The following is a 455,528-nucleotide window of genomic DNA, read 5'->3' as shown; positions in this document are numbered from 1 at the left end:
TTGAAGATCGGCACCGCCGCCCACCACACCCCGCTCGGAGGCCTGGCCGTCCGGCGCTCGCCGCAGGACCCCTTCGCCGCGGTCGTTCTGTTGCACGGCGGACGCGCCGACGACCTGCGCCCACCGCCGCTGCTCAACCTGCCCGCCCTGCGCATGCGCGCCTTCTCCGCCGCCGTCACGCGCGCCCTGCGCGGGCGGGCGGTCCTCATCGCCGAGCTCCGCTACCGCCACCGCGGCTGGAACGGCGTCAGGGCCGACGCCGCCCAGGACGCCCTCGGCGCCCTGGCCCGGATCCGCGCATGCCACGGCGACATCCCCGTCGTCCTCATCGGCCACTCCATGGGCGGCCGCGCCGCGCTACGGGCCGCCGCGCACCCGTCCGTACGAGGAGTGATCGCCCTCGCCCCCTGGTGCCCGCCCGGTGAACCGGTCGACCATCTCGCCGGACGCGAGCTCTACCTGCTGCACGACGAGAAGGACCGGATCACCTCGGCGCGGCAATCGTGGGACTTCGTCCGCCTCGCATGCGCCGCCGGCGCGGTCGCGCGGGGGATACCCATGCCCGCAGGCCGGCACACCATGCTGCGCGGCGGCGGACTGTGGCATCGGCGCACTGCCGAAATCGTCGCGGGAATGCTGTCACGGCGGTGAGGAGGCGGCGTCCGGCTCCGCGTACAGGCCGGAGATCGTATCCAGTGCCTCCCGCAACCCGCGAGGACGCGTCATGCCCGCAGCCGCGGCCCGCGCGGACCAGCCAGGGCCCGCGAGGAGGACCAGAGGCGTGGTCCTTGCCCCTCTGAGGCCGAAGGCCGTCGACGCCACCTGCCGGGCCAGAGCGCTGTCCGCAGTGGAGCGGGACTGTGACCACAGCACGACCGCAGCCGGACCCGACCGGCACACAGCCGCCCGCAGGGCCTCCGCGGACACCGCCGCGCCGAACATGCGGAGCGGCAGTCCCCGTTCGGCCAGTCCCGCCGCCAGCGCCTCCAGCGGCAGCGTGTGCTGCTCCCCGGGAAGGCAGGCCAGCACCACCGGTGCCCTGTGGGACGAGACCAGGGGCGGGGTGGCTGCCGCGCGCCGCAGCGCGGTCGACACGTGCCAGGACAGCAGATGCTCCACCTCGACGTACCGGTCGTCCGAGGATTCCCACTTGCGGCCCGCGGCATGGAGCGTCGGCGCCATCACCTCCTCCCACGCGGTCACCAGGCCATGGACCTCCATCGCGTTCCGCAACAAGGCCTCCATGGCCGGGCCGTCGAGCCGCACCGCGGCACGCGCCAGCCCGCGACACTCCTGCCGCACCTCACCGAGGGGCAGCCCATTGCCCGAACCGGGCTGACGGGTCCGCCGCGGGCCGGCCGGCGGCACGACAGCTTCCCGCAGCACGGGTGGCGGGGGCTCGACGCGGACATCGGGATCCGGCTCACGGCGCATGGTCACCGCTGCCCGGGCGGCCTCGGCGGGCGGGATGCCGGACGAGGTGAGCCGGCACATTTCCTCGAGCATCGACACGTCCCCCGGCATCCAGCGCCGGTGCCTGCCGCTTTCGCGAACGGCCGGGCCGATTCCGTACCGCTGCTCCCAGGAGCGCACCGTAGTCGGTGAGACGCCCAGGCGCCGGGCCACCGCACCCGTCGAGACACCGAGGGCCGATTCGGACATGCCGCCCATTCTACGAGGCTGCGGCGTGGGCATGACCTGCCGGATGGTGGTCGGCGCGCGGGCCGTGCCTGCCTCTCACCTCACCAGGGCAGTTCGCCGGCGTCATTGAAGAACCTGCCGGTCGGGCCGTCGTCGGGGAGGGTCGCGAGCGTGACGGCGATCGCCGCGCCCTGCTCGGGGGTGCGTACGCCGCGGAAGCCGTTGAGGTCGGTGGCGACGTAGCCGGGGCAGCCGAGGTTGATCAGGATGTTCGTGCCGCTCAGCTCCCGGGCGTACTGGAGGGTGACGGCGTTCAGGAACGTCTTCGACGGCGCGTAGGCCACGGCCACCGGGCCCGCCGTCTGCTCGGCAGCGGTTCCCGACTGCCGGGTGAGGGAGCCGACGCTGCTGGACATGTTCACGATCCGTGGTGCGGCGGAGCGGCGCAGCAGCGGCAACATCGCGTTGGTGACGCGGATGACGCCGATCACGTTGGTCTCCACGACCGTCCGGATGGTGGCGGGATCGACCCGGGTGGGCTCCTGCGGCATACCGCCGGTGATGGCGGCGTTGTTGACGAGCACGTCGAGACGCCCGGCCCGGTCCTCGATCAGCCGTGCGGCGGCGCTCGCGCTCGCGTCGTCGGTCACGTCCAGCGGTACGCCGAACGCGTCGACGCCGGCCGCACGCAATCGCTCCACCGCGGCCGTACGGCGCCCGTCGTCGCGGGCGCCGACACCGACACTCCAGCCGAGGGCTCCCAGGCCCGCGGCGATCTCGTACCCGATCCCCTTGTTCGCGCCGGTGACCAGCGCAATCGTTCGTTCGCTCATGGTCATCATGCTGCCCCGCACCCCGCCGCGAGGTCCAAGACCGATGAGGTGGGCAGCAATACCCTCCGGGTATTGATCCCGGGTAGCGTGCGCGTATGGAGACCAGGGAACTGCGCTACTTCGTCGCGGTCGCCGAGGAGCTGCACTTCGGGCGCGCCGCGCAACGGCTCGGCATCGCGCAGCCGCCTCTGTCGCGGGCGGTCCAGCAGCTCGAACGCCGGCTCGGGGCAGCGCTGCTGGACCGGACCAGCCGCACCGTCACGCTGACCGAGGCCGGCTCGGTGCTGCTGGTCGAGGGCCGAGCGGCCCTCGACGCGGTCGACGCCGCCGAGCGCCGGACCCGGCGCGCCGCCCTTTCCACCCCCGGCCGTCCCGGCCTGGTCCTGGTCACGAAGGCCAGCGCGTCCCGCGAACTGCTGGCGGAACTGCTCGACGCGTACGCCGCCGAACCCGGCGCGGTCCCCGTCGACGTCATCCTGTGCGGGCCGGCCGAGCAGGCACGACTCCTGCGCGAGGGCCGGGCCGACGTGGCGCTGCTGCACCGTCCGTTCGACTCGACGGCCGGGTTCGACACCGAAGAACTCGGTACGGAGGGCCAGGTCGTGGTCCTGCCGGCGGGGCATCCGCTCACCGTCCGGGCCCACGTGCACATGGCCGACATCACCGGACTGCCGGGCCTGCCCCTGCCACGCTGGCCGGACCCCGACGGCACCTACCCGTCCGGCCCCGGCCCGCAAGTCCGCGATCATGCGCAGCTGTTGCAGCTCGTCGCGCTGGGCCGTGCTTGCGCGGTCTCACCGGAGTCGTGCCGAGCCCAACTGCCCGACGACCTCGCCGCCGTGCCGGTGCTGGACGCGCCGACGGTCACCACCGTGATCGCCTGGCCGTCGCACAGCCGGTCCACGGCGGTCGCCGACCTCGTCCGAACCGCCACACAACTCGGGCACGTTGACCACGAACGCTGCTGACACCGTTCACCCGGCCGGCGCTTCGGCGATCCACTGGGCGAGGGAGAGCAGGGTGGCTTCGACGCTGTCCGTCATGTAGTCGCGCAGGGCGTCGAGGTCGCCGCGGGTGGTGCCCAGCACGCGGTCGAGGCGCAGGAGTTGCCAGGACTGCTCGACGACGCTTCCGCGTCCCCGCGCGTGGCAGGTCCAGCTCCACTGCACGATGCCGTCCTCGGCGCCGCCCACCACGAAGGCGAAGGCGGCGCCGGGGTCGGCCCGTACGACCTGGGAGCGGGTGGTCCACTGCCTGCCGTCCTTGTGGTTGCGGCCGCTGAACCAGGCCCCGACCCGGGGCCCGGCGCCCTGGTCGAAGGTGACGTCGCTCGCGTTGGGGCTCCAGCGCCCGATCGCGGACACGTCACTGACCAGGTCGTAGACCCGGGCGGGCGCGGCATCGACCCAGGCGCGCCGGGTGAAGGTGAAATCCGATGCGTCCAGGACCTCGAAGGGGTCGTGCGCGCTGCTGGTGCTGGTGCTGGTGTTCACGGTGTTCACGGTGTTCTCCTGGACGGGTGGGGTGGTGCCGTGTGTCGGCGACGCCCACGTCATCACCGGTCGTCCCGGGGAGCCAGACCCGCCGGTGCCTACCCACGCCAGGGTCAGGCTGTGCGTTCGGGCCCGGCCCATACTCGGAGCCATGAACGCAAAAGTCCGGCTCGGGGAGTTCCTCCAGACGCGGCGCTCCCAGCTGCGACCGGAGGATCTCGGGATACCCGGCTACGGGGAGCGGCGCCGGGTGCCCGGTCTCCGACGCGAGGAGCTGGCGTCGCTGGCGGGTGTCAGCGTCTCCTACTACACCCGGCTGGAACAGGGGCAGTCCCTGAACGCCTCACCCCAGGTGCTGGACGCGATCGCCCGGGCCCTGCGGCTGGAGGAGGCCGAGCGCCTGCACCTGCACGACCTGGCCCGGTCTTCGGCCACCGGCTCGGGCCGAGGCCGCCGGCCCGCCCCCGAGCGGGTGACGGAGGCGACCGGCCAGCTGCTGGAGGCGCTGGCTCACGTCCCGGCGATCGTGACCGGCCGCCGCAGTGACGTCCTGGCATGGAACCGGCTGGGCCACGCGCTGTTCGCCGGACACCTGGACCCGGGCGCCCCGGACCGGCCGGCGGAGCGGCCCAACATGGCCCGGCTGGTGTTCCTCGACGCACACACCCGTGATCTGTACGCCGACTGGCCGGCCAAGGCCAGGGCAGTGGTGGGGAATCTGCGCCTGGTCGCGGGCCGGCATCCGGACGACACCGCGCTCCACGCGCTGGTGGGTGAACTGAGCGCGAAGAGCGCCGAGTTCGCCTCGATGTGGGCCGACCACCGCGTCACCGCGTGCGCCGTCGCGACGTACGAGATGAGGCATCCGCTGGTCGGCCCGCTGACCGTCACCCAGCAGACCCTGAGCCAGGACCAGGGGCAGAACATCGTGGTGGCCACCACCGAGGCCGACTCGCCCTCCCGGACCACGCTGACCCTGCTCGCCCAGGTCGTCAGCCCGCAGCACGAACAGGCGCGACAGGGAATCCGGGCCAACTCCGGCTGACGGCACCCACCCAACTCCCGTGCGTCGGCGTACCGCTGCCGCATGCCCGAAAACAGTGAAGGAACCATGTTCAGGAACAAGCACACGCTGTCCAAGACCGCCGCGGCAGCCGTCGTACTGACCGGGGCAGCGGTCGTCGCGGCCACCCCCGGCGTCGCGTCGGCCGTCTCCGCCCCGCTGAGCTGCGCGCGCATCGCCGCGCACTTCGACCTGGCCCGGCACCAGACGCCCGAGAACATCGCGCTGGCTCCCGACGGCAGCGCGTACGTCACCTTCGCCGCCGCCCGCCAGGTCGCCCGTATCACCCCCGGGGGATCCACCCGGATCCTGGCCACCCTGCCCGCACCCGCCGACGGCGGCGTCCACACCCCCGTCCTGGGCTTCGCCCTGACCACCGGCATCGTCCGCGCGCACGACGGCACGCTGTACTTCCTCTACGCCACCGGCACCGCCGACCTGACCGGCCTGTGGCGCCTGCGCCCCGGCGGCACACCCCAGCGCATCGCCGCGCTGCCCGCGGGCGGCCTGCCCAACGGCCTCGCCCTGGACCCGCGTACCCGGACCCTCTACGTCACCGACTCCGTCCTCGGCACCGTCTCGAGCGTGCCCACCACCGGAGGCACCCCCCAGACCTGGTCCACCGCCCCCGAACTGGCCTCCACCGGATTCCTCGGCGCCAACGGGCTGAAGATCCGGGGCGGGGCGCTGTGGGTCACCAACCTCGACCGGGGCACCGTGCTGCGCATACCCGTCCTGCGGGACGGTCGCGCCGGCCCGGTCCAGACCCGGGCCACCGGTCTGACCGGGATCGACGACTTCGCCTTCACCGGCCACGGCGACCAGATCCTGGCCGCCCTCAACGGCCCCGGCGAGGTCGCCCTCGTCCAGTCCGACGGCACCCACTCCACCGTCCTGAACGCCGCCGACGGCCTGCAGAACCCCACCTCCATCGCCCTGCGCGGGGACACCGCCTACGTCCTGAGCGCCGCGTACGTCACGGCGAAGGACCCCAACCTCCTCCTGGCCCACCTGAACGGCCCGGACACTCCTCGGCGGAGGTGATCAGGTCCCGACCGTAGTCCCGGTCCGTAGGGCCACTACCTCGATCGGGACGTGTCGTTGTCCTGGTGCGGGGTGCGTCGAGGCCTACGGGCCGAGGCACTGTGAGCCGGGCAGGGAAGGGCGTGGGGCGTTGGCAGCGGGGGCGTGGTCAGGGTCGGGGTCGGGCGGGCGGAGTGTGCTCGTGACGGGGGCGACCGGAGGATTCGGCCGGGTGATCGTGTTCCGTCTGGCGGGCAGCGGCTGGGACGTGATCGCCGGTGCACGCGACACGGACAAGGCCCGCAACCTCGTGGCGGAAGCCGCCGAGCGGGGGCTGGCCCTGCGCACCGTTCGGCTGGACGTCGCGTGCGAGGCATCCTGCCGCCAGGCGCTGCGGGAGTGCGCCGAGATGACGGGTGGCGGACCGTGGGCGCTGGTCAACAACGCCGGCATCCCACAGGCGGGCGCGGTCGCCGACGTGGACGACGAACAGGCCCGCCGCCTGCTGGAGGTGAATCTGCTCGGTCCGGCTCGGCTGTGTCGGCTCGTCCTGCCGGCCATGGCCGCCCGCGGCGGCGGCCGGATCGTCAACATCTCCTCGGGCCTGGGCCGGGTCCCCTGGCCGATGGGCGCCTGGTACAGCGCGGGCAAGCACGCCCTCTCGGCCCTCACCCACTGCCTGCGCGTGGAGGCCGCGCACCTCGGAGTCCGCGTCAGCCTGGTGGAACCCGGCGCGTTCGCCACCCCCATGCTCAGCCGTGCCCTGACCGACCTCGACGACCTCCGTGATCCGGCGAACCCCGGATACGAGAGCACCGCCCGCCTGTTCACCGCCGTGGACCGCCGGGTGCCCGGCCCCGAACCGGTGGCACGCACCGTCCAGGCGTGTCTGACGGCCCGCCGGCCGCGTCCCCGCTACGTCGTCGGCCGCGACGCCCGCTTCCTGATCCCCCTCCACACCCTGCTGCCACTGACTCTCACCGACCGCATCAAGCACACCGTGACCGGGCTGCCCCGCATCCCCGCACCCGCCACACCACCGAAACCCGAACCCGACGAAAGGCCTGAACCCGACGAAGAGCGCGACCGCGTGAAGGGGACGGCGTGAACCCGTACAGCCGCATCACCCACGCCGCAGTCCACCTGCCCGTCCGACGCCAGCGCGTCACCGAGATCGAGCAACTCCTCCACCGGCACAGCCCGGCCCTCAACCTCCCCGCAGGCTTCTTACGGCGCGCCTTCGGCCTGCACGAACGCGCCGTCGCCGACCCCGGAGAGCTGCCCTCCGACCTCGCCGCCCGGGCCGCCGCCCGCCTCTTGCACACCGCCCGCCTGGTACCTGCCGACATCGACCTGCTGCTGTTCGCCGCCGTCAGCGCGGACGTCCGCGAACCGGCCAACGCCCATGTCGTCGCGGCGAAGACGGGCCTGACCTGCCCGGCCTTCGACATCGGCAACGCCTGCAACAGCGTCATCAACGCCCTCCAGGTCGCCGACGCCCTCATCCGCACCGGCCAGCACCGCCGCGTCCTGATCACCTGCGGGGAAACCCTCACCCGCCTCTCCCGGTGGAACCTCACTCGCGATCAGCTGCGCACCGGACTGACCTCACTGACCGGTGCCGACCTGGGGGCCGCCCTTCTGGTGGAGTCCTCACCCGTGCCGGGCATCACCGGCTCGGTGTTCCTCGCCAACTCCGCGGGATGGCCCGCCGCCACCCTCTACGACCCCCACCACGCCCCCGGTCACCCTCAAGGTCTTCACGTCGACTCCGAGGCCCTGCTGGGCTCGTTCGTCGACCTTGACGTCCAGGCGGCCCAGTGGCTCAAGGAACAGCGCGTCGACGTCCGCGACCTCGACCTCGTCTGCGTCCACCAGCCGTCCGTGCCCTTCGTCGAAGCCTTCCGCACCCGCATGGGCATCGACACCCCGCAGATCATCCCCACTTTCGCGCACACCGGGAACGCCGCCGCCGCGACGCTGCCCCTGCAACTCGCCCACGCCGTCGGCCACCGCCGGCTGGCCCCGGGCGACCAGGTCGCCCTCTTCGGACTCGCCAGCGGCGCCAGCGCCGCGATGATGCTGCTGCGCTGGTGACATCCCGGCGACCGGGTCAGGGGATGCGGAGGCTGTCGAGGAGCCGCTCGTACATGGCCTTCAGGGCCTTCTCGTTCGCTTCGGGGCCGAGGGCCAGGGCCTGCACGAGGTGCTTGTCGTCCGCTATGAGGCGGATGAAGCCGGTCAGGGTCTCGTCCTCCGTCTCGGAGGTCAGGCGCGCGTCGAGGGCGGGACGGCCGTCGAACGTTGTCTTGTGCACGTTGCTGCTGGTCAGGGGCTCGGCAGTGTTCCGCATGTAGGACTCGAGTACGCGCTGGAGATGGTCCTCATGCCGATCACTTCCCGTGAGGTGAGGTGCTCGCCGACCGAGGGCCCGGTCGCCCGCGCACGGACCCTCACCCAGCGTCCGCCCCGATCGCTCCGGATGCACCCGGACGAACCGGAGGCACGTCCCTCAGGGCTCCGCCTGCCTGCTGGTGTCCGTACACAGCAGGGGCCGTTTCGGAGGAGATCCGAAACGGCCCCGTGGGTGTCCTGGGTGGGTGGTGGGTGGGCTCAGGTGGTGCAGGTGGTGCCCGGGGTGGGAAGGGTGACGGTGGTGAGGTAGTGGTTGGTGGCGTCCCTGACGCACTGGGAGAGCAGGAACATGCTGTAGTCGTCGCCCTCCCGGGCGAGGACCACGCTGCCGGGGAGCTGGGCGGCCATGGCCGGGCCCGCCTCGTACGGGGCGAGGGCCTGGCGGGTGGACTGGAGGATCAGGGCGGGCGGCGCGCCGTGTACCGGGGGCCCTGCCGTGACGGGCATGCTCGGGAGGGGCGAGCCGAGGCAGCCGGCGAGGGCCTTGTACGAGCGTACGGCGCCGCCCAGGTGCGGGGACACGCGGGCGAGTTCCCGTTGCAGTTCGGCGAGTTGGGCGAAGGTCTGCACCGGGCGGGCGCTGTCCAGGCAGGCGGGCACCTGTACCTGGACGGGGTCGAGGGTGTTGTCCGGATCGCGGGTGAAGGCGGTCGCGTCTCCCTTCTGCGCGTTGACGACGGCACGCGCCAGCTCCGGCCAGGTGAGACCGGACAGCGTCAGGTAGTCCTGCGTCGCCTCGCGGATGTCCTCACCGGTCAGCGGCCGGTGGGCCAGGCCCCCGGTCGGGATCGGCTCGCGGTCGGCCAGGGCGACGAGTGCGTCGTACTCGGCCGCGGCGTCCTTGCCGTACAGGGCGCAGTCCTGGGAGGTGGCGCACCAGGCGGTGAAACGGTTGAAGGCCGTCTCGGCGGCGGCCGCTTCCCGGGTGACCTGCGAGAGCGGCGGAGCGGTGTCGTCCAGGGCGGTGTCGAGGACCATCGTGCGCAGCGTGCCGGGGTACAGCCGGGCATAGGTGCGCCCGAGGAGCGTGCTGTAGTGGATCCCGTACCAGTTCAACTGGCGCTCGCCCAGGCCGATCCGGACCGCCTCGATGTCCCGCGCGGTGCTGGTCAGGTCGACGCGGCCGGTGAGGGGGCCGTTGCGGCGCAGGCAGTCCTCGGCGAAGGCGCGGTTGTGGGCCGCGAGCCGGTCGAAGGCGGCCTGGTCCTGTGGGAAGTGGCTCACTCCGGCGGGTTTGAGTTCTTCCCCGCACACGATCGGCGTGCTGTGACCCACTCCGCGCGGATCCACGGCGACGAGGTCGAACTTACGGGTCATGTCCCCGGCGAACTGCGGCAGCCCGATGCGCATCGCGAGCCGCAGCTGTTCGATCGAGGAACCGCCCGCGCCGTCGTTGAGCAACAGGGCACCCTGGCGGTGCGCCCCGTCGTCGGCGGGCCGGCGGACCAGCGAGAGGGTGAGGCTGCCGGAGTCCGGTTGGGACCAGTCCACCGGTACGGGGATCGATCCGCACTGCATCTGTTTGAAGTCCGGGTCGGCGCAGTCGTGCCACTCGATGCTGCGGGCGGCGCTGCCCCGGTCCTCCTCGTGCTCCGGCTGGGCGAGCGCCGGAACGGCCAGGGCGGTCGCGAGCACGGCCAGGGCGGCGGCCCAGCCGGCGTATCTGCGATGTCTTCTCATGTGTCGGTGTTCCTTGTTCGGGTGCCTCGGCCGTGTCGGCGGTCTGGGCCGTCTCGGACGTCTCGGACGTGTGGATACGAGGCGTGGTACGGGGGGATCCGAGCCGCGCTCAGCTCGCGTCGGCCTCCGGGTCGCTGTCGGGGATCCAGGAGCCGTGGATGCCGCCGGTGACCCGGCGCGGCAGGTGGACGGTGGCGATCCGGTCCAGCCCGGAGGCGTCGAGGACCAGGAGCTGGGAGGCGTCCTGCTTGAGGTCGGAGACGACGGTCAGCAGATAGCCGTCGTCCTCGCACGTGGCATGGGCGGCGGGGACGAACACGGCCTCGCTGGGAAGGCGGGCGTCACCGACCCGGTGGATGCGACGCGCGCCGGTGGTGCGGTCGTACTTGACGACGCCGTAGCCGCCGAAGCCGTTCTCGTCGGGGAAGGAGATGGCGTACCCGTAGCGGTTCTCGGCGCCCAGGTACTCCTCGTTGAGGGTCGGGAACTCCACCGGCAGGTCGTCGATGATCTGCTCGCCGACGGTGCCGTCGGCCAGGTCGATCACCCAGCGGCGCGTGTAGGAGCGGGTGTTGGGCTCGGCGCCGCGTCCGGGCGCGCCGACCCACCAGTTCCACGAGAGCCGGAAGCCCTCGCGGTCCACGGTGGGGCCTTCCAGGACGATGCGTCCCTGGCCGTCCTCGTAGGCGTTGGCCACGTGCAGCATGTTGCCCGGCTCGATGGAGAACCAGCGCACGTGCCGGGCGCCCTCGGTGCCGCGCGGCATGACACCGATGCGGGCGGGCTGCTGGTCGTTCCAGCCGTAGGGGATGCCGGAGTGCTCGGTGGGGTCGAAGGTGACGTTGCCCTCGATGAAGATCACGTGATGGCGGGTGAGGGCGAAGTCGTGCTTGAGGGAGGCGGTCGCCCCTGGCACCTCGGCGCTGTGGAAGAGCTCGCCCTTGGCGTCGGCCACGTAGTAGGTGAGGAACGGCGGGAACGGCGAGGAGCCGAAGAAGTGGAGCTCGCCGGTGACCGGGTCCTCCTTGGGGTGTGCGGTCATCGCGCCGGTCAGCTTGCCGTCGAAGTCGTAGGCGCCGACGGTGTCGAGGTCCCGGGTGAGCTCGAAGGGGAGGTTCGCCTCGCACAGGGCCAGGAGACGGCCTCCGTGTTCGATGACGTGCGTGCCGGCGGTACTGGCGGTCAGGTCGGGGCCGCGATCGGTCATGTACGGGGCGCCGTCGAGGGCAGGGGTGTGCACCCAGCGGTTGCGGTACCACTCGGCGCGGCCCTCGCGCAGCCGGATGCCGTGGACCATGCCGCTGCCCTTGAACCAGTGGGTGGGGGTCACGCCGGGCTTGGGGTTGTGGCTGTTGCGGATCAGCCGGCCGGTCAGCTCGGGGGGCAGGGAGCCCTCGACGGTCAGCTCGGTGGCGGTGATCTCGTCGACGGCCGGGGTGTAGTGGCCGGTCAGGTACGGCTTCGGGGCGGTGGTCATGGCGGGATCCTCTTTCTGTGGGTGAGGTGGGATGGGGCCTGGGAGTGCGTGGTCAGGCGGCGTGTTCGGCGCGTGCCTTGAGGTGGGAGAGCCAGCTCTCCAGGGAGTCGTGGAGGGCCTTGCCGAGCTCGTCGGTCGCGGCGTCGACCGGGGCGCCGCTCCAGGACTCCTCGGTGCGGACGGTGACCCGGCCGCCGGTCTCCTCGAAGGTCCACACGTGGATGCCGGTGATGCCGGCGGCGGGGCCGCCCCACACGATCCGCGCGCCGGGGACCAGCTCGCGCACGGTGGAGGTGATGTCCAGGCCGTGCGTCCGCCAGGTGAAGGAGGTGCCGGGGGCGAGCGGGGCGTCGAGCTCCGTCTGGTCGACGTCGGGGTTCCAGGTGGGCCAGGCGGCGACGGCGGTGTGGAGGTCCCACACCGTTGTGAGCGGGGCGTCGATCACGGTGGACAGGCGGACGATGACGGGTGCGGTTTCGTCGATGGTGACCATGGCTGTGTGTGCTTCCTGTGTGTCGGGATGTGCCGGTGGTGCGGGCCGATCCGGGGGTCCGGCGGCCCGGCGGTCTATCGGTTCAGCGGGATCGGGGAGGGCGGTGACGGCTCCGGGTCGGAAGCCGGTTGGGCCGCGGCGGTTGCGGTACGTGTGCCGGGCGGGCGGGTGAGGAACAGCGCGAGGAAGGCCGTCGCGGCCAACACCGCGGCGGAGACCGCGAAGGCGGTCCGGTAGCCGGCGGTCAGGGCCTCCAGGTGGGGCTGAAGGGTGGCCGCGTGGGCGGTGACGGAGCCGGCCAGGGTGGCGAGGGCGGCCAGGCCGATGGCGCCGCCGACCTGCCGGGTGGTGTTCACCAGTCCGCCGGCGAGCCCCGCGTCCTCCCGCGGTACGCCGTCCACGGCGAGTGCGGTGAGCTGGACGAGCGCGATGCTCAGACCCAGGCCGATCAGGATGCTCGGGCCGAGGATGTCGACGAGGTAGCTTCCGTCGGCGCGGATCCGTGACAGCCACAGCAGTCCGGCGGCCTCGGTGAGCAGGGACGCGGTGACGGTGACACGGGCGCCGATGCGCCGCGAGATGCGCGGGGCGAGGACGGAGCCGAGCATGTTGGCGGCGGCGAGGGGGAGTTGCCCCGCTCCCGTGACCAAGGGGCTGGATCCGAGCACCTGCTGCTGGTAGAGCGGAAGGAAGAAGAACAGGGCGATCCATACGGACCCCAGCAGGGCCATCAGCAGGTTGCCCGCGGCGACCCGGCCGGTACGGAACAGCCGGGGCGGAATCAGCGCGTTCGGCCGGCGGAGCTCGATCACGGCGAAGGCCACGAGCAGCGCCGCGGCGGCGCCGAGGGCGCCCAGCACCCCGGAGTCGGTCCAGCCGGTGCCGCGTGCGGTGGTGAGACCCCAGACCAGGCAGGTCAGGGCGAGGGTGACCGTGGCGGTGCCCAGCAGGTCGAAGCCTCCGGCCGCCGTCCCGTCCTTCCGCCCGGTCATCCGTCCGGTCATCTGTCCGGGTGCCAGGGGTACGAGCACCGCCACGGCGACCAGGACCAGCGTCGCTCCGAGTGCGACCGAGTGGAAGATCCAGGGCCAGCCCCAGGCCTGGGTGAGCGCACCGCCCAGCAGGACGCCGCCCGCTCCGCCCGCGCCGGACACCGCTCCCCACACGCCCAGTGCCCTGCCGCGCCCGGGGCCGGACGGGAACCCGTCCAGCGCCAGGGCGAGCGCGGCCGGGGCGATGGCGGCGGCGCCGACCCCCTGGAGGGCGCGGGCCGCGATCAGCACCTCCGAGGAGGCGGCCAGTCCCGCCGCCAGGGAGGCCAGCGCGAACAGCGCGAGCCCGGCGATGAGCACCCGGCGGCGGCCGAGGAGGTCGGCCAGCCGTCCGCCCGCCAGGAGCAGCGCCCCGAACGCGAGCCCGTAGGCGTTGACCACCCAGGTGGTCCCGCCGTCCGAGAGACCGGCCCCGGCCCGGATCTGCGGGAGCGCCACGTTGACGATCGAGGTGGCGAGCATCACGGTGAACTGGGCCGCGGCGAGCGCCGCGAGCACCGCTCCCGGCCGGGGGGCCCGGCGTACCGCCTGGTCCGTCTGTGTGCGTGCTGCGTTCATGACGCACAGACTCGCGTCGGCCGGTGTCCACTCTCCAGACCCGGCGGGGACCGGCACTGTCCACTGCTGTCCGCGCCTGTCCACCGGGTCCGCCAGGTCCGCCCGATCCGCCCCGCCGGCGGGACGCCGCGGTCGCTACCGCGAGCCGTGCAGCTCCCGTTGCCACAGGGCCTCGCCGAGCAGGTCCAGGCCCTGGCGCAGGTGGCGGCGGTAGGTGCCGTACGGGAGACCGAGGCGGCGGGCGGCGGCCTCCTGGGTGGGCGCACCGGAGAAGTGCCCAGCCGTCAGGGCCTCGCGGGCGCGCACTCCGCGCGGGTCGCGGGCGAGTTCGTCCACGGCCTGGCGCAGCAGGATGCGCAACTCCTCGACGGGATCGGCGAAGTCGGCCGCGAGACGCGTACGCATCAGGGCGCAGGCGGCGAAGGCGCCCGGGTCGCGCCAGTGCGCCAACGCCTCGCGCACGGCCTGGTCGAACGCGGTGCGCGAGAGGGCGGACGGGCCGGCCGGAACCGTTTCGTCGGGGGCCGCTATGAAGTGCAGCAGCCACGTCTCCACGGGGAGCCGGCGCCAGTCGACGGCGAACAGCCCGTACGTGTACTCCCCGACGCGCGGGCGGGCCCCGGTGTCGGCGAGCGTGCCCTTGACGCGCTCGGCCCACGTCTCGGCGTCCCGGAAGACGGCGAAGCCGAAGGCGCGGCCGCGGGCACGGGCCGACTCCGCCTGGGCTCGGGAACTGCTCAAGTCGATGACGCGCGAGGGTACTTGGTACTGCTCGGGGTAGATCGAGAAGCGGCTTATCCCGATGTGTTCGCCGGGGCTCACCGGGGCGGTGGCCTCGGTGTGGCGCCACGCGGCGGCGACGACGGGATCGGTCGCGAGGTCCTCGGGGTCGGGGGGCGCCGGCAGGGCCAGCCGGGCCGTGAAGGCCACGACCCGGCCCGTGCTCACGAGACGGTAGACGCTGAAGGCCTGCGGCTGGCGCTGCGCCCAGTAGCGGACCAGTTCCGCGGAAGCGGGGCCCTCGGTCTCCTCGGCCATCCGCAGTACGGTGTCGAGGTCCTCCGGTTGCAGCGGACGGTCGTGGACCTCGTCCTCGCGGGACCAGGTACGCAGCCGGGCCAGGGTCTCGCCCTCGCGGAAGAGGTAGAAGAGCTCGTCGGTGACGGTCCACACCCGCTCCTCGGGTGCCTCGCGCAGGATGCGCAGGTACTCGTCGGCCAGGCGCTGGCGCATCGTCTCGAACGCGTTGGGGGCGCGCCAGCGCAGGTCGGCGGCCAGCGTCTCGCGTGCGGCGTCGTGCGGGTGGAGCCCCTGGTGCGTGGACTCCATGAAGGGCAGCTCCCTCAGCCAGGAGAAGAGCGGATGGGCGTCCTCCTCGGGCAGTACCGCGGCGAGCAGTTCCTCGGACGTCGAGTGGGCCTGCGCCGCGACCTCCAGGGCGCGGCGGTGGGCGGCCGTGGGCACCTCGCCGATCAGCCCCGCCAGCAGGGTCCGCAGGACGTCCGCCGACGGGGCCCAGATCTCATCCCGGGCGAAGGCCTCCGAACCGGCCGCGGCCGCGAGGGACAGGGCCAAGGGGTTGCCGCCGGCGAAGCGGAGCACCCGGTCGCGCAGTTCGGGCCGGATCTGCGCCGCGACCAGCAGACCGCGGGCCTGTTCCGCGGAGAACGGCTCCAGTTCGCTCACGTGCAGGAGCTGGGACCAGGCGGGATCGGCGGTCCACTGCGGCTGCGGAGCGCGCCGTCCGGCCAGGACCACCAGGGTGTCCTCCGCGGCGCGGGGCAGGAAGTGGTGCCAGAGCCAGCTCTCCAGCCACTGGCAGTGCTCGAAGGAGTCCACGAACAGGACCGTGCCCGGAACGTCCAGGAACGGTCCGGCGGCGTGCTCGAATTCGGCCGGGTCCCGGCCGACGAACCGGCCGTCGAGTTCGACGAGCAGCCGGCCGGCCGCACGGGCGCGGTCCGCCAGGCACCGCAGCAGCGTCGACTTCCCGATGCCGCCCGGCCCGCACACGTAGAACGCGAACGGCGCCTGCGGATCGCCGGCCAGTGCCTCCCCGAAGCGTCCGAGTTCCTCGTCCCGGCCGATGAAGGCGCCCACGCGCGCCCTGCTGAGTCTTTCTCCCACGGACACCATGGCGGTTTCCATCCTCCTTGTTCCGGCGCCGGACCTCCCTGCCCGAAGGCACGGAGAGCGCTCTCTTTGTGGGTCGGTTCCTCCGTCGGAGATTCCAACGGGGTTACTGCTCATGTCACTTGATGCTGCCGAGGTTTCCGTCGTCGGGGTGGCCGGTGACCAGGAGGGTGGTCTCTTCGACGCACTGGAAGCGGCCGTCGGGAGCCATCCGGGCGAAAAGGTAGACCTCGGTGCTGGAGGTGCGCCCGTTGTCCCGGGTGATGGTGACCGTGTGGCGGTCGGCGTAGCGCGGTCCGTCACGCAGTTCGTCGTGGACCTCTATGTGTCCGCTGCGCACCAGAGTGCGCAGGCGCGTCATGTGCTGCACGAAGGCGGCCCGGTCGCTCCACACACCGTCGGTGCGCTGGCGGTAGTCGGGGGTGAAGTGCCGGTCCACGGCTTCGGTGAGGTCGAGGCCCGGGGTGAACAGCAGGTCGTTGATGGCTCTGGTGATGTCGGTGGATGTCATCGTCGTCTCGCCTGGGGAGTGGGGGGTGGGCAGGTCAGGCCCTCGGAACCGGGGCGGACGGCGCGAGGCCGGCCCCGGCGGAAACCGCCCTGCAAGACGGAGTTCAGCCATGGCCGGTTCCACCCGCGGGGACGGGAGTGAAGTCCAGCGACAGGGAGACCGGCCCCCGGGTGTACAGGCCGGTCTCCCGGTAGTGGAAGCCGGGGCTGTAGCGGACCTCGTCGAGCAGGGGCAGGAGCATCGCGGCGACGGTCTCGATCTCGGCGCGCGCGAAGGCCGCGCCGACGCACTGGTGCAGTCCGGTGCCGAAGGCCAGGTGCTGGGCGGCCGCCGTGAAGGAGCGGGCGGTGCCGAGGTCCGGGCGGTGGATGTCGAAGGTGTCCGGGGCGGTGAAGGCGTCGGGGTCGCGGTTGGCCGCGCCGATCATGCAGAAGACGGTGGCGCCCGCCGGGACGGTCGTGCCCGCGAACACGGAGTCCTCGTCCGCCTGGCGGGGAATGAGCTGGACCGGCGGGGTGAAGCGCAGGGTCTCGGCGATCGCGGCGGGCAGCAGGTCCGGGTCCCGGCGGACCTGCGCCAGCTGCTCGGGGTGGTCGATCAGGTGCTTGAAGAGCAGGGCGAGGGTCTTGTCCGCGGGCTCGGTGGCGGCGGCCAGCACGTTGATGACCAGGGCGGTGACGTCGCGGTTGCTCATGGCGATGCCGTCGAACTCGGCGGTGCACAGCTTCGATATCACGTCCTCGCCGGGGTGGCGGCGACGCTGTTCGATGACGGGGACGAGGTAGGCCTCCAACTGCTCCGCGCAGTCGATGCAGTGCCGGCGGCGCTCGGGGGTGAGCGTCATGCTGGTGATGAACTCGGCGACCCCGCTGTGCCAGGCGGCCACCTGCCTCCAGTCCGCTCTGTCCAGACCGAGGACATCGAGCGTCACGTGGACGGCCAGGGGCTTTCCGAGGTCGTTGACGAGGTCCATCCGGCCCAGCGGGAGGTACGGGGCCATGAGTTCGGCGGCGTTGGCGTGGACGGCGCGTATCTGGTCCTGCAGGGCCGGGCCGGTGAAGCCCCGGACGACGATCTTCCGCTTGGCGGTGTGCTCGGCTCCGGTCATCTGGGCGAGGACCGGCCCGCGCATCACCGGCTCGGCGCGCACCTGCAGCGTCTCGGTGGTGAATGCCTCGTGGTCGGTCAGGACCCGTTTGACGTCCTCGTACCGGGAGAGGAACCAGCTGTCGATCGCCGGCTCGTAGTGCACCGGGGCCTGCTCCCTCAGCTGGGCGAAGTAGCGGTGGGGCGCGGCGGCGAAGTCATCGGACAGGACGCTGAAACGGGAACCGACCAGGGGCATGGTGAAGGCCTCTCGACGTGCGCGGCGCGCGGCGCGCGGTGCGCGGAAGGAGCGGGAGCCGGGGGTGCCACGGACCGGGAGGACGCTTCCCCGCGCCCGGTCACGTGCGGCAGGCGGACGATCATCTCATCACGCTGCCGCGTCCCACTGAAGCCCGTTGCCCCGCCAATGCCTTCAGGGGCTGGCTCGTAGTCGCGTAAAAGGGGCCGTTCCGGAGGAATCCGAAACGGCCCCTGGGTCGGGTCCGGGAGCAGTGCGCGCGGGGGAGGGGTCAGATGATGCCCTCGGCGATCTCGGCCTGTTCGCGGGCGGTGCCGTAGGCCGACGGGGTTCCGTACGAGCGGCGGGCGGCGTACCACCAGGCGCTGGCCAGGACCAGGACGACCGCGAGGGCGATCACGGCGTAGTTCATCGAGTCGATCGTGACCGGCGACTTCTGCGGCAGGCAGAACAGAACGGTGACGACGGCCACCCAGACGACGGCGGTCCAGCCGATCGGCTTGCTCCAGCGGCCCAGGTTCCACGGGCCCGGCTGGAACCGGTTGCCGGCGCGCAGGCGCAGGTAGATCGGGATGGCGTAGGCCGGGGTGATGCCGATGACGTTGATGGCGGTCACGGCCCCGTAGGCGGTGGCGGAGTACAGGGACGGGAGGGCCAGGACGCCCGCGACGACGACGGAGAGCCAGACGGCCGGGACCGGGGTCTGCGTGCGGCTGCTGACCTTGCGCCACAGGGTGGAGCCGGGGAGCGCGTTGTCGCGGCTGAAGGCGAAGACCATCCGGCTCGCGGCGGCGACCTCGGCGTTGCCGCAGAAGAGCTGGGCGACGATGACGACGAGGAGCAGGGCGGTGGCGCCTCCGGAGCCCAGGGCGTCGAGGAAGATCTGGGCCGGCGGGACGCCGGTGGCGCTGCCCTGGACGGCCGCGTAGTCCTGGATGGCGAAGGTGAGGCCGGCGAGCAGCGCGAACCCGGCGATCCAGGAGACCCAGATGGCCCGGACGATGCCCTTGGCGGCGGAGACGGAGGCGTTGGAGGTCTCCTCCGAGAGGTGCGCGGAGGCGTCGTACCCGGAGAACGTGTACTGGGCGAGCAGCAGGCCGACGGCCGCGACGTAGAACGGGTTGGCCCACCCGGTGTCGTTGACGAACTCGGTGAAGACGAACGAGGGCGACTGGTGGTGGTCGGGTACGAAGGCCAGGGCGCCGACGATCACGGCGACGCCGGCCAGGTGCCACCAGACGCTGACGGAGTTGAGCACGCTGACGAGGCGGACGCCGAAGAGGTTGAGCACGGCGTGCAGCAGCAGGATGGCCAGGAAGATCAGGAAGGTCGAGCCGGCGGTGGGCACGAAGCCGAACTGGAGGTTCAGGAAGGCGCCGGTGAACAGGGCGGCGCCGTAGTCGATGCCGGCGATGGCGCCGAGCAGGCCGAGCAGGTTGAGCCAGCCGGTGTACCAGCCCCAGCGGCGTCCGCCGAGCCGGTCGGCCATGTAGTAGAGCGCTCCCGAAGTGGGGTAGGCGCTGGTCACCTCGGCCAGGGCGAGACCCACGCAGAGGACGAAGAGGCCGACGCCGACCCAGCCCCACATCATCACGGCCGGACCGCCGGTGCCCAGGCCGAAGCCGTAGAGGGTCATGCAGCCGGACAGGACGGAGATGACCGAGAAGCTGATCGCGAAGTTGCCGAAGCCGCCCATCCGGCGGGCGAGGACGGGCTGGTAGCCGAGTTCCCTGAGTCGTTCCTCCTCGTCCAGCCGGGGCGGGGCCTTGCGGTCCTGGCGGACGGTCGGCGCGGTTCGGGACATGAGGAGGTACCTCCGGGGGGTCTTGGAGCGCGGGGACGGGGGCGGGGGGTGGGGCGGTGAGTCGGCGGGGCCCCGGGGACAGCGGGACCGTGGGGGAGTGGGACGTGGGGGGAGCGGGCCGCGGGGGAGCGGCGGTCAGTTCCGGCCGGCGAGGCTGCGGGAGCGGGCCTGCAGGAAGACCTCCACGGCCAGTTCCTGGTCGGCCGGGTCACGGGTCCGGTAGGCCCACGGCAGCGTGGTCCAGTACCGGTCGATCACGTCGAAGACCTGGGCCGCCTCGTCGAACCGGGTGGCTCCCCACAGGGCGTGGGCGAGGTGGTTCAGGTCCAGCGGGGACGCGCGGCGCAGGTCGGCGTACCGGAACCAGGTGTCCAGGGCGTGGCCGGCGTCACGGACGGAGTCCTCGGCGACCCAGTGCAGGTCGAGCGCCCGCTCCTGGCCGCGCTCGCGGCGGTAGCGCTCGATGCTCAGATAGAGCGGCAGGAGGTGCACGGCGGAGCCGGGCGATGCCGAACCGGCCGCCCAGTGCACGAAGTTGGCGGCCTCGGCGAGCGGTCCGGGGGTGCCCGCGCACACGAACTGGAGCATCCGGTGGTACGCCTCGCGGTTGTGCGGATCACGCTTGTCGGCCTGCGCGAGGATGCCCCAGGGGCCCGCGGGCAGCATCACGGCGGGCGCCCGGAGCCGGTGCTCGTCCATGGAGCGGTGTTCGTCGAGGGAGGCGAGGGCGAGCAGGCAGACCCAGGGCACGGGGTCGGCGGGGCTGGCCTCGGCGGTGTCACGGCAGGCCTCCCAGGCCTCCCGCCACAGCTCGCGGGTGCGCGGGTGTCGCGCGCGGTGGGCACGGACGGCCCGTTCGACGACGACACGGGTGTGCATGACGGAGGCGGCGACGCTGCGCGGTTCCTCGGCGCGCCAGGCCTGGACCACGTCCGAGCCGGCGGCGACCGCGGCGAGCACCTGGGTGCGCTGGGTCCACAGCCCCCAGCCGTCCGTCCGGTCCAGTAACTGGGCCATCGACACCCAGCGGCCGGTGCGCAGGTCCTGTACGGCGACGCGCAGCTCGTTGTCGTGGCCGGCGGGATGGTAGACGGGCCGGAAGTCGCCGCCCGCCATCACCTCGTCCCGGTCGACGGGTGGCCGGGACGGGCGCGTCTTGCGGTCGTCGTGGTCATCGGTCCTCGCATCGCATGGCCTTCGCGCCTGGTGATCGGCGATCACTATAGATCGAGTGTGAGCGCCAGGTGCATGGAACCTTTCAAATACAACTATCAAGCCACGTACGGCATATGAATTTGCGTCAGATTCGCTGCCCGGCGACCGCGGCCCGCACGGGTGGATCTTGACGGGCGGCGTCCGCTGGTGAAGGCTGCCGGGCGACGCTCACACGCATGCCGATACCAGGGACGGAGTGGTGATGACGGGCCCGGTGCTCGCTGTGGACCAGGGCACGTCGGGAACCAAGGCCCTCGTCGTCTGTCCCGTACGCGGGGTCATCGGCTCCGCCTCCGCCCCCGTGCGGCCCCGGTACCTGCCCGGCGGCCGCGTGGAGGTCGACCCCCGCGAGCTGCTGGACTCGGTCCTCGACGCGGGCCGCGCCGCCCTGGCCGCGGCCGGCGAGCCGGTGGTGGCGGTGGGCCTGGCCAACCAGGGCGAGACCGTGCTCGCCTGGGACCCGGCGAGCGGTGAGCCGCTGACCGACGCGATCGTCTGGCAGGACCGCCGCGCCGAGCAGCTGTGCATGGAACTGGCCCCGCACGCCGAGTCGTTGCGGGAGCGGACGGGACTGCCGCTGGACCCCTACTTCGCCGCGCCGAAGATGGCCTGGATACGCCGCAGCCTCACCCGGCAGGGAGTCGTCACCACCAGCGACGTGTGGCTGGTGCACCGGCTCACCGGCGGCGCCTTCGTCACCGACGCGGCGACCGCGGGCCGCACCCAGCTGCTCGACCTCGACACCGTCGACTGGTCGCCGGCCGCGCTCGACGCCTTCGGCCTCACCGGCGAGCGGCTGCCGGAAGTCGTCGACGCGGACACCCACGTCGCCGTGACCAGTGCCTTCGGGCCCCCGCTGCCCCTCACGGGACTGCTCGTCGACCAGCAGGCCGCGCTCCTCGCCCAGCGCGTGACCGAGCCCGGCACCGCCAAGTGCACCTACGGAACCGGGGCGTTCCTCCTCGCGCAGACCGGCCCGCTGCCCCGGCGCAGCACCTCCGGGCTGGTCGGCTGCGTCGCCTGGCGGCTCGGCGGGCAGACCAGCTACTGCCTGGACGGACAGGTGTACACGGCCGCCTCCGCCGTGCGGTGGCTCACCGACCTCGGGGTGATCTCCGGCGCCGCGGACATCGACGTCGTGGGAGGCAGCGCCCCGGACGCCGGCGGCGTCACCTTCGTCCCCGCACTCGCCGGCCTCGCCGCCCCGTGGTGGCGGGGCGACCTGCGCGGTTCGGTCACCGGCCTCGGTCTCGACACGACCGCCGGGCACCTCGTGCACGCGCTGTGCGACGGCATAGCCGCGCAGGTGGCGGAGCTCGCGGACGCGGTCGCCGCCGATCTCGGCGCGCCCCTGACCACCCTGCGCGTCGACGGCGGCCTGACCCGGTCCGCGCTGCTCATGCAGGCACAGGCCGATCTGCTGCAGATCCCCGTCGAGGTGTCGGCGCTGCCGGACGCCACCGCCCTCGGCGTCGGGGCGGTCGCCCGGCTCGGGCTCGACCCCTCGCTCACCGTGCACGAGGCCGTCCCGGAGTGGAAGCCGTCCGCCGTCTACGAGCCGAGGGCCGGCTCGGCCGACGCCGCGGAGCGCCGCGCACGGTTCCGGACGGCGGTGTCGGCCCTGCTCGACGGCCCGGCATGACGGTCACCACCAGCGGCCCGCTGCCGGGCGGCCCCGCCTATGACGTGACGGTCGTCGGCGCCGGCGTCGTGGGCTCGGCCATCGCCCGCGAACTGGCCCGGCTCCCCCTGCGGATCGCCCTGGTCGATGCCTCCGACGACGTCGGCAACGGCACCTCCAAGGCCAACACCGCCATCCTCCACACCGGTTTCGACGCCGTGCCCGGCTCCCTGGAGTCCCGGCTCGTCCGGGAGGGGCAGCGGCTGCTCGCCTCGTACGCCGCCGACAGCGGCATCCCCGTGGAACCGCTCGGGGCGCTGCTCGTCGCCTGGAACGAGGAGCAGCTCGCCGCCCTGCCGGGGCTCGCCGAGAAGGCCGTGCGCAACGGCTACCGCACGGCCCGGATCCTCCCGGCCGGGGAGGTCCGGGCCCGCGAGCCGGAGCTCGGGCCCGGGGTACTGGGCGCGCTCCACGTGCCGGACGAGTCGATCATCTGCCCCTGGACGACCACCCTCGCGTACGCGACGCAGGCCGTCCGCGCCGGCGTCCACCTGCACCTCGACTGCCCCGTACGGTCCGTCGCCCCGGGCGATCCGCACGTACTGGCCACCGGGCGCGGCCCGCTGCGCACCCGGCACCTGGTCAACGCGGCGGGCCTGTACGCCGACGAGATCGACCGGTTGCTCGGGCACGCGGACTTCACCGTGACGCCCCGGCGCGGCCAGCTGATCGTCTTCGACGAACTCGCCCGCGGCCTCGTACGCCACATCCTGCTGCCGGTGCCGGACGCGCGCGGCAAGGGGGTGCTGGTGACGCCGACCGTGTACGGGAACGTGATGCTCGGGCCGACCGCCGAGGACCTGGACGACAAGACCGCCACCGGATCCACCGCCGAAGGGCTCGCGCTGCTGCGGGAGAAGGGCCGACGGATCCTGCCGGCGCTCCTGGAGGAGGAGGTCACCGCCGTGTACGCGGGGCTGCGGGCGGCCACCGGACAGGAGGACTACGCGATCCGGGCGCATCCCGCGCAGCGGTACGTGAGCGTCGGCGGGATCCGGTCCACCGGGCTGACCGCCTCGATGGCGATCGCCGCCCACGTGGTGGAGCTGCTCGCCGAGGGCGGCCTGCCGGTGGCCGGCGCCCGGGAGTTGGAGCAGGTGCGGATGCCGAACCTCGGCGAGGCGTTCCCCCGGCCCTACCGCGACGCGGCGCTGATCGCGGCGGACCCGGAGTACGGCCGGATCGTCTGCCACTGCGAGCGCGTGACCCGCGGGGAGATACGCGACGCGCTCGCCGGGACCGTCCCGCCCGGTTCGGTGGACGGCCTGCGGCGGCGCACGCGCGCCCGGGGCGGCCGCTGCCAGGGCTTCCACTGCGGGGCCGCCGTCCGCGCGCTGTTCGAGGAGGCACGCCGGTGAACCGTACGGCCGAGGTGCCGATCGAGGTGCCGATCGACGTACTGGTCGACGTACTGGTCGTCGGCGCCGGCCCCGCCGGACTGGCCCTGGCCGCCCGGCTGGCGGAGGCGGGCGCCGGGCGGGTCGAGGTCCTGGAACGCGAGCCGGAGCCGGGCGGAATGCCGCGCCACCTCCACCACGGCGGCTTCGGCCGGCCACCGCGCCCCTGGCTGCGGGGTCCCGCGTACGCCCGGCGGTCGGTGCGGGCGGCCGTCGCCGCCGGGGCCGCGGTCCGCACCGGTGTCACCGCCACCGGCTGGGCCGGACCGCTGTCCCTGGAGACCACGAGCCCGGCGGGTCTGAAGCGGATCACGGCCCGCGCCGTGGTCCTCGCCACCGGCGCCCGGGAGCGCCCCCGCAGCGCCCGGCTGGTGCCGGGCTCCCGCCCGCAGGGCGTGCTCACCACCGGAGAGCTGTTCCAGTCGGTCCACCGGTACGGCCTGCCCGTCGGCCGGCGGGCCGTGGTCGTGGGCGCCGAGCCGGTGGCCCGGCACGCGGTGGGCACGCTGCGCCGGGCGGGTACGGACGTGGTGGCGATGGTCACGGAGCGCCCGCGCGCCGTCGCCGTACCGGGGGTGCCGCTGCTCACGGCGACCACGGTGGGCGAACTGCGCGGCCGCGGCCGGCTGACCGGTGTGGCCGTCCGCCACCGGGACGGCCGGTCGGGGATCCTCGCCTGTGACACGGTGGTCTTCACCGGCGACTGGATCCCCGATCACGAGCTGGCCCGCCGTGGCGGCATCCTCCTCGACCCCGGCACCCGGGGCCCCGGCGTGGACGCGTCGTTCCGTACCTCGGCCCCGGGTGTCTTCGCGGTCGGCAACGCCCTCCACGGCATCGAAAGCGCGGCTACCGCGGCCGGGGAGGGAGCCGCCGCGGCGGCCCCGGTACTGGCCCACCTGGCGGGCGCCCCCTGGCCGGAGCCCGGCCCCCCGATGGAGGTCCGGGCCCCGCTCCTGTGGGTGACGCCGAACCGGGTCACGGGCACCGCCGGGCGGCCGCTGCTGCTGCGGTCCGGGGAACCGCTGACCGCCCCGGTGGTGACGGTGGGCCAGGACGGCCGCCCGCTGTGGCGGCGCCGGGTCGTGGGCCCGGTGTCCCCGTCCCGGTCCCTGCGGCTGCCCCCGGACTGCACGGCCCGGGTCGACCCGAAGGGCGGTCCGGTCGTGCTGACCGTCGGCTGACGCGGGCCCACCGCCGCGGGCCGGCGTCAGCCGACCCGCGACGGCCGGGGCGTCAGGAGGACTGGTCCGTGAGGATCGCCGGGTCCGACAGGCCGGCCGCGCCCGTCTCCACCTTGCCCGCGAAGCGGCGCCGGAAGTCCGGGGCCTCGGACGCGGTGACCGTCACGTCGTACCAGCGCCGCGTGTTCTTCAGCGAGACGCTGTACGTGACCGTCGCGCCCTTGGCGACCGTGAGGCGCTTCGGCCCGCCGCCGTAGGAGTTGGTGACCGTCAGGGTGGCGGTCGACGCCCCGGCGTTGGTGAGGGTGAGGTCCAGGTTCCCGGTGGCGGCGTTGTGGCGGGCGGTGACCTCGGGGCCGGGGGTCGTGCCGGGGTTGCGGAAGCCGCGCAGGAAGCCGTTGGGGCCGTGCACGGTCAGGTCGGTGACCCCGGCCGAGTACGTGGTGTTCCAGGTGTCCCCGATCGACTTGCCGGCCTCGGTGGTGTACGTCCACGGCGCGTCGGTGCGGTTGCCGGAGGTGACGTAGAACTGCGCGCCCAGGTCCGGGCCGCCGCCGAAGGTCAGCCGGAACTTGCCCTCCGCGACGAGCGCCGTGCCGTCCACGTACGGGGCGTACTTCAGCGCACGGGTGGGACGCAGGCCCTTCTCCTGGCGCGGCATGACGCCCACGGCCGGCGGGGTGGCCCGGAAGTCGGGGTGGCGCTCGCGGTCCTGCGGGAAATAGAGGCCCGTGTCGGGCAGCGGGGCCGGGACGGTGTCCTTGCGGGCGAAGTCGAAGGCGGAGGTGAGGTCACCGCAGACGGCGCGGCGCCACGGCGAGATGTTCGGCTCGGTCACCCCGAACCGCTGCTCCATGAACCGGATGACGGAGGTGTGGTCGAAGGTCTCGGAGCAGGAGTAGCCGCCGGTGCTCCACGGGGAGACCACGAGCATCGGCACGCGCGGGCCCAGGCCGTACGGTCCGGCGACGTAGCCGGGCTTGCCGGGGAAGACGTCCAGGGCGGTGGGCGCGGTCGAGAGGCCCTGGGTGGCGCTCGCGGGGGCGTACGGCGGGACGACGTGGTCGAAGAAGCCGTCGTTCTCGTCGTAGGTGATGAACAGCGCGGTACGGGCCCACACGTCCGGGTTGGAGGTGAGGGCGTCCAGGACCTGCGAGATGTACCAGGCGCCGTAGTTGGACGGCCAGTTGGAGTGCTCGCTGAACGCCTCGGGGGCGGCGATCCAGGAGATTTGGGGGAGGGTGCCGGCCGCGACGTCGGCGCGCAGCTGGTCGAAGTAGCCCTCGCCGGCCTTGGCGTTCGTGCCGGTGCGGGCCTTCTCGTACAGCGCGTCGCCCGGCTTGGCGCCCCGGTAGTTGTTGAAGTAGAGCAGCGAGTTGTCGCCGTAGTTGCCGCGGTAGGCGTCGTTGATCCAGCCCCAGGAGCCGGCGGCGTCGAGGCCGTCGCCGATGTCCTGGTAGACCTTCCAGGAGATCCCGGCCGTCTCCAGCCGCTCCGGGTAGGTGGTCCAGCCGTAGCCCGCCTCGGCGTTGTTGAGGACCGGGCCGCCGCCCTTGCCGTCGTTGCCCGTGTAGCCCGACCAGAGGTAGTAGCGGTTGGGGTCCGTGGAGCCGATGAACGAGCAGTGGTACGCGTCGCAGATGGTGAAGGCGTCCGCCAGGGCGTAGTGGAAGGGGATGTCCTCGCGCGTCAGGTGGGCCATGGTGGTGGCCGTCTTGGCGGGTACCCAGTTGTCGTACTTGCCCTTGTTGAAGGCGCTCTGTCCGCCCGCCCAGTCGTGGTTCAGGCCCTGGAGGAACTCCATGCCGAGGTCGTCGGACGGCGGACGGAAGGGCAGCGTCTCCTTGCCGGCGTTGTCGGTCTGGTGGAAGACGGACTTGCCGCTGGGCAGGGTCACCGGGCGCGGGTCGCCGAAGCCGCGGACGCCGCGCATCGCGCCGAAGTAGTGGTCGAAGGAACGGTTCTCCTGCATGAGCACCACGATGTGCTCCACGTCGGCGATGGTGCCGGTGGTGCCCTGCGCGGGGATGGCGGCGGCGCGGGCGATGCTGTCGTTCAGCATCGTCAGGGCGGTGGCGCCGCCGGCGAGCTGCAGGAAGCGGCGGCGGTTGAGTTCTGCCATGGCGGGAACGACCTCTGCGGTTGAGGGTGGTTGAGCGCCCTCAGCAGAGCGCGCCCGGGGTACCGGAGGGGGAGCCTGGCGTGACGATGGCGCATACGCCAGGCGAACGGCAGTCGGATTCCGGCGGAGTTCGGCCGGAACCCGCCGGCAGGGTCGGGTGGACCGGGGGCCGGGCCGGCGGGTGGGTGAGCCGGCGGCGGGCAGACGGGCGGTCCGGTGCTCCGGTACGGCTGGTTGCCCCGCGTGCCCTGCCTGCCCCGCCTGCCGACTTCCCTCGCCCGCCTGCCCGTCTGCCCGCCCGCACGCTCTCCCTCGCCCGGCCCCGCCCGCCCCCGAGGCGGGGTGTCGCCCGGCGCGCCCGCTCCCCTACAGTGCGTGATGACCGCACCCGGTGCCGCCGAACAGGAGCACGCCCGTGGCCACCCACGCCCGCCCCGGTCCCCTTCCGGGTCCGTCCTCCGCCGGCCGCCGGGTTCCCGAGCTGGATCCCGGTCTCGTCGGGGAGTGGCGGGACGGCGGAGGGGAACTGATCGACCTCTTCGCCCAGGCCCGCCAACGGCTCGGCGGGGTCGCCGCGTTCCGGCTCGGGCCGCGACCGACCGTACTGGTCACCGGCGCCCCGGCCGTACAGCACGTGCTCGCGCTCCGGCCGGACCGGTACGTGAAGCGCTCGCACCGCGCCCGGCTGCTGATCGGCGACGGGGTCCTGGCCGCGACGGGCGAGGCCTGGCAGCGGCAACGCAAGCTCCTGCAGTCGCAGTTCACCGGCCCGGGAATGCGCCGGTACGAGCAGCGGATCGCCGGGGCCGCCCGGACCACCGCGGCGCGCTGGGCGGCGTACGCCCGCAGCGGGGAGGTCCTCGACGTCGGCGAGGAGATGCGCCGCTTCGCCCTGGACACCATCTGGCGTTCCCTGACCGGGCACCCCCTCGACCCCGCCACGGAGCGTGAACTGGCCGCCGTACCCACCGTGGTGGCCGCGCTGCCGCAGCTGCCCTCCGACGGCGCCGCCGCCCGGCAGGCCGTCTCCGCCGAGCTGGCGGGGATCGACGCCGTGGCGGCCCGTGTCATCGCCGCCGCGCGCGCGGGCGAGGTGGGACCCGACGGCCCGGGCCTGCTGCACGTCCTGCTGGACGCGGCCGGAACGCGCCCCGAGTACACCGACCAGCTGATCCGCGACGAGCTGGTCACCCTGCTGGTCGCCGGTCACGAGACCACCGCCACCACCCTGACCTGGCTCTACCTCCTGCTGGACCGGAACCCGCGGGCGCGCGAGTGGGCCCTCGCCGCGGGCGCCGAGGGGTCCCCCGAGCGGCGGCAGGCCGTCCAGGCGCTCGTCAGCGAAACGCTGCGCTTCTATCCCTCCGCGTGGATCCTGCCGCGCTGCGCCGCGCAGGACGACGTCCTCGCCGGGTACGAGATCGAGGCCGGCACCGACGTCATCGTGTGCCCCTACCTCACGCACCGGGACCCCGGGCTGTGGGAGGACCCCGGACGGTTCGATCCGGGGCGCTTCACCACCCCCGGCCGGCGCCCCGCCCACCCGGGGAGCTACCTCCCCTTCGGCATCGGGCCCCGGGCCTGCCTCGGCCTGCAGTTCGCCCTCCGCGAGTCGACCGCCCTCCTGGAGCAGCTGCTGCCCGCGTACGTCCCGCGCTTCCGCTCGCTCCCCGCCCGGGCCGTGTACGGCCTCACCGTCCGCCCCGACGGCCCCACCCCCGCGGTGCTGGCGGGCGGTGAGGCCGTGGCCCCCTGATCCGCCGCCGGGCGCTCGCCATCGAGCGGGAGGTGGGTCGGGTCCGCTCGCCGATGAACAAGTCGACCGCCCGGCCTCCGGCCACGTACCAACCGCCCGGCCTCCGGCCACGTACCAACCGCCCGGCCTCCGGCCACGTACCAGGGGACCGGCCCTCGGGCGCGGACCGGCCCCCGTCTCCCGGAGTGGGTCCGGGGCGCGGGAGCCGGGGGTGGGGGTGCGGTGGCGGGTCAGTGGGACCGGCGGATCGCCGCACGCGGCGGGCGGGTCTGGGACGGGTCGGTCACCCCGCCGCAGAAGACGCACATGCAGTTGAAGTCCCGCGGCAGGCCGGACCGGCGGGACGCGACGGTCTCGGGCAGCGGGGTCAGGGAGAGGGCGGGGCCGAACGCGTCGACGGGCGGTTCGGGGAAGAGGTCGTTCATGGAGATTCCCTCCTCGTCGTTTGTGGGTGGACGGGTCGTACTCCAGGACACCAGGCGATGCCGGTAGACCGCGTCATACGGTCGGACGACCCTGGTGGACGAGGGCGGGCGCCGCGCGCACGATGTCGCCGCTCACCAGCCGCTCCAGCAGGTCCAGGGCCTCGGCCTCCGGCAGGTCCGCGTCCCGGGCGGCCTCCCGGCCCGTGCGGGTGCCGTCGCAGTGGGCCAGGAGGAGCCCGGTCCCGGCCCCGATCCGGTATGCCTGCAGCGGCGCGTCCCACGCGCGCTGGAGCAGGACGGTCACCTCCGCGCGGGGGAGCCGGACCGGTGCCCCGGCGTCGGTCACGTCGTGTCCGTACGTCGCCACGCGTACTGCCGGTGACAGCACCAGCGGGCCCTCCGCGGTGTGCGGGAGCGGCGCGAAGGGCCCGGTACGGCAGGCCTCGGCGGCGACCGAGTCGTTGAGCAGCAGGTACTGGTCGAGCTCGAACCGGCCGAAGTCGGCCGTGGCGGGCGGCAGGCCGTCGAAGGCCAGCAGGCGCTCGCAGGCCCGCACGATCCCCATCGGTTCGTCGAGGTCCTCCGCGAGGGTGGTCGTCGTCAGGAACGCGTCGAGCAGCTCCGGCTGATGCTCCATCAGTCCGCTCACCGTCCTGGGGAGGCCGATGGAGAGGTGGATCCTGCGCTTGGCGCCGCTCTCCTCTGCCATGAACGCGTAGCTTTCCCCGTCGACGCCGGCCAGCACCGCCAGTTCCGCGTCGGAGAGCCCGAACCGGGCCTGGACCCGGCCGGGATCCTCGCGCAGCACGGGCAGCAGGGTCCCGGGAGAGGCGATGACCGAGGCGAACGCCTCGCGCAGGCCCATCACCGCACCCCCGCCCGTGCGCCCCGGGCACCGTCGAGGATGCGCCGGGCGTGGTCGAGTTCCGCCTGGAGCTCGCCGAAGTCGTCGGGGAAGTTCTGGTCGCGCTCCAGCAGGGTGGCCCGCACGGGGGCCCTGTCCAGCAGCTCCACGAGCAGGTCCCAGACCGCGGGCGGCACCGGTTCGCTGTGCGTGTCCAGGTCCATGTGGTCGTCCTCCCCGCCGGTCCCGCCCGCCAGGTGCACCTGGACGACGCGCTCCACCGGGATCGTGTCGAGGAACTCCATCGCCGAGTAGCCGTGGTTGCGCGCGTTGATGTCCAGGTTGGTCAGGTCCAGCAGCAGCCCGCACTCGCAGTGCTCCATCACCTCGGCGATGAACTGCGCCTCGGACAGCGGTGACAGCAGATCGATGTAGTACGTGACGTTCTCCAGGATCAGGGGCCTGCCGACGGCCGCCTGCACGCGCTGCGCGCGACGGCCCACCTCACGGGCGATGTCCCGGGTCCGGGGCAGCGGGGTGAGGGTCCCCAGGGCCACGCCCGCGGCCCGGGTGAAGCACAGGTGGTCGCTGAACCAGGGTGCGTCGATCTCGTCGACGAGCTGCGCCAGCGCGTCCACGTAGCGGGGCGAGGGCTCGCGCGGGGCACCGATCGACAGCTCCAGTCCGTGCGGCACGATCCGGTACCGGCGGCGCAGCCGGTGCAGGACGTCACGGACGTCGGGCGGCGCGAAGAGGTAGTGCTCGGTGATCACTTCGAGCCAGTCGATCCGGCTCGCGGGGGAGCCGACGGCGTCCTTGATCTCGGTGCGGTAGCCGATCCCCGAGCCGAGGTACGGCAGGCCGGTCACCGGCACGGCGGTGGCGGCGGTGGTGGCGACCGGGGCGGAGCCCGAAGGTGCGGTGGTCATGGAGGGGGTCCTTTCACGGTGCGGGCCGGTGCTCGTGCGGCCTTCTGCGGCCACCGTAGGGACGGGACCGCGACCGCCTCGTCCTGCGGTCGGGCCATTCACGGGACGACGCGACGCCGTCGGCGCCCCGCCCCCCGCGGCCGTCGTCCCCAGGTTCGGCCGGTCGGACGACACCGGCGCGGGCACCCGCGGGCTGCACTGGAGAGGTGATGCGGCCCCCCGCACCACCCGGCCCGGAGTCCCGGACGCACGCATGCCCCCGTCCGGGCCCGTGCCGGCGAGGACCGATCACAGGAGAGGAACGGACACGATGAGGAAGCACCACGACCGTGCGAACGGCACCACCCGGACCGCGGCGGAACGCGACTGGTTCGCCCTGACCGAACTCGCGGGCCGCGGCACGCTGCGGGCCGCCGGCTGGCTGCGCTTCTGCGTCTGCCACGCCCTGAACGCGACCCCGGCTTCCAACCGGCCCGCCGACCAGGCACGCGCCCAGCGGATCGGCCTGGCCGTCGCCACGGCTTCCATCGGCCGCTGAGCCGCCGCTCCGCATGAACACCGCGACGGTCTCCGGCCCGGCCCCCGACGCAGCGGGCGATGCCATGGGACCCGACCCCGTCCACGTGCCGGTACTCGTCGTCGGCGGAAGCCTCAGCGGCCTGTCGGCCGCGGTGCTGCTCGCCCACCAGGGCGTGGGATGCCTGGTGGTGGAACGCCGTTCCGGCATCGGTTCCCACCCCCGGTCACGGGTTCTCACCGCCCGCTCGGGCGAGGTGTTCCGCTCCGTCGGTCTGGAGCCTGCCATCGACGCTGTGAGCCGCCGCCCGAGCGGCTGGTTCGAGGCGCGCACCCTCGCCGACCCCACCTACACCCGGCTCGACCCGTCCGGTGACCCGACCCTGCTGATCAGCCCCGCCGGCAGCCGGCTCTGCGACCAGAACCGCCTCGAACCGATCCTGCTGGCCGACGCCCGCAGCGGTGGCGCGAAGGTGCTCTACGGCTGCGAACTCACCTCCTTCGAGCAGGATCCGCACGGCGTCACCGCCCGGATCCTGGACCGCTCCACCGGCCGGTCCCGCACCGTCCGGTGCTCCTACCTCCTCGCCGCGGACGGCACCCGCAGCCCCGTCCGGGATTCCCTCGGCATCGGGCTGCGCGGCCGCCGCGGCGAACCGCGTTTCCTCAGCACCGTGTTCGCGGCCGACCTCGACCCCGCGCTGCGCGGCCGCCGTCCCACCGCCGTCGTGTTCCCGGGCAGGGAGGTGCTCTTTGCCCGCGGCACCTCGCGGGCACCCCTGTGGGAGTACGGCATCCCCGACAGCCCGTTCCCCGCCGGGGCGTGTGACGACGAGGTCGGCCGCTTCGTCCGGGAGCGGCTGCGCCGGGTCACCGGCCTGCCCGGCCTTGAGCCCGACGTGCGCAGCGTGCTGCGCTGGGGGGCCTCCGCGGTGGTGGCGGAACGGTTCGGCGAGGGCCGGGTCTTCCTGCTGGGCGACGCCGCCCACACCATGCCCGTGGTCGGCGGACTCGGCGGCAACAGCGGGATCCAGGACGCCCACAACCTCGCCTGGAAACTCGCCGCCGTCCTGCACGGCAACGCGGGCCGAGAGCTCCTCGACACCTACGACATCGAGCGGAACCGCGTGGCGGACCACACGCTGTGGCACGTCCTCGCGACCGTCCGCGGGCTGCCCGAGGCACTGCCCCCCGAGACCCTCCAGCTCGGCTACCTCTACCCCGACCCCGCGGGCGGCCCGGACGCCGGCCCCTGCGAGGACCCGTACCGCCCCACCGGCCGCCCCGGCAGCAGGGCCCCGCACCTGTGGCTGGGGCACGACGGCGGCCGCATGTCGGTGCTCGACCTCTTCGGGACCGGGTTCACCCTGCTCGCCGGTCCGCTCGGGCAGCGCTGGCTGCCCGCCGGGGCGCGGGCGGCGGCCGGACTCGGCCTCCCGCTCGCCGTGTACCGGATCGGCGGCCCGGACAGCGCGCTGCGCGATCCGTGCGGGACCTTCCCCACCCGCTACGGCATCGGCCCCGCCGGCGCCGTGCTGGTCCGGCCCGACGGGTACGTCGCCCGGCGGTGGGAGACGGCGCCGCACACCCGGACGGCCCTGGAGCACGCCGTACGCACGGCCCTGGAGCAGCCGGCCGCCCTTTCCCCGGAGCCGGCGTCGAACGCGCCGTGAGGGCGCGGCCCCGACCCGGCCGCGCGCGGCCCGCAGAGCCTGCACGGCGGCGGCGACCAGGCCCACCGCCGCGATGCCCGCACCGGACAGGCGCAGCGCGCCGACCGCGCCGAGGCCGGCCACCAGCGGTCCTCCGAGCGCGGTGCCCAGGGGTACCGACAGCGCCCTGACCGCGGAACTCGCCGCGAGAGCCTGCGGCAGCAGCGCGCCGGGCGCCGAGCGCTGGAAGAGAGCGGTCGACAGCGATGAGTACGGTGGCCAGAGCAGCCCGGCCGCCCCGAAGCAGACGACCGACACGGCCGTCGGGGCACCCAGGCCCAGGGGGAGCATCAGCACGCCGAAACCGATGACCACGCCGACCGTCGTGGGCCCCGGCCGCCACCGGCCGAGAAAGCCGGTGAGCACCGAACCCAGCACCGCGCCGATGCCGAACGCCGTGTAGAACCCCGCCAGGACGCCGGCCGAGGCGCCCAGATCGTCCGACACGTGCAGCGGGAGCGCCACGTACACGGGGCCGAAGAGGAAGAAGAAGGCGAAGGTCAGGGCGAGGAGGCCGGACAGTGCGGGGCTGCGCCGGATCACCGCGAAACCGGCCGCCCGCGAGGCCGTGCGGTCCTCGGGCTCCGGGACCGCGTCCTCGGGGACGGCGACCAGGAAGGTCACCGCCAGGACGAGGAACGTCGCCGCGTCCACGGCCAGCACCGTGGCCGCGCCCCCGAACGCGATCAGCAGCGTGGCCAGCGGTGGCCCCGCCACCGTGGCGATCGAACCCACACCCGACAGTACGGCGTTGCCCGCCAGGTGATCGCGCTCCGGCAGCACCCTGGCGATCAACGTGTAGACACCCGCCTGACCCCAGGAATGCAGCACGGAGGAGAGCGCCAGCAACGCCACGTACCCCTCGATCCCGAGCGCCCCGAAGGCGTGCAGCACCGGGACGGCTCCCAACGCGCCCGCCCGTAACAGTGCGTCCCAGCCGGCCAGCCGGGCGGGCGAGCGGTGGCGCAGAAGGCGGCCGAGCAGCAGCGTGCCCACCGCCCCCGACACGGTGTAGGCAGCCGCCGCCAGCGCCACCCAGAGCCCGCGGTCGGCCGCGGGCGCCAGCTCGATCGCCAGCCAGCCCACCGCCACCACGGCCATGCCGTCACCCAGCGACGAGACGGCGAACCCCGGGAGAATCCGCCGCAGCGTCGTGTGACGGAGCACCGGCCGGTACGGCGAAGAACGCATCACACGATTCAGGTCCGGGCCCACGGGCCACCTCCACGCGTCAGGGGAACCGACCCCACGACCCTGCCCCGTGGACCGGCCCGCGAGGTGGCCTTCACCGTTGGGCGGAAACGTCACGCCCAGCGCGAACCGAGCCGCTCGGGCAGGCGACCAGCGGCCCCTCCCTGCTGTCCGTTCCGGGCCCGCTCAGGGACGTACGCCTGCACACGCGACGGGCAGGGTGCGGGGGCCGCGCAGGACCGCGTTGTGCCGGTAGGGCGGCGGGTCCGCGAGCAGCCGGGGCCGCTCCAGCCGGGCGGCGAACCGGCTCAGCGCGATCTGCGCCTCCAGCCGGGCCAGCGGCGCCCCGAAGCAGCTGTGGATCCCGCTGCCCAGGCCCAGGTGCTGGAGGTCCGGGCGGTCCGGGTCGAACCGCTCCGGGTCGGTGAACTGCTCCGGGTCCCGGTTGCCGGCGGCGAGCACCAGCCACATCGAAGCGCCCGGGGGAATGGTGGTGCCGCGCACCTCGACGGGGGTGAGCGGCGTGCGCTGGGGCAGCAACTGGACGGGGGGTTCGTAGCGGAGGAGCTCTTCCACCAGCGGAGCGGCGAACCCGGGGTCGCCGCGCAGCCGTTCGAGCGCCTCGGGATGCCGCAGCAGGGTGAGCATGCCGTTCGCGATCAGGTTGACCGTGGTCTCGTGCCCGGCGACGAGGAGCAGCGCCGAGGTGGTGAGCAGCTCCATCGTGCTCATCGGTCCGTCCGGGCCGCCGCCCGCCGCGAGGCGGGAGAGCATGTCCTCGCCGGGGTGGCGCCTGCGGTCCTCGATGAGGGCGGCGAGGTAGCCGCCGAGCGCGAGCCGGGCGTCGTGGGAGGCGCGCAGGCGCTCGGTCGGGTCGGGTGCGTCCGGATCGGGGTCGAGGCTCGCCGCGACGGCTTCGGCCCACCCGTGGAACCGGGGCTCGTCCTCGCGGGGCACGCCCAGCAGCCGGCAGATCACGGTCACCGGGAAGGGGTAGGCGAACGCGCCGACCAGGTCGACGCCGTCCGGGTCCGCATCGGATCCGATGCGGTCGATCAGGCCGTCCACGACGGCGGTGAGTTCGGCGCGCATGTCGTGGACCTTGCGCGGGGAGTGCGGCGGGCCGAAGGGGCGGTTGGTCATCCGGCGCAGCCGGTCGTGCTCGGGCGGATCGAGGCGCAGGAAGCCGGGAGGGAGCATGGCCGAGACGCCGCCGTCCGCGCCGCTGCCCGCACCGCCGTTCTCGCCGGCCTCGACCGCCTCGATCAGCGGATCGCCGGGATCCGTCGCGAGGTTGCGGGAGTCGGAGCTGATGCGGGGGTCGTGCAGCAGCCGCTCGATGTCCTGGAACCCGCTGATGACGTACGGGCCGCCGGCCTCGTGCCACACCGGGGTCCGGCGCAGTTCGGCGTACAGCGGGTACGGGTCGGGGCGGCTGGCGTGGTCGAGGATGCGGTGCAGCAGGCTCTGCTCCTGGCTCATGGCGGTGCCTTTCCATCGGCTGCGGGGGAGAGAAGAGGGGAGAGAGGGACGGGGAAGCCCGTGCGGGGCCGCCCGTGCGACGGCACGGGCGGCCCCGCACGGGCGGCGGTCAGGCGGTGGCGCGGCGTGGTGCCAGGGCCTGGTTCCGTGCGGCACATCCACAGCTGGGGCTGAAACAGGCCCGCTTGTCCTCGGCGGACCGGCGGCCGCCGGAACGGAGTTCCAGGCTGAGCGGAACCTGCCGGACGGCGGTGTCCGTGCTCGGGGAGAGGGTGAGGGGTGACATGACCGACTCCTCTGGGATTCGGTGGTCGGACGTCCGGTCCGACGTCTTCTTCCATGGTGGTGACGGCTCTGCGCCCGCACTGTCCTCCGGACGGTCCGTACCGGGACGACAGCGGCCCCCCGGCTTCCTCGCGCCCTTCGACTGATCGGAGTACGCCCCCGCGAGGCGGTGCGTGCTGCCCTGGAAGGTCCCGCAACTCCCCGAAAGGAGGCACCTCATGACCGGACGTCTCGTCCTCGTTCCCGGTGTCGGCGGCGGCCCCTGGCTGTGGCGGCACCAGCTCGACCACCTGTCCGATCTGGTGCGGACCGAGGTACTCGTACTCGACGAACAGGCCACCCGCGCCGAGATGGCCCAGCACGTACTGGACCGGGTGACCGGCACGTTCTCCCTCGCGGGCCACTCGCTGGGCGGCTGGGTGGCCCAGGAGGTGGCGGCGAGGGCACCGGACCGGGTCGAGAAGCTGTTCCTCTGCGACACCTGGACCCGCTCGGCCCCCGGCACCGTCGCCTCCCTCGACGACTACCGCAGACACCTCGAACGGGACCGCGACGGCGCCCTGGAGGCACACTTCGGCCGGCTGCTGGCCCCCGGCCGGTACGCGGACCGGGAGTTCTGCCGGCGACTGCGCGCCTGGCAGCGCCGGATGCCGGTGTCCGGGTACGCACGCCAGCTCCGGGCACTGGCCCGCGACTACCCGACCGTGGACCTGCTCCCGCGGATCGCGGCCGACACCCTGGTGGTACGGGGCCGCCACGACAGGGTCGTCCACCCGGACGAGGCCCCGCTCCTGGCCGCGTCCGTACGCCGTGGCGCGCTCGCCCTGATCGAGGACGCCGGGCACTGCACCCCGATCGAGCAGCCGCAGGCACTGACCGCGGTCATGCGGCTGTGGCTCACCCGCGGCCCGGCCTGAGGGTCCGCGGGCGAGCCGCGATACGGCCGGCGGGCGGGGTCCCTGGAAGGGAACCCGCCCGCCGGCCCGTGGGGTGCGCGGGGCGTACCGCGCCTCAGGAGGCGCCCACCGCCACCGTCTCCCGGGCCGTCACCAGGGCGGCGGCGCGCGGTACGGGGTGGATCAGCCGGTCCACACCGGCCGCCAGCGCACCGCCCACCAGCGGGGCCGCGAGGAACAGCCACAGCTGCGACAGGGCCGGACCGCCGGCGAACACCGCCGGTCCCAGGCTGCGGGCGGGGTTCACCCCGCACCCCGTCAGCGGCAGGCCGACCAGGACCAGCGCGGAGAGGGTGAGGCCGATCGCCGCGCCGCCCGCGCCCGGAGCGGCGTTCCGCCGGGTGACGCCCAGGACCACCAGGACCAGGAGCATGGTCAGCACGGTCTCCGTGAGGAAGGCGCCGGCCCCGTTGATGCCGACCGCGGAGCGGGCCCCCCAGCCGTTGGAGCCGAAGGCGCCGTGCACGGTGAAGCCGGGGATCGCGCGGACCAGCGCGTAGAGCACGCCCGCGCCGACGACACCGCCCGCGCACTGCGCAGCGACATAGCGGACGGCGGTCCGCGGCCCGATCCGCCCGGCCAGCAGCAGGCCGAAGGTCACCGCGGGGTTCAGGTGCGCTCCGGACACCGGTCCGAGCGCGTAGGCGAGGGCCAGCAGGACCAGGCCGAAGACGAGGGCGATGCCGACCGGCCCGATCAGCGGGCCGCCGACGGCGGCGGCCGCCACACCGAAGAAGACGAGCAGGGCGGTACCGGTGAATTCGGCGGCGATGGCGCGGTTGTTCATGATGACGGACTCCCGGACGGTCGTGGAGGGGACGGGGTGTTGCGTTCTTCGACTGTGCGGGAGGGGCTCGCGCCGCCGCGTCGTCCGGAGGGCCGGGCCACCGAGCGGACCGCCGTCCTCCATCCGGTCACCCGAACGCACGACAAGCGGGTACGGGGATGCCCAGGACGCGGTCGCGCAGTACGGGGAGTTCGGCCCGGATACGGTCCACCGCGGCCGGGTCGACATCGGCGGTGAGGACCTCCTCGTCCTCGCCCGCCTCGGCGAGGACCTCGCCCCACGGGTCGACGATCATGCTGTGCCCGGCCTGCCGGACCCCGCCGTGCTCGCCGGCGGCGACGCAGGCCAGCACGAAGCACTGCTCCTCGACGGCCCGCGTACGGACGAACAGCCGCAGGTGGGCGAGGCGCCCGGCGGGCCACGCCGCGGGGACCACCAGGAACCGCGCCCCGGCGTCCAGCAGCGCCCGGAACAGCTCCGGGAAGCGCAGGTCGTAGCAGGTGGCCAGACCCACCGTGCCGAAATCCGCCGGCACGGTCACGATCCGTTCGCCGGCCCCCATCAGGGCCGCCTCCCCGGTGTCGAAGCCGTACCGGTGGATCTTGCGGTAGTGGCCCCGGCGCACCCCGTCCGGGCCGAACAGCAGGGCGGTGTTGTAGAGGGTGCCGTCAGGGTCGCGTTCCACGATGGTCCCGGCGTGCAGCCACACGCCGGCGTCCCGGGCCGCCTCGGACATCGCCAGGGCGGTCGGACCGTCCAGCGGCTCGGCGTCGCGCGGCCAGGTGGCGTGGTTCCAGGCCCCGGCCGCCCACCCTTCGGGCAGGACGACCAGGTCGTCCCCGGCCCGGGCCCGTACGAGGTCAGCCGCCCGGCGGCGGCGGGCCCCCGCGTCCTCGGTCTCGTCGACGCGGAGCTGGATCAGTGTGGCGCGCATGGCGTACTCCTCTCGGGACCGCGCTCTCGCGGCGGCGCCAGCGTAGGAAGGGAGGACGGGCCTACGGACCACCCGGCCGGGCCCACTCCCGGCCCGTGCCGGCTCCTCCGTCCCGCACCCGTTCGGAGGACGCGCACCAGGGGAGGCGCGCACGGACCGGGCGCCGGTGCCGGGCGCCGGCCGTACACCGCGGCCTAGACTGGGACGGTGCACCAGGACGGCAGTGAGGCGGCCAGACGAAGCGCCGTCGGGCACTGGCCGCCGGTGGAACCCGGAGCCGCCGGCGCCGATGCGGTCGCGGCGATCTACCTCGCCTTCGACGAGCAGGCGCAGCGCCTGCGCAGCATCCTGCGGCTCGGCCTGGTGGCGGTCATGGCCCTGGTGGCGTGGGCGGGCACCCCGCCCGACCAGTGGCCGGCCCAGTTCGCGCTGGTCGGCGCGTACGGACTGCTGTCCGTGGGCACCTGGTGGATGTGGCGGCATCGGCCCGGCCGGGCCCGGCGCATCCGCGAGGCGACCCCGATGGCGATCGTGGACGTCGCCGCCGTGTGCGCCCTGCAGTTCCTGTCCGTCGGCAGCTACCTGTCGCTCGGCCTGCTGGCCTTCCTACCGTTCTTCACCGCCACCCACCCCGGCCGCAAGGCGCTCCTGCTGTCGCTGGCGGCCATCGCGGGTGGCGGCGCCGTGCTCGCGGACCCCACCTTCCGGCGGCAGCTCGGTACGGGCCAGGGCGCGGCCATCCTCGCCATGCTCGCCCTGCTGTGCGTCGTCGCCATCGCGGTGTCGCGCGTCCAGGAACGCCGGCTCGCGAGCGTGGCCGCGCTGACCATCAGCCGCTCCGTGCTGCTGGAGGACGTCGTGTCAGCCGAGAGCCGGGAACGCCGCGCCGTCGCCGAGTCCGTGCACGACGGGCCGCTGCAGACGGTCCTGGCCGTCCGCCAGGACCTCGGCCAGGCGCGCAAGGCCCCCGACGGCGGCCCCGCCTACGTGGACCGGGCCTACGAGCTGCTCGCCGACGTCGAACGGGAGCTGCGCCAGGTCAGCGTCACCCTGCACCCGTCCGTGCTGGAGGAGGCGGGCCTGGCCGCGGCCGTGCGGACCTTGGCGGAGACGGCCTCGGAACGGGGCGGCATCACCGTCGACTGCGCCCTGGAGCGCCCCCGCCGGACCCCGGCCGACCCCATGCTCTTCGGGGCGGCCCGCGAGCTCCTCGGCAACGTCGTCCGGCACGCCCGGGCCACGCACGTACGCGTGGGGCTGCGGGACACGGGGACTGCGGTGATCCTGGAAGTGCAGGACGACGGCGTCGGCGTGGATCCGGACCTGCTCGCCGGCCGGCTGGCCGAGGGCCACATCGGAATGGCCTCGCAACGCGCCCGGATCGAGGCCCTGGGAGGACGTATGGAGCTGCTCCCCGTGGAGCGGGGCACCTGGGTACGGGTCACCGTGCCCGTGGACCGGGACCGGGACCCGGACCGGAGCGGGGAGGCGACATGACGTACGGACAGAAGGAAAAGGTGCGCGTGGTGGTCGGCGACGACCACCCCGTGTACCGCGAGGGCATCGTCTCCGCGCTGACCGGCAGCGGCCGCATCGAGGTCGTCGCGGCCGTGGGCGACGGCCGCACCGCACTGGAGGCGATCCGCGAGCACCTGCCCGCGGTGGCCCTGCTCGACTACCGCATGCCGGAACTCGACGGCCTGGAGGTGGCACACGCGGTCGCCCGGGACGAACTGCAGACCCGCGTGCTGCTGCTGTCGGCCACGACCGAGAGCGACGTCGTCTACCGGGCCGTGCAGGAGGGCGCCGCCGGATACCTCTCCAAGGGCGCCGACCGGGACGACATCGTCGCGGCCGTCATGGCCTGCGCCAAGGGCGAGAGCGTGCTGCCGCCCGAGCTGGTCACCGGGCTCGCCTCCGAAGTGCGCTCGCGCGCCCGGTCGGAGGAACCACTGCTCAGCGCCCGCGAACGACAGGTCCTCCAGATGATCGCGCAGGGCCTGTCGGTCCCCGACATGGCCAAGGAGCTCTACCTCGCGCCGACCACCGTCAAGACACACCTGCGCCGGCTGTACGAGAAGCTCGGCGTGTCCGACCGGGGCGCGGCCGTCGCGAAGGCGATGCGGACGCACCTGCTCGAATGACGGCGGCCGTGGTGGTGGTGCGCCCGGGGACGGCCCGTCGTACGGCCCGTCGTAGGGCCCGTCGTCCTGGGCATCGCTCGAACGCATGACGGAGCCCGCGGGGCCCCGCGCCTACCGTGAACGCGTCCTGCACCGCGTGACGCGAGGAGGCGCACATGCTGCCGAAGACCCCACTGCCGGCCGGGCCCCACCCGGCCGCGGACACCGCCCCGCACACCTGGCTGCGGGCCCGCCTGGACGCGGTCCTCCCACGGACGCTCGCCGAGACCGAGCGTCGCCTTCCGGGGCCCGTGCACCGCCGGCTCCGGTCGGCCGCACCCACCGACGCCGAGGGGAGCCGGCCGTGACCGCCACCGTCCCGGACCGGGACACCGGCTACCCGGTCCTGCTCCCCAACGCGCTGGTCGGCCGGTCCCCGGCCGCCAGGCTGTGCCTCGTACGCGGCCGTGGAGCGGTGGTGTGGGACAGCACCGGCCGGGCGCTGATCGACACCCTCGCCGGCCTCGGCCAGTGCGCGGTCGGCTACGGCCGCGAGGAACTGGCCGACGCCGCGGCCGCGCAGATGCGCGAACTGATGGCCTATCCCGTGCACGCCGGACCGGTCAACGAGCCCGCGCTGCTGCTGGCCCGCAGGCTGGTGGCCCTGTCACCGGCCCCCGGCAGCCAGGTCAACTACACCTCCTCGGGCAGCGAGGGCACGGAGACCGCCCTCAAGCTGGCCCGGCTCGCGCACTTCCACCACGGCGGGCGGCACCGGCCGTACGTGCTCGCCCTCGAAGGCTCGTACCACGGCGCGACCGCCGGCGCCCTCGCCGTCACCGCCCGCGACGAGGTCCACCAGGGGCTGGACGCCTCGTCCTCCCGGTACACCGTCCGGCTCACCCGTCCCGACCCGGCCGCCCTCGGCCCGGACGCCGTCCCGTACCTGGTGGCCGAGCTGGAGGAGGTCATCCGGCGCGTCGGAGCCTCTCGTATCGGCGCGCTCATCGGCGAGCCGATCATGGGCGTGGCAGGCAACGTGGTGCCGCCGCCCGGCTACTGGCCCGCCGTCCGGCGTGTCCTCGACGCCCACGGCATCCTGCTCATCGCCGACGAGGTGGCGACCGGATACGGGCGCACCGGCGACTGGTTCGCCTCGCCCGGCCTCGGCCTCGAACCGGACATCGTGGTCACGGCCAAGGCCCTGACGAGCGGATACGTCCCCATGGGGGCGGTCCTGGTCGGTCATCGCGTCCTGGAGATGCTGGACGGCTTCCCCCTGCGGCACGGTTTCACCGCGAGCGGACATGCCACGGCAGCGGCCGTCGCCCTGGCCAACCTCGACATCATCGAACGGGAAGGGCTGGCCCGCCGGGCGGCCGAGACCGGTGCCCGGATGCTGGCGGCGCTTCGCCCGCTGGAGGAACTGCCCTGGGTGCACACGGTGCGGGGCCGCGGCCTGATGCTCGCCGTGGAACTGTCCGGCGACCCGGCGGTCGCGGAACGGGCCCGTTCGATCCCCGCCCGGGCCGCCGACGCGGGCGTACTCCTCCCGCGGGCGGTCGGCGTGATCCGGCTGACCCCGCCGCTCGTGCTCACGGACAGCCAGGCGGAACGGGTCGTGGACGTGGTGACCGCCGAGGTCCGCCGCCTGGGCACGCCCCACGTCCCCGCCGCCTCCGGTCGCCGCACCCCCTGCCCCTGAGCCCGTCGTCGCCCAGGCGGAACGCGAGGAACCCCCGGTCACGGACCGGGGGTTCCTCGCGTGCGGACCGTCGTTCAGGGACGGCAGTGGGTGCAGTGGACGGCCGCCACGGTACGGACGCGGCTCGTGCCGAGCCCCATGGGCACGGTCTGTTCCCGCCGGACGATCCGCAGGTGGTCTCCGCACACGGCGGCCCCGCAGGAGCGGCACATGCCCTCGGCGGGGTGGGCGTGGCCGGCTTCGGTACGACAGGTCAGACAGTTCATCGCAGAGTTCCTTCCGGGACCGCTTCCGCACGGATCGTCAAGCGGCGTTTCACCGGGCAGCGGGGGTTCGCCGCCTTACGGCCACGCTAGGTACGGACCCCGCCCGCCCGGTCATCCGTTCGGTGGTCGGGCGGGACGAAGCGCCCGCCTCCACCGGGGAGGGCGGCAGGGGGTCGTCCTGCCGGTCGTCCGGTCGGACGACGCCGCGCTGAGCGCCCACGGCTTCACTGGACGCATCGGTGCCAGAGGAACCCATCCGCCCTACGAGACCCGCCGGAACCCGGCGCGGCACCGACGGTCACCCACCTCTGGAGGAACAGCTCATGCGCAAGCCCCGTGCTCTCACCGCCGCCGTCCTGACCACCGGCGCTGTCGTCCTGACGGGAACCGCTTTCACCGCTCAGGCCGCGTCGGCAGCCACCACGACGACGCGGGCCTCGGGAATCGAACAGCAGGGAGGTACGAAGCATCTGAACCTGCCGGCCGGCGAGAAGGCGATCAACCTGCCGGCGGGTGGCAAGGAGATCAGGATGCCGGCCGGTGAGAAGGCGATCAATCTGCCGGTGGGTGGCAAGGCGATCAGCAAGCCGGCGGGCGGCAAGGCCATCAACATGCCGGCCGGTGAGAAGGCCATCAACCTGCCGGCGACAGGCAAGGCCATATCGCTCGCCGACGGCCGACTGCCGTCCACCGTGCTCAACGTTCCGTCCACGGTCTTCAAGGCCTGAGACCAGCCGGTCCGGAAGGGCCCGGTGCCTCCCGGCACCGGGCCCTTCCGCATGTCGTGCGCGCCCTCAGCCGTCGGCGGGCCGGTGCGCTGCCACGGAGTGGCGGCGTCGGAGCGTGCCCGTCACGGCCGTCTCCGGCCGGGCACCCGCGGCACGGGCCGCCTCCTCGACCGGCACGGTCGGCAGCGGATGCGGGCTCGGCTCCACGAAGCGGTGCACCCCGGCCCGGACGAGCCGCCGGATCGCCGGAGCCGGCAGGACGGGGCGGCGGGCGTTCTCGTACCAGTGGCGCGCGGTGAGTTCGGTGCCGTCGACACGGGCGCCCGTCACCGTCGAGTACAGCGGGAGCCGGGCACGGCGCGGCCGCAGGTTCGCGGCCTGTGCGACCAGCCGGTCCCGCAGGGGCTCCACGGCGGGGCTGTGGGACGGGACGGTCCCCGCGACCGTCCCTGTCGTCCGATCGGTCCTGAAACAAGCGGATCCGGTGCGGCCCGAAGCAGGACCGCTCGACGCTCGCGGCAGGGGCGGGCGAGGCCGGAGCGTGGAACGTATGACCACACCGCCGCCCACGACACCTCCGATCCGCGCGGTCCTGCGGGGCCGGGCCCTGACCCGGCCTCACGCGGCCGCCCGCATCGGCGGTCTCGTGTGGCTGGCCTCGTCCGTCCAGACCGCGGTGGTGAGCGCGGTCGCCGCCGTGCGGCTGCACTCCCTGGACCTGGCACGGGACATGGTGTCGACGCTCGGAGCCGCCGACTGCGGCGCCGTGAAGGGGCGGTGGGTGTGCTCACCGCTGTCCACCGCCGTGAACCTCTCCTGGGCCCTGGCCGGCGTCGGCCTGGGCGCCGGGGTGCTGCTCGTCCGTCCGCTGCTGCGCCCGGGGCGACGCCGCACCCTTGCGGTCGCCCTGGTCCTGCTCGCCGCGGCGGGCACGGTGCTCGTCGCGGCCAGCCCGTACGACACCCGGCCGGTGCCGCACTACGCGGGCGCGTTCGTGGCCCTGCTGTGCGGGAACCTCGCCGTGACCGTGCTGGCTCCGCTGCTGTCGGGCACCGGGGCCCTGCCGTCGTGGTGGGGACGGTGCGGCCGGGCGATCGGCTGCCTCGGCCTGGCGGCCGGTGTCTGCTTCGGCACCGGCCTGCACGCGCACGCCTTCCAGGGCGGCTTCGAAAGAATCGCGATCTGGCCCCTGGTCCTGTGGGTCCTCGCCAGCGGCCTCCGCCTGGCCTTCCACCGCCCCCGCCACTCCGCCTGACCCTTCCGGCCGGCCCGGAAGGGGCAGGCGGTTCCGGTCTCAGCCGCGGCGGAAGGTCCGGGAGGCCGCCCACAGCATGCACGTGCCCGATACGAGCACCAGGAGCAGTTCCAGCCAGACGGGCACGAGGTAGCGGCCCCACGTCACCCCGGGGGCGGCGGCCGTCGCGCCGACCGCTCCGAGGACCGCCCTGCGGATGGGGTCCACCGCGTACGTGAGCGGGTCGAACCGGGTGGCGACGGACAGCCAGGCCGGCAGCCGGGACAGCGGGAACAGCGCCCCGGAGAGGAAGAACAGCGGCTGCACCACCATCTGGGTCAGCGCCATGAACGACTGCACCGAACGCATCCGCGCCGCCACCAGCACCGCGAAGCAGGAGAAGGTGAACGCCAGCAGGGCCATGTACGCGAACAGTTCGAGCATCAGCGGCAGGTCGTACGGGACACCCACCGTACCGGCGAGCGCGAGCACGATCGTGCCCTGGAACAGGCCCGTGGTCATCCCGCCCAGGCACTTGCCCGTCACGACCGCCGTCCGGCTCACCGGCGCGACCAGCATCTCCCGCAGGAAGCCGAACTCCCGGTCCCACACGATCGACGAGGCCGCCCCGATGGAGGCGAAGACCACGGGCATGGCGAGCGCGCCCGCGTAGACGAAGGTCTGGTACGGGACCCCGTACGCGGACCGGGTCAGTGAACCCAGCCCGCCGCCCAACGCGAACAGGAAGAGCAACGGCTGGAGCAGCGCGGTGGCCACCCGGACCGGTTCGGCCAGCAGCCGGAGCATGTCCCGGTGCCACACCACGCACACGGCCCGCAGCTGGGCCCGCGGGCCCGTGGCGGGGGGCCGGGTGAACGCGGCCGGGGGAGCCGCGACCGGCAGCGCGCGCAGGCCGGCGGCGCTCACCGGGCCCCCCTCCTGCGCGCGGCCCACTCGGCCCGCTCGGTACGGGCCCCGCCCTCGTCGGCCGTCGCGCCTCCGGGACGGTCGGTCCAGGAAAGGAACACGTCGTCCAGCGTCGGCCGGGACACCTCCATGGACCGGACCGGCACGCCCAGCCCGCACGCCAGCCGCGGCAGGAACGCCGCCCCGTCGGGCACCCGTACGACCACCGAGCCGTCGCCGATGTCACCGCGTCCGGACAGCCCGAAACGCGTGCGCAGGGCCGCGATCGCGGCACCCGCGTCCGGAGTGGTGAACCTGACGACGTCGGCTCCCGTACGGGCCTTCAGCTCGGCGGGGGTGCCCAGGGCCACGACGACCCCCTTGTCCATGATCGCGATCCGGTCGCAGACCTCCGCCTCGTCGAGGTAGTGCGTGGTCATGAAGACGGTGACGCCCTCGGTCCGACGCAGGTCGCGGATGCAGTCCCAGAGGTGACGGCGCGTCTGCGGGTCCAGTCCGACGGTGGGTTCGTCGAGGAACAGCACCCGTGGCGCGTGCAGCAGGCCGCGCGCGATCTCCACGCGCCGCCGCATGCCGCCCGACAGCTCCTTCACCTTGCTGCGGCGCCGCTCCGCCAGCCCCACCAGGTCCAGGACGTGGTCGACGCGCGGGGTGACCGCGGACCGGGGCATCCCGTACATCCGGGCGTGGAAGCGGAGGTTGCGCTCCACGGTCAGATGCGAGTCCAGGGTGGACTCCTGGAAGACCAGGCCGATCTGCCGCCGGGTCGCGTCCCGTTCGCGCACGACGTCGTGACCCGCCACGGTCGCGGTCCCCGCGGTCGGTTCCACGAGGGTGCACAGCATTCCGATGGTCGTCGACTTGCCGGCCCCGTTGGGGCCGAGGAAGCCGTAGATCTCCCCGGGACGCACGCTCAGGTCCACCCCGCGTACGGCCTCGACGTCACCGTAGGTCTTGCGCAGGCCGCGGGCCTCGACGGCGGGCGGCGGCGGAGGACCCGGCGGTGGGGGCGGATACGCCGGGGGCGGTGACGGGCGCAGGGACGTGGGGGCTGTGGTCACGGTGGGCTCCTCGGGACGGTCGGTCGCGTGCCGGCCGGAGGCGGGCATGGAGGTCGGGAGGCCGGGTCCTGGACCAGGACCCGGCCTCCCGCGGCCGATCGGCCGGTCAGTGCCGGACCCGCGTGCTGCAGGACGGCGGGGGCGGCGGCGGACCGGCACAGGAGATGCAGCGCATCATCGGGTCGGCGTGCCGGCGGGTGGCCCAGGGCACCGCCGCGAAGCCGAGCTCCGCGGCGGGCCCGGTGCCGGGCGCCGAGGTGGGCGCGGGCGAAGGGGACGTGAGGGACATGCGAGTTGCTCCTCTCGGGGCGGTCGTCCGGACCGGGTCGGGCAAGGTCCGGAAGAGACGGCCTAGCGGTGCGACCGGGACGACGTCCGGGTGCGGCGGGTCCGCGTGGCCGTGTCCGGGGTGACCGTGACGCAGTCTTCGCAGGGCTGCTGACAGGCGGCTTCGGGTGCCTGGACCGCCGCCGGCAGCTGCTCGAATCCGAACGAGCGCGCGGTGCGGGTCGCGGTGGTGGTGTTGTTCATGTGAACTCCCGATCGTGTGAGGCAGGCCCCGGGTTCTGGGACGGCTGCGGCTCTTCCTGTTCGGTGGTGCACGGGCCGGAGGCGGTTCTTTGCGCCGCCGCCGGCGATGTCCGTGCGGGGGGCCGGAGTACGGCGCGGGGGTGGTGCGCCGTTCAGCGACAGCCACCACGTTAGGAAGACTCCCGGGACGGACATGTCCTGCGATCGGACGTCAGCCCGGACGAACCGGCCCGCTCCTCCGGTCCCCGGCGGACACGCCGCCCGGCGGCGGCCCGGGGATCCGACCGGCCGATCGACCGTTCGCAGGACGGGAGCCGGCCGGGCCGGTCCCTAGCGTCGGGAGGGACCGCAGCGGGGACGACCGCGACCGCCGTCCGACCCGCCACCGCCGTCCGAGGAGACACCCATGTCCGCACACCTGCCGCACCTCGGTTCCGGGCTCGGATTCCGCCGGGAACTGGCCGACGGGATCGCCGAGTCCGGTACCGGCGTCGACTGGCTGGAAGTCATCACCGAGCGCTTTCTGTTCGCACCCGAGGACACCCGCGAGGCCCTGCGCGAGCTGCGCCGCGGCCACCCGCTGGTCCCGCACGGCCTGGAACTCTCCCTGGGCTCGTCGCAGCCCCCCGACCCGCGCTACGTGCACGCGCTCGCCGAGCTCGTCGAGGAGATCGGCGCCCCCTGGTTCAGCGACCACCTCTGCTTCACCCGGGCCGACGCCATCTCCGTGGGCACGCTGGCACCGCTGCCGCGCAGCCGCGCCGTCGCCCGGCACGTCGCGCGCAACGCCCAGCGGGCGCAGGACGAGGTGGGGGTCCCGCTGATCCTGGAGAACATCACCTACCACATCGACCTGCCGCACCCCCTGACGGAGGCCCAGTTCATCGCCGAGGTGATGGAGCACTGCACGTGCGGACTGCTGTTGGACCTCACCAACCTCGACATCAACTCCCGCAACCACCACTACGACGTGGGCGACTTCCTCGACACGATCCCGCTGGAACGCGTCGTCCAGGTGCACCTCGCCGGCGGCACGCAGGACCCGGACGGCACGGCCCGCGACACCCACAGCGCGCCCGTCCCCGAACGGGTGTGGGGACTGCTGGCCGAACTGTCCGCCCGCGCCGACATCAAGGCCACCCTGCTGGAACGGGACCAGGACTTCCCCGAGGACTTCTCGGAGATCGCCGCCGAGATCGCCCGGGCCCGCGACACCGCCGGGTGGGGCTCCGGGGCGGCGCGGCCCGGCGTACCGGCCTCCGGGCCCGGGCGCGGGGAGGAGGCGCGATGACCGTGATCGACGCGCTCGCGGCGCTGCTCGCGAGCCCCCTGCTGACCGCCGCCGAACTGCACGACGACCCCGAGGCGGTACGCGCCCGCTTCGGGCTGACCGAGGAGGACCTCGCGCTCCTCGCCGGGGTCCCGGACGCCGCGTACGCCAGGGTGGCGCGGGACGTCGCCGCGAAGTACAGCCGGGTGGTCGCCCAGGCGATGCCGGACACGGTCGACGAAGTGACGGAACGACACCGCGGCGTCCTGGAGGACTACTTGGCCGCGACGGTGCGCCTCCCGCACCCGGACGACCCGGTCGGCTCGGTACGGGCGGCGGAGTCGTTCCTGGGGTACGCGGCCGGCCGACTCCCGGCGGGGCTCGTCGAGTTCGGCCGGTTCGAACTGGAGCGCCTCCGGCTGAGCCGCGACGACATCGCCTCCGACGCCGCCCGGCACCGGTACGAGACCGGGGCCCGGCAGCAGCGGGAACTCGGCGAGACCTGGATCGACCACGGCGTCCCCGTCGTGCCGGCGACCGTCCTGGTCGTCTCCTACGGCCACGACGTGACCGCCCCCGAGGCGCCCGCGCACATCCCGGACGTCCCGGTCACGGTGGCGCTGCAACGCGTGTGGCGGGAACCCGTGCGCGCGTTCCGGCTCGAACCCGGGACCCGGGACCTGCTCGCCCTGTGCGACGGCACCCGGACCGCCCGGCGGGCGGCCGCCGAGGCCGGGGCCCCTCCCGCACAGGCGGGCGAGGTACTGCTGGCACTGGCCCGGGCGGGGCTCCTCGTCCCGCGCGGGGGACCGGACGGATGACGGCTCCCGCGCGGAGGGGGGTGGCCGGCCCGACCGTCCGAGGGGGTCCGATCGGACGAACGGCGCGTGGCCCCCGTCACGCCCCGGTCGGAGGATCACAGGGCCCGGCGGGATCCGTAATGTCGAATGTGTGCACAGGGAAGACCAACAGAACAGCAGGGACAGCATTCGGAACGTCCGCGACATGGGGAGCATGCGCGGCTGTGACGGCAACCGCTCACCGGGCATGCGGACCGGCGGTGACCAATCCGTGAGTAGACCCCCACAGCACATTCCGAAACGTACCTGCGCTTCACCGGGCCGGCGACCAGCCGGCCTTTTTCCTGCGCCCGCGCGGCCGCACCCGGCTCCGCGCGCCCGGACCACGCGAACGGGGTTCACTGGGGGAGTGGACGCCGGCAGGGACGGAGCGGGCCCGGTACGCGGGGCCCTGCGCGCCGTCCGGGACGTACTCGACGCCAGCGACCCCGGGCTGGTCCGGCTGGTCGGAGCGGCCCACACCGTCGGTGCGATCTGCCTGGCCCTCGCCGTGCTGTGGGCCCTGGGCTTCGGCACGTCGTTCCTGGTCGCGGCGGGCTCCTCCGCGCTGGTGTGGTCGATGGTGCTGACCGGGCCGAAGGAGGGGGAGCAAGCCGTCACGCACGCGCTCGGCCTGCCCGCCGCACTGCTGGCGGCCACCGCGGCCGTGCTGCTCGCACCGTACCGGGTGGTGTCGGGGGCGGTCTTCGTGGTGCTGCTGTTCGTGACGGTGTACGTCCGCCGCTACGGGCCCCGGGGGACCGCACTGGGCATGAACGCCTTCCAGATGTACTTCGTCATGCAGTTCGTGCCCCTGCCCGCCGACCAGCTGCCCCGGCTGTGGGCGGCCCTGGCGGTGGCCTTCGGCTGTGGGGCCGTCGTGCGGTTCGTCCTGCTGCGGACCTCGCCGGACCGGTCCTTCGTACGGCTGCGCAGGTCCGTACGGGCCTGCCTCGCGGACGTGGCCGAGGCGCTGGCGGCGCTCGCCGACGGTGACGGCGCCACCTCGGGGGACCGCGACCGCGCGGGCCGGACCACGGCGCTGCGGCGCCGGCTGCGGCGGCTGCACACGTGCGCGCTGATGCTCCAGGACAGCGTCGAGGCGTGCGCCGCCCCGGCGGTCGCCGCGCGGGTGCGGACCCGGATGACCGAGACGGACGTACGGGCCGAACGGCTCGCGGTGATGCTGCTGCGGGCCGGGCAGGACGGCGGCACGTCCGGGCAGGACTTCGCCCATCACCTGTACCTGCCGGGACCCGGTACCCGCGCGGGCGGGCCCGCCGCGGGCGGCGACTCCTTGGCGGCCCGGCTGCGGGCCCTCCCGGAGACGCTGGCCCGGGGCGGAACGCCCGCCGACGCCGCGGTGCCCGCCTCGCCCCGGCCGGACGCCGGGCCCGCCCCGGCCGTCGCCGACGCCCACCAGGCGCTGACGGACTTCGAGCAGGCGGCGGCCGGGCTCCGCGAGGCGTTCCGGTGGTCTCCGGGAACCCGGACGGCCCCGGCGGAGGCGCCCGCTCCGGAGGCCTCACCCGCTGCGCCCGCCGTACCCCCGGCATCCGCACCCCCGAAGCCGGAGCCGGAGCCGGAGCCGGAGCCGGAGCCGGAGCCGGAGCCCGGCGGACTGCGCCGGCCGACCACCCGTGCGGCCGTCCAGGTGGCCTGCGGCGCCACCGTCGCGACCGCCGGCGGGCAGCTGATCTCCGCCGACCACTGGTACTGGGCGGTGCTCGCCTGCTGGATGGTCTTCTTCAACACCTCCTCCACGGGCGAGATCGCCCTCAAGGGGTCCCGAAGGGTGGCCGGGACGCTGGCGGGGGCGTTCGTCGGCCTGTTCGTCGCCTCGGCTCTCGCCGGCCTCCCCTGGCCGGCCTTCGTCCTCACCCTCGTCTGCGTCTTCGGCATGGCCTACACGGCCGCGCTGTCCTACACCGCGGCCACCTTCTTCATCACGCTGATGATCGCCCTGCTCTCCGACCTGCTCGGCACCTACACGGACGGCCTGCTGCTGATCCGGATCGCCGAGACGACGTTCGGCGTGCTGTGCGGGGTGGCGGCCGCCGTCCTCGTGCTGCCCCGCGCGACCGGGCAGCGTACCGACGCACTGCTCGCCGACGCCCTGCGGTCACTGGCCGACGCCGTCACGACGACCGTCCGCCGGCTGACCTCGCCGGCTGCGGACCCCTCCCCGGACGCCCTGGTCCGCGCCGCGCACGCCGCCGACCGCCGCGTGGAGGAACTGGCCCGCTCGCTCACCCCGCTGGTGCACCCCGTCGCACCGCACCGGGCCCGTCGACAGACCTCCCTCTACGTGCTGGGGCTGCTGGAGACCTGCGCCTACCACGTACGGGTGCTCGCGGTGGAGGCCGGCCGCGGTGCACCGGGGAGCTGGTCGGCCTCGCCGGCCCGGCCGGTGCTGGAGGAGCGGGCGCGGACGGTCGCCGTCCGTCTGGAGGCGCTGGCCGCCGAGGGGCGCGCGGGCCAGGCGCAGCCTCCCGTGGCGGACGTCGCGCCGGGAACCGGGCCACCCGCCCCGGACGAGGCCCGCGTCCTGATGCACTTCCGCCGGCTGGACGACGACGTACGGGCCATCGCCGGGGCCCTGCCACGGCCCGGGCCACCGGACCCGGCCGGCGGGGGCGGACACGGAAGGGAGCCGCAGTGAACGGATACGCGGCCGTCTACGAGGTGGTGGCGCAGCCGCCCCACCGCCCGGCGGGCCCGACCGCCGGGGACCGCCTCGGTACGGTCCACGCGGCGGAGACCGACGACAGCGGGCTCCGCGCCGGCCCGCTCACGCTGTGCGGGCGCAGCACCGCCGGGATGCCGGCCGCACCCGGCGACCGGCCCGGTGCGGCCGGTGACGCCTGGTGGCCGCAGATCAGCGGCGTCCGGATCTGCGCGGCCTGCGACCGCGAAACCTGACGCCCGGACCTGACGCCCGGCGCGGGCAGGCAAACAGCGGGCGCCGGGCCGGGCGTCACGCGGGGCGGCCCGTGCCGTCGGCCAGCCACGGCAGCCGGTGCCCCATGCGGTCGCGCTTGGTCACCAGGTAGCGGATGTTGTCGGCGCAGGCCGGCGCGGGCAGCGGCTCCACGCCCGTGACCGGCACCCCCAGCGAGGCCAGCGCCCGTGCCTTGTCCGGGTTGTTGGACAGCAGTCGGCAGGAGCGTACGCCCAGGTCGCCGAGGATGCCGGCGGCCGCCGTCCAGTCCCGGGCGTCGGCCGGCAGGCCCAGGTCCAGGTTGGCGTCGACGGTGTCACGCCCGGTCTCCTGCAGGGCGTACGCGCGCAGTTTCTGCACCAGGCCGATGCCCCGCCCCTCGTGGTCGGCCAGATAGACCACCACGCCGCGCCCGTCCGCCGCGATGCGCCGCAGCGCCTCGTCCAGCTGCGGTCCGCAGTCGCAGCGCAGGGAGCCGAAGACGTCCCCGGTCAGACAGCCGGAATGGAGGCGGACGGGGACATCGGTGCCGTCGGACACCCGGCCCTGCCCGTCGAGGCCACCGGCGACGAGGGCCACGTACTCGGAGCCCGTCGCCCCGTCCCGGTAGCCGACCGCGGTGAAGGTCCCGTACGTGGTGGGCAGGCACACGGTGGCGGCGCGCTCGACGCGGTGGGCGGCGCGCCGCAGGTACCGGATCAGGTCCGCGATGGAGATGATCGCCAGCCCGTGTTCGCGGGCGAAGGCGAGCAGCCGCGGCAGCCGGGCCATGGTTCCGTCGTCGTTGACGATCTCCGCGATCACGCCGACGGGCGGCAGCCCGGCGAGCCGTGTCAGGTCCACGGCGGCCTCGGTGTGCCCGGGGCGTTCGAGGACCCCGGCCGCGACGGCGCGCAGCGGGAAGACGTGGCCGGGCCGGGTCAGGTCGGAGGGTCCGGTGCCGGGGTCGGCGAGCAGGCGTACGGTCCGGGCCCGGTCGGCCGCCGAGATGCCGGTCGTGACACCCGTGCGGGCATCGGTGGACACGGCGTACGCGGTGCCCTTGGGGTCCTCGTTGACGGCGGCCATCGGGGGCAGCCGGAGGGAGTCGAGGAGTGCTCCGGTCATGGGGGCGCAGATCACCCCGGAGGTGTGCCGGACGGTGAAGGCCATCAGCTCGGGGGTGGCGTGGACCGCGGCGAACACCAGGTCGCCCTCGTTCTCGCGGTCCTCGTCGTCGACCACGACGACGGGGCGGCCCGCGGCGATGTCCGCGACCGCCCGTTCGACGGTGTCGAGCGCGGGGCCGCCGCCCGGCCCGGGGGTCCGGGGGTCTGCGCCGTCGGCGGCGGTGTCGGTGCTGCGGTCGGGGTGGCTGTCCATGGGAGGTGGCCTTCCGGGTCGCGGGCGGCGGGCGGCGGGTGGCCGCCGGTTTCCACGAGTAACCCATGGGTGCCGGGCCGGACCTGTCCTCCGTTCGGAGGGGGGACGGGCGGAATTCCACCGGCTCCGGAATGAAAGTCGTATCACCGCCGTGAATTCTCCGGTGTTCGCGGCGGCCTTCTCCGGCAACCCTCCCCGTCATGCGGGTCATTGGAACGCTTTCCCGGCCCGGGGCGGCATGATGGCGCGGAACCGGCCCAGGCGGCCGTGTCGTTTTCCCTTCTTTTCGGAGAGTCCGGATGATCAGACACCCCTTCGGCAGGTGGACCGCGGTCGGGTCCCTCCTGGCGGCCCTGGCCTTCGCTTCAGGCTGCGGCACGGCCGAGTCGGACCGGGGCCAGGCCGCCCCCACGGCCGCCACCGCGGCGCCGGTGGTCACGCCGTCGCCCGCGCTCACCGCCGCGGCCACCGAGGACCTGCGGGACCCCGCCGAGGTGGTCAGCGAGGACGGCCTGCTCAAGACCCGGATCGTGGTGGAGCGCAAGAAGGTCCGGCTGGCCGGGAAGGACCTGTGGGCGCTGACCTACAACGGCCTCTACATGCCGCCGACGCTGCGCCTGCGGCCCGGTGACCGGATGGAGATCACCTTCGAGAACAAGCTCGACAAGTTCACGAATCTCCACGTCCACGGCATGCACGTCTCGCCGGGCGGGAATTCCGACAACATCTTCCTCAGTATCGATCCGGGCAAGACGTTCGAATTCAAGTACCAGTTCCTGAAATCGCTGGAGCCGGGCACCTATTGGTACCACCCGCACCCGCACACCCTGTCGGCCGCGCAGACGGCGGGCGGAATGGCGGGCCTCATCGTCGTCGACGGGCTCGACCGGTACATGCCGCAGCAGTTGCGCGGGATCACCGAACACGCCATCGCGTTGAAGGACTTCCAGATCGTCGGCGACCAGATCAAGACCGCCGACCTGAAGATGGGAGCCCCGACCACCCGCACGGTGAACGGACAGCTGAACCCGCGCATCCGGATCAAGCCGGGCGAGACCCAGCTGTGGCGGATCGCCAACATCGGGGCCAACATCTTCTACAAGGTCGCGCTGCCCGGTACGACGTTCCACGTGGTCGCGCAGGACGGCTACCCGGTGAACAAGGTCTTCCCGATGGATTCGATCGTCATCCCCGCCGGCGCGCGCTACGACGTGCTCGTGCAGGGCGGGCAGGCCGGAACCAAGGAACTCGTCACCCAGCCGTACAACAGCGGCAAGGCGGGCAACCAGTTCCCGCAGGCGACGCTCGCGACCGTGGAGACCTCCGGCGCCCCGGTGGAGCAGGCCGCCCTGCCGACGTCCTTCGCGCCCGTGGACGACCTGGGGAAGGAGCCGATCGCCAGCCGCAAGACGATCGTGTTCACGGAGAACGCGGACGGCACGCTGTTCTACATCAACGGCAAGCAGTTCGATCACAACCGGATCGACTTCAGGTCCAAGCTCAACACGGTCGACGAATGGACGATCCGCAACGACAGCGACGAGGTCCACTCGTTCCACGTCCACACCAATGACTTCCAGGTCATGAGCATCAACGGCAAGCCCGACGTGAACTACGGCCTCCAGGACACCGTGGACGTCCCCGCACGCGGGAACATCGTGGTCCGGACCCGGTTCGTCGACTTCCCGGGCAAGACCGTGCTGCACTGCCACATCCTCAACCACGAGGACGCGGGCATGATGGCGACGCTGCAGATCGACAAGTGACGCCGACGATGTGATCTCCGCGGAGGACCTCGCGGCCCGCCCGGCTCGCCCCGCATCTCGCTCGATCGGAGTAAGCGGGGCGGGCCCGCCGTGCCCTTCGCTGGAGGCATGACCACGCTCGGCACGCCGCCCCCGCCGCCCGCGTCCCCGCCCGTACGGGCGGACGCCGGGGACGAGGGCTACAGCAAACGGCTCAGGCCCCGCCACATCACCATGATCGCCATCGGCGGGGCCATCGGCACCGGACTCTTCCTCGGCACGGGCGGCCGCCTCGCGGCCGCCGGCCCCTCGCTCGCCCTCGCCTACGCCGTCTGCGGTCTCTTCGCCTTCCTCGTCGTCCGCGCACTGGGCGAACTCGTCGTCCACCGTCCGTCCTCCGGTGCCTTCGTCAGCTACGCCCGCGAGTTCATGGGCGAGAAGGGCGCCTACGCGGCCGGCTGGACGTACTTTCTGTGCTGGGCGACGACCGGCATGGCCGACATCACCGCCGCCGCCACGTACGCCCGCTTCTGGTCGGTCTTCGCGGACGTCCCCCCATGGGTGCTGGCGCTCATCGCCCTGATGGTGGTGCTCGGCGCGAACCTGGTCTCGGTGCGCTCCTTCGGGGAGACGGAGTTCTGGTTCTCCGTCGTCAAGGTGGGGGCCCTCACCGCCTTCATGGTCGTCGCGGTCGTCCTCATCGCGACGCGCCACCCCGTCGGCGGGCACGTGCCCGGACTCGCGACGATCACGGACCACGGCGGGTTCCTCCCCACCGGATTCCTGCCGATGCTGCTGGTCATGCAGGGCGTCGTCTTCGCCTACGCCGGCCTCGAACTGTGCGGGGTCGCCGCCGGCGAGACGCGGGATGCCCGCACGGTCGTCCCCAAGGCCCTCAGGACGATCATGTGGCGCATCGTCCTCTTCTACGTCGGGTCCGTGGTGCTTCTTTCCCTGCTCCTGCCCCACACCGCCTACTCGGCCGACCAGAGCCCGTTCGTCACCGTCTTCACCCGGCTCGGCGTCCCCGGCGCGGCCGGCGTCATGAACCTCGTGGTCCTCACGGCGGCGCTGTCCTCGCTCAACTCCGGCCTGTACGCGACCGGCCGCATCCTGCGCTCGATGGCCGTGGCGGGCTCGGCCCCGAAGTTCACCGCCCGCATGAACCGCGGGAGCGTTCCGTACGGCGGCATCCTGCTCACGGCCTCGTTCGGTGTGCTCGGCGTGGGCCTGAACTACCTCATGCCCGCGGAATCGTTCGAGGTCGTCCTCAATTTCGCGTCGATCTGCGTCCTGGGCACCTGGGGCCTGATCATGATCTGTTCGCTGCTGTTCTGGCACCGGGCCCGGCGCGGGCTCGCCACCCGCCCCGCCTACCGGCTGCCCGGAGCCCCGTACACCCAGACGGTCACCCTGCTCTTCCTGCTCGGCGTGCTCGCCCTCATGTGCGCCGACCACGGGGTGGGGACGATGACCGTGCTGGCCGTGCCCGTCGTGGTGGGAGTGCTCGTCGGCGGCTGGTTCCTGGTCCGGCGCCGGGTCACCGGGGCCACCCGGGCCGCCCGGGGAGGAACGGAACCCGGCTCACCGGTCCACCCCGGCTCCGGGCGAGGGCCGGGCGTGTCCTGAGGGCCCCGGGCGGGGTTGTCTCGTAGGTTCGGAGCATCCGGGTTTGTCCGGTTTCTGTTCCGTGCGGCCCTCCGGTGTGCGCCCGCGAGCCCGCCGGGTCACGAGGGGCCGGCCTCGGCCTGATGGGGAGATCGCGTCCGATGACTCGGCTGCAGGGGCTGCTCGGCCTTCTCGTGATCTACGGCTTGTGCTTCGCGATCTCACGCAACCGTCGGCGGATCAACTGGCGGACGCTCGGCATCGGCTTCGCCCTGCAAGTCGGCTTCGCCCTGCTGGTGCTGAAGTGGGAACCCGGCCGCGAAGCGCTGCGCTGGTTCGCCGACCTGATCGCGAAGGTGATCGGCTACACGACCGCGGGAACGGAGTTCCTCTTCGGCTCGCTGGCCAAGGGCTCGTCCGTCCCCTTCGCCCTCGGCGTGTTGCCGGTCATCATCTTCCTCGGCGCGCTCGTCGGGCTGCTGTACTACCTGCGCGTCATCCAGTGGGTCGTACAGATCGTCGGCGGCGCGATCTCCCGGCTCCTCGAGACCAGCCGGGTCGAGTCGATCTGGGCGACTACGGTGATCTTCCTCGGCCAGTCCGAGGCGCCGCTGCTCATCGCACCGTACCTGCGCCGGCTCACCCGCTCGGAACTGTTCACCTGCATGACCGGCGGTTTCGCGTCCGTGGCCGGCTCCACCCTGGTCGGGTACTCGCTGCTCGGCGCTCCCCTGCCCTATCTGCTGGCGGCGAGCGTCATGAACGCGCCCGCCATGCTGGTCATCGCCAAGGCGATCTACCCGGAGACCGAGGAGCCGGAACAACAGGGCGACGTCCGCAGCGTGCGCGACACGGAATCGGCCAACGCCATCGACGCACTCGCCCGCGGCGCGCTGAGCGGCGGCCGCCTCGCGGTCATCGTGGGCTGCCTGCTCATCGCGTTCGTGGCGCTCATCGCCCTGGCCAACGGCATCCTCGGCCTGGCCGGAAGCTGGTTCGGCATCGACGACCTGACGTTCCAGCGGCTGCTGGGGTGGATCTTCGCGCCGGTCGCGTGGCTCATCGGAGTGCCGTGGGACGAAGCCTCGACGGTGGGCAGCTTTCTCGGACAGAAGACGGTCATCAACGAGTTCGTCGCGTACGCCTCCTTCGGCCCGCAGATCGACTCCCTCGAACCCAAGACCGTGCTCATCACCACCTTCGCCCTCGCCGGCTTCGCCAACTTCGGATCGATCGCCATCCAGCTGGGCTCCTTCGGCGCCCTGGCCCCCGAGCGCAGGGCAGACGTCGCCCAGCTCGGCCTCCTGGCCCTGCTCGCCGGGACGCTGGCCAACCTCAGCAACGCGGCCATCGTGGGCATCGTCGGCTGACGACGGGAGAGGGGGCCCGTACGACGCGTCCCTCCGCCCGTTCCCTCGCCCGTTCCTCCTCCCGTTCCTCCGATCGGTCGTCGCCGCCGGGCGCGGTGCCTGCTGTGCTGGCGGTGGCGGCCGGACCCGCACCCCGCGGGAGGCGCCACCACGGCGGCAGCCGGACGGAGCACGGCCATGGCAGACACGCGACAGCAGGAACCCCGCGCCGCGGACCTCTGGGAGGAACACGCGGCGCTGTACGTACGGACGCTCGGTGCCGCGTGCGCCGGGACGGTGCGCCCCCTCCTCGACGCCGTCCAAGTGGGCCCCGGAACCAGGGTGCTGGACGTCGGCACCGGTCCCGGCACCGTGGCCGCCGCGGCCACGGACCGCGGGGCCGCGGTGACCGCCGTCGACTCCTCGGCGGCCATGGCGGAGCTGGCGCGCGCGGCGGCCCCCCGGGCCCGGACGCTGGTCGCGGCGCTGCCCCGGCTCCCGTTCCGGGACGCGTGCTTCGACGCGGCCGTCGGCAATTTCGTACTCGGGCACGCCGGTCCCACCCGGGCCGTGGTGGCCGAGCTGCGCCGGGTCGTGCGCCCCGGGGGGCGGGTGGGCCTGACCGGCTGGGCGGACGTACCGGCCGCCGGACAGACCCTGCTGGGCCGGGCCCTGCGTGCCGCCGGTGCCCCGTTCGTGCCGACGGACCGACTGCGGCCACCGTGGTCCGGCTACCCGGGCGACACCGCCGGAATGGCGCGACTGCTGAGCTCGACAGGGCTGCGGCAGGCCGTCTGCCGGACGGTCGCCTGGGACCACCGCGTCGGCGCCGGCGCCTGGTCCGAGGGACTCGAACGGCTGCTGGGCACCGGATTGCTGACGGCAGCCGCGGCGGATCCGGCGGCGGTCACCCGCATCGTGCGGCACGCCGCCGTGCTGAGTACGCCGTTCCTGTCCCCGGACGGGGAACTGCGGCTGCCGCACGTCGCCCTGCTGGCCCACGGGTGGCGCTGATCCGGCGTCGCCCGGCAGGCCCGGCGGGTCACGCCGCCCAGTGCACGCCGGTCAGTTCCTCGGACACCGCCCACAGGCGGGCCGCGGCCTCCCGGTCGCGGGCCGGCTCGGCCGTGACCTGCAGCGACGGCGGCCCCTTCAGCGAGCCGGGCCCGATCGGGCCGAAGTACTGGCCGCCGAGCGCGTCCGGGTCGGTCGCGGCGCGGACCACGGACCAGGCACCGCGGTCCTTGCCCTGGGCGAGCAGGGCCAGCGGTGCGCTGCGCACCGCGGTGAGCGGGCCGGGCACCCACAGCGGTGGCCGGGCCGGCGTCAGGCCCTGGACGGCCCAGCCCGGATGCGCGGCCACGCTGCGGACGGTGCTCCCGCCATCGCGCAGCCGCCGGTCCAGTTCGGCGGCGAAGAGCAGCACCGCGAGCTTGGACCTGCCGTACACGGCCATCGACCGGTAGCCGGTGCGGCTCTGGAGGTCGTCGAAGTCCAGGTGGGCCCGGGAGTGGGTGAGGCTGCCCAGGGAGACGACCCGGGCGTCCGTGCCGAGGGCGGGGGAGAGCAGAAGGGTCAGCGCGAAGGGCCCGAGGTGGTTCGTGCCGAACATCAGCTCGAAGCCCTGAGCGGTCTCGGCCCGCTTTTTGGAGGCGGTGACTCCGGCGTTGTTGACCAGGAGGTCCACCGGCCCGGCCGCGGTGAGTTGCTCGGCCGCGCGGTGGACGGAGTCCAGGTCCGCGAGGTCGAGCCGTACGTCCGTCGCGGAGGCGCCGGGCACGGCTGCCCGTAGCGCGTCGAGGGCGATGCGGGTGCGGCGAGCGCTGCGGCCGGCGAGGACGACGTGCGCCCCCGCGCGCGCCAGCTGTTCGGCCACGTGATAGCCGATGCCGGCGTTTCCCCCGGTGATCACGGCGGTTCGGCCGTCCTGTGCGGGGACGGTGCGGGGATTCCACGTCATCGAACTGCTCCTTCCACTGCCCGGGCCCGAACGGGACCGGTCCGTTGCGGACGGCGCTCCCGGGGTCCGTCCCGCCCGGGAGCGCCGGCCAGGAGGCACACCCTAGGCAGGGCAGCGGAGCCGCAGTGTCCTCCCATCGGTCGGTCCGCAGGCCCGGGCGCCGACCCGGCGGACCGGCCGGGCGGACGACGCGGCGGCGCTCCCGCGTCGGTGACCGTCGGGACATACGGCGCGCACCGCGCGGTGCGCGCACCGGACCCCGAGCGAGGATCGAGGCGATCCCATGCGTACGTCGAAGCCGACCCCTTCCCGGACCGACGGGCACGAGACGACGGAGGTGGTGGATGCCCCCGGCGCCCCGGCCCGCGCCCGCGCCCGCGCCGGGTTCCCGCGCCGCGACCGCAGCAGCGCCCCCGCCGCCGACCCGTCCCCCCACTACCCGCCGCCGCCCCGGCTGTTCGGCGCCCCGCACAGCTAAGGTGTCTCCTCGCCGGGCACCCCGAGGCGGTGCGCGTCCCGTTCGGGACGCAGGAACAGGGTGGCGAGCGCTCCGGCGAGCGCGAGGAGGGCGGCGGTGAGGAGCCAGGCCCGCCCGTAGCCGGTGGCGGCCTCGGGGACACCGTCGACGACGCGCCCCAGGACCACCGGGGAGAGCACTCCGCCCACAGAGGACAGCCCGACGACGATGCCGAGGACCGCTCCCCGGCGGTGAGCCGGCGCGATCCGGGCGCAGGTCGTCTGGCCGACCGTCATCATCGGTGCGCACAGGGCCATCGGACCGCACATCATCAGCAGTTTCAGCCACGGCGGACCGGTGACGAACACGGCGACCGCCGCGGCCGCGCCGAGCATCAGCAGACCGGCTCCCGACCCGGCGGGCAGTGCGCCCGGCCGGCCGCCGCGAGCGGTGGCGCGCCGGGCCAGCAGACCGTGGGTCAGCAGCACGGCGGCGTTGGCGAGGGAACCCGCCGCCACCGCGAGGCCGGTCGCGCCGGCGGACCAGCCCAGAGCCGTGTGCAGGTAGTCGGGAACCCAGGTGAGCTGCGCGCTGATCTGCCAGTAGACGGCGAAGCAGGCGAAGCCCGCCGCGAGGACGCTCGGCGAGGCGAGGATCCGGCCCAGCGGGGGACCGGGATCGGCCGTCGCCGTCCCGGCCGCGTCGACGTCCCGGCCGGCCCGCGGTGGGGCCGGGGCTCCGAGCAGCGGAGCGAGCGGTCCCTCGTGCGCACGCAGTGCCCACACAGCCGCCCAGGCGAGCCCGGCCACCCCCACCGTCCCGAAGGCCCAGCGCCACCCCCACGCACCGATGACCCAGGTCAACGCGGGTGCGGCCAGGGCCACTCCGGCCGCCGCGCCGATCAGCAGCACGGCCGTGGGCAGGGTCCGGTCCCGCTGGGCGAACCATCCGTACAGGTGGTGCGCGGCCACCGGCGCCGCGGGTCCCTCCGCGGCGCCGAGCAGCACCCGGGTGGCGATCAGCACCCCGAGCCCGGCGGTCGGCCACAGCATCGGGAGCTGGGCCGCCGACCAGGCGAGGGCCATCGCCAGGAGCAGGACGGTGCTGCGGATGCGCCGGGTCAGCAGGGAGACCCCGATCGCGGAGAGGGAGAAGAGGGCGAAGAACGCCGCCTGTGCGGAGCCGAACTGCCGCCTGGTGAGGCCGAGTTCGTTCATGATCTCCGGTCCGGCCAGGCCCAGTACGGCCTTGTCGGCGAAGTTGACAGCCATGAACAGCACGAGCAGCCGGGCGGTCGGCCAGGCACCGGGAGCGTGCGCGTCACGGACCGTCTCCTTGGAGGCGACCACCCTCACAGGGCGGCGCCGCCGTCCACCCGGGACGCGTCGCTCCCCGCCGTGCCGTCCGCCAGCCCCACCCCGACCCGGCCGGCCGCCCGCCCGGCACCCTGCGGGGTGCGGGCCAGTTCGGTCGCCACGTCCGTCCCCTCCACCACCGCCGAGGACTCCGCCGCCGCCCAGGCGAAGATGCCGCGGGCCATGGTCGAGGTTTCCCGCCCGGCCCGGTGGGCGTAGACGTCGGCCCGCACCCGGGCGACCTCCTTGTCCCCCGGTGCGGCGAGCGCCGCCGCCTCCGCCAGGTGTGCGGCCAGCCGCAGCCGCCCGTCCGCCAGCAGCTCGGCCGCCCGGGCCGCGAGGACGTGGGCACCGCCGGCGGCGGCGGCGAACTCGACGGCCACCTCCGCCTCCGGCGCGGGCTTGAGGTGCGCAGGGTTCTGGTCGTACCAGCCTCCCCACAGGCGCCACAGGTTGCGTACGACGAACTCGGGTTCGTCGTAGGCGGGCCGCAGGTAGGGCCTGGCGAGCAGGGCGGCCGGCACCCGTACCCGCCGGACGACCTCGTCGAGGCGCAGGCCCTGGTTCATGAGGTCGCGCGTCTGGTCGCACAGGGTCTGGAGCAGGGCGGCCGTGTCCGTGAGCGCCTCCCGCACCCGTCCCGCGCCGATGACGGGGACGCCGTGGCCGGGCAGCAGGAGATCGGCTCCCAGCTCGGCCATGTCCCGCAGGGCGGCCGCCCACTCCTCCGGATAGCGCTGTGCCTTCTGCGGGTTGCCGGCGTTGGGGGTGTTCCAGATGAACAGGTCGCCCGTGCACAGCACCCCGAGCTCGGGCACCCAGACGTAGGTGTGGTCGTCGGTCTCGCCCCGGGCGTGCACGAGGTCGAAGGTGAGGCGTCCCTGTTGCAGGGTGTGGCGGGTCCGGTAGGTGGTGTCCGGGTAGCGGTACTCGGTGGGCCAGTCGAGCCACGGGACGCCGAACTGCCGCCGGTTGATCCAGGAGTTGTAGCCGTCGGTGCGGCGGTAGCGGTCGAAGCGGGCGGCCACGGCCTCGTGGGCGACCACTTCCGGGCGGTGTTCCTCGGCGTCGAACGGGCCGAGCCCGCCGACGTGGTCGACGTGGCCGTGGGTGAGGACCGCGGCGGCCACGCGAGCGGTCGAGAAGTTCCGTACGGCCGTGTGCCGCTGGGCCGCGGACAGGACGTCCCCCGAGTCGACGAGGACCAGGCCGTCGCCGGTGTCGAACACCGCGGAGTTCGCGAACCCCGGGCAGAACCCGACCTCCTCGCTCAGCCGGATCAGACGGTCGCCGGAGTAGACGCCGGTGAGGTGGTCCTCCAGGTCCGCCGTTCCGTACCAGACGCGGTCGGCGTAGGCGAGGTAGTCCGAGGACCGGTCGGCCGGGGCGGCCGGGTCGTCCGGGAGCGGCTCGGGGGCGAGGGATGCGCTCATGGGTCTGTCTCCTGCTTCTTCCGCTGTTTCTTCCGCTCGTGTGCTCGCACGGTGAGTCTCGGAGCCGCGGGGCCGGCACGACACCGTCCCTCGTCACATCCGGCGGGGCCGGTTAGGGTGACGCGTCACATCTCGGCTCCTGGAGGGCATGTGGTTTCCGAGGCCGCCCGCGCGCTCGCCGTCCGGTGCGAGGGCCGGGCCAACTCCCTCGCCCGGAAGCTGAGCAGGGAGGTCTTCGACAGCGTGCCCGGGTACGCGCAGCTGCCCGCGGAGGTCAAGGACCTGGAGATCGCGGCCACCGTCAGGCACGGGGTGCGGCTCTTCCTGCGCGGCGTGGCCCACCCGCCCGCCGCTCCCGACGGGTACCGGCTCTTCCGCGAACGCGCCGCCCGGCGGGCCGAGGAAGGGGTCCCGCTGCACCTGTTGCTGCGCTCGTACGCGCTCGGCGTGCACGGCCTGTGGCAGGTGATCCGGGAGGAGGCCCGGCCGCAGGAGAGCGGGGCCGTGGCCGAACTGGTCGACCTGCTGCTGCGGGCCCAGACCGAGGTCGTGGGGGTGGTGACGGAGCGCTACCTGGAGGAGCGGGAGGCGCTCGCCGCGGAGCGGGCGTCGGACGGGACGAGGCTGGTGCACCGGCTGCTGGACGGCGGGCTCGGCCCGGAGGACGTCCGGCACGCCGACGTCGACCTCGCCGGTCCGCTCCTCGTCCTGGCGCTGGGGGCCGACCACTCCGCTCCGGCGGACGGGCCCGTCGGACACCGGCGGCGGCTGCGGGGCCTGCGGACCGCACTCGGCCGGGTCCCGGGCGCCGGGGGGTTCGCGCTCCTGGCCGAGGAGCCGGAGGGCGGGGACCTCGCCGGGCGGGCCGTGGTGTCCGGGTGCGCCGACGTACCGCCCGGGCTGGCCGCCCACCTGTCCGAGGGGTACGGGGCCACGCTGTACGTGGCCGCGGCGCACGCCCGGGATCCGGCCGGCGTGCCGGAGGCCGCCCGCACCGTGGTGGAAGTCGTACGGATCGCCCGGGCGGGGGGTCTGCCGGCCGGCCGGGTGCACCGGCTGGAGGACGTCCTGCTGGAGTTCCACCTGTCCCGGCCGGGCCCCGGCAGCGACAGCATCGCCGCCCTGCTGGATCCGGTCGGGCACCGTCCGGAGCTGCTGGCCACGCTGCGGAGCCATCTGGAGCTGCGGCTGGACCGCCGGGCCACCGCGGCCGCGCTCGGCGTCCATCCGAACACCGTGGACAAACGGCTGGCCCGGCTGACCGCACTGACCGGCTTGGACCTGTCCTCGCCCCGCGGCACCGCGCTGGCACTGGCCGCCCAGTTGCTCCGGGAGACCCGGCGGCCCGCAGAAGGGGGCTGAGCGGCGGCGGCGGTCCGGCCGGCCCTTCATGCCTCGGCGGTGACGGCGCGCCGGGCCGCGGCGGCGACGCGGCGCGGTCGTGCAGGGACGCGAGGCACGCGGGCGACGCCGACGGCGGCCCGGGTGCGCACCACGGCGACGACGCCCAGAGCGGCGATACCGATGCAGGAGGCGCCGGCGAGGGCGAACGCGGAACGCGCCCCGAGCGCCTCGGCGAGTGCGCCGGCCAGCGGGGCGCCCACCGCGGCGGAACCCAGGGTCACCAGCATGGCCAGCCCGGCCACCCGGCCCTGGAGGCTGGGGCCCGCCCCCATCTGGACGGCCGTCGCGGCGGTGGTGGTGAAGCACAGCGCGGCGATCCCGACGGGCGCGAGCAGCGCCCCGAAGGCCGCCATCGACGGGGCGAAACCGGCCGCGACCTGGAGGGCGCCCACCGACAGGGCGCAGACGGCGAGGGTGCGCAGCGGACAGGTCCGCAGCCGGGCGGCCAGCAGGGCGCCGAGCAGGGACCCGACGGCCAGCAGGGCGCTGAGCGCTCCGAAGGACTCCGGGGCGGCGCCGAAGCCGTCGGTGGCCAGGGCCGGCAGGAGGACCGGGAGGTTCATACCGAAGAGGGCCATGAGTCCGCTCAGCACCAGCGTCCACCTCAGCCGCGGGTGGGCCGCGACGATCCGGAGGGCCCCGTACCGATGGGCCGGGACGCCTGCGTGCGGGACGGGGGCCTGGTCCAGGGCGCGGACGTGCCGAAGGGCGAAGAGGCCGACGGCACAGATCACAGGGGTGAAGGCGCAGAGCAGGAAGGCCCAGCCGGTGCCCAGGAAACCGATGACGAGACCGGCCGCGGCCGGGCCGACGATGCGGGCCAGCTGGAAGTTGGCCGTGGCCAGTCCCGTCGCGCTGCGGCGGTGTTCGGGAGCGACCAGCCGCGGGATGAGCGCCTGCCGGGCCGGGCCCTCGACCGCCGTCATCACGCCGAGCGCTCCGGCGAGCACGCACACCGACCACATGCGGGCGGTGCCCGTGGTGACCAGGAGCGTCATGACGAGCGCCAGCACGGCCGCGGCCCCGTTGCACCACACCATCAGGCGCCGCGGCCGGTAGCGGTCCGCGATCGCACCGCCCCAGAGACCGAGCAGCAGGGCGGGCAGGCACTGCACGGTCACCACGAGCCCGACCGCCGCGGCGCTCCCGGTGAGTTCCAGCACCAGCCAGTCCTGCGCGGTGCGTTGCACCCAGGTGCCGGTACCCGCGACGGACTGGGAGAGCAGATAGAGCCGGAAGGCCCGGGAGGCGAGCGGACCGCTCGTGCGGCCGGGTCCGCGCATCAGGCGAACGGCGCGCGGGAGGGCGGGGACGGACCGGGCGGTGCTGCACGGGAGGGGGGACATGGCACGTTCGCTCCTGGGCGTGGCGTGGAGGATGCCGCGGCGTCTGCCGCGAACGCGGCGCACCGGCTGCTTTTCGATGGGACCCGTCGACGGTAGGCGGGAGGTCCGGGCCCCCGATTCCTCCCAACGGTCGGCGGAGAGGACGAAGCGCACGGTCCGGATCCCGGTCGGAGGTCCGGCTACCGCGCCGGGGCCTCGGAACGACGGCGCCGTTGCCGCGCCACGCCGCGCGGTCGTGCCGGGGTTCGTTCGTCCCCCCGGGGGGCCGATCGGAGGACGTGGCGGGAGGGGGCCGGCGGCTTCACTGGAGGTGTCGGTGCAGCAGACCCCCACCCCCTGGGACCCGCCTACCGAATTGGGCACCGACGGGTCCCATCGTCCTGGAGGACCTGATCATGCGTATCACCCGTACCATCGCCACCGCCGGTATCGCCGTCGCCGTCCTCGGTTTCTCCGGTTCCGCCGCCTTCGCCGCGGACACCGCCCGCAGCCGCCCGGAGGTGGCTGCGAACTTCCCGCACGCCAAGCCCGAGACCGTCCTGGCCAAGCCCGCGACTGTCTTCGCCAAGCCGGCGACCGTCTTCGCCAAGGACGGGACCGTCTTCGCCAAGGGCGGCGGGATCGAGCTGGCGTCCGCCCCGAAGGGTGGCGGGATCAAGCTGAACGCCCACGCGAAGGGCGGCGGGTTCGAGATCTGAGACGCGGAGCCCGAAAAGCACCCGCCTCCGCTCCCACCCGACCACCCCACCCGACCGCCCCACCCGCAGCCTCTCGCGGGTGGGGCCTTCGGCATGCCCGAGGCACCGTCAGGCCGTCAGGAGCAGGCAGTCCCAGGGCACCGGGGGAGACTCCGGCAGCAGTCCGGCGTACTGCGCCAGTGCCAGGCAGGTGCCGGCCTTCCCGGTGAGGAGCCCGAGCGCCGTTCCCCCGGCGGCCGGTCCGCCGGGCGGGCCCGACGGAGCTCCTGCCGACAGGCGGAGCGTGAGCTCCGCGGCGCTCTCCGAGAGCGCCCGGTGGCCGGCTCGCAGCGCGCACACCAGGACGCCCGCACTGCCGTGGCACAGTCCGGGCCCTTCGGTGTCCCAGGCGGTGCCGGGCCGTTCGGCCAGTGCGGTCAGGGTGCGGTCGGCGAGCCGCGCGTACTGCGGATCGCCCAGGGCCGTCGAGGCGAGAGCGAGGGAGCGGGCGATGCCCGGGGCGCCGTAGCACCACGCGTCCCGGCGGCCGCCCGGGGCGGTGCCGGTGGCGGCGGCCCGGGGTGGCCAGGAATCGCCTTCCCGTACGGTCACCAGCCAGTCGGCGGCGGCCCGTACCGCCGCCCGCCGCCCGTGCATCGGCGGACCGGTGGTCTCGGCGAGTGCCAGCAGCGCCAGGGGCCCGGCGATCCCGTGTGCCATACCGGTGACGGCGGCCCCCTCGGGGTGGCCCGGCGCCGGCCCGGGCAGGTGTCCGGCGGGCTGCCACCAGCCCGGCCGGTCCGGCGTTCCGCCAAGGACCGTGCGGGTCAGGGTGGTCATCGCGGCCGTCAGCCCCGGGGCGGCCTCGGCGGCCCAGCCGGCCCCGTACGCCGCGAGCAGGACCCGCCCGGTACCGCTGAGCCCGCTCACCACGTCGTAGACGGCCCACGGGCAGGTGGCCGACCCGGGCGCGGCGTCCGGCCACCGGCGGCCCGCGATCGCCTCGGCCCGCGCCGACAGCCAGCGCACCGCGTCCCGCACCGCCTCGTCGGGCAGCTCGTCCCGGGACACCTGCCCCGCCCCGGCCAGCAGGGACGCGGCCAGGCCTCCCGGCCCGCGGTACACCCCGTCGGGCCGGGCGTCCCCGAGGGTTTCGGCGGCGAACTGCCAGTGCGCCCGGGCACGGGCGGCCGCCCCGGGTACGGCGTCGGCGAGAGAGGCGTGCAGCAGGGCCGTGCCGGCGAGGCCCTCACCGAGGGTGTGCTTCCGGTCCGCGGGCAGCCCCCGGGCCACCTCGACGGGGTCGGCCAGCGCGTCCGCGATCCGCAGGGCCGTGGTGGCCGCCGCTCGCCGGTCGGCGGTCACGACGGGAGACGCAGCCGGTCCGAGGCCAGGGAACGCACGAGCCGCTCCACCGCCGGATCGGGTCCCAGGAGCCGGTTGACGTGCAGATGGATCAGGTCGGAGGCGCACAGTGACGCCACCTCCTCCGGCCGCGACGGTTCACGGTCGTCCCGCAGCGCGGTCCGGTAGGCGGCCAGGGCCCGTTCGCGGGCGCGCCACCGACCGGCCAGCCGCGCCGGGACCACGTCCCCGGCCGCAGCGGACCGGAACCGGCCGCGCAGTGCCTCCCGCCACCGGCGGGCGGCGGCATCGAGTGGAGCCCGGCCGATCGCCGAGGGCGCCCCGGCGGCCAGCACCCGGGCCACGGACACCGCCCCGGCGGCGGCGAGCAGGATCCCGTCCGCCGCCCCGGGCTCCCCGGGCACCACCGGCTCCCCGGGCGCGCCGCGACCGCCGGGGCCGGGCGGGGCGAGGTCGGGGACGCACGGGCCGAGGACGGTGAGGGCGTCCAGCACCAGGGCACTGTCCGCGACGAACACCCCCTCCGCCGCGGTGAGCCCCGCGGTTCCTCCGTAGCGTTCGGTCTCCGGTACGTACGGCTCCCAGCGCGCCGCGCCGGCCAGCCCGAGGGCGGCCATCCGGGCGGCCCACCCTTCGGCGGCCGGCCGCACCACCCGTTCCAGCTCGTCCCGTTCACCACGGAAGCGGATCCGCAGATGGGGGCCGAACCCCTGCGAGGAGTAGCGCAGCCAGAAGCACCGCGGTGACTCTGCGGCCAGGTGACGCAGCACCGCGCCCTGGCGGTGCTCGGGCACCTGTACGGCCAGGGACAGCCAGCCCCGGGCTCCGGCCGGGGTGAGGACCGGCTCCGGGGCACCGGCCGACGCGGGCCCGGACACCGTCCCGGGAGCCGGCCCGCCCCCGAACGCCGTGCCGGAGGGCCGGGCCGCGCACCGGGGATCGAGCCGGACGGCGGCCGGCGGGACCCTGCTGCGCAGGGACACGACGAGTTCCAGCAGGTGCCCGCCGTCGGGCCCGCGCACGACCGCGGGGTCGGCCCCCGGACCGCCCAGCTGTTCGAGGACGGCGCGGACCCCGAGGCGCACGCGATGCCGCAACACCTCCCGGTCCCGGGCGTCGTCGAGGTCGACCGGGAGCAGGCGGTCCGCTTCGTCGACCAGGACGGTGCCCGGCGGAGCCGGCCGGGCCGTGGCCCGCCACGCGGCCAGCCGGGCGGCGAACTCCTGCGGCCGGCGGGCTGCTTCGAGGACCTCCTCGGGCAGGTTCCACCGGGCCGGGGCGAGCAGCACCTCCCGGTACCGCACCCGAGGGGTGTAGGGGAGCGCATCGCAGGGACCCCAGGACCACGTACGCCAGGGCCGGGTACCCGCCTGTCCCAGCAGCCGCAGCAGCCGGGCGGCAGGGGGCAGCAGTCCGGGTGCGGCCCGGTGGCCGACCACGGGCCGCACCGGCCGGCCGTGCCGCGGCGCCCACACCACCAAATGGCTCCCGGTGGAGGCCAGGTACAGGTCGGAAGGGCCGAGGTCGCCCGGCCGGGGCGGCACGTCCAGGGCGATCCGGTACGGGGCGAGCCCGGCCGGGGCGGTCAGCGCGGTGGCGGCCCCGTCGGCCGGCCGGCAGACGACTTCCGCGACCATCGGTCCCGTCCCGTCCGGCGGCCCGTCGTCGGGATGCCGCGGCCACTTCAGGTCGGCGGCGTACCGGCCGGCCGCCGATCCGGCCTGCTGCGAACCGGAGTACGGGCACACGGCCGGCCGCAGCGCCCCGGACTCCGTGCGCACCACCCGGACGTGGATCTCCGCGGTATGCGGCGGAGGGTCCGGTGAAGGGCCGGACAGCCGGTCGACCAGCGCGTCGGTGAGGACGAGTTCCCCGTCCGCCTGGGCCTCGGTGGCGAGCCGGGCCAGCAGGGCGGCCCGGTCCGGTTCCGGCTCGGACAAGGTCCCTAGCCCGTCGTCGGCGCCGGGCGGGCCGAGGCCGGCCGCCGGGTCCAGCACCTCCGTCAGCGGCACCAGCCGTTGCGTGCCGTATGCGGCGACGAACCGCCGGTGGTAGTCGGCCAGGGGCGGACGGGTCGGCGCGGTGCGCCACAGCACGCCGGCCGCGGCCGCCGCCTGTTCGCCGAGGTACGCGGGCAGCTCGATCCGGGCATCGGCGAACGTGTCGGCCACCAGGAGCCGTTGGGGCGCGGCGGGATCCCGCATGAGCCGGACGACCCGGCGCAGCAGCGCGAGCCGATCGGGAGCGCCGGGCGGCAGCGTGTCGGCCGGTGCCAGCAGGTCCCGGACGCGGCGCAGGACGAGGCCGTCGCGGGTCCGCGGCGCGTGACGGGCGAGCCGGTGAAGTGCCGTGGCGGGCGGGCCGTCGGGGGCGAGGTCGGTCAGCAGCAGACCCGATCGGATCAGCTCCCGGACCGCGGTCTCGGCCGCCGCCCGCGCCGCCGCCGACTGTGCTGCCGACGTCCGCGCCGCCGCCGACCGTGCCGCCGTGCCGTACGCCGTGCCGTCCGTCGGATCGGCGGGCCGGCCGGCGTCACCGGACGCGGCCCACGCCGTGAGCTCGGCAAGTACCGCGGCCGCGGACCGGCCGCCCGTACAGGTGTCGAGCAGCCACCGGGAGACCTCGGTGTCCCGGACGCTGTGCAGTGCGAACTGCCCGGCGGGCGGAGCGTGTTCCACCTCGAACCGCCCGTCCACGGTCCGGGCCATGGCATTGGTGGTGAGGGTGAGGCCGGCGAGCACCGCCGGAACATCGAGCATCCGGTCGTACACGGCGGCGAGCCAGAGCGGGCTCGGAGCCGTCACCGTCCGGTGCGCCGGGCCGAGGGAGGGGGCGGGCCCCGCCCCTTCCCTCCTCCCGTCCGCCTGCGGGGCCCGGAAGCAGGCCGAGGCCACCCCGCTGAAGACGCCGTGTGGGGTCGGCCGGGTCCGCGAACGGATCTCGTACGACCGCAAGGCCCTCCCGGCGCGGGGCTCCGCGCCGTCGGCGGCCGAGAGCCCCGCGCCGGCCAGCAGGATCCCCTCGGCCAGCAGGCCGAGGCCGGCACCGGGCCGGTCCGCGGCCCTGAGCGGCATCCGCGCGAGGGCCACGGCTTCGGGCTCGAAGAGTCGCCTCGGCACCATGGATCCTGTCCGTCCGGGACGGGCGCTCAGTGGTCGCTCAGTGGCCGGTCAGCGGCCGCCGGCCGGCGGACGGCTGCGGCACGGGGTCCGCACAGCCGGTGGTCATCCAGTCGGGCAGCGTCAGGTCCCGGCCCTGGACACCGTACGCACCGGCCTGTCCGCCGCCGGCGTCCTCCGTACGGGGGTCGAGCCGAAAGGCGTCGCCGAGGAAGTTCGCGCTCATGGGTGGGTCCTCCTTCTGCATGCGTCCGGTGGGACGCTCCCGCCGGGCGCGACCACCCTAGGAACGGGCGGCCCCGGCCCCTGTCCTCCGACCGGACGGTCCCCAGGACGACCCGTGATGCCTGCGCCAAGGGACGTCGCGTACACGAACGCGGCCGGCGGGAGTTCGGGCGCCGGCTTCGACCACGACACCCCGCATGGTCCGATCGGAGGACCGCAGGAAGGCGCCCGGTCCCTCCTACTGGCCGGATGACGCAGACCCACGGCCCCGGCACGACATGGCCGCTGACCGGGCGTGGGCCGGAGTTGGAGCAGTTCGCCGCCGCACTGGACGACACCTCCTGCGGGGCCTTTCTCATCTTCGGCCCACCCGGCGCGGGCCGGTCCCGGCTGGCCGCCGAGTGCCGGCGCAGGGCGGCGGACGCGGGGCACCCCGTGTCGGTCGCCCGCGCCACGGCCGCGGCCGCGCGGGTGCCGCTCGGTGCCCTCGCGCACCTGCTGCCCCCGGACGTCTCGGCCAGGCGGCCGGTACAGCTGTACGCCCGGACCTCGGCCCACCTGCCCCCTCGGGCCGCGGGGCGCGGCCGGCCGGTGCTGTTCGTCGACGACCTGCATCTGCTCGACCTCGCGTCGACCGTCCTGGTCCGCCAACTGCTCGACGCGGGCCGGGTGTTCCTGCTCGGCGCCGTCCGCACCGACGCGCACGACGCTCCCGGTGTCGCCGCCACGGCCGTCATGGCCGAGCAGGACACCGTCCGGCGGGTGGACCTCGCCCCGCTCGACGAGGCCCAGACCGCCGTGCTGCTGAAACACGTCCTCGGGCGGCCCGTCACCGGCAGGGCGGTGAGCCGCCTGCACCTGCTGTCCGGAGGCCTGCCCCTGCCGCTCGGGGAACTCGTCCGCGCGGCCCTCGCCCAGGCCACCCTGACGAGCGACGGCACCGTATGGGACCTGACCTCACCGAACATCGCCCTCACCCCGCACCTGACAGGCCACGTGCGCGCCCAACTCCGGGCCGACGGCCTGAGCCGGGAACTGGAAGTGCTGGCGGCGTGCGGCCCCTGCCCGCTGGCCTACCTGCGCGAGCACCTCGATCACGACCAGCTCGCGGCACTGGAGCGGACGGGCCTCATCGCCGTGACACGCGAAGGCCGCCGCACCACGGTGCGGCTGGCCCAGCCGCTCCACACCGTCGTACTGCGACGCGACATGCCGGAGCTCCGCAGCCGCCGCCTGCTGCTCCACTACCTGGCGTGGAACGAGGAGCACGGGTCCCGGCGGAGCGGCGACCGGGGCATGCGGGCCGCCCTCACGCTCAGGGCCACCGGCCACAGCCTGCCGGGTTCCCTGGCCGAGGCGGTCCGTCACGCCGCGGACGTCGAGGACCTCGACCGCGCGCGCCAGCTCCTGGAGTCCGTGCCGCGGGCCCAACGCGACTACGAGGCCCTGCACCTGCTGGGCCAGGCCCTGTTCCGGGCCGGGGACTGCACCCGGGCGGAACGGGCCCTCGCCCAGGCCGCAGCCCTGGCCACCGACGAGCGGGAGGTCTGTGACACCCTCGCCGCGCGCGTGCACAACTTCGTCTACGGCCTGGGCGATTCCACGGACCGCTGCCACGCGGCCATCGAGGAGTGCGGCCCACGCGTCACCACCGCCCTCGGCCGCGGCGAGCTGTCCCTCCTGAAGGGCACGGCCGCCTTCGGAGCCGGAGAGTTCCGGCATGCGCTGGACCTCTGCGCGGCCTTCGAACGCGCCCGGCCGCCCCGCGATCCCACCCAGGCACGCCTCGCCGTGCGCGCCAAGCTCCTCCGGGCCCTGTCCCTCGCCTGCCTGGGCCGCGGCGACGAGGCGGTCGTACTGGCACACGCCGCGGCCGAGGCACCGGTACCGATGCGGGATCCGTACGCGGCGGTGACCGCGGAGGTGGCCGCGCACACGGTCCTCGTCCACGCCCTGACCGCCGCGGGACGGCTCGGGGAGGCCCTGGCGTACGGGACACGGACCCGCAACGGACGGCGCCCGTTCGATCCGTACGAGAGCAGATGGCTGGTGATGGCAATGGGACGGGCCGCGCTGGCGGGCGGCCGTCTGGAGCAGGCACGCCTGGTGTTCGCCGAGGTGGTACGGGCCACCCGCGCCCAGCGCGCGGCCCTGTTCACCGAAGCCCTGTGCCTGCAGGCCGCCGCCGCGGCCCAGCAGGGCGACCTGGAAGCCGCGGTCTCCGCCCTGGACGAGGGCGCGCGAGCCGAGCCGTCGGGCGCTGCCGCCCCGGACCACGCCTTCGGCGCCGCCTGGACCGCCGCCTGCCGAGGCGACCTCGGCAGGGCCCGGCACCTGCTCACCGCCGCTGCCGAGCAGGCACGCCTCCTCGGCCACACCTGGCGTGAATCGGCGCTGCTGACCGATCTGACGCGACTGGGCGGGGCCGCCACCGCTGCGCCACGCCTGTCCGAGATCGCCGCCGAGCTGCCCGAGCCCGGCCACCTGGCCCGGTCCGCCCTCGCCCAGGCATGGCGCGACCACGACCCCGACCGCCTGCTCGACCTGGCGGACCGGTTCCACGCCGACGGAGCCGACCTCCTCGCCGCGGAAGCGGCCTCCACCGCCGCGGCGACGCTTCGCACCCGGGGGCGTGAACGCCAGGCCCGGGCCGCGGCCCGCACCGCCTCGACCTTCCTCGACCGGTGCGAGGGGGCCCTCACCCCCGTGCTGCGCGTGGCTCACTCCAGCAGCCACCTGAGCGCGCGGGAGGCCGAGATCGCCCTGCTGGCCTCCCGCGGCACGTCCAACAAGCAGATCGGCGCGGACTTGCACATCTCCCCTCGAACGGTGGAGAACCACCTCCACCGCGTCTACCACAAGCTCGGCATCGACGGCCGCCAGGACCTCGCCGCCGCCCTGCGCCCCGACGGGGCCGGCCCTGCCGCGGGCCCGCGCAATGGGTGGTGAGCACTCACGACGGGCGGACCCGGCCGCCCTAGTTTTCGACGGGCGGCACAGGACCGCCCCACCGGACGAGACAAGGGCAGGCATGGGAGACGAAACGTACGACAGCGGGTGGGACCTGGGGAGAAAGTGGTGACCCGGCCGACAGGCGATCCCGGGTACCCACAGGACACCGTGTTCCAGGTCGACGTGTCCGTTCGCGGCTACGAGACCGATGCGCAGGGCCACCTCCACCAGTCCGTCTACCTTCAGTACGCGGAACACGCCCGCTGGTCGCTGCTGCGCGCGGCCGGGATCCGGCAGCAGGACCTGCTGTCCCGCCGCGTGGGGCCGGTGGTGCTGGAGACCACGATCCGGTACCGCCGGGAGCTGCGGGCGGGCGACGAGGTCAGGGTGACCTGCTGCTTCGCCTGGGGCGCGGGCCGGACGTTCGGCACCCACCAGCGCATCCTGACCGCGGACGGAACGGTGGCCTGCGAGCTGGACTCCCTCGGCGGCCTGATGGACCTGGACCACCGCCGGCTCCTTCCCGACCCGCGCTCCCGCTTCGCCGAACTGGCCCGGACGCCCGCCCTGCTCGGCATCACGGCGCCGACCACGCCCTGACGGAAGTACCTGAAATGCCACGCATTCTCCTGGTCGAGGACGATCCCGCACTGCTCGAGATGACATGGCTGAGCCTGGTGCGGCGCGGGCACGAAGTGGCGGCCTTCGACACGGGGGAGGCGGGTCTGGCGGCCCTCTCCAGGTTCCGGCCCGACCTCGTCCTGCTCGACGTGGGGCTGCCCGGACTGGACGGGATCGAGCTCTGCCGCCGGATCCGGCAGCGCGGTCCGGTCCCGGTGATCATCGTGAGCGGGCGCGGTGACGAGACCGACGTCATAGGCGGACTGGACACGGGCGCCGACGACTACCTCGTCAAGCCCGCCTCGGCGGATGTCGTCGAGGCCCGGATCCGGGCCGTGCTGCGGCGCGCCGCGCACGAGGCCGTCGCGCCGCACCTGGAAACCCACGGCGGCCTCGTCATCGACCGCCTCGGACTGATCGTCCGCAAGGCCGGCAGCCCCCTGGCACTGACGCCGTCCGCGCTCAGGCTCCTGCTCCACCTGACCACGTCCCCCGGCCGGGTCTTCAGCCGCCCGCAGCTGCTCGATCTCGTCTGGGACCACGACTCCGTCACCGACACGCGTCTGGTGGACGCCTGCGTGCGCCGCCTGCGCCACGCGGTGGAGGACGAGGCGGAACGTCCCCGCTACGTCCAGACCGTCCGCGGCTTCGGCTACCGCTTCGGCCCGCTGTGAACGACCGGGCCCCGGACCCGCCCCGCACGTCCTCCCGTGCATCGTCCGAAGGCAGGACACCGCGCACAAGGGCCTGGTGGTGTGCTGGGCAGTGCGGAACCGGAACCCGCACCCCCACAGGAGGAACCATGAACACCGTCACCAGCACCAAGCCGACCGGTCCGGCCAAGGACACCGCAGACCTCACACTGACCCCGTTGCCGCGCTGGCAGGCGATGGCGGAGACCGTGCTGAGGAAGGACATGTGTGGCCAGCTGTGCGCCCACGGCTGCCTCTCAGGGGCCTCGTCCACGCTCCACCGGCACCACCAGGCGTAACCGTCGAAATCCGCGCGCCCGGGCCATCGTGGCCCGGGCGCGGTTTCGTGCGGACGAAGGGCTCTCGCGTGGGCGCCGCACGCGCGGGAACGGTCCTCCGCCGGATGGTCCGAAGGCAGGACACCCGGCGCGGTGGACTGCTGGTGTGCTGGCCCTGACCGCGTCACCCACCCGCTTGCGAAGGATCCCGCGATGGACCGCCCCGGCCCCCACCCCGCAGGACGTGCCGCGTGCCCGCCCGTCTCCGGGGCCGCCACCGTCCGGGCGGCCGGCGTCCGGGCGGCCGTCGCCCTGGCGGCGCCGCTCGCCGTCGGACTGGCCGTCCACCACCCCGAGTACGGCGCGCTGGCCTCTCTCGGCGGCCTCTTCGGCGTGCTCGCCGCCACGGCGCCGGCCCGCCGGACCCGGCTGCGCACGGTCACCGCCTGCCTGCTGCTCGGCGCTGCGGGCGCCGCCCTCGGCGGACTCGTCGACGGCCGCGGCTGGACGGCGTTCGGCGTGCTGACGGCCCTGGCCCTGCTCTCCGGGATGCTCTCGTCGCTCGGCCGCACCGCCTCACTGGCGGGACTGATGCTCCTGCTGAACGCCGTCCTGGCGGCCGGAGTGCCGCCCTCCACCAGCCCCTGGTGGCTCCCGCCCCTGCTGATCGCCGGCGGCGGCCTGCTGGTCCTGGCCCTGTGCGCCCCCACCCGGCTCCAGGGCGCCCGGGCCGGGCACGTCCGCACCGCCGTACCGGCGCCGACCGCGCCGACGGTCGCCGCAGGCGAGGCGCCGGTTCGCCGGTTGCGCGTCCTCCTCTCCTCGCCCGCCCCGTGGGGCTACGGCCTCCGGCTGGCCCTGTGCGTGGGGCTCGCGGAGGCCCTGGTCGTCCTGATGCCGTACGAACGGGCCTACTGGGTGCCCGTCACCGTGGTCTTCGTCCTCAAGCCCGACCTCGGTTCGGTCCTCTCGCGCTCCCTGCTGCGGGCCGCCGGCACGGCCGCGGGACTGCTGGCGGCCGTCGCGGTGTTCGCGGCCGTCCCGCGCGGCTGGTGGGAGGTGCCCGTACTGGTGCTGCTGGGCGCGCTGCTCCCCGTCCTCTCCCGCCGCGGCTACGGTTTCCAGACCGCCGCCGTGACCCCCGTCATCCTCCTGCTGTCCGACCTGGGCAACCTGGAAGGCGCCGAGCTGGTCGGCCAGCTGATGTCGGACAGCCTGATCGGCTGCGCGATCGCGCTGGCATTCGGCCACTTCCTCTGGCCGGGCGCCCGGCGGACCGACCGTACGCCTCCGGTCGCGACCGCTCCCCGCCGGACGGTGACCCGGCTGTCGCGGTGGTGGGTTCGTTCGTCCTCCCGGGGGGCCGATCGCAGGACGTGGAGGGACTTTTCCCGCGGCTTCACTGGAGGGCGGCGGGGGATCGAGACCTGAGACGCCGACCGAAAGGTGACGAGTCCGATGTACTACGAGACCGACACCGAAACCTCCGACCACTCGCCGACGGCACGAGCGGCGACCGATGACGCCGCCGTCGTGGCGCGGACCGCCGTCACGGTCGGCCGCCACGTCCACACCGCCCTCGCCGCCGGCCCGCCCGCCGGCGAGAAGGTCCTGCTCCTGCACGGGTTCCCACAGTTCGCCGACTCGTGGACGGACCAGCTCACCTGCCTCGCCCGGGCCGGGTACCGGGCACTCGCCGTCGACCAGCGGGGCTACGCGTCGGATGCGCGGCCCGGCCGAGTGGCCGACTACACCGTCGACCGGCTCGTCGGGGACGCCCTCGCGTTCTCGCAGGCCCTCGGCGGCGGACCGTTCCACCTGGTGGGCCACGACTGGGGCGGTCTGGTCGCCTGGGCCCTCGCGACCGAGCACCCGGAACTGCTGGACTCGCTCACCGTCCTGTCCACCCCGCACCCGCAGGCCATCGCCGCGGCCCTGCGGTCCGATCCCGACCAGGCCCGCCGCAGCGCCTACGTCCAGCGCTTCCGGCAGCCCGCTGGCGTCGCGGAGGCCGACCTGCTGGCCGACGACGGCGCCGTCCTGCGACGGGTCTACGGAGACTCCCTGCCGCCCGACCGCATCGACTCCTACATCGCACGGTTCGCCGAGCCCGGCGCGCTGACCGCCGCGCTGAACTACTACCGGGCGCTGCCCGAAACCCTCACGGTGCCCAGCGGCCGCATCCGCGTGCCCACGCTGTACATATGGGGCGACCAGGACGGCGCCCTGGGCCGGACCGCCGCCGAAGGCACCGGCGCCTGGATCGACGCGCACTACCGCTTCGAGGTCCTCGAAGGCGCGGGCCACTGGCTGCCCGACGAGCACGCCGACCGCGTCGACCCCCACCTCCTGGCCCACCTCGCAGCCCACAGCCGTGGCGGACACGCTGCGGGCAGGTCGGACGGCTAACCGATGTCTTCGCCGCGCCCGGATGCTTCCCGACGTGCAAGGCGAAGCATCGCGCAGGATGTTTCAGCGCCGGGGTCAACGCAGCCTTCGGGGCCCGTGAACAGCACGTAGTTGACGCCGCCGTTGTGGGCGTCAACTCGAAGCTTTCCGAGACGCTCATCCCCCCGCGCCCCGCCCCGAACAGCGGGAAGCAGATGGAGGACAGTCGCCGGATCTTGGCGAGCGCCCTCACCCGGCGCGCCTGAAACCGAGGCGTGGTGCGACAACATGCGCACGCATCGTACGGAGATCCTCGGCCCCACCGCAGGGAGTTCGCGAGGCCCCGCTACGGGGCCGCCAGGAGGGCCGCCTCGTACACCTCCATGACCTGGCGGGCGAATTCCAGGGTGCCGAGGGTCGCGGGGCTGCCGCGCAGGACGCTTCGGCAGAAGTGGTCCAGCTCGGCGTGGATTCCCTGGACGAAGTCCGAACGGTTCTCCAGCGCGGCCCTGCTGTGCTGCGGCTCCCACGTGGTCAGGCCGCCGTCCGTGCCCTCGGGCGCGAAGCCGGTCGTGACGCCGTACTCGTAGGGGATGCCCCGCTGGAACGTGACCCGGCTGCCGTTGAGGATCTCGACGGTGCCGTGCTCGGCGACGAAGGTGTACTGCTCGAACGGCTGGGACATGGTGAGGTTCTCGCTCATCTGGAGCACCCCCAGAGCGCCGCCCGCGAAGCGGAGCACGCACAGGCAGTCGCCCAGCCCTCCGCGGTGCACGTCGACCGCCTCCACCGGGCCGCCCGCGGCCAGCAGCAGCGACAGCGGGTGGCAGCCCTCGGCCAGCCAGTGGCTGGAGGTGCGCCGGGCCGGCAGCTCTCCGCCGCTCTCGGGAACGGACAGCGCGTAGCGGGCGTACAGGCTCGTGAGGCGCCCCGTGCCGGGCATCGCCAGCAGTTCCAGTGCCTTGCGCGCCGCAGGCATGAACACCTTCTTCAGGCCGACCACGACGACCCGGTCGCCGCGCGCGGCGATCACGGGGTCGAGATCGGCGGCGCGCACCGCGGGAGGCTTCTCCATCCATACGTGCAGCCCGTGCCCCAGGGCCTCGACCGCCAGTGCGGGATGCTCCTGGGGCGGCGCCGCCAGCAGGACGGCGTCGAGCGCCTGCCCCGCGAGCATGTCGCTCTGACTGGTGTAGGGGACGGCGCCGTACTGCCGTGCCGTCCGGTCGGCCAGAGCGGCGTCCACGTCGCAGACGGCGGAGAGCCGCACCGGCAGGTTGTTGAGCGCGGGCAGCAGCGTCCGGTATCCGTGCCCGCCGAGGCCGACCAGGCCCACGCGCAGCCGCCGTTCGTAGTCGCGTTGGTAGGACATCTCCGCGTCTCCTTCCTCTCAGGCCGCGGGCCGCACCGCGTCGCCGCGCGGGGCCGCAGGTCGTGCCGACAGGAGCCACTGGTGCAGGAGCGCCACATGGCCGATGCAGTGGTGGGCCGGTGCGGGGTTGGGTGCGGCCCCCGCGAAGTACCGCAGGATCCGCCGTAGATGGCGGCCGAGCGGATCGTCGTACAGCGTGCGCGTCGGTGCGAGCCGCAGGCCGTCGCGCACCACGGTGAGCGTGCCCTCGTTGCGGTCCCGGCCGTCTGCCGGCGCGAACGCACCGATCACCTTCCACACGCGGCCGTTCCGGTCCGTGGCCTCGATCCGCAGGACGCGGTGGCGACGCCTCGAGCCGTACGGGATCGAAGGCTGCGCCGGGCGGCGCGGACGGCCGACGAGCGAGGTGTGGAGGACCACCTCGCACCCCGTGGCGGTGCGGTAGGAGACCTCGGCCCCGTCCTGGGGCGGGGAGCCGTCCGCACCCCACCGTCCGTGGAACGCGCAGACCACGCGGCAGGCGGGCGTCAGGGAGACGCCGAGCCGCCGCCCGAGCGCGTCGAGAACGCCGAGCAGGTGCGGTCCCTCGTACCCGAGGGCCCCCAGTGCCCGGTCCTCGAACCGCCCCCGGGCGCTGTCGGGTCCCCGGTGCTTCGTCATCTCCACGACGACCCGGGTCACCCGGGCACCGGGCACCGACAGCACCGCTTCCGCCGCTGCCTCGGGCACCGCGGAGGAGAGGTAGTGCTCGTCCACGCTCACCCGGCCGAGGTGGGCGTCCAGCAGGCGGCACATCTCCGGCACTTCTCCCGGGACGCAGACCGGCTTCTCCACGATCACGTCCGCCTCCGGTGCCAGTCGGCCGATCTGCCGGAACACCGCGGTGTGCGCGGCCGTCGGGGTGCAGATGCTCCACAGGTCCACCGACCGGGGCGTGCGCACCTCGTCGAGGGAGCCCAGGACCGGGACGCCGGAGGCGAGCACCGTTCCCGCCCGCCGCGGGTCGACCACGGCGACGGTCCGTACGCCCAGCTCCGCCAGCTTGGCCTGCTGCATCTGCCCCATCACGCCGTGGCCGACCACCACGCATGTCGTCTCCGCCGAGGTCCGGCGTGGGCGTGGGGGCCGGTTGGCTCCGCTCTGGTTCACGATCACTGCCCTCCTGTTCCCGCCTGCTGTCACGTTAGGGACGCCGCCTCGCGGTTCTTGTCCTGCGTTCGGACTCCGCCGGGGACGAAGGTGGCCGCACATCAGTGCGCCGTCGGCTGCCAGGAGTCGACCCGCTTGCGTCTCAGGAAGAGGCCCAGGGCCGCGAGGACGGCCAGGGAGCCCTCGGCGGCCACGACCAGCGTGGTGCTCAGATCGACCCCGGACAGCACCAGCAGTGAGGCCACGCTGTCGCCGGCCGTCACGGCCAGGAACCAGATGCCCATCGTCTGGCTCGCGTACTTCAGCGGTGCCATCTTGGTGGTCACCGAGAGGCCGACGGGCGACAGACACAGCTCGCCGATGGTCTGGATCAGGTAGATCGACACCAGCCACAGGGGACTGACCTTGGCGCCCTCCCCGGCCATGGCCATCGGTACGACGAAGATGAGGAAGGACACGCCGACCAGGCCCAGGCCGAGGGCGAACTTCACCGTGGTCGTCGGTTCCTTCCGGAGCCGTGCCAGCCGGAGCCAGGCCCAGGCGAACACCGGCCCCAACAGCATGATGAACACCGGGTTCGCGGACTGGAGCCATGAGCTCGGGAACGCGAAGCCGAGCACGTGGCCGCTGGTGCTGCCGGCGCCGAAGACGGCCATGGTGGAAGCACCCTGGTCGTAGACCATCCAGAACACGGCGGCGGCCGCGAAGAGCCACACGTAGGAGCCCATCCGGGACTGCTCCCTCGCGTCCAGTTCCCTGTCCCGCCTGATCCGGAGCAGTACACCGACCGGGATCGCGATACCCGCCAGGCTCAAGGGCACCAGAGCCCACTTCAGCGTGTAGTGCCCGGACAGGACGAGTGTGGTGTAGCAGATCGCGGCGGCGCCCAGCCAAAGACCGAACTTCCTGACCACGGAAAGGAGTTCACCCCGCTTCAAGGGCTTGGCCAGGCTGTTGTGGACGCCCCGCAGGTGACGGGTGCCCAGCACGAACTGGGCCAGTCCCAGCGCCATTCCCGCGGCGGCGAGCGCGAAGCCCAGGTGCCAGGAGTACTGCTGGCCGATGGTGCCGATGACCAGCGGGGCCAACAGGGCGCCGAGGTTGATGCCCATGTAGAACACGGTGAAGCCGCCGTCGCGCCGGGGGTCGTCCGGCCCTTTGTAGAGATGGCCGACCAGCGTGGAGACGTTGGGCTTCAGCAGGCCCGAACCGGCGGCGACCAGCGCCAGACCACCGAAGAACGGGGGCAGGCCCGGCACGGCCAGCAACAGGTGGCCGGTGATGATCACGCACCCGGCCACGATCACGGTGCGTCGCGGCCCCCACAGCCGGTCGCCCAGCCAGCCGCCCGCCATGCAGGGCAGGTACACCATGGCCATGTAGAGCGAGGTGATGGCCAGGGTGGTGGAACCGCTCATGGCCAGACCGTGCCCCTGGGATCCCGCCGCGGCGGCGGGGCCGCCCGAGATCAGGTAGAGGGGCAGGAGCGCGCGCATGCCGTAGAAGCTGAACCGCTCCCACATCTCGGTCAGGAAGAGCGTGGCCAGTCCGCGGGGGTGCCCGAAGAAGGTCTTCTCGGAGATCTCGCCGCCGTTCGGGGCGGGAGCCCAGCTGGTGGTGATCATGCCGTGCCAATGTTCGGGGGATCGGGGCGTGGTCGGCCGCGCGATCGACGCCGGGCGTGTGTGCCCTGACGTACGAGGCAGCGCACCGGCAACTCTCGCGCGCTACGCGGGTGCCCGGGCAGAGCCGTACGGTGCATCGTGGGTCGAACGGCGAATCAGCCGGAGGAGGCTTCGCGCGCGCCTGGGCGTTCCTCCGATCGGAGGCTTGCGGAGCGGCGGTTCGTCCGTACTGTCGTCCGATGGGACGAAGCGGGGCGGAACCGTGGCGTGGTGCGGTGGGTCGGTGACCGGTTCCACTTCTCTCTCCAAGGAGGCAGGTCATGACCCCCCCGTCGCGCTGTCCGGGCTTCCCCCGCGGGACAGGCGTGCGTGTCCCTACTGCCAGTGCAACCGCAACTCCGACGCCGTGGAGTCCCGGCCGACGCTTCGTCGCAAGGGCTGAGCCCGTTGACCACCTGTTGATCCGACCGTGCTGCGCATCCGCAACGGGCCGGGGCCTCCTCCTTCCGGATCACCGGCAGGAGGAGGCCCCGGTCACTGCGTGCGCGGTGGCGCCCGGGCCGGCGCGGGGCCGTCAGGGGGTGAGGATCAGCCGGATCGGGTTGCCTTCCTTGCGCTCCAGGGCATTCACGGCCTGCGCGGCGTCGGCCAGGGGGTAGGTTCCGCTGATCGAGCCGGAGAGGTCCAGACGGCGCATGCCCACCAGGCGGACCAGCTCGACGAGGTCCTCGGGCCGGGAGCCGTAGTGGCCGAGGACCTGCTGCCGGAAGCGGCAGAACCAGAGGTTGTTCCGGACGGTGAAGGGCTGGTCGGTGAGGCCGACCAGGACCAGTCGGCCGTACTCGGCGAGAGCCTCCAGCGCCTGGTCCCGCGCGGCGGGCACCCCGGCGAAGTCGAAGGCCGCGGCGACACCCCCGGCCCCGGCGGCGGCGCGCAGCAGGGCGCCGAATTCCGGGTCGGCCGGGTCCAGGGCGGCGTCGGCGCCGAGCCGCAGAGCGCGCTCGCGGGCGGCGGCCAGCGGGTCCACGGCGATGACCGGGCAGGCCCCCACCATGCGGAGCAGCTGGACGGCGTGCGCGCCGAGGCCGCCGACGCCCCACACCGCGACGGCCTCCGCGGGCCGTACGTTCGCCGCGGAGGTGATCGCCGCCCAGGGGGTGGAGACCGCGTCGGGGATGACACAGGCCTGCTCGAAGGGGATCCCGGGCGGGAGGGGGACCACCGCATCGGCTGCGGCCACGGTGTACTCGGCCCAGCCGCCGTCGATGTTCACCCCGCGGGTGCAGGGGGTTCCGTCGCGGAGCTCGCCCGCCTGGAGGACGACGGGGTCGCCCACGGCGAGACCGGTGACACCGTCGCCGAGGGCTGTGACCTCGCCCGCGGTCTCGTGACCGAGCGTCACCTTGTTTCCCGTCAGGGGCTGTGGCGCGAGCATGCCCTGGATGAGGTGGACGTCCGACAGGCAGACACCGGCCGCTCGTACCCGGATCAGGACCTGGCCCGGTCCGGGCTCGGGGACGGGCACTTCCTCGACGGCGAAGCCGCCCCCTCCGGTGGTGAGCCTTCCGGCCAGCATCGTCTCCATGGCCGTCCCTTCCTCGTTTCCGCACTGCTCGGTGGTGACCCGGACCGAGTGAAGCGCACCGGCCTCCGCGGAACCCCGACCGATGGCGGGACGCGCCGCCGCCCAGGGCTGTTCGGGGGTGAGGATCACCGCCGAGCCGCACCGGCCGGGCGGGGTGCTGTCGCCCGTACCGCCGTAGTGATGACCTGTGCGTGATCCCGAGGGGCTGTGCGGGCGAAGTTCTCGCGGTCACCGGCTTTTGTCCGCGACCGTGTTCCGCCGAGGTGATACCTGAGCCGTGGAACGTGTGACAACCGTGAAACCGTGGAGGTATGACCACACATGCGGCCCCGACTGAAAGTGCTCTGGGGGACGGTGGCCCTCATCGCTGCCTTCACCACCGCTCAGGCGCACCCTGCCGACGCGTCACGCATCGAGACCGGGGTGCGGGCGGACCGGAACCCCATCGGAAATCCGGGGCCCCGTCTGGAGGATCCGCCCGAGTACGTGAGCCGGTACGGCGTCCTCCAGGCGACGATCACCGTGGAGCGCAAGCTCGTGCAGGTGGGCAACCAGATGCTGTACGCGCTGACGTACAACGGGCGGTACATGCCCCCCACGCTGCGGGTGCGCCCGGGCGACGTCATTCAGCTCAAGATGAGAAACAACGTGGACGAGGACACCAATCTCCACCTCCACGGACTCCACGTGTCACCGCGGCCTCCCGCCGATGACATCTTCATCGCCATCAAGTACGGCGAGACCTACGACTACACCTACACGCTGCCCCGCAGCCAGCGGCCGGGAACGTACTGGTACCACTCCCACGCCCACGGGCTGTCGGCGGGCCAGGTCGCGGGCGGTGAGTCCGGCATCATCATCGTCGACGACCTGCGGGAGTACCTGCCGCCCGACCTGAAGGACATCACCGAGCACGTCGTCGCGCTGAAGGACGATCAGGTCGACGGAGATGCGATCAAGACGTCGCCGCTGAGCATCGGGGCGGCCACCAACAGGACCGTCAACGGCCAGCAGAATCCCTTCATCGCGATCCGTCCGGGTGAGACACAGCTGTGGCGCCTGGCCAACATCGGCGCCAACATCTACTACAAGCTCCACCTCGCGGGCTTCCGGTTCCACGTGATCGCCCAGGACGGTCACCCGGTGCACAAGGTGTACTCGGCGGACAGCCTGGTCATCGCGGCGGGAGCCCGGTACGACGTCCTGGTCCAGGCCGGGCGCCCCGGAGTCGCCCAGCTGGAGACGCTGCCCTACAACACGGGATCGGCCGGCAACCAGTTCCCGCAGGCGAACCTCGCCACCGTGGTGACCAAGGGGAAGCCCGTGAAGCCGGCGGCCATTCCCTCCACCTTCGGCCCGTACGAGGACCTGTCCCACGCCAAGATCGCCGACCGCAAGACGATCGCGTACACCGAGAACGCCGCGGGAACCGAGTTCTTCATCAACGGGAAGATGTTCGACCCGAACCGGATCGACTTCACCTCACGCCTCAACACGGTCGAGGAATGGACCGTGCAGAACAACACCGACGAACAGCATTCCTTCCACGTCCACACCAACCAGTTCCAGCTCATGAGCATCAACGGAACTCCGGTCAACCCGGCCAACGGCTGGTACGACACGGTGACCGTGCCGGTCAGGGGCTCGGTCGTGGTCCGCACGAAGTTCCTCGACTTCACCGGGAGGACGGTCCTCCACTGCCACATCCTGAACCACGAGAACATGGGCATGATGGCCGTGCTGGACATCGTCCCTCCGGGCGCTCCGATCAGCACCCCCTCCACCCACATCCCCTCCGGGCACGGGCACTCCGGGCACACGCCCTCCGGCCACACCCCCTCGGGCCACACGCCCTCCGGGCACGGTCACTCCAGCCACGGCTGATGGCCTGACTCACGGTCAGGCGCCTGTCGCCGTCGTCGTCAGCGGCGGCGGGGCCAAAACGGACATGGCTCCTCCTCGATGGGCGGCGTAGGGGCCCCGTACGACGGATGGCCCCCGCCCCCATTCATTCCCCGCGGCGTCGGCCCGTCAACACCTCGACCGGCGTTCGGTGCGCGGACGTTCGCGGGGGCTCGGGCGCTGCCGATCGCTCATGCCGCGGGCTCATTCCCCGGGCACAGACCGTCGTGCATCCTCCGTCGGGACCGGGACGAGGTGGTGGCGGACCGCCCACTCGGCAGAGTCCAGCGACAGGTACTCCCCGAGTAGGCGTCCCTCGGCCGTGGAGACCTCGTATCGGTCGGCGATGTGGCTGATCCGGTAGGTCACTGAACGCTCGGCGCGGATCACGGTCCGCTCCCTTCCTCGATGACGTGTGTTGTTCGTCTCGGTATCGAGACTGTCCGAGTGGCGCCCGCCCGTCCTCGACCGTACGGACGATGCGGGGGATGGCGGCCCCGGCGATGACGTTCCGCCGCCCGAACGACACGGTGCGCGGCGCCTGCGGAGCCTCCTCCTGCCGCTCGTCCGGATGGATGGGGTGCCGGGCCGTCGCGGATTCGTAGCGTGGCCGGGTCACCGGGCGGGTGTGCAGCGTGCCGCCCCGCGCGCACCCTGCGCGGCCCGCACGTGACCGCCCTGTCCGCCGATCGCGGGAGTCACCAGCAATGAGTCCGCTCGCCTTGGTTCCGCCCACCCTGTCCGACACCACCTTCCCGGGTCTGTTCGAGGGGCAGGTGGTGCGTACGCCTCATGCGCCGGCTGTTTCGGATGGTGCTGGTGTGCTCGGCTACGCCGAGTTGAACGAGCGGGCGAACCGGCTCGCGCACCTTCTGATCGCGGAGTACGGGGTCGGTCCCGAGGATGTGGTGGCGCTCGCCGTTCCGCGTTCCGCGATGACGGTCACGGCGCTGCTCGCCGTCCTGAAGACGGGTGCGGCCTACCTGCCGCTGGACACGGCCCACCCGGTGCAGCGGACCGCGGGCATTCTGGAGTCGACCCGTCCGGTGCTGCTTCTGACCACGCGCGGACAGGCCGGCCGGCTGCCCCGCACGGGTACTCCCCGTCTCCTCCTCGACATGTTCCCGTGCGCGGGGCGGCCGGTGACCGATCCCACCGACCGTGACCGCACCGCACCTCTCCGTCCGCACCATCCCGCCTACCTCATCCACACCTCCGGCACCACCGGCACCCCCAAAGGCGTCGTCGTGACGCACACGGGCCTGGCCGCCCTGGCCGCGACGCAGATCGAGCGTTTCGCCCTCGACGGGACGAGCCGGGTGCTCCAGCTGGCATCGATGAGCTTCGACGCCGCGGTGATGGAACTGCTGATGGCGTTCGCCTCCGGCGGGACGCTCGTCCTGCCGCCGCCCGGTCCCCTCGCGGGTGAGGAACTGGCCCGCGCCCTGGCGGAGTGCCGCATCAGCCACGCGCTGATTCCGCCCGCGACGCTGGCCACCGTTCCGTACCGGGAGCTGCCGGAATTCCGGACCCTGGTGGTGGGCGGTGAGGCGTGCCCGGCCGAGCTCGCCCGGCTGTGGTCGGCGGGGCGGCGCATGATCAACGCGTACGGCCCGACGGAGTCGACGGCGTGCGCGACGGCGAGCGGCCCGCTCACGGGTCGTGGGGCGCCTCCCATCGGCACGGCGGTGCGGGACACGGAGGTGTACGTACTGGACGAGGCGTTGTGCGCGGTGCCGCCGGGTACGGTCGGCGAGGTGTACCTGGCCGGCGCCGGTCTGGCGCGCGGGTATCACGGTGAGCCGGCGCGGACGGCGGAGCGGTTCGTGGCCGATCCGTTCGGCCCGGCGGGCAGTCGTATGTACCGTACGGGCGACCTCGCGGTCCGCCGCCGGGACGGCACGCTGCACCATCAGGGCCGTGGTGACCACCAGGTCAAGATCCGCGGGTTCCGCATCGAGCCCGGGGAGATCGAGCACACCCTGCTCCGGCACCCCGACGTCCTCCAGGCCGCCGTCCTGCCCCACACCACGCCCGAAGGCGACACCCACCTCACCGCCTACACCGTCACCACCCGCCGGGACACCCGGGAGCAGCGGGGCGACGACTCGCTGCTGCGCGGATGGCAGGAGCTCTACGACGACGTGTACGCGGCCTCCCGGGACACGGAGTTCGGGGAGAACTTCTCCGGGTGGAACCGCAGTGAGGACGGCGCTCCCATCCCGGGGGAGGAGATGCGGGAGTGGCGGGACCGCACCGTGGAGAGGATCCTGTCGCTGTCCCCGCGCCGCGTCCTGGAGATCGGGGCGGGCAGCGGTCTCCTGCTGGCCCGCATAGCCCCCGGGTGTGAGTCCTACGTGGCCACGGACCTGTCCCCCGAAGCGGTCGGGTCCCTCCGGGAGCACATCGCGGCGGACCCCGCACTCGCCGGACGGGTGCGCGCGGAATGCCGGCCGGCGGAGGCGCTGGACGGACTGCCCGAGGGCGGGTTCGACACCGTGATCCTCAACTCGGTGGTGCAGTACTTCCCCAGCGGCGCGTACCTGGTCGACGTACTGACCAGGGCGTTCCGCCTCCTCGCCCCGGGCGGGTCGCTGTTCGTCGGCGATGTGCGCGACCGGCGGCTCCTGCGCGCCTTCCGCACGGCGGTGGCGCTGGACCGCGACGGCACACGCGCCGACATACCCGCCGACGGCGCGACCCTGGCCGCGGCCGTCGCTCGGGACATGGACCGGGAGGAGGAACTCCTGGTGGACCCCGCGCTGTTCACCGGGCTGGCCGAGTCCCTTCCCGACGCCGCCGGAGTCGACCTGCGCGTGAAGCGCGGCGTGTTCCACAACGAGCTCACCCGGTACCGGTACGACGTCGTGGTCCGCCGGGGGCCCGCCGCCGTGACCGATGTCCGTGAGGCCGCCCGACTGGTCTGGGGACGGGACGTCACGTCCCTGGACACGCTGTCGGCCCGTCTCGCCGGAACCGGCACGGCTCCCGTACGGCTGGTCGGCGTTCCCGACGCCCGGGTGGCCCCGCAGCTCGCCGCGGCCGCCGCGGTGCTCGCCGGTGCCTCGCCGGCCGAGGCCCGCGCCGCAGCGGGCGGTGCCGCCGGCGTGGACCCGGAGGATCTGTGCGCGCGGGGCGAGCGCCACGGCCTGACGGTGGCGGTCGCCCCGTCGCCCGGAGCCGGGGGCCGGCTGGACGCGCTGTTCCTCCCGGCCTCGGAGGCGGATGCGGTGCTCACCGGCATGTACACCGGCCCGGGTCCCGGCGACGAGTCGCCCGCCGATCGCGCCACATGCCCGTCGGCGGTGCTCCACGACGGCGAGTTCACCGCCGGGCTGCGGCGCTGGCTGGGGGAGCGGCTGCCGGGGCACATGGTGCCGAGCGGTTTCGTCGTCCTCGACGCGCTGCCGCTGACCCCGCACGGGAAGCTCGACCGCAAGGCCCTGCCGGCGCCGCCCGCGCCCGTCGCCGACCCGAACGGCCGGCCGCCGCGCACACCCCAGGAGCGTGTGCTGGCGGACCTCTACCGAGAGGTCCTCGGGGTTCCGCACGTCACGGTCGACGACAACTTCTTCGAACTCGGCGGACACTCCCTGCTCGCCACCCGCCTCATCAGCCGCATCCGCACCACGCTCCACACGGAAGTCCCCCTCGCCGCCCTCTTCCAGCACCCCACCATCGCCACCCTCACCCCCCACCTCGACCACCCCGCCACCACGCGGCAGGCCCTGGACCCCGTTAGGCGCCCCGACGTACTCGACCTCTCCCCGGCGCAGCGCCGCATGTGGTTCCTGAACAGCCTGGACCCGTCACGCCCCACGTACAACGAGCCCCTGGCCTTCCCACTCAAGGGCCCGCTCGACCGCCGGGCGCTCGCCGAGGCCTTCGCGGACGTGATCGACCGGCACGAGAGCCTGCGCACGGTCTTCCCCGAGGAATCGGGCGTCCCCCGGCAGTCGGTGCGCGGCCCCGGCGCGGGGCGCACGCTGCTCACCGTCGAGCAGGTCGACGCCGCGGACCTCCAGCGGCGGATCGGCGAGGAGGCCGCCCGCGGCTTCGACCTCGTGAGCGGACTCCCGTTGCGGGCCGTCCTGTTCGCCCTCGGCTCCGAGGAGCACACCCTGCTGCTGTGCCTGCACCACATCGCGGCGGACGGATGGTCCCTCGCCCCGCTGATGCGGGACCTGAGCCACGCCTACGCGAAACGAATCACGGGCTCGGCACCGCAATGGGCGCCGCTGCGGGTGCAGTACGCCGACTACACCGTGTGGCAGCAGCGGTTCCTGGGCAGCGCCGACGACCCCACCAGCCCGCACGCACGCCAGCTCGCCTACTGGACGGACCAACTGGCCGGGCTGCCCGAGGAGATCACGCTGCCCGCGGACCGGCCGCGGCCCGCCACCCCCTCCGGCCGCGGCGCCCAGCTGGGCGTGTCCCTCCCCGCAGACCTGCTGGAGAAGCTGACCGGGCTCGCGACCATGACGGGTACGACCCTGTTCATGGTGTTGCAGGCCGCCCTGGCCGCGCTGCTGACCCGGCTCGGAGCGGGCGACGACATCCCGCTCGGCAGTCCGGTGGCCGGCCGGACCGACGAAGCCCTCGACCAACAGGTCGGGTTCTTCGTCAACACGCTCGTCCTGCGCACCGACACCGCGGGCAACCCCACCTTCCGGCAGCTGCTCGACCGAGTGCGTGCCGCCGACCTCGGAGCCTGGGCGCACCAGGACCTGCCGTTCGAGGAGATCGTGGAAGCGCTCAACCCGAGCCGGTCCACGAGCCGCCAACCCCTGTTCCAGGTGATGCTGGCGCTCCAGAACGAGCCGACCGCCGAACTGTCCCTGCCCGGGGTGAGTGCGGAGACGGCGATGGTGGACACCGGCACGGCCAAGCTCGACCTCGTACTCAGCCTCAGCGAGGTCGACGGCGCGGACGGGACGCCGGCCGGGCTGCGGGGCTATGCCGAGTACAACGCCGACCGGTTCGACGCACCTTCCGTGACGGCACTCCTGTCGCGCCTGGTGCGGATGCTGGAGGCCGTCGCCGACCGACCCGGTCTGCGGATCGGCGAGGTCGACCTGCTGACGCGGGACGAGCGACGCCAGGTCCTGGACCTGCCGAACCGCACGGACCGCACGCGGCCCGCCGGAACCCTGCCGGGTCTGTTCGAGGGGCAGGTGGTGCGTACGCCTCATGCGCCGGCTGTTTCGGATGGTGCTGGTGTGCTCGACTACGCCGAGTTGAACGGGCGGGCGAACCGGCTCGCGCACCTTCTGATCGCGGAGTACGGGGTCGGTCCCGAGGATGTGGTGGCGCTCGCCGTTCCGCGTTCCGCGATGACGGTCACGGCGCTGCTCGCCGTCCTGAAGACGGGTGCGGCCTACCTGCCGCTGGACACGGCCCACCCGGCGCAGCGGACCGCCGGCATTCTGGAGTCGACCCGTCCGGTGCTGCTTCTGACCACGCGCGGACAGGCCGGCCGGCTGCCCCGCACGGGTACTCCCCGTCTCCTCCTCGACATGTTCCCGTGCGCGGGGCGGTCGGCGGCCGATCCCACCGACCGTGACCGCACCACAGCCCTCCGTCCGCACCATCCCGCCTACCTCATCCACACCTCCGGCACCACCGGCACCCCCAAAGGCGTCGCCATGGAGGCCGAGGGGCTGCGCAACCTGCTCCTGTGGCACGCCGAGGAGGAAGCGAAAGAAAGAGAGGAAGCGGAAGAAAAAGAGGAGAGTGCCGATCGGAGGCCGCCCGTGGTGGCGCTGTTCACCTCGCTGAGCTTCGACGTGTCGGTGCAGGAGATCCTCTCCGCACTCACCGCGGGCAAGGCCCTGGCCATCCCGGACGAGGAGACGCGCCGGGACCCGCAGGCGTTCGCACGATGGCTCGACGAGGAGCAGGTGAGCGAACTCTTCGCACCCAACCTCGTGATCGACATGGTTGCCGAGGCCGCCGGACGTGAGGGGCTGCGCCTGCCGGCCCTGCGCAGGATCGTCCAGGCCGGAGAAGCCCTGGTGCCGGGACCCGCGCTCCTCCGCTTCCTCGAAGAGGAGCCCTCACGCCGCCTGTACAACCACTACGGCCCCACCGAGACACATGTGGTGACGGCCTGCGAGGTCCCGATCGCGGTCGCGCGCCGCCCCGAGGACATCCCGCTGGGCGACGCCCTGGCCAACGTACGGGTGTACGTACTGGACGAGGCGTTGTGCGCGGTGCCGCCGGGTACGGTCGGCGAGGTGTATCTGGCCGGCGCCGGTCTGGCGCGCGGGTATCACGGTGAGCCGGCGCGGACGGCGGAGCGGTTCGTGGCCGATCCGTTCGGCCCGGCGGGCAGTCGTATGTACCGTACGGGCGACCTCGCGGTCCGCCGTCCGGACGGCACGCTGCACCATCAGGGCCGTGGTGACCACCAGGTCAAGATCCGCGGGTTCCGCATCGAGCCCGGGGAGATCGAGCACACCCTGCTCCGGCACCCCGACGTCCTCCAGGCCGCCGTCCTGCCCCACACCACGCCCGAAGGCGACACCCACCTCACCGCCTACACCGTCACCACCCGAGGCGCAGCCGGTGGCACGGATCCGGCCGGGCTGCGGCGCTGGCTGGAGGAGCGGCTGCCCGGGCACATGGTGCCGAGCCATTTCGTCGTCCTCGACGCCCTGCCGCTGACCCCGCACGGAAAGCTCGACCGCAAGGCCCTGCCGGCGCCGCCCGCGCCCGTCGCCGACCCGAACGGCCGGCCGCCGCGCACACCCCAGGAGCGTGTGCTGGCGGACCTCTACCGCGAGGTCCTCGGGGTTCCCCATGTCACGGTCGACGACAACTTCTTCGAACTCGGCGGACACTCCCTGCTCGCCACCCGCCTCATCAGCCGCATCCGCACCACGCTCCACACGGAAGTCCCCCTCGCCGCCCTCTTCCAGCACCCCACCATCGCCACCCTCGCCCCCCACCTCCACCACCCCGCCACCACCCACGCCACCGAAGTCCTCCTGCCGCTGCGCCGGGAAGGCACCCTGCCCCCGCTGTTCTGCATCCACCCGGGGACCGGCCTGAGCTGGTGCTACGCGTCACTGCTCCCGTACATCGACCCCGACCGGCCGGTGTACGGCATCCAGACACCCGGTCTGACGGAACCGGCCTTCGACCCCGGGAGCGTGACGGAACTGGCCCGCCTGTACGTCGCGCACCTGCGCGGCGTGCAGCCCCACGGCCCCTACCACCTGCTGGGCTGGTCGTTCGGCGGCCTGCTCGCGCACGCCGTCGCCGCCGCACTGCACGACGCCGGCGAAGCGGTCGCGTTCCTCTGCACCGTCGACGGCTACCCGGCCGAGGCATTCCCCGAGGAACCCGGACCCGGCCCGGAGCCTTCCGAGGACGAAGGCCTGGCGGCCCTCTTCGACCTCCTCGGCGCAACCCCGGACGCCGGCCTGCCCACGGAACCGCTCGGCCCGGAGGCCTTCGCCGACGCCGTCCGCGAGCAGGTCCCCCCGTCCGGCGCCGACCGGGACCTGTGCACCTCGCTGGGACGCTGCTTCGAACAGCACGTCCGGGTGGCCCACCGGCACCGGCCGCAGCGCCACCCGGGCGACCTGTTCGTGATCTCGGCCGGCCACGACGGAGCGTGGAGCCGGCTCCCCGAGGCGTGGCACCCGTACGTCGACGGCACCTGCACGGTGGCCCGGGTGCCCTGCGGCCACCAGGAACTGTTCTCACCCGGCTGGATCGACACCACCGGGCCACTCGTGGCCGATGCCCTGCGCACCGCCACCCACCCCACCGACCGCGAAAGGTGACACCGCCATGAACAACCCCTTCGAGACCGAAGACGCCGACTACACCGTGCTCGTCAACGACGAGGGACAGCACTCCCTGTGGCCGCATTGGAAGGACGTACCCGCCGGCTGGAGCGTCGCACTGGAGCGCGCCGGGCGGCAGGAGTGCCTCGACCACATCGACGCGCAGTGGACGGACATGCGGCCCAGGAGCCTCGTGCGGTCGATGCGGGGCTGACCTCCCGCCACGGGGCGGCCGGCCCGGAACCGGTGCCGGGCCGTGATTCGTCGGCCGGTGGTCCGAACGGAGGACGCCGTACGCCGGGCGCCCGCGCTCCGGCCACCCCGCCGCCGGCTCCCTTCCGACGACGGGGAGCGCTCCGTGGTCCTCGTGGAGGCCGCGTCCCGCGCCGAACGCGCCATCCGTGTCCTCGGACTCCACCGGGACATGGTGTCCTTCGGCGGCGACCCCACCGTCCACGGCTGCACCCTGCGCCTGCGGGACGGCACCGTGGTGGCACGGGGCACGGGTGCGGGCGACGCGTTCGCGGCCCGCGCGGGCGCGCTGCTGGAGGCACTGGAGCAGTACGCGACCGTACGGCGCCACCGCGCCCGGTACGTCGACCTGGCGACCGGCCGGCTCGCGCCGGCCGCGGCCGTCGGCGCCATCTCCGGGACCGGGCTCGGCTGCACGCCCGCCGACGCGACCCTGCACGCGCTGCTGGAGGCCGTGCAGCGGTTCACCGCCGCCGGGTTCGCCGCGCGGGCCAAACCCGGGGGCCGTGCGCACCCGGACACCCCCGTGCTGGACCGGACCACGCTGCCGGGCGCGCTCGCCGACACGGTGCGCAGCACCGAGCGCCGGATCGGCGCGGGCATCCGGATCCTAGCCCTCGACGACGACGAGCTGGTGCCGGTGTACCTGGCCCACGCCTTCACGGGTCGGGCGGGCGACGGACACGTCGGGCTGGGGACGTCGCTGTCGGAGACCGTCGCCGTGCGGCGGGCCTGCCGCCGACTGCTGGAGCGCAGCCTGCCCGGGGCGGCGGGCACGGGGTGGCATCCCGCCGGGCCCGCCCCGTACGCCGAGGGCCCCGAGACGGCGGACGCCCTGGGCACGGCCCTGGCTGCCGTGACCGGAGCGGTCCTGCCGCCGCACGGGGCGGGTGGACCTCCGCTGGTACCCCTCGGACGAGACCGGGCCCCGTCCACTTCCTCGGCGCACCTCGAGCACCTCGTGGAGCTGCTGTCCGTGCGCCGGCATCGGGTGCACGCGGCCACGATCGCGGTGCTCCCCGCCGGGCTGGTCCTCTCGAAGGTGCTCCTGCAGCCGGAGCGGGCGTAGCCGTCGGCACGGTCACCCCGGCTCTCCGCCGATGGGAGGACACCAGCCCCGTGAAGCCGTCCCTAGCCTGACAGCAAGAGCGCATGGCCAAGGCAGGAACCGGTGACCGTGCCGCCCACCCCGCAATCGAAATGAGGAACCATGGCCGAGAACCGACGCACCACGCTCTCCCACCTCGGATTCGCCCCTGTCCCCGTCGGCGTCACCACCCGCCCGGCGCTGCTGTGCCAGCCCTGTTCGCGGGTGTCCCTGGGCCGTCCCGCCTCAACTCGCCGGGACACGAAGGGCGACGCCCGTCAGTAAAGCTCCGGCACGGCACGGCACGGCCCGGTCGGCGTCGACCGGGCCGGTCCCGTATGCCTCACAAGACGTGCGCAGCTGTTGGGCCGGTCCGTACGGGACCGGCCCAACAGCTGCGCGTGGCACATTCGGGGGTCTGAGCCCCGGGATTTCGGTCAGCGGCCGGACCCGGCCGCGTCGTCGACGTACCGCATGGGCGGCGCGGTGAAGGTCTCCTTGGTCTTGAAACAGTAGATGCAGGAACAAGCGCGTTCCTCGGCGGAGAGGACGGGCAGCGCCATCGGTGTCAGGCTGACGTCGAGAGAGTCGGCGCCGGTGGACGGCGTGCGGGCGAAGGTGTCGGTCATGGCTTTCCTCCCGGGAAGCGTGATGAGGGATTACGCACCCAGCACACCGGTCGTCGGCCGGGTCGCATGTAGTTCGATCGGACCCCGCGCAGGACGGCTCACCGATCGTCACCCTGGGGTCACGGACGAGGAGACCCGGTCGGCCTCCGGGCCGACGTACGATCGGTCCATGGACCTCACCGGCAGGGTCTGGGGCGCCACCCCTGAGGAGCGGCGAGCTCCCTGTCCCTGCGACAGGCTGGTGCGGCCCCCGGCGGAGGTCTGGTCGCGGGCTCTCGACGTGGCCGCCCCGCCCCGCCTCGTCTTCCGGTGGGTGCGGCAGTTGACCGCCGCCCCGTACAGCTACGACTGGATCGACTTCCGCGGCCGGAAGAGTCCCCGCGTCCTCCTCCCCGACCTTCCGGAGCTGTCCGTCGGACAGCGGTTCCTCGTCTTCGTGATCACGGACTTCGAGAGCGACGCGCACATCACCGGTCTGCTCCCCGAGCGCCTCGCCGCTCGCCACGGCCAGATGGCCGTGAGCTATTGCGTGCGTGCCCAGGAGGGCGGTACCCGACTGGTCGTCAAGGTCGTCGCGGGCAGCGGGGCGGGCATCGGGAGCAGGGTGCGCCGACGGCTGCTGGCGTGGGGTGATCTCGTCATGATGCGCAAGCAGCTCCTGACGTTGAAGAAGCTGGCCGAAGGGACAGCCGACCGGGAGACCGGTGGGTCACCCACGTCATAGAGCGGCATCGTCGCGCCGAGCCGCACGACTGGGCCACCCGGATGAAAGCCCGGCCCCCGATTGCGGCACCGTGGGGGCGCGCTGAGACTGGACCCGCGTGTGAAGGGTCAGGAACGGCGGACGACAGGATCCGGCATGTCCCCACGACACGAGGCCCCGGACAGGCGCCGGGTGATACGGGCGGTGCTGACCGGTGTGGTGGCGGTGGGCGCCGGGCTGGGGTCCGGTTCCCGCGGGACCCCGAGCGTCGTCCGCGCCGCGGGAGCGGCGGCGTCGCGGCCCACCTCGCCCGAGACCGCGCTCGGCGCCCTGGTGGCGGGGAACGCGCGCTGGCGCACCTACCACGAGAGCCATCCCGACCAGACGCGGACGGTGCGCCGGACCCTGGTCGCCGGGCAGCACCCCTTCGCCGTCGTCCTTGGCTGCGTCGATTCCCGCGTTCCCCCGGAGCTGGTCTTCGACCAGGGCCTCGGCGACCTGCTGACCGTGCGGTCGGCGGGCGAGGTCCTGGACGAGGCGGTGCTCGGAAGCATCGCGTTCGGGGTCCTGGAGCTCGGCATCCCGCTGATCGTCGTCCTCGGGCACCAGTCGTGCGGGGCCGTCGCCGCCGCCGTCCGGGCCGACGAGGGGGGACCGCCGCTCCCGGGCCACATGCAGTACCTCGTCGACCAGATACACCCCGCGATCGACCGTACGCTGCGGGGAGCGGCCCGGATCGACGCGACGATCACCGCGAACGTGCGTCTGGTGCGGTCGCGGCTGGGGGCGGAACCCGAGCTGGCGGCCAGGGTCACGGCCGGGAAGCTCGCCGTCGTCGGGGCCCGGTACGAGCTCACGAGCCAGCGGGTGCGCGGGATCCGCTGACCGGCCCCGAGCCGCCGTTCCGGGCACGAAACCCCGTTCGTCAGCGCCGGGTTGACCGCCCCGCACGTCCGGGTGATCATTTCCCGCCCGGGCCGCTTTCGGCGTCCGGGCAGAGGGCGGGCATCGAGAGTTGACCCATGATCACGGACTCTTCCCCCACGCCCGACCCCGCGGACGGCCCCACGCCCGGCCCCACGCCCGGCCCCGCCGCGGCGGCGACCGACAGCGCGCCCGCGCCCGCCTCCGCCCGGCGCCCCTCCCGCCGTACCGTCATCGCGGGCGCCGTCGCCGTCGCGGGCGCCGGCGCGCTGTCGGTCGCCGCCGCGAACGCCGGGACCCCGCAGGCCCCTTCCGGCTCCGCGCGCCCCGACTGGGACACCTGCCTGACCATCGCCCGGGCGATTCTCGTACGGGACGAGGACGACCAGCCCCTGGTGCCCCACTATGCGGACGTCCTCCTGAAGACCGGCCTGCCCCGGTCCCGCAGCCGCAAGAAGGTGCTGATCGTGGGCGCCGGGCCGGCCGGGCTCACCGCCGCCCACCTGCTGCGCGAGGCCGGCCACCAGGTCACCGTCATCGAGGCCAACGGCAACCGGGTGGGCGGCCGGATCAAGACCTTCCGCACCGGCGGCCACGAGAAGTCCGGCGCCGCCTTCGCCGACCCCAAGCAGTACGCCGAGGCCGGCGCCATGCGCATCCCCGACAGCCACCCGCTGGTCACCGGGCTGATCGACAGCCTCGGCCTGAAGCGCCGGCGCTTCCACCTGGTCGACGTCGACGGCTCCGGCCGCCCCGCCCACCGTACGTGGATCTTCGTCAACGGCATCCGGGTCCGCCGCGCCGACTACGCGCGCAGCCCGCAGGCCCTCAACCGCTCCTTCGGCGTCCCCGCGGCCTACGAGTCCCTGCCCGCCGCGCAGATCGTGCGCGATGCCTTCGCCCCCGTGCGCAAGGAGATCGAGGGCAAGAAGGACAAGGCGCTCGTCGAGGGCTGGGCCCATGTCGTCCAGCGCTACGGCCACATGTCGATGTACCGCTACCTGACCGAGGAGGCGGGGCTCGACGAGCGCACGATCGACCTGATCGGCACCGTCGAGAACCTCACCTCCCGGCTGCACCTCGCCTTCATCCACAGCTTCATCGGGGCCTCGCTGATCAGCCCCGACACCGCCTTCTTCGAACTGCCCGGCGGCACCGCCACCTTGGCCGACGCGCTCTACGCCCGGGTCGAGGACGTCGTGCGGCTCGACCGCCGCGCCACCCGGATCACCCACGGGGAGGGCAAGGTCACCATCGACACCGTCTCCGAGGGCCGCGCCGGAGCCGTCCGGCGCGAGAGCTTCACCGGTGACACCGCCATCGTCACCGTCCCGTTCTCCGGACTGCGGCACATCCCGGTCGCCCCCGCCCTCTCCTACGGCAAGCGCCGCGCGATCACCGAACTGCACTACGACGCCGCCACCAAGGTGCTGCTGGAGTTCAGCCGCCGCTGGTGGGAGTTCGACGAGGTCGACTGGAAGCGCGAACTGGAGGCCGTGAAGCCCGGCCTGTACCGGAACTACCAGGTCGGGCGGACCCCGGCGGACGGGATCCTGCTGGGCGCCCACCCCTCCGTACCCAAGGGCCACATCTCCGAAGCCCAGCGCGCCCACTACGCCGCCTGCCGCGCCACCTCCCGCGACCAGCCCGAGGCGGCCCACGTCATCGGCGGCGGCTCGGCCACCGACAACCCCAACCGGTTCATGTTCCAGCCCTCCTACCCCGTCGAGGGAAGCCCGGGCGGCGTGGTGCTCGCCTCCTACAGCTGGTCCGACGACGCCCTCAAGTGGGACTCCCTGGACGACGCGGAGCGCTACCCGCGGGCCCTCGCCGGCGTCCAGGAGGTCTTCGGGCAGCGGATCGAGGTGTTCTACACTGGCGTCGGACGCACCCAGTCCTGGATGCGCGACCCGTACGCGTACGGCGAGGCCTCCGTACTCCTGCCCGGCCAGCACACCGAGCTCTTCCCGCACGTCCGCAAGGCCGAGGGCAACCTGCACTTCGCGGGCTGCCACACCTCCGTCAAGCCGGCGTGGATCGAAGGAGCCCTGGAATCCGCGGTACGCACCGCCCTGGAGGTCCACACGGCGCCCTGACCGGCCGTACCGGGCCTGCCCCCGCCCCCCGGCCCCGCCGGCCCCGCTCAGCTTTCGGCGAGCACGATCAGCCAGTCGTGCTCGCCGAAGCGGATCCGCTCCCGCTTGTCGGGGTTGAGCCGCACTCCGAAGTCGGGGCCCGTGGCGGCCCGTGCGCGCAGGCGGTAGCCGACCGCGCATTCACCGCGGCGGCGGGCCGACTCGACGAGGGTGGCGAACGCCACCTCGCGGCCCGTCCGGACGTAGTCGGAGACCGGCTTCAGGTAGAGCTCGTTCCCCTCCGCCCTGAAGAGTTCCTCGAACACGTCGGCCAGGTGGCGGCTCTCCGAGATCTGGGTCATGAGGAGACTGATGAGCCGGCCGCTGACGATGAAGTCGGCGCCCTCGCGGGCGGGGGCCAGCAGCCGGTTGCCGTCGTCCGACATCTCGGTGGTGAGCGAGAGCTCCCGCTGCGCGGCCTCGCCGATCGCGCGCAGGTGCAGCAGCGTGACCAGCGTGCGGTCGTCCGTCCCGGTGCCGTCGTCCGTCCCGGTGCCGGCGGCGGTGCCGGTGGCGGCCCCCGCCTCCGTCCCGGTCGCCGCCTCGCCGATGACGATCACGCTGTCGTACGACGGCACGTCCAGCTTGGCCAGGACCAGGGGATCGGTGATGTCCCCGCTGTGGAAGGACACTTCGAGGCGGCTGCGCACCGCGGCGGCCTCGGGGCTGGTGTGCAGGGTCGTTTCGCCGCCGAGTGCCACCACGTCCAGGGTGGTTCCGGGGCTCACGAACTGGTCGAGCTGCTCCAGGACGAGCGGGGCGCGGCGGTTCCAGCCCAGGAGGAGCAGGCGTTCGGGCAGCGGGGGCCTCGGGCGGGCCGTCACGATGGCGTCCTCCTCGACCCAGACGGCCGCGTCCAGCGGCACGGCCGTGTCGTCGTCCTCGGAGATGAGGACGATCCGGTCGCCCGCGGTGATCGCCGTACCGGGGTCCGGGTTGAGAACGACGCTGCCGTCGCCGCGCAGCAGGCCCACCACCGAGGACGTGGTGAACGCCAGAAGGGCCTCGCCGAAGGTGCGTCCGGCGAGCCCCCGGGCGGCAGCGGTGTAGAACTCGTCGCCCGCGAAGTCCAGTAACTCCTGGTAGACGAGGGAGAGTCCGGGCTGGCGGGCGGTCTGTACGAGGAGCCGCGCGATGATGTCGTCGACGCAGAGGACGTGCCCGCCGGGCCCGGCCGCGAGCCGGGCGGTGAGGTGGTTGCGCGTGTCACGGACGGCGGCGACCACCACCGCGTCACCGGGCCCGGGGACCGCCGCGTCGAGGGCGAGCAGGGTCTTCACCACGTGGGCGTCGCCCGTCTCCCCGGCGGGCGGCAGCACGAGCACGGCCTTCGCGGTCTGCGGGCTCACCCGGGCCAGCACCGTGGGATCCGTGGTGCGGCCGCTGCGGCAGATGATCCTCGTCGGGCCGGTCCCCGCGACGGAGGTGGAGATCTCGTCCTCCATCTCCACCTTGTCCCTCGGGGCCAGCACGGCGACGACCGACCTGCGCCGGTTGGCGTTGGCGGCCACCAGCTCCCCGATCACCGGGAAGATCTGATCGGACCAGCCGAGGACGACGGTGTGGCCCGACTCCAGCACGGTGGAGTGCCCGCGGCGCAGCGCCATGATCCGTTCGTTGATGCCGGTGGTGATCAGGCTGACCAGCGTCGACACGAACAGCAGCGCGACCAGGGCGAGCGTCACCGAGGCGAGCACGTAGACGGGGGAGCCGACCGCGCCGCCGATCTTGAGGGTCTGCCCGACGCTGACCCACACGGCCGTGAGCCGGCCGGAGAGGGTCGTCGGAGCGCCGCGGTCGGCCCAGACGAGCACCGTGCTCGCCGGGATCACGACGGCGAGGCAGGCCAGGGCGAGCCAGCCGATGAGCGCGGCGGTGCCTCCTGCCACCAGATGGTCGAACCGGTACCGGAGGCGCAGCCGCAGGGACTTCGTGTGCTGCTGTGCCATGCGGACTCCCTCGTCTTCCGCGCTGCTAACCCACAGGAGTCCTCCCGGTTACGGGTGGACCCCCCTCGGACCGCCCGGACCGCCCGGGCCGTTCGAACCGGTCCGGTGGGAAGGCGCCGACCGGCAGCTCGGTGGCTCCCTCCAGGGCCAGTTGGGCCGCGGCGGGACCGATGGCCGGTGCGTGCTCGAAGCCGTGCCCGGCGAACCCGCCGCACCCCACCGTGCCGGGCCGTCCCGGGTGCCGATCAGCGGGCCGCCGCACTGGTCGAGGAGTCCGGCCCCGCCGGCACCTCGGTGCCGGATGTCCCGCACGCGTCCCGGATCCGGGCGGGTCACCTGGAATTCGTCTCCAGGCCACACCCGGGGTGGCCCGGGCTGGCAAGATCATCGGGTTGACCCCGACCGGCGGACCGCCCGCGCCTCACCAGGCGCGGGGCAGCGGTTCCGTCTGCGCCCTCGTCCCTCGCGCACCACCCAGCGCCGCGAAGCACCGGCCGCTTCGCATGCGCAGTACGGCAGGGACGAGGGGCCCGTAGCGATGATGCTCGAAGGACTGGGGCCGGACCGGCCGGGTCCGGGAATCGGCCGTCCCGCTCGGCGCGGACCCGAGCGGGACGAACAGGGACTCACCCGCCGGCAGCAGGAGTTGCTCCGGCTGCTCGGCGAAGGACTCACGGACGCGGCGGCCGGCAACCGGCTGGGCGCTGCTGCGTCGTGGCTCGCCCCCGCGGCCCCGCCCCCTCCCTCACCCACATCCCTCGGACCGGCTGCACGCCCTCCGCGTCCGCCCTCTGGAGTCGTTCATGGACACCCTCACGCCCCTGGCCGTCGCGGCCTCGCCCTCCTTCGGGGCGCTCGTCCCCGTCGTCGTCCTCTTCGCCGCGCTCATGCACGCGAGCTGGAACGCCGTGGCGCACGCGATCAAGGACAAGCTGCTCGGCTTCGCCCTGATCAACCTGGCGTACCTGCTCTTCGCGATCGTGGCGGCCTGCTTCGTCCCGGTGCCGTCCGCCGCCGCCTGGCCCTTCATCGCGGGCTCGGCCGCACTCCAGGTCCTCTACCAGCTGATGCTGCTCCAGGCCTACAAGCTGGGCGACTTCGGCCAGATGTACCCCATCGCGCGCGGTACCTCGCCCTGGGTGGTCGCCGTGGTCGCCACCCTGCTCCTGGGCCAGGCCCTGCCCGGCGGGGAGTTGACGGGCGTACTCGTCATCTCGGCGGGGCTGATCGGCCTCACCCTGGCGAACGGAGTGCCGGGCCGCAGCCAACTGCCCGCCCTCGCCGCCGCCGTCGGCACCGGTGTGCTGATCGCCTGCTACACGCTGCTGGACGGGGTCGGCGTACGCCACTCCGACACCGTGTCCGGGTACGTCGCCTGGACCCTGCTGCTGCAGGCGCCCGTCATTCCGCTGATCGCCTTCGCCGTCCGCCGGCGCTCCCTGCTGACCGAGCTGCGGCCGGTCGCGGCCCGCGGCCTGATCGGCGGCGTGCTGTCGCTGTCCGCGTACGGGCTGGTGGTCTGGGCCCAGGCCCACGGCTCACTGGCCAGCGTGTCGGCGCTGCGCGAGACGAGCATCGTCTTCGCCGCCCTCATCGGCAGTGTCGTCTTCCGCGAACGCCTCGGCCGGGTGCGGCTGGCGGCGAGCGCCACCGTGCTGGCGGGCATCGTCCTGCTCAACGTCACCTTCGGCTGACACGGCCCAAGAAGCCGACACGGCCTAAGAAGGGGACCGCAGGGCCGCGATGACCTCGTCGGTGCTGCTGACCTTGCCGATGCGCGGGAAGATCTTGCCGAAGGTGTGGGCGTGGGAGTCGGCGTCGGTGTCGGCGGTGGCGTCCTCCGCGAAGACCAGGTCGTAGCTGAGCTCCCACGCCGTACGGGCGGTGGACTCGACGCCCGCGCTGGTGGAGATGCCGGCCAGCACGATGCGGTGGATGCCGCGGCGGCGCAGCTGGAGGTCGAGCTCGGTACCGGTGAAGGCGCCCCAGTGCCGTTTGGTGACGACCGCGTCGCCGAGGGCGGCGAGCTCGGCGGGGATCTCGGAGAACGCCGGGGGCGGGGCGGCGGCCGGACCCGGGCGGTCCACGTTGGAGGTGGGCAGATCGCCGCCGTCGGGGGACCAGGCCACCTTGACGAGGACCACGGGCAGCCGGTGGGCGCGGAACGCCTCGGCGAGCGCGATCCCCTTCGCGAGGATCTCGGGCGCGGGCCGGGCGATGGGCATGCCCAGGATGCCCGTCTGGAGGTCGATGAGGACCAGGGCCGTGTCCTCGCCGAGGGTGAGGCGGTTCGGGTCGTCGGTCACGGGGCCTCCGTCGGGGGGTTGCTGCACGGGACATCTCCGAAGACGAGGTACTGACACGGACGTGCTCCGGGTCGGCCGGCTCCGGGGCCGGGCGGATGCCGGGGAGCCTACGGGCGGCCGTAGCGCAGGAGCACGACGCCGTTGCCGAAGGTGTGGGTGCCCTCCAGGCGCAGCGGTACCGTGCCGCTGTCGACGGGCGGGAAGAGCGGTTTGCCGCGGCCGATCCGCACCGGGTGCACGAGGATGGTGTAGGCGTCCACCAGGTCGTGGCGCAGGAACGACGCGGCGAGGTCCGCCCCGCCCAGGACCAGGTCCCCGCCGGGGGCGGCCTTGAGCGCGGCGACCTCCTCCGGTACGACGTCCCGCACCACCGTGGTGTTCCAGTCGGCCTCCCGCAGGGTCCGCGAGTACACGTACTTCGGCATGGACCGCCAGATCCCGGCGAATTCGGCCTCGGGCCCACTGGCTTCCGGGTCGGCGTCGGCCGTCGGCCAGTAGTCCGCCATCAGCTGGTGCGTGACGCGGCCGCTCAGGAAGGCGCCCATCCGGCGGAGTTCGTCGTTGAGGAACTGGTGCAGCTCGTCGTCGACATGGTGCCAGTCGATCTGCTGCTCGGGACCCTCGATGTACCCGTCGAGGGACACCATCGACATGAGGATGATCTTCCGCATACCGCCGACCCTACGTCGCGGACATACTGATCGCTGTGAAGAGCGAAGACGACACCGCCGGGAACTCCGGCAGCACGGGCAGCACCGACAGCACCGACAGCACGGTCCTGCTCCACGTCGAGGGCCGGACCGGGGTGGTCACCCTCAACCGCCCCAAGGCCCTCAACTCCCTCACCCACCCCATGGTGCTGCGGATCGACGAGGCGCTCGCCGCGTGGGCGGAGGACCCCGCCGTCCACCAGGTCCTGATCCGCGGGGCCGGGGAGCGCGGGCTGTGCGCGGGCGGGGACATCCGCGCCATCCACGACGACGCCAAGGCCGGGGGCGTCGCCTCGGCGGACTTCTGGCGTGACGAGTACCGGCTCAACGCCCGTATCGCCCGCTACCCCAAGCCGTACGTGGCCCTCATGGACGGCATCGTGATGGGCGGCGGCGTCGGGATCTCGGCCCACGGCACCGTCCGCATCGTCACCGAACGCTCCCGCGTCGCCATGCCCGAGACCGGCATCGGCTTCGTCCCCGACATCGGCGGCACCCACCTGCTGTCCCTGGCCCCCGGGGAGCTCGGCACGCACCTCGCGCTCACCGCCGCCGCCGTGGGCGCCGCCGACGCGCTGCTGTGCGGGCTCGCCGACCACTTCGTACCGGCCGACCGCCTGCCGGAGCTGACCGCGGACCTCGCGACGGCCCCCGCGCACGAGGTGCTGCCCCGGTACGGCGAGGCGCCGCCGCCCGGCGAACTCGCCGAGCGGCGCGCCTGGATCGACCACTGCTACGCGGCCGACACCGTCGAGGAGATCGTGGACCGGCTGCTCGCCCAGGGCGTGCCTGCGGCCAAGGAGGCCGCCGAGGCGATCCTGGCCAAGTCCCCGACCGCGCTCAAGGTCACCCTCGCCTCGCTGCGCCGGGCCGCGGCCCTCGGCTCCCTGGAGCCGGTGCTCGCCCAGGAGTTCCGCGTGTCCTGCCACGCCCTGCGCTCGCCCGATCTGGTCGAGGGCATCCGGGCCCGGGTCGTCGACAAGGACCGCCGGCCGCGCTGGTCGCCGGCCGACCTGGCGGAGGTGTCCGGCGCGGACGTGGAGCGGTTCTTCGCCCCGCTCGGGGAGGGCCGCGAACTGCGCCTGCCCGAAGGCGGGCTCAGCCGCGGCTGAGCCGGACCTCAGCCGCCGCCGAGCCGGACCTCCAGGCCGTCCAGGACCCGCTGGAGCCCGTAGTCGAAATTCTCCTCGCGCATCCGCGCCGGGTCCATGCCGTGCTTCGTCGCGGCGTGTTCGTGCGTCAACGGGTGCTCCTCCAAGGCCTCCTGGGCCGCGGGCAGCAGCGACTCCAGCCACTGCGCCTCGCTCTGCCCGCTCCGGGCGAGGAGGGAGAGGTAGGAGGCCTCGCTCATGGTGGCGCCGATGACGTAGGAGATGACGGCCTTCATCGCGAGCTCCGCCTCGCCGGACGGGAAACCGGCCGTCCGCGCCAGCCGCAGCATCCGCTCCGACAGGCGCATCAGGTTCGGGCCGAGGTACGCCAGCCCGACCTGGCCGAGGACGGAGGCCACCCAGGGGTGGCGCAGGACCATGTCGCGCAGGCTGTGACCACTGCGCGCGAGGGCCTCGCGCCACGCCCCGGGGTCGGTGATCTCCGGCACCTCCAGCTCGCCGTAGACCTCGTCGACGACCAGCTCGATCAGCTCGTCCTTGTTGGCCACGTGCCGGTAGAGGGAGGTGGCGGCGGCCCCCATGCCGGTGCCCAGCTTGCGCATGCTCAGCGCCTCGATGCCGTCGGCGTCGAGCATGCGCACGGCCGCCGCGACGATCTGGTCCCGGCTGAGCGCCGGCTGCTGCTCCTTGCGGCGCGGGCGGGTCCAGACGGAGGGGACCGGGGAGGCGGCGGACGCGCCGGGGCTCTGCTGCTTCTCGTCGGCTGGCATGCCACCAGCCTAACGCACGTGCGAACGCCGTACGCATAAGGCGTACGGCGTTCTCGGCCTGCGCCGGGTCCTAGCCGGAGACGGAGACGTACTCCCGCAGGTGGCGGGCGGTCAGCGTGTCCGCCTCGGCCACCAGGCGCGCCGGGGTGCCCTCGAAGACGACCTCGCCGCCCGCGTGCCCGAGGCCCACGTCGCCGAGGCGGCCGAGGACGGCCCGGGCCTGGCCGGTGGTGAAGAAGGCGTGGGCCTCCGGCACCGGCATGTCGAGGACCTCGCCGATGTTCCTGCCGCGCAGCCGGTCGGTGAGGACCTCCGCGGTGAACCGCCTGCCCTCGCACTTCTCGCACACCGAATGGACGCCGCCCTCACCCACCTCCTCGGCTTCGTCCACGCCAACGCGCTGGCCGCCGCCGACGATGCCGCCCACAACAGCCGCCAGAGCAAAAAGGACTGGTGGGCCGTCAGCGAACCCCTGCTGGAGCGGGCCCTCGACCCGGAGCGCTACCCGCTCGCCGGCCGCGTGGGCAGTGCGGTCGGCGGATACCACCCGGAGACGATCTGGACCTTCGGCCTCCAGCGCGTCCTGGACGGACTGGCCCGCCTGATCGTCTCCCGGCCCGCCCCGGAAGCCACCCTGTAGGCGGTCTCTTTCGGATCCGGCCTCCTCAGAGCCCGTGCGTGAGGCGGTGCAGCCGCAGCGCGAGCTGTATCTCCAGGGTGCGCGCCGGGGAGTTCCAGTCCTCGCCGAGGAGCCGGCCGACCCGGTCCAGGCGCTGCACCACGGTGTTGACGTGGACGTGCAGCGCCGCCCGCGTCCTGCTCAGGCTCGTGCCCTGCGCGAAGTACGCGTCCAGGGTGTGGACGAGGTCCGTGCCGCGCCGGGCGTCGTAGTCGAGCAGCGGACCGAGCGTGTTCCGTACGTACCCCACCAGATCCGCCTGATCGCCGAGGAGCACGCCGACGAAACCGAGCTCGGACACGTCCCCGCCCCGCCCGATGTGGCCCAGCGCGCGCAGCGCGGACAGGCAGCGGTGCGCCTCACCGTGCGCGCCGGACAGCCCCGCCGGCCCCGTGGCCGGGCCCGCGGCGCCGACGGTGACCGGGGAGCCCACGGCCTGACTCAGCTCCATCGCCAGCGCCTTGGCGGTCGGGCCGGGCGCCCCGACCGGCGCGACGAGCACCACGTGGTCGTGGTGGATCCCGGCAAGAGCGCCCCGCGCCGGACCCGTGCGGGCGGCCGCCGCGAGGAGGCGGTGGCGGGAGGCCACGTCGCCGTGCATGACGAAGACGGAGTGCGGCCGGGACAAGTCCACACCGAGGCGCCGGGCCCTGGCCGCCAGGGCGCCCGGGTCCGTACTCAGGGCGAGGAGGTCGGTGAGGAGTTCGCCGCGCACCCGGTCCTCGGTCTCCGCCACGGACCGGCGCAGCAACAACAGCAGCGCGGTCACGACGCTCGCGCGCTCGAACAGCAGCCGGTCCGTGTCCGACAGGCCGGCGCGCCCGGTCAGGGCGAGGCTGCCCAGCAGTTCCGGACCGGCCAGTACCGCGCACACCCAGGTCCCGTCCTGCGGCACGGCCCGGCCGCTCGCCCGGGAGGCCTCCACGGCCTCGGCGGGCGGGGGCACCGGCCCGGTTCCGGCCCTGGCGAGCTCGGCCCCGTGGGCGTCGTGGATGACGAGGGCGCCGTCCAGGATGGCGGCGATGGCGGCGGCCACCTCGTCGGCCCCGCCACCGCGCAGGACGAGGTCGGTGAGCTGGTCGTGGGCCCGCTCCGCCCGGCGCACGTCCTCGCTGTGGGCCCGGATGGTCTCGGACGCGGAGTTGAGATCGGCCAGGGCCGCCCGGGTCTCCTCCAGCAGCCGGGCGCCGTCGATCGCGATGGCGGCGTGGTCGGCCAGCGAGGACAGCAGCGCCACCTCCTCCGGGGAGAACTCCCGGGGAGCGCGGTCCGCCGCGTACAGCACGCCGATGATCCGCGCGCCGACGCGCAGGGGCACGCCGAGGATCGCCCGCAGCCCCTCCTGCCCGACCGCGCCGTCGATGGCGGACGTGTGGTGGAAGCGGGAGTCGGCCTGGTAGTCGCCCGTGGCGTACGGACGGGCGGTCTGGGCGACCAGGCCGCCGAGACCCTCGCCCATGCCGAGCCTCACCTGCTGGAACGCGGCGGCGACCGAGCCGTCCGTGACCCTCATGTACGTATCGCCCGCGGCCTCGTCGTTGAGGGAGAGATAGGTGACGTCGGTGCCGAGCAGCAGCTTGGCCCGGTGGACGATCGCCCGCAGCACGGCGTCGAGTTCGCGCAGCGCGGCCAGGTCGCTCGCCGTGTCGAACAGCGCCGTCAGCTCGGCCTCGCGCCGACGGTGCTGACCGAGGGTCCGCCGGATCCGCAGGGCCACCCCCGTGGCCTCGGCGATGTCGGCCAGCTCGCCCGCCGGGGCACCGGCATCCCGGGCCTCGGCGGCCGGACGGGCGTAGTCCTCGGCCGGTGCGCCCTCGGCCAGCAGGTCGAGCAGCCGGCGTACGGCGGTGTGGGAGTGCTGGGTGCCTGGTGGTGTCACGGCGGGGAGCATACGGGGATCAGCTGCCGATCGGCTCGGAGTCCCGCAGCCTGTGGCCCGGTTCCGCGGCGGCGGACGGATTCCCGTCCACGGCCAGGTCGCGGCCGCGGGTCTCCCTGGCCACCCAGACGGTCACGGCGGTGACGAGCGCCGCGAGGCAGAGGTAGAGGGAGACCGGGGTGGAGGTCCCGTACTCCTTCAGCAGCTCCACCGCGATGATCGGGGCGAGCGCGCCGCCGACGATGGAGGCGAGCTGGGAGCCCATCGAGGCGCCGGAGTAACGGACCCTGGTGTCGAACATCTCCGAGATGAAGGCGGCCTGCGGGCCGTACATCGCGCCGTGGAACAGCAGGCCGACGGTGACCGCGAAGGCGATGGCGGGGAAGGACCGGGAGTCCAGCAGGGCGAAGAAGGCGAACGCCCAGCCGGCCATGCCGAGTGCGCCGATCAGGGTCACCGGGCGGCGGCCCAGCCGGTCCGAGAGCGCCCCCCACATCGGGATGGTGACGAAGTGGACCGCGGAGCCGATCAGCACCGCGTTGAGGGCCTCGCTCTTCGGGAGCTGGAGGTGGACGTTGACGTAGACCAGCAGGAACGCCGTGAGGACGTAGTACGAGATGTTCTCGCCGAAGCGCGTGCCCATCGCGGTGAGCACCTCGCGCCAGCTCCTGCGGAACACCTCGACGACAGGGGCCTCGTTCTTGACGCCCGCCGCCGCCTGCTCGGCGGCCTTCTCGCGGGCTTCGAGGAAGACCGGGGACTCGGTGACCGAGATGCGGATCCACAGGCCGATGACGACCAGGACGCCGGAGAGCAGGAAAGGCACGCGCCAGCCCCAGGCGAGGAAGGCTTCGTCGGACTGGACCGCGGCGAGCAGTGCCAGCACACCGGTGGCGAGCAGGTTGCCGCCGGGAGCGCCGGCCTGCGGCCAGGAGGCCCAGAAACCGCGGCTCCTGTCGCCGCCGTGCTCGGACACCAGCAGGACGGCGCCGCCCCATTCGCCGCCCAGGGCGAAGCCCTGGACCAGCCGCAGGAGGGTCAGCAGGACGGGAGCGCCGACGCCGATGGAGGCATGGGTCGGCAGCAGGCCCATCGCGAAGGTCGCTCCGCCCATCATCAGCAGGCTGATCACCAGCAGCTTCTTGCGGCCGATCCGGTCGCCGAAGTGGCCGAACACGACACCGCCCAGCGGCCGGGCCGCGAACCCGACCGCGTACGTCAGGAAGGCCAGCAGGGTCCCGACCAGCGGGTCACTGGAGGGGAAGAAGAGCTTGTTGAACACCAGCGCGGCGGCCGAGCCGTAGAGGAAGAAGTCGTACCACTCGATGGTGGTCCCGACGAGACTTGCGGCGACGATCCTTCGGATGCCGGACGGAGCCTGCGGGTCGGCTGCGGTGGGGGCCATGTGAACCACTTCCAGGATGTCTGCGGGGACGTCGGTGTGGCCACAACGTAGAAGTCCACAGGTCAACGGCATATGTGGCCGGTCATCACAATCAAGCACATCCAGATGTGCCCAACCACCACACGACCTGAACCGATTCCTTGGGCCCCTTCTGGAGGGGGTGGGCAAGCACTGCCGGAATTGCAGAGTTGCGCCTGTTGCGGGGGTGTGGTCCCGGCTCCCGTGCTGGTTCGGTGCTGGTTACCCAGCGTTGACCATGACGCCGGCGAAGTCCGGTGCCTCGTATCCGGTCCCTGAGCGAAGACTTCGCCTACGCCAACGAGTGGCTCAACGCCCTCGGCTACCGCGCCGACATTCCCGCCACCCGGAAAATCCACCCCGCCGCGATGGACTTCGGCACGTGGCTGGAGCGAACCGGTGCCTCGCGGATCGCCGTGCTCCTGGACTCCACGGGCACCGCAGGGCAGGACGCATGAGTGCCGGCATCCCCGGCCTCGGACGCGTCGGGATCTGGGCGGGGGGCTTCCCCGGACGGTTTCTGCTCGGCCTGTGGGACAGCCACCCCAGCCTGGCCGAGGACATCCGACTCGGAGCCGGGCCCGGGGGCTATGTCGCCGCCGTCCGTGCCGCCCAACTGGGCAAGCGTGTCGCCGTCGTGGAGGAGAGGTACTGGGGAGGTGTCTGCCTGAACGTGGGCTGCATCCCGATCAAGGCCCTGCTGCGCAACGCGGAACTGGCCCACATCTTCACCCATGAGGCGAAGACCTTCGGCATCAAGGTCGAGGGAGAGGTCACCTTCGACTACGGCGAGGCTTCCCGGGCAGCCGCGCGGTCGCCGACGGCCGGGTCAAGGGGGTCCACTACCTGATGAAGAAGAACAAGATCACCGAGGTGGACGGCCGCGGCACCTTCCTCGACCCGCGCACCCTCCAGGTCACCGGTTACGACGGCAACACCCGCACCATCGGGTTCGACCAGTGCATCATCGCCACCGGCGCGACCCCCAAGTTGCTGCCCGGTACCAAGCGCAGCGCGCGCGTGGTGACCTTCGAGGAGCAGATCCTCGCTGATGACCTCCCGTAGTCCATCGTCATCGCCGGGGCGGGTGCCATCGGCATCGAGTTCGCCTACGTACTGCACAACTATGGTGTGAAGGTCACGATCGTCGAGTTCCTGGACCGTGTCGCTCCGCTGGAAGACGCCGAGGTCTCCGCCGAACTCGCCCGCCAGTACCGAAAGCTGGGCATCGAGGTCCTCACCTCCACTCGGGTCGACGCCATCGACGAGTCCGGGCCCCAGGTCCGCGTCTCCGTCACCGGGAAGGACGGCACCCCGAAGGTCCTGGAGGCCGACAAGGTCCTCCAGGCGATCGGCTTCGCACCGAACGTCACCGGGTACGGCCTGGAGCACACGGGCGTGCGCGTAACCGACCGCGGCGCGATCGAGGTCGACGGCCGCTGCCGCACCTCCGTCCCGCACATCTATGCCATCGGTGACGTGACCGCGAAGCTCATGCTCGCCCACACCGCCGAGGCCATGGGGGTGATCGCGGCCGAGACGATCGCCGATGCCGAGACCATGGAACTCGACTACGCGATGATCCCTCGCGCCACCTACTGCCAGCCGCAGATCGCGAGCTTCGGCTACACGGAGGCCCAGGCCCGTGAGCTCGGCTACGACGTCAAGGTCGCCAAGTTCCCCTTCACCGCCAACGGCAAGTCCCATGGCCTCGGCGACACCACCGGATTCGTGAAGCTGATCAGCGATGCCAAGTACGGCGAGCTGATCGGCGGCCACCTCATCGGCCCCGACGTCACCGAACTGCTTCCCGAACTGACTCTGGCCCAGCAATGGGACCTCACCGTCCACGAGGTGGCCCGCAACGTCCACGCCCACCCGACCCTGGGCGAGGCCGTCAAGGCGCGCCTCGACAACAAGGCACTTCCGAAAGGCAACACCTGTGCACTCTCTGCGGTTCACCGCCGAGTCGTCGTCGAACGGCATGCTCGAGCGCGATTTCACCCTGGGCGAGGTCCCCGGAGTTCTCTGATCGCCGGCTTCCGGCGCCGATGGCGCGCCCCTGGTCCTGATGGGTCACGGCGGCGGGGCCACAAGAAGCACCCGGCGATGTTGGCATAGCGGGGGAGGAGCCGGCCGCAGTCATCCTGCCCGCGGAGCTGGTCCGCCGCGAATCGGCGTAGCCCGCTACGCGTCGCCGGGAGCGTGCCGGCGACACGCTACGAGGAGGCCGGGGTGTCATGGGCCGCGTCGGTGGAACGCAGTAGGCGCAGGAACGCCTTCACACCCGCGATGATCTCCTGGTTGTCGGTGAGGCGGTTCACCGTGGACTCGAACTCCCTGCCCAGCGCGGTGATCCTGCGGTTCGTCTCCTCGGTCCGCTCGTAGGTGCTCATGGCCAGCGCGTCCACGGTGCGGCGCAGTTCGGCGAGGGCCCGGTACTGCTCCTCGGCCTTCTCCTCCAGGGCCTGTGTCCCGGCCTCGGCGCGGTTCAGTCGCTTGTGCAGTTCGACGACGTCGTCCCTCGGGTACGTGACGTCCTTCAGGAGGGCGCCCAGGCGCCGCCGGAGCTGGCCGAAGTAGGCACCGGCCGGCCGGAAGAAGGTGCTCAGCAGGAAGAACGCGACGAACCAGTAGCCCGTGAACTCGTCCGTCGCCCAGGTGGCCGCCAAGACGGCCGCTGCCGTGAGGATGTGGCCCGCGATCGCCGCGCGGAGCATCGTGCGTGCGATGCGCGCGGCCTCGGCATCCCGGGCCGGGGAGACTTCCATGCCCTTCTCGCGGCTCACCGCGATCTCGGCGAGCACCGCGTGCGCGCGGAAGTACAGGTTCCAGGGCAGCGTGAGCAGGAGCAGCAGCCACAGGAGGCTGAGCGCGCCGGCCCCGACGGCGAACACCACCGCGGGCGGTGCCCCCGCCACGTAGGCGAAGATCAGTGCCGCGACCGCCACCACGACTGCTGCCGCCACCCCCAGAGACCTACCCATGCCCCCGCCTCCCGTCCGCACGTCCGGACGGCCCATGCTCCTCCGGGCTGGTACGGGCCGGCATGAGTAGGCGTACTCAAGTTCGCGGTAGCGGCAGGGTGAGTCCACAGCCGGGCCACAGGTCAAGGACAGTCCGCGCCTGGAGAGGTCGCCTAGCGTGCCGGACATGGGTGAAAACAGCATGAACAGGCGACGAGTACTGATTCTTGGCGGCGCGGCCGTCGGCGCGGCCGGAGCTGGGTTGGTCGGCTGCGGGAGCTCCGTCCGGAGCACCGCGGCTTCCTCCCCCTCCTCATCGGGTGCGGTGTCCTTGGGGTTGGGGCAGTGCGTGCTGATGTCCAATGTGACCGAGGGGCCGCACTACCTGGACGGCGCCTTGGTGCGCAAGGACATTGCTGAGGGCAAGAAGGGTGTTCCGCTCACCGTGCGGCTGACGGTGCAGGACACCACCGAATCGTGCGCCCCCGTTCCGGGGGCGGCTGTGGAGATCTGGCACTGCGATGCCTGGGGTTACTACTCCGGCTGGACCACGGGCGCGGCAGCGGGAGGCGCGGCAGGTGTGGTGCGTTCCAGGATGACGGTCATGGTGGAGACCTGTCCCCGGGCCGCTCACAGTTCGACGGCCCGGCGTATTGATCGCCGGAAATGACACCTGAGTTGCATCCGATGCGCGAAATACTCCCGGTATTTCCACCCTACTCCGGCGCGGAGATCCAAAGGGGTTCTGACCAGGTATTTTCGTTGAGGCCGAGGATTTATGCTCCGGCAGTCTGCGCGGCCGACGTGGTCAGGGCGCAGTTGACGTCGACCACGCCTTCCACGGCGCGTGCGAGACGTGCTGCCACCGGGATGAGCGATGCGTCGAGGATGCCGCCGGAGAGGGTGACCACGCCGTGGTGGACATCGACCCGCACCCGGTGCTGTGCGAGCGGGAACAGCCGGCCGACCACCTCGCGCCTTATCTCGTCCGCGAGTTCACTGTCCGGGCGTAAGAACACCTTGAGCAGATCGGTACGGCTGACGATGCCCTGGAGGGTGCCGGCCGGGTCGACGACCAGGAGTCGTTTGATGTGCGTTCCGCCATGAGCCGGGCCGCCTGGGCCAGGGAGGTGTCGGGCCGAACGGTGACGGCGGGGTCGCCATCAGGTCTTTGGCCAGGGTCGAGCCGGCCTTCAGCGTGTCACCCAGCCGCCGCATTTGCTCGATGAGACCGGGGTCGTGATCGCGGAACTCCTCTTTCGGAAGCAGATCGGCTTCCGAGACCACACCGATGACCTTGCTGGTGCCCTTGCCTTCGATGACCGGTACTGCCTCGTCATCACGTCGCGGACGAGATGCGGACTGGAGGTCATGGCGTGGTCCTCGATGAGAAAGCAAAAGGTTCCCCGTGTTGCCCCGGAGATCGGCGGCCGTCCTCCGGTGAAGGAGACCCCGCCAACCACCATCACACGTCCACGGCAAGGGCGGACGGGCCTGTCAGTCCCGTGTACGGGACCGTCCGGCCCTGTCCGGGAGCCGAGCGGCGGGGACAGTATGAAGTGACCTTTGCCGAACGGGGCACGGGAGACATAGAGAGGCGGCGTCATGAGGGCACTCGTTTTCCAGGGTCCGGGGCGCACCGCGTGGCAGGAGGTGCCGGATCCTGCCCTCAAGGATCCCACCGACGTGATCGTGCGCGTCGATGCCGTGACCATCTGCGGTACGGACCTGCACATCGTCAAGGGGGACCTGCCGGAGGTGACTCCCGGCCGGGTGCTCGGTCACGAGGCCGTGGGCACGGTGGTGGAGATCGGCGGTGACGTCCGCTCGGTGCGGCCCGGTGACCGGGTGCTGGTCTCCTGTATTTCCTCGTGCGGCCGGTGCCGGTTCTGCCGGGAGAGCCGCTACGGACAGTGCCGCGGGGGAGGCGGCTGGGTGCTCGGCCACACCATCGACGGCACCCAGGCCGAATACGTCCGTGTACCGTTCGCCGACCTTTCCGTGTACCCGCTGCCGAGCACGGTCGACAGCGCCGACGCCGTCCTGCTCGCGGACATCTTCCCCACCGCCTACGAGGTGGGAGTGCTGAACGGCAACGTGCGGCCCGGGGACACCGTTGTCGTGGTCGGCGCCGGACCCGTCGGACTCGCGGCCATCGCCACGGCGCGGCTCTACTCGCCGGCCCGTGTCATCGCCGTGGACCTCGAGCCGTCCCGGCTGGCGAGGGCCCGCGAGCTGGGGGCGGACGCGGTCGTGAACGCCGCCGAGGAACCGGAAATGCTGGTGGGCGACCTGACCGACGGTCTAGGTGCGGACGTCGTCATGGAGGCCGTCGGCATGCCCGAGGCCTTCGAGATGTGTACCCGCATGGTCCGACCGGGCGGCCGGGTCGCGAACATCGGCGTCCACGGCAAGCCGGCGACCTTGCACCTCGAAGACCTGTGGATCAAGGACGTCACCATCACCACCGGGCTCGTGGACACCTGCTCCACGCCGATGCTGCTACTCATGCTGGCGGCCGGCCGGCTGCCGACCTCGCCGCTGATCACCCATCGTTTCGAGCTGGGACGGATGGAAGAGGCGTACGAGGTGTTCTCGCACGCCGGTGAGACGGGCGCGCTGAAGGTCGTCGTACTGGGCGGTCCGCGCCACGACGACCTGGCCGTATCGAACCCGTCGCGCGTTCAGAAGACGTGACGGCAACAGTGCTGATGTGGGGGCCGGTCGGCCCCCTCCTCTGGTCCCGTCGGCCCTGCCAAGTCAACGTCCCACGGGGTGACTCTGGAGTGCGGACCCCTTCCGGTTCCGCTCCCGAAGAGGTGATCCGCCATGCCTCGCATCCAGATCTCGGCACCCCGGCCACGGCCGCACCGTCCCCTGCCCCTCGACCTGCGCACGCCGTCGTGGCGCGTCCTGCCGTACTGAGAAAGCAGTAGGGAGGCAGGCCCATGAGCGCACAGCGGATCCGCGCCGAGGCCCGTTGGATCGGCGCCGAACTCGCGGCGACCCACTGAGCGCGCCGCACCGCAGCCGGCACCGCCGCGCGGAGGATGCCCTCCACACGGCGGTACCAACTGTCAGTTACACAGACTTGGTTGCTCCGTTCGGCAGGGGAGGGCTGGGGATCTTCGCGGCGAGCTCCGCGATGGGCGGTGCCTGGACGGTGGCGGCCACGGCTGCCGCCGAGGTTTCGCGGGCGAGGAAGGCGCCGAGTTCGCCGATGGTGCTCATGAGCGGTGCGGGGAAGACCACGGTGGTGTTCTTGTCGACACCGATCTCCACCAGGCTCTGCAGGTTGCGCAGTTGCAGGGCGAGCGGGTGGGCCATCATCGTGTCGGAGGCGTCGCCGAGCGCGGCGGCGGCCATCGATTCGCCCTCCGCATTGATGATCTTGGCCCTCTTCTCCCGTTCGGCCTCGGCCTGGCGGGCCATCGCGCGCTTCATGCTGTCGGGCAGCTGGATGTCCTTCAGCTCGACCAGGGTGACCTCGACGCCCCATTCGGCGGTGGTGACATCGAGGATCTCCTGGATGCCCAGGTTGATGCGGTCGGTCTCCGACAGGGTTTCGTCGAGGGTGTGCTGCCCGACGACCTTGCGCAGGGTGGTCTGCGCGATCTGGTTGATGGCCGCGCCCACGTTCTCGATCGCGATGACCGACTTCACGGCGTCCACGACGCGGAAGTAGGCGACCGCGGAGACGTCGACGCTGACGTTGTCCCGGGTGATGATGCCCTGGGACTGGATGGGCATGGTGACGATCCGCAAGGACACCCGGTGCAGGACGTCCGCGAACGGCACGATGACCCGCAGGCCCGGCGCGCGGGTCCCGGTGAGCCGGCCGAAGCGGAACAGCACGCCCTGCTCGTACTGCTTGACGATCTTCAGGGCCATCGGCAGCCCTATCAGGGCAACCACGGCCATGGCGATCAGCGCGAAGACCAGGACTTCCATGAAGATGCTCCTCACGAAGTGCGGTGGCGGAGCAAGGGGATGACCCGGGTCCGTCTGCAGGGCTCGGCACCGGTGTGACCAGGGGCCGCGAGCCTGCCTCGCTTCCATGGTCGCGCGGTGCGGGTGGGGCGGGCAGGGGCCGAACGGTCCACATCCTGCATCAGCGGGGAACGTCTTCGGTGCTGCGGTCCGGTGGAGCGGTCCGGGTGAGGGTGCGGGTGTCGTTGGAGTGGGCCGTGAGCCGGTCGATGACCGCGACCACGCCGTCCAACTGCCCGGCGAGCCGGAGCGCGACGGGAATCTGGCTGCTCTTGGACAGTCGGCCGTCCAAGGTGACGACCCCGTCGACGACACGCACGCTCACGGCATCGGCACCGATGCCCATCGTGTCCGCCAGCACATCCTCGACCAACACGCGGCGTATCTCGTGGTCAGGGCGGAGGAACACGCGGAGCAGGTCCCGTCGGGTCACGATGCCCACCAGACGGTCCTCCTCGTCGACGACAGGCAGCCGCGTTACGCCGCGTCGGGTGATGAGGCGGGCGGCCTCGGTGACGGTCTGTTCGGCGTGGACCGTGACGGCCGGCGCGGTCATCAAGTCTTGAGCGGTGAGGCGGTCTTGGACGAGCAGATCGGTCCGCGAAATGACCCCGAGGACGCGCTCGTCCGCGTCCAGGACCGGCACGCCGCTGATGTCGTGTTCGACGAGCAGCGCGGCCACATCCGCGCACGGAGTCCTCCCGACGACCGAGACGACCTCGTCGGTCATCAGGAAGCCGACCTTGGCGTGCTTCATCTGCGGCCCTCCTGTCGGCTTCGGCCAGTGAGCGCATCGTGCGGAGCGCCCTCACCAGCCACCATCCGCCACGTCCGCCTGCGGTGCGAGGGCCGAACGGGCCCTGTGCCAGGACTGACCGGTCCCCGGCGGCGTGCGGTCGATGAGGCGGTGCGTAGAGGGCAAGGGACCTTCGGTCCCTGGACTGACCCCTGCGGCCCATTCCTCGCATGCGGTCTCGGAGCGTTTCCCGACTCTCCACGTCACCACGGAGTACAGCCGCCGGAACCCCGTCTCCGGTCTGCACCGAGTGGGAGCGAGGTACGGCACCACTGTGGTCGGTCACCGCGGGCTGGGTGGCTTCGAGTCGCTGCGGCTGGGTTCGGTCGGTCTGAGGATCGCGGCAGCCGCCATTACCCCCGTCATCGTGGTGCGCGGCGGCGAGAACCTTGCCGAGAGCGGCGTGGTGCTTGCCGCGGTTCGGGACGAGTACGACCTCGACTGCGCGCGCCCCGCCGCTCGCGAAGCAGAGCTGCGCGAAGCAACGCTGCGCCTGCTGATCGTGTGGAACGTACTCCAGTCCGCCGGAACGGTGGTCACCATGCTCGACGACGTCGAGGAGTTCGCCGGCCGCCATGTCCGCAGCCTCGAGTCGGTCGCCGACCGCGTACGCGAGGAGTTCCCCGCGTTGACGGTGCACACCGACGCGGAAAAGAGCGTGTCGGTGGCTTCGGTATTGGTCGAGGCATCACGCCATGCGGAACTGCTCGTCATGGGAGGACGGCGATCGCCCGGGTACTTCGGGCCCACCCTGGGACGTACGACGCACAGTCTTCTGCACCACTCGCACTGCCCCGTGGAGCTCATTCCGCGACACGGTGAGGAGCAGCGGAGTGTCGCGTCATGACGGACACCGCGGAAGGGCGGGACATCGCGGTGGGGATCGATCCCGCCAGGGGGTGGCTCATGCCCCTGGCCTGGGCCGCCGACGAAGCCGCGGTCTCGGCACGTGGGTGCCACCCCGAGACGGAATTGGCAACCGTCCTGCGCGGCGGCTACCCGGCACCGGTGCTCTGCGGGACGTCCAGACATGCCTGCATGGTCGTCCTCGGTTCCCGGCACCTGAACCGGCCCTCCGGCGGGCGGAGGACTACGCTGAAGTCCGGGCGGGTGCGCAGAGCCCCTCGCCGCCGCCGGAGGTGTCCATGGTCGGGGACGATCGAGATGCGTCGGCGGGCCGGATTCCGCAGCCGAGGCTGGACGCGCTCCAGGCGGAGATCAGTGACGCGCGGGGTACCCGTGACCGGCTGACGGGCCTGCTGGAGGCGGTCATGTCGCTGGGGCAGGAGCTGGACCTGGCCCAGGTTCTGCGCGGGATCGTGGAGGCCGCGGTCGTCCTCGTGGACGCGGAGTACGGCGCGCTAGGCGTGGTCGGGGACGACGAAAAACTCGCCGAGTTTCTCCCGGTGGGTATCAGTGACCAGCTCCGGGCGCGGATCGGACCCCTCCCTACCGGCCACGGACTGCTGGGCGAGCTGATCAGGCACCCGCGGCCACTGCGCCTGGGAGACCTCTCGGAGCACCCGGCCTCTGCCGGCTTTCCCGAGCATCACCCGCCGATGCGCTCCTTCCTCGGCGTACCGATCCGGGTCCGGGACGAGGTGTTCGGCAATCTCTACCTGACGGAGAAGCGGGGCGGGAAGGGCTTCGACGCGGAAGACGAGGGGGTCTTGTCCACCCTCGCCGTTGCCGCGGGCGTCGCCGTGGACAACGCCCGTCTGTACGAGGGGGTCCGGCTCCGGGAGCGCTGGCTGGCGGCCAGTTCCGATTTCACGAGCGCGCTGCTGTCGGGCTCATCCGAGATCGAGGTGCTGGAGGGCATGCTGGAGCGGGCACGGGACATCATCTCGGCCGAGATGTGCGTCTTCTACCAGGTGGGGCCCAGCGGCGAGCTGCGCGGCTCGCTCGCCTTGGGCGAGGGAGCCGAAGCGCACCGCGGGATCGTGCTGCCCGGCAGCGAGGGGATCCTGGCCGCGGTCGTCCTGGCGCGGGACGGACTGGTCACCTTGGCCGATGTGGCCACCGACGCCCGGGTCGCGGCGCAGCCGGACGTCTGGACAGGCTTCGGGCCGGCCGTAGCCGTCACGGTGGGTACCAAGGCGAAGCTGCGGGGGGTGTTGATGCTTGCGCGGCGTACCGGGCGGCAGACGTTCGCCGCGGCCGAGGTCGCGCCCCTGCCCGGCTTCGCGGGGCAGGCGGCCCTGGCGCTGGAGCTGGCCGACCGGCGCCGGGACGGCGAGCAGGTGAGCCTGCTCGCAGACCGTGACCGGATCGCCCGCGATCTGCACGACCTGGCGATCCAGCGGCTCTTCGCGACGGGGATGACCCTGCAGAGCGCCCAGCGCTTCGTGGAGCATCCGGAGGCCTCCGAGCGGCTGGACCGTGCGATCGACGACCTGGACGAGACGATTAAGATCATCCGCACGACCATCTTCGGACTCCGCGACCACGAGGTGGCGGGCGGTACCCCGAGACTCCGGGTGCGCGCGGTGCGGGCCGTGGGTGAGGCGGCGGCGCTGCTCGGTTTCGCGCCCGCCCTGCGCATGGAGGGGCTGATCGACACCGATGTGCCGCTGCCGGTCGCCGACGATGTGGTGGCTGTGCTCGGAGAGGCCCTGACCAATATGGTCCGCCACGCGCAGGCGGCGCGGGCGGAGGTCGCGATCGTCCTGGCGGACGGCGTGCTGGTCGTTACGGTGAGTGACGATGGTGTGGGTGTCGCGGAGGGTGGCCGTCGGAGCGGTCTGCGCAACCTCGCGGAGCGCGCCGAGGCCCGCGGAGGCGGGCTGTCCGTCTCGCCGCGCCCGGACGGTGGCGGAACCCGACTGGACTGGCGGATCCCGATTCGACCTTCCCGGTGAGCTCGGCCCTCAGCGGCCGGATTCGTCGTGCTCGCGCACCTCGGCGGCGATGACGGCGGCCTGCACGCGGCGTTCGACGCCGAGCTTGGCGAGCAGCCGCGAGATGTGGTTCTTGACCGTCTTCTCGGACAGGAAGAGCCGTTTGCCGATCTGACGGTTGGTGAGGCCCTCGCCGATGAGCTCGAGCACGGCTCGCTCTCGCTCGGAGAGTACCGTCAGCCGCTTGTCTCCGGGCGGCTTCCCGGCGGTCGGGTCCCGGAGTGAACTCATCAGGCGGGCGGTGGTCGCAGGGTCGAGCATCGACTGGCCCGTTGCCACCGTCCGGACTGCGGCTACCAGGTCGGAGCCCTTGATCTGCTTCAGGACGTATCCGGCCGCTCCGGCCATGATGGCGTCGAGGAGGGCCTCCTCGTCGTCGAAGGACGTCAGCATGAGGCAGGCGAGGCCCGGCATGCGCGAGCGCAGCTCACGGCAGACGGTGATGCCGTCGCTGTCGGGCAGCCGGACATCGAGCACGGCGACGTCGGGCCGCAGGGCGGGCCCCCGGGCGAGGGCCTGGGCGGCCGTCGCCGCCTCACCCACCACCTCGATGTCCGGCTCGGAGTCCAGCAGGTCGTGCAGCCCGCGCCGGACGACCTCGTGGTCGTCGAGGAGGAACACCCGGATGGGCGTCGGGGCAGCAGCTGGTGCATCGGACATCCACGCCACACCCTCGGGTCGGATACGTCTGGGAGCAATTGTCTCAGATGCGGCTTCCGCTGCCGTGGGGTGCGTACAGGTCGAGCAGCCGGATCTGGGCGGAGACGAGCCGGTGGGCGAGCACCTGCCCCACCCACTGCCACATCGCGGAGGTGAGCGCGGGGTCGGCGTCCATCAGCTCGCGCACGGCGGCGGCATCGAACTCGTCGGTGCGCACCGGCGTCATGGTCTCGGCGCCGAAGTGCCAGGTATAGGGAGGGAACAGCCAGGACCAGCCGACGAGCTCGCCGGGGCCGACGGTCTCGACCACCGCGGCCTGCCTGCCGGGTACGTGCACGTCCATGCCCACGTTGCCCGACCGGAGGACCCAGAACCGGGCGGCGTGTCCGCCCTGGTTGAACAGGCGCGTGCCGATGGGGAAGTCCACCTCGTGAGCCAGGGCCGACAGGCTGCCGCGGTGCTCCGGGGAGAAGGCGCGGGAGTAGACATTGGGGGAGGAGGTGAGCCGGTGGAAGGAAGAGGTGCTCATGGCGGTTCTCCGTTCGGGTCCGCCTCCACCCTCCGCCCATGGAGCCCGGCCCGGGAAGGGCCGTTCGGTACCTTCCCCGACCCACACGGCCCACCCGTGCCGCCCCGGGCGGGCGATCAGTAGGGCCAGGACCAGTCGGCGACCTCCGGCAGGTCGGTTCCGTGGAGGCGGATCCAGTCGTGGTGGCGGATCCGCTGGTCGCACATGCTCTGGCGCAGGGCCGCCGCGCGGTCTGCGAGTCCGGGGACGCGGTCGATGACGTCCATCACGAGCCGATACCGGTCGAGGTCGTTGCGCACGACCATGTCGAAGGGGGTGGTGGTTGTGCCGGACTCCTTGTAGCCGCGGACGTGTAGCTGGGCGTGGCCGGTCCGGCGATAGGCGAGACGGTGGATCAGCCACGGATAGCCGTGGTAGGCGAAGACCACCGGCCGGTCGGTGGTGAAGAGGGCGTTGTACTCGGTGTCGGTCATGCCGTGCGGGTGCTCCTCGTGGGGCATCAGCCGGGCGATGTCCACGACGTTGACGATCCGGACGGCCAGCCAGGGGAGGTGCTCGCGGAGCAGGGCCGAGGCGGCCAGGACCTCCATGGTGGGTACGTCGCCGGCGCAGGCGAGCACGACGTCCGGCTCGCGGGAGCCGTGGTCGGTCCCCGCCCACTCCCAGACGCCGGCGCCGCGAGCCACGTGCGCGCGGGCCTCTCCGATGGGCAGCCAGTCGAAGCAGGGCTGCTTGCCCGCGACGATCACGTTGACCTGGTCACGGCTGCGCAGCGCGTGATCGGCCACCGCGAGGAGGGTGTTGGCGTCCGGCGGCAGGTAGACCCGTACGACGCCGGGGCTCTTGTTGAGGACGTGGTCGACGAATCCGGGGTCCTGGTGGGAGAAGCCGTTGCTGTCCTGACGCCAGACGTGCGAGGTGAGCAGGTAGTTGAGGGAGGCGACGGGGGCGCGCCAGCTCAGCTCGCGGGCGCTCTTCAACCATTTGATGTGCTGGCCGACCATGGAGTCCACGATGTGGGCGAAGGCCTCGTACGTGGAGAACAGACCGTGGCGGCCGGTGAGGAGATACCCCTCCAGCCAGCCCTGGCACACGTGCTCGGAGAGGATCTCCATGACTCGACCGTCCCGGGACAGGTTCTGGTCGGTGAGTTGCGTCATGCCCTGCCAGGCCTTGCCCGTCACGTCGTACAGGTCGTCGAGATGGTTGCTCGCCGTCTCGTCCGGCCCCACGACCCGGAAGTCCCGCCGTCCGGCGGTGTCCCTCATGACCTGGGCGAGGTAGCGGCCCAGGACGCGGGTCGGCTCGTGCAGGGTGCTTCCGGGCTTCTCCACGGGGACGGCCGACGTGGCGAGCCCGGGCAGGGGTAGGGAGCGCAGCAGCCGGCCGCCGTTGGCGTACGGGCTCGCGCCCAGGCGGCGCTCTCCCTCCGGTACGCAGGCCAGTACGGCGGACACCGGACGGCCGTCAGGGCCGAAGAGCTCCTCCGGCCGGTACGACCGCATCCAGTTCTCCAGCTGCCCCAGATGCTCAGGGTTCTCGCGGACACCTGCGAGCGGCACCTGGTGCGCGCGCCAGGTGCCCTCGACGGGTTGGCCGTCGACGGTCGCGGGACCCGTCCAGCCCTTGGGGGTCCTTAAGACGATCATCGGCCAGCGTGCGCGCTCAGCGCCCGGATCCGTGCCTGCCGCCCGCGCTTCCCGCTGGATGGCGTGGATGCGGTCGAGGGCCTGGTCCATGGCTCCGGCCATGGCCGGGTGGACGAGGGTGGGGTCAACGCCGGAGACGTAGAGGGGCTCGTGTCCGTAACCGCGCAGCAGCGCGTCGAGCTCCGCCTCGGGGATCCGCGACAGCACGGTCGGATTGGCGATCTTGTATCCATTGAGGTGCAGGATCGGCAGGACGGCGCCGTCGTGGACCGGATCCAGGAACTTGTTCGAGTGCCAGGAAGCGGCCAGCGGCCCCGTCTCCGCCTCACCATCGCCGATGACGCAGGCGACGAGCAGGCTGGGATGGTCGAAGGCGGCCCCGTACGCGTGGGCCAGCGAGTAGCCGAGCTCGCCGCCCTCGTGGACGGAGCCCGGCGTTTCCGGCGCGACGTGACTCGGCACGCCGCCGGGGAAGGAGAACTGGCGGAACAGCCTGCGCATCCCGTCCTCGTCACGGCCGATGTCCGGATAGATCTCGCTGTACGTGCCCTCCAGCCAGGAGTTGGCGAGTACCGCCGCCCCGCCGTGGCCGGGTCCCCACACGCACAGGGCCTCCAGGGAACGCTCCTTGATCACCCGGTTCAGGTGGGTGTGGACGAAGTTCAGGCCGGGTACGGTGCCCCAGTGGCCGAGCAGCCGGGGTTTGATGTGCTCCGGGCGCAGCGGTTCTGCGAGCAGCGGGTTGTCCAGGAGGTAGATCTGGCCGACGGCCAGATAGTTCGCGGCACGCCAGTGCGCGTCCAGCTCCGCGATCCGGTACGGGGTCGTCATCAGTGCTCCTTCGAACCGCAGGCTGCGGCATGCGTCGGCTGAGTCGATGTCCGAACACCGTGCGCTCACGGGGCCAGAGGCGGGAAGGGTAGGACCGGCCCCTGCTTGGGGGCCGGTCGGCCCCTTCTGCCGCCGCCGGGGTGTGGAGTGTGGAGTTGGGAACCGGCAGACCGCAGCACCCTGGGCGGTGGAGTCCGGGAGCGCACGCTTCGTTCGTGCGGTGACGGCGAGAGGCCGGCGGGGCGGCTCATCGGGGAGGATGGGCCGTTCCCGCCGGCTGTCAGGGGCCGGCCGGAGCGGGGACGCTCACATGCGCAGCAGCCGCAAGGTGATCTCCCGGTACTGGCGCAGGGCGAGCCGTAGGTCTTCCGTCTCGGCTTCGGTGCCGCGGGCCTGGTGGGTCGAGCCGATGGCGCGCCGGCGTTCCACGAGTGCGGCCGTGACGCGGGTGGTGGCTTCGGCGAAAGTGGTGTCGGCTTCCTCGACCGCTTCGCGCGGGCTGTGGACGAAGGTGCCGAGGGCGTGCTGGAGGTGCAGGATCAGCCTGTCCCGGTCGCTCTGCGCGAGCAGTGACACCGGGACCGGGGTGTCCGTGCGGGCCTCGGGCGGTCCTTCGAGGGGTGGGGCGTGAGGAGCCGGGCCCCCGCGAGGGTCGAGCCGCCCGGGGAGCGGGGTCCGGGCCGGGGATTGCCGTGCGCGTTCCTGGTCGTACGTCATCGCGTGCCACTTCCCTCGGCGTGGTGACGCTGCGGACGGTGCCGGCCGGAGTCGGCCGGCTGCTGTGCGACCAGGGCGTCGAAGAGGTTCCGGGCCCCGGTCATGGCCCTGCGGTTCTGCTCCGTGCTGCCTCGGCCGTGGACGGCCCCGTGCAGGCCGCGATAGCCGTCGACGTGCTTCGCGTGGTGGACGGAGAGCGCGGCGAGCCGCTCTTCGAACGGCCCGCCGACCGGAAAGCCCCGGTCCGACGCCAGCCGTGCCAACAGCGCGTCGGCCTCGGCGACCGCCTCCTGCGGGGAGTCGACGAACCGCTTCTGGATCCCGTCCCATTGGGCCGCGTACTGCTCCCGGGAAGCCGATGAAAGCGGCCGTTCCCTGACGGAACCGTGCTGCTTCAGGCGCGCGCCGAGTTCTCGGTCCGCGGCCTTGGTGTCACCTTCGTGGCGGGTCACGAGGCGTTCGTACTCGGGGCCGAAGCGCCGTTTCAGACCACGCCCGATCAGGCGGTGGCCGAGCGTGGCCAAGAGGATGGCCGTCACGGCGACGAGCGTCGCGGCGACGAGGGCCGCGATGATGATCACGGCCCTGGACACGGCGGTCCCCCGATGTTCCCGGCTCGTAAGTCGTTCTGCTGCATACCGTCGGCTCTCCTCGGTTGATGGCGGGTCGGTGCCGGCAGGAGGAGGAGAATCCGGAGGGGCATGGCCGGGACCTGCACAGCGGTCACAGGGGTGGTACCTGCGTTCCGCGGGGTCCGGGCGAAGCGGAGGGTGGAGGGCTTGGCTCCGGAGCTTTCCCGGGTGGTACGGCCCAACACCGTCTGCGTCAGTCAACGCCGGGCGGTGTCGCCTGTCAATGGGCCCGACGACTGTCGCCGGGCCCCTCGCAGGACTACGCTGCCGGATGAAGCCCTGGTCCCCGGCAGCGATGATCTGTTCCGCTGTGGAAGGGACCGCTCGTGTCCGTCGCGCTTCTCGTGCTCCTGGTAGCCCTGATCCTCTTCGGCTACTCCAACCACCTGCTGTGGGTGGTCGCCGCAGTACTGCTCTTCGCCCTCGTGCACCGCGGACGGCGGGGCGGCTCGGGCCGTCAGGGCGACCACCGCGGCCACGACGACCACCGCGGCTACGACGATTACCGCGGCTACGACGATTACCGGGACCACCGTGACCAGCAGCACCGCTGGGACCGCCGCTACGCCCGACAGCACCGTGGCCGCCGGAGCCGTGAGGACCGCCGCGACCACGACCGCGAAGAACCGCGCTGAAGGTCAGTTGACCAGGCCGGTGAGGGGTTCGGTTCCGTCGATGAAGGCGCCGGCCAGCTCGGACAGGCGCCGGTTGTGCTCGCGGGCGTAGCTGCGAAGTGCCGTGAAGGCCTCCTCCATGCCGATGCCCTGGCGTTCGGCGAGCTTGCCCTTGGCCTGCTCGATCAGCACACGGCTGTTCAACGCGGTCTGCAATTGCTCGTTGAGCACAGTGCTCTGCTGGGAGGAGCGCTGCTGCAGGAGGCTGATGGTGGCGACGTCGGCCAGGGCCTGGGCGACGGGCGTGGCGGCCGGATCGAAGGGTCCGGGGAGGGCGCGGAACAGGTTCAGCGCTCCGACGACCTCGTCCCGCAGGCGCATCGGCAGGGCCTGGACCGCGGAATATCCGCTGTGGCGGGCCTGCGCGGCGAAGCGTGGCCAGCGGGCGGCTTCCGTGCTCAGGTCAGGGATGGTGACGGGTGCGCCGGTGTGGAAGCACTCCAGGCACGGGCCTTCGTCGTTCTGGAGCTGGAACAGTTCGAGCAGGCGGACTTGCTCGTCGGAGGCGGCCATCACGCGGAGTTCACCGTTGCGGTCCGCGAGGAGTACGCCGGCCGCGTTCACATCGAGCATGCCGACACATCTGTCGGTCAGCATGCGGAGGAAGTCGATCAGGTCGAAGTCCGCGACCAAGTTGTCCGCAAGTTCGACGAATGCCTTGGCGAGGAGCTGCTCATTCATCGTGTACACCTTCTGTTGTCAGGCATCGTCGGCGGCGCTCCGTTCCTCGTCCGCGTCCCGGTCCGGCGAGAACCGCAGCCTGCGGGCCACCACGTCGGCTGCCACCTCGGCGAGCCGGCGTCCGTGGGCATAGGCATAGGCGCGCAGACGGACGAACGCCTCCTCGATGCCCACACCGAGCTGGACGGTGAGCATGCCGGTGGCCTGGTCGACCTCGGCCCGGTAGCCGCCCAGCTCCTCGCTGCCCACCCCGTCGATCCGGGCACCGAGGAGCACGAGCGTGGCGGTGTCGGCGAACACCATGGCGTCGGCCAGTTCCGCGGAGTCCAGCTCGACCGGCACACCGGAGTAGAGGTCCAGCACTCCGGGGCTGATCCCACCGATCCGCAAGGGGAACGCGAACACCGCCACCGCACCGGCGGAGACGGCTTCCAGGGCGAACACGGGCCATCGGAGCCGTTCCCCGTCGGCCCGCAGATCGGGCGCCAGGACGGCCGACCCAAGGGCGAAGGCATCCACACCGGGGCCCTCGCCCAGCGTGAGCTGGAGTTCTTCGACCCGCTCGCTGACCAGGTCGGTGGCGTACAGCGGATGGCCGGCCGAGCCCTTGGACATGGCCGACACCCCTGCCCCGTCGATCGGAAGCGCGGCCACCGCGGCCGTGCACACGTCCACCACCCCGATCCGTTCGCCGCGCCGGGCCGCCTGCTCGGCCACCAGTACCCGGATCCTGGCCGACCGGCCACCCGTCACCGCTCCGGCCGCCGGGTGCCCGGGGGGAGCCCCTGGCCGGACGCGGCTGCCGGCGCCCTCCCGAGGGGCAGTACCAGCGCCCGGTGCAGCGCTGCGCCGGGCGGCCTGTGGACCTCGCCGACCTCGCGCCATCCCCAGGACCGGAAGGCCGCCAGGCTCCTGACTGAGGACTCGAGCACCAGGGTGGCGCCGAGCGACGCGCGATGGTCATCCAGCAGCCGTTCCTGCAGCCGTCGGCCGAGGATGAGGGCCTGTTCGTGCGGGGCGACCACGACGTCGGTGACGGCGAAGACGTGGCCGGAGGCGGTGAGTTGCTCGATGTCCCGGGGAAGGGGCCCGAGGAACCCCTTCCACCAGGAGCCGTCGCGCCGCAGGGGGAAGCCGAAGACGCATCCGAGCAAGGTGGCCCGCTCGGCGACCAGCATGGCGAATCCGGGCTGCCGGACATCGCCCGTGAGGCGGTGCAGGAAGGCTTCCCGGCTGCTGTGGGCCGTACCCGCCAACGGGTGGGAGGACTCCACGTACAGGTCCGCCACGTCCTCCTTCAGTCCCTCGGCCTGCCATCGGTTCAGCCGCCGCAGGCGGATCGAGGTCATGTCGGCGGGTCCGTACGGAGCCCCGCGGCGGCCCCTCTGAGAACGCCCCAGCGGCGACGTGTCCGTCACAGCACACCGCCCAGGGCGGCGGGGAGGGCGGGAGCGGGACGGTCGCCGAGCAGGAAACCGGAACGGGTGATGTCGATGATCCGGACCAGTGCGGGCGGCGGGTGGTGCAGCCTCAGGGTTCCTCCGGCCGCCGTGATGCGCCACCACGCTGAGAGGAGGACGCCCAGGCCACTGCAGTCGCAGAAGGTGACGGCGGACAGGTCGATGTCGATCGTACGGACGCCGTCGTGCAGGCATCGCGCCAGTGGCGCGCGCAGCGAATGGACGGTGGAGATGTCGAGCTCACCGGCCGGAGCGATCAGAACCCGGCTGTTCTCGTCGTACCTGGGGGCGTTCGGATCGGGGACACGCATGATGGGGCGCCTCGGTTCGGGACCAGCCGGGCAGTACCGGTCGGCGCCGGACTCCCCGGCTCCTCCGGTCACTTCCCGGTGCGGATGTGCGCGCGCGGCGGGCAGGGCCGGTCCGGCAGCCTGCGTTCCAGGATGGGGACCAACCACGCCCTCGGATGCGTCGGGGCCGGCTGATCGTGAGTCCGGGCCGCGACGCGGAGATCTGTTGCAGGCAACGCGCCGTCAGGGTCTGGAACGGGGACGTTCTGTTCGCAGCATAGCCCGTTACCGGTGCCGCCGGAGGGGTGCAAGCAGGCCTCTTCTGGCTGGTAGCCGACCGGCGCGGGGGCTTACCGGCGTGCGCCCCCGCTGCGAGCCGCAGGCGCAGAAACGATCCGAATCCGGGTTCGAGGGCGTCGAGGACGTGGACGCGGGGATGCAGCTGGGCTGCGCCCATCCGGCGCAGCATCGACCTGGTCCGCTACAGCTACTTCGGCAGCGAGCTGCCGGCCCTTGAGTCGGTAGCCGCCGCCACCGTCCCCCCGCCCGTGCCGACCCCGAGGAGTAGATGCCTCCGCCGGCGGCGAAGACCTTGAAGTCCTTGACACCGCTGGGCAGGTTGAACGTGTACCAGCCCGGCACGTCGAAGACCTTGCCGGATTCCGCCTGCGCCGGCGCGGCGCTGAGCCCGCTGGTCAGCAGGACCGCCGTAACGGCCGCCCCGCGACCTTCCACTGCGACTTCGCCATGATGCCCATTCCGTGTGTGCCGCGTAGGGCCCTAATGATCACCAAGGCCTCGCTACGAACGGCCGGAACTCGGGCGGCATGCGCCGAGAGCACGGTATGAGCCTGGCCCTGCCTACGGCCGGGTCGGGACTCCTCGTCGAGGCGTAGCCGTCCGGGGCCTTGCGCCCCGCGCTGGGGTGGCGTCAGCTCAGGAGCTCTCGGGTGCTTGATGTACAGAGCGTGACGGAAACCGCGTTGGAGATGCACTCGGCGGAGACGCCGTTGTGGTGTCGGGAGGGATGACGCGCGGCCCACTTCGGATCCCGTGCTGGTCCGGTGCTGGTTCAGACGTCTTACGTGGGGGAAAGTCACAGGTGGTAGCTCTGATCGGATGAGTTGTCGTACCACTCGATGGTGGTCCCGACGAGACTTGCGGCGACGATTCTCTTGATGGATCCGGCGGTCGGGGGAGCGGTCTCGGGGGAGGCCATGAACACCACTTCCAGGCGGTCGACGAGGAGTTTCCGTGTCGCCACAACGTAGAAGTCCCCAGGTCAACGGCATATGTGGCTGTCCATCATATTCAGGCACCCTCCTATGTGCCCGGCCACCACCCACCCCGTGCTGGTTCGGTGCCGACTAGGCTGCGTTGAGCCACGCGCATGTGGCCAAGGAGCTTGGAGGGTCCTGCGGTCGGCGGACTGCGGAGGGAGCAACGTGGCGGCCGGCCCGCCGGGTATGGGGCTCCTGGCGGCCGACGGCCGGCGGCTGGTCAGGAGGGTGACGGAGAAGCCCGCCAGGAGCGCAGACCGAGTGGAGGCCCGGCCGTGCGCCGGCTGCATCAGGACGCTGGTTGCCCTGCCGTCGGCCGGGTCCGGATGGCCCCGTCCGGCCGCATCGGCTGGTCGCTGGCGCTTGGGCCATCGACCGCGAGGTGAACATGCCCGTCCCAAGCAGGCGCGCCGTCACTGGTGCGGTTGGAGGGGAGCGCCGCTCCGGGCCCGCAGCCCCGGGGCGGGATCGGTGGCGAGGCCGGCAGACGGCCAGTCGACTTGGGGCTCCTGGCTGTGTCGCGGGGTCACCAAGGCGCGGAGACTGCGGCCGAAGTTCCAGGCGTGGATACGCGCCTTCGCCTCCAAAGCCTGGTAGGTGGCTCCTTGGGCGGTCATCTGACCTGAATGTTTACGGTACCGGTAGACCGGTCGGGGCAGGAGGATGCCGGGAGCGAGGCCGGTGATGCCGAGGGCCGAGACGTAGTCCTCGCCCTGGACGAGCCCGCCCATGGGGGCGGCGCGGACGAGGTCGGTGCGGGCCAGGATCGTGGTGGGGCCGATCGGGATGGTGTGCGACGGGCTCTTCCAGTACGTCCACACGTCCCCGGCCTCGTGTCGGCCAGGTGGGGTGGGGCACTTCCACAGGGTGGTCGAACCGTCCGGGTGGAGGTCTTCGCTGTATCCGGCGACCCAGCCGACCCCGGTGTCCCTGAGCTCCGTCAGCCGTGTACTGAGACTGTCCTCGGTGAGTTCGTCGTCATCGTCGGCCCAGTTCATCAACGGGGTGCGCACCTCGTTGAGCGCGAGATTGCGGGCGCAGGCGGCGCCGACGGGGCGGGGCAGGGCGAGTATCCGCACGCGGGGGTCTTCGGCCAGTGCCGCGGGCAGGCGGGCGGGGTCGGCGCCGTCGATCGCGATCACGGCCTCCCACGGTACGTTCTGCCGGTGCAGGCTGGCATGCATGGCGTCGAGGTAGCCGAGCCGGTCCTCGCGCAGCTGGGTGGCGATGACGATCGTGATCTCGGGACGGGCATGCGGGGACAGCGGATTCTCCAGGGGAAGGGTGGGCCTGGGCTGACGACGAGGCGGCTCGGCCTCAGAGGTTGTCGGCCGTCGGCATGGCGCTCCCGAGCGGTCCGGAGGAGGTCTGAGGCGCGGTGGCACACACGTCGACGAGCCACGACGTGAACTCGGGTGAGCGCAGCACACCCGAATGACTGCCCGGGAACACCCGCTGAACACAGTCGGCGGAGGTGACACCGGCCCATCGGCCGATTCCGTCGGCGGACGCCAGCGGATCCGCCTCTCCACGTGCGGCGAAGACAGGACAGTGCACCTCGGTGTATTCCGAGGCCGAGGCCGTTGCCGTGAAGTCCTTGAGCAGCCGGAGATCCTGCATGGCGGTTTCGAGAACGATGTCTCTCCATTCGTCGGATACCTCGCCGGGTACGAGACCGGGGTCGATCTCGTCGAAGTAGGCGGCGGTGCCCGACGGGCTTCGGGTGGCGGACTCGGGAACGGTGAGCAGCCCTGGTGCGGTGGCACCGACGACCACCAGGGCGCAGACCCCTGTCCCCAGCTCCTCCAGCCTCGTGGCCGTGGCCCGGGCCACGTAGGCGCCGAAGCTGTGTCCCACGAGGATGGGCCGGACCGACTGCCGGCGCGTCACCTGGGCGACGCACGACTGCACGATGTCCTCGAACGATCCCGCGGGACGACCGAGGTCTTTGCCGAAGCGCCCCGGGTACCGGGCGAGCCATGCGGTCGGCCCCAACTCGCTGAGCAACGGCAGTAGTTCACCGCCGAAGGATCCGGCGCCCGGAAAGACGACGACGCCGGGACTCTCGGGAGGCACTGGCCCCTCCAATCGTGGGACTCGCGCGTACGTGTGACTCATGAATCAGAACCCGAGACCCAGCTCGTCCATCACCACGGCGATGCTGATGGCGCTGAGCCTGGAATCCCATTTCTCCGCACGGCCCTGACGGGGGGCCGTGTCGAGGCAGCCGCTGGTGAAGATGCCGCTCGCCGCCACGAGGTCGCGCCAGTCGTCCCAGGTCCGCGCATCCGCGACGGACCGCAGGTCGTATGCGGTGAACCCGTGTTTTCCGCGGCGGAGAACGGATTCGGGAACGATCCCTTCGTAGGCCGACTTGAGGCACGACTTCCCTTCGAAGTCGATCACCTTCGCGCTGTCGTCGATCTGCAGGGCGAGAGAGACGACCGAGTGCGAGAGGAACGGGTAGCGGCCCTCGATCGAGCTGCCCATGAGCATGGAGTCGCCGTGGTCACCGAGGAGGTGCCCCGACATCTGAACGTAGACGTCGGCGATGGAGCGCAGCTGCATCTGAGAGAGGGACTTCACCTCGTCGTCGGAGAACGGAATCAGCCTCGTCCGCCAGAACTCGTTGCCCGCGAGCGCCTCACGTGCGTCCGGCGTGAGGTACTCCTCCCGTCGCCTGCCCACGTTCGGCCAGTTGACCTCCCAGCTGAAGTCGGCTCTGCCCCATGACTGTTCGTTCTCTGCACGGGAAGCACGACTCGACCTGGTCACACTGTCGAAGGCGTAGGAGTCGTAGCCGAAGAACAGCTCGTCCGCCCCCTCGCCGGAGACGACTCCCTTGACCCCGGCAGAGCGCGCCGTGTCCGCGAGCATCATGGCCGCCACGTTGTAGGTCTCGCGCTGTGGATAGCAGCAGTGCCTGACCATCTCCTCGAATTTCGAGGCGATGTCGCTCTGGCGGCACAGGATCTGCTCGTGCTTGCTTCCGACGGCGCTCGCCACCTCGCGCTGGAAGCGTCCCTCGTCCAGCTCGGGATCGTCGAACACGGCTGAAAACGTCCGGACCGGGCGGTCGAGGAGGGCGGCTGCTTCCATCAGGATCGCGGTGGAGTCGAATCCGCCGCTCAGATAGGCCCCGATCTCCACGTCGGCTTGCAGACGGTCACGTGTCGACTGCTTGAGACCCTCTCGGAGCGTCTCTCCCGATACGGGCTCCGAGGCCGGCGAGAACTCCCCGTAGCGCCAGTAGCGCACGGTCTCCTGGTGGTTCGACCCGAACCGGACCGCGCAGCCCGGCGGAACGGCCCGGACTCCCTCGACGAGAGTGCGCGGCGCGACGATGTTGCCCAGCGCGAAGTACTGGTCGACCGCACCGATGTCGACCTTCCAGGTCTGGGCGACACACTGCACCAGCGGTTTGATCTCCGAGCAGAAGTGCACATCCGAGCCGGCCACCGTGTAGTACAGCGGGCAGATCCCGAACCGGTCCCGGGCGAGGGTGAGCGAGTTCTCCGCGCGGTCGAAGACGACGGTGGCGAACTGCCCGTCCACCAGGCTGAGCCCCTGGATGCCGAACTGGGCGATGAGTTCGGGTATGACGGCCACGTCGACGCCGTTGGCCTGCCGGCCGGAACCCACCTTCTCGCGAAGAGCCTTGAGGTTGAACACCTCGCCGTTCGTCAGGGCGACGTAGCGGCCACTGCGGTCCTCCGCGGGCTGCCAGCCGTCGACCAGGCCGTTCATGCCGAGGCGGCCGAGCTTCGCCGAGATCGTCTCGGTGTTCAGTGAGTAGGTCTCGTCGGGGCCGCGATGGACGAGCCGGGTGTGCATGGCAGCGGCGACGCTGCGATCAATCCGACCGTCCGGGGAATAAGTCCCGCACACACCACACATCGTGCTCAAACACTCCGATCGCGTAGTTCACCGGCGAGAGCCCTCAGATTCTCCGCTCGGAGTACGTCCCGGACTCCGGCGTCCATCCATCCGAGCTTCTTGAGCCTGTTGACGAGGACGACCGTGGAGGCCGAATCGCCGCCTATGTCATAGAAGTTGTCGTCGAGGCCGGGGTCGCTCACACCGGTGAGGTGGCGGACCAGCTCAAGGATCTGCTCCTCCGGTCCCGCCGCCCTGCCCGCGTCCGGTGCGGAATTCCGGCTCGCCCTGAGGGCGTCACGGTCGACCTTGCCGTTCGGCGTGTAGGGCAGTGCGGCGATCTGCCTGATCACCGAGGGAACCTTGTAGGAATCGAGGACCGACTCGAGGTGAGAGCGCATCGCCCTGGGGGTCGCGGCGCCCTGGTAGTAGCAGACGAGGGCGTCGGCGTCGGAGCCGTCCGCGCTGTCGTGCGACTCGGCGGTCACCACCGCCTCCATGACCGAGTCGAGCCGACACGCGGCCGCCTCGATCTCACCCGGGTCGAGGCGGTAGCCGCGCACCTTCAGCTGCCGGTCCAGCCGTTCGACGAAGTAGATCTGCCCACCGCGGCGTTCGACCACGTCGCCCGTCCGGTAGACCCGGTTCGCATCCTCGTCGAGGAAGGGCCGCAAACCCTGCGCGGTGAGGTAGCCGATCGCGACGCTCTCACCGGTGATGACGAGTTCGCCGCGGACCACGGGCGAACCGGCGGGGTCCCCGCCGGCCGGAGTGGGCAGGGGGAGGATCTCGTAAGCGCAATCACCCACGACCTCGCCGAGTGGCACCGACTCGGTGCAGTGAGCCGGGTCGAGGACCTCGCTGAGGAAGTTGCAGACGGTGGTCTCCGTGGTCCCGTACGCGTTGTGGAACGCCGCTGCCGACGACCACTTCCGGACCACTGCCCGACGGCATGAACCACCGCCGTTGATCACGTGCTTCAGGCTCATCGCCGGTGTGGGCCCGGTAGCGGTCAGCGCGAACGGGGTGGTCTTCAGATGGGTGATGCGGAAGTCCTCCAGCGTCTTCTGAAGGACCGTTCCGGGACTGAGATGCTGCTCTCCCAGGACCACCAGGCATGCGCCCGCGGTCAGGGTCCACAGAATCTCCGTGATGCATCCGTCGAAGGTCAGCCGGGCGAACTGCAGCGTGCGGCACCGCGTGTCCAACTCCAAGGACCGCACGTGGTCCTGGACCATCGCGGCCAGCGGACCGGTGCGCACCAGGACGCACTTGGGTTCGCCCGTCGATCCCGACGTGTGGATCGCGTAGCCGATCGTGCCGTGGTACGCCGCGAGTTCCGCGGGTGCCCGGAGGGGTTCGGCTCCCGTGTCATCCCGCCATTCGGGCGGGGTAGCCGAGAGTTCGGGCGCGTCCGAGTAAGTGGTGCTTCTGGCAACGGTGTTGATTCCGAGCCGGGACACCTTGGTCCGGTTCGACGCCTCGCTGTCGCGCGGGTCGACGAAGACGAACGGACGCCCTGACCGCAGGGCACCGACCATGGCGACGATGGAACCGGAGGACCGGACGGCCTCGATTCCGATGAAGTCACCGGGCGCCGTGTTCGCGTCGAGCCGTGCGGCGAAGTCACGGACCTGCTCACCGAACTCCCGGTAGGTGATCACCCTGTCCGGAGTCTCGATCGCTTCGCCTTCGGGATTCTCCTGAATGGCGCGCTCGATCGCATCCACTACTGACATCTGCTGTACGGTCAACTGCCCATGCCCTTTACGCTCGTCATCGGATTCCGGTCATCTCACGGTGTGAGTGAGGGTGCCCACGCCCTCGACAACGGACTGGATGGAGTCGCCGGGGCTGATCACGGCGGCTCCCGGAGTTCCCGTGCAGATGACGGTTCCGGCGGCGAGGGTACGGCCGGCCGTGAAGTACTCGACCAGATATCCCAGGTCGTACTTCATGTCGGACACCAGCGCGGAAGAGACCACTTCACCGTTGCGGATGGTCGACACGCGTATCGAGGCAAGTGCCGAGTCGTCGAACTCGTCCAGCGTCACGAACTGCGGACCGACGCTGCAGAAGGTGTCGAACCCCTTGGCCCAGGGAATGTAGCGGGGATTCTCACGGATGACGTCTTCGGCGGTCATGTCGAGAACGGCCGTGACGCCCGCGATGACCGACCGCCACTCATCACGCCGTACGTTCTTGCATTCCGTTCCGATGATCAGGCCGAGTTCGGCTTCCGCGGTCACTCGTTTGCTCTGAGAGGGCAGTTCGATATCCTCACCGTTGCCGATGAGGCAGTTGCCCGGCCTCAGGTAGGACCCGGGTCCGGACGCGGGCTGCTGGGCGTTCAGATCGGCGGAGTGGCCCTTGTAGTTGAGGCCCGCTCCCCAGATGTCACCGTCGTCGACTATGGTCGCAGCACCGTCGAGCGGGATGCCGGCCGGTTCGGCAGGCGGCAGGGATTGGAGCAGGGCGACGAGCTCCCTCCGCCGCGCGTCATCCAGCAGGTCGGTGATGCGGGCCGGAGTTTCGAATCCCTCGATACCGGAGAGCGGAATCCAGCCCCCGGCGTGACTCGCGAAGATCTGATGTCCTTGTTCGGTCTTGAACCTTGCCAGTCTCACAGCGTTGCTCCCCGTTACGTGGTGGTTAGACGGCGCTCTTGACGACTGCGGGGCGCCGGGCGATCCGCAGTGCCGCGGCGCGAATGTCGTTCTTGCCCGCACTCGCCGGTGCCAGCTCGACGGCCGTCTCCATCACGGAGGCCGGGTCAACGGTGAGTTCGGCGCAGAGTTCCTCGACGAGCGGGAAGAATCCGGAGTGAATGCCGATCACGCCGCCGAGCACCTGCATGGTCCGGTTCTCCGGAAGGACGTCCATGCTGCTGCGGCAGAACTCGGCGAGCTTGCCCAGCTCCTTGTAGTCGTACACGTCGCCACTGGTGAGGCTGAGGATGCCGGCCAGCGATTCGGTCTCCGCGTTTCCGGCGCCCCGGCCGATGCCGTTGAGCGTGCCGTCGACGATCGTGGCGCCCGCCTCGACCGCGGCCATGGTGTTCGCGTTCGCCATGCCGAGGTTGTCGTGGCCGTGGAATCCGACGACGGGGAAGAGCTCCTTCACGACGGTCACGTAGCGGCGGACGTCGTCGGGAAGCATCGAGCCGTACGAGTCCACGACGTACAGTCCCGCGATGTCCCGAGTGACCCCTTCCAGTAGTGCGGGAAGGTGCTCGGCAGGCGTGGCACTCGTCTTCATGAGGTTGAGGTAAACCTCCCCGCAGATCTCGGTGGCGCGCTCGATGTAGTCGAGGTGTTCGGCGACCCGCTCTGCCTCGATGCCGATGCGTACGAAAGACATGCCCTGGTCGCAGAGTTCGGCGAGTGTCGTGAGCCGGCTGAATTCGGGCTGCGCGAACATTCCCCACGAGGAGGTGGTCAGTTCCGAACGCGCGATCTCGCACCAGCGCTGGAGGTCGATGTTGCAGGCCGTGATGCCGGCCCGTTCCGCCTCGAAGCCGAGGCCGTGACCGATCTCGATCTTCCGGATGGGCGTCTCGTTCAGGCGGCCGAGGAGCTCGACGACGAACTTCTCCTCGAGCTGGAAATCGACCGCGTAGGAGCCGTCACGCAGTGTCGCGTCAAGGAGCTCGGTCGTCAGCGTGGCATGTGTTGCAGGCATGTCCATCCTCACAGGCTCAGCGGTTTGCGGGTGAATCCGGTCAATTCCTCGCGGAAGTTGAGCCGGCGTTGATCTCCTGGCGGCAGCCACGGTGATCACGCGACGGCAATGCGGGAACTGTGGAGCGGGCGGAAGACTCGCCCCCCGGTACTCATGGATCCAGAACGCCGGATGGACCGGGCTCGTACATTCAAGGGAAAGGCCGGCACCGGCCGGGATTTTCCGGAGCGGTGGGCGTAACCGGGCTCGCGGAAGAGCCGCAGACAATTCCTGGGAAGGCCGGCGTCGTCGGTGGCCGATGCGGCATGGAGTACCTAACACCTGATTTGGTCGAGGATCAACGGGCAAACGTGACAATCCGGCCAGTTGGCGAGATGCAGTTGATGTCGGTGGCCGGTATCGAGCGGTGTGTCAGCTCCGCATCAGGAACTCCCAGAGACGTGTCAGTTCCGTATCAGGAACTCCGGACGGCCCGGCCCGATACACCCGAGTGCTTGCGACGATCTTGGCCTGGACATGACTCACACTCTGTGTTTGGCTTGCCCGGCCAAGAGTCGGCCCTCTCGATCCGGCCGCTCAACGCCTCATTCCGCTGCACAGTTCGACAGGCTGGATCCTGTCGACTCGCACGCTGACGGATGCCGGGAACCGACCGGCTGATTCCCCAACGGAACGCGAATCCACCACCCTCATTTGGCCTTTCGGTGATGGTGCGCAGGCCGCGCGCATCCGTTCACGACACCAGGCCTCCACGAGCGAGGCTTCGACGACTGAAGTCGGCTGCGCCCTTCAGGATGAAGCAGCCAGGAAGGATTCCGATGCGCACGACAATGCTGGATGAATTGCGGAGGGCTCTACCGGAGCAGGATGTGCCGGCGGTCGAAGAGTGCGCCACGAAGCTCTACAACGCCCTGCCGCGGCAGGGCGAGCTCGGGCGGAACACGGTCATGGTCGCCTACGGCGGCGGCAAGGACAGCGCCTACGCGGTGGCGTTCGTGCGCGCGGTCCACCTGACGCTCGCCGAACGGCACGGCGAGACCTTCCGGTTGCGTGTGGTGACCATGCGCCACGGTGGAATGCCCTACCAGGTGATGCTCAACATCGACCGCACGTACAAGGCGCTGGGGCTCTACGACGACCCGGATACCGAGCTGCTGCTCCTTGAGGGTGACCAGGTCCGGCCGTTCGCCCGGGACCGCAGCATGCCGCACCGGCTCATCGAGTTCAACCGGGTCGACATGCTCATGGGCGGACACCGGACCTACGGCGACGGCCGGGCGACCTTCTGCAACGCCTGCAACCTGAACGTGGCCAACTCCTTCGGCGTGGCGGCCCGCCACGGCGGAGGCGTCGACCTCATCATCACCGGTGACTCCCCGCAGGAGCAGCGTGACTACGCCCTGTGGATCCGCCAGTTGGCGCGCGAGGCCGGCCAGAAACCCGCCGACGGCAGGAAGGGCTTCAAGGGCACGCTGGAGACCCTCGACGGGCTGGCCAAGGCCTACTTCGAGGAGATCCACGGGTCGGAGAACGAAGAGAGGATCAAGGACCGGGGGGTGACCTCGGACATCTCCCACACCCTGGCCTTCTTCTCCATCTACGACTACACGAGCTACGCCTCGGGGGCGCACTGGAGCCTGCTGACGGACTTCCTCGACTTCGTCTTCGACGAGATCGCCTTCAACTTCACCGAGTCGGACTGTGCGAACCCCGCGCTCATGGCCCACTTGCGCGGACTGCGGACCGAGCGCGTCTACAAGCGCTCCTACGGGGAGGGCATCGCCCAGTACGTGGACTTCGCACTGGAGTTGATGCGGCGCAAGCACTTCCCGGAGCACCTCGTCGAGGAGATGGAGGAGCGCTACCGCACCGATGTCGGCGTCAAGTCGATGCGTGAGGCAGCCACCGAGTACGGCGAGGTCGCCTTCGGTCTGGACACCACGCAGCTGGTCTGCATGGTGTACTCGCCCTTCGCCGGACGTGCCGCCAACCTGCACGAGTACCTCGCCGGAGAGCAGCCCGACCTCCTCCCGGAGGAGGACCGCATCCGGGCGCTGCTCGCCGGGGCGGAGGACCAGGCGCTCGCCGCGCGCCTGGAGCGGTTCAGCGGACTGAGCGTGACGGATCTGCGGGCTCTCCACGACGGCGCGCTGTGGTCGCCGTTCCAGGACATGTCCGCTCAGCCGGGACTCCTCGGGAAGGTCATGGTCAGCGACCCGCACCAGAAGGTCATCACGGCGAAGCGGAACGCCGAGGGCGAAGAGGTCCTCGACAGGGTCTCCGGCCGCTAGGGGGTGGCCGGCCCCGGTTCCCGGTCCGTCCCGGCACCGCGGATGGGGTCCCGCCGATGGGGTCCCGCGGACCGGGTCCGCCGGGGCGGGGCGCTCTCCACCCTCCCGAGTGGCGCAGTGCACAGTTCAACGTCAGCGTGATCATGTGAACAAGTAGGGTCCCCAGCTATGGCAATTCAACAACATGAGACTCCGGCGCCGCCCAAGACCAAGATCGTGGTCGTCCTCCGTGACGACCTCGAGAGCTGGCAGGCCGTGAACGTGACGGCGTTCCTGGTCAGCGGCTTGGCGACCGCGGACCCCGACATCATCGGGCAGGAATACCTCGACGCGGACGGGGTCGCCTACCTCCCCATGTTCCGCCAGCCCGTTCTGGTGCTCAGTGCGACCGCGGAGGTGCTCACCGCCGCTCACGGCCGCGCGGTTGCGCGCGGCATGCCGGTCTCGGTCTTCACCTCGGACCTGTTCGCGACGGGCAATGACCACGACAACCGTGCGGCGGTACGGGCGGTGGAGACGGCGAAGCTCGACCTCGTGGGCATTGCGCTCCACGGCGGGAAGAACCAGGTCGACAAGGTGGTCAGGGGTGCGGTGATGTACCGATGACGAGCGACGTCTCCCGGCCTGTGGCGGCGGCGCGGTCAACGGCTGCTCCGTACCTGAACCTCCTTGTCACCATGATCATGTTCGGCAGTGCCTTCGCCAGTTCCAAGGTGGTCGTGGGGGAGATGCCGCACGAGGTCGCGGCGGCGCTCCGGTTCGGCGGCGGCGGACTGCTGCTGATCCTCCTCGCCGTGGTGCTCAGAAAGCGCTCGCGGCCGATCGGACGTGCCGCGGCGTTACGCGCGGGGCTGGCCGGGCTGCTGGGAGTCCTGGCCTACAACGTCTTCTTCTTCTGGGGGCTGTCCCTGGCCCCCTCGCTCGACGGCGGCATCATCGTGCCCGTCCTGAGCCCCATCCTGACGACCGCCGCCCTGATCCTGCTGGGCCGTGAGACGGCCTCCTGGCCGCGGGTCGCCGGGCTGGCGACAGGCGCGCTGGGCGCACTGGTCTTTTTCCTGGGGATCAGCGGGGAGGCGGCCGGCTCCACCCGGCTGGTCGGCGACCTCGTCTTCATGGCGGGGGCCGGGTGCTGGGCGGCCTACAGCATCCTGTCGAAGTCGGTCCTGTCGGGTGTGGACCCGTTGCGGGCCACGGCCTGGGGAACCGGCGTCGGCGGGCTCGGACTGATCGTCCTCGCCGTCCCGGCGGCGGGAGACGTGTCGTGGCAGTCGGTCTCGGGCCTCGCATGGGCGAACGTCGTCTTCCTTGCCGTTGGGCCGACCACGATCGCCTACCTGTTCTACTACCGCGGACTGCGCAGCGTGAGCGCGTCCACGGCCACCACCATGATGTTCACCGTTCCGGTGTTCGGTTCCTTCTTCTCGACCGTGTTCCTGGGCGAGTCGTTCACGAGCGTGCAGCTCGTCGGCACGCTGATCATGCTGGGCGGGGCGCTCTTCGCCGTCCTCGGGGGCAGTCCGCTGCGCCGACGCACCGCCCCGGAATCCGTGCACGCCGGTTAGGTCGCCCTCCAGGAGGTTGCTTGATGATGTGTTGTCACGATCGGCCGCTCCTTCCACCCGCGGCCCGCCGGCCGGAGGTGTGCTGATGGATTTCGGCATCGCGGGGCGTACGGCCCTGGTGTGCTCCTCGACGGGAGGGATCGGCGAGGCGATCGCCCGGCTGCTGGCCGCGGAAGGAGCCAATGCGGTGGTCTGCGGCCGGCGGGGGGAGCGGGCGAAGGAGATCGCCGCGGACCTGCCCAGCGCCGTTGGCGTCGAGGTCGACCTCATGACCGAGGAGGGGCCGGACGAGCTGCTGCGGGCCACGGCCGAGGCATTCGGGGCCCCCGACATCCTCGTGCTCAACGGCCCCGGTCCCAGGCCCGCTCCGGCGACCGGCGTCGACATGGCCGACGTGGACGCGGCGCTCGACGCCACCGTGCGCCGGCACATCCGGCTGGTCTCGCTGGCCCTGCCCGCCATGCGGGCACGGGGCTGGGGCCGGATCCTGGCGGTCGGCTCCAGCGGGATCGCCGCTCCGCTGCCGAACCTCGCGCTGTCGAACCTCGGCCGCGCCGCACTGGCCGGCTACCTCAAGACGCTGGCTGCCGAGGTCGCCGCCGACGGGGTGACCGTCAACCTCCTGCTGCCCGGCCGCATCGAGACGGACCGCACCGCGCAGGTCGACGCCGCGAACGCGGCACGCTCCGGCCGTACCGTCGCCGAGGTGGAGCAGGCATCGGTCGCCACGATCCCGGCCCGACGCTACGGGCGACCCTCGGAGTTCGCCGCGGCCGCCGCGTTCCTCTGCAGCGCGCCGGCCTCGTACATCACCGGGACGGCCGTACGGTGCGACGGCGGGCTCGTGCGCAGCCTCTAGTCAAAGAAGGTCGAAATGCCCGTACGCAGAGCTGCAGGGTAATCAACGCTGCGTTCCAGCAAGTCAGTTGATGGTTTAGACCGGATGGTGAGATGGCCGTTGACGCGGCCCCTGGGTCACGTGTGAGCATGATCAGCGCATTGGCCGTTGCATGACTTCCGCATTGGCGGCACATGCGCGGCAGGAACGGGGGATTCTGCTATGCGCGTTTCTTTGCTAGGGCCTATGGCCATCCATTCAACCCAGGGAACATTCGCGGTCAGAGGGGAACGGCTCTGCACCTTGCTCGCGCTTCTCGCGAGTGCATCTCCTTCGATCGTTTCCAGCGCCACGCTGGTGGGCGCGATCTGGCCGAGACGCACTCCAGAGAAGGCCGACAACGCCCTGCACGCCCTGATGTCCAGGCTGCGTCGGGACCTGGATTCCGCCTGCGGAGCCGGGTTCGCCAACGCCCGCGTGGTCACCGGCCGGCCGGGGTACGGACTGCGGCTGGGCGAGAGCGAGGTCGACTCGCACCTCTTCGACCGGCTGTGCGCGGAGGCCCGTGCGCTGGGCGGGGAAGAGGCGGTGGGGCTGTACGAGCGCGCCCTGTCCCTGTGGCGCGGGCCTGCCCTGGGCGGAGTGTCGGACAGTGCCTGGCTGCGCGGGGTTCGGGCCCGGCTGGAAGAGGGCCGGCTGGCCGCCGCCAGCGAGAAGATCGACATTCAGCTTGTCCTCGGTGACCACGTACAGGTCCTCTGCGAATTGCAGGAGCTGACGGCGGTGTACTCGGTGCACGAGGGGTTCTCCCGCCAGCTCATGATCGCGCTCTACCGGGCAGGGCGGCAGACGGAGGCCCTGACGGAATACGCCCGTATCAGGCGGGCCTTGCGCGAGGGCCAAGGTGTCGAGCCCTCCCCTCCACTGAGGGAATGCCTGGCCGCCGTCCTGCGTCACGACATTCCGTCCGTCGATTCACTGCTTCCCGCTTCGGCGGCGTGACAGGCACAGCTCAGAACAGGTGAATGAGTTGACATATTTTCCGCTCTCGCCGGAACAAGAGAGCATGCTTTTTCTCGAAGGCCTATTCGGGCCGGGAATCTTCCACAACATGCGCGTCACGGTGGCCGTGCCCGAGGGCATCGGCGTCGACGCCGTGCGTGAAGCGGTGACCTGCTTCCAGCAGCGCCAGGACGCGCTGCGCACGCGTCTCTGCGGACGCTCACCGTTCCTGCAGACGGTGACCGCCGACACGGCCGACCTGGTCGTCACCACGGCCGGGCCGGGCGAGGGCGCCGTCGCGCTCCTGGAGCGACGGCGCGGCGAGCTGCTCAACACCGAGCAGCACCGCGGGGAAGCCGCTCGCACGCACTTCGAACTCGTCCAGGACGCGGAGGGGTACGAGCGTCATCTCACCGTCGCGCTCGATCACTTCACGTGCGACGGGAACTCGGCTGCGGTCGTCGCCGCCGATCTGACCCGTCTCCTCGAGGGGCACGGGGACCTCGGGCCGCTCCCCAAGGGCTTCGCGGACCTGTGCCGCGACCGGACGACCGGGGCAGGTGCGCAGCGCGAGAAGGAACTGCGGGGCTGGACCGCGGCCCTGGAGCAGGTCGAGCCGCTCACCGGGCTCATGCCGCACCGGTCCGTCGGCGTCGCGAGCGCCGCCGACGCCACGCCCCTGACCCGCAGTCAGGTGGACAGCACTTTCGTCGGGTCGGAGCTGTACGACCTGGTGACGGCGGTGAGCGAGACCCACGAATCCACCCCGTTCGCCGTGATGTCCGCCCTCACGGCACTGGTGATCTGGCGCCGCAGCGGCCGCAACGGGTTCGTCCTCTTCAGCCCCGTCTCCACGCGCCGCGACGCCGCCTCGGAGGTCGCCGTCGGCCTCTTCGCCCATGACCGGCCCGTGGTCTGCCGGGTGGATCCCGACCAGCCCCTGTCCGCCTTCATGAAGGCGATGATGGCCGGCACCTGGCGGGGGTTCCGGGGAGCGCTGCTGAGTGTTCCGGAACTGGCCCGGGAAATACCGGAGTTCGGGCGGACGCTGCTCGACGACGGAGCAGAGTACATCCAGCTGCACGTCTGGATGGAGGACGCCGACGATGCTCACGCCGCCGATCCGGTGGAGCGGCGCGTGGTGACCGAGCACGGCGTGTTCGAACCCTCGCACGACCTGACCGTCACCACCTGGCGGTTCGGCTTCTCGCCCGGCAGGACGACGCTCCGTTCGTACTTCGGCGGGCCGGCCGCGGGCCTGGAGGTCTCCGAGGAGATCGGCCACGAAGTGCTGACCCTGCTGCGGGCCGCCGCCGGAGCCGACGACGGTCCGGTCGGACGCCTCGTCGAGTCGACGCTCGGCGCGGCGATCGCATCCCCGCACCGCCCGGAACACTGAGGAGAGACACGTGGAAGAGGAAATCAGGCAGGTCATCTCCGAGGTGCCCAAGCTCCGCGAGATCGTGCCGCAGCTGGCAGCCGACGGGGACCTGTGGGACGCGGGCATGGATTCGATGACCAGCGTGCAGATGATGCTGCGGCTGGAGGACCACTACGGGGTGGAGTTCCCCGACGGGTCCCTGACGCGGGAGACCTTCACGAGCATGCGCAGTCTCGGCGCGGCGCTCGGCCCGCTCCTCGAAGAGCGGAAGGCCACCACGGGATGACCTCGCCAACGGGGGAGCACCTCCCCCCTTACATCGAACAGGCCGTGCGGGCCGCGGCCGAACAGGCCGCCGCATCCGCCACCGACGTCGACCGCGGGGCCCGGCTGCCCGCCGAGGCGCTCAAAGTGATCCGCGACACCGGCCTGTTGACGGCCGTGGCCCCCGTCGAGCTGGGCGGGGCCGGTCTCGGTCCGGGCGCCCTCGTGACCGTCGCCGAGCGGCTCGCCCGTGGCTGCGGGGCCACCGCGATGATCTGGGCCATGCATCAGGCCCAGCTGGCCTGCCTGGTGCGTCACCACCCGGACGCACCGCTGACGCGGCAGGCCGTCGCCGACCGATGGCTGATCGCCTCGGTGACCAGCGAGCGCGGAGTCGGTGGAGACCTGCGCAGCAGCCGGGCGGGCGTCGGCGACGGGGGCGGGCACACCCGTACGCTGGAGAAGGAGGGCACGACCGTTTCGTACGGGGCGCACGCGGACGCCTACCTGATCACCGCCCGCAAGGGCGCGGACGCCGGCGCGAGCGGTCAGGCGGCCGTGCTGGCCACCCGTGAGCAGACCGAGCTGACCCGGACCGGCGAGTGGGACACGCTCGGCATGCGCGGCACCTGCAGCCCCGCATTCCGGCTCCGGGCCTCCTTCGACGCGTCCCAGGTCCTCCCGGTCCCCTTCGCGGAGATCGCGGCCCGCACCATGGTGCCGCTGTCCCACCTGCTGTGGGCCGGGGTCTGGAGCGGGCTCGCCGCAGAGGCGGTCCACCGGGCGGTGTCGTACGTACGCGAGAAGGCACGTTCGGGGGCGTCCGCACCGGTACCCGCCCTCGCCGCGGCGCACGCGAAGCTCGCGGGGATACGGGGCCAGGTGGACGCGGCGGTACGGTCCACCGAGCCCGTGTTCCAAGCCGGCCTGGAGCCGACGCTGGGGCTGGCCGTCGAGCTCAACGCCCTCAAGGTCGGCGTCTCGGAGAACGCCGTCGAGACGGCCCGACTCGCCCTTCAGGTCTGCGGCATGGCCGGCTTCGCCGAGCACGGCCCGTACTCCGTGGCCCGGATCCTGCGCGATACCTACTCCGCGCCGCTGATGATCGGCAACGGCCGGCTGTTGGCGGCCAACGCACAGACACTGCTGCTTGCCAGGGGGGAACGATGACCACGGAGACCACGTCGGCACCGACGACCGCCTACGGGACCGGAGCGCCCGGGGTGGCCCTCACCCCCCGCCGGGACGGCCGGGTCCTCGACGGGCTGCGCGCCGGCCTCGCCACGCTGTTCGGCGCGCAGACCGAGGAGCACTACAGCGCCCCACCGGTGATCGCCCGCACCACCCTGGCCCTCGCCGGGTACCCGGAGTCCTTCCCCCAGCTGCTCGGCACCGTGCAGGGCAACCCGGACGGCGGCGAACCCGGCCCGACGGACCTGGCCCTCACCTCGGCGGCTTGCCACCACCTGTACCCGCTGGTTGCCGGAGAGACGATCGCGGGCGCGCGCTCCCTGAGCGTGGAGGCGTCCTGCTACCGGGGCGAGGCCACCTCGGAGACGGGGCGGCTCCGTTCCTTCCGGATGTACGAGGTCGTACGGTTCGGGGCGCCCGAAGCCGTCGAACAGTGGCGGGACGAGGTGCTGGCGGTGGCCGACGGCTGGCTGGGCGAGCTGGGTCTGGCCACCCGGGTGATCGCTGCCAGCGACCCCTTCTTCGGCCGCCCGGGCCGTCTGGTGGCAGCCGTGCAGCGGGCCGAGGAGCTCAAGTGGGAGGTGACCGCAGAGCTCGCCGACGGGCTCGTGCAGTCGATCGCCTCGGCCAACTGGCACAAGGAGCACTTCGGTGAGGCCTTCGGCTTCACGCTGGCCGACGGTTCCACCGGCCACAGCGCCTGCTTGGCCTTCGGCCTGGACCGCATCGTGCTCGCGCTGCGCCACCGGCACGGCGACGACCTCGAGTCCTGGCCGGCGCCCGTCCGCCGGCGACTGGGCCTTTGACACTGAGGGGCCCGGCCTGAATCAGGCCGGGCCCCGCAGTGTGCCGGATGCGTGCGCGCCTCAGATCCTGGCGGCGACGATCAGGCCCGAAGACCAGTCGAGGCGGGTCGCCCTGAGCCGCCCGTCGGACATCAGGCGCTCCGCCAGGGCCTCCGCCCGTGGACCGTGCCCCTCGGGCCAGGAGGGCTGGGGCAGAAGGTCGTCCACCACGTACAGCGCCCCCGGGGCGAGCAGCTCCAGGGTCTCGTCGAGCCGTTCGAACTTCCCGGCCCAGGTATCGGCGAAGACCAGGTCGAACCGTTCGCCGTCGAGCCGCTCGATCAGCGCACCCGCGTCGCCGTGGACGAACCGCACCCGCGCGTCGTGCCCGAGATGCTGCCGGGCCACCTCGACCAGGTTCTCTTCGCTCTCCACCGTCAGCAGACTGCTGTCGGTGGCCATGCCGTCGAGCAGCCAGGCGGTGGACATGCCCGCGCCCGTGCCGAGTTCGAGGATCCGGCCTCCGGGCCGGGCCGCCGCGAGGGTGCGCAGCAGCGCTCCCGTGCGCGGGTCGCAGGACATCTCGAAACCGAGCCGGGCGCAGGACCGGGCGAGCGATTCCAGTACGTCGGCAGGCGCTCCCGCCGGGTCCTCGGGCCGTACGGTCGCTGGTTCCACGCTCACCGGATGCTCCTCAGCAGGACGGGCAGGCTGCGAGGCCTGCGGAACGTGACGCCTTCCACCGGCGGCACGGGCCCTTCCGGCGAGGTCAAGGCCGTTGTGCGCGCCAGCAGTTCGTCCACAGCGTATTCGATCTCGGCGGCCGCCAGCCGGTTTCCCGGGCAGGAGTGCCGGCCGCGGCCGAAGGTGAGTTCCGAGCGTTCGGAGCGGCCCGGGACGAACCGGTCGGCGTCCGCGAAGACGGACTCGTCCCGGTTGGCGGAGGCCAGGTTCAGCTGAACCGCCGCACCCGCCGGGATGGCGACCCCGCCGAGCTCGGTGTCCTGCCGGGCGTAGCGCAGGGTGAAGTGCATGGGCGGCTGCCAGCGCAGCACCTCGCGGACGAAGTCCGTGACCCTCACCCGTCCTTCTCGCAGATCGTCCTGGACGCCGTCGACCGTGAGGAGGCACACCACCGCGTTGGCCAGCGAGCAGACCGTCGTCTCGGTGCCCGCGCTGAGCAGCAGGGTGGCGGTGCGGACGATTTCCTCCTCGGAGAGGTCCAGGCCGTCGGCCTGCGCGCAGCGCCCCAGGAGCCCGCCGCGCCCGAGGCCCCGGCGGAGCACCGCGGCGGTATGCGCCTCCAGCGCGTCGCGGGCGTCGGCGGCCGGGCCCAGCGGGGCGGTGGTCCGGTCCAGGCAGTCGACGAGCGGGCGCAGCCGGTCGGCGAGCCAGTACCGGTCGGCGGGGTCGAGACCGGTGAGGGCCACTGCCACCCGCAGCGGCAGTTCGGAGGCGAAGTCCTCCACGAAATCGCCCGCGCCCAATGCCGCCATTCCGGCCGCGAGTTCCGCAGCGGTGGGCCTGACCACCCGCTCGATCAGTGTTCGGACGGCGGTCCCGGTCAGGTCGGCGTTCACGAAGGGCCGCAGCCGGGTGTGATCGGGGCCGTCGGTGTCGAGCAGCGTCGGCCCCAGTGCCTGGCGGCTGCGCCGGAAGGGGTGTTCCACGGTGAAGTGGGAACTGCGGAACACCGTGTCGGCGAGGGCGTGGCCGTGGACGAAGAAGCACCGGTGGACTTCCGACCAGCCGACCGGCTGGTGCGCGCGGAACCAGGTGTAGTACGCCCAGGGGTCCTGGGGATGCAGGGACGCGTCGAAACCGGCGAGCCCCTCGACGTCTCCCGGTACGACGACGGCCGGCCCCATCAGACGTCCATGCGCAGGGGGCCGGTCCCCGCGATGTAGTCGTGGAGGCCGCAGACCTCGCTGAGCCGGTGGCCGGCCCGCAGCGCCTCGCGCAGTTGCTCCTCCTGACCCTGCAGGAGCCTGGCCGCCGAGAAGACGGCCGAGAGGTGCCGTGCGCGTACGAGTACGACAGCGTCCTCGTCGCCGAAGATCCAGTCGCCGGCGTGGACCTCGATCGTCGCGTCGCCGCTCCCGGACTCGTCGACGATCGGGACCGTGACCTCCATGGGCAGCTGGACGGCCGGGACCAGCGCGGTCTTCGCCGAGATGATGTCGACCTCGGTCGAGTACACGGCGAGGCCGAGGCCCGACAGATAGCCGACGTCCCGCACGGCGCCGTTGACGACCAGGCCGCCCAGCCGCTGGGCGACGGCCGCCGTGGCCAGGATGTCTCCGGCGAGCGCCTCGGAGCGCGGGGCGGTGTTGCTGACCAGCAGGACGTGCCCTGGCGGAGTGGCGTCGAGGCCCTGCAGGACCGGAAGCATGTCGTTGTCCGTGGCGACGGGGAAGGCCGGGCCCGCAAGGTGGGTGACCTGGGTGCGGTGCTCCAGCGGCCAGGCCACCACCTCGACGTACTTGGGCGCCGCGTCCCGCAGCTGGGCGCAGCCGAAGCCGGCGAAGTCCGCGCGGATCTCGGCGATGCGCTGCTCGTCGGGGCTGCTCATGCCGCCACCTCCACCACGTACGTGTCGTAGATGCGTTCCAGGGTGTGGAAGGAGCGCAGGGAGTCGGCGGTGAGCTCGATCTCCCGCCCGACGAGCTCCTCCAGGTGCATCAGGACCTCCACCATCGCGAAGGAGTCCAGGAAGCCGAGGTCCCAGAGGTTGTCCGCGGGGCCGGGCACCGGAAGTTCGCGTGGCGCCCTGAGGGTTCGAAGGGTGTCGGAGAATCGGGTGTAGAACTCTTCACGCTGCATGTGTGCTGCTCCTGTGACAGGGGATCGGTGGCGGCCGGCCGTCGTCAGACGGTCTGCTCCACCTCTTGTACGAGTACGTCGAGCGCGTCGGCCAGCTGCCCGCGCGGGATGGTCAGAGGGGGTGCCACCCGGATCCGGTCGCCGGTCGCTCCGCCCGTGAAGGGGAGGATGTGGCGGCGGACGCAGCCGCGCACCACGTCCTTGGCCCGGGGGTGGCCGAACGACAGGGCGGGGCCCGTGGTGTGGAGGTCGCGCACGGCCGGGATCTCCCCGAGGCGCTTGGCGCACAGTGCCAGGGCCTCGCTCACCTCGCCGACCAGGTCCCCCAGGAGGCCCTGGTCGATCCAGGCGGCGACGGCCGCCGCCGCGCGGAACCCGAGCACGCCGGTCTGGAAGGTGTGGGCGAGTGCGAGGGCGGTGCCCGCGGAAGCGTCGAACGCCTTCGGGTAGACCACGGCGGACAGCGGGTAGAGCCCGTTGGTCATGGACTTGCCGAACAGGTGGACGTCCGCGTCGATGCCCAGGGCCCGGGTGGGGCTGAGGTGGCCGTGGCGGTGGTACCCGGCCTGGATCTCGTCCGCCACGACGACGACCCCGGCCCGCCGCGCCGCCGCGACGGTCGCCGTGAGCCACTCGGGATCGATCGGCACGTAGCCGTTGGCGCCCTGCACCGGCTCGAAGACGAAACACGAGACGTCATCCCAGCCGCCGAACTCCGCGCCCGGCCTCAGATGCGTCACCAGCGGGTCGACCGCTGCGGTGAACACCGTGTTCTGCAGAGCCAGTTCACGGTGCGTGCGGGTCGCGGCGAGGGTGTCGAGCCCCAGGCCGTGGAAGGCCCCCTCCAGGGCGAGCACCTTGCCCGGCCGCACCCGCTGGGCGATGGCCAGCGCGCTGGACACGGCAAAGCTCCCGCCGACCTGGAAGAGCACCTGGTGGCCGGGAAGGCCCAGGCGGTCGGTGAGCCACTCGGCGAACGTCGCGGCCTCCGGCGGGTACACGCCGGCCGCGATGTCCGCGGTGAGGTCGATGTGGGGGGTGATCAGGGGGTTGAGGTGGCCGAAGTTCACCGCGCCGTAGGCGCTCATCAGGTCGGTGTACGAAGCGGTCGCGCCCTCGGGATCGCGTAGGAGGAGCGTGGCGTTGTCGGCGCTCTGCAGGGTGAGCCCGCGGCCCAGCACGGAGGACTCGTCGAGCGGGCTGATCCGGGTGGTCATGGAGATCCTTCGGTCGCTGGTCCGCTCCCGGCGTACCGCGCACGCAACCGCGCTCGGTCGATCTTGCCGTTGGGCGTGGTGGGGAGCGGGGAGTCGGTGAAGTGGAGGCTGCCGGGCACCATGTACGGCGGCAGCAGGTCGGCGCACCACCGGCGCAGCTCCGCCGTGTCGAGCGGACCTGCGGGGGTACGGGCGCCGGGCGCGTCGTGAGAGTCGTCGGTGTCGTGGAAGGCGTGGAAGGCGTGGAAGGCGTGGGAGGTGTGGGAGTCGGCCGGGGCCGGGCGGCGGGCGATCACGGCCAGCAGTCCGTCGGCCGCCGCGGTGACGGCGGCCTGGGCGACCCGGGGGTGGCTGCGCAACACCCGTTCCACCTCCTCGAGTTCGATGCGGTTGCCCCGCACCTTGACCTGGAGGTCGTCCCGGCCCTTGAAGTAGAGGTGCCCGTCCGTGCCGAGTTCGGCCCGGTCGCCGCTGCGGAACACCAGCTCGCGGTCGTGGGGGCGCAGCGGGTTCGCCACCAGGGCCCGGCCGGTCGCCGCGGGGTCGCGCCAGTAGCCGGAGAAGAGGTTGTCGGCCCGCAGGTACAGCTCTCCGGTCACGCCCGGCTCGGTGACGGGGTCGCCGTCCTTGCCGAGCAGCAGCAGCTGCGCCCCCTGATGGCCCCACCCCATGGGCAGGCTGTCGCTCTCCTCGGGCAGCGGGTTGGGCAGGTCGAGGAAGGAGCAGGCCACCGACTCCGAGTGACCGAAGCAGTTGATGATCCGCAGTTCGGGGAACGCCCCCCGCAGGGTGCGGAGTCCGGAAGCCGGAAAGCCCTCGCCGGCGAAGAACACCGTACGGAGCGACGCGGCCCGGTGCAGTTCCCCCGGGACGTACCGCAGGATGGAGGACCACAGCGAGGGCACTCCGTTCATCTGCGTCACGCCGGTGGCACCGAGGAAGTCGAGCATCCGGCGCGGCTGGTGGAAGAGGGCTCGGTCCACGAGGACCAGCGTGGCGCCGGAGCCCAGGGCGAGGCCGTAGTCGAGCAGGGAGAAGTCGAACTGCAGCGGCGAGAAGCTGCCGACCCGGGCGTCGCCGTCCAGGGCGCAGTGCTCCGCCAGTGCCCGCCAGAAGGCCAGGACCGCCGAGTGGCTCATCATGATGCCCTTGGGCTCACCGGTCGTCCCCGAGGTGAAGATGAGGTACGCGAGGTCGCGCCCGGTGGTCTCCATGCGGACCGGGCCCGGTGGCGCCTCGCGGGGCCGGGAGAACTCCAGCGCCCCACCGTGCAGGCGGGCCCTGGACCACGGGGCGGCGGAACCCTCCCCGGGCGACTGCGGGCCGGTCCCGTCCTCGGCGACGAGCAGGACGGCCTCGGTGCGATCGGCGAGGGAGCGGAAGCGGGCCTCGGGGGTCTCGGGAGCGACGGGGACGAACACCGCGCCTGTCATGGAGCAGGCGCACAGCAGGGCGAGCGCGTCGGGGGACGGGTCGAGGCCGAGCACGATCCGGTCCCCGGGCTCCACCCCCCAAGCGGCGAGCTGCCCGGCGAGGCCGGCGGCGCGGGAGGCGAGTTCGGCGTAGGTGAGTGTCGACTCACGACCGATCACGGCGGGCCGGTCGCCGAGGCGCTCGGCGTGCCGGAGGAGGAAGTGGTGCAGCAGCGTGGCGTGCCGCTGCTCGTACGGGAGCGGACCCCGAGCCGTGGGCGTCACTGGGCCTCCACCACGGAGACGCCCCACTGGTTGGGGCCGGAGGCGAGCAGCAGCATGCGTTCTCCTGGTTCCGCCGGGTTCATTTCGAGTGAGTCCGCGAGATTGATCAGGTTGTCGGAGGCCAGTGCGTGGCCGAGCCGCGAGATGTTCGCCATGAACACCTGGTCGACGGAGAACCCGGTGATCTCCGCGAGCCCGCGGTTCACGCGGTTGTTGTAGTTGTTCGGCAGGACGCGGGAGATGCCCTGGGGCAGTGATCCGACCGCCGACAGGGCCTTCCCCGTGGTCCGCGCGCATCCCTTCCCGAACACGGACATGTGGCGAAGGAAGTTGACGGACGGGTCGATGTCCGCGAGGGCGGGATCGATGTGGAGTTCGGTGTGGAGCAGGCGCAGCGAGCCGGGCAACGCATCACGTGTCACGAGCACGCTGCTCGCCGCGTCGCAGTGCACCGAGATGCCCCCGCTCACCGAGCGGTCGTCGTCGGGCCCGAGGGCGTCCGCGCAGATCACGAGTACGTCGCCGGCGGCGCCCGCGGAGATCAGCGCCGCCGCCAGGTGCAGCGCAGTGTGCAGATTGGCGCAGTACCCAAGGGAAATGCCGAGCGGGAAGGCCTTCGCCAGGCCCAGGGACTGCTGCAGGCGGCCGCTCCCCACCTCGTGCGTCGCGGCCGCGTCGTGGTGGCTGTTGGTCGCGTGGATCACGTGGGTGACCGTGTCCCGCCGGCCCGGACCGACCGCCTCGAGCGTGCGCAGCGCCGAGGCGTGCGCGAGCTGGGTGGAGGTGCGGGAAGTCGTCCGGAAGTCCGAGACCCCCAGCTCGCGCAGCCCCTCCAGGGCATCCGCGGGGAAAGAGGTGAGATCCGCCAGAGACTTTTCCTGTTCACCGAGTTCATAGGCGATTCCGGCGAGGAATACCGCAGTTCCCGTCATGACTTCCGTGCGCCCCCGTCATCAATTGATCGACCGGCCCAGTGGAGCCCGCGACACCTGGGGAAGTCCAGCGGTTTCGCGGGCTCGTATGCCCGTGTCGACCTGCCGTCAGGGTCCTGTCAGAGGCGTATCAGGTTGGGGTCAGCATGGGGCAGGGCAGTTGCTCGGGGACGTTCGGGTATCTGACCATGAGCTCTGTCGTCCGGTGGTCATTCACGAATCGGGAAGGGGGGTTCTGCGCTTATGCCCGGCTTTTCGGCGCGTGACGCGGTCCGTGGTCAAAGCCCGGACAGCGAGGCACCGGCCGACAGGTCGGTGCGGTCGCGGGACTTCGTCCTGTTCCTCACGGCACGGGGGGCCGCCCGGCTGGGTGAGACCATGCTGCCCGTCGCGCTGGCCGCGGGTCTCCTGCGCGTCGGATACGACGCCGGCGCGGTGGGTCTGGCGATGGCCGCCCCGCTGGCCAGTTTCGTGGCCCTGATCATCTTCGGCGGTGTCTTCGCCGACAGGTTCGACACCCGGCGGCTGATGATCGCCGCCGACCTGGCCCGGGTCGCCACGCAGGCACTCACCGCCGCCCTCTTCTTCTCCGGCCACGTGGTGCTGTGGCAGGTCTGCGCGATCGGAGCGGTGAGCGGTGCGGCCACGGCCGTCTTCCAGCCCGGTGTGGCCAGTACGATCCCGGCCCTGGTCGACGACGTGCAGAAGGCGAACGGCGCGATCCGGGTCGCGGAGTCGGTCATGGCGCTCGCGGGCCCCGCGCTCGCCGGCGTGGCCGTCGCGTTCTCCTCGGCGGGCGGCGTCTTCGTCCTGCACGCCGGAACGTACCTGCTCAGCGCGGTCTGTCTGCTCCTCGTCCGGCACCGGCCGCAGGCGGCGACGCCCGGAAAGGACCGCGCCACCGGTGTCCTTCGTGATCTCCGGGAGGGCTGGCAGGAGTTCACGGCCCGTACCTGGCTGTGGAGCGTCATCGTGATCTGGTGCGTGCTCACCCTCACCGTGTGGGGGCCCGCGGTGCCGTTGGTCGCGGCGAGCGTGGTCGACGAGCACGGGCCGCGCGCCTTCGGCCTGATCAGTTCCGCGCTGGGAGCCGGCACGATCCTCGGCGGACTGCTCGCCCTACGGCTGCGACCCCTGCGGATGCTGCGCGCCGGGGCCTTCGCCTTTGCCGGATTCGCGCTCTACCCGGCTTCTGTGGGCGCGCACTTGCCGGTACCGGTGATTGCGCTCTGCATGGCGGTGGCGGGCGCCGGCATGGCGTTCTGGGGAGTGATGTGGTCCACGAGCATCCAGACACAGGTGCCGCCGGCCGTACTCAACAGGGTCTCCGCGTACGACCTGGCGGGTTCGCTCGTCATGCTGCCGGTCGGCCAGGCACTCGCGGGACCTGCTGCCTCCCTCTTCGGCACGGGTCATGTCCTGCTGGGCAGCGGTGCGATGACCCTGGCCGTGTCGGCGGCCCTGCTGGCCGTCCCGGCGGTGCGCAGGCTGCGCCGGGTCGACCTTCCCGGGGACAGGTGAGCTGCCCTGACGTCCGCCTCCACCCAAGTCCGCGCGGCGGACACCGCCCGCGTGCTCGCCGCATTGCGCCCGCTACGGGAGGCGCTCACCGCCGCGGAGCACGCGCGCGCCGCACTGTTCGCCTCTCCGCTCGACCGTGACGACTACCTGGCGGCCCACCTGCTGGTCCGTGCGTGTGCCGCCCGCGCCGCCGGGGCGGAGGCCGCCCGCCTCTCGTACACCCACTCGTGCCCCGACTGCGGGGCGACGGACCACGGCCCGCCCCGGATTCCCGAACTCCCGGAGCTGTCCGTCAGTGTGAGCCATACCACGGGTCGCGTGGCGGCCGCCGCGGGCCCGGGGAGGGTGGCCGTGGACATCGAGGGGACCGCCCTGAATCCGGTCCGCCTTGCCGCGGCGCACCGGATGCTCACGCCGACGGAGCGGGCGACGGTCGCGGCGGCCCCGGATCCGCGGGCGGCCGCGGCGCTCCACTGGACCTACAAGGAGTGCCTCGTCAAATGGGGTGACTCGGCCCTCCACGGCACGGGGAGCATCGAAGCTCCCTCGCTGGTCCTGCGGCACGGCCCCGTTCGGCGGGCGGACCGCTGGCTCTGTTCCTGGGTGGACGGCGCGAATGAGACAAGCGGAACCAGCATGACTTCCGAGTGTCCCGAAATCGAATGGGCGGGGTGCCTTGAAAACCTTCTGACAACGACACCGTGAGGGCCGCGGGGGGAGTGGTCGGCTGCCGTTCAATGGGGTGGGGGGTTATAAAAATGTGGGCACGCTCGCCGCGGCCCACTCGGGTGGGTTACCGAGAAGCCTCTGGATCGTATTTGCCGGTCAGTTCGTCAACCGCGTCGGCAGCATGGCAGTTCCCTTCCTGGTCCTCTATCCGGGAGACCGGGGAATCTCCACTCAGGACGCCGGATTCGTCCGTGGTAGGCCATCGAGTTCCAGCAGCGCCCGTCGTGCACGTTGATGTGCGCGCCGGCCGCGAGACCGAAGGCGACGGGGCCGGTGCGGGGGCCACGCACCTCCAGGGTGTCGACGACGTCCGGGGCCGGCCCCGGACGTTCGACCGGGGCGGAGTGACGCTGCCACAGGGCGCGCGGCCCTCCGGCCCGGCCGGCAGGACGCCCTCGCACGGGCTGCCGGGGTTGACGACGAGGTAGGGCGGGTCGTTCTGGTCCCGGACTTCCGTGAACCAGCCCAGGTCGTGGCAGTTGTAGACCGGGTCGGCGACGGGCGGCGGCAGCATGCCGCCGGTGTGGACGGCCAGGCACACGGTCCGGGTCTGCGGGTTCCAGTAGGGGCGGAAGCGGGTGTTGCCCGCGTTCGCGTCGGCGTACGCCCGCGACTGCATCATGTACAGGTCGGCCCGTGCGACGAGGTCGTAGTACGCGGGCCGGTTGCCGCGCGCCTTCGCTTCGTACAGCCCCCGCTCGACCGCGCTCGGCGCCTGCCGGCCCCGCGCCGATGCCGTCGGACCGGGCAGGGCTCCTTCCTCGTGACCTGCTGTCAAGCTCATGGCGAACCCCAAGGGCTGGTCCAGTGCGGTCGGCGTGCCGGGTCCCGCCGGACGGGGGTCGACCGGGGCGAGTCGTTCAGGCGCCGGATCACCGCCGCCGACGGACCGCACGCCCCATGGCCGACCGATCGGGCCGACGCGCTGCGCGAGACGGCACGTCCGCCGCACCACCATCGGGCGAGCCTTTGCCGAGCGCGCGACCCGTCGACCCGGGCCCCGCCCCTCTGCTAGTCCCCGCGCGGAGACAGGGCCGGCAAGGGTTCGCCGGGGTCGGCCGGACGGCCTTCGGACAGCCAGAAGAGGTAGTGGCGCAGGTCCCCGGCGAGGCCTGCGTCGATGTACGCAACGTACTCCCGGCCCCCGCCGGCCGCCTCGCGCTCCTCCTCCCGGCTCGAGACGGACCACGTACGGTCCAGGGCCGCGGCCCACTCCCGCACCCGGCCCCGCTCCCTCCACCAGTCACGGACGAGCTCCGGAGTCCAGTGGTCGTCACCGTCGCAGGCGTACCCGACCATCGGGTCCTGCGCGACCGCGCCCAGCAGCGCCAGCGCCTGCGCCGCGTCACGGGGCTGCCGGTAGACGAACTCGGCGCCCCACTCGTCGTCGTAGAGCACGTGCGCGGGCGCGATCAGCCGGCCCATCCAGCACGTGTCGGTCCCGGCCCCGTAGAACGGCCCCGGCACGTTGCGCCAGTCGCGTTCCGCCCAGCGGTCGGGGCGGGGGTTCCACCAGCGGCCGCGGAATTCCGCGGAGGGCAGCCACGTGCCACCGTCCGGCGCGGGCAGCGGCCCGCTCTCCGCGGCCCGGACGGCCGGCAGCGGGTCCCAGTAGCTCATGGTCCGCATCCTGTCAGACGGCGCAGGTGGAAAGGGATGCCGCCCAGGGCGACACCGGGCAGCGGGCGCAGCTCGTTGGCGGTGTGCGGTGTGCCCCACGTGCCGTACTGGGCCGGCTCGCCCCTGCCCACGTCCCCGATGCCATGGTCCGGGCCGTCGAACCACCCCTGAACTGCGCACCACGCTGCGCAAGCATCCCAGGAAGAGGGCAGAACTCGGCAGCTCTCACGAGATCGGACAGGCGCTGCATGAACACGTCCGTACGATGTCCGGGCCGGGGGGAAGATTGCGCGGCGTAGGGAGAGTCGGGACTACCCTGATCCCGTTCGTACGTCAGCTGGTGGGGGATGGCGGGGTTGGGAACGTGACGCTGCAGGACGGTGATCCGCGCACGGTCGGCGGCTACCGGCTGGAGGACAGGCTCGGCGCCGGCGGGATGGGCGTGGTCTACCGCGCGCAGTCGTTGTCCGGGCGGCAGGTCGCCGTGAAGGTCATCCGGCCCGAGCTGGCGGGTGACCCCGCGTTCCGGCAGCGGTTCCGCCGGGAGGTCACGGCCGCCCGGCAGGTCAGCGGGGCGTTCACCGCGCCGGTGGTGGACGCGGACGCCGACGCGGAGGCGCCGTGGCTGGCCACCCTCTTCGTGCCCGGGCCCTCACTGGCCGAACGGGTGCACAGGCAGGGCCCGTTGCCGGCAGTCGAGGTGTGGATGCTGGCGGCCGGGCTGGTGGAGGCGCTGCGGGACATCCACCGGGTGGGGCTGGTGCACCGGGACCTCAAGCCCGGCAACGTGCTGCTCGCGCAGGACGGGCCGCGGGTCATCGACTTCGGCATCGTGCGGGCCGTGGACGGCTCCGACGTGACGGCCCTGACCGGGACCGGGGTGGTGGTCGGCACGCCGCCGTTCATGGCGCCGGAGCAGTTCCGGCGCGGCGAGGTGGGCCCGGCCGCGGACGTGTTCGCCCTCGGCTCGGTCCTGGTCCACGCGGCCACCGGCCACGGCCCGTTCGACGGCGACCACGCCCATGCCGTGGGCTTCCGGGTGGTCTACGAGGACCCGGACCTGACGGGCCTGGCCCCGGAACTGGTCCCGCTCGTCGAGTCCTGCCTGGCCAAGGACCCGGCGGACCGCCCCACGCTCGCCGAACTCCTGACCCTCCTGGCGGCGGGGCCTTCCGCGGCGGGGCCGTCCACGGCGGGGCCGTCCGCGGCGGGCGGGACCTACGCCCCCGCGGCTCCCGCCGCACCGGCTCCGTCGGACGGGGTTACCGCCCCGGGCCTGCCGGACGGGGTTGTCTTCCGGGCCCCGACGGTCGGCGTCTCCCTGGCGCCCGAGGGTGTCTTCGGGCCCCCGCCCACGGTCACCGCCGGTCCGCCGCCGGTGCCCGAGGGGGCGGGCGCGCCGCCCGTGTCCGGCGGGCCTGAGCCGGCGCGGGACGCAGGAGCGGTGGACCAGGAGCGGGACCTGGAGCATCGCAGCTGGTTGAGGCGGGACGTCGAGGCGCCCCGGCGCAGGCGGCGGACCAGGGTCGCCGTGGCCGTGGCGGTCGTGGTGGCGCTCGGGGCCGGCGGGATCGCGGCCTGGCAGGGGTTGCGGGACGACGACAAGGGGGGCCGTGGCTCCGCCGCGGCCCCCGGAGGGGCGAGCCCCGGCCCGAGCGCCCCAGCCTGCGGGCCCGCCGGGGCCGTCAACGCAGCCGGGGCCAGTTCCTTCAAGGTGGCCATGGACCACTGGTCGGCCGGCTACCAGGCGGCCTGCCCCGGCGCCCGGACGAACTACGCGCCCACCGGTTCCGGCGCCGGGATCCAGCAGTTCCGGGCCGGCTCGGCCGACTTCGCCGTGGTCGACCGGACCCTGACGACGGCACAGGCCGAGTCCGCCGCCGCCCGCTGCCCCGGCGGGAAACCGGTCCACCTGCCGCTCGGCGTGCTGCCCGTGGCCGTCGTCGTCAACCTGCCGGGCGTGGACTCGCTCACGCTGGACGCGCCCACCCTCGCTCGGATTTTCCGCGGCCAGATCACCCGCTGGAACCATGCGGAGATCGCGGCGGTCAACCCCGGCCGGCTGCTGCCCGACACCGTGATCCAGGTGGTCACCCCGACCGACGAGTCCTCCACGACGCTGGCCTTCACCCAGTACCTCTCGAAGGTCGTCCCCACCGGCTGGGGGAGCATTCCCCAGGCCTCGTTGGCAGCCGTCAACGGGGGTCCGGGCGTGTCGAGCGCGCTCGTGGCCCAGGCGGTCAAGCAGACGGCCGGGGCCGTCTCGTTCACCCGGTACGGCGGCGAGTCGGCGGGCCTGACCACTGTCCGGCTGGCGACCGGCGCGCCCGAGCCGGTCGACGTCGGCACGGACTCGGCCACCAAGGCCGTGGCCACCGCCCGGATCACGGGCACCGGGGCCGATCTCGCCCTGGAGCCGGACTTCACCACCAAGGCCGCGGGCGCCTATCCGATCATGCAGATCGGCTACGCCGTCCTGTGCGACCGGGGCAACGACGGCGCCGCCCTGTCCCGTACGCGCCCCTTCCTCGGCTCCGTCGTGGCCGAGGGCGACGGAGCCGCCCAGAGCGGCTACGCCAAACTGCCGCCCGCCCTCGCGCAGCAGGTCCGCCAGAACCTCGCCACCCTCGGCTGAGCACGGAGGCGGCGGCCTCCGCCGGGGCCGGCCTGCTTGTCGTGCCCGGCGATGAGGATCAACGCCGCTCCGGCGAAGAGCAGGCTGATGACGATCAGCGTGAGCCCGAGCGGAATCCCACGGAGAACGCTTGAGTGTTCCCAAGTGCCAAGTCCTTGTCCCGTCAACCCATACGTCTCCTTGATGCAACACACCTTGGTCCATGTGCAGTTGCCATGTTTGGATCAAGAAACGTCGAGGGAGGCGATATGTCGGGGGACTTCGAACGGGAATGGCGCGGACAGTCCATGGCCCTGGCGGAGCGGTCTGTGGAGATGCGGTTGAACGGGGCACCGGGTGGGCCTTCGGCCCCCGGAGCGTCGGGGGGTTTCGCGTCCACGCCGGCGGAGAAGACGGCGGCGGCGAACACGATCGAGACCGAGCTGCAGCCGCATACGAAGGCGGCGACGGAGCAGGCGGACGAGTCGACGAACACCGCGATCAAGGGCTTCGAGGGCTGGGACACCGCCCCGGGCCTGAAGAAGGTCGCCGACACGTGGGACAAGCAGGTCGCGGTGCTGATGGGGAGGCTGGGGTCCGAGAAGAGCGCCCTGCGGGGCGCCTCCGGCCTCTTCGTGCGCAATGACATCGGCCTGGGCAACCAGTTTCGGCCGATCGGTCAGTCGAAACTCAACGTGCTGTAGGGGGCGAGCGGATGCTGACGTACTACGAAGTGATGACCACCGACCTGGGCCTGCTGACGACGGCAGCCGGCAAGTGGGATACCACGGCCGCGGAGTTGAAGAAGGTCGAGGGCCGATACGGTGACAGCGTCCAGAAGATCACCATGGGTGAGAGCTGGAGCGGTATCAGTGTCGGGGTGGCCCATACGAGCTTCGCGGCCACGCGCTACGAGTACTCCGCCGCGCAGATCCAGGCCAAGGCCGTCGCAAGCCTCCTGCGCGATGCGCACGGCCAGTTCACCGAGCTCAAGAAGCGGGTCGAGAGCGCGCGAGACGATGCCGTCAAGGCCGGCATGACCGTATCCGAGCAAGGCGACGTCGCCTACGACTACACCAAGCTCACCGCGCAGGAGCGCAGTGCCATCCACCACGACCCGGATGGCGAGACCACCATCCGTAACGCCGTCGCCAAGTGGCAGCAGCACATCAACGATCGCGTGAAGGCGATGTCGGAGGCCGATCAGGGCGTCAAGATCGCCCTCGAGGCGGTGGTCGTCGACAGCAACAAGGACGCCTTGGGCAAGGGCGCCGACGAGACCCTCGACGGATTCAACGCCGGTGCCCAGGGTGACATCGAGGTCTACGAAGCCCGCAACGCCGAGGACATAGCCACCCGTGTCAACAGCGGTGAGAAGGTCTCGGAAGCCGACTACGCGGAACTGAACCGATCCTTCCGAGACAACTCCTCACGTCCGGAGTTCACGCAGACCTTCCTGAACGGGATGGGCGCGGAGAACACCCTCAAGTTCACCAACAAGCTCAACGATCACGCGTGCGGAGACGACAAGGGCAACAGGCAGCGCTACCTGGACCTGCAGAAGGGCCTGGCCAACTCGCTGTCGAACGCAATGCAGGACCCGAAGTCCGCCTTCTACAAGAACTTCCGCACGCAGCTCGACAAGGCCGGGCCGGAGAGCTACGACCTCAAGCAGATCGGCGACTCGCCCAACGCCATCAGCCGGGACCACGGCCAGAAGGTCCGCGGCTACCAGAGCCTGGTCACCCTCATGCAGAACGGCGACGGCTACTCCACCCCGTTCCTGCACGACCTGGCCTCGGACATCCGCAAGGCCGAGGACAAGAAGCAGGGCGGCGACCCCGACATCTGGGATCTCAACGGGGACTTCGGCGGCAGCAACAAGGGCTGGTTCGCCAACGACCCCCTCGACGGAGTGCTCGGCATCATGTCGAAGAACCCGGAAGCCTCCACCTCGTACTTCGACCCCGGCCCCGACGGCAAGAACGACAACATCCAGTACCTGCTCAAGGACCGGGACTGGAAGTTCGACGACACCCCCCTCGGCCGCGCCCTGATCGACTACACCGCCGACACCCACTCCATCCTCAGCGGCACCTCGCCCGGCAGCCCGCTCGGCGGGTCCGGCATCACCGCACAGGGTGACGACTCCAGCATCACCAGCGGCAAGCACAGCCTGCTCCGCGTCATGCGCGGAGTCGCCGACGGCGAGGTCGGAACCAGTCCGGGCGGCGATCCCATCACCGCGTACGACGTGATGTACGAGTCGGAGCGCCGCTACTCGGCCGACTACCTCACTCACGCCAAGCCTGCCGGTCCCGGTGAGACGGGCAACGTCGTCGGCGACTGGGACAACCGTGCCCGCCACGTCGGTGAGGTCTTCGGAGCGATGAACGCGATCGGCTCCGACGTCACCCTCGACGACCGTGACACCAAGATCGGCAACATGAACGATGCCGCCCGGTACGGCTACCACGGCTTCGGCGGACTGATCACCCAGTTCCCGGTCATCGGCGACCCGGCGCAGCGGATGATCGACGCCGCGACGTACGAATGGTCCAAGGACGTCGCGGCCGAGCACGAGGCCGTGGCCCTGAAGCAGGAGAGCAAAGCCACATCAGCCGGCATGGGCGCCACGAATTCCCTGATCGACTCCTTCGCGACCCAGCAGCACGCCGAGAACACGGTGGCGCACAACCACGCCAAGGGCGAGGCCCGGCAGAGCTATATCACCGGCCGCGAGGACGCGTACTCCACGCTCCGGACAAGGAAGTAGAGGGCCATGCCCACCAAACCCGGGCAGCAGTCGCCCCGCCGCCCACGTCGGAGGATGCGCGCCGCCACCCTTGCCCTGGCAACCGTGGCGGGCACCCTGACCGGGCTGCACCTCTGGCTCAACACGAACGCGTTCGGCGACTCCACGCTCTGCGGAGGCGCGGTGGCCACCGAGGAGGCCGAGGCCGTACTCACGGGGCCGGGCAGGATCTCCGACCGCCCCGGACCGCGCAGGGCACCGGCCGACGGCGAAACCGGATTCGACTGCATCATCGAACGCAGCGCGGCGGGGCTCCCCGGTTCGAAGACCGGACGCCTGCATGTTCAGGGCACCCGCGAGCGCGGCGACTTCGCCTTCACCGGCGGCCGCTGGCCCGATCCCTCCACGGTGTCGTTCTTCCCGGGCGGGGGCGTGGCCCCGGGCCGTGCCTGGGTACAGCTCCCTGCGGCCTGCACCGACCGACAGGCGGGCGTGGCCGAGGCGTACGCAGAGGTGGGAGCCGACCCGGCCAAACTGGTCCGGCTGCTCACCGACACCGCGAACCGGATCAGTGGCAGGGCCGGCTGTGCGCAGGGTGAGCCGCTGAGCGCGCCCGACCGGATCGCACCCGCCGCGCCGCAACGTCCGGCCACGGCAGACAGTGTGTGCGGCTTGCCCGGCTTCACGCTCCCGGCCGTCGCGCGGGAGACCTTCCAGGACGCCGGCTCCACCTGGAGCTGTGGAACTGCCGCGGGGGAGGGGGCGGAGCAGGCCTACGCAACCTTCTCGGCGACCCAGGACCCCGCTGTCATCGCGGGGATCCGAAAGTCCGAGGGGTTCACAGGACAGGGATTCGACGCCACCCACACGGTCACCGAATGTTCCGGCAAGCCCACGTACTTCGCCATGGAGCCCGGCCCCCGCTACACCGAATCCCTGGGCGCCGGCGCGCCCGCTCCACGGGACCTGTTCACCGCCTTCACCAAGGCGGCCGAGGCCGGATTCGGCTGCGCCAAGCCCGCAGCGGCCCGTTGACCCCGACATCCGTGCGCTGCCACACGACCTCACCAGCTGACGCCGACAGGACCGACCGGATGGAGACTGCCCGCCCATGTTCACGAAGATCGGCCTCGCCCGGTCCGCAGGAAGTCCGAAGACGTCTACCTCATCGGCAAGGACCGGCAACGGCTGCTCCTGTTGGAATCGCAGCGCGACGGCCGCACCAGTACCACCACGTACGACGGTTTCGGGGAGAAGTTCACCATCGCTCTTCCCGCTGCCGCCAAGATCCTGACCATGGACGCTTTCCGCTCCCAGGTCACGAAGTACTGACCCTGTCCCTCGGACTTGGCTCGAGACCCGTCAGGCCGTCCGGGGCAGCTTCCCGCCTTGCGTCCGTCGAAGGGCTGGTCTTCACCCTCATGGGCGCCGGGTTGGCGTCGCCGGACTTCGACATGACACGATCAGGCACCCTGTGAGGATCATGAGCTGGGCGACGGATCCGAAGCCGAAGGCTGAACACTTGCGCCTGCAGGTGTGTAGATCTCCAACTGGACGCTGCCGGACGTGCCGCCCCGCCAATAGGCCTTGAACTGTGCCTGCCGCATGGAGGTCATCTCCTCGGGCAGCAGCCGTGCCAAATCCTGGGACATGGCGGAGGCCAACCCAAGGGACTCTGAGGGCGAGCTCGTGAAGATGAGCACCATGACAGGCTGCTGGCCTTTCAGGGCCGCATTGATGCGGGGAATCTGTTTGCGGAGGTCTGCCGTGCGCTGCGCGGTGTCGTCCGCCGACGTCCAAAGCCTCATGGACAGCCTCATGCTGATGGGGCTGGGTGGCAGCGGGCCCGTGGACACGGGGGAAGAGGCGTGTGGGGTGACGGAAGCAGACGGCTTCGCCACAGGCCCGCCCTTGCCGTCGTCGTGGGCCGGTGCACCGAATGTGCTCAGTGCCAAGCCTGCCGCGAGTGAGATCACGGCGGTGGCCACGCCCTGGGCCATCGGCTTGCGTCGGCGCCTCAGTCGGCAGAACACCCGTCGGCCCACGGTCCGGCCACTGAGGTCGTGGAGCACGCGGCGCGCGTCACCGTCGTGCGGAAGATCCAGGTGAGGCAGGGCGGCGGCTGCGGCTTGGGCGATGGCGCCTTCGGGGAGCTGCTCCAGCAACCCCTCGAGGAGCGCCGCTCGGGGGAATGGGGAGTGGGCGAGGCGGTGCTCCGCCTGATCGAGGATCTTCTTGTCCTCCACCCCGATCGCCGCTGCTTGGTCGAGTGCTCTGGCCATGTCGGCTCCGGCCGGAGAGTCGTCGAGGGACGCCACGGCCGGGTGCAGCGGAACAGAGACGGCCTGCGGTTCATCGCCGATGCCTCCGCCGGTGGAGGTGCCGCCAACGCCACGGCGCTCCAGCTCACCTCTGAGGCGCTTGACTTCGGCCTGTGAGCGGCGGAGAAGAGCTTCCGCCCGCTGTTGTCGCTGCTGCGCGCGCTGCAACTCCTCACGAGTGCGTATGCCCTGGTCACGGGCGAGGCGCAGCGTTTCCTGGACCTCGGTGACCGAGGCGGCCCGGCTTCCCAGGAGGCCGTCCCGCTCCTGGGTGAGTGTGTCGATGCGCTGGTTCTGGAACTGGAGCATGGCCGACAGGACGAAGACGATCTTCTCCGACCTGCTGAGGGCCTCGCGTAACTCGTTGTGTTGCTCGAGTGTTTGCGTCAGCCGCTCATAGGTCTGAAGGTGCCTGGTCTGCACGGCGGCGACTTCGGCCGCCACTTCCGGCGAAAGCGGAGGGGACGCCTGCCGCGGGGCGCGTGCCTCGGCCAGGAGTGCCTCGGCCCGCAGGTGATGCGTCTCGCGCGTCCGCGCGTCCTTGCCCGCGGTCGCCGCGAGGAGCGCGTCGATGAAGGCTTCGTCAGGGAGGACCCTCGCGCCGAGGATGCGGCTGATCTGAGACCGGGAATACGGCATCTTGCCTTCCAGCGACCGGAGACCGGCCCCGCTGGCGGTCACCCGCTCGCGAAGGAACTGTGCCAGCCGGGCGGCCTCCTCGGTGATGTCCGCGTCAGCCCCGAGGTCACTCCACGGCCGGCCACGCTGCGCGTTCGCCAAGAAATCGTCCCCCAGTCCCGTCCCCTCACCCTCCCCCCCGCTGCGATCGGGACAACACCGGGACAACCAGGGCTTGTCCCGACCTTAGCGGCGAAGACGTGACCGCACCGCATGGACAACACAACAGCAGGCACTCTTCTGGCAGTTCCACTGCTCACGAAGCCGGTACACCAGTTGGACCGAACGGAGAACGACATGAGTCAGACGCGGCACAGCACAGTCGCAGCCGGACATTCCTGGCACCTTCAGCTGAACCGTACGGGCCTTGACGTCAGCGCCGGGCGGCACTTGCGGATGCGTGTGTCGCTCATGCTGCTGACGTGGGGCGTCAGCGTGAGCGGCCTCGCCGCGACAGCGAGCCAGTGGATCCACTTCCTGCCGTGAACGCGGTACCGGCGCGGGACTGCATCTCAAGCTGTGCGGGAAGTCGAGCAGTGCCGGAGGGCCATCGGCGGCCGACGCGACCGACTGGCGCGCGCGGCGTCGAGTAGCCCTCCGGCCTGGTTCGCCCAGGTGTGGTGCTCGGTGCTGCCGGGTCAGCCGAGGGGCAGTTCCAGGTGGGCGGCGGTGGCGTCGGTCGAGGTGATCGTGGTGGTGCTGCCGCCGGTGTTCGCGTCGGAGTAGAGCTGGTCCTTGCTGTTCACGACGAGCATGAGCCGGTGGTCGGGGGCGAGGTCGTAGCCCGCGGCCTGGAGCCTCCAGGTGGCGCTGCGGTTCTCACCGGGGGAGAGTTCCGGCAGGGTGAGGGGTTCGTGCGTGATGATGCGGGCCGTGTTGTCGGGGCTGACGTCGAACAGGTAGGCCACCAGGGTCGTGGCGGCGGCGGAGCTGCGGACGGTCAGGGTGAGCTCGGGGATGCCGCGGATGCGGCGGGCTCCCTGGAGCGGGCCGCTGGTCCACACGGCGAGGTTCCGGCGGTCGAACTTGTCGGTTGCGTACGCCTTCGGGCTGCCCTTCCACTCCGCCTGGCCGGTCGTGATGACGGCGTCCACCGCGGTGGCTTCGGTGAGTTCACCGGCGGTGAACTCGCGCTTCCATCCCGTTTCCGGTGCGGTGCCGAGGCCGCCGTCCTGCCGGTCCGCCGCGGAGGCGGTGAGGTACCAGCGTTCGGTGGAGGTGGTGACGTCCGCCCAGGACGACTTGGGCTCGCGGACGGCCGGTTCGGTGATGGTGTCGTTCGCCGTCTTGTACGTGAACATGATCTGGCTGTTGACCGCAGGCCAGGCGGCAACGCCGTTGTCGGCCCCGAGCACATGGTGATCGAGCCAGGCGAACGCCTCCTCGACGGGCAGGTTCGGCCCGCTGAACGGGATGGTGAGGCCGGCGCCCTCGGGTGCGGCGTGGTCGCCGATCCAGAGGTTGAGCCGCTTGGGCACGGTCAGCCGCTCGAAGTGCGTGATGGCCTGGTTGGCCGGGAACAGCGTCTCGTGCCAGGTGTTCGAGATGAAGGTGGGAATGCCGCGGGCGTTGGTCTGGGCGGCGTACGACGCCGGCGACCGCTCCTTGCCCCACGCCACCACGTCGTCGAGGTTCCGGCCGGCCTGGAAGTCCTCCAGCATCTGCCGGGTGGCTTCGTCGAACTTCCGCTCGATCGGGCCGCCGGTGAAGTCGATCAGCTTCTGGACCGCCTCCAGGTGGCGGGTGTCGTTCTGGTAGAGGCTGTCGGCCAGGTCGCCCCACGTGCTGAGGGCCACGACCGCGTCCACGCGGCCGGCCGGGTCGTGCGCCGCGACCAGCTGGCTGATGCCCGACCCGTAGGACTCGCCGAGGAACGCGATCCTGCTCGGGTTGAAGTGCTGCTGGGCGTAGTCGATGGCGGTGGAGCCGTCGGCCCAGTCCGAGGGCCCTGCCACGTCGATCGTGCCGCCGGAGGTCCAGGGGGCGTCGACGTAGGAACCATCGGGGGCGGGGAACGTGAGACCCATACCGCGGGGGGTGTAGGCCAGCACGTGGTAGCCGCGCAGTGCCAGCTGGAGGTACGCGTACTCGAACAGGACCCAGCCGAAGGGCGTCCATCCCGACGGAACGATCACCACGGGGCGCGGATCCGAGGTGTTGAGCTTGATCGTGTGGGCCGACAGCCGTACGCCGTCGTCGGCCGTGATGTGGGGGAAGCCGATGGTCGCCCTCTGGCGTACCTGCTCCGTCAGCTGCTGGAGTTCGGGGGTGAGCACCGTCTGCTCGGCCGTGCCGTTCAGCGTGGCGACCAGTGCCTGGGCGACATTGGCGGCGTCCGGGTCGATGGCGGTGGCCGAGCTGTAGATGCCCTGCCGGGCGATGCGGCTCAAGTGCGCTGCGGTGACGGTGCTGATCGTGTTGTCGTCGTCCTGGGGGTGGCTCACGAAGCCGTCCTCTCGAAATCGCCGACCAGGCGTGCATGCGCCGGGCGGCACGTGCTGTCTGCCGGGCATCCCCGGCACGTCCCTGCCCCTTCGGCGTGCAGAACCGTGCTCAGGGCGCGCCAGAACAGCGTTGCCTTGGACACGGAAGAATCAGGCATCGACTCGGATGGTCGATCAGCGCCGTAGGGGGCACCGCACAGTTCTAGCCCCACCAGGTCGCCCCGCAGTGCATATCAGGACATCTACGCCCTTGGCTGCGGCGCGTCGGCTTCACCCGCATGGACGGTTTGAACACCTCCGACCGTCCCAGACCGGCCCGTGTCGCGAAGAACGATCAACGCACGCCGCTCAGCGAGCAGACACAGTCGCGAAGGATCACGCACTGATCGACCTGATCCAGCCGCAGCTACCCGCGGGAGGGCGGCTAGTTGACCGCGGGGCCGGAATCGCTCAGCCAGCCCCACTCCGACCAGGTGGCGAACCCGGTCTGCCACCGGTGGTAGACGCCGGTGTGGCTGGTGGCGAACACCTCGATGCGGCCGTCGGCGTTGTTGGCCGCCCCGATCTCGGTGCCGCCGCCACCGAAGGTCTCCCACTCCGAGTACGGCGCGTTCGGACGGGTCTGCCAGGCGTGGCTCGCGGTGTTGGCGTTGATGGCGAACACCTCGACCCGGCCGTCGGCCGACCGCGAGACCGTCAGCTCGGCGTTGGGGATCCCGCCCATGCCGGCCCATTCCGACCACGAGGCCGGGCCGGTCTGCCAGCGGTGGAAGACGCCGTTGGCGTTGGAGGCGAACACCTCCAGCCTGCCGTCCTGGTTGTGGCCGGTGGCCAGGTCGCGTCCGCCGCCGCCGAAGTTCTCCCAGGCGGACCAGCTGCCATTGACCCCGGTCTGGTACAGGTGCTCGAAGGTCGCGTCCGAGAGCGCGAACACCTCCAGCCGCCCGTCGGGTGCGCTCTCCAGGGTGAGCCGGGCGTTGGCCGGGCCGCCGCCGGCCCCCTCCCACTCGGCCCAGCCGCCGCTGGGCGCGGTCTGCCAGCGGTGGAACACACCGTTGGCGTTCGAGGCGAACACCTCGATGCGCCCGTCGGCGTTGTTGCCCGCGGCCAGCCGGTACCCACCGCCACCGAAGTTCGCCCAGGCGGACCAGCCCCCGGCGGGCGCGGTCTGCCACATGTGGTCGAAGGTGCTGCCCGACAGCGCGAACACCTCCAGCCGGCCGTCCGCGTTGGACGCCACGGCCAGCTGCGCGTCACGTGGGCCGCCCTCGAACCGCCATTGCGACCAGCCGCCGTTCACCGCGGTCTGCCAGGCGTGGTAGACGCCGTCGGCGCCGGCGGCGAAGGCCTCCAGCCGCCCGTCCGCGGACCGCCCCGACACCACCCGGCCCGATCCGTACGGATGCCTGGGGCCGCCGCCCGTACCGGACCACAGCGCGTTGGCCATGACGATCGCGTCGTCCGCCTCGATCGCGTACAGACCGCGCAGGTCCTCTCTCGGCTGCTGCACGTGCCAGGCCACCTCGCCGATCGCCTCGTTGTTCCACGAGCCGCCCGGATACAGCTGGTCCACCCGGTCGAAGAAGGCGTTGGTCGCGTAGGCCGGATTCAGCCGCTCCTCCCGGGTGCCCCACCAGTCCTGCTGCTGGAACAGCCCGAGGCTGGTGTGGTCGACGGCCTGGGAGTAGTTGTTGACGCTGGTCTCCACGATGACCGTCGCGAGGGCGATGGCCGCGGCCCTCTGGTTGAGCCCCCGGTCCTTCACCGCCTGGGTGACCATCCGCGCACAGGACACCTTGTACGCGTTCATGTAGCCGGCCATCTTCGCGTGCAACTGCGGGTTGAGCTGGTCGGCCATGATGCCGTCGGCGGCCGACGGGCCGGCCGGATCACACGGCACGGTCGGAATGGCGAGGCCCTGCGGGCCGCTGAAGTACCGGGAGACGCCGAACCGGTCATCGCCCGGGCCCGGAACGGGCGCGCTCTCGGCGAGGGCGACCGGGGCGGTCATTGCCATGACCAACGCCCAGACACCGGCCACGAAGGCCAGTCTGGCGAACACGCGACGTAAACCATCCAACGCCATTGTCTTCCCTTCTGTCGTGGAGCACCTCGATGAAAGGACGGCGGGATCGGCATGTCACTCCGGATCGTTCCGGATGCCCCGCCCGGTGGGCCCGGTCCTAACGTGGCGACGGTGTCGGCCGCAGCGGCCGGCGCCGGCCGCAGACCCGACACATCGTCAGACTCCCGACCAGGAGGTCACCTTGAGCGCGCAGCACCCCAGCCGCAGGAGCATCCTCAAGACCGCCGGAGGCCTCTCGGCCGCGCTGGCCATGGGCGGCGCCGGAGTCCTCGCCGCCGCGTCGACCGCCTCCGCCGTCGGTGACGGCTTCGGCCTGCACATCGTCGAGCGCGGCGAGGTCGACGCCCGCATGTGGTACTACCGCTTCCAGACGGGGGCGATCGGCTGGAACCCCGCCGTCAACGTGCTCCTCCCCGACGACTACCACTGGAGCGGACGCACGTACCCCGTGCTCTACCTCTTCCACGGCGGCGGCACGGACCAGGACTTCATCACCTTCGACCGCGAGGGCATCCGCGCCTGGACGGCGGGCAAGCCGCTCATCGTCGTGATGCCCGACGGCGGCCACGCGGGCTGGTACTCCAACCCCGTGAACTCCAACGCCGGCCCGCGGAACTGGGAGCACTTCCACATCGAGCAGCTGATCCCGTGGGTCGACGCGAACTTCCGCACGTACGCCGAGTACGACGGCCGGGCCGTGTCCGGATTCTCGATGGGCGGCTTCGGCGCCCTGAAGTACGCCGCGAAGTACTGGGGCCACTTCGCCTCGGTCAGCGCCCATTCCGGCCCGGCGAGCCTGCGGCGTGACAACGGCCTCGTGGTCCACTGGGCCAACGCCTCCTCCGCGCTCCTCGACCTGAACGGCGGCACCGTCTACGGGGCGCCGCTGTGGGACGAGGCCCGGGTGAACGCGGACAACCCGGTACAGCGCATCGAGAGCTACCGTAACAAGCGGGTCTTCCTCGTCGCCGGCACCAGCCCCGACCCGATCAACTGGTTCGACACGGCCAACGAGACCCAGGTGCTCGCGGGGCAACGGGAGTTCCGCTCCCTCCTCGGGAACGCGGGGATCCCGCACGAGTGGTACGAGCTGCCCGGCGGGCACTTCATCCGCCACGACATGATGCAGCGCGACATCGACGGCATCGTCGACCGGCTGCGCAAGGCGTGACCGGCGTGCTTCCCGGACTCTCCCGACGCGCACTGACCTGCGTTCTCGCGGCCACGGCCGCCCTGCTGTCGTCACTGGCGGCCCCGATGCCGGCCGAGGCCCGGACCACCGCCGGCCTCGCGGCCGCCGCGTGCCCGGCCGGCGGCATCGTGTCGCAGCACTACCACAGCGGACACAACGGTGTGGACATCGCCAACGACGTCGGTACGCCGATCCACGCCGTCGGCGACGGTGAGGTGACGATCTCCGGGTACACCGGCGACTACGGCCAGTGGATCCGCGTCCTGCACCCCGACGGCAGGATCTCCGAATACGGGCACGTGTCCCGGCGTGACGTCTTCGTCGGCGACCACGTCACGGCCGGCCAGCAGATCGCCCTCATGGGCGCCGAGGGCAACTCCACCGGTCCCCACCTCCATCTGCGGATCTGGGGGGACCAGACCACCTCGTACGGCATCGACCCCGAGGCCTATCTCGCGGAGCGCGGCGTCGTGCTGCCCTGCGTCCCGGGCAGCGGTCCGCGGCCCAAGCCGCTGGTGTATCCGGCGGAGTCGGGCCGGGTGGTGTCGGCCCGGTCGGCGGACGGCCGCCTCGAGGTGTTCGCCGCCGGCGCCGACGGTGTGCACCACGCCTGGCAGCAGGAAGCGAACGGCAACTGGTCGGCCTGGGAACCGCTCGGCGGGCCGGGCAACGCCGAGTTGGCGATCGCCCCCAACGCCGACGGCCGGCTGGAGATGTTCGCCCTGAGCGGCGCCACCTTCCAGCACCGCTGGCAGCTCTCTCCCTCCGGCGGCTGGTCGAACTGGGAGAACTTCGGCGGCGGCGGGCGCGACACCGCGGCCGGCGTCAACGCCGACGGCCGCATCGAGGTGTACGCCTCCGGCCCGGCCGGGCTCTTCCACCGGTACCAGACCGCCCCCGGCGGCGGGTGGTCGGAATGGGAACCCACCGGCGGCGGCCCCGCCGACAGCCGCGTGGAGATGGAGAAGTCCCCCGACGGACGTCTGGAGGTGTTCGCCCTGGGCCGCGACAGCTTCCAGCACAAGTACCAGACGGACCCCAACGGCGGCTGGTCCCCGTGGGACACCTTCGGCGGTGGCGGCCGCGACCTCACCGCCGCCCACAACGCCGACGGCCGCCTGGAGGTCTTCGCCTCCGGCCCGGCCGGCGTGTTCCACAAGTACCAGACTAGTCTCAGTAGTTGGTCCGAGTGGGAGCCGACAGGGGGTCCCGCGGACGCGCAGCTCACCAGCGAGCACACCCCGGACGGCCGGGTCGAGGTCTTCGCCATCAACGGCAGTACGGCGATGCACACCTGGCAGCGCGCCGTGAACGCGCCCTACGGCGACTGGTCCGCCTTCGGCGGTGGCGGAACCGAGGTCACCGCGGCCGCCAACGCCGACGGGCGGATCGAGATCTTCGGCACGAGCCGCGCCGGCGTCCACCACAAGTGGCAGACCGGCTTCTCCAGCTGGTCCGAGTGGAGCTGGCTGAGCGACACGGCCGGCCCTGGCCTCGACTGACCCGCCTCCCGACTGACCCGCCTCCCGACCGCCCACACCCGACCGCCCCACACCCGGCCGTGGTCGGCCGTGCCCGCACGGGCACGGCCGGCGACGCGGTCCCTCTGGAGAACACTCATGCCTCCGATCAGCCGACGGAACCTGTTGAAGGGTGCCGCCGGGGCGGGCGCGTTCCCGTTCCTGGGGGCCGGCCGGGCCTCGGCCGGGGCCGCCGACGCGGTACCGCCCCCTCGGTGGGCCGCCGCGGGCCCCTTCGCGTACGTCTACGATCCGTCGACCGCGGGCGGCCCGCGCTACCTCAACGACCACACCCTGATCAAGGCCAGGGGCCGCTGGCACCTGTTCGGCATCGTCGGGGACAGCGCCCCGCGCGGCGAATCCCCGGACAGCACGCGGGAGATCACCTTTGCCCACGCCTCCGCGCCGAGCCCGAACGGGCCGTGGACCACCCATGCCGACGCGCTCACCCTCGACCCGTCCTATTTCGGTGAGGAACACCTGTGGGCACCCCACGTCGTCGAGGCGGACGGCAGGTTCTGGATGTTCTACGCCGGAGGCGGCCACACCGGCGCCGCCATCAGCCTGGCCACGTCGGACGACCTGTTCACCTGGACGCGCGAGCCGTCCGGCCCGCTGTTCCGGGGGCTCGCGGCGCGCGACCCGATGGTGCTGCGGGTCGGCGGCGAGTGGGTCATGTACTACACGGAACTGTCGGGCGCGGGCGGTCACCACCTCGTGGCCCACCGGCGGTCCGCCGATCTGCTGCACTGGAGCGAGCCGGGCGTCGCGTTCACCGACGCGACGACGGACACGACCGTCTCCGTCACCGAGTCCCCGTACGTCGTCGAACGCGACGGCTGGTACTACCTGTTCATCGGACCGCGCGGCGGCTACGAGGGCACGGACGTGCTGGCGTCCCGGGACCCGTTCCGCTTCGACCTCACCGGCCACGCGGGTCATGTGGCCGGTCACGCCGTGGAAGTGGTCGCGGACGGGGAGACGTGGTGGGTCAGCGCCGCGGGCTGGTTCCGCAACGGGCTGCACGTGGCGCCCCTGTACTGGCGGGACACCCCACCGCCGTGGCAGAGCCCGGACAACCCGGTGGCCGGACTCGACGGGGCCGGCCGCCTCACGGTGTTCGCGCTCGACGCCTCCGACCGCTCGATGCTGCGGCGCGTCCAGCTCGACCCGGACACCGATACCTGGTCGCCGTGGGAGCCCTTCGGCGGGCCGGCCGGCGCGGTGCCCACGCTCGGCCGCACCACGGGCGGCCGGCTGGAGGTGTTCTCGCTCGCCCCGGAGGGCGTCAACCTGCACCACCGGGTGCAGCGCCCGGACGGCGGCTGGTACGAGTGGGAGGAGTTCGGCGGCCCGGCCGGCGCGGCCCCCGCCGTCGCCCGCGACGCCGGCGGCCGGCTGGAGGTGTTCGCCCTGAGCCCCGGCGGAGCCTCCGTCGCCCGGCGTCGGCAGGGGTCGCCCGGATCCCTGGCCTGGGACCCGTGGGAGCCCGGCTTCGGCGGGGCCGCGGGCGCGCCACCGGTGGTCGCGGCCAATGCCGACGGGCGGCTGGAGGTGTTCGTCCTCTCGCCGGGCGGCGCCGGGATCCACCACCGGTGGCAGGAGACCCCGGGCGGCGCCTGGACCGCGGCCTGGCAGCGCTTCGGTACCGCGGCCGGCGCCGCACCTCGGGTGGCCGCGGACGGCAGCGGCCGGCTCACCGTCGCCGCGATCGGACCGTCGGGCACGGGCACCTTCTCCCGGCGGCAGTCGGTGCCGAGCGGCGGCTGGGACGAGTGGCTGCCCCTGTCCGGCTGGAGCGCCGCCGCCCCGGCGTTCGCCGCCAACGCCGACGGCCGCCTGGAGGCGTTCTCCCTGGCGCCCGGCGGCGCCCGGCTCAGCCACCGCTGGCAGACCACCCCGGGCGGAAGCTGGGCTCCCGGCGGGGAGTTCGGCGAGCCCGGCATCAGGCTCGCCGCCACGCCCACGGCCGCGCTCGACTCCACCGGGCGGACGCACGTCTTCGCCGTCACCACCGAAGGCCGCGTACGCACGCGCGTCCAGGACCGGCCGAGCGGCGGGTGGCGGCCGTGGACGGCCTTCGGCGACCGCACCGTCGCACCCGTGGTGTCGGGCAGCCCCGCCCTCTGAGCGCGGAGTGCGGATCTCGCCAAGTGAAAGCCACGTGAAAGCCAGGTGAAAGGGGCCAGGGGGCGGTCCGGCGGAGCCGTGAGCCCGCCGAACACGGTGACGTTCCCCACCCCGACACGATCGGGAGGGGGCGTACGCGCCCGGGGAACCTTCCGGGAAGGGGGCTTTCGGGAGCCTTCCGGGGCAGCCGGGGCGGGTGGCCCGCCGCCGGCGGCGACCCCGCCCGAAGTGGCCGAAGTGCGCCCCTGAACTCCCTGGGGAGATGAGTATTGTTCCACTCGTCGGACCGGTACGACGCGTGGAACAGGGGGCGCGGTGAGCGGCGTAGTCGTCCATCTCCCGCAGGGAAGTGGTGGCACCGACGGCGGCGAACCGTTCGGTGAGGCGGTGACGTTACGGCTCGGACCGGGCGAGGTCGCCCGCTTCGGACGGGGCTCCGCGACCGTCCCCGTGGAGCTGCGCCTCGCCGACGCGGCCATCTCCCGGCTCGCCGGGGAGATCCGCGTGACCGACGACCACTGGCAGCTGACCAACCACAGCGCCACCCACAGCTACCTGGTGGAGAACCCGGAGGGAGCCGGGGAGTACCTGAGGGTCGCGCCGCGACGGGTCGGGGCGCCGGTCCCGTTCGAGTTCGCGCGCGTGGTGCTGCCCACCCGCGGCGACGTCACCGTGTCCTTCCAGGTGTTCGCGCCCGACCACGTCTACCTGGACCCGGACGCCATGGGCGCCCCCTGGGGCCGCCTCACGGTCACCGCGTACTCCCTGGACGAGACGGCCGCGTACTTCCTCGTCCTCGTCGCGCTCTGCGAACCGCGCCTGCGCGACCAGTCCCGCGTCGCGGTCCCCACGACCCCGCAGATCGTCGAGCGGCTCAGGGGGCACGTCACCGGCGGCACGCTGACCGCGCGGGCGATCAGCTCCCACATCGACTACCTCGCCGAGGAGAAACTCCGCATCGGCGCGGCCGACCTCCGCGAACCCGGCAGGAGCGACCGCCGCAACGGCAAGCGGGAGGAGATCGTCGGGCTCGCGCTGCGGTTCGGGCTCGTACGGGAGGAGCACCTCACGCTGCTGCCGCCCCTGACGGGGGCCGGCGGGCGGGAGCGGCAGAGCGCGCGATGACGCCGCCGCACGGCCTGCGCGACACCACCGCATGCGAACGCGGGGACCTGCTCCCGCCCGGCTACCGCGTACGGGACTGGACGATCACCGAGATGATCGGGGTCGGAGGCTGGTCCACGGTCTACGCGGCACGGCAGGCCGAAGGGCACCCGGACCGGACCGGCGGGCACCCGGACCGGACTGGCGGGGCCCCCGCGGGCCGGCCGGCGGGACCCGCCGACGTCGCGCTCAAGATCATGCCGACCGCCGGGTTCGCACCGCGCCAGGCACGCAGGATCGTGGAATCGGCCCGCCGCGAGGTCGAACTCGGGCGCAGGGCCGGCCATCCCCGGCTGATCGGCCTCCTGGACTCCTTCGTCCTCGCCGCACCGGACCGCCCCTCCCTGGACGGCGCCATCGTGCTGGTCATGGAGCGGGCCGCGGGCAGCCTGCGGGAACTGCTCGACGCGGGGGTGGCCGAGGCCGATCGCGCCCGGCTGATCGCCGGGATCTGCGAGGGACTGGCGCATCTCCACCGGTCGGGCTGGGTCCACGCCGATCTCAAGCCGGAGAACGTGCTGCTGGGCGCCGACCGCTCCGTGAAGCTCTCGGACTTCGGGCTCGCCACGGAGATGACGGGGACGCACGGGTACGCGCCCCCCATGGGCACTCTGGACTACCTGCCGCCCGAGCGCTGGCGGGCGCCCCTCGGGGAACTCGGCGTACAGGTCCGGCCGACCGCCGACATCTGGGCCCTGGGCATCGTCATCCACGAGGTCTTCGCGTCCGGTGCCTCCCCGTTCAACGGAGCCACCCCCACGGCGCGGGGCGCCGCCGTCCAGGAGTACGGCGAGGGGCGCGCGCCGCTGCGCATGGACCACGCCGTGCCGCCGTTCTGGCGCGCCCTGGCCGCCGACTGCCTCGCCCCGACCCACGCGGCGCGCGCCCCGCACACCGCCGAGAGCCTGCTCGCCCGCATCGCCGCCGAACAGGGCACGCACGAGGCGGGGGCAGGGGCCGGGCGGCGGCCGCGGGGCCGGCGGGCCCGCGCCTTCGTCCTCGCCACCGCGCTGTGCGGGATCGCCGGCGCGACCCTGTGGTCGGACGCGGTACGGGTGGGCTCGTCCGCGCTGCTCGGCCGGGCGGGCGCGACGGGCGTGACGGCGGGCACGGTCCGCGTGTTCAACGCGGAGCGGGGCTGTCAGGAGCGGGCCGACCGCGACCCGCAGTGCAGTCTGGGGCTGGCGGTCGATCCCCTGCGGCCGTACGCCGCGGACAACGTCGTACCGATCCGGGTGTGGCACGGTGACGTTCTCGCCGCCGAGTGTCAGCTGCCCGACGGGCAGCCCGTCGTCAACGAGGAGGACCTGCAGTCGACCCGCTGGTTCCGCGTCCGCCTTCCGCCCGGGTCCGTACCTCCCACGGCCTGGCTGCCCGTCGTACGCACGAAGGACCGGCCGGAGCTGCCGGGATGCCCGCACCCTACGGCAGGACGCTGAGGCCGTGCCGCCGCCGTGCGGGTCAGCGGTACAGCACGACGAGCGAGGCGAGGAGGAGCACCGCGGCGGCCGAGAGCCCGAGGGCCCGGTGGCGGTCCCACGCGGCCAGGGCGAGACTGCCCGCCCAGGCTCCGCCCGCGAGGGCGGCGGCCCACCAGCCGAGGTCCGCCCGTGCGGCGGCCAGGGGGAACACCGCGAGCAGGACCGTCGGCAGGACGACGGCGGCCCGGGGCCCGATGCCCAGCCGTTTGTAGACGGTCATCAGGACGATCAGGGCGGTGGTCAGGGCGAGGGGAACGGCCGCCCAGTCCCACCAGGTCCAGCAGAGGCCGTCCGACGTCTCGCACGCCTGGGCGTTCTGACGCTCGACCCAGGAGAAGAAGTGCACGGCGCCGTAGGCCAGCACCGCACCGGTGACGGCCGCTCCGATCGCTCCCGGTACGACGGGCCGGGGCTCCGTGGTGTGTGTGTTCATGCCGACAGCCTTTCCGCACGGATGGCCGGGGGCCTGAGTACGCGTACTCAGGCCCCCGCATCAGTTATTCGTCACTTTCCATTGAGGGTCTGTTCCAGGGTGTCCGCGTAGATACGAGCCCCCGCGGGCTTGGGGTGGAAGGACTGCATGGACGGGTTCGGAAGCTCGGCGTCCGCCTTCTCCCGGCCGGTCATCACGATGCCGTGAATGGTCTCGGGGTTACCGCAGATGGCCTTGGTGTCGAAGTTCTTCCGCGGGTCGGAGAAGACCGCCCACGTTCCGGCGTCCTGAGTCGCCCCCTTCATCTCGGTGGCGAGACCGTCGGCCACGGTGCGGATCCATTCGGCTTCGCCGTCCTCATAGGCCTTGGGAAGGCAGCTGTGGTCCTTCTCCACCAGGAGCGGGTAGCCCATGAGGACGACCTTCGCGTACGGCGCCTTGGTGTGAATGGCGTTCAGCGTCTTGACGATCTGCGGCCGCACCCCGTCGTGCAGCCACTTCGGCGCCCAGGCCCTCAAGGCACCCGTGGAACCGCCGGACTTGGCGCCGGTGGCGGGATCGATGTTCTCCAGTTCCGCGGCCGGGCACGTGGACATGGACAGGATCGGGATGTCGATGCACTTCTTCATGATGTCGACGAAGCGGGCGTCGTTGCCACCGATGCTGAGGGTCACCAGGCTGGTGTTCTGGTCCAGGTATCCGGCGTCGAGCTGTGCCACCTCGCCGGACTGGCCGTCGGAGAGGATGTTGAAGGTGCGAGCTCCGGAACAGGCCACGAAGTGGTAGTCCATCTGCGGGTCGAGGCCGTCGGCCATGGCTCCGATCGAGGTCGAGGAGCCCGGCAGCTTCGCCTGCCTCGACCAGGCCAGCTTGGACCGGTGGCACTTCTCGATGCCGCTCTCGTTCAGCTTGTCGAAGCGGTCGGTCTCCGGGTACAGGTCCGCGCCGCCCGGCGCGGTGGCCCCTTCACCCGAGGAGTAGGAGTCGCCCATCGCGGTGACGGAGTTGGCCGGCTTGCCCGCGAGGGGCTGGAAGGCGACCGCGCCCCAGGCGATGTCCTCGTCGGCCTTGCCGTCCGACGTCGTGTTCGACAGTTCGACCTGCGGGGTGCCGATGAAGTGGAACACGCCGAGGCTGACCCATCCGCCGGCGCGCTGGAGCACGACCCGTTGCCTGCTGGTGCTGTCCGAGCCCTGCACGGTGTAGGTGGCCTGCCGGGTCTGGGCGCCGGTGTCGGGCAGGTGGACCAGGACGCGCGCCCAGTTCAGGTTCTGGCCGAGGGTCCAGGTGCCGTTGATGGTCATGTAGCCGCCGGGGCCGCCGAAATGGGCCGCGTCACGGGTGTGGGTGTACCAGTAGTGGCCGCCGTAGCCGCCGCCCACCTGGTGCAGGTCGGCCTTCGCCTGGTAGCGGCCCTGCGTACCGGGGTTGAACCCGAACTGGAAGCTGCCCGCCGATGAGATCGGTCCGCAGTCGCCCCAGGATTCGGTGCCGTCGGGGACGGACGCGACGATCTTGGCGCCGGACGGCGCCTTGTCGCAGACCGGCTGGCCGGACTTGAGCCGGGTGCCCCGTCCCGGTTCCGAGATCAGTGTCTGGTACTTGATGGACTCGTGGCCGCAGCTGCTGGCGCAGTTGTCCTTCCACGTGGTGTTGGGCTGGTTCCACCAGTACTGCGCGTAGCACTCCGCGTCCGGGCAGTTCGGCGGGGTCTTCGGGTTGCAGTTGTTCTTGCTGTTGCAGAAGGTGTCGAGCGGCGGCGAGACGGCGGCGCGGTCGGCGATGGTGTTCCACCAGGCCGGCCGGAATCCGGCCGAGGAGAACCCGGACTCGCCGGGCCAGTCCTGACGGCCCGAGGTGGCGTAGGAGAAGCCGGTGTCGACGGACCACGCGGCCCAGCCCATCACCTTCGCCTCGTACGGCCAGTCCTGCGGATGCGCGGCGTCCTTGTTGGCCTCCGGACCGTCCACGTCGGTGTTCATGAACGGGTGGCCCCAGCTCTTCTTGTAGAGCGGGTTGGCCGGGTTGTTGTACCAGCCGAGGCCCCAGTGTCCGCCGTGCTGCGACGCGTCCGACGGCGGGTTGAAGCCGAGGTTGTAGTTCCACACGGCGGTGAACCAGTTCTCCACCAGGGACGGGTCGTCGTTGTTGACGGTGACCCGCTGTCCGTCCGTGTGGACCTCGTTCCACTTGTCGGCGAGGATCTTCATGGAGGCGGCGACGTTCGACGCGTAGTCGACCGCGACGAGCTTCTGGAGGGCCGGGGAGAGGCTGGTCTCCTTGTCCTTCGGGTGGCCGGGCAGCCGCATGCCGTCGGTGACCTGGCCGACGCCGTAGCCGCAGTCGGACTTGTCCCAGTTGATCTGCCAGTAGGCGGCCGGGTTGTCGGGGTCGGCCTTGTGGCCGTAGTAGCCGTCCACGGCGGCCAGCGGGCTGCCCATCTGGCCGGGGATCGCACCTGACTCGGCCTGCCACAGGTTCGACTCCTGGGCCATGATGCCGAGCAGCACGTTCGCGGGGATCTTGCCCCCGCCGTTCAGTGCCGGCGGCGGGAACAGGCCCTGCGGGTCGACGGTGAGCAGACCGGCCTGGTTGCGGTAGCCGCCCTGCCGGATGTAGTTGGAGCGCAGGTTGCCGCGTACGGCCATGTCGACGGCCCACTCGACCTGGTTCGGGGTCGGCTGCAGCGCCTGCACCTTGACGTCGTTGCGGGAGACGGAGCACCAACGGTCGCCGTCGGTGGGGTCGTTCGCCCCGCCTGCCGCGGCCGCGGCACCGCGCATCGACGGGCTCTGCGGCCCGCCGGCGGTACCGGGGGAGGGGGACGCGGGGGCCTTGGCCGGCGTGCCGGAGGCCGCGGTGAGGGACGGGGACGCCGTGGTCCCGGAACCGTCGGCGGTTTCCTGCCGGACGCTCTGCGTGAGCTTCGTCCCGGTGGCGGTCGCGGTACTGGTGACCGTCACCGGCTGGTCACCGGCGGCCGCGGCGGTTTGCGGAACGGGTTCCTCGGCCTTGGTGAAGTCCTTGCCCGCGTTCTTGACGCGGTCCAGGCCGGCCCGGATGCCGGCGGTCAGGACCGGCTCGACGGCCAGCCGGCCGTGGGAGGACACGTCGGTGTCGGCGGGGGCATCGACGCGGGTGACCCCGGTTCCCGCCGTGACGGGCACGTCGGTGGGGTGGCCGGTGAGGAACACCCGGCCCGCCTCGCCCTGCATGAGGTCGAGGTCGCCGAGCTTGCCCGAGGCGATGGCGGCCGGCTTGCCCTGGCCGGTGAACACCTTGGCGTTCAGCGTGGCGTCGTCCTTGCGGTCGACGAAGGCGATCTTCCCGTCGGCGGCGGGCCGGATGTCGAACGGGACGCTGTCCGCGTCGGCGAGGTTCTTCACCGCACCCGAGCCGTCGAGGTGGACCAGGTGGCTGCCGAGTGCGGCGACCGTACCGTCCTGTACCGGGACGGCGCTGGTTATCTGTCCCTTCGCCGCGGCCGTGCTCGTGGTCTTCCCGGCGGTGTCCACGGTGAGCACGCGCGTACGGGTGCTCCCGGGGTCGTTCATGTCCCGGAAGGCGGTGAACGCGGCCGTGTGCGTGCTCGTGTTGCAGGACGGGTCGAAGTAGGCCAGCGACGCGGTGAACGGCAGCTTCGTCACCTGCCCCGTGGCCAGGTTGACGATGGCGGTGAAGGCGCCGCCCTGCATCAGGTCGGGCTTGTTCGTGAAGCCGCGGGGCGCGTAGACGACGGCGGCGTGCTCGCGGTCCATCACGCACTGGTTGCCGATCCACGAGTCCGCGGGCATCGCCGGTTCGGACAGGGTGGCGACGGTCTTCCACGCGTACGCCTGGCTGCTGTCGGCGACGAGGATGCGCAGGCCGTCGGTGTCCGCGGCGGCGGTCACCGCGCGGTCGGGGCTGGTGTTCCAGTCGTCGCCGAGCTTCTTGACCGGATCCTCGACGGGTCCGGGAGCGGCCGGCGGTGCGGTGGGGCCGGGCTTCGGTTTGGGCGCGGCGATCGCGGGTGTGGCCTGGAGCAGTCCGGCCGTGAGGGCGGCGCAGGCCACGACGGCCGCCACGGATGTGCGTGTTCGTCTTGCGTGTTTCAAGAGAGGGGTCCCCGAATGTTCGTTGAGTGCTTTCGAGCCGTGTCGGGGCGCCTCGAAGAAGGGGGCGCGCTGCACGAAGCGGAAATCGCCCGCGTATGAACCGTCACCGAACTGCCCCCTGGACGCATTCAGTGGAAGCCGAAGCCGTGATGGACCGAGGGGAATGGACGCAGCACAAATAAACGTCGGACATGCTCCGCCCACACGGCCGTTCAAACGGCATGGCGAAACACGTCACCCCAAAGTCTTCGGACCGAGGTCCGAACTCCCCCTGAACGCGCGGTATTCTTCGCTGCCCCCCGTGCCGACGGTCAATCGGCAGAAGCGATTTCGCTTCATGGCAGCTAGATCATTAAAGCACCCGCGCTTTTTGACAAACCGGATATTCTCGCCGTTACTGGACGGTCAAGTTTTGTTATAGACGGTGCGGGAGGGGCAACTGCTCAGCGCGCGCCCCAGCCGCCGTCGACGGGGATCGACGCGCCGGTGATGTAGCCGGTGAACGGACCGCAGAGCCACACCGCCACCGCCGCCACCTCCTCCGGTTCGATCAGCCGCTTGATCGCGGTGCGTTCCAGTAGGACGTCCGTGACCACGTCCTCGGGCGCGATGCCGTGGGCGGCCGCCTGCGAGGTGATCTGGTGCTCGACCAGCGGGGTGCGGACGTAGCCGGGGCTGACGCAGTTGCTGGTCACCCCGTGCGGGGCGCCTTCGAGGGCGGCGACCTTGCTCAGTCCCTCCAGTCCGTGCTTGGCCGCTACGTAGGCGGACTTGAAGGGGCTGGCCCGCAGGCCGTGCACGCTGGAGATGTTCACCACGCGGCCCCAGCCGGCCCCGTACATGTACGGCAGGCACTGCCGGATGAGCAGGAACGGCGCGGTGACCATCACCTTCTGGATCAGTTCGAACCGGGCCGGCGGGAAGTCCTCGAAGGCCGCCACGTGCTGCAGCCCGGCGCTGTTGACCAGGATGTCGACCTCGTCCGGGAGCGTACGCACCGCCTCGGCGTCGGCGAGGTCCACGGCGTGCGGACGGCCGCCGACCTCCTCGGCCACGGCCGCGGCCGCCTCGGAGTCGAGGTCCACCACGTGCACCAGGGCGCCGGCGTCGGCCAGTGCCCGCGCGCACGCCCGTCCGATACCGCTTCCGCCACCGGTCACCAGGGCGGTGCGCCCCGAAAGGTCCACACCGCCGCCGCCGTGCGCGAAGGATCCGGGAGCTGCGTGAGATTGGCTCGTCATGGCCGGAACGCTAGAGACGCATCGCCGGACATCCCATGTCCACAGCCGCCACAGTGGACCGCGGTGAGGTGTGGGCCGACGCCATACGAGCCGCCCCCGACCGGCAGGACACTGCTAGCGGTAGCCGGTGGTGTCCGCGGGGCGGTCGGGGTCCTGGACCTCGACCATGTAGCGCCAGCAGTCCGGCCGGCTGCCGTCGAGGTCCGTGAAGCCGTACACCTGCGCGAGCTGCCCGCTGGACAGGGACTGCCCGTTCCAGCGCGCCACCTCCGGATCCGCGGCGAGCGCCGCGACCGCCCGGCCCACGTACGACGGCGTCTCGGAGATGGCGAAGTGCGGGACCTTCGTCAGTGCGTCCCGCCAGTTCTCCTCCGTCACCCCGAAGTGGTCGAGCATCATCTCCGAGCGCAGCCAGCCCGGGGTCAGCGCCACCGCCGTGGCCCCGCGCGGCCCCAGCTCGTGCCCCAGCGCGAACGCCATGCGCAGGACCGAGGACTTGGCGATGTCGTAGAAGAACGAGACCCGGTAGTTGACCGCGTTGTACTCGGCGGTGCCGTCCGTCATCTCCACCACCAGCCCGCCCGGCTCGCGCAGCATCAGCGGCAGCGCGAAATGGCTGGTGACGGCATGGGTCTCCACCGCGAGGCGCATCAGCCGCAGCCCCTTGTCCAGGTCGTGCTCCCAGACCGTGCTGTCCCACTCGAACAGCAGCTCCCCGCCCCAGATGTCGTTGACCAGGACGTCGAGACGCCCCTGCTCGGCGTCGATCCGCCCCACCAGCGCCTCGACCTCGGCCGGCACCAGATGGTCGGCGACCACCGCGATCCCGCGCCCGCCCGCCGCGGTCACCAGCTCGGCGGTCTCCTCGATCGTCTCGGGCCGGTCGTACTCCGAGCGCCTCCCGCGGGTGCTCCGCCCGGACACGTACACCGTCGCGCCCCGCGCGCCCAGTTGGACCGCGATGCCGCGTCCCGCGCCCCGCGTCGCCCCGGCCACGAGGGCCACCCTGCCTTCGAGAGTCCGCTGTGTGTCAGGCATGCCCCGACCCTACGACGGCCGCCCCGTCCCGCGCCCGCCGGACACGGCGACCGCCGCCAGGGACAGCAGCAGCCCGCCCGCCGCCAGGCCCAGGGCCTGGCCCGGCCCCCACAGGGTCCAGGCCGCACCGAAGAGCAGGGACCCCGCGAACCGGGCCAGCGCCTGCGCAGTCTGCAGCGCCGCGAGCCCCGTGGTGCGCAGCTCGGCCGGGAGCAGCGGTCCGGCCGCGGCCATCAGCACGCCGTCGGTGGCCGCGTAGAACAGACCGAGCAGGGCGAGCACGCCGGCGACCAGCGGCGCCCCGGCCGGTACGGGGGCCAGGAGCAGCAGGCAGGCGCCCAGCAGCAGCGCGTGCCCGCCGAGGAACACCCGGCGGCGGCCCAGCCGGTCGGCGAGCCGGCCCACGGGCAGCGCGGCCAGCAGGAACACGGCCGCCGTGCCCACGGGCAGCAGCGGGAAGTACGCGGCCGACAGGTCGAGCCGGCGCTGGAGCAGCAGGTAGAGGAAGGCGTCGCCGACGGTGAACAGGCCGAGCACGGCGGCGGTCAGGCACAGCCGCCGCAGGCCGGGGAGCCGTAGCAGGGTGCGTACGGGGGGCAGCGGAGCCCGGGGCGCGGCCGAGGCGGGGACGGGGGCGGGGGCCTCGCGTACGAAGAGCGCCAGCATCACCACCCCCAGCACGGCGATGCAGCAGCTCACGGTGAACACGGCCTCGTACCCGTCCACCGCCACCCACAGCACCCCGAAGGCGGCCAGCGGCCCCAGCAGCGCGCCCGCCGTGTCCAGCGCGCGGTGCACGCCGAAGGCACGGCCCTGCTCCTCCGGCGGCACGGACAGCGAGATCAGCGCGTCGCGCGGGGCGGTGCGCAGCCCCTTGCCCGTCCGGTCGGCGGCCAGCACCGCCGCGACCGACCAGGGGGTGGTGACGGCGAGCAGGGCCGCCTTGCACACGGCGGACAGCGCGTAGCCGGTGCCCGCGACGAGCTTGCGGCGGTGGGTGCGGTCGGCGATCCGGCCGCCCGCGAGGCGCAGCAGCGCGGTGGCGCCCTGGTGGAGCCCGTCCAGGGCGCCGAACGCGAGCGGCGACATGCCGAGCCCGGCCATCAGGTACAGCGGCAGGACGGCGGTGACCATCTCCGCGGAGACGTCCGTGACCAGGCTGACCAGTCCGAGCGCGAACACCGTGCCGGGGACGGCCCGCAGGGGGCCCTTCGGGGCCGGGGTGTCCCCGGCGATGTCCGCGGCCCGGCTGGTCGACAGGTACACGCATGCCTCCTCGGGAGCGGCCGGGCCGTCTCTTGCGGCCTAGAACCAGTTGACGGTGAGCGGGAACGCGGCGGTGACCGTGGTGCCGGTGGAGTCGGTGGCCGTCGCCGTGATCTGGACCGTGCCGCTGCCCCAGGGCTTGCCCGAGACGCGTCCCGAGCCGGGGTCGACGGACAGGCCCCAGGGCAGGCCGGTGGCCGCGTACCGGTAGGCGGGTTTGCCGCCGGTGGCGGAGAGCTGGATGGTGCAGGACTGGTTGAACTTGCAGGTCTGCGGGCCGGGGTTGGCCAGCTTCAGATCACCCGGGGTGGGAGTGGGGGTGGGGGTGGGAGTGGGGGTCGGCGTGGGTGTCGGGGTCGGGGTGGGTGTGGGCGTCGGGGTGGGCTCCGTCGAGGTGTCGAACACCTCGCTGATCGGCTGCACGTTGGCCGCGTTGCCCGCGTGCGTCGTCGTCCCGAAGAGGTCCTCGAAGGTCCGCAGCAGGTGGTGGTGGTTGAAGGCCGTGGCGTACTTGCCGGTCTTGACCTTCGCGCCGTGGAAGACGGTGGCGATCTGGTTCGAGCCGAGGTAGTTGTCCTCGTCCCAAGTGAGCACCAGCAGGCTGTTGTTGGCCTTCGCCCACTGCGCGTAGGCGTCGATGTTGTTCCGCGTCCAGGTGTCTCCGGTGTTCACGGAGCACGAGTGCATGTCGTTGCACTGGTTGGGGACCACGAAGGAGAGGTTCGGCAGCGCCGCGAAGTTGTTCTGCGGGAACTGCGCCCAGGTCTTCCCGGTGTTCAGCGGCACGTTCTTGAAGGCGAACCACGGGTTGTGCTTCTGCGCGTACTGGCCGTTCGTGCAGGCCGTGGACCCCTCGCTCGGCAGGTCCTCGTTGTACGTCGCGAAGGTCTTGCCCGCGGCGATCAGCTCCTGGCCGAGGTTCGGAGCCGTCATCGACTGCGGGGTGTAGCAGCCGTCGCCCGTAATGCCCTGCGTGGCACCGGAGAAGAGGTTGAAGTAGTTCGGCTGGCTGGGGTGGGTCAGCGCCTTCATGCCGGTCAGGCTCGCCCCGCCGTTGGCCAGCTGGTTGATGTACGGGGCGTTCGCGCTGCCGATGATCTCCCCGTACTGCTTGTTCTCGTACACGACGACCACCACGTGGTCGTACGTCGGCAGCGCGGCCGCGGCCGCCGCCGCGGGAGCGGCCGAACCGTTCTCCGCCGCCTGTGAGTTGGCCACGGTGAAGGCGCCCAGCAGGCCGAGCGCGCCGAGCCCGGCCACGAGCGCCGACCAGCGGGCCCGGCGTCTCAGCTCGGCCCTGGGCGAGCGGGATGGTGAGGGGGTGGGCATGGGTGTTCCTCCCTGTCGTGGGTCCGGCGACCCGGTGTCATTCCTCGCGCCGGGCCGCACCGGCCACGGCGATGTTCAGGAAGCGCGGTACGGGCAGCCCGCGGCCGCGGAAGTCCTCCGCGACCGCGGCCCGTACCGCCGTCAGTCGTGTATGGGGCAGCAGCACCAGCACGCTCCGCCCCGGCCGCGGCCCGGGCTGCCAGGCGCTGAGCGCACCCGCCCGCCGGGCGCAGGCCACGGCCCGGGCCAGCTCCCGCGGCCGGTCCGCGGCCTCGCCGCGCACGGCGACCAGCACCAGCCGGTCTCCCGAGGCCGCCGGATCGAAGGTCACGTACCGCTGTCGCCGCCGGGGCTCCGGACCCACCAGCAGGGCCCGGCCGGGCCGGGCGAAGAGCACCGCCCGGCGCAGCCCGTCGTCCCCGTCCGGCAGCGCACCGGCCAGCAGCCCGGCCAGTTCCGCCCGGTCCGGCCGCGCACCCGCCGCCGTGTGGACGTCGGCCACCGCCAGCGCCACCGCGCACTCGGCGGGCTCCGCCGTGGCCAGCCCGGCAGCTCCCGTGAGCGAGCCCTGCACGTGCAGGTCCGACCCGCCGCGGCCGTAACCGGCGCGGGCCAGCGCCCGCAGCACCGCGTACGGACGCACGGCCCAGTCGGGGGCGGCCGGCGGCGGCCCGGACAGTGTCAGCGGCAGATCGCAGCTGTCCGCGGGGTGGGCGAGGGAGCTGAGCCGCACCAGGCCGTCGGAGCGCGGGGCCGCGGCGGCCGCCGTGGGCCAGCCGGCCGCCGCGACCAGCCCGGGGGAGCCCAGGTGGAAGGCGTACGGGGCGCTCCACACGGCGGCGGGGGGCCGTCCGTGCGCGGCCTCCAGGGCGTAGGCGACGAGCCGGAACAGCGGATCGACGGTGGCCCGCCGAGCCAGGTCGCCTCCGGCGGGGCCGACTGATTCCCTTTCGCCCCCGTCTGTGACGGGCCCGGTGCCCGGGTCGCCTCCGGCGGTGTGCGACCCGGAGGCTTCCGCGCCCCTCACGAGACGTCCTTGCGGGCCAGCATCCGGTAGGCGTTGCCGCCGTCCGTGCGGTGGGCCGCCGCCGTGCGCAGGGCGTCGAGCACCGCCGCGCCCGCGAAGGCCGGCAGGGCGGCCAGCCGTACGGCGTGGGCGAGGACCCGCGCGCGGGCCGTGGCCGGGGGACCCCACGGGCGGTCCGGGTCCGGGGCCAGCCCGGTCGCCGCGAGCGCCACCGCACCGAAGAAGTCGTTGCCCTGGTGGGCCGGTCCGTGCTCCTCGGCGAGAACGGTGAACCCCCGGTCGGCCAGCGCCTCGCGCAGGTTCGCGGCGGGCATCAGGTGCTGGTGCTGGGGCTGGAACCAGGGCAGCCACACCGGGCCGAGCAGCCGGGCCATCCGCGACTCCGGGTCGGGCAGCTCGATGGTCAGGAACCCGCCGGGGGCCAGCACGGCGGCCGCCGCGTCCAGTTCGGCGAGCGGATCCCGGGTGTGCTCCAGGTAGTGGTACATGCTGACGACCTCGTACTGGCCCGCCAGCTTCGACGCGAACTCCGGGAACTGCCCCTGGTATCCGGTCTCCACCCAGCCGCGGCGCTCCGCCTCGCGGACCCCGTCGCCCATGTCGAGCCCGTCGAACCGGGTCAGCGGCCAGACGGCCCGCGCCGCGTTGCAGAAGTGCCCGTGCCCGGTGCCCACATCGAGCCAGGACCCCGGATCGGCGTGCGGGAGGAGCATCTCGGCGCGCCCCCGGTACGCGGCGCCCAGCCTTCCGAAGACCGTGCCCGCGCCCTCGCCGCCGCGCCCGTCGTAGAAGTCGCGGTAGTAGAACTCCAACCCCTCCAGAGTCAGTCGGGGGTTCTGGAAGACGTGCCCGCACTCCTCGCACTGCTCCAGCGTGAACAGGCCGGGCTTGCCCTGGAGCAGGTCGGGCACCCGGACCCGGACGGCGAGGCGGTCGGAGCCGCACCACGGGCAGTCCGCCCGGCGCGGTTCGAGGAACCGCGCGGTACCCGAGGCCAGTTCGGCCTGATAGGCGGCGGCCCGCGCGGTGTCCCGCACACGGTCCTCGCCCGATCCGCCCCGGCCGGCCGCTGCAGCCGTACGCAGGGCCGCCCCGAGGGAGCGCAACGGGCGGGCCGCGGTGGCCCGGGCCAGACCGGCGGGCCGCAGCGGAGAGCCCGGACCGCGCAGGGCGAGGTACGGCTGGAGCCAGTACAGCCCGGCCGCGGCCGCCCCCCACCGGCCCTGGCGCAGCGCGGCGCCCGCCAGCAGCGCCAGCCCGCCCAGCTGCGCGGCGGCCAGCGCCCCCGGCGGCAGCCCCTGGGCCCGCAGCTCGGCGACCCGCGCGGGCCCCCCGGGCTCCGCGGGTCCGCCGCAGCTCAGGCCGGGGGCGATGGCCAGGCCCGTCGCGTCGGCGGCGTACTCCTTCAACCGGCGGGTCAGCGCGAGCAGTTCCGCCGGGACGGGGCGCGGCCCGACCGCGTCCGCCCCGGCCCGTGCCAGCACCTCCTCGGCGACGAGCACGGCGAAGCCGGCCCCGCGCCCCTCGCCGAGCCGGTCCCACCGGTACCGGGCGGGGTCGACCAGCCTCAGCAGTCCCAGTGCCCGCTCGGCGGGCAGGTCGGCGGGCAGCAGGTCCAGCACCCGCAGCCCCTCCGCCTCGGCGTGCGCGCAGGCGGCGAGGAAGGTGGCCGCGTCGGGCTCGACACCGTGGGCGGTGAGCAGCCGCCACCCGGCGGGCCGCGGTACCTCGGCCGCCGCGGTCGGGGTTTCGGGCAGCACCGGGATCGCCCGCAGTCGGCGCCCGGCGCGTACGGTGCCGGCGGCGAGCGCGGCCAGTAACACCGCGGAGGTCCACCGGACCCGGGAGAGCGGGGGTGGCGTCATAGCAGTTTCTCCAACCGGTCGGCCGCGGCGGCAGCCCCGCCCGCCGCGGCGAATGAGGCCTGGATCCGCCGGGCGGCCCGGCGGGGGCCGGGATCGTCCAGCACGGCCGTGAGCGCGTCGCGCAGTTCCTCGGCCCGGGTCCGGCCGAACCGCACCCGGATGCCGGCTCCGGCCTCGACCACCTGCCGGGCCACGATCGGCTGGTCGTCCCGGATCGGCGCGACGACCAGCGGCAGCCCGTGGGCCAGGGCCTCACAGACGGTGTTGTGGCCGGCGTGGCAGACCACCGCGTCCAGGTGCGGCAGCAGTTCCAGCTGCGGGACGCTCTCCTGGAGCAGGACATGCCCGGGCACCGGCCCGATCAGCGCGGAGGGCGCCGCCAGCACGAACTGGACCTCCCCGGCGAGCCGTTCGGCAGCGCCCAGCACCGCCCCGTAGAAGCGGGCGCCGGCCTCTTGGTTGAGGGTGCCCAGGGACACCAGCACCCGCCGCCGCGCCGGGTCCAGCCGCTGCCAGGGGAATCCGGGCGAAGCCGGCCGGGCCCCGAAGGCCGGTCCTACGTAGGCGTGGTGAACCGGGAAGTCCCCGGCCGTGCCGACGAGTTCGGGCGTGGAGAAGACCAGGACCAGCCGCTCCGAGAACCGCGGGTCCCAGCCCCCCGACTCCGCCGCCGCGTCACCGAACTCCGCGAGCAGTCCGGAGATCTGCCCGGCCACCCACTCCCCGACCTTCGGGAAGTCCGCGAAGGGCCGGGTCAGTTCGGCCGAGGTACTGGCGGAGGTCGCCCACGGGACGCCGAGCCGCCGGGCGACCAGCGGCCCCGCCAGGGCCTGCTGGTCGGCGACCAGCACGTCCGGCCCGAAGGCGCGGACGGCCCGCTCCACCCCCGGCACCATCGCCCGGGCCAGCGGCACCAGCGCCTCCTCCCACAGGAACCGCAGCGCCCCCACCCCGCGCAGGTCGCGCCAGCGCTCGTGCAGCGCCGAGTATCCGCCGCCCGCGTCCTCGCCGGCCGGCAGGATCCGGGCCTGCGCCGGCAGCAGCCGGGTCAGCGCCGAGGCCGGCCCCGCCCAGGCGATCTCGTGCCCGCGGGCGGCCAGTTCGGCCCCGACGGCCACGGTCGGATTGACGTGCCCGGCCAGCGGGGGCACGGTGAACAGCACCTTCACGGGACCAGCGCTCCCGCCCGCGGCCGCGCAGCCGCCTCCGCCTCCGCCTCCGCCGCCGTGGCCGTCACGGTCGTCGCGGGCGGCGCGGCCGTCGCGTCGAGATGGGCCAGCACGCACTCCCGCAGCACCCCGCTGCTCTCCTTCAGCACGTCGTGCCCCAGCCCCGGCAGGATCCGCAGCGCGCCCCGCGGGGCGTGGCGGGCCAGCTCCCGTGCGCCCGGGACCAGTTCGGAGTGCTCGCCGCAGACGATCAGGACCGGGCAGCGCAGCCGGGCGTAGTCGGCCGGGGTGAAGGTGCGGCTCGCCGCGATGTCGTCGATGAGGGTGGTGCGGTTGAGGAGGGCGTCGGCGATGGCCGTCAGGTTGGCGGCCTTGCGCAGGCGCAGGGTGAGCAGCTCGGCGGGGACCGGGCTGTCCTCCAGGCTGAGCGCGGCCGCCGACAGGGTGTCGACCATGTTCTCCACCCACGCCCCGCCCAAAGGGGGTTCGAGGAGGGTGAGCCCGGCGACGAGGTCGGGCCGGGCCAGCGCGGCGTGCAGGGCGAGGGTCCCGCCGTAGCTGTTGCCGACCAGGTGGACCGGGCGTTGCCCGAGGCCCAGCGCGCCGAGCAGGGCGAAGAGGTCCCGTACGGCGGTGCGGCTGTCGTAGCCGGAGGCCGGGCGCTCGGTCCGGCCGTGGCCGCGCAGGTCGTAGAGAACGGCCTCGTGCCCGGACCGGGCCACCGGTACGGCCAGGGGGCAGTAGAAGGAGGAGAGGTTGTCGACGACCAGCCCGTGCAGGAAGACCACGACGGGGCGGTCCGGGGCGTCGGCTCCGTCGGCGGCCGGGAGCCGCTGGACGTGGAAGCGCAGGGAGTTGGCGAGGACGACGGCCATGGCGGGCTCAGCCGGCCGACGCGGGCGAGGTCCCCGCCGAGACCCGGGCCAGGGAGGTGTGCGTGATCCGGCCGATGTGGGTGACGAGCTCACCCACGGACATGGCCAGGATCGCGTCCATGTCCTTCTCCGCCAGGAAGCCCATCAGGTCCACGTCGGCGCCGTAGCGGTGGTGGAGCAGCTCGGCGAGGGCGACGAACTCGATGCTCTCCAGGGCGAGGTCCTCGTTGAACGTCGTCTTCATCGTGACCTCCTCCGCGAGGAGGTACTCGTCGCCGACGATCTCCACGAGCATGTCCGTGATCTCGGCGAGGATGTCAGTTGCCATGACGGTTCTCCGTGAGGTGGAAGGGGACGGGGGAGGGTGCGGCCGGGTGGGCGGTCCAGGCGACGACGTGGTCGGGCGGCGGGCCGGCCTGCGGGGCGGTCCGCGGTGTGTCGGCGGGCGGTGTGTCGGTGAGCGGTGTGCCGATCCGTGTCGTGCGGACCGGGTACGGGTGCCCGTCCGGGGACGTCACGAGCAGGCCGCCGGAATCCGGGTCGCCGGCCACCCGCCAGTCCCGCGGCCGTCCGCCCAGCCCGCTCCCGGCCGCCTTGGCGGCGGCCTCCTTGGCGCACCACAGGGCGGTCAGCGCGGCCGGCAGCCCCGTGCCCCCGCGGGCCGCCAGCCGTTCGGCGAGGCGGAGTTCGTCCGGCCCCAGGGCGATCCGGATCAGCGCGTCCGGGTCGGCGGTCACCGGCTCCACGTCGATGCCGACCGCCCGCGCCGGGTCGGCGAGGGCGACCGCGATCCGGTCCTTGTGGGCGATCGACAGCCGGTACCCCCGGGCCAGCGGGCCCTCGGCGAGCGGCCGGCCGGCCGCGTCGTTGCCGATGGGCACCTCAGCGGGGAACACCGGCCCGGCCCCGCCGTCCCACAGGAGCCCGCGCAGCGCGTCCTTGGCGGCGATCCGGCCCAGCAGCCAGGGCGCCCGGGCCCGCGGCGACAGCCGCTCGTAGACCGCCCGCTCGGCGGCCCCCAGGTAGCGGCGCATCACCAGCTCCTGCGAGGCGGGATCGGTCCAGCGGCGCCGGGCCAGGCACCAGCCCTCGGGCCGGGGCTCGCCGATCCCGCAGACCTCCGGGGTGAACTTCATCGGCCAGACCCGCTCGTCGGCGCCGAACCGGCGGTACGTCCATCCGTCGATCCGGGCCCACACCCCGCCGGAGGCCCGCCGCAGTTCCAGGTCGCCGCGCACGGTCACGTCGTGCACCTCGCGGATCCGGGCGGTGGCGGTGACCAGCTCTCCCGGGGCCGGCGGCGGCCCGAAGAACCGGACGCGGTCCACGGTGGCCGGGAAGACCAGCCGGTCCACCGGGAGCCGCAGCTGCATCCAGTGCCCGAAGAGCTGCCCGGCGGCGTCGAGCAGCGCCCCCTGGTCGGGCAGGGCCCGCAGCACGCCGTGGATGCCGTCCGAGCCGACCGTGCGCACCTCGTGCACCCCGGCGAAGCGCGGCCCGTGGAACATCCACCGGTCCCGGTAGAGGGCCGCGGCACTGACGGGCGCGGGCCCGGGGTCGCGCAGCGGCGTGTCGTCGGGCGCGGGCGGCGGTCCGTACCGCTCGCCGAGCAGCACGACCACCGAGGCGTACTCCCCGAGGGTGACGCGCACCCGGCCGGGCCCGTCACCGCGGACGCGGACCTCGACGTCGACGGCCGGCTCGACGGCGAGCCACCGCAGGGCCCGTACGTCCTCGTAGCCGACGACGGCGAGACCGGGCGGGGCGTGCCGCCGGGCGGCGTCGGCGGCCAGCTCCAGCATGGTGGTCATCGGCACGACGGGGAACCGGTCGGAGTCCTCCGGCCAGCCGCCGGGCTGGAGGTACACGCAGTGGTCGCGTACGGAGGGCAGCGCGGCGAGCGAGAGCCGCAGGAGCTCCTTCCCCGCGGCCCCTCCCGCACCCGGACCGCCGGGAGCGGGCGCGTCGGCGGCGGCCGACCAGGCCTCGGTGACGGCCCGGGCCGCGGAACCGGCGTCGGCCAGCACCGCGTCCAGGGCGGACAGCAGCACCGGCCGGACCGCTCCCGCCGCCGGGCCGGCTGTCGGGGCCGGGCTCGCGGCGGCGGCCACCGACGAGGCCGGGGCCGGGGCCGGGGCCGGGGTGAGGAGGCCGGTCAGGGAGGTGCGGGCCGCCTCGCCGAGGCGGACCAGCGGGGACCCGAGGTCCAGGGGCATCCGGAGCCCCGGCCCGGCGGCTGCCGGCCGCGGTGCGGCCGGGCCGGGGCGAAGCGTCGAACCGGCCGCCGGGACCGCATCGGCCAGCAGCCCCCAGCGCGGTGCGTACCCCTCGGCCCAGAGCGCGGCACAGGTGCGGCTCAGCGCCGCGAGGCCGGCCAGGCGGGGTGAGGAGGTGGAGACCGAGAGGTGGGGACGCTCGCGCAGGGTGTCCTCGACGAACCCCGGCAGGCTGCCCGGCCCCAGCGTGACGAACGTGCGCACGCCCTCCTCCTCGTACAGCCGCAGCGTCAACTCGCGGAAGCGGACCGGCTCCAGGAGGTGGCGGACCACCAAGTCCCGTACCTCCCGCGGGGCGGACGGGAACGGCGCGCACGTCGTCGCCGACCACACCGGGAGGGAGCCGGCCCGCAGCGGCAGCCGGCCGAAGGCGGCGCGGACCTGGCCGAGGTACGGCTCCCACATGGGCGTGTGGAAGCCCGAACGGAACGGCAGTTCCTGGCCGAGCACCCCATCGGCGCGCAACCGCTGCACCACCGAGGCCACTTGGTCCGGATCCCCGCAGATCACCGACTGGTGCGGGCAGTTGTCGTGGCTCACCACCACCGCGTCCATGCCGTGCAGCGCCGCCTCGGCCCGCCGGGCACCGCAGCCCAGCGCCGCGTACACGAGGTCCGGGACCCGCAGATCGTCCGGCCGCAGCGAGTCCAGGAAGGTGTCGGCCGCCTCCTGCGGATACATTCCGGCGGCCACCATCGCCGCCCACTCGCCCAGGCTGTGGCCCGCCAGCACATCGGCCTCGATGCCGAGCCCGGGCAGCACCCGGGCGAAGAAGCGGCCCGTCGCGATCGCGTCCAGGGCCCGTTCCACGAGGGTCGCGCCCCGGGTGAGCCGGGGCGGCTCCAGCGCGAGCCGGTCCGCCACGTCGTCGACCACGGGGGCGAACTCCGGCTCCAGGCCCGGGAACAGGAACGCCACCCGGCCGCCCAGCGGCTCCGGGGTGAACCACACGTCCCCGCGCCCCCGCCACGGCCGGCCCCGCGCCACCACCTTCGCGGCGAGCGCGAGCCGCTGCGGCGTCGGCCCGACCACCGCGACCCGGCAGGGACCGTCACCGCCGGAGGCCGGGGAAGCGGACGCCGCCGAAGCGGACGCCAGCCGCGCCGACAGCTCCGCCGGGGTGTCCGCACCGAGCAGGAGTACGTCGGCCCGCGCGGCCGGCCCCACCGGCGCGGCCGCGGCCCCCAGCGGCAGGAACCGCCGCACCGGAAGCGGCGGACGCGCGGCCGCCGGAGCCTCCTCGAGGACCACGTGCGCGTTGATCCCGCCGAACCCGAACGCGTTGACCCCGGCCCGGCGGGGCTCCGGCCCGCGCTCCCACGGCTCCGCCTCCGTCACCGGCCGCATCCGGGTCCGGGCCAGGTCCGCGTGCGGCTCCTCCAGGTGCAGCGTCGGCGGCAGCACCCCCTCGTGCACCGCGAGCGCGGCCTTGATCAGCCCGGCCATGCCCGAGGCCTGCATGGTGTGCCCGAGCATCGACTTCACCGAACCGAAGCCGATGCCGCGCCCGTTCCCCGGCTCGGGCGGGCCGAACACCTGGGCCAGGGTGTCCAGTTCGGCCGCGTCACCGACCGGGGTGCCCGTCCCGTGCGCCTCCAGCAGCCCCAGCGCGCCCGGCGCCCGCGGATCCAGCCCCGCCTCCCGCCAGGCCCGCTCCAGCGCCTGGACCTGGCCGGCCACCAGGGGGCTCATCAGGCTCGCCGCCCGGCCGTCCCCGGCCACGCCCGTCCCGCGGATCACCGCGTACACGCGGTCGCCGTCCCGCTGCGCGTCCGCCAGCCGCTTCAGCAGCACCACCCCGGTCCCCTCGGACAGCAGGGTCCCGTCGGCCCGGCGGTCGAAGGGCCGGATCCGCTCGCTCGGGCTCAGCGCCCGCAACTGCGTGAACACGCTCCACAGCGTCGCGATGTGGCAGTGGTGCACCGCCCCCGCGACCACCGCGTCACAGCGGTCCGTGGCCAGCAGCCCCACCGCCTGGTCCACCGCCAGCAGGGACGAGGCGCAGGCCGCGTCGAGGGTGTAGGCGGGGCCGCGGAAGTCCAGCCGGTTCGCGGTCCGGGCGGCCGTGAAGCTCGGCACCAGCCCGATCGAGGCATCCGGCCGCTCCGGCCCCAGCGCGTCCTGGAAGGCCGAGCGCACCGCCGCGATCCGCCGCTCGCCCAGCTCCGGCGCCAGCTCCCGCAAGGTCTGCGCCAACTGGTGCGCGGTGCGCACCCGTTGGTCGAGGCGCGCGGTGGCCACGCCCATGAACCCGCCGCGCCCCAGCACCACCCCGATCCGCGAACGGTCGGCCGGCAGCCGGTCCTCGCCGCCCGCGTCGGCGATCGCCTCCGCCGTCGCGTGCAGGGCCAGCATCTGATCCGGCTCGGCGCCCTCCACGGCGGCCGGCATGATCCCGAAACGGGTCGGGTCGAAGGCGGCGAGACCGTCGACGAAGCCGCCCCGACGGCAGTAGAACCGGTCACCGGCGGCGGGTCCGCCGGCGGGTCCCGCGGCGGTCGGGTCGTAGTACACCTCGGGGTCCCAGCGGTCCGGCGGGACCTCGCCGATGGAATCCGTACCGGCGAGGAGGTTGCGGCGGTACGCGGCCAGGTCGGGGGCGCCGGGGAAGACCGCGCCCATGCCGACGATGGCGGCGTCGGTGGGGCGGGGGGCGGTGTCGTCGCGCCGGCTGCTCATCGGCTCCCGCCCTCCGGAGCCGAAGCCATCGGTGCCATGGCCGTCTGTGCCGTTACCGGTTGTGCCGTTACCGGTTGTGCCGTTTCCGGTTGTGCCGGTTCCGACTGCGCCGCGGCCATGAGGACCACCTGTACGTCGGTTCCGTGCGACAGTTCGGCCAGGAACGCGGCGGAGCCGGCCGCCGGGTCGATGAGCGGGATGCCGCGCCGGGCGTACGCACGCTCCAGCTCGGGGGTGACCATCCCGCCCGCCTCCGCGGCCCAGGGGCCCCAGTCCACGGACAGCACCCGGCCCGGGAAGGACTCCGCCCAGGTGTGCGCGAGGCCGTCGAGGGCGTCGTTGGCCGCGGCGTAGTCGGTCTGGCCGCGGTTGCCGTAGACCCCGGCCACGCTCCCGAACAGGGCCAGGAAGCGGGGGGCGGGCGCCGGGCCGTGCTCGGCGGCCGCGGCGGCCAGGTGCCGGGCGCCGGTCACCTTCGTGGTGAACACGTCCGCGAAATCGGCCGGTTGCTTGTCGCTCAGCAGGCCGTCGCGCAGGACGCCGGCGCCGTGCACGATGCCGTCGAGCCGTCCGTGGCGCTCCCGTACGTCGCCCACGACGGCCCGTACGGCCTGCTCGTCGGTGACGTCCGCGCAGTGGTAGCGGACGGAGGCGGCCGACGCGGTGAGCGCGGCCAGGGTGGCACGCACCTCGCGCTCGGCGAGGATCCGCGAGGCCGCGGCCTCGATCTCGGCGGGCGTACGGAGCCCTGCGGCGATCAGGGCGGCGCGGAGCGCGACACGGTCCTGGGCCTGGGCGAACTCGTCCGTGGCGGCCGCGGGTTCCGGGGTGCGGCCGAGGAGTTCGACGTGGCATCCGGTGGACCGGGCCAGGGCGAGGGCGGTGCGGGCGGTGATTCCGCGGGCTCCGCCGGTGAGCAGGACGACGGAGTCGGGGCCGAGGGGCTGTGCGGCGCCTTCGGCCGGGGGGAGCGGGGACGGGACGGGTGTGCGGGTGGTGCGGGTGCCCTCGGGTGTGTAGCCGACGGACGCGTGGGATGAGTCGCAGCCCAGTTCGGCCAGGAGTTGCGCGGCGATCTGCTCGGGGGCCTCCTTGGGGTGGACGTCCACCGCGCGGATGAGTGTGCCGGGGAATTCGAGGGCGGCGCTGCGGGCGAAGCCGTGCAGGCCGGCGGCGGGGGTGCCGGGTGCGGTGACGAGCAGCAGCCGGTGGGTGCCGCCCGTCAGGGTGCGGCGCAGTGCGGGGAAGAGCTGGGGGAGGACGGGCTCCGAGCCGGTCCGCAGGGCGGTCAGATCGACGATGCCGTCGAAGCCGGGCTCGGGTTCGGTGAGGGGGTGCGGTTCGGCCCCGTGGGCCCGCAACGCCGTGGAGAGCGCTCGGGCGAGGCCCTGGCCATCGTCGACCACGCCGATCCGCAGGCCGTGGAGGGCTTCCGGGTCGGGGGTGGGTGCGGGGGCGGGGGCCGTCTCTACGCGGAGGCGGGTGAGTGGGGGTGTGGTGGGCTGGGGGGTCGGGGTCGGGGTCGGGGCCGGGTGTGGGTGCGGGTGCGGGTGCGCCTGCGGGGGTGGGGCCGTGTGTGTGGTGATCCAGTCGACTATGGCGCGCAGGGTTTTGATGCGGGACAGTTCCTCGACCGCGGATTCTGCGGAGCCGCCCGGGTCTTGGGGGAGCCCGATCCGGTCGGCCAGGGCGCCGATGATCTCCACGCGCTTGATGGAGTCGATGGAGAGGTCCGCCTCCAGGTCCAGCCCGGGGTCGAGCATGTCCAGGGGGTAGCCGGTCCGGGTGTGGACGATGTCCAGGACGACCTGCATGACCGCCTCGGGGGACCGGTCGGGGGCCGGTCCTTCGGCGGGGTCGGTCGGAGAGGTGGGGCCGGGCGCGCGCCGGGACGTCTCCTCGGACGCCGAACGTGACGAGGGGTCGGAGAGCGGAGGCCTGTTGTGTTCGGCGCCCTGCGGGGATCGCCCCGACACACTCCCGGCCCCGGCTGAAACAGCCCCTGGCCCGTGTGCGGGAAGGCCCAGGTAGCTCAGCAGGACGTCTCGCTGGGCCGCGACCAGTTCGCGGGTGCTGCGGAGGTACTCCAGGATCGTCTCCTCGGCACCAGGGGTCATGGCCGCGTCTCCGTTCGCTCCGGTTTCCGTGGGCGGGGCAAGGTGTGGGGCCGGCGCGGCCACGCGGTGCGCGGGGCGGAGGCCGCCGGGGACCGGGGTGCCGGATGCGGTGCGGACCAGGTGGCCGTCGACCAGCCAGCCCGGGCGGCGCGGGGCGCGTTCGGGGAGGCGGGAGGTGCGGCCGCGGAACAGGGCCTCCGGTGCCACCGGCACGCCGGCCGTCGTCAGTTCCGCCAGCGCCGTGACCAGCCGCGCCAGGCCGTGCTCGCCGGGTACGTCCAGCGGGATCACGGTGTGGGGGCGGTCGGCCAGGATGCGGCTGATGAGGGCGGTGAGGACCCGGCCGGGGCCCGCCTCCACGAAGGTGCGGACGCCGGCCGCGTACATGGCCTCCACCTCGTCGACGAACCGGACCGGCTCCGCGACCTGCCGGGCCAGGAGGTTCCGGATGTCCGCGGGTGAGGTCGGGTACCGGTCGGCTGTGGTGTTCGACCAGACGGGGAGGGCCGGGGCTGTCATCGGTGTGTCCGCGAGGGCCGTGGCGAGGGCCTTCGATGCCTCGGACACCACCTCGCTGTGGAAGGCGCAGGCCACCGGGAGGGGCTCTGCCGAGAGGCCCGCCTCGCGGAGCGCGGAGACCGCTTCTTCGATGCTGGGCGTGGGGCCCGAGATGACGCACTGGCGGGGGGCGTTGTGGTTGGCGATGGTGCAGTCGGTGTGGGCGGCGACCTCGTCCGGCGTTGCCGACACCGCGGCCATCCCGCCCGGATCCGCGCCGGCGGCCGTCAGGATCGCCTCGGCGCGGTGGGCGCTCAGCCGCAGCAGGCTCCCGGTGTCGTAGACCCCGGCCGCCCAGAGCGCGGTGAGCTCCCCGTACGAGTGCCCGGCCACGCAGTCCGGCCGTACGCCGAGCTCGCCGAGCAGCAGGTGTGCCGCTGCCCCGGCCAGTCCCAGGGCGGGCTGGGCCACGCGGGTGTCGGTGACCGCCCTCCTCTGGGCGGCCCGTCCCTCGGCGGTGAACGCCGCGGGTGGGAACATCGCGGCCACGACCGGGGGCGGAGCCGAGTCCAGGAGGGTGCGCAGGGCGGGGAAGGACGTGAACAACTCGCCCAGCATGCCGGGGCGTTGGCTGCCCTGACCGGGGAAGAGGAAGGCGGTCAGGCCGTCCCTTTCGCGGGTGAGGTGGATGCCCGTGCCGTGGGTGAAGGTGCGGGCCTGTTCGAGGCGGGCCGCCAGTTCGTCGAGGTCGGCGGCCACGATCGCCACCTGTACCGGATCGGAGCCGGTGGCGGTCTCCGCCGCGAGGTCGCGCAGCGGCCAGGGGCGTCCGGCCGCGTCGTTCTCCTCCAGGCGGGCCGCGAGCCGTGCCATCGCCCGGCCGGCCGCCTTCCGGTCCGCGCCGCGGAAGCAGAACAGCTCGGCCGGCCACTCCTCCAGGCCGTGCCGGGGTTCCTCGGCACCGCCGTAACCGGCCAGCACCGCGTGGTAGTTGGTGCCACCGAAGCCGAAGGCGCTCACCCCGGCGATCCGCCGCTCGACGGGTACGGCCCAGGGGCGCGCCTCGTTGTCGAAGGAGAACGGGCTGGTCTCCGCCCGCCAGGCCGGGTTCGGGGTGTCGATGTGCAGGGTCGGCGGCCGTACGCCCGAGTGGACGGCCCGTGCGGCCTTGATGAGTCCGGCGAGACCCGCGGCGCACTTGGTGTGGCCGAGCTGGGATTTCACGGAGCCCAGGGCGCAGGAACCGGCCGGGGCTCCGGAGGCGGTGAACAGGTCGCCGAGGACGGCCAGTTCGGTGCTGTCGCCAACCACCGTGCCGGTGCCGTGCGCCTCGATCAGGCCCACCTCGGCCGGGGCGATGCCGGCCCGTGCGTAGGCCCGCTCCAGGGCCCGTCGCTGTCCTTCGGGGCGGGGTGCGGTCAGGCCGAGGGACCGGCCGTCGCTGGCGGAGCCCACCGCCTTGATCACGGCGTAGACCCGGTCGCCGTCCCGTTCCGCGTCCGCGAGCCGCTTCAGGACGAGTGCCCCCACCCCCTCGCCGAGGGCGATCCCGTCGGCTGCCGCGTCGAAGGGCCGGCAGCGGCCGCCCGGCGACAGGGCGCGGACGGAGGCGAACATCAGGTAGTCGTTGATGCCGTTGTGCACGTCGGCGCCGCCGCACAGCACCATGTCGCTGTCCCCGTCGCGCAGTTGGCGGCAGGCCAGGTCCAGGGCGGCGAGGGAGGAGGCGCAGGCGGCGTCGACCGTGCAGTTCGCACCGCCCAGGTCCAGCCGGTTGGCGACCCGGCCCGCGATGACGTTGGCGAGGATCCCGGGGAAGGAGTCCTCGGTGAGCCGGGGGAGTTGCTCGTCCAGGGCGGGTGGCAGCTCGCCCAGATAGGCGGGGTACAGGGCGCGCAGCCCGTAGGCGCCCGCCAGTTCGGTGCCGGCCTCCGCGCCGAAGACCACCGAGGTCCGCGAGCGGTCGAAGGTGCGCTCCCGGCCGTAGCCGGCGTCGCCGAGGGCCCGCGCCGAGATCTCCAGGGCCAGCAGCTGCACCGGCTCGATCCCGGCGAGGGAGGCGGGCGGGATGCCGTGGGCGAGGGCGTCGAAGGGCACCGGGCCGAGGAAGCCGCCCCAGCGGGAGGGCGTGCGCTCCCCGGCCCGGGCCGGGTCGGCGTCGTAGTAGAGCTCCGGGTCCCAGCGCTCGGCCGGCACCTCGGTGACGGCGTCCGTCCCGGCGAGGACCATCGCCCAGTAGGCGGCGAGGTCCGGCGCGCCGGGGTAGGCGCAGGCCATGCCGACGATGGCTATGTCGAGGGGGTCGGCCGTCTCCGGCGGTTCGCCGGCGAAGTCCCGGGCTCGACGCTCCAGCAGTGCCGTGGCTCCCTCGGTGACCTGCGCGTGCAGTGCGGCGATCGTGGTGGTCGCGGTGCGCAGGGTCGCGGCCTGGCCGAGCATGAACAGGCCTTCCGCGTACTGCTGTTCCTCGTCGACGGCCTCCATCCGGTCCGCCGCGCGCCGCAGGCCCTTGCTGGCGATCCGCAGTCGCCCCAGGTTGAGCCGCTCCAGCTCCTCCCAGACCTCGCGTGCTTCGACGCCGCTCTCCGCGAGCCGCCGCCGGGTCGCCTCGAAGGTCTCGGCGTACGGGGTGTCCGCGCAGCGGGTGGCGTGCCCGGGCGCGGTGCGCAGCAGTACGGTGTCCGCGCACTCCACCGCCGCCCGCTGGAAGCCGGGCAGTACCGCGCCCGCCGCCACGGCCTCCTCGGTGAACAGGTAGGCGGTGCCCATCAGCACCCCGATCCGGGCGCCGCGCTCGGCCAGCGGAGCCGCGGCCGCCATCGCCATCGCGGCGGACCGTTCGTCGTGGATCCCGCCCGCGAACAGCAGGTCCAGGGCCTCCGGTTCGGGGCAGGACAGCAGCCGCTCGATCTGCTCCTCCCACAGCGGGAACGAGGCGCGCGGCCCGACGTGGCCGCCGCACTCCAGCCCTTCGAAGACGAACCGCCGCGCCCCCTCGGCGAGGTAGCGCTCCAGCAGGCCGGGCGAGGGCACGTGCAGGTGGGTGCGGATCCCGGCCGCCTCCAGCGGGGCCGCCTGCGCCGGGGTGCCGCCGGCGATGATCGCGTGCGGTGGACGGGCCTCGGTCACGGCCGCCAGCTGTGCCCGCCGCAGCTCGGGCGGGGCGAAGCCGAGCAGTCCCACGCCCCAGGGGCGTTCCCCGAGCCGTTGGGCCGTCTCGGCGAGGAGCCGGCGTACGTCCGGGCCCTCCATCACGGCGAGCGCCAGGTACGGGACGCCGCCCGCGACGGCCACCGCCTCGGCGAAGGCCGCCTGATCGCTCACCCGGGTCATCGGCCCCTGGGCGACGGCCGGCGGCCCGGACCGGGCCGCCGCGGCCAGGTGCCCGCCGATGGCCGCCCGTACGGCGAGGAGCACGCCGCCGGTGGTCCGGTGCCGCTCGGCGAGCCGGGCCGCCGAGGCGCCGTCCTGGCCGACGGGCAGCAGCCGGGTCCGCAGGTTCCGGGCCCCGAGCAGGAGGTGGGCCGGACCCTCGGGCGGGGTGAGGTCGGGCCGTGTGAACACCCGGTGCCCGTCGGCGATCCGGGTCTCGGAACCGTCCATCGCCCTGAGTGCGGAGGCCACTTCCACCGGCAGGGCGGCCTCCCCCTCGACGGTCAGGGCCAGTTGTGCGTCCAGCAGCACCCCGGCGGCGCCGCCCGCGACGGCCGCGGCCGCCGTGTGCGGCCCGATCCCGCCGCAGGCCCGTACGGGTACCCGGATCGCGGGGTCCCCGAGCAGCTGCTGGAGCAGGACGAACGTGGTGGCCGCGCCCACCCGGCCGCCGGCCTCGTGCCCCTTGGCGACGAGCGCGTCCGCCCCCGCGGCCACTGCGGTCGTGGCCTCCGCCAGGCTGGTGACCTCGGCCCACACCCGGGGCCGGCCGGCCGCCGCCGCCCACGCGGCCACCCGCTCCGGGGTGTGCCACGCGGGGTCGGCGAGCAGCACGGTGTCGACCTCGGCCGGCAGCTCCGCCGGCCCGATCGGGCAGCCCGCGGGCACCCGCACCCCGTACCTGCCGCTGCTGCCGAGCCGGCGGCCCGACTCCGCGAGTCCGCTCCGCGCGGCGTTCGCGTCCCGGCCGAGGTCGAGCAGTCCGAGGGCCCCGGCGCGTTCGGCGGCGGTCACGACGGCCGGGCAGGGCTCCTCGAAGGGGCTGACCGCGACGACCAGATCGCGGGTGGCGGCGGACTGCGGGGAGTGGGGGGTCACGGGCGCTCCTCTTCCAGTGCTGTGTGACATGGCGGAGTCCAGGACGGCGGAACGGCGGAACGGCAGAACGGCGGAGCCGAGAGCGGAGAGCGGGGAACGCGACAGAGCGCGAGGAGGGGAGTGCGGCGGTCTCGCACGTCTGCCGGAGTGCGGCAGGCTTGAACAGTGGTCAAACACCCTCATGCCGCGTTGCATCGTGCGGTGGTCTCCGCGCACTGTCAACAGCCATGCGGAGTGCGGTGTTTCGCTCCGGCGATGCCCACGGACCACCCGGCGCACAGCCCGGGCGGACCCGCGAACCGCCCCGGCCGAGCCGTGGCCTGCGGTGTTGTCACGCCCGGGTCGGCCGACCCCGCGGCCCGGCCCGGCGTACCGCGTCCCCGCGGACATGCCGCACCGGCATGCCTTGCCGCCGCCCGGGCATGATGGCAAACCGGCCACCGGGAAGTTGTTCACCCGACGAGCCCTTACAGGTACAGCCTCGCGAGGTTACCGTCCGGTCATGACCCCCACGCTGGCGCAGCTCCGTTACCTCGTCGCCGTCGCCGACTGCCGGTCCATCACCGGTGCGGCCGCCTCGGTGTTCGTCGCCCAGTCCGCCCTGTCCCGGGCCGTCCAGGCCATGGAACGCGATCTGGGCGTCGAACTCCTCGCCCGCCGGGGAAGGGGGGTGGACCTCACGCCGGAGGGGGCCCGGGTCGTCCGGCTGGCCCGTACCGTGCTCAACGCGGTGGAGGCCATCGACGACATCGGGACCCCGCACGGCAGCGACACCCGGGCCGTCCTGACCCTCGTCACCACCCCCACCCTCGCCCTCGATCTGGCCGCCGACCTGGTCGGGGCCTTCACGGAGCGGCACCCGACGGTCGACGTCCGGCTCCACCAGCACGGCAGCAGGGAGGTCCTCGTCGAGGAACTGATCCAGGGACGCGCGGAGTTGGCCCTGGTGGACCTGCCCGTCGACAAGGAGCTCTCCACCCACTTCATCCAGGAGCGCGAGGTGGTGCTGATCTCCCCGCTCGGCTCCCGGCTGCCCCACCCGATGCCGCTGCGCATGCTCGACGGGCTGCCGATGGTCCTGCCCACCCCGGGGACCGGCCGGCGCACCGAGATGGAGGCCATGTTCAGCTGCCTCGGCGTACGGCCCGTCCCCTCCCTGGAGGTCGACGAACGCCTCGCCTGGGTGACCGGTGTGACGGACGGCCGCGGCTCCCTCATCTGGTACCGCGACGTGGTGCAGAGGGCGTTCGGGAGCCGCGCCGAGATCCGCTCCTTCACCCCGCCGCTGCTGCGCCCGGTGGGCATCGCCCACGCCCGCCGGCCGCTGAGCCGCGCGGCCCGCGCGTTCATCGCACAGGCCGGACACAAGGGACCGGTCCGGGAGCCGGTGCGCTGACGGGGCATGCCCCCTCGGCATTGAACGATGCTCGAACAGGAGGCAACCGGGTCTGGCACACCGACTGATGTCCCCTCACATTGTGCGCATGTCCCGACTCCTGACACCCCCACGGGCCGCCGCCCTCGCGACCGCGGCCCTCGCCACGATCCTGCCCGCGGTCGCCTGGATGGCCAGCGCCACCGCCTCCCCGGCCCCCTCCGCCACACCGGCCGTCTCCGGCACCGGAGCGCTCGCGCCGGAGAAGAAGTGCACCCTCCCCGGCGGCCTGGCCGAGTTCAGCGGTCTCGCCATGAGCCGCAAACACCCCGGCGTCTTCTATGCCGTCAACGACAGCGGGAACACCAACCAGGTCTTCGCCGTCGACTGCAACGCCACCACCGGCCGGCTGCTGGCCACCTTCACCCTCTCCGGCGTCGGCAACACCGACTGGGAGGGCCTCGCCCTCGGCAAGGACGCCTCGGGCGCCCCGGCGATCCTGGTGGGGGACATCGGCGACAACTTCAGCGGCCGCGCGGAGATCACCGTGCACGGTTTCCCGGAGCCCGACCAGCTGGCGAACGCCACGGTCACCCCGGTGACGTACCGCTTCTCCTACGCCGACGGCAGGCACGACGCCGAGTCCCTGCTCGCCGACCCCGTGACCGGCCGGCTCTACCTCGCGAGCAAGGTCATCGGAGCCGCCGGCCAGCTGTACCAGGCCCCGCTGCCGCCCGTGACCGGGCAGGTCAACACCCTCACCGCGGTCCGGCCCGGCCCGGTGTTCGCCACCGACGGCGCGTTCTCCCCGTCGGGCACCTCGTACGCCCTGCGCAGCGGCGGACCGCTGGGCGCCAACACGGCCTCCGTGTACGACACCGCGGGGGCCAAGCTCGCGGACGTCGCCCTCCCGGCCCAGTCGCAGGGCGAGACGGTGACGTACGCCGACTGCACGAGCCTGCTCGTCGGGTCGGAGAACGACACCCAGGTCTGGCGGGTCCCGCTGCCGCCGGAGGCCACCCCGGGCTGCGGCGCCACGCCGACCCCCACCCCCACCCCCACCCCCACCCCCACACCCACCCCGACGCCGACCCCCACGCCCACGCCGACCCCCACGCCCACGCCGACCCCCACTCCCACCCCGACTCCCACCCCCGGTGACCTGAGGCTCGCCAACCCCGGCCCGCAGACGTGCAAGTTCAACCAGGCCTGCACCATCCAGCTCACCGCCACCGGCGGAAAGCCCCCCGTCCGGTACGCCGCCACCGGCCTGCCCTGGGGCCTGACCCTCGACGCCGCCTCCGGCCGGATCACCGGCAAGCCCTGGGGCAGCGGCACGGTCCAGGTCACCGCCACCGCGACCGACTCCACCGGCGCCGCCGCCGGCACCGCCTTCGCGCTCACCCTCACCTGGTTCTGAGACGCGACGGGGACGGTCTTGTCCAACCCGCCCCCGAGGCCGCACTGTTGACCGAGTTTCTTTCATCAGGTCAGGAGAGCCGGCTTGTCGTCCCCGATGTCACCCGTCCCGTCCGCCCCGGACGCCCCGCACGTCATCGACCCCGCCGGGGGCTGCCCGCACGCCCTCAACGCCCGGCTGCGCGCCGCGCACGGCCCGGTGGCGCAGGTCGTGCTCCCCGGCGGGGTGCCCGGAGCGGTCGTCCTGGGCCACGACGCGCTGAAGGAGTTCCTCGGCCACCCCGAAGTGGCCAAGGACGCCCGGCACTTCCCGGCCCTGCACGACGGCAGCATCCCCCGCGACTGGCCGCTGCGGGCCTTCGCCAACGCCCAGGGCATGCACACCGCCGACGACGCGGACCACCGCCGGCTCCGCGCCCTCGTCGGCAGGGCCTTCACCGCCCGCCAGGTGGAAAGGCTGCGGCCACGCGTCGAGGAGCTGACCGCCGAGCTCCTCGACGACCTGGCCCGGGCCGCGGCCGAAGCCCCCGACGGGGTAGCCGACCTGCGCGAGCACTTCGCGCTCCCGCTCCCGATGAGCGTCATCTGCGAGCTGCTCGGGGTGAACCCCGAGCACCGGGGACGGCTGCACCACCTGTCCCACAAGGTGATCATCGCCACCGACACCACCCCCGCCGAGGCGATGGCCGCCGTGCGGGAGCTGGTCGAGCTGATGGGCACGATCGCCGCCACCCGCCGGGAGGCCCCGGGCGAGGACCTCACCAGCGCCCTGATCGCCGCCCGCGAGGACGACGGCGACCAGCTCAGCGAGGCCGAACTCATCGGTACCATGCGGCTGATGCTCGTCGCGGGCCACGAGACCACCCTCAACCTCATCAGCAACGCCGTACGCGCCCTGTGCACCCACCGCGACCAGCTCGCCCTCGTTCTGGAGGGGAAGGCGACCTGGTCGGACGTGGTGGACGAGACCCTGCGCTGGGACGGACCGGTCAGCTGGTTCCCCTTCCGCTACCCCACGCGCGACCTGACCGTCGACGGCACCGTCATCCCGCAGGGCACCCCGGTGCTCGCCGGCTACACCGCGGCCGGCCGGGACGGGGCCTTCCACGGCCCGGACGCCGACCGCTTCGACATCACCCGCCCCAGCGCCGCCCGCAACCTCTCCTTCGGGCACGGGGCGCACTACTGCGTGGGCGCCCCCCTCGCCCGCCTGGAGGCCACGACCGCCCTGGAGCGGCTCTTCAGCCGCTTCCCCGACCTCGACCTCGCCACGCCCGAGGCCGAACTCCCGCACCAGCGCAGCTTCATCGGCAACAGCGTCGAGACGCTGCCGGTCCGCCTGTCCGGAAACTGACGCGCCCGCCGCCCGCCGCCCGCCGCCCGCCGCCCGCCGCCCGCCGAGACCGGTCCCGGCGGGCGGCGGACCGTCATCCCAGCGTGAGGGGCCGTTCCGGGGCCAGGTGGCCGGCGATCGCCTGCAGCACGAGGGAGCTGGCGTTCTGGACCGTGCTGCCGAGCCCCTGCGTCGCCACCGTCGCGATGGCGATCTTCCTGGACGGCAGGTAGGCGACCGTGCCCGCGTAGCCGGCGAAGGACGGGTTCTGGACGATCCAGGTGTTCTGCACGGGCAGGCCCAGCGCGTACCAGGTGTCCCCCTTGACCTTGACGACGCCGGTGAGCTGAGCCTTGTGCGACGCGGGCGTCAGCAGTTTTCCCTCACCGATCGCGGCGAAGGACTTCGCCGCGTCCTCCAGGGTGCCCGTCATCACCGAGCCCGGCGCCAGCGTCCACGACGGATTCCAGTACGTGGCGTCCTCGAACACGCCCCGTTCGTTGTCGAAGGAGTGCAGCACCGGCTCGGGGATGTCCGCCTTCGAGGAGATGGCCGTGTGGCTCAGGCCGAGCGGCTTGAGGACGTCCTCGACCATCACCTCTTCGAGGGGCCTGCGCCGCACCTTCGCGATGATGTCGCCCAGGATCACCCAGTTGGCGTGCGAGTAGACGAAGCCCGAACCGGGAGGCAGCACCAGGGGCTTGGAGACCGAGATCTTCACGCGCTCCTCCGCCGTCCAGGTCCGGAAGGGGTTCTCGTAGAGCGCGTCGACGAAGCCCTTGTCGGTGACGTAGTCCGCGTACCCGGAGGAGGTCGAGGCCAGCATCTTCAGCGTGATCTCGTCCGCGTGCGGAAGGTCCGGGCGCCAGCGGGAGATCTTGTCGTCGAGCGCGACCTCGCCCTCGTCGACGAGTTTGAGCAGCGCGGTCGTCAGATAGGGGATCGCGATCGCCCCGATCCGGAACCGCATGTCCGTCGTCGCGGGGAAGCCCGTCATCGTCTCCCCGGCCGCGGACGTCGCGACGCGTTCGCCGTCGACCCACACCTCGGCCATCGCCGCCGTCAGCTTGTACTTCCCGAGGGCCTCGGTGACCTGCCGCGCGGTGAAGTCCTCCGTATCGCCCGGAAGGCACGTACCGCCCCGGGAGACCTGGCCGGCCGGGCAGTCCTTCGCGGCGCTCTCGGCGCGGCTCAGGGTGCAGCCGCCCACCAGCGAAGCGCCCAGCAGCAGGTTCAGACACGTGAGGGCGAGGATCCTGGAACGGCGCACCGTGGTGCCTCCATGCGGGTCGAAGGCGAAGTTCCCCCACCTCGCGGTTGCAGGCCCCGTCACGCACGCTAGCCGGGGGTACCGCCCGGTGCACTCCGGAGGCGTTCCGGGAGTGACGAGGCCGGCGCCCCCCGGCCCGCACTCGGGGTTCCGTGCGACCAGGTCCGGCACGTCCGGCGCGAGCCAGTCCGCGATCCTGCGCTGCGGGGTGTTGCCGCAGTCGGTGTTCACCCCGCCCGGGTAGATCTCTGCCGTCCCCGTTCTGCGTGAACCTGGCCCGTCCCACCGTCGGCCCGGTCATCGCTCCCGCGTCCTGCACGTCGTCGGTGCCCAGCAGGTCGTGCCAGGAGGCGTAGAGCCCGCAACTGCCGTTGATCCGGGCGGCCACTCCACAGATGGCGGTGAGCATTCCGTGGATGCGCCGCCGGGGCAGTCCGGCCGCCGAGGCGCTTCGGCCGCCCGGGCGGTTCAGCCGAGGGCCTTCACCTGCACCTCCACCGAGTGCCACCCGGTCGCCCCGTCCGGCACGGTCCCGGCGCGGACCCCCGTCTGGACCGCGCCCGTGCCGTCCGTTGCACGGACCTCCAGCGTGTGCCGCCCGGGCGTCGCCTCCCACGGCCACACCCACTGCCGCCAGGTGTCCACCCCGTCCGCGGCCCCGAGCCGCGCCTGCCGCCAGGGGCCGCCGTCCACCCGTACCTCGACCGCCTCGATCCCGCGGTGCTGCGCCCACGCCACCCCGGCGACCGCCACCCGGCCCGGCGCCAGGTCGGCGTACGGGCGCGGGGTGTCGATCCTCGACTGCGTCTTGACCGGGGCCTGCTGCGCCCAGGACCGCCGCACCCAGTAGGCGTCGTACGCGCCGAAGGTGGTCAGCCGCAGCTCGGTGAGCCATTTGCACGCGGAGACGTACCCGTACAGGCCCGGTACGACCATCCGGACCGGGAAGCCGTGCGCGAAGGGCAGCGGCTCGCCGTTCATGCCGACGGCCAGCAGCGCCTCCCGGCCGTCCATGACGGCCTCGACGGGCGTGCCGATCGTCATGCCGTCCACCGAACGCGACACCAGCTGGTCGGCCGGACCGCCCCGGGACGGCGGTCGCACCCCCGCCTCGCGGAGCAGGTCGGCGAGGCGCACGCCGAGCCAGCGGGCGTTGCCCGCGTACGGGCCCCCGACCTCGTTGGACACGCAGGTGAGGGTGATGTCGTGCTCGACCAGGGGCCGGCTGAGCAGCTGGCGGAGGTCGAGGGTGAGGGGCCGCGTGACCCCCTCGCCGTGGATGCGCAGCCGCCAGGTGTCCGCGTCCACGCGGGGGACGACCAGGGCGGTGTCCACCCGGTAGAAGTCGCGGTCGGGGGTGAGGAACGGGCCGAGTCCCGGCACCCGCAGGTCCGCGCCGACCGGCACCGGCGGCGCGGGCACGGTGGGCCGGGGGAGGACGAAGCGGGCCCGCGAGGCGGTGGCGCCGGCCGAACCGTGGGCCCCCAGTCGCCGCCCGGCGAAGCCGGCCGCGACCGAGGCCGCGAGGACGCCGGTGACCAGCCGGCCGAAGCCGCGCCGGTCCATGGACCAGGCCCCTCCCCCGGACCCCGTCCCGGCCGGCCGGGGCCGCGTCGCCGCCGTGACCAGCAGGTACAGCACCCCGGCCGCGATCAGCCCGCCCAGCAGCGAGGGCAGCGCGTCCCGCCATCCGGCCTCCGGACGGCTGAGCGCGGCCGCCGCCCCCAGCAGCCCGAACCCGCCCGCGACCGCGATCCCGGCGGGCAGGTGGCGTACGGAAAGCAGCCCGGCCAGGGCGGCCACCGCGGCCAGGACGACGACGATGCCGAGGGTCAGCACCAGCTTGTCGGAGGGGCCGAACAGCCGGATGGCCCACTCCCGGACGGCCACCGGCGTCAGGTCGACGGCCGCCCCGCCGACGGCGGTGACCGGCGCGGACTCGGGCCGCACGGCGGCCGCGGCCAGCTGCGCGAACGCCAGCCCGGCGACGGCCGCGACGATCCCGCTGACGGCGCCCATCACGCGCCGCGGCCGCGCGGACCGGCTCGGGTCTGCCTCCACACCGCAAGTGTGCCGCGCCCGGGCGGTCCCGTGGCGGCGCCGTGCCGCCGCAGGGGGCGCCGTCGCACCCGAAAGGCAGGCCGTGACGCCGCTCCGCGGGCCCGCCCGGACACCGGGCGGGCCCGCGGAGCGGGTCGGAGCGGGCCGGCGCGGGTCAGCCGGTGGACGCCGGCGGGAGGGCCGCCGCGACCGCGGCGGCCAGGCGGTACGGGTCCCCGCTCGGCCGGTCCGGGTGCCGGGTGGTCCGCCCGGCCCACTCCTCCTCGAAGGCGGGCCAGTCGATCGCCCGCGGCGCGGCCCGCCGCACCAGCGCCTCCTCCAGCGCCCCGAAGTGGAGCGCCCACCGTCGCGCGTACAACTCCGAGACCAGGCCGCTCCATTCGCGGTTCGCGTAGTCGTGCAGGAAGCCGCCCTCGCTGGTGCTGCGGCGGCCCCACACGCTGAGCAGGGAGCGGGTGTCGTAATCGTACCGGTCCTGCTCCGCCCGGTCGGCGCCCCACGAGCGGGCCCCGGCGAGCCGGCTGCCGAGGAGGAAGTTCGGGTCGGAGCCGGTCACCGCGTCCAGCCTCGTCTCGCACTCCCGCCATTCGGCCGTGAGCTTGCGGAACAGGGGCAGGTCCTTGGCCTCGTAGGCGGCCTTGATCCTCGGCAGCAGCACCCGCGAGTGGTTGGCGAGTGCCTGTCGGGCGGTGTCGACCAGGTCGAAGCGGTAGGCGCTGGAGCCGCGCAGCTCCGGGGCCACCTTCAGCAGCTGGTCCAGCGCCCTGCGGACCGAACCGGCGGGATAGCGCATCGACTTGGGGCTCCAGTACGCCGCCCCGGCCGCGGTCAGGCTCGGGCGGGCGGTGAACAGGCTGTCCTGCGACTCCGACCACAGCCCCGAGGAGGTGCTGTACGGCCCCTTGCGCAGCTCTTCCCAGGCTGCGGCGGCCGCGGGGTCGGGCCGGCCGTAGCGGCGGGCCGCGAAATCGGCGAACCACTTCCGCTGGTCGATCACCCCCGGCTCCCAGGCCAGGTCCGTGAAGAGGTCGAAGGCCGCCGGGTTGGTCCCGGTGGCCTCCGGCAGGTAGGCGATCCCGGCGAGCGCGCTGTTGTCCTTGGCACGCCAGGGGCCGAACCGTTCGAGCCACACCGAGGTGTTCGCGCCGATCGTGGTGTGCCCGCCGAAGTTGTAGATGGTGCCCATCGCGTACGGGGCGCCGCTCCAACGGGCCTCGCGGTCCAGCCGGTTGTACCGGTCCGAGAGCCCGTCCAGGATCAGCAGCCTCGACGTGTCCACCCCGGCCAGCAGCTCCGGGGTGGGGTCGTCCTGCCAGCCCAGCACCGCCCACAGCGCGCCCGGGTGGGCGGCGTGCAGCGCCCGCTGGATGGCGCCCGCGGCCGCGCCGACGTCGACGGACCCGGTCTGTCCGCCCTCGTGCAGCGGGCTCATCCGGTACATCGTGCTGTCCCCGAACACCGCGCGCTGCTCGGCGTAGTACGCGGCGGCGAGCCTGCGGAAGACGGGCGAGGCGGGGTCCAGCCAGTCGGGACGGTCGAAGCCGGCCCAGTCGCCCTGGGCCACCGTGTCCGCCCCGGGATTGCGCGCGGCGAAGTGCGGCGGCACGGTGCCGAAGTAGCCGGGCAGCACCGGGGTCATGCCGAGCCCGCGCAGCTGCTCGGCGATCCGCCCGCCCAGTTCGGCCCGCTCCCGCATCAGCCGCTCGGTGACCGGGCCGCCGAATCCGCTCAGGTTCTGCAGCAGCCACCAGCTCTGGTGGGCGGGGCCGGGGATCCACTGCCGCAGCTCCTCGGCGGAGTAGCCGAAGCCCTGGAGCGCCCGGTAGTACGGGTACTCCGCGCCCACCTGCACGAACACCTCGTTGATGCCGTGCAGGGCGAGCAGGTCGATCTGCCGCTGGTGCTCCTCGAAGGTGCGGTACGGGCCGGAGTATCCGTCGTCGGTGTCGTTGAGCGCGTACCGGTGCGGGACCTGCGCGCTGCGGGTGACCGGCGCGGGAACGGTCGGCAGGCGGGCGGGCAGCAGGCCGATGCTGTCGCCGGGCCAGCCGATGTCGGCCCCGGCGACGTGCTGGAGGTACCAGCCGACGCCGGTGAGCAGGGTGGCTCCGGTGCTGCCGCGCACGGTGATCGCGCCGGTGGTCCCGGACACGGTGAAGGTGTCGGCGCCGGCGGCCGTGTCGGGCACCAGGGTGAACTGGCCGTGGTGGCGCGGGAGCAGCCGCTCCAAGGCGGCCCGCGCGGGCGCGGTGTCGAAGCTCCGGCTCCGGGGCGCGACCGCCTGCGCGGCGGTCCGTACGGCCCCCCGCGCATCGGCCGGCGCATCGGGCCGTACGGCGGCGGGTGCGGGCGATCCCGCCCCCGGGGCGGTGGCCCCGGGGGCGGGCCCCGCGCAGATCAGCGCCAGCAGCGCCGCGGGAAGAGCGGCGAGGGCGAGCGGGCGGGGGCCGGGCAGCCGGCGCCCGCCTCGCGTCATCGGGTTCCTCATCCTTGCGCCCGGGCCGTCAGACCGGCAGGGCCCAGGCCTGGTCGACCCGGTGGTCGCCGCAGGCGGTCAGCCGCAGTCGCGCGGCCGGGGCGTCCGGGGTCGCGGCGGCGGCCGGCGCGGTCAGGCACATCCCGCTCGCCTGCTCCACGAGGGCTCCGCCGCGCAGGTGCGTCCAGCTCTGGCCGGCCTGCCGGTCCTGCGCGGGCGCGCAGTCGGCCAGCTCCACGAGGCCGTCGTCGCCGGCGGAGAGGCACTCGCCGGCCAGCCGCAGGCTCGCGTCGTCGCCCAGGATCCAGCGCTGGTCGGGGGCCCCGGTGCAGGCGGCCATCACGATCGCGCCGACGCCGGTGGTGTTGGCGCCGTCGGCGCACCGGGCGCCGTCACCGACGACCTGCCCGGTCGGCACGGCCTCGGCGCAGCCGCGCGGGCTGAGCCGCCAGACCGCGGTGTCGTGCCCGGCCAGCCTCCCGGTCAGCGCGTCGGAGACCTCCCGGCGGGTGCCGTTCCACAGGTCCTGGGCGTCGGCCGTGCAGTCGCTCAGGCCGATCTCGTCGAGCGGCACCCTGATGTCCCGGGTGGTGGCCGAGCGGTTGAGCACGGCCACCGCGCGGTCGCCGTTCGCGAGCGGCCGGGTCAGGATCTCGAAGGTGGCGTTGGAGGAGACCACCGCACCCTGACGGCCCATGGGGTCCTGGTCCAGCTCGATCATGCGGGTGTTCCCGAGGGCCGCGAGCCCCTGGGAGGTCAGCCGGGAGACCTCGGAGGACAGGATGAACGGGGACGCCATCATCGCCCAGAGGGCGACCTGGCTGCGGCTCTCGGCGGCCGTGAGCCCGGGGGCGCCCGCGATCAGGAAGTCGGGGTCGTTCCAGTTGCCGGGGCCCGCGTACCGGCCGAGCCAGCGGTTGTAGCCGTAGTTGCCCAGCACCGCACTCCACCGTGAGGTGGCGGGCGCGGCCGGGTTGTAGACCTTGATGTCCTTGCCCTCGCGCCACAGCTGGCCGGTCTCGCCGACCCAGCCGAGGACCTTGTGCCAGTCGGAGCCGCCCCACTCGCCCTGCTGGAAGTAGGCGGGCGCGGACGCCGACAGGACCATGTCCCGGCCGCTGTCGCGCAGCGCCTTCGCGACGCCGTTGTAGGCGTCCCGGTAGGCCTGCTCCTTGGTCTGCCCCGGCGGCACCCACAGGTTGCAGCCGTCCATCTTCACGTAGTCGACGTTCCAGGAGGCGAACTGCCGGGCGTCCTGGGCGTAGTGGTCGGCCCCGCCGCCCTGGGGCGCGCCGCTGCCGGGGTACTTCTCGCAGGTGAGGGAGCCGGCGTCCTGGTAGATGCCGAACTTCAGGCCCTTCGCGTGCAGATAGTCGCCGAGCCAGGCCATGCCGTGGGGGAACTTCGCCGTGTCGACGACCAGAGCGCCCCGCGCGTCCCGGCTCTTGGTCATCCAGCAGTCGTCGACCGTCACCGTGTCGTAGCCCTTGGCGGCGAGCCCGGTCGACACGAGCGCGTCGGCGTTGGCGACGACCTTGGCCTCGTCGATGTCGCACATGTAGTGCGCCCAGTTGTTCCAGCCCATGGGCGGGGTGAGCGCGAGCGGGGTGTCCGAGGTCGCCCGGGGCTCGGCCGCCACCGGGGCGGGGGAGAGCGCGAGGGCGAACAGGGCGGCCGCGGTCAGACAGGGGAGCGACGCACGCAGGCGAGGCGGCACTGAGTCTCCTTGACGTGGGGGCAGGCGTGCGCCCAGTGCAGCGATGCGATTACCCACTGTCAACAAAAGTCGCTGATTGTCAGCCAATGACCAGCAATATGGCTGCAATCGATGTCACACGAAAGAGTCGATACGTCGTATGTTACGGTGTATCTCATGCCGCGCAGATCAGACGCCCTGGACCGGGCCACCCCCGAGGCCATCGCCGTCGCCGCCTTGCGGATCCTCGACGAGGAAGGGCCGGAGCGCCTCAGCTTCCGCACCCTCGCCGACCGGCTCGACGTCTCCCACGCCACCGTCCAGCGCCGCTGCACCGACCTCGCCGGGCTGCTCGACCTGTGCACCGAGCACCTGGCCGCGCAGCTCCCCGAGATCCCCGCCGGCACGGACTGGGCGCAGGCCACCGAGCAGCGGTTCCGCGCGCTCTACCTGCTGCTCACCGCCCACCCCGGACTGCTGGTGCTGCGCGGCGGCCGGCCCTGGCTCGGCCGCCAGCTCCTCGCCCGGCTTGTCGAGCCCGCCCTCGCCGACAGCGTGGCCGCCGGGCTGACCGCCGCCGAGGCGATGACCGTCTACCGCCGCATGTACCTGCTCACCCTGGGCAGCGCGGCCTTCGTGGACCACCGCGACCCGGCCGCCGCTACCGCCGCCTCGCGGGCCGCCCTGGCCGCGCTGGATCCGGCGGAGTTCCCCGTGCTCTCCGGCGGACTGGCCGACGTACTGCCGCCCCTGACGGACCACGAGGTGTACTACGGCGCCCTGCGCCAGCTGATCGAGGCCGCCCGGCCCACCACCTGATCGGGAGACAGACCGTGCAAGCAGCACCCGCACAGCAGCTCGACTACGCCGCCGTACGCGCCGCCGCCGACCGGATCGCCGGCGGGACACGGCCCGTCGTGGTGGCCCCCGCGGCCGACGAGGGGGTCTGGTACGCGCTGGAGTACCTCCAGCACACCGGCAGCTTCAAGGCGCGCGGCGCCCGCAACTTCCTCGCCGCCCACCACGAGGCGGGCGCCCTCCCGGCCGCGGGAGTCACCATCGCCTCCGGCGGCAACGCCGGTCTCGCCTGCGCCTGGGCGGCCCGCGCGCTGTCCGTGCCCGCGACCGTGTTCCTGCCCGCCAACGCCCCGCGCGTGAAGGTGGACCGGCTGCGCGGATACGGGGCCGAGGTACGGCTCGTCGGCGACCGGTACGCCGAAGCGCTCGCCGCCTGCGAGGAGTTCGCCGCCGCGAGCGGGGCGCTGAGCAGCCACGCCTACGACCACCCGCTCATCGCGGCGGGCGCCGGGACGCTGCTCGACGAGATCCGGGCCGCCCTGCCCGGGCTGGACACCGTGGTCGTCGCGGTCGGCGGCGGCGGACTGTTCGCCGGCGTCGCCACCGCCGCGCGCGAGCACGGCGTACGGGTGATCGCGGCCGAACCGGAGAACTGCCGGGCCCTGAACGCGGCCCTGGCGGCGGGCCGGGTCGTCGACGTGGCCGTGGACTCGGTCGCCGCCGACTCCCTGGGGGCCACCCGGGTCTCGGCGGACGCGCTGGCCGCCGCGCAGGAGAAGCACGTGACCTCGGTGCTCGTGCCCGACACGGCGATCACCGCCGCCCGGCGCGCCCTCTGGGAGGAGCACCGGATCGTGGTCGAGGCGGGCGCCGCCACGGCCCTGGCGGCGCTGCGCGGCGCGCCGGAGCCGCTCGGCGAGCGGGTCGCCGTCATCCTGTGTGGGGCCAACACGGACCCCGGGGACCTGGTGACCCCCACGGCCTGACCCCGCCGCCGGCCGGCGGTGCTCTTCAGCCCTCCTCGTCCGCGGCCTCGCGGACGACCACGACGGTGCCGGCGGAGTACTGCACGACCTGCTGGCTCACCGAGCCGAGCAGGGCGCCCTTGAAGCCGCCGTACCCGCGGGTGCCGACCACCGTCAGGTCCGCCTCCTTCGAGGCGTCCACCAGGATCTGCGCCGGGGATCCCTGCTCGACGCGGCGGAACACCGGCACGCCGGGCGAGGCGCCGACGGCCGCGTTGACGGTGTCCGCCAGCTTCCGCCGGGCCGCCTCCTCGGCCGTCACCGCCTCGGCGTCCGCGACCTCGGCGGCCACCGGAGCGATGGCGAACGGATTGCGGTTCCACTCCCAGGCCATGACGGCGTGCACCCGGCCGCCCGTCATCCCGGCCTGCGCGACGGCCCAGCGCAGGGCCTCCTTGGAGTGGTTCGAACCGTCCACGCCGACGACGATCAGAGGCTCGACGGTGTCCTGCTCGCTCACGGTGCTTCCTCTCGCTTTGCCCGAATAGTCGATCTCCTCCTTGTATACCCGGAAGCGCGGCCCGACCTCGAACGACGATCGTTGTGACGGCCGACGACTTTCGAGGACAGCCCCGGGCCGCCGCCCCTTGTGAGGGTGTGAGTGTCCAGGCGACCGCCGCCGGACACGGAGCGACATGGAGGAACGGGCGTGGCTCAGCGCAAGGGTTGTCTGATCGGGTGCGGCGTGGCGCTGGTGCTGGGTGTGGGCCTCGCGGTGGCCGTGGTCTTCGGGATGGGGAAGGTCCTCGACATGGCCGACAAGACCCTGGTCGACCCGACGGTCTACGCGTCCGTGAAGACCGGCGACGCGGAGAGCGAGGTCCGCGGCAGGCTCCCGTCGGGCGAAAGCTTCGTCAAGAGCGCCCTCAAGGAGGGCGGACCGGCCGAGCCCGAGGGCAGCACCTGCTCCTGGTACCTCTCCAGCGGCGACACCAAGAACGGCAAGGAGACCGTGCTCCGCTTCTGCTTCAAGGACGGCAAGCTCGCGGAGAAGGCGGAGTACCCGATGCAGTAGGCACTGCGCCGCCCCCGCCGCACGCGGATGCCCCGGACCGAGCCGGTCCGGGGCATCCGCGGCGCTCTGTCCTGACGCGGCTACGGCAGGTCCTGCCCCGACCTGTTCTTCACGAGTTCGACATTCTCGACGAACATCTGGAAGAGCAGCTGGCTCGCACCGAGCTCCCTGCCGTTCTTGCCGTTCGCCCCCTGCGCGATGCCCAGGCTGTAGGGCTCCTTGTCCTCGGCCTTCACGCCGACGTACCCGCCCAGGGTGCCCTCGTTCGCGCTCGCGTTCTTGTAGGCCCCGCCGCCTTCGTTCGCCTTGCGGATCAGGTCGTTCTTGTAACCCGGTCCGAGAGCCATGTGGTCCTGGTTGAAGAGGAGTTCGTGGGCCCCGGGCTTCAGCGTGAACTTCAGCTGGACCGCGTAGGGAGCGCCTTGGGTGTCGTAGTACCCGTCGGCCTGACCCTGGTCGCCGAGATGGGCACCTATCGTCAGGCCCCCGAGCTTCTCATCCCTGAAGCCCTTCGCCGTGCCCTCACCGGCCGCCACGTACTCCAGCAGTCGGTCACGTGAGGCCGTGTCGCCCCAGTAGGTCAGGGCGCTGTGGGCCTCCTCGAAACTCATGGACCGGTACAGCTCCATCCTCCCGGAGTCCGCTCCCATCTGCGCCAGATCGGCCAGGAGCTTGGGGCCGACGGTCTTGACGATCTCGTCGATCGTCCGCGGAGGCTTGTGGGCCTTGAACTTCTTCGCGGCCGCCTTGGACGCGGCGATCTGCTTGGCGCGGTCCTTCGCGGCGCTGCTGCTGGATGCGCCCAGTCCCGCCTTGTCCTCCCAGTACTCGACCGTCATCCGGTCCTGAGGGTTCTCGACGCGCTGTACGGAGGGACGTGCGCCGGAGGCGGTTGCGGGCGCCGCATGGCGCTGCACGTCCGGGGCGGCGTGGGAGCCGCCCGCCATGACCCGCTTGGCGTTGGCCTCCGCTTCGCGCTCGAACCGGTCCGACGGGTCCGAGACCTTCAGCCCCGTCCCGTTGTCGGTGCCCGCGACGGGGCCCTGGCGCTGCTGGATGACGTGGGTGAGTTCGTGGGCGAGGGTGTGCTTGTCGTGGCCGCCGTCGCCTATGACGACATGGCTGCCGGAAGTGTAGGCGCGGGCGCCCACTTCGGCGGCGGAGGCCTTGGCGGCGCTGCCCTTGTGGATGCGCACATCGGAGAAGTCCGCGCCGAGCCGGGCTTCCATGTCGGAGCGCGTGGCGTGGTCCATGGGGCGCCCGGGAGTGCGCAGGACGTCGTGGACGGCGGACCGTTGCACCGCGGGCTGCTGGGTCTGCTGGTGTCCGCATCCGTCGGTGTGCTGGTGCTGTTCCCGGTCAGAGGACTGCCCGGCCCGGCGGAGCATCTGCACGACCGCGGCGTTGCCCGCACCGGCTTGGAGTCCCATCAGCCCCACCGGCGGCGACGCCGCCCGCTGCGGACCCGCGGCGGAGCGGGAGGATTGCAGCAATTGGTCGTCGTTCTTCTGCGCCGGGCGGGGGTGCTTGGGGCTCACACGATCGCCTTTCACTACGTCGGGGCAGCCGCTTCGCGCGGCTGCCGGCCACCCCCCGAAGGGGCGGTCACCAGTCGTGACCAGGGGGTCTGAAGCATTATCCGCCAACTCGCGGGTGTGAAGCGAACATCGGGACGAGGGCCCGGCCCCCGCGGGAGGGGTGCCCCGACGCTAAAGCGCTTTCGCGCGGCGTGGGTAAAGCGCATTAGTGGGCCGCCTCGCGAACCGGCCATATGCAGAGGGGAGCTGATGGCGAGCCAGCTTCGTTATCGAATCGATATCACACTCAACCGGGTTTGTACTAAAGCGCATCAGTCCAGGTCAGTCCAGTCGCGTTGAGGTCAACTGGCGCACCCTTGCGCACTGTTGGGGCATTCGCCGTACGGGTGTCACCGGCCAATGATGGCTCCGCCTCATTGACGGGGTCCTGACTTCGGGCGACGGTGGGCAACGCCTCCGGCAAAGAGGCCGGACTTCTGCAAAGGCGGCGACGATGACCCGTTCGAACCCGACCCGTATTGCCGTGGCCGCGCTGGTGACCGGCGCCCTCCTCTCGACCGCCGCGTGCGGCCTCAGCGGTGGCGCCGGGGATGCAAAGGAGGCCGAGAAGACGGGCAGAGTGGCCGGTGAGATCACCTTCCGGACCCTCCAGCTGAAGCCCACCTTCACCGCGTACGTACAGGGGGTCATCGACGCCTTCGAGCAGAAGTACCCCGAGGCCAAGGTCACATGGGAGGACGTCCCCGGCGACGGCTACAACGAGAAGCTCGTCGCGGACGCCCAGGCCGGGGCCCTCCCGGACGTGGTCAACCTCTCCACCGACTCCTTCCAGCTCCTCGCCGACCGCGGCATGCTCGCCGATGTCGCCAGGCTCGACGGGGCGGCGGCCAAGGAGTACGTGCCGGGCGCCTGGGAGCAGTTCAAGCTGCCCGGCAAGGGGGACAGCGTGTACGCGTACCCGTGGTACGTGACGCCCGAGATCCTCACCTACAACAGAGAACTCTTCGAGAAGGCCGGCCTGGACCCGGCCAAACCGCCGGCCAGCGTGGAGCAGTTCTTCGACTACGCCGAGCAGATCGCCGCCACGTCCGGGGGCCGGTACTCCGCCTTCATGGCCGATCCCAAGGGCCGACTGCCGGGAGACTGGCAGAAGATGGGCGTCCCGATCCTCAGCGAGAAGCAGGACCGGTTCACCTTCGGCACCGACCAGGCCGTCGCCTGGGTGGAGCGGATGAAGGACCTGTACGCCAAGGGCGCCATGCCCAAGGAGTCCCTCCTCAAGTCCGACGACATCAACCAGCTCTACGGCGGCGGCAAGCTCGTGTTCGGCCCGGGCTCCCCGGGCTTCGTCAAGGACATCAAGCAGAACGCCCCGCAGGTCTACGCGAAGACCCGGGTCGCGGGAGCCGTCACGGGCAGGCTCGGCCACATCGGCATCTACGCCCAGTCGCTCGGCATCAGGAAGGACACCAAGCACCCCGACGCGGCGGCCGAGTTCGCGAAATGGGTGACCAACGGCCCCAACCAGGTGGAGTTCTCCAGGAAGGCCACCATCTACCCGTCCAACGCCCGGGGCCTCGCCGACCCGTTCTTCTCGGACCGGGGCGACGGCACCGACGCGGAGACCCTCGCCCGGGCGGTCGGCGCCGAGCAGCTGAAGACCGCCGCGCTCGATGCCAACACCCCCGTCCAGTGGACCAACCAGGTGGGCGACGCCGTCGTACGCGAGGTGCAGAAGGCCATCACGGGCGAGCAGGACCCGAGGACGGCGGTGAAGAAGGCAGAGGAAGCGGCGAACAGGCTCCTGACCGCCGCGGCCGACAAGTGACCGCCGTGGGCGGGAGCGGCGCCGCGATCGCGCGCGGGCGCCGCCACCGGGCCGCGCTGCGTGCCATGGAGGCCGATACGGGCCTGGTCCACCGCAGGTGGTGGACCCCCTACCTGTTCCTCGCCCCCGGTCTGGCGATGGTGGCGCTGTTCAGCCTCTGGCCGTTCGTCAACACCGTCGTCCTCTCCTTCACCGACGCGCAGATCCTTCGCGGCGGTACCTTCGTCGGCCTCGACAACTACCGCCGGGCCTTCGCCGACCCCGACTTCTGGGTCGCCGCCGGCAACAGCGTGCTCTACCTCGCGGTCGTCGTACCGTGCCTGGTCTTCCTCCCTCTGGCCCTCGCCGTGCTCGTCCAGGCCAGGATCCCCGGCATCGGGTTCTTCCGGTCCGCCTTCTACACCCCGGTGATCGCCTCGGCCGTGGTCGTCGGGCTGATCTGGCAGTGGGTGCTGCGCAGCGACGGTCTCGTCAACACCGTCTTCGAGCGGCTGAACCTCATATCCGAGCCGATCCCGTTCCTGACGGACTCCGCGATGCTGCTGGTCTCCGCGATGCTGGTGACCGTGTGGAAGGGCCTCGGCTACTACATGGTCTTCTACCTGGCGGCCCTCGGGAACGTCCCCGTCTCCCTCCACGAGGCGGCCGCCATCGACGGCGCCGGCCCCGTCCGCCGCTTCTTCAGCATCACCGTCCCCCAGGTGAAGCCGATGATGCTGCTCGTCGGCACCCTCTCCGCCATCTCCGCACTGCGCGTCTTCACCGAGATCTACATCCTCGGCGGTGAGAGCGGCGGCCCCGGCGGCGGGGCCCGCACCCTGCCGTTCCTCATCCGGCAGGTCGGCCTCGGCTTCGCCGGCGAGACCGGCTACGCCTCCGCCATCTCCATCCTGCTGTTCCTCCTGACCCTGGTCTTCAGCCTGCTGGGCCGCCGCCTGTCGAAGGGAGACGAGAGTTGAGCACCCCGCCCTCCCCGGGAAGCGCGCCGCCCCGGCGGGCCGGCGCCGACGGCCGCAGGCGCCGGTGGGCCGGCCCGGCCGCCCGCTACGCCACGCTCGTGCTGATGCTCGTCGTCATGCTGGGACCGATCGTCTGGCAGTTCCTCACCTCGATCCGCGGCCGCACCGAGAACGTGTACGACGGCGTGCTGCCCTCGCAGCCCACCCTCGACAACTACGTCCGGGTCGCCGAGTCCTTCCCGCTGCTCCAGTACGTCGGCAACACGCTCACCGTCGCGGTCCTCGCGGTCACCTCGAACCTGCTCTTCGCGGCGATGGGCGGGTACGCCCTCTCGCGGGCCGCGTGGAAGGGCCGCCGGGTCGTCTTCACCGTGCTCGTGGCGACCCTGATGTTCCCCTTCGAGTCCGTCATGATCTCGATGTTCCTCACGGTCCGCGAGATGGGGCTGGTCGACACCCTCATCGGCGTCTGGCTCCCCGGCGCGGTCTCCGTGCTCAACATCATGATCATGCGGGCGGCCTTCCTCGCCGTGCCCAAGGAGGTCGAGGAGGCCGCGGTCCTGGACGGCGCCGGCGAATGGACCCGCTTCACCCGGGTCTTCCTCCCCGCCGCCAAGGGCGCCCTGGCCGTCGTCTGCATCACCAGCTTCATGGGGGCCTGGGACGACTTCCTCTGGCCCCTGCTGGTCCTCACGAACAGCGACCACTACACCCTGCAGCTCGGCCTGAAGACCCTGGCCGGCGCCACCACCGTCAACGACCAGCGGCTCATCGCGGCCGGCGCCATGGCCGCGCTCCTGCCGATGATGCTCCTCTTCTTCGCCCTCCAGCGTTTCTTCTTCAAGGGCGTGGGCGAGGGAGCAGTCAAGACCTGACCCCACCCGCCCGCCCCACCGTCCGTACCGACCATCCCGTCCCTGGAGCAGCCGTCATGCACGACGACCGCAGCATCACCGAGCACCGCCTCCGCCGGGTCCTGAAGGAGCGGATCAAGCCCGCCGTCCACTCCCGCCCGGTCCCGCTGACCGTCGAGCGCTGGGAGGCGCCGGGCGAGCCCGTCCCCGTCGCCGAGGGCCTGGCGGCCCCGTACGGGCCCTGCGCGATCGGCGACCCGTGGGGCCCGGCCTGGGGCACCACCTGGTTCAAGGTCACCGGCGCCGTCCCGGTCGACTGGGCCGGCCGCACCGTCGAGGCCGTCCTCGACCTCGGCTTCGACCGGATGATGCCCGGCTTCCAGTGCGAGGGCCTGGTCCACCGGGCCGACGGCGGTGAGATCAAGGCGCTCAACCCCTACAACGACTGGGTCCGGGTGGCCGACCGCGCCGAGGGCGGCGAGCGCGTCGAGTGGTACGTGGAGGCCGCCTCCAACCCGGTCCTGGTCGACCACGCGGCCACGTCCGAGGGCGACCGGCTGACCAGCGGCGACCAGCCGCTCTACCGGCTCGCCCGGATGGACCTCACCGTCTTCGAGACCGAGGTGTGGGAGCTGGTCCAGGACCTGGAGGTGCTCTACGACCTGATGGTCCAGCTCGACACCGGCGACGCCCGGCGCCACGGGATCCTGCGGGCCATCGGCGCCGCCCTGGACGCGGTGGACCTGACGGACGTCCCCGGTACGGCGGCCGCCGCCCGCGCCGAGCTCGCCGGGGTGCTGGCCGCCCCCGCCGCCTCCTCCGCGCACCGGATCAGCGCCGTCGGCCACGCCCACATCGACTCCGCCTGGCTGTGGCCGCTGCGCGAGACGGTCCGCAAGGTCGCGCGCACCGCGTCCAACATGGTCAACCTGATGGACGAGCACCCCGAGTTCGTCTTCGCGATGTCGCAGGCCCAGCAGCTGGACTGGATCAAGACCCACCGGCCCGAGCTCTTCGAGCGGGTCAAGAAGAAGATCGCGGACGGGCAGTTCGTGCCGGTCGGCGGGATGTGGGTGGAGTCCGACACCAACATGGTCGGCGGCGAGGCCATGGCCCGGCAGTTCCTCTACGGCAAGAAGTTCTTCCTCGACGAGTTCGGCATCGAGACGAACAACGTCTGGCTCCCCGACTCCTTCGGCTACACCGCGGCGATGCCGCAGATCGTCAAGCTCTCCGGCTCCCGCTGGTTCCTCACCCAGAAGATCTCCTGGTCCCAGGTCAACCCCTTCCCCCACCACACCTTCTGGTGGGAGGGCATCGACGGCACCCGCGTCTTCACGCACTTCCCGCCCGTCGACACGTACAACTCCGACCTCGGCGGCGCCCAGCTGGCGCACGCCGCCCGCAACTACCGGGAGAAGGGCCACGGTTCGCGGTCGCTGGTCCCCTTCGGCTGGGGCGACGGCGGTGGCGGCCCCACCCGTGAACACCTCGCCCGCGCCAAGCGCCAGCACGACCTCGAAGGCTCCCCGAAGGTCCGGATCGAGCGCCCGGACGCCTTCTTCGAGAAGGCCCGCGCCGAGTACGAGGACGCGCCCGTGTGGGCGGGCGAGCTCTACCTGGAGCTGCACCGAGGCACCTACACCTCCCAGGCCAAGACCAAGCAGGGCAACCGGCGCAGCGAATCACTGCTGCGCGAGGCCGAGTTGTGGGCGGCCGGCGCCGCCGTGAAGGTGCCCGGGTACGCGTACCCGTACGAGGACCTGGAGCGGATCTGGAAGACGGTGCTGCTGCACCAGTTCCACGACATCCTGCCGGGTTCCTCCATCGCCTGGGTGCACCGCGAGGCGCGCGCGACGTACGCGAGGCTGCGCGAGGAGCTCCGGGGCATCACCCTCGCCGCCCAGCTGGCGCTCGCCGGGGAGGGCGCCGAGGAGCTGGTCTTCAACTGCGCCCCGCACGCCCGGCGCGGTGTCCCGGCCGGCGGGGCGGGGCGCCCGGCCGAGGCCGGGGAGCCGGTCACGGTGGAGGAGCGCCACGGCGGCGGGCACGTACTGGCCAACGGCCGGCTGCTCGTGGAGATCGACGGCCGCGGGCTGATCGTCTCCGTCTACGACCTGGAGGCGCGCCGCGAGACCCTCGCCCCGGGCTCCGCGGCGAACCTGCTGCAGATCCACCCCGACTTCCCGAACATGTGGGACGCCTGGGACATCGACGCGTTCTACCGCAACCGGGTCACGGACCTGGTGGACCTGGACGCCATGGAGGTCGCCGAGAGCGGCCCGGCGGCCGCCACCGTCCGGGTCACCCGCTCCTTCGGCTCCTCCACCGCCGTCCAGGCGGTCACGCTGCGGGCCGGGTCCAGGACGGTGGACATCGTCACGGACGTGGACTGGCACGAGACGGAGAAGTTCCTCAAGGCCGCCTTCCCGCTGGACGTGAAGGCCGAACGGACCGCCTCCGAGACGCAGTTCGGACACGTCTACCGGGCCACGCACACCAACACCTCGTGGGAGGCCGCCAAGTTCGAGATCTGCGCACACCGCTGGATCCACGCGGAGGAGCCCGGCTGGGGGGTCGCGCTGCTCAACGACTCCACGTACGGGCACGACGTCACCCGGGACGTGCGGCCCGACGGCGGCCAGACCACCACCGTCCGGCTCTCCCTGCTGCGGGCCCCGCGCTACCCCGACCCGGAGACCGACCAGGGCGCCCACACCCTGCGGTTCTCGCTCGCGCCCGGCGCGTCGATCGGGGACGCGGTCCGCGAGGGGCACGCGCTGAACCTGCCCGAGCGCACCCTGACCGGGGCGGGCCCGGTCGCCCCGCTGCTCTCCGTCGACGACGACGCGGTGGTCGTGGAGGCGGTGAAGCTGGCCGAGGACCGCAGCGGTGACGTGGTCGTCCGCCTCTACGAGTCCCGCGGAGGGCGTGCGTCGGCGGTCCTGACGGCGGACTTCCCCGTCTCGGCCGCGGTCGAGAGCGACCTCCTGGAACGCCCGCTGGCCGGCTCGGCGGTGGGCGCCCCCACCCCGTCGGGCGCGGTCCCGCTGACCCTGCGCCCGTTCCAGATCGTCACCGTCCGGCTCCACCGGGTCTGACCGGTCCGGACATACGGGTGACCCCGGCCGGCCGGGCCGGGGTCAGGTCGGTCCGTACCGGTCAGGACGGGTTCAGCTTGATGGCGAAGCCGTTGAAGATGGCCCAGACGTCGACCCAGCCGAGTCCGGTGCTGCACTCCTGCGCGGCGTTGCATCCCCAGCCGTAGCTGACGATGCCGTTGAGCTGCCGTGAGTTCGGGTCGTTGACGAAGATCACCGGACCGCCGCTGTCGCCGCCCCGGCCGACGATGCCGCCGGAGTGGGGCACGCCGTAACTGCCCCAGACGTCGGTCCCGTTGACGTTCCACTTGGCGTTGCCCGCGTACACCGTACGGATGTTGCAGACGACCTTGGAGTTGTACCCCAGCTGGCAGGTGAAGTCCCCGACCGCGACGTTGCGCACCCCGTTGAGGTAGCGCGTGTAGCCGTTCGCGTCCACACCGTCCCAGGTGTAGCGGTTCGTCGGTGCCTCGATGAAGGCGGAGTCGATCTCCGGCTTCTTGAACTTGACCTGGCCGATGTAGTTGCCGCCGGCGGCCCACACGTTGTCGCCGACGTTGTAGCAGTGGCCCGCGGTGACCAGCCACTGGCGGTTGTCCCACGTGCTGATGGCCGGGATCCCGCTCGTGCAGTACGACCGGCTGCCGGAGGCCGGCCCGAGGGCCGCCCCCGCGTAGAAGGGCGAGGTGTCGTTCCAGCGGTTCAGCGGCCTCGACGGCGGTGCCTGGGTGATGCGGACGGGGGTCGCGCCGGCGGCCTCGCGCTGCCGCGCGACCGCCGGGGAGCCGAAGTAGGCCCGGGCTGCCTCGGGCTTGTCCACGGAGAGGTCGATGGCGGAGCCGTCGACGGAGCTGCCGGCGAGGGAGACCGTGAAGGGGAGACCTGCGCGGCCGGTCAACCCGGAGATCTCCTTCATGAGTTCCTGGCGGGATTTCCTCGCCTGGACGATGTGGATCAGCTTGGCGTTCACCTTGGGGTCGGTCTCGTGCACCGCGGCCAGGAACTCCCGGCTGCGGCCGGGATCGGTCAGGTACACGCGGACCGTGCGGTAGTCGGACGCCATCTCCACCTGCGTGTAGATGTCCGCCCGGGGCCCCTGGCCCACCCGGGCCGCGGCATCGGCCGCCGCCCGCAGCGGTCCCAGCACCTCGGCCTGTCGTTCCGGGGCCATCGCGGCGACCGCTTCCGCGGACAGCGGCCCCGGGGGTTCCGCCTGCGCGGAGACGGTCATCAGCGGCAGGACGGCCAGCGCCCCGGCGAGGGCAAGGGAACGCCGTAGCGCATTCTTCATCTGTCCCCACTCTCCGACCCCACCGGTGTGAGGTCTCAGCGCCTGGACGCTAGTGAGGGGGGAGGGGGCCGACAAGGAGGGCGGACGGCCCCTGCGGATGCACCGGCCAGGGCGGTCGGAGCACGAGGGGATCAACCGGCGCGTGAGGTCCGACACAGGTGGCACCGGGGAGGTCGTGCGGCGCCCGCATCCCGGGGCCGGGCGCCCGCACCGGGTTATGCACTTAGTTGCAAAACCCGCCTCTCCTCGCTAGAACAGAGTCATCACCCCCGCGCGAGGAGGCGCCCCTCATGAGTTCCCAGAGCCGGTACCCGCACCTGCTGAGCCCCCTGGACCTCGGCTTCACCACCCTGCCGAACCGCGTGATCATGGGGTCGATGCACACCGGCCTCGAGGAGCACGCGGGCGGCTTCGAACGCCTCGCCGCCTTCTACGCCGAGCGCGCCCGCGGCGGCGCCGGCCTGATCGTCACCGGCGGTATCGCCCCGAACGACGCCGGGCGCCCCTTCGAGGGCGGCTCCCGCCTCACCACCGAGGAGGAGGCCGCCGAGCACCGGGTGATCACCGAGGCCGTGCACGCCGAGGGCGGGAAGATCGCGATGCAGATCCTCCACTTCGGCCGCTACGCCTACCACAAGGACCTGGTCGCCCCCAGCGCCCTCCAGGCCCCCATCAGCCCCTTCGTGCCGAACGAGCTCAGCGACATCGAGGTGGAGCGGACCGTCGAGGACTTCGTCCGCGCCGCCCGCCTCGCCAAGCTCGCCGGCTACGACGGCGTCGAGATCATGGGCTCCGAGGGCTACCTGATCAACGAGTTCATCGCCGGCGCCACCAACAGGCGCACCGACCGCTGGGGCGGCGCGTACGCGAACCGCGTCCGCTTCCCGCTGGAGATCGTCCGGCGCACCCGCGCGGCCGTCGGCGAGGACTTCATCCTCATCTACCGCCTGTCCATGCTGGACCTCATCCCCGGCGGCTCCACCCTCGACGAGGTCGTCCACCTCGCCAAGGAGGTCGAGGCGGCCGGCGCCACCATCATCAACACCGGCATCGGCTGGCACGAGGCCCGCATCCCCACCATCGCGACCTCCGTCCCGCGCGGCGCCTACACCTGGGTCACCAAGCGGCTGATGGGCGCGGTCGGCGTCCCGCTCGTCACCAGCAACCGCATCAACACCCCGGAGATCGCCGAGGAACTGCTCGCCGACGGGCGCGCCGACCTGGTGTCCCTGGCCCGCCCCTTCCTGGCCGACGCCGACTTCGTCGCCAAGGCCGCGGCCGGCCGCTCCGAGACCATCAACACCTGCATCGGCTGCAACCAGGCCTGCCTCGACCACACCTTCAGCGGCAAGATCACCACCTGCCTGGTCAACCCGCGCGCCTGCCACGAGACCGAGCTCGTCCTCTCCCCGACGCGCACGAAGAAGAACGTCGCCGTCGTCGGCGCCGGCCCGGCCGGCCTCGCCTGCGCCGTCTCCGCCGCCGGCCGCGGCCACGCCGTCACCCTCTTCGAGGCCTCCGGCCACATCGGCGGCCAGCTCGACGTCGCCCGCCGCATCCCCGGCAAGGAGGAGTTCGAGGAGACCATCCGCTACTTCGGGACCCAGCTCGCGGAGAGCGGTGTGGAGGTCCGTCTGGACACCCGCGCCGACGTGGAGACCCTGCGCGGCTACGACGAGGTCGTCGTCGCCACCGGCGTCACCCCCCGCACCCCCGACATCGAGGGCGTGGACCGCGCCAACGTCGTCAGCTACCTCGACGTGCTGCGCGACGGCGCCCCCGTCGGCGAGCGCGTCGCCGTCGTCGGCGCCGGCGGCATCGGCTTCGACGTCGCCGAGTTCCTCACCGACAGCGGCGAGGGCGCCTCCCAGGACCCCGAGGTCTACTTCCGCCACTGGGGCGTGGACACCGCGTACACCGGCCCCGGCGGGCTCGCGAAGCCCGAGCGCCCCGCGCCGCCGCGCCGGGTCCACCTCCTCCAGCGCAAGGCCACCAAGGTCGGCAAGGACCTCGGCACCACCACCGGCTGGATCCACCGCGCCGAGCTCAAGCACCGCGGGGTCGTCTCCGTCGCCGGGGCCGCGTACGACCGGATCGACGACGAGGGCCTGCACATCACCGTCGACGGGGAGCAGCGCCTGGTGCCCGCCGACACGGTGGTCCTGTGCACGGGCCAGGAGCCGCGCCGCGACCTGTACGAGGCCCTGCGCGCGGCCGGCGTCGAGGCGCACCTGATCGGCGGCGCCGACGTGGCCGCCGAGCTCGACGCCAAGCGGGCCATCCGGCAGGGGACGGAACTGGCCGCCTCGCTCTGACGGAACCGTCCGAAAGGGGATTGTGGCGGTCCGGCCGGGCCGCCAGAATTCCCCGGTGACGTTCTCTCCCGCAGACGCAGACAAGATCCTCGCCGACCACTTCGCCCCCTGGGTGCTCGCCCTCGGACTGACCGTCCAGGAGACGGGCGAGCGGCACGCCGTGCTGCGCCTGCCCTGGTCCGGGGAGCTGGCCCGGGACGGCGGCGGGCTCTCCGGGCAGGCCATGATGGCCGCCGCCGACACGGCCACCGTCATCGCGATCTCCGCCGCCCGGGGCGGGTACGGGCCGATGACCACCGTCCAGCAGTCGACGAGCTTCCAGCGGCCGGTGGTCGGCGCCGACGTGCTGATCCACGTACGGGTCACCAAACTCGGCAAGCGGATGGCCTTCGCCGACATCACCCTCACCCCCGAGGACTCGGAGGAACCGGCCGCCACGGCCTCGACCGTCTACGCGCTGCTCGGCTGACCCGGGTATCCCGGCTGACCAGGCTGGGCCCGCGAGGCTCTCGCGGACCCGGCCGCGGCTCAGCCGTGGACGAACTCCGGCGGACGCTTGTCCACGAAGGCCGCCATGCCCTCCTTCTGGTCGGCGGTCGCGAACACCGCGTGGAACAGCCGCCGTTCGAAGCGCACCCCTTCCGCGAGGGTGGTCTCGAAGGCACGGTTCACGGATTCCTTGGCCATCATCGCGACCGGCTTGGACATTCCCGCCACGGTCTCGGCGACGGCGAGCGCCTCGGCGAGCAGCTCGTCGGCCGGCACGATCCGCGACACCAGCCCGGCCCGCTCCGCCTCGGTGGCGTCCATGGTGCGCCCGGTCAGGCACAGTTCCATCGCCTTGGCCTTCCCGACGGCCCGGGTGAGCCGCTGGGAGCCGCCGATGCCGGGGATCACCCCGAGCTTGATCTCGGGCTGCCCGAAGACCGCCGTGTCGGCGGCCAGCAGGACGTCGCACAGCATCGCGAGCTCGCAGCCGCCGCCCAGGGCGTAGCCGGACACCGCCGCGACCGTCGGCGTACGGACCTGGCCCAGCCGGTCCCACGCCGTGAACCAGTCGGAGAGGTACATGTCCATGTAGCTCCGCGGCCGCATCTCCTTGATGTCGGCGCCCGCCGCGAAGGCCTTCGCGGATCCGGTGAGGACGATGCAGCCGACCTCCGGGTCCCGCTCCAGTTCCTCCGTGGCGGCCACGACCTCGGTCATGACCTTCAGGTTGAGGGCGTTGAGGGCCTCCGGCCGGTTCAGGGTGAGGACCGCCACCCGGCCCTTGCGCTCCAGCAGGATCGTCTCGTAGGTCATGCGGGGTTCCCGTTCTGCGGTCGGAGGGTGCGGACGATCGCGGAGAAGTCCAGACCGGCGCCCTCTCCCTCGGCGAATGCGGCGTACAGTTCGGCGGCCTTGAGGCCCAGCGGCGCGTCCACCCCGCCGGCCCGCAGGGCGTTGGCGGCCAGGCCGAGGTCCTTCGCCATGAGGGGCGCGGCGAAGCCCGGCCGGTAGTCCCGGTTCGCGGGACTGGCCGGAACCGGCCCGGGGACGGGGCAGTTGACGGTGAGCGCCCAGCACTGGCCGGAGGCGGTGGAGGCGACGTCGAAGAGGGCCTGGTGGTCCAGGCCGAGGCTCTCGGCCAGCACGAAGGCCTCGCTGACCCCGATCATCGACACGGCGAGGATCATGTTGTTGCAGATCTTCGCCGCCTGCCCGGCCCCGGCCACACCGCAGTGCACCACCTTCCGGCCCATCGCGGACAGCAGCGGCTCGGCCCGGGCGAACTCCTCGGCCCCGCCGCCCGCCATGAACGTGAGCGTGCCGGCCTCCGCCCCCACCACCCCGCCGGAGACGGGGGCGTCCAGTGCCCGGTGCCCGGCCGCGACGGCGGCCTCGTGCGCCGCGCGGGCGTCGGCCACGTCGATGGTGGAGCAGTCGACGAACAGGGTGCCCGGCCGGGCGGCGGCGAGCAGCCCCTGCTCCCCGTACAGAGCGAGGACGTGACGGCCGGCCGGCAGCATGGTGACGACCACGTCCGCCGCGGCGGCCGCCCCGACGGCCGAGTCCGCCGGCTCGACACCCGTCGCCGCCGCGGCGGCCAGCAGCTCCGGTACGAGGTCGTAGCCGAGGACGCGATGGCCCGCCTTGACCAGGTTGGCGGCCATCGGGCCGCCCATGTGGCCGAGCCCGATGAATGCGACGGTACTGCTCACCACGGCACCTCCTGAGGGGAGTCGGTCCCGGCGAGGCGCAGTTCGCGGCCCTCCCCGAGCGGGGCGAAGAACCGCTCCACGTCCGCGTCGGCGACCTCGGCCAGAGTGGCCGGGCTCCAGCGCGGGCTGCGGTCCTTGTCGATCACCTGGGCGCGGATGCCCTCGACCAGGTCGGGGGAGGCCAGGGCCGCGCAGGAGATCCGGTACTCCTGCTCCAGCACCCTTTCCAGCGGCCCCAGTTCGCGGGCGCGGCGCACGGCGGCCAGGGTCACCTTGAGCGCCGTCGGCGACTTGGCCAGGAGGGTGGCCGCGGCCTCCTTCGCCGCCGGTACACCGCTGCCGGACAGCCGGTCCACGATCTCCTCGACCGTGTCCGCGGCGTAGCAGTGGTCGATCCACTCCCGGTGGCCGTGGAGTACGCCGCCGGGCGCGGACCCGACGTACCGCTCCAGCACCTCGTGTACGGAGTCACGCGCGAGGTCCGCGGCCAGCGCGGGCAGGTGCTCCGCCGGTACGAAGTGGTCGGCGAGCCCGCACAGCAGCGCGTCCGCCGCGCCGACGGGGGTGCCCGTCAGGGCCAGGTGCGTGCCCAGTTCCCCGGGGGCCAGGGACAGCAGGTGGGTGCCGCCGACGTCGGGGACGAAGCCGATGCCGGTCTCGGGCATGGCGACGCGGGAGCGTTCGGTGACGATGCGGACGGTGCCGTGGGCCGAGATCCCGACGCCGCCGCCCATCACGATGCCGTCCATGAGGGCCACGTACGGCTTGGGGTAGCGGGCGATACGGGCGTTGAGCCGGTACTCGTCTCGCCAGAAGTCCGCCGAGGCGACGCCCCCGGAGCGGGCGTCCTCGTAGATGGAGCGGATGTCGCCCCCGGCGCACAGACCGCGCTCCCCGGCCCCGCCGATGACGACGGCCTCGACGGCGGGATCGTGCTCCCAGGCGGCCAGCGCCTCCTCGATGCGGAGCACCATGGCGTGCGTGAGCGCGTTGAGGGCCCGGGGCCGGTTCAGGGTGAGGTGGCCGGCGCGTCCGGCCGTGTGCACGAGGACCTCGTCGGAGGCGTCGGCGGCCCCGGCGGGTGCGGCTTGCGTGCTCATCGCAGGGCCTCCGTGAGCCCGCGGGCGACGATGATGCGCATGACCTCGTTCGTTCCTTCCAGGATCTGGTGCACCCGCAGGTCGCGGACGATCTTCTCGATGCCGTACTCGCTCAGGTAGCCGTATCCGCCGTGGAGCTGGAGGGCGCGGTCGGCCACCGTGTAGCCGGTGTCGGTGGCGAACCGTTTGGCCATCGCGCACAGTTGCGGGGCCAGCGGGTCCCCCCGGTCCAGCGCGTCGGCGGCCTGCCGGACCAGCGCGCGGGCCGCGGCCAGCTCGGTGGCCATGTCCGCGAGCCGGAACTGCAGGCCCTGCGCGTCCAGCAGCCGCGCCCCGAAGGCCTCGCGGTCGGCCAGGTGGACCAGGCTGCGGTCGAGCGCGCTCTGCGCGCCGCCCAGCGAGCAGGCGGCGATGCCGAGGCGGCCGCCGTTGAGGCCGTTCATGGCGATGCGGAAGCCGTCGCCCTCCGCGCCGAGCCGCCGGTCGGCGGGGATGCGGACCCCGTCGAGGACCACCTGCCGGGTGGGCTGCGCGTTCCAGCCCATCTTGCGCTCGTCGGGTCCGAAGGAGACCCCGGGATCGCCGCGTTCGACGACGAAGGCGGAGATCCCGCCGGCGCCCGCGCCGCCGGTGCGGGCCATGACGACGTAGACCTCGGAGGCGCCGGCGCCGGAGATGAACTGCTTGACCCCGTTCAGGACGTAGTCCTCGCCCACCCGTTCGGCCCGGGTGCGCAGGGCGGCGGCGTCGGATCCGGCGCCGGGTTCGGTCAGGCAGTAGCTGCCGAGGGACCTGGCGGCGCACAGGTCCGGCAGCCAGCGTGCCCGTTGGCCGTCGTCGCCGTAGCGGTCGATCATCCAGGCGACCATGTTGTGGATGGACAGGTACCCGGCGATGGAGGGGCACCCGGTGGCGAGGGTCTCGAAGACGAGGACCCCGTCGCTGCGGGAGAGACCCGAACCGCCGTGCTCCTCGCGGACGTAGACACCGCCGAGGCCGAGGTCCGCCGCCTTGCGGATCACGTCCAGCGGGAAGTGCTTGTCCTGGTCCCAGGCGACGGCGTACGGGGAGAGCTGCTCCTGCGCGAAGTCCAGGGTGACCTCGGCCAGGGCGAGCTGGTCGGGGGTGAGGGTGATGGTCACCGGGCTCATCCCATCGTCGGGATGGTGAAGCTCGCGCCCTCCTTCGCCCCGGAGGGCCAGCGCGAGGTGACGGTCTTGGTGCGGGTGTAGAAGCGGATCGCGTCGGGGCCGTGCTGGTTCAGGTCGCCGAAGCCGGACCGCTTCCAGCCGCCGAAGGTGTGGTACGCGACCGGGACCGGGATGGGGACGTTGACCCCGACCATGCCGGCGCCGACCCTGCGGGTGAAGTCCCGGGCGGTGTCCCCGTCCCGGGTGAAGATGGCCACGCCGTTCCCGTACGGGTGCTCGGTGGGCAGCCGCAGGGCCTCCTCGTAGTCGGCGGCGCGGGCGACGCACAGCACCGGGCCGAAGATCTCCTCGCGGTAGATCCGCATCTGCGGGGTGACCCGGTCGAAGAGCGAGGCACCGGCGAAGAAGCCGTTCTCGTGCCCGGGCAGGGTGAACCCCCGTCCGTCGACGACGAGTTCGGCGCCCTCGTTGACCCCGATGTCCACGTAGCGGCGGACCCGGTCCTGCGCGTCCCGGCTCACGAGCGGGCCGAAGTCCGCGTCCGGGTCGTCGGACCGGCCGATGCGCAGAGTGGCGATGCGCTCCGTCAGCCGGGCGACCAGCGCGTCGGCGGTCTCCTCGCCGACGGGCACGGCCACGGCGATGGCCATGCACCGCTCGCCGGCGGACCCGTAGCCGGCGCCGATCAGGGCGTCGACGGCCTGGTCGAGGTCGGCGTCCGGCATCACGATCATGTGGTTCTTGGCCCCGCCGAAGCACTGGGCGCGCTTGCCGTGGGCGGCGGCCGTGGCGTAGATGTGCGCGGCGATCGGGGTGGAGCCGACGAAGCCGAGGGCCTGGACGCGCGGGTCCTCCAGCAGGGTGTCGACCGCCTCCTTGCCGCCGTTGACGACATTGAGGACGCCCGGCGGCAGACCGGCCTCCAGGAAGAGCTCGGCCAGTCGCAGCGGCACCGAGGGGTCGCGCTCGGAGGGCTTGAGGATGAAGGCGTTTCCGCACGCCAGGGCGGGCGCCGCCTTCCACAGCGGGATCATGGCGGGGAAGTTGAAGGGCGTGATGCCCGCGACGACGCCGAGCGGGCTGCGCAGCGAGTGCACGTCGATCCCGCCGCCGGCGTTGTCGGTGAACTCCCCCTTCAGCAGATGAGGGATGCCGGCGGCGAACTCCACGACCTCCAGGCCACGTTGGAGGTCGCCGTGGGCGTCGGCAATGGTCTTGCCGTGCTCGGCCGACAACAGCCGTGCCAGCGACTCGCGTTCGCCCTCCACCAGCTGGAGGAACCGGAGCAGGACGCGGGCCCGGCGCTGCGGGTTCCACTCGCCCCACTCGCGCTGAGCGGTCTCGGCGTCGGCGATGGCGGCCTCGGTGTCGGCGCGCCCGGCGAGCGGGACCCGGGCCTGTACGGCGCCGGTGTTGGGGTCGTACACATCGGTGAAGAGGCCGGATGTCCCGGTGACGTGCTTGCCGCCGATGAAATGGGTGAGTTCACGGACCATGGTTGCCTGCTCTCGTCAGGTGCGGATCCGAGGACGGCACGGCAGACCGGCGGCGGCACCCGGGTCGGGTGCGCCGCATGGAAAGCCGTGGGACAGGGTCTAAGTGAACGCGGGGGTCGCCGCTCGCTTCGCCGGATCACCAGGGTCGTGGGTACGGACCGGTGCCATGCGTGTCTGCTCCATCCTCGTGGACAACACGGAACGCTCCGCGGCCGGTATCCTGACTCCCGGATCCCCGCGTGCCGCCCGCCTTCCCGACAGACCTCGTCAGTGGCGTGTGGATGGCAGCACACTCCCCGGTCACAGTGGCGGGACCGTGCCGGTTTCTCACCGGCTTCCCTGCACCGCGGACCTTGTGCCAGGAACATATAGTTGGACGTCCTAGTAAGTCCACCCCACCACCCCGTGCACGGCGCTGCGGCCTACAGTCGGGGCATGCGCATCGTCTCCCTGCTGCCGGCCGCCACCGACATCGTCGCCGAGCTCGGTCTGGCCGGTGACCTGGTGGGACGCACCCACGAATGCGACTGGCCGCCGGCGGCGGTCGCCGGCGTCCCGGTCGTCACCGCGGCCGAATTCTCCGCCGAGACGCTCAGCAGCCGGGAGATCTCCGACGCCGTGGGCGGCGCCGCGCACTCCGGATCCTCCCTCTACACGCTCGACACCGAGGCCCTGGCGGCCCTCGCCCCCGACGTGGTCCTGACCCAGGACCTCTGCGACGTCTGCGCCGTCTCCTACCGGGGGGTGTCCCAGGCGGTCCGGGTGCTCGACGCCGGTCCGCGGGTGCTCAGCCTGGAGCCCCGCACCCTGGACGACGTACTGGACTGCCTGGTCACCGTGGGGGAGTTGCTCGGCGTACGGGAACGGGCCGAGCGGCGGCGCGAGGAGCTGCGCGCACGGCTCGCCGGGGTGCGCCGGTTGACGGCGGGACGCGCCCGGCCCCGGGTGGTGGCCATCGAATGGCTCGACCCGCTGTGGCCGGCCGGGCACTGGGTCCCCGAACAGATCGGCTGCGCCGGAGGCGAACCGCTGCTCGCCGCGCCGGGGGAGCACACCAAGGCGATGACCTGGGACGAGGTCGTCGCCGCGCGCCCCGATGTGCTGCTCGTGCTGCCCTGCGGCTTCCCGCCCGAGCGCACCCTGCGGGAGCGGGACCTGCTCACCTCCCTGCCCGGCTGGGCCGGGCTGCCCGCCGTACGCTCCGGCGCCGTCTGGGTCCTCGACGGGCCGGCGTACTTCAACCGGCCCGGGCCCCGGGTGGTGCGGGGCGCGGAGGTACTGGCCCACGTGCTGCACTCCGTACGGGCGGGTGAGCCCGTGACCGCGGCGGAGGCCCGGCGGCTGGACTGAGCCGCCCCGCGCCGCCGTTCAGCCGCGGTCCGCGAGGACCGGGTACGGGACGAAGGTGCTGCTGTTCTCGTCGACGGCGAGGGTGCGGCCGAGCGGCGGGACCGCCCGCTGGGGGCAGTCGAGGCGTTCGCAGAGGCGGCAGCCCATGCCGATGGGGGTGGCGGCCGCCGTGTTGTCCAGGTCGAGCCCGTCGGAGTAGACGAGGCGGGAGGCGTGCCGGATCTCGCAGCCGAGGCCGATGGCGAAGGTCTTGCCGGGCTCGCCCCAGCCGCCGCGGTGGCGGGTGACGGCGCGGGCGGTCCACAGGTGGCGCTGGCCGTCGGGCATGGCCGCGATCTGGACGTGGATGCGGCCGGGCGCGGCGAAGGCCTCGTAGACGTTCCAGAGCGGGCAGGTGCCGCCGGCGCGGGAGAAGTGGAAGCCGGTGGCGGACTGCCGCTTGGACATGTTCCCGGCGCGGTCGACGCGCACGAAGGAGAAGGGCACCCCGCGCAGCCTGGGCCGTTGCAGGGTGCTGAGGCGGTGGCAGACCGTCTCGTAGCCGAGGCCGAAGTGGTCGGTGAGCCGCTCGATGTCGTAGCGGAACTCCTCCGCGGCCGTGTGGAAGGCGCCGTACGGGAGGATCAGCGCGGCGGCGAAGTAGTTGGCGATGCCGATCCGGGCCAGGCCGTGGGTCGCGGAACCGGGCGGGAAGTCCTCCGCGGCCAGCCGGTCCAGCTCCTCCCCGTACTCCAGCAGGGCCAGTTGGGTGGCGAGCCGGAAGGCCTGCTGGCCCGGCCGGAGCCGGCTGGAGATGTGCAGGACGCGGGCGCGCTCGTCGTAGTGGTGCAGCCGGTCCGAATCGGTGGCGAGGCGCACCCCGTGCCGGTCCGTGAGCCGCGCCGACAGGGCGCGTACGACGTCTCCCGGCCGGATGCCCACCGCGCGGGCCAGCTCCTCGGCGGCGAGGTCGGCGTCGTGCAGGTAGTTCTGCCGCCGGTAGAAGAACTCGCGGATCTCCTCGTGGGGGGAGCGCGGGGTGTCCAGGGCGCCGTCCCGGCCGTCCGCGGCCCCGGCGAGCCGCTCGGCGAGCAGCTGGCCACGCCGGCCGAGGTCCAGCAGGACCGAGGCGACGGCGGGCATCCGGGTGGCGAGTTCCGCGAGGTCGGAGGCGGACACCCGGGCTTCGGCCACCTCCGTGGCGAGCGCCTCGCGGAGGTCGGCCACCAGCCGGCTGGTGTCGCGCTCCGAGAAGAAGCCGGGGTCGACGCCGAACGCCTCGGTCAGCCGCAGCAGCACCGGGACGGTGAGCGGGCGCGAGTCGTGCTCCATCTGGTTCAGGTAGCTGGGCGAGATGGCGAGGACGCGCGCCAGCTCGGCCTGGCTCATCCGCCGCTCCTCGCGCAACCGCCGCAGCCGCGCGCCCGCGTACGTCTTGCTCACCGTGCTCCTCGCCTGCTCCACGTGTGCCGGGGACAGCCGCAACCCTACGCGGGATCCGGGCGCTGCCGACGTTTGCAAACTTGGCAAAACCGGCCGTGAAGATTCGCAGAACTTGGCATTCGTCCCTTCTTGATGGCACTCGGTGCCACTGTCAGAGTCAGTCCTGCGGCCCGCCGGACCCGGCAGCCGAGACGGACGCTCCGGGCGCGATTCATGCCCTGATGTCGGAGATCCCGGCGGTCCCGGCTCGGCGGCTCGGCAACATTGCTCCGTTCGGCCTCCGGGCCGGTCCGGCGGCCGCGATCCCCGAGTGAGGCACACGGTGCCAACACGGTGCACAGCTGACCAGAACATTGGCAGATCAAGCGATTCATGGAGACGGTGACGGTCATGGCAGAGGCGAACACGACGGCGGCGGCCCAGCAGCTCGAACAGCGGTGGGCCACGGACCCGCGCTGGGCCGGCATCGAGCGCACCTACACCGCCGAGGACGTGGTGCGGCTCTCCGGCAGCGTCCGCGAGGAGCACACCCTGGCCCGGCGCGGCGCCGAGCGCCTGTGGCGCCAGCTCCACGAGCAGGACTACATCCACGCGCTCGGCGCCCTGACCGGCGGCCAGGCCGTCCAGCAGGTCCGCGCCGGGCTGCAGGCGATCTACCTCTCGGGCTGGCAGGTCGCCGCCGATGCCAACCAGGCCGGCCACACCTACCCCGACCAGAGCCTGTACCCGGTCAACTCGGTGCCGCAGGTGGTCCGGCGGATCAACAACGCGCTGCTGCGCGCCGACCAGATCGCCACCGCCGAGGGCGGCACGACGGGTTCGATCGACGGGGGCACGGACTGGCTGGCGCCGATCGTCGCCGACGCCGAGGCCGGTTTCGGTGGCCCGCTGAACGCCTTCGAGCTGACCAAGGCGATGATCGCGGCGGGCGCCGCCGGCATCCACTACGAGGACCAGCTGGCCTCCGAGAAGAAGTGCGGCCACCTGGGCGGCAAGGTGCTCGTGCCGACCGCGCAGCACGTCCGCACCCTCAACGCGGCCCGCCTGGCGGCCGACATCGCGGACACCCCGACCCTGATCATCGCCCGTACGGACGCCCTCGCCGCGACCCTGCTGACCAGCGACGTCGACGAGCGCGACGCCGAGTTCTGCACCGGCGAGCGCACCGCCGAGGGCTTCTACCACGTCCGCAACGGCATGGCCCCGGTCATCGCCCGCGGCCTCGCCTACGCCCCGTACGCGGACCTCATCTGGGTGGAGACCGGCACCCCGGACCTCGCGCAGGCCCGCGAGTTCGCCGAGGCGATCCACGCGCAGTACCCGGACCAGATGCTCGCCTACAACTGCTCGCCGTCCTTCAACTGGAAGGCCGCGCTGGACGACGACCAGATCGCCAAGTTCCAGCGGGAGCTGGGCGCGATGGGGTACCGCTTCCAGTTCATCACCCTGGCCGGTTTCCACTCCCTCAACCACGGCATGTTCGACCTCGCCCGCGGCTACGCCGAGCACGGCATGACCGCGTACGTGGACCTCCAGGAGCGGGAGTTCGCCGCCCAGGCGCAGGGCTTCACCGCGGTCAGGCACCAGCGCGAGGTCGGCACCGGCTACTTCGACCTGGTCTCCACCGCGGTCAACCCGGCCTCCTCCACGACGGCGCTCTCCGGCTCCACCGAGGAAGAGCAGTTCCACTAGGAGCGCGCCGCCGGCTCCCGCCGGCTCCCGCCGGCTCCCGCCGGCTCCCGCCGGCTCCCGCCGGCTCCCGCCGGCTCCCGCCGGCTCCCGCCGGCTCCCGCCGGCGCCTTCCGATCGCCGTCCGACGGCGCCCGGGGCCCTGTCGGCCCCGGGCGCCGGCCGCCCCACGCCGAGGAGTAGAACCGCATGTCACACACGCCCCTGACCAGCAGTGTCCAGGTCCTCGGCGCGCAGGGTGAGCGCCACGAGGAGATCCTGACCCCCGAGGCCCTGGAGTTCATCGGCCGCCTCGATGCCGCCTTCGCGGACCGCCGCCTGGAGATCCTCAAGGAGCGCCGTCGCCGCGCCGCCCATCTGGTCTCCGGATCGCCCCTGGACTTCTCCCGCGCCACCGTCGGCGTGCGCACCGACCCCGACTGGCGGGTCGCCCCGCCCGCGCCCGGGCTGACGGACCGGCGGGTCGAGATCACCGGCCCGCCCGAGCGCCGGATGGCGGTCAACGCCCTCAACTCCGGGGCGAAGGTGTGGATGGCCGACTTCGAGGACGCCACCGCGCCCACCTGGGACAACGTCATCGGCGGCCAGCTGAACCTGCTCGACGCCATCGAGCGGCGCATCGACTTCACCACCCCGGAGGGCAAGGAGTACCGCCTCGGGACGGAGCTCGCGACCATCATGGTGCGCCCGCGCGGCTGGCACCTCACCGAGGAGCACCTGGAGGTCGACGGCCGGCCCGTGTCCGCCTCGCTCGTGGACTTCGGCCTGTACTTCTTCCACTGCGCGCAGCGCCAGATCGACGCCGGCCACGGCCCGTACTTCTACCTCCCCAAGCTGGAGAACCGGTACGAGGCCCGGCTCTGGAACGACATCTTCCTGTTCGCCCAGGATCTGTTGGGCATCCCGCGGGGCACGGTCCGGGCGACCGTCCTGATCGAGACGATCACCGCCGCGTTCGAGATGGAGGAGATCCTCCACGAGCTGCGCGCACACAGCGCCGGACTGAACGCGGGCCGCTGGGACTACCTCTTCAGCCTGATCAAGACCTTCGGCCACCGCACCGACTTCCAGCTCCCGGACCGGGCCAAGGTCACCATGACCGCCCCCTTCATGCGGGCGTACACCGAACTGCTCGTCCGTACCTGCCACAAGCGGGGCGCCCACGCCATCGGCGGCATGGCCGCCCACGTGCCGAGCAAGGACGCCGAGGCCAACACGGCCGCCCTCGCCAAGGTCCGGCTCGACAAGGAGCGCGAGGCCGAGGACGGCTTCGACGGCTCCTGGGTCGCCCACCCCGGACTCGTCCCCGTCTGCCGTGAGGTCTTCGACGGGGTGCTGGGGGAGCGGCCGAACCAGCTGGAGCGGACGCGCGAGGACGTCGAGGTCGCCGCCGCCGACCTGCTGTCGGTCCGCCGGATCGCCGCTCCGCCGAGCTCCGAAGGCATCCGCTCCAACGTGGCCGTGGCCCTGCGCTACTTCGACGCCTGGCTGCGCGGCAGCGGCGCCGTCGCCCTGAACGGCCTGATGGAGGACGCCGCCACCGCCGAGATCGCGCGCGTGCAGATCTGGCAGTGGCTCCGCCACGACCGCGTCGACCGGCGCACCCTCACCGACCTCCTCGACGCCGAGTGCGCCGCCCTGGAGGCCGAGGACCCGCAGGCCCTGGTCCTCGAAGCCCGCGAGGTCTTCGTCGACACCGCGCTGTCGGTGCAGCTGCCCGCCTTCTTCACCCCCGAGGCCTACACCCGTCACCTGGTCCGCACCACCGCCGCGCAGGTGACCGCGTGAGCGCCCCGGCACAGCAGTCGGCCCGCCTCCTGCGCGTCGGAGTCGTCGGCGGCGGACAGATGGGAGCCGGCATCGCCGAGGTCTGCGCCCGCGCCGGCCTCGACACCGTCGTGGCCGAGGCCGATGCCACCGCGGCCCGCGCCGCCCGCGAGCGGGTGGCCGTCTCCCTCGAACGCGCCGTCCAGCGCGGCAGGCTGGACCGGTTCACCGCCGAGGACGCACTGGCCCGGCTGGTGTTCACCGGAGACCTGGACGACCTCGCCGACCGGCAGCTGGTCATCGAGGCCGTCACCGAGAACCCCGAGGCCAAGACCGAGATCTTCACCGCCCTCGACAAGATCGTCGAGGACCCCGAAGCCATCCTCGCGACCAATACCTCCGCCATCCCGATCATGCGGCTGGGCATGGCCACCGGCCGCGCCGACCGGGTCGTGGGACTCCACTTCTTCAACCCCGTCCCCGTCCTGCCCCTGGTCGAGGTGGTCTCCTCCCTCCACACGTCGGCGGACACCCTGGCCGCGGTCGAGTCCTTCGCCCGGGAATCCCTGGGCAAGACCACCGTCCGCTCTCAGGACCGGGCCGGCTTCGTCGTCAACGCCCTGCTCGTCCCGTACCTGCTCGCCGCCATCCGGATGGCCGAATCCGGGTTCGCGAGCGCCGCCGACGTGGACGCGGGCATGGAGCTCGGGTGCGCCCACCCGATGGGCCCGCTCAAGCTCGCCGACCTGATCGGCCTGGACACCGTCGCGGCCATCGCGGAATCCCTGTACGCCGAGTTCAAGGAGCCGCTCTACGCCCCGCCCCCGCTGCTCCAGCGGATGGTCCAGGCGGGGCTGCTGGGCCGCAAGAGCGGCCGCGGGTTCCACACGTACGACCGGGGCTGATGAGGGACCCGGTGGTGCCGCTGCGGGGTTGAGGGACCCCCGGCGGCACGGACAAGGAGCGCGGAGCGGCCCGGTGAGCCGCTCCGCGCTCCTGTCGTGGGGCTCCGTCAGAAGGAGGTCCAGGTGAAGGCCACCTTGTCGCCGGCCTTCAGCTTGAACTGGCAGCCGCCGACCGGGGTCGGGGTGCCGTTGACCGATATGCTCCAGTAGGCCGAGCCGCCGCCGCTGACGTTCTTGATGGAGTCCACGGAGAAGTCGTCGAAGGACGCGTACCAGGTGCCGTCCCAGCCGAAGTAGTTCCGGCGCGCGGCGTCGTCGAGCGCGGCCGTCGGGGTGGGCACGGCCGTCGGGTTCGCGGCCCCGTTGGTGCCGTCGCACTTGTGCGTGCCACCGGTCGCCGTGGTGACGTCGTGCCCCTTGGTGTTGACCTTCCCCTTGAACAGCAGCCCGTCGGGGCCCTGCACGGTGAGGGACACGTTGACCGCTCTGTTCGTGTTCGGGGCGGCCTTGGCGTGCGCGACGGCCGGCGCCGTGGCGAGGGCGAGACCGAGGGCCGCCGTGGTGATCAGGGCGCGGCGGGCGAGAGTCTGGCGCATGAAGTGCCTTCCTGGCGTGCATCGGGGTCGTGCGCCGCGGCCCCGATCGCCTCGGGCACACCGCGCCCCCGGGCCCGGGGAAGCGGACACAGGTGATCGGTGAGCCTGGGGCTCAGGGCTTCGTGCTGCAGACCGTGACAGTGAGAAGCCGTACGCACCGCACGCTGGGTGGTCCGACTCACGGCGCGGAGGCGCCGCTCACGGTTGCAGGTCAGCGCCGGAATCACACCGGCTTTCCCCAGTCGCGCAGGCATTCAGTTGGACGTCAGGCATGTACCTGACCAGAGGCATCGTAGGGGCAGCCGTCCCCGTCCCACCAGCACTCACCGGTACTCGTCGGCACCGCACCCGCACGCATCGGCACCCCGCCCGTACGCACGGACGCCCCGCGGCCCCGCCGACCGACCCGGTCGGCGCGCGCGAAGGAGGGCGTTCTGGGATGGTGGATCACACGAAGCCACACCGAGGAGCCGACATGTCCGGACAGTTCGAGGCGAGCGTCGAGATCGACCGGCCGGTCGAGGAGGTCTTCGCCTACCTCGCCGACGGGCGCAACGACCCCGATTTCAGCCCGCGCGTCCAGCAGATCACCAGGATCCCGGAGGGCCCCACGGCCCTCGGCACGGTCTTCCGCAGCACCGTCAAGGACGCCGGGATGAAGACCGCCCGCGAGTTCCGCATCGACGGCTTCGACCCACCGCGCCTGATCCGCTGGACGGAGCAGAGCAAGAACCTCGTCACCGCGGAGGGCGGCTACGACCTCGAAGCCCTCCCGGACGGCCGCACCCGGGTCCGGATCTTCAACACCCTGCACGGCCACGGCATCGGCAAGCTGCTCGTGGGACTCGCGGCGGGCGCCGCACGCAAGGACGCCCCCGACTTCGGCCGCCGTATCAAGGCGGCCGCGGAGGCGTCCCCCACGAACCGGTAGCCGTCCGCCGAGCCGTCTGCCGCCGGTCTCAGGCCGGGCGTCGGGCAGCTGTCAGGCCGGTGTCAGAACCGTCCGGGCCCGGACGGGATCGGCAGCGGCTTCGACGGGGCCAGGGACCCGCGCTGCTGCGCACCGCTCGGCGGGTTCTGGCAGGTCACGTCCTCGGCGGGCAGCTTGCCCGTGGTCAGGTACGCGTGGACCGGCGCGTTGGCGCAGGAGGTGGGGTCGGCGAGGTACACGCCGTGGCCCTCACCGCCGGCCGCCAGCACCATCCGCGAGCCCTTGAGCGCGCGGTGCAGGCCCTGGCCGCTGACGAGCGGGGTCTGTGAGTCCCACTCGTTCTGCACGGTCAGCACGTTCGCCTTCTTGTTCATGGGCGTGGCCGCCTCGATCGGCCGGTCCCAGAAGGCGCACGGCTTGATGTTGGACGCGAAGTCCCCGTACAGCGGGTACCGGGCCTTGTCCTTCGCCGCGTCCCGCTCGTACTGCTCGGTGTAGCGCGGCCAGCTGCCCGTGTCCCCGCACACCACGGCCCAGAACACGGCGGTGCCGTTGTCCGAGGCGGGCTCGGCCGCCTCGCCGCCGGTCAGCAGCCGCTTCAGCTTCGTCAGGGTCATGCCCTCGGGCAGCGGCCTGCCCTCGGACGCGGCCTTCAGGGCGGCGATCAGGGGAGTGGCCTGCGCCGGGTAGAAGAACACCCCGCGCGCGGCACGGATCATGTCCCCGTCGACCTTCATGCCCTCAAGGTCGAGGGGCTCCTTGTCGGCGCGCGCCACCAGCCCCCAGAACGTCTCGGACACGGCCTTCGGGCTGTCGCCCAGCCCGTACTCCGCGGACCGCTGCGCCGCCCACTGCGTCCACCGCGCGAAGGCGGGTTCGGCCTCGGTGGCCCAGACCTGGATCATGCCGCGCCAGATCCGCTGCGGGTCCACGCCGCTGTCGAGCACGAAGCGGTCCGTGCGGTCCGGGAACATCTGCGTGTACACCGCTGCGAGGTAGGTCCCGTACGAGTAGCCCAGGTACGAGAGCTTGCGCTCGCCCAGCACCGCGCGGATCGTGTCCATGTCGCGCGCCGTGTTGCGGGTGGTGATGTACGGGAGCACCGAACCGGCCTTCTCGCGGCACTTGTCGGCGACGGTGCGGGCCCACGTCACGTCGGAGCCGAAGGTCTCCGGACGGTAGGCGCGGTCGAAGTTCTGTTCGGCGTCGTCCAGTCCGCAGGTGATCGGGGAGCTGGCGCCGGCCCCGCGCGGATCGAAGCCGATGAGGTCGTACTGGTCCCGGACCTCCTGGGGCATCGCCTCGTGCATCATCAGCGGCAGGTCGAGCCCGGAACCGCCGGGGCCACCGGGGTTCAGCAGCATGGCGCCGTGCCGCTTGGCCGGGTTCTCGCTCTTGATCCGGGATATCGCGAGGTCGATCGTGCGCCCGTCGGGACGCCGGTAGTCGAGCGGCACCTTGAGCGTGGCGCACTCGTACGAGGCCGGCAGCTCGGGGCTGCAACGGTGCCAGGCGGGCTTCTGCCGCAGGTGGTCCGCGGCGGGGGCGGCCGTTGCCTGGGTCGCCGAGAGCAGGGGCACGGTGGACGCGAGGAGTCCGGCGGCGGCGAGCAGTGGTGCGAAGCGTTTCAGGAGCACGAAGGCGTTCCTTTCGGTGAAGTCGCTTACGGCTCCACCTTGTTGTACTCCCGGGCCTTCCCGAATCATCCCGAAGGGTCGTGCCTTGTGCTCCTCACGAACGAGCTGAAATCAGGACAACTGGCCGACACGCCACGGAGGTTCAGGGGTGGGTGGAGTGCTCGGCATGTGCGGAGGGCTCGGGGGACTCGGCGTGCTCGGGGGATCCTGCGTGCTCGGAGGGGCCGCCGTGCGTGTCGCCCTTCTCCACGGAGCCGCCGAGCCGGTCGCGCACCACCGCCAGGGCGTCCTCCGTCCCGGCGGTGACGACCCACCGGTCCCCGACCAGGTAGAGGCCGCCGTACATCCGGGCCTCGGTCAGCCAGGAGCGCAGCCCCTGCTCGGCGGCGAAGGTGACCATGCGGTAGGGGCCGCCCGGTCCGGTCTCGCAGCCCCCCTGCCGCAACTCATCGGCCTCCACGCTCACTTCGGCGGTACAGCCGATGGCCGTGGCGATCTCCTCGATCGAGGTGCCGCGCGGGGCGGTCGAGGCCTGCTGCGCGGCCGTCGAGGTGCGGTGCGCGGCGCTCTGCCCGGCGCCGCAGCCGCCGCACAGGAGGGACGTGACGCACAGCGCGGCGAGGGTAGCGCGTGACGGGCCCGTCCGTCGGGTGCGGCGGTCGGTGGACGAGGGCATGGCGACCTCTCTGACTGGTCGGGACGGGGGTCGTGGTGCCCGGGTGGGGAGGGATCCCGGGCACCACGCGTGGAGGGGGGCGGGGCAGGGGGTGTGCCGGGGACTGTGCCGGGTGGGGCCGGCCCGGTCCCGGTGCGGTCCCGGTCCGGTCCTAGCCGGTGACCTTCGCCTTCTTGCCCTTGTCGGTGACGGCGAACCAGAGGCCCTTGTTGTTGTGGCCGCTGATGTCCCCGGGTTCCTTGTCACCGGTGAACGTATAGACAGGCCAGCAGTCGATCGTCAATTGCTCGGTGCCGTCGGGCCGCTTCACCTTGCCCACCAATTCGGCGGCAATTCCGTTCACATTTGCCTTGTCCACGGGCTTAGCGGGCTTCCAGGTGTCCGTGCAGCCGTCCACGCAGCCGATTTTCATCGGCCAGGCGCTGTCCTTGTCGAACCGGTAGAGCGTGCGGCCCTCCGCGTCCGCGAGGATGGGGCCGAGCTGGGCATTCTGATTGACGCTGAGTTCGGCCGCCTTCTCCGCCGCGCCGCCCGTCCCGCTGTCGGCGCCGCTGTCCGCGCCGCCGCTCTTGGCCGGAGCGGCCGGCTTCCCGTCCGGTCCCAGCACGTGCCAGGTCCCGCCGACCCCCTCGCCGAGCGAGTCGCCCGCCTTGGCGTCCTTCGCGTACCGGTACACCGGCCATCCGGCGAGCGTCAGCTGCCGGGTTCCGTCGGCCCGGGCGACCGAGCCGAGGAGGCTCTTGTCTATCCCCTCACCTGCCGAGACGTCGTCCGCGGCGACAGCGGGCCAGGCCGTGGCGCAGTCCCCTTCGCAGTTGGACTTGGGGGGCTTGGGCGTGTCCTTGTCGAACCGGTAGAGGGTGAACCCCTCGCTGTCGGTGACGCCCGAACCGACCGTCCCGATCTCCTGCACCTTCAGCTGCCCGGCCGGGCCGTTCTTGCCGGCGGCGCCCGACGGGTCGGCCCCGGATCCGCTTCCGTAGACGTCGTCGTAACCATTCCCGACCTGTTTGCTGTCGCCCACCGGCTGGACTGATGTCCCCTTTCCCGAGTAATTGTCCCCGGTGCCGCATGCGGCCGTCAGCATCAGTACCGCGACCGCCGACCCGGCGAATATCTCACGACGCATCCTCTTCACGATCTCTCCTTCAGGTTCGGTTCCGCGTTTTCTTGCCCCCGGTAATTGATACGGGGCTCCGAGCGGCGGAAGCTGAATTCCCTGGGAATTTGTCAGATCGCGCCAAGATTGAACCCGGCGCAATGGTTCAGTCCTGGATGCGCAGGGCAAGGGCAGGGCAGCGCCGCACCGCGCGCAGCGCCTTCGGCCGCAGCCGCCCCGGCACCGGCATGGACGCCTGCGCCGGAAAGCCGTCCGCGTCGAGCCGTACGACGTCGGGCAGGATGTCCACGCACAGCCCGTGCCCCCGGCACAGGGTCCAGTCCACGACCAGCCGCTCCGGACTCTCGTCCTCGGGCAGCGGCAGCGCCCCCAGCACCCGTCGGCCGCACCCGCTGCCGAGGGCATGGTCCCGGAACTCGTCCGGGAACGTGCTGAGCGCCGAGGCCACGAAGCGTGAGGTGCCGTCGGGATGGCTGCACGCGCCGCGGCCCAGGACCGCCTTGAGCCGCGTCTCCACCATGTCGAGGGCGGTTCTGCCCCCTCCCCGGATCGCGTCCTCCAGTTGGTCGGCCAGTGAGGGCAGCCCCCGTACGCACGGGCCGCACTGGCCGGCCGACTCGTTCGCCATCCAGCGGGTCACCCGCGCCACCTCGCCGGCCGGGCAGGTGTCCTCGGGCAGCGGCAGGACCGCCCCCGCGCCCAGCCGCGCGCCGAGCGAGTCGAGGGACTGCCGGGACACCTCCGCGGCGCGGGCGGACCCCGGATCGAGCCATTTGCCGTGATAGCCGCCGACCAGGACGCCCTGGCCGGGATCGGTGCCGCACAGGTCGAGGATGTACGAGAGCGCGGCCCCGGTCGGCGTCTCGACGACGGTGGTGCCGGCGACGGTCAGCAGGACGGTGCCCGGCTCGCTCGGCAGGCCGGTCGTACGGTAGTCCAGCGCGCCGAGCCGCGCGGCGACGGCGAGTTGGGCGAAGGTCTCGGTGTTGGACAGCAGGGTGGGCATGCCGCCCAGGCCCCGCTCGCTGGTCCGCACCTTCTGTCCGGACGGCAGCGTGTCACCCCCGTTGAGGCCGTTGATGTGGGCGGTTCCCTCGCCGGTGACGAACCGTTCGGGGAGCAGTGCCACCCGCACCCGGCGGCCGGCCGGGCCGCGTTCCGCGATGGCGGCCCGTACCGACTGTTCCACGTCCGTCCGGGTGACCCCCACCACGACGTCCTCGGCGGAGATCGCGGCGGCGGCCAGCAGGGCTCCGTCGAGCACCAGATGGGGGGCGTGCAGCAGGAGTGCGGTGTCCTTGAGGCAACTCGGTTCACCCTCGCTTCCGTTGACGACGACCGCGGTCTGCCCGTCCCCTCCCCGGGCGGACCGCATGACGGCGCGCAGTTTCCGGGCGAAGGGGAAGCCCGCCCCGCCGCGGCCCCGCAGGTCGATGTTGTCGGAGAGGTCGACCAGTTCGTCCGGTCGGTACCGGGGCAGCGAGCCGTGTGCCGTCAGATGGGCGACGCGGTCGAGCCTGGGCGCCTGGTCGAGCCCGGCCAGCAGCCTGGGGGCGCCCACGCAGCCCAGGCTGGGGCTCGTCAGGCCGGTCACAGCCACCGTTCCCCGGTGGTGACCTGCTCGCCGTTCGCGCCGAGGCCGCCGCCGTCCCGGCTCGAGGCGTACACGGCGGCGCGCGGCGGCTCGTCGGGCCGGGACGGCGGAGCCGGCCGGCCGGAGGCGATCGGACGCGTCCCCCTTCTGGGCCGGGGCACGGCCGCCAGCGGGACGGACGGCTGTGGCGCGGTCTGTGGGCCGGCCGGCCGGGACGTCACGTCGTCCATGCGGGACTTGAGCCGGAACGCGAGCACTCCGGCGACGCCGGCCAGGCACAGCGCGTAGGCCACCGTGACCCAGACGTCGGCGGGCCGGCCCGCCTTCAGCCCGTGCACCAGGGACGCGCCCCAGGCGGGGTAGGCCCCGAAGTGCAGGGCCCGCCACCACAGGGAGCGGCCCTTGGTGGCGAACGCGCTGCGCACGGCACCGGATATCGCCACGGCGAGGAAGAGGTAGCCGGCCAGCGAGCCGAGGCCGATCAGGACCGGCTGGCCGATGTCCGTGAAGGGCATCAACGCCGAGGCCGCCGTCGTACGCTGCTCCGCGATCTTGACCCAGATGTGGAGGGCCAGGAATCCCAGCCCCGCCACCGCGAGGCCGCGGTGCACCCCTTGGGCGAGCAGCCGGTGGCCCGACCCCAGCAGGAGCCGGTCGCTGGCCACCAGCCCCCACAGGACGGTGGAGGTGAGCGAGACGAGCGAGAGCACGCCCGCCCCGTAGTCGAGGAAGTCCCACAGTTGGGTCAGTGCGCCCGCGCGGGCGGCCACGACGAGGGAGACGACGGCCGCGCCGACGGCGCTGATCACGCCGGGGCGCAGTCTGCCCGCGGTGGGAAGGAGGGAGGGCCGCCGGACGGCCCTCCGGCCGGCGGCCGGAGCCGTGGCCGCTGCCGCGTGACGGCTTCTGCGGCGGGCTCTGTGTGAGCGGGACATGTGAGGCTGGGGCAGGGGCATCCAGTTCTCCTGTGCGCCTGGGCTCCGAGCACTCCACCTGGCGCTCGGGCACCCGGGGGTCGTTGTGTCCTCTGTGCCCGGCAGCGCTGTGAAACTCCGCGCCGGCCGAGGGAACTTGGGGCCGGAGTGCAGCAGCATCGTGGAGCTGCACACCAGCTCCACAGGATTTATCGAAACGTGATAATTTCTCGCACCGCGTCTCCGACGCATCGAACAACACCGGAAGATTCCCCTCCAGCGGAGGTTGCGACTGGCCACCGCGCCGCCTGTCACCTACGCGTCCCGGACGGCAAAATCGCAGCAAAATTACGGGACCGTAAGTGGCCGGACCTCTCCAGGAGGGAGTACGAGGGCCGCAACTCCCGCGCCAGACAACGATGTTGGCGAGGGGGGCAACCTCGGCGGGCTTGTCGCTCTTCCCCGGACAAGCCTCACCCCGGCACGAACGAGGAAAACGATGTGCGAACTTCTGAACCGCATCTGGTCCCGCCCGCGTGGCGAGTGGACCCGCGTCCTGCGCAAGGAACTGCCTGCGCTGGCCGCCGAGATAGTGGAGGAGCTTCTGCATGGAATTCCGGAATTTTCCGCACTTATCGATGACAACGATGCCATCGATGACGAGTTGCTCAGGCAGTGCGTGGAAGAGGCTCTCCTCACCGCGCTCGGCTACCAGGAGCACACCCGGGAACAGACACCGGACGAGGACGAGGACCAGGACCGGGACGAGGACCCGGACGAGGACCCGGACGAGGACCCGGACGAGAGCGAGGACGACATCGCTGACACGGACATGGACACGGTGGGAGTCGGGGCCGAGACCAAGACCGGGACCAGGGCCCGGATCAAGGCCCGCATCCCACTCCAGAGGAACGACGAGTGCGAGGTCACGCACGAAGGCCGCTACGAGGTCGCCCGTGAGGGCGTTCGCGAGGGCGTGCGAGAGAGCGTCCGTGAGGGTGCCCGAGACGGCGTCCGCGAGGGCGGCTGCGCGGGTGACCGTGCGCGTGAGGACCTCTTCAAGGCGCTCACCGACGACCGGGCCGCTTCCGAGAGCTCTCTCGTCGAGCTCGCCGAGGCGGCCGGCTGGCCCCTCCCGCCGGCCGTACGGGCCATCGTGCCGGCCTCACCCCTCGAGGCCCAGCAGCTCGCCGCCGTACTGGCCGACGCCCTCACGGGCACGTTCGCGGGCCGGCCGTGCCTGCTGGTGCCCAGCCTGGACCCGGACACCCGCGCCCCTCTGGACCAGCTGCTCCGCGGCCGGTTCGCGGCCGTGGGCCACGAGGTCCCGCTCCGGGACACGGCCTCCTCGCTGCGCTGGGCGTTGCGGCTGTTCGCCCTGACGCCCGCCCGCCCGGGCCTGGAACTCCGGGCCGTGTTCGTGGACGACCACCTCTCGACCCTGCTGCTGCTCCAGGACGAACCGCTCGCCCACGCGCTGGCCGCCCGGTGGCTGCGGCCGCTGGCCGACCTGACCCCGCGCCAGAGCGAGCGCCTGGAGGTGACCCTGCTCGCCTGGCTGGAGGGCGGCGGCGCCCCCGAGGCCGCCAAAGCCCTGAGCGTGCACCCGCAGACCGTGCGCTACCGCATGCGCCAGCTGGAGAAGCTCTTCGGTACCGGCCTGCGCGACCCCCGTACCCGATTCGAACTGGAAATGGCCCTGCGCAGCCGCCGGCTGATGGCCCAGGTGCGACGCCAGCACTCGCGTGTCAGCCGCAGGGCGGCGCGCGTCATCACCGCGGACTTCACCCCCCTCGTCGTCGGGCGCATGGCCCGCGTCAACGGCCTCTGAAAGCCCCCGAAAGAACCCCCGAAAGAACCCCCGAAGGGCCCCCGAAAGCCCCCGAAAGGCCTCTGAACGGCATCTGAACCGCAAGCAGCCCGGCCCGGCCCCGTCGTCACGGGGCCGGGCCGGGCTGTTGTGTGCGGTGTTGGCCCGGAGTCGGCTCCGGGCCAACACCCTTCCCGGGGCGGGCGCGGTGGTGGGGGTGAGGAGCGCCCGGCCCCGGGAGCAGAAGGGTCCGTACCGGTCTGGATCACAAGGAACCGGACCGGTACGGACCAGGGTGGGTCAGCGGCAGGTGCGGCCGTCGTTGATGCAGCTCACGGCCTTGTTCATCAGGCCGTTCGACATCACGTTGATGAAGTCGTCGTGGTCGGTCACCGGCTTGTGCAGCTGCTCGGGGAAGCTGTCCACGGCGATCCGGGCGCCCGGTGCCACCCCGTACGTGAGGCGCATCACCAGCTGCGGAATGGCCTTGAAGCCCTTCTGGCAGCGGCCGTTCTTGTCCGGGAAGGCCACGTGCGTCCGGTGGTTGGCGCTGTCGACGTTCCGGCCGTCCCAGCAGCTCTGGAAGGTGAAGGTGCGCACCACGTCGCTGCCCTTGGGGCAGACCGGGTACTTGTCCTTCAGCTGGCGGTTCTCGAACCCGGTGCAGCTCCACGAGGCGTTGGCGTTGGCATTGCCGTTGGTGAGGGCCTTGGCGTCACCGGTGATGATGCGCAGGAAGCGGGGCATCGCGGTGACCTTGCCGGCGGGGCTGCCCTTGAAGGTGATCGACACCTGCTTCGGCTTGAGGATGGTGCCGACGTTGGCGTCCTGGCCGCCGCCGGGGGCCTTGGCGTCCCGCTCCGTCTTGCCGTCGCGCAGGCGCAGCACCGGCCAGTAGTAGCTCGACTGGTCGCCGTTCCCGCAGGTGGTGCCGGAGGCGGCCAGGCTGTCGTTGGTGGAGAAGGCGTCGGTGGTCTTGTTGCCCACGTAGTCGTGCATGTGGTGGGCGCCGTTGGAGACACCGGGTGCGACGATCACGTTGTCGGGGTTGAAGTGGCCGTTCTCGTTGCGGCCGCACTGCGAGCTGAAGGACCCCTTGGAGGCGTTCCCCGCGGCGGCGGGGGTGCGGACGTTCGGCTTGACCTTGTTGATGTTGACGAAGTCGCTCTTCGCGGGACCGCCCTTCTGCCCGCCGGCGCCGTTCTTGGCGGCGGCGCTCAGCTCGCCCCCGCCACCCGCTTCTGCGTCGTTCGCGACGGGTGCCTCCTTCATCGTGCAGCCGCCCAACGACTTTATTTCCTGCGGGGGTTGGCCGCCCTTGCCGATCGCGTCGGCCATGCCGGAGATGGTCTTGTCCCGCTGTTGCTTGAGCTCACCGAGGAGGGCGTCGCCCTTCGCCTCGCCGGCGGCGAGCTTCCGGTAGGCGTCGGCCACCTGGTCGTCCAGCTTGGCGAGACCCGCGTCCACCTCGGTCTTGGCCTGGTCGGGCACGGCGGTGATCTTCTCCCCGACGTCGGGGCAGTCGATGGTGGCCGCCAGCTTCGTCGAGCGGTCGCCCTCCTGGCCCGCGGACGCGTTCCCGGCGACGATGGCGACCCCGCCACCGCCCAGCACGAGGGCGGACACCACGGCCAGGAGCTTGTTCGACAACCGGGGGCGTTTGTGGCCCTTTTGACTCATGCGATCACTTCACTTCGTCGTTCGGACATTGTCGGAGAGCGTGTCGAAGTCGACCAGTCCGCTGTCTTCGAGGACCGTGATGTGGTCCAGGACCGTGGCGTTGGCGGACGTGGCGAGGGCTCGCACCATGGAGTTGCGGGTCTGCGCCCGAATCCCGGCCAGCAGTGCGAAGACCTTTCCGTGCGCTCGGCGCAGCAGCTGGATGAACAACCGTTCGTACTCGTCCCCCTTGGCGCGGGTGAGCTGGCCCAGCCAGTCCTGCTGCTGCGCGGAGGGCTGGTTGGGCAGATCGACGCCGAGGGCCTGGCCGACCTGGATGACCTGCCGGTCCAGCTCGGTGTGGCCGTCGACGAGGTGCTCCCCGGCCGTGCGGATCGCGGGGCGCGACCCGCGCTGCTGGGCCTGCCGTCCTGCGGGCAGTTCCCACAGCCCGGCGAGCCGTACCTTGCGGACGAAGTCCCGGTCCGCGGCCGTCAGCGGTCCGTACGCCGTGCTCATCGTTCCGCCGCCGTCGTCATCGCCCGCAGCCGGACCCGCGACGGCGGCCGAGGCGGTGCTGCCGAATCGGTCCACGGGTATCAGCAGGGCGATCAGTGTGAGGGCAAGCGCGGTGATGACGACACCGCTTCCGATGGTGTATCTCGTGGCCACTGACAAGCCGCTGAAGGATCTCCGCCGCAATGACAGCACTGTGCCTCCTCGCTCCATGGGCCGGGAAAGTGGCGGGGCAGGAGGAGCCGCACGTGCCGTGCGGTGCACACCCGCATTCCCGGGGGTGTCACGGGACGCTAGTGCCAGGCGTTGCGCGACTGCGGGAGGACATCACCATCGGACAAACATCCCGGTGGTCCCGCGAAGGGCTGCTATCTTGCCCCGGCCCGCGCACGCACGGGCCGCGGCCCCGCGTCAGCGGGGGGACGTGTCCACGAGGTGGTCGAAGGCCAGGCCGCTGGAGGCCTCCCCGCGGCCCGCGCCGCGGCGCGCGGCGAGCCGGACTGCGGGAGTTCCTCCTCGTTCACGTAGTAGGCCAGGGGCCGGGCCGGGGGCGCAAGGTCGAGTCCCGGCCGCAGCAGGTCCGTCCGGGGCCGCACCGGGTGACCGCCGACGGTTTGGAGCTTGCGGCCGTAAGGATCGCGCGCTTTAATAAATGAACGAGCATTTATTAATGAGGGAGTGGCGCTGGTGGGACGTCCCCGAGGGGTCGAGGACGCGGTGATCCTCCGCGCCGCGGCCCAGGTCATGGGCCGGGTCGGGCCGGCCGGGCTCACGCTGGCCGCCGTGGCGCGCGAGGTCGGGTTGGTGCCCGGCACCCTCGTACAGCGCTTCGGATCCAAGCGCGGCCTGCTCCTGGCCCTCGCCGACCAGTCCGCGAAGGACGCCGGCGAGCGGGCCGCCCGCGTGCGTCGGGCGCACGGCTCGGCGCTCGGAGCCCTGGCGGCGCTCACGGAGGAATCGGTCGCCGGGATGGACACGCCGGAGACCTTCGCCCATCATCTGGCCTTCCTGTGCATGGACCTCGCCGATCCGCAGCTCTACGAGCACGCCCTGGCCGTGCACCAGGCCCAGGGCCGGGCGATCGAGGCACTGCTGGCGGAGGCGGCGGACACCGGTGAGTTGCGCGCCGGAACGGATGTCGCGGCGCTGGCCCGCACCGTGCAGGCGATCACCGCCGGGGCGGGCCTGACCTGGGCGCTCGACCGCAGCGGCACCCTCGCACAGCGGCTCCGGCAGGAGCTCGACACCGTACTGCTCCCGCACATCCCGTCCGGGCGCAACCAGGACCCGGAGGAATCACGATGACCGATACACGCCCGCTGGCAGGGAAGGTGGCCCTCGTCGCCGGCGGCACCCGGGGCGGCGGACGGGGCATCGCCGTCGAGCTCGGTGCCGCCGGCGCGACGGTGTACGTCACGGGCCGCAGCGGCGCCGGCGGCCGCTCCGATCTGGACCGCCCGGAGACCATCGAGCAGACCGCCGAGAAGGTCACCGCTGCGGGCGGCCTGGGCATCCCCGCCCGCACCGACCACAGCCGTCCCGACGAGGTGAAGGCCCTCGTCGACAGGATCGCCGCGGAGCAGGACGGGCGGCTCGACGTCCTGGTCAACTCCGTATGGGGCGGGGACCCGCTGACCGACTGGGAACACCCCCTGTGGGAGCAGGACCTGGAGACCGGGCTCCGGCTGCTGCGCCAGGCGGTGGAGACCCACGTCATCACCAGCCGGTTCGCCCTCCCCCTCATGGTCGCCCGCAAGAGCGGCCTGGTCGTGGAGGTCACCGACGGCAACACCGCCCGCTACCGCGGCACGTTCTTCTACGACCTGGCGAAGTCCGCGGTGATCCGTCTCGCCGTCGCGCAGGCGGCCGAGCTCAAGCCGCACGGCGTCGCGGCCGTCGCCATCACACCCGGCTTCCTGCGCTCGGAGGCCCTGCTGGACCACTTCGGCGTCACCGAGGCCAACTGGCGCGACGGCGCCGCCCAGGACCCGAACTTCGCCCACTCCGAGACCCCCGCCTACCTCGGCCGGGCGGTCGCCGCGCTGGCGGCCGACCCCGGGATCATGGCCAAGACCGGACGCGCCCTCGCCACGTGGGGCCTGTACGAGGAGTACGGCTTCACCGACGCCGACGGCACACAACCGGACTTCGCCGCCCACTGGGCCCGCAACCTGGAAGAGGAGTACGGCCCCCTGGGCGACCCGCTCTGACCGCCGGGTGATGGTCCGTCAAGCTCCATTGTCAGTGCCTCCCCCTAGTGTGGAGACATCACTCGGGGAGCCTCGAAAAAGGAGCACAGACATGTCCGCGAACAAAATCCAGCACAAGGTGAACCACGTCGCGCTGGTAGTGGACAGTTCGGGTTCCATGCACCAGCACCAGAGCCAACTCATACGTGTCGTCGACGAGTTCGTGGCGGGCCTGAAGTCCGAATCGGACAGCCTCGGTCACGAGACGCGGATCAGCCTCTATTCCTTCGACCACAGGGTGGAGAATCTGGTCTGGGACATGGACGTGAAGCACCTTCCGTCCATGCGGGGCCTGTACAAGGTCAACAATGGCGCGACGGCCCTCATCGAAGCCTCCCTGAAGTCCCTGGACGACCTGGGACACATCTGGGAGGAGTACGGCGAGCACAGTTTCCTCCAGATCGTGGTGACGGACGGCGAGGAGAACGCCTCCGGCGGCGACCGGCGGCACGACGGCGACATGACCATCCTCGGCCCCTGGCTCGACCGGATCGCGGCGAAGATGGGCGCGCTTCCGGGGCACTGGACCTCCGCGATCCTGGTCCCGAACTCCCTGGCGAAGCGCACCGCGCAGAACTACGGCTTCCCGGCCGGCAACATCGCCATCTGGGACGCGGATTCCCGGGAGGGCGTCGAGGAGGCGATCGGCACCGTACGCGCCGCCGCCACCAGCTTCCTCCGGGGCCGTGAGCAGGGCGTGCGCGGTACGAAGAACCTCTTCGCGGTCGGCCAGGACATCTCGGTCGACGACGTGCGGGCGAACCTCGAACCGGTCCCGGCCGACAAGTACCGCCTCCTGAAGGTCGACACGGAGGTCGAGATCCGGTCCTTCGTCGACTCGCACCCGGGCGTCACGTACGAACGCGGGTCCTGCTACTACCAGCTGGGCACCCGGGTCCAGGTCCAGCCCGACAAGGAAGTCATCGTCGTCGAGAAGGACACGGACCGCGCCTACACGGGCGACGCGGCCCGCAGTCTCCTCTTCGGCACGGGAATCCGGGGAACGGTCTCGGTGAAGGCGGGCCGCAATCCCCAGTTGGAGGTCTATGTGCAGAGCCGTTCGGTGAACCGGAAGCTCAAGCCGAAGACCCGTCTGCTCATCATGCTCTGAAAGGAGGAAGGAATTTGCGGAAACCGTCGACGGACGAGGCCGTATGGATGCTCAAGGGCGAATTGAAAGGCGAGTGGCAGGAGCTCGCCGACCTGGACACGGAAGACGTCTGGCTTGCCTATCTCCGGTTCGGCCGAAGGCTTTTCGACGTCCCGGACACACCTGACGCCGATGGCCTTCTCGTCCAGTACGGAACCCACTCGTTCGACGGTTCTCCGATATTCACGCTGGACCTCACCCGACAGTTCGAGATGTAGTCGTCCGGCCGGCTTGGACGGGCGGAGTCGGGGGCGCTCCCACGGGCAGGTGCCAGCCGGGAGAGTGGTTCCCCCCGGCGGAAGCGAGGGGGTCCGTGCGAGCGGGTTCAAGCGGCCCTACGGTCGGTCCCGGGCGGTTCCCTCCGGGCCGCACGACACGTCCAGGTAAGAGGTCGAACCTTCATGACGCTCAGCATCCGCAACCAGATCGCAGGCACCGTCACCGCTGTCACCGTCGGCGAGGCCATGGCGACCGTCAAGGTCCGGCTGGACGGGGGACAGGAGATCACCGCGGCCATCACCGCCGACGCCGTCAAGGACCTCGGCCTCACCTCGGGCTCCGGCGTCAAGGCGCTCGTCAAGGCCACCGAGGTGGCCCTCGCCACCGGCCCGGTCGAGAACATCTCCATCCGCAACCAGCTCACCGGCACGGTCTCCGACGTCGCCACCGGCCCGGCCATGGCCGCCGTGAAGGTCAACGTGAACGGCGGCCACCTGACCGCGGCCGTCACCGCCGACGCGGTCGACGCGCTCGGGCTGTCCGCCGGCTCGCCGGTCGTCGCGCTGATCAAGTCGACCGAGATCTCCCTCGCCACCGCCTGATCCCCGGTCAGAGGTCGGGCGCCGTCAGGGCGCCGAACCACACGTGCGTGACGGCACTGACGTAGCGCGCCCCGCACCGGTCCGAGGGGACCACCAGCTGCGCCCCCGCATCGTCGAGGTCCTCCCCGTCGAGGCGGGTGGCCAGCAGCACCGGGCTGTCGCCGAAGTCCTCGTCGAGCTCGGCCCAGGCGAGGACGGTGTGGTGCCCGTCCCCGCCGCTGACGGCGAGCAGGAACCGCGAGCGGTCCTTGCGCCGCCGCGCGTCGAAGGCGGGGCCGGCCCCCGCCACCACGTCACGCAGCAGCGCGCCCTCGAACACGTGGTGCTGCGGGCCGTTGGTGGCGCAGTCGAACACCACCTCCATGCGGTACTGGGTCCATTCCCGCAGGTCCGCGACGCTCAGGGTTGCCGGGTGGTCCAGGTCTCCGTGCAGCATGAGTTTGGCCATACGGGTCCGATGCCCAGACTTCGTCATCGTGGAAACGTATCTGCCACCCTCATCTCACGATGTGGCTCGCACCTGTGTGAGGTTTGCCCATCGTGGGCTTGCATCCTCTGCCAGACCACGTCCCGCGTCACCGGCAACTCCGTGAACCGCACCCCCGTCGCGTCCCGCAGGGCGTTGGCGAAGGCCGGGGCCACCGGGTTGAAGGGGCTTTCGGACATGGACTTCGCGCCCAGCGGGCCGATCGCGTCCGAGGTCTCCATGAAGTGCACCTCGGTGCGCGGGACATCGGCGTACTGCGGAAGGCGGTAGCGGCGGAACGCCGCCGTGGTGACCTCGCCGCGCTCGTCCACCCGTACCGTCTCGAAGAGGGTCGCGCCCAGGGCCTGGGCCACGCCGCCCTCCACCTGGCCGCGGCACTGCATCGGGTTCATGACCTTGCCGGCATCCGCCGCGTGCACGCTGCGCAGGATCTTCATCTCGCCGGTGCCGGGGTCCACCGCCAGCCGGAACCACTGCGCGTTGAAGGCGACCGAGCGCGGCGATCCGCCCCAGTGGCCGTCCGCCGCGATCTCGTCGAGCCTGCCCTTGTCGTACGCGGCCTCGTACAGCTCCTTGAGGGTCACGGTCCGGCCCGCGCAGTCGAAGGCCTCGGCCTCCAGCTTGCACAGGTGCCGGGCGACGCCCGTGTGCCGGGCCGCGAAGGTCTGCAGGCGCTCCGCGAGGGAATTGGCCGCCAGCATCACGGCCTTGCCCGCCACCACCGTGCCCGCCGAGCCGAAGGCGCCCGTGTCGTGGCGGACGACGTCCGTGTCCGACTGGCGGACCGTGATCCGGTCGACGGTGGTGTTCAGCGCGCCGGCGGTGATCTGCTTGTGGACGGTGGTGGTGCCGTTGCCGAACTCCGCCGTGCCCACCGCGATGTCGTACGTGCCGTCGCGCAGCAGGCTGACCCGCGCGTCGGCGAAGTGGCCGCCCGGGGGGCCGGTCGCGATCATCGCGACCGCCGAGCCGGTGCCGGTGAGCCAGCCCTCCGGCACGTCCTCGTGGCTGCGGTCCTCGGCGATGGCCTTGCGGACGACGTCCATGCACTGCTTCATCCCGTACGAGGCGATGAAGAGGTCCTCCTCGTGGCCGATCGGGGTCACCATGTGGTCGCCGGCGCCGATGACGTTCTTCTCGCGCAGCACGAGCGGGTCCATGCCGAGCTTGACGGCGAGCTCGTCCATCACCGATTCGAGGGCGAAGAGGACCTGCCCCAGGCCGTAGCCGCGGAAGGCGCCGGCCGGCACGCCGTTGGTGTAGACGGAGTACGCCTCCACCTCCTTGTTCGGCGCCTTGTAGACGGCGAAGGACTCGCCGACGCTGTGGAACATGACGGCCGGGCCGTGGTTGCCGTAGGCGCCGGTGTTGGAGAGCACGCGGATGCGCAGCGCGGTGAGGGTCCCGTCCGCCTTGGCGCCGATCTTGATGGTGATCTTGAAGGGGTGGCGGGTGGTGGCCCCGTAGAACTGCTCGGCCCGGGTGAACTCCAGCTTCACCGGGCGCCGCAGCTTCAGGGCGGCGAGGACCACGATGTCCTCGGTGAGCATCTCCTGCTTGCCGCCGAACCCGCCGCCCACGCGGCCCGCGACGACGCGGACCTCGTCCTCGTTCAGGTCGTAGAGCGCGCACAGCGCCCGCCGGGTCAGGAACGGCGCCTGGGTGGAGGAGCGGACGGTGATGCGCTCGCCTTCGCCCTCCTCCTTGGGCTCGAAGTACGCGACGCTGCCGTGGGTCTCCAGGCTGGCGTGCTGCACGCGCTGGGTCTGGAAGGTCTCCTCGTGGACGACGTCCGCCTCCGCGTACCCCTGTTCCATGTCGCCGAGGGTGTTGTGGACCTCGCCGCACACGTTGTTCTCGGCGCGGAAGATCCCCGACTCGGGGCCCTTGGGGTGGAGGACGGGGGCTCCCGGGAGCATGGCCTCCTCCGGGTCGATCACGTACGGGAGTTCCTCGTACGTGACCACCACGCGGCGGCAGCCCGCCTCGGCGGCCTGCTCGCTGTCGGCGACCACGGCGGCCACGCGCTGGCCGACGAAACGGACCACGTCGTCCAGGACACGGGTGTCCATCGGATCCTCGGTGGGGTGCTCGTGCCGGGCGGACGAATACAGCCGGTCGGGGGCGTCGTGGTGGGTGAACACCGCGTGCACGCCCGGGACCTGGAGGGCCTCGGTGGTGTCGATGGAGACGATGCGGGCGTGCGGGTGCGGGGAGCGCAGCAGCTTCATGTGCAGCAGCCCGGGCACCTCGACGTCGAAGGTGTAGCGGGCGGTGCCGGTGACGACCTGTGGCCCGGCGGGGGCGCCGAGGCTCTTGCCCACGGCCTGGCCCGCGCAGGGGCTCTCGGTGTGCTTGACCCCGCGTACGGCGTCCTCGATGGCGCGGTAGCCGGTACAGCGGCAGATGTTGCCCTTGAAGGCGCGCGGGAGGTCGTCGAGCTTGCCGTCGTCGTGGGCGGTGCCCTGCTCGGCCTGGAGGGCGGCGGTGGTCATCAGGAAGCCCGCGGTGCAGAAACCGCACTGGAAGCCCTGGGCGTCGAGGAACCGCTGCTGGGCGGGGTGCAGCTCGCCGCCCTCCTTGGCCAGGCCCTCGACGGTGGTCACCGAGCGGCCCTCGGCGCGGACGGCCGGATAGAGACAGGAGTGCACCGGCTGCCCGTCCACGTGGACGGTGCAGGCCCCGCAGTCGCCCTGGTCGCAGCCCTTCTTCACGCCGAACCAGCCGCGCTCGCGCAGGTAGGTGCGCAGGCACTGGCCGGCCCGCGGCTCCTCCTCGAAGCGCTGCTTGTTGATCTCGATCTCGTAGCTCATCGGGAAGCCTCCTCCAGCGTGAGTTCGCGACGGATCTCCTCCGCCAGGCGCAGCGCCATGTGCCGCCGCCAGGCGGGCAGGCCGTGGATGTCGTCGAACCACTCCTCGGACCGGACGGCTTCGTCGACGGCCTGGCGCAGCTCGGCGGCCGAGGGCGGCAGCGCGAACCAGAAGCGGAAGGGCCGGGTGGTGGCCGCGGTGACCGTGACCGTGAGGGAGCCGTCGGCGGGGTCGGACGCGCCGATCACGAGGGCGCCGGAGCGCCCGAGCCCGTAGAGCGAGGCCTGCCGGAAGGCCGTACGGGCGTCCAGGGCGCGGGCGGGCAGCCGCACCGAGCGCAGCAGCTCGCCCTCCTTCAGGTCCTTGACCCCGGCGCCGAGGATGAAGTCGGAGACCGGGAGGCGGCGGGTGGCGCCGTCCTGGCCCTGGAGGAGGACGGTGCCGTCGAGGGCCGCGGTGAGGGAGATCATCGGGCCGGCCGGCAGGCCGTTGCAGAGGTTCCCGCCGACGGTGGCCATGTTCCAGATCTTGAAGCTGGCGAGGAAGGCGCGGCAGCACTGCTCGAAGAGCGGGGCGGCGGTGGTGGGCAGGGTCAGGGCGAACCTCGACAGCTCGGTGATGGTGCAGGTCGCGGCGATGTCGAGGGAGCCGTCGGGCTGCCAGGACAGGGGCGGCCAGCCCATCCGGGAGAGGTCGACGAGGCGGCGGATGTGCGGCTGCGGCTCGGAGAAGAGGTACGTACCGCCGCCGAGCCAGGCGTCGCCGGGACGCCAGGGTTCACGGCGGCGCGCATCGCGTACGTCGAGCACTGTGTTGAGATCCAATTCGCGCCACCGGCCTTTCCGGTCACAGGGGTGTTTCCGCCAGTGAAGCAAGGGACCAGGGGCGAAACGACTGGTCCCGGCCACGGAAACGAACGAGGCCGCCGGGGTCTGCCCTGGAGGATCAACCAAGAGGCTCACCGGGTGCATCGCCTAGCATTTACGATGGCCCAGCCTCTGTTCACCTCGCGAATGTGGGCATGCCCATCGCAAGGAGTCCCCCGCCATGCACGTCCTCGACCTGCTCCAGCTCGACAGCCTCGGCCTCAGCCTGCTCTGGGGAGAAGAAGCCCTTCTCGGCCAAGAGGTCGTCGGGGTCACCGCCACCGACCTGGAGGAGCCCGGCCGGTTCCTGGGGCCCGGGGAGCTCGTGCTGAGCGGTCTGGTGTGGTGGTCGGAGGGGGACGAGGCCAAGGCGGATCGTTTCGTCACCGCCCTCGCCGATGCCGGCGCCACCGCACTGCTGGCCGGGGAGGAGACCCACGGGAGGGTCCCCGACGCGCTGGTGGCCGCCTGCCGGGCCCACCGGGTGCCGATCGTGGCCGTCCCGGCCCGGACCAGCTTCCGGGCGGTGACCGAAGCGGTGTACCTGCGTCAGTGGGGCGACCTGAGCCGGCGCCCGACGAGGCTCTTCGCCCTGCCCGAGAACGTGCGCGGCGAGCTGAGCCGGCTCGTCGAGGGCGGGGCCGGCCCCGCCGAACTGCTGGACCGGGCCTGCGCGCACCTGGGCCGGGTGTCCTGCTACCTGCTCACCGCGAGCGGCCGCACGGTGGCGCGTACCGAGTCGGCGCCCGAGCTCCCCGCCGCCCGGGCGTCGGCCGCCTCCGCGCGGGGCGGGGTCTGGCTGCGGATCGAGGCCGAGAGCTCCCCGTACGACGCCTGGCAGCTGCACGTCCCCGACCCGGACGCGGCGCCTCCGCGCGTGCTCCACGAGATCGCCGACGTACTCGCCCAGTGCCGCGGCGGCCAGGCGCGCCGGGCCGCCGCCGACCGGCTGGCCGGACAGGAGCTGATCGCCCTGCTGGAGGGGATCCCGTCGGGCCCCGGCCCCGCACCCGCGGACACGGGGGCGCTGGAGGAGGCGCTCGCGGCGGCCGGGCTGCCCCCGGGCGGGTCGTACCGGGTCCTGACGGCGACCTCGGGCGACGCGCTGGCGGAGGGCCTGCGGCACCTGGACAACGCCTCGTACGCGGTGGGGCGTTCGGTGGCGGTGCTGCACGAGGGCCCGGACAGCGCGGGCGACGCGGCGGACCGGCTCCGCGCGGTGTGGCCGCTGCTGCGGCAGTGCGGGGGCCCGCAGGCGGACCTCCGGCTGGGCGTGGGCGCCAAGGCCGCGGGAGCGGAGGGGCTGCGCGCCTCGCTCAGCCAGGCCCGGTTCGCGCTGACCGCGGCGGACGAGGCCGTCCCGGTGCGCGAGGTGGAGCAGTTGGACACCCTCGCCGAGCTGATGGCGGGGGTCCCGCCGGAGGTGCGGTCCGTGTTCGCGACGCGGATCCTGGGGGCGCTCGGGGACGGGATGCTCCGGGAGACCCTGGAGGTCTTCCTGGCGAACAACTGCTCCTGGGCGCGCACGGCGGAGGCGCTCCACCTGCACGTGAACACCGTGCACTACCGGATCGAGCGGGTGGAGGCCCTGACGCGCCGCGACCTGTCCCGCCTCGACCACAAGCTGGACCTGTACGCGGCGCTGCGCTGCGGGTGACCGGGCACCTCGCCCGGCGGACGGCGTGGCACCCGGCGGACGGGCCCGGCTACGTCAGGTCGATGTGGACCTCGGTGGACTTCACCCGGGCCGTCACCGTCGCCCCGACCGTGATGCCGAGCTCCTCGACCGACTCCCTGGTCACCACGGCCACCACCCGGTGCGGCCCCGACTGGATCTCCACCTGCGCCGCCACGTCGTCGAGCCGCACGGCGGTGACGATCCCGGCGAAGGAGTTGCGGACGGACGTGACGGCCGTGCCCGACGGCAGGGGATGCAGCCCGGCGGCACGGTCCTTGGCGAAGGCGGCGAGGACCACCCCGTCGACGATCCGGGACCCGTCCGTGCCGCGGCCGGCCGGCAGTCGTCCCGTATCGGCCCACCGGCGGACGGTCTCGGGGCTCACGCGCAGCAACTGGGCGGCCTGCCCCATGGAATACGACGGCACGCCCGCAGCATAGGGGGTGCCCCGCCGGTCCCGCCGGGCGGGATGCGGCGAGGCACCCGGGCCGGCGGACCCGGGTACCTCGCCGTACTCCTCCCTGCCGCAGGCCGCTACCGCGCCTGGCGGCACTGGCCGGTTCGGGGGCCGGTGACGACCGTGCCCGTCTGCGCCAGTTCCGGCTCATTGCCCTCGCAGTGCAGCGGCCCGGTGACCCGGTTGGACCGGAACGCGGGGACACTCTCCTCGGCCGGCAGGCCGCTGCCGCTGTTGCCGTTGATCCGCACCGGTCCGGTGACGGTGTTCGCCGAGGCCTGGAGACCGCCGGTGTTGCCCATGAGGCTCAGCGGCCCCTGGACGGTGTTGCCGGCGCAGCCCGTCGCCTCGTCCTGCGAGCCGATCAGCACCTGACCGGTGGTGCCCGTGACCGAGACCGGGCCGGTCAGGCGCGAGCGGCAGACGCTGAGGGCGAGTGCGCCGTCGGCGGAGACGGGTCCCGTGACGCGGGCGTCCGAAAGGGCCAGGGACCCGCCCGGCGCCACCGTGACCGGGCCCGTCTGGCTGCCGCCGGAGGTGAAGCAGAGCGCCTCCCCGGCGCGCACGGTCAGGGCGCCGACGCGTGCGGTGGTGACGCAGGGCCGGCTGAATCCGACCGTGACCGGGAAAGGCGCGGCCGTCGCGGCCGGTGTGTGGCTCGTGTCGCCGTCGTACGTCGCGGTGATCGGGTGGGCGCCGGGCCGGAGCGCGCCGGTGCGCAGTTGCGCCCGGCCCGCGTCCAGCGGCACGCTCGCCAGCGGGGTCGTCCCGTCGAAGAACGTGACCGCTCCGCCCGGGGCGGCCGCCTCGGGACCGGCCGAGGTGGCGGTGGCGGTCAGGGTGACGGCGTGCCCGAAGAGCGGGGTGGCCGTGTCCGCGGCCACCGCGAGCGAGGCCCCGTACCGGAAGGAGACGACCGCCTTGCCATTGCCGTGGTTGACGCCTTGGGCGAGGGTGGCTCGGGTGGCGGAGGGCGCCGCGTAGCTGCTGCCCCCGCCGCCGCCGGCCCCGGCGAGATCGCCGGGCCGACCGCCGCCGGAACCGCCGCCGCCGGCGAAGTAGCCGCCGCCGCCCCCGCCGCCGCCGTTGCCGCCCCCGCCGCCGTTGCCACCGGAGCCGCCGCTGCCGGGGTTGGGCTGGCTGCCGTACTGGTCGATGTCGCTGCCCGCGCCTCCCGGCGCGCCGACCGTGTTGTTGCGGGGGCCGCCCGCGCCGTGGGCGGACTGGGTGCCACCGCCGCCCGCGAGGCCGGAGCCCGCCGGGCCGCCGCCCTGGCCGCCGGGCTGCGCTTCGAGCCCGCCGCCGTGGCCGCCGTGCAGCAGCGGCCCGCCGTTGCCCGCGCCTCCGCCGCCACCGGCCACCAGGATCCGGTCGGCGCCGCCGAAGGCGCCCGTACGCAGGTCGCTCGCGCCGCCGCCGGAACCGCCGCCGCCGTGGGCGCCGCCGCCACCGGAGCCGTGGCCGCGGCCGCCCGGCCGGGCGAACTCGCCGTGCCGGGAGGTCCCCGAGCTGCCGACACCGCCGACGGTGATCTGAAGGCTCTGGCCCGGTGTGACGGCCACGTCCGCGCGGGTCTCGCCGCCCAGTCCGCCGGGCGCACCGTCGTTCGGGGGGCTGGGGAGGACGAAGCCGGCCGCGCTGCCGCCCTCGGCGCCGAAGAGGTCGACCGTCACCGCGCTCACCCCGGCCGGGACGGTGAAGGTGTCCGTGCCGACGGTGGTGTAGGTGCAGCTGGGCGGGGCGGCGGTGAAGACGCCGCCCGCGCCGCAGGGGCCGGCGGCGGTCGGAGCCGCCGGATCGGCCGTCGCGGGCAGCGGCGCCAAGGCGGCGGCCAGCAGGCCGGCCGCGGCGGCAGCCTTGAGGATCTTCGATCGGTACATGCTCAAGAGGGTTCCAAACGGGGGTACTTGAGAGACGGGTGTGCGGGGCCGCAGCCGGCCACGATGGTGGCCGGCTGCGGCGACCTGCGCATGGCTCAGATGCCGTCGTCGGCGCACAGCGCCCAGGCGTCGGAGTAGGTGTTCGGGGAGCTGGGGGCTCCGGTGTGGGTGAAGGCCGACCAGTACGAGGCCGTGGTGGTCCCGTCCGTGACCGGGTTGCCCCCGGAGTCGCTGGGGTAGCTGCCGTTGAGGTGGTCGCCCTGGGAGCCCGGCCCGGTGAAGTTCGTGGTCGTGACACTGCCTCCGCTGATCGCGGCGCCGCCGCTGACCAGCTTGCCGTCGTTCTGGCCGCAGCCGACGGTCACGGTGGCGCCGCTGGTGCCGGCGGTGGGGCCGCTGACCTCGGAGAAGCGGACCTTGACGGTGGTGCCGCTGATGTTGATGTTGTTGCCGCTGCAGATGGCGTACGCGTACGTGGTGTTGCCGCTGTCACCGCCGCCGCCGTTCCAGCCCACGGCGCTCCAGGAGTCGGGGTTGGTCTCGCCGTTGGCCGCCGCCTTCTGGCCGAAGGCGTGGGCGGAGTCGTTGAAGGTGGGGAAGCTGGCGATCGGCTTGAGGCTGCCCACGCTGGCCGGGGTGATGCGGGCGCCGCCGCCGAGCAGCCGGGTGTTGGCCGGGCAGGTCGCGGTGACGAGGCCCACCGTCGAGGGGGCGGTGGGTCCGGCGACCTTGTTCATCACCACCTGGGTGTGGTTGATCAGGCTGCTGCTGAAGCACATTGCATACGGGGTGCTGGAGAAGGAGGCGTTGACCGCGCCGCCGCTGCCGCCGATGCCCAGCCAGTACGTCACGTCCGTGCCGACGACCCCGGTGGAGCCGAGGTACTCGGTGCTGCCGTCGGGGCTCGGCGAGGTGCCGTTGATCTTGTTGCCGTTCGACGAACTGCCGGTGCCGATGGCCTGGTTGATACCGCCGCCGGAGATCAGGCCGCTGCTGCAGGCCGCGTTGGTGGAGATCTCGGCGAAGGCGGATCCGGGGCCCGCGGTGGCCCCGGGGGTCTTCACGGTCACGCCGACCGTGTTGGCGTAGGCGATTCCCGGTATGGACAGGGCCAGCAGGGCGCTCACGACCAGAGCCTTCCCCGCGGCGGGGCGCCGCAGCAGCATGTTCCTCGTGTTCCTCATCGGAAAAGTCCCTTTCGGAGTGGATCTCGGCTTGGAGGCGGCCCGGGGCGCACGGAGGAGTCGCGGTGCGGGCGGGGCCGTGGGGGAGCGCCAGGGGCACCCCTGCGAGCGCGGCGGCGAAGGGGGTGGGGAAGCCGGGCGGACCAGGTCGTGGACCGCCGTGAGCTGACGGGCATGCGGATTGCGCCTGCGGAATGTATCAGTCAGATAAGCCTGCAAGTGAGGCGGATTCCCGGAATTAACCTGGCAACTGCGGTACTCACCAGTAGCGCGGTCCGGGGCGTGCCGGAGCGCGGCGGCAGCGATGCGGGAGCGCGGTGGCGACGAGCCGAGAAGGTGGGAGGCCGCGAGGGCAAAGAAAAAGTGGCGAGGAGGTGGAACCACTCCTTGCCACTCTCAACTTATAGCGCACCGGGGGGCTTGCGGCAAGGCCCCCGCCCTGAGGCAGACTTCGCGGACCGAGCTCCGACCTGCTGAAACGGGAGATCCACCACGTGTGTGTGCTGTTGTCGAGTTGTCCGTCGTACGACCTCGGATCGGAGCTGATGCCGTGAACTCCCTGACCACAACCAGCGCGTTCGACCTTCCCGAGCGCCTCTCCGGCAAGGCCGACGCGGCGCTGATCGACCGCGACGAGCAGCACTTCGCGGCGATCTCGGAGAGCCTCGCGCAGTCGATCGCCGAACTGTCCGACCGCCTGGAGGCCGCGCGCAAGGCGCCCGGCGGCATCGGCCGCGAGGCGATGGACCGGGACGCGGAGATCCACCGCCTGACGAGTCGCCTGCGCACCCTGCGCCGCTTCGGCCTGGACCTGTGCCTGGGGCACGTCGTCGGCGCGGACGACGCCGAGCCCGTGTACATCGGACGCCTCGGCCTCACCGACAGCACCGGGCACCGGCTGCTGATCGACTGGCGTTCCCCCGCGGCCGAGCCGTTCTTCGCGGCGACGCACGCGCATCCGATGGGGCTGGCGAGCCGCCGCAGGTACCGCTGGACCCGCGGCCGGATCAGCGACTACTGGGACGAGGTGTTCACCGCCGACGGGCTCGAAGGGCACGCCGCGCTCGACGACCAGTCCGCCTTCATCGCCAGCCTGGGCACCAACCGCTCGCCGCGGATGCGCGACGTGCTCTCCACCATCCAGGCCGACCAGGACGCCGTCATCCGGGCGGGCTCCCGCGGCGCCCTCGTCGTCGACGGCGGACCGGGCACCGGCAAGACCGTCGTCGCCCTGCACCGGGCCGCGCACCTGCTCTACTCCGACCCCCGCCTCGGCCACCGCCGCGGCGGCGTGCTCTTCGTCGGTCCGCACGAGCCCTACCTGGCCTACGTCGCCGACGTCCTGCCCAGCCTCGGCGAGGAGGGCGTCCAGACCTGCACCCTGCGCGACCTCGTCACCGAAGGGGCCGCGGCCGCGGTCGAGACCGACGCGCACGTGGCCCGGCTGAAGTCGTCCGCCGGCCTGGTGAAGGCGATCGAGGCGGCCGTCCGCATTTATGAGGAGCCGCCCACCGAGGGCATGGAGGTCGAGACGCCCTGGTCCGACCTGTGGCTGAGCGCCGACGACTGGGCGGTGGCGTTCGACGCGGTGGAGTCCGGCACCCCGCACAACGAGGCGCACGACCAGATCCGGGAGGAACTGGCCACGATCCTCATGGACAAGGACGACAGCGACGCCCCGCCCCACCTGCTGCGGAGGGCGCTGCTCCAGGACCGGGAGCTGCTCAAGGCCCTCCACCGGGCCTGGCCGATGCTCGAGGCGACCGACCTCGTCGCGGACCTGTGGTCGGTGCCCGCCTACCTGCGCAAGTGCGCTCCCTGGCTGGGCCCCGACGAGGTGCGCGCGCTCCGGCGCACGGACACCCACCCCTGGACGGTGTCCGACCTGCCGCTCCTGGACGCGGCCCGGCAGCGGCTCGGCGACGCGGAGGCCTCCGTACGCAGGCGCCGGCACGACGCGGCCGTCGCCGCCGAACGCGCGCGCCGGTCCGACGCCATCGACAGCCTGCTGCAGAACGTCGTGCTCGACGAGAGCGAGGGCGCGGTGGGGATGCTGCACGGAGCGGACCTGCAGGACACCCTGGTCGACGAGAGCGCGCTGCCGCGCACCGAACCGGACCTGCTGGCCGGCCCGTTCGCCCACATCGTCGTCGACGAGGCCCAGGAACTGACCGACGCGGAGTGGCAGATGCTGCTGCTGCGCTGCCCGTCCCGGAGCTTCACGATCGTCGGCGACCGCGCCCAGGCCCGCCAGGGGTTCACGGAGTCGTGGCGGGAACGGCTCGAACGGGTCGGGCTCGACCGGATCGACGTGGCCTCCCTGACCGTCAACTACCGCACGCCGGAAGAGGTCATGGCGTACGCCGAGCCGGCTATCCGCGCCGCGCTTCCGGACGCCAACGTGCCGACCTCCATCCGCGGCAGCGGCATCCCCGTCGCGCACGGCTCCGTCGCGGAGCTGGACTCGGTCCTCGACACCTGGCTCGCCGCGCACGCCGAGGGGGTCGCCTGTGTCATCACCACGGGCGACGTCGGCGACGTCGGCGGCGACGGCGCGGTCCGGCCGACGTCGCGCGTCCGGTCGCTGACGCCGGAACTGACGAAGGGGCTCGAATTCGACCTCGTCGTCCTCATCGACCCGCAGACGTTCGGCGAGGGCGTCGAGGGAGCCGTCAGCCGCTACGTGGCGATGACCCGCGCGACACAGCAGCTCGTCATCCTCACGAGTTCCTAGGTCCTCATGGGTGCCGGACGGACCGCCGGGGCGTGGGCGGCGGCCCGTCCACGGCCCCCGTGCCGGGTCAGCGGCCGGGTGCCATGTCGTAGGTGACCCACATGGTGCGGGTGGCCACCTGGTCGTACTTCGACCGCGCGCGGTGGTTGTCGTCCGCGGTGATCCAGCGGACCACGCTCCAGCCGCGCTCGGCCGCGAGCGCGCGCAGGGCGCCGAGCAGCTGGTCGGCGGCGCCCGAGCCGCGGTGCTCGGGCGCCACGAACAGGTCGTCGAGGAAGCAGCCGACCGTCGCGGAGAGCGGCCGGGCGAAGGGACGGTAGTGGGCCAGGCCGAGGAGGCGGCCGGAGCCGTCCTCGGCGACCAGGGCGCCGACCTCGTGGCCGGGGTCGGTCACCCAGGACCACACGGTGGCGGCGGCCTCCTCGGTCTGCTCCACCTTGTAGAAGTCGGCGTAACCGCGGTAGAGGGCGCGCCACTGGGCGAAGTCCTCGGCCCGTACGGCACGCACGTTGATGTCGGACATGTGGCGGGGCTCCCGTGATCGAAGGAACGCGGTGGGGAGGAGCGCACGCGCTCCTCCTCCGGGTGCAGGGAACCGATCATGCGGGAGCCGGGCGGCCGGGTCAGGTGCCGGGGTGGAGCACGACGGGCCGCCGGGGTGCCACGGTGGACGGGTGGCCCACCGCGCCACTCTGCTAGAGCCGTCCGGACGGGACCCGGCGGTGCGGGTCAGGCGGGCGGCTGGACGATGTTGACCATCCAGATGATGCCGAAGCGGTCCGTGCACATGCCGAAGACGTCTCCCCACATCTGCTTCTCCAGCGGGACCGTGACCGTGCCGCCGGCGGAGAGCTTGGACCAGTAGCCGCGCAGTTCGTCGGCCTCGTCGCCGCTCACGCTCACCGAGATGTTGTTCCCGGGCTGGTTCTCCGACCCCGGCGGGTTGTCGGCGCCCATGAGCGTGAAGCCGTGGTCGGTCTCGAGCATGCTGTGCATGATCATGTCGTCGGAGCCCCCGGCCTCCTTCCCGCTGCCGAAGTCACCGTACGTGTTCACCGTCAGGGTGCCGCCGAAGACCCCCTTGTAGAAATCCATGGCCTGCCGGGCATTGCCGTTGAAACTGATGTACGGATTGAGGCGAGAAGGCACGGGATTTCCCCTTCGCAAAGATGTGGCAGTTTTTTGCCAGATTAGGCGAAGCCCCGCCGAGGGCACGGCCCGCCACCGCACAATCACGGCGGCGTCCGCATAATGGGTGGAGGTATCGACGGGCGGAAGGGGTCGTCTCGTGCCATCGGCTCGGCCGGGGGGCGAGGAGGCTCACGGCCCGTTCTGGTCCGAGCCGGGGACGCTGCTGGAGCACGTGCGCGTGGCCGTCTTCGGCATCGACGACCGCGGCCTCGTCTGCTACTGGGGGCCCGGCGCGGGGGAGCTCTTCGGGTACGACTCCGCCGCCATCCTGTCGAAGCCCGCCGCCCTCCTCTTCGCCGACGAGATCCGGGGCGAATCCGTCTCCGGCGCCCGGCTGGCGGAGAACGGCCGGACCCTCGGGTACTGGAGGGGCCAGCTGGCGGCCCGGCACCGCGACGGCACGGCCTTCGACTGCGGCTTCCGGGTCTTCCCCGTCACCGGAGCCGGCAGCGGTCCGGTGGTGATGGGCCTGGCGAGCCGCAGCGACGAACTCGACCGCGTCAAGACCAACCTCGCCTTCCTCGACGCCCTCTTCGAGACCTGCCCGATCGGTCTGGTCATGCTCGACCCGGACCTCCGGTACGTTCACCTCAACCAGGTGCTCGCCGACATGGACGGCCTGCCGATCGAGGCGCACCTCGGGCGCCGCATGGACGAGATCATGATCATGTCCGACGGGGGCGAGTACGAGCGCATGCTCCGCGCCGTGGCCCGGGGCGGCGAACCGGTCGTCGGGGCGCTGGTGGGCACGCGCCCGCAGGGGCATCCCGACCGTGACCAGGTGCGGTCGGTGAGCTTCTTCCCCCTGAGCGAGGCGGTCGGCTCGCGCCCCGGGGTGGGCGGACTGATGGTCGACGTGACGGACCGGGAACAGGCCATCCTGGAAGCCACCGCCAGCCGCCGGCGGCTCGCCCTGCTGGACGGCGCCTCCACGCGCATCGGGACCACCCTCGACGTGAACCAGACGGCCCAGGAACTGGTCGACGCGTCGATGCCGGACTTCTGCGACGGCGCCGTGGTCGAGGTCGTGGAATGGATGGACGAGTCGGAGGACTTCGACCCGGCGCGGCCCCTGTACACCCGCAGGATCGCCTCCGGGACGATCCTCCCCGGGTCGGCGATCGAGCTCGTGAGCGGCGTCGACAAGGTCCGGTACCCGCCCGGCTCCGTCATGCACGACATGCTGGCCACCGGACGCGCCGTCTCCGCCGTGGTCGACGAGGAGTTCCTGGCCCGGACCGTCGCCATCGAGTCGCGCGCACGCCTCTTCGCCGAGAGCGGGGTGGCCGGGGTCCTCGTCGCCCCGCTCATCGCCCGCGGCACCGTACAGGGCATCGCCATGTTCGGCCGGTCCGCGGACCGGCCGGCCTTCACCCAGGACGACGTCAACCTCGCCGGCGAGCTCGCCTCGCGCGCCGCGATCTGCCTCGACAACGCCCGTCTGTACTCCCGCGTCCAGGACATCGCCCTCACCCTGCAGCGGGCGCTGCTGCCCACCGCCCTGGCGAGCAGCCCGTACGTGGACGTGGCCCACCGGTACGTGCCCGGCAGCCGGATCACCGAGGTCGGCGGAGACTGGTACGACGTGATCAACCTGTCCGACGGGCGGGTCGCGCTCGTGGTGGGCGACGTGATGGGGCACGGCGTGACGGCGGCCGCCGCGATGGGCCGCCTCCGCATCACCACCCAGGCCCTGTCCCGGCACGACAGCGAGCCCGACGACCTGCTCGCCGAGCTCGACGCATGTGCCCGGGAGAGCGACATCGAGCTCGCGACCTGCCTGTACATCGTCTACGACCCGCGCAGCGGACGCGCCCGCATCGCCAGCGCCGGCCACCCGCCGCCCCTGGTGCTCCACCCGGACGGCACCGTGGAGACCATCGGCGAGGTACTCGGCGTCCCGCTCGGCGTCGGCGGCTGCCCTTTCCGGGCGACGGAGGTCGAACTGCCGAAGGACGCGATCCTCGTCCTCTACACCGACGGCCTCATCGAAGCGCGCGGCCGGGACATCGAGGCCGGCCTGGACGCCCTGCGCACCGAACTGGCCGGGGGCCGCGGCTCGTTGGAGGAGAGGGCGGACCGCGCCCTCGCCGGCCTGCTGTCCGCCCCGCCGACCGACGACACCGTCCTCGTCCTCGCCCGGGTCCACCGCACCCCGTGAACGCGGACTACGATCACCCGACGGCAGGAGCGGCCCCCGCCGAAGCGCGACAGCCGTAGTGGGGGCTGCCGTACCCCACGGCCGAGGAGACCGCACTTGTCCGACTCCGACGAGATCACGCGCTGGTTGTCCGCGCACGCACTGCCCCTCACCACCCTGTCCGCCGGCGAACCGTACGAGGACCTCCAGCCGTTGCGCGAGGTCCTGAAGGGCGTGCGCGTCGTCGGCCTCGGTGAATCCACGCACGGCACACGGGAGTTCTTCCTGCTCAAACACCGGCTGCTGGAATTCCTGGTACGCGAGATGGGATTCAGGGCGCTGGCGATGGAAGCCAGTGAATCGGCGGCCCTGGCCGTGGACGCGTATGTGGCGGGCGGCGCGGGCGATGCCGGGCGACTGGTCTCCCGGCTGGACTTCTGGACCTGGCGGACCCACGAGATCCTCGCGATGGTCGAGTGGATGCGGGAACACAACCGCACGGTCCCGGCCGCCGAGCGGGTGCGCTTCGTCGGCATCGACCCGCAGCGCTGCGCGGATTCCGCCGCCGCGATCGGCGCCTTCCTGGAGCGGGCCGCGCCCGCGACCGCCGCGTCCGTACGGGAGAGCCTGCGCTCGCTCGCCGCCTCCCGGCCCGGGGCGCGGCCGGACCGGGCCCGGCGTCTGTACGAGGAGGCGGGTGAGCTGGCCGGCTTCCTGGAGGAGCACCGGGCGGGCCTCGCCGCCCGCACGAGTCCCGAGGCGGCCGACGACGCGCTCCGGCACGCGCGGATCCTGGTCCGCTGCGCCGATCTGATCACCCGGCCGCTGGACCCCGGCCCCGGCGAGGAGAGCCTGTACGCCGTCCGGGACCGCCACATGGCCGGGGCGGTCGACGCGCTGGTGGACGGCACCGGCGACCGGGTCGCCGTATGGGCGCACAACGGGCACATCGCGAAGGGCACGTACGGGGCCGGGGTGCCCGCACTCGGGAGCCTGCTGCACCGCCGCCACGGCGAGGCCTACTACGCACTCGGCCTGCTCTTCGGGAAGGGCCGGTTCCGGGCCCGCCGGGGCATCGGCTCCACCGGCCCGGCGGTCCGGCACCGCATCGGCGGCGCCGGCCGCTCGGTCGAATACCGGCTGGCGGCCGCCGCACCGGGCGACTACCTGGTCGACCTGCGGGGCGGGGAGGCGAAGGCGGCGCCCGCCGTGCGGAAGTGGCTGCACGGGCCCGGCCTCCAGCGCAGTTTCGGCGCCAACGTCCCCCGGTTCACCTACCGTTTCCACGTCGCACCGCTCGTACCCGCCGAGGAGTACGACGGCCTCGCCTTCGTGGCGAAGTCGACCTGCTCCCGCCCCCTGGCCTGATCCCACGCCCACAGGGGCCGCGCTCGCGGTCGACCGCATCGCCCCCGTCAGTGGTGTGCGTCACAGTTGAGGGAAGCGGCAGCACGTACCCCGCGTCCGAGGTGATCTCCATGAGGTACGCGATCCAGGCCGAAGGTCTGGCGAAGCGGTTCAAGCAGACCCGTGCCCTGGCCGGTGTGGACCTCCAGGTGCCGGCCGGCAGCGTCCTCGGCCTGCTCGGCCCCAACGGCGCGGGCAAGACCACCGCCGTCCGCATCTTCGCCACCCTCCTGCAGCCGGACGCCGGGCGCGCGGAGATCGGCGGGTACGACGTCGTGCGGCAGGCGGGCCGGGTCCGGGCGTTGATCGGGCTGACGGGCCAGTACGCAGCCGTGGACGAGAACCTCACCGGCACGGAGAACCTGCTGATGATCGGGCGGCTGCTCGGCCTGCCGCGCGGCCAGGCCCGGGCCCGGGCGGCGGAACTGCTGGGCCGCTTCCAGCTGAGCGACGCGGCGGGACGGGCCGCCAAGACGTACTCGGGCGGCATGCGACGACGTCTCGACCTGGCGGCCAGCCTGGTGGGGCGGCCCCGGATCCTCTTCCTGGACGAGCCGACCACCGGTCTCGATCCGCACAGCCGCGGCGAGGTCTGGGACATGCTGCGCACCCTCGTCGCGGAGGGGGTGACGGTCCTGCTGACCACGCAGTATCTGGACGAGGCGGACCGGCTGGCCGACAACATCGTCGTGATCGACAAGGGCCGGGTGATCGCCAACGGCACGCCCGACGGGCTGAAGTCGCAGGTCGGCGGCCAAGTGCTTCAGCTCAGGCCGGCCCATGCCGCCGACCTCGGCCCGGCGCACGCCCTGCTCACGGAGGAGGCGGGCCCCCAGGCCAAGATCGAGGGCGACGAGATCACCGTGCCCGTCAAGGACCCGGAGCTCATGCCGAGCGTGGTGCGCCGACTGGACCAGGCGGGCATCGCCGTGGCCGAGCTGACCCTGCGGCGCTCGTCCCTCGACGAGGTGTTCATGGTCCTGACCGGCCACCGGGCCGAGCCGGAGCCCGAGGAGGGCGAGGGCGACGACGAGCAGTACGCGGCCGCGGGGAGCCTGTCATGACCACCGCCTCCACCTCCCTGACCGACACCCTCGGAGGCAGCGGCCGGGTGCACCCCCTGGCGGCCCTGCGGCAGACGGGGACGCTGGCGTGGCGCAGCCTGGTCTCCGTCAAGCACAACCCGCTGGAACTCGTCGACTACAGCATTTCGCCGATCATGTTCGTGTTCCTGTTCACCTACGTCTTCGGCGGACAGATGGCCGGATCCCCGCAGGAGTACCTCCAGTACGCGCTCGCCGGGATCATCGTCCAGAACACGCTCTTCATGAGCACGTACACCGCCATGGCGTTGAACACCGACCTCACCAAGGGCGTCTTCGACCGCCTCCGCAGTCTGCCCATCGCCCGCGGGGCGCCACTGTTCGGCCGCATCACGGCCGACCTGGCCAAACAGCTCTGGGCGATGCTCCTGATGATCGGCCTCGGCGCCCTGCTGGGCTTCGAGGTCACCGGGGGCGCCGCGGGCTTCTTCGGCGGGCTCCTGCTGCTGCTGACCTTCGCCGCCGCCGTCGCGTGGACGGCGGTACTGATCGGGATGCTGGCCGGCGACGCGGAGAAGGTGCAGGTCTTCGCCTTCACGCTGATCTTCCCGATCACCTTCACGAGCAGCGCGTTCGTGGAGGTCGACACGATGCCCGGCTGGCTCCAGGCCTGGGTGAACGTCAACCCCGTCACTCACCTGTCGGACGCCTTCCGGGGCCTGCTGCTCGGCACCCCGGCAGGCGAGGCGATCATGTGGTCCCTGGTCTGGGCCGCGGGCATCGCCGTGGTCTTCATGCCCCTGGGCATGCGCGCGTACCGTTCCAGGGCCTGAGGAAGCGGGCTCCGGAGCGGAGGCGCGGTGTTCGCGGGCTCAGCTCGCGGCCGGGGCGAGCAGGACGAAGTCCGCGTTCGACGGGTCGAGGCAGACGGCGAGCCGGCCGACGCCCTCGGCGTCCTCCGGGCCCATCTGCACGCTGCCACCGTTCCCGGTGACCCGGGCGACCGCGGCGTCGCAGTCGTCGACGGCGAAGACCGGGTGCCAGTACGGCCGCCCGCCCGTCAGGGCGAGGTGCTCCTCGGGCAGCTCCATGAGGCCGCCGTGCATGCGTTCCTCGGGAAGCCCGGCGGGGGTGATGAGGGAGTACGTGCCCCCGCCGCCCGGCAGCGGCATGTCGCTGAACCGCCAGCCGAAGAGACCGCCGTAGAACTCCTTGGCGGCCGCGGCGTCGCTCGTGTACAGCTCCGTCCAGGACAGCGACCCCGGCTCGTCCACCAGCTGGACCCCGCTGTCCTTGCCCGGCTGCCACACGGCGAACTGGCCTCCCAGCGGGTCGTCGTACTGCGCCATCCGCCCCCACTCGTCGAGGTCCCTCGGCGGCACGCGCACCCTGCCGCCGGCGCTCTCGACGGCCCGGGTCGCGGCGTCCGCGTCGGCGACGCTGTAGTAGATCATCCAGGCCGGGCGGGCTCCCTCCTCGGTGAGCTTGCCGAGCCCGGCGACGATCTTGCCGTCCTTCCGGAACATCCCGCCTTCCATCTCCTCGCTCTCGCCCATGGACTCGTAGTCCCACCCGAGCACGGCGCCGTAGAAGGCCGCGGCGGCGGGGACGTCGGGAGCGCCGAGGTCGATCCAGCAGGGGGAGCCGGGGACGAAGTCAGTGGTGATCATGGTCGATCCCTTTCGCTACTGGAGCTCGGACAGGTCGACCGAGTCGGCGGGGGCGGGGGGCTTGACCCGGACGGGCTCGTCGAAGGCGGAGAAGGAGGCCTCCACCCGCTCGCCGGACGCGTCGGTGCCCTGGATGCGCAGGAGGTACGGCTCGTCCTCGGTGGACACCTGGTAGCTGCCCGTCCGGTCGTCCTGCCGGCTGTTGACGGTGATGGCCGGCCGGCCGTCGACGGTGGTCCGCGCACCCTTGTCGAGCTGTTCGTTCGCCGGTTTCGAGGCGAACTCCTTCTTGTAGAAGTCGAGATCGCAGAATTCGGCGAAGTCGCTCAGCACCGGGCTGCTCGTGGTGCCGTGCAGATAGCGGCCGTTGATGAGCGCGATCGCGTCCTCGGCCGTACCGCCCGGCACTTGGGCCCGCAGCAGCTCGTCGTCCAGCTTCATCCACACGTCGTCGCCGCGTTTGACGACGTCGGCCGTGCCCGTACCGCCGGGAGGGGTGACGGTGCCGACGCAGTTGCCCCGCGCGTCGAACCGGAGGTCCAGAGCGGTGGTGCCCGCCCCGTCGGTCACCTTGGCCGCCATGCGCATCGACGTGAGCCCCGACATGGCCTCGCGGGCGGCCGCCGCGATGGCCGGGGCGCTCTTGTCGGCGATGCCGTTGTCATCGGCCCTCGCGGCGCCTGTGATCGGGCCCGCGAACACCAGCAGAGTGACGGTTCCGGCGGCCGCGCATCGGGCCGCTGCTGCCCGGGGTGCAGACATCGGGCATCACCTCCCTCTGGCAGCGTAGGTCCGCGCGGCGGCGGGCGCAGTCCGGGCGGCCGCCGCCCTCTCGTGCCGCCCGCGCGATTGCTGCAGAGTGGGCGTCCGCACCCCACACGACCCAGGGAGTTCCGCCGTGGCCACGACCTCCGAGACACCGGGGACGACGCCCGCCGACCCGGCTGCCGTCCGGATCGAGAGCGACGGCCCGGTCCGTACGGTGATCCTCAGCCGCCCCGGCGTCCGCAACGCGGTCGACGGCCCGACCGCGGCCCGACTCGCCGATGCCTTCCGTGCGTTCGAGGAGGACGAGGAGGCGTCCGTCGCCGTGTTGTGGGGCGAGGGCGGTACGTTCTGCGCGGGCGCGGACCTCAAGGCCGTCGGCACCGACCGCGGCAACCGGGTCCTGGCCGAGGGCGACGGGCCGATGGGCCCCACGCGGATGCGCCTGACCAAACCGGTGATCGCCGCGGTCAGCGGCCACGCGGTGGCGGGCGGGCTCGAACTGGCCCTGTGGTGCGACCTGCGCGTCGCCGAGGAGGACGCGACCTTCGGCGTGTTCTGCCGGCGCTGGGGCGTGCCGCTGATCGACGGCGGTACGGTGCGGCTGCCGCGCCTGATCGGCGAGAGCCGCGCGATGGACCTGATCCTCACCGGCCGCCCCGTGACCGCCGCCGAGGCGTACGGGATCGGGCTGGTCAACCGCCTCGTACCGGCCGGGGAAGCCCGCCGGGCGGCGGAGCGGCTGGCCCACGAGATCGCCGGGTTCCCGCAGTTGTGCCTGCGGCACGACCGGCTCTCCGTACGGGAACAGCACGGGCTGGGCGAGGCGGAAGCCCTGGCCGCCGAGTACCGGCACGGCCTCGTTCCGCTCGCCGCGGGGGAGACCCAGGCAGGCGCCGACCGGTTCGCGGGCGGCGCCGGGCGGCACGGCTCCTTCACCGGCTGAGCCGCGCGGCCCCCGGCCGGTGTGCGGGGGCATCATGGGCGTGTGAACGGGTTCCCGACCACCGGGGGCGGAGCCGGTGTCCCCGGATTCCTCGGGGTGGCTCCCACGCCCCGGACCGCCGTCGTGTGGCTTCCGCCGGCCGGACTGTGGCCCCCCATCCAGAGCATCCGGGCCGAGCACGACCCCCAGATCCGCCGCTGGCCCCCGCACGTGAACCTGATCTTCGGCTTCGTCCCCGAGGACGAGTTCGCCGGGGCGGCCCCCCTGCTGGCCGCCGCGGCCGCCGGCATCCGGCCGTTCTCCGTCCGCCTGAGCGGAGTGCGCACCTTCCGGCACCGCGCCTACGCCACCGTGTGGCTGGACCCCGCCGCGGCCGGCCCGGCCCCCTGGACGGCGCTCCAGGAGGCACTGGTGGAGCCCTTCCCCGCATGCCGGGGCCGGTTCCCGTCCTTCACGCCGCACCTGTCACTGGGGCGCACCCACGACCCGCGGCGGCTGGCCGCGGAGTGCGCGGCCCGACTGGACGGCATGGCGGCGCGGGTCGACGCGATCGTGCTGCTCGCCCGCAGGGGCGAGGAGCCCATGCGGCCCCGCGCCACGATCCGACTGGGCACGGGCGCACTCCACTGGCACGGCGATCAGCCCTACTCGGCGTGATCCGGGCCGTGGCCCCGGCCGTGATCCCCGCCGCGCCCCCCGTCGTGATCCCGGTCGCGGTCCTCGCCGGGCTCCTCGCCCGCGACGAGGAGTTCACCCACCGTCTCCGTGAGGACGGCGCGGGCCGACGCCGGCATGCCCGCGTCGGTCACGAACCAGTCGGCCCGGTCCAGCGCGGCGAAACCGCTGAGCCCGACCACCCCCCACTTGCTGTGGTCGGCCACGACGGCGATCCGGCGGGCCGAGGCGACCAGGGCCCGGTTGGTCTGGGCCTCCGTGAGGTTGGGTGTGGTCAGCCCCGCCTCCTCCGCCACCCCGTGGGCCCCGAGGATCAGCAGGTCCACATGGAGGGAGCCGATCACCAGGTCCGCGAGCGGGCCGACCAGCGCGGCCGAGGGGGTGGGGGAGCCGCCGGTGAGCAGCAGGGTGGGGGCCGTGCCCGCGCCGTCGCGGCCGGCGGCCCGCACCAGATCGGCCACCGGGAGGGAGTTGGTGACGATCGTGAGCCGCGGGACGCCGAGCAGCCGGGTGGCGACCGCGTGCGCGGTGGTGCCGCCCGAGAGCGCGACCACGCTGCCCGGTTCCACCAGGGTCGCGGCCGTGTCCGCGATGGCGGCCTTGGCGGCCGCCTCCAGATCGGACTTGGCGTCGAAGCCGGGCTCGTGCCCGCTGGCCCCGGTGGTGGCGACGGCCCCGCCGTACACCTTCTCCACGGCGCCGCGCCGGGCCAGGGCGTCCAGGTCCCGGCGGATCGTCATGTCCGAGACGCCGAGCTGTCCGACCAGGTCCGCCACCCGTACCGAGCCGTCGCGCCGGACGGCGTCGAGGATGAACGCGCGTCGCTGATGGGCCAGCTGCGCGGCCTGCTGCTCGGCCACGAGGTCACTCCCGGGCATCTGGGGAATCCACTCAGAAAGCAACAACATAGCACGCACAATGCTGTTGATTTGTTTTGGAAACTGTTTAGTCTTGGCGGGTGAAGAAGACCCTCACGCACCTCGCGGACGGCCGCGAACTGATCTACTTCGACAACGACGAGGGCGCCGTACGCGACGCCCCCGACCTGCGCCCCCTCGACCGCGTGCGCAGCCACCCGGAACTGCGCCGGGACGAGGCGACCGGTGACTGGATCACGATTGCCGCCCACCGGCAGGGCCGGACCTACCACCCGCCGGCCGGGGAGTGCCCGCTCTGTCCCTCCCGGGACGGCCGGCTCGGCGAGATCCCCGCCGCCGACTACGAAGTGGCCGTCTTCGAGAACCGCTTCCCCTCCCTCGCGGGCGAGGCGGGACGCTGCGAGGTCGTGTGCTTCACCCCGGAGCACGAGGCCGGATTCGCCGATCTCACCCCGGCCGCCGCCCGGCTGGTCCTGGACGCGTGGACCGACCGCACCGCGGAACTCTCCGCCCTCCCGGGCGTCGAGCAGGTGTACTGCTTCGAGAACCGGGGCGCCGAGATCGGGGTGACCCTCGCCCACCCGCACGGCCAGATCTACGCCTTCCCCTTCGTCACGCCGCGCACCGCCAAGATGACCGCCGCCGCGGCCGCCCACCGCGCCGCCACCGGACGCAACCTCTTCGAGGACCTGCTCGCCGGTGCCCGCGCCGCCACCGAGCGGGTGGTGACCGCCGGGGAGCACTGGACCGCCTTCGTGCCGTACGCCGCCCGCTGGCCGTACGAGGTGCACCTCCACCCGCACCGCCGCGTCCCCGACCTGACCTGCCTCACCGAGGCCGAGCGGGCCGAGTTCCCGGGCATCTACCTGGACCTGCTGCGCCGCTTCGACCGGCTGTTCCCCGTACCCGGGCGGCCGGAGGGACCGCCTCCCACGCCGTACGTCTCCGCCTGGCACCAGGCGCCGCGCACCCAGGGCGAGGAACTGGCGCTGCACCTGGAGCTGTTCACCATCCGCAGGTCTCCCGACAAGCTCAAGTTCCTCGCCGGAACGGAGTCCGGAACGGAAGCCTTCATCAACGACGTGGCCCCCGAGGAGGCCGCGCGGCGACTTCGGGAGGCCCTGTCGTGAACGGGACCGTGCGGCAGGACGACGACAGCCGGGCCGAGCGGGTGGCGGACACCTTCCGGAGGCTCTACGGCGGCTCCCCGGACGGGGTGTGGGCGGCGCCGGGCCGGGTCAACCTGATCGGCGAACACACCGACTACAACGACGGCTTCGCCCTCCCGATGGCCCTCCCGCAGACCACCCTGCTCGCCGCCCGCGCCCGCACCGACGGCCGGCTGCGGCTGCACAGCGCGCAGGGCGACGGCCGGATCACGGACCTGGCCGTGGCCGGGCTGGCCCCGGGCGCCGTGAAGGGCTGGACCGGCTACCCGGCCGGTGTGGTCTGGGCCCTCGCCGAGGCGGGCCACCCGGTCGGGGGCGCCGACCTCCACTTCGACAGCACGGTGCCCACCGGCGCCGGGCTCTCCTCCTCCGCCGCGCTGGAGTGCGCGGTCGCCGTCGCGTACGACGAGCTGTACGCACTGGGGCTGCCCGGGCCCGAACTGGCCCGGACCGCCCAGCGCGCGGAGAACGGCTTCGCCGGAGTCCCCTGCGGGATCATGGACCAGATGGCCTCCGTCTGCTGCACCGCCGAGGCCGCCCTCCACCTCGACGCCCGCACCCCGGAGGACCACGCGCAGGTGCCCTTCGACCTGCGGGGGCAGGGGCTGCGGCTCCTGGTGATCGACACCCGCGTCACCCACGACCTCGGGGACGGGGCGTACGCGGCCCTGCGCGCAGGGTGCGAACGCGCGGCCGCGCAGCTCGGCCTGCCCGCCCTGCGCGACCTACTCACCGGGGAACTCGCCCGGGCCCTGGAGGCCCTGCCGGCGGAACTCGCCCCGCTGGTCCGCCACGTGGTGACCGAGAACGCCCGGGTCACCGAGGCCGTCTCCCGGCTGCGGGAGGGGAACGCCGCCGCGCTCGGCCCGATCCTCACCCAGGGCCACGCCTCCCTCCGCGACGACTACCGCGTCTCCTGCCCGGAGACCGACCTCGCCGTGAGCGCCGCGCTGAGCGCCGGGGCACTCGGCGCCCGGATGACCGGAGGCGGCTTCGGGGGCTCCGTCATCGCACTGGTGGAGGACGGCCGGGAGGGAGCCGTGGCCGCCTCGGTCACCGCCGCCTTCGGGTCCGCCGGCCACCGCCTCCCGCACATCCTGGAGGTCACTCCCGCCGCGGGCGCCCGCCGCCTCGCACCGGCCCCCGGGACGCGATAGCGCGGGACCGGGGCCACCGGCCCGGGGCGAGGGGTCCCGGGCCGATGGCTCCTCACTCCTGCGGCGCGTCGGTCCTGCGCAGGTACGGCAGCCGGGCCAGGGGCGCGTCGATCCGGACGGTGGCCGGGCCCTCGTACGACCGGCCGTCGTCGGCCAGCCACGTGCCCGGCGGGATCACGACCTCGCGCCCGACCGCGCCCCTGGTCACCACCGGAGCCACCATCAGGCCGTCGCCCAGCATGAACTGGTCGGTGACCGCCGCGTACCCGCGGTGCGGGAAGGCCCATTCGAGGGGGCGCTGGATCGGCTCGCCCGTGGCCGCGGCGTGCCGGGCGAGCGCGAGCAGCTCCGGTGCGAACTGCGTGTGGAGGCGGGCGGCCGCACGGACGATCGCGAGGCCTTCGGGGGAGAGCACGCGCCACGGCGCCGTGGAGAACTGCATCATCGGGGACAGGGCGGCGATCTGGGCGTAGCGGACGAACAGCTCCTCGTCGAATCCCTCGCCGTCCTCACCCGGGACGAAGCGGAACTCGCCGCCGCCGATCATGTCGGGGCAGGTGAAGGCGTGTCCGGTCAGGGCCTGGGCCAGGGCGTTCGGGATCAGGCTCGCCAGCCCGAAGCGTCCCTCCCACAGGTGGTACTTGTCCTGCTGGCGCTGCGCGAGCGGCAGGCCCGCCGCGCGCCACGCGTCCCGGAACTCGTTGAGGGGCCAGTCGGCCCCGAAGCGGTTCCACGCGTGCGTGTAGGCCTCCGGGTCCGCGCACCCGAGCGAACGCCACCAGGGCGCGTCACCGCCGTCGAACTTGAACCCGTCGACGCCGATGTCGTCCCGCAGGGCTTCCAGACGGCTGGTCAGCCATGCCCGGGCCCGCGGATCGAGCAGGTCGAGGCCGGCGCTCCAGCCGTTCCACCACCAGGCCACCGCGGCCCGCCCGGCCGCGCCGGTTCCGCGGTCGCGGACCAGCAGGCCCAGGTCGCCCAGCTGCCGTGCGGTGGGGGAGTCCGGGGTCACGTAGGGGACGAGCCACAGCATCACCGTGAAGCCGAGCCGGTGGAGCTCGGCGACCATGCCCGCCGGATCGGGGAAGCGGCCGGGATGGAAGGTCCAGTCCCCGTAGTCGTTGCTCCACCTGTCGTCGATCATCAGCACGCCGGGCGGGAAGCCCTCCGCGAGCAGGCGTTCCGCGTACGCCAGCACCTTCTCCCGGGTCGGCTCGAAGACGGTCTCGATCCACAGGTTGTACTGCGGTGCGGCGAAGAGGACCGGGTCCGGCATCGTGCCGGACGGAGGGTGGTGGCGGGCGAGCGCGTGGCGGTAGGCCCCGCGCAGATCGCCGTGGCCCTCGCCGTGTTCGACGACCGCGTCCGGTTCGTGCGTCCGCACGGTCAGCCGGCCGTCGGAGAGCGTGAAGGTGAAGGTGTGATCGCTGTGCACCCAGCGGCCGCGGTCGGAGAGCAGGAGCGGCATGCCCTGGTTGGCCAGCACGTCGCGCAGGTCGAAGGTGTAGCCGTCGGGGTACGGCATGTGCCGCCCCTCGGCGACCGCCCCTCCCCACCAGTGTTCCCCGTCGAGGAGGGGGAGTTCGAGTGTCGTCATGGCTGTGGGGTTCCTCCGGTGAGAAGGGGCGGTGCCTCGCGCTACGCGCTACTTGACGGTGAAGCCCTGTTCCCTGCCGTACGCCTTCACCCGGTCCTGCCAGGTGGCCAGCGCGCCCGGCAGGTTCCCGCCGGGCTGCAGGGCCTGGCCGACGGAGTCCTTGAAGACGCTGTTCGCGTACACCTGGAACGGCAGGTACTGCCAGCCGGGGCGCACGGCCTTCGACATGTCGGCGAAGACCTCGTTCGGCTTGGCGCCGGGGAAGAACGGGACCGCGGCCCCGCGGAAGCCGGGGTCGTCCAGCAGCACCCTGGTCGCGGGGAACAGACCGACCTCGGAGTTGAGCGACCTGACGGCTTCCGGATCCGAGCCCAGCCACTGGGCGAAGGCGACCGAGGCCTCCTTGTTCCGCGCCTGCGTGGTGACCGCGACCGACGAGCCGCCGTTCTCCGCGCTGACACCGCCCGGCATGGGAGCGACCGACCACTGGCCGGCGCTCTGCGGGATGTTCTGCTCCAGGACCGCCGGCGCCCAGGCGCCGGCCAGCCAGGTCGCGTACCTTCCGGAGGCCATCGACTTCCACCACTCGTCGTTCCAGCTCGCGGTGGAGTCGACCAGCTTGTTCTCGATCAGCGGGCCCCAGGTGCCCGCGTACGCCTTGGCCCCGGCGTCGTTCGCGAGATCGACGGTGACGTCGGTGGCGCCGTCCACGGTGTACGGCTTGCCGCCGGACTGCCAGATCAGGCTGTTGGACGTGCCCGCGTCGCCGGGGTCGACGTAGGTGATCCGGACGTTCGGATCGGCGTCGTGGATCTTCCGGGCCAGTGCGCCGTACTCCTCCCACGTGCTCGGCGGGGTCGCACCGAACCGGTCGAGGACGTCCTTGCGGTAGAACATCGCCATCGGGCCGGTGTCCTGCGGTATGCCGTAGATCCCACCGGCGACGCTGACCTGGGACCAGGCCGAGCCGGCGAACTCGTCCTTCAGCCCGGCGGCGCCGTAGTCGGCGAGGTCGACCAGCGACTTGGTCATCGCGAACTGGGGGAGTGCGAAGTACTCGACCTGTACGACGTCGGGCGCGCCCGTGCCCGCCTTGAGGACGGTGGTCAGCTTGGTGTACTCGTCCTTGGACCGGCCCGCGTTGACCAGGTTGACCTTGATCTTCGGGTACTTCTTCTCGAACAGCGCGACGGTCTTGTCGATGTTCGGGACCCAGGTCCAGAAGGTGATCTCGGCCGGCCGGTCCAGTGCGGCCCGCACGGCCGCGGGGTCGGCCTTCCGGCCGTCGTCGGAGCTGCCCGAGCCGCCGCCGCATGCGGTGAGGGGGAGGGCGAGGGCGAGGGCCGCGAGGACGGCCGCGGTGCGAGTGCGAGTGCGAGTACGGGTGCGGGTGTGGGCCGACGGCCGCGGGGATCTGCGCATGGCGAATCCTTTCGTTCCGGACGGGGACGACCGGACGTGGATGAGGGGTGGGCGGTGGGGCTACTGCTTGACGCCGCCGGCGGCCAGTCCCGACTGCCAGAACCGCTGGAGGAAGAGGAACGCGACGATCAGCGGGACGACCGCCAGCAGGCTGCCGGTGATCACCAGCGGGAGGATGGGCGTGGCACCGGCGCCGGCTCCGCCCTGTGCGAGCGAGTCCCACTGGCGCAGCCCCACAGTGAGGGGGAACAGTTCCGGGTCGTTGAGCACGATCAGCGGGAGGAAGTAGTTGTTCCAGGTGGCGACCAGGGTGAACAGCAGCACGGTGACGAAGCCGGGGGCCAGCAGGCGCAGCGCGATGGTGAGGAAGATGCGCAGTTCACCGGCGCCGTCGAGGCGTGCGGCCTCCAGCATCGCGTCGGGTACGGCCTCGGTGGCGTACACGCGCATCAGGTAGAGCCCGAAGGGACTGGCGAGGGAGGGCAGCAGGACCGCCCACGGCGTGTCGACGATGCCCATGTCGCTGAAGAGCAGGTACGTGGGCACGGCGAGTGCGGACGCGGGGATCGAGATCGCGCCGATGACGACGGCGGACAGCACCCGGCGGCCCGCGAACTCGTACGTGGCGAGGGCGTACCCGCCCAGCGTCGCGATGACCGAGGCCCCGCCCGCCCCGACCACCGAGTAGAGGAGGGTGTTGCCGAACCAGCGCAGGTAGATCCCGCCGTCGTAGGTGAAGACGTCCCGGACGTTCTCGAACAGGTGGAAGCCGTCCCCGAACCACAGGCCGGGCGAGTCGAAAAGGGTCTGGTTGGACTTCGTCGCGCTGATGGCGAGCCAGCACAGGGGGATCAGCGTGTACGCGAGCATCAGGCCCATGGCCACGGTCAGCGGCGTGGACGGCCGGCCCGGACGGCGTGCGGAGGTCACAGCATGCGCTCCCGTCGGGCGGTCGTGCGCTGGACCCCGTACGCGACGAGCACGGTGACCAGGCCGAGCAACACGGCAACGGCGGCCGAGTAGTTGAACTGGCGTCCGTCGAAGGCGAGGCTGTACGCGTACATGTTGGGGGTGTAGTTGGTGGAGACGGCGGCGGGCGCCAGGGACTGGAGCACGCTCGGCTCGTTGAAGAGCTGGAAGCTGCCGATCACCGAGAAGGTCGTGGCCAGCAGCAGGGCCGGGCGCAGGGCCGGCAGCTTGATGCTGAACGCCTTGCGGAAGGCGCCGGCGCCGTCGACCTCGGCCGCCTCGTACAGCTCCGCGGGGATGGACCGCAGCGCGGCGTAGAGGATCAGCATGTTGTAGCCGACGTACGACCAGGTGACGATGTTGCCGATCGACGCGAGCATCCAGTTCCCGGAGAGCAGGTCGGGGACCTCGGTGTGCAGGAGCGCGCCGATCTCGCCGGCCAGGCCGAAGCGGTCGCCGTAGAGGTAGCCCCACATCAGGGCCGCGACCACGCCGGGAACGGCGTACGGGACGAAGATGCCGATCCGGAACAGCCCCGGCGCGCGCAGCCGGCCACTGTCGATCGCGAGGGCGGCCGCCAGCGCGAGACCGAGCATGAGCGGCACCTGGATCGCGAAGAAGAGTGCGACGCGGGCGAGACCGGCATGGAACAGGTGGTCCCCGAACGCCTTCGTGTAGTTGTCCAGCCCGGTGAAGACCCTCCCGCCGATCATGCGCTCCTGATAGAGGCTCAGGTTGACCGAGTACACCAGCGGGGCGACGACTCCGATGACGAAGAGGCAGAGGAACGGCAGGAGGAACGCATGGGCGGTGAGGTTGCGCCGAACAGCGCCGCGTTTCAAGGGAAGGACCTCCGATGCGTGTTAGCGCCAACATGGCGGCGCGGTTCGGAAGTGTGTCGACAGCTCCCTGAGGGTGTCAAGAGTTTTGGCCAAGCCTTCTGGTGGATCGTCAGTTAGCTTGATTTTCAAGGGATTTGGAGCGTCCGAAGGGTGGCGGTCGGCTCGCCGATCCGTACGGAACCGCTCGCCAACCTGTTGACTAACGCGCCATGTTCGCGCAAACATGACGACGGTCGGGAAGACGCCCCGGGCCTCACCGTGCGAGAGGAACTGCACCATGGCGAAGGATGGGCAGCGGCCACGCAAGCCCCGTTCCCCGGCCGCGGACCGCCCCAGACCGCCGTCGATGGCGGACGTCGCGGCCATGGCGGGAGTCTCGGCGCAGACCGTCTCCCGCGTGCTCAACGCGACGGCCCGTGTCGACGAGGCGACCCGTGACCGGGTCGTCCGCGCCGTCCGCATGCTCGGGTACCGCCCCAACACCGCCGCCCGGGCGCTGGCCACCGGCAAGTTCAGGATGATCGGCGTCATCAGCTTCGACCTCACGGCGCACGGAAACGCGCGCACGCTGGAGTCGATCGTCTCCGCCGTGCAGTCCACCGAGTACTCGGTCAACGTGGTGGTCCCGCAGGCACAGACCCAGGAAGCGGTGCTGGAGGCGTTCCGGAGGCTGAGCGGGCACGCGGTCGACGGGGTCATCGTGAACGAGGCGCAGATCCTCACCGGTTCGCTGATGCTCCCCTGGGGGCTTCCGGTCGTGGTCGTCGACGGCGGCGAGGACCACCGCTACCCCGGCGTCCACACCGACCACGCGGCCGGTGCGGAGATCGCCGTCACCCACCTGCTGGGGCTCGGCCACACCACGGTGTGGCACCTGGCGGGTCCCCGGGACTCCCACCCCGCGCGCCGCCGCGCCGAGGCGTGGCAGCGCGCGCTCCGGGCGGCGGGCGCGCCGGTCCCACAGGCCGTCCACGGCGACTGGAGCGCCGAGAGCGGCTACCGGGCGGGCCGGGAACTCGCCGGCCGGACCGAGGTCACCGCGGTGTTCGCCGCCAACGACCAGATGGCGCTCGGCCTCGTCCGCGCGCTGCGCGACGCGGGGCGCGCGGTCCCGGAGGACGTGAGCGTGATCGGCTTCGACAACATCGCCGAATCCGGCTACTTCCTCCCACCGCTGACCACCGTGGACCAGGACCTCACCCGCGTCGGCGCGGCCTGCGTGGACCGGCTCCTGAGCCAGATCGAGGGCGCCGCGTCGACGGACTCGTCCCTCGTGTCGGTCATGCCGACCCTGGTGGAGCGGGACAGCACCGCGCCGCCACGCGTCCCGAACCACCTGAAGGGGCAAGGCAGATGAACTCTCCGGCACACGACCGTGCCCGAACCCCCGGCACGCGAACGGGCGGCCTCGGATTCGGCGGCGACTACAACCCCGAGCAGTGGGACGAGGCCACCCGGGCCGAGGACCTGCGCCTGATGAACGAGGCGGGCGTCAACCTCGTCAACCTCGCCGTCTTCGCCTGGGCCCGCGTCGAACCCTCCCGCGACGCCTACGACTTCCGCTACTTCGACACCGTCATGGACGACCTGGCCGCCCACGGCATCACCGCCGACCTCGCCACCATGACCGCGTCGCCACCCCCCTGGCTCGCCGCCGAGCATCCCGAGATCCTGCCGGTCACCGCCTCCGGAGGGATCCTGTCCCCGGGGGGCCGCCAGCACTTCTGCCCCTCCAGCCCGGTCTTCCGCGACCGCGCCGTCCGCCTGGTCGAAGCCGTCGCCACGCACTACCGCGACCACCCGGCACTGGGGCTCTGGCACGTCGGCAACGAGTACGGCATCCATGTCGCCGAATGCTTCTGCGACACCTCCGCCGCCGACTTCCGACGCTGGCTGACGGCCCGCTACGGCGAGGTCGACGCGCTCAACGAGGCCTGGTCCACCGACTTCTGGTCGCAGCGCTACACCTCCTTCGACCAGATCCTCCCCCCGCGCACCGCACCCACCTACCCCAACCCCTCCCAGCAGCTCGACTTCAAGCGGTTCAGCAGCGACGCGCTGCGCACGTGCTTCACCCTCGAACGCGACGTGCTGCGCCGCGTCACCCCCGACATCCCGGTGACCACGAACTTCCTCGCCGGACACAAGGCGGTCGACGTCCACGCCTGGGCCTCCGAGATGGACGTCCTCGCCCTCGACAGCTACCCGGACCCGCACGGGGACGCGGCGCACATCGGCGCGGCGCTCTCGTACGACCTGCTGCGCGGCGCGGCCGGCGGGAAGCCCTGGCTGCTGACCGAACAGGCCCCCTCCGCCGTCAACTGGCGGGGCCGCAACGGAGGCAAGAGCCCCGGCCGTATGCGTCTGTGGAGCTGGCAGGCCGTCGCGCAGGGGGCGGACGCCGTCATGTACTTCCAGTGGCGGCAGTCCCGCGGTGGCGCGGAGAAGTTCCACTCCGGCATGGTCCCGCACGCGGGGCCCGGGACCCGTGTGCACGCCGAGGTGCGCGAGCTGGGCCGCGAACTGGCCCTGGTGCCCGAGCTGGCCGGCACGCGCGTCCGCAACGAGGTTGCGATCGCGTTCGACTGGGAGAACTGGTGGGCGCTCGAACTCGACTCGCACCCCTCGGACGCCGTGCGCTGCCTCGACCGCGTCCTCGACCACTACGCGCCCCTGTTCGAGGCGGGCATCGGCGTCGACGTCGTACATCCCTCCGCGGACCTCTCGCCGTACAGGCTGCTCGTGCTGCCCAGCCACTACCTGCTGTCCGCCGCGAACGCGGCGCGGATCGGCGCGTTCGTGGCGGACGGCGGCTCCCTGCTCGCGTCCTTCTTCACCGGGGTCGTCGACGAACACGACCGGGTCCACCCGGGGGGCTGTCCCGGTCCGCTGGGCGAGGTGCTGGGCGTACGGGTGGAGGAGTTCTGGCCGGCCGCGGCGGACGAGGCGGTCCCGCTGCGCGCCGTGGCGGCCTCCGCCCCGGCTCCCGTGCCGCCCGCGTCGCTGTGGCGCGAGGACGTGAAGCTCAGCGGCGCCCGCCCCGAACTCCTCTTCGCCGGACCCGACTGGGACGACGACCGCCCGGCGGCCACGGTGCACGCCCACGGCCGGGGGACCGCCCGCTACGTCGCCACCCGCCCCGACCCCGCCACGATGCGGGCCCTCGTCGACCGCGCACTGGCCGACGCGGGAGTCGCCCCCGTCCTGCCCGGCCTGCCCGCCGGCGTCCAGGCGACGATCCGGCACGGCGCCGGCCACGACGTCCTCATCCTGCTCAACCACACCGAGGACAAGCAGGAGGTCGGGCTGCCGGCCGACCGCCGGGACCTGCTCGACGTCCACCGGCCCCTCGTCCGCCGCGTGACCCTCGCGCCGCGGGGCGTCGCCGTCCTCGGCAGCGGCGGCTGAGCGCGCCACCTCACCACTGCCCCACCTCACCACCGCCCCACCGCTCGACCACGTACGTCCCACCCCCCAGGCCTCACGGAGGACACAGTGAGAAGAGCCCTACTCCCCGCGGTACTCGCCGCGACGCTCGCGCTCGGAGGGCTCGCCGCCTCCCCGACCGTCGCCTCCCCGACGGCCGGGACGGCCGCGACGAACCCGGCAGCGACCGCGTTGTCCGACTCCTGGACCGCGCCCCTCAGCACCCGCGGCCGCTACGTCGTCGACGCCGAGGGCAACCGCTTCAAGCTCAAGTCCGCGAACTGGCACGGCGCCCAGGGATCCTGGAACGGCTCCGGCGACATCAACGACCCGGCCACCCACCACGACGGTGAGAAGGCCGACCAGATGCCCCTCGGCCTGGACCGCGCGCCGATCGCGCGGATCCTCGCCGGTTTCCACGAACTCGGCATCAACAGCATCCGGCTGCCGTTCTCGAACGAGATGCTGCACGACCAGCGCCCCGTATCCGACGCCTCGGTCGCCGCCAACCCGGGCCTGCGCGGCAAGACCCCGCTCCAGGTCTTCGACGCCGTCATCGCGGCCACCACGGCCGAGGGCTTCGCGGTGATCCTCAACAACCACACCAACACCTCGCGCTTCTGCTGCGGTCTGGACGGCAACGAGCGCTGGAACACCAGCCAGTCCACCGCGCAGTGGGAGAACGACTGGCTCGACCTCGCCCGGCGCTACAAGGACAACAAGCGCGTCGTCGGCGCCGACCTCTACAACGAGGTCCGCCGCACCGTCACCGACGACGCCAACTGGAACTGGGGCAACGGCCACGACTGGTGGGCCGCGTCCCAGCGCCTCGGAGACCGGCTCCTCACCGAGGCCAACCCCGACCTCCTGGTGATCGTCGAGGGCATCAACTGGCAGGGCATCCCGGCCGACGGGCTGCCCCACGGGCGTCCCACGCTCGAACCGGTACGCACCCTCTCGCACACCCTCGTCGCCTCGAACAAGCTGGTGTACGCGGCGCACTTCTACGGTTACACCGGGCCGAACCACACCGGAGCGACGGGCATGGGCGAGACCCACGACCCGCGCTACCAGGAACTCTCCCGCGAGGACCTGTTCGCGACCCTGCAGCGGCAGGCGTTCTACGTCACGGCCGAATCCGGCCGCCACTTCACCGCGCCCCTGTGGATCAGTGAGTTCGGCATCGGCAGCGACGAGACCAACCCGCAGGCACGTGCCTGGTTCGGCAACCTCGTGGACCACCTGATCGCCAATGACACCGACTTCGCCTACTGGCCCCTGGTCGGATGGACCGGACACGGCACCTGGTCGATCCTCAACTTCGATGCCTCGGGCCGCCGTTCCGGGATCCTCGACGGCGGCGACTGGCGCGCCGGCGACTGGAACCGGCTGGTCACCTCGCCGGAGAAGACCGGCCGGGTCGCCGTCTCCGACACCTGGGACATGCTCAACCTCGACCACGCCGACGCGGTCCAGTCGGTACGCGTACGGGCGCTCGGCGACTGGGACGCGGGAGCCCGAAAGGGAACCTGCCCCGACGGGCAGCGGCTCGTCGGCCTGTCCCACCGTGACGGGCGCGGGCTGTGCACCGACGCCGGGGCCCCCGGGCTGCCGGCCACCGGCCCGGCGCCGACCGTCGTGAACGACGAACGCAACGTACAGCAGGGCGACTGGGCGGGCGGCTACACCAAGTACCAGTGCGGGCGCGACCAGTTCATGACCGGCTACAGCGTGCGCGGCCAGGCGGTCTCCGCGGTCCTGTGCGCCCGGGCGGGCCGGACCCTCGGTACGAACGGCCGAACCGTCTGGTTCGACCGGGGTGACAACCGGCCGGCCGCGGGCCCGGGCGGAGAGTTCGCGTACGGCAACCTCAAGGGCCAGTGCGGCACCGACGAGTACGCCGCGGGCATCGCCTTCACCGGGGCGTGGGCCAAGGGCAAGACGCCGGACGCCCTGCTCTGCCGCAAGCTGTGACGCCCCTCGCCTGACGGCCGACCGCACCCGGCACCCGGTGTTGCTCCGGGTGCCCGGTGCGGTCGCCCCTTACGGTGGTTCCGTGACGGACCATGCTGCGGACGCGGTGAGCACGGAGATGGCCGCCGCCCAGCTCAAGGAACGGCTCTACGCGACGATCACCATGATCTCCGTCGTCATCGGGCTCGCCGGCAGCAGCCACGTCGGCTTCCTCGGAGCCGCGGCGACGATCGGGACCGCCTCGGTGGGCCTGTGGCTGGCCGCGCTGGTCGCCGACCAGCAGGCCCACCGGGTGACGCACGGAGCCCTCGCACGGGGACGGGAACTGCGCGCGATGCTCTTCGTCAGCAGCCCGCTGCTGCTGTCCGCGGTGGGCCCGCTCGCTCTGATCGGCGCCTCGGCGCTGGGGGTGATGGGCCTGGACACGGCGCTGCTCGTGGCGGCCGGGGTCAACGTCGCCACCCTGTTCGCGTGGGGGTGCTACGGAGGGATCCGGATGGGCGGCGGGACGGCCTTCGCGCTGCTCGCCGGCGGGATCGACGCGGCGATCGGGACGGCGGTCGCCCTGGTCAAGGCGGCCGCCGGGCACTGACGCCGCGGATCAGCCCGAGACGGCTTCGTCCCAGCCGCGGTTGACGGTCTCCCTGGCCTTCGCCGTCTGTCCCTCCGTCGGGAACGTCGGCGTGCCCTCGACCGTCGGCAGTTTCTCCGCGGCCGCCTTGTCGAGGGTGCCGTCCTTCTCCATGGCGTCCATCAGGACGGGGCGCGCGTAGGCGCCGAGCCTGAGGTTCTGGCCCTCCGGGCTGAAGACCCACTCCTGCCACAGGCGCGCCGCCGCGGGGTGCGGGGCGTCCTTGTTGATCCCGTTCGCGTAGTACTCGGCGAAGCTGCCGTCGAAGGGGATGGCGGTCCGCCAGTCGACGTCCGCGCCCTTCTCGCGGAACGTGTCGGCGTATCCGAGGTTGAGGAAGTCCCAGTCGATGCTGATCGGGGTCCGGCCCGTCTCGATCGTGGCCGGTGACGATTCCACCGGGATGAAGTTGCCGTTCCTGCTGAGCTCGGCGAAGAAGTCGATACCGGGCTGGATGTCGTCGAAGGATCCGCCGTTCGCCAGGGCCGCCGCGTACACGCCGGCGAAGGCGGAGCCGGACTTGGTGGGGTTGCCGTTGAGCGCGACCTGGCCCTTGTACTCGGGCTTGCGCAGATCGGCGAAGGTCGAGGGGCAGGTCTTCACGCGCTTGGCGTCACAGCCGATCGACATGTAGCCGCCGTAGTTGTTGTACCAGCGGGCGTCCGGGTCCTTCTGGTCCTCGGGGATCTGGTCGAAGGCGGCGACCCGGTAGGGGGCGAGCAGGCCCTGCCGGGCCGCGGACTGGGCGAACGAGCCCCCCACGTCGATCACGTCCGGGGCGCTGCCGTCGTCCCTGCGCTCCTTCAGGGCGTTGATCTCGTCCTGGCTGGTCCCTTCCGGGTTCTCCACCGTGACCTTGATCCCGTACTTCTTCTCGAAGCCGTCGATCAGCGCGCCGTAGTTCGCCCAGTCGCGCGGGAGCGCGATCGCGTTGAGCGCGCCCTCCTTCTTCGCCGCCGCGGTCAGCGCCGCCATGCCGCCGGCGTCCGCGGCCGAGGTGGCCACCGCGGGCGTCCTGGGCCCCGCCTCGGGCTTGTCTCCGCAAGCGCCGAGGGGCGCCGCCGCGAGGGCCAGGCAGGCGGCGACGAAGGCTGTCCGGAGACGGGATGCGGGCACAAAGGCTCCATATCGGGCGGTCGCGTACCGATCAAGCCCAGCGTACGTTCGACGGCCTCGGCAGCGCAGTCCCGACAGGTGGTGTCCGCCCTCTTCCCCGCGGCCGCCGAACCGGCGGCTATCGGAACGCGTCGTCGTCCCACCCGGCCAGGAGCGCCTCCCCGAGGTCCATCGCGGCCGGCGCGGCCCCGTCGTGGAGCGCCTGCTCGCTCCAGATGATCTTTCCGCGGGGCGTGTAGCGGGTGCCCCAGCGCTCGGCGAACTGCGCGACGAGGAACAGGCCGCGGCCGCCCTCGTCGGTGTCCGCGGCCCGGCGCAGGTGCGGGGAGGTGCTGGACCCGTCGGAGACCTCGCAGACCAGGTAGCGGTCGTACAGCAGCCGCACCCGGATGGGCTCGGTGCCGTAGCGGACGGCGTTGGTCATCAGCTCGCTGAGGATGAGCTCCGTGGTGAAGGCGATGTCCTCCAGGCCCCACTCCGCCAGCCGGCGGGCGCAGGCGTTGCGCACCGGGGACACCGCCGCGGGGTCGGGGGAGACGTCCCACTCGGCGATCCGCGCCGGGTCCAGCCGGCGGGTGCGCGCCACCAGCAGCGCGACGTCGTCGCTGGGCCTGGTGGGCAGCATCGCCTCGATCACCGCGCTGCAGGTCTCCTCCGGGGTCCGGGCGGGCCCGGACAGGGCGGCGCGCAGGGCCGCCAGGCCCGCGTCCGGATCCCGGTCGCGGCTCTCGATCAGACCGTCGGTGAAGAGCGCCAGCCGGGAGCCCTCCGGCAGGGTGAGCGTGGTGGTCTCGATGGGCATGCCCGCGCCCAGGCCCAGCGGCGGGGAGACCGGCACCTCGGGGAAGGACACGGTCCCGTCGGGGGCGACCAGAGCGGGGCCCGGATGCCCGGCGGTGGCGGCGGTCACCTGCCCGGAGACGGGATCGTAGATGGCGCACAGGCAGGTGGCCCCGGTGATCCCCTGCCACTCCTGCTCGTCGGCGTCGATGTGGGCGACCAGCTCGTCCAGGTGGCTCAGCAGCTCGTCCGGGGGCAGGTCGAGCGTGGAGAAGTTGTACACGGCGGTGCGCAGCCGGCCCATGGTGGCGGCGGCGTGGAGACCGTGGCCGACGACGTCGCCGACCACCAGGGCCACCCGGGTGCCGGGCAGCGGGATGACGTCGAACCAGTCACCGCCCACCCCGGCCCGGGCGGCCAGATAGCGGTGCGCGACCTCGACGGCGGACTGCTCCGGCACGCCCCGGGGCAGCAGGCTGCGCTGCAGGGTGACGGCCATGTTGTGCTCGCGAGTGTAGCGGCGGGCGTTGTCGACGGACACGGCCGCCCGGGCGGTCAGCTCCTCGGCGAAGGACACGTCCTCCTCGTCGAACGGCGGGGAGTCCTGCCCCCGCCAGTACCCGGCCATCCCCAAGACCACGCCCCGGGCCCGCAGGGGTACGACGATCAGGGAGTGGATGCCGCGGTCCAGGATCTGCCGTGCGTTGGCCTGGTGCTGGGCCCGCCAGCGGTGGGAGGCGCGCAGGTCGGCCTCCAGGACCGCGCGGCCGACGGCCAGCCCGGTGGCCATGGGCCCGGCGGGGGCGAACCGGATCAGCTCGCCGACGGGGGTGAGCGGGTGGTCGCCCCGGAGGCCGACGACGGCGGTGCGGCGCATCTCGGTGTTCGCCTCGGGCGGCTCCTCGCCGCGCAGCACCGGGTCCAGCAGGTCGACCGTGACCACGTCGGCGAACCGCGGGACCGCCACCTCCGCCAGTTCCTGCGCGGTGCGCTCCACGTTCAGCGTCGTACCGACCTGCACCCCCGCGTCGTAGAGCAGCTTCAGCCGCTCCCGGGCCACCTCGGCCCTGCCCGACAGCGCCCGCAGCTCGGTGGTGTCCCGCAGGGTGACGACGGTCCCGGCCTGCCCGTAGGGGGCGGTGGGCCGGATGTTGACCGCCAACAGCCGATCGGCCGACATGTGCAGCTCGTCGGTCGCGGAACGGCCCGATGCGATCGGCTCGGCGATCGCCTCCTCCAGACCCAGGTCCGTGACGGGGCGCCCCTCCGCGTCCGAGGGCAGGTCCAGCAGCCGCCGCGCCTCGTCGTTGGCGAGCAGCAGCCGTCCGCCGTCGCCGACGATCAGTACGCCCTCCCGCACCGCGTGCAGCACCGCGTCGTGGTGTTCGTACATCCGCGTCATCTCGGCCGGGCCGAGGCCGTGGGTCCGGCGCAGCAGCCGACGGCTCACCAGAGCGGTCCCGCCCGCGCTCAGGAGGAGCACCCCTCCGGCGGTCCCGAGGACGACCGGCAGCTGCCGGTTCACCATGCCCTGGACGTTCTGGACCGTGACCGGGGAAGAGACGACGGCGATGACGCGGCCGTCGGGGTCCTTGACGGGAACCACCGAGACCACCGACTGCCCCAGGGACCCTTCGAACGTCTCGGTGAAGGACTTGCCGGCCGCCGCCTTGGAGAAGGGGCCGACGACGCGCCGCCCGATCTGCTTCGGGTCGCTGTGGGTGAGGGTGACCCCGTCGAGCGTGTACACGTTGATGCCGTCGACCCCGGCGACCTTCCGGGCCGCCTGCGCGCTCGGCTGCAGCACCGCGCTCGGATGGGCACTGTGCAGGGCCGCGACGATGCCCGGCGATTCCGCGAAGGTTCCGGCGGCGGCGAGCGTACGGTGCCGGGCGTCCAGCATGGCGTCGCTCCGGGCCTGGACCACGAGCGCCGCCACCGCGGCGGCGACGAGGAGCACCACGACGGCCAGCTGGAGGAGGAACACCTCGCCGGCCACGCTGCGCACGCTGAGCAACGAGGACAGACGCTGTGGCCGCCGCGCTCGTCCCTTGGAGGGCTGGACGCGCTCCGGCCGGAGGTCGGTCATACTCCATCTTCTAACCTCGGCGGCCCGTCGGCAGCGGGGAGCGGCCGCCGGCCGCCGATGCCGCCCGGCGGACGGGCCCGCGCGGCGGCCCCGGGGACGACCCGGCCCGGCGCCTTACACGCATCCCCGGCCTCGCACACACACGCCGCACACACGCCTCACGCGCCTCACACGATGAGCCCAACTGAACGCGCGGACCCGCGGTGCGCCGTGTCCAATGACCGGGAAGCGGCATTTCCCCTCAGTCGTCCCCAGGGAGCGCTATGAGTCTGCCGTCCGAGCCGCCCGCCGAGGCGCCCGCCCCGGGACGGCAGGCCTCGCGTTCCCGGAGGATCGTGGCCGCCACCGTTTCGGCCGTGCTGATCACGCTCACGTGCATCCTCGTCCCGGTGTCGCTGCTCACCGTGTGGGTCCACGACATCGTGCTGGACACCGACAGGTACGTCTCCACGGTCGCCCCGCTCGCCTCGAACCCGGACGTCGAGGCCGCCGCCGTCCACCGCATCACGGAGGCGGCCGACGTCCGCGTCGACGGCGCCGAGGTCACGGCCGACCTGGCGAAGTGGCTCGAATCGCAGGGGCTGCCACCCCGCGTCGGCAATGCCGTCAAGGCCCTGGGACCCCAGCTGGACTCCGCCGCCGACGCTGCCGTCTCCAAGGTGGCGACCCGGTTCGTCGAGAGCGACCGGTTCGAGAAGATCTGGACCACCGCCAACCGGGCCGGCCACAACGCCGTGGTCCACGCGCTCACCGGTCAGGGCCGCGGCGCGGTGGAGGTCGAGGGCGGCACCGTCACCCTGAACATCGGCGAGGCCGTCGAGCAGGTCAAGCAGGACCTCGTGAAGGCCGGCATCTCCCCGGCCGAGAAGATCCCCGAGGTCAACAAGCAGATGGTGCTCTTCCAGTCCGACAAACTGGCGAAGATCAGGAACCTGGTCCACCTCCTCGACGTCCTCGGCAACTGGCTGCCCGTCCTCACCGTGATCCTCGGAGTGGCCGGAGTGCTGCTCGCCCGGCGCCGCCGCCGGGCCCTGGTGACCACCATGCTGTGCGCGGCCGCCGCCTGCCTCATCCTGGCCATCGGCCTGGTCATCGCCCGCCGCTACTACCTCGACCACCTCCCGGAGCAGGTCCAGTCGCCCTCGGCGGCCGCCGCCATCTTCGACACGCTCGTGCGGTTCCTGAGGGTCAGCATCCGCACCGCCATCGTCCTCGGGATCGTCGTCGCCCTCGGCGCCTACCTGTCCGGCGCCGGCCGGCTGCCGCGCGGCGTCCGCGGTACGGCGGAGCGCGCGGCCGACTCCGCCGCGGGCTGGGGAGCCGCCCACGGAGTGCACACCGGGCGCGTCGGCACCTGGGTCCAGGACCACCGGCGCTGGCTCACCACCGGCGTACTGCTCGTCCTCGCGCTGGTGTTCGCGCTGTGGAACCACCCGACGGTGCTCACGGTCCTGCTGCTGGTGCTCATCCTGCTCGCGGTGCTGGCCGTACTCGCGCTGCTGGCGGCCGGTGGCCGGCACGGTGACGGGGCCGACGTCCCGCGTGGCGCTCCCGGGGGAGGGACCCGAGAATGAGATGGCCGGAAGAGATCCACATGACGTCGCAGTGCCGTAGAGACGCAGGTGATGACCCATGTGCCGATGGCTCGCGTATTCGGGTACGCCCATGCTGCTCGACACCATCCTGTACAAACCGGCTCACTCGCTGATCGACCAGAGCCTCCACTCCAAGCTCGGAGTGGAGACGACGAACGGCGACGGGTTCGGTGTCGGCTGGTACACGGACGACATCGAATCCCCGGCGCTCCTCCGGGACGTCGGTCCCGCCTGGAACAACCGCAACCTGCGGGAGATGGCGGACCACGTCCGCTCCCCGCTGTTCTTCGCACACATCCGGGCGTCGACCGGGACGGCGGTGCAGCAGTCGAACTGCCACCCGTTCCGGCACGGCCGCTGGATGTTCATGCACAACGGGGCGATCTCCGGTTTCCACCTGATGCGCCGTGACCTCACCCTGCTCGTCGACCCCGCCCTGTACGCCGACATCGGCGGAACGACGGACTCCGAGGTGATGTTCTACCTCGCCCTCACGTACGGCCTGGAGCAGGACCCGCCGACCGCCATCGCCACGATGGCGGGAGTGGTGGAGCGCGTCGGGCACGAGCACGGCGTGGAGTTCCCGCTCCAGATGACGCTCGCCATGACCGACGGCGAACGCGTCTGGGCCTTCCGCTACTCCAGCGGGCACGCCTCCCGCTCGCTGTTCTACAGCAGCAAGGTGGACTCGCTGCGCAGGCTGCACCCGGACATGGCGTTCCTCCAGGAGGTCTCCGACGAGACCCGCCTCATCGTGTCCGAACCCCTCGGCGACCTGCCCGGCGCCTGGAACGAGGTACCGGAAAGCAGCTACGGCGTCGTACAGCCGGGCGCTGACGAGATGTTCCCCTTCGCCCCGGTGCCCGCCTGACCGCCTGACCCACCCGACCGACAGGAGACCGGGCCATGCAGAACGCGCTGTTCAACCTGGCGGAGGAGTACGACTATCCCCTGCTGAACTTCTTCTGGACCATGATGCTCATCTTCCTCTGGGTGCTGTGGTTCATGCTGCTCTTCCGCGTCATCGCCGACATCTTCCGTGACGACGGGCTGAGCGGCTGGGGCAAGGCGGGATGGACGATCCTCGTCATCCTGCTGCCGTTCCTGGGCGTCTTCGTCTACCTGATCGTCCGGGGCCGCGGGATGGGCGAACGCGAGCTCAACCGGGCCCAGCAGCAGGAGCAGGCCTTCCGCTCCTACGTGCGCGAAAGCGCCGGGCCCACCGGTCACGCCGAGGAGCTGTCGAAGCTCGCCGAGCTCAAGAACCGCGGCGACCTCACGGCGGCCGAGTACGAGCAGGCCAAGGCCAAGGTCCTCGGTTCCTGAGGACCGGACCAGGACGCCGGACCAGGACACCGGACCAGGACTCACAGGAAGGCGAGGCCGATGCTCCCCTACCCGCCCATCGCCGAGCACGGTCTGATCGGGGACCTGCAGACGTGTGCCCTCGTCTCCTCCGAGGGCGTGCTCGACTGGTTCTGCTCACCCCGCTTCGACGCGCCCAGCATCTTCGCCTCCCTGCTCGACGACCGCCGGGGCGGCTACTTCGCCATCACCGCCGACGCGCCCGACGTCTCCGCCGGCGCGGACGCGGGCCATGCCGAGGTCGTCAGCCAGCAGCTCTACCTGGCCGACACCGCCGTCCTGATGACCCGGTTCCTCACCCCCGAGGGCGTCGGCGAGGTCATCGACTTCATGCCCGTGCGCGATCCGCACACCGTCACCGACCGGCACCAGGTGGTGCGGGTCATGCGGGGCGTGCGCGGGACCGCGCGCTTCAGCCTGGAGTGCCGCCCGCGCTTCGACTACGGCCGGGCGCCGCACGACCTGACCTTCGACGGTGCCACCGCCCGCTTCGACGGCCCCGGCATCACCGCGTACCTGCAAGCCCTGGGGCCGGTCGACCTGGAGGCCGACGAGGCGGACGTACGCGCGAGCGTGGCCCTGGCCGAAGGCGAACGCGCGGCCGTCCTCCTGACCGTGTGCGACGCCGACAGCGCGCCCCCGCCGGCGGTGAACGTGCACGACATGACGGAGGAGTTCAACGACGTCCGCGACTTCTGGCACGGCTGGACCGCACAGTGCACCTACCGAGGCCGCTGGCAGCAGATGGTCAACCGCTCCGCGATCACCATCAAGCTGATGACGTACGCACCGACCGGCGCGCCGATCGCCGCCGCCACCATGGGCCTGCCCGAGCAGGAGGGCGGCGAGCGCAACTGGGACTACCGCTACACCTGGGTCCGCGACGCCTCCCTCTCGGTCCGCGCCATGCGCGCACTCGGATTCGCCGACGAGGCCAACGCCTTCCGCAGCTGGCTGCTCCGGCGGCTGCGGGACGGCGGCGCTCCCAACGGCGAACCCCTCCAGATCATGTACCGCGTCGACGGTGACCCGTACCTGACGGAGGAGGTCCTCGACCACATGGAAGGGTGGCGCGGCTCCCGACCGGTACGTTCGGGCAACGGCGCCGCGGACCAACTGCAGATGGACATCTACGGCGAGGCCATCTTCGCCCTCGCCCAGACCGGCCAGGTCAGCAATGTCATCGGCTACGACGACTGGCTGCGCTGCGCCGCCCTGCTGGACTGGCTGTGCGACAACTGGGACCGCCCCGACGAGGGAATCTGGGAAACCCGGGGCGGGCAGAAGGACTTCACGTACAGCCGCCTCATGTGCTGGGTCGCCCTGGACCGCGGCATCCGCCAGGCCGTGGCCACCGCCCGCCCCGCCGATCTGACCCGCTGGACGGCGGCACGGGACGCGATCCTCGACCAGGTCATGACCCTCGGCTGGAGCGAAAAGCGGCAGGCGTTCGTCCAGGAATACGACAACACCGTCCTGGACGCCTCCCTGTTGCTCATGCCCCTGGTCGGCTTCATCGCCCCCAAGGATCCGCGCTGGCTGTCCACCCTCGACGCCATGGAGACCGAACTCGTCTCCGACAGCCTCGTCTACCGCTACGACCCCGCCGCCTCTCCCGACGGCCTGCAGGGTTCCGAGGGCACCTTCTCCCTCTGTTCCTTCCTGCACGTCTACGCCCTCGCCAAGGCCGGCCGCGTCCATCAGGCCCGCTACTCCTTCGACAAGATGCTCACCTACGCCAACCACGTGGGGCTCTTCGCCGAAGAGGTCGGCCTCACCGGGGAACAGCTGGGCAACTTCCCCCAGGCCTTCACCCACCTCGCCCTCATCACCGCCGCCCTCGCCCTCGACTCCGAACTCGACCAGGCCGTGGGCGCCGCCTGAGCCTGCCCTCCGAGGGGGTGCGCCGCGATGGTGCTCGACCTGCTCCTCATCGGCCTGGCGGTCACCCTGTTCCCGCTGCCCATCATGGCCTTCGTCCTGGTGGTGTCCGCACCCCGCGGGGTGCGCAAGGGCCTGGCCTTCATCCTCGCCTGGCTGGCCTGCCTCGTGGCCGTGATGGCGATGGTCCTCCTCTTCACCGGCGGACAGCCGCCCCCGCCCCGCTCTCCTCCGTCGATCGCGGCGCTCGTGGCCACGCTGGTGATCGGAGTCGGCCTGGTCGTGTACAGCGAGCACCGGCGGCGCCGGAGCCGGCGCGGCGCCACGGCGGCGGATCCCTCCGTACAGGAGGAGACCGAGGGGGCAGAGGACTCCGGGTCGTCCATGTCGTCCCGGATGGACGAGGCCACCGGATGGTCCGCGGCGGCCCTCGCCGTGCTCCTCCAGCCCTGGGGGATGGTCGCCGCCGCGGCCGCCACCGTCGTGCAGGCCGACCTCTCCCACGCACAGTCCTTCCTGGCCCTCATGGGCTTCTGCCTCCTGGCCACCTCCACCCTGCTGGCCATGGAGCTGTACATGGTGTTCTCACCCGAGAAGGCCCATCGCGCCCTGCTGGGCCTGCGCGCGTGGCTGGAACGCCACAAGGAGCAGGCGATCGTCGTCGTGTGCCTGCTCCTGGGACTGTGGCTCGTCGGCAGGAGCCTCTACCAGCTCACCGGCTGAGGTGCGGGGCCTCGCGGCGGATGCTGCAATGAGAACGATGAGAACGGGCCGTGTCCGGCCCCCCGACGCGTTCGCCCGGCCACCACCGGGCCGTCGAGCCACACGCGAGGAGCGCTCATGAGCGACGACATCGAAGACATGGGCCCCGTCGACTACCTGGTCGTCGAGTTCCCCGGAAACCGCATGACGGGCGAAGCGTTCCCGCTGCTGGTCGACCTGGTCGACCAGGGCATCATCCACCTCCTCGACCTCCGCTTCGTGCAGAAGGACGCCGACGGAACCGTCACCGCCCTGGAACTCACGGACCTCGACGGTGAGGGGAACTCCTTCGGCCTGTCCGTCTTCGAGGGCGCGTCGTCCGAACTGCTCGGCCAGGACGACCTCGACGAAGCGGGCCACGCCCTCCAGCCGGGCAACGCGGCCGCGATCCTGGTCTACGAGAACCGGTGGGCCGCCCCCTTCGCCCGGGCCCTGCGGCGCAGCGGCGCGCAGATGGTGGCGAGCGGCCGCATCCCCGTGCAGGCCCTGCTCGCGTCCCTCGACGCGGAAGAGGACGCAGCCGAAGGCGGCCGGCAGGCGCAGTGAGCCCGGCCGGCCGCCTCCGGACGATCAGGCCCCGAGGATCCTGCTCTTCTGCTGCGCGAACTCCGCGTCGGTCAGGATCCCCTGCTCCTTCAGCGCTCCGAGTTCCTTGAGCTGGTCGATCTTGCTGCTCATGTCATCCGCCATCGCCGGAGCGGGGGCGGGGGCGGGAGCGGGTGCGGGTGGGGCGGCGTACTGCTGCTGCGGCGCCTGCTGCTGCGCGGCGGCTTGATCGTCCTGCGTGGCCCACCGGCCCGCCTGGCGCCGCGACACGCGGTTGGACACCGCCGTCGCCGTACCGGCGACCACCGCGGTGCGCGCTATTCCTCGAAGAAGACCAGGCACGTCATTCTCCCTTGCTGACGGGGCCGGCCAGGAAGTCCAGCCGCCGGCCCTCCACTGCTTCCAGCATCGCACCTCGGCAGGCGACTCACCCGGTGGTGGCTCCCGTGGTGATCAGGTCCGCGAGCGCCGGCAGGCCCGTCTCGGCCAGGGCCCGGCGCTGGCGGTCGGCCGACGTGCCGTGCCGCAGCAGCCGGTGAACGAGCGAACTCACCTCGCGGAAGTCGCCGTTCTCCTCGAGGGCGGGCCCGATGTGCCGCAGGAGCGCGCACAGGACGTCCCCGCTGCTCCGCAGCCGGCCTTCCGGGTCCATCAACGTACCGCTCATGCCGTGCCGGGCCGCATGCCACGTCGAGGCCTGGAGGATCTCCGGCGCGCACAGCGCGGGGGCGGCTCCTGCCTTCTCCTCGGCGATCGCCGTGGCGGCGAGCCCGCGGACGACGCCGGCGAGCATGACCGCGTCGTCCGCCTCCAGCTGCACGTCACAGCAGCGCACCTCGACGGTCGGGTAGCGCTCGGAGAGCCGGGCCTGCCAGTACAGCTGCCCCCGATCGGGGATCAGCCCGGACTCCACCAGCGCGTCGGCCCGCGCCTCGTAGTCCGCGAACCCCGCGAAATACGGTGGCGGGCCGCTGACCGGCCACCGGCCGAAGATGATCGTGCGCCAGCTGGCGAAGCCGGTGTCCCGCCCGTCCCACAGGGGCCCGTTCGCGGACATCGCCAGCAGGGTCGGGAGCCAGACGCGCAGCCGGTTCAGGACGGCCACTCCGGTCTCCGGGTCGGGAATCCCCACGTGGACGTGCATCCCGCAGATCAGCTGCTCGTCGACGAGCAGCTTGGCCTCTCCCCGCATCCTCAGGTACCTCGCCGTACTGGTGACGGGTACGGGGAGGACGTCCCGGACCGGCGCGGTGGCGGAGATCGCGATGCGGCAGCCGTTGGCCTGGGCGGCGGAGGCGACCGCGTGACGCAGCCGCAGGAGATGGCCCCCGACCTCCTCCAGGCCCGTGCAGACGGGGGTGGCGACTTCGATCTGCGCCTGGAGCAGTTCGTCCTGGACCTCTCGCTCGTCCGCGATCGGTGTCAGGCTGGCCGTGGCACGCACCTCCTGCACGAGCGGTATGGGCAGGAGCGTCTCCGGGTCGACCAGCAGGTACTCCTCCTCGACCCCAACAGTGATCATGCTGGTTGCTACCCCGAACCCGTCGTGATCACCCAGGCGAACGGGCATTTCGGCGTAATAGGGGAAAAGCTGCCGCTCTTCGTGTCAGGGGCAGCTCGACTGCGGGTCGTCGTGGACCAGGGCGCAGACCATCTGCTCGCCGCGCCGGTGGTCCGGATAGGTCGCGAGCAGTTCGGCCTTGAAGCCGTTCCACTGGCGGGTGATCTCGGCGGTGGCCCCCGACACGGCGTGGTCGAAGTTGTCGCCGGTCTTCGAGCGGGGGGACGCGGCGGTGTCCTTGTTCAGGGCCTGGCTGTGCATGACACGGCCGGCGCAGTCGTGGTCCTTCACGCCGGTGGAGTCGAAATCGGAGTAGCAGCCGGTCGTGAGGTCCGCGGGTATGCGGGCCCGCGCCTCCCGGGTCCAGTCGGCGTCGTTCATGGCGCTGTATCGGCGGATGTCGAGGAAGGGGGCGACATCGGTCCGTGCCAGTCCGGGAGGGTTGGCGAGGCCGACCGGGCCGGGAGCGGCCCGGTCGGACCAGTTGGAGTGCGCGTAGAAGTCCTCGATCGGGTGCCACCCGCGGCCGAGCTGCTCCAGGACCTCGCACTTGGCGCGGTCGGACGTCTCCTTCCAGGTGCAGGGGGAGGACAGGTCGCTCTGGTCGGCCCGGACCTTGCCGTCCGCGTCGACGAGGCCGTCGGCCGCCCGGACCGCGTTGCGGAAGCGGGTCACGGAGGTACGGACGCAGGCGAGGAGCTCGGTGCTCGCCTCGTCGCGGCTGCGGGGGTAGTGCGGGTCGTGGCGGGATGCGAGGTAGTCGGCGTTGTCGCAGTGCAGGGGGCCGAGGAGGAAGTATCCGCCGTGGTCGTCGGCATTGACCGCCCCGTCGCGGGCGTCGGCCATCTCGGTCAGGGTGACCGGCTCCCAGGGCAGGGCCGCCCGGGTGATCTTCTCGTGGTTGCCGCCGGTGAACGCGAACGCGGGACCGGGCGGCGCGGCGGCCAGGGCGATCACGAAGGCGGCCGCGACGATCGTCCGTGGCGGGCCGGCCGGCGGGCGGTGTGACACGCGATCACGAGGCCCGGGACGCCGAGCCCTTGCCCCGTGCCGGCCGTTTCGTCCGGGCCGGCGCGGCCTCGGCCCGGACGGTGGGCCACTTGAGTTCGAGCTCCAGCTCGATCTCCCCGTCGCCGACCTCGACCTCGATCTCGGTGCGGAGTTCGTCGGGGACCTGCAGGCTCAGCGTCCCGGAGCCGAATTCCAGTTCGACTTCGCCGCCCTGTCTCAGAGCCTCCGCGAGCGCGGAGAGCTGGTCCGCGGCCTCCAGACGGGACAGGGAACTCTTCTGTTCGAACTTGAGGTCCTTCACGGACGTCTCCAATCCGCTGCCTCGACAGCTCTCGACGGCTAGGGAACGGTGCTTGGGCCCGTGCCCCGGGGAAGGAACGCCGCCGCGGCGAGCCCGGCGAGGCCGAGGACGGCCAGTGTGATCATCGAGGCGGCGTAGGCATGGGTGGTGAGGCCGGCGACGAGGATGGTGCCGGCGATCGCGGTGCCGAGGGAGGAGCCGAGGTTGGACACGCTGCGCGACAGCCCGGAGATCTCGCCCTGCTGCTCCTCGGGGAAGCTCGACTGCACGATGTTGACCGACGGGGTCAGCATCACACCGAGCCCCAGGCCGATCAGCAGCAGCCCGGGGGCGAAGGCCCAGGGACTCGGAGAGCCGCGCACCATGGCCAGCAGGAGGGCGATACCGAGGGTCGTCAGCACGAAGCCGGACATGATCAGCGTGCGCTGTGCGCGCCGCTGCGCCAGGCGGGCGGCGGCCAGGGAGGACACCAGCAGGCCGAGCGTGGCCGCCGTGAAGATCACGCCGGTCTGGATCGCGTCGTATCCGCGCACGACCTGGAGATAGGCCGCGACGACGAACGACGTCCCCATGAGCACCAGCCACTGGATGTTCTGCGTGACGAGACCGAGGTTGGACGTGCGGTTGCGGAACAGGCTCGTCGGCAGGAGCGGCTCCTCGCCGGCCCGCTCCTTGGCCCGTACCCACAGGAAGAACCACAGCAGGACGAGCGCACCGAGGACGATCAGGGCGAGCATCAGCCAGACGTTGTCGTCGGCCGCCAGGATCCCCGTGACGAGGAGGATCAGCCCGACGGCGGAGAGGACCGCTCCACCGGTGTCGAAGGGGCGCGTGGGATCCGGCGGCAGCGGGTCCTTGATGCGGCGGCTCAGCATGATGATCAGGGCGATCACGATGGCCTGGAACACGAAGGCCGCCCGCCAGCTGATGGCCGAGGTGATGAGCCCCCCGATCAGCGGCCCGGCGGCCGCGCCGATGCCGCCCAGCGCCATGACGGTCCCGAAGGCACGGGCACGTGAGGTCATGTCCGTGAAGATCAGCGTCGTGAGGATGTAGACGGGCGGGATGAGCAGCGCCGTGCCGACGCCTTCGAGGATCGAGTTGCCGAGGATGAGGACGCCCAGGCCCGGCGCGGCCGCGCTGAGCAGGGCGCCGACACCGTAGACGGCGAGACCGGTCAGGAAGCACCGCTTGCGTCCGTAGCGGTCGGTCAGCTTGCCGCCGGGGATCATCAGCGCCGCCATGACCAGGAGGAAGATCGTGATCGCGACCTGCACCCCCTGCACGGTCGTGTCGAGGTCCTCGCTGATGTCGTTGATCATCACGTTCATGTTCGAACCGGCGAAGCTGCAGATGAACTGGGCGAGGGCGAGCGGGGCCAGCACACCGCGCATGGCACCGGGCGTGCGTCCCGAGGTGTCGGCTTCGGCCACCGGCGCCGCTCCCTCCGCCTTGTCGCGCTGCTGCCATCGCCCTGCCCTGCCTCAAGACTGCGCCGCGGCCCGGCCCGCCGCACTCCGGACCGGGAGGCCGCGCCCCATGCGGGGTACCGGGTGAGGTCCTAGGGTTGAAACGAAGGAACATCCGTGGTCACTCAGGAGGACGTGAGACATGTCCACCGCATTGGAAACCCCTGTACTGGACACCATCGCCGCCATGACGGTCGACTCGCTGGAGCGGTGCGGGCTCGCCCCGGACATGCTGCTCCTCACCCGTATCGCGGCCCTCGCCGCATCGGACGCCCCGCCCATCTCCTACGCCGCCCACATCGATCCCGCCCTCCAGGCGGGCCTGACCGCCGAGCAGTTGGAGGACGTGCTGGTCGCCATCGCCCCCATCGTGGGCACCGCCCGCGTGATGACGGCAGCCGGCAACATCGCCACGGCGCTGGGCATCGCCATCGCCGTCGCCGAGGCAGAGATCGAGACCCGGGGCTGACGCGGACGCCCCAGGCCACCACTCGAACGGCGCGCGAACAGGGCGCCGTTCGCGTGCGGAGGACGCAGGTCCAGGCAGGAGCACACTGATGTCCCAGAGCACGACCGCCGCCATGCGCGCGGTGCCCGGCAGCACACCCCAGGAACGCGCGGCCCAGGGCAAGGAGGCCCGGAACCGCTCGCCACGCTCGGGGCACGCCGTGTACCGGCCGTCTCCGGACCGGCCCGACCCGCTGGCGATCCTGGAAGGGCAGTCGGCGGCCCGCGTACCCGAGCTGGTCCCGATCCGCTACGGCAGGATGCTGGAATCGCCCTTCCGGTTCTACCGGGGAGCCGCCGCGATCATGGCCTCCGACCTGGCCGGCAGCCCCGACTCGGGGATCACGGTCCAGCTGTGCGGGGACGCGCACCTGCTGAACTTCCGGCTGCTGGCCTCTCCGGAGCGGCGGCTGATGTTCGACATCAACGACTTCGACGAGACCCTGCCCGGTCCCTGGGAGTGGGACGTCAAACGGCTCTCGGCGAGCTTCGTGATCGCGGCCCGGGCGAACGGCTTCGACGACGCCGAACGCGCGGTCATCGTGGGCACCGCCGTGCGCTCGTACCGCGAGGCGATGCGCGGCTTCGCCGGCATGGGCAACCTCGACGTCTGGTACGCGAAGATCGACCAGGACCGCCTGGAGGCCCTCGCCACGGGCCAGCTCGACAAGGGCGGGCGGAAGAAACTGACCCGCGCCATGGCGAAGGCCCGTTCGCGCGACACGCTCCAGGCCTTCGACAAGATCACGGAGCTGGTCGACGGCCGGCCGCACATCGCGGCGGACCCCCCGCTGCTGGTGCCCCTCACGGAACTGCTGCCGGAAGCCGAACGCCACGAGCTGGAGGACCGGTTCGAACGCCTGCTCGCCACCTACGGGCTCACGATGGCGAGTGACCGGCGGACCCTCCTGGAGGACTACCGGCTGGTGGACATGGCCCGCAAGGTGGTCGGCGTCGGCAGCGTCGGGACCCGCTGCTGGATCCTGCTGTTGCTCGGCCGCGACGGCCGGGACCCGCTCCTCCTGCAGGCCAAGGAGGCCGACACCTCCGTGCTCGCCGACCACCTCGGCGCGAGCCGGTACCGCAACCAGGGCGAGCGCGTGGTCTCGGGACAGCGGTTGATGCAGGCGGCGAGCGACATGTTCCTGGGCTGGGAGCGGGTGGACGGGATCGACGGCAGGCAGCGCGACTTCTACATCCGCCAACTGCGCGACTGGAAGGGGATCGCCATGCCGGAGACGATGTCGCCCGGACAGCTGGCGACCTTCGCCGAGCTGTGCGGACTCACCCTCGCCCGTGCGCACGCGCGGTCGGGCGACCGGATCGCGATCGCCTCGTACCTGGGCCGCGGCGAGTCCTTCGACCGGGCGCTCGTCACCTTCGCCGAGGCCTACGCCGACCAGAACGAGCGTGACCACCAGGCCCTGGTCGACGCGGTGCGCTCCGGCCGGCTGCCGGCGGAGGAACTTCCCGCGACCTGACCGCGTACCGCCGAGCACCGGACCCCCTGACGGTGCGTCAGGGGGTCTCGGCCGCCTTGGCGCCGCCCGGGTCCGCGGGCGGCTGCTCGGCGAGCGGAGCGGGCGGATGGGCGCTGCCGGCCGGGAGCAGCTCGGTCGTGACGAAGGAGATCACGGCCGCGAGGATGGCGATGGGGATCATCGCGGAGCTGCCCATGAGCAGTACCACGAGGACCACGCTGCTGACCGGCAGCCGCATGATGGCCGCGGTGGCCGCCGCCATGCCCGCCGCCATGGCCGGTACGGGGCCCAGCCCGGGCAGGGGAGCCACGAGGACCCCGGCCGCCGCTCCGAGGGAGACCGCGGGGAAGATGGCGCCGCCGCGCAGGCTGCCCAGACAGAGGGCGTAGGCGGCGGACTTGAAGAGGAGGACGGCGATCAGCACGCCGACGGCCCAGGCGTGCGGATCGGCGGCCAGCTCGCCGAGGGCGGCCTGGCCCGAGAGGGCGACGTCCGCGGGTGAGCGGCCGGTGATCAGGGAGTAGAGGGCGGCGCAGGCCGCTGCGCCCAGCGCGCACAGGACGGTGCGGGGGAGCACCCGGGCGGAGACGAACGCCGCGACCCGTCGGCCCGCCTCCAGGACGGGGTTCAACAGGACGGCGAGGACGAGGGCGATGAGTACGGTCCACAGCACGTCCGGCGCGTCCAGGGACGGCAGGGGCGTGGGCAGCGTGAGGTTGAGGCTGCCGGTCTCCAGGCCGGTCCACTTGCCGAAGCCCGTGAAGACCAGGGCCCCGATGCCGCTGGAGAGCAGGGCGGGGAGCATGACCGCGAACAGCTGGGGGCCGCCGATCCCCGACACCTCGATGAGGAGGACGGCGGCGATCAGCGGGTTGCCGAAGATCGCCGCGATGGCCGCCGCCGCACCGGCCGCGCCGAGCAGCGCGGTGGTCTGCGGGGTCGCCGGGGTCCGCGTGAGGTCCCGGAAGAGCAGCGCCAGGCCGCCGCCGAGGGCGATCAGCGGCGCCTCCGGTCCCAGGACCGCGCCCAGCGGCAGGCTCGCGGCCGCGGCGAGCACCACGCCCGGCAGCGCGGCCGGGGGCATCGCGCCGGCGTGCAGACCGCCCGCGGGTATGTGGCCGCCCCCGCCGGTGAGTCGGGCCGCGACCAGGCCGACGATCACACCGGCGATCAGCAGCAGGGGCAGCGGCCACCACCAGGGGGCCGTGTCCCAGCCGAGGTGGTGCGGAAGGTCCGTCCAGAAGACGTGTTGCAGTTCGTGGAGGGCGACGAGGAACCAGAACGCGACGAGCGACACCGGAATGCCGAGGAGGGCCGAGTAGACCAGGATGACGAGGTAGCCGGGAGCGCGGAGGATCTCACGCAGCCGGTCCGCCTCGTGCGGCTGGCCGGTGCCAACGGGTTGAGGACTCGGCTCCGTCATGGAATTCCTTCTTCCTGGCACCCGACGCCGCCACCGGGGCGGCCGAACCTCTCGACCTCTCGTCTCGATGATCCGCCCGGCCGGCGGTCTTCGCCGCCGGAAGCCTGGCGAGGCCGGGCGAGGCCCCGTCCGGACATGCGAAGCCCCCGCCCGGATGCTGCAATGGCTCTGGCCCGTCCAGGCCCTGCCGCGGCCCCCGGACGCGGCGGCCCGGCCCGCTCCGGTCCACCCGCACTCCCTGGGAGATGAGCGAACATGCCCGGAACCCTTCGTGGCCCGAGACGGGCGTGCGCCGCCGTGACGGGACACGGCGGATGACGGCGCCGGATCCGCACCCCGCCGGGTCCGGCGGGACCACCCAGCCCGAAGAGGCGGAACGGCTGCGCGAACTGCTGCGCAGCGCCGGCTATCTCAAGGCGCTGGTGTTCTGCGCCCTCATCGGTGTTCCGGTGTCGCTGGTGGCCTTCTGGTTCCTGGTCGGTCTCCACGAGCTGGAACACCTGATGTGGCACGGGCTGCCGGAGTCCCTGGGGTGGAACGCCCCGCCGTGGTGGTGGCCGTTGCCGCTGCTGCTCGTGGCCGGCGTGACCGTCGGGCTCGTGGTCACCCGTATGCCCGGCGGCGGCGGACACATCCCCGCCGGGGGACTCCACACGGGCGGTGTCTCTCCCGGGGCCCTGCCCGGCGTGATCCTCGCCGCCCTGCTCAGCCTTCCCCTCGGCGCCACGCTCGGACCGGAGGCCCCGTTGATCGCCCTCGGCGGCGGCCTGGCCCTGCTCTTCAGGGACCTGGCGCGGGTGCCGGCGACCGCGCAGAGCACCGCGCTCCTGGGCGCGGCGGGAGCGGCGGCGGCCGTCGCGGTGATCTTCGGGAGCCCGCTGATCGCGGGGGTCCTGCTCATCGAGGTGGCCGGGGTGGGCGGGCCCCAGCTGTTCGCGGTCATGCTGCCCGCGCTGCTGTCGAGCGGGGTGGGCTCGCTCGTGTTCACCGGCTTCGGACGCTGGACCGGTTTCGACGCACCCAGCCTCTCGGTGAAGGTGGGCGTGCCCCTTCCGAGGCTCGACCCCGGAGACGTGCTCTGGTCCATCCCGATGGCCGTGGCCATCGGGGTCTTCATGCACCTGATCATGCGAGGGGGGCGGTCGACCGCCCGGTTCGTCGCGAAGCGTCCCGTCGCCCATACGACCCTGTGCGCGGTGGCGGCCGGTGTCTGCGCCGCCGTGTACGGGCTCACCACCGGCCGCTCGCCCGCGAACGTGGCGTCCTCCGGCCAGGAGACGCTGAGCGCGATGGCCGCCGATCCGTCCGCCTGGGGGGTCGGGGCCCTGATCGCCGTGGTGCTCTGCATGGGCGTCGCCTACGCCCTGTGCCTGGGCAGCCTGCGCGGTGGTCCCGTGTTCCCGTCGCTGTTCCTGGGCTGTGCGCTGGGCGTGCTGCTCGCGCCCCTGCCGGGCCTGGGGATCGTACCGGGCATGGCCATCGGCATGGCGGCCTCGACGACCAGTGCCCTGCGGCTGCCGGTCAGCAGCATCGTGCTCGTCGTCCTGGTGCTCGGCAGCGTGGCCATGACCCCCGTGGTGATCCTCGCGTCCGTCGTGGCCTTCGTGACGATCCAGTTGCTGCCGCCCGGACCCGCCGTTCCACCGGTGGGCAAGTCGGCGGGACCGCCGACCGCGCATCCCCCCACCGCCGGTGCGACGTCCGGCTCCGTCTCGTGAAGGAGGCAGCATGGCACGCCGGCCCGTGACGGTGCCCGCATCCGTGGTGCTCGTGACGGGCGTGGCGGGTTCGGGGAAGACCACCGTGGGACTGCTGCTGGCCGACCGGCTCGGCTGGGCCTTCCAGGACGCGGACGACCTCCACACGGCGGCGAACCGGGCCAGGATGGCGGCCGGCGAGGCCCTGTCCGACGAGGACCGGCGGCCGTGGCTGGCCGCGGTCGAGGCATCGATCGACCGCCGCATCGCGGCGCGCGAACCCGCCGTCGTGGCCTGCTCCGCCCTCAAGCGCGCCTACCGGGACCAGCTGGCCGGGGGACGGCCCGACGTACGCCTGGTCCATCTGCACGGTTCACGGCAGCTCATCCGGTCCCGGCTGCTGGCCCGGCACGGCCACTTCTTCCCCGCACGGCTGATGGACAGCCAGTTCGCCGACCTCCAGGAGCCGGAGCCCGACGAGCACGCCTGCGTGGTGGACATCGACCAGCCCCCGGAAGCCGTGGTCGACGCCGTCGTCGCCCGGCTCCGCGCCGCACCGACCGAGGAGCCGCACATGCCCCCCACGGCCTCAGGAGAACAGTGGCAGTTGCGCCACGGCCCGCAGACGGCCGTGGTCGTCGAGCTGGGCGGCGCCCTGCGTCACTACGACGTGGGCGGGCGGCCGCTCCTCGACGGATTCGCCGCCGACGAGCCGGTCACCGGCGGCCGCGGGCAGCTCCTCGTCCCCTGGCCGAACCGGATCGCCGGCGGACGCTACCGGTTCGGTGGTGAGGACCTGCGGCTCCCGCTGACCGAACCGGAGAACGGCAACGCGATCCACGGCCTCCTCCGGTGGGTTCCGTGGCGGCTGCTCGACCGCAGCGAGAACGCCGTCACGGTGGGCACCACCCTCTTCCCGCAGCCCGGATACCCGTACCGGCTGGAGGTCCGCGCCGAGTACCGGCTGGGCCCGGAGGGGCTCGACACCACCGTCACCGCCACCAACGAGGGGGACACCGCCGCCCCCTACGGTGTGGGCCAGCACCCCTATTTGACCGTGGGCACCGACCTGGTGGACACCGCGCTGCTGACCGTGCCGGCCCGCCACCGGCTCGGCAGCGACGCACACGGCCTGCCGACCGGTGAGGAGCCCGTCGAGGGCACGGAGTACGACTTCCGCACCGCCAGGCCCATCGGCGAGCAGCGCCTGGACACCGCGTACACCGGGCTCGAAAGGGATCCCGCCGGCCACTGCACGGTGCGGCTCGCGCACCCTTCGGGGCGCCACGGCATCGACGTACGGCTCGTCGAGGGCATCCGGTACGTCCAGGTGTACACCGGGGACACGCTGTCGGAGCCCGGGCGGCGCCGGCGCGGAGTCGCCGTCGAACCGATGTCCTGCCCGGCCGACGCCTTCCGCAGCGGCACGGCGCTCACCGTCCTGCAACCGGGCGAGCGTCATGTCCTGCGCTGGGTCCTGGCCCCCTGGGGATCCCGGTGACCCCGGGCGGCGGGCCGTCGACGCCGCAGGCCATGACCGGCGACGCCTTTCGCGCGCTGTACGAGGAGCTGCGCGAGCGCAGCCCCCGCGCCCCCGACGACCGGCGCGGCGCGCTCGGCCACCTGACGCCCGAGCGCGTCGTGGCCGCCGCCGCCGAGGTCCGCTCCGGACGTACGGTGTCGCTCGCCGCGCCCATCGAGACCCTGCCCGGCCCGGACAATCCCGAACCGGCACGCCACCGGATGATCGCGCCCGCCGACGGTGAGACCGGTGCGAGCGGCGGCGACGCGCTGCACTTCGCGCGCGACCGGTTCGCGATGAACGTGCACGGGGACGCGGACAGCCATCTCGACGCCCTGTGCCACGTGCTGTTCGACGGGGAGCTCTACAACGGCGTGCCCGCGAGCAGCGTGACGTCCCGGGGCGCCGGCGCGCTCTCCGTCGAGGTCGTCCGGGACGGCATCGTCGGCCGTGGCGTGCTCCTGGACGTTCCGCGGCTGCGGGGCCTGCCGTGGCTGGAGCCCGGGGACCACGTGAGCGCCGCCGACCTGACCGCGGCGGAGGAGGCCCAGGGGGTCCGGGTCGGGCCGGGCGACCTGCTGTTCGTACGGGTGGGTCATCGACCGCGACGCCAGGAGCGCGGGGCGTGGAACGCCGCCGAGGCCCGGGCCGGCCTTCATCCCACGGCCGTACGGTTCCTGGCCGAGCGGCAGGTCGCCGCGCTGGGCTCGGACGGGAACAACGACACCGCCCCCAGCGCGGTGGCCGGGGTCGGCTTTCCCGTGCACGTGCTGACGGTGCACGCCATGGGACTGCACCTCATGGACTACCTGCAGTTCGAGGAGCTGACCACGGCCTGCGCGGGTGCGGACCGGTGGTCCTTCCTGTGCGTGGTGGCGCCGCTCAGACTTCCGTCGGCCACCGGCTCGCCCGTGAACCCGATCGCCGTGCTGTGACGGCCGGGTGCGGGCGTCCCGTCCGGGAGTTCCGTCCGGTCGCCGGACCCGGGAAGGAGGGATACGTTCGAAGAGGTGGGGTGGCTGCCGCGTCCCGGCAGCGCGCAGAGAGAGGGCCGCTGACAGGGCGGGCCCGCGAGCGCAAGGACGGTGGTCGCCGTGGGCGATTCCCCGCACTACGACGTCGTCATCATCGGTTCGGGCGCTGGCGGCGGTACGCTCGCCCACCGGCTCGCCCCCTCCGGGAAGCGGGTGCTCATCCTCGAACGCGGTGACTACCTCCCCCGCGAGCGGGACAACTGGGACTCCACCGCCGTGTTCGTGAAGGGCAAGTACCGGGCCCCGGAGTTCTGGCTGGACAAGAACGGCGACGAGTTCCCGCCCGAGGTCAACTACTACGTCGGGGGAAACACCAAGTTCTACGGCGCCGCCCTGTTCCGGCTGCGGCCCGAGGACTTCGGGGAACTCCGCCACCACGACGGGCTGTCGCCGGCCTGGCCGATCCGGTACGAGGAGCTCGAGCCCTACTACACCCAGGCCGAGCACCTCTACCTGGTCCACGGACGCCACGGTGAGGACCCGTGGGAAGGGTCCTACAGCGCCCAGTACGCCCATCCGCCGGTGGAACACGAGCCGCGGATCCAGCAGTTGAGCGACGACCTGGAGAAACGGGGTCTGCACCCCTTCCACCTGCCCATCGGCGTCAACCTGACCCAGGACGAGCACGGGCGGGCCACCAGCTCCAGCGTCTGCATCCGCTGCGACCGCGTGGACGGCTTCCCCTGCCTGGTGCGCGGCAAGTCGGACGCCCAGGTGATCTGCGTGGAACCGGCCCTGCGGCACCCGAACGTCGACATGGTCACCAACGCGCGGGTGGTCCGACTGGAGACCGACCCGACCGGACGCAGCGTCAGCAGCGTCGTGACCCGGAACGAGGAGGGGGTGGAGGCCTCGTACACCGCGGACATCGTGGTCGTCGCCTGCGGGGCGGTCAACTCCGCGGCGCTCCTGCTGGCCTCGGCCAACGACCGCCACCCGCGCGGGCTGGCGAACAGCTCCGACGTGGTCGGCCGGCACTACATGCGCCACAACAACCTCGCGCTGATGGCCATTTCGAAGGAACCCAACGACACCAAGTTCCAGAAGACCCTGGCCCTGCACGACTGGTACCTCGGCGCCGACGACTGGGACTACCCGCTCGGCGGCATCCAGATGCTCGGCAAGTCGGACGCCGACCAGATCCACGGCGAGGCGCCCCGCTGGGCGGGCGCCGTGGCCCCCGACATGCCCTTCGAGGTCATGGCCCATCACGCGGTCGACTTCTGGCTGTGCAGCGAGGACCTTCCCCTCCCCGACAGCCGGGTCACCCTCGAAGGAGACGGCACCATCCGTCTCGTGCTCGACGAGAAGAACAACATCGAGGGGCTGGGGCGCCTGCGGCACAAGCTCCAGGGCATGCTCAGCCATCTGGGGATGCACGACCACCGGCTCCTGACGCGCAGCATCTACCTCCACAAGGGGATGCCGATCGGCGCCACGGCGCACCAGGCCGGCACCGTACGGTTCGGCGCCGACCCGGCCACCTCCGCCCTGGACGTGAACTGCAAGGCGCACGACCTCGACAACCTGTACGTGGTCGACACGAGCTTCTTCCCGAGCATCGGCGCGGTCAATCCGTCCCTCACGGCCATCGCGAACGCCCTGCGGGTGGGCGACCACCTCGTGGAACGGCTGGGCTGACCCCGAGGTTCCTCCGACCGGGGGGTGATGCTCGGCCGCGTGGCCCAAGGGCACGCCGCCCGGGCCGCCGATCGGCTACGAGGGTGCTTCCGTGGCGTTCGGACCCCGCCGGACCGCGGTCGGGCGGACCGGACCGGGCATTCGAGGAGGCAGTCGATCGTGAGTCCCACCGAGGGCGTACCGCGGGGAATGATCCCCGCTCACCTGCTCAAGGGTCAGAAAGCGCTGGTCACTGGCGCCAACAGCGGGATCGGCAAGGCCACGGCCATCGGCCTGGGCCGGGCCGGCGCCGACGTCGTCGTGAACTACGTGGCCGGCGCCGACGAGGCCGAGAAGGTGGTCGAGGAGATCACCTCGTTCGGCGTGCGCGCCGCCGCGTACGAGGCGGACGTGTCGCAGGAGGACCAGGTCGTCGCCATGATGGACCGGATGGTCCGGGAGTTCGGCACGATCGACATCCTGGTCGCCAACGCCGGACTGCAGCGCGACGCCCCGTTCGAGGAGATGACGCTCGCCCAGTGGCAGAAGGTGCTGGACGTCAACCTCACGGGCCAGTTCCTCTGCGCCCGGGAGGCGACGAAGGAGTTCCTGCGGCGCGGCGTCGTCCCGGAGGTGTCCCGCGCGGCCGGAAAGATCATCTGCATGAGCTCCGTCCACCAGATCATCCCCTGGGCGGGGCACGCCAACTACGCGTCCTCCAAGGGCGGCGTGTACATGCTGATGGCGACCCTGGCCCAGGAACTCGCGCCCAAGAAGATCCGCGTGAACGCGATCGCACCCGGAGCCATCAAGACCCCGATCAACAAGGACGCGTGGGAGACGGCGGCAGCCCGGGAGGACCTGCTCCGGCTGATCCCGTACGAGCGCATCGGCGATCCCGAGGACATCGCGTACGCGGCCGTGGCCCTCGCCTCCGACCTCATGGACTACGTCGTGGGCACCACGCTCTACGTGGACGGCGGGATGACCCTCTTCCCCGGTTTCGCCACCGGCGGCTGACCCTCCCTCCGACCGCCGTCCCGAGCGCCGAAGGATCGCATGCACACCACGCTCCACCTGCTGGCGGCGGACGCCCCCGCCCAACTGCTCCCGGCCCGGGAGCTCATGGCGTTCACCCTCGCCTCCCACATCATCCTCGTGCCGATGGGTGTGGCGCTGCCGCTCATCACCCTGATCATGCACTACATCGGCCTGCGCAAGAACGACGCGACGGCCCTGCTGCTGGCCCGGCGCTGGTCGGCGGTGATGGCCGTGCAGTTCGCGATCGGCATCGTCACCGGGACCGTACTCTCGTTCGAGTTCGGTCTGCTCTGGCCCGGGCTGATGGGCAAGTGGGGCGATGTCTTCGGCATCGGTTTCGGCGTCGAGGCCTGGGCGTTCTTCCTCGAAGCCGTCCTCATCGCCATCTACCTGTACGGCTGGCGCAGGCTGAAGCCGCGCACCCACTTCCTGCTCGGGCTGCCGCTGCCCGTCACGGCGCTGCTGGGAGCCTTCGGCATCCTGGCGGCCAACGCGTGGATGAACACGCCCCAGGGGTTCACGCTCGACTCCCAGGGCAAGCCGGTCGACGTGAACGTATGGAAGGCCATCTTCACCCCCATGTTCGGGCCGCAGTACTGGCACTTCGTGGTGGCGATGCTGCTGACCGCGGGCTACGTCGTGGCAGGCGTCTACGCCGTCGGCTGGCTGCGCGGCCGCCGTGACCGCTACCACCGCCTCGGCTTCACGGTCCCCTTCACCCTCGCCGCGGTGGCCACGCCGGTCCAGTTCATCCTGGGTGACTCGATCACCCGGCAGGTGTTCCAGAAGCAGCCCGTGAAGTTCGCCGCCCTGGAGATCGTCTGGGACACCGACAGCCACGTTCCGGAGTACCTCTACGGCCGGCTCCACCCGGACGGATCGATCTCCGGCGGCATCAAGTTCCCCCAGATGGACTCCATCCTGGCCGGGTTCAGCCCGGACACCGTGGTGACGGGGCTCTCCTCCGTACCGGCCGACGACCGGCCGAACGCCACGCAGGCCACGATCGCCCACTGGGCCTTCGACACCATGGTCGTGCTCGGCAGCCTGCTCCTGCTCCTCGCCCTCTGGTACGGCCTGATCTGGTGGCGCTGCCGCCGGCTGCCCGCCTCCAAGTGGTTCTACCGCGGCGCCGCCTGCTCCGGCGTCGCCGCCGTCGTCACCGTCGAATGCGGCTGGATCGCCACCGAGGTGGGCCGCCAGCCCTGGATCGTCTACCAGAACATGCGCGTCGCGGAAGCCGTGACCTCCACCCGCTCCACCACCCTCTGGATCATGTTCGGCCTGGTGATCGTGGTGTACGTGTTCATCTTCGGGGCGTTCCTCACCGTGCTGCTGAAGATGCGCGACGGCTGGCGACTGGCCGACGCGCAGACGGACGGCGGGCCGGTGGACTCACCAGAGGCGGTCATCCCCTACGGTCCCCGCCCGGCCGTCCCGGCCGGCGACGCCCCGCCCCCGGGAGACGGCGACTCCACTCCGACCGGGGGAGGTGGCGCGTGATGGCCGAGTTCGTCGCCTTCGTCATGCTGCTGGCCGTGGCCGCGTACGCCTGCGGTGGCGGGACCGACTACGGGGCGGGCTTCTGGGACCTGACGGCCGGCGGAGCCGAGCGCGGCAAGCGCCCCAGATGGCTGATCGACCACGCCATGGCACCCGTCTGGGAGGTCAACAACGTCTGGCTGATCTTCGTCCTCATCCTCATGTGGACCGGGTTCCCCGTGCTGTTCCAGACGGTGTTCACCGCCATGTGGCTGCCCCTCGCGCTGGCCGCCCTCGGCATGGTCCTGCGCGGCGCCGGCTTCGCCCTGCGCAAACCCAGCCGCCGGCTGTCCCGGCGACGCCTCTACGGCGCCATGTTCGCCATCGCCTCCGTGCTGACCCCCTTCTGCCTCGGGGCGGCCGTCGGCGCCATCGCCTCCGGCCGGATCGCGCCCGGTACCGAGGCCTCGGCGGACGCGTGGGCCACCCCCGCGTCCCTCCTGTTCGGGCTGCTCACCGTCGCAGGGACCGCCCTCCTCGGCGCCGTGTTCCTGACCGCCGACGCCCAGCGCTTCGACGCGCCCGACCTGGTCGGCTACTTCCGGCTCCGCGCCCTCGGCAGCCTCGCCGCGGTCGCCCTGACGGCCGTGGGCGTCCTCCTCGTCACCCGCGTCGACGCCCCCCACGTCTGGCACGGGCTCACCCACGGCGCCGGGCTCGCCCTCGCGATCGTGTCCGCGGTGTTCTTCGTCGCCACGGCACTGCTCGTACTGCGGGGACGGACGCACTGGGCCCGCTTCGCCGCCGTCGGCATCGTCGGCGCGGCCGTCTTCGCCTGGGGGCTCGCCCAGCGCCCCTACCTCATCCCCACGTCCCTGTCGGTGGCGGACGCCGCGGGCGACTCCCAGACGCTGATCTGGATGTCGGTGGTCAGCCTCGTCGCCCTGCTGCTCGTCGCCCCGGCCGTCTTCTTCCTCTACTGGCTGGACACGCATGGCGAGCTGGAGCCCCTCACCGACTCCGACCTGCGACGGACCGGCCCCACGAGGGGGGACGCGGTCGACGGCGACTGAGCCCACCGGCGCGCCCGCGGGGCGAGGAAGGAAACCGCTGTGAGCGAGGACGACATCCTCCTCGGCATCGCCCTGGTCGTGGCCCTGGCCGCCGCCTGCCAGATCCTCGCCGGAAAGCTCCGCGTCCCCGCGCTGATCCTGCTGCTGCCGGTCGGCTTCGCCGCGGGCGCCCTGACCGACGTCGTCCACCCGGAGCAGCTGATCGGGGAGGACTTCTCCGCCCTGGTGTCCCTGTCCGTGGCGGTGATCCTCTACGACGCCGGTCTCGGCCTCGACCTGCGCAACCTCACCGGCCGGACCCGGGCGATCGTGGGCAGGCTGCTCCTCTTCGGCGTGTCCCTCACCTTCCTGGCCGTCTGCGCCGTCGGCCCGGCCCTGTTCGACATGCCGCTCAGCGTGGCCGCGATGGTCGGCATGATCCTCGTCGTGTCGGGTCCCACGGTCGTGGGGCCCCTGCTCCAGTACGTGCGGCCGACGGACAAGGTGCGGCGCCTGCTGATCTGGGAAGGGACACTGACCGACCCGATCGGCGCCATCCTCGGAGCACTCGTCTTCCACGCCATCGACACGACGCAACAGATCGACATCGGCCGTGGCTACCAGATCGGCCAGTTCCTCATCAGCATCGCCGTCGGCCTCGTCGGCGGAGCCGTCGGCATCGCACTGCTGTGGCTGACCCTGCGCGTGCTGCGGCTCGGCGAGACGCTCGGCACCCTGGCGCAACTGGCCACGGTCATCGCCGTGTCGGCGGGCTGCGACATCGTCCGCGACGACACCGGGCTCATCGCCGCGATCGTCACCGGCATGGCCGCGGCCAACATCCGGGGCTTCGACATGCCCGCGCGCCGGCCCTTCTTCGAGACGCTGGTCCAGCTGATCATCGGACTGCTGTTCATCTCCATCTCGGCCGACGTCACCCCGGGCTCCCTGACCCCCGTACTCCTTCCCACGCTCGCCCTCGTCGCGCTCCTGGTCCTCGTGGTACGGCCGCTCGTGGCCTTCGTCGCCACCCTGGGCAAGGACATGACCCCGGGGGAACGGGCGTTCGCGGGATGGATGGCTCCGCGCGGCATCGTCGCGGCCTCCACCGCGGCGGCCTTCGCCGCCAGCCTCGTCCAGCTGGGACTGCGCGGCGCCTCCAAGATTCTTCCCATCACCTTCCTCGTGATCGTCTCGACGGTCGTCCTGTACGCCCTGACCGCGGGCCCCGTGGCCCGGCGGCTCGGCGTCGCCCGGCCGCACCTCACACGGCCGCTGCTCGTGGGCGGAGCCCCGTGGGCGATCGCGCTGGGCACGGCCCTGCGGTCGGCGGGGCTCGACGTACAGATGTGGGCGGGAAGGGGCGAGGAACGCGAACGGATCAAGGACGCCGGAATCAAACTGGCCAGGGGCGACCTGCTGGCCACGGCCACCAACCCGCGGGCGCGGCTGGAAGGGGTCAACGCCGTCCTCCTGCTCACCGATGACGACGACTTCAACGCGCTCGCCTCGGTCGTGGTCGAGGACAACGTCGAGGGCCCCGTCTACCGGGTGGGACCGCCCCACGAGAGCCACGGTGTCGTCGCGCCCTACACGGGCGGCGCCATCCTCTTCGGCGGCTCACTCGTCCGGCACGTCCTGGCGGCACGGTACGAACAGGGCGCCCGGTTCCTGGTGCGGCCGGCCTCCGATCCGGTCCCGCCGGGACACGACACGCTGTTCGTGGTCAGCGCCGACGGCAGGCTCGACCCGGTCGACGAGACGCAGGCCGTGACCCCGCACGAGGGCGGCATCCTCGTTCTGCTCGGCCCCGCGCCCGAGGCCTAACCGCCGCCCTGCCCCATGCGGTTCAGGGTCTCGTCCAGCGTGATGGCCGCGTCGATGAGCGCCAGGTGGGTGAACGCCTGCGGAAAGTTGCCGAGCTGGCGGCCCGTCAGGGCGATCTCCTCCGAGAACAGGCCCAGGTGGTTGGCGTACGTCATCATCTTCTCCAGCACGAGCCTGGCCTGATCGGCCCGCCCGGCGCGGGCCAGGGCGTCGACGTACATGAAGGTGCACAGGGAGAAGGTTCCCTCGCTGCCGCGCAGGCCGTCGGGCGATGCCTCCGGGTTGTAGCGGTAGACCAGGCTGTCGGTGACCAGCTCGCGGTCCATCGCCTCCAAAGTGGACTTCCACATCGGGTCGTCGGGCGTGATGAACCCGACGGTCGGCATCCGCAGCAGCGAGGAGTCGAGCACGTCGCTGCCGTAGTGCTGGACGAAGGCCCGGCGGTCGGGGTCCCAGCCCTTCGCCAGGATCTGCTCGTAGATGTTGTCGCGCTCGGCGGCCCAGCGGGCGCTTTCGGCCGGCCGGCCGTGGGCGACCGCCAGCCGCAGCGCACGGTCGAACGCCACCCAGGACATCACCCGGCCGTAGGTGAAGTGCTTGCGCCCGCCGCGGGTCTCCCACAGCCCCTCGCCGGCCTGGTCCCAGTGGTCCACGAGCCAGTCCAGCAGGGTGCGCAGCGAGGTCCAGCCGTGGATGTCCAGGTGGATGCCGTGCTGGTGGGCGAAGGAGATGCTGTCGAGCGCCTCGCCGTAGATGTCCAGCTGCAACTGGGTCGCCGCGCCGTTGCCGATGCGTACCGGAGCGGACCGCTGGTACCCCTCCCAGTGGTCCAGGGTCTCCTCGTAGAGATCGGAGGAACCGTCCACCCGGTACATGATGTTCAGCGGCCCCGTGTCGGTGTCGCCGCCGGCCTTCTCCTTCACCCGGTCGCTCAGCCAGGCGATGAACGCCCGTGCCTCCTCCGTGAACCCCAGTCCCAGCAGGGCGTACACGGAGAAGGAGGCGTCGCGGATCCAGGTGAACCGGTAGTCCCAGTTGCGTTCGCCGCCCAACTGCTCCGGCAGGCCCGCCGTGGGGGCCGCCACCAGGGCCCCGCTGGGTGCGTACGTCATCAGCTTCAGGGTGATGGCGGAGCGCTCCACCGTCTCGCGCCAGCGGCCCGCGTACCGGGACTGGTGGAGCCACGACCGCCAGAACTGCCGGGTGTCGGCGAAGAGTTCCTGGAACTCGGCGCCACCGATCTCGCGCGGCGGTCCCGCCGCGGCCGACTCCATGACGATTCCCCGCTGTTGGCCGGCCTCCAGCGGAAGCGTGACGCGCAGGTCGTGATCGCCGGTGAGGGTGTGCACCACCCGTTCGTCCTCGGGCTCGCGCACCACGCTGAGCGTGAGCTCCAGGTCGTCCGAGGCGAACACCGCCCCGTTGTCGGTGAGGCGCAGGGTGTGGGACTTGCGTCCGTAGTCGAACCGTGGGGCGATGTCGATCCGGAAGGTCATGCTGCCGCGGACGCACCGGAGCATACGGACCAGGCGGTGGCGGTCCGTGGCCGTCGTTCCGGTCACCGGCATGAAGTCGACCACCTCGCCGGCACCGGTCTCGGTCATGAACCGCGTCACGAGAATCGCGGTGTCCGGCAGGTACAGCTGCTTCGTGGTGTACGTCTCGTCCGTCGGTCTGACCGTGAAATGGCCGCCCTTCTCCCAGTCGAGAAGAGCCCCGAACACACTGGGCGAATCGAAGCGCGGGCAGCAGAACCAGTCGATGGTTCCTTCGGTGGTCACCAGCGCCGCGGTCTGCAGATCACCGATCAGGCCGTGGTTTTCGATCAGCGGGTAGTCAGCCATGGGAGGACCCTTCCGACGCCACTCCCTCAGCTTAGGCGCGGCGTTCCCGGTGGGCCCGCCGAGCGGATCACCCCTCCCTGCACCCGCCGGGAAACGGCTCTAGCATGAAAAACACGAGCCGGATGTCTCAGGTGGGAGCGGACGATGATGTCCTGGGCGGCACGCTTCCGGTTGCTGCAACACATCAAGGCAAGCCTGTGGATCATCCCTCTGATCGGACTCCTGCTGGGGGTCCTGCTCGCCGAGTGGGCCGCCGGCGTGGACGACGCGGCCTGGTGGCCGGACAGCTGGCGGTACTCCGCGACGACGGCGAGCAGTGTGCTCAGCTCCGTCGTCGGAGCCATGGTCGCGCTGCTCGGGTTCGTCGTGACGATCGGCGTGCTCGTCGTCCAGCAGGCCACCGGAACGCTGTCCCCGCGTTACATGCGCCTGTGGTACCGCGACCGCCTCCAGAAGGCGGTACTGGCCACGTTCGCCGGGACGTTCGCGTACGCCTTCTCCCTGTTGCGCAGAATCGAGTCGGACAGCGTCCCCGACCTGGGCGTGGCCCTGTCCGGTCTGGCCGTCTCCGTCAGCCTGGTGCTCCTGCTGATCTACCTCAACCGGTTCACCCACAACCTCAGGCCCGTGGCCATCGCCGACCTGGTGGGTCGCCTGGGGCAGAAGGTGCTCATCCGCGCGACGGAACGCATCCACCACTCCTCGGCACACGAGGAGGCCTCCCCGTCGTCCGCCGGCCCGGTGGCCCTCATCCGGTCCGAACGGGGCGGGGTCATCCAGGCGTTCGACGCGGCGGGGCTGATCGCCACCGCCGTCCGCCACGACTGCGTTCTCGTACTGGTCCACCAGGTCGGCGACTTCGTACCGCCCGGCACCACCCTCGTCGAGGCCCACGGCCGCGCGCCGGCGCCGGACCCGCGGCGGGTGACCGGGCTCGTCGCCCTCGGAACCGAGCGCACCATCGAGCAGGATCCCGCCTTCGCCCTGCGCGTCCTCGTCGACATCGCCATCCGCGCCCTCTCGCCCGCCGTGAACGACCCCACGACCGCCGTACAGGTGCTCAACCACATCGACACGTTCCTGCACGTGGTCGGCCGGGCCGGGGTCCACGGGCGCTACGTGCTCGCCGACGGCGAGGGCCGGCCCCGGCTGGTGGTGGAGGGCCGCGGCTGGGAGAACTACCTGGAGCTCGGCGTCACCGAGATCCGTGAATACGGGGCCACGTCCCTCCAGGTGTGCCGACGGCTGCGCGCACTGCTGGACGACCTCCTCGCAACCCTGCCGTCCGAGCGGCTGCCGGCGGTGCGCGCGGAACTCGCCCTCCTCGACGCATCCGTCCACCGGGCGTTCACCGACCCCGCCCGCCGCGCCGCCGCGCGCACGCCCGACCGGCAGGGCCTCGGTGGCGGGGCGCGTGCGGGGGAGGACCCCTCCCGACGGTGGCCGTGACCGCCGTCGGCCCGTGTGCGGGTGGCCGGACCGCCTGCTAGCGTCGGAATGCGTGAGTTCCGCCCGTATTGCCGCGGCCTCGCCCCGCGGGGTAGCCGTTGATCGGCGGAGGAGCGGTGGCGTATGGCAGAGCACAGCTTCCGAATCGGGGCAGCAGCGGCCGGGGTCGCTCTGGGCCTCCTGGTGGCGCCGGCCCCGAGCGCGGCGGACGCCGTACCACCCCACACCGGTACCGGCGCCAACAGCCCCGGCCCCGGCAGGGTCGCCGCGGCACGCTTCGTACCGGGTCCCTGCCCCAGGACGCCCGAGCCGATCGAAGCGCTGGCCACCGCCCGTTGCGGCTTCCTGGAGGTCCCCGAGAACCGTGCCCGCCCCGGCGGCCGGACCATCCGGCTGGCGGTCGCGGTCATCCCCGCCGCCTCGGCGAAGCCCGCACCGGACCCCGTGGTGTTCATGTCGGGCGGACCCGGTGGCGAGACCTTCGACGACATCCCGTTCCTCGTCTCCTCCGGCCTGAACCGGGACCGCGACCTGATCGTCATGGCCCAGCGCGGCAACCTCTACGACAAGCCCGACCTCGCCTGCCCGGAGCTGGACCGCTTCTACGCCGCGTCCGTCGGACTCCCCTCCTACGCACCGCGGACGGAGGAGCTCATGCTCGACGCGGTGAAGCAGTGCCGGGCCCGCCTGACGGCCGACGGAACCGACCTGAGTGCCTACAACAGCACCGAGAACGCGGCCGACTTCGCCGACCTGCGCACGGCGCTCGGCATCAAGCAGTGGAACGTGTACGGCCATTCCTACGGCAGCAACCTGGCCCTGACCTACCTGCGCCTGCACCCGCAGGGGATCCGGGCGGTGGCGTTCGACTCCATCGCCCCCGCGCAGGACGTCTCCCTGCCCTTCGCCTGGGCCGGCGCCCGGGAGGGCCTCGAGAACCTCTACAAGGCCTGCGCGGCGGAACCGGCCTGCAAGAGCCGTTACCCCGACCTGGAACGCACCCTGAACGAGCAGGTGCGCAAGCTGGACGCGCACCCGCTGACGCTGACCGTCCGGCCGCCGCAGGGCGGCGACCCGGTGAAGGTCGTCCTCGACGGCGGCGCGCTGGTGAACCTGCTGGTCGCCAAGGCGATCCCGTTCGCGGAGGTCCCGGCGGCGATCGACGAACTCGGCCGCGGACGTCCGGAGCGCTTCGCCCGGGCCCGCGCCGCCGGCTCGGTGCCGGTCGTCGGCCAGACCGCCCACGGTCTGACGAACTCGGTGGTGTGCAGCGAGTGGGTGCCGGACCATTCGGCGTCCGACGTGCTGAACGCGGGCCGCCGGGCCTTCCCCGCATGGCCGGACGCGGTCCTGGCCCAGGCGCCCCAACTGGCCTTCCAGGACAAGGTGTGCCGTGTCTGGAACGTCCCGGACCGCACCGCCGCGATGCGGGTGGCGCCCGTCAGCTCGGTGCCGACCCTCTTCATCAACGGGACGGGTGACATGAAGACCGGGGCGACCTGGGCGCAGAAGACGGCCCGTACGCTGCCCCGTTCGACCACCGTGCAGGTCCCCGGCATTGGGCACTGGGTGGTCCCGCAGTCGCCCTGCGCGCAGAAGGTGCTGGCGTCCTTCCTCGCCCGTCCGACCGCGCCCGACACCGGGTGCGTGGCGGGCCTCGACTGGGCACCGTTCACGATCACCCCGAAGTGACAGGTGGTGTCCATGCATCGGATGGTGTCGCTGTGCACTGCCGGGGGCGCCGTGCTCGCGGTGGTACTGGCCGGTGTCGCACAGCCGCAGGCATACGCGACCGGCGACGACCGCGAGAAGCGCAGTGCGGACGTTCTCCGGGCGTTGGTGCCTTCACCCGACGGCCCGGGGTGCGCGGCAGCCGTCGGCGTACGGGGACGCGTCGTCTGGGAGGCGGGGAGAGGGAAAGCCGATCTGACGACCGGGCGCCCCGTCACCGCGAAGACGGTCTTCGACATGGCATCCAACTCCAAGCAGTTCACCGCGGACGCCGTCCTTCTGCTGGCCGGGCGGCACCGACTCGCGCTGAACGACCCCCTGTCCGCATTCCTCGACGACCCGCCCGCCTGGACGCGGGACGTCACGCTGGGCGACCTGATGCGTCACACCAGCGGCATCCCCGACTACCAGGACCTGCTGGAGGCCAAGGGCATCAAGCTGACGGATCCGGCCGGCCAGAAGGAAGCGATCGCGGCCATCCTCGCCCCGCAGCCGGAAGATCCGCCGGGCAAGCGCTTCTCCTACTCCAACTCCAACTACGTCCTCCTGGCGCATGTCGTCGAGAGGGTCACCGGCACGCCGTTCCCGGCCTTCCTCCAGCAGGAGTTCTTCACCCCCCTGCACCTGCGGATGACGCTGTCCCCGGCCGTGGACGTCCCCGGCAAGGCGAAGTCGTACGACGAGAAGGACGGCTCCTTCGCCCCCAATTCCTCCCCCTGGAAACAGTACGGAGACGGCTCCGTCCAGACCACCCCCGGAGAATTCGTCCGCTGGGCCGACAATTACCGCACGGGGCGCATCGGTGGAACGGAACTGCTCACCGGAGTCACGGAAGGAGCGGTGAGCGTGGGCGACGTCCTGCGCGGGCGCGGCATCGAGGAGGGGCGGTACGGGGCCGGAATCCTCCTTCTCCCCGACAAGAGCCTGGTGCACCGCGGCGACTGGGAGGGGTTCCACAGCACCTTCAAGGTGAGCCCGGACCGCAACACCGCCGCCACCGTCGCGTGCAACGTGGATTCACCCGACAACTTCCGTGCGGCCAATCAACTGCTGGACACATGGGCCGGATGAAGGGCGGTGTTGTAGGCTCCGATGACCGCCCTTGACCTGCGGAAAGCAGGCAGGGAGCTGACATTCCGGGAGTTTCCACATGCTTCGCACCATGTTCAAGTCCGACACCTGACATCTGGGCATTTCCACAGGTCAGAGCCGTTCTGTCGGGGTCCAGGTCAGCAGATGGTCAGCATCGGTCCCGATCATGTCCCGCCGTGCTGACCTCGGTGACGGCAGTGGGTGAATGTCGGTGGCCTCCCCCCCCCTGCACCGGAGACTTGGCCCTTGCCCTGCTGGTCACAGCAGGGTCTTGGTGTACGGGTGGTAGGGCACCTGGCTTGAGACCTTGGTCCGCCGGCCCTCCGGCAGCGTCCGCGTCTCGTGGCTTCCCGATGAACCGACGAGCCCGCAGGCTCCGTGCGTGTCTGTGCGTCGTCGTGTGTTCTCCCACGTTCCGCACTCGGCGGTGGCCTATTACGCCGCGTCGATTCCTCGGACGGGCGGAGAAGGCATCGTATGCGTCGCCAGCGGAACGCAGGATGGATCGAGGTGGCATTCGCGGTTCCGGACCATGGCTGTGGGGCTGCCGGCACTCGAAGATGCTTTCCTGGGCCGTATGTGTGTGGCGCGGTCGCGGCGCATCGTCAATCGTCGTTTCCTCTGCCGGATGGTGGTGGATGCCTGCGCTCGTAGGCATCCACCGGGGCCGTGCGTTATGCGTCGTGGGGGCGGCGGGCTTCGGCGATGACGTAGCCGATCTTGTCGGTGACGAGGGACAGGCACAGCGGCAGCAGCAGTTCCATCTGGGCCGCGAATTCGGTGCCGTAGACGGCGGCCAGTTGTTCCTTGTCCCGCTCGAAGCGGGCGGCGATTCCCCGCGTGGTCGCTCTCGTGTGGGCGGTGACGTCGTGGACCTGGACGACTTCGAGGTCGGCTCGGGTGATGATGTCGGCGTAACTGTCGGGGTGGATGAGGGAGGAGAAGGCGAAGCCCTGGGCGAGGAGCTCCCATTCCTGGCCGGTGAGCGGTTCCAGCATGACGAAGTCGGTGAGGACCATCCTCCCGCCGGGCTTGAGGGTGCGCCGGATTTCCCGCAGGACGTGGAGACGGTCGGGGACGTGGAAGAGCATCTCGATGGCCCAGGCGGCGTCGAAGGTCCCTGCCTCGTAGGGCAGTTTCATCGCGTCGGCCTGGACGAACTCGACTCGTGTGGAGAGCCCGGCGCTGTTCGATGCCGCGGTGGCGCCCGCCACCTGCGAGGAGCTGACACTCACGCCCAGGATCCTCGCGCCGGTGCGCTGGGCGAGGCGTATCGCGGGATGCCCGGTGCCGCATCCCACGTCCAGGACGTACTCGTCGCTCGGCGGGTTCAGGAGGTCGATGAGGCGGTCGGTCAGGCGTACCTGCGCCATCTCCATGGGGGAGTCGTCGTCCTGGTCCCACAGCCCGAAGTGGAGGTGCTCGCCGAACACGGAGGCGAAGAACGCGCTCATCTGGTCGTAGAACGCTCCGACCGATTCGCCCGACGGATACGGCGTGACCCTCTGGTCTTCTTCCACGGTGACTTCCCTGTGCTCTCGGTAGCCGGCGGTTACGGCAGCCGGCTGGTGGACGGTGTCTGACGGGCGGGTTCGCTCACTGCTGCGCGGGTGTGCTGCCGACGGGCTGGAGATGGAAGATGCGCAAGTTCCGGCCGGAGCGGTCGCGGTAGGCCTGGTAGCCGGGGGAGATGGTGAGGATCTTGTTCCAGATCACTTCGTGCTCCGGGCCGTCGACGAGGCGGGCGGTGACGGGAATCTGCGCTCCTGCCAGGGTGACGGTGGCGGTCGGTGTCTTGAGGAGGTTGGTGGTCCAGGCGGGGTGGTGGGCCTGGCCGAAGTTGGAGCCGACGACCGCGTAGCCGTCGGCGTGGTCGACGTAGAAGAGCGGGGTGGGGCGGGGGCGGCCGGTGCGGGCTCCGGTGGTGGTCAGGAGCAGGGAGGCTACGTTGAGGCCGCGGCCGACGCTGAACCGGCCGGTCGTGCGGGTCTGCAGGGCGGTGTCGAGGGGGACGAGTGCGGCCCGTGCCAGAGCACCGGCCCAGCGTGCCGAGCCGACACGGTGAACGGTCCGCTCGATCGGTCCCGCCGTCCTTGGCATCCCCACGCCCGCGTCTCTTTCGGGTCCTGCCACTGCATCGTGGGGCCGGCGGGAAGCCGACCGCCGGGCGGGGTGGCCGAAGTCGCGTCGGGCCGGGCCGCCGAGGGAGGCGAGTGTGCGGAGGATGCCCGGGGTCATGGCGTAGGCGCGGTACATCGCCGGGAGGTAGCCGGGGACGTCGACGATTTCCCGCTGGTGGAGGAGGCCGTTGATGACGGCGGCGGCGACCTGTTCGGGGGTGGAGACGGGCAGGAAGTCGGCGATGCGGGGCATGAGGTGGGAGGGGACGTGGCGGCCGAAGAACTCGGTGCCGCCCACGGTTCCGGGCCGCACCAGCATGACGTGGACGGGCGAGGCGATGAGTTCGCCGGCCAGGACCTGGGTGTAGGCGTTGATCGCCGCTTTCGACGCCGCGTACGCTGCCGCGGGGCCTTTGACGAAGACGACGCCCGCCGCGGAGCCCATGTTCACGATGGCCCCGCCGCCGGCCGACCGCATCAGCGGCAGCACGGCGTTGACCCCGACGACGGTGGCATCGTAGGCGGTCCGCATGGTCAGCTGCGTGTCCTCCACGCTCATGTCCGCCACGTCGGCCCATTTGACGTAGGCCGCGTTGTTGACCAGGACGTCCAGGCGCCCGCCTGCTTTGTGTACCTCGGTGATGTACTGCTCGTACGCGGCGCGGTCACTGACATCGACCTGCTGGAGGGTGATCTGCCCGCGTAGCCCGGTGGCGTCCAGGCCCGCTGCCGCCGAGGCGAGGTGCTCGGCGGAGATGTCGGCTACATGTACGTGGGCGCCCTGCTGGACCAGGGCGTGGGTGATGGCCAGGCCGATCCCTTGCGCGCCGCCTGTGACCAGGCACACCTTGCCCTTCAACCCGGCCGGTGTACGGGGGCGGGGAGCGTTCTTCTTCACAACTGCCGTCCATCTCTTCTCGAAGCTCTGCCGAAGCAGGACTCGGGACTTGGCGGGCGCTGATGGGTCTGGCTGCGGATGCGTGGCGCGGTGGGGCGCCGGGTGCCGGGCCGGGAAAGAGGTCACATCCGGCCGATGGGCCGGCCTCGCGCCCGGTGTCTCACCTGCCCTCCCCGGTCGGTATCCGGCCTGGTGCGGTGGACGAGGTGTCCCAGGGCGAGGAGGGCGAACACGTCGGCGAGGACGGGGACGGTGAATGGGAAGGGGCGTGGTCCGATGGAGTCCGGGACGCTACGGATGGACCCGTTCTGGCGCTGCTGGGCGAGCAGGTAGGCCGCGCCGGTGCCGACAGCCGCAGGGGCCTGGGGGCCGGTCACTGTGGTGAGCGTGATGAGGGCGTAGGCGGTGCTGAGAGCGTCGCTGGGTGCCCCGTCCTGCCGGCCCCAGCCGCCGTCGCTGTTCTGGCTGTCCAGCACCAGGGCCTGGCACGGGCGGGCGAGGGCGTGCCCGACGGCGCTCGGGTGACGGGTGGCGGCGAGCGCCGCCCGGAAGACGGTGTGGTAGCGGCTGCTGCTCCAGTCCGGCGGAAACGATCCGTCCGCTCGCTGCGCGGCGCCGAGATAGTCGAGGGCGGCCTCGACTGTGGCATGCTCGGCTGGTCCTTGGGTGGTGAGGGCGTTGGCCGCGGCCGCGGCCATTCCCGCTTCCGACGGGGCCCCGGCCGAGTAGGTGGGGAATCCGCCGTCATGGCCTCGCACCGCGCGCAGGGCTCCGATCGCGCGGCGGATCGGAGCACGGTGCGCCCTCGCGTCCACGACGTGGAGGACCTCGATGGCGGCCGAGGTGCAGTCCACGTCGGACTGCTCGGCGCCTTCGGTGTAGGACCATCCGCCGCCGCTCTGCTGCAAGGCGACCAGGCGCCGGGCGATGGCATCCAGGACCGGTGCGCCCGCTCCGGCGGCGTGCAGGGCGAGGCCGGCGGTGGCGGTGACCCAGGTGTCCTCGTCGCAGATGAACGGCATCCCGCCGTCCGGGCGCTGATGCGCCAGTGCGGTCCGTATCCCCTGGGCCACCAGATGCTCGTGGCCGGGTATGAGGGACAGGGCGTGCAACACGGACAGGTGGATGAGGAGGTTGCCCTCCCACACCGTTCCGGGGTGCTGCGTGGAACGCAGCAGAGCCACCTCGCCCTCGTTGATGTCGCCGAGCGCCCCGTGGGCATCGGCGAGGACGACTTTCACCGCGGTGACCTGGACGCGTGCCCACGGGTGCAGACCGCGCGGGGAGAACGCTTCAGGATGGGGAGGCCCGGCTGTGGCAGGTGCGACGCCGAGCAGGTGGAGCACCGCGTCGAGCAGGGCTCGTTTGCGGGCACCGGTGAAGTCCGGCGCCTGGGAAAGGAAAACCTCGAGGCTTGGTGGATCCGCCACTTGGTGGCCGCCCAGAGCGGCCCGGGCCAGTAATCGGTCAAGCCGCTCGGGGGAGTCCCGGTACCGGGCCAGGTAGTCGGCCACCCGGCGACGGGCGGTAGGATCCGCCCGGGTGAGGTCAAGGAGGGCCAGTAACAGAGCCGACTCCAGAACACGGCTGTGGCAGGGTTCCCGTACCGCCCCGTCAGGGCCGACGCGGGCGAGGAGATGCGTGCGCAGCCGTTGTGTGGCCGACCACAGGCCGACAGGTAACGCGCCGTGGGGCCAGCGGGGCAGACCCCCGGTGATCGCCGGAATTCTCATCTGGGTCCTTTCCGGGAGGGCGCCGACGCGGGCGGCCTGAAGCCGACCCGAGAGCCGTCAGTCACACCTGCCGGATCTGAAGGAGCTGATAAGCCAGGCGGAGTGTCAGTCATGTTCGGATCTTGGCAGAACACGGCCAAACGAGGAATGGCGCGAAGCGGACGCCGACCGGCGCCTCTACGGGAGGCGGAGAACAGCGGCCTTTGGTTCATGGCCTGCTGTGCGCTGTCCCCGGTTGATGGTGATCTGCCAAGATCCGCCTATGACGGACCCCACATCAGGCTTATCGGACCCGGTCGCGGCCCAGTTGCTGCGCTGGGCCTGGCAGGAGGGTGTGATCAGCGACGACGAAGGGGAGCGGCGGCTGGTACGGATGAGACTCCCGGTGCTGGCCGGCGGCGCGCTGCCCCACGCCGGTGCGGCGGACGTGGTGTTGACCGCGCAGTGGGCGGCGTTCATCTGCTGGGTGGACGACGAAATCGACCGCCGAGACCTGGGATCACAACCGGTAGAGCTGGAGAAGTTCACCGCGCCCCTACGCGAGGTACTTACCACCGGACGTGAGTCCGCAACGCCAGGCCGGCACGCGAAGGTCCTGGCCCAGCTGCTGCAGCACACCGATCCAGAGAGATCAGGCCGGTGGCGGGAGCGGTTCGCCGCCCACTACTCGGATTTCCTGGACGCCACCGAGGAAGAGGTGGCACTGCGCCGCGCTGGTACCCGACTGTCAATGACGCGCTACGTCCGGTTGCGGCGGCGCACCATCACCGTGTTCCCGTTGCTGGCCGTGCTGGAACGCATCGGCCACATCGAGCCGGTCGAGGAACCGGCACTCGAAGCCGAACTGTCGGAGCTCCGATCGGCGGCGGCAGACATCGCGGGCTGGGCGAACGACCTCGCCAGCCAGGAGGACGACCGGGCCACCGGCCAGGACAACCTGCTCACGGTCCTCGCCCGCCGACACCACTGCTCGGCCGCTGCCGCCCGTACCCGCGCGACCGACATGATCCAACAGCGCCACACCGGCCTCACCGCCGCTGCCGCATCTCTACGCGTCACCCCCGGGCTGCCGCAGGGCCAGCTCGATGCACTGGGCCGCCACGTGGATCTGGTGGAGAGGCTCACAGCGGCGAACCTGCACTGGCTGGCGGTCACCGGACGCTTCACCGCCGACCCGATCAACAGCCAGTCCGTGCCACTTCACCCGTCGACACCCTGGTCTTGACCCACCGGCATGTCGGAAGTCAGATCAGGCCCGACGAAACCCGGCGACACGACCCCGAGATGACCCCCCAACGCCAGGAGGCACTCCGTGACGACGTCCCCGACTGACCCCGGACGGCCCGCCCCACTCGTCCCCGGCCGGCTTCCACTCCTGGGGCATGCCCACCACCTCGCCCACAGGCCGCTGCCCTTCCTGCGCTCCCTTCCCCAGTACGGGGAACTGGTCCGCATCCGCATCGGGCCGCAGGACGTCTACGTCGCCACCAGCGCTGCCCTGACCCGCCAGATCCTTGTCCCCGACGCCCGCAAATTCGACAAGGGCGAAATGTTCGACGAACTGCGCCAGCAGATGGGAAACGGCCTGGTCACCTCATCCGGGGACTTCCACCGTCGGCAACGGCGCCTGGCCCAGCCCGCCTTCCGCCCGGAGCGCGTTTCCTCCTTCGGCCACGTGATGAGCCACCGTGCCGCCGCCTGGGCCGCCTCCTGGCAGCCGGACACCCCTATCGACCTGGCGCGCCAGATCGACGCCGTCACCCTTGCCACGCTCCTCGACATCATCTTCAACCAGACCAGCGACGACCTGCGGGCCACCGTCAAGACCTGGACCGCCGTGAGAAGCGGCGCCATGCGGCGCGCCCTGTCCCCGGCCGCGGCCTGGCGCACCCGCCTGGCCGGCCCCCGCGAGCCAGGCAGCGATCCACAAGCCCAGAAGGCTGTAGCCGCCCTGCGCAACGCGATCGGGCAGGAGATCAACCGGCGGCGCACCACAGACAAGGATCCGGGCGGGCTGCTGTCCACCCTGGTCCACGCCCGTGACCACCAAAGCGGGGCCGGCATGTCGGACGAGGTGGTGTGCGACGAGATCCTGAACCTGTTCGTCGCCGGCACCGGCACCATGAGCGCCGCCCTCGCCTGGACCTTTCACGAAATCGCCAACCACCCAGACGTCGAACAGCAGCTGCTGGCCGAGTTGGACGCCGTGACCGGCCGAACCCAGGTCCAGGCCGAGCACATCCCTCACCTGCCCTACACCCGGCAGGTTCTCAGCGAGGTCCTGCGCCGCCACCCCACCTGGCTCCTCATGCGACGCACCATCCAACCGGTGCCCCTCGACCAGACCCTGCTGCCGACCGGCGCCCGCGTCTACCTCAGCCCCCACATCCTCCACCACGACCCCGTCCTGTTCCCCGAGCCCGACTCCTTCGCCCCCGACCGCTGGCGCCCCGGCCGCATCACCCCTGAGCACAAAGACGCGTTCATCCCGTTCAGCGCCGGCCACCGCCGCTGCGCCGGCGACGGCTACGCCTGGACACAGCTGACCCTCATGCTCACCAACGTCCTGGCCCAATGGCGCCTCCGCCCGGCCGACGACCGCCTGGTGCACTCCCGCGTCGGCACCGTGGAACGCCCCGACCGGCTGCTGATGGTGCCCACCCGCCGCTGAACAAGGAGATCGCAGGACCGTGCAGCGTCTTGTGCCCCGTGCTCCGCTACACGCTCCTGCCCGCCCGCACGTCGACGCCGGGGGCGTGTCCGGATGCGGCGCATGCACGGCAGCTGCGGCGTGCTGTCCGTGGCCCGCGCGTACGGCGCGGGCCCGGAACTCCTGATCGGGATCGGATGGTTAGGGGGTGGGGAAGGTGCCGATGGGGTTGGTGATCTCGCCGTGGCCTTCGAAGGTGAAGAGGGGAGCGCCGGCTGCCGCCGGGCTGGCACCGAAGGTGTCGGTGAAGGCTGCCGCGGCGGGTTCGGTGATGTTCACCGGGATGGGTGTGGTGTTCACCGTACGGAGACCGATCCGGACGGTGCTGAGGGAGAGCTCGAAGCGGTAGAGGTCGATGTTCGAGGCGGGGGCGCCGTCCTTGGCGACGTCGGCGCTGGCGTAGCGAGCACCGGGGTGGAGGTGCACATGGGTCACGTCGAGCCGGTGCCCGGCATCGGAGAAGCGCAGACCTCCCTCGAGCGGGATCTCGCCGCCCGTCAGGTCCGGCTGCAGCGTGCCGGCGCCGGGGAGGGTGACGCAGTTGCCGGTGGCCGTCGCGGGCGCGATGGCTTCAAGCTTCACCTTCCGTGCCTCAAGGGCGCGGGCCGCGTCCGGTACGAGGCAGAGGGTGCCGTGGCCGCGGAGGGAGAGCCCAGGGCCTACGGCCCCGGCTGCGACGGCGGTGACACCCACGGTTGCCGCGGCAGCGAGTGAGAGGAGGACGAGGCGCTTCTTGCTGTTAAAGATCTTCATATCGCCGGTAACGACTGATCGTCAGATACGAAATGCAGGGCCGTTCGTGATCACCCGTATGCCCCAACTGTGTCTGCAGTGTCCGGTGCTCGAGCGGCCGGGCAGACGGAGACCGCGCTTGTATCGGCAGGGTCCTGCGGCTGCCTGCACTGTCGACCCGGGCCGGTCAGGATGCCCACGGTGTGCAGCGTCGGACGTTGTGCCGGAGGGCTTCCAGCACGGTGCTGCGGGTGAGTTGAGTGGGCAGCAGGCGGTCGAGGTGGGAGGGCAGGCAGGGCTGCTCGGGCGGTTGGAATCCGAGCTGGGCCAGGCGACCCATGCCGTGGCTGCGGGTTCGCGAGGTGGCGTGATCGGCCAGTAGCGACCCGGTGACGGGCCGGCCGGTCTCCTTGAGGAAGTCGCTGCAGGCGCGCTCGAGGTCGGCGGCCGTGAGGCGGGCGGGGCCGGCCGTGGCCCAGTGGAGCCCGGGGGCTGTGGTGTCGCCGCAGAGCTGGGCTTCGGTCAAGGCAGTGACGTACTCGACCAGGGTTTCCATCGGGATGATGTCGCACCAGTGGTCGGGGAGGACGGGCAGTGCGCCGGTGCGGCCTTGCAGCAGGGCGTCGAACAGGGCGTGGGGGAACTGATGTCTGGGCAGGGTGGGGGCGTTGCGTGCGGCGAACAGGAGGCCGGTGCGCACGATGGCGACCGGCCGGCTGCTGTGGGCGACCAGTTCTTCCGCCTGCCGCTTCGAGCGGCCGTAGGCGCGCATACAGTGGGCGGGGAGATCGTCTCCGGGCAGGTCCAGGGCGGCGGATACGGAGGACAGCAGGACCACGGGTACGTGTGCGGCCTCGGCGAGTTCCAGGATTCGGCGGGTGCCCTGGACGTTGACCTTCTCGAAGGCAGTCAGGTCGCCAGGGGCGAAGTCGGTGAGCGCCGCACAGTGGACGATGGCGTCGATGCCGGCCGCGAGCTCCCGGTGCAGGCGATCGCTCAGGCCCAGACACTCGGCGGTGAGATCGGCCTGCACGCAGGTGGTGGCGCTCTCGGGCCGGCGGCGGTGGACGAGTGCGATGACCTCGTAGCGTGCGGCGAGGGCCGGCAAAAGACTTGCGCCGATCACTCCGGTTGCGCCGGTGAGCAGGACGGTGGGGCGGGAAGGCGGCACGGTGACCTCACGGTGGGCTGAAGGTGCAAGCGGGTCTGGCGGGTGCGGACCCCGTCGCGTTCAGGCGCGAGTAGCGGTGGCCAGTTCGGCCAGTTCGCGTTCCCACAGGTGAGGGAGGTCGCGTACGTGCTGGTGCTGGGTCCGGGCGGTGACGGAGAAGGCGGCGCGGGTTCCGTAGAGGAACAGGACGCTGGAGAACAGGTGACCGCTCAGCAATGGGGGCAACGCGAGGCCTGCCGTGACGGGGGCGCCGCCGACGGCCAGCGGGGTGTGGACGCCGAGAAGGGTCGCACTCCCGAGCGCGTCCTCAGGGCTGAGGGAGATGGAGAAGTTCTTCCAGAACAGGTGGTGCGGCATGTTGTCCATGACCTTGCGGGTGCGGTCCCTGGGCCAGCTGCTGGTCTGTTCGATGATGCGGGCAAGCCGTCGGTCAGCGCCTCGCTCCTCCACCGGCAGGAGGATGCGCATGAGTCCGCACCGGTTGCCGCGGTCCTGGCGGTCCTGGCGGAGGCGGAGGTTGAACGGGACCCGTACGGGGACGGGCCGGCCACGTTCGGCGCGGGGCAGCCACGCGCGTAGGGATCCCGCGAGGGCGGCAAGGTAAATGTCGTTGAGAGAGGCTCCCGAGGCTCGGCTGATAGTGCGCAGCGCCTCCACGGGGACATCCGCTGTGGCCAGCAATCTGCTCTGCTTACGGGGCGGGGGCGGGGTGGTGGCCCACTGGCGATCGACAGCTTTGGAGCTCTTTTCGCTGGCGGGCTCAGGCACCCGGGCGTCGAACAGCCGGCTGATCGTGTGTGCGACCGCTGCTCCGTCCTGAGCGGCGTGGTGAACACGGTAGGCAAGCAGGTATTCGTCATCGCGTCCGGTGCCGGTCAGCCAAAGACCCCAGCCCGGCCGGTCGTCCCCCAGCGGCTGGTTCGCCAGCAGTTCAGCAGTGCGGTGCAGGTCGATCGCACCGTTGAGGACGTGCACGTGGCGGCCAATGTCGAAGCCGTCGGCCGGACGCCAGCGCTCCTCGCGAAGTGGCCCGTCCAGGCACTCCGCGAGCACGGGTACCTGCGCCATGCGTGCTGTGACGAGCGCTGCGAGCCGCTCCGGTGTGGGTCTCGGCCCCTGCACCCGGAGCGCGACGCCGATGACGAATCCGTCATTGGGGCGCTGGCGGGCCCACTCCAGCATCACCCGGTCCTGAGCCAGGCCCGGCTCACCCGCCATGCGGTTGGCGTCTGCCTTTCCCACCGAATTCCCGGTCGTGAGCGACGTGGTCGGCACCCGCTCCGCTCCCTGAGCGGTAGCGGGCTGGGGGTCGCTGTTTACGGTCATGACGGCTCCGCTCTCGGGCGTGCGTACGGGCACTTCAGCGTCGGCGGCTGCGCGCGGGTCGAAAGGAAGGGAGGAGGCCCGCCCGTGGGGCCTGGGGCGAAGGACGGGCGCAACCGAGTGAACGAGGCCAACCCTGCTTTGGACACTGGCCGTTGCCTTGTCCCGAGAACCTTCGCCGTGCGGGGTCCGAGTGGACCTTGAAGCGCTCAGGCGCGGCTGCCGGAATGCCTCCGGCGGTTACGCTGCGCGACTCGGACGGGGGAATCAATCACCCGTATGCCGTAGTCGCCCCCCGCCTCGCAAGCAGCCGCTGCACGTTCTGCTGTGAGCTTGCCGCTGCACATCCGAGGCTCGCGCTGCAGGTCGGGGCGAAGCGCAAGGCCTGTCCTTGCAAGGGGGCACAAGGGCGAACGCGCCCGCGACCGTTCACACGACCGGTCGCGCACTCCTCCCTCGGCCCACCGGTGAAAGGACCCTCCAGACATGCCTGACCACATGGTTGCGGGATCCGTCACGGCGCCGGGCACGGTGCCCCGCCCCACTTCCCGCATCCGTTCGGCCCCGGACCCACGGGAGTGGCGACCGCTGCCGGCCGTGGTGAACGGACACGCAGCGCGCGCCGGCGAGCGTCCTGCCCTCAGTTTCGTCAGCTACAGCCAGGACTCCGGCGGTACGTGGCAGACGCTCACCTTCACCCAGGTGGATCTGCGCGCGCGGGCGTTGGCGACCGTGCTCGAATCCCGGTTCCCCCGGGGCGGGCGCGTCGCCGTGCTGTGTCCCCAGGGCCTGGACTACGGGGTTGCGTTCCTCGCGTGCCTGTACGCCGGAATGATCGCAGTGCCGCTCTTCCCCCCGGAGGACCCCCGGCGCACCGACCAGTTGGCGGCCGTCCTCGCGGACGCGGACCCGGTCTGCCTGCTCACTGTCAGTCCCAACACCCCCGCTTGCCGGGACCTGGCCGGCGGACGGGTACCGGTGTGGGTCGTGGACGAGGCTGATCCCCGCCCGGCCTCCGACTGGTCCGGGTACCAGGCCGAGGCTGCGGAGCCGGCCTATCTGCAGTACACCTCCGGCTCCACCGGCCGCCCCAACGGAGCTGTCATCACCCACGGGAACCTGGTGGCCAGCACCCGGCAGGTCATGGAAGGCTGCGGCCTGTCCGACAGCACGCCCATCGCGAGCTGGCTGCCGCAGTTCCACGACATGGGCCTGTCCATCGGCGTCCTCGCCCCCATGCTTGCCGGGACGCATGTCGCACTCATGTCGCCGCTGGCATTCATCCAGCGCCCCGTGCGCTGGCTGCGCCTGCTGGACGCGCACCGCGCCCACTTCAGCGGAGGACCCAACTTCGCCTACGACTTGTGCGTGCGGAAGGTCCCCGACCCGTCTGGACTGGACCTGAGCAGTGTCCGCGTGCTCACCAACGGCGCCGAGCCGGTACGGGTCGGCACGCTGCGGCGCTTCACCGAAGCCTTCGCTGTCGCAGGTCTCGCACCGGACGCGGTCAAGCCCAGCTACGGCCTGGCCGAGGCCACCGTGCTGGTCGCCTGCAACCGGGTCGGGCAGCGCTGGACCGAACTCGACCTCGACAGCCACGCCCTCACCACCGGCGAAGTACGCGTTGTCGCCGACGGCGACGCGGCGGCACCGACCACCACGGTGGTCGGCTGCGGCCGACCCGTCGGACAGCACGTGAGGGTGGCAGACCCCGAGACCGGCGTCGAACAAGCAGCGGGCTTCATCGGCGAGCTCTGGCTGCGCGGCCCCAACGTGGCAGCCGGCTACTGGCGCGAGGAGCAGCGCTCCACCCAGCTGTTCAACCGAACCCTCAAGACCACCAGGGGAAGCGACAGCGGCTGGCTGCGCACCGGCGATCTGGGCTTCCTGCACGATGGCGAGGTGTTCGTCCTGGGCCGCACCAAGGACGTCATCATCATCCACGGCGCCAACCACGTGGCCGGCGACATCGAGGACACCATCCGGCAGGCGATCCCCGAAGCCGTGCCAGGCGCCGTAGCGGCCTTCGCTGTACCGGGCGACGACGCCGAGGGAGACCGGCTCATCGTGATGGTGGAACTCTCCTCAGGCCCGCAGAGCGCGACGGACATCGATCTGCGCCGACGCGTGCAGATCGCCATCGCTGAACGCCACGGCGTGCGGCCGCATGACGTAAAGGCGGCCCGGCGGGGCAGCCTTCCGCGCACGACCAGCGGAAAGCTGCGCCGCAAGGAGTGCCGCGAGCGCTACCTCACGGACGAACAGAGCTCGGCCGCACGGACGGACAGCAGGGACGACCAGTGACAGACCCCACGGACTCCGCGGAGATCACCCACTGGCTGACAAGCCACCTGGCAAGCCTCCTCGAAGTCCCCGCCTCGGACCTCGACCCCACCTTGCCCTTGGACGCCCTCGGCATCACCTCCATGGAAGAGGTGATGATCACGGCAAACCTCGAAGCACGGTACGCGGTGACGGTCCCGATCGCCGACATGCGGCGCCACCCCACCATCGCAGCGCTCTCTGGCTACATCTCCAGCCGTATGCAAACGGCCCCTCATGACCGGATCGCCGCAGATTGACGGACCAGCGGACCCACCGGACTGAGGTGCCCAACTCAGCGTCGGCGCACAGCGGTGCCTCCGACACAACCCCGACCCGTCGCCAGTACGAACGCAGCCCAGCTTTCCGGCCTTGCTGCGCGCCCGTCTTCATCGAGTGGAGAAACCCCATGTACGACAGGATCGTCGCCATGCTGTTCGAGATCGGTGTCGACACCTCGCAGGTGACGCCGCAGAGCACCTTCCGCGACCTGTGCATGGACTCGCTCTCGCTGACCGAGCTGGCCGTCATGGTGTCCGACGACACGGGCGAGCGGGCCGGCCACATGACCCTGGACACGACGCTGGCCCAGGCCGTGCAGCAGCTTACGCACGACGTGGAGCCGCAGGAGTCGTACTCGCGATGACAATCCCGCCGAAGATTGCGCCCGGGATCCGCCTCGGGCATCGAGCTCGGGCCGGTTCTCAATGAGCCGACCCGACATCGCCGTCACCGGTCTCGGCATGCTCACCCCTGCCGGAATCAACGTGGAGTCCACCTGGAAGGGCGTCTGCGACGGCGAGCCAACGGCTGCCACAGCCGGCCAGCTCGTCGGCCTGCCGGTCGACTTCTGCTGCTCTGTGCCGTTCTTCGACGCTCAGGAGTCGCTGGGCCGCCGGACCGTTCACCGGCTGGATCGCTCCGCGCAGCTCGCGCTCATGGCCGCCAAGGAGGCCTTGCAGGACGCCGCTCTTGATCCGCAGACCTGGGACGGCACCCGTGTCGGGGTAGTGATCGGCAGCGGCATGGGGGCTTGCCAGACCTGGGAGGACCAGCACCGGCAACTGCTCGACCGGCCCACACGTGTCTCACCGCTGCTGATCTCCATGATCGGGCCGAGTACCCCCGCCAGCGAGATTGCTCTCCTGTGCGGCGCGCTCGGCCCGACCCTGGTGACGGCGACTGCCTGTGCCTCCGGCGCGACTGCCATCACCGTGGCCCGCGACCTCCTGATCACCGGCCAGTGCGACATCGTCATCGCGGGCGGCACCGAAGCGAGCAACACGCCCCTGATCGCCACCGGGTTCGCCCAGCTCGGTGCCCTCTCGACCCGCCGCCACGACCCCGCCGGCGCCTCCCGGCCCTTCGATCTGGCTCGGGACGGCTTCGTGCTGGGCGAAGCAGCGACCGTCCTCATCCTGGAGCGGGCCGAGGACGCCGCCGCCCGCGGCCACACGCCCCGGGCTCTCCTGGCCGGGTGCGCGTCCACGACCGACGCCCACCACCCCACCGCTCCCCACCCCGACGGCCGCGGGCTCAAGCAAGCCATGCGCGCCGCTCTGGCCGATGCCGCACTCACCCCGCACGAGGTGGACCACGTCAATGCCCACGGCAGCTCCACCGTCCTCAACGACGCTGTCGAAGCGCAGGTGATCAGCACCGTGCTGCCCGGCGGACCGTTCGTCACCTCTACCAAGGGCGCCCTCGGCCATTCCCTCGGAGCCACCGGCGCGGTGGAAGCCGCTCTGACCGTCCTGAGCCTGCAGCACGGCCTGATCCCGCCCACCGCCAACCTGGAGAGCCCCGACCCGGCCTTCGACCTCAACCTCGTCGTCAAAGCCGCCGTGAACGAACACCTGGGCGTGGCACTGAGCAACTCCGTCGGCTTCGGCGGCCACAACGTCGTCCTGGCCTTCCGCACCCCCTGACTGGCGTCGCGCCGGTCACCTGAATTCCCTCGACAGCCGTATGACGGCCGACGGACCACTCGTCAGCGACGGCCTGGCCCCGGTCGTCCTCACAAGATCAGAAAGGCATGCTCATGGAACGGTCAGCAACCGACGCAACCGACGGTGCGGCAACCGAAGCGGGACGAACGGGCGGGAGGAGCCCGGAAGCAGCAGTGGCCCCCATCGCGGGACGAGACGTTCCCAACGCCCCCGGACACCGCAGGCTGCTGGGCCACCTTCCACTCATGCGGGACGGAATGCTGCCCATGCTCCGCGAATTGGGCGAGGCCGGCCCCGTGGTGAAACTGCAGCTCGGCCCCGGAACCAAATATGTGATCAGCGACGGGGAGCTGGCCCACGAGATCCTCGCCGACAAGACCAACGCATTCGGGCGCGAGCGTATGGCCCGAGGCTTCCGTCCCGTCACAGGAGACGGATTGTTCACCCTCGACGGGACGGCACACCGTGAGCGCCGCAAGATCGTCACCCCCGCGTTCACCCGCACCCCCCTCGCCGCCACCACGCCCCTGATCTGCCAGGTCACCTCGGACTTCGCCAAGCGCCTGCCGCCGCGCACCGTACTCGAGCTCGACCACGAGATGCTCAAACTCAGCGTCGACATCGCGGTCCGCTGCCTCTTCCGCTCCGAAGCACCCGCAGACACCGTCTCCTGGCTGGCCACCAAGGCATTCACCTTGTCGAGGGGAATCCTGCTGCGGATGACGGCGCCCCTCTGGCTGCCCCCCATGCGCACGCCCAGCGGCTGGCGGGCCACCCGCACCCTGCGAGAAGTCGCCGTGACCCTGTCCGCACGACACGTCCCAGCCGGCTGCGGCAACGACGTTCTGAGCCTCCTGGACGAAGCCGCCTGCCCCGCCCAGGGCGAACCGAACATCACCCGGACCGCGGTCATCGACGAACTGATCACCTTCCTGGCCGCCAACAGCGACGCCACCGCCATGACGCTCGCCTGGGCCTGGCACGAACTGGCCCAAAACCGCGACCTCGAACAAGCCGTACAAAGCGAGGCCGACGCCCTGTTCAACGGCGGCCGGCCCCTGCCGGACAAGGTCGTCGAGCACCTTCCCCTCACCAGCCGGGTCGTCAAGGAAGTGATGCGCCTCTACCCCATCCCCGTCGTCGCGCGTAACACCGTCCGCGAGGTGACCGTCGGCGGATTCCGCCTCCCACCCCGAGCGGAGGTCCTGCTCAACCTCTACGGAATTCACCGCGACCCCACCGTCTACCCGCACCCCGACACCTTCGACCCCCACCGCTGGACGGGCGACGAAGCACTCACGACCCGCGGCAACGCCTACCTCCCCTTCAGCGCCGGCGCGCACCGCTGCGTCGGTGCCCCCTTCGCCGCCATCAGTGCACCAGTCGCCCTGGCCGCCCTGGCCGCCCGGTTCGAACTGAGGCCGGCCCACCCCGACCGTCCGGTGAAAGCCGTGGCGGGCGTGGTCACCCGACCCAAGAGGCTCCTCATGACGGCGACTCCACGAGCCGGCTTCAACGCCCAGCAGCGCGTCTCGGATTCGGCCATGGTGTAAGGCCTGCAGGACCGTGCCGATGGCTTCGGTCAGCGGCTGGCTTCAACCTGTTCCCCTTACGGCTCGCTCGGGTGTGACAGACCAACATCGCAACCTATGCGCCGGAAGAGGGGCGCGCAGGGCGTACGCGAGCACGGCGCTCCCCTCGTCGGCCCTGCTGCTGAGAGAGCGAGCCGTGGCCAACAGGCGCTCTTACGCCTGCGGAGTTCCTCACCCACACTGGCGGCCGGGGGAGGAATCGGGTGGCAGCTTGCAAGCCGAAGCGCCGGTTGTCCCGGCGTGAGTGCCGGGACGACAGGCTCGCTGCGGGAGCCGTCGGCGGTATTGCCGTCCTGGGCGTGTTCACCACGTCATGGGCCGTGATCTGGCGAATTCTCGGCCAGATCCACCTGTGATGCCTCTCCTGAGCTGCGCGCGGAACATCCCCTGGGGGCAGGCCGAAGAGCCAGACACATCGGCACGGCAACTGGCCCGGATGCGGAGAGTGCGAACTGTCTGACACAAACTGCCCCGCGGCGACCGCTACTTGATCACGTTGGGGAAACCTGAGGTACTCCTGGGGGAAGCGAGTCGTCCTACATCCCTGACATGCCTGATGCGTCGTCAGGTAAGTCGGCATCGGGCCCCGAGCATTCCGAAGTGGCTGTCCGATTCGACGCCTGTTCGGCGGCGCCACAACAGCCTGGCTCGCACGGACGTGCAGGCAAGGAGCCTTCTCGCCAGCGGGAATCGATGTTCCTTTTAATCTTCGATCCGACGCGTGTCGGTGTAGATTGAGACCGCCCTTGACCTGCGGAAAGCAGGCAGGGAGCTGACATTCCGGGAGTTTCCACATGCTTCGCACCATGTTCAAGTCCAAGATCCACCGGGCCACCGTCACCCAGGCCGACCTGCACTACGTCGGCTCCGTGACCATCGACGCCGATCTGCTGGACGCGGCCGATCTGCTGCCCGGGGAACTGGTCCACATCGTGGACATCACCAACGGGGCCCGGCTGGAGACCTACGTCATCGAGGGCGAGCGCGGGTCCGGGGTCATCGGGATCAACGGGGCCGCCGCCCATCTCGTGCACCCCGGGGACCTGGTCATCCTCATCAGCTACGCACAGGTCGAGGACGCGGAGGCGCGGGCGCTGAAGCCCCGCGTCGTGCACGTGGACGGCGACAACCGGATCGTCGAGCTGGGCGCGGATCCCTCCGCCCCGGTGCCGGGTACGGATCAGGAGCGCAGCCCCCACGCGGTGGCTGTCTGACGGGAGTCGGGGACCATGCCGCAGAGCGAGAGCCAGAGCACACCGATCGAGTTCCGGGACGAGCGCAAGGCCGGGCGGCTGCTCGCCGTGGAGGGCGAGGCGGTGGTCGGATACATCGCCTACTTCGTGCTCGCCGAGGCGCCCCACGCCCTGGTGGCGGTGCACACCGTCGTCGAGCCGGCCCACGAGGGCCGGGGCATTGCCGGGGGGCTGGTGCGGACCTTCTACGGGATCGCCGCCGCCGAGGGCGTGCCCGTGGTGCCGCTCTGCCCGTACGCGGCGAGCTGGGCCGACAAGCACCCCGACGAGGCGCCCGAGCCGGCCGCCGAGGTCGTGGCGGCGGCCAAGGCCCAGCTCGCCGCGGACTCCGACCTCTGGTGACGGAACCGGGCCTGGTCCTGCTGCACACCTCGCCCGTGCACGTCCCGGTCTTCGACGCGCTGCGCGACCGGCACCACCCGGGAGCCGTACTGCGGCACCTGGTGGCGCCGGAGCTGCTGGAACGGGCCCGCGCCGAAGGGCCCCGGGTGGTGGCTCCCGCCCTCCTGGCCCTGCTGGCCGCCGCCGGGCCCGCGCCCGTGCTCGTCACCTGTTCGACCATCGGGGCGACCGCGGAGTCGCTGGCTGCGCAGCTCGGTGTCCCCGTACTGCGGGTGGACCGGCCGATGGCGGCCGCCGCGGTGCGCACGGGCGCGCGGATCGCCGTACTGGCCGCCCTGGAGTCCACGCTCGCCCCGACCGCCGACCTGCTGGCCGAGGAGGCGGGCGAGCGGCGGGTGTCCGTCCGTACGCACCTGGTCGCCGGGGCCTGGGAATGCTTCGAGGCGGGGGACACGGCCGGATACCTGGCCCGCGTGGCCGCGGCCGCCGATGCCGTCACGGGCGCCGACGTCATCGTGCTCGCCCAGGCCTCCATGGCCGGGGCCGCCGGCCTGACCGCGAGCCCGGTCCCGGTGCTGTCCAGCCCGGTCCCGGTGCTGTCCAGCCCGGCCCCGGGCCTGGCCGCCGGTCTGGCACTGCGCCCGGCGCCGCGCCCGGCGCCGCCGTAGGGCGCATACCCGCGGCCATCGCGGGAAACTGGACACCATGGGACGAAACGTAGAGCAGACGCAGCCGCCGGTCCCGGGGCCAGAACCCTTCCCCGATCCGGAGCCCATGCCGCGGCCCGTGCCGCCCGTGCCCGGACCGGTACCCGAGCCCGACCCGATCCCCCCGCCTCCGGGACCCGCGCCGATCCCCCAGCCCGGGCCCCTCAGCTAGCCCTCTCGGACGTCAGTCCGTGCGGACCTCCGAGCGGTCGCCGCTCCAGAGGGTGTGGAACGAGCCCTCGCGGTCGGTCCGCCGGTAGGTGTGCGCCCCGAAGAAGTCCCGCTGCCCCTGGGTGAGGGCCGCCGGCAGCCGTTCCGCGCGCAGGGCGTCGTAGTACGCGAGCGAGGCCGCGAACGCCGGGACCGGGATGCCCTGGCCCACGGCGGCCACGATCACCGCGCGCCAGTCCTCCTGCGCCGCGCCGATCTCGTCCGCGAAGCCCGGGTCGGCCAGCAGGCTCACGAGCTCCGGCCGGGCGTCGTACGCCGCCCGGATCCGGTCGAGGAACGCGGCCCGGATGATGCAGCCGCCGCGCCACAGCGAGGCCATCGCGCCCAGGTCCACGCCCCAGCCGTACTCCTCGCTGCCCGCGCGGATCTGGTGGAAGCCCTGGGTGTACGAGACGATCTTCGACGCGTACAGCGCCTGCTCCACCTGCGCGGCGAAGGCCTCCGCCGCCTCCGGCGCGAGCGCGGTGGCGGTCGGGCCCGCGAGCCCGCGGGCGGCCGTCCGCAGGTCCGCGTGGCCGGAGACGGCGCGGGCGAAGACCGCCTCGGCGATCCCCGACACCGGCACCCCCAGGTCCAGGGCGATCTGCACGGTCCAGCGGCCGGTGCCCTTCTGCTCGGCGGCGTCGGCCACCACGTCGACGAACGGGCGGCCGGTCGCGGCGTCCGTGTGCGCGAGCACCTCCGCCGTGATCTCGATCAGGTACGAGTCCAGGCGCCCCCGGTTCCAGTCCCGGAAGGTCTCCGCGATCCGCGCGGGGGAGTAGCCCGCGACCTCGCGCAGCAGGTGGTACGCCTCGGCGATCAGCTGCATGTCGGCGTACTCGATGCCGTTGTGCACCATCTTGACGAAGTGTCCGGCGCCGTCGGGGCCGACGTGCGAGACGCACGGCGTGCCGTCCTTCGCCTTCGCCGAGATCTTCTCCAGCAGCGGACCGAGCGAGTCGTACGACTCGGCGGAGCCGCCCGGCATGATGCTCGGGCCGAGCAGCGCGCCCTCCTCGCCGCCCGAGATGCCCGCGCCGACGAAGTGGATGCCCTGCTCGCGCAGCTCCCTCTCGCGGCGCCGGGTGTCCTCGAAGTGGGCGTTGCCGCCGTCGATGATGACGTCGCCCTCCTCCAGGAGCGGGGCGAACTCGTGGATCACGGCGTCGGTCGGCTCCCCGGCCTTCACCATGACGACGATGCGGCGGGGGCGCTCCAGCGCGTCGACGAACTCCTTCGCCGACCCGGCGGCCACGAAGGCGCCCTCGTGCCCGAATTCCTCCACCAGGGCCGTGGTCTTGGCGGCGGTCCGGTTGTGTACGGCCACCGTGAATCCGTTGCGGGCGAAGTTCCTGGCGAGGTTGCTGCCCATGACGGCGAGGCCGGTGACGCCGATCTGGGCTGTGCTGGTGCTCATCGTTGCGCTCCTGCGTGCTTCGGTGTGCTTCCGTGTGCGGGACTGCCGACGCTACCGCCACGCGGCCGCCCGTGGATCTCCTGACGGGCAACACACCGTCAAGTACCGCTGACGAGCGCCCCGTTGCGCCCCTTGTCATGCCCTGTTCGCAACGTTAAGTTGTGCGGTTCCTGATGTCTTCAATGGGGGCTCCCATGGGTGTACGGGGCCGGCACCGCCGGTATCAGCCGAGCAGCATCAACCGGGCCTCGCTGGCCGTCACCGCCGGCGGCGCGGGGATGGCGCTCCCGCTCATCGGCGCCGGGGTCGCCCACGGCGCGACCGTGGACACCTGGGACAAGGTCGCCGCCTGCGAGTCCACCAACAACTGGCGCATCAACACCGGGAACGGCTATTACGGCGGCCTCCAGTTCAGCCAGAGCACCTGGCGGGCCTTCGGCGGCGCCGCCTACGCGCCGCGCGCCGACCTGGCCACCAAGGACCAGCAGATCGCGGTCGCGGAGAAGGTCCTGAAGGGCCAGGGCCCCGGGGCGTGGCCGCAGTGCGGCAAGAAGGCCGGCCTCACCCGCAGCGGACCGGCGCCGGCCGTCGCCCCGCAGGGACCGTCGCAGCCGAAGGCGCAGTCCGCGGCGCAGCCCAAGGCCGTGGCGCCGTCCCAGCCGGTGAAGACGGCGGCCCCGGCGCAGGGCGCCACGCCCAGTCCGACGGGGACCTCCGTCCTGCCGAACCCGTACGTCGTCGCGCCCGGCGACTCGCTCTCCGCGATCGCCACCGAGCAGCGCGTCGACGGCGGCTGGCAGGCGCTCTACGAGACCAACCGGGCCACCGTGGGCGCCAACCCGAACCTGATCTTCCCCGGCCAGCGGCTGACGCTGCGGATCACCGCCGGACCGGCCAAGCCGCCCGCGGAACCGTCGACGCCGCCGCCGGCCCGGCAGGGCCCCGAGAAGCCGCCGCGGACCGCCGACCCGGTGAAGCCCGTGGAACCGGCGGCCGAGAAGCCCGCCGAGAAGCCCGCACCGCCGAAACCGGCCGAAAAACCAGCCGAAAAGCCGGTGGAGAAGCCCGCGCCGGAGCCCGCCTCAGCGGAGCAGAAGCCGGATGCGGGCGGTTTCTCCGCCCCCGTCGACGCCGCCCTCGGCACCGCGTACCGCGTCTCGGGCTCCCACTGGTCCAGCGGCTACCACACGGGCGTCGACTTCCCCGTGGCGACCGGCACCACCGTCAAGTCCGTCGGGCCCGGCCAGATCGTCTCCGCCGGCTGGGCGGGTGCCTACGGCTACCAGGTCGTCATCAAGCACACCGACGGCCGGTACTCCCAGTACGCCCACCTCTCGGCCCTCGGCGTGAAGGCCGGCCAGCAGGTCTCCGGAGGCCAGCGGATCGGCCGCTCCGGCTCGACCGGCAACACCACCGGCCCGCACCTGCACTTCGAGATGCGCACGGGACCCGGTTACGGCTCCGACATCGACCCGCTGAAGTACCTCCGGGGCCACGGAGTCCGCATCTGACCCCCGCACCCGCGGGGGCACGGCCGTGAGCAGGACCAGACCGGCCGCCGCCACGAGGGCGCTGGCCACCGCCGAGGCGGTGCCGGCGGCCCCGTAGCGGAAGCCCTCGTCGAACAGCGTGATGCCGACCGTCGCCGCGACCACCGGGTTGATCACCGTCACGGTGGCCAGCGGCGCGGTCAGCCCCGCGCCCCGGTAGGCCGCCTGCGACAGCAGCAGCCCCGCGACCGCCAGCGCCGCGATCGCCACGAGGTCGGGCCACAGGCCGCCCAGCGCCCCGGGGGCGACGTTCTCGGCCACCGACTTGGTGAACACGGAGGCCATGCCGAAGGCCGTACCGGCCGCCGCGGCCAGCAGCACGCTGTGCAGCACCGCCCGGTGCATCCGGTGCGCCGCCACGAACAGCACGGCCACCGCCGCCCCGGTCACGGTCAGCAGCACGTTCCGCTCGCCGCCCGCCAGCGCCTGCTCCGCCCGCCCGTCCCCGCCGGTCAGCGCCAGCAGCCCGGCGAGGCCCACCGTGGCCAGCACCGCCCCGCGCCAGGCCGCCGCGCCCGCCCGGCGCCGTACGAACACGGCCGCCAGCGGCAGGGCGAAGACGATGGTGAGCGCGCCCAGCGGCTGCACCAGGCTCAGCGGTCCGTACGCGAGTGCGACCACGTGCAGCAGCGCACCGAGGCCGTTCAGCCCCACCGCCACCCACCAGCCGCCCCGCCGCAGCGGGGCGTAGGGGCGGTCCGGCGTGCTCGCCGCGACCCGTTCCTGGACGATCGCACCACCCGCGTACGCCAAGGCGGACACGAGGCAGAGCAGGACCGCCAGCGCCAGTGCACTCATAAGGTCCACAATGCCCGACCCATCTGCGCTATTCCTCCGCCCACAGGTGGTCACCGGTCATACTCCCGGCGTAGTACGGGAGTACGCCAGCGTGGCCCTTACAGCGGCGGGAACACGACCCCTGCGGCGCCCGTGACTCACCACGGCAGCCCCCTACGGTGACCGTCCGCTCTCGGTCCGTGAGGATTCCGGCAGCGGGTTTGGCTCCGGGCGCGTGGGATCCGTACAGTTCCCCTTTTGAGGACTTCCGCAGCAGGCGGATGCGGACGAGTGATCAAGGAACGCAGCGGCCATGACGGTGACCGAAGAAAGCCGGCAGCAGGGGCAGGACTACGGGCCGGGCATCGACCCCGAGCGGCTGGCGCTCTGCCTCAGCGTGCTCGAAGAGCTCGACACGATCGATGTCGACCACCCCGACGCCATCGCCGTCCGCCGCGCCACCGCCGGTGTCTACCGCACGGTCAAGCAGCGCCGCCGCCAGGAGCGCCGCGCCTCCAAGACCGCCAACGACAAGGCCGTCACCGAGGCCACCGCCACCGGCTCCGCCGAGCGCATCGACGACGAGACCGAGGGCATCCTGCCCTCCTCGGTCACGGAGGCCGGCCGCATCGCCGGGATACTCCAGCGCCCGCGCTCCTGCTACGTCTGCAAGACCCGCTACGTCGAGGTCGACTACTTCTACCACCAGCTCTGCCCCGAGTGCGCCGCCGAGAACCGGGCCAGGCGGGAGGCCCGCGCCGACCTCGCCGGCAAGCGCGCGCTGCTCACCGGCGGCCGGGCCAAGATCGGCATGTACATCGCGCTGCGGCTGCTGCGCGACGGCGCCCACACCACGATCACCACCCGCTTCCCCAAGGACGCCATCCGCCGCTTCAAGGCGATGGAGGACTCGGCGGAGTGGATGCACCGCCTGGAGGTCGTCGGCCTGGACCTGCGCGACCCCGCCCAGGCCGTGGCCCTCGCCGACCAGGTGGCCGCGGCCGGTCCCCTCGACATCCTGATCAACAACGCGACGCAGACCGTGCGCCGCCTGCCCAGCGCCTACGCGGCGCTGGTCGAGGGCGAGGCCGCCCCGCTGCCCGCCGGTGAGCTCCCCGCCCACCAGGTCATCGGCGCCTTCAACTCCGGCGCGGTCGACGGCCTCGCGGCGCTGCCCGTCGGGGTGAGCGGGCTCGAAGCGCAGAAGGTCGCCGACCTCGCCCTGGTCGCGGGCAACGCCAGCCTGGAGCGGCACCTCGCCGGCACCGCCATCGACGCCGGCGGCCTGCTGCCCGACGTCGTCGAGAGCAACACCTGGGTGCAGACCATCGACCAGATCTCCCCGGTCGAGCTGCTCGAGACCCAGCTGTGCAACTACACGTCGCCGTTCATCCTGATCAGCGCCCTTCGGCCGGCCATGGCGGAGGCCGCCCGGAAGGCGTCCAGCGGGCGTGCGTACGTCGTCAACGTCTCGGCGATGGAGGGCGTCTTCAGCCGCGGCTACAAGGGCGCGGGGCACCCGAACACCAACGCCGCCAAGGCCGCGATGAACATGGTGACGCGGACCAGCGGCCAGGAGATGTTCCAGACCGACCGCATCCTGATGACCTCGGTCGACACCGGCTGGATCACCGACGAGCGCCCGCACTTCGACAAGCTGCGCCTCGCCGAGGAGGGCTTCCACGCCCCGCTCGACCTGGTCGACGGCGCGGCCCGGGTCTACGACCCGATCGTCCGCGGCGAGCTCGGCGAGGACCTGTTCGGCGTCTTCCTGAAGGACTACGCCCCGGCGAACTGGTAACCGCGGAGCCTCCCCCTCTTAGGAGAGACCCCTCACCTAGGGGAGACCCCTCACGGACCTTCTCGACCCCCTCGGTGCCCCGAGGGGGTCGAGTGCGTTCCGGGCGGGCCCGACCCGGCAGGCTCCGGCGGCGACCAGGTCCAGCAGCGGCCGCCAGTCCTCCAGCACGCCCGCGTCCAGGTCCGCCGCGGCGGCCGAGTCCCGGGCATGGTGCAGGGTGGCCACCGCCTCGGCGTCGGAGCCGGCCCCGCCGTCGACGGAGACGAGGGCGCCCGACAGGCGTACCAGCCGGGCCACACGCCCGCCCAGCAGGGGGCGGATCGCCTCGGCCGCCACCCCGACGGTAACCGTCCCGTCACTCAGACGGAGCAGCCGTCCGATGTCGTGGAGCAGGCCCGCGAGCTGCAGTTCCTTGTCGAAGGGGTGCGAGCGGCGCAGCAGGGCCGCGGTCCGCAGACCCCGGTCGTCGGGGCTGCCGCGCAGGAGCTCCATCAGCTCCAACACGCTTGTGAAGTACGGAACTTGAGCTTCGGACACCCCGGACTCCGCCACCGCCGACCCCCTCCGTCACATCCTGCTCGTCCGGGGTCGAGCAGATCACCCGCCACGGACCCGCAGCCCGACGACTTGCTGAACTAGGAGCGAAAGTAAGAGGGCGCAGCGGATTTTGCCTTCCTATCGAGCGGAGGTCCGCTCATATGTGTACTCTGGGGCATCAAGACGGCCCCCATCCGGGCCGCGCTCCACTAAGGCGCCACCGCGTCCGGAAACCCTTTATCCCTTGCCCGGCTCGCGGTCCGCTTGCCGGGTTGCGCGACACAAAGGAGTGCGCGGTGACTGAGAAGACCAAGCCCGAACCGACGGTCATGGAGCGGACGGTGACGCGGGCGAAGCCCCGTACCGACGAACTCGGCAGCCTTGAGGTCTGGGCCCGATCCGCCCCGATCCGGCTGGCCGGCTACGAGGACGACCTGGCGGAAGCGCACATCCTCCCCGGTATCGACTAGCCCGCAGCGCGGTGCCAAGCGCCCCCTCGTGCCCACGGGCACCGGGGGCGCTGCCCTTTCCGGAAGGTTCCCGTCCCGCGTACGCCCTGAGCGTCATCGCCGAGGGCGATCACCGCTTCCCCCGCCCCACCCGCGCCGGGCAGGCTGGCCGGCATGAAGCTGCTGATGCTGGGTGGTACCGAATTCGTCGGACGCGCGGTCACCGAGGACGCCCTCGACCGGGGCTGGCAGGTGACCGTCTTCCACCGAGGACACCACGCGCCCCCGCCGGGCGCCGAGGCCCTGCACGGGGACCGCACCGCCCCCGGCGGTCTGGCCGCCCTCGACGCGGGGGAGTGGGACCTGGTCGTCGACACCTGGAGCGGCGCCCCCACCGCGGTGCGCGACAGCGCGCGCCTGCTGCGGGGGCGGGCCGGCGGGTACGCGTACGTCTCCAGCCGCTCGGTGTACGCCTACCCTTCCCCTCGCTCCGCTGGGGGGACCCCCACCCCCGCCGGGCAGGGCGAGGACGGCCCGCTCGTCGAGGGCTCGCCGGACGCCGGGCCGACCGCCTACGCCGAGGACAAGCGGGGCGGTGAACTCGCCGCCCTGGACGCCTTCGGCGACCGCGCCCTGCTGGTGCGCGCCGGACTTGTCCTCGGCCCGTACGAGAACATCGGCCGGCTGCCGTGGTGGCTGAACCGCACCGCCCGCGGCGGCCCGGTGCTCGCCCCCGGCCCCCGCGAACTCCCGATCCAGTACGTGGACGTACGCGACCTCGCGCGCTGGACCCTGGACGCCGCCGCTGCCGGGCGCGGAGGCGCGTACGACCTGGTCTCCCCGCCCGGGCACGCCACCATGGGGGCTTTCCTCGACGCCTGCGCCGCCGCCACCGGCGGCCGCGCCGAGCTGCGCTGGACCGACCCGGACCGGCTCCTGGAGGCCGGCGTCGAGCCCTGGACCGAGCTGCCCGTCTGGATCCCGGAGGGCCCGTCTCGCGCGCACGTGTTCGGCGCGGACGCCGGGAAGGCGCTGGCGGCCGGACTGACGTGCCGCCCGGTCGAGGAGACCGTCGCCGACACCTGGGCCTGGCTGCGGACGCTCGGCGGAGTCGCCCCGCAGCGGCCGGACCGCCCGGTCCTCGGCCTTTCCCCCGAGCGGGAGGCCGCGCTACTCGGGCTCTGACAGCCAGGCGTCCGCGAGGCGGGTCGGCGGGAGGTACTCGCGCACCAGCGTGCGGTGCCACCAGGCTCCCGTCTCGCGCAGCTCGCGCCAGGTGGTGAACCGGTAGCGGTAGAGCAGGGCCCGGACGTAGACGGGCGGAGCGTCCGGGAACGGGTTGTGGCGCAGCAGCCGCAGCGTGTCCCGGTCGCCGGCCAGCAGCCGCTCCACGAACGGCCCGAACCAGTCCCGCGCGTAGCCCGGGGAGATCGCCGCGAACCACATCAGCCAGTCCAGCCGCAGGTGGTACGGGGCGAACTGGCGGGGGATCCTGCGCAGTTCGGTCGGCTTGCCCCGGAAGCCGTACTCCCGCCAATCCCCGCCGTCCTCGTGCGGCACCCGGTCCGCGGTGCCCTCGACCACCACCTCCATGCGGACCCGGCCGACCGAGCCGAAGGCCCCGTAGGTGTTGACCAGGTGCAGTGCGTCGAAGGAGCGGTTCATCACCTGCCGGCGCGAGATCATGTTGAGCACCGGACGGCGGCTGAGGAACAGCACGAGGGCGGTCACCGCGCAGACCAGGACCACGAACCACACGGGCGCGTCCTGCGAGGCGGCGGCCGGCGGGGGGCCCGCGAGCCCGGTGAAGTCCACGGCCGAGAGGGCCAGCGTGATCGTCAGCCAGTTCAGCCAGGCGAAGTTGCCGGACAGCACCAGCCACAGCTGCGTCGCGACGATGATCCCGGCGGCGTACGAGGCCACCGGCTGCGGGGTGAACAGCAGCACCGGGACGACCAGTTGGGTCACGTGGTTGGCCGCGCACTCCACCCGGTGCAGCGGCTTCGGCAGGTGGTGGAAGAACCAGCTCAGCGGCCCGGCCATCGGCTGTGTCTCGTGGTGGTAGTAGAGGCAGGTCAGCTTGCGCCAGCAGGAGTCCCCGCGCATCTTGATCAGCCCGGCCCCGAACTCCACGCGGAAGAGCACCCAGCGCAGCAGCCACAGCACCAGCACCGGCGGCCCGGCCCGGGCGTTGCCGAGGAACACGGCGAGGAAGCCCACCTCCAGCAGCAGCGACTCCCAGCCGAAGGAGTACCAGGTCTGCCCCACGTTCACGACGGAGAGGTAGAGCACCCACAGCAGGGCCCACATCGCCATGGCGGCGCCGAGCGGCACCTCGTCGCCGGCGCCGGCGGCCAGCGCCGCGGCGAGTGCCGCGCCGGTCCAGGCGCAGCCGGCGAAGAAGCGGTCCGAGTAGTGCACTTGGAACAGGCTCGGGGCGCGCCGGAAGGGCACGTACCGCACGTAGTGCGGCACGGGCAGCATGCCGTGCGCCCCGATCAGGGCCCGGAACTGCAGGGCGGCCCCGACGAAGGCGACGAGGTAGATCCCGGCCAGGGCCCGCTGGAAGACCAGCCGGGCGAGCCAGTATCCGGGCGCCGTGAACCAGTCCATCGCCTCCAGTATCGGACCGGTCAGGCGGCGGTGGCCAGCTTGCGCAGGCGGTGGCCCAGCCGGCGGGCGTAGCGCAGCTGGAGGAACGGGACCGCCGGGCCGGCGAGGCGGGTGTACCAGCTGTTCGGGCGGCTGAAGGCGGTCACCGTGAACCACACGGTGCCGTCGGGGTCCATGTCCACGATGAAGGACTCCTCCCCGCACTCTGGGTGGCCGGGCCGGGTCCCGTAGGCGAAGCCGATGCGGGCGGGCTCGTACACCGTCCAGACCACCTCGCACGGGGCGTCGATGCGCAGCGGCCCGAGGCCGATCCCGACGACCACACGGCTGCCGGGCCGGACCGCTCCGGCATCGGCCCGTACCCGCATGCCGGAGGCGCGGTGCGCGTGGAAGGTGGTCACGGCGGTGCCGGCGGCCTCGAAGACGGCCCGGCCGTGTCCGAGGCGGGTGCGGTGGCCGAGGTGGTGGTAGCCGTCGGGCAGCGGCCGGTGGGCCGTCGCGCCCTGGTCGGGGTAGTTGACGGTGTCCCGGCCGGCGCTGATGAGGCGGGTCATGGCGAGGTCTCCAGTCGGTGGGTGGTCGGTGGTGGCTGGTCAGCGGTGGGCGGTCTGCGGTGCGTGGTCGGCGCGGGGGGAGTGGTCGGTGGTGAGCCGGCGCCAGGCCAGCACCGAGCAGAGGGCGAATCCGAGGGCGTTCCCGAGGCCGTGGGTCGCGGCCATCCAGGTCAGCGTGGGGTGCACGATCCCGGTGGCCTCGCCGGCCGCCCACCACAGGGCGAGCAGCATGGTGGCCACCAGCACGGCCGCCGAGGTCGCGAGCAGGGCCCGCGTGCCCCGGTCCCGGGCCGAGGGCCGGATCTCCCGCCAGGTCAGCAGGGCCACGGCCCACATCCCGCCGGTCAACACCACCGCGCCCACCAGCTCCGCCCAGTCGTCGACGAAGTAGCCGAGGAGCACGAGCAGGGTGCCGGCCGGGACGCTGTACGCCGCCCAGCGCGAGAGCCCCGTCGCGGGCCGGTCCCGGACGGCCCGGCACACGAGCCCCGCGACCAGCGCGGCCGCGAACCCGGCGAAGTGGAAGTGCGGCACGGTGAGCGCCAGGATGTCGAGGTCGAAACCGAAGAGCCGGTACCCGGCGCGCTCGGCGACCAGCGCGGTCCCGGCGATCGAGGGCGAGACCAGCGCGGTGGCGACGGCGATCCCGGACGGGTCAGGGAAGCGCCCCGGGGGACGGTCCCGCAGCAGCCGGACCGGGGCCCGGGCCGCGAGCGCCAGGCAGGCCGCCGCATAGAGTGTGGCGAGCGCCGTGGCGGGCAGTCCGCGCGGCAGCCACAGGCAGAGCGCCCCGGGGGCGGCGAGCAGCGGCCAGAGGCGGGCGGTCCGGTGGAGCCCGGCCGGGTCGATCAGGCGCAGGCCCGCCGGGACGACGTAGAGCATGCCCAGGGTGACGATCACATTCACCAGTACCGACACCCTGGACTCCCCCAACGCTGCGGCCGAACGCCTTGAACGCGTTCAACTCATGATGGTGACCTTACGGCCTTCCTTGAACATGTTCAAGACGCTCTCCGGTTGCGGCTCTCGCGCACATGCGGCAGACAGGAGGGAGCAACCGGGGCGAAAAGGGAGATCCACGTGCACGCACCGTCAGTTCCGACATCTCGTCAGACGTCGGGCCGTCACCTACCGGCCGGCGCGGCCCTCTTGGCCCTCCTCGGGCTGTTCGCCGCAGGCTGCGGCGCCCCCGAGGAGCCCAAGAGCGCCGCCGGACCCGAGATCCAGGAGGTCTACCTCCAGCCCGTGGCCTCCGCGGGCCCCGACCCCTTCACCGCCTCCTCGGCCACCGCCGAGTCCGCCCCCGTACAGCCCCCGCTGCCCAACCCGACCGGACAGGGCATCCGCACGATCAACGCGGCCACCCCCGGTCTGTACGGCGGCACCCAGCGGCTCGGCAGCTGCGACGTGGAACAGCAGGTCCGCTTCCTGACCACCGACGACGCCAAGGCCCGCGCCTTCGCCCAGGCCGCGGACATCGAACAGGCGAGCATCCCCGAGTTCCTGCGCGGCCTGACGCCCGTCGTGCTGCGCGCCGACACCCGGGTCACCAACCACGCCTTCCGCGACGGCGGGGCCGACGGCTTCCAGTCCGTCCTGCAGGCCGGCACCGCGGTCCTCGTCGACGAGCACGGCATGCCCCGGGTCCGCTGCGGCTGCGGAAACCCGCTGGCCTCCCCGCTCGCCGCCAAGGGGTCCCCGGTCCAGAAGGGCGACCCGTGGAGCGGCTACCAGCCCAACCAGGTCGTCGTCGTCGAACCCACCACCCACGTGATCAACAACCTGGTGATCGTCAACGTCGCCGACAACACCTGGATCGAACGCAAGCGGGGCGACGACGGGGCCCAGGACCGGCCGCCGCGCACGCTGCCCCAGTACGACCCCGCCGACGGGATCCCGACGGGCCCCGTCATGCCGTCCGGGTCCGCCTCGGCCCAGCCGTGCCGGAACGACCCGGCCGGCGCCGCGCCGGACTGCCAACCGACCGGATCGGCCCCGCAGAGCCCGCAGAACCCCCAGGGCGAGAACCCGCCGCGGACCCCCGGCGTCCCGCAGAACCCGGGCTCGCCGTCGGACGCCGTCCCCCGGCCGCAGCAGCCGCGCTCGGACGCTCCCTCGGACGTCCCCTCCGACCTGCCGGGCGGCGACGTGCCCTCGGACCTCCCCCCGGACATTCCGTTCGACCCGAACGACCCGGGTCTCGTGCCCGAGCCCGACGGGTCGATGCCGCAGCCGCTGGATCCGTACGTCGACCCGTACACCGACCCGTACACGGACCCGTACACGGACCCCTACTCCGACCCGAACCTGCAGCCGCAGCCCTCGGACGGAAGCCCGGACGGGAGCCACTCGCTGGAGAGCGCCTGACCGGCCGGTGTGTCATGGTGGATCGGTGCCGACCACCGTATCGCTGCCGGACGACTGGCCCGCACACCCGGACCGGTCGCTCTCGCTGAACCGCATGGGCAGTTTCGACTGGGACCTCGTGACCGGTCTCATGCACATGGACGAAGCGGCCCTGGACGTCTTCGACACGACCCCCGACGAGTACGACGGCCGGCCCGAGTCCCTCTCCCCGCGCGTCCCGGCCACCGAGTCGACGCGCCTCGACGCCCTCGTCTCCTCCGCCCTCAAGAGCAAGGTGGACAGCTACGGCGCCTACTTCCGCATCCGCTGCCACGACGGGCGGCTGCGCTGGACGCACACCCAGGGCCGCGTCATGCGCGGCCCGGACGGGCGGCCGTACCGGATCATCGGCATCGTCCGAGACGCGACCGACGAGCTCAGCCACTCGGCGGAGCGGCTGGGACTCGACGAGGAACGGCGCCGCCAGACGTCGGTGGTCGAGTCCACGACCGCCGCCCTCGCGCACGCCCGGACCGTACGGGACGTCATCGACGTCATCGGCGACGCCCACGGCCTGGAGCGGCTCGGCTCCATGGGCATGGTGATGGGCCTCGTCGAGGCCGGACGCATCCACCTCGTGGCCGAGGGCCCCCAGGACAGTTTCGTGCCCGGCACCCGCTACACCCGCGTCGACGAGCAGTACCCGATGAGCGAGGTCGTCCGCTCGCTCCAGCCGCGCTTCCTCGACTCCGCGGAGGAGTTCGCCGAGGGCTATCCCGACCTCTGGGCGAAGATCTCGTACATGCGGATCTCGGCGGCCGCCTACCTGCCGCTCATCGCCCAGGCCCGCCCCATCGGCGCGATCGGACTGCTCTACCAGGACAAGGACGGCTTCACCCAGGAGGAACGCAACCTGCTCGTCGCACTCGGCAGCAGCATCGCGCAGAGCCTCCAGCGGGCCATGCTGCTGGAGCAGGAGCACGACCTCGCCGAGGGCCTGCAGCAGGCCATGCTGCCGAGGCGGATCCCGTCGGTGCCCGGCGGGGAGATCGCCGTACGGTACCGCTCCGCCCGGATGGGCCGGGACATCGGCGGCGACTGGTACGACGTCATCCCGCTGCCCGGCGGCCGGGTCGGCGCCGTCATCGGCGACGTACAGGGCCACGACACGCACGCGGCCGCCGTCATGGGCCAGCTGCGGATCGTCCTGCGCGCCTACGCGGCCGAGGGGCACTCGCCCGGCACGGTCATGGCCCGCGCCTCCGTCTTCCTGCACGAACTGGACACGGACCGCTTCGCCACCTGCACCTACGTGGAGGCCGACCTCTCCACCGGGGTCCTCCAGCTGGTACGGGCGGGCCACATCGACCCCCTGCTGCGCACCCGCGACGGGGACTGCCGCCGGCTCCCGGTGGAGGGCGGGATGCCACTCGGCCTCTCGGCCGAGTTCGGCCGGCTGGAGTACCCGGTGACCACGGTGGAACTGGACCCTGACGAAACGCTCCTGCTGTGCACCGACGGCCTGGTGGAACAGCCCGGCGCCGACCTCGACGACGGCATCCGGCTGCTGGCCTCCCAGGTCCGCAGCGGCCCGTCGGACCTGCAGTTCCTGGCGGACCGGCTCTGCGAGGTCGCCGACGACCGGGGCGGGAACGACGACATGGCGCTGCTCCTGCTACGCCGCGAGGTGACCGCCGCCCCCCAGGCCGGCAGCCGCCTCCAGCAGCACGTGGCACCCGGCGACCCCGAGGCCCTGGTGGCGGCCCGCCACATGATCGGGGCGGCGGTGCGGGCGTGGGGCGCGCGGGAGCGGTCCGACGAGATCGAGCTCGTCGCGGACGAACTGATCGTGAACGCCCTGATGCACACCGACGGCCCGGCGATCGTCACCCTGCGGGTCCTGGCGGGACACGAGCGCAGGCTGCGGGTGGAGGTCGAGGACCGCTCCAGCGCGCTGCCGCGGCGGCGCGAGGCGGGGGAGGCGGGCGTCTCGGGACGGGGCCTGATGCTGGTGGACCGGCTGGCGGACGTCTGGGGCGTGGAGCCGCGCGGCGGCGGCAAGTGCGTGTGGTGCGAGTTCGTCATGGGCTAGGCCGTCTCTTTCGGATCTCGGCCCGGTCCGGGAGCCCATGCCCCGCGCGGGGAAAGTCCGTTGCGGGGCGCCGCCCGGTCCGTGAGGATCGACGGCGATGACTATCGCCATGGATGACGTCCGCCGGCTGCTCAAGGCAGGGGACCTGCCCGGAGCCGTCCGTTCGCTTCGCCCCCGCGCGGAGACCCTTCCCGTCGCCGAACTCGCCCAGGCCACCCGGGCCCTGGCCGAGACCGCCGGTTTCGAGGACCTCGCCGAGGCCGCCGGGGCCGCCGCCGGGCGGGCCGACGAACCGCAGGCCCTCTACGACTTCGGCTACGCCTGCGTGGAGCGGGGCGTCGCCTTCCTCGCCGTCGCGCCCCTGCGCGAGGCGCTCCGGCTGCTCCCCGACTCGCGGCCGCTCCTCGCCGAGCTGGTCTCCGCCCTGGAGGACGAGCACCGGCACACCGAGGCCGCCGCGCTGCTCTCCGGCCGCGGTGACCGGCTGCCCGCCTGGCCCGAGACGTACCTGCTGATCCACCACACCCTGCTCGCCGGGGACCTGGACGCCGCGGAGGGGCTGCTGCTCGACCTCCCCCGTCCCGAGGACCCGCAGTGGTCGGGCGCGCGCAAGCGCCAGGCGCGCCAGGTGCTGCGCAGCGGCCAGTCCCGCAGGGCCCAGGGGAGGGCGGGGCACCCCGACCCGCTCGGCCCGGCCGACCTGCGCGGCTGGCACTACGGCCTCACCGGCGCGCTGCTCGGCACCCTGTCCCCGTACGGCTGGGACGCCGGGATGACCGGCCGGTACGCCTACCTCGGCGACAGCCCCGAGCAGTGCCGCCGCGGCCTGGCCCGGCTCGCGCTCGCGCTGGAGGCCGCCGAGCGCGCCCCCGCGAGCGTCTCGCTGCTGCCCGGCCGGTCCGACAGGATCCTCGGGCTCGCCGCCGCCCGGGTGCTGGGGCTGCCCGCCGTCCCGTACGAACCGAACCGTACGGACACCCTCGTCGTCGCCTACGACCTGAACGCGGCCGACCAGGAACTCGTCCGCACCCTGCGCGAGCGCGCCGACGGCCAGATCCTCCACGAACACGCCACCTGCTGGACCGATCCGCCCGCGGTGAGCGCCGACTCCAGCGCGCTGCTCTGCCAGTACGTCGCCCCGCCCTGGCAGGACGACGACCGGCCCGAGGAGGAGATCGCCGCCGAGATCGCGACGGCCGACCCGGCCCCGGACGAGGGCGACGGCGCGACCCCGGCCGACCCGGACGAGGCCTTCCGGGCGTTCGTGACGGCGGTCCGCACCGGCTGGCTCTCGGCCCCGCGCGACCGCGTCTCCTCACCGGGCCCCGTGCCCAGCTCGCGTTTCGCCTGAGGCGGCGGCAGGCTGGACCCATGCCGGAGCTGCCCGAAGTCGAGGCCCTGCGGGAGTACCTCGACGAGCACCTCACCGGGCGGGTGGTCGAGCGTGTCCTCCCGCTCGCCGTCAGCGTGCTCAAGACGTACGATCCGCCGCTCTCCGCCCTCGAAGGACAGCGGGCCGGCGCCACCGCCCGGTACGGCAAGTTCCTGGCCCTGCGGATCGGCGGGCTCCACCTCGTCACCCACCTGGCCCGGGCCGGCTGGCTGCGCTGGCAGGACACCCTGCCCGCGCAGCCGCCGCGCCCGGGCAAGGGGCCGCTCGCGCTGCGGGTCGTCCTGGAGGGCGGCGGCGGCTTCGACCTCACCGAGGCAGGGACCCGGAAACGCCTCGCCGTCTACGTGGTCCACGACCCCCGGGAGATCCCCGGCATCGCCCGGCTCGGCCCGGACCCGCTGGCCGAGGACTTCGACCGGGACGCCTTCGCCGCGCTGCTCGCCGGGGAGCGGCGGCAGATCAAGGGCGTGCTGCGCGACCAGAGCGTCATCGCCGGCATCGGCAACGCGTACAGCGACGAGATCCTGCACGCGGCGAAGGTCTCCCCCTTCAAGCTGGCCGCCTCCTTCGACGAGGGCCAGGTGACCCACCTCTACGAGGCCGTGCGCGCCACCCTGGGCGAGGCCGTCGCCCGTGCGCACGGCGTCGCCGCCGGTGAGCTCAAGGCCGAGAAGAAGTCCGGGCTGCGCGTACACGGCCGGGACGGGGAGCCCTGCCCGGTCTGCGGGGACACCGTGCGCTCGGTGTCCTTCGCGGACTCCTCGCTCCAGTACTGCCCCACCTGCCAGACGGGCGGCAAGCCGCTGGCCGACCGAAGGCTGTCGCGGCTCCTCAAATAGCGGGGTGCTGCGTAGACTCCCACGCCATGGCCGAGGAGCAGCCGCAGCCGCGCCCCCGGCGCGAGATCGTCACCGGGGTGCCCCGGGGCGCCCGCCGCCGGCCGCCCGCGCACGCCCCGGCCCGTTCGGAGATCTCCGAGCACACCACCCTCGGGGCCACCTACGTACGGGCACTGATGCGCAGTCAGCTGCGCGCCGGACTGGGGGCGGTGGCCGCGCTCGCGCTGCTCGTCGGGACGCTGCCGCTGGTGTTCGTGCTGCCGAGGGCCGCGTCGGGGCCGCTGGTGTGGGTGGCGCTCGGGCTGCTGGTGTATCCGGTGATGTGGCTCATCGCCCGGTGGTACGTCACCCGGGCGGAGCGCAACGAGGCCGATTTCACCGGGCTGGTGACCGACCCGGCCGAACGGTCCCCGTAGGGGCCGTCAGAACAGGTGCATCGCCAAGTGGCCCAGCGGCAGTCCGAGTTGCCAGGCGGGGGTCCACACCCGCGCGTTCTCGTCCAGTCCGGGCGGGGTGTCGGCGTGGCCGTGCCGCCCGGGGTCGAGGTTGGTGGCGAAGAGCTCGGTGCGGTCCAGCCAGCGCCACGCCGCCCGGGCCAGCTCCAGGTCGGGATCCTCGCCGCGGCCGCGCTCCCTGGCCTCCTCGCCCAGCGCGAGGAACCGCGTGTGCACCCAGTCGCGCCAGGGGTGTCCGTACGCCGTCAGTGACATCCACTCGTCGAGCTGCGAGACCACCCGGATCCCGGAGAGCTCGCCGGCGGCGTCCGAGAGGTAGATCGTCAGGGCGAGCGTGTCGCGTCCGGCCCGGAACTCCAGGGTGCTGACCGGGATCAGCCGGCCGGTACGCAGCAGTTCGTCCGCGATGTACTCGGCGTAGAGCCAGGCCATGGGCACCGCGAGCCCGCCGTCACTGGTGCCGTTCGTACCCTCGGGCTGCACCGTTCCACCTTCTCTCACGCTTCGAGCATCCCGTCGTCGTCAGCCCGAGCCTTCACCGAGCGGCTCGCCGAGCGGGGGATGTTTACGCAACTTGGACGCTCTGATGCCCAATTCCGTGCGTTTTTTGTCCGGTCCGCGCCCCTTCACGGCGTTCCCGGGTCCCTTGCCCGGATGTCCCCGGGTGCCGGAAGCTCAGGCTCCGAGGCCGTAGCCGTACCCCTGGAGGCCCTTGCGGAGGGCGCGGAGGGCGTAGTGCGTACGGGACTTGACGGTGCCGGCCGGGATGCCGAGCTCGGCGGCGGCCTCCGCCACCGACCGGTCCCGGAAGTAGACCTGCATCAGCACCTCGCGGTGCTCCTGCCCCAGGGACCCCACGGCCCGCCGGACGTCGATCGCCGTGACCGACCCGGCCACCGCGTCCTCGGGCGCCGGCGCCTGCTCCAGCCCCTCCGCGTCCACCTCCAGCGGCCGGGACAGCCGGGCCCGGCGGGCGTCGATGGCGAGCCGCCGGGCCACCGTGAACAGCCACGGCCGCATCGAGTCGTGCCCGCTCGCCAGGGCCTCAGGGTGCTGCCAGACCCGTACGAGGGTCTCCTGTACGAGGTCCTCCGCGCGCTGGGCGTCGCCGGCGGTGAGGCCCAGCAGGAATCCGAACAGGGCCCGCCCGTGGTCGCGCTGGAGTTCGGCCAGCGCCTCGGGGTCCGTGTGCGGGAGGGCGGGGGAGAGCGGCACGAGGGGCTCCTTCCGAGGTGCGTGGGGGTCCGACAGGGGTCCGTACAGGGGTCCGGCAGGGGTCCGTACGGGGTCCGTAGCGGAGGCGTTTCGTCCACCCTGACCTGCGGGGAGCCGCCCGGGAACCGTCCCGCCCGGGCGATGCGCCCAAGCACCCGGGTCGTCCGCCGGGCGGCCGTGCCGGGCGGTGAACGGTCGAACGGCGCGGCGAACGGCAGGCGGCGCCGCCGGTGTCCGCCATTGGGGTGGGCCCGGTGCCCGTGTCCGGATCCGTTCCTTGACTTGCGGCGTCTACTTCTATGGATTGCAGGTGATCGGATATCAGATAGTCGTACTAATGAGAGCTGGGTAGATGACCAAGCGAACCCGGCCCCAGGCGGTCGCCCTCCTGTCGGCCCTCGTCCTGTCCGCGGCCGCCGCCGGATGCTCGGGCACCGGCGACCCCGCACCCGCCCGCCTCGGCGAGAGCGCCGGACGGCCCCCCTCCAGCGCCGCCGGCGCCCCGGCCGGCAAGGGCTTCACCCTGGTCGCGAGCGGAGACGTACTGCCGCACACCTCCGTCATCCAGCGCGCGTCGAACGACGCGGACGGCGACGGCCACGACTTCAGGCCGATGTTCTCCGGCGTCAAGTCCGTGGTCTCCGCGGCCGACCTGGCCCTCTGCCACATGGAGACCATCTACGGGGAGGAAGGCGGTCCGTTCTCCGGCTACCCGGCCTTCAAGTCCCCGCCGGAGGTCGCCGACGGGCTGAAGGACGCCGGGTACGACGGCTGCTCGACCGCCTCGAACCACACCCTCGACGACGGGGCCGCGGGGCTGCGCCGCACCCTGGACCGCTTCGACAAGGTCGGGCTGAAGCACGCCGGCTCGGCCCGTACGGCGGCCGAGGCGGCCACGGTCACCACGTACACGGCGGGCTCCGCCAAGGTCGCGCACCTCGCGTACACCTACGACACCAACGGCTACCCGCTGCCCGAGGGCCAGCCCTGGGCGGTCAACCTGATGAAGCAGGACAAGATCGTCGCGGATGCGCGGGCCGCCCGGAAGGCGGGCGCGGACGTGGTGCTGGTGAGCGTGCACTGGGGCACGGAATGGCAGACCGAGCCGGACGAGACCCAGCTCTCGCTCGGCAAGGCGCTGACCGCCTCGCAGACCGGCGGCCGGCCGGACATCGACCTGATCCTCGGCACGCACGCGCACATCCCGCAGCCCTACGAGAAGGTCAACGGGACCTGGATCATCTACGGCATGGGCGACCAGGTCGCGGGCGAGATGTTCAACTACACGGGCGCCCGGGACATGCGGGGCAACTACGGCTCGATCGGCCGCTTCACCTTCGCCCCGCCGGCCGCCGAGGGGCAGCGCTGGCAGGTCACCAAGGCCGAGTTCGTGCCGCAGATGATGGACCTGTCCGCCGGCCGGGTCGTCGACCTCGCGCGGCCCTCGGACCGCGACGACCACGAGAGCGCCCGCGACGAGATCATCGAGGCCGTCCTCAGCCGCGGCGCCGCCAAGGACGGCCTCACCCTCGCCCAGTAGCGCCCAGTAGCGCCCGGTAGTGCCCGGGCCCCGGCCCTACGGGACGACGGTCACCGGCCAGCGGCCCGCCCGGACCAGGCGGATCGCCACCGAGCCCACGATGCGGTGCCCCGCCTGCTCGGAGGCGCCGACCACCACCGCGTCCGCCATCAGCTCCTCCGCCGCGCTCACCAGCCCGGCGTACGGGTCGCCGCGGAAGGTGTGGAACTGCCAGCGCACCTCGTAGATGCCCTTGAGCCGTTCCGCGGACGCGCGGATCTCGGCCACCAGCCCCTCCGCGATCTCCCCGGTGGTGTCGGCCACCGGCGCCCCCAGGGCGGCCCCGGCCGGCATCACCGGCTGGACGTACACCAGCGCCAGCAGCGCGTTCTGCCGCCGGGCCAGCCCCGCCGCGTAGGCCGCCGCCCGCAGCGAGGAGTCGGACCCGTCGACCCCGGCCAGGATCACCTTCGGTCCGTCGGTACCGCGTTCGAATCCCGTGTTCACGTGCTCCGTCACCCTGCCGAGGTTAGGCGATGCCCCGTTCCGCTCGGCGCGCGCACCCGCGCGGCCCTCCCTACAGTGCGAACCATGAGTGCCACCGTGGAGGAGACGCGCGGGACCCGGAACCGCTTCCTGAACCGGGTGCCCGACGGGTTCGGGGCGTTCTTCGGGGCGCTCGGCCTGCTGTGCGCGCTGCTCTCGCTCTCCCCGGCGCTGCGGCGGCTCCTGCGGCCCGTCGTGCGCTTCCTCGACCTGATCGTCGTCCCGGTCAGCGCGAACCTCGCCTACGCCGTGTTCCTCTTCCTCCTCGCCGCGGCCCTCGGCACCCGCAAGAAGGTCGCCTGGTGGATCGTCATCACCTATCTGGCCCTGCTGATGCTCGACGACGTACTGGACATGGCCGTCGGCGACTACTGGATCGGCATCCCCTCCATGGCCATCGCCGTCGCCGCGACGGCCGTGCTGATCGCCGCCCGCGACGAGTTCTACGCCGCCTCCCGGCCCGGAGCGCTGTGGCACGCCCTGCTCGTGCTGGGCCTCGGCCTGCTCGCCGCCGTCCTCGTGGGCTGGGGACTCGTCGCCCTCTTCCCCGGCACGCTGCCCCGGGGCCAGTGGCTGGACTGGGCCGCCAAGGAGGTCTTCGGCGGCCTCTTCTCGGCCCGCCAGTTCGACGGCAGCCCGCCCCGCCCGCTGTACTTCCTGCTCGGCCTCTTCGGCGCCCTCGCCCTGCTGAACGCGGCCGCCACCCTCTTCCGCTCCCAGCGGCTGACCGCCGCCCTGCACGGGGACGAGGAACCCCGCATCCGCGCCCTCCTCGGCGCCTACGGACGCAACGACTCCCTCGGCTACTTCGCCACCCGGCGCGACAAGGCCGTCGTCTTCGCCCCCAACGGCAAGGCCGCCGTCACCTACCGCGTCGAGGCCGGCGTCTGCCTCGCCAGCGGGGACCCGGTGGGCGACCCCGCCGCCTGGACCCCGGCCGTCGACGCCTGGCTGGCCGTGGCCCGCCGCTACGGCTGGCAGCCTGCCGTCATGGGCGCCTCCGAGGACGGCGCCACCGCCTACGCCCGCTCCGGACTCAGCGCCCTCCAGCTCGGCGACGAGGCCATCCTGCAGGTGGCCCACTTCGACCTCGACGGCCGGGACATGCGCGTCACCCGCCAGGCCGTCAACCGGGTCAAGCGGACCGGCGCCACCACCCTCATCCGCCGTCACTCGGCCCTCTCCGAGGACGAGATGCAGACCATCGTCGACCGGGCCGACCGCTGGCGGGACACCGAAACCGAACGCGGCTTCTCCATGGCCCTGGACCGGCTCGGCGACCGCGCCGACGGAGACTGCCTGCTCGTCGAGGCCTTCGACGCCCAGGGCGAACTGATCGCCCTGCTCTCCTTCGTCCCCTGGGGCAGGGACGGCATCTCCCTCGACCTCATGCGCCGCGACCGCGCCGCCCCGAACGGGGTCATGGAGTTCATGGTCGCCCAGCTGTGCGCCGCGGCCCCGGGCCTGGGCGTCCGGCGGATCTCCCTGAACTTCGCCGTCTTCCGGTCCGCCTTCGAGGAGGGCGGCCGGATCGGCGCCGGACCCGTCCTCAAGCTGTGGCGCAAGCTCCTGCTGTTCTTCTCCCGCTGGTGGCAGCTGGAGGCGCTGTACCGCTCGAACGTCAAGTACGGCCCCGAGTGGTACCCGCGGTTCCTCTGCTACCAGGACGCCGGCTCGCTCGCCCGGGTCAGCCTCGCCTCCGGCATCGCCGAGGGCTTCGTCTCCGTACCCAGCCTGCGCACCCTGTGGGGCAACGGCCACCCCAAGGGCCTCACCAACATCGCCTCCACCGAGGGACTGCCCTCCATCGAATCCCTCGGCCTGGACGCGGTGGAGCAGGAGGGGCCGGCAGTGCCGGCCGAGCGGCTGCCCGAGCAGGTCCGCGTCCGCCACGCCAAACTGGACCGCCTCCGGGCCGCCGGCATCGACCCCTACCCGGTGGGGATCCGCCCGCGCACCCACACCGTCGCCCAGCTGAAAGCCGCCCTCCCCGCTCTCGCGCCCGGCGCCCGGTCCGGCGAGCAGGCCACCCTCGCCGGGCGCGTGATGGTCGTCCGCGACCTCGGCGGCGTGGTCTTCGCCGTCCTGCGCGACTGGTCCGGCGACGTGCAGCTGATGCTCACCCGCGACGAGTCCGGCAGCGAGGTCCTCGACTCCTTCACCTCCCAGGTCGACTTCGGCGACCAGGTCCTGGTCGGCGGCGAGGCCGGTGCCAGCAAGGCCGGCGAGCCCTCCCTCGTGGTCCGCTCCTGGCAGCTCACCGGCAAGTGCCTGCGCCCCCTGCCCGACAAGCGCAAGGGCCTCGCCGACCCCGAGGCCCGGGTCCGGCGCCGCTACCTCGACCTCGTCGCGAGCCCCGAGGCCCGCGACGTCGTACGGGCCCGCTCCAGCGCCGTCCAAGCCCTGCGCCAGGGGCTGCTGGAGCGCGGCTACCTGGAGGTCGAGACCCCGATGCTCCAGCAGATCCACGGCGGCGCCAACGCCCGGCCCTTCCGCACCCACATCAACGCCTACGACCTCGACCTGTACCTGCGCATCGCGCCCGAGCTGTACCTCAAGCGGCTCTGCGTCGGCGGCATGGAAAAGGTCTTCGAGATGGGCCGCACCTTCCGCAACGAAGGCGTCTCCTACAAGCACAACCCCGAATTCACCATGCTGGAGGCCTACCAGGCCTTCGCCGACTACGACGTGATGCTCGACCTCGCGCGCGAACTGATCCAGGGCGCCGCCACCGCCGCCTTCGGCTCCCCGATCGCCCACAAGGCGGGACCGGACGGGAAGCTCGTCGTCCACGACATCTCCGGGCCCTGGCCGGTCAAGACCATGTACGGAGCCATCAGCGAGGCCCTCGGCGAGGAGGTCGACGCCGACACCGCGGAACCCGTACTGCGCCGGCTGTGCGACCGGGCCGGCGTGCCGCACGCCCCCGAGGACACCCGCGGCGACGTGGTCCTGGAGATGTACGAACGGCTGGTCGAGGAGAAGACCGAACTGCCCACCTTCTACAAGGACTTCCCCACCGACGTCTCCCCGCTCACCCGCCAGCACCGCAAGGACCCGCGGCTCGCCGAGCGCTGGGACCTGGTCGCCTTCGGAACCGAACTGGGCACCGCGTACTCGGAGCTGACCGACCCCGTCGAGCAGCGGCGCCGGCTCACCGCCCAGTCCCTGCTCGCGGCGGGCGGCGACCCGGAGGCCATGGAGCTCGACAACGACTTCCTGGACGCCCTGGAGTACGCGATGCCGCCGACCGGCGGCCTGGGCATCGGCGTGGACCGCCTGGTCATGTTCCTCACGGGCCTGACGATCCGCGAGACGCTCCCGTTCCCCCTGGTGCGGCGCGGCTGACCGGCCGCCCGGCTGGTCCGGGCGGGTGACGGGGACGGGGCGCGTCCGCGCCTCTCGACATCTGCGGCGATGTCGTTGATACGTAGTAATAATGAAAAATGACGAGCCGACAGTAGGGCGGCGCGCGCTCCTGCGTACCGCCGTCTTCCTCGGAGTCGCGGCCGCCGCCGGACTGGTCTCGGGCGGCGAGGGCGCAACGCCCGGTACGCCCGGGGCGGGCGGTGCCGGGGGTGCGCCGGGCGCCGCCGGGCCGGGGCCGAATCCCGCGGCGGGAGCACCCGGGGCCGCCTTCCCCCAGGGGCTGCCCGAGAAGGCCTACCGGCTGCGCCCCATGACCTCCGACGCACCGGCCCGGCCCGCCGCCGTGAAGCCGGCCGTCCGGACCCGGCCCATCCTGGAGCTCCCGGCCGACGCGAGCAACGCGAGTTCCATGGTGCTCACCTTCGACGACGGCCCCGACCCCCGCTACACGCCGGGCATCCTCGACACCCTCGCCCGGTACGGCGTGCGCGCCATGTTCTTCGTCTGCGGGGAGATGGCCGCGGAGCACCCGGACCTGCTGCGCCGGATGGTCGCCGAAGGACACGTCATCGGCAACCACACCTGGACCCACCCGCAGATCCCCAAGCTCAGCCGGCCCGCCCTCGCCTCCGAGATCGGCCGCACGAGCGAGGTCGTACAGCAGACCGTAGGCGAGGCACCGGTGTGGTTCCGGGCGCCGTACGGGGCGTGGAACCGGGCCGCCTTCGAGATCGGGGCCGAGCTGGGCATGGAGCCGCTCGCCTGGACCGTGGACACCCTGGACTGGAAGGAGCCGGGGACGGGCACGATCATCTCCCGGGTCCTCGGCGGCGCGGGCCCCGGCGTGATCGTCCTGTCGCACGACGCGGGCGGCAACCGCTCGCAGAGCGTCCAGGCGATCTCCTCCTACCTGCCCCAACTGCTGGCACGGGGCCACCGGATGACCCTGCCGACGCTGCCGCCCCGCTGAGCGGCCCGCTCCCCGGCGGGCGACCGCTCAGCGGGCCTCCACCATGCGGGCGAAGACGACCACGTTGCCGTCGTAGCCGCGGGCCTTCGAGTAGCCGCCGCCGCACGTGATCACCCGGAGTTCCGGGTGCCCGGTGTCCCCGTACACCCGGGCTCCGGGGAAGGCCTCCTTGGAGAACACCTCCACGCCGTAGACCTCGAACACGGCCGTGCGCCCGTCGTACCGCTGCACCTCGATGCGGTTGCCGGGCTTGACCGAGCCGAGGCCGTAGAAGACCGCCGGGCCCTGCGCGTTGTCCACGTGCCCCACGATCACCGCCGAGCCGCGCTGGCCCGGCGAGATGCCGTTGAGGTACCAGCCGGCGAGATTGCGGTCCTGGGGCGGCGGGGCGTCGATCCAGCCCTCCGCGTCCAGTCCGACCGTCATCACCGGCGCGTCCACGTTGATCGTGGGGATCCGGATGCGCTGCACCGACGAGTGCTCCAGCACCTCCATGCCCGCGGGCGCCACCGGCGGGTTCGCCGGCAGCTGGTCGGCCGTCACCGCCACGGCCGAGGCCGCGGTGGGCTGGGGCGGTCCGCCGTCGATGTCCACCCCGTTCCGCACCATGGCGAGGCCGGTGAGCATGACCAGGGCGAGTACGCCCCACGGTGAGCGTTTGCGTGACTGCCCGGTCTCGTCCTCGCCCATCGTTCTCCCTTCCCGACGCGGGGGTCCCGACCCGCGTTCCTGTCCCGCCCCTAGTACGCCCTGCTTCACGCACGCTAAGGGCGACCGGGCGGGACGGCGAGGGGGGAGGTGCGAACGGGTGGCCGCGGCCCCGGAGGGGGCCGGAAGGGGTGCGTCCATCCAGGTAATCGTCACATAAATGCCTGACGGGTCGTGACCTGCGGATCCGTCAGCTGTGCCGTCCGCGCTTCGGCGTGTCGCTCAACCGGGCGGCCCAAAGCCGGAAATGCGGAGCTTGCGGGGCGATCGGAAGGTTCGACGTGGGAGGCGTACTCGTCGATCATCCGGGGCGGACGCTCCGGGGCGCTTCCCGCTGGAGGTTCCACCATGCGTGTCTTGCGCGCTCTTACCGTGACGGCGGCAGCCTGCGCCGTGATCGGCCTCAGTGCCCCACTCGCCTCGGCGAACCAGGACCCCGGGGGCCGGGGTGGGAATGGGGGTGGGAACGGCCCCGGCAACATCTCCGTCAACCCGTACTCCGTGCACCAGGGATCCACGATGCAGGTGAGCGCGTCCGGCTGCGGACACGGCGGTACCGTCTCCTCGCCCGGGAACTTTCCGCCGGCCAACCTGTCCGCCGGGTCGATCGGCTTCGCGAACGTCCGGATCTTCAACCACGCCTCGCCCGGCCACCACACGCTGTCGGTCCGGTGCAACGACAACCCCCTGGTCGCCACGCACCGCTTCACGATCCTCGAAGGCAACCCCTCGCAGGGCGGCATCGGCGGATCCTTCGGCCCGTCCACCGCCGAGACCGCCATCGGCGCGGGCCTCGTCGGCACCGCGGCGCTCGGCGCGGGGGCCCACGTGATGCGCCGCCGCCGTCCGCTCCGCAGCCGGGCCTGACCGGACGCCCTTCCGGTCGGGTGTGGTGCCCCGCCCGTGTTCCCCGCTGCCGCCGGTCACCCCCAGCCCTCGCCCGGGCCCGGGGCGACCGGCGGCAGCGGGGAACACGGGCGGGTTCTTCAGTGGCCTCGGCCGGAGCCCCTGCGGCGCAGTGCGTACGCGGCACCGCCCGCGGCGGTGAGGAAGAGGCCGGCGCCCGCGCCGAACTCCACCGGATCCATGCCGGCCACACTGCCGCCGAGGCCGCCGCGCACACCGCGGGCGGAACCGGCGGCCGTGGCGTTCGTGGGGGTGCTGGTCCGCGGGGCGATCGCGGTGGCGGTGGCGGTCCGCGTGGAACTCGTGGTCGGCCGGGTCGTGCCGCCGGCGATCGTCAGGTCGGCCGAGCCGGTCTCCCCGTTGCAGGTGAAGGAGACGGAGTAGACGGCCCCGCGCCGGGCGTCCCGGTCCACGGTGACCCGTGCGGTCTGCCCGCGCGCGATGCTCACGGTGTCGAAGACCCCGGAGGAGGCGGTGGAGTAGGCGGAGTTGCAGCCGCTGACCGCGAGCACCGTCTGGCCGCCGGGGGCCACGGTGGAGGGGGTGAGCGTGAAGCCGAACGAGGTCACCTGGCGGGCCCCGGCCCCGGCCGGGGTCGCGGCGGACGCGCCGAGGGCGCCGAGCGCGAGTACGGCGCCCGTGGCGCCGGCGCTGAGCAGGACGATGGCGGAGCTGCGTATCGCACCCATGCTTGAGTCTCCGGATCCCCGAGGAGCAGCCGCGGAACGGTTTCCGCACGTGGGGGGTCGTGCGCCTCGATGTCCGCCACGCTAGGTCCGCCTGCGGTGACCCGCGATCAGGAACGGGCGAATGGGGCATGGCCGTAGGCCGAACCGGGGACGGGAGGCCCGTCCCCGGTTTGCCGGGCCGGTTCGCCGGGCGGCCGTCAGCCGCCGAGGTCCAGGTGCGGGAACTGCGCGAGGAAGGGCTCGGCGGTGGCCGCGATGCCCCGCCCGAAGGGCGCGTCGAAGTCCCAGATCAGGAACAGCAGGAACGCGATGAGCGCACTGAACAGGCCGGCCAGCAGCAGCTCCCGGAACGACCGCCTGATCTGCAGCGTGAAGATCAGACCCACCGTCACCAGGGCGCCCGCGATCAGCCCGAACCACACCACTCCCGGCATGGTCGCCCCCGCGCTCTGGCCGCGCGCACTGCGGGCGTCGTCCGCCACCGCGACCTGGTCGACCAGCGGCTGGTACGCCTGCCCCTCGTGGTCGGTCTGCGGCTCGTAGTCGGTGACGTCCCGGCGGATACGTTCCAGCAGCTCCCCGCCGCGGTCCGTGAGGTCGCCGTGGTCGGCCATCTCCTTCCACTCGGTGTCCACCACGTACGTCACGTACGCGTCGACGTCGGACCGGATCTTCTTGCGCACCTCGGCCGGGTAGACCTCGGAGCGGACACTGATCTCGTGCAGGGCCTGCGCCTCCTGGCGCACGTACTCCTGGGCGGCGCCGCGGCCCTCCCAGACACCGGCGATCGCCAGGCCCAGCACGATCGCGTAGATCACGCCGATCATCATCGTCATGTATTCGATGACGTCCGGGGTTTCGTTCGGATCGTCGTCCTCGCCGATCCTGCGGTGGTTGAAGAAGGCGATGGACAGCACCACGGCACAGGCCGCGGCCATCGCGAGGGACAGGACGAGCCATTCCGACAAGATGACTCCCGATCGGTTTCAGGTGGGGCGGGTCAACGCGGGCGCAGCGCGACGATCGCGAGCACCGCGGGAGCCGCGGTCAGCAGGGTGAAGGTCACCGGCGAGATGTGGTGTTCGGCCGGTTTGCGGGCCGGTGCGTGGTACGCCGGGCGGGCCACCACCTTCGGCGGCGGAGGTGTCACCACGGGGGCGGGCGGGGGCGGTGTGGGCACCGTGACCGCGCGGGGCGGCGGGGGCGCCGGTTTCGGCGGGGGCGGTGGGGGCAGGACGGGCTTGGGTACGGGTTTGGGCGCCGGCTTGGGCGGCGGCGTGGGCTTCGGGGGCGGGGCGGGCGTGGGCTTGGGTGGCGGTGGCGGTGGTGGAGGGGGCGGCGGCGTGGGCGGCGGCGGAGGTGGTGGTGGAGGGGGCGGAGGCGGTGGCGGCGGCTTCGGCGGGCACGGTGGAGGGGGCGGTGGCGGCGGGCAAGGGGGACCACCGTGATGGCCCCCGCCGTGGTCCCCGCCACGGCCCCTTCCGTGGCCGGAGCCGCGGTCGTCGCCGTGATGTCCGCCACCCGGGCCGCCTCCGCGGCTGCTGCCGCCGGCCACCGCGACCACCGCGGTGGCGGTCGCGCCGTCCCCCGAGCAGGTGGTCGCGTAGGCGCAGCTATCAGCCACGGCCGGTGTGGCGGACAAGGCCGCCCACAGCAGGACCGGGACCGCCAGCAGGCGCTGGGCACAGGCTCTGTTCACCCCGGGAGCATGGGCCCGCGCGCGCCCGCGCACGCGAGGCTCGGCCCCCGGTTCGCCTGAACGGGTGGACTGGTGACCCGAGAGGTTTGAGCCAGTTGCGGGCCGGTCCTGCGGCGATCCCGATCACGCACCGGTCAATTCCCAAAAGGGATTTGTCGGTACCGGTCATTCGCCCTGCGGGGCATGCCGGGCGCCTTTGGTGTGTGACGAAGAACGGATCGCCAATTTCCGCTTTTGCTCGCCCTGTTGGGCAATGATCAGTACATTCGGCTCGGACAGGAGTCCGACCTCGGACGGACCACCGCAGGAACAACGCTTGGAGACCCCGATGGAGCGCCCGGCCTGGGCCCCGCCAGGCATCGACATATCGGTGCCGAGCGTGTCCCGCATCTACGATTACTACCTGGGCGGGTCCCACAATTTCGAGGTCGACCGCCAGGCGGCCCGCCGCGCCATGGAATTCATGCCGGGACTGCCCAAGATCATGCAGGCGAACCGGGCATTCATGCGCCGCGCCGTCCGGCACGCCGTCGCCGAGGGCGTCACGCAGTTCCTCGACATCGGCTCCGGCATCCCCACCTTCGGCAATGTCCACGAGGTCGCCCAGGCCGCCAGCCCCGAGGCGCACGTGGTCTACGTCGACCACGACCCGGTGGCCGTCGCGCACAGCCGCGCCGTCCTCGGCGACGACGACCGCACCGACATCGTCGCCGCCGACCTGCGCAAGCCGAAGGAGATCCTGGCCGCCCCCGAGGTCGGCCGGCTGATCGACTTCGACCGCCCGGTGGCCCTGCTGCTCGTCGCCGTCCTGCACTTCCTGGAGGACTCGGACGACCCGTACGCCGCCGTCGCCGGACTGCGCGAGGCGCTGGCCCCCGGCAGCCTGCTGATCCTCACGCACGCCTCGTACGAGGGGATCCCGCTGACGGAGGAGGTCGCGGGCGGCGTCGTCGACGTCTACCGGGACATCCGCAACCCGCTCGTCATGCGCACCGGCGAGCAGATCGGCCGGTTCTTCGACGGCTTCGAGCTGCTGGAGCCCGGACTGGTCTCCATGCCCGACTGGCGGCCGGACGGACCCGGCGGCGAGGCGGAGGGCGAGACACCGGAAGACCCCTATGCCTTTTCGGGCTTCGGCGGAGTGGGACGCAAGGCGTGAGACTTCCGGCACAGACCGCGGGCGCGCCGGACGCTGCCGTGGTGCCCGCCGTCACACCGGCCCCAGTGGCCGCGGCACCGGCCGCCGGTCCCGCCGCGGCGCCGCACGGCGGCATCGAGGACCGGATCGCCCGCTTCGCGACCATCTGGGGCCGGGCGATCTTCCCGGTCACGGCGACCTCGCTGACCCGCCCCGAGTTCGAGCTGCACCTGGTGCCGCTCACCCGGACGCTCACCGAGGCCCTGCACGCCCGGCCCTTCGACGCCGCCGTCGCCCACCGCGTGGGAGCCGACCTCGTCGCCGTGCACTGCACCGACCCCGAGGCCCTGGCCGGCACCCTCGGCGTGATCGAGTCGTACCTGGTGCTCTACTGCGGTCCGGACGGACTCGAAGGCTCCGGCGCGGAGGCCACCGCCGAATACCACGCGCGCTGCGCCCGGCTCCAGCACGGCATCGCGGCCGGATACGCCCGGGCCCTGCGCGAGCGCACCCTCCGGGAGCAGGAGGCCATCGCCCGCTCCGCGCTGACCGCCCGCACCGATGCACAGCAGGCCCTGCACGCGAGCGAGGAGCGCTTCCGGGCCGTCTTCGAGGGCGCGGCCGTCGGCATCGGCATCGCCGACCTCGACGGGAACGTCCTGGAGGTCAACGACACGCTCCTGCAGATGTTCGGCGGCCTGGAAGGCCACGTCCGCAGCCGCAACGTCAGCGAGTGGGGCCACCCCGACGACACCCCGCACGTCTGGCGGATGTACGGGGAACTGGTGCGCGGCGAGCGCGAGAGCTACCGCGTGGAGAAGCCGTACTACCGGCACGACGGCACCGTCCTCTGGACCAACCTGACGGTGTCGCTGCTGCGCGACGCCGACGGGAAGCCGCAGTACCAGCTGGCGCTGATGGAGGACACCACCGAACGCCGGCTGCTGAACCTGCGCCTGCGCTACGAGGCCACCCACGACGCCCTCACCGGACTGCCCAACCGGACGCTGTTCTTCGAGCGGCTCGAAAAGGCCCTCAGCGGCGCCGGCGGCAGCCGCTACGGCCTGTGCTACCTGGACCTCGACGGCTTCAAGGCGGTCAACGACAGCCTCGGGCACTCGGCGGGGGACCGGCTGCTGGTGGAGGTCGCCGACCGGCTGCAGAGCTGCGCGACCGGCCCCGGCGAGGTCGTCGCCCGGCTCGGCGGCGACGAGTTCGTCGCCCTGACCACCGGCCCCGACACCGAGCAGAAGGTGACCGACCTCGCCGTCCGCATCCTCTCCGCCCTGTCCACCCCGATCCGGCTGGAGGGCCGGGAACTGACGGTCCGGGGCAGCATCGGGATCGTCGAGGGCCCGGCCAAGGAACGCACCCCCGCGGAGGTGCTGCGCAGCGCCGACATCACGATGTACCGGGCCAAGGCGGCCGGCGGCAACCGCTTCGAATTCGCCGACGCCGAGGCCGACGCCCGCGCGATCACCCGCCACGGCCTGACCAACGCCCTGCCGGCGGCGCTGGAACGCGGCGAGTTCTTCATCGAGTACCAGCCGCTGGTCCACATGCGCGACGGCAGCGTCCGCGGGGCCGAGGCCCTGGTGCGCTGGGCGCACCCGCAGTACGGGGTGCTCGGCCCGGACCGCTTCATCCCGCTCGCCGAACGCACCGGCCTGATCGTGCCGCTCGGCCGCTGGGTGCTGGAGGAGTCCGTCCGCCAGGCCCGGATCTGGCAGGGCCAGAACGGCGGCTCGGCCCTGCGGGTCAACGTCAACCTCTCGCCGACCCAGCTGCACCACCCCGGCCTCGTCGCCGACACCGTCGCGGTGCTGGAGAAGTCCGGGCTCGCCCCGGGCGCCCTGTGCCTGGAGGTCACCGAATCGGCCCTGATAGGAGCCGACGACGAACTCCTGGAGCCGCTGCGCCGGCTCGCCGCCCTGGGCGTGGACATCGCCCTCGACGACTTCGGCACCGGCTACTCGAACCTCGCCAATCTGCGGCGCCTGCCCGTCAGCGTCCTCAAGCTCGACCGCTCCTTCACCCAGGGGATGCAGCAGCAGCCCGCCAACCCGGTCGACGTCAAGATCGTGGAGGGGATCGTCGCCCTCGCCCACAGCCTCGAACTCGCCGTCACGGTCGAGGGCGTGGAGACCGGAGCCCAGGCCGCCCAGCTGCGCGCCCTCGGCTGCGACACCGCCCAGGGCTGGTACTACGCCCGCCCAGGAGCCCCCGACCGCATCCATGCCCTCTCCCTCTCGGACGCGGTGCCCACGCCTTCCTGACGTCTCCTCCACGGACCGCGGGGAGGGCCGGGCGCCACGGCCTCGGATTCCCGGCGCCGGGAATCCGGTCCAACGGCCACGAGTCCGTGCCAGGGGCCATGAGTCCGTGCCAAGGGCCACGAGTCCGGTCCAAGGATCGGGAGTTCGAGCCAGGCACCGCGAGCCCGGGCCAAGGGTCGGGAGTCCGGGCCAGGCGCCGCGAGTCCGGGCTCGGTGCCGGCCGGGGCCGCCTCAGGCTCCGGCGGGCGGCTCGCTCCGGTCCAGGCCGACCTCCGTCCCGCGGCCGGGGGTCCGGACGGCCTCCATGACCCGCTTGTACCGCTCCGCCGTGTCGGCCAGGACGTCGGCGGCCACCGGCAGCCGCTCCGACTCGTACGCGTCGAGCACCTCGTCACCGCCGGGCGTGGTGAGCGCGGCAGCCAGCGTCCGGCCGAGGGCGGCCGCGTCCTGGATGCCGGTGTTCATGCCCAGCCCGCCGGCTATGGGCTGCACGTGCGCCGCATCCCCGGCGAGGAAGGCCCGGCCCTCCCGCATCCGCGTGGCCATCCGGGCGTTGACCCGCCAGGAGGAGAGCCAGGTGGGATCCGCGAGCCGGATCCCCGGCAGGTCGGCGTGCCGGTCGAAGATCCGCTGGAAGCTCTCCAGCGAGGGCGGCAGCAGTTCGCCGTGCTCGTCCTGCTCGGGGGAGGCCTGGAGTTGAAAGCTGTCCGTTCCCGGCATGGGGCAGAGCAGTATTCCGGTGCCGTCCGAGCTGAACCACTGGTGCCAGACGTCCCGGCTGAGCCCGGGTGCCCGGACGTCGCCGATGACCATCGCGGGCTCCTCCTGGCCGCTCCCCTCGAAGGGGATGCCGAGCAGCCTGCGGGTGGTGCTGTGCCCGCCGTCGCACCCGGCGAGATGGCGGGCCCCGATCGCGGTGCCGTCGGCCAGCTTCGCGCGCACCCCGGACTCGTCCTGGGTGATCCCGGCGAGCTCCGATCCGTATTCGACCCGCACCCCCAGCCCGGCGAGCCTGTCGCGCAGGGCCGCTTCGATCTGCCACTGCCCGATCAGCAGGCCGCCGGTGGTGGGGGTGTCGTTGATGTGTTCCCGGTCGAAGTACTTGCGCAGGACCACGCTCCTGCTGCCGATGGCGGCCAGGGTGTCGAGCACGCCGAGCTCCCGGAAGACGTCGAGGCTGCCCGGCAGCAGCCCCTTGCCCCGGGACTCGCGGTGCGGAGCGGTGCGCCGGTCGATGACGCGCACGGCGAATCCGCGCAGTGCGAGGTCGCAGGCGAGCGTCAGTCCGGTGGGACCGGATCCGGCGATCAGTACGTCGGCCATGGGATGTCCTCTCCTCGTCGATGTCTCAAGGAAAGCGGCTCCCGACAGAAAAAGCAACCCGGTTAAAAAAATAACTCGGTCACAAATCCGTGCTACGTTGTGTGCATGGAGAACACGACGGGTCTGCGCGAGAACAAGAAGCTCCGTACGCGTCACCGACTGGCGGCGACGGCGCTGGAGCTCTTCCTGGAACGGGGCTTCGACGCCGTGTCGGTGGCGGACGTCGCCGCCGCGGCCGAGGTCTCCAAGCCCACGCTCTTCCGGTACTTCCCGAGCAAGGAGGACCTGCTGCTCGACCGGTTCGCCGATCATCAGGACGAGGTGGCGCGCATCGTGTGCGAGCGGCCCCGGGGCCGCACGCCGGTGGGTGCGGTGCACGCGCACTTCCTGGCGGCCCTGGCCGAGCGGGACCCGATCACCGGGCTGTGCGACCACCCGAACGTGGTGGCCTTCCAGCAGTTGATCTACAGCACCGCCGGCCTGCAGAACCGGCTGAGCCGCTACACCGACCGCGAGGTGGAGCTGCTTGCGGCCGGACTGGAGGCGGAGGCGGTGCCCCCGCTCGCCGCCCGCCTGGCGGCGATGCACCTGGTGGCGGTCCGTCACGAGCTGGGCCGGGTGAACTGGCGGCGGATCGAAGCCGGGCAGAGCGCCGACGAGGCCCACCCGGCCGCGGTGGCCGATGCCGACGAGGCCTTCGGGATGCTCGCCGAAGGCCTCGACAAGGCCCTGCCCATACCGCAGCCCTAGCCCTGCCCATACCCCTGCTCCAGCCCGGCCACAGTCCGGTCATGCCCCGTCCGGAGCCCAGTGATGGCCCCGGCCCCCGCGCGGTCAGCCCACCAGCATCCGCTTCAGTTCGCGGGCCGCGCGCGGGGGAGCCACGTCGGTGCGGTGGGCCAGGGCCACCGTGCGGCGCAGCGGAGACCCGGCCAGTGGGGTCGCCCGCAGACCGGGACCGGCACGGTCCACCACCATCGCCGGGACCACCGCGATGCCGAGCCCCGCCCGGACGAAGCCCAGGACCGCGTCCATCTCGCCGCCCTCCACGGTGAAGACCGGCTCGAAGCCCTCCGCGCGGCACGCCGTCACCGTGAGCTCCCGCAGGTCGTAGCCGTGCCGGAACATCACCATCGGCTCGTCGCGCAGGCCCCGTATGGTCAGCTCGCCGCCCCCGCCCGGAGCCGGCCGCTCCGTCGACGAGACCACCACCAGGTCCTCCGTCAGCAGTTCCACCGTGGTCAGGGCCGGAGCCGACGGCGGCAGCGGCAGCGCGATCAGGGCGAGGTCCAGGGCCCCGCGCGCGAGTTCCCGTACGAGGTCCAGCGAACCGCTCTCCTCGATCAGCAGCTCGATCCCCGGATGCGCGGCGTGGAAGGCGCGCAGCACGTCCGGGAGCAGGCCCGTGCACACGCTCGGGGTGGCGCCCAGCCGGACCCGCCCGCGCCGCAGCTGCGCCAGTTCCTGCACCTCCAGCCGCGCGGTGTCCGCGTCCGCCAGGATCCGCCGGGCCAGCGGCAGCAGCGTCTCGCCCGCGTCGGTGAGCGCGATGTTGCCCCGTGCCCGGCTGAAGAGCTCGGCGCCCAGTTCCCGTTCGAGCGCCTTGATCTGCTGGGAGAGCGAGGGCTGGGCCACGTGCACCCGCTCCGCGGCCCGGGTGAAGTGCCGGGTCTCGGCGACGGCCACGAAGTAGAGGAGCTGCTGGAACTGCATCAGCCCAGCGTAACGCCGTACATAGACAATACCTATCGAATTGAGCTCCTCCATGTCTTGGACCTTTCGGGACCTCGGTCCCTACCGTCGAGGACATGGCTTTGGCAACGCGGACGGATCGACGGCCGTCCACCACGCGCACACTCTGGGACTCCTCCGTCGGCAAGAAGTCCGTGATGGCCGTCTCCGGCCTGATCATGCTCGGCTACCTCGTCGTGCACATGCTCGGCAACCTCAAGATCTTCTTCGGGGCGGACGAGTTCAACGGCTACGCCCACTGGCTGCGCACCCTCGGCTCGCCCTTCCTCCACCACGAGTGGGCCCTGTGGATCGTCCGCGTCGCGCTCCTCGCCGCGGTCGTCGCGCACGCCGTGTCCGCCTACCAGCTCAGCCGCCGCGACATCAAGGCCCGCCCGGTGAAGTACGCCCACAAGCGTCGCCGCGCGAGCTACGCGACCCGCACCATGCGCTGGGGCGGCATCATCCTGGGCCTCTTCATCGTCTGGCACCTGCTCGACCTCACCACGCTCACCGTCAACGAGCGCGCCTGGGCGGGCCACCCGTACGAGAACGTCCTCGCGACCTTCTCCACCTGGTACGGGAACACCATCTACATCGTGGCCATGGCCGCCCTCGGCCTGCACATCCGGCACGGATTCTGGAGCGCCGCCCAGACCCTCGGAGCCGGCAACGCCCGGCGCGACCGGACGCTGAAGTCCCTGGCCAACGCCCTGGCCCTCGTCCTCTTCGCGGGCTTCGTCTCCGTGCCCGTCGCCGTCATGACCGGAGTGGTGAGCTGACCATGAGCAACGACTACGCCCACTACACCGAAGGCGAGCCCGTCGCCGACACCAAGGCCCCCGAAGGTCCGATCGCCGACCGCTGGGACCGCCGCCGCTTCGAGGCCAAGCTCGTCAACCCGGCCAACCGCCGCAAGCACACCGTCATCGTGGTCGGCACCGGCCTCGCGGGCGGCGCGGCCGGCGCCACCCTCGCCGAACAGGGCTACCACGTCGTCCAGTTCTGCTTCTCCGACTCCCCGCGCCGGGCCCACTCCATCGCCGCCCAGGGCGGCATCAACGCCGCCAAGAACTACCGCAACGACGGCGACTCCGTGCACCGCCTCTTCTACGACACCGTCAAGGGCGGCGACTTCCGCGCCCGCGAGTCCAACGTGCACCGCCTCGCCCAGATCTCCGTCGAGATCATCGACCAGTGCGTGGCCCAGGGCGTCCCCTTCGCCCGCGAGTACGGGGGCCTCCTCGACACCCGCTCCTTCGGCGGCGTCCAGGTGTCCCGCACCTTCTACGCCCGCGGGCAGACGGGCCAGCAGCTCCTCCTCGGCGCCTACCAGGCCCTCTCCCGGCAGATCGCCGCGGGCAACGTCGAGATGCACGCCCGCACCGAGATGCTCGACCTGATCGTCGTCGATGGAGTGGCCCGCGGCATCGTGGCCCGCGACCTGGTCACCGGCGGGATCTCCACCCACTACGCGGACGCGGTGGTCCTGGCGAGCGGCGGCTACGGCAACGTCTTCTACCTCTCCACCAACGCCATGAACTCCAACGCGACGGCCGTCTGGCGGGCGCACCGGCGCGGCGCGTACTTCGCCAACCCCTGCTTCACCCAGATCCACCCCACCTGCATCCCGCGCACCGGCGACCACCAGTCCAAGCTCACCCTGATGAGCGAGTCCCTCCGCAACGACGGCCGCATCTGGGTCCCCAAGGCCAAGGGCGACACCCGCCCCGCGGCCGAGATCCCGGAAGCGGAGCGCGACTACTACCTGGAGCGGATCTACCCCTCCTTCGGCAACCTCGTGCCCCGCGACATCGCCTCCCGCGCCGCCAAGAACGTGTGCGACGAGGGCCGCGGCGTCGGCCCCGGCGGCCAGGGCGTCTACCTCGACTTCGCCGACGCCATCCGCCGCATGGGCCGCGACAAGGTCGCCGAGAAGTACGGCAACCTCTTCGACATGTACGAGCGGATCACCGCGGAGAACCCGTACGAGGTCCCCATGCGGATCTACCCCGCCGTGCACTACACGATGGGCGGACTGTGGGTCGACTACGACCTCCAGACCACCGTCCCCGGCCTGTTCGCGATCGGCGAGGCCAACTTCTCCGACCACGGCGCCAACCGCCTCGGCGCCTCCGCCCTGATGCAGGGCCTCGGCGACGGCTACTTCGTGCTCCCCTCCACCATCAACGACTACCTGGCGCGCCACCCGCACCAGGACGCCGTCGACGACACCCACCCCGAGGCCGCCGCCGCCGTACGGGAGGTCCGCGACTGCCTCGCCAAGCTGCTCGCCGTGGACGGGGACCGCACCCCGGACTCCTTCCACCGCGAGATCGGCGAGCTGATGTGGGAGTACTGCGGCATGTCCCGCACCGAGGAAGGGCTGCGCAAGGCCCTCGCCCGGATCCCGGAGATCCGCGAGGAGTTCTGGCAGCGCATCAAGGTCCCGGGCAGAGGAGAGGAGTTCAACCAGTCGCTGGAGAAGGCCAACCGCGTCGTCGACTACCTCGAACTCGCCGAGCTGATGTGCCTCGACGCCCTCCACCGCGCCGAATCCTGCGGAGGCCACTTCCGCGAGGAGTCCCAGAACCCGGACGGCGAGGCCGCCCGCCGCGACGAGGAGTTCGGCTACGCCGCCGCCTGGGAGTACCAGGGCACCGGCGCCGCCCCCGTCCTGCACAAGGAAGACCTCGTCTTCGAGTACGTCCACCCCACCCAGCGGAGCTACGCATGAAGCTCACCCTGCGCGTCTGGCGCCAGCGCGGCGCCGACGCCCCCGGCCACATGGCCTCGTACGAGGTCGACGGGATCTCCGAGGACATGTCCTTCCTGGAGATGCTCGACACCCTCAACGAGGACCTCATCCTGCGCGGTGAGGACCCGGTCGCCTTCGACCACGACTGCCGCGAGGGCATCTGCGGCGCGTGCAGTCTCGTCATCAACGGCGACGCCCACGGCCCCGAGCGCACCACCACCTGCCAGCTGCACATGCGGTCCTTCACTGATGGCGACACCATCGACGTCGAGCCCTGGCGGGCCGCGGCCTTCCCGGTGGTCAAGGACCTCGTCGTCGACCGCGGCGCCTTCGACCGCATCATCCAGGCCGGCGGCTACATCACCGCCCCCACCGGCGCCGCCCCCGAGGCGCACGCCACCGCCGTGCCCAAGCCCGACGCCGACTTCGCCTTCGAGCACGCCGAGTGCATCGGCTGCGGCGCCTGCGTGGCGGCCTGCCCCAACGGCTCCGCGATGCTCTTCACCTCCGCCAAGGTCAACCACCTGAACGTGCTCCCGCAGGGCGCGCCGGAGCGGGAGACCCGGGTGCTGGACATGGTGGCCCGGATGGACGAGGAGGGCTTCGGCGGCTGCACCCTGACCGGGGAATGCGCCACGGCCTGCCCGAAGGGGATCCCGCTCCCGTCGATCGCCGCGATGAACAAGGAGTGGCTGCGGGCGGTGCGCAAGGGCCCCCGCTGACCGCCCACCGCTGACTGCTCAGGCGGGTGGTGCGACGCACCACCCCCTCCCACGCGGTGGCGGGGCCGGGCCCTGCGCCGATCGGCTGACCGGCGCGGCCCACCCCGCGCCGCGCCCCGGCGGCGCCCGGGCCATGGGGGACAGTGGCCCCATGCCAGAAGCCCCCGCCGGGTCCGGACCGCGCCGCCGAGCCGTACTGGCCGCCGCCCTCGCCCCGCTGACCGCGGCCGGCTGCTCCGGCGGGGAAGACCCCCGCACCCCCGCCCCCGGCGCGCAGGCCGGACCCAAGGACGCCCTGATCATGGTGATCCGGCACGCGGAGAAGCCGTACGCCGGCGACTCCGGCTGGGACGAGGAGGGCGAGGACGACCCCGGCTCGCTGGCCGGCCGCGGCTGGCGCCGGGCCGAACAGCTCCCGCGCCTCTTCCCGCCGGCCAAGGGCTCCTCGCTGCCCCGCCCCGCCGCGGTCTTCGCGGCCGGCGGCAAGGACGGCGCCCCCGCCCGGTGCAGGCAGACCGTCACGGCGCTGTCCACCGCGCTGCGCACCCCGGTCCGCCGGGAGTTCGCCCTCGGAGCCGAACCGGCGCTCGTCCAGGCCGCGTTGGCCGCGCCCATGCCCGTACTCGTCTGCTGGGAACACACCGGCGTCCCCCGCCTGATCCGGGCCCTCGGCGCCCACCAGGTCCCCGGCACCCCCGCGACCTGGCCCGACCGGTACGACCTCGTCTGGATGTTCACCCGCCGCCGGGGCCAGTGGAGCTTCCGCGAACTGCCGCAGCACCTGCTGCCAGGGGACGCGTAGGTCTTGGGGCCCCGGTAGTCCGCATGCGGTCTCGGTGGGGAGCATCTGCCTTGCGCTCAACCCGCGTTGGGGTAGGGGCGGTGGCCGCGGGAAGCATCACGGGTGTGCGCCGAACCCCTGCCGCCCTGGCCGTCCTCGCCGTCACCCTCATCGCCGCCTTCTGCCTGCTCGTCGGGCCCGGACCCACCGCGGCCGCGGCCCCTGCCCCGGCCACCGACACCCGCACCGCCGCGGCTGCCGCCGCCGCTGCCGCCGGCACGGTCCGGCTGACCAGCTACAACATCTGCGGCAACATGTGCTCCGGCCCCCCGTACGACGCGCGGCGCCGGATCGCGGAAGTGGCCGCCGAGGCCGACCCCGGGGGCTGGGGCGCCGACCAGCTCTTCCTCCAGGAGGTGTGCGAGCACCAGTACCGCGCGCTCCTCGACCGCCTCGGCCCGCTCGGCTACGGCGGCTTCTACTCCGCCACCCTGCCGGCCGGGAACGCGGCCATCTGCGAGGGCCACGCGTACGGGAACGCCGTCCTCGTCCGCGGCCCGGTCTCGGACACGGCCGACCTCGACCTGACGGTGGGCGGCGAACGCGAACCGATCACCGTGCCCTGCGCCCTGGCCTCCCTCGCGGACCGGCCCACCTGGTCCTGCTCGGTCCACCTCTACTGGGACGACGGGACCCTCGCCGTGCCCGAAGCCGACCGACTCGCGGAGCAGGCCCGCCGGTGGCTGGACGACGGATTCGCCGTCGTCCTCGGCGGGGACTTCAACCACTCCCCGCGCACCGCCACGCTGTCCCGCTTCTACCTGCCGGAACGCGGCGACGGCGCCCACGGAGACTTCACCGAGGCCGACGAGAGCGACCCGGAGTTCTTCGACCCCGCCGTCTGCCCGCCCGCCACCACCTCCGCGTGCCGTTCGGGCGAGACGACCTTCGGCGCGAAGAAGCTCGACTACCTCTTCTTCAGCGCCCCGCACTTCGGGGCCGCGAGCGCCGACGCCCTGCCCCTCGACACGGCCGTCTCGGACCACAACCGGCTGCGCGTCTCGGCCACCGCCAACTGACCGGCACACCTACCCGCCGAGCGCCCGCGCCAGGTACGCCGCCGTGCGGCCCCCGCCCGCCGCCGCCACCTGCGCCGGGGTGCCCTCCGCGACGACCCGGCCGCCCGCCGTGCCGCCGCCCGGACCCATGTCGATCACCCAGTCCGCGCCCGCCACCACCTCCATGTCGTGCTCCACGACCACCACCGAGTGCCCGGCGTCCACCAGCCCGTGCAACTGCTGCAGCAGCACCCGTACATCGGCCGGATGCAGACCCGTCGTCGGCTCGTCCAGCAGGTACAGCGTGTGGTCCCGGCGCAGCCGCTGCAGCTCCGTGGCCAGCTTGATCCGCTGTGCCTCGCCGCCCGAGAGCTCGGTGGCCGGCTGCCCCAGCCGCAGGTAGCCGAGCCCGATGTCCTCCAGTGCGCGCAGGCTCCGCGCCGCCGCCGGGACCTCCGCGAAGAACCCGGCCGCGGACTCCACCGTCAGCGCGAGGACCTCCGCGATGTTCAGGCCCGCGTAACGGACCTCCAGGGTCTCGGCGTTGTACCGCGCGCCGGCGCAGTCGGGGCACGGGGCGTACGTACTCGGCAGGAACAGCAGCTCCACCGAGACGAAGCCCTCGCCCTGGCAGGTCTCGCACCGGCCGCCCGCCACGTTGAAGGAGAACCGGCCCGCCTTCCAGCCGCGGGCCTTCGCTTCCGGCGCCGCCGTGAAGAGCCGACGCACCACGTCGAACAGGCCCGTGTACGTGGCCAGATTGGACCGCGGGGTCCGGCCGATCGGCTTCTGGTCCACCTCCACGAGCCGCCGTACGGGAAAGTCCGGCTCCGCGAGCCGCTCGCCGACCTCCCGGGCCAGTGCCTGCCCCACCAGCGTGGACTTCCCCGAACCGGACACCCCCGTCACGGCCGTGAACACCCCCAGGGGGAAGCGCGCGTCCAGTCCCCGCAGGTTGTGCCGGTCCACCCCGGTCAGGCGCACCGACCCGGTCTCCGTGCGCACCGGCCGGGGCGCCCCGGCGGGCTCCTGCGCCGCGAACAGGTGCCGGGCCGTCGCCGACCCCGCCACGCCGGCCAGGGCCGCCGGCGGCCCGCTGTGGAGGACCTGCCCGCCGTGCTCCCCGGCCAGCGGACCCACGTCCACCAGCCAGTCCGCGTGCCGCACCACGTCCAGCTGGTGCTCCACGACGAAGACGGTGTTCCCGGCCGCCTTCAGCCGGTCGAGTACGCCGAGCAGTGCCTCGGTGTCGGCCGGGTGCAGGCCCGCCGACGGCTCGTCCAGCACGTACACCACCCCGAACAGCCCCGACCGCAGCTGCGTCGCCAGCCGCAGCCGCTGCAGCTCGCCCGCGGAGAGGCTCGGCGCGGTCCGGTCCAGGCTCAGATAGCCCAGCCCCAGCTCGGTGACCGGCCCGATCCGGGAACGCAGGTCCTCGGCGAGCACCCGGGCGGCCTCCCCGTCCAGGGTGGCGGCGGCGAGTACGCCGTCCAGGTCGGTCAGCGGCATCCCGGCCAGGTCCGCGATGCCGTACCCCGCGAAGGTCACGGCCAGTGCCTCCGGGCGCAGCCGCCGCCCCTCGCACACCGGACACGGCGAATCGTCGAGGAACCTCTCGGCGCGCGCCCGCAGCGTGGCGCTCTTGCTGTCGGCGAAGGTCCGCATGACGTAGCGGTGGGCGCTCATGTACGTGCCCTGGTACGGCCGTTGGATCCGCTCGGCCTCCCGCACCGGGTGTACGGTCACCACCGGCTGCTCCTCGGTGAACAGGATCCATTCGCGGTCCTTCGCGGGCAGCTCCCGCCACGGCCGGTCCACATCGTGGCCGAGCGTCTCCAGGATGTCCCGCAGGTTCTTGCCCTGCCACGCGCCGGGCCAGGCGGCGATGGCACCCTGACGGATCGACAGGTCGGGCTCGGGGACGAGGAGTTCCTCGCTGGTGCGGTGGATCCGGCCGAGTCCGTGACACGAAGGGCAGGCGCCGGAGGCGGTGTTGGGAGAGAATGCGTCGGAATCCAGCCGCGGCGCACCCGGGGGATAGGTTCCGGCCCGGGAGTACAGCATCCGCAGGGAGTTGGACAGCAGGGTCACCGTGCCGACGGAGGAGCGCGAGCCGGGGGAGGAGCGGCGCTGCTCCAGCGAGACGGCCGGCGGCAGCCCGGTGACGGAGTCCACCTTCGGGGCGCCGATCTGGTGGATGAGCCGGCGGGCGTACGGGGCCACCGACTCGAAGTACCGGCGCTGGGCCTCGGCGTAGAGCGTGCCGAAGGCGAGCGAGCTCTTGCCGGACCCGGACACCCCGGTGAACACGGTCAGCGCGTCGCGCGGGATGTCCACGTCGACGCCGCGCAGATTGTGCTCCCGGGCGCCCCGGACCCGTACGAAGGGGTCGCGGGGGGCCTGGGGATCGGTGAACTGGTGCATTCGCCCCAGTTTAGGGCCTCGCTGGCGGGGCGGCGGCGGGGCTGCGGCGTCAGTGCCGGCCGGCCGTGATGGCCTCGGCCACCGCCGGATGCCTCAGGTAGTCGAGCACACTGTGCGGCCACAGCGGGGCGATGCTGATTTCCGGCCGCTCCTCCACCCCGTCGAACACCCGGGCCAGCTCACCCTTCGGGACGGCCACGAAATCTCCGACGTCGGCGATGTTCACCCACTGCCGCACCCCTGGAGGCCTGGCACCCCGGCCCTCCAGCGGACCGGGATCGAGCCGGTGGAAGACCGCGTTCGGCAGCGCCAGCGGGGAGCCGAGCGTCAGCAGGAGCCGTACGTCGAGCTTGCCCGCCAGGTCGTGCAGGGCCTCGTAGGCGACCACGCTGCCCAGCGAATGCGCGACGACGACCTCCGGCCGGTGCCGGACCAGCGCGGCCCGCACCCGCGCGCGCACGGGCTCGCGCCCGGCGGCGAAGTACCGCGCCACCTCGGGGAAGAACAGCCTGACGCTCTTCTCCACCACCGCGGGATTCTGCCGGGTCCGCTCGGCGACCTGCCCGCAGATCCACCGCAGCCAGCCCGTGGCCCGCCCCTGCGCCCCGCTGGGGTCGATCCCCCAGACCCTCGCCCACTGCTCGACCAGCGCCAGCTCGTCGTCGGCCGGCTCCGCGCCCTGCTGCTCGCTGCGCAGCAGGTCGGCGTAGTAGGCCGTCTCCAGATCGAGCCCCGGACCGGCCGCCCCGATCGCCCCGAGCCAGTCGGCACGCAGCCGCGCACTGCCGAGGTGGGGCGCGCTGTCGGCGGCCTTGTAGTTGCGGACGCCGTGGATGCCGAGGACGCGGGTCATGCGGGGGTCTCCTGTGCGTGCGTGCCGTCGCAGCCGTAGACGGCGACGGCTCCGTCGATCGTGACGAACAGCTTCTCGGGTCCGGCGAACCCGAAGTGGCTTGGCCGCCCGGGGAGCGGGATCCGCTGGACGAGACGCAGGTCGTGTGCCGCCCAGACCTTGATCACGCTGGTGCGGGAAGGGGGTTCTTCGACCATCAGCGCGAACAGCCTGCTGTCGGAGGAGAAGGTGAGCGGGGACGTGGATGAAGCGGCTCCTTCCACTCGCATGGTCTCTGCAGGTGGGAGCGGCCCCGAACCTGTGCGGATGACATGGAGGACGCCGGCGTAGGAGACGGCGACCAGTGTCTGGCTGTCGGGGGAGAACGCCATCTTGAGGACGTTTCTCATGGGCCCGGCCGACGCGAGGGCGTGGCCGGTGGCCGGATCGCGGAGTTCCAGACGGGCTGTCGTCCGGTTGAGGATCGCGATCAGGCGACCGTCGGGCGAGCCGACGGCACCGGAGGGGTCGAACTGGGGCAGCCGGGGGGCGGCGGCGCCGCTCCGCGCGGGCGCTCTCCACAGGCGTACCTGACCATTTGCGTCACCGCTGACCAGCAACGACACATCCGAAGGGTGGAACACCAGCGAGGTGGTGTCCGCGCTTCTCGCGGTCTGGTGGCTCACAGTCCGCCCCGACACCAAATCGACTACTTTGAGTGAGCTCAAGGAGCCGAAGGCCAGGAGGGATCCGTCCGCCGAGAACGCCACGTTGGAGCGGAACCCCCGTCCTCCGCCCGCCGGGCGGAGGAATTCGAGCGTGTCGCCGGACCACAGCCCGACGCCATTGCTGTTGAGTGCGGCGAGCAGGCGGCCATCGGGGGAGAAAGCGACTCCCCGTGTGCTGTCCGTGCTCAGGGAGGTCCGATGCCAGTCTGTGGTCCGCCACACGGTCAGGCCGCTCGTTCCGCTCGCGGCGAGCAGGAGTCCGTCAGGGCTGAAACACACCTTGGTGACAGCCCCGCTGAACTCCAGACGCGCTGCTTCGACCTGGTGTTCGCCGGTCACGTCCCAGACGGAGACATCAAGGTCCGCGCTGCCGATCGCGAGGTGACGACTGTCGGGAGAGAAGGCCAGGGCGCGGATCGCTCCGGTGCGGCACGCCCACGGCTGTCCGACGAGAATCCGCCGCCGGACGTCCCAGAGGTGAACGTTCCCCGTCCAGTGCCTCGTTGCGAACGCCAGCAGACGGCCGTCCGGCGAGAAGGTGACATCGCTTGTGCCTGCATGCCCGAGCAGAGGCCCGACGGACTGCCAGGTTGCCGTGTCCGTCACCTTCACTCCGCTGGTCGTGGCGGCCGCGAGGAGGCTCCCGTCCGGGGAGAAGGCCACATTGCGCACCAGAGAGTTCCGGTACTCGATGCAGCGGGCGCTGGAATCCACCCGGCCGCCCTCGGCCCACAGCACCGTGTGGGCCTCCTCCGGCTGAAAGCCGACCTCGCGCCCGATGCGGGTGAATTGCTTCTGGTGCTCGGGCAGGGTGAGCCGGTGGGCGTCGAACGCGAACACCGAAGCACGGTCTGACGCACTCCGCAGCTGCGAGTGCGAAGACCACGAGGCGCTCAACAGCCGGACGTACTCCGCGGCCCGCTCCGACTGTGCCAGGTCCAGTGCCCCGGGATCCTGTCGTGGATCGAAGCGGATGAGGAAGTACGGATCGGTGAGGAGCGTCTCGGCGTACGCGGGGGAGTCCGCCCGGCTCAGGTGCCCCAGGGCGTGCCGCAGCGCGTACGGCTCCGCCGAGTCCCAACGGTCGCCCGGCCGGCCCGCGTCCGCCGTGAAGGGGCCGACGACCTCCGACAGGAGCCTTCGCTCCAGGTCGAGGCTCCGGGCGGCGTCCACCGGGTCCGAACTCACGGGATGATCGCGCAGGTAGTCCGCCAGTCCCTGATGGAAGATCCGGTAGAGGGCCACATCGCTCTCGGGGTCGACTCCGGTACGCAGGAACGGCGTGGCCTCCCGCAGCGTGGCGAGGAAGGTCCTGTCGCTGATGTCGTCGGCGCCCAGGGCCCTCAGGCACCTGCGCAGCGTCGTCCGTGGCATGCCGTCACCCTGCGATCTCGCGAGGACGGCGAGGAACGCGCGGAGCGAGCCGAACTCGTCCTTGCGGGCGGCGAGCACTGCCTCCATCAGGTGCGGCAGCTCCGACGACGCCGCCAGGGTGTGTGCCCGGGCGGTGGCCTCGTCCTGCGGGGGGTTCTTCAGGGTCACCAGATAGTGGACGTACAGACCGGCGATCAGGAATGGCCCCCAGAGGCCGTCCGGTCGCAGCCGCCGGACGATGTTCTGTGCCCCCTCCTTCGCCAGGTAGTCGACGAAGTCCGAGGGCGGACCGTAGGCATAGGGCTTACTGGCCCTCAGCAACCGCACGACGTAGCGCTGTACATCCTCCTGGAGCGCGACAGGATCCGCCGTGTCCAGGTCGATCCGGTCCACGGCGATCCCGGAGGCCTCCGCGGTGCTCGACAGCTCGGCTGTTCCCTCGCGTCGGCCCCCCAGCAGGATCCTGCATGGCGCGACCGAGGCCGCTCCGTCCTGCTCGTCCGGTGCGACGAGCACGGACACCAGGCGCAGGACCGCCCGGGGGTCGGTGCTCTCATCCACGGCATCGACCACGATGAGCCGGTTTCTCTGCTCCCGCTCGAGGGCCTCACGCAGCAGGCCAGGGCTCCATCCGCCGGACTGGGAGCCACCGCCGGCCTGCTCCGGGGCTTCGCCGTCCGGGCCGTCCTGCTTGGGCAGGGCGAGTCCCGCCTGGTCCACGATGGCCGTCATCACCTGCTGCGCCGAGCGCTGCCGTGCGTGGACGGCGACGACGTCCGGGACCTCCGGAAGGTCGGGCCCGGCGGGCTCCCACAGGGCCCGGACCGTGCGGCGGAGGTGGGGATGGGCGGCGCACACGATGAGGCCCAGCAGCCCCGACTTGCCCGCCCCGGCCGCGCCCGTGACGGTCAGCAGCGGGCTGTCACCCGCCAACCAGGTCCGGTAGTGCTCCAGTTCGGCGGCCCGGCCCGAGAAGAAGCCCGTGCTGTGGTCCGTGGAGAACAGGCCGCGGCCGGAGGCGCGGTCGATGAAGTAGAGGCCGTCGGTGATCTTCTCGCCCGCCGCGATCCGATCGCCCAGGTCCTCGCCGGGGACGTAGCCCAGGGAGCGACGCAGCAACTGGATCTGTTCCGGCGTGTTCTGCAGCGTCAGCGGGTTCGGAAGGAACGGCCACTCGCCGTCGCCCTGCTCCACGCTGAAGCCGAGGGACATGCGCCGGGTGGTGGTGTCCGCCTTGATCTGGGCGATCAACTCCTTGACGAACCGCGTGAATCCGACCGTCTCGACGTCCGGGGCGAAGTCCCGGTACCGCAGCACGTCCAGCGCCGCGGTGATCCATCCGCTGAAGCGGCCCTGTTCCGTCGGTGAGCTGCTCACGGAGGCCCCGAGCGACCACACGCCCCGCCGGCCGTCGAGTTCGGAGACCGACTGCCGGCCCGTCGCGGTGCCGGCCGAGCAGGTGTCGATGAGGAACACCACGCGGCGCTCCCCGCCTCCGGCCCGTTCGGCCTCCTGCTGCGCCTTCTCGATCCACCGGTCGACGTCGACGTCGCGGTCGTCGTGCGCCACGAAGGAGAGACGGCCGCTGCGGTCCGCCCGGCCGTGGCCGATGAGGTGGACGACGAGGACGTCGGCGGCGCCCGGTTCGTCGACGATCCACTTCCGCAGCAAGGCCTCGATCTCGCCCTCAGGCAGGTCCAGCGAGGTTTCCCCCTCCGCGCCGAACTGCCCGAAGGCCGCCTGCACTTCCTTGACGCGCGAGCGAACGAACCCGAGGTCCTCCAGCTCGGAGCCCTCGGCGAAGCTTCCGACCCCGATCGACAGCACCATGAGGCCGGGTGCGCCCCGGCCTTCCGTCGTCCTGCTCAACACGCCCCTCGCCCAGATCGGTTGACGCCGCGCCACCACCGCGAACGGCACGGCTCACCGACGCTACCCGATCCCCGGGCTTCCTACCGCAGGGTCGCGGAGGCCCGCGACCCTGGCCAGGCGTGCGTACGAGTCCAGGAGCGCCGTGCGGTCGTACGTGGAGGTGGTGACCAGGAGTTCGTCCGCGCCGGTCAGGGCGCCGACCTCGGAGAGCTGCGCCGCGACCTGGTCCTCGGTGCCGTGGATGTGTCCGGCGAGGGCGCCCTCGTACAGCTCGCGTTCCTTCGCGGTCATCTCCAGGGCCTCGATCTCCTCCGCCGGGCGCAGCGGCGGGAAGCTGCCGCGGGTGCGGGAGTACGCGACGGACCAGGCCTCCGGGACCAGGATGCGGCGGGCCTCCTCGGCCGTGGCGGCGACCGCCACCGTTCCGGAGACGACCACGTACGGTTCCGCGGCCCGGGCGGAGGGCCGGAACTCCTCGCGGTACGTCTCCACGATCTCGCTCACCCGTCCGCGGGAGCGCAGGTCGCCCACGACCAGCGGCAGCCCGGCCCGGGCGGCGATCCCGGCACCCTCGCCGGTGGCCAGGACGTACGCCGGTATGCGCAGCCCTTCGGCGGGGCGGGCGTGCACCTCGGGGTGCGCCTGCTGGGTGCCGTCGAGCCAGCCCAGCAGTTCGGCCAGCTGCTCCTCGAAGCGGTCGGCGTCCCCGGTGTCCCGGCCCAGGGCGCGCCGGATCCCGTTGGTGAAGCCGACCGAGCGGCCGAGCCCCATGTCGATCCGGCCGGGGAACAGCGACTCCAGCACCCCGAACTGCTCCGCGACGACCAGCGGCTGGTGGTTGGGCAGCATCACGCCGCCCGTGCCGACGCGGATCCGGTGCGTCGCGCCGGCGACGGCCGCGGCCAGCACGGCCGGCGCCGATCCGGCGACTCCGGGCACGCTGTGGTGCTCGGACACCCAGAAGCGGTGGTAGCCGAGCTCCTCGGCCGTCCGGGCCAGCTCCACGGTGTCGCGCAGGGCCTGCGGGGCCGGGTGGCCCTCGCGGGTGCGGGACCGGTCGAGTATCGAGAGTTTTCGGATCACACAGGTGTCAACGTCCGGGGGCCGACAGGATTCCCCTCCCCCTTCTGCGGGGGCGGCGTCCGTGTCCGTGCCCGGCCCTACGCTGACCGGATGAGCGAGAAGAGCACCTCTCGGCCGCTGGCCGTCTTCGACATCGACAACACGCTGGCGGACACCGGCCATCGCCAGCACTTCCTGGAGCGGCGCCCCCGTGACTGGACGGGCTTCTTCGGTGCGGCCCCGGCCGATCCGCCGCTCGCGCGCGGGGTGGCGCTCGCGGTGGAGAGCGCGGCCGACTGCGAGGTGATGTACCTGACCGGGCGCCCCGAGCGGTGCCGGGCCGACACGCTCGACTGGCTCGCCCGCCACGGGCTGCCCGAGGGGCGGCTGTGGATGCGCGGGAACCAGGACCGGCGGCCGGCCCGCACGACCAAGCTGGAGGTGCTGGGCCGGATCGCGCGCGGCCGGGAGGTGCGCATGCTCGTGGACGACGACGAGCTCGTCTGCCAGGCGGCGCGGGCCGCCGGTTTCCGGGTGGTGCGGGCCGACTGGGCGGCGGACGCGCCGGAACTCGAATCCGCGCAGGAGGTCGAGGGCCGGACCTGACCGCGGCCGGCGGCCGGCCCGGCGGGGCTCAGTCCTCGCCGTCGAGGCGGAAGCCGACCTTGAGCCCCACCTGGTAGTGGGCGATCTCCCCGTTCTCGATGTGGCCGCGTACCTGGACCACCTCGAACCAGTCCAGGTTCCGCACGGTCTGGCCCGCCCTGGCGATCCCGTTGCGGATGGCCTGATCGATGCCCTCGTCGGAGGTGCCGACGATCTCGGTCACCCGGTACGTGTGATTGGACATGGGGGTCTCCCGACAGTGGGTGGCTTTTGCCTGGTTCTACGGTGCCCCAGTAAGTCCGGCTCCGCGAACTTTGCGCGAACAATCCGGAGCGAAAGACCCTTGACCGGCCTATTGGTCTATGCCAATTTCGAGCCATCTGAGATCGAGCCCCCAGAAGGTGACCCTCTTGAAGATGCGCTTGCTCGCCCTGTGCACCGCCCTCGCGGCCGCGACCGCCCTCACGGGCTGCGGCCAGTCGGCCGATTCGGCCTCAGGACCGCAGAAGGTGACGCTCTGGCTGATGAAGGGCAGCGCCTCGGAGGACTTCATCGACGCGTTCACCCTGTCGTTCGAGCACGAACACCCCGGCGTCGACCTGGACGTCCGGATCCAGGAGTGGACGGGCATCGGCGACAAGGTGAACGCCGTGCTCGACGGCACGAGCAAGGAGAGCGCCGACGTCATCGAGGTCGGCAACACCCAGGTAGCCCAGTACATCGAGAAGGGCGGCCTCTCCGAGCTCACCCTCGAAGGCCTGCGCGAGTGGGGCAGCAAGGACTGGCTCAAGGGCCTCGCCGAGCCGGGCAGCATCAACGGCGCCCAGTACGGCGTCCCCTGGTACGCCGCCAACCGGGTGGTCATCTACCAGAAGGACCTCTTCGCGAACGCCGGGATCAAGACCCCGCCCAAGAACCGCCAGGAGTGGATCCAGGCCACCCAGAAGCTCGACAAGGGCGACCAGCAGGGCATCTACCTCGCGGGCCAGAACTGGTACGTCCTCGCCGGCTTCATCTGGGACGAGGGCGGCGAACTCGCCGTCGAGACCGGCGGCAAGTGGGTCGGCACCCTCGACGACGAGAAGGCCCTGGCCGGCATGGAGTTCTACCGGCAGCTCCAGGCCCTCGGCGACGGCCCCAAGGACGCCGACGAGGAGACGCCCCCGCAGTCGCAGGCCTTCGCGCGCGGCCGGATCGCGCAGATCATCGCCCCGCCCGGCCAGGCCGCCGAGATCGAGGCGGCCAACCCCGCCCTGAAGGGCAAGCTGGGTTTCTTCCCGATCCCCGGCAAGACCTCCGACAAGGCGGGCGCCGTCTTCACCGGCGGCTCCGACCTGATCATCCCGGAGCGGACCGGACAGCGGAAGCACGCCGTCGACGTGATCACGGCCCTGGTCAGCGAGAAGTGGCAGACCGAACTCGCCCGTACGATGAGCTACGTACCGAACAAGACCACCCTCGCGCACGTGGTCGAGGGCAACGAGGGCGCCACCAACATGGCCCCCGGCGCCGCCCAGGGCCGGGCCACCCCCACCTCCGCCCGCTGGGCCGAGGTCGAGGCGAAGAACCCGATCAAGCCCTTCATGACGGCCGTCCTCACCGGCCGGGACCCCAAGCAGGCGGCCCGGACGGCCTCCGAGGAGATCGGCAAGGTCCTCAGCTCCGACCGCTGAGCCGGGCCGCCGCCCCGCCCGCCTACGGGTCCACCGCCGCCTTCACCACCAAGTTCAGCGTCCGCACATCCAAGGGCCGCTGAGCGGTCATGTCGAATCCAGCCGGTCACGGAAGAAGTAAAGGAGCCAGGCCACGCACCTGCCGGCCTGGCCCTCCGCGCCCGGATCAGGAGCCGCCATGACCATCGCACCCCTGTCCCCGTCCCCCCTGACGCCCCCCTCCACCCTCACCGTCCCCACCGGTCCCGCCCCCCTCACGCCCACCGCACCCCGGGGCGCCGTGCCGGCCGCCGGCCCCCACTACGCCGTACGTCTCGCCCGCGACGAGTCCGAGGTGCGCGCCGCCCAGCGCCTGCGCCACCAGGTCTTCGCCGGCGAGCTCGGCGCCCGCCTGGACGGGCCCGAGCCCGGCCTCGACTCCGACGCCTTCGACGCGTACTGCGACCACCTCCTCGTCATCGAGGAGGAGACCGAGCAGGTCGTCGGCACCTACCGGCTGCTGCCCCCGGAGCGCGCCGCCGTCGCCGGCCGCCTCTACTCCGAGGGCGAATTCGACCTCTCCGCCCTCGCCCCCATCCGCCCCGACCTGGTCGAGGTCGGCCGCTCCTGCGTCCACCCCGACCACCGCAACGGCGCCGTCATCGCCCTCATCTGGGCCGGCCTCGCCCACTACATGGACCGCACCGGGCACAACTGGCTCGCCGGCTGCTGCTCGATACCGCTCGCCGACGGCGGGGTCCTGGCCGCAGCCACCCGCGAGACCGCCCTGACCCGCAGCCTCGCCCCCGAGGAGTACCGGGTCACCCCGCACCTCCCCTGGAACCCCGAGGGCATCACCTTCCCCGACCGCATGGAGCTGCCCCCGCTGCTGCGCGGCTACCTGCGCCTGGGCGCCTGGGTCTGCGGCGAACCCGCCCTCGACGCCGAGTTCGGCTGCGCCGACCTGTACGTGCTGCTCTCGCTGCGCCGCACCAACCCGCGCTACCTGAAGCACTTCCGCTCGCTCGTCCCGGGCGCATGAGCGTCTGGCTTCCCACCTCGCCCTGCACCCCCGAGGCCTGTGCGGGCCACGAGGGGAGCATCGCGAGCGTCCCGCGGGCGGTGCTCCGGCTCACCGCCGCCGTCGCCCTGATCCTGCTGGGGATCCTGGGCGCCCCGCCGGTCCGGCTGCTGCCGGCCGGCCCCCGGCACACCGTCGTACGGGCCTGGGCGGCCGCCCTGGTACGGGCCTTCGGCATACGGATCACCGTGCACGGCAGCCCCGGCCCGGAAGGCGGCCGCCTCCTCGTCCCCAACCACATCTCCTGGCTGGACATCCCGCTCGTCGCCGCAGCCGTGCCCTGCCGGATGCTGGCCAAGAGCGACATCCGCGACTGGCCGGTCCTCGGCCGCCTCGCCGGAGGCGCCGGGACCCTGTTCATCGAGCGCGACAAGATCCGCGCCCTGCCCGCCACCGTCGAGACCATCACCGGCGCGCTGCTGGCCGGCGACCGGGTCACCGTCTTCCCCGAGGGCTCCACATGGTGCGGCCGCGCCCAGGGGACCTTCCGTCGGGCCGCCTTCCAGTCGGCGCTGGACGCGCGGGTCCCCGTACAGCCCGTGCGGCTCGCCTACCTGCACTGCGACGGCACCCCGGCCGGGGCGCCCGCCTTCGTCGGGGACGACCCGCTGACCGCCTCGCTGTGGCGGATCGCCCGGGCCCGCGGCGTACGGGCCGAGGTCAGGCTGCTGCCGCGGATCCCGCCGGGCCGGTACGCGCACCGGCGGGACCTCGCGGCAGCCGCTCAGCAGGCCGTGCTCGGAGCCTCAGCCCCGATCCTGCTTCCCGGCATACCGACTCAGCCGGCCACGCCGTCGGCGACCGACAAGGACAGCGCGAACCGGCCCGCCGCGTCCGTCCACCACTGGGTCAGCTCCAGTCCCGCCGCCGCCAACTCCTTCCGTACGCCCTCCTGACGGAACTTCGCCGAGACCTCCGTCAGGATCTCCTCACCCGCCGCGAACGGCACCACGAGATCCAGCGCCCGGATCTTCACCACCAGTTCCGCCCGGGCCCGCAGCCTCATCTCGATCCATTCCTGCTCCCTGTTCCACACCGCCACGTGCGCGAAGTCGGCGGTGTGGAAGTCCGCGTCCAGCTCACGGTTGACGACCGCCAGCACGTTCTTGTTGAACTCGGCCGTCACCCCCCGCGAGTCGTCGTACGCCGACACCAGCACGGCCTCGTCCTTCACCAGGTCCGTGCCCATCAGCAGCGCGTCCCCGGGCGACAGCATCGCCCGTACGGATGCCAGGAACACCGCACGCTCCGGCGGCAGCAGGTTCCCGATCGTGCCGCCCAGGAACACCACCAGCCGGGGTCCGGGGGAGTCCGGCAGCTGCAGTGCGCGCGTGAAGTCGGCCAGCAGCGCGTGCACCCGCAGCCCCGGATGCGCCGCGAGCAGCGTCTCCGCCGCCCCCCGCAGGGCGCTCTCGCTCACGTCCACCGGTACGTAGGTGTCCAGCGCGGGCATCGCCTCGATCAGGTGCCGGGTCTTCTCCGAGGAGCCCGAGCCCAGCTCCACCAGGGTGCGGGCACCGCTCTCGGAGGCGATCTCCCGGGCCCGCTCCAGCAGGATCTCCCGCTCCGCGCGGGTCGGGTAGTACTCGGGCAGCCGGGTGATCTCCTCGAAGAGCTCACTGCCCCGCGCGTCGTAGAACCACTTGGGCGGCAGCACCTTGGGGAGGTGGGTGAGCCCGTGCAGCACGTCCGTGCGCAGCGCGGTCTCCGCCGCGTGCTCGTCGAGGGTCCGGGTCAACTGGAAGTTGGTCACGGGGAGTTCTCCTTGAGCGGGGTCAGTTCGACCCGCGTGCGGGTGGCGGTCAGCAGGGTCCGGTCGGGCACTTCGCACCACCGGGGGTCGTCGTCGTACGGCTCGGAGGCCACCACGGTGCGCCGGGCGTCCGCGTCGGCCAGGTACCAGAGCGAGTCCCCCCATGCCGTGGCGGCGATCGTGGCACCGTCCGTCGCCAGCAGGTTCAGCCGCGAGCCGGGAGCCGCCGTGGCCAGCTCCCGGACCGGCTCGGCGAGCGCCGTGCCCAGGTCGTCGCCGGCCCGCAGCCGGTGCAGGACCAGTGCCCAGACCAGCGCCGAATCCGTGCGCGCGGCCAGCCGGAGCAGGTCCTCGGGCGGCAGCCCGGCCGCGAGCGGGCCCGCCGCGTCCGGCCAGCCCCGTATCGCGCCGTTGTGGCTGAACAGCCACGGCCCGTCCGAGAACGGCGCGGCCGCCGCCTCCCCGTCGGCCCCCGGCAGCGTGGCGTCCCGTACGGCGGCCAGCACGGCCCCGCTGCGCACCACCCGGGCGAGATCGGTGAAGGTCGGGTCGGACCAGACGGGCCCGGACCGCCGGTAGCGGGCGGGCACCGGGTCGCCCTCCGCGTACCAGCCGATGCCGAAGCCGTCGGCGTTGACCGTGCCGGAGCGCTGCCGGCGCGGCTCCCAGGACTGGCGCACCAGTGAGTGATCGGGCTCGCTCAGCAGCCGCCGGAGCTCCACCACCGGCCCCAGATAGGCGAGATGACGGCACATCAGACGTCCCTCGCGGTCCGGAAGCCGGAGAAGATCTGCCGCCGCACCGGAAGGTCCCAGTTGCGGAAGGTGCCCCGGCAGGCCACCGGGTCCACCGCGAAGGAACCGCCCCGCAGCACCTTGTGCTCCGGTCCGAAGAACACCTCCGAGTACTCCCGGTACGGGAAGGCCCGGAACCCGGGGTACGGCAGGAAATCGGACGCGGTCCACTCCCACACGTCGCCGATCAGCTGGCGCACCCCGAGCGGGGAGGCCCCCGCCGGGTAGCTGCCCGCACGGGCCGGGCGCAGGTGGCGCTGGCCCAGATTGGCCAGGGCCGGGGTCGGGTCCGCGTCGCCCCACGGGTAGCGGGCCGAGCGGCCGGTCGCCGGATCGAAGCGGGCCGCCTTCTCCCACTCCGCCTCCGTCGGCAGCCGCCGCCCCGCCCAGCGGGCGTAGGCGTCCGCCTCGTACCAGCTGACGTGCAGCACCGGCTCGTCCTCCGGCACCGGCTCGGTCACCCCGAAGCGGCGGCGCAGCCACTGGCCCGCCTCCCGGTGCCAGAACAGCGGGGCCTCTATGCAGTGTTCGCGGATCTGCTGCCAGCCCGGCGCCGCCCACCAGCGGGGCTCGCGGTAGCCGCCGTCCGCGATGAAGGCCAGGTAGCCGGCGTTGGTCACCGGCACCGTGTCGATCCAGAAGGGCCCGACGTCCCGGACGTGCGCGGGTCGCTCATTGTCCAGCGACCACGGCTCGGCGGAGGTCCCCATGGTGAACGGGCCTCCGGGGACGAGGACTTCGGCGGCGCGCGGCGGATCGTACGGGGCGTCCGGATCCGGCGCGGTCAGCACGGGCGCGCCCTGCCGCAGCTGGTGGGTGATCAGCATCGTTTCATCGTGCTGCTGTTCGTGCTGCGCGATCATCCCGAAGGCGAAGCCGTCGTCGAGGAGCGCACTGCCCTCCATCGGGGTGCGCTCCAGCAGGTCGAAGACCCGGCCGCGCACCTCGGCCGCGTACCGGCGGGCCTCCTCGGGTCCGAGCAGCGGCAGCTTGGGCCGCTCGGCGCGGGGATGCTCGAAGGCGTCGTAGAGCGGGTTGATCTCGGGGCGCATGGACGCGCGGCCGGCGACGTTGCGCAGCAGCCAGAGCTCCTCCTGGTTCCCGATGTGCGCGAGGTCCCACACGAGCGGGGACATCAGCGGCGAGTGCTGGGCGGTCAGGTCCGCATCGCTCACGGCGTCGGTGAGCCCGGCCGTCCGTGCGCGCGCGGCGGTCAGGGCGGCGGCCGCCCGCTCCCGCAGGGCTTCCCGGGACGGGTATGACGTGGTCATCGGCGGGCCTCCTTTCCGGTGAGCAGGGGGGACGCGTCGTCGGCCGGACAGCGGCCGCGCAGCACGAAGCGCTCGGTGAACGCACCGACCGTCTCCTGCACGTGCTCGCTCGCGCCCAGCCGGGGCAGCGCCTCCACGGCGGCCAGGAAACAGGCCGTCGCGGCCGTCCGCAGCTCCGGATCGGCCAGGCCGTCCCGGGCGGCGGAGCGCCACAGCGGATTGCGGGGCGAGGGCCCCGGGCCGTGCGCGTCGGACAGCGCCTTCGTCGCGCGGTACGCGGTCTCGGCCGCCTCCGGATCGTCGAACAGCGCGTGCACGACCGCCAGCGGGACCAGCCAGCCGTCGTCGCCGGGCTGCGCGTCGATCATCCGCAGCTCCAGGTGGCCGCGCGGCCGCACCGGCGGGAACAGCGTGGTCAGGTGGTACTCCAGGTCCTCGGCGGTGGGCGCCCGCAGCGCGGGGCGGCCCGCGGCACCGGAGCGCTCCGGCCACTCGAGGTCGCCGCCCGTGCGCAGCCAGTCGCGGAAGGTCGTGCCGCGCGGGATCTCCCAGGCCTCGCCCTCGTACGACCGGACGCACATCACCTCGGTGTCCAGTGCCTGCCGCGTCCACGCGGCCCGCGGCTCCGCGTCCAGCGGCGGCGCGAGGGCGCGCCGGCTGTCGATGTCGCTCCAGACGCCCTGACGGGCGCAGCGCCAGCCGGCGTACGGGCCCTCCTCCGCAGGGGAGTTGGCGAAGGCGGCCACCAGGACCGCGCCCAGCAGGTGGGCGAGGCGCCAGCGCCGGCCGTGACCGAGCACGCCCGGCTCCGCGTACCCGGCGTCCACGCAGACCTGCACGGAGGCGGAGGCGCACATCATGACGCGCCCGGCCGGGCCGGTGCGGTCGAAGTAGGCCTCCATCGCGTCGTAGCGCGGGCTGTTCAGCAGCCGGCGGTACGGGCGCCGCGGATCGCGGCCGAGGCCGCGCAGGACCAGTCCGCGGGCCAGCAGGGCGGCGCGCACGGCGGCGAGGTCGGCTTGCAGGCCGTCGACGCATCCGCTGAGGGAGGCGGCGGGGGCCGAGCTGAGTTCGAGCTGGCCGCCGGGTTCGACGGTCAGCCGCGAGTTCAGGGGCAGAGTGCGGGCGGCGGCGTGCGCGCCCCGCAGCCGCTCGGGGGACAGCGGTTGTTCGGGCCGTTCGGCATCCATGACCAGCCATTCGAGCTCGGCGCCGATGAGGCGGGGCGGGCCGGTCTTGAAACAGATGCCGTGGATCAGCTCCTCCGCCTCGGTCTCGCTGAGGGAGGCGGTGCGGGGTGGGGCGGGCGTGTGTGGGGGAGTGGGTGAGTCCTGGGGCATACCGGGTCCTCGTCTCCTGTCGTCGGCCGTGACTTCACCCGTGCCTACCCCTCCCTGGGGCACAAATTCCTTTGCCGCCGGTGGCCGGGGTGCAGAGGATGGCGGCGTGAGCAGCAGATTGCGCGAGATCGCGCGGGAGAACGCGGAGATCCTGGCGGCCGGTGGCTACCGGACGCGGTCGGGACGGCAGGTCTCCCTGGCCGCCGCCCTGGCGGAGGCCAAGGCAGGAACCAGGATATATGGACCAAACCGGGTCGTTCCAGACGGAGAGGTCGTTCGTGGGGGCGGACCGACGGCCGTCGAGGTCACGGGCGAGAGCACCACGGTCGCGGCCCGCAGGCTCGCGACGGGCGGCCCGGCCGCGGCGGCCGGCCCGGACCCGGCCCCGGTGGCGGCCCTGAACTTCGCCTCGGCCCGCAATCCCGGGGGTGGTTACGTCCGCGGGGCCAAGGCCCAGGAGGAGGCGCTGTGCCGCGCCTCGGCCCTGTACGAGACCCTGCTGGAGGCTCCGGAGTACTACGAGGTCCACCGCGCGGAGCGCAGCACCTTCTACACCGACCGGGTGATTCACTCGCCCGGGGTGCCCGTCTTCCGTGATGACCGGGGCGAACTGCTGGAGACCCCGTTCCGGGTCGGTTTCCTGACCTCTCCCGCCCCGAACGCGGGCACGATCCGGCGGCAGGAGCCGCAGCGGGTCGCCGAGATCCCGGGGGCGCTGGTCCGGCGGGCGGAGCTCGTGCTGGAAGTGGCCGCGCTGCACGGCTACCGGCGGCTGGTGCTGGGGGCGTGGGGCTGCGGAGTGTTCCAGACCGACCCGGCGGAGGTGGCCGAGGCCTTCCGGGGGCTGCTGGCGGGCCGGTTCGCGAGAGTGTTTGAACGGGTGGTGTTCGGGGTGCTGGACCGCAAGCCCGAGCCGCGGGAGGCGTTCGAGCGCGCCTTCGCGGGTTTCGGGGCCTGAGGACGGGGCGGGACGGCGCGGGCGCGTCCGTGCGGGCGGCCGGGCACCGGCCTTCTGTGCCCGTCCGTCCTCCCGCCGAGTCCGTCCCCGCGCCGCGTCCGCGCTGCCCTACGTCCAGCCGTAGCGCTCGCGCAGGCTGTCGACGACCAGCCGGAAGCGTCCCCGGTCCAGCGCGCAGGCCTCGCGCCGCATCCCGGACTCGTGCACCCGCAGCACCCGGTCGACGTCCACCCAGGACTCGCGGCCCGCGCTGTCCCACGGTCCCGTCCCGATCGGCACCCACTCCCGGTCGTGGTCGTGCCGCTTGCTGGACAGCTGCACGGCGAGCAGGGTCCGTCCGCCCGCCTCCCGCGCGACGACCAGCACCGGGCGGTCCTTCCCGCGGCCGTCGTTCTCCTCGTAGGGGACCCAGGTCCACACGATCTCACCGGGATCGGGGTCGCCGTCGGGGTCGGGTGCGTACTCGGTGCGTACGGGGCCGATGGCGCGGGGGTCGGCCTCGGTGGTCGCGGTGTCCCCGTCGCGGCCGGGCTGGTCGGTGTAGCCGTTGCCGTGATGCGAAAGTGCCGTCATCCCGCCGAGGTTACCGGGACCCGACCCGTGACCCGGTGCGGCCGGGTCGGCCGGTCAGGTCATGTCCGATTCCCGGTGCGAGCCCGTGCACAGCGCCCAGACGATGAAGAGGTTGACGACGACGAGGACCAGCGCCCACCAGGGGTAGTACGGGATCCAGAGGAAGTTGGCGATCGCGCCCAGTCCGGCGACCATGATGCCGAAGTAGCGCCCCCACAGGGCTCCGCCGAGGACGGCGCACCCGGCGACCACGAGGGCGATGCCCAGGATGAGGTGGATCCAGCCCCAGCCGGTCAGGCTGAACTCGAACACGTAGTGGCGCGTCACGACGAACAGGTCGTCGCTGGCGACGGCAGCGATCCCTTCGAGGAACGCCATCGCCCCTCCGAAGACCATCAGCACTCCCGCCAGGAGGGTGGTACCGGACGTGGGTGCGTGCCAGGGGCGCGGTTGCCCTTGGCCTGCCTGGGGCCTGCTGGCGTCACTGGCCATTTCGTTCTCCTAGGGTGCAGGGCCGGCGCGGTGGCCGGACCGGCGAGATCCCCCCATTCAGCCTGTCACGGAGGCTCACTGTCGGCACTCCGACCCCGCAGCCCCCCATGCCGGACCTCGTGCGCCGGACCTCGTGCGCCGGACCTCACGCGCCGGACCTCACGCGTCGGCGCGCACCGGATCCGGCCGCCGCGCCGCCCAGTCCTGTGTCGCCTCCACCTGCGCGGCCAGCGCCAGGAGCAGCGGCTCCGAGTCCGCCGGACCCAGGAGCTGGGCTCCCATCGGCAGCCCCTCGCCGGTGAACCCCGCCGGGATGTTCACCCCCGGCCAGCCGAGGACGTTCCACGTCCAGGCGTACGGGCAGGCGGCGATCATCGCCCGGTCCGTGGCCATGGCACCGAGACCGGCCAGCGCTCCGATCCGCAGCGGCGGGGTGGCCGTCGTCGGGGTCAGCACCACGTCGAAACGGCCGAAGACCTCGCCGACCCGCCGCCCCAGCGCCGCCTCCGCCCGCCGGGAGACCCGCAGGGCCAGCCCGCCCAGGATCCGGCCGGTCCGCACCGCCTCGTGCGTACGCGGGTCCAGCAGCGCCGGATCCGGCACCCGCGCCGCCCAGTCCCGTACGCCGCTGGTCGCGCGGGGTACGAAGGTCAGGCCGATCGGGCCGTACCTCGGGTCCTCCGGGACCACCTCGTGCCCCAGCGCCTCCAGCCGCCCGGCCAGCCGCTCCACCGCGGAACGCACTTGCGGGTCAAGGGCCTTGGGCGTGGCGGTGAAGGGCATCCCGAAGGAGAGGGCGATCCGCAGCCGGCGCGGGGTGCGCCGGGCCGCCTCGACCGCCGAGATGCGGGCCGGGCGGTGCAGGTCCTCGGGGTGCGGGCCGCTCGCGGCGTCCAGCAGGAGCGCCGCGTCGGCGACGGTGCGGGCCAGTACGCCGTTGACCGTGAGCCCGTGGAAGGACTCCGGCTCGGGCCAGGTGGAGATGCGCCCGCGCTGCGGTTTCACGCCGATCAGGTGGGTCCAGGCCGCGGGGATCCGGACCGAACCGGCACCGTCCGAGCCCAGCGCGGCCGGGACCAGGCCCGCCGCGACGGCCGCCGCCGAACCGCCCGAGGAACCGCCGGGCGAGTAGGCCGGGTTCCACGGATTGCGGGTCGCGCCGAAGGCCTCGCCCTCGGTGAAGGGCCACTGCCCGAGCTCCGGCGTCTGGGTCTTGCCGACGATGACCGCACCGGCCGCGCGCAGCCTCCGTACCGCCTCGCTGTCGGCCGTCTTCGGGGCGAAGGCCCCGGCACAGCCGAAGGCGGTCGGCTCCCCGGCCAGGTCCATGTCGTCCTTGACCGCGAGCGGTACGCCCAGCAGGGGCAGCCGCTCGCCCGCGGCCAGCCGCCGGTCCGCCGCGTCCGCCTCGGCGAGCGCGGCGTCGGCGCGTACGGTCCGGAAGGCGTTCAGCTCCGGCTGCGCCGCCGCGATCCGGCGCAGCGCCCGCTCGGTCAACTCCCGTGCGGACACACTGCCTTCGGCGAGCGCTGATGCCATTTCGACCAGGCCGGCTGAAGCATCCGACATCGCGATCCACTCCCCCTATTACCGTTCGGTAGGTAGACGGTACGGGGGACCGGCCGGGCACGACTACCCATGTGGGCGCCGACCTTGGGGATGGGGGCGGTCAGAGGAGGGATACGACGTCCTCGCCCCAGGAGGAGAGCGTGTCGACGGCCCGCAGGCGGTGGGGGCCGTCGCCGAGGGCCGCGGCGAGGACCTGGTTGCGGTGGGCGGAGCCCCGGTCGGACAGGGCGGGCAGCCGGAGCAGCGGCAGGAGCAGGCCGAGGGCCGCCTCGCGTACGACGGGGGAGCCGGAGGCGAGGAAGGGGTGCACGGCCGCGTAGTACTCCGGCGCGAGGTCGAGGAACGCCTCGAGGTCCTCCGCGTCGCCGTAGGGCCGCTCCCGCTGGGCCATCGCCTCGACGAGCGAGTCCCCCAGCCAGGTCATCAGGCCGGCGCGCAGCGGGAACGGGGTCTGCGGACCCAGGTCGTACACCTCGTACTCGCTGCGGTCGGTGACCTGCGCCAGGGTCCGCGGGTCGCCCAGGACCGCGGCCACGTACCGGGCCGCGGGAGCCGTGGCGGTGTAGAAGACGTCCCCGTTGGTGAGGGCTTCGGCCAGGCAGCGCAAGGCGTATCCCTGGACGCGCGGGTCGTCGTCCAGCAGCTCCCGCAGGATCACGGGCGTTTCCGGTGCCGCGGCCGGGCAGCAGTGCTCCACCGCGTTCCAGTCCGTCCGCAGCAGCAGGGCACCCGGGTCCACTCGGCCGTCGTGTTCAACCTCGTTGCTCATGTCACCAGTCTGGCAACCGCCACTGACAGCGTGTCGTGTGATGCTGCCGTCATGACTGATCAACGCGAGGTCGCCATCGTCCGCTGGCCCGACCAGAGCCCTTCCGCTGAGGACGGGCTGACAAGTTTGTTGACGGCGTACCACCTGCGGACGGAGGCGGAGAAGGGCGGGGCCGTTGCCGGCGTGGACGGGTTGCCCGACTCCTATCGGGCGGAAATCTCGGACCCACGGACGGCATTCGTCGACGACGCGGTGCTGTTGGCCCTGAGCGGGGACACCGTTGTGGGATGCCTGGTGGTGACGGCACCCGCCGGTGGGCGCTCGGAGATCAAGAGGCTCTGGACCGACCCGTCGTTCCGGGGCCGGGGCATTGCGTCCGGCTTGCTTGGCGCCGCGCTCGCGTATGCCGCGGAAAGCGGCGTGAGCGGTGTGCGGCTGTCGGTGTGGAGTTGGCGGACCGGGGCCATCGCCCTGTACGAACGGCTCGGCTTCGTCGTCACCGAGTCGTGGGATGCGCGGGATCAGCTGGTCTGCATGCAGCGCGCGGTGTGAGGGGTCACGGCCACGTTGTCGTACCGCGTGGCCACGGCGCGGTGCCCCAGCGGATTCCGGCGCCGCCGCAGGTGGACACGGCAGCGCCGAAACAGGTCGTACACCCGGACCTAGATCCAGCCCTCCAGGGAGGCCATGAACCCGTCGAAGTCGTCGCGGTGGATGGTGTGTCCGGCCCCGGCGACCGAACGCACCCGGAAGCCGCGGCTCTTGAGCAGCTCCGCCCGCTCCGGCGAGATCAACCGGCTCGGATCGGCGAGCTGGACCAGCGACGGGACCACCGGCGCCGCCGGCATCAGGTCGGCGCCGAGCAGCGGGGCGAGGCTCAGCGCCGTCTGCTCGTCCCACAGCGCCAGGGTCGCCAGCTCGATGTCGACGTCCACGTCGTCCCAGCGCGGACTCATCGCCCGGATCTCCTCCCTGGTCGCCGACTTGAACCGGGCCAGCAGCTCCGGGCCGAAACCCTCCGCCGGGGCGGCCAGGTGCCAGCCGGGGTCGGAGTACACCGCCCGCCGCGGCTTCAGCCGGTCCACCGCGAGCGACAGGGTCAGGCCGCCGAGGGAGTGGCCGATGGCCAGTTCGGCGCCGGCCGGCAGCGTCTCGACCAGGTCGTCGGCGTAGAGCTCCGGGCTGTACGCGCCACGGCCGCTGGCCCCGTGGCCCCGCAGGTCCACGGCGATGACGCGGTAGCCGCGGTCGGCGAGGGCCGGGCCGACCCGGCGCCAGGTCCGGTGGTCGGCCATGATGCCGTGGATCAGGAGGGCGATGCGGTCGCCCTCGCCCCAGGTCTGGGTGTGCAGCTGCACGGTGGTGCCTTTCTCGGGCTTCGATGGGGTGAACTGTGTCCGGGAGCGGTGAGTTCGGGTCGACGGTACGGACCGGTGGCGGCGGGGCCCCGATCAGCGCACGCTGCGGATCGGCATCACCGCCAGCGCCCCCGCCACCGCCAGCACGGCCGCGACGACGAACAGCGCCGTGTACCCGCCGCTGAGCGAGACGATCACCGAGGCGATGAACGGCGCGACGATCTGCGGGCCGGCGTTGGCGATGTTGAGCACGCCCATGTCGCGGGCCGCGTCCTCGGCCTTGGGGAGCACCATCGTCACGAGCGCGGTGTCCACCGCCATGTAGCAGCCGAACGCCAGCCCGTTGACCACGGAGAAGGCCAGCATCGCGGTCCAGCTGGTCGACACGGCCGGGATGACGAGCGCGACGGCCGACAGCAGGGCGGAGGCGCCGACGAAGAGCTTGCGGCGGTCGAACCGGTCGGAGAGGTATCCCCCGAGGACCGTGGAGACGACCATCGCCACACTGGTCAGCGGCATCATCACCGCCACCGCGGCCTCCGGCTTCATGCCGTCGGGCAGCACCGTGTGGTCCTGGAGGATGTACAGCTGGTAGCCGGTGACCGCGAAGTACCCGAGGACGAGCAGCGCCCGTCCGATGAACGCCCACCGGAAGTCGTGGTGGCGCAGCGCGCTCGCGAAGGCGGCGAGCTGGGCCTTGACGGGCAGCGAGGCGCGGGCCGGGAGGCGGTCCTCGCGGCTGCAGGCGGTGAAGAGGACGGCGGCTCCCGCCACGAGCGCGCCGAACACGAGGTACCCGGTGCGGTAGTCGTCGGAGAAGGCCGCGCCGAGCAGCGCACCGAGGGTGGAGCCGAAGGGCAGGCCGAGGCCCACGGCCGCGGAGGCCTTGCCGCGGGCGCTCAGGGGCACCCGGTCGGGGACCACGGAAGTGATGGCCGCCTGGTAGACGTTCATGACGGCCTGGCCGAGGCACCAGGCGATCGTGATCAACAGGATCGTGTCGGCGAAGCCGAGCAGGAACATGGCGGGAACGGCGGCGAGTCCGCCGCCGAGGATCCAGGGGTTGCGCCGTCCGCTGCGGTCGGACAGGGCGCCTGCGACGGGGTTGAAGACCGTGGCGAAGATCGCCGAGACCCCTGCGATCAGGCCGAAGTTCGCCACCTTGTTCGCCGGGTCGATGTCCTCGACCTGGAGTGCGAGCAGGACGCCGGCCACGCCGATGTAGAGCGCGTACATGGCGCTGTTGCCGACGAGCAGCAGGGGGAGCAGGCCGCGGCGTGCAGGGCCGGGTCCGGGGCCGGTGGGCGCGTCGGTGGTGGCGGCGGTGGAACCGGTGCCGGGGGAGGAAAGGGCCACGGTGCCCTCCTGGGCGGTTGCGGGCGGAGGAAGGGAGGGGGAGGGGGAGAGGGATGGTGCGGGGTGGGGCCGGGTGCGGTGAGGGGCCGGGTGACGGGTGGGGTGAGGGGTGCGCGCCGCCCTGTCGCGACGGCGGGGGTGCGACGGAGCGCGACAGGGCGGCGGCACGGCGGGTCACGTGCATGCGCACGTGCGGTGACACATCCGTCGTCACGTCCGTCGACGGGGATGTGAAACCGTGGTTACACGTGTCAATGACTCGCGTAACCACTGTGTAGCATTCGTTTCAGGCCATCCGCTAGCCCCTGGGCGCAATCGGTCTGGAAAGATGCCACGGCAATGTCTCAGTCATCGAAATCGCCGAAGCCGCCGACCGCGGCCTCCGGATCCTCCACGCCGCCACCCCCCGTTCCGACCAGCGCCGACGTGGCCCGCCTCGCCGGGGTCTCGCGCGCGACCGTCTCGTACGTGCTGAACAACGCGGAAGCCGTACGCATCAGCGAGCCGACCCGCCGCAAGGTCCGCGAGGCCGCCGAGGAGCTCGGGTACGTCCCGCACGCGGCCGCCCGCAGCCTGCGCGCCGGGCACACCCGGATCGTGCTGCTGCCCACCCCGAACGTGCCGATCGGCCCGCTCTACAGCGCCTTCCTGAACGAACTCCAGTGGGCGCTGCGCCGGCTCGACTACACCGTGGTCCAGTACGGCAGCCTCGGCCTCAGCGGGGACGAGGCCGTACGGGCGTGGGCGGAACTGCGTCCGGTGGCGGTGATATCCCTCGGCGAGATCACCCTCTCCGCGCGCAACGTCGCCACCCTCAAGCGGGCCGGGGCCCGCGCGGTGATCACCATGGGCCCGGTCGGCGTACCCGGGGCGCACGCACTGGTCATGGACCAGCAGGAGGTGGGCGCCCGGGCCGCGGCCCATCTCGTCGAGCGGGGCCGTCGGCGGATCGGTGTGGTCGTCCCGGAGGAGGAGGGGCTGGAGCTGTTCTCCGCGCCCCGGCTGGCGGGCGCACGCTCCGTGGCGAGTGCGGCGGACGCGGCGGGTGCGGAGGGCACGGACGGCGTACGGGTCGAGCCCGTCCCGATGGCGTACTCCGAGGAATCGGCGGCGGCGCTCGCGGCCCGCTGGCGCGGGCTCGGGCTGGACGCGGTCTTCGCGTACAACGACGAGTACGCGATGCTGCTGATGCGGGCCTTCCAGGACGAGGGGCTGCGCATCCCCGAGGACGTCGCCGTCATCGGCGCCGACGACCTGCTCATCGGGCGGCTGCTCCGGCCCCGGCTGAGCACGGTGCGCCTGGAGATGCCGACCGGTGACCACCTGGCCTCGCTGGTGGACCAGGCGGTGCGCGAGCCGACGGAGGTCACGGAGCGGCACGACCTGATGGCGGCCGAGGCGGTGCATCGCGAGTCGACCTGACGGCGCCCCGCTGGGGCGCCGGGTCAGGGGCCCTCGTCCGTAGCCCCGGTCCGGCGCTCCTGATCCGTCGCCCCGTTCCTGCGGCCCGTTCCTGCGGCCCGTTCCCGCGGCCCGTTCCGTGCGGGCCGGGCCGACGGGTCGCCCGGGGGCCGTTGACAGGCGGTGACGTGCGGACGGAGACTGCGGGCGCGCCCCACCGGGCGTGCCCGGCGGCGTGTCGCGATGCCCACACCGGCGTCGTGCCCACACCGGCATCGGTGCCCACACGGCGCCGGTGCGCCACCGCCCGTACGGATCCGCCCAGGAGAGACCCCATGAGCATCCGCACCGTCCGCGACGTCTACGTCGTCGACGCCGTCCGCACCCCGATCGGCAAGTTCGGCGGGGCCCTCGCCGGGGTCCGCCCGGACGACCTGGCCGCGCACGTGGTGCGCGCGCTGGTGGACCGTACGCCCGACCTCGATCCGGCCCGCATCGACGACGTCGTCTTCGGCGATGCCAACGGCGCGGGCGAGGACAACCGGGACGTGGCCCGGATGGCCGTCCTGCTGGCCGGCCTCCCCGTGAGCGTCCCCGGGGTCACCGTCAACCGGCTGTGCGGGTCCGGCCTCGAAGCCGTGATCCAGGCCGCCCGCGCCATCGCGCTGGGCGACGCCTCCGTGGCCATCGCGGGCGGCGTCGAGTCGATGAGCCGCGCCCCCTGGGTGGTCCAGAAGCCCGAACGCGCCTTCCCCGCCGGGCACCAACAGATGTGGTCCACCACCCTCGGCTGGCGGATGACCAACCCGCGGATGCCCGCCGAGTGGACCGGCTCGCTCGGCGAGGGCGCCGAACTCGTCGCCGACAAGTACGCCGTCACCCGCGAGGCGCAGGACGCCTTCGCCCTGGAGAGCCACCGCAAGGCCGCGGCCGCCTGGGCCGCCGGGCTGTACGACGGCGAGGTCGTGCCGTACGAGGGCGTCGACCTCGTACGGGACGAGTGCATCCGCGAGGGTTCCACCCCCGAGGCGCTGGCCCGGCTGAAGCCGGCCTTCCGGACGGACGGCCGGGGCACGGTCACGGCCGGCAACGCCTCCCCGCTCAACGACGGCGCCGCCGCCCTGCTGTTGACCGACGAGGCGGGCCTGGCCGCCACCGGCCGGGAGCCGCTCGCCCGGATCAGCGCCTCCGCCGTGACGGGGATCGAGCCCCAGCTCTTCGGGCTCGGCCCGGTGGACGCGGTGCAGCGGGCCCTCGGCAAGGCCGGCCGAGGACTGTCCGACCTCACCGTCCTCGAACTCAACGAGGCTTTCGCGGCCCAGGCGTTGGGCTGCCTGGCGGCCTGGCCGGAGCTGGACCCGGCCGTGGTCAATCCGCGCGGCGGCGCCATCGCGATCGGCCATCCGCTCGGTGCCTCGGGCGCCCGCCTGGCCGGTTCGGTCGCCCACCAGCTGGCGGCGGCGGGCTCCGGCACCGGCATGGCGGCGCTGTGCATCGGCGTCGGGCAGGGCATCGCGCTCGTCCTGGAGCGCTGAGCCGGCTCCGGCACCGCCCTGGTGGTGCACCCGCCCCACCAGGGCGTCGACCATTTCCGGTCAGCGCCCGCCGTCAACTGCCCAATAACTGAACAGAAGTGGAGCCTCCCGTCTGGCACGATGACGCGTGCTGCCGCCCCCCTCGCCCGGCACCCCGCCCATCCCCACCCGGAGGCCCCGCGCCATGCCGCTCCTCGACCCGACGCTCTGGCAGGACGGACCCACCCTCACCGGCGGCGCCGCCCCGGTCGTCGAACCCGCCACCGGCCGCACCCTCGCCACCCTCGACCTCGCCGCGCCCGCCGACGTGGCGGAGGCCGCCGTACGGGCCCGGGCCGCGCAGCACGACTGGGCGCGCGCCACCCACCTCGAGCGGGCGGCCGTGCTGCGTCGCGCCGGGGACCTGTTCGCCGCGCACGCCGACGAGCTGCGGGAGTGGCTGGTCCGCGAATCGGGCTCGATACCCGGCAAGGCCGGCTTCGAACTGCACGTCGCCGCGCAGGAGTGCTACGAGGCCGCCGCGCTGGCCTCGCGCCCGGTCGGGCAGGTGCTGCCGAGCGAGGCGCCGCGGCTGTCCTTCACCCGACGGGTCCCGGCCGGGGTGGTCGGGGTCGTGGCCCCGTTCAACGCCCCGCTGATCCTGGCGATCCGCTCGGTCGCGCCGGCCCTGGCGCTCGGCAACGCGGTGCTGCTCAAGCCGGACCGGCGGACCGCCGTCTGCGGCGGCCTCGCCCTCGCCGCCGTGTTCGCCGCCGCCGGGCTGCCGGCCGGGCTGCTGCACGTCCTGCCCGGGGGCGCCGGGACGGGCGCCGCGGTGGTCGCCGACCCACGGGTCCGGGTGGTGTCCTTCACCGGATCGACCGCGGCCGGCCGTGCCGTCGGTGAACTGGCGGGCCGTCACCTCAAGCGCGCGCACCTGGAGTTGGGCGGCAACTCCGCCCTCGTCGTGCTCCGCGACGCAGACGTCGAGGCCGCCGTCGCCCAGGCCACCTGGGGCACCTTCTTCCACCAGGGCCAGATCTGCATGACCGCCGGGCGCCACCTCGTACACGCCTCGCTCTACGACGAGTACGTGGAGCGGCTCGCCGCGCGCGCCGAGGAACTGGCCGTGGGGGACCCGTACCGCGAGCAGGTCCACCTCGGGCCGCTGATCGACCGCGCCCAGGTGGAACGCGTCCACGCCCTCGTGGAGGCCAGTACCGAGGCCGGGGCCAAGCTCGTCGCCGGCGGCGCCCACCGGGACCTCTTCTACCGGCCGACCGTACTGGCCGGCGTCGGCGAGGACACCCCCGCCTACACCGAGGAGGTCTTCGGCCCGGTGGCGCCCGTACGCTCCTTCGCGACGGAGGACGAGGCGGTGGCACAGGCCTCGGCGGGCCCCTATGGCCTCTCTCTCGGGATCGTGACCCGGGACGCGGCGCGCGGGCTCGACCTGGCCGAGCGGATCCCGACCGGGATCGCGCACGTCAACGACCAGACGGTCAACGACGAGGCCGTCGCCCCGTTCGGCGGAGTCGGCGCCTCCGGCACCGGCGCCCGCTTCGGCGGCGAGGCCAACCTGGACGCCTTCACGGAACTGCGCTGGACCACGGCCCGCAGCACCCCGGCCCCCCACCCGTTCTAGGGAGTGTCCTGCCGATCGGGCCGGGCGCGCGGCGTCACGGGCCGGACAGGGAGGACAGGCCGAGCAGGTCGGCCGCGTTCGTGTCGAGGATCATCGTGGCTTCCTCCCGGGTGAGCCCCGACTCGGCGATGTAGTCCACGGCCCTCAGGAAGACCTCCCCGTCCTCGTACGGAAAGTCCGTGCCGAGGACGAGCCGGTCCGCCCCGAAGGTCGAGGCCGCGGCCACGAGCGCCGGTCCGTGCACATGGCTGACGGTGTCGTACCAGAGCCGGCCGACGGCCACGGAGGGGAGTTCGGGCGTCCCGGGGGACTCGAAGGCCAGATGGTCGTCGAGCCGGCGCGGCAGCAGGGGCAGGGCGCCGCCCAGATGAGAGGCCAGGATGCGCATGCGCGGATGGCGTACGGGAATGCCCGCGAGGATCAGATGCATGATCGCCACGGTGTCCTCGACCGGTGCCCCGACCATCCACGTCATCCCGTGTTCGGTGATCAGCGGACTGGCGACCCCCTCCCCGGCCGGGTGGATGCACAGGACGGCGCCGCGCCGGTCGAGCTCCTCGTACACCGGCCGGAACAGCGGATCGGCCAGCGTGTGGCCGAGGACGGTCGTGGTCACGCCGACGCCGACCGCTCCGAGCTCGTCGAAGGCACGGGTGATCTCGCGCAGCGTGGCGTCCACATGGGGGAGGGGCAGTGCGGCGAAGGCGCGGAAGCGCCCGGGGAAGCGAGCCACCAGTTCCGCGTACGCGTCATTCGCCGCGCGCGCGACCGCCACCGCGTCGGACTCGTCGGCCAGGTGCGGGGACTGCGGTGCGACGGAGAGCACCTGGAGGTCGATGCCCGCCCGGTCCATCAGGGCGAACCGGCGGTCCAGATCGGCCTCGGTCGCCTCGGCGCCGATCCCGCGCTGGGTGCCCGTATCGGTCTTTCCCAGCTTTTCGAGGCGGTCGAGGTATTCCGCGGTCCACAGGTGCGCGTGCACGTCGATGCGCAAACGGGTCACCCTTCGATGGAACGCCTCCCGTACGGGGCGGGCCAGTCGGGGCGGGCGCGCCCGCGGAACCGAGGCCCGCGGAATGCTCGGGGCGGGTCGTTCGTTCAAGGAGCAGTCGGCTCAATCAGGAGGTCTGGACACCGTGGCTACAGTCGAGCTCACCAAGGAAAACTTCGACCAGACGGTCAGCGAGAACCCGTTCGTGCTGATCGACTTCTGGGCGGGCTGGTGCCGGCCGTGCCTGCAGTTCGCGCCGGTCTACGAGCGGGCCTCGGAGGCCCATCCCGACCTGCTCTTCGCCAAGGTGGACACCGAGGCGCAGCAGGAGCTGGCGGGTGCCTTCCAGATCACCTCGATCCCGACCCTGATGATCGTCAGGGACCAGGTGGCCATCTTCGCCCAGCCCGGGGCCCTGCCGGAGGCGGCGCTGACCGACCTCATCGGGCAGGCCCGCGCGCTGGACATGGAGGAGGTGCGCGCCAAGATCGCCTCGCAGCAGGGCGGCGCGCAGGCCCCCGGCGCCGAGGGCTCCGGCACGTCGGAGGCTTAGGGAGCGGGAGCGGGAGCGGGAGCGGGGGCGGTCCGCGGCTCCGCCGGACGCCTCACGGGCGGACCGTGAGGCCGTCCAGCAGCAGGTCGAGCAGGCGCTCGGCCTGCTGTCGGTGTTCGGCGCCCGCCGAGGTGAGGGCGATGCCCTCGAGGGCGGCGGCGACGTCGGCGGGCCCGATGTCGGTACGGATCGTCCCGGCGGCCGCGCACGCGTCCATGAGTGAGGCGATGGCGGCCAGGATCATCTCCCGGCTCCGGCCGTAGGGGTTGCCTCCCGTCGAGGCGATGGCGCGCAGCGCGTCGATCATGCCGTATTTGGCGGTGACGTAGTCCAGGAAGAGACGGGTCCACGCGCGCAGGGCCTCGACGGGCGACTGCCGCGCGAGCAGAAAGGGCACCGCCTCGCACAGGTGGGCCAACTCGTTGCGGTAGACCGCCTCGACCAGTGCCTCCCGCGTGGGGAAGTTGCGGTACAGGGTCGCGCTGCCCACGCCCGCCTCCTTGGCGATGCGCTCCATCTGAGCGTCCAGCCCCTGCGTCGTGAACACGCGCACGGCGGCGGTGAGGATCTTCTCCCGGTTGCGCCGTGCGTCCGCCCGCAACGGTCGGCTCGGTCCGTCGGTCATCAGTACTCGCCATCCCCTCTCGGGCCTCTCGGGCGCCCTCCGGCCGCCTTCGGCTGCCTGGAAACTTGCCAAACGGGGACGCCCCCACTTAGCTTGAAATAAGTGGGGACATCTCCGTTTTCACTGTAGGTCACCACAGTGGCCGGCGCACACCCACGAAAGGGAGCTGATCATGTCGGGCATCCAGGGCAAGGTCATCGCGATCACCGGAGCCAGCAGCGGCATCGGCGAAGCGACCGCGACCCACCTCGCCGAAAGGGGCGCCCGGCTCGTGCTCGGCGCCCGCCGGGAAGACCGGCTGAACGCGGTCGTGGACGGCATCACGGCCAAGGGCGGCACCGCCGTCGGCGTCCTCGTCGACGTCACGCGCCGCGAGGACCTCCGGCGCCTGACGGACACGGCCGTCGCCCGGTTCGGCCGGCTCGACGTGCTCGTCTCCAACGCGGGCACGATGGCCGTCTCGCCCTTCGACGACCTGCGCCAAGACGACTGGGACGCCATGGTCTCCACCCACATCACCGGCCTGCTCAACGGCATCGGGGCGGCGCTGCCCGTCTTCCGCCGGCAGCGCTCCGGCCACTTCGTCAACGTCGGCTCCACCGCGGCCTACGTCGTCAAGTCCCCCCAGGCCGTCTACGCGGCCACCAAGACGGCCGTGAAGGTCCTCACCGAGGGTCTGCGCCAGGAATCGGGCCCGGACCTGCGCGTGACCCTCGTCTCGCCCGGCTTCACCCACACCGAGGGCGTGGGCAAGGGGGCCGGCCCCGAGGTCGCGGCCGCGATGATCCGACAGCGCGACGAGATCGCCATGCCGCCCTCCGCCATCGCCTCCGCCATCGGGTACGCGATCGAGCAGCCCGACGGCATCGACGTCGGCGAGATCGTCGTCCGGCCCACCGCCCAGTCCTGACACCCCCACGGCAGCCGCCCCGCCGTCCTGGAGCCGGGCCCCGACGGGTGGTTGCCGCACCACGCCGACGCGCGACGGCCGGCGGAGGAGGCGTCCAGGCGGCCGCGCGTCGAACTGGTCCTACTGTTCCATGAGGGCAGCACGTGGCACCTGATCAATCAGGGCACCGCGCCGGCGAGGAACCTGTAGCTCCGGACAGCCTTCGAATTCCGGCAGCCGGACATGCCGGCCAACCTGAGAAGGGCAGAACGAGCCCCTCCGGCTGAGGGTCCCCCCGAAGCCGTAGCGCGCCGCACTCCTGACGCGGCTATCTCAGTACGGCAACGGCATTCATGACCAGCGCGCGGGCCTCCGCGCCGTACACCGCCATCTGCTGGAGTGCCGCGAACGCCTTCTCATAGAGGGCGATCTCGCTGGGCTGCGTGACCGTCACACGGGCTGAGAGCAGCTCCACCGACACGAGTGTGTCGTCGTACATGTGGAACGTCTCCAGCGGCCACTGGGCGCGGTGCGGGGTGTCCATGGGGATGATGCCCAAGCTCACCGTCGGCATCGCGCCCACGGTCATCAGGTAGCCGAGCTGGGCGGCCATGGCCTCGGTATCCGCCAGCTGGTGCCGGAGCGCGGTCTCCTCGACGAGGAGAACGTACCGGCGGCCCGGCTCGCGCAGGATTCGGTTGCGCTCCATCCGCGCGGCGACGGCCTCGGCGACGTCGTTGGGGATCTCCCGGAACTCGCTGATCGCAGTGAGCAGGCCGGTGGCGTACCCCTCTGCCTGAACGAAGTGCGGCAGGAGCGTAGCGGAGTACACGCGGAAAAGGCGGGTCGACCGGAACAGGGGAACGTAGCTGTGCTGCAACTGCTTGAGGCCGCTGCGTGAGCGGCGCCGCCACTCTGTGTAGAGCGATTCCGCGTTCTGCGACTGGGCGATGATGTCCCGCGCCTGGCCTGCCGCGTCGCAGGCCTCACACCACCGGCGGATGTCATCCGGCGTCGGCGGCGTTCGGGCGTTCTCGATGCGCGAGGACTTCGAGTGCGTCCAGCCGCAGCGGTTGCCCAGCTCGCTGCCGCTGATGCCCGCCTCCGCGCGCAGCTCACGCAGCCGCTGAGCCACACTGCGCCGGGCGGCCTGCGCTGCTGATGACGGGGATACGGGCATGAGCTGGGCTCCGCCTACCTGATCGCGTAGCTGTCGTGCGGAATCGCCCGGGCCCAGACCGCCTCGAAGGCATCCGCGCACAGCTTCGCCGCAGCAGGATCCTCGCTCATCTCACCGCCGGCAGAGACCCCTTCGCCGGTGAAGTGGTTCCAGCGGATGAGGCGGCCGTCGATGAGCCAGAAATCGTTGCCGGGCAGGGCGATGTCACTGGCCTGCCGCCGAGGCAACCAGCGGACGTCCTCGCCGGCGACCACGTTCGTGAAGGTCCCGTCGTACAGAAACCGGGTGTACTCGCTGACCGGCTCCGACACGATCCGGGCCCGGTGCACGGGGACGCCCCGGGCCACGGTGGTGGCGATGAGGTCGAGCCAGGGCCGCCACCACGCCGCACGGTTGGCAGGGTCGTGGCGGTGCCCGGCTCGCCAGTCCGCGAACGGGCCGGTCTCGTACTCGACGGCGTACGCGTCGCGTGTTTCCAGGTGGACCACCGAGTGTTCAGCGGAGCCCAGGAGGTCAGGCCAACTAGGGACGTTCAAGGGCATCGCAGGCCTCCCTGATCATGTGCACCATGCGCGAGGGGATCCGCACCACGGCTTCCCCTGCCGGGATGCCGGCCCCGTGGCCGGGCAGCTCCAGGGCTGCGCACTCCGCCTCCAACTCAGGGCCAGGCCTCCAGCCCTGGAACACGAGCTCTTGGTGCTCTAAGTCGACCCACACGGTCGGGCTCTCGCCGTCGCTGCTGTTCGGGTCGATGCCCACGAAACGTAGCGCCATGGTGTCCTCCGTTGCTCGGGTTGTGCACGGATGAACACCACAGTGATGGGCGCAGGTTGAGTGGTCAAGAGGGGGCCTGGAACGTCGTCTGAATCGCGTCTGGCCGTGAGCATCGGTGCACATTCGTGGCGCCCGTACACCGCCGATCGTCACGCTCTGAGCACCACCCGCTGACGGTAGGGAGCTCCGGTATGACCAGTGAGGACGGGACGATCGCGACGGTCCCGCACCGCCTGTTGCACAAGCAGGTACGCGAGATCGGCACGCTCCGCGGAGGCGTGCTGATGGATGTGCTCAGCCAGACCACCGGCTTCGTTGACGGCCGCCACCGCTACGCCGATGTGGCGTACGTCCGGGGCGCGAACGGGCGCGAGTTCACTGTGAACCCGAGCATGCTGGAGGAGGCGTGAGAGGCCCCGATTCTTCCGCCTCCGCCGTCCGACCGCCGATGTACGCCCACTCCGGCTGCAGTCATAGCCGCCGGCCGTGTCCCGGCCCGCTGGCCGCGCGCTGACAGTCCCCCGTCCAGCTCATCCCAGGGAGCGACGCATGACCGCTCACCCCGTTTCACCCAACACGGTGCTCGCGAACGCCTTGACGAGCGCCGAGGACGTCCTGGCGCCGCGCATCCACGCAGCCAATCCGGACCGGATCACCTTCAGTGTCGGCACGTAGATCAATGGCGCACCCCACATCGGCACGAGCTTGGTTCAGGCGCTCACCTTCGCGGCCGCCGCCCGGATCCGTGACAGGTACGGGCTCCCCGTCGACGTCGCCTTTGGTGCGCTCGACAACGCGCCGTATGAAGTCGCCACGGACCCGTCGACAGGCCACCGCTACCAGCGCGCCTACGCACAGGCCATCGGCGAGCAGGAGATCCGTGCCCAAGTCGACGAGCTGCACCGGCCTCTCTTCGAGGCCCTCTCGGAGGCGACAGGCGTTCCGTACCGCATCGAGACGTACTCGGAGCAGCAGCGCGCAGAGACCTTTCGCCGCACGTGGCTGCAGTTGCTCCCGCGGCTGGACGCCTGCCGGTGGTGGCTGGCCCCGTCGACAGGCGTCCCGCATGTCCGCGTGCCATGTCTGGAGCCTGGCTGCGGCTGGGCGGAGAAGTACGCCGAGCGCACCCGGGTCGTCATCGACGGCGCCGACTGCGCTCAGGTTGCGCACTGCCTTTACCACGGCCCGTACAGCGGGATCGTCGGCCCCGGCCACGGCGCGTACCTCGACCTCGCCACCCTCTACCGGAACCTGGTCAAGGAACTGGCCCTCTCCGCTGACTCCGACGCCTTGCACGTGATGGTCAAGGGCGGGGACTGGGTGTTCGGTTGCCAGCTGGTGGACGGCGCGCTCCAGGCGGCCGGCCTGACCACGGCGCATACACCAGCCCGCCTCTTTTGCCCGCAGGTCGTCACCGACACCGGCGCGAAACTGTCCAAGTCCCTGATCCGCGAAGGGCGTGCGTTGCTGCCCGATGGTGCGGCACCGTGGATGCTCGACACCCGGTTGTGGTCTGGCTCGTTGGCCGACTACGCCGAGCGGCTGTTGAGGCTGGCCGAGGTTCTGTTCTCCGACCCGCGCCACTTCTTCCGCTCGTACTCGGCGGCCGAACTGGACCGCATGATGACGACAGCAGGGAGCCCTACCCCAGCATGAGCGCCAAGCCCGACAACCGGATCCACCACCTGAACCTGTACCGCCGCTACTTCGAGCTGGTCGCGGCCGGACAGAAGACCGTTGAGGTCAGGGTGAAGTACCCGCACCTCGCACAGCTCGCCGCGGGGGACCGGATCCAGTTCCACGTCAAGGACACCGACGAGGCGTGTGACGTCGAGGTACTGCGCGTCACCGAGTACGCCGGCTTCGAGGCTCTGCTGGACGGCGAGAGACCAGAAAGGGTCAACCCCGCCTCCAGCCGGGAACAGCAGCTCGCCAACATCCGGGCCATCTACGGAGCCGAGAAGGAAGCGCTGGGAGCCCTGGCCATCGAGATCAAGCTGGTCTGACAGGGGTCCGTCGACACGGACGGAGAGGGCCTTGCCGGCCGTCAGCCGGGTGCTCACCACTCACCTCCCGCGCGGAGCACGGCCAGGCGCAGCGCCAGCCGGCGCAGCTCGGCCGCCTGCTCGGTCAGGATCGCGGCGAGACCCTCCAGGGCGGCCGAGTCCAGGGTGGTGCTGGGGATGAGGATGTCGACGTAGACGCTCGGCGGAATCGGGCGCATGCCGAAGGGGTACTCGACGAGCTCGGCAGACAGGACGGCCTGCCCTTCGTAGTCGACGACCTTCTCGGGTCCGCTGTGGTGGATGTCGTCCCGGTACCCGGTGGGCAGGTCTGCGTGGCCGGTGCACCAGATCGGTTCGGGGACGGTGACGGCACCCTGATCGAGGGTGTGCACGGTGACCGTCCGGGCCCGGATCACTGGTCACCACCCGTAGTCAGGGGGAGCTCGGCGGCGTACGGCAGGTGGGTGGTACCCGGCTCGACGGTAGGCGCGTCGACGAGGAGGAACACCTCCGCGCGGGTGGCCAGGGCGGTGCCATAGCCGTGGCGGCGGGCGGCGAAGACGGGGGCCTCGCGGAGGCTCGCCCGCATCGGGTGCTGGGGGCGCTCGGCGGTCAGACGCGCGGCGATCCGCTGAAGCAGCGTGCGGGTGTCCGCGTCGGGCAGGCGTTTGAGTTCTGACATGAGTCTGGCTCTCCTTGACGCAGAAGGGTCTGGATGAAGACCTTGGCGGTCTGTTGCCGCACCACGCCGAGGCCAACCCGCATCTCGGGCATGTCCCGCGGAGCACACGTACAGTGGCGGGCTATGAGCCCCTGACCGGGATTCCTGTGGGTCCTGGCGGACCCTCTGGAACCCTTGGAAGGTGTCTATGTCGGAAGCCGTGGAGTACGACGTCGTGGTGCTCGGCGGGGGACCGGCCGGCGAGAACATCGTCGACCGGACCTGCGCCGCCGGGCTGAGCACCGCTCTCGTGGAGAGCGAACTGGTCGGCGGCGAGTGCTCGTACTGGGCCTGCGTGCCCAGCAAGGCGCTGCTGCGCCCGGTCCTGGCCCGGGCCGACGCGCGCCGGGTGCCGGGGCTGAAGGAGGCCGTCGAGGGCCCCCTGGACGCACCGGCGGTCCTCGCGCACCGCGACTACTGGACCGGCGACTGGAAGGACCAGGGCCAGATCGACTGGCTCGACTCCATCGGCGCCGAACTCTACCGGGGGCACGGCCGCCTCTACGGGGTCCGCAAGGTCGCCGTCACCAGCCCCGAGGGCGAGCACCACGTGCTGTCGGCCCGGCACGCCGTGGTCGTCGCCACCGGCACCCGGGCCGTCGTCCCGGACCTGCCCGGCATCGCCGACGCCCGCCCGTGGACCAGCCGCGAGGCGACCTCCGCGCAGGGGGTCCCCGGCCGGCTGCTGATCGTGGGCGGCTCGGTGGTGGCCGCCGAGATGGCCACCGCCTGGCAGGGCCTCGGATCGCAGGTCACCATGCTGGTGCGCGGCCCCGGGCTGCTGCCGCGGATGGAGGACTTCGCGGGGGAGCTGGTCGCCGACGCGCTGCGCGAGGCCGGGGTGGTGATCCGTACGGACGTGGCCGTCGAGGCGGTCGTACGGGACGGCTCGACCGGGCCCGTCCGGGTGGTGCTGGAGGGCGGCGAGAGCCTGGAGGGCGACGAACTGCTGATGGCGGTCGGCCGGGCGCCGCGGACCGACGACATCGGGCTGGAGACCGTGGGCCTGCCCGCCGGGAAGTGGATCGACGTCGACGACAGCTGCCGGGTGCCGGGCCACGACTGGCTGTACGCCGTCGGGGACGTCAACCACCGGGCGCTCCTCACCCACCAGGGCAAGTACCAGGGTCGGATCGTGGGCGCCGCGATCGCCGCCCGCGCGGCCGGCGCCCCGCTGGACACCGGCACCTGGGGCGCGCACACGGCCGCCGCCGACACCCGCGCCCTCCCGCAGGCCGTCTTCACCGACCCGGAGGCCGCGGCGGTCGGCCTGACCCTGGCCGAGGCCGCACGGGCCGGCCACCGGGTGCGCGCCGTCGACTACGACATGTCCAAGGTCTCCGGCGCCGGGCTGTACGCCGACGGCTACCGCGGCCGCGCCCGGATGGTCGTCGACCTCGACCGTGAGGTCCTTCTCGGAGCCACCTTCGTCGGCCCGGGCGCGGCCGAGCTGGTCCACGCGGCCACCATCGCGGTCGCGGGGGAGGTGCCGATCGAGCGGCTGTGGCACGCGGTTCCGTCCTTCCCGACCCTCAGCGAGGTCTGGCTGCGGCTGCTGGAGACGTACCGGGGGTGAGGGGGTCGGGGCGGGGCGCCGGGACGTCGCGGCCCGCCCCTAGGTCGGTTGCCGGAGCGGAAGTTGACGGACCCTCAGGGCGGCAGGGGTGCGTGTGAGTAGGGGTTCAACCTTGATCGATATTAGGTTAGCTTTACCTCACTTCTTGCGCTTCGGCGCCGGAACCCGCTCCCGTACCCGAAAGGTGTCCCAGTGATGCGTGCTGCCTCCCTGCCCCGTACCGCCGCCCGCGCGGCCGTCGCCGCCTCCGCCGCCGTCGCGCTCGCCGTCGGCGCGGCCGGCTCCGCCTCGGCCGCCACCTCGACGCGTACGGTCACCGACGGCGCGGCCACCTTCAGCCTCAGCGTCACGGCGCCCTCCTCCGCCGCCGCGGCCGGTCAGAACGTCACGGTCACCGGCAGCGGCTTCAACACCGCCAAGGGCATATACGTCGGCCTCTGTGCGGTCAACGGCGCACAGGGCGCGAACAAGCCCACCCCCTGTCTGGGCGGCTCCGACCAGTCCGGCACCACCGGCGCCTCGCACTGGATCAACAACACCTTCGGCGGGACCCTCGCCAACACCTCCAAGTACGGCCCGGGCGGCACCTTCAGCGTCACCATCCACGTCAAGGCCGACCTGGGCGGCGGCCAGATCTGCGGCGAGACGGTCCAGTGCGCCATCGTCACGCGCGCCGACCACTTCAACTCCGCCAACCGCAAGTACGACGTCCACGTCCCGGTGACCTTCAACTAGGCCACCGCCGGGCCCGGTTCGCACCCGAACCGGGCCCGGGTCCCGGTCCCCGATCCGATCCGATCCGAACCGACCCGACCCGCCGACGAGGAAGTCATGACACCCCGACACCCCCTCACCCCCGGCCGCCGCACGGGCACCGCCTCCGCCGTGCTCGCGCTCGTGCTGGCCTCGGCCGCCACCGGTGCCGGCCCCGCCTCGGCCGCCGGGGGTGAGGGGGCCGACGTACCGCAGGGCACCGTCGCGTACCGGCCGGTGGCGCAGTTCACCACGGCCGGCAAACCGCGCGACCTGCTGCTGCACCCCGACTCGAAGAAGCTGTACGTCGGTTCGGACGACCTGCCCGAGACCGCCGAGACCAACGAGGCCGGCCTGCACGTCCTCGACCCCGCCGACGGCAGGCTGCGCAGCAGCGTCGGCCAGGCCCCGGGCCCCACCGGGACGCTCGGCCGGCGCGCCGTGCGGCAGCTCGTCGCCCCGCTGCCTGGCGACGGCGCGCTCTTCGTCTATCCGCTGCGCGGCATCGGAACTGCCAAGGACGGCGACGCCGCGGCGGCGGGCGCGTGGGTGCCGGGTGCGGCCGTCACCGACGCCGCCCCCGGGCTCACCCCCTCGACGGTGCTGGTCGCGCAGGGCTCCGTACTGTCCGAGGTCGACATCGCCACCGCAACCGTGAAGCGCTCGGTGACGCTGGAGGGCGGCGAGGAGTTCGCGGTCGACGCGGCGCGCGGCGCGGTCTGGTTCACCGACATAGGCAACCGCCGCCTGTACCGCGTCGACACCGCCACCTTCCAGGTCGCCAAGACCGTCGGCCTCCCCGCGGGAGAGGGGTTCGGCGGGTTCACGGAGGTGGATCCCGAGACCGGCGCGGTGTGGGTCGGGCTGGACACCTCCGTCGTCGTCCACGACGCGACGGGCAAGCGGCTGCGCACCATCGAGGGCGCCGACATGCCGCGCGCGGCGAGGTTCGACACCGCCACGCACGAGGCGTTCGTGGTGTGGCAGGACGCAGGGGACACCTCCCAGCCCGGCAGCGACAACAACGGAACGCTCACCGTCCACCGCACCGGCGACCTCCAGGAGATCGGGAAACCCGTCGTACTCCCCGGAAACCACGGGCAGTTGGGCAGTGCGGCCGTGGCCGTCGAACCCGGGGGCGCGGTCGTCTTCGTATCGGACCCGGCGGGGGCGAGGATCACCCGGCTGGAGCGGTCCACCTCCCCGAAGGTCACCCGGAGTCCGGCGGACCGGTCCGTCACCGCGGGCACGGCGGTCTCGCTGACCGCGCAGGCCGAGGGGACCCCGCAGCCCACCGTCGCCTGGCAGGTGAGCACGGACGCGGGCCGGACCTGGCGGGCCGTGCCCGGCGCGACCTCGCCGACCCACACCTTCACGGCGGCGGCCTCCGACAACGGCAGTCGGTACCGCGCGGAGTTCACCAACGACGCCGGCACCGCCCGCACCGAGGCGGCCACGCTCACCGTCACGGCCGCGGACACCACGGCCGGTGGCGGCCCGTCCACCGGAGGGACGGGCGACGGCTCCGGCACGTCCGGGAGTACGGCGGGGGGCACGGCCGGAGGCTCGGGCGGAGTTGTGGACACCAGCGCCGGCGGCAGCGCCGACGGCGGCTCGGCGGGTGGCACGGGCGGCGGCTCCGGCGGCTCCGTGGGTGGTACGGTCGGCGGCTCGGTCGGTGGTACGGGCACCGCCCCCACCGGCGGTGCGCTCGCGTCCACCGGCGCCACCGTGGCCTCCCTCGCCGCGGGCGCGCTCGTCCTCACCGCGGGCGGCTGGGTGCTGGTACGCCGCACCCGCCCGCGTAAGAGCGCCTGACTGCCGTCGCAGGCAGCCCTGTTGAATGGGTGTCACACGCATCTCTCGACCAGAGGCGAAGGAGACACCGCTCGTGATCGTGATCGCCCACCTCAGCGACATCCATCTCGACGGCGGCCCGCGGGCGGCCGACCGCACCCGCGCCGTCATGGCGTACCTCGACGGTCTGCCCTACGACCTGGACGCCGTGCTGGTGAGCGGGGACATAGCCGACCACGCCGCCCCGGCCGAGTACGAGGAGGCCGCCAAGCTGCTGCGCTCGCGGCACCCGCTGGTGGTCTGCCCCGGCAACCACGACGACCGGACCGCCTTCCGGCAGGGCCTGCTGGATGAGCCGGGCCTGCCGGGTGAGCGGGGCCTGCCGGGTGAACAAGGCCTGCCGGGCGAGCGCGCCCCGTCGTCCGCCGCACCGGTCGACCAGGTGCTGCGCGGCCCCGGCTTCGTGCTCGCCGTGTGCGACTCCTCCGTTCCCGGCGCCGACCACGGTCTCCTGGAGGAGTCCACCCTGGCCTGGCTGGACGGCGTACTGACCGACACTCCGCGGGAGACCCCGGTCCTCGTCGCCTTCCACCACCCGCCCGTCCCGCTGCACACCCCGTACGTCGACGAGATCCGCCAGTTCGGGGAGGAGCGGCTCGCCGCCCTGGCCGAACGGCACCCGCACCTCACCGCGTTCCTGTGCGGGCACGCGCACACCGCTGCCGCCACCACCTTCGCGGGGCGGCCCGTGCTGGTGGCGCCGGGTGTGGTCTCCACCCTGCGGCTCCCGTGGGAACACCCCTCGGCCGGCTCCGAGCACGTCCACCTCGACGAACCGCCCGCCGTCGCCTTCCACTTGATCGGCGACGACGGGCGGCTGACGACCCACTACCGGGTGGTCGTGGACCGCCGGTAGCTGCGTCCGTCACGGGTCCGCGTCAGCAGGCCCGAGGTGATCAGATACCGCCGCAGCGCCGAGCAGTCCTCGTGCACGGTGCGCAGCGCGTCGTTCACCTCGGGCTCCGTGTACGCGCGGTCCACGGTGAAGAGGGTCTCCGCGAGGTGGACGAGCAGCTGCTCGCGCCGGGCGGCCTTGCGCGGGATCGCGAGGAGCCGTCCGCCCGAGAAGAGGTCGCCGACGTCCCGTCGTTCCTTGCGCGGGGCGGTCTGTTGCTGGTGTTCGGTGCTCTCAGACATGAGGGTGAGCTTGACCGGCCGGCTCCCCGGCGGGCAACGGAGTTTCCGGTTCGAAGGCCTTGAGGGAGTCCTCGCCGCCGGTCCACCGGACGTCGAGCTCTTGGCGGACGAGGAGCCAGCCGTCCGGGCCCCGGCGGAAGTCCCACGCGTACGCGCCGCCCATGGAGTAGGTCGCGGAGGCCGTCCCGGGGGTGGTGGCGGCTACGAACCACATGTAGCCGATGCCGCTCGCCCGGTCCCCCTCCACCTCGAAGTGCATGTTGAGGATGTGGTGTTGCATGCCCGGGTAGGGCGCTTCCGCCTCCTCCACCTTCGCCCGGATCGCCTCCTTCCCGTGGGTCTCGCCCCACGGACCGAACTCCAGCACCGCGTCCTCGGCCCAGCAGTCGATCCAGGTCTGCCAGTCCTTGCGGTCCAGTGCCCGCCAGCCGCGGATCAGAAGGGCGCGCAGGTCCTCCTTGTCCTCCAGGTTCCGCAGTCTGCGGACCAGGCTGTCGTAGGCGGAGGCCGTGAGCGCCACCTCGGCGCCCTCCCTCCCGGCGGGGGTCACCGGGCGCTCGCGACCGGGCGGACGACGATCTCGTTCACGTCGACCTGCGGCGGCTGGGAAACGGCGTAGGCGATCGCGTCCGCGATGGCCGAGGCGGGCAGCGCCACGGCCCGGTAGGCCTTCATCGCCTCCCTCGCCTCCGGATCGGAGATGCTGTCCGCGAGTTCGGACTCGGTCACGCCGGGGGAGACGAGGGTGACCCGGATGTCCCCGGCGGACTCCTGGCGCAGGCCATCGGAGATCGCGCGGACCGCGTACTTGGTGGCGCAGTAGACGGCTGCGGTGGGGGAGACCTCGTAGGCGCCGATGGAGGCGATGTTGACGAAGTGCCCGCCGCCCTGGGCGCGCATCACCGGCAGGGCCGCGGCGATCCCGTGCAGGACGCCCCGCACGTTCACGTCGATCATGCGGTCCCACTCCTCGGTCCGGAGCGCTGCCAGCGGCGACAGGGGCATCACGCCCGCGTTGTTCACGAGGGCGTCGATGCGGCCGTACTCGCGGACCGCCGCGTCGACGAACGCGCGCATGTCCGCGGCGTCGGTGACGTCCAGCGTCCGGAAGGCGGCGGTGCCGCCCTCCGCGGTGATCTCTTCGACCAGTCGCTCCAGCCGGCCGGTACGGCGCGCGCCGAGCAGGACCCGGTGCCCGTCCGCCGCGAGACGGCGTGCCGTGGCCTCCCCGATGCCGCTGCTCGCACCGGTGACGGCAATGGTCCTCGTCCCGGTCATGGCGGTCTGCTTCATGTCTGTTCCTTCGTGTGGACGGCCTGCTTGCGGACGGCTTGCGGCCGCCTCGTCCTCCGGAGTCTGGGCGGCGGCGGAAGGAGGGACCAGGACGGGCCGTGCCTGGGTACGGCACACCCAGGCACCGGGCGCGGGACCCGTCTAGCCTGGTGTGATGACAGGCAACGCCCTCGGGGACTTCCTTCGCGCGCACCGTGCACGGCTGCGGCCCGACGACGTGGGACTGGCCTCCTACGGCCCGCGCCGGGTGGCCGGGCTGCGCCGGGAGGAGGTCGCCGTCCTCGCCGGCATGAACTCCGACTACTACGCCCGCCTGGAACAAGGCCGCGAGCAGAGCCCCTCGCCACAGATCCTCGAAGCGATCAGCGCCGCCCTGCGCATGGACCACGAGGCACGCGACCACCTGTTCCGGCTGGCGGGCACCCTGCCGGACGGGCAGCGGACCCGGCCGAGGGAGACGGTCAGCCCGGAGCTGCGCCAGCTGCTGGACGGGTACGCCAACACCCCGGCGTTCGTCCTCAACCCGGCGCTGGACCTGCTCGCCGCCAACAGCCTGGCCGACGCGCTCTTCTCGCCGTTCGAGGAGGCGGACAACCTCGCCCGGATGACCTTCCTCGACCCCGCGGGCCGGGTGTTCTACGCCCAGTGGCGCCGGGCCGCCGAGGCGGTCGTCGCCGCCCTGCGCCAGTCCACCGGCCTCGTACCGCACTACCCGCGCCTACGGGAACTGGTGCGCCTGCTCACCGGGACGAGCGAGGAATTCGCCGCGCTCTGGTCCGCGCACACCGTCTACGGGAAGACCCTCGACGCCAAGGCGCTCGTCCACCCGGACGTGGGGGCCCTGTCCCTCACCTACCAGTCCTTCGACGTACGGGGAGCACCCGGCCAGCAGGTGGTGATCTACCACGCCGAACCGGGCAGCCCCAGCTCCCACGCGCTCTCGCTGCTCGGCAGCCTGAACGCAACCGGCCCGTCCGAGACCGGAGTTCACCGGGACGGACGGGCCGGGGTGTGAGCGGGCGCGAGCTGGCCCGAGCGGAGGGTGGGACGGCGGAACGGCGGAACGGCGGAACGGCGGAACGGCGGGATCAGGGGCCGACGGTGATCTGCTGCGCCGGATCGGTGGTGTCGGAGACCCGGTAGACCGCGTTGAAGGTGGACGAGGTCGCGCTGGTGGGGCAGCCGAACCCGCCGGTCACCTTGACCGGTACGGAGGCGTTGGTGAAGGTCAGCGTGGACGGGGCGCCGTTGGCCCAGGAACCGCCGACGTTCGCCGGGGCCGTGGGGGCGGCGGTGACCGTACAGGAGGCGAGCCCGGTCGTCTTGACCACCAGACCGCCGACCGGCAGGCCCATGGTGGCGGTGATCGGGGAGCCGTCCTGCATCGACACCGTCCAGGCGCCGGAGGTCGTGACCGTGGGGGTCACGCCCGGAATGTTGGCGGTGCAGGAGCTGTACGTCGGCGCGGAGATCGGCGAGGACACCGGCCCGGCCGGGTTGCTGTTGCCGGGGGCGGCCGGCACCGTGCCGGTGGAGACGGAGACCGTACAACTCACGGTCACGGAACCGGCTTTGAGGGTGGCCTTGCCGGTGAGGGTGGCCTGGAAGGCGTGCCCGGCCGGGGTGACGGTGGTCGACCCGGCCGCGGGTAAGGGTGCGGCGGTGACCGGGGCGGTGACCGCGCCGAGCGCGAGGGCTCCGGCGGCGGCCGTCCCGAGGACGAGCGCGGTGCGCGAACGGCTCATGGCTGTGCTCCTTGGGGATCGTGGTGCGTGGTGGGGGGAGGGGGCGCGGCGGCCGCCGCGGCGCCCACTGCGGACTCCGCGTTCCCGGTACCCGACGGGGACTGCGCCGCGGATCGCTCCGCGAACTCCGGTTCCACGGACTCCGGTTCCGCGGACTTCGGATGCCCGGCGCGCGGGGCAGCGCGCGGGGCGGCGTACGGCTGCCAGGCGAACATCAGGCCGCCGCCGAGGATGCCGAGCAGGGTGCCGATCAGGAAACCGCCCAGATTCGACAGGACCAGCGCGGCCGTGGCGATCAGGGTGGTGAGAACGCCCGCGAGCGTGCGCTGAGCGGGAGCGAACCAGGTGGTGAGGCCGAGCACGATCATCACGATGCCCATCAGGACGGACGGGATCCCCGCCACTCCCTGCTGGAGCATGATCTTCAGCGGCGCCAGCGGCAGGACGCAGATCCACGCCCCGGCAAGGATCGCGAGCAGCCCGCCCCAGAAGGGTCTGCTGCGCCGCCACCGTTGCCACCGCCGCCGTCGGCTCAGAAGCATTCCTTCTTGCCCTTGCTGACGTTCATGCTGAGCCCGGAGAGCTTGAAGGTGCCGGCGTTGGTCGCCCACGCCGTCTGCTGGAGACCGGTGATGCTGACCGTGTCGGCCTGCTGGGCGAAGAGGTCCTGCATGCCCTGCGCTTCGGCCGGCCCCTTGTCGAGGGTGGAGGCGTCGCGCCCGATCTCGATGTTGGTGAAGACGGCGTCACCGGCGAGCTGGGTCGCGTCGACGAACAGGTTGCTCGCCTCCACCGGCGTCTTGCGGCCGGCGGTGAGGTTGAGCGAGATGTCACCGACCACCGGGAGCATGGTGACCACGGACTGGCAGAGGTTGTGGAGCTTGGCCTCCCGGATGGCGGTGACCGCCACCGGGATGAGCTCCTCGCGGGCGTTGACGTCGACGCTGCCGTACTGGGCGAAGCCCTCGCCCTCCAGGCTGCTCGCCGAGACCTTGAACTGCTGGCCCGAGACGGCGAACGAGGCGGCCAGCACCCCCTGCGCGAGGGCGATGCCGAGGCCGGCGGTCACGGCGACGGCGGGGACGGTCAGGGCGGCGAACCGCCGCCACCGAACGCGGCCGGACTCGGCGCGCTCGTCGGATACCTGGTCGGATATCTGGTCGGATAAATGGGGGGAACCGGTCATGAGAGCGTCCCTTATTTCGGCTGTGCACCGTTGTTACCGACGAGTTGAATGTAAGAGTGCCAATGGAGGTTGGCAAGGTTGTGCGAGCGCACCCTTTGAGCCGACTCCTACTGCTCCGCACGCAGCAGTTCGGCGACCTCCGCGTCCACCCGTCGCGCCATCGCCCGGGCGAACTCCGTGGCCACGACCTCCCCGGCCACTGGCCGCAGCGCCGTCACCGCCGCCGTGATGTGCTGGAGCTGCGTGGCCGAAAGTCGCTCCAGACCCTCCGCCCCCTCCGCACCGATCACATGCCGCCGGAACAGCCCGACGAACCGGTCCGCGACCGTCGCCGCCTGCGTCTGTACGAACTCCCCCACGTCCAGGATCTCCGCCAGCGGCACCCCCAGACGCACCAGCGTCAGCGTCGCGTCCAGCAGCCGGCGGCTCGGGTGCGTCACCAGGTCCCCGTCGACCGTCACGTAGCCCAGCTCCGCGGCCCGCCGGGTGTCCGCCGCGGTCGCCGTCGGACCGAACACCTCCCGCAGCTCGGCCCGGGTCATCGTCACCGGCTCCTCGTGCACCCAGTCCCGGGTCATCTCCCGTTCCAGGCCCAGCAGTCGGGACAGGCCGCCGCCCTCCTCCCACGCCTGGAGCAGCTCCGCGATCCCGTTGACCGTGTAGCCGCGCCCCAGCAGATCGCTGATCAGGCGCAGCCGGGTCAGGTGGTCGTCGGAGTACCAGGCGATCCGGCCCTCCCGGCGCGGCGGCGGCAGCAGCCCGCGCTCCTGGTAGTAGCGCAGGTTGCGCACCTTGACGCCGGCCGCCCGGGCCACGTCCTCCCGGCGGTAGCGCCCGCCACCGCTCCCGTCCTCCACCTGGCTGCTCACGGGCCAGAGTGTAGGAGCTACCGACAGGTCATATCGGCAGCTCACACGGGCAGCTCACACGGGCGGTCACACTGGCGGGTCACACGGTCCGCGGACGATCCTGCTTGACCGCCCGCAGGACCACGAACTTCGGCTCGCTCGCGACGACTTCGCTGTTGCCGAAGAGCCGGCGCAGATGGGTGTGGTAGCCCATGTGCCGGTTCGCGACGATCCACAGCTCGCCGCCGGGCCGCAGCACCTTGCGCGACTGCGCGAACATCCGCAGCGCCGTCGCGTCCGTGGTGGCCTGGTGGGAGTGGAAGGGCGGATTGCTCAGCACCAGGTCCACGGAGGCGGGCGGCAGCATCGCCACCCCGTCGCCGACGAAGAACTCCGCCGTCCGCCGGCCCTCGCGGACGTTCGCCCGGTACGTGGCCTGCGCGGAGGCGACCGCCTGGTACGACTCGTCGGTGAAGACGACCTCGGCGTCCGGGTCGTGGACCTGGACCGCGGCACCGACGACGCCGTTGCCGCAGCCCAGGTCCACGACCCGGGCCCCGTCGGTGTTGGTCGGCAGGTTCTGCAGGAAGAAACGGGTGCCGACGTCGAGCCGGTCGGCGCAGAAGATCCCGGCGTGGTTGACCACGGTCAGGCCGGAGCCCGAGCCCGCGTCCTCGTCCACCGTGTACGTCAGCGGCCACGGCCCGGGGGTCGTGGGGCGGGTCGCCCCGGGGGTGCCCGGCGTACAGAAGATCAGCCGGGCCTTCTTCTCCGCGAGCGAGGTCTTCGTGGGGCCGAGGATCTTCTCGAAGAGCCGCAGCGTGGAGGTGTGGATCTCCTTGACCATGCCGGCGCCGACCACGACGGTGCCCGCGTGCACGTGCGGGGCCAGCCGGTACAGCTGGTCCTCCAGCAGCGCCAGGCTCTTGGGCACGCGTACCAGCAGGACGTCGATCTTCCCGGGCGGCGGATCCTGCGTGGTCAGCAGGGTCACCGTGGCCTTGGCCGTCCCGATCCCGTTGCGGTCCAGATTGGCCGCGGTGGCGGAGCGGGTGAGGGCCGAGTCGGTGATCTGCGTCGGGTGGTGCGCGGCGAGCGCCGTCGTCAGCGTCCCCCAGCGGTCCCCGAGCACCGTGATCTGGCCGGCGGAGGCGAGATCCACCGGCCCGCGCTCCCCGGTACCGGAGTCGAGGTGGCGCAGCAGGTACTCGTCGGCGGCGTCCCAGGCACGGAGCCGGTCGCGCGGGTCCTCGGGGAAGCGGGTGAGCTCGTAGGAGCCGAAGGGTGTGGTCAGGCGGTTCATATGAGCCCCAGGCTATCCGAGCCGACCCCCGGACCCCACACGCACGCGCCCGAACACCCGAACGCCCGGCTTCGGGCGCGGGAGCGCGAGGCCCGCGTACGAGGGCACCCGGGGGCGCGGCGTCCGCATGCGCGGGTTCGGATCGCGCATCCGCGGGGCCGGGTGCCGGCACACGGAAAGCGGGGCAGCGGGGCAGTGGGGCAGTGGGGCGCACACGCGGAACCCGGCGGCCCCTACGCTGGTGCTGCTGTGCCGGGCAGTCGATCAGCGAAGCTTCAGAGCGCCGGGCGCTTGGTCCTCGAAGATCTCGATCAGCCAGTCGAAGACCGTCGGACCCTCGCCGGCCCGCGCCGCAGCGAGCTGTTCGGCCACCGACGGACGGTTCGTGGGGTGGCAGCGCCTCAGCCGGCTCTCCAGCTGCCGCGCCGTCTCCGCATATCCGAGGGCCCGCCGGGAGTCGGCGTGGTCGTGCCACTCCACCACGAAGTCACCGTCGTCCGGTGTGCCGTATCCGCCCCGCAAGCAGTCGTTGAACGCGTCGAGATTCCTTCCGAAGTAGCCACCCGGGCCATTGACCGCCTCGCCCATCACCAGCCAGAAGTCCTCCAGCGTGTGAATCCGCGTCCCATCCAGTACGTAGATCATCGTCACGCCGCGAGATTAGGTGATGCCCGCTGGAGGCGAGTCCCAAGGGGCGGGTTGAGTACGCCCGCCAGGTGACTTGGGCGATGCCGATTCGGAGCGGCATATCGTGTCCATGCAAGGCATCTCAATCACGGGGGCGGGCATGACAACAGGTGGCCAAGAGGCGGAGCCGCGGGTTGCCGCCGATTCCGATACGGCGTCGCCGGCGGGTCTGGTCCGGGGTATCGAGCACATCGCACGGGCTCAAGGCTTCGACCTGGGCGAGGTGCGGACTCGCTCGGGATGGGACGCGGGCGCCGAGGTGAGTACCGATCGGGGAATGGTTGTTGTTTCCCCTTGCGCGGAGGATTCCTTCGGCGTGCGGATTCGTCGCCACCATGGCTTCGTGTCATCGGAAGGGTGGACGAACGACCTCGTCGCTGCGGTGGGAGTCGCGAATCTGTGGCACCAAGGCGGCAGTCTGCGGGAGCTGCACGACCGCTTTCCGTTCATGAGCTGGAGCGAGCTGGCGCAGGCGTTCGAGGACGGCGACCCTGCTCCCGTGAAGTGGCGCGAGCTCCTTTCCAGCGAGTGGCACCTGCCCGATCGGCCACTCCTCCAGGCGGCCCACGCACACCCTGACCTGCGGAAGTTCTGGCCCGACATCAGCCACGGGAGTCTGATGCTGTGCCGGAGGCCATTCGACTTGGAATCGGGCCTTGTGAAGATCTGGCCCCTGGAGGAAGGGCGCTACCGAGTGACCATGGTCCCGGGTGGGTTCCGGCGTGAGGTGACCTCGCTGGGTGCGGCCCTTGAACTCGCCGCTGCCTGTTTCGTTTCCCCTCCGGATTCGTAGCCACCCGGCTCGCAGGGACCAGGTATCGCGCTTGATCACAGGGGCAGCGGCCTGTGCGGCTCCGTCATGCACGTCTGTACGAACCGCTCGGCCGCCCCGGGCGCGAGGCGGGCAGCCGCACGCGCGGGCGGCCCGGTCACGTACGCGGGGGCCGGGCGGCGGCGCCCGCGCAGCGGCGGGCTTGCCCGCTACTCGGGGCCGCTACTTGGGGCCGCTACTCGGGGAAGTCGCCGGCCATGGCCGCGGCCACCCGCAGGTACGGGCGGGCCTCGTCGGCGCGGCCCTGGCGCTCCAGGGTGCGACCGAGCATCAGCTGCGCGTAGTCCTCCACCGGCCAGCGCTCCAGGATGGCGCGGAGCTCCTGCTCGGCCCGGGAGAGCTGGGCGGAGTGGTAGTAGGCGCGGGCCAGCAGCAGCCGGGGCGCCAGCTGCTCGGGCACCTCGCCCGCCAGCCCGTCCAGGATGCGTGCGGCCGTCGCGTACTCCTTCGCCTCGAAGAAGAGCTGGGCGCGCGCCCAGCGCTCGGCCGCCGTTCCGTGCTCGAAGTACGTGCCCGGCGCGTTCATCGTGTCCCTTCCGCCGTTCGGGTGGTCCGTCCGGTGCCACCAACACGCCTGGGCGGTGGAACATTCCACCCGCCGGAGCCACTACCACGGGGCTAGGTTGTCCGCATGAGCAATCTCGATCGCCAGCCCGCTCTCTCCGCCTGCGGCGGCCGCGGCTTCGTCGTGGCCGAGCCGGTGCGCGAGCTCCTCAGCCCGCGTACGGTCAAGCTCGGAGAGTCCACCGAGGTCCGCCGACTCCTGCCGAACCTGGGCCGCCGCATGGTGGGCGCCTGGTGCTTCGTCGACCACTACGGCCCGGACGACATCGCCGACGAGCCCGGCATGCAGGTTGCGCCCCATCCCCACTCGGGCCTGCAGACGGTGAGCTGGCTCCACGAGGGCGAGGTGCTCCACCGCGACAGCGAGGGCAGCCTCGCCACGATCCGCCCGCGCGAGCTGGGCCTGATGACCTCGGGCCGCGGCATCAGCCACTCCGAGGAGAGCCCGCGCCCGCACGCCCGCTTCCTGCACGGTGCCCAGCTGTGGGTGGCCCTGCCGGACGCCCACCGCAACGTGGACCCGCACTTCCAGCACCACGCGGAACTCCCGCACGTCACGGCCCCGGGCCTGACGGCGACGGTGATCCTGGGCACCCTGGACACGGCGACCTCGCCCGGCACGGCGTACACCCCGATCGTGGGCGCGGACCTGACCCTCGCGTCGGGCACCGAGACCCGCCTCCCGCTCGACCCGGACTTCGAGTACGCGGTCCTGTCGATGTCGGGCGAAGCCCACGTCGACGACGTCCCGGTCCTCCCGGGCTCGATGCTCTACCTGGGCTGCGGCCGCACGGACCTCCCCCTGCGCGCCTCGTCGGACGCCAGCCTGATGCTCCTGGGCGGCGAACCGTTCGAGGAGGAGATCGTGATGTTCTGGAACTGGATCGGCCGCTCCAACGAGGAGATCGTACAAGCCCGCCAGGACTGGATGGAGGGCACCCGCTACGGCGAGGTAAAGGGCTACGACGGCCCCCCGATCCCCGCTCCCGAACTCCCGCCAGTGCCGCTGAAAGCACGTGGACGGGTCCGCTGACCTGCCCTTTTGTGCAGCAGGCCGACCACTCGGGATCGGTCCAGGAGAGGCCGTATCGCGTGTGGAGATCATCCCGGCGACGCGAGCGACGGGGGGCTCCGAGAGGCCCTCTCCGGGCTCTCGACGTTTCCCACGTATGACCAGCTGGGGTCAGCTTTGCCAGGACCAATGCTGACCCAATGCCGACTTTGGTGACAGCTCGTCAGTTCTGGTGGCGTCCCGCTACCTGGATCGTGGTGGCGATTGAATCCTGACGCTGCTCGGCGTTGCGCAGAGCTCAGACAGCATCGCGTGCGACAGACGAGCACCTTCGTGGGCCGAAAGCTGAATCGAGGCACGGCAGTGCGTCGTAGGTGCGGGCAGGTGTGGTCTCCCGAACCTGCCGGCGAGCGGGGGCCGGTCTGTCCCGCCGTGAGGGCGTGCAGGTTGTCGAACACGTAGTAGAGGGGCAGCTCGGTCTACGCGACGAGCTGGAGGCGTGAGCGCAAGCGCACGGCGGCGCCCTCGATCGCGTGGCGACGCGTCGCCCGAGTCGGTCAGTTCCTCGGTGATGCGCTACAGCGCTTCTCGAGCCGGGGAGTCACCCTCGCTGCAGCGGATGGTTCGCCCCAGTACTGCCGCGACGGTTGCCGCACGTGCTCGGGAGCCGAGCATCTGGGTTGTTCTGCATGAACTAGGACAGTCCGCCGATCGGTTGATCTGTGGCGAGCCGCAGGTTCGTCCGCCGGGTTTGCTGGGACGATCCCGCCCATGGCATCCAGGACAGGCTCCGTCGAGGGTTCGGCAACAGCGCGGGTCGTCCTGCTGACACTCTCGGCCGGGCAGTTCCTGATGGCCCTCGACAGCTCGGTCATGAACGTCTCGATCGCGACGGTGGCCGAGGACGTGGGCACGACCGTGTCGGGCATCCAGGGCGCGATCACCGCCTACACCCTGGTGATGGCGATGTTCATGATCCCGGGCGGCAAGGTCGGGGCGCTGATCGGCCGCAAACGCGCGTTCCTGATCGGCTGCTGCATCTACGGGGCGGGCTCCCTCACCACGGCGCTCGCACCGAATCTGCCGGTACTCCTGCTCGGCTGGGCGTTCCTCGAAGGCATCGGGGCGGCGCTCATCCTGCCCGCGATCGTGGCGCTGGTGGCCGGCAACTTCGTCCCTGAACGCCGTCCCGCCGCGTACGGGCTGGTCGCGGCGGCAGGGGCCGTGGCGATCGCGGTCGGGCCGCTCATCGGCGGTGTGGCGACGACGTACTTCTCCTGGCGGTGGGTGTTCGCCGGTGAGGTGCTGGTGGTGCTCGGCATCCTGGTGCTGGCCCGCCGCATCGCCGATGCCCCGGTCGGCGAACGCAAGCGCATCGATCTTGTCGGCGCAGTGCTGTCCGCACTCGGGCTCGGGCTCTTCGTCTACGGGGTGCTGCGCTCGGACGAATGGGGTTGGTTCCAGCCGAAGCCCAACGCGCCCTCGTGGCTCGGGATCTCGCTGGTCGTGTGGCTGATGCTGGCAGGTCTGCTGCTGGTCTGGCTGTTCCTGCGCTGGGAGGCCCGCCTCGTGGAGCAGCGGAGGGACCCGCTCATCGACCCGGCGCTGCTGCAGAACAAGCAGCTCACCGGCGGACTGGCGATGTTCTTCTTCCAGTACATGGTGCAGATGGGCGTGTTCTTCGTCGTACCGCTCTACCTGTCGGTCGCCCTCGGGCTGTCCGCACTGCAGACCGGTGCCCGCCTCCTGCCGCTGTCGGTGACACTGCTGGCGGCCGCGGTCCTGATTCCCCGCTTCCTCCCGGACGTCTCACCACGGCGGGTGGTACGGCTCGGGGTCTTCGCCCTGCTCGCGGGGGCGGTGGTCCTGATGGCCGCGCTCGACGTCGGCGCCGGTGCGGAAATCGTCACCGTCCCCCTCCTGTTGATCGGGCTCGGGATGGGCGCGCTGGCGTCCCAGCTCGGGTCGGTCACCGTGTCCGCGGTACCGGAGGACAAGAGCGCGGAGGTCGGCGGTGTCCAGAACGCCGTCACCAACCTCGGCGCCTCGATCGGTACGGCACTCGCCGGATCGGTCATGATCGCCGCGCTCGCCAGCTCCTTCCTGACCAGCGTCCAGCAGAATCCGGGGATCCCGGACAGCGTCAAGAGCGAGGCCACCGTCAAGATCCAGAGCGGTGCACCGTTCCTGTCGGACGCCCAGCTCGAGGCGGCCCTCGACGAAGCCGGCGTCAGCAGCGAGATGACCCAGGACGCGCTGGACGCGAACGCCGCGGCACGACTGGACGGACTCCAGGCCGCGCTCGCCATCCTCGCCCTCGCCGCGCTGCTCGCGTTGTTCTTCACCCACCGCATCCCAACGACCCAGCCCCGCTCGACAGAGCCCTAGACGGCGTGGCAGGTCGGAAACCTCGCAGTCCGGCTACCGTGGTAGGTGGGGTCGTGTGCCTACTAGTAGAAGGCTCATCCAGCATCTGCGATTCATTCGCTGCGGATGATGCGGCCGATGTGCCGTGGGTCGTGGGAATGCCGTCCGATGTCGGCGGTGGTATCGGATGATGGCCGCCACGCCGTCGTTTACAGCGGGCCGAAAGTGGCTGGCCGGCCTCCCTGGTGAGGAGAAAGTGATGAACGCTGCGGGTTTTTCAAGTTCATCTGTAACGGCCCAGTCGTGGGAACCCTATTTCGAGGACGGCCGGGAGACGGGGGAGATTCATTGGCTCGTCCAGGCGGATGAGGGTCAGGTGTCGGGGCTGTGGAGGATCGGCCCCGTGGAGGGCGCGGAGTTCCCCTACAAGCCCGCGGCCACCGACACGTTCCACGTGATCGAGGGTGAGGCCGAGCTGGAAACCCCTGACGGCGAGAAGATCGAGCTTGTTGCCGGGGGCATCTATTCCTTCCCTGCCGGATTCACGGGCACCTGGAGAACCCGGTCGCCGTTCATGAAGTTCTTCGTCGTGGGCTGAGAAACGGGCATGTACGCAGCGTGATATTGGCGTCGCCGTACTCACAGGAGATCAATCGGGCAGACGTGAATTCCAGGCAGAGCGTGGCGCGCGACCGGCTGCCGCCCATTCCCGGATAGTGGCTCGCGAGTCAGGCCAGACGACGGTAAGGGAGCAGATCGTGGCGACGTCAGATTCTGAAGTGGATGTCGTGATCGTAGGCGGCGGTTTCGCCGGCGTGACGGCCGCGCGTGAATTGTCCGCGCGCGGGCGACGGGTGGTCCTGGTCGAGGCGCGTGACCGTCTGGGCGGGCGGACCTACACGAAGGACCACGACGGGCATCCGATGGAGTTCGGCGGCACGTGGGTCCACCCTCTGCAGCCGCACGTGTGGTCGGAGGTCGACCGGTACGCGGTCGAGACGGAGACGTTCCCGGTGCTGGAGGGGCTGCGGCAGGCGGTCGTCTCCGACGGCCGCGTCGTGGACCTGTCCGACGAGGACGTCGAGCGGGCGCTGGAGGCGTTCGACGAGTTCTGCGCCCCGGGCATGAGCCTCTTCCCGGAGCCCTTCCTGGAGACGGTGAGTTCGGACCCGGACGGCCTGGGCGGGCGGTCGATGCGTGACCTGCTCGACTCCTTCAAGGCCGAGCCGGTGCTGCATGACTGGGTGGAGGGGATGTGCTGCCTGGTCGCGTTCGGTCCCCTCGAGAAGTCCGGCGCCTCCGAGATCTTCCGGTGCCACGCCTTGGCCGGGTACAGCGCGGCGCAGGCCATGGCCTCCCTGTCGCAGACGAAGCTGGTCAAGGGGACACGCGAGCTAGTCAGCTCCATTGCCGGGCAGGCCAACCTGGCAGATATCCGCCTCAACTCGCCCGTGCGGCGGGTCACCCAGACCGACGGGGAGGTACGGGTCGAGCTGGAGAGCGGCGAGGCCGTCAGTGCCCCGACCGCGCTGATCGCGCTGCCCATGAACGTACTGAACAGTGTGGAGTTCGAGCCCGGCCTGTCCGAGATCAAGCGAACCGCGTCGGCCGACCGGCACGCGGGTGCCGGCAGGAAGTGCTTCGTCCGCGTCAAGGGCGACATCGGCAACGTAAGCATCGTGGCCCCCGAGGCCCAGGCGGTGAACTTCGTGGTCACCTACACCCACGGCCCGGAAGGCTCGTGGCTGATCGTCTTCTCCGCCAACCCGGACAAGCTGCAGATGCCCCAGTTCGACGATGTCCAGGGCATGCAGACAGCGCTGCAGCCGCTCCTGCCGGGCGTCGAGGTGGAGAGCATCGTCGGCTGGGACTGGGCCAACGACCCGCTCGCGCTCGGTACGTGGTGCATCTACCGGCCGGGACAGCTGACGAAGGTGCTGCCGGACCTCCGTACCGCCGAGGGTCGGCTGTTCTTCGCGGGCGCCGACTCGGCGACCGTGTGGCGAGGTTTCATCGACGGGGCGATCGAGAGCGGCTACCGCTCCGCCCGCGACATCGACAACTACCTGACCAGCTGATCACCGGCAGCGGTCAGGGCGGAGGGGGCGAGCACCCACAACAGGGCCCGGCCGGTGAGCGGCGTGGTCGCGATGAGGGACAGGTAGACCTCGGCCACCGATCCGTCGCCCCGCAGGACGTCGAGGTCGCCAGACAGCCGCGACAACAGGAGCAGGGCGATGTCGACGATCAGCCATGAGGCCAGGTTGGCGCCGATCCACCACGCCCAGCGTCCGGTGACCTTGCGCAGTACGAGCGACTGCGACAGGCCGAGCAGAGGACCAAGCGCCAGGCTCTGGCTGGCAGCCAGGAGGTAGGCCATCGACACGTCCTGGTCCGAGTTCTGGGCGCGGATCACCGCGGGCATGATCACCAGCAGCCAGGCCAGCAACGCCGGTCCGATGTTGGACGTCACCCACGCCTTGCGTGGAATGGCCACCCGCTCCTTCACGACCAGCCACTGCAGAGTGCCGAGGACACCCCCGAACAGCACGGCTCCCAGCGTCGCGATCACCAGAGCCACCACCACGTGGCGGCTGGCAAGTCTCAGGTGCAGCACGTCACTGCCCAGCAGCGCCAGCGCGACGCCCACGCTCAGGACGATGACGAACGCGATCGAGTCGTACGCGATCCAGCGCCAGTACAGGCGCACCTCCCACCCACTCGACGACGGCACCTCACGAGCAGAACCAGAAGCGGTCATCACCCACTCCTACCGTCTCACCGCCCGCCCGCCCGCCCGCCCGCGCCGCAGACCCACTGATCGGCTCACTGCCCAGCCCGTACGGGGGAGCGAGGACTTGGCGAGGTCGCGCTGACAGGCCTCCTACTCTGCGGCGTACTCGCGGAACTGTGGGTGCTCGCAGTCCTTGCCGAAGGTGCCCATGGCGTGAAGCAGAGACTTTCGGAGCAGATAGGTGTGATGCTCTCGCTCTTCCTGGGGAGCGTGGTGCCGAACACGAAGGCCGGCGTCTCGTTGTACGTGCCCATGCGGATGCTCTCCACGTTGGCGGAGGCGGTGGCGAGCTGAGTGTGGACCTGTGCGACCTTGCCGTGGGTGCCCGCGCTGGCAGCAGTCTCCCTCGTGGCGGCGCTGCTCGCTGGGCCACTTCATGGGCGGCCAAAGAGATCGAGCCATGGCTGACGGGCGCCCTTACTGACGCGCGTCGCCTTACCCAGACTGCTGTCAGAGGTAGGGAGGTACTGGGTGGCAATACGCAAAAGGCGCCGGTCGGCATTACGGACGCGTAGGGAGGCCCGGCTCAAGGCCAGCGCGTCGGGAGGCGCCGTCCTCCTGGCGATACTCCTGTTGTTCTGGTCGGTGATCTGGCCTTATGTAGTGGGGGTGTTGCTCTTCGCTGCGGTCGGGGGTGGCGTTTGGTGGCTCTGGAAGACGGACCGCCGCATCCGGAGCAGCGACCGGCGGTGGCGACACGACGAAGCCGTCAGCATCGGCCATCGAAGGCTTTCCGAGGTCGACCTGATGGACGGAACACAGTTCGAGGACTTCGTGGCCGACCTTTGCAGGCGGGACGGTTGTACGGAAGTCCGCCGAGTCGGCGGCAGGGGCGACGACGGCGCCGATGTACGGGGACGGCTCCCCGACGGCCGCACGATGGTGATCCAGTGCAAGCGGTACAACCCGAAGCGGAAGATCTCCAATGGCGAAGTCCGCGACCTCCTCGGCTCACAGGTGCATTTCAAAGCCGAGATCGCCGTCTTCGTCACCACCTCGTACTTCAGCGGCCCCGCCGAACGCTGCGCCGTGCAGAACGGTGTCGTCGCCGTCCACCGTGACCACCTCGGCCTGTGGAACAACGGCGCGGCCCTCCCATCACTCACCAGGGTGAACGGAGCCGGCCAAGGGGACCGACGACACCGTGCACTGAGGAAAAACACGTATGAGCGGTGAGCCGGTGGATGACCCGCTCCGGGTGAGTGGATGCTGACACGGGGTGCCCCCCCTGCTCCTGGCGGTGGAGAGGGGCACCGTCACGCGATGTCAGACGAGGGAGGGCAGTATGCCGCGGGGCCACTGCCCGAGCCAGAACGCGGCGGCTGAGGGCTGGTCTTGGGCCTCGGTGGAACCGTCGTGCAGCAGGTACTCGGTGGGAGCTACGTAGCCATCGCCCGGGTTGAGGCGTATGCGGATGATGCGGAGGGGGCGGCCGCCGGCGACGTAGTCGCGGTAGTCCTGGGTGTGCGGGTAGCGGTCGGTGTGGTCGTCAGGGTGGACGGCTCGGCAGACCGCTTGGGCGTCGACGGTGCCGAGAATGATGTATCGGGTTCCGGGGCCGAGGTTGAGGCAGATCCTGCGGCGTCCGGTGTGCTTGTCGGAGTACGGGAGCTTGTCCCAGTTGTCGAGGTGCAGCCGGATCAGCCGACCGTCCTCGTAGTTGTCGGTGGTTGTGGTCATGCCGGGCTTGGCGAGGGCTTGGCCGAGGTACACCGCGTCCGGATCGCCCAGCGGGCCGGTGAGGTCTTCGAGGGGGAGTCCATCCCGATACATGGGCCGGACGATCTCCACGAGTGTGCTGTCCGGGGGCCGTCGAGGGGCTGTGACCGCCTTGACTCCCGCCTCGGTCATTGGGCGCCACTGCCCGGCTGGGGTGATCGTCCCCGGCTCATAGGTGGTCTCGTCGGGGCGGGTGGTCCGGACGGTGGCGGTCTCGCAGCGGGCTCGGAGGGTGGACGGGTCGCCGTAGGCGATGTGCAGTGGCACGGGGTCCTCCGAGATCAGTCATCCCCGATGGTGATGTCGAGTTCGTTCACGAGGGCTTCGGCTAGGTCGGACTGCTGGCCGGGGTCGATGCGGACCCTGGCGAGGTTCGCGACGCCGCGGATCGCCGACAGGTCGTTCTCGCGCAGGTCGGTGTTGCGGTAGCGGCCCGTGCCGAATTCGGTGAGCCGGAGCGTGCAATCGGTGAACACGACGTTGGACAGGTCGCAGTCGGTGAACGTGGCCTCGGTGAGGACGCAGCCGATGAAGGCCACGGGGCCGGTGACGCGGACCTTCTCGAAGGTGGCGAAGTCGAGCTTGCAGCCTTCGAACAGCACGTCGTCGAGCACCAGGCCGTCCAGGGCGGCGCCCATCAGCTTGCAGTCCCGGACGTGGACGCGGGTCAGCTTGCTTCCGGTCCAGCGTGCCGAGCCGAGCCGCCCAGCACCTCGCGCGTCCGGAGGACCAGATCAAGCGACAGTGCGTCCTCGCCGTGGACGGCCCGAGGATGTCGCGGCCCTGGTGGCGTTCCTCGTGGGCCCCTCCGCCTCGTTCATCACTGGGCAATCCGTCCACGTCGACGGCGGCTGGCTGCTGCACTGAGACCGTCAACAAGCAAGGAGACAGACCGTAATGATCGAACGAGTCCGCGCCGTCCTCGTCACCGCTGACGACACGATGCTGGTCATCCGTCGCACCAAGCCCGGCATCCCCGTGTACTGGGTGCTGCCCGGCGGCGGCGTCGAACCCAGCGACGAGTCTTGGGAGGCCGCCCTTCACCGGGAGATCCACGAGGAGATCGCGGGGAAGGCCGACATCGTCCGCCTCCTTCACACGGTGGAGTCCGAGGACGAGCGTCAGTTCTTCTACCTCGCCCGCATCGCGACCTGGTCCTTCGAGGACCGCTCCGGGCCCGAGTTCAGTGCCGAGGGCCGCGGCGAATACGCGCTGGAGGAGATCCCGCTGACCGTGGAGGGGCTCGACGGCATCGACCTCAAGCCCGAGGAGATCGCCCACGTCCTCCGGGGCGCCATCGGCGCCGGCGCCCTTCGGGCAGAGGCTGCGAAGTAGCTGTCCGTCTTTGTGGATTTGCCGTCGGGACCAACGCCGAGGTGCGTCGGCCCCGACGGCGCGTGCGGTGTGCTGCGGCTGCTGGTTGCCGTGAGCTGCTCGGATTGGGACGGGCGTGGTTGTTGGCTGCCTGGGGGCAGCATCCCGTACCCCGAGGACCTGGCCGTCACCGTGCACGAGTGCCGGAGCCGCATCGCACGGCGGTCCAGCTCGACGGTCAGCGTCGCGCTCGACCTGGTCCCGTGCCTGTCCACGGGATCAGTGAGTCGATCTTCTTCGGCCAGTGTGCCCGTCGTCGGAGTAGGCGGACGCATACAGGGGGAGTGATGATCGCGCGATGGGGGTGAACTCGGTCGCGCGGGCGGTCCCCCTGCTGATCCTGCCCGCAGAGCTGCCGTCTTGGGGAGGATCCGATGTCTGCACACCGTCCGTCCGTCTACTCCGCGTCGCGGAGGGCCGTGCTCTCCGCCACCGCCGCCCTGGCTTCCGCATGCGGCCTGGTCATCGCCTTACCCGGCCATGCGTCGGCCGCCCCGTCGATCACCTGCACCGTCAACTTCGTCGAGGTGTCGGGGACGACGATCCACGGCACCAGCGGTGACGACACGATCCGCTGTGGGGAAGGCGTCGTGCGCGGTACGTCCGTCGAAGCCGGGGCCGGGAACGACACGATCATCGTCCTCGGCGAGACCTCGTCGGGCACCCCGAGCGGCAACGGCCAGATCGGCAACGACGGGACCATCGACGGCGGCCCCGGCAACGACACCATCTTCGTCAGGGGCGGCGACGGCGACAACGGATACGTGACCGATCGCGGCGGGAACGGCGGGGACGGCAACAACCGGACCATCCTCGGCGGAGGCGGCATCGACCACATCACCGTCATCGGCGGCAGCGGAGGCGAGGGAGGGATCAAGAGGGGAGACGGCGGCACCGGCGGCATCGGCAACGACGGCAACATCACCGCCCAGGGCACCGTCATCGCCGGCGGTGGCCCCGGCGGCAGCGCGATGTCGCCCGCCAACTGGGACGCCGACGGCGGGGCGGGCGGTGACGGCAGCAACAGCGAGATCTACCTGCTCGGCAGCCCGGACAACCGGGCGGTGATCAGCGGCGGGCCCGGCGGGAACGGCAGCGCCGCCGGCGAAGGCGGCAACGGAGGCCACGGCACCGACGGAGTCACCCAGGTCACCGGGACCGTGGACATCCGCGGCGGCAGGGGAGGCAGGGCCGGTCACCAGGGCGAGGAAGGCGGCAACGGCGGCCACGGCAACAACGACCAGCTCGTCGTCACCGGCCCCACCCTTCCCGCCGGCACCCTCCTGGGAGGCAACGGCGGCCCCGGACGCCCCGGCGGCGGCGCCGGACTGGCCAACAACGGAGTCCTCACCGGCGACGCCACCGCCTTCGACGGCACCGTCGGCCCGACCCTCCCCTGACCCACGGTGCAAAGCAGGCCGGGCGCGAGGAGCTCGTTACGACTCAGCGCCCGGCGTGAGGAAGTCCGGCGGGTCGTGGGCCCGTTCCTATGTTCAGGACTCGGTGGTCGGCTGCTGAAGTTGAGCCGGAGTGCATGAAGATCCTTCAGATCCGGGCAGGCTCCGGGGAAGACGCTCAGCAAGACTCACAGGTTTGTCAGCATGACCGAAGGAGTACGCATGGCGAAGGTAAAAGGCCAGGTGAAGTGGTTCAACGAGGCGAAGGGGTTCGGCTACATCACTCCCGCGGACGGCAGCCAGGATGTCTTCGTGCACTTCTCCGCGATCCAGAGCAACGGCTTCAAGACCCTCGCTGAAGGACAGAACGTCGAGTTCGAGATCCAGGACGGCCAGAAGGGCCCGGCCGCAGCCAACGTCACGGCCATCTAGCATCGCCGGGCACGTGCCAGCGGAGTTCCCGACTGGTCGAGACGGCGCAGTAGCGCACCTCGCCCCGTCAGACGCGCTCTAGTCGGACAGACGCCCCAGCAGCGCACCCTGGCCGGACTGGAGAACGTGCGCGGCCTCCAACGGGATCCAGAAGCACTCGAAGTAAGTCGGCTCCTGCTCGCCGTCGTGGTCCTCCTGGCTCATCCACCGCTCCGGGGTCGGCTCGGTGAGCTCCAGGTGGAAGACGTGCCGGTGCTGGATCTCGAACCGGTACGGGCTGATGTCGTACTCGGTCTCGCCGAGCTTGCGGACGATCTTGAATTCCGACAGACCGGTCTCCTCGCGGGCCTCGCGCAGAGCGGCGGCTTCCGGCGTCTCACCGGGGCGGACGCTGCCTGCGGGCACCTGGATGCCGACCTCCTCGTAGGAGTAGTCGGTGTGGCGGAACACCAGCAGGTGTCCGTCACGGACGACATAGACGAGGACCTTCTCCTTCGTAACCTTCTCAGGCAAAGCGGCAACCTCCATATGGTTCTGGAACTGATTCGTGGGCCAGGTCCGGCGGAGGCCGTGACTGTCCATCCCGTGGTCGGTCGTCATTTCGGCTGTCCGCAGACCGGTGCAGGCGTGCGGCTGATCTTCACCTGTCTGTGGTGGGGGAGAGGGGTCCGACGATCTTCGAGAGGAAGAAGAGCGACATCAGCTTGCCGTCCCGGCTCTCGAAGTCCGCTCGTCGCTCCTGCTGGACGCGGTCCGCGAGCGTCGGGACAGCCAGGGCGTTGCCCCACAGCGTTGCGGCGTCCAAACCCCGGGGCGCCATGCCCCAGTCCTCCCAGTCCTCCCAGTCGATGATGGAGAACTCCGGTCCCATCACGTTGGCCCAGGTCAAGTCCGCATGAGCCGGCGCCCATCGCTCGATCCCTGTGTCGGCGAGGCAGGGGAAGGCCTCCGCGAGGGTCTGCGTCACCTGCTCCTGCGTGATCGTCACCGTGTCAGGGGTCGCGCGTCGCGGTGTCGGCTGTGCGGCAAGCGCGTCCAGCGAAGCATTCAGCGCCTCCCACCACACATCCGGCAGGCCCGGGTCATCGAGCACCAGGGCGCTCTTTCCGACCGACGGCGACGTCATCAACTCCGGCTCATCCGCACGCCACATGACCGGCTCACTCTGTTCGCGCCATGCCACGCCCTGGTACCACTCGGGCGTCGCGACCCCTTGCAGCACGGCGGCGGCTTCGGTCCCGTTCCAGCCCTGCAGGCCGATCCGCTCGAACCCCCGCCGCTCGATACGCACCCAGGTACCCCGCTCCGTACGGCCACCCAAGGAGCGGCGCTTGCGAAGCAGTGCCTGCCGGTCCAATCGCAAGTGCAGGGCCTGTTCCACTCGCGCCAGCACGTCTTCCACCGGCTGCCGGCGCAGGTCCACCTGGGCGGCGATGGGCAGGGATCCAGTCATCACGACCTCCTCGGCGAACGGGCGACCGTAGCAGGAACAGACCCACTGGCACGAACCACCCGTCAACACGGTCCACATCAACTTCTGCGGCGCCGCTGGGCGTTGTATGAGCTTAAGGGGAGCCGGTTCGTCCTCTGTAGATCGAGCTGGTGACGACGAGGCACGAGGGGGAGCGCATGGCGCAGTCGCTGGAGATCACGTCGATCGGGACGGTGGTCGGAGGACGGGTTGAACCGACGGACGACCACTGGGGAAGTCCCGTGATCATCCGCCTGAACCCGGACTTCCCGCTCGAGGTTGTCCAAGGCCTGAAAGACTTCTCCCACCTTCTCGTGGTCTGACAGTTCCACAAGGCATCGCCCGGCGACGTTGCCCTCTACGCACGGAGCCGCAATAATCCGGCCTGGCCGCCCACCGGCACGTTCGTTCACCGGAACCATCGACGGCCGAACCAGCTGGCTCAGTCCTTCCCGCGCCTGGTGAAAGTCGACGGCCTGGACGGACTGGGGGAGAAGGGCGTACCGACGGTGGCCAGGTCGGACAGGGCGCCGTTTCCGCCGCTGTGCCCGGCACCGGAGGGGACGCCGCTCGCGTCCTTGTGATGTTCGTGGCTCTCGGGGGATGCAGCACGGTGCCCATCTCCCTCATGCCTGTCGACGTGCGGGCTGTCTCTGTGTCCGGTGGGGCCGGTCCGGCAACCACGAAGGCTGTGCTCTTCCTCGAAGTGCTTGTACTGCCGGGCCGGCAACGGTCCCAAGATTCGGCACTCGACATCCAGGGCAAGGCCTTCCGCCAGCTGTGCCGGGCCCTGCGGGCCCAGGCCACGTACACGGCATGCGAGATGCCGGCCACCACGCGGGAGTGGGTCCGTCAGGATGCGGAGCGGCTGATCGCGGCGCTCGGACACCTCAACGCGGCGTCACGGTTGCGGCCACCCTTGGCCGCTTGTTTCTGGCGCGGGTCGCCCAGAGCGGACCGACCGTACGCTGATGCCTCCCCCGGCACGGTCCGGCGCGCGGTCAGCGTGTTCGTCTACGAAGAGTGACGGCCGTGCGGGGGACCGTGACGGGGGTGGGGGAGGGGGGTTCGGGCAGGCTGGCGCTGGGGTGCGACACCGACGGCCCTGCCTCGGCGGCGCGGTTTCGGCGAGCGCGGTGTGTGCATATCGACATAGATCTGTCGCTGTGGGTGATCATCGCTCACGGCAGGCTCCGCGCCTGTCCGCACGTGTTCACAGGTGAGGAGCCACATGTCACGCAGGCACCGCCCCAAGAGATTCGCTGCGTCGCTCTCCGCGCTCGCGGCCACCGCTCTCTTCGTCGCTGCCGTTCCCGCCACCGCCCACGACGGGGACAGCCATCCCGACGAAGCCGCGGCGCTGGGGGCCGGGCATGCTCAGGAGCATGCCAAGATCCGCGCGGCGGCCCAGGCTCTGGGCGGGTATTCCCAGCTCGCGCGGATCGAGAGCCTGAGCGATCTGACCAGGTCCCAGGAGCTGGCGAACTCGAAGTTCCACCCCAAGGCGTACGGGCAGTTCGCGGAGTACTTCCAGTCGCCCGACTTCGCCGCCCACGTCGCCATGCTGCCCACCGGCAAGGTGCTGCTGTTCTCCTTCGAGCGCGTCGAGACCGACCCCACGGAGGAGCCGGCGCCGACCAACACGCTCGGGCCGGAAAACGCCGGCCGCGCCTTTCTCTGGGATCCGGGGAAGGGGACCGGCCCCGAGGCGTTCAAAAAGGTCACCCCGCCCGAGCTGGTCGTGCCGGACGGCACGAACGTGAAGCGCCCGGCTCCCTTCTTCTGCGCCGGGCACGCCTTCCTGCCCAACGGCATGCTCGGCGTGTTCGGCGGGAACCTCGGCTACGGCGGAGGGGCCGGAGCGAAGCTGTCCCTCGTCTTCGACCCGTGGACCGAGTCGTGGGCGGTCAACAAGGACATGGCGGTGGGTCGCTGGTACCCGTCCGTCGCCACCGCCCCGGACGGGCGCCTGCTCATCATGTCCGGGCACACCGAACAGGGGTGGGGCACCTCCACCTCGGTCGTCGAGCGGTTCCCGGCGAAGAGCCACCCGGTGCCCTTCGAGAAGACTGTGATCCCGCGGGACGTCCCCACCGACACCCTTCGTGTCGACGCGCCGTTCGGCGAGGACAGCGACTACCCGCACCTGTTCACCCTGCGCGACGGCAAGGTGTACGGCCTGGGCCGCCACGCCACCCGGCAGTGGGCCTTCGACCCGGTCGCGGAGACGCGTACGGACCTTCCCGCCCGCCCGGACGGCGTCCACCGCGGCTACGGCTCGGCGGTGGCGCTGCCTGCCGGATTCCGCGGCCCGAACTCCGTACTGATCCTCGGCGGTGATCGCGACGACCCCAACACCTACCAGCTCGCGGACGGGGTGTGGGAGAAGAAGCAGCCGCGCGCCTTCGGCAGGACCCAGGACAACACCCTCCTCCT

General features: G+C 72.4%; 389 protein-coding genes, 6 pseudogenes and 2 riboswitches (1 of these 397 running past the window's edge). Of the genes and pseudogenes, 198 read left to right on the top strand and 197 right to left on the bottom strand.

Features of this window, described 5'->3' with window-relative positions; genetic code table 11:
- Positions 1–4: the 3' portion of a DUF1295 domain-containing protein gene (locus ACFYZ4_RS05655; RefSeq protein WP_351287319.1), read on the top strand. It extends 821 nt beyond the left edge of the window; the window shows 4 of its 825 coding nt (coding positions 822–825); its start codon lies off the left edge, out of view; its stop codon occupies positions 2–4.
- Entirely contained in the window at positions 1–651 is a 651-nt protein-coding gene (locus ACFYZ4_RS05650; RefSeq protein WP_351287320.1) for an alpha/beta fold hydrolase, read from the top strand. The genes ACFYZ4_RS05655 and ACFYZ4_RS05650 overlap by 4 nt, the downstream gene beginning before the upstream one ends.
- On the opposite strand, the gene ACFYZ4_RS05645 is transcribed toward ACFYZ4_RS05650, so the two are convergent.
- Together ACFYZ4_RS05645 and ACFYZ4_RS05640 are read right to left on the bottom strand one after the other, a co-directional pair.
- The gene (locus tag ACFYZ4_RS05645; protein WP_351287321.1) at positions 640–1,671 is read right to left on the bottom strand and encodes a MerR family transcriptional regulator; all 1,032 of its coding nucleotides are present in this window, start codon (positions 1,669–1,671) and stop codon (positions 640–642) included. The two genes, ACFYZ4_RS05650 and ACFYZ4_RS05645, sit on opposite strands and share 12 nt — an antisense overlap.
- 71 nt (positions 1,672–1,742) lie before the next feature.
- Positions 1,743–2,474, bottom strand: a complete 732-nt coding sequence (locus ACFYZ4_RS05640) for an SDR family NAD(P)-dependent oxidoreductase (RefSeq protein WP_351287323.1) — start codon at positions 2,472–2,474, stop codon at positions 1,743–1,745.
- 95 nt (positions 2,475–2,569) lie between these two features.
- Here ACFYZ4_RS05640 and ACFYZ4_RS05635 point away from each other — a divergent pair, with 95 nt between their 5' ends.
- Entirely contained in the window at positions 2,570–3,442 is an 873-nt protein-coding gene (locus ACFYZ4_RS05635; protein ID WP_351287324.1) for a LysR family transcriptional regulator, read from the top strand.
- Positions 3,443–3,448: 6 nt separating this feature from the next.
- Here ACFYZ4_RS05635 and ACFYZ4_RS05630 read toward each other — a convergent pair whose 3' ends face one another.
- Positions 3,449–3,976: an SRPBCC family protein gene (locus ACFYZ4_RS05630; RefSeq protein ID WP_351287326.1), complete on the bottom strand. Its 528-nt coding sequence runs from the start codon at positions 3,974–3,976 to the stop codon at positions 3,449–3,451.
- A gap of 142 nt (positions 3,977–4,118) precedes the next feature.
- Here ACFYZ4_RS05630 and ACFYZ4_RS05625 point away from each other — a divergent pair, with 142 nt between their 5' ends.
- The 4 genes from ACFYZ4_RS05625 to ACFYZ4_RS05610 all read left to right on the top strand — a co-directional run bounded on the left by ACFYZ4_RS05625 (position 4,119) and on the right by ACFYZ4_RS05610 (position 8,150).
- A complete protein-coding gene (locus tag ACFYZ4_RS05625; protein ID WP_351287328.1) occupies positions 4,119–5,012 on the top strand; it encodes a helix-turn-helix transcriptional regulator in 894 nt (297 codons plus the stop codon).
- Between the two features lie 66 nt (positions 5,013–5,078).
- Complete coding sequence (locus tag ACFYZ4_RS05620) at positions 5,079–6,074, top strand: hypothetical protein (protein WP_351287329.1); 996 nt, start codon at positions 5,079–5,081, stop codon at positions 6,072–6,074.
- Positions 6,075–6,249: 175 nt separating this feature from the next.
- Positions 6,250–7,161 carry an SDR family oxidoreductase gene (locus ACFYZ4_RS05615; protein WP_390783152.1) on the top strand — a complete coding sequence of 304 codons (912 nt, stop codon included), beginning with the start codon at positions 6,250–6,252 and terminating at the stop codon, positions 7,159–7,161.
- A complete protein-coding gene (locus ACFYZ4_RS05610; RefSeq protein WP_390783151.1) occupies positions 7,158–8,150 on the top strand; it encodes a 3-oxoacyl-ACP synthase III family protein in 993 nt (330 codons plus the stop codon). Before ACFYZ4_RS05615 ends, ACFYZ4_RS05610 begins: the two co-directional genes overlap by 4 nt.
- Positions 8,151–8,166: 16 nt before the next feature.
- Here the strand turns inward: ACFYZ4_RS05610 and ACFYZ4_RS05605 are convergent, their stop codons facing one another.
- The 10 genes from ACFYZ4_RS05605 to ACFYZ4_RS05560 all read right to left on the bottom strand — a co-directional run bounded on the left by ACFYZ4_RS05605 (position 8,167) and on the right by ACFYZ4_RS05560 (position 20,637).
- Positions 8,167–8,406: a hypothetical protein gene (locus ACFYZ4_RS05605; RefSeq protein WP_390783150.1), complete on the bottom strand. Its 240-nt coding sequence runs from the start codon at positions 8,404–8,406 to the stop codon at positions 8,167–8,169.
- A gap of 260 nt (positions 8,407–8,666) precedes the next feature.
- On the bottom strand, positions 8,667–10,148 hold the full coding sequence (locus ACFYZ4_RS05600) for an alpha/beta fold hydrolase (RefSeq protein WP_390783149.1): 1,482 nt from the start codon (positions 10,146–10,148) through the stop codon (positions 8,667–8,669).
- A 109-nt stretch (positions 10,149–10,257) separates the two neighbouring features.
- Entirely contained in the window at positions 10,258–11,625 is a 1,368-nt protein-coding gene (locus ACFYZ4_RS05595; RefSeq protein ID WP_390783148.1) for a carotenoid oxygenase family protein, read from the bottom strand.
- Between the two features lie 52 nt (positions 11,626–11,677).
- Positions 11,678–12,118 carry an SRPBCC family protein gene (locus ACFYZ4_RS05590; RefSeq protein WP_384346658.1) on the bottom strand — a complete coding sequence of 147 codons (441 nt, stop codon included), beginning with the start codon at positions 12,116–12,118 and terminating at the stop codon, positions 11,678–11,680.
- Positions 12,119–12,192: 74 nt separating this feature from the next.
- On the bottom strand, positions 12,193–13,728 hold the full coding sequence (locus ACFYZ4_RS05585; protein WP_351298153.1) for an MFS transporter: 1,536 nt from the start codon (positions 13,726–13,728) through the stop codon (positions 12,193–12,195).
- Between the two features lie 135 nt (positions 13,729–13,863).
- Positions 13,864–15,855 carry an ATP-binding protein gene (locus tag ACFYZ4_RS05580; RefSeq protein ID WP_390783147.1) on the bottom strand — a complete coding sequence of 664 codons (1,992 nt, stop codon included), beginning with the start codon at positions 15,853–15,855 and terminating at the stop codon, positions 13,864–13,866.
- 124 nt (positions 15,856–15,979) lie between these two features.
- The gene (locus ACFYZ4_RS05575) at positions 15,980–16,372 is read right to left on the bottom strand and encodes a nuclear transport factor 2 family protein (protein WP_384346650.1); all 393 of its coding nucleotides are present in this window, start codon (positions 16,370–16,372) and stop codon (positions 15,980–15,982) included.
- Positions 16,373–16,475: 103 nt separating this feature from the next.
- A complete protein-coding gene (locus tag ACFYZ4_RS05570) occupies positions 16,476–17,717 on the bottom strand; it encodes a cytochrome P450, cyclodipeptide synthase-associated (protein ID WP_390783146.1) in 1,242 nt (413 codons plus the stop codon).
- A gap of 271 nt (positions 17,718–17,988) precedes the next feature.
- Positions 17,989–19,521 carry an amino acid permease gene (locus ACFYZ4_RS05565; protein WP_390783145.1) on the bottom strand — a complete coding sequence of 511 codons (1,533 nt, stop codon included), beginning with the start codon at positions 19,519–19,521 and terminating at the stop codon, positions 17,989–17,991.
- 135 nt (positions 19,522–19,656) lie between these two features.
- Entirely contained in the window at positions 19,657–20,637 is a 981-nt protein-coding gene (locus tag ACFYZ4_RS05560) for a hypothetical protein (RefSeq protein WP_351298205.1), read from the bottom strand.
- 301 nt (positions 20,638–20,938) lie between these two features.
- On the opposite strand from ACFYZ4_RS05560, the gene ACFYZ4_RS05555 reads away from it, so the two are divergent.
- Genes ACFYZ4_RS05555 through ACFYZ4_RS05545 form a run of 3 tightly spaced genes read left to right on the top strand, consistent with a single transcriptional unit; the run spans position 20,939 to position 24,998 of the window.
- Positions 20,939–22,378: an FGGY family carbohydrate kinase gene (locus ACFYZ4_RS05555; RefSeq protein WP_390783144.1), complete on the top strand. Its 1,440-nt coding sequence runs from the start codon at positions 20,939–20,941 to the stop codon at positions 22,376–22,378.
- Positions 22,375–23,775 carry an FAD-dependent oxidoreductase gene (locus tag ACFYZ4_RS05550; protein WP_390783143.1) on the top strand — a complete coding sequence of 467 codons (1,401 nt, stop codon included), beginning with the start codon at positions 22,375–22,377 and terminating at the stop codon, positions 23,773–23,775. Before ACFYZ4_RS05555 ends, ACFYZ4_RS05550 begins: the two co-directional genes overlap by 4 nt.
- Complete coding sequence (locus tag ACFYZ4_RS05545; protein WP_390783142.1) at positions 23,772–24,998, top strand: NAD(P)/FAD-dependent oxidoreductase; 1,227 nt, start codon at positions 23,772–23,774, stop codon at positions 24,996–24,998. The genes ACFYZ4_RS05550 and ACFYZ4_RS05545 overlap by 4 nt, the downstream gene beginning before the upstream one ends.
- Before the next feature lie 52 nt (positions 24,999–25,050).
- Here the strand turns inward: ACFYZ4_RS05545 and ACFYZ4_RS05540 are convergent, their stop codons facing one another.
- Positions 25,051–27,120 carry a phosphocholine-specific phospholipase C gene (locus ACFYZ4_RS05540; protein ID WP_390783141.1) on the bottom strand — a complete coding sequence of 690 codons (2,070 nt, stop codon included), beginning with the start codon at positions 27,118–27,120 and terminating at the stop codon, positions 25,051–25,053.
- A 415-nt stretch (positions 27,121–27,535) separates the two neighbouring features.
- On the opposite strand from ACFYZ4_RS05540, the gene ACFYZ4_RS05535 reads away from it, so the two are divergent.
- Positions 27,536–28,876, top strand: coding sequence for a cytochrome P450 (locus tag ACFYZ4_RS05535; RefSeq protein WP_390783140.1), 1,341 nt, complete (start codon positions 27,536–27,538; stop codon positions 28,874–28,876).
- A 230-nt stretch (positions 28,877–29,106) separates the two neighbouring features.
- Here the strand turns inward: ACFYZ4_RS05535 and ACFYZ4_RS05530 are convergent, their stop codons facing one another.
- From ACFYZ4_RS05530 to ACFYZ4_RS05520, 3 genes are all read right to left on the bottom strand, one after another.
- Positions 29,107–29,301 (bottom strand): hypothetical protein, encoded by a 195-nt coding sequence (locus tag ACFYZ4_RS05530; RefSeq protein ID WP_390783139.1) that lies wholly within the window; start codon positions 29,299–29,301, stop codon positions 29,107–29,109.
- 73 nt (positions 29,302–29,374) lie between these two features.
- Positions 29,375–30,166, bottom strand: coding sequence for a hypothetical protein (locus ACFYZ4_RS05525; protein WP_351298185.1), 792 nt, complete (start codon positions 30,164–30,166; stop codon positions 29,375–29,377).
- The gene (locus ACFYZ4_RS05520; protein WP_390783138.1) at positions 30,166–31,074 is read right to left on the bottom strand and encodes a DUF692 family multinuclear iron-containing protein; all 909 of its coding nucleotides are present in this window, start codon (positions 31,072–31,074) and stop codon (positions 30,166–30,168) included. Before ACFYZ4_RS05520 ends, ACFYZ4_RS05525 begins: the two co-directional genes overlap by 1 nt.
- 310 nt (positions 31,075–31,384) lie before the next feature.
- On the opposite strand from ACFYZ4_RS05520, the gene ACFYZ4_RS05515 reads away from it, so the two are divergent.
- Together ACFYZ4_RS05515 and ACFYZ4_RS05510 are read left to right on the top strand one after the other, a co-directional pair.
- Positions 31,385–31,612, top strand: a complete 228-nt coding sequence (locus ACFYZ4_RS05515; RefSeq protein WP_351298190.1) for a hypothetical protein — start codon at positions 31,385–31,387, stop codon at positions 31,610–31,612.
- Between the two features lie 13 nt (positions 31,613–31,625).
- Positions 31,626–33,263 carry an FAD-dependent monooxygenase gene (locus ACFYZ4_RS05510; protein WP_390783137.1) on the top strand — a complete coding sequence of 546 codons (1,638 nt, stop codon included), beginning with the start codon at positions 31,626–31,628 and terminating at the stop codon, positions 33,261–33,263.
- A gap of 54 nt (positions 33,264–33,317) precedes the next feature.
- On the opposite strand, the pseudogene ACFYZ4_RS05505 reads toward ACFYZ4_RS05510, so the two are convergent.
- From ACFYZ4_RS05505 to ACFYZ4_RS05495, 3 genes and pseudogenes are all read right to left on the bottom strand, one after another.
- Positions 33,318–34,493: pseudogene (locus tag ACFYZ4_RS05505) on the bottom strand (MFS transporter); the annotation flags it as partial.
- A gap of 186 nt (positions 34,494–34,679) precedes the next feature.
- Positions 34,680–35,975 (bottom strand): cytochrome P450, encoded by a 1,296-nt coding sequence (locus ACFYZ4_RS05500; RefSeq protein WP_390783136.1) that lies wholly within the window; start codon positions 35,973–35,975, stop codon positions 34,680–34,682.
- A 109-nt stretch (positions 35,976–36,084) separates the two neighbouring features.
- The gene (locus tag ACFYZ4_RS05495) at positions 36,085–36,261 is read right to left on the bottom strand and encodes a hypothetical protein (protein ID WP_351298199.1); all 177 of its coding nucleotides are present in this window, start codon (positions 36,259–36,261) and stop codon (positions 36,085–36,087) included.
- A gap of 217 nt (positions 36,262–36,478) precedes the next feature.
- Here ACFYZ4_RS05495 and ACFYZ4_RS05490 point away from each other — a divergent pair, with 217 nt between their 5' ends.
- Entirely contained in the window at positions 36,479–37,177 is a 699-nt protein-coding gene (locus tag ACFYZ4_RS05490) for an alpha/beta fold hydrolase (protein ID WP_390783135.1), read from the top strand.
- Between the two features lie 94 nt (positions 37,178–37,271).
- Here ACFYZ4_RS05490 and ACFYZ4_RS05485 read toward each other — a convergent pair whose 3' ends face one another.
- Positions 37,272–38,003 (bottom strand): aquaporin, encoded by a 732-nt coding sequence (locus ACFYZ4_RS05485; RefSeq protein ID WP_351303511.1) that lies wholly within the window; start codon positions 38,001–38,003, stop codon positions 37,272–37,274.
- 127 nt (positions 38,004–38,130) lie between these two features.
- Positions 38,131–38,937, bottom strand: a complete 807-nt coding sequence (locus ACFYZ4_RS05480) for a nitrilase-related carbon-nitrogen hydrolase (RefSeq protein WP_351303508.1) — start codon at positions 38,935–38,937, stop codon at positions 38,131–38,133.
- Positions 38,938–39,144: 207 nt separating this feature from the next.
- Here ACFYZ4_RS05480 and ACFYZ4_RS05475 point away from each other — a divergent pair, with 207 nt between their 5' ends.
- From ACFYZ4_RS05475 to ACFYZ4_RS05460, 4 genes are all read left to right on the top strand, one after another.
- A complete protein-coding gene (locus ACFYZ4_RS05475) occupies positions 39,145–40,434 on the top strand; it encodes a sensor histidine kinase (protein ID WP_390783134.1) in 1,290 nt (429 codons plus the stop codon).
- Entirely contained in the window at positions 40,431–41,081 is a 651-nt protein-coding gene (locus tag ACFYZ4_RS05470; RefSeq protein ID WP_351303503.1) for a response regulator transcription factor, read from the top strand. The genes ACFYZ4_RS05475 and ACFYZ4_RS05470 overlap by 4 nt, the downstream gene beginning before the upstream one ends.
- A gap of 155 nt (positions 41,082–41,236) precedes the next feature.
- Positions 41,237–41,428 (top strand): hypothetical protein, encoded by a 192-nt coding sequence (locus ACFYZ4_RS05465; protein ID WP_351303500.1) that lies wholly within the window; start codon positions 41,237–41,239, stop codon positions 41,426–41,428.
- Positions 41,425–42,765, top strand: a complete 1,341-nt coding sequence (locus tag ACFYZ4_RS05460) for an aspartate aminotransferase family protein (protein ID WP_384345425.1) — start codon at positions 41,425–41,427, stop codon at positions 42,763–42,765. Before ACFYZ4_RS05465 ends, ACFYZ4_RS05460 begins: the two co-directional genes overlap by 4 nt.
- 74 nt (positions 42,766–42,839) lie before the next feature.
- On the opposite strand, the gene ACFYZ4_RS05455 is transcribed toward ACFYZ4_RS05460, so the two are convergent.
- Positions 42,840–43,031 carry a hypothetical protein gene (locus ACFYZ4_RS05455; protein WP_351303495.1) on the bottom strand — a complete coding sequence of 64 codons (192 nt, stop codon included), beginning with the start codon at positions 43,029–43,031 and terminating at the stop codon, positions 42,840–42,842.
- A 323-nt stretch (positions 43,032–43,354) separates the two neighbouring features.
- Between ACFYZ4_RS05455 and ACFYZ4_RS05450 the strand changes: the two genes are divergently transcribed.
- Positions 43,355–43,759 (top strand): hypothetical protein, encoded by a 405-nt coding sequence (locus ACFYZ4_RS05450; RefSeq protein ID WP_390783133.1) that lies wholly within the window; start codon positions 43,355–43,357, stop codon positions 43,757–43,759.
- Positions 43,760–43,825: 66 nt separating this feature from the next.
- On the opposite strand, the gene ACFYZ4_RS05445 is transcribed toward ACFYZ4_RS05450, so the two are convergent.
- Complete coding sequence (locus tag ACFYZ4_RS05445) at positions 43,826–44,317, bottom strand: acyltransferase domain-containing protein (RefSeq protein ID WP_390783132.1); 492 nt, start codon at positions 44,315–44,317, stop codon at positions 43,826–43,828.
- Here ACFYZ4_RS05445 and ACFYZ4_RS05440 point away from each other — a divergent pair.
- Positions 44,310–45,014, top strand: coding sequence for a DUF998 domain-containing protein (locus ACFYZ4_RS05440; protein ID WP_351303487.1), 705 nt, complete (start codon positions 44,310–44,312; stop codon positions 45,012–45,014). The genes ACFYZ4_RS05445 and ACFYZ4_RS05440 overlap by 8 nt on opposite strands.
- 39 nt (positions 45,015–45,053) lie before the next feature.
- Here the strand turns inward: ACFYZ4_RS05440 and ACFYZ4_RS05435 are convergent, their stop codons facing one another.
- The 4 genes from ACFYZ4_RS05435 to ACFYZ4_RS05420 form a co-directional block, all read right to left on the bottom strand.
- Complete coding sequence (locus tag ACFYZ4_RS05435) at positions 45,054–45,920, bottom strand: ABC transporter permease (protein ID WP_390783131.1); 867 nt, start codon at positions 45,918–45,920, stop codon at positions 45,054–45,056.
- A complete protein-coding gene (locus ACFYZ4_RS05430) occupies positions 45,917–46,981 on the bottom strand; it encodes an ATP-binding cassette domain-containing protein (RefSeq protein WP_390783130.1) in 1,065 nt (354 codons plus the stop codon). The genes ACFYZ4_RS05435 and ACFYZ4_RS05430 overlap by 4 nt, the downstream gene beginning before the upstream one ends.
- Positions 46,982–47,087: 106 nt before the next feature.
- The gene (locus ACFYZ4_RS05425) at positions 47,088–47,270 is read right to left on the bottom strand and encodes a hypothetical protein (protein WP_390783129.1); all 183 of its coding nucleotides are present in this window, start codon (positions 47,268–47,270) and stop codon (positions 47,088–47,090) included.
- A gap of 62 nt (positions 47,271–47,332) precedes the next feature.
- Positions 47,333–47,512, bottom strand: coding sequence for a hypothetical protein (locus ACFYZ4_RS05420; protein WP_351288272.1), 180 nt, complete (start codon positions 47,510–47,512; stop codon positions 47,333–47,335).
- Between the two features lie 406 nt (positions 47,513–47,918).
- Here ACFYZ4_RS05420 and ACFYZ4_RS05415 point away from each other — a divergent pair, with 406 nt between their 5' ends.
- The 4 genes from ACFYZ4_RS05415 (at position 47,919) to ACFYZ4_RS05400 (ending at position 52,543) form a co-directional block, all read left to right on the top strand.
- A complete protein-coding gene (locus tag ACFYZ4_RS05415; protein ID WP_351288275.1) occupies positions 47,919–48,803 on the top strand; it encodes a DUF692 domain-containing protein in 885 nt (294 codons plus the stop codon).
- Complete coding sequence (locus ACFYZ4_RS05410) at positions 48,800–49,603, top strand: hypothetical protein (RefSeq protein ID WP_390783128.1); 804 nt, start codon at positions 48,800–48,802, stop codon at positions 49,601–49,603. Before ACFYZ4_RS05415 ends, ACFYZ4_RS05410 begins: the two co-directional genes overlap by 4 nt.
- 388 nt (positions 49,604–49,991) lie before the next feature.
- Positions 49,992–52,283 carry an FUSC family protein gene (locus ACFYZ4_RS05405; RefSeq protein ID WP_390783127.1) on the top strand — a complete coding sequence of 764 codons (2,292 nt, stop codon included), beginning with the start codon at positions 49,992–49,994 and terminating at the stop codon, positions 52,281–52,283.
- Positions 52,280–52,543, top strand: a complete 264-nt coding sequence (locus tag ACFYZ4_RS05400) for a hypothetical protein (RefSeq protein WP_351288283.1) — start codon at positions 52,280–52,282, stop codon at positions 52,541–52,543. Before ACFYZ4_RS05405 ends, ACFYZ4_RS05400 begins: the two co-directional genes overlap by 4 nt.
- A 55-nt stretch (positions 52,544–52,598) precedes the next feature.
- On the opposite strand, the gene ACFYZ4_RS05395 is transcribed toward ACFYZ4_RS05400, so the two are convergent.
- A complete protein-coding gene (locus tag ACFYZ4_RS05395; protein ID WP_390783126.1) occupies positions 52,599–53,924 on the bottom strand; it encodes a bifunctional 3,4-dihydroxy-2-butanone-4-phosphate synthase/GTP cyclohydrolase II in 1,326 nt (441 codons plus the stop codon).
- A gap of 299 nt (positions 53,925–54,223) precedes the next feature.
- Here ACFYZ4_RS05395 and ACFYZ4_RS05390 point away from each other — a divergent pair, with 299 nt between their 5' ends.
- The 4 genes from ACFYZ4_RS05390 (at position 54,224) to ACFYZ4_RS05375 (ending at position 59,640) form a co-directional block, all read left to right on the top strand.
- A complete protein-coding gene (locus ACFYZ4_RS05390; RefSeq protein ID WP_390783125.1) occupies positions 54,224–55,690 on the top strand; it encodes a multicopper oxidase family protein in 1,467 nt (488 codons plus the stop codon).
- A gap of 108 nt (positions 55,691–55,798) precedes the next feature.
- Complete coding sequence (locus tag ACFYZ4_RS05385) at positions 55,799–57,298, top strand: amino acid permease (protein ID WP_390783124.1); 1,500 nt, start codon at positions 55,799–55,801, stop codon at positions 57,296–57,298.
- 140 nt (positions 57,299–57,438) lie between these two features.
- Entirely contained in the window at positions 57,439–58,647 is a 1,209-nt protein-coding gene (locus ACFYZ4_RS05380; RefSeq protein WP_351288295.1) for a NupC/NupG family nucleoside CNT transporter, read from the top strand.
- A gap of 177 nt (positions 58,648–58,824) precedes the next feature.
- The gene (locus tag ACFYZ4_RS05375) at positions 58,825–59,640 is read left to right on the top strand and encodes a class I SAM-dependent methyltransferase (RefSeq protein ID WP_390783123.1); all 816 of its coding nucleotides are present in this window, start codon (positions 58,825–58,827) and stop codon (positions 59,638–59,640) included.
- A 28-nt stretch (positions 59,641–59,668) separates the two neighbouring features.
- Here the strand turns inward: ACFYZ4_RS05375 and ACFYZ4_RS05370 are convergent, their stop codons facing one another.
- Positions 59,669–60,586 (bottom strand): oxidoreductase, encoded by a 918-nt coding sequence (locus ACFYZ4_RS05370; protein ID WP_390783122.1) that lies wholly within the window; start codon positions 60,584–60,586, stop codon positions 59,669–59,671.
- Positions 60,587–60,869: 283 nt separating this feature from the next.
- Here ACFYZ4_RS05370 and ACFYZ4_RS05365 point away from each other — a divergent pair, with 283 nt between their 5' ends.
- Positions 60,870–61,064: a hypothetical protein gene (locus ACFYZ4_RS05365; RefSeq protein WP_390783121.1), complete on the top strand. Its 195-nt coding sequence runs from the start codon at positions 60,870–60,872 to the stop codon at positions 61,062–61,064.
- On the opposite strand, the gene ACFYZ4_RS05360 is transcribed toward ACFYZ4_RS05365, so the two are convergent.
- A complete protein-coding gene (locus tag ACFYZ4_RS05360) occupies positions 61,061–62,392 on the bottom strand; it encodes an MFS transporter (RefSeq protein WP_390783120.1) in 1,332 nt (443 codons plus the stop codon). The genes ACFYZ4_RS05365 and ACFYZ4_RS05360 overlap by 4 nt on opposite strands.
- A gap of 2 nt (positions 62,393–62,394) precedes the next feature.
- The gene (locus ACFYZ4_RS05355) at positions 62,395–63,831 is read right to left on the bottom strand and encodes an alkyl sulfatase dimerization domain-containing protein (protein WP_351288309.1); all 1,437 of its coding nucleotides are present in this window, start codon (positions 63,829–63,831) and stop codon (positions 62,395–62,397) included.
- Between the two features lie 150 nt (positions 63,832–63,981).
- Between ACFYZ4_RS05355 and ACFYZ4_RS05350 the strand changes: the two genes are divergently transcribed.
- A complete protein-coding gene (locus tag ACFYZ4_RS05350; protein ID WP_390783119.1) occupies positions 63,982–65,193 on the top strand; it encodes a PucR family transcriptional regulator in 1,212 nt (403 codons plus the stop codon).
- A gap of 26 nt (positions 65,194–65,219) precedes the next feature.
- Here ACFYZ4_RS05350 and ACFYZ4_RS05345 read toward each other — a convergent pair whose 3' ends face one another.
- Positions 65,220–66,581: an MFS transporter gene (locus ACFYZ4_RS05345; RefSeq protein ID WP_384345362.1), complete on the bottom strand. Its 1,362-nt coding sequence runs from the start codon at positions 66,579–66,581 to the stop codon at positions 65,220–65,222.
- A gap of 395 nt (positions 66,582–66,976) precedes the next feature.
- On the opposite strand from ACFYZ4_RS05345, the gene ACFYZ4_RS05340 reads away from it, so the two are divergent.
- Positions 66,977–67,279, top strand: a complete 303-nt coding sequence (locus tag ACFYZ4_RS05340) for a hypothetical protein (RefSeq protein WP_351288318.1) — start codon at positions 66,977–66,979, stop codon at positions 67,277–67,279.
- A 108-nt stretch (positions 67,280–67,387) separates the two neighbouring features.
- On the opposite strand, the gene ACFYZ4_RS05335 is transcribed toward ACFYZ4_RS05340, so the two are convergent.
- From ACFYZ4_RS05335 to ACFYZ4_RS05325, 3 genes are read right to left on the bottom strand one after another with little or no spacing between them, the layout of a single operon-like run.
- A complete protein-coding gene (locus tag ACFYZ4_RS05335; RefSeq protein WP_390783118.1) occupies positions 67,388–68,623 on the bottom strand; it encodes a lanthionine synthetase LanC family protein in 1,236 nt (411 codons plus the stop codon).
- Entirely contained in the window at positions 68,620–71,745 is a 3,126-nt protein-coding gene (locus ACFYZ4_RS05330; protein WP_390783117.1) for a lantibiotic dehydratase, read from the bottom strand. The genes ACFYZ4_RS05335 and ACFYZ4_RS05330 overlap by 4 nt, the downstream gene beginning before the upstream one ends.
- Positions 71,746–71,782: 37 nt before the next feature.
- Positions 71,783–71,968, bottom strand: a complete 186-nt coding sequence (locus ACFYZ4_RS05325) for a hypothetical protein (RefSeq protein WP_390783116.1) — start codon at positions 71,966–71,968, stop codon at positions 71,783–71,785.
- Between the two features lie 248 nt (positions 71,969–72,216).
- On the opposite strand from ACFYZ4_RS05325, the gene ACFYZ4_RS05320 reads away from it, so the two are divergent.
- The 6 genes from ACFYZ4_RS05320 to ACFYZ4_RS05295 all read left to right on the top strand — a co-directional run bounded on the left by ACFYZ4_RS05320 (position 72,217) and on the right by ACFYZ4_RS05295 (position 78,919).
- Positions 72,217–74,916 (top strand): LuxR C-terminal-related transcriptional regulator, encoded by a 2,700-nt coding sequence (locus tag ACFYZ4_RS05320; RefSeq protein ID WP_390783115.1) that lies wholly within the window; start codon positions 72,217–72,219, stop codon positions 74,914–74,916.
- A 126-nt stretch (positions 74,917–75,042) separates the two neighbouring features.
- Positions 75,043–75,519 carry an acyl-CoA thioesterase gene (locus ACFYZ4_RS05315; RefSeq protein ID WP_390783114.1) on the top strand — a complete coding sequence of 159 codons (477 nt, stop codon included), beginning with the start codon at positions 75,043–75,045 and terminating at the stop codon, positions 75,517–75,519.
- A 14-nt stretch (positions 75,520–75,533) separates the two neighbouring features.
- Positions 75,534–76,214, top strand: coding sequence for a response regulator transcription factor (locus ACFYZ4_RS05310; RefSeq protein WP_351288335.1), 681 nt, complete (start codon positions 75,534–75,536; stop codon positions 76,212–76,214).
- A 128-nt stretch (positions 76,215–76,342) separates the two neighbouring features.
- A complete protein-coding gene (locus tag ACFYZ4_RS05305) occupies positions 76,343–76,531 on the top strand; it encodes a hypothetical protein (protein ID WP_351288338.1) in 189 nt (62 codons plus the stop codon).
- Between the two features lie 192 nt (positions 76,532–76,723).
- A complete protein-coding gene (locus ACFYZ4_RS05300; protein ID WP_351288341.1) occupies positions 76,724–77,941 on the top strand; it encodes an FUSC family protein in 1,218 nt (405 codons plus the stop codon).
- A 27-nt stretch (positions 77,942–77,968) separates the two neighbouring features.
- On the top strand, positions 77,969–78,919 hold the full coding sequence (locus tag ACFYZ4_RS05295; protein WP_351288343.1) for an alpha/beta hydrolase: 951 nt from the start codon (positions 77,969–77,971) through the stop codon (positions 78,917–78,919).
- A 325-nt stretch (positions 78,920–79,244) separates the two neighbouring features.
- Here ACFYZ4_RS05295 and ACFYZ4_RS05290 read toward each other — a convergent pair whose 3' ends face one another.
- The 4 genes from ACFYZ4_RS05290 to ACFYZ4_RS05275 form a co-directional block, all read right to left on the bottom strand.
- Positions 79,245–80,270 (bottom strand): Gfo/Idh/MocA family oxidoreductase, encoded by a 1,026-nt coding sequence (locus ACFYZ4_RS05290; protein WP_390783113.1) that lies wholly within the window; start codon positions 80,268–80,270, stop codon positions 79,245–79,247.
- A gap of 18 nt (positions 80,271–80,288) precedes the next feature.
- Positions 80,289–81,419: a Gfo/Idh/MocA family oxidoreductase gene (locus ACFYZ4_RS05285; RefSeq protein WP_390783112.1), complete on the bottom strand. Its 1,131-nt coding sequence runs from the start codon at positions 81,417–81,419 to the stop codon at positions 80,289–80,291.
- Between the two features lie 101 nt (positions 81,420–81,520).
- Positions 81,521–83,044, bottom strand: a complete 1,524-nt coding sequence (locus ACFYZ4_RS05280; protein ID WP_390783111.1) for a peptide MFS transporter — start codon at positions 83,042–83,044, stop codon at positions 81,521–81,523.
- Positions 83,045–83,618: 574 nt separating this feature from the next.
- A complete protein-coding gene (locus ACFYZ4_RS05275; RefSeq protein WP_351288354.1) occupies positions 83,619–84,629 on the bottom strand; it encodes a zinc-binding dehydrogenase in 1,011 nt (336 codons plus the stop codon).
- A 321-nt stretch (positions 84,630–84,950) separates the two neighbouring features.
- On the opposite strand from ACFYZ4_RS05275, the gene ACFYZ4_RS05270 reads away from it, so the two are divergent.
- Entirely contained in the window at positions 84,951–86,513 is a 1,563-nt protein-coding gene (locus ACFYZ4_RS05270; protein WP_351288357.1) for a multicopper oxidase family protein, read from the top strand.
- A gap of 222 nt (positions 86,514–86,735) precedes the next feature.
- Here the strand turns inward: ACFYZ4_RS05270 and ACFYZ4_RS05265 are convergent, their stop codons facing one another.
- Positions 86,736–86,921 (bottom strand): hypothetical protein, encoded by a 186-nt coding sequence (locus ACFYZ4_RS05265; protein ID WP_351288360.1) that lies wholly within the window; start codon positions 86,919–86,921, stop codon positions 86,736–86,738.
- A gap of 317 nt (positions 86,922–87,238) precedes the next feature.
- On the opposite strand from ACFYZ4_RS05265, the gene ACFYZ4_RS05260 reads away from it, so the two are divergent.
- The 4 genes from ACFYZ4_RS05260 (at position 87,239) to ACFYZ4_RS05245 (ending at position 95,951) form a co-directional block, all read left to right on the top strand.
- Complete coding sequence (locus ACFYZ4_RS05260) at positions 87,239–94,324, top strand: amino acid adenylation domain-containing protein (RefSeq protein WP_390783110.1); 7,086 nt, start codon at positions 87,239–87,241, stop codon at positions 94,322–94,324.
- Between the two features lie 7 nt (positions 94,325–94,331).
- A complete protein-coding gene (locus ACFYZ4_RS05255; protein ID WP_351288366.1) occupies positions 94,332–94,541 on the top strand; it encodes an MbtH family protein in 210 nt (69 codons plus the stop codon).
- A gap of 144 nt (positions 94,542–94,685) precedes the next feature.
- Positions 94,686–95,648 (top strand): YcaO-like family protein, encoded by a 963-nt coding sequence (locus ACFYZ4_RS05250; RefSeq protein WP_390783109.1) that lies wholly within the window; start codon positions 94,686–94,688, stop codon positions 95,646–95,648.
- 141 nt (positions 95,649–95,789) lie between these two features.
- Positions 95,790–95,951 carry a hypothetical protein gene (locus ACFYZ4_RS05245; RefSeq protein ID WP_351288371.1) on the top strand — a complete coding sequence of 54 codons (162 nt, stop codon included), beginning with the start codon at positions 95,790–95,792 and terminating at the stop codon, positions 95,949–95,951.
- Between the two features lie 152 nt (positions 95,952–96,103).
- On the opposite strand, the gene ACFYZ4_RS05240 is transcribed toward ACFYZ4_RS05245, so the two are convergent.
- Positions 96,104–96,295, bottom strand: a complete 192-nt coding sequence (locus ACFYZ4_RS05240) for a hypothetical protein (protein WP_390783108.1) — start codon at positions 96,293–96,295, stop codon at positions 96,104–96,106.
- 169 nt (positions 96,296–96,464) lie between these two features.
- Here ACFYZ4_RS05240 and ACFYZ4_RS05235 point away from each other — a divergent pair, with 169 nt between their 5' ends.
- The 3 genes from ACFYZ4_RS05235 to ACFYZ4_RS05225 all read left to right on the top strand — a co-directional run bounded on the left by ACFYZ4_RS05235 (position 96,465) and on the right by ACFYZ4_RS05225 (position 100,018).
- Positions 96,465–97,019, top strand: a complete 555-nt coding sequence (locus ACFYZ4_RS05235) for a hypothetical protein (RefSeq protein ID WP_351288377.1) — start codon at positions 96,465–96,467, stop codon at positions 97,017–97,019.
- Positions 97,020–97,154: 135 nt separating this feature from the next.
- Positions 97,155–97,883, top strand: a complete 729-nt coding sequence (locus tag ACFYZ4_RS05230) for a carbonic anhydrase (RefSeq protein ID WP_351288379.1) — start codon at positions 97,155–97,157, stop codon at positions 97,881–97,883.
- A 137-nt stretch (positions 97,884–98,020) separates the two neighbouring features.
- Positions 98,021–100,018, top strand: coding sequence for a flavin monoamine oxidase family protein (locus ACFYZ4_RS05225; RefSeq protein WP_390783107.1), 1,998 nt, complete (start codon positions 98,021–98,023; stop codon positions 100,016–100,018).
- A gap of 47 nt (positions 100,019–100,065) precedes the next feature.
- On the opposite strand, the gene ACFYZ4_RS05220 is transcribed toward ACFYZ4_RS05225, so the two are convergent.
- A complete protein-coding gene (locus tag ACFYZ4_RS05220) occupies positions 100,066–102,006 on the bottom strand; it encodes an NAD-binding lipoprotein (RefSeq protein WP_390783106.1) in 1,941 nt (646 codons plus the stop codon).
- Positions 102,007–102,809: 803 nt separating this feature from the next.
- Between ACFYZ4_RS05220 and ACFYZ4_RS05215 the strand changes: the two genes are divergently transcribed.
- Positions 102,810–103,700, top strand: a complete 891-nt coding sequence (locus tag ACFYZ4_RS05215; protein WP_390783105.1) for an EamA family transporter — start codon at positions 102,810–102,812, stop codon at positions 103,698–103,700.
- 24 nt (positions 103,701–103,724) lie between these two features.
- Here the strand turns inward: ACFYZ4_RS05215 and ACFYZ4_RS05210 are convergent, their stop codons facing one another.
- Complete coding sequence (locus tag ACFYZ4_RS05210) at positions 103,725–104,312, bottom strand: hydrolase (protein WP_351288389.1); 588 nt, start codon at positions 104,310–104,312, stop codon at positions 103,725–103,727.
- Between the two features lie 107 nt (positions 104,313–104,419).
- On the bottom strand, positions 104,420–104,983 hold the full coding sequence (locus tag ACFYZ4_RS05205) for a dihydrofolate reductase family protein (protein WP_351288391.1): 564 nt from the start codon (positions 104,981–104,983) through the stop codon (positions 104,420–104,422).
- A gap of 35 nt (positions 104,984–105,018) precedes the next feature.
- Here ACFYZ4_RS05205 and ACFYZ4_RS05200 point away from each other — a divergent pair, with 35 nt between their 5' ends.
- Positions 105,019–106,134 carry an enoyl-CoA hydratase/isomerase family protein gene (locus ACFYZ4_RS05200; RefSeq protein WP_390783104.1) on the top strand — a complete coding sequence of 372 codons (1,116 nt, stop codon included), beginning with the start codon at positions 105,019–105,021 and terminating at the stop codon, positions 106,132–106,134.
- A gap of 8 nt (positions 106,135–106,142) precedes the next feature.
- On the opposite strand, the gene ACFYZ4_RS05195 is transcribed toward ACFYZ4_RS05200, so the two are convergent.
- Positions 106,143–106,904: a TetR/AcrR family transcriptional regulator gene (locus ACFYZ4_RS05195; protein WP_390783103.1), complete on the bottom strand. Its 762-nt coding sequence runs from the start codon at positions 106,902–106,904 to the stop codon at positions 106,143–106,145.
- Between the two features lie 70 nt (positions 106,905–106,974).
- Positions 106,975–107,253, bottom strand: coding sequence for a hypothetical protein (locus tag ACFYZ4_RS05190; protein ID WP_390783102.1), 279 nt, complete (start codon positions 107,251–107,253; stop codon positions 106,975–106,977).
- Positions 107,254–107,256: 3 nt separating this feature from the next.
- Here ACFYZ4_RS05190 and ACFYZ4_RS05185 point away from each other — a divergent pair, with 3 nt between their 5' ends.
- Entirely contained in the window at positions 107,257–107,544 is a 288-nt protein-coding gene (locus tag ACFYZ4_RS05185) for a TetR/AcrR family transcriptional regulator C-terminal domain-containing protein (protein WP_390783101.1), read from the top strand.
- Between the two features lie 25 nt (positions 107,545–107,569).
- On the opposite strand, the gene ACFYZ4_RS05180 is transcribed toward ACFYZ4_RS05185, so the two are convergent.
- Both ACFYZ4_RS05180 and ACFYZ4_RS05175 read right to left on the bottom strand, forming a co-directional pair.
- Positions 107,570–109,474 (bottom strand): helix-turn-helix domain-containing protein, encoded by a 1,905-nt coding sequence (locus ACFYZ4_RS05180; RefSeq protein WP_390783100.1) that lies wholly within the window; start codon positions 109,472–109,474, stop codon positions 107,570–107,572.
- A gap of 7 nt (positions 109,475–109,481) precedes the next feature.
- Entirely contained in the window at positions 109,482–110,867 is a 1,386-nt protein-coding gene (locus ACFYZ4_RS05175) for an MFS transporter (RefSeq protein WP_390783099.1), read from the bottom strand.
- Positions 110,868–111,142: 275 nt separating this feature from the next.
- Between ACFYZ4_RS05175 and ACFYZ4_RS05170 the strand changes: the two genes are divergently transcribed.
- The 3 genes and pseudogenes from ACFYZ4_RS05170 to ACFYZ4_RS05160 form a co-directional block, all read left to right on the top strand.
- Positions 111,143–111,343, top strand: coding sequence for a hypothetical protein (locus ACFYZ4_RS05170; RefSeq protein WP_351288401.1), 201 nt, complete (start codon positions 111,143–111,145; stop codon positions 111,341–111,343).
- A gap of 92 nt (positions 111,344–111,435) precedes the next feature.
- Positions 111,436–112,787, top strand: a pseudogene (lpdA, locus tag ACFYZ4_RS05165) (dihydrolipoyl dehydrogenase); the annotation flags it as partial.
- 40 nt (positions 112,788–112,827) lie between these two features.
- A pseudogene (locus tag ACFYZ4_RS05160) lies at positions 112,828–112,997 on the top strand (alpha/beta hydrolase); the annotation flags it as partial.
- A 107-nt stretch (positions 112,998–113,104) separates the two neighbouring features.
- On the opposite strand, the gene ACFYZ4_RS05155 reads toward ACFYZ4_RS05160, so the two are convergent.
- On the bottom strand, positions 113,105–113,872 hold the full coding sequence (locus tag ACFYZ4_RS05155; RefSeq protein ID WP_384341342.1) for a hypothetical protein: 768 nt from the start codon (positions 113,870–113,872) through the stop codon (positions 113,105–113,107).
- 166 nt (positions 113,873–114,038) lie between these two features.
- On the opposite strand from ACFYZ4_RS05155, the gene ACFYZ4_RS05150 reads away from it, so the two are divergent.
- A complete protein-coding gene (locus ACFYZ4_RS05150) occupies positions 114,039–114,521 on the top strand; it encodes a hypothetical protein (RefSeq protein WP_390783098.1) in 483 nt (160 codons plus the stop codon).
- A gap of 106 nt (positions 114,522–114,627) precedes the next feature.
- Here the strand turns inward: ACFYZ4_RS05150 and ACFYZ4_RS05145 are convergent.
- Positions 114,628–115,183: pseudogene (locus ACFYZ4_RS05145) on the bottom strand (CBS domain-containing protein); the annotation flags it as partial.
- A gap of 273 nt (positions 115,184–115,456) precedes the next feature.
- On the opposite strand from ACFYZ4_RS05145, the gene ACFYZ4_RS05140 reads away from it, so the two are divergent.
- The gene (locus tag ACFYZ4_RS05140) at positions 115,457–116,548 is read left to right on the top strand and encodes a zinc-dependent alcohol dehydrogenase family protein (protein ID WP_390783097.1); all 1,092 of its coding nucleotides are present in this window, start codon (positions 115,457–115,459) and stop codon (positions 116,546–116,548) included.
- A gap of 384 nt (positions 116,549–116,932) precedes the next feature.
- On the opposite strand, the gene ACFYZ4_RS05135 is transcribed toward ACFYZ4_RS05140, so the two are convergent.
- Positions 116,933–117,802, bottom strand: coding sequence for a slipin family protein (locus ACFYZ4_RS05135; RefSeq protein WP_390783096.1), 870 nt, complete (start codon positions 117,800–117,802; stop codon positions 116,933–116,935).
- A gap of 160 nt (positions 117,803–117,962) precedes the next feature.
- Complete coding sequence (locus tag ACFYZ4_RS05130; protein WP_351586383.1) at positions 117,963–118,598, bottom strand: CBS domain-containing protein; 636 nt, start codon at positions 118,596–118,598, stop codon at positions 117,963–117,965.
- Between the two features lie 313 nt (positions 118,599–118,911).
- Between ACFYZ4_RS05130 and ACFYZ4_RS05125 the strand changes: the two genes are divergently transcribed.
- The gene (locus ACFYZ4_RS05125) at positions 118,912–119,484 is read left to right on the top strand and encodes a universal stress protein (RefSeq protein WP_390783095.1); all 573 of its coding nucleotides are present in this window, start codon (positions 118,912–118,914) and stop codon (positions 119,482–119,484) included.
- Positions 119,485–119,782: 298 nt separating this feature from the next.
- The gene (locus ACFYZ4_RS05120) at positions 119,783–121,498 is read left to right on the top strand and encodes a GAF domain-containing protein (protein WP_351288413.1); all 1,716 of its coding nucleotides are present in this window, start codon (positions 119,783–119,785) and stop codon (positions 121,496–121,498) included.
- Positions 121,499–121,507: 9 nt separating this feature from the next.
- Here ACFYZ4_RS05120 and ACFYZ4_RS05115 read toward each other — a convergent pair whose 3' ends face one another.
- The 5 genes from ACFYZ4_RS05115 to ACFYZ4_RS05095 all read right to left on the bottom strand — a co-directional run bounded on the left by ACFYZ4_RS05115 (position 121,508) and on the right by ACFYZ4_RS05095 (position 126,516).
- On the bottom strand, positions 121,508–122,197 hold the full coding sequence (locus tag ACFYZ4_RS05115) for a response regulator transcription factor (RefSeq protein WP_351288415.1): 690 nt from the start codon (positions 122,195–122,197) through the stop codon (positions 121,508–121,510).
- A gap of 43 nt (positions 122,198–122,240) precedes the next feature.
- Positions 122,241–122,726, bottom strand: a complete 486-nt coding sequence (locus tag ACFYZ4_RS05110) for a cyclic nucleotide-binding domain-containing protein (protein ID WP_351288417.1) — start codon at positions 122,724–122,726, stop codon at positions 122,241–122,243.
- A gap of 116 nt (positions 122,727–122,842) precedes the next feature.
- Complete coding sequence (locus tag ACFYZ4_RS05105) at positions 122,843–125,206, bottom strand: phosphoketolase (RefSeq protein ID WP_390783094.1); 2,364 nt, start codon at positions 125,204–125,206, stop codon at positions 122,843–122,845.
- A 306-nt stretch (positions 125,207–125,512) separates the two neighbouring features.
- Complete coding sequence (locus tag ACFYZ4_RS05100; protein ID WP_351586375.1) at positions 125,513–125,923, bottom strand: hypothetical protein; 411 nt, start codon at positions 125,921–125,923, stop codon at positions 125,513–125,515.
- Positions 125,920–126,516: a hypothetical protein gene (locus ACFYZ4_RS05095; protein ID WP_351288423.1), complete on the bottom strand. Its 597-nt coding sequence runs from the start codon at positions 126,514–126,516 to the stop codon at positions 125,920–125,922. Before ACFYZ4_RS05095 ends, ACFYZ4_RS05100 begins: the two co-directional genes overlap by 4 nt.
- Before the next feature lie 365 nt (positions 126,517–126,881).
- On the opposite strand from ACFYZ4_RS05095, the gene ACFYZ4_RS05090 reads away from it, so the two are divergent.
- Positions 126,882–127,190 (top strand): hypothetical protein, encoded by a 309-nt coding sequence (locus ACFYZ4_RS05090; RefSeq protein ID WP_351288425.1) that lies wholly within the window; start codon positions 126,882–126,884, stop codon positions 127,188–127,190.
- Between the two features lie 3 nt (positions 127,191–127,193).
- On the opposite strand, the gene ACFYZ4_RS05085 is transcribed toward ACFYZ4_RS05090, so the two are convergent.
- The 11 genes from ACFYZ4_RS05085 to ACFYZ4_RS05035 all read right to left on the bottom strand — a co-directional run bounded on the left by ACFYZ4_RS05085 (position 127,194) and on the right by ACFYZ4_RS05035 (position 138,497).
- Positions 127,194–127,910 (bottom strand): GAF and ANTAR domain-containing protein, encoded by a 717-nt coding sequence (locus ACFYZ4_RS05085; RefSeq protein ID WP_351288427.1) that lies wholly within the window; start codon positions 127,908–127,910, stop codon positions 127,194–127,196.
- Positions 127,911–127,928: 18 nt separating this feature from the next.
- Positions 127,929–128,627 (bottom strand): GAF and ANTAR domain-containing protein, encoded by a 699-nt coding sequence (locus ACFYZ4_RS05080; RefSeq protein WP_390783093.1) that lies wholly within the window; start codon positions 128,625–128,627, stop codon positions 127,929–127,931.
- Positions 128,628–128,659: 32 nt separating this feature from the next.
- Positions 128,660–129,259: a hypothetical protein gene (locus ACFYZ4_RS05075; protein WP_390783092.1), complete on the bottom strand. Its 600-nt coding sequence runs from the start codon at positions 129,257–129,259 to the stop codon at positions 128,660–128,662.
- A 65-nt stretch (positions 129,260–129,324) separates the two neighbouring features.
- Entirely contained in the window at positions 129,325–129,681 is a 357-nt protein-coding gene (locus ACFYZ4_RS05070; RefSeq protein WP_351586367.1) for an STAS domain-containing protein, read from the bottom strand.
- A gap of 1,075 nt (positions 129,682–130,756) precedes the next feature.
- Positions 130,757–130,924 (bottom strand): hypothetical protein, encoded by a 168-nt coding sequence (locus ACFYZ4_RS05065; RefSeq protein WP_390783252.1) that lies wholly within the window; start codon positions 130,922–130,924, stop codon positions 130,757–130,759.
- A 429-nt stretch (positions 130,925–131,353) separates the two neighbouring features.
- Positions 131,354–132,175, bottom strand: a complete 822-nt coding sequence (locus tag ACFYZ4_RS05060; RefSeq protein WP_390783245.1) for a glycosyltransferase family 2 protein — start codon at positions 132,173–132,175, stop codon at positions 131,354–131,356.
- 82 nt (positions 132,176–132,257) lie between these two features.
- Positions 132,258–133,016 carry a thioesterase II family protein gene (locus ACFYZ4_RS05055; protein WP_390783091.1) on the bottom strand — a complete coding sequence of 253 codons (759 nt, stop codon included), beginning with the start codon at positions 133,014–133,016 and terminating at the stop codon, positions 132,258–132,260.
- A gap of 45 nt (positions 133,017–133,061) precedes the next feature.
- Positions 133,062–134,837: an asparagine synthase (glutamine-hydrolyzing) gene (gene asnB, locus ACFYZ4_RS05050; protein WP_351288463.1), complete on the bottom strand. Its 1,776-nt coding sequence runs from the start codon at positions 134,835–134,837 to the stop codon at positions 133,062–133,064.
- A gap of 5 nt (positions 134,838–134,842) precedes the next feature.
- Positions 134,843–136,555 (bottom strand): non-ribosomal peptide synthetase, encoded by a 1,713-nt coding sequence (locus tag ACFYZ4_RS05045; protein ID WP_390783090.1) that lies wholly within the window; start codon positions 136,553–136,555, stop codon positions 134,843–134,845.
- 51 nt (positions 136,556–136,606) lie between these two features.
- Positions 136,607–137,443, bottom strand: coding sequence for a fumarylacetoacetate hydrolase family protein (locus tag ACFYZ4_RS05040; protein ID WP_390783089.1), 837 nt, complete (start codon positions 137,441–137,443; stop codon positions 136,607–136,609).
- Positions 137,444–137,468: 25 nt separating this feature from the next.
- On the bottom strand, positions 137,469–138,497 hold the full coding sequence (locus ACFYZ4_RS05035) for a hypothetical protein (protein WP_390783088.1): 1,029 nt from the start codon (positions 138,495–138,497) through the stop codon (positions 137,469–137,471).
- 869 nt (positions 138,498–139,366) lie between these two features.
- Here ACFYZ4_RS05035 and ACFYZ4_RS05030 point away from each other — a divergent pair.
- From ACFYZ4_RS05030 to ACFYZ4_RS04990, 9 genes are all read left to right on the top strand, one after another.
- Entirely contained in the window at positions 139,367–140,788 is a 1,422-nt protein-coding gene (locus ACFYZ4_RS05030; protein WP_351288443.1) for a PqqD family protein, read from the top strand.
- 168 nt (positions 140,789–140,956) lie between these two features.
- Positions 140,957–141,394, top strand: coding sequence for a DUF2000 domain-containing protein (locus ACFYZ4_RS05025; RefSeq protein ID WP_351288445.1), 438 nt, complete (start codon positions 140,957–140,959; stop codon positions 141,392–141,394).
- Positions 141,391–142,353: a DMT family transporter gene (locus ACFYZ4_RS05020; RefSeq protein WP_390783087.1), complete on the top strand. Its 963-nt coding sequence runs from the start codon at positions 141,391–141,393 to the stop codon at positions 142,351–142,353. Before ACFYZ4_RS05025 ends, ACFYZ4_RS05020 begins: the two co-directional genes overlap by 4 nt.
- A gap of 85 nt (positions 142,354–142,438) precedes the next feature.
- Positions 142,439–143,212 carry an SDR family oxidoreductase gene (locus ACFYZ4_RS05015; protein WP_390783086.1) on the top strand — a complete coding sequence of 258 codons (774 nt, stop codon included), beginning with the start codon at positions 142,439–142,441 and terminating at the stop codon, positions 143,210–143,212.
- Positions 143,213–143,413: 201 nt separating this feature from the next.
- Complete coding sequence (locus tag ACFYZ4_RS05010; RefSeq protein WP_390783085.1) at positions 143,414–144,193, top strand: BTAD domain-containing putative transcriptional regulator; 780 nt, start codon at positions 143,414–143,416, stop codon at positions 144,191–144,193.
- A gap of 19 nt (positions 144,194–144,212) precedes the next feature.
- The gene (locus ACFYZ4_RS05005) at positions 144,213–145,592 is read left to right on the top strand and encodes a condensation domain-containing protein (RefSeq protein ID WP_390783084.1); all 1,380 of its coding nucleotides are present in this window, start codon (positions 144,213–144,215) and stop codon (positions 145,590–145,592) included.
- Between the two features lie 10 nt (positions 145,593–145,602).
- Positions 145,603–145,860 carry an acyl carrier protein gene (locus ACFYZ4_RS05000; protein ID WP_351288455.1) on the top strand — a complete coding sequence of 86 codons (258 nt, stop codon included), beginning with the start codon at positions 145,603–145,605 and terminating at the stop codon, positions 145,858–145,860.
- Positions 145,857–147,008: an acyl-CoA dehydrogenase family protein gene (locus ACFYZ4_RS04995; protein WP_351288457.1), complete on the top strand. Its 1,152-nt coding sequence runs from the start codon at positions 145,857–145,859 to the stop codon at positions 147,006–147,008. Before ACFYZ4_RS05000 ends, ACFYZ4_RS04995 begins: the two co-directional genes overlap by 4 nt.
- Entirely contained in the window at positions 147,005–147,835 is an 831-nt protein-coding gene (locus tag ACFYZ4_RS04990) for a hypothetical protein (protein ID WP_390783083.1), read from the top strand. Before ACFYZ4_RS04995 ends, ACFYZ4_RS04990 begins: the two co-directional genes overlap by 4 nt.
- Before the next feature lie 60 nt (positions 147,836–147,895).
- On the opposite strand, the gene ACFYZ4_RS04985 is transcribed toward ACFYZ4_RS04990, so the two are convergent.
- From ACFYZ4_RS04985 to ACFYZ4_RS04955, 7 genes are read right to left on the bottom strand one after another with little or no spacing between them, the layout of a single operon-like run.
- Positions 147,896–148,498, bottom strand: coding sequence for an O-methyltransferase (locus ACFYZ4_RS04985; protein WP_384341324.1), 603 nt, complete (start codon positions 148,496–148,498; stop codon positions 147,896–147,898).
- Positions 148,495–149,682, bottom strand: coding sequence for a cytochrome P450 (locus ACFYZ4_RS04980; protein WP_390783082.1), 1,188 nt, complete (start codon positions 149,680–149,682; stop codon positions 148,495–148,497). Before ACFYZ4_RS04980 ends, ACFYZ4_RS04985 begins: the two co-directional genes overlap by 4 nt.
- Positions 149,682–150,386: an RraA family protein gene (locus tag ACFYZ4_RS04975; protein ID WP_384341322.1), complete on the bottom strand. Its 705-nt coding sequence runs from the start codon at positions 150,384–150,386 to the stop codon at positions 149,682–149,684. Before ACFYZ4_RS04975 ends, ACFYZ4_RS04980 begins: the two co-directional genes overlap by 1 nt.
- Positions 150,383–150,637, bottom strand: coding sequence for a hypothetical protein (locus ACFYZ4_RS04970; RefSeq protein ID WP_351303606.1), 255 nt, complete (start codon positions 150,635–150,637; stop codon positions 150,383–150,385). Before ACFYZ4_RS04970 ends, ACFYZ4_RS04975 begins: the two co-directional genes overlap by 4 nt.
- A 44-nt stretch (positions 150,638–150,681) precedes the next feature.
- Positions 150,682–151,854: an aminotransferase class III-fold pyridoxal phosphate-dependent enzyme gene (locus tag ACFYZ4_RS04965; protein WP_390783081.1), complete on the bottom strand. Its 1,173-nt coding sequence runs from the start codon at positions 151,852–151,854 to the stop codon at positions 150,682–150,684.
- Positions 151,851–153,551 carry an AMP-binding protein gene (locus ACFYZ4_RS04960; RefSeq protein ID WP_390783080.1) on the bottom strand — a complete coding sequence of 567 codons (1,701 nt, stop codon included), beginning with the start codon at positions 153,549–153,551 and terminating at the stop codon, positions 151,851–151,853. The genes ACFYZ4_RS04965 and ACFYZ4_RS04960 overlap by 4 nt, the downstream gene beginning before the upstream one ends.
- Positions 153,548–154,483, bottom strand: coding sequence for a 3-oxoacyl-[acyl-carrier-protein] synthase III C-terminal domain-containing protein (locus tag ACFYZ4_RS04955; RefSeq protein ID WP_390783079.1), 936 nt, complete (start codon positions 154,481–154,483; stop codon positions 153,548–153,550). Before ACFYZ4_RS04955 ends, ACFYZ4_RS04960 begins: the two co-directional genes overlap by 4 nt.
- Positions 154,484–154,726: 243 nt before the next feature.
- On the opposite strand from ACFYZ4_RS04955, the gene ACFYZ4_RS04950 reads away from it, so the two are divergent.
- Both ACFYZ4_RS04950 and ACFYZ4_RS04945 read left to right on the top strand, forming a co-directional pair.
- On the top strand, positions 154,727–156,004 hold the full coding sequence (locus ACFYZ4_RS04950) for an MFS transporter (protein ID WP_390783078.1): 1,278 nt from the start codon (positions 154,727–154,729) through the stop codon (positions 156,002–156,004).
- A 51-nt stretch (positions 156,005–156,055) separates the two neighbouring features.
- A complete protein-coding gene (locus ACFYZ4_RS04945) occupies positions 156,056–156,709 on the top strand; it encodes a 4'-phosphopantetheinyl transferase superfamily protein (protein WP_351303592.1) in 654 nt (217 codons plus the stop codon).
- Between the two features lie 88 nt (positions 156,710–156,797).
- On the opposite strand, the gene ACFYZ4_RS04940 is transcribed toward ACFYZ4_RS04945, so the two are convergent.
- Together ACFYZ4_RS04940 and ACFYZ4_RS04935 are read right to left on the bottom strand one after the other, a co-directional pair.
- Positions 156,798–157,517, bottom strand: a complete 720-nt coding sequence (locus ACFYZ4_RS04940; RefSeq protein ID WP_390783077.1) for a hypothetical protein — start codon at positions 157,515–157,517, stop codon at positions 156,798–156,800.
- Positions 157,518–157,744: 227 nt separating this feature from the next.
- Entirely contained in the window at positions 157,745–158,353 is a 609-nt protein-coding gene (locus ACFYZ4_RS04935; protein ID WP_390783076.1) for a hypothetical protein, read from the bottom strand.
- 364 nt (positions 158,354–158,717) lie between these two features.
- Here ACFYZ4_RS04935 and ACFYZ4_RS04930 point away from each other — a divergent pair, with 364 nt between their 5' ends.
- The 5 genes from ACFYZ4_RS04930 to ACFYZ4_RS04910 all read left to right on the top strand — a co-directional run bounded on the left by ACFYZ4_RS04930 (position 158,718) and on the right by ACFYZ4_RS04910 (position 165,054).
- Positions 158,718–160,988, top strand: coding sequence for a serine/threonine-protein kinase (locus ACFYZ4_RS04930; RefSeq protein WP_390783075.1), 2,271 nt, complete (start codon positions 158,718–158,720; stop codon positions 160,986–160,988).
- A 248-nt stretch (positions 160,989–161,236) separates the two neighbouring features.
- Positions 161,237–161,671 carry a hypothetical protein gene (locus tag ACFYZ4_RS04925; protein ID WP_390783074.1) on the top strand — a complete coding sequence of 145 codons (435 nt, stop codon included), beginning with the start codon at positions 161,237–161,239 and terminating at the stop codon, positions 161,669–161,671.
- A gap of 11 nt (positions 161,672–161,682) precedes the next feature.
- A complete protein-coding gene (locus ACFYZ4_RS04920) occupies positions 161,683–163,743 on the top strand; it encodes a hypothetical protein (RefSeq protein WP_390783073.1) in 2,061 nt (686 codons plus the stop codon).
- 6 nt (positions 163,744–163,749) lie between these two features.
- Positions 163,750–164,757, top strand: a complete 1,008-nt coding sequence (locus ACFYZ4_RS04915) for a hypothetical protein (protein ID WP_390783072.1) — start codon at positions 163,750–163,752, stop codon at positions 164,755–164,757.
- Between the two features lie 162 nt (positions 164,758–164,919).
- On the top strand, positions 164,920–165,054 hold the full coding sequence (locus tag ACFYZ4_RS04910; protein WP_351303823.1) for a hypothetical protein: 135 nt from the start codon (positions 164,920–164,922) through the stop codon (positions 165,052–165,054).
- Positions 165,055–165,203: 149 nt separating this feature from the next.
- Here the strand turns inward: ACFYZ4_RS04910 and ACFYZ4_RS04905 are convergent, their stop codons facing one another.
- The 3 genes from ACFYZ4_RS04905 to ACFYZ4_RS04895 form a co-directional block, all read right to left on the bottom strand.
- Positions 165,204–166,823 carry a helix-turn-helix domain-containing protein gene (locus ACFYZ4_RS04905; RefSeq protein ID WP_390783071.1) on the bottom strand — a complete coding sequence of 540 codons (1,620 nt, stop codon included), beginning with the start codon at positions 166,821–166,823 and terminating at the stop codon, positions 165,204–165,206.
- 536 nt (positions 166,824–167,359) lie between these two features.
- Entirely contained in the window at positions 167,360–169,165 is a 1,806-nt protein-coding gene (locus ACFYZ4_RS04900; protein ID WP_390783070.1) for a CocE/NonD family hydrolase, read from the bottom strand.
- A 424-nt stretch (positions 169,166–169,589) separates the two neighbouring features.
- Positions 169,590–171,251 (bottom strand): peptidase M23, encoded by a 1,662-nt coding sequence (locus tag ACFYZ4_RS04895; RefSeq protein WP_390783069.1) that lies wholly within the window; start codon positions 171,249–171,251, stop codon positions 169,590–169,592.
- A gap of 250 nt (positions 171,252–171,501) precedes the next feature.
- Between ACFYZ4_RS04895 and ACFYZ4_RS04890 the strand changes: the two genes are divergently transcribed.
- The 5 genes from ACFYZ4_RS04890 to ACFYZ4_RS04870 all read left to right on the top strand — a co-directional run bounded on the left by ACFYZ4_RS04890 (position 171,502) and on the right by ACFYZ4_RS04870 (position 178,696).
- Positions 171,502–172,422: an alpha/beta hydrolase gene (locus ACFYZ4_RS04890; RefSeq protein ID WP_376611746.1), complete on the top strand. Its 921-nt coding sequence runs from the start codon at positions 171,502–171,504 to the stop codon at positions 172,420–172,422.
- Positions 172,423–172,427: 5 nt separating this feature from the next.
- The gene (locus tag ACFYZ4_RS04885; protein WP_390783068.1) at positions 172,428–173,945 is read left to right on the top strand and encodes a peptidoglycan DD-metalloendopeptidase family protein; all 1,518 of its coding nucleotides are present in this window, start codon (positions 172,428–172,430) and stop codon (positions 173,943–173,945) included.
- A 117-nt stretch (positions 173,946–174,062) separates the two neighbouring features.
- Positions 174,063–176,093: a family 43 glycosylhydrolase gene (locus tag ACFYZ4_RS04880; RefSeq protein ID WP_390783067.1), complete on the top strand. Its 2,031-nt coding sequence runs from the start codon at positions 174,063–174,065 to the stop codon at positions 176,091–176,093.
- A gap of 315 nt (positions 176,094–176,408) precedes the next feature.
- Positions 176,409–177,218, top strand: coding sequence for a serine/threonine protein kinase (locus ACFYZ4_RS04875; RefSeq protein WP_390783066.1), 810 nt, complete (start codon positions 176,409–176,411; stop codon positions 177,216–177,218).
- Positions 177,215–178,696 (top strand): serine/threonine-protein kinase, encoded by a 1,482-nt coding sequence (locus ACFYZ4_RS04870; protein WP_390783065.1) that lies wholly within the window; start codon positions 177,215–177,217, stop codon positions 178,694–178,696. The genes ACFYZ4_RS04875 and ACFYZ4_RS04870 overlap by 4 nt, the downstream gene beginning before the upstream one ends.
- 22 nt (positions 178,697–178,718) lie before the next feature.
- Here ACFYZ4_RS04870 and ACFYZ4_RS04865 read toward each other — a convergent pair whose 3' ends face one another.
- The 13 genes from ACFYZ4_RS04865 to ACFYZ4_RS04805 form a co-directional block, all read right to left on the bottom strand.
- A complete protein-coding gene (locus tag ACFYZ4_RS04865) occupies positions 178,719–179,171 on the bottom strand; it encodes a hypothetical protein (protein ID WP_390783064.1) in 453 nt (150 codons plus the stop codon).
- Between the two features lie 71 nt (positions 179,172–179,242).
- Positions 179,243–183,238, bottom strand: coding sequence for an SGNH/GDSL hydrolase family protein (locus ACFYZ4_RS04860; protein WP_390783063.1), 3,996 nt, complete (start codon positions 183,236–183,238; stop codon positions 179,243–179,245).
- 473 nt (positions 183,239–183,711) lie between these two features.
- The gene (locus ACFYZ4_RS04855) at positions 183,712–184,509 is read right to left on the bottom strand and encodes a 3-hydroxybutyrate dehydrogenase (protein ID WP_390783062.1); all 798 of its coding nucleotides are present in this window, start codon (positions 184,507–184,509) and stop codon (positions 183,712–183,714) included.
- Positions 184,510–184,623: 114 nt separating this feature from the next.
- Complete coding sequence (locus ACFYZ4_RS04850; protein WP_390783061.1) at positions 184,624–185,547, bottom strand: SDR family oxidoreductase; 924 nt, start codon at positions 185,545–185,547, stop codon at positions 184,624–184,626.
- A gap of 9 nt (positions 185,548–185,556) precedes the next feature.
- A complete protein-coding gene (locus ACFYZ4_RS04845) occupies positions 185,557–186,813 on the bottom strand; it encodes an MFS transporter (protein WP_390783060.1) in 1,257 nt (418 codons plus the stop codon).
- A 39-nt stretch (positions 186,814–186,852) separates the two neighbouring features.
- Positions 186,853–188,142, bottom strand: coding sequence for an alkaline phosphatase family protein (locus ACFYZ4_RS04840; RefSeq protein ID WP_390783059.1), 1,290 nt, complete (start codon positions 188,140–188,142; stop codon positions 186,853–186,855).
- Positions 188,143–188,179: 37 nt separating this feature from the next.
- Positions 188,180–189,169 carry a galactokinase gene (locus ACFYZ4_RS04835; protein WP_351298385.1) on the bottom strand — a complete coding sequence of 330 codons (990 nt, stop codon included), beginning with the start codon at positions 189,167–189,169 and terminating at the stop codon, positions 188,180–188,182.
- Positions 189,166–191,034 (bottom strand): methyltransferase domain-containing protein, encoded by a 1,869-nt coding sequence (locus ACFYZ4_RS04830; protein WP_390783058.1) that lies wholly within the window; start codon positions 191,032–191,034, stop codon positions 189,166–189,168. The genes ACFYZ4_RS04835 and ACFYZ4_RS04830 overlap by 4 nt, the downstream gene beginning before the upstream one ends.
- A complete protein-coding gene (locus ACFYZ4_RS04825) occupies positions 191,031–192,197 on the bottom strand; it encodes a glycosyltransferase (RefSeq protein WP_384341349.1) in 1,167 nt (388 codons plus the stop codon). Before ACFYZ4_RS04825 ends, ACFYZ4_RS04830 begins: the two co-directional genes overlap by 4 nt.
- A 2-nt stretch (positions 192,198–192,199) precedes the next feature.
- Entirely contained in the window at positions 192,200–193,078 is an 879-nt protein-coding gene (locus ACFYZ4_RS04820) for an alpha/beta fold hydrolase (RefSeq protein WP_390783057.1), read from the bottom strand.
- Between the two features lie 7 nt (positions 193,079–193,085).
- The gene (locus ACFYZ4_RS04815) at positions 193,086–193,406 is read right to left on the bottom strand and encodes an acyl carrier protein (RefSeq protein ID WP_351292572.1); all 321 of its coding nucleotides are present in this window, start codon (positions 193,404–193,406) and stop codon (positions 193,086–193,088) included.
- Positions 193,396–198,033 (bottom strand): beta-ketoacyl synthase N-terminal-like domain-containing protein, encoded by a 4,638-nt coding sequence (locus tag ACFYZ4_RS04810; RefSeq protein ID WP_390783056.1) that lies wholly within the window; start codon positions 198,031–198,033, stop codon positions 193,396–193,398. Before ACFYZ4_RS04810 ends, ACFYZ4_RS04815 begins: the two co-directional genes overlap by 11 nt.
- Positions 198,030–204,899 carry an SDR family NAD(P)-dependent oxidoreductase gene (locus ACFYZ4_RS04805; protein WP_390783055.1) on the bottom strand — a complete coding sequence of 2,290 codons (6,870 nt, stop codon included), beginning with the start codon at positions 204,897–204,899 and terminating at the stop codon, positions 198,030–198,032. Before ACFYZ4_RS04805 ends, ACFYZ4_RS04810 begins: the two co-directional genes overlap by 4 nt.
- 502 nt (positions 204,900–205,401) lie before the next feature.
- Between ACFYZ4_RS04805 and ACFYZ4_RS04800 the strand changes: the two genes are divergently transcribed.
- The 3 genes from ACFYZ4_RS04800 to ACFYZ4_RS04790 all read left to right on the top strand — a co-directional run bounded on the left by ACFYZ4_RS04800 (position 205,402) and on the right by ACFYZ4_RS04790 (position 209,047).
- Entirely contained in the window at positions 205,402–206,295 is an 894-nt protein-coding gene (locus ACFYZ4_RS04800) for a LysR family transcriptional regulator (RefSeq protein ID WP_390783054.1), read from the top strand.
- Positions 206,296–206,383: 88 nt separating this feature from the next.
- Positions 206,384–207,694 (top strand): putative Ig domain-containing protein, encoded by a 1,311-nt coding sequence (locus tag ACFYZ4_RS04795; RefSeq protein WP_390783053.1) that lies wholly within the window; start codon positions 206,384–206,386, stop codon positions 207,692–207,694.
- Between the two features lie 96 nt (positions 207,695–207,790).
- The gene (locus ACFYZ4_RS04790) at positions 207,791–209,047 is read left to right on the top strand and encodes a cytochrome P450 (protein WP_390783244.1); all 1,257 of its coding nucleotides are present in this window, start codon (positions 207,791–207,793) and stop codon (positions 209,045–209,047) included.
- Positions 209,048–209,120: 73 nt separating this feature from the next.
- Here ACFYZ4_RS04790 and ACFYZ4_RS04785 read toward each other — a convergent pair whose 3' ends face one another.
- The 4 genes from ACFYZ4_RS04785 to ACFYZ4_RS04770 form a co-directional block, all read right to left on the bottom strand.
- A complete protein-coding gene (locus ACFYZ4_RS04785; RefSeq protein WP_390783052.1) occupies positions 209,121–210,296 on the bottom strand; it encodes a serine hydrolase domain-containing protein in 1,176 nt (391 codons plus the stop codon).
- A gap of 468 nt (positions 210,297–210,764) precedes the next feature.
- Positions 210,765–212,315 (bottom strand): molybdopterin-dependent oxidoreductase, encoded by a 1,551-nt coding sequence (locus tag ACFYZ4_RS04780; protein WP_390783243.1) that lies wholly within the window; start codon positions 212,313–212,315, stop codon positions 210,765–210,767.
- A gap of 196 nt (positions 212,316–212,511) precedes the next feature.
- The gene (locus ACFYZ4_RS04775) at positions 212,512–214,833 is read right to left on the bottom strand and encodes an alpha-N-acetylglucosaminidase (RefSeq protein ID WP_390783051.1); all 2,322 of its coding nucleotides are present in this window, start codon (positions 214,831–214,833) and stop codon (positions 212,512–212,514) included.
- Between the two features lie 28 nt (positions 214,834–214,861).
- The gene (locus tag ACFYZ4_RS04770; RefSeq protein WP_390783050.1) at positions 214,862–216,550 is read right to left on the bottom strand and encodes a ricin-type beta-trefoil lectin domain protein; all 1,689 of its coding nucleotides are present in this window, start codon (positions 216,548–216,550) and stop codon (positions 214,862–214,864) included.
- 156 nt (positions 216,551–216,706) lie between these two features.
- Between ACFYZ4_RS04770 and ACFYZ4_RS04765 the strand changes: the two genes are divergently transcribed.
- Positions 216,707–217,348 (top strand): TetR/AcrR family transcriptional regulator C-terminal domain-containing protein, encoded by a 642-nt coding sequence (locus ACFYZ4_RS04765; RefSeq protein WP_351292556.1) that lies wholly within the window; start codon positions 216,707–216,709, stop codon positions 217,346–217,348.
- Positions 217,349–217,362: 14 nt separating this feature from the next.
- Positions 217,363–218,313: a serine/threonine dehydratase gene (locus ACFYZ4_RS04760; RefSeq protein ID WP_351292554.1), complete on the top strand. Its 951-nt coding sequence runs from the start codon at positions 217,363–217,365 to the stop codon at positions 218,311–218,313.
- A 25-nt stretch (positions 218,314–218,338) separates the two neighbouring features.
- On the opposite strand, the gene ACFYZ4_RS04755 is transcribed toward ACFYZ4_RS04760, so the two are convergent.
- Positions 218,339–218,812 (bottom strand): universal stress protein, encoded by a 474-nt coding sequence (locus ACFYZ4_RS04755; RefSeq protein WP_390783049.1) that lies wholly within the window; start codon positions 218,810–218,812, stop codon positions 218,339–218,341.
- A gap of 189 nt (positions 218,813–219,001) precedes the next feature.
- Between ACFYZ4_RS04755 and ACFYZ4_RS04750 the strand changes: the two genes are divergently transcribed.
- A complete protein-coding gene (locus ACFYZ4_RS04750; protein ID WP_351292550.1) occupies positions 219,002–219,367 on the top strand; it encodes a hypothetical protein in 366 nt (121 codons plus the stop codon).
- 80 nt (positions 219,368–219,447) lie between these two features.
- Here ACFYZ4_RS04750 and ACFYZ4_RS04745 read toward each other — a convergent pair whose 3' ends face one another.
- Positions 219,448–220,797: a DUF4157 domain-containing protein gene (locus ACFYZ4_RS04745; protein WP_390783242.1), complete on the bottom strand. Its 1,350-nt coding sequence runs from the start codon at positions 220,795–220,797 to the stop codon at positions 219,448–219,450.
- A 601-nt stretch (positions 220,798–221,398) separates the two neighbouring features.
- Here ACFYZ4_RS04745 and ACFYZ4_RS04740 point away from each other — a divergent pair.
- The 4 genes from ACFYZ4_RS04740 (at position 221,399) to ACFYZ4_RS04725 (ending at position 227,647) form a co-directional block, all read left to right on the top strand.
- Positions 221,399–222,733 (top strand): ABC transporter substrate-binding protein, encoded by a 1,335-nt coding sequence (locus ACFYZ4_RS04740; protein WP_390783048.1) that lies wholly within the window; start codon positions 221,399–221,401, stop codon positions 222,731–222,733.
- A gap of 65 nt (positions 222,734–222,798) precedes the next feature.
- Complete coding sequence (locus ACFYZ4_RS04735; protein ID WP_351292576.1) at positions 222,799–223,692, top strand: sugar ABC transporter permease; 894 nt, start codon at positions 222,799–222,801, stop codon at positions 223,690–223,692.
- A complete protein-coding gene (locus tag ACFYZ4_RS04730) occupies positions 223,689–224,567 on the top strand; it encodes a carbohydrate ABC transporter permease (protein ID WP_390783047.1) in 879 nt (292 codons plus the stop codon). Before ACFYZ4_RS04735 ends, ACFYZ4_RS04730 begins: the two co-directional genes overlap by 4 nt.
- Before the next feature lie 56 nt (positions 224,568–224,623).
- Positions 224,624–227,647 (top strand): alpha-mannosidase, encoded by a 3,024-nt coding sequence (locus ACFYZ4_RS04725; RefSeq protein ID WP_390783046.1) that lies wholly within the window; start codon positions 224,624–224,626, stop codon positions 227,645–227,647.
- Positions 227,648–227,708: 61 nt separating this feature from the next.
- Here the strand turns inward: ACFYZ4_RS04725 and ACFYZ4_RS04720 are convergent, their stop codons facing one another.
- Complete coding sequence (locus ACFYZ4_RS04720; protein WP_390783045.1) at positions 227,709–228,938, bottom strand: hypothetical protein; 1,230 nt, start codon at positions 228,936–228,938, stop codon at positions 227,709–227,711.
- Between the two features lie 290 nt (positions 228,939–229,228).
- Here ACFYZ4_RS04720 and ACFYZ4_RS04715 point away from each other — a divergent pair, with 290 nt between their 5' ends.
- Complete coding sequence (locus ACFYZ4_RS04715) at positions 229,229–231,253, top strand: NADPH-dependent 2,4-dienoyl-CoA reductase (protein ID WP_351292540.1); 2,025 nt, start codon at positions 229,229–229,231, stop codon at positions 231,251–231,253.
- 55 nt (positions 231,254–231,308) lie between these two features.
- Entirely contained in the window at positions 231,309–231,722 is a 414-nt protein-coding gene (locus ACFYZ4_RS04710; RefSeq protein WP_351292538.1) for a PaaI family thioesterase, read from the top strand.
- 59 nt (positions 231,723–231,781) lie between these two features.
- Here the strand turns inward: ACFYZ4_RS04710 and ACFYZ4_RS04705 are convergent, their stop codons facing one another.
- From ACFYZ4_RS04705 to ACFYZ4_RS04685, 5 genes are read right to left on the bottom strand one after another with little or no spacing between them, the layout of a single operon-like run.
- Positions 231,782–232,555, bottom strand: coding sequence for an enoyl-CoA hydratase (locus ACFYZ4_RS04705; protein ID WP_390783044.1), 774 nt, complete (start codon positions 232,553–232,555; stop codon positions 231,782–231,784).
- Positions 232,552–233,454, bottom strand: a complete 903-nt coding sequence (gene mmsB, locus ACFYZ4_RS04700) for a 3-hydroxyisobutyrate dehydrogenase (RefSeq protein WP_351292534.1) — start codon at positions 233,452–233,454, stop codon at positions 232,552–232,554. The genes ACFYZ4_RS04705 and mmsB overlap by 4 nt, the downstream gene beginning before the upstream one ends.
- A complete protein-coding gene (locus ACFYZ4_RS04695) occupies positions 233,451–234,554 on the bottom strand; it encodes an enoyl-CoA hydratase/isomerase family protein (RefSeq protein ID WP_390783043.1) in 1,104 nt (367 codons plus the stop codon). Before ACFYZ4_RS04695 ends, mmsB begins: the two co-directional genes overlap by 4 nt.
- Positions 234,551–235,705 (bottom strand): acyl-CoA dehydrogenase family protein, encoded by a 1,155-nt coding sequence (locus ACFYZ4_RS04690; RefSeq protein ID WP_390783042.1) that lies wholly within the window; start codon positions 235,703–235,705, stop codon positions 234,551–234,553. The genes ACFYZ4_RS04695 and ACFYZ4_RS04690 overlap by 4 nt, the downstream gene beginning before the upstream one ends.
- A complete protein-coding gene (locus ACFYZ4_RS04685) occupies positions 235,702–237,201 on the bottom strand; it encodes a CoA-acylating methylmalonate-semialdehyde dehydrogenase (protein ID WP_351292528.1) in 1,500 nt (499 codons plus the stop codon). The genes ACFYZ4_RS04690 and ACFYZ4_RS04685 overlap by 4 nt, the downstream gene beginning before the upstream one ends.
- 192 nt (positions 237,202–237,393) lie before the next feature.
- Positions 237,394–237,572: riboswitch (cobalamin riboswitch) on the bottom strand.
- 64 nt (positions 237,573–237,636) lie between these two features.
- Between ACFYZ4_RS04685 and ACFYZ4_RS04680 the strand changes: the two genes are divergently transcribed.
- Complete coding sequence (locus ACFYZ4_RS04680; protein ID WP_390783041.1) at positions 237,637–238,551, top strand: cobalamin-binding protein; 915 nt, start codon at positions 237,637–237,639, stop codon at positions 238,549–238,551.
- An 18-nt stretch (positions 238,552–238,569) separates the two neighbouring features.
- On the opposite strand, the gene ACFYZ4_RS04675 is transcribed toward ACFYZ4_RS04680, so the two are convergent.
- Entirely contained in the window at positions 238,570–239,973 is a 1,404-nt protein-coding gene (locus ACFYZ4_RS04675; protein ID WP_390783040.1) for a short-chain fatty acyl-CoA regulator family protein, read from the bottom strand.
- 390 nt (positions 239,974–240,363) lie between these two features.
- Between ACFYZ4_RS04675 and aceA the strand changes: the two genes are divergently transcribed.
- From aceA to ACFYZ4_RS04660, 3 genes are all read left to right on the top strand, one after another.
- Positions 240,364–241,665, top strand: a complete 1,302-nt coding sequence (gene aceA, locus ACFYZ4_RS04670; protein WP_384349029.1) for an isocitrate lyase — start codon at positions 240,364–240,366, stop codon at positions 241,663–241,665.
- 186 nt (positions 241,666–241,851) lie between these two features.
- The gene (gene aceB, locus ACFYZ4_RS04665) at positions 241,852–243,450 is read left to right on the top strand and encodes a malate synthase A (protein ID WP_390783039.1); all 1,599 of its coding nucleotides are present in this window, start codon (positions 241,852–241,854) and stop codon (positions 243,448–243,450) included.
- Complete coding sequence (locus ACFYZ4_RS04660; RefSeq protein WP_390783038.1) at positions 243,447–244,334, top strand: 3-hydroxybutyryl-CoA dehydrogenase; 888 nt, start codon at positions 243,447–243,449, stop codon at positions 244,332–244,334. Before aceB ends, ACFYZ4_RS04660 begins: the two co-directional genes overlap by 4 nt.
- Positions 244,335–244,441: 107 nt before the next feature.
- On the opposite strand, the gene ACFYZ4_RS04655 is transcribed toward ACFYZ4_RS04660, so the two are convergent.
- The gene (locus ACFYZ4_RS04655; protein ID WP_351304235.1) at positions 244,442–244,930 is read right to left on the bottom strand and encodes a DUF4430 domain-containing protein; all 489 of its coding nucleotides are present in this window, start codon (positions 244,928–244,930) and stop codon (positions 244,442–244,444) included.
- A 145-nt stretch (positions 244,931–245,075) separates the two neighbouring features.
- Positions 245,076–245,219, bottom strand: a riboswitch (cobalamin riboswitch).
- A 186-nt stretch (positions 245,220–245,405) separates the two neighbouring features.
- Here ACFYZ4_RS04655 and ACFYZ4_RS04650 point away from each other — a divergent pair.
- Complete coding sequence (locus tag ACFYZ4_RS04650; RefSeq protein ID WP_351304238.1) at positions 245,406–245,861, top strand: SRPBCC family protein; 456 nt, start codon at positions 245,406–245,408, stop codon at positions 245,859–245,861.
- Between the two features lie 62 nt (positions 245,862–245,923).
- Here the strand turns inward: ACFYZ4_RS04650 and ACFYZ4_RS04645 are convergent, their stop codons facing one another.
- The 5 genes from ACFYZ4_RS04645 to ACFYZ4_RS04625 all read right to left on the bottom strand — a co-directional run bounded on the left by ACFYZ4_RS04645 (position 245,924) and on the right by ACFYZ4_RS04625 (position 251,697).
- Entirely contained in the window at positions 245,924–247,498 is a 1,575-nt protein-coding gene (locus ACFYZ4_RS04645) for an alpha/beta hydrolase (protein ID WP_390783037.1), read from the bottom strand.
- 142 nt (positions 247,499–247,640) lie between these two features.
- Positions 247,641–248,174, bottom strand: a complete 534-nt coding sequence (locus ACFYZ4_RS04640; protein WP_390783036.1) for a hypothetical protein — start codon at positions 248,172–248,174, stop codon at positions 247,641–247,643.
- 151 nt (positions 248,175–248,325) lie between these two features.
- On the bottom strand, positions 248,326–249,303 hold the full coding sequence (locus ACFYZ4_RS04635; protein ID WP_351298933.1) for an SCO0930 family lipoprotein: 978 nt from the start codon (positions 249,301–249,303) through the stop codon (positions 248,326–248,328).
- A gap of 136 nt (positions 249,304–249,439) precedes the next feature.
- Positions 249,440–250,888, bottom strand: coding sequence for an NADH-ubiquinone oxidoreductase-F iron-sulfur binding region domain-containing protein (locus tag ACFYZ4_RS04630; RefSeq protein ID WP_351298919.1), 1,449 nt, complete (start codon positions 250,886–250,888; stop codon positions 249,440–249,442).
- Positions 250,885–251,697, bottom strand: coding sequence for a hypothetical protein (locus tag ACFYZ4_RS04625; RefSeq protein ID WP_351298916.1), 813 nt, complete (start codon positions 251,695–251,697; stop codon positions 250,885–250,887). The genes ACFYZ4_RS04630 and ACFYZ4_RS04625 overlap by 4 nt, the downstream gene beginning before the upstream one ends.
- A gap of 604 nt (positions 251,698–252,301) precedes the next feature.
- On the opposite strand from ACFYZ4_RS04625, the gene ACFYZ4_RS04620 reads away from it, so the two are divergent.
- Positions 252,302–253,633 (top strand): PucR family transcriptional regulator, encoded by a 1,332-nt coding sequence (locus tag ACFYZ4_RS04620; RefSeq protein WP_390783035.1) that lies wholly within the window; start codon positions 252,302–252,304, stop codon positions 253,631–253,633.
- Positions 253,634–253,912: 279 nt separating this feature from the next.
- On the opposite strand, the gene ACFYZ4_RS04615 is transcribed toward ACFYZ4_RS04620, so the two are convergent.
- Together ACFYZ4_RS04615 and ACFYZ4_RS04610 are read right to left on the bottom strand one after the other, a co-directional pair.
- Entirely contained in the window at positions 253,913–255,292 is a 1,380-nt protein-coding gene (locus tag ACFYZ4_RS04615) for a DUF1996 domain-containing protein (RefSeq protein WP_351302398.1), read from the bottom strand.
- Positions 255,293–255,301: 9 nt separating this feature from the next.
- A complete protein-coding gene (locus tag ACFYZ4_RS04610) occupies positions 255,302–255,943 on the bottom strand; it encodes a DUF4142 domain-containing protein (RefSeq protein WP_351302395.1) in 642 nt (213 codons plus the stop codon).
- A gap of 531 nt (positions 255,944–256,474) precedes the next feature.
- On the opposite strand from ACFYZ4_RS04610, the gene ACFYZ4_RS04605 reads away from it, so the two are divergent.
- The 5 genes from ACFYZ4_RS04605 to ACFYZ4_RS04585 all read left to right on the top strand — a co-directional run bounded on the left by ACFYZ4_RS04605 (position 256,475) and on the right by ACFYZ4_RS04585 (position 260,007).
- The gene (locus tag ACFYZ4_RS04605) at positions 256,475–257,092 is read left to right on the top strand and encodes a TetR/AcrR family transcriptional regulator (RefSeq protein WP_390783034.1); all 618 of its coding nucleotides are present in this window, start codon (positions 256,475–256,477) and stop codon (positions 257,090–257,092) included.
- Positions 257,089–257,997 (top strand): SDR family oxidoreductase, encoded by a 909-nt coding sequence (locus tag ACFYZ4_RS04600; protein WP_390783033.1) that lies wholly within the window; start codon positions 257,089–257,091, stop codon positions 257,995–257,997. Before ACFYZ4_RS04605 ends, ACFYZ4_RS04600 begins: the two co-directional genes overlap by 4 nt.
- 91 nt (positions 257,998–258,088) lie before the next feature.
- Entirely contained in the window at positions 258,089–259,147 is a 1,059-nt protein-coding gene (locus ACFYZ4_RS04595; protein ID WP_384341354.1) for a VWA domain-containing protein, read from the top strand.
- A gap of 47 nt (positions 259,148–259,194) precedes the next feature.
- Complete coding sequence (locus ACFYZ4_RS04590; RefSeq protein ID WP_390783032.1) at positions 259,195–259,404, top strand: hypothetical protein; 210 nt, start codon at positions 259,195–259,197, stop codon at positions 259,402–259,404.
- A gap of 183 nt (positions 259,405–259,587) precedes the next feature.
- Entirely contained in the window at positions 259,588–260,007 is a 420-nt protein-coding gene (locus ACFYZ4_RS04585) for a TOBE domain-containing protein (protein ID WP_351302383.1), read from the top strand.
- A gap of 7 nt (positions 260,008–260,014) precedes the next feature.
- Here the strand turns inward: ACFYZ4_RS04585 and ACFYZ4_RS04580 are convergent, their stop codons facing one another.
- The 3 genes from ACFYZ4_RS04580 to ACFYZ4_RS04570 are packed head-to-tail and all read right to left on the bottom strand — an operon-like array spanning position 260,015 to position 264,131.
- Positions 260,015–260,482, bottom strand: coding sequence for a molybdopterin-dependent oxidoreductase (locus ACFYZ4_RS04580; protein ID WP_351302380.1), 468 nt, complete (start codon positions 260,480–260,482; stop codon positions 260,015–260,017).
- Positions 260,479–263,307, bottom strand: a complete 2,829-nt coding sequence (locus ACFYZ4_RS04575) for a molybdopterin-dependent oxidoreductase (RefSeq protein ID WP_390783031.1) — start codon at positions 263,305–263,307, stop codon at positions 260,479–260,481. The genes ACFYZ4_RS04580 and ACFYZ4_RS04575 overlap by 4 nt, the downstream gene beginning before the upstream one ends.
- Complete coding sequence (locus ACFYZ4_RS04570; protein ID WP_390783030.1) at positions 263,304–264,131, bottom strand: FAD binding domain-containing protein; 828 nt, start codon at positions 264,129–264,131, stop codon at positions 263,304–263,306. Before ACFYZ4_RS04570 ends, ACFYZ4_RS04575 begins: the two co-directional genes overlap by 4 nt.
- Positions 264,132–264,354: 223 nt before the next feature.
- On the opposite strand from ACFYZ4_RS04570, the gene ACFYZ4_RS04565 reads away from it, so the two are divergent.
- Positions 264,355–265,830: a PucR family transcriptional regulator gene (locus ACFYZ4_RS04565; RefSeq protein ID WP_390783029.1), complete on the top strand. Its 1,476-nt coding sequence runs from the start codon at positions 264,355–264,357 to the stop codon at positions 265,828–265,830.
- A 49-nt stretch (positions 265,831–265,879) separates the two neighbouring features.
- Here ACFYZ4_RS04565 and ACFYZ4_RS04560 read toward each other — a convergent pair whose 3' ends face one another.
- From ACFYZ4_RS04560 to ACFYZ4_RS04550, 3 genes are all read right to left on the bottom strand, one after another.
- Entirely contained in the window at positions 265,880–266,278 is a 399-nt protein-coding gene (locus ACFYZ4_RS04560; protein WP_390783028.1) for a molybdopterin-binding protein, read from the bottom strand.
- Positions 266,279–266,385: 107 nt separating this feature from the next.
- Complete coding sequence (locus ACFYZ4_RS04555; protein ID WP_390783027.1) at positions 266,386–268,188, bottom strand: Ig-like domain-containing protein; 1,803 nt, start codon at positions 268,186–268,188, stop codon at positions 266,386–266,388.
- A 95-nt stretch (positions 268,189–268,283) separates the two neighbouring features.
- Positions 268,284–269,372 (bottom strand): hypothetical protein, encoded by a 1,089-nt coding sequence (locus ACFYZ4_RS04550; RefSeq protein ID WP_351293568.1) that lies wholly within the window; start codon positions 269,370–269,372, stop codon positions 268,284–268,286.
- Between the two features lie 550 nt (positions 269,373–269,922).
- Here ACFYZ4_RS04550 and helR point away from each other — a divergent pair.
- Positions 269,923–272,106 carry an RNA polymerase recycling motor ATPase HelR gene (gene helR, locus ACFYZ4_RS04545; protein WP_390783026.1) on the top strand — a complete coding sequence of 728 codons (2,184 nt, stop codon included), beginning with the start codon at positions 269,923–269,925 and terminating at the stop codon, positions 272,104–272,106.
- A 67-nt stretch (positions 272,107–272,173) separates the two neighbouring features.
- Here the strand turns inward: helR and ACFYZ4_RS04540 are convergent, their stop codons facing one another.
- Positions 272,174–272,629 (bottom strand): GNAT family N-acetyltransferase, encoded by a 456-nt coding sequence (locus tag ACFYZ4_RS04540; RefSeq protein WP_351293572.1) that lies wholly within the window; start codon positions 272,627–272,629, stop codon positions 272,174–272,176.
- Between the two features lie 206 nt (positions 272,630–272,835).
- On the bottom strand, positions 272,836–273,255 hold the full coding sequence (locus ACFYZ4_RS04535) for a VOC family protein (RefSeq protein ID WP_351293575.1): 420 nt from the start codon (positions 273,253–273,255) through the stop codon (positions 272,836–272,838).
- Positions 273,256–273,394: 139 nt separating this feature from the next.
- Between ACFYZ4_RS04535 and ACFYZ4_RS04530 the strand changes: the two genes are divergently transcribed.
- The 4 genes from ACFYZ4_RS04530 (at position 273,395) to ACFYZ4_RS04515 (ending at position 278,720) form a co-directional block, all read left to right on the top strand.
- A complete protein-coding gene (locus ACFYZ4_RS04530) occupies positions 273,395–275,458 on the top strand; it encodes a SpoIIE family protein phosphatase (RefSeq protein WP_351293578.1) in 2,064 nt (687 codons plus the stop codon).
- A gap of 96 nt (positions 275,459–275,554) precedes the next feature.
- Positions 275,555–276,805: an erythromycin esterase family protein gene (locus tag ACFYZ4_RS04525; RefSeq protein WP_390783025.1), complete on the top strand. Its 1,251-nt coding sequence runs from the start codon at positions 275,555–275,557 to the stop codon at positions 276,803–276,805.
- Positions 276,806–276,915: 110 nt separating this feature from the next.
- Positions 276,916–277,908, top strand: a complete 993-nt coding sequence (locus ACFYZ4_RS04520; protein ID WP_390783024.1) for an ATP-binding cassette domain-containing protein — start codon at positions 276,916–276,918, stop codon at positions 277,906–277,908.
- Entirely contained in the window at positions 277,905–278,720 is an 816-nt protein-coding gene (locus ACFYZ4_RS04515) for an ABC transporter permease (RefSeq protein ID WP_351293586.1), read from the top strand. The genes ACFYZ4_RS04520 and ACFYZ4_RS04515 overlap by 4 nt, the downstream gene beginning before the upstream one ends.
- A 39-nt stretch (positions 278,721–278,759) precedes the next feature.
- On the opposite strand, the gene ACFYZ4_RS04510 is transcribed toward ACFYZ4_RS04515, so the two are convergent.
- Positions 278,760–279,557 (bottom strand): VOC family protein, encoded by a 798-nt coding sequence (locus ACFYZ4_RS04510; protein WP_390783023.1) that lies wholly within the window; start codon positions 279,555–279,557, stop codon positions 278,760–278,762.
- A gap of 15 nt (positions 279,558–279,572) precedes the next feature.
- Positions 279,573–280,319, bottom strand: coding sequence for a hypothetical protein (locus ACFYZ4_RS04505; protein WP_390783022.1), 747 nt, complete (start codon positions 280,317–280,319; stop codon positions 279,573–279,575).
- Between the two features lie 136 nt (positions 280,320–280,455).
- Between ACFYZ4_RS04505 and ACFYZ4_RS04500 the strand changes: the two genes are divergently transcribed.
- Positions 280,456–281,268: a crotonase/enoyl-CoA hydratase family protein gene (locus ACFYZ4_RS04500; RefSeq protein ID WP_351587876.1), complete on the top strand. Its 813-nt coding sequence runs from the start codon at positions 280,456–280,458 to the stop codon at positions 281,266–281,268.
- Between the two features lie 42 nt (positions 281,269–281,310).
- Positions 281,311–281,925: a 2'-5' RNA ligase family protein gene (locus ACFYZ4_RS04495; RefSeq protein ID WP_384341366.1), complete on the top strand. Its 615-nt coding sequence runs from the start codon at positions 281,311–281,313 to the stop codon at positions 281,923–281,925.
- Here the strand turns inward: ACFYZ4_RS04495 and ACFYZ4_RS04490 are convergent.
- The gene (locus ACFYZ4_RS04490; RefSeq protein ID WP_351293598.1) at positions 281,913–282,821 is read right to left on the bottom strand and encodes a DeoR/GlpR family DNA-binding transcription regulator; all 909 of its coding nucleotides are present in this window, start codon (positions 282,819–282,821) and stop codon (positions 281,913–281,915) included. The genes ACFYZ4_RS04495 and ACFYZ4_RS04490 overlap by 13 nt on opposite strands.
- Positions 282,822–282,901: 80 nt before the next feature.
- On the opposite strand from ACFYZ4_RS04490, the gene galT reads away from it, so the two are divergent.
- Positions 282,902–283,951, top strand: coding sequence for a galactose-1-phosphate uridylyltransferase (galT, locus tag ACFYZ4_RS04485; protein ID WP_390783021.1), 1,050 nt, complete (start codon positions 282,902–282,904; stop codon positions 283,949–283,951).
- The gene (gene galK / locus ACFYZ4_RS04480) at positions 283,948–285,147 is read left to right on the top strand and encodes a galactokinase (RefSeq protein ID WP_390783020.1); all 1,200 of its coding nucleotides are present in this window, start codon (positions 283,948–283,950) and stop codon (positions 285,145–285,147) included. Before galT ends, galK begins: the two co-directional genes overlap by 4 nt.
- A gap of 52 nt (positions 285,148–285,199) precedes the next feature.
- Here the strand turns inward: galK and ACFYZ4_RS04475 are convergent, their stop codons facing one another.
- The 4 genes from ACFYZ4_RS04475 to ACFYZ4_RS04460 are packed head-to-tail and all read right to left on the bottom strand — an operon-like array spanning position 285,200 to position 289,977.
- A complete protein-coding gene (locus tag ACFYZ4_RS04475; protein WP_390783019.1) occupies positions 285,200–286,744 on the bottom strand; it encodes a glycoside hydrolase family 31 protein in 1,545 nt (514 codons plus the stop codon).
- A gap of 48 nt (positions 286,745–286,792) precedes the next feature.
- Positions 286,793–288,166 (bottom strand): ABC transporter substrate-binding protein, encoded by a 1,374-nt coding sequence (locus ACFYZ4_RS04470; protein WP_390783018.1) that lies wholly within the window; start codon positions 288,164–288,166, stop codon positions 286,793–286,795.
- A gap of 60 nt (positions 288,167–288,226) precedes the next feature.
- A complete protein-coding gene (locus ACFYZ4_RS04465) occupies positions 288,227–289,096 on the bottom strand; it encodes a carbohydrate ABC transporter permease (protein ID WP_390783017.1) in 870 nt (289 codons plus the stop codon).
- The gene (locus tag ACFYZ4_RS04460) at positions 289,093–289,977 is read right to left on the bottom strand and encodes a carbohydrate ABC transporter permease (RefSeq protein WP_390783016.1); all 885 of its coding nucleotides are present in this window, start codon (positions 289,975–289,977) and stop codon (positions 289,093–289,095) included. The genes ACFYZ4_RS04465 and ACFYZ4_RS04460 overlap by 4 nt, the downstream gene beginning before the upstream one ends.
- Positions 289,978–290,323: 346 nt before the next feature.
- On the opposite strand from ACFYZ4_RS04460, the gene ACFYZ4_RS04455 reads away from it, so the two are divergent.
- From ACFYZ4_RS04455 to ACFYZ4_RS04440, 4 genes are all read left to right on the top strand, one after another.
- Positions 290,324–291,334 (top strand): LacI family DNA-binding transcriptional regulator, encoded by a 1,011-nt coding sequence (locus ACFYZ4_RS04455; RefSeq protein WP_384341409.1) that lies wholly within the window; start codon positions 290,324–290,326, stop codon positions 291,332–291,334.
- Complete coding sequence (locus ACFYZ4_RS04450; protein ID WP_390783015.1) at positions 291,331–293,385, top strand: beta-galactosidase; 2,055 nt, start codon at positions 291,331–291,333, stop codon at positions 293,383–293,385. The genes ACFYZ4_RS04455 and ACFYZ4_RS04450 overlap by 4 nt, the downstream gene beginning before the upstream one ends.
- A gap of 87 nt (positions 293,386–293,472) precedes the next feature.
- Positions 293,473–295,377: a glycoside hydrolase family 5 protein gene (locus ACFYZ4_RS04445; RefSeq protein WP_390783014.1), complete on the top strand. Its 1,905-nt coding sequence runs from the start codon at positions 293,473–293,475 to the stop codon at positions 295,375–295,377.
- A gap of 82 nt (positions 295,378–295,459) precedes the next feature.
- Positions 295,460–295,969: a hypothetical protein gene (locus tag ACFYZ4_RS04440; protein WP_351293618.1), complete on the top strand. Its 510-nt coding sequence runs from the start codon at positions 295,460–295,462 to the stop codon at positions 295,967–295,969.
- A 9-nt stretch (positions 295,970–295,978) separates the two neighbouring features.
- Here the strand turns inward: ACFYZ4_RS04440 and ACFYZ4_RS04435 are convergent, their stop codons facing one another.
- Both ACFYZ4_RS04435 and ACFYZ4_RS04430 read right to left on the bottom strand, forming a co-directional pair.
- Entirely contained in the window at positions 295,979–297,124 is a 1,146-nt protein-coding gene (locus tag ACFYZ4_RS04435; RefSeq protein ID WP_351293621.1) for an extracellular solute-binding protein, read from the bottom strand.
- Positions 297,125–297,242: 118 nt separating this feature from the next.
- Positions 297,243–299,993 carry a SpoIIE family protein phosphatase gene (locus tag ACFYZ4_RS04430; protein WP_390783013.1) on the bottom strand — a complete coding sequence of 917 codons (2,751 nt, stop codon included), beginning with the start codon at positions 299,991–299,993 and terminating at the stop codon, positions 297,243–297,245.
- Between the two features lie 263 nt (positions 299,994–300,256).
- Between ACFYZ4_RS04430 and ACFYZ4_RS04425 the strand changes: the two genes are divergently transcribed.
- From ACFYZ4_RS04425 to ACFYZ4_RS04400, 6 genes are all read left to right on the top strand, one after another.
- The gene (locus ACFYZ4_RS04425) at positions 300,257–301,567 is read left to right on the top strand and encodes a hypothetical protein (protein ID WP_351293627.1); all 1,311 of its coding nucleotides are present in this window, start codon (positions 300,257–300,259) and stop codon (positions 301,565–301,567) included.
- A 58-nt stretch (positions 301,568–301,625) separates the two neighbouring features.
- Positions 301,626–302,459: a class II glutamine amidotransferase gene (locus ACFYZ4_RS04420; protein ID WP_351293630.1), complete on the top strand. Its 834-nt coding sequence runs from the start codon at positions 301,626–301,628 to the stop codon at positions 302,457–302,459.
- Positions 302,460–302,494: 35 nt separating this feature from the next.
- Entirely contained in the window at positions 302,495–302,914 is a 420-nt protein-coding gene (locus ACFYZ4_RS04415) for an SHOCT domain-containing protein (RefSeq protein WP_351293633.1), read from the top strand.
- Positions 302,915–302,974: 60 nt separating this feature from the next.
- Positions 302,975–304,837, top strand: coding sequence for a glycoside hydrolase family 15 protein (locus ACFYZ4_RS04410; RefSeq protein WP_390783012.1), 1,863 nt, complete (start codon positions 302,975–302,977; stop codon positions 304,835–304,837).
- A gap of 27 nt (positions 304,838–304,864) precedes the next feature.
- Complete coding sequence (locus ACFYZ4_RS04405) at positions 304,865–305,557, top strand: GAP family protein (RefSeq protein WP_390783011.1); 693 nt, start codon at positions 304,865–304,867, stop codon at positions 305,555–305,557.
- Positions 305,558–305,674: 117 nt separating this feature from the next.
- On the top strand, positions 305,675–306,142 hold the full coding sequence (locus tag ACFYZ4_RS04400) for a DUF6325 family protein (RefSeq protein ID WP_390783010.1): 468 nt from the start codon (positions 305,675–305,677) through the stop codon (positions 306,140–306,142).
- A 24-nt stretch (positions 306,143–306,166) separates the two neighbouring features.
- On the opposite strand, the gene ACFYZ4_RS04395 is transcribed toward ACFYZ4_RS04400, so the two are convergent.
- The 5 genes from ACFYZ4_RS04395 to ACFYZ4_RS04375 all read right to left on the bottom strand — a co-directional run bounded on the left by ACFYZ4_RS04395 (position 306,167) and on the right by ACFYZ4_RS04375 (position 310,409).
- Complete coding sequence (locus ACFYZ4_RS04395; protein WP_351293645.1) at positions 306,167–306,484, bottom strand: SHOCT domain-containing protein; 318 nt, start codon at positions 306,482–306,484, stop codon at positions 306,167–306,169.
- Between the two features lie 85 nt (positions 306,485–306,569).
- The gene (locus ACFYZ4_RS04390) at positions 306,570–307,664 is read right to left on the bottom strand and encodes a glutamate--cysteine ligase (protein ID WP_390783009.1); all 1,095 of its coding nucleotides are present in this window, start codon (positions 307,662–307,664) and stop codon (positions 306,570–306,572) included.
- Positions 307,665–307,748: 84 nt separating this feature from the next.
- Positions 307,749–308,714, bottom strand: coding sequence for a hypothetical protein (locus ACFYZ4_RS04385; RefSeq protein WP_390783008.1), 966 nt, complete (start codon positions 308,712–308,714; stop codon positions 307,749–307,751).
- Between the two features lie 4 nt (positions 308,715–308,718).
- On the bottom strand, positions 308,719–309,015 hold the full coding sequence (locus ACFYZ4_RS04380; RefSeq protein ID WP_351293653.1) for an amphi-Trp domain-containing protein: 297 nt from the start codon (positions 309,013–309,015) through the stop codon (positions 308,719–308,721).
- A 38-nt stretch (positions 309,016–309,053) separates the two neighbouring features.
- On the bottom strand, positions 309,054–310,409 hold the full coding sequence (locus ACFYZ4_RS04375) for an MFS transporter (RefSeq protein ID WP_390783241.1): 1,356 nt from the start codon (positions 310,407–310,409) through the stop codon (positions 309,054–309,056).
- A 217-nt stretch (positions 310,410–310,626) separates the two neighbouring features.
- On the opposite strand from ACFYZ4_RS04375, the gene ACFYZ4_RS04370 reads away from it, so the two are divergent.
- Together ACFYZ4_RS04370 and ACFYZ4_RS04365 are read left to right on the top strand one after the other, a co-directional pair.
- Complete coding sequence (locus ACFYZ4_RS04370) at positions 310,627–310,953, top strand: carboxymuconolactone decarboxylase family protein (protein ID WP_390783007.1); 327 nt, start codon at positions 310,627–310,629, stop codon at positions 310,951–310,953.
- Between the two features lie 88 nt (positions 310,954–311,041).
- On the top strand, positions 311,042–312,472 hold the full coding sequence (locus ACFYZ4_RS04365; RefSeq protein ID WP_390783006.1) for a DUF2252 domain-containing protein: 1,431 nt from the start codon (positions 311,042–311,044) through the stop codon (positions 312,470–312,472).
- Between the two features lie 37 nt (positions 312,473–312,509).
- Here the strand turns inward: ACFYZ4_RS04365 and ACFYZ4_RS04360 are convergent, their stop codons facing one another.
- Complete coding sequence (locus ACFYZ4_RS04360; protein WP_390783005.1) at positions 312,510–313,895, bottom strand: chloride channel protein; 1,386 nt, start codon at positions 313,893–313,895, stop codon at positions 312,510–312,512.
- Between the two features lie 314 nt (positions 313,896–314,209).
- On the opposite strand from ACFYZ4_RS04360, the gene ACFYZ4_RS04355 reads away from it, so the two are divergent.
- From ACFYZ4_RS04355 to ACFYZ4_RS04320, 8 genes are all read left to right on the top strand, one after another.
- Entirely contained in the window at positions 314,210–315,613 is a 1,404-nt protein-coding gene (locus tag ACFYZ4_RS04355; RefSeq protein ID WP_390783004.1) for a chloride channel protein, read from the top strand.
- Between the two features lie 10 nt (positions 315,614–315,623).
- On the top strand, positions 315,624–317,093 hold the full coding sequence (locus ACFYZ4_RS04350; RefSeq protein ID WP_390783003.1) for a gluconokinase, GntK/IdnK-type: 1,470 nt from the start codon (positions 315,624–315,626) through the stop codon (positions 317,091–317,093).
- A 32-nt stretch (positions 317,094–317,125) separates the two neighbouring features.
- Complete coding sequence (locus ACFYZ4_RS04345; protein ID WP_390783002.1) at positions 317,126–318,049, top strand: cyclase family protein; 924 nt, start codon at positions 317,126–317,128, stop codon at positions 318,047–318,049.
- A 159-nt stretch (positions 318,050–318,208) separates the two neighbouring features.
- Complete coding sequence (locus tag ACFYZ4_RS04340; protein WP_390783001.1) at positions 318,209–319,789, top strand: GMC oxidoreductase; 1,581 nt, start codon at positions 318,209–318,211, stop codon at positions 319,787–319,789.
- A gap of 189 nt (positions 319,790–319,978) precedes the next feature.
- On the top strand, positions 319,979–320,788 hold the full coding sequence (locus ACFYZ4_RS04335; RefSeq protein ID WP_351293867.1) for an SDR family oxidoreductase: 810 nt from the start codon (positions 319,979–319,981) through the stop codon (positions 320,786–320,788).
- 39 nt (positions 320,789–320,827) lie between these two features.
- Entirely contained in the window at positions 320,828–322,312 is a 1,485-nt protein-coding gene (locus ACFYZ4_RS04330) for a cytochrome ubiquinol oxidase subunit I (protein WP_390783000.1), read from the top strand.
- Positions 322,312–323,364 carry a cytochrome d ubiquinol oxidase subunit II gene (locus ACFYZ4_RS04325; protein ID WP_390782999.1) on the top strand — a complete coding sequence of 351 codons (1,053 nt, stop codon included), beginning with the start codon at positions 322,312–322,314 and terminating at the stop codon, positions 323,362–323,364. Before ACFYZ4_RS04330 ends, ACFYZ4_RS04325 begins: the two co-directional genes overlap by 1 nt.
- Positions 323,365–323,403: 39 nt before the next feature.
- Positions 323,404–325,170, top strand: coding sequence for a cation:proton antiporter (locus ACFYZ4_RS04320; protein WP_390782998.1), 1,767 nt, complete (start codon positions 323,404–323,406; stop codon positions 325,168–325,170).
- Here the strand turns inward: ACFYZ4_RS04320 and ACFYZ4_RS04315 are convergent.
- Positions 325,167–327,014 carry a glycoside hydrolase family 15 protein gene (locus ACFYZ4_RS04315; RefSeq protein ID WP_384341392.1) on the bottom strand — a complete coding sequence of 616 codons (1,848 nt, stop codon included), beginning with the start codon at positions 327,012–327,014 and terminating at the stop codon, positions 325,167–325,169. The two genes, ACFYZ4_RS04320 and ACFYZ4_RS04315, sit on opposite strands and share 4 nt — an antisense overlap.
- Before the next feature lie 144 nt (positions 327,015–327,158).
- Between ACFYZ4_RS04315 and ACFYZ4_RS04310 the strand changes: the two genes are divergently transcribed.
- The 3 genes from ACFYZ4_RS04310 (at position 327,159) to ACFYZ4_RS04300 (ending at position 331,265) form a co-directional block, all read left to right on the top strand.
- Positions 327,159–328,463 carry a DUF2254 domain-containing protein gene (locus tag ACFYZ4_RS04310; RefSeq protein ID WP_390782997.1) on the top strand — a complete coding sequence of 435 codons (1,305 nt, stop codon included), beginning with the start codon at positions 327,159–327,161 and terminating at the stop codon, positions 328,461–328,463.
- A 123-nt stretch (positions 328,464–328,586) separates the two neighbouring features.
- Positions 328,587–330,155, top strand: a complete 1,569-nt coding sequence (locus tag ACFYZ4_RS04305; RefSeq protein WP_390782996.1) for an alpha/beta fold hydrolase — start codon at positions 328,587–328,589, stop codon at positions 330,153–330,155.
- A gap of 12 nt (positions 330,156–330,167) precedes the next feature.
- The gene (locus tag ACFYZ4_RS04300; protein WP_390782995.1) at positions 330,168–331,265 is read left to right on the top strand and encodes a serine hydrolase domain-containing protein; all 1,098 of its coding nucleotides are present in this window, start codon (positions 330,168–330,170) and stop codon (positions 331,263–331,265) included.
- Positions 331,266–331,960: 695 nt separating this feature from the next.
- Here ACFYZ4_RS04300 and ACFYZ4_RS04295 read toward each other — a convergent pair.
- The 3 genes from ACFYZ4_RS04295 to ACFYZ4_RS04285 all read right to left on the bottom strand — a co-directional run bounded on the left by ACFYZ4_RS04295 (position 331,961) and on the right by ACFYZ4_RS04285 (position 335,818).
- Positions 331,961–332,806, bottom strand: coding sequence for a methyltransferase domain-containing protein (locus ACFYZ4_RS04295; RefSeq protein WP_351293812.1), 846 nt, complete (start codon positions 332,804–332,806; stop codon positions 331,961–331,963).
- A gap of 76 nt (positions 332,807–332,882) precedes the next feature.
- Positions 332,883–334,304: an SDR family NAD(P)-dependent oxidoreductase gene (locus tag ACFYZ4_RS04290; protein ID WP_390782994.1), complete on the bottom strand. Its 1,422-nt coding sequence runs from the start codon at positions 334,302–334,304 to the stop codon at positions 332,883–332,885.
- Positions 334,305–334,426: 122 nt separating this feature from the next.
- On the bottom strand, positions 334,427–335,818 hold the full coding sequence (locus tag ACFYZ4_RS04285; protein WP_390782993.1) for a prenyltransferase/squalene oxidase repeat-containing protein: 1,392 nt from the start codon (positions 335,816–335,818) through the stop codon (positions 334,427–334,429).
- Positions 335,819–336,299: 481 nt separating this feature from the next.
- On the opposite strand from ACFYZ4_RS04285, the gene ACFYZ4_RS04280 reads away from it, so the two are divergent.
- Both ACFYZ4_RS04280 and ACFYZ4_RS04275 read left to right on the top strand, forming a co-directional pair.
- Positions 336,300–337,262, top strand: a complete 963-nt coding sequence (locus ACFYZ4_RS04280; RefSeq protein ID WP_390782992.1) for a terpene synthase family protein — start codon at positions 336,300–336,302, stop codon at positions 337,260–337,262.
- 87 nt (positions 337,263–337,349) lie between these two features.
- Positions 337,350–338,708 carry a cytochrome P450 gene (locus ACFYZ4_RS04275; protein WP_390782991.1) on the top strand — a complete coding sequence of 453 codons (1,359 nt, stop codon included), beginning with the start codon at positions 337,350–337,352 and terminating at the stop codon, positions 338,706–338,708.
- 180 nt (positions 338,709–338,888) lie between these two features.
- On the opposite strand, the gene ACFYZ4_RS04270 is transcribed toward ACFYZ4_RS04275, so the two are convergent.
- From ACFYZ4_RS04270 to ACFYZ4_RS04260, 3 genes are all read right to left on the bottom strand, one after another.
- Positions 338,889–339,329 carry a hypothetical protein gene (locus tag ACFYZ4_RS04270; protein ID WP_390782990.1) on the bottom strand — a complete coding sequence of 147 codons (441 nt, stop codon included), beginning with the start codon at positions 339,327–339,329 and terminating at the stop codon, positions 338,889–338,891.
- A gap of 337 nt (positions 339,330–339,666) precedes the next feature.
- Positions 339,667–340,650, bottom strand: coding sequence for an SDR family oxidoreductase (locus ACFYZ4_RS04265; protein WP_390782989.1), 984 nt, complete (start codon positions 340,648–340,650; stop codon positions 339,667–339,669).
- A 60-nt stretch (positions 340,651–340,710) separates the two neighbouring features.
- Positions 340,711–341,925, bottom strand: coding sequence for a wax ester/triacylglycerol synthase domain-containing protein (locus tag ACFYZ4_RS04260; RefSeq protein ID WP_390782988.1), 1,215 nt, complete (start codon positions 341,923–341,925; stop codon positions 340,711–340,713).
- Positions 341,926–342,459: 534 nt separating this feature from the next.
- On the opposite strand from ACFYZ4_RS04260, the gene ACFYZ4_RS04255 reads away from it, so the two are divergent.
- From ACFYZ4_RS04255 to ACFYZ4_RS04220, 8 genes are all read left to right on the top strand, one after another.
- Entirely contained in the window at positions 342,460–344,277 is a 1,818-nt protein-coding gene (locus ACFYZ4_RS04255; protein WP_390782987.1) for a fatty acyl-AMP ligase, read from the top strand.
- Complete coding sequence (locus ACFYZ4_RS04250) at positions 344,274–344,555, top strand: acyl carrier protein (protein WP_351293839.1); 282 nt, start codon at positions 344,274–344,276, stop codon at positions 344,553–344,555. The genes ACFYZ4_RS04255 and ACFYZ4_RS04250 overlap by 4 nt, the downstream gene beginning before the upstream one ends.
- A 149-nt stretch (positions 344,556–344,704) precedes the next feature.
- Positions 344,705–344,941: an acyl carrier protein gene (locus tag ACFYZ4_RS04245; RefSeq protein ID WP_351293842.1), complete on the top strand. Its 237-nt coding sequence runs from the start codon at positions 344,705–344,707 to the stop codon at positions 344,939–344,941.
- Between the two features lie 61 nt (positions 344,942–345,002).
- Positions 345,003–346,223 carry a beta-ketoacyl-[acyl-carrier-protein] synthase family protein gene (locus tag ACFYZ4_RS04240; protein WP_351293845.1) on the top strand — a complete coding sequence of 407 codons (1,221 nt, stop codon included), beginning with the start codon at positions 345,003–345,005 and terminating at the stop codon, positions 346,221–346,223.
- A gap of 107 nt (positions 346,224–346,330) precedes the next feature.
- On the top strand, positions 346,331–347,797 hold the full coding sequence (locus tag ACFYZ4_RS04235; RefSeq protein WP_390782986.1) for a cytochrome P450: 1,467 nt from the start codon (positions 346,331–346,333) through the stop codon (positions 347,795–347,797).
- A gap of 833 nt (positions 347,798–348,630) precedes the next feature.
- On the top strand, positions 348,631–349,050 hold the full coding sequence (gene panD, locus ACFYZ4_RS04230; protein WP_030717564.1) for an aspartate 1-decarboxylase: 420 nt from the start codon (positions 348,631–348,633) through the stop codon (positions 349,048–349,050).
- Between the two features lie 15 nt (positions 349,051–349,065).
- Positions 349,066–349,431 (top strand): GNAT family N-acetyltransferase, encoded by a 366-nt coding sequence (locus ACFYZ4_RS04225; protein ID WP_390782985.1) that lies wholly within the window; start codon positions 349,066–349,068, stop codon positions 349,429–349,431.
- Positions 349,428–350,099 (top strand): aspartate/glutamate racemase family protein, encoded by a 672-nt coding sequence (locus ACFYZ4_RS04220; RefSeq protein ID WP_390782984.1) that lies wholly within the window; start codon positions 349,428–349,430, stop codon positions 350,097–350,099. The genes ACFYZ4_RS04225 and ACFYZ4_RS04220 overlap by 4 nt, the downstream gene beginning before the upstream one ends.
- A 223-nt stretch (positions 350,100–350,322) precedes the next feature.
- Here the strand turns inward: ACFYZ4_RS04220 and gndA are convergent, their stop codons facing one another.
- Positions 350,323–351,768, bottom strand: coding sequence for an NADP-dependent phosphogluconate dehydrogenase (gene gndA / locus ACFYZ4_RS04215; protein ID WP_384341397.1), 1,446 nt, complete (start codon positions 351,766–351,768; stop codon positions 350,323–350,325).
- Between the two features lie 194 nt (positions 351,769–351,962).
- On the opposite strand from gndA, the gene ACFYZ4_RS04210 reads away from it, so the two are divergent.
- Complete coding sequence (locus ACFYZ4_RS04210; protein ID WP_390782983.1) at positions 351,963–353,279, top strand: transglycosylase family protein; 1,317 nt, start codon at positions 351,963–351,965, stop codon at positions 353,277–353,279.
- 99 nt (positions 353,280–353,378) lie between these two features.
- Here the strand turns inward: ACFYZ4_RS04210 and ACFYZ4_RS04205 are convergent.
- Positions 353,379–354,116: pseudogene (locus ACFYZ4_RS04205) on the bottom strand (DMT family transporter); the annotation flags it as partial.
- 292 nt (positions 354,117–354,408) lie between these two features.
- Here ACFYZ4_RS04205 and ACFYZ4_RS04200 point away from each other — a divergent pair.
- A complete protein-coding gene (locus tag ACFYZ4_RS04200) occupies positions 354,409–355,896 on the top strand; it encodes an SDR family NAD(P)-dependent oxidoreductase (protein WP_390782982.1) in 1,488 nt (495 codons plus the stop codon).
- Positions 355,897–355,932: 36 nt separating this feature from the next.
- Here ACFYZ4_RS04200 and ACFYZ4_RS04195 read toward each other — a convergent pair whose 3' ends face one another.
- The gene (locus tag ACFYZ4_RS04195) at positions 355,933–356,400 is read right to left on the bottom strand and encodes a hypothetical protein (protein ID WP_384341399.1); all 468 of its coding nucleotides are present in this window, start codon (positions 356,398–356,400) and stop codon (positions 355,933–355,935) included.
- A gap of 329 nt (positions 356,401–356,729) precedes the next feature.
- Between ACFYZ4_RS04195 and ACFYZ4_RS04190 the strand changes: the two genes are divergently transcribed.
- Together ACFYZ4_RS04190 and ACFYZ4_RS04185 are read left to right on the top strand one after the other, a co-directional pair.
- Positions 356,730–356,903: a hypothetical protein gene (locus ACFYZ4_RS04190; protein WP_351300292.1), complete on the top strand. Its 174-nt coding sequence runs from the start codon at positions 356,730–356,732 to the stop codon at positions 356,901–356,903.
- A 153-nt stretch (positions 356,904–357,056) separates the two neighbouring features.
- The gene (locus tag ACFYZ4_RS04185; protein WP_390782981.1) at positions 357,057–358,067 is read left to right on the top strand and encodes an NAD-dependent epimerase/dehydratase family protein; all 1,011 of its coding nucleotides are present in this window, start codon (positions 357,057–357,059) and stop codon (positions 358,065–358,067) included.
- Here the strand turns inward: ACFYZ4_RS04185 and ACFYZ4_RS04180 are convergent.
- From ACFYZ4_RS04180 to ACFYZ4_RS04170, 3 genes are read right to left on the bottom strand one after another with little or no spacing between them, the layout of a single operon-like run.
- A complete protein-coding gene (locus ACFYZ4_RS04180) occupies positions 358,053–359,495 on the bottom strand; it encodes a lipase maturation factor family protein (protein WP_351300283.1) in 1,443 nt (480 codons plus the stop codon). The two genes, ACFYZ4_RS04185 and ACFYZ4_RS04180, sit on opposite strands and share 15 nt — an antisense overlap.
- A 20-nt stretch (positions 359,496–359,515) precedes the next feature.
- Positions 359,516–360,049, bottom strand: coding sequence for a DUF1990 family protein (locus tag ACFYZ4_RS04175; protein ID WP_390782980.1), 534 nt, complete (start codon positions 360,047–360,049; stop codon positions 359,516–359,518).
- A gap of 39 nt (positions 360,050–360,088) precedes the next feature.
- Positions 360,089–360,967 (bottom strand): YndJ family protein, encoded by an 879-nt coding sequence (locus tag ACFYZ4_RS04170; RefSeq protein ID WP_384341403.1) that lies wholly within the window; start codon positions 360,965–360,967, stop codon positions 360,089–360,091.
- A gap of 231 nt (positions 360,968–361,198) precedes the next feature.
- On the opposite strand from ACFYZ4_RS04170, the gene ACFYZ4_RS04165 reads away from it, so the two are divergent.
- From ACFYZ4_RS04165 to ACFYZ4_RS04145, 5 genes are all read left to right on the top strand, one after another.
- Positions 361,199–362,416: a DUF6777 domain-containing protein gene (locus ACFYZ4_RS04165; protein WP_390782979.1), complete on the top strand. Its 1,218-nt coding sequence runs from the start codon at positions 361,199–361,201 to the stop codon at positions 362,414–362,416.
- A gap of 7 nt (positions 362,417–362,423) precedes the next feature.
- On the top strand, positions 362,424–364,487 hold the full coding sequence (locus tag ACFYZ4_RS04160) for a SpoIIE family protein phosphatase (RefSeq protein ID WP_351300271.1): 2,064 nt from the start codon (positions 362,424–362,426) through the stop codon (positions 364,485–364,487).
- Positions 364,488–364,584: 97 nt separating this feature from the next.
- The gene (locus ACFYZ4_RS04155; protein ID WP_390782978.1) at positions 364,585–365,838 is read left to right on the top strand and encodes a hypothetical protein; all 1,254 of its coding nucleotides are present in this window, start codon (positions 364,585–364,587) and stop codon (positions 365,836–365,838) included.
- 20 nt (positions 365,839–365,858) lie between these two features.
- Positions 365,859–366,719: an Fpg/Nei family DNA glycosylase gene (locus ACFYZ4_RS04150; protein ID WP_390782977.1), complete on the top strand. Its 861-nt coding sequence runs from the start codon at positions 365,859–365,861 to the stop codon at positions 366,717–366,719.
- A 26-nt stretch (positions 366,720–366,745) separates the two neighbouring features.
- Positions 366,746–367,135, top strand: a complete 390-nt coding sequence (locus tag ACFYZ4_RS04145; RefSeq protein WP_351300262.1) for a hypothetical protein — start codon at positions 366,746–366,748, stop codon at positions 367,133–367,135.
- A 6-nt stretch (positions 367,136–367,141) separates the two neighbouring features.
- On the opposite strand, the gene ACFYZ4_RS04140 is transcribed toward ACFYZ4_RS04145, so the two are convergent.
- The gene (locus ACFYZ4_RS04140; protein WP_051837618.1) at positions 367,142–367,606 is read right to left on the bottom strand and encodes a hypothetical protein; all 465 of its coding nucleotides are present in this window, start codon (positions 367,604–367,606) and stop codon (positions 367,142–367,144) included.
- Positions 367,607–367,849: 243 nt separating this feature from the next.
- Positions 367,850–368,389, bottom strand: a complete 540-nt coding sequence (locus ACFYZ4_RS04135) for a sigma-70 family RNA polymerase sigma factor (RefSeq protein ID WP_351300259.1) — start codon at positions 368,387–368,389, stop codon at positions 367,850–367,852.
- Between the two features lie 352 nt (positions 368,390–368,741).
- Here ACFYZ4_RS04135 and ACFYZ4_RS04130 point away from each other — a divergent pair, with 352 nt between their 5' ends.
- Positions 368,742–369,929, top strand: a complete 1,188-nt coding sequence (locus ACFYZ4_RS04130; RefSeq protein WP_390782976.1) for a CapA family protein — start codon at positions 368,742–368,744, stop codon at positions 369,927–369,929.
- A 36-nt stretch (positions 369,930–369,965) separates the two neighbouring features.
- Here the strand turns inward: ACFYZ4_RS04130 and ACFYZ4_RS04125 are convergent, their stop codons facing one another.
- Positions 369,966–370,427, bottom strand: coding sequence for a universal stress protein (locus ACFYZ4_RS04125; RefSeq protein ID WP_351300253.1), 462 nt, complete (start codon positions 370,425–370,427; stop codon positions 369,966–369,968).
- 72 nt (positions 370,428–370,499) lie between these two features.
- Here ACFYZ4_RS04125 and lysX point away from each other — a divergent pair, with 72 nt between their 5' ends.
- Both lysX and ACFYZ4_RS04115 read left to right on the top strand, forming a co-directional pair.
- On the top strand, positions 370,500–373,802 hold the full coding sequence (gene lysX / locus ACFYZ4_RS04120; RefSeq protein ID WP_390782975.1) for a bifunctional lysylphosphatidylglycerol synthetase/lysine--tRNA ligase LysX: 3,303 nt from the start codon (positions 370,500–370,502) through the stop codon (positions 373,800–373,802).
- A 91-nt stretch (positions 373,803–373,893) separates the two neighbouring features.
- Positions 373,894–374,793, top strand: coding sequence for a polysaccharide deacetylase family protein (locus ACFYZ4_RS04115; RefSeq protein ID WP_351300247.1), 900 nt, complete (start codon positions 373,894–373,896; stop codon positions 374,791–374,793).
- Between the two features lie 27 nt (positions 374,794–374,820).
- Here the strand turns inward: ACFYZ4_RS04115 and ACFYZ4_RS04110 are convergent, their stop codons facing one another.
- Positions 374,821–375,483 carry a class F sortase gene (locus ACFYZ4_RS04110; RefSeq protein WP_351300244.1) on the bottom strand — a complete coding sequence of 221 codons (663 nt, stop codon included), beginning with the start codon at positions 375,481–375,483 and terminating at the stop codon, positions 374,821–374,823.
- A gap of 366 nt (positions 375,484–375,849) precedes the next feature.
- Here ACFYZ4_RS04110 and ACFYZ4_RS04105 point away from each other — a divergent pair, with 366 nt between their 5' ends.
- A complete protein-coding gene (locus ACFYZ4_RS04105; RefSeq protein WP_351300241.1) occupies positions 375,850–376,368 on the top strand; it encodes a hypothetical protein in 519 nt (172 codons plus the stop codon).
- Positions 376,369–376,487: 119 nt separating this feature from the next.
- Here the strand turns inward: ACFYZ4_RS04105 and ACFYZ4_RS04100 are convergent, their stop codons facing one another.
- The 3 genes from ACFYZ4_RS04100 to ACFYZ4_RS04090 form a co-directional block, all read right to left on the bottom strand.
- Entirely contained in the window at positions 376,488–377,096 is a 609-nt protein-coding gene (locus ACFYZ4_RS04100) for a hypothetical protein (protein WP_390782974.1), read from the bottom strand.
- 197 nt (positions 377,097–377,293) lie between these two features.
- Entirely contained in the window at positions 377,294–378,064 is a 771-nt protein-coding gene (locus tag ACFYZ4_RS04095) for a hypothetical protein (RefSeq protein ID WP_327418258.1), read from the bottom strand.
- 32 nt (positions 378,065–378,096) lie between these two features.
- Positions 378,097–378,249 carry a hypothetical protein gene (locus ACFYZ4_RS04090; protein ID WP_351588480.1) on the bottom strand — a complete coding sequence of 51 codons (153 nt, stop codon included), beginning with the start codon at positions 378,247–378,249 and terminating at the stop codon, positions 378,097–378,099.
- An 874-nt stretch (positions 378,250–379,123) separates the two neighbouring features.
- On the opposite strand from ACFYZ4_RS04090, the gene ACFYZ4_RS04085 reads away from it, so the two are divergent.
- Both ACFYZ4_RS04085 and ACFYZ4_RS04080 read left to right on the top strand, forming a co-directional pair.
- On the top strand, positions 379,124–379,954 hold the full coding sequence (locus ACFYZ4_RS04085; protein ID WP_351293009.1) for an SAM-dependent methyltransferase: 831 nt from the start codon (positions 379,124–379,126) through the stop codon (positions 379,952–379,954).
- A gap of 65 nt (positions 379,955–380,019) precedes the next feature.
- Positions 380,020–382,209 (top strand): EAL domain-containing protein, encoded by a 2,190-nt coding sequence (locus ACFYZ4_RS04080; RefSeq protein ID WP_351292933.1) that lies wholly within the window; start codon positions 380,020–380,022, stop codon positions 382,207–382,209.
- 231 nt (positions 382,210–382,440) lie between these two features.
- Here ACFYZ4_RS04080 and ACFYZ4_RS04075 read toward each other — a convergent pair whose 3' ends face one another.
- A complete protein-coding gene (locus ACFYZ4_RS04075) occupies positions 382,441–383,532 on the bottom strand; it encodes an FAD-dependent oxidoreductase (protein WP_351292935.1) in 1,092 nt (363 codons plus the stop codon).
- Between the two features lie 105 nt (positions 383,533–383,637).
- Between ACFYZ4_RS04075 and ACFYZ4_RS04070 the strand changes: the two genes are divergently transcribed.
- On the top strand, positions 383,638–384,282 hold the full coding sequence (locus ACFYZ4_RS04070) for a TetR family transcriptional regulator (protein ID WP_351292937.1): 645 nt from the start codon (positions 383,638–383,640) through the stop codon (positions 384,280–384,282).
- Between the two features lie 84 nt (positions 384,283–384,366).
- Here ACFYZ4_RS04070 and ACFYZ4_RS04065 read toward each other — a convergent pair whose 3' ends face one another.
- Entirely contained in the window at positions 384,367–385,245 is an 879-nt protein-coding gene (locus tag ACFYZ4_RS04065; RefSeq protein WP_030723146.1) for a LysR family transcriptional regulator, read from the bottom strand.
- Positions 385,246–385,340: 95 nt separating this feature from the next.
- Here ACFYZ4_RS04065 and ACFYZ4_RS04060 point away from each other — a divergent pair, with 95 nt between their 5' ends.
- The 5 genes from ACFYZ4_RS04060 to ACFYZ4_RS04040 all read left to right on the top strand — a co-directional run bounded on the left by ACFYZ4_RS04060 (position 385,341) and on the right by ACFYZ4_RS04040 (position 390,603).
- Positions 385,341–386,045, top strand: coding sequence for a succinate dehydrogenase (locus ACFYZ4_RS04060; RefSeq protein ID WP_351292939.1), 705 nt, complete (start codon positions 385,341–385,343; stop codon positions 386,043–386,045).
- Between the two features lie 2 nt (positions 386,046–386,047).
- Positions 386,048–388,000, top strand: a complete 1,953-nt coding sequence (locus ACFYZ4_RS04055) for a fumarate reductase/succinate dehydrogenase flavoprotein subunit (protein ID WP_390782973.1) — start codon at positions 386,048–386,050, stop codon at positions 387,998–388,000.
- Entirely contained in the window at positions 387,997–388,743 is a 747-nt protein-coding gene (locus ACFYZ4_RS04050) for a succinate dehydrogenase/fumarate reductase iron-sulfur subunit (protein WP_351588495.1), read from the top strand. The genes ACFYZ4_RS04055 and ACFYZ4_RS04050 overlap by 4 nt, the downstream gene beginning before the upstream one ends.
- A gap of 151 nt (positions 388,744–388,894) precedes the next feature.
- Complete coding sequence (locus ACFYZ4_RS04045) at positions 388,895–389,545, top strand: hypothetical protein (protein WP_351292947.1); 651 nt, start codon at positions 388,895–388,897, stop codon at positions 389,543–389,545.
- Between the two features lie 104 nt (positions 389,546–389,649).
- The gene (locus ACFYZ4_RS04040; RefSeq protein WP_390782972.1) at positions 389,650–390,603 is read left to right on the top strand and encodes an endonuclease/exonuclease/phosphatase family protein; all 954 of its coding nucleotides are present in this window, start codon (positions 389,650–389,652) and stop codon (positions 390,601–390,603) included.
- A gap of 9 nt (positions 390,604–390,612) precedes the next feature.
- Here the strand turns inward: ACFYZ4_RS04040 and ACFYZ4_RS04035 are convergent, their stop codons facing one another.
- From ACFYZ4_RS04035 to ACFYZ4_RS04020, 4 genes are all read right to left on the bottom strand, one after another.
- Positions 390,613–393,006: an ABC transporter gene (locus tag ACFYZ4_RS04035; protein ID WP_390782971.1), complete on the bottom strand. Its 2,394-nt coding sequence runs from the start codon at positions 393,004–393,006 to the stop codon at positions 390,613–390,615.
- 49 nt (positions 393,007–393,055) lie between these two features.
- Positions 393,056–393,859 (bottom strand): hypothetical protein, encoded by an 804-nt coding sequence (locus tag ACFYZ4_RS04030; protein WP_390782970.1) that lies wholly within the window; start codon positions 393,857–393,859, stop codon positions 393,056–393,058.
- Positions 393,856–397,809: an NACHT and WD repeat domain-containing protein gene (locus ACFYZ4_RS04025; RefSeq protein ID WP_390782969.1), complete on the bottom strand. Its 3,954-nt coding sequence runs from the start codon at positions 397,807–397,809 to the stop codon at positions 393,856–393,858. The genes ACFYZ4_RS04030 and ACFYZ4_RS04025 overlap by 4 nt, the downstream gene beginning before the upstream one ends.
- A 63-nt stretch (positions 397,810–397,872) precedes the next feature.
- Positions 397,873–398,895, bottom strand: coding sequence for an MsnO8 family LLM class oxidoreductase (locus ACFYZ4_RS04020; RefSeq protein ID WP_390782968.1), 1,023 nt, complete (start codon positions 398,893–398,895; stop codon positions 397,873–397,875).
- A gap of 90 nt (positions 398,896–398,985) precedes the next feature.
- Here ACFYZ4_RS04020 and ACFYZ4_RS04015 point away from each other — a divergent pair, with 90 nt between their 5' ends.
- The gene (locus ACFYZ4_RS04015; RefSeq protein ID WP_390782967.1) at positions 398,986–399,480 is read left to right on the top strand and encodes a hypothetical protein; all 495 of its coding nucleotides are present in this window, start codon (positions 398,986–398,988) and stop codon (positions 399,478–399,480) included.
- Positions 399,481–399,508: 28 nt separating this feature from the next.
- Here the strand turns inward: ACFYZ4_RS04015 and ACFYZ4_RS04010 are convergent, their stop codons facing one another.
- Complete coding sequence (locus ACFYZ4_RS04010) at positions 399,509–399,724, bottom strand: dodecin (RefSeq protein ID WP_351292961.1); 216 nt, start codon at positions 399,722–399,724, stop codon at positions 399,509–399,511.
- A 166-nt stretch (positions 399,725–399,890) separates the two neighbouring features.
- Between ACFYZ4_RS04010 and ACFYZ4_RS04005 the strand changes: the two genes are divergently transcribed.
- The 3 genes from ACFYZ4_RS04005 (at position 399,891) to ACFYZ4_RS03995 (ending at position 403,109) form a co-directional block, all read left to right on the top strand.
- Positions 399,891–401,153 carry an extracellular solute-binding protein gene (locus ACFYZ4_RS04005; protein ID WP_351292963.1) on the top strand — a complete coding sequence of 421 codons (1,263 nt, stop codon included), beginning with the start codon at positions 399,891–399,893 and terminating at the stop codon, positions 401,151–401,153.
- Between the two features lie 178 nt (positions 401,154–401,331).
- Positions 401,332–402,174: a GNAT family N-acetyltransferase gene (locus ACFYZ4_RS04000; RefSeq protein ID WP_390782966.1), complete on the top strand. Its 843-nt coding sequence runs from the start codon at positions 401,332–401,334 to the stop codon at positions 402,172–402,174.
- On the top strand, positions 402,171–403,109 hold the full coding sequence (locus tag ACFYZ4_RS03995; protein WP_384343054.1) for a lysophospholipid acyltransferase family protein: 939 nt from the start codon (positions 402,171–402,173) through the stop codon (positions 403,107–403,109). Before ACFYZ4_RS04000 ends, ACFYZ4_RS03995 begins: the two co-directional genes overlap by 4 nt.
- On the opposite strand, the gene egtD is transcribed toward ACFYZ4_RS03995, so the two are convergent.
- Genes egtD through egtA form a run of 4 tightly spaced genes read right to left on the bottom strand, consistent with a single transcriptional unit; the run spans position 402,992 to position 407,371 of the window.
- Entirely contained in the window at positions 402,992–403,966 is a 975-nt protein-coding gene (gene egtD / locus ACFYZ4_RS03990; RefSeq protein WP_351292969.1) for an L-histidine N(alpha)-methyltransferase, read from the bottom strand. The two genes, ACFYZ4_RS03995 and egtD, sit on opposite strands and share 118 nt — an antisense overlap.
- Positions 403,963–404,721: an ergothioneine biosynthesis protein EgtC gene (gene egtC / locus ACFYZ4_RS03985; protein ID WP_390782965.1), complete on the bottom strand. Its 759-nt coding sequence runs from the start codon at positions 404,719–404,721 to the stop codon at positions 403,963–403,965. The genes egtD and egtC overlap by 4 nt, the downstream gene beginning before the upstream one ends.
- Complete coding sequence (gene egtB / locus ACFYZ4_RS03980) at positions 404,721–406,031, bottom strand: ergothioneine biosynthesis protein EgtB (RefSeq protein WP_390782964.1); 1,311 nt, start codon at positions 406,029–406,031, stop codon at positions 404,721–404,723. Before egtB ends, egtC begins: the two co-directional genes overlap by 1 nt.
- Complete coding sequence (gene egtA / locus ACFYZ4_RS03975; RefSeq protein WP_351292975.1) at positions 406,028–407,371, bottom strand: ergothioneine biosynthesis glutamate--cysteine ligase EgtA; 1,344 nt, start codon at positions 407,369–407,371, stop codon at positions 406,028–406,030. The genes egtB and egtA overlap by 4 nt, the downstream gene beginning before the upstream one ends.
- Positions 407,372–407,477: 106 nt before the next feature.
- Here egtA and ACFYZ4_RS03970 point away from each other — a divergent pair, with 106 nt between their 5' ends.
- Complete coding sequence (locus ACFYZ4_RS03970) at positions 407,478–408,329, top strand: TIGR02452 family protein (RefSeq protein WP_390782963.1); 852 nt, start codon at positions 407,478–407,480, stop codon at positions 408,327–408,329.
- A gap of 108 nt (positions 408,330–408,437) precedes the next feature.
- On the opposite strand, the gene ACFYZ4_RS03965 is transcribed toward ACFYZ4_RS03970, so the two are convergent.
- From ACFYZ4_RS03965 to ACFYZ4_RS03950, 4 genes are all read right to left on the bottom strand, one after another.
- A complete protein-coding gene (locus ACFYZ4_RS03965; RefSeq protein WP_390782962.1) occupies positions 408,438–408,902 on the bottom strand; it encodes a type II toxin-antitoxin system PemK/MazF family toxin in 465 nt (154 codons plus the stop codon).
- Positions 408,903–408,956: 54 nt separating this feature from the next.
- A complete protein-coding gene (locus ACFYZ4_RS03960) occupies positions 408,957–409,394 on the bottom strand; it encodes a hypothetical protein (RefSeq protein ID WP_351292981.1) in 438 nt (145 codons plus the stop codon).
- 159 nt (positions 409,395–409,553) lie between these two features.
- Positions 409,554–410,963, bottom strand: coding sequence for an amidase (locus ACFYZ4_RS03955; protein WP_390782961.1), 1,410 nt, complete (start codon positions 410,961–410,963; stop codon positions 409,554–409,556).
- Positions 410,964–411,063: 100 nt separating this feature from the next.
- Positions 411,064–411,732 carry a hypothetical protein gene (locus tag ACFYZ4_RS03950; protein ID WP_390782960.1) on the bottom strand — a complete coding sequence of 223 codons (669 nt, stop codon included), beginning with the start codon at positions 411,730–411,732 and terminating at the stop codon, positions 411,064–411,066.
- Between the two features lie 51 nt (positions 411,733–411,783).
- Here ACFYZ4_RS03950 and ACFYZ4_RS03945 point away from each other — a divergent pair, with 51 nt between their 5' ends.
- Positions 411,784–412,284, top strand: a complete 501-nt coding sequence (locus ACFYZ4_RS03945) for a GNAT family N-acetyltransferase (protein WP_390782959.1) — start codon at positions 411,784–411,786, stop codon at positions 412,282–412,284.
- Between the two features lie 110 nt (positions 412,285–412,394).
- Here ACFYZ4_RS03945 and ACFYZ4_RS03940 read toward each other — a convergent pair whose 3' ends face one another.
- Positions 412,395–413,090 (bottom strand): alpha/beta fold hydrolase, encoded by a 696-nt coding sequence (locus tag ACFYZ4_RS03940; RefSeq protein WP_390782958.1) that lies wholly within the window; start codon positions 413,088–413,090, stop codon positions 412,395–412,397.
- Positions 413,091–413,183: 93 nt separating this feature from the next.
- Positions 413,184–414,446 carry an MFS transporter gene (locus ACFYZ4_RS03935; protein WP_390782957.1) on the bottom strand — a complete coding sequence of 421 codons (1,263 nt, stop codon included), beginning with the start codon at positions 414,444–414,446 and terminating at the stop codon, positions 413,184–413,186.
- Positions 414,447–414,785: 339 nt separating this feature from the next.
- Between ACFYZ4_RS03935 and ACFYZ4_RS03930 the strand changes: the two genes are divergently transcribed.
- The 3 genes from ACFYZ4_RS03930 to ACFYZ4_RS03920 all read left to right on the top strand — a co-directional run bounded on the left by ACFYZ4_RS03930 (position 414,786) and on the right by ACFYZ4_RS03920 (position 419,006).
- Positions 414,786–415,868 (top strand): LacI family DNA-binding transcriptional regulator, encoded by a 1,083-nt coding sequence (locus ACFYZ4_RS03930; protein ID WP_351292993.1) that lies wholly within the window; start codon positions 414,786–414,788, stop codon positions 415,866–415,868.
- A 314-nt stretch (positions 415,869–416,182) separates the two neighbouring features.
- Positions 416,183–417,382, top strand: a complete 1,200-nt coding sequence (locus tag ACFYZ4_RS03925) for a thiolase family protein (protein WP_351292995.1) — start codon at positions 416,183–416,185, stop codon at positions 417,380–417,382.
- Between the two features lie 184 nt (positions 417,383–417,566).
- On the top strand, positions 417,567–419,006 hold the full coding sequence (locus ACFYZ4_RS03920) for an aldehyde dehydrogenase family protein (RefSeq protein WP_390782956.1): 1,440 nt from the start codon (positions 417,567–417,569) through the stop codon (positions 419,004–419,006).
- A gap of 34 nt (positions 419,007–419,040) precedes the next feature.
- Here ACFYZ4_RS03920 and ACFYZ4_RS03915 read toward each other — a convergent pair whose 3' ends face one another.
- Positions 419,041–420,009, bottom strand: a complete 969-nt coding sequence (locus ACFYZ4_RS03915) for an amidohydrolase family protein (RefSeq protein ID WP_390782955.1) — start codon at positions 420,007–420,009, stop codon at positions 419,041–419,043.
- A gap of 133 nt (positions 420,010–420,142) precedes the next feature.
- On the opposite strand from ACFYZ4_RS03915, the gene ACFYZ4_RS03910 reads away from it, so the two are divergent.
- Positions 420,143–420,550 carry a thioredoxin family protein gene (locus ACFYZ4_RS03910; protein WP_390782954.1) on the top strand — a complete coding sequence of 136 codons (408 nt, stop codon included), beginning with the start codon at positions 420,143–420,145 and terminating at the stop codon, positions 420,548–420,550.
- A 52-nt stretch (positions 420,551–420,602) separates the two neighbouring features.
- Here ACFYZ4_RS03910 and ACFYZ4_RS03905 read toward each other — a convergent pair whose 3' ends face one another.
- A complete protein-coding gene (locus ACFYZ4_RS03905; RefSeq protein WP_390782953.1) occupies positions 420,603–421,175 on the bottom strand; it encodes a TetR/AcrR family transcriptional regulator in 573 nt (190 codons plus the stop codon).
- 172 nt (positions 421,176–421,347) lie between these two features.
- Here ACFYZ4_RS03905 and ACFYZ4_RS03900 point away from each other — a divergent pair, with 172 nt between their 5' ends.
- Positions 421,348–422,085 (top strand): SDR family oxidoreductase, encoded by a 738-nt coding sequence (locus ACFYZ4_RS03900; RefSeq protein ID WP_390782952.1) that lies wholly within the window; start codon positions 421,348–421,350, stop codon positions 422,083–422,085.
- Positions 422,086–422,392: 307 nt separating this feature from the next.
- On the opposite strand, the gene ACFYZ4_RS03895 is transcribed toward ACFYZ4_RS03900, so the two are convergent.
- Genes ACFYZ4_RS03895 through ACFYZ4_RS03885 form a run of 3 tightly spaced genes read right to left on the bottom strand, consistent with a single transcriptional unit; the run spans position 422,393 to position 424,018 of the window.
- Positions 422,393–423,244 (bottom strand): helix-turn-helix domain-containing protein, encoded by an 852-nt coding sequence (locus tag ACFYZ4_RS03895; RefSeq protein WP_390782951.1) that lies wholly within the window; start codon positions 423,242–423,244, stop codon positions 422,393–422,395.
- Positions 423,245–423,258: 14 nt separating this feature from the next.
- Positions 423,259–423,786: a DUF6879 family protein gene (locus tag ACFYZ4_RS03890; protein ID WP_390782950.1), complete on the bottom strand. Its 528-nt coding sequence runs from the start codon at positions 423,784–423,786 to the stop codon at positions 423,259–423,261.
- Positions 423,767–424,018, bottom strand: coding sequence for a hypothetical protein (locus ACFYZ4_RS03885; protein WP_390782949.1), 252 nt, complete (start codon positions 424,016–424,018; stop codon positions 423,767–423,769). The genes ACFYZ4_RS03890 and ACFYZ4_RS03885 overlap by 20 nt, the downstream gene beginning before the upstream one ends.
- Before the next feature lie 191 nt (positions 424,019–424,209).
- On the opposite strand from ACFYZ4_RS03885, the gene ACFYZ4_RS03880 reads away from it, so the two are divergent.
- The 4 genes from ACFYZ4_RS03880 to ACFYZ4_RS03865 all read left to right on the top strand — a co-directional run bounded on the left by ACFYZ4_RS03880 (position 424,210) and on the right by ACFYZ4_RS03865 (position 426,024).
- Complete coding sequence (locus ACFYZ4_RS03880; protein ID WP_390782948.1) at positions 424,210–424,428, top strand: hypothetical protein; 219 nt, start codon at positions 424,210–424,212, stop codon at positions 424,426–424,428.
- Between the two features lie 139 nt (positions 424,429–424,567).
- Positions 424,568–424,693 carry a hypothetical protein gene (locus ACFYZ4_RS03875; protein WP_390782947.1) on the top strand — a complete coding sequence of 42 codons (126 nt, stop codon included), beginning with the start codon at positions 424,568–424,570 and terminating at the stop codon, positions 424,691–424,693.
- Positions 424,694–424,723: 30 nt separating this feature from the next.
- Positions 424,724–425,674 carry a hypothetical protein gene (locus tag ACFYZ4_RS03870; RefSeq protein ID WP_390782946.1) on the top strand — a complete coding sequence of 317 codons (951 nt, stop codon included), beginning with the start codon at positions 424,724–424,726 and terminating at the stop codon, positions 425,672–425,674.
- Positions 425,671–426,024, top strand: coding sequence for an ASCH domain-containing protein (locus tag ACFYZ4_RS03865; protein ID WP_390782945.1), 354 nt, complete (start codon positions 425,671–425,673; stop codon positions 426,022–426,024). The genes ACFYZ4_RS03870 and ACFYZ4_RS03865 overlap by 4 nt, the downstream gene beginning before the upstream one ends.
- 53 nt (positions 426,025–426,077) lie before the next feature.
- Here the strand turns inward: ACFYZ4_RS03865 and ACFYZ4_RS03860 are convergent, their stop codons facing one another.
- Positions 426,078–426,440: a DUF6907 domain-containing protein gene (locus tag ACFYZ4_RS03860; RefSeq protein WP_390782944.1), complete on the bottom strand. Its 363-nt coding sequence runs from the start codon at positions 426,438–426,440 to the stop codon at positions 426,078–426,080.
- The gene (locus ACFYZ4_RS03855; RefSeq protein WP_390782943.1) at positions 426,437–426,706 is read right to left on the bottom strand and encodes a hypothetical protein; all 270 of its coding nucleotides are present in this window, start codon (positions 426,704–426,706) and stop codon (positions 426,437–426,439) included. Before ACFYZ4_RS03855 ends, ACFYZ4_RS03860 begins: the two co-directional genes overlap by 4 nt.
- Before the next feature lie 187 nt (positions 426,707–426,893).
- On the opposite strand from ACFYZ4_RS03855, the gene ACFYZ4_RS03850 reads away from it, so the two are divergent.
- From ACFYZ4_RS03850 to ACFYZ4_RS03835, 4 genes are all read left to right on the top strand, one after another.
- Positions 426,894–428,321 (top strand): dihydrolipoyl dehydrogenase family protein, encoded by a 1,428-nt coding sequence (locus ACFYZ4_RS03850; RefSeq protein WP_390783240.1) that lies wholly within the window; start codon positions 426,894–426,896, stop codon positions 428,319–428,321.
- A gap of 195 nt (positions 428,322–428,516) precedes the next feature.
- Complete coding sequence (locus tag ACFYZ4_RS03845) at positions 428,517–429,056, top strand: hypothetical protein (protein WP_390782942.1); 540 nt, start codon at positions 428,517–428,519, stop codon at positions 429,054–429,056.
- A gap of 96 nt (positions 429,057–429,152) precedes the next feature.
- Positions 429,153–430,892 (top strand): hypothetical protein, encoded by a 1,740-nt coding sequence (locus tag ACFYZ4_RS03840; protein ID WP_390782941.1) that lies wholly within the window; start codon positions 429,153–429,155, stop codon positions 430,890–430,892.
- Positions 430,893–430,965: 73 nt separating this feature from the next.
- Entirely contained in the window at positions 430,966–431,787 is an 822-nt protein-coding gene (locus tag ACFYZ4_RS03835; protein WP_384342997.1) for a metallophosphoesterase, read from the top strand.
- Here the strand turns inward: ACFYZ4_RS03835 and ACFYZ4_RS03830 are convergent.
- The 3 genes from ACFYZ4_RS03830 to ACFYZ4_RS03820 are packed head-to-tail and all read right to left on the bottom strand — an operon-like array spanning position 431,760 to position 433,361.
- Positions 431,760–432,068: a DUF2087 domain-containing protein gene (locus tag ACFYZ4_RS03830; protein ID WP_384342995.1), complete on the bottom strand. Its 309-nt coding sequence runs from the start codon at positions 432,066–432,068 to the stop codon at positions 431,760–431,762. The genes ACFYZ4_RS03835 and ACFYZ4_RS03830 overlap by 28 nt on opposite strands.
- On the bottom strand, positions 432,061–432,588 hold the full coding sequence (locus ACFYZ4_RS03825) for a nuclear transport factor 2 family protein (protein WP_390782940.1): 528 nt from the start codon (positions 432,586–432,588) through the stop codon (positions 432,061–432,063). The genes ACFYZ4_RS03830 and ACFYZ4_RS03825 overlap by 8 nt, the downstream gene beginning before the upstream one ends.
- 26 nt (positions 432,589–432,614) lie before the next feature.
- Complete coding sequence (locus tag ACFYZ4_RS03820) at positions 432,615–433,361, bottom strand: SDR family oxidoreductase (protein ID WP_390782939.1); 747 nt, start codon at positions 433,359–433,361, stop codon at positions 432,615–432,617.
- 154 nt (positions 433,362–433,515) lie between these two features.
- Here ACFYZ4_RS03820 and ACFYZ4_RS03815 point away from each other — a divergent pair, with 154 nt between their 5' ends.
- Positions 433,516–434,376: a helix-turn-helix transcriptional regulator gene (locus ACFYZ4_RS03815; RefSeq protein ID WP_351298084.1), complete on the top strand. Its 861-nt coding sequence runs from the start codon at positions 433,516–433,518 to the stop codon at positions 434,374–434,376.
- Between the two features lie 73 nt (positions 434,377–434,449).
- On the opposite strand, the gene ACFYZ4_RS03810 is transcribed toward ACFYZ4_RS03815, so the two are convergent.
- From ACFYZ4_RS03810 to ACFYZ4_RS03785, 6 genes are all read right to left on the bottom strand, one after another.
- The gene (locus ACFYZ4_RS03810; RefSeq protein ID WP_351298087.1) at positions 434,450–435,106 is read right to left on the bottom strand and encodes a hypothetical protein; all 657 of its coding nucleotides are present in this window, start codon (positions 435,104–435,106) and stop codon (positions 434,450–434,452) included.
- The gene (locus tag ACFYZ4_RS03805) at positions 435,103–435,648 is read right to left on the bottom strand and encodes a DUF6114 domain-containing protein (protein ID WP_351298090.1); all 546 of its coding nucleotides are present in this window, start codon (positions 435,646–435,648) and stop codon (positions 435,103–435,105) included. Before ACFYZ4_RS03805 ends, ACFYZ4_RS03810 begins: the two co-directional genes overlap by 4 nt.
- A complete protein-coding gene (locus ACFYZ4_RS03800; RefSeq protein ID WP_390782938.1) occupies positions 435,639–436,292 on the bottom strand; it encodes a DUF6230 family protein in 654 nt (217 codons plus the stop codon). Before ACFYZ4_RS03800 ends, ACFYZ4_RS03805 begins: the two co-directional genes overlap by 10 nt.
- 107 nt (positions 436,293–436,399) lie before the next feature.
- Positions 436,400–437,161: a MerR family transcriptional regulator gene (locus tag ACFYZ4_RS03795; protein WP_384342984.1), complete on the bottom strand. Its 762-nt coding sequence runs from the start codon at positions 437,159–437,161 to the stop codon at positions 436,400–436,402.
- Positions 437,162–437,240: 79 nt separating this feature from the next.
- Positions 437,241–438,434, bottom strand: coding sequence for a methyltransferase (locus ACFYZ4_RS03790; protein WP_351298144.1), 1,194 nt, complete (start codon positions 438,432–438,434; stop codon positions 437,241–437,243).
- 273 nt (positions 438,435–438,707) lie between these two features.
- Positions 438,708–439,094 carry a barstar family protein gene (locus ACFYZ4_RS03785; RefSeq protein ID WP_390782937.1) on the bottom strand — a complete coding sequence of 129 codons (387 nt, stop codon included), beginning with the start codon at positions 439,092–439,094 and terminating at the stop codon, positions 438,708–438,710.
- Between the two features lie 70 nt (positions 439,095–439,164).
- On the opposite strand from ACFYZ4_RS03785, the gene ACFYZ4_RS03780 reads away from it, so the two are divergent.
- A complete protein-coding gene (locus ACFYZ4_RS03780; RefSeq protein ID WP_351298102.1) occupies positions 439,165–439,923 on the top strand; it encodes a DUF6193 family natural product biosynthesis protein in 759 nt (252 codons plus the stop codon).
- A gap of 214 nt (positions 439,924–440,137) precedes the next feature.
- Here the strand turns inward: ACFYZ4_RS03780 and ACFYZ4_RS03775 are convergent, their stop codons facing one another.
- Complete coding sequence (locus ACFYZ4_RS03775; protein WP_390782936.1) at positions 440,138–440,488, bottom strand: tetratricopeptide repeat protein; 351 nt, start codon at positions 440,486–440,488, stop codon at positions 440,138–440,140.
- Positions 440,489–440,593: 105 nt separating this feature from the next.
- Between ACFYZ4_RS03775 and ACFYZ4_RS03770 the strand changes: the two genes are divergently transcribed.
- The 4 genes from ACFYZ4_RS03770 to ACFYZ4_RS03755 all read left to right on the top strand — a co-directional run bounded on the left by ACFYZ4_RS03770 (position 440,594) and on the right by ACFYZ4_RS03755 (position 445,983).
- A complete protein-coding gene (locus ACFYZ4_RS03770) occupies positions 440,594–441,559 on the top strand; it encodes a pirin family protein (protein WP_390782935.1) in 966 nt (321 codons plus the stop codon).
- A 750-nt stretch (positions 441,560–442,309) separates the two neighbouring features.
- A complete protein-coding gene (locus tag ACFYZ4_RS03765; RefSeq protein WP_390782934.1) occupies positions 442,310–443,926 on the top strand; it encodes an MFS transporter in 1,617 nt (538 codons plus the stop codon).
- A gap of 238 nt (positions 443,927–444,164) precedes the next feature.
- A complete protein-coding gene (locus ACFYZ4_RS03760; protein ID WP_390782933.1) occupies positions 444,165–444,503 on the top strand; it encodes a cupin domain-containing protein in 339 nt (112 codons plus the stop codon).
- Between the two features lie 190 nt (positions 444,504–444,693).
- A complete protein-coding gene (locus tag ACFYZ4_RS03755; RefSeq protein WP_390782932.1) occupies positions 444,694–445,983 on the top strand; it encodes a flavin monoamine oxidase family protein in 1,290 nt (429 codons plus the stop codon).
- Here ACFYZ4_RS03755 and ACFYZ4_RS03750 read toward each other — a convergent pair.
- Positions 445,968–446,666 carry a hypothetical protein gene (locus tag ACFYZ4_RS03750; protein ID WP_390782931.1) on the bottom strand — a complete coding sequence of 233 codons (699 nt, stop codon included), beginning with the start codon at positions 446,664–446,666 and terminating at the stop codon, positions 445,968–445,970. The two genes, ACFYZ4_RS03755 and ACFYZ4_RS03750, sit on opposite strands and share 16 nt — an antisense overlap.
- Positions 446,667–446,852: 186 nt before the next feature.
- On the opposite strand from ACFYZ4_RS03750, the gene ACFYZ4_RS03745 reads away from it, so the two are divergent.
- Together ACFYZ4_RS03745 and ACFYZ4_RS03740 are read left to right on the top strand one after the other, a co-directional pair.
- Complete coding sequence (locus ACFYZ4_RS03745; protein WP_351298121.1) at positions 446,853–446,993, top strand: hypothetical protein; 141 nt, start codon at positions 446,853–446,855, stop codon at positions 446,991–446,993.
- Positions 446,994–447,170: 177 nt separating this feature from the next.
- Positions 447,171–447,875 (top strand): restriction endonuclease, encoded by a 705-nt coding sequence (locus ACFYZ4_RS03740; RefSeq protein ID WP_351298124.1) that lies wholly within the window; start codon positions 447,171–447,173, stop codon positions 447,873–447,875.
- Between the two features lie 90 nt (positions 447,876–447,965).
- Here ACFYZ4_RS03740 and ACFYZ4_RS03735 read toward each other — a convergent pair whose 3' ends face one another.
- Together ACFYZ4_RS03735 and ACFYZ4_RS03730 are read right to left on the bottom strand one after the other, a co-directional pair.
- A complete protein-coding gene (locus ACFYZ4_RS03735; protein WP_390782930.1) occupies positions 447,966–448,685 on the bottom strand; it encodes a hypothetical protein in 720 nt (239 codons plus the stop codon).
- Positions 448,686–448,699: 14 nt separating this feature from the next.
- Positions 448,700–449,056, bottom strand: coding sequence for a pentapeptide repeat-containing protein (locus ACFYZ4_RS03730; RefSeq protein ID WP_390782929.1), 357 nt, complete (start codon positions 449,054–449,056; stop codon positions 448,700–448,702).
- On the opposite strand from ACFYZ4_RS03730, the gene ACFYZ4_RS03725 reads away from it, so the two are divergent.
- The 4 genes from ACFYZ4_RS03725 to cspC all read left to right on the top strand — a co-directional run bounded on the left by ACFYZ4_RS03725 (position 448,947) and on the right by cspC (position 451,621).
- Entirely contained in the window at positions 448,947–449,285 is a 339-nt protein-coding gene (locus ACFYZ4_RS03725) for an SDR family oxidoreductase (protein WP_390782928.1), read from the top strand. The two genes, ACFYZ4_RS03730 and ACFYZ4_RS03725, sit on opposite strands and share 110 nt — an antisense overlap.
- Positions 449,286–449,315: 30 nt before the next feature.
- Complete coding sequence (locus ACFYZ4_RS03720; RefSeq protein ID WP_390782927.1) at positions 449,316–449,753, top strand: NUDIX domain-containing protein; 438 nt, start codon at positions 449,316–449,318, stop codon at positions 449,751–449,753.
- 413 nt (positions 449,754–450,166) lie between these two features.
- Positions 450,167–451,192 carry a hypothetical protein gene (locus tag ACFYZ4_RS03715; protein ID WP_390782926.1) on the top strand — a complete coding sequence of 342 codons (1,026 nt, stop codon included), beginning with the start codon at positions 450,167–450,169 and terminating at the stop codon, positions 451,190–451,192.
- A 219-nt stretch (positions 451,193–451,411) separates the two neighbouring features.
- The gene (gene cspC, locus ACFYZ4_RS03710; protein WP_351298135.1) at positions 451,412–451,621 is read left to right on the top strand and encodes a cold shock-like protein CspC; all 210 of its coding nucleotides are present in this window, start codon (positions 451,412–451,414) and stop codon (positions 451,619–451,621) included.
- A 78-nt stretch (positions 451,622–451,699) separates the two neighbouring features.
- Here cspC and ACFYZ4_RS03705 read toward each other — a convergent pair whose 3' ends face one another.
- Positions 451,700–452,134 carry an NUDIX domain-containing protein gene (locus ACFYZ4_RS03705; RefSeq protein WP_390782925.1) on the bottom strand — a complete coding sequence of 145 codons (435 nt, stop codon included), beginning with the start codon at positions 452,132–452,134 and terminating at the stop codon, positions 451,700–451,702.
- Positions 452,135–452,261: 127 nt separating this feature from the next.
- Positions 452,262–453,074 (bottom strand): hypothetical protein, encoded by an 813-nt coding sequence (locus ACFYZ4_RS03700; protein ID WP_390782924.1) that lies wholly within the window; start codon positions 453,072–453,074, stop codon positions 452,262–452,264.
- 176 nt (positions 453,075–453,250) lie between these two features.
- Here ACFYZ4_RS03700 and ACFYZ4_RS03695 point away from each other — a divergent pair, with 176 nt between their 5' ends.
- The 3 genes and pseudogenes from ACFYZ4_RS03695 to ACFYZ4_RS03685 all read left to right on the top strand — a co-directional run.
- The gene (locus tag ACFYZ4_RS03695) at positions 453,251–453,415 is read left to right on the top strand and encodes a hypothetical protein (protein ID WP_390782923.1); all 165 of its coding nucleotides are present in this window, start codon (positions 453,251–453,253) and stop codon (positions 453,413–453,415) included.
- Positions 453,416–453,783: 368 nt separating this feature from the next.
- A complete protein-coding gene (locus tag ACFYZ4_RS03690) occupies positions 453,784–454,119 on the top strand; it encodes a hypothetical protein (RefSeq protein WP_390782922.1) in 336 nt (111 codons plus the stop codon).
- 204 nt (positions 454,120–454,323) lie between these two features.
- Positions 454,324–455,528 (top strand): annotated as a pseudogene (locus ACFYZ4_RS03685) (galactose oxidase); the annotation flags it as partial.

It is taken from the genome of Streptomyces sp. NPDC001513, assembly GCF_042894695.1.
GTDB lineage: Bacteria > Actinomycetota > Actinomycetes > Streptomycetales > Streptomycetaceae > Streptomyces.
The sequence above is the reverse complement of the archived record's forward strand: the minus strand, read 5'-3'. Positions and strand labels throughout refer to the sequence as shown.

Coding starts and splice junctions, on each gene's coding strand:
- ACFYZ4_RS04045 (WP_351292947.1), top strand. CDS start 388,895: ATGCCAGAAGCCCCCGCCGGGTCCGGACCGCGCCGCCGAGCCGTACTG.
- ACFYZ4_RS04470 (WP_390783018.1), bottom strand. CDS start 288,166: ATGCGCAGATCCCCGCGGCCGTCGGCCCACACCCGCACCCGTACTCGC.
- ACFYZ4_RS05530 (WP_390783139.1), bottom strand. CDS start 29,301: ATGAACGACCTCTTCCCCGAACCGCCCGTCGACGCGTTCGGCCCCGCC.
- ACFYZ4_RS03730 (WP_390782929.1), bottom strand. CDS start 449,056: ATGGGCGCCGCCCTGGACGGCCTGGTGCTCGACGACGTGCTGTTCGAA.
- ACFYZ4_RS05010 (WP_390783085.1), top strand. CDS start 143,414: ATGCGCGTTTCTTTGCTAGGGCCTATGGCCATCCATTCAACCCAGGGA.
- ACFYZ4_RS04890 (WP_376611746.1), top strand. CDS start 171,502: ATGGGCGGCGCCGGAGTCCTCGCCGCCGCGTCGACCGCCTCCGCCGTC.
- ACFYZ4_RS05345 (WP_384345362.1), bottom strand. CDS start 66,581: ATGTCCCCCCTCCCGTGCAGCACCGCCCGGTCCGTCCCCGCCCTCCCG.
- ACFYZ4_RS04975 (WP_384341322.1), bottom strand. CDS start 150,386: ATGAGCAGCCCCGACGAGCAGCGCATCGCCGAGATCCGCGCGGACTTC.
- ACFYZ4_RS03760 (WP_390782933.1), top strand. CDS start 444,165: ATGAACGCTGCGGGTTTTTCAAGTTCATCTGTAACGGCCCAGTCGTGG.
- ACFYZ4_RS04725 (WP_390783046.1), top strand. CDS start 224,624: ATGCACGACGACCGCAGCATCACCGAGCACCGCCTCCGCCGGGTCCTG.
- ACFYZ4_RS05185 (WP_390783101.1), top strand. CDS start 107,257: ATGGACGCCGCCCTCACCCACCTCCTCGGCTTCGTCCACGCCAACGCG.
- ACFYZ4_RS03775 (WP_390782936.1), bottom strand. CDS start 440,488: ATGAACGCGCCGGGCACGTACTTCGAGCACGGAACGGCGGCCGAGCGC.
- ACFYZ4_RS05645 (WP_351287321.1), bottom strand. CDS start 1,671: ATGGGCGGCATGTCCGAATCGGCCCTCGGTGTCTCGACGGGTGCGGTG.
- ACFYZ4_RS04995 (WP_351288457.1), top strand. CDS start 145,857: ATGACCTCGCCAACGGGGGAGCACCTCCCCCCTTACATCGAACAGGCC.
- ACFYZ4_RS05380 (WP_351288295.1), top strand. CDS start 57,439: ATGACTCGGCTGCAGGGGCTGCTCGGCCTTCTCGTGATCTACGGCTTG.
- ACFYZ4_RS03695 (WP_390782923.1), top strand. CDS start 453,251: ATGGCGCAGTCGCTGGAGATCACGTCGATCGGGACGGTGGTCGGAGGA.
- ACFYZ4_RS04695 (WP_390783043.1), bottom strand. CDS start 234,554: ATGAGCACGCAAGCCGCACCCGCCGGGGCCGCCGACGCCTCCGACGAG.
- ACFYZ4_RS05150 (WP_390783098.1), top strand. CDS start 114,039: ATGGGTGAAAACAGCATGAACAGGCGACGAGTACTGATTCTTGGCGGC.
- ACFYZ4_RS05340 (WP_351288318.1), top strand. CDS start 66,977: ATGCGTATCACCCGTACCATCGCCACCGCCGGTATCGCCGTCGCCGTC.
- ACFYZ4_RS03900 (WP_390782952.1), top strand. CDS start 421,348: ATGTCGGGCATCCAGGGCAAGGTCATCGCGATCACCGGAGCCAGCAGC.
- ACFYZ4_RS05310 (WP_351288335.1), top strand. CDS start 75,534: ATGCCACGCATTCTCCTGGTCGAGGACGATCCCGCACTGCTCGAGATG.
- ACFYZ4_RS05485 (WP_351303511.1), bottom strand. CDS start 38,003: ATGAACAACCGCGCCATCGCCGCCGAATTCACCGGTACCGCCCTGCTC.
- ACFYZ4_RS05300 (WP_351288341.1), top strand. CDS start 76,724: ATGGACCGCCCCGGCCCCCACCCCGCAGGACGTGCCGCGTGCCCGCCC.
- ACFYZ4_RS04870 (WP_390783065.1), top strand. CDS start 177,215: ATGACGCCGCCGCACGGCCTGCGCGACACCACCGCATGCGAACGCGGG.
- ACFYZ4_RS05420 (WP_351288272.1), bottom strand. CDS start 47,512: ATGAACAACACCACCACCGCGACCCGCACCGCGCGCTCGTTCGGATTC.
- ACFYZ4_RS04060 (WP_351292939.1), top strand. CDS start 385,341: ATGGCTTTGGCAACGCGGACGGATCGACGGCCGTCCACCACGCGCACA.
- ACFYZ4_RS04865 (WP_390783064.1), bottom strand. CDS start 179,171: ATGAACACACACACCACGGAGCCCCGGCCCGTCGTACCGGGAGCGATC.
- ACFYZ4_RS05325 (WP_390783116.1), bottom strand. CDS start 71,968: ATGAGCGCGAACTTCCTCGGCGACGCCTTTCGGCTCGACCCCCGTACG.
- ACFYZ4_RS04810 (WP_390783056.1), bottom strand. CDS start 198,033: ATGAGCAGCCGGCGCGACGACACCGCCCCCCGCCCCACCGACGCCGCC.
- ACFYZ4_RS03765 (WP_390782934.1), top strand. CDS start 442,310: ATGGCATCCAGGACAGGCTCCGTCGAGGGTTCGGCAACAGCGCGGGTC.
- ACFYZ4_RS05565 (WP_390783145.1), bottom strand. CDS start 19,521: ATGTCCCGAACCGCGCCGACCGTCCGCCAGGACCGCAAGGCCCCGCCC.
- ACFYZ4_RS05130 (WP_351586383.1), bottom strand. CDS start 118,598: ATGAAGCACGCCAAGGTCGGCTTCCTGATGACCGACGAGGTCGTCTCG.
- ACFYZ4_RS03830 (WP_384342995.1), bottom strand. CDS start 432,068: ATGTCTGAGAGCACCGAACACCAGCAACAGACCGCCCCGCGCAAGGAA.
- ACFYZ4_RS04635 (WP_351298933.1), bottom strand. CDS start 249,303: ATGCGTCGTGAGATATTCGCCGGGTCGGCGGTCGCGGTACTGATGCTG.
- ACFYZ4_RS05560 (WP_351298205.1), bottom strand. CDS start 20,637: ATGGCGGGCGGCGACTTCCGGCCCGTCTACCATCCCGCCGGCCACGAC.
- ACFYZ4_RS03810 (WP_351298087.1), bottom strand. CDS start 435,106: ATGAGCCGTTCGCGCACCGCGCTCGTCCTCGGGACGGCCGCCGCCGGA.
- ACFYZ4_RS05395 (WP_390783126.1), bottom strand. CDS start 53,924: ATGGACAGCCACCCCGACCGCAGCACCGACACCGCCGCCGACGGCGCA.
- ACFYZ4_RS04575 (WP_390783031.1), bottom strand. CDS start 263,307: ATGAGCTACGAGATCGAGATCAACAAGCAGCGCTTCGAGGAGGAGCCG.
- ACFYZ4_RS05035 (WP_390783088.1), bottom strand. CDS start 138,497: ATGCCTGCAACACATGCCACGCTGACGACCGAGCTCCTTGACGCGACA.
- ACFYZ4_RS03715 (WP_390782926.1), top strand. CDS start 450,167: ATGTCTGCACACCGTCCGTCCGTCTACTCCGCGTCGCGGAGGGCCGTG.
- ACFYZ4_RS05225 (WP_390783107.1), top strand. CDS start 98,021: ATGATCACGGACTCTTCCCCCACGCCCGACCCCGCGGACGGCCCCACG.
- ACFYZ4_RS04690 (WP_390783042.1), bottom strand. CDS start 235,705: ATGAGCCCGGTGACCATCACCCTCACCCCCGACCAGCTCGCCCTGGCC.
- ACFYZ4_RS04775 (WP_390783051.1), bottom strand. CDS start 214,833: ATGACGCGAGGCGGGCGCCGGCTGCCCGGCCCCCGCCCGCTCGCCCTC.
- ACFYZ4_RS04325 (WP_390782999.1), top strand. CDS start 322,312: ATGGCCGAGTTCGTCGCCTTCGTCATGCTGCTGGCCGTGGCCGCGTAC.
- ACFYZ4_RS05075 (WP_390783092.1), bottom strand. CDS start 129,259: ATGACCTCGATCCGCCTGCGGCGGCTGAACCGATGGCAGGCCGAGGGA.
- ACFYZ4_RS04855 (WP_390783062.1), bottom strand. CDS start 184,509: ATGACGAGCCAATCTCACGCAGCTCCCGGATCCTTCGCGCACGGCGGC.
- ACFYZ4_RS03805 (WP_351298090.1), bottom strand. CDS start 435,648: ATGCTTCTGAGCCGACGGCGGCGGTGGCAACGGTGGCGGCGCAGCAGA.
- ACFYZ4_RS04780 (WP_390783243.1), bottom strand. CDS start 212,315: ATGGGCGCCGTCAGCGGGATCGTCGCGGCCGTCGCCGGGCTGGCGTTC.
- ACFYZ4_RS04830 (WP_390783058.1), bottom strand. CDS start 191,034: ATGACGCCACCCCCGCTCTCCCGGGTCCGGTGGACCTCCGCGGTGTTA.
- ACFYZ4_RS04820 (WP_390783057.1), bottom strand. CDS start 193,078: ATGGCCGTCGTCCTCGCCAACTCCCTGCGCTTCCACGTCCAGCGGCTC.
- ACFYZ4_RS04965 (WP_390783081.1), bottom strand. CDS start 151,854: ATGACCACCCGGATCAGCCCGCTCGACGAGTCCTCCGTGCTGGGCCGC.
- ACFYZ4_RS04405 (WP_390783011.1), top strand. CDS start 304,865: ATGGTGCTCGACCTGCTCCTCATCGGCCTGGCGGTCACCCTGTTCCCG.
- ACFYZ4_RS05625 (WP_351287328.1), top strand. CDS start 4,119: ATGAACGCAAAAGTCCGGCTCGGGGAGTTCCTCCAGACGCGGCGCTCC.
- ACFYZ4_RS04225 (WP_390782985.1), top strand. CDS start 349,066: ATGCCGCAGAGCGAGAGCCAGAGCACACCGATCGAGTTCCGGGACGAG.
- ACFYZ4_RS04175 (WP_390782980.1), bottom strand. CDS start 360,049: ATGACCCGCCTCATCAGCGCCGGCCGGGACACCGTCAACTACCCCGAC.
- egtC (WP_390782965.1), bottom strand. CDS start 404,721: ATGTGCCGTCATCTCGCCTATCTGGGGCCGGTGGTGGAGCTCCGGCGG.
- ACFYZ4_RS04355 (WP_390783004.1), top strand. CDS start 314,210: ATGACGGCGCCGGATCCGCACCCCGCCGGGTCCGGCGGGACCACCCAG.
- ACFYZ4_RS04795 (WP_390783053.1), top strand. CDS start 206,384: ATGTCCCGACTCCTGACACCCCCACGGGCCGCCGCCCTCGCGACCGCG.
- ACFYZ4_RS05085 (WP_351288427.1), bottom strand. CDS start 127,910: ATGAATGAGCAGCTCCTCGCCAAGGCATTCGTCGAACTTGCGGACAAC.
- ACFYZ4_RS05025 (WP_351288445.1), top strand. CDS start 140,957: ATGGCAATTCAACAACATGAGACTCCGGCGCCGCCCAAGACCAAGATC.
- ACFYZ4_RS04580 (WP_351302380.1), bottom strand. CDS start 260,482: ATGACGAAGTCTGGGCATCGGACCCGTATGGCCAAACTCATGCTGCAC.
- ACFYZ4_RS05375 (WP_390783123.1), top strand. CDS start 58,825: ATGGCAGACACGCGACAGCAGGAACCCCGCGCCGCGGACCTCTGGGAG.
- ACFYZ4_RS05015 (WP_390783086.1), top strand. CDS start 142,439: ATGGATTTCGGCATCGCGGGGCGTACGGCCCTGGTGTGCTCCTCGACG.
- ACFYZ4_RS03925 (WP_351292995.1), top strand. CDS start 416,183: ATGAGCATCCGCACCGTCCGCGACGTCTACGTCGTCGACGCCGTCCGC.
- ACFYZ4_RS04030 (WP_390782970.1), bottom strand. CDS start 393,859: ATGACCCGCGTCCTCGGCATCCACGGCGTCCGCAACTACAAGGCCGCC.
- ACFYZ4_RS05220 (WP_390783106.1), bottom strand. CDS start 102,006: ATGGCACAGCAGCACACGAAGTCCCTGCGGCTGCGCCTCCGGTACCGG.
- ACFYZ4_RS04110 (WP_351300244.1), bottom strand. CDS start 375,483: ATGGGCGAGGACGAGACCGGGCAGTCACGCAAACGCTCACCGTGGGGC.
- ACFYZ4_RS03855 (WP_390782943.1), bottom strand. CDS start 426,706: ATGTCAGAACTCAAACGCCTGCCCGACGCGGACACCCGCACGCTGCTT.
- ACFYZ4_RS05330 (WP_390783117.1), bottom strand. CDS start 71,745: ATGGTGCCGAGGCGACTCTTCGAGCCCGAAGCCGTGGCCCTCGCGCGG.
- ACFYZ4_RS05155 (WP_384341342.1), bottom strand. CDS start 113,872: ATGGGTAGGTCTCTGGGGGTGGCGGCAGCAGTCGTGGTGGCGGTCGCG.
- gndA (WP_384341397.1), bottom strand. CDS start 351,768: ATGAGCACCAGCACAGCCCAGATCGGCGTCACCGGCCTCGCCGTCATG.
- ACFYZ4_RS05230 (WP_351288379.1), top strand. CDS start 97,155: ATGTCCCCACGACACGAGGCCCCGGACAGGCGCCGGGTGATACGGGCG.
- ACFYZ4_RS03965 (WP_390782962.1), bottom strand. CDS start 408,902: ATGACGGCACTTTCGCATCACGGCAACGGCTACACCGACCAGCCCGGC.
- ACFYZ4_RS05180 (WP_390783100.1), bottom strand. CDS start 109,474: ATGCTCCCCGCCGTGACACCACCAGGCACCCAGCACTCCCACACCGCC.
- ACFYZ4_RS03960 (WP_351292981.1), bottom strand. CDS start 409,394: ATGGCCAGTGACGCCAGCAGGCCCCAGGCAGGCCAAGGGCAACCGCGC.
- ACFYZ4_RS05215 (WP_390783105.1), top strand. CDS start 102,810: ATGGACACCCTCACGCCCCTGGCCGTCGCGGCCTCGCCCTCCTTCGGG.
- ACFYZ4_RS04255 (WP_390782987.1), top strand. CDS start 342,460: ATGCCTGACCACATGGTTGCGGGATCCGTCACGGCGCCGGGCACGGTG.
- ACFYZ4_RS05045 (WP_390783090.1), bottom strand. CDS start 136,555: ATGTCAGTAGTGGATGCGATCGAGCGCGCCATTCAGGAGAATCCCGAA.
- ACFYZ4_RS04010 (WP_351292961.1), bottom strand. CDS start 399,724: ATGTCCAATCACACGTACCGGGTGACCGAGATCGTCGGCACCTCCGAC.
- ACFYZ4_RS04585 (WP_351302383.1), top strand. CDS start 259,588: ATGACGCTCAGCATCCGCAACCAGATCGCAGGCACCGTCACCGCTGTC.
- ACFYZ4_RS05620 (WP_351287329.1), top strand. CDS start 5,079: ATGTTCAGGAACAAGCACACGCTGTCCAAGACCGCCGCGGCAGCCGTC.
- ACFYZ4_RS04950 (WP_390783078.1), top strand. CDS start 154,727: ATGCCCGGCTTTTCGGCGCGTGACGCGGTCCGTGGTCAAAGCCCGGAC.
- ACFYZ4_RS05570 (WP_390783146.1), bottom strand. CDS start 17,717: ATGCCCCTGGTCGGTTCCCGTTTCAGCGTCCTGTCCGATGACTTCGCC.
- ACFYZ4_RS04740 (WP_390783048.1), top strand. CDS start 221,399: ATGACCCGTTCGAACCCGACCCGTATTGCCGTGGCCGCGCTGGTGACC.
- ACFYZ4_RS03955 (WP_390782961.1), bottom strand. CDS start 410,963: ATGTCGGATGCTTCAGCCGGCCTGGTCGAAATGGCATCAGCGCTCGCC.
- ACFYZ4_RS05490 (WP_390783135.1), top strand. CDS start 36,479: ATGACCGGACGTCTCGTCCTCGTTCCCGGTGTCGGCGGCGGCCCCTGG.
- ACFYZ4_RS04365 (WP_390783006.1), top strand. CDS start 311,042: ATGTCCCAGAGCACGACCGCCGCCATGCGCGCGGTGCCCGGCAGCACA.
- ACFYZ4_RS04925 (WP_390783074.1), top strand. CDS start 161,237: ATGTCGGGGGACTTCGAACGGGAATGGCGCGGACAGTCCATGGCCCTG.
- ACFYZ4_RS04000 (WP_390782966.1), top strand. CDS start 401,332: ATGACCATCGCACCCCTGTCCCCGTCCCCCCTGACGCCCCCCTCCACC.
- ACFYZ4_RS04200 (WP_390782982.1), top strand. CDS start 354,409: ATGACGGTGACCGAAGAAAGCCGGCAGCAGGGGCAGGACTACGGGCCG.
- lysX (WP_390782975.1), top strand. CDS start 370,500: ATGAGTGCCACCGTGGAGGAGACGCGCGGGACCCGGAACCGCTTCCTG.
- ACFYZ4_RS05480 (WP_351303508.1), bottom strand. CDS start 38,937: ATGCGCGCCACACTGATCCAGCTCCGCGTCGACGAGACCGAGGACGCG.
- ACFYZ4_RS05235 (WP_351288377.1), top strand. CDS start 96,465: ATGGACCTCACCGGCAGGGTCTGGGGCGCCACCCCTGAGGAGCGGCGA.
- ACFYZ4_RS04800 (WP_390783054.1), top strand. CDS start 205,402: ATGACCCCCACGCTGGCGCAGCTCCGTTACCTCGTCGCCGTCGCCGAC.
- asnB (WP_351288463.1), bottom strand. CDS start 134,837: ATGTGTGGTGTGTGCGGGACTTATTCCCCGGACGGTCGGATTGATCGC.
- ACFYZ4_RS04345 (WP_390783002.1), top strand. CDS start 317,126: ATGACCGGCGACGCCTTTCGCGCGCTGTACGAGGAGCTGCGCGAGCGC.
- ACFYZ4_RS04115 (WP_351300247.1), top strand. CDS start 373,894: ATGAAAAATGACGAGCCGACAGTAGGGCGGCGCGCGCTCCTGCGTACC.
- ACFYZ4_RS03905 (WP_390782953.1), bottom strand. CDS start 421,175: ATGACCGACGGACCGAGCCGACCGTTGCGGGCGGACGCACGGCGCAAC.
- ACFYZ4_RS03950 (WP_390782960.1), bottom strand. CDS start 411,732: ATGAGCAACGAGGTTGAACACGACGGCCGAGTGGACCCGGGTGCCCTG.
- ACFYZ4_RS05105 (WP_390783094.1), bottom strand. CDS start 125,206: ATGACGACCCCGTACCGGATCGCGGAGCTGGACGCGCACTGGCGTGCC.
- ACFYZ4_RS04655 (WP_351304235.1), bottom strand. CDS start 244,930: ATGCGCCAGACTCTCGCCCGCCGCGCCCTGATCACCACGGCGGCCCTC.
- ACFYZ4_RS04070 (WP_351292937.1), top strand. CDS start 383,638: ATGGAGAACACGACGGGTCTGCGCGAGAACAAGAAGCTCCGTACGCGT.
- ACFYZ4_RS05575 (WP_384346650.1), bottom strand. CDS start 16,372: ATGACATCCACCGACATCACCAGAGCCATCAACGACCTGCTGTTCACC.
- ACFYZ4_RS04520 (WP_390783024.1), top strand. CDS start 276,916: ATGAGGTACGCGATCCAGGCCGAAGGTCTGGCGAAGCGGTTCAAGCAG.
- ACFYZ4_RS04310 (WP_390782997.1), top strand. CDS start 327,159: ATGATGTCCTGGGCGGCACGCTTCCGGTTGCTGCAACACATCAAGGCA.
- ACFYZ4_RS05465 (WP_351303500.1), top strand. CDS start 41,237: ATGCTGCCGAAGACCCCACTGCCGGCCGGGCCCCACCCGGCCGCGGAC.
- ACFYZ4_RS04955 (WP_390783079.1), bottom strand. CDS start 154,483: ATGACGGGAACTGCGGTATTCCTCGCCGGAATCGCCTATGAACTCGGT.
- ACFYZ4_RS04745 (WP_390783242.1), bottom strand. CDS start 220,797: ATGGGACTCCAAGCCGGTGCGGGCAACGCCGCGGTCGTGCAGATGCTC.
- ACFYZ4_RS04555 (WP_390783027.1), bottom strand. CDS start 268,188: ATGTACCGATCGAAGATCCTCAAGGCTGCCGCCGCGGCCGGCCTGCTG.
- ACFYZ4_RS04450 (WP_390783015.1), top strand. CDS start 291,331: ATGAACTCTCCGGCACACGACCGTGCCCGAACCCCCGGCACGCGAACG.
- ACFYZ4_RS04895 (WP_390783069.1), bottom strand. CDS start 171,251: ATGGCGTTGGATGGTTTACGTCGCGTGTTCGCCAGACTGGCCTTCGTG.
- ACFYZ4_RS04330 (WP_390783000.1), top strand. CDS start 320,828: ATGCACACCACGCTCCACCTGCTGGCGGCGGACGCCCCCGCCCAACTG.
- ACFYZ4_RS05070 (WP_351586367.1), bottom strand. CDS start 129,681: ATGCGTGTCCCCGATCCGAACGCCCCCAGGTACGACGAGAACAGCCGG.
- ACFYZ4_RS05390 (WP_390783125.1), top strand. CDS start 54,224: ATGATCAGACACCCCTTCGGCAGGTGGACCGCGGTCGGGTCCCTCCTG.
- ACFYZ4_RS04935 (WP_390783076.1), bottom strand. CDS start 158,353: ATGAGCTACTGGGACCCGCTGCCGGCCGTCCGGGCCGCGGAGAGCGGG.
- ACFYZ4_RS04145 (WP_351300262.1), top strand. CDS start 366,746: ATGGCCGAGGAGCAGCCGCAGCCGCGCCCCCGGCGCGAGATCGTCACC.
- ACFYZ4_RS05385 (WP_390783124.1), top strand. CDS start 55,799: ATGACCACGCTCGGCACGCCGCCCCCGCCGCCCGCGTCCCCGCCCGTA.
- ACFYZ4_RS05470 (WP_351303503.1), top strand. CDS start 40,431: ATGACGTACGGACAGAAGGAAAAGGTGCGCGTGGTGGTCGGCGACGAC.
- ACFYZ4_RS03800 (WP_390782938.1), bottom strand. CDS start 436,292: ATGACCGGTTCCCCCCATTTATCCGACCAGATATCCGACCAGGTATCC.
- ACFYZ4_RS05515 (WP_351298190.1), top strand. CDS start 31,385: ATGAGGAAGCACCACGACCGTGCGAACGGCACCACCCGGACCGCGGCG.
- ACFYZ4_RS04035 (WP_390782971.1), bottom strand. CDS start 393,006: ATGCACCAGTTCACCGATCCCCAGGCCCCCCGCGACCCCTTCGTACGG.
- ACFYZ4_RS05495 (WP_351298199.1), bottom strand. CDS start 36,261: ATGTCACCCCTCACCCTCTCCCCGAGCACGGACACCGCCGTCCGGCAG.
- ACFYZ4_RS03815 (WP_351298084.1), top strand. CDS start 433,516: ATGACAGGCAACGCCCTCGGGGACTTCCTTCGCGCGCACCGTGCACGG.
- aceA (WP_384349029.1), top strand. CDS start 240,364: ATGGCAGAGGCGAACACGACGGCGGCGGCCCAGCAGCTCGAACAGCGG.
- ACFYZ4_RS04370 (WP_390783007.1), top strand. CDS start 310,627: ATGTCCACCGCATTGGAAACCCCTGTACTGGACACCATCGCCGCCATG.
- ACFYZ4_RS05195 (WP_390783103.1), bottom strand. CDS start 106,904: ATGCCAGCCGACGAGAAGCAGCAGAGCCCCGGCGCGTCCGCCGCCTCC.
- aceB (WP_390783039.1), top strand. CDS start 241,852: ATGTCACACACGCCCCTGACCAGCAGTGTCCAGGTCCTCGGCGCGCAG.
- ACFYZ4_RS04185 (WP_390782981.1), top strand. CDS start 357,057: ATGAAGCTGCTGATGCTGGGTGGTACCGAATTCGTCGGACGCGCGGTC.
- ACFYZ4_RS04680 (WP_390783041.1), top strand. CDS start 237,637: ATGCGCATCGTCTCCCTGCTGCCGGCCGCCACCGACATCGTCGCCGAG.
- ACFYZ4_RS04315 (WP_384341392.1), bottom strand. CDS start 327,014: ATGGCTGACTACCCGCTGATCGAAAACCACGGCCTGATCGGTGATCTG.
- ACFYZ4_RS04375 (WP_390783241.1), bottom strand. CDS start 310,409: ATGCGCGGTGTGCTGGCCCCGCTCGCCCTCGCCCAGTTCATCTGCAGC.
- ACFYZ4_RS04410 (WP_390783012.1), top strand. CDS start 302,975: ATGCTCCCCTACCCGCCCATCGCCGAGCACGGTCTGATCGGGGACCTG.
- ACFYZ4_RS04425 (WP_351293627.1), top strand. CDS start 300,257: ATGAGTCTGCCGTCCGAGCCGCCCGCCGAGGCGCCCGCCCCGGGACGG.
- ACFYZ4_RS04735 (WP_351292576.1), top strand. CDS start 222,799: ATGGAGGCCGATACGGGCCTGGTCCACCGCAGGTGGTGGACCCCCTAC.
- ACFYZ4_RS05510 (WP_390783137.1), top strand. CDS start 31,626: ATGAACACCGCGACGGTCTCCGGCCCGGCCCCCGACGCAGCGGGCGAT.
- ACFYZ4_RS05440 (WP_351303487.1), top strand. CDS start 44,310: ATGACCACACCGCCGCCCACGACACCTCCGATCCGCGCGGTCCTGCGG.
- ACFYZ4_RS03920 (WP_390782956.1), top strand. CDS start 417,567: ATGCCGCTCCTCGACCCGACGCTCTGGCAGGACGGACCCACCCTCACC.
- cspC (WP_351298135.1), top strand. CDS start 451,412: ATGGCGAAGGTAAAAGGCCAGGTGAAGTGGTTCAACGAGGCGAAGGGG.
- ACFYZ4_RS04415 (WP_351293633.1), top strand. CDS start 302,495: ATGCAGAACGCGCTGTTCAACCTGGCGGAGGAGTACGACTATCCCCTG.
- ACFYZ4_RS05550 (WP_390783143.1), top strand. CDS start 22,375: ATGACGGTCACCACCAGCGGCCCGCTGCCGGGCGGCCCCGCCTATGAC.
- ACFYZ4_RS05365 (WP_390783121.1), top strand. CDS start 60,870: ATGCGTACGTCGAAGCCGACCCCTTCCCGGACCGACGGGCACGAGACG.
- ACFYZ4_RS04075 (WP_351292935.1), bottom strand. CDS start 383,532: ATGGCCGACGTACTGATCGCCGGATCCGGTCCCACCGGACTGACGCTC.
- ACFYZ4_RS03770 (WP_390782935.1), top strand. CDS start 440,594: ATGAGCAATCTCGATCGCCAGCCCGCTCTCTCCGCCTGCGGCGGCCGC.
- ACFYZ4_RS05590 (WP_384346658.1), bottom strand. CDS start 12,118: ATGGTCACCATCGACGAAACCGCACCCGTCATCGTCCGCCTGTCCACC.
- ACFYZ4_RS04790 (WP_390783244.1), top strand. CDS start 207,791: ATGTCACCCGTCCCGTCCGCCCCGGACGCCCCGCACGTCATCGACCCC.
- ACFYZ4_RS05120 (WP_351288413.1), top strand. CDS start 119,783: ATGGTCGGGGACGATCGAGATGCGTCGGCGGGCCGGATTCCGCAGCCG.
- ACFYZ4_RS03895 (WP_390782951.1), bottom strand. CDS start 423,244: ATGCCCGTATCCCCGTCATCAGCAGCGCAGGCCGCCCGGCGCAGTGTG.
- ACFYZ4_RS05600 (WP_390783149.1), bottom strand. CDS start 10,148: ATGAGAAGACATCGCAGATACGCCGGCTGGGCCGCCGCCCTGGCCGTG.
- ACFYZ4_RS04235 (WP_390782986.1), top strand. CDS start 346,331: ATGCTCATGGAACGGTCAGCAACCGACGCAACCGACGGTGCGGCAACC.
- ACFYZ4_RS04300 (WP_390782995.1), top strand. CDS start 330,168: ATGCATCGGATGGTGTCGCTGTGCACTGCCGGGGGCGCCGTGCTCGCG.
- ACFYZ4_RS04245 (WP_351293842.1), top strand. CDS start 344,705: ATGTACGACAGGATCGTCGCCATGCTGTTCGAGATCGGTGTCGACACC.
- ACFYZ4_RS05410 (WP_390783128.1), top strand. CDS start 48,800: ATGACCGTGATCGACGCGCTCGCGGCGCTGCTCGCGAGCCCCCTGCTG.
- ACFYZ4_RS03720 (WP_390782927.1), top strand. CDS start 449,316: ATGATCGAACGAGTCCGCGCCGTCCTCGTCACCGCTGACGACACGATG.
- ACFYZ4_RS04100 (WP_390782974.1), bottom strand. CDS start 377,096: ATGGGTGCGATACGCAGCTCCGCCATCGTCCTGCTCAGCGCCGGCGCC.
- ACFYZ4_RS03930 (WP_351292993.1), top strand. CDS start 414,786: ATGTCTCAGTCATCGAAATCGCCGAAGCCGCCGACCGCGGCCTCCGGA.
- ACFYZ4_RS04055 (WP_390782973.1), top strand. CDS start 386,048: ATGAGCAACGACTACGCCCACTACACCGAAGGCGAGCCCGTCGCCGAC.
- ACFYZ4_RS05455 (WP_351303495.1), bottom strand. CDS start 43,031: ATGAACTGTCTGACCTGTCGTACCGAAGCCGGCCACGCCCACCCCGCC.
- ACFYZ4_RS03865 (WP_390782945.1), top strand. CDS start 425,671: ATGAGCGCCAAGCCCGACAACCGGATCCACCACCTGAACCTGTACCGC.
- ACFYZ4_RS04720 (WP_390783045.1), bottom strand. CDS start 228,938: ATGAAGAATGCGCTACGGCGTTCCCTTGCCCTCGCCGGGGCGCTGGCC.
- ACFYZ4_RS04540 (WP_351293572.1), bottom strand. CDS start 272,629: ATGTCCGACATCAACGTGCGTGCCGTACGGGCCGAGGACTTCGCCCAG.
- egtB (WP_390782964.1), bottom strand. CDS start 406,031: ATGACCACGTCATACCCGTCCCGGGAAGCCCTGCGGGAGCGGGCGGCC.
- ACFYZ4_RS04620 (WP_390783035.1), top strand. CDS start 252,302: ATGTGCGAACTTCTGAACCGCATCTGGTCCCGCCCGCGTGGCGAGTGG.
- ACFYZ4_RS03850 (WP_390783240.1), top strand. CDS start 426,894: ATGTCGGAAGCCGTGGAGTACGACGTCGTGGTGCTCGGCGGGGGACCG.
- ACFYZ4_RS05520 (WP_390783138.1), bottom strand. CDS start 31,074: ATGACCACCGCACCTTCGGGCTCCGCCCCGGTCGCCACCACCGCCGCC.
- ACFYZ4_RS04840 (WP_390783059.1), bottom strand. CDS start 188,142: ATGCCCACCCCCTCACCATCCCGCTCGCCCAGGGCCGAGCTGAGACGC.
- ACFYZ4_RS04210 (WP_390782983.1), top strand. CDS start 351,963: ATGGGTGTACGGGGCCGGCACCGCCGGTATCAGCCGAGCAGCATCAAC.
- ACFYZ4_RS05320 (WP_390783115.1), top strand. CDS start 72,217: ATGACGCAGACCCACGGCCCCGGCACGACATGGCCGCTGACCGGGCGT.
- ACFYZ4_RS05605 (WP_390783150.1), bottom strand. CDS start 8,406: ATGCGGAACACTGCCGAGCCCCTGACCAGCAGCAACGTGCACAAGACA.
- ACFYZ4_RS03945 (WP_390782959.1), top strand. CDS start 411,784: ATGACTGATCAACGCGAGGTCGCCATCGTCCGCTGGCCCGACCAGAGC.
- ACFYZ4_RS05275 (WP_351288354.1), bottom strand. CDS start 84,629: ATGGAGACGATGCTGGCCGGAAGGCTCACCACCGGAGGGGGCGGCTTC.
- ACFYZ4_RS04350 (WP_390783003.1), top strand. CDS start 315,624: ATGGCACGCCGGCCCGTGACGGTGCCCGCATCCGTGGTGCTCGTGACG.
- ACFYZ4_RS03845 (WP_390782942.1), top strand. CDS start 428,517: ATGCGTGCTGCCTCCCTGCCCCGTACCGCCGCCCGCGCGGCCGTCGCC.
- ACFYZ4_RS04550 (WP_351293568.1), bottom strand. CDS start 269,372: ATGAGGAACACGAGGAACATGCTGCTGCGGCGCCCCGCCGCGGGGAAG.
- ACFYZ4_RS04050 (WP_351588495.1), top strand. CDS start 387,997: ATGAAGCTCACCCTGCGCGTCTGGCGCCAGCGCGGCGCCGACGCCCCC.
- ACFYZ4_RS03700 (WP_390782924.1), bottom strand. CDS start 453,074: ATGACTGGATCCCTGCCCATCGCCGCCCAGGTGGACCTGCGCCGGCAG.
- ACFYZ4_RS04490 (WP_351293598.1), bottom strand. CDS start 282,821: ATGCCCGGGAGTGACCTCGTGGCCGAGCAGCAGGCCGCGCAGCTGGCC.
- ACFYZ4_RS05240 (WP_390783108.1), bottom strand. CDS start 96,295: ATGACCGACACCTTCGCCCGCACGCCGTCCACCGGCGCCGACTCTCTC.
- ACFYZ4_RS04980 (WP_390783082.1), bottom strand. CDS start 149,682: ATGGGGCCGGCCGTCGTCGTACCGGGAGACGTCGAGGGGCTCGCCGGT.
- ACFYZ4_RS05595 (WP_390783148.1), bottom strand. CDS start 11,625: ATGACCACCGCCCCGAAGCCGTACCTGACCGGCCACTACACCCCGGCC.
- ACFYZ4_RS04880 (WP_390783067.1), top strand. CDS start 174,063: ATGCCTCCGATCAGCCGACGGAACCTGTTGAAGGGTGCCGCCGGGGCG.
- ACFYZ4_RS04150 (WP_390782977.1), top strand. CDS start 365,859: ATGCCGGAGCTGCCCGAAGTCGAGGCCCTGCGGGAGTACCTCGACGAG.
- ACFYZ4_RS04595 (WP_384341354.1), top strand. CDS start 258,089: ATGTCCGCGAACAAAATCCAGCACAAGGTGAACCACGTCGCGCTGGTA.
- ACFYZ4_RS05585 (WP_351298153.1), bottom strand. CDS start 13,728: ATGAACGCAGCACGCACACAGACGGACCAGGCGGTACGCCGGGCCCCC.
- ACFYZ4_RS05115 (WP_351288415.1), bottom strand. CDS start 122,197: ATGTCCGATGCACCAGCTGCTGCCCCGACGCCCATCCGGGTGTTCCTC.
- ACFYZ4_RS04815 (WP_351292572.1), bottom strand. CDS start 193,406: ATGGCAACTGACATCCTCGCCGAGATCACGGACATGCTCGTGGAGATC.
- ACFYZ4_RS03890 (WP_390782950.1), bottom strand. CDS start 423,786: ATGCCCTTGAACGTCCCTAGTTGGCCTGACCTCCTGGGCTCCGCTGAA.
- ACFYZ4_RS03820 (WP_390782939.1), bottom strand. CDS start 433,361: ATGAAGCAGACCGCCATGACCGGGACGAGGACCATTGCCGTCACCGGT.
- ACFYZ4_RS04335 (WP_351293867.1), top strand. CDS start 319,979: ATGATCCCCGCTCACCTGCTCAAGGGTCAGAAAGCGCTGGTCACTGGC.
- ACFYZ4_RS04105 (WP_351300241.1), top strand. CDS start 375,850: ATGCGTGTCTTGCGCGCTCTTACCGTGACGGCGGCAGCCTGCGCCGTG.
- ACFYZ4_RS05525 (WP_351298185.1), bottom strand. CDS start 30,166: ATGGGCCTGCGCGAGGCGTTCGCCTCGGTCATCGCCTCTCCCGGGACC.
- ACFYZ4_RS04180 (WP_351300283.1), bottom strand. CDS start 359,495: ATGGACTGGTTCACGGCGCCCGGATACTGGCTCGCCCGGCTGGTCTTC.
- ACFYZ4_RS05110 (WP_351288417.1), bottom strand. CDS start 122,726: ATGAGCACCTCTTCCTTCCACCGGCTCACCTCCTCCCCCAATGTCTAC.
- ACFYZ4_RS04280 (WP_390782992.1), top strand. CDS start 336,300: ATGACGGACCCCACATCAGGCTTATCGGACCCGGTCGCGGCCCAGTTG.
- ACFYZ4_RS05020 (WP_390783087.1), top strand. CDS start 141,391: ATGACGAGCGACGTCTCCCGGCCTGTGGCGGCGGCGCGGTCAACGGCT.
- ACFYZ4_RS04240 (WP_351293845.1), top strand. CDS start 345,003: ATGAGCCGACCCGACATCGCCGTCACCGGTCTCGGCATGCTCACCCCT.
- ACFYZ4_RS05555 (WP_390783144.1), top strand. CDS start 20,939: ATGACGGGCCCGGTGCTCGCTGTGGACCAGGGCACGTCGGGAACCAAG.
- ACFYZ4_RS05500 (WP_390783136.1), bottom strand. CDS start 35,975: ATGAGCCAGGAGCAGAGCCTGCTGCACCGCATCCTCGACCACGCCAGC.
- ACFYZ4_RS04400 (WP_390783010.1), top strand. CDS start 305,675: ATGAGCGACGACATCGAAGACATGGGCCCCGTCGACTACCTGGTCGTC.
- ACFYZ4_RS04685 (WP_351292528.1), bottom strand. CDS start 237,201: ATGGTCCGTGAACTCACCCATTTCATCGGCGGCAAGCACGTCACCGGG.
- ACFYZ4_RS05450 (WP_390783133.1), top strand. CDS start 43,355: ATGCGCAAGCCCCGTGCTCTCACCGCCGCCGTCCTGACCACCGGCGCT.
- ACFYZ4_RS05205 (WP_351288391.1), bottom strand. CDS start 104,983: ATGCGGAAGATCATCCTCATGTCGATGGTGTCCCTCGACGGGTACATC.
- ACFYZ4_RS04505 (WP_390783022.1), bottom strand. CDS start 280,319: ATGTCTGCACCCCGGGCAGCAGCGGCCCGATGCGCGGCCGCCGGAACC.
- panD (WP_030717564.1), top strand. CDS start 348,631: ATGCTTCGCACCATGTTCAAGTCCAAGATCCACCGGGCCACCGTCACC.
- ACFYZ4_RS03875 (WP_390782947.1), top strand. CDS start 424,568: ATGACCGCTCACCCCGTTTCACCCAACACGGTGCTCGCGAACGCCTTG.
- ACFYZ4_RS03725 (WP_390782928.1), top strand. CDS start 448,947: ATGAAGGCCACGGGGCCGGTGACGCGGACCTTCTCGAAGGTGGCGAAG.
- ACFYZ4_RS04705 (WP_390783044.1), bottom strand. CDS start 232,555: ATGACCTACGAGACGATCCTGCTGGAGCGCAAGGGCCGGGTGGCGGTC.
- ACFYZ4_RS05135 (WP_390783096.1), bottom strand. CDS start 117,802: ATGGAAGTCCTGGTCTTCGCGCTGATCGCCATGGCCGTGGTTGCCCTG.
- ACFYZ4_RS05415 (WP_351288275.1), top strand. CDS start 47,919: ATGTCCGCACACCTGCCGCACCTCGGTTCCGGGCTCGGATTCCGCCGG.
- ACFYZ4_RS05295 (WP_351288343.1), top strand. CDS start 77,969: ATGTACTACGAGACCGACACCGAAACCTCCGACCACTCGCCGACGGCA.
- ACFYZ4_RS04515 (WP_351293586.1), top strand. CDS start 277,905: ATGACCACCGCCTCCACCTCCCTGACCGACACCCTCGGAGGCAGCGGC.
- ACFYZ4_RS04600 (WP_390783033.1), top strand. CDS start 257,089: ATGACCGATACACGCCCGCTGGCAGGGAAGGTGGCCCTCGTCGCCGGC.
- ACFYZ4_RS04590 (WP_390783032.1), top strand. CDS start 259,195: ATGCTCAAGGGCGAATTGAAAGGCGAGTGGCAGGAGCTCGCCGACCTG.
- ACFYZ4_RS05635 (WP_351287324.1), top strand. CDS start 2,570: ATGGAGACCAGGGAACTGCGCTACTTCGTCGCGGTCGCCGAGGAGCTG.
- ACFYZ4_RS05540 (WP_390783141.1), bottom strand. CDS start 27,120: ATGGCAGAACTCAACCGCCGCCGCTTCCTGCAGCTCGCCGGCGGCGCC.
- ACFYZ4_RS05425 (WP_390783129.1), bottom strand. CDS start 47,270: ATGTCCCTCACGTCCCCTTCGCCCGCGCCCACCTCGGCGCCCGGCACC.
- ACFYZ4_RS04360 (WP_390783005.1), bottom strand. CDS start 313,895: ATGACGGAGCCGAGTCCTCAACCCGTTGGCACCGGCCAGCCGCACGAG.
- ACFYZ4_RS03840 (WP_390782941.1), top strand. CDS start 429,153: ATGACACCCCGACACCCCCTCACCCCCGGCCGCCGCACGGGCACCGCC.
- ACFYZ4_RS05255 (WP_351288366.1), top strand. CDS start 94,332: ATGAACAACCCCTTCGAGACCGAAGACGCCGACTACACCGTGCTCGTC.
- ACFYZ4_RS04510 (WP_390783023.1), bottom strand. CDS start 279,557: ATGATCACCACTGACTTCGTCCCCGGCTCCCCCTGCTGGATCGACCTC.
- ACFYZ4_RS05260 (WP_390783110.1), top strand. CDS start 87,239: ATGAGTCCGCTCGCCTTGGTTCCGCCCACCCTGTCCGACACCACCTTC.
- ACFYZ4_RS04065 (WP_030723146.1), bottom strand. CDS start 385,245: ATGCAGTTCCAGCAGCTCCTCTACTTCGTGGCCGTCGCCGAGACCCGG.
- ACFYZ4_RS03750 (WP_390782931.1), bottom strand. CDS start 446,666: ATGACCGCTTCTGGTTCTGCTCGTGAGGTGCCGTCGTCGAGTGGGTGG.
- ACFYZ4_RS05140 (WP_390783097.1), top strand. CDS start 115,457: ATGAGGGCACTCGTTTTCCAGGGTCCGGGGCGCACCGCGTGGCAGGAG.
- ACFYZ4_RS04920 (WP_390783073.1), top strand. CDS start 161,683: ATGCTGACGTACTACGAAGTGATGACCACCGACCTGGGCCTGCTGACG.
- ACFYZ4_RS04640 (WP_390783036.1), bottom strand. CDS start 248,174: ATGCCCTCGTCCACCGACCGCCGCACCCGACGGACGGGCCCGTCACGC.
- ACFYZ4_RS04420 (WP_351293630.1), top strand. CDS start 301,626: ATGTGCCGATGGCTCGCGTATTCGGGTACGCCCATGCTGCTCGACACC.
- ACFYZ4_RS04475 (WP_390783019.1), bottom strand. CDS start 286,744: ATGACGACACTCGAACTCCCCCTCCTCGACGGGGAACACTGGTGGGGA.
- ACFYZ4_RS05245 (WP_351288371.1), top strand. CDS start 95,790: ATGGCCGAGAACCGACGCACCACGCTCTCCCACCTCGGATTCGCCCCT.
- ACFYZ4_RS04850 (WP_390783061.1), bottom strand. CDS start 185,547: ATGCCTGACACACAGCGGACTCTCGAAGGCAGGGTGGCCCTCGTGGCC.
- ACFYZ4_RS05100 (WP_351586375.1), bottom strand. CDS start 125,923: ATGACGTACGACCAGGAACGCGCACGGCAATCCCCGGCCCGGACCCCG.
- ACFYZ4_RS04615 (WP_351302398.1), bottom strand. CDS start 255,292: ATGAGTCAAAAGGGCCACAAACGCCCCCGGTTGTCGAACAAGCTCCTG.
- ACFYZ4_RS05270 (WP_351288357.1), top strand. CDS start 84,951: ATGCGGCCCCGACTGAAAGTGCTCTGGGGGACGGTGGCCCTCATCGCT.
- ACFYZ4_RS04915 (WP_390783072.1), top strand. CDS start 163,750: ATGCCCACCAAACCCGGGCAGCAGTCGCCCCGCCGCCCACGTCGGAGG.
- ACFYZ4_RS04130 (WP_390782976.1), top strand. CDS start 368,742: ATGACCAAGCGAACCCGGCCCCAGGCGGTCGCCCTCCTGTCGGCCCTC.
- ACFYZ4_RS04990 (WP_390783083.1), top strand. CDS start 147,005: ATGACCACGGAGACCACGTCGGCACCGACGACCGCCTACGGGACCGGA.
- ACFYZ4_RS04015 (WP_390782967.1), top strand. CDS start 398,986: ATGAGCGAGAAGAGCACCTCTCGGCCGCTGGCCGTCTTCGACATCGAC.
- ACFYZ4_RS03880 (WP_390782948.1), top strand. CDS start 424,210: ATGACCAGTGAGGACGGGACGATCGCGACGGTCCCGCACCGCCTGTTG.
- ACFYZ4_RS04455 (WP_384341409.1), top strand. CDS start 290,324: ATGGCGGACGTCGCGGCCATGGCGGGAGTCTCGGCGCAGACCGTCTCC.
- ACFYZ4_RS05370 (WP_390783122.1), bottom strand. CDS start 60,586: ATGACGTGGAATCCCCGCACCGTCCCCGCACAGGACGGCCGAACCGCC.
- ACFYZ4_RS04565 (WP_390783029.1), top strand. CDS start 264,355: ATGCACGTCCTCGACCTGCTCCAGCTCGACAGCCTCGGCCTCAGCCTG.
- ACFYZ4_RS05290 (WP_390783113.1), bottom strand. CDS start 80,270: ATGTCCTACCAACGCGACTACGAACGGCGGCTGCGCGTGGGCCTGGTC.
- egtA (WP_351292975.1), bottom strand. CDS start 407,371: ATGCCCCAGGACTCACCCACTCCCCCACACACGCCCGCCCCACCCCGC.
- ACFYZ4_RS05355 (WP_351288309.1), bottom strand. CDS start 63,831: ATGAGCGCATCCCTCGCCCCCGAGCCGCTCCCGGACGACCCGGCCGCC.
- ACFYZ4_RS04155 (WP_390782978.1), top strand. CDS start 364,585: ATGACTATCGCCATGGATGACGTCCGCCGGCTGCTCAAGGCAGGGGAC.
- ACFYZ4_RS04715 (WP_351292540.1), top strand. CDS start 229,229: ATGAGTTCCCAGAGCCGGTACCCGCACCTGCTGAGCCCCCTGGACCTC.
- ACFYZ4_RS04390 (WP_390783009.1), bottom strand. CDS start 307,664: ATGATCACTGTTGGGGTCGAGGAGGAGTACCTGCTGGTCGACCCGGAG.
- ACFYZ4_RS03995 (WP_384343054.1), top strand. CDS start 402,171: ATGAGCGTCTGGCTTCCCACCTCGCCCTGCACCCCCGAGGCCTGTGCG.
- ACFYZ4_RS04765 (WP_351292556.1), top strand. CDS start 216,707: ATGCCGCGCAGATCAGACGCCCTGGACCGGGCCACCCCCGAGGCCATC.
- ACFYZ4_RS05640 (WP_351287323.1), bottom strand. CDS start 2,474: ATGAGCGAACGAACGATTGCGCTGGTCACCGGCGCGAACAAGGGGATC.
- ACFYZ4_RS04430 (WP_390783013.1), bottom strand. CDS start 299,993: ATGACCGACCTCCGGCCGGAGCGCGTCCAGCCCTCCAAGGGACGAGCG.
- ACFYZ4_RS04940 (WP_390783077.1), bottom strand. CDS start 157,517: ATGAGCTTGACAGCAGGTCACGAGGAAGGAGCCCTGCCCGGTCCGACG.
- ACFYZ4_RS04305 (WP_390782996.1), top strand. CDS start 328,587: ATGGCAGAGCACAGCTTCCGAATCGGGGCAGCAGCGGCCGGGGTCGCT.
- ACFYZ4_RS04970 (WP_351303606.1), bottom strand. CDS start 150,637: ATGCAGCGTGAAGAGTTCTACACCCGATTCTCCGACACCCTTCGAACC.
- ACFYZ4_RS03885 (WP_390782949.1), bottom strand. CDS start 424,018: ATGGCGCTACGTTTCGTGGGCATCGACCCGAACAGCAGCGACGGCGAG.
- ACFYZ4_RS04085 (WP_351293009.1), top strand. CDS start 379,124: ATGGAGCGCCCGGCCTGGGCCCCGCCAGGCATCGACATATCGGTGCCG.
- ACFYZ4_RS04140 (WP_051837618.1), bottom strand. CDS start 367,606: ATGGCCTGGCTCTACGCCGAGTACATCGCGGACGAACTGCTGCGTACC.
- ACFYZ4_RS05305 (WP_351288338.1), top strand. CDS start 76,343: ATGAACACCGTCACCAGCACCAAGCCGACCGGTCCGGCCAAGGACACC.
- ACFYZ4_RS05280 (WP_390783111.1), bottom strand. CDS start 83,044: ATGATCACCACCAGCTGGGCTCCCGCCCCGAACGGCGGCGAGATCTCC.
- ACFYZ4_RS04650 (WP_351304238.1), top strand. CDS start 245,406: ATGTCCGGACAGTTCGAGGCGAGCGTCGAGATCGACCGGCCGGTCGAG.
- ACFYZ4_RS05175 (WP_390783099.1), bottom strand. CDS start 110,867: ATGGCCCCCACCGCAGCCGACCCGCAGGCTCCGTCCGGCATCCGAAGG.